Consider the following 452,770-nt stretch of genomic DNA (forward strand, 5'->3'; position numbering starts at 1 on the left):
GCATGTTCTATTCGGAATCGACAGCATGGACATTCTCCAGGTCGCCGGCGGCAAGCCGATCAAGTTGTGGACCGACGGCGTGCCGATCGAAGACGAAGCGCGCCAGCAGTTGTTGAACACGGCCAAATTGCCGTTCATCTTCAAGCACCTGGCCGTGATGCCGGATGTGCACCTGGGCAAGGGCTCGACCATCGGCAGCGTGATCCCCACCGTTGGCGCGATCATCCCCGCCGCCGTAGGCGTGGACATCGGCTGCGGCATGATCGCCGCGCGGACTTCGCTGCATGCCCGCGACCTGCCCGACAACCTGCACGGTTTGCGCACGGCGATCGAGCAGGCCGTGCCCCATGGCAAGACCTTCGGCCGCCACGACCAAGGCGCCTGGGACAACGTGCCAGCCAAAGCTGACAAACGCTGGGGCACGCTGGCCACGCGCTTCAAGGCCATCACCGACAAGTACCCGCGGCTGGAGAAAACCAATAACCGGCATCACCTGGGCACCCTGGGCGGCGGCAATCACTTCATCGAGGTTTGCCTGGATGAGGCCGACCGCGTGTGGTTCATGTTGCACAGCGGCTCGCGTGGCGTTGGCAATGCCATCGGCAACCTGTTCATCGAATTGGCCCATGCCGACATGCGCCAGCACCTGGCCAACCTGCCGGACAAGGACCTGGCGTACTTCGAGGAAGGCAGCCGCCACTTTGCCGACTACGTCGAAGCGGTTGAGTGGGCGCAGGACTTTGCCCGGCATAACCGCGAACTGATGATGCTGGCAGTGGTTGCCGCGACCCGCAAGGTGCTTGGCCGGCCGTTCGAGGCCAGCCTGGAGGCGGTGAACTGCCACCACAACTATGTGCAGCGCGAACAGCATTTCGGGCGCGAAGTGCTGGTGACGCGCAAGGGCGCGGTGTCGGCGCAGAAAGGGCAGTTGGGCATCATCCCCGGTTCGATGGGGGCAAAGAGTTTCATCGTGCGCGGGTTGGGCAATGAAGAGGCGTTCTGCTCTTGCAGCCATGGGGCCGGGCGGGTGATGAGCCGCACCCGGGCCAAGAGCCGCTTCACTGTGGAAGACCAGCGACGGGCCACTGCGCATGTGGAGTGCCGCAAGGACAAGGCGGTGATCGATGAGATACCGATGGCCTACAAGGACATCGATGCGGTGATGCGTGCGCAGCGCGCCCTGGTGGAGGTTGTGCACACGCTGCGCCAGGTGGTGTGTGTGAAGGGCTGACTGGGCCGGCCTCTTCGCGGGGCAAGCCCGCTCCCACATAATCTGCACTGCCCTCACGACTGGAGGGGTAACCTGTGGGAGCGGGCTTGCCCCGCGAAGAGGCCCGCGCAGGTTTACCGAGACATTCCTTCAATTACGCTTTTCAGCGAGGCCGGCAACATCGGCCCATGCCCCAACCCGTCGAACCGCTCGAAGCGCACCTGCAACCCAGGCACCTTGGCCAGGTCCGCTACCAGCTCACGCGCCAGCCGCTCCGCGTCGCCTTTCACCGCTGCACGCGGGTTCGACGACTCATCGCCACCGCGCATCAGCACCAGCCTCGGGCGGCTGCCACCCAAGCGCTGCTGCAGCCCCTGGGCTTCCCGCACAATCGCCCCGTCATGCCACCACAACGATGGGCTGGCCGCCGCGTAGTCACTGAACTCGGCCGGCCGGGTGAACAGTGCATGCAGCACCGCCAGGCCACCATAGGAATGCCCCCACAGTGTTTGCCGTTGCAGGTCGATCGGCGCTACAGCGGCGACCATCGGCCGCATGCGCTGGCTCAGCAGGTCGAAGAACGCCTCCACGCCACCGCTGGGCTGGCCCGTCAGCGGGTCGCGCTGTTCCGCTTGCCCAGGCAGTGCGGGGGTGTAGTCATACGTTCGCCCGGCACGTTCGATGCGTTGGTCGGTCTGGTAGCCCACGGCGACCAGCAACGGGGCTTGGCCTGCGGCAAGCTTGCCCAGTTGTTCGCTGTCCAGGGCACCCAGCGCGGCGTTGCCGTCGAGCATCCACAACACCGGGTAGCCCGCCGCGGGCGCCGGGCGATTCGGCTGGCCGATCCATAGACGGTAATGGCGCTGGCCATCGGCTGAATCCAGGTCATGCTGGCTGAAGCGATAGGCCAGGTTCTGGCGCTGCAGCAGCGACGTGTCCATTTTCTGATCGCGCACTGGTTGCGCCAGGGCTGCCGGTGCAGCGAGGGCCAGTGCCATGGCCAGGTACAGGGGCATTTTGCTCATCGGGGAATCTCGCTCGATCGTTGGTGTTGATCAACGGCTAATGAATACCTGCCTGCAGGTGTGTCGAACCTGCAGCGTGTAGGTCTGTGCCAGCATGGCCAAGGCCAGCGGCAAGTCATCGATGGGGAATGTGCCAGACACCCGCAGCTCACCCAGCGCGGGGTCGCACTCAAGCTGTTGGTCGGTGTAGCGCATCAACTCATGCGCCCACAGCCGTACTGGCATGTCGTCGGCCACCAGCAAGCCGTTGCGCCACGCCAGGGTGGTCTCCCGGGCCTCCTCGATGAGCCCCATGCGCTCGCGGCTGAAACGGACTTGCTGGCCAGCACGGATGATGTTTTCGCCAGGGGCCACGCTGGCGTGTTCTGGGCGAACCTGTACGGCGCCTTCGTACACCGCTAGCAAGGTTTCATCGGCCAGCTGGCGCACGCTGAATCGCGTACCCAACGCGCGCAGTTGGCCTTGCTGGGTCTGTGCCATGAGCGGGCGTGGGTCGGCAGCGGTCGCGATGTACACCTCGCCACGGCGCAGGTGCAGCAAGCGTTGCGCGCTGTTGAAAAGCACGTCCACGGCGCTGTCGCTATTGAGGGTGATCTGTGTGCCGTCGGCGAGCCGTGCGTGTTGGCGTTCACCCACAGACGTCTGGTAATCGTTGCCAATGCCTGAGCGCCATGCCCACCAGCTGAGCGGTGTGGCACCGATCAGCAGAAGCAGCCCGCGCAGCACAGCGCGCCTGCCTGTCGGGCGATCCAAGGTCTGCTTGGCCAGCGTTGGAGGCAGGCTGCCCAGGCGTGTTAGCAGGCGCTGTGCCCTTTGCCACGCCCGTTCATGCTCAGCACTGGCACGCCGCCAGCGCTCCAATTCGCGCTGTTGCGCTGGCAGCAGCGGCGCTTCCTGCATCAGCATTAGCCATGAGGCCGCTTGGGCCAGCACTGGCAGGGGGATGGCATCGTCAAGCGGGGCCGTGCGGTTATTCATCGGGCATCTGCGTCAGGCAGGCCAGGTAGGCCTCGTGGATGTACTTCTTGACCGTCGGCAGCGCGATGTTCAGGGCCACGGCAATGTCTTTCTGCTTCATGCCGTCCAACGTTGCCATCAGAAACGCCTGCCTCACGCGGGGCCGCAGCGTATCCAGCAGCGTGTCGATCTCGTGCAGGGTCTCGAGGATCACGCTTTGCAGTTCAGGCGAAGGGTGCTCGGGTTCTGGCAGCAACTGCAACGCCTCGAGCCAGGCACGCTCCAGCGACTGCCGGCGCCGCCAGCTGACCAGCACACAATTGGCGATGCGGGTTAGGTAGGCGCGTGGCTGACGGATCGGTTCGACCCGCGCACCCTCCCGGCTGGTAAGCACCCGCAGGAAAATGTCATGCGCCAGGTCATCGGCCACCCCGCGTCCCCACGACCTCAGCCGATAGGCGAGCCAGTTACGTAACCAGGCGTGATTCTCGATGTACAACGTCTCGACGCTGCACGGCTCGGTACTGTTCGGCGGGGAGAAGGGCGCATTCATCGTGGGTTGAGTCGGTACAAGACTGTCGCAAATGAAAACCATTATCACTAGAATTGCTCAGATCACAAGGCCGAACCGGCAAATTCAGCCGGTGGCCCTGCACACATATCCTTTTTTCGATCTCGTGCGACAGAGGAGGTAACAGCCCGCAGCCAGTGGTGGGCGCACACCCTACGAGCGAGAAAAGCATGCTTCCAGTACGTTGTCCGTCACCTGCTCCACGCCCTCGACTTTGCCTGTCGCCCATCACCTTCGCCCTGCGTTGCACGATGATCAGTTGCTGTGGCGCCGGCTTGCTGAACAGCAGCCTGGCCCTGGCCCAGGGCACCGGCACGGCTGCGGTCGCCGCGACCCGCCTGGACGATGCCACGCCGCGTGACTACAACATTGCCAAAGGCCCGCTGGGCGCAGCGCTGGGCAGTTTCACCAGCCAATCCGGGCTGCTGGTGTCTTACGATCCTGACCTGACCCGCGGGCGCACGGCGCCGGCCCTGAAGGGGCGGTACACCGTCAGTGAGGGCATCCAGCGGTTGCTGGCCAATACCGGGCTGCAGCTGGTGGCGAGCTCGACCGGCAGCTACGTGCTGATGGCGCAGGGCGCTGCAACGCGTGCCGCAGCAGAGTTATCGCCGACGATGGTCGACGCTGCCGCACAGGGGCCTCAGGCGGATACTTACCGGGCCCCACGCTCATCGGTGCACCTGAGCAGCGAACAGATCGACCGCTTCGGCCGGGTCTCCGTGGGCGACCTGCTCAACGGTGTGCCGGGTGTGCAAGTCGGTGACACCCGCAACGGCGGCGCCCTGGACGTCAACATTCGCGGTATCCAGGGGCAGAGCCGGGTAGCGGTGAAGGTCGATGGCTCGGAGCAGGCCCTGGATGTCTATCGCGGTTATGGCGGCACGCAGCAACGCAGCTACATCGACCCCGACCTGATCAGCAGCCTGACCGTGAACAAAGGGCCGTCAACCAAATCCGGAGCGATTGGCGGCACGGTGGAAATGCAGACGATCGGCGTGCAGGACATTCTGGTCGACGGCAACCAGGTTGGCGTGCGCCTCAAGGGCGACCTCTGGGACAACGGCGTAGCCCCCGCCCATCGCAGTTCCAGTTCCAAGGATGAAAGCCTGTCGGCGCCTCCGCGCGACAACCGCGGCAGCCTGTTCGGCTCTGAAGCCGAATCGGGCAGCGCCGCGTTTGCCTTTACCACCGAACAGCTGGATGTGGTGGCGGCCTACGCGCACCGCAACCAAGGCAACTACTTCTCCGGCAAGAAAGGCCAGGACCGCTACCGCCTCTACAACGATTACGGCAGTGAGCAGCCCAGCGTGGCGATGACCTACAACGCGGGCGAGGAAGTGCTCAACGCCTCATCGAAAACCGACTCGTACCTGCTCAAGGCGACCTGGCGGATAACCGACGATCACACCCTGGACCTGGGCTACCGCCGCTACGACGGGCGCACTGCCGAGATCATGCCCTCTGACATCTACCGCTTCGGTACCGCCGGTATTTATCAGTACCCCTTGGGCGAGGTGAAGATCGATACCTATACCGCACGCTACCACTACCTGCCCGCCGGCAACCCGTGGGTCGACCTGACCAGTAACCTGTGGATGACCGACGCCAAGACCAGCTCGTTGAGTTCGGCATGGACGGCGCCGGTTTCCCAGTTGTTTCGTTCTGACCGCAGTTGGACACGCCAGGACAACCGCCGTATCGGCGGCGACCTGAACAACATCTCCAGGTTCGAAACGGCCCATGGCGATTTCAAGCTTGACCTGGGCGGTGCGTTCCAGCTGGAAGACCTGCAACCGCAGAAAAGCGTGCTGATCACCCAGCACGACGTCGATGCCAACCGCACCCTGCGTGATGCTTCGCGGCAGGAATTCAGCTTCAACGGCAAGCTCGAGTACCAGCCGATCGAGCAATTGACCCTGTGGGGCGGGGGCCGTTACAGCCACTTCCGCACCAAAGACAATACCGTGTTGGCCACCGCCCGCCGTGAGGATCGCGACGTGCGCTACATCTCGGCGAGTGGCCCCAAGGGCTGGGGCAGCATGACCTGGTTCCCCGACCAGAACGGCCAGTACACCGACGCCACCGACCCCCGGCTGAACAACGGCATCGTCTTCAGCAATAGCAACGAGCCGTTCAACGGTGTGCGCTTCAATGACTTCGGCGCGACCAGCGTTCAGGTCAGCCCCGAAAGCATCAGCAGCGTGGTCACAGGCTACGACCATACCCCGCAGGGCAGCAGCAGCGGTGGCGGCTTTTCGCCGGCATTTGGCATCAATGTCGAGCTGATGCCCGACACGTACTTCTATGTCACCTACACCCAAGGCCTGCGCCTGCCGTCACTGTTCGAGACCAGCCAGGGCACCCAGCAAGTCAGCCCCGGCAAAAGCCTCAAGCCCGAGCGCTCGCAGAGCTGGGAAATCGGCGTCAGCGCCTTGCGCGACAACCTCTTTACCGATCACGACTCAGCCGCGATCAAGCTGGCCTTCTTCGACAACAAGATCAAGCACTACATCACCCGCTATTACGACCCGAGCCCTGGCCTGTGGGGCCAGATGAGCTTCAGCAACACCGACAGCTTCAGCACCCGCGGCCTTGAACTGCAGTCAAACTACGATACCGGCCGTGTGTTCGCCGACCTCTCGGCCACCTACTACCTCAAGACCGAGACCTGCGACGCGGACTTTGCCGGCAAACTGCGCGCCACCGCCAACCCGTACCAGAAGACCCAAGACACGCCAAACTGCACACCGGGCAGCTACATGGGCTCCTACACCAACACCCAGAACCCACCACGGTTCTCCGCCAACCTGACCACTGGCCTGCGTTTCTTCGACGAAGCATTGACGGTAGGCGGGCGCGTGACCTACACCTCCGGGCCTACCAATACCCTCGACAAGCCCTGGCAGTCCGGCGCTACCACGCCGCAGATCGAGTACCGCTCGGTGGCGCTGTTCGATCTGTTCCTCAAGTACACGCTGCTTGAGAACACCGAGGTGAATGTTTCGCTGCAGAACCTGACCGATCGCTATTACCTGGACCCGCTGGCGCAGAGCTTCATGCCGGCTCCTGGGCGGACGGTACGGATGGGGGTGGTGACGCGGTTCTGATTAAAGGTGAGGGCGGTGGCACGGAGGATTTTGCCATCGCCTCGGGTTAAAACGCTGACATCCCTAGCTACTCGTTATTTCAGGCCTGATACCACTGGAAGTTAGGCGCTTGAGCGCAACATCAAGTGCCTGATCGTCGAACAGTTTGTTTTTGCGAGCCGCAGAACCAGCTCCGCCATCCCAGTGCTTCAACGATTCGCGCACAGCATCGACAGTTGGGGAAATCCCTTCCTGGCTAAGCAGCCAATCTACCGTTGCCAACAATTCCATGCCAAAAGGCGACTCGAAACCATCGATCAGCTCGAGGGTGCGCTCTAACGCTTGGGAATACGCCTTGGCTTCTGTTTTGAGATAGGTTTGTAGAGTGGGTTTACGTTGTTCTTCAAACCATATCACGTCACCAATGCCGGCATCCTTGATACGTTTTTCGCAATGCAGATAGCTTCCATCAAGATCATGAAGCAGGTGCTGTAACCGATTGGCATACGGACCATACCTATGGGCTACAAACTTGAGGTTCAGAGGGTTCTCAGTGTCTGGCAGCTTTTCTATGGCGCGTTCCAGAAACCAGGCCAGCTTCTGTATTTCAAGCAGGCTGCATTCCATCCCTAAAACCCAATAACGCCTAACCAATTCGGCAATGAGCGCGCGAGCCGGTGTGAGCTTTTCTACGCCGCTACGTTTGGCGACATTCAGATATTGGCTGGAAGGCTCGTATACCCATACGTCCACATTCAGATCACTCAGTACATGAATAATCTGTTCGCGGACTTCCGGCCATTTCAAACCACCGTTGCCGGCCCCCAGCGCTGGGACGGCCACGGATTTGACCTGGTTCTCAATCAAAAAACGGCGCAGATCGTGCAAACCTTCCGTCACCCAGGCCATCTGCGAAGGGGATCGCCAGTGACGTTTGGTAGGGAAGTTTACGATCCACTGCGGGCCTTCCAGTTCATTGACCGCAGTCACGTGGACTTTGCCAGTTACCACCTCGCCAGCTTTGCAGGCCGCTGCGTACAGGCGGTAATTCTCCACAAACCGCTCTTTGAACATCAGCGCAATACCTTTGCCCATCACGCCAACGGTATTGACTGTATTGACCAGGGCCTCGGTCTTGGCCTCTAGAAGGTTACCTTGGGTAAATCGGATCATTGGAAATACCACCCCGGACGCGCATGCACAGGCAAGCTCAGACCTCTAGCGGCCACGTCATGTTCTATGCGCTCTTTGATTGCATCGTTGTAGCACATGATGCCCAGCAGCCCAGTGATCGGTAGGTGATGGTGAATCAGCGCTTCTGCCTGATAACGCTCCATCTTTCGAGGGTCGTCAGGATCACGCGTGAAGTCGCGCCGTTGAAGCAGGGGCCAATCGACCTCGCCCAGATACGCCAGATCACTGTAGTAGCTAGTCCACGCCGGGTAGGCCAGTGCGTTTGTGAAGACGAACGGCAGGCCAAGCGCTTGGACGCGGTAAAGGCTGGACACTAGAATCACGATTTCGTCATTGCTGCGCTGCTGCACACCCCACCCTGCATGAGTATTCCTCATCATCACGGAGAAGGGGGTGAAGCAGAAGGGTACGTAGTCGGCCAGTACCCCTCCAGGCGCTATTGGGACCTGCCGAGATCGGCGTTTGTCGATCAGCTCAGCGTTGTCTATGTTCACGCACTGCGTTGCCTGAACACCCGAGTTTTCGCAGTGCAGACCGTTGTCCAGAATCCAAGGCAGGGCATCGCGATGGACGATACGCCAAATCAGAGCCTTGTCTGGATTCAGTCTGCTGTAGCTCATTTATAGGAACATTCCGGAATTCACGCTGATGGGGACCTTGAGGTTGATCTTGCGCATTTTAGCCTCACACAGCTTTTCGATCTCATCGGTTGGGACGTAAATCCTGGAAAAATCCTGCGGGAGTACCACGGAGGGGGAGAGGCATTCAGCCATGCAGACGCTTTTGCAGTCGGCATTCTGATAGTCCCGCGTGTTCATGAGCGCCCAGTCGATGGCTTCGAAGCCATCGTGATAGTCGAGTAGTTCGATCTCATCATTGGCAAGGGGGTGGCGAGGGATGATTTTCCATTTGTTTTGCTTGGCAAAGGATCTGTAAACCGAAATCAGTACAAATTTGGATGTGGGCCTGTCGAGCTGCACCCGTCCATCAAACGGATTGGCAGCAAACCAGTGAAAGGGCACGTAGCTATCGAGCTTGAGGGCTTTGCGTTTGTCGAGGATTTCACTGTCTGCTACGTCAGTGAAGTTAATGAGGCTCGCCCGAGGCTTCAGACCTTGTGTGAAAATCCCATCCAGATTCTCAACGGAGGTCAGGTGGTAGACAAAAAATTGGTCCTTGATACTTCTCACGTCTGGCATTGCGGTCCCCTTGACCTATGCATTTATCTAAACGCTTCATGTTCCCCAAACCTCAGTCCGTGGGGTTTAGCAGGGGGTGCGTTTGGATGCTAATGTGCCGTCGTTGAAGCCCGCAAGGTTCATGTGGGCATTCGCGTGCTTTTCAGAAAAGCCCTACAAAACCTCTATTAAACGCGGTCTTGCTAAAGCGGGTTTTAGTAGGGGATGGCTTTCAAGCAGGCATTAAAAAGCCGGCTTGTGGCCGGCTTCTCGGGGACGCTTCCGACTAATTTATGGTAAGCCGCAACCGCCTTAACTGTGTGGTCACAAGGACCTGATAGAGATGGTCAACGCCCGTGTGGGGTGTCGCCGAGCCCTCTGGACCGCGGCTTGCGCCGGTCGGGGCTAAATGTGCCGCGTAGCATACAAGGGCTTGCGCAGGATGCCCAGCAAAAAATGGCACAGGGTGTTTCAGCTGGGGCGATGGCGGCGGAAGTGCGACCAGTGGAAGACCCAGCCGAGAATCTCCAGGCCTTGGGCCTGGCGCTGGGCGCGGGTGTAGCGCTCGACGGCGTAGTTGCGCCGGTCATGGCTGTGTAGGTACAGGGTGCCGTGCGGGCCGAGGCTGAGGTTGTTCACCCTCAGGGTACCGTTGTGCAGCAAGGCATAGGTCTCGCCCTCCATGACTTCGGTCATGCTCAGGTCTACCGCCAAGGTGGCCTCCAGCGGAATCAGCGGAGCCATGTTGGCGGCAGGCATGGCCAGGCAGATGGCATTTTGCGCAGCAACGCCCAGCGCCTTTAACGCCGTGGTGGGCAGGCGCAGGTGATGGTTGGCCACGGGGACAAGCAGGCCGTGCTGCAGTGCGTAAAACGGCACCTGCAGCAGCCGGCCGCTGTGTGCTGACAGCGGGGTGGGCGGGTTGGTGTGCGGTAGCCGTGGCGGGCCGCTGCGCAAAATCGGGTTGGGGTGCTTGGGGCCTTCGCCGCTGCGCAGCCAACGGCGATGCACGCAGAACAAGTCGGCCATTTCATCGAGGCGAGCCAACGGAACACCCCGTCTGAACCAGTTGTTGACGTGCTGGGGTGTGACGCTGCGTTGGGCAGCGAAATCGGAAGGGGTCAAGCCACATTCGTGCAGCAGGGCTTTGAGGCGGTCACCGGATGTGTTCATGGCCGCGAGTGTAGCGGCCGGGTGCCAGCTGGCATATGAACCGGATGTTGATGCGGCTTGTGCGAAATGTGCTTGGTTGTAGGGCGCTGGAGTAGGGCGATGTAGGAATTTTTACTGGAAGGGTGTTCCCTCGCGCATAAAAAACCCGCCGAGGCGTAATGCTGTTCTCTTAAGTTATCAATCGCCTGTATTGGGGCCGCTTTGCGGCCCATCGCGGCACAAGGCCGCTCCCACAATGTTCGCGCATGCCCTGTAAATAGGGGCATAACGCGGTCGGTGTGGGAGCGGCCTTGTGCCGCGATGGGCCGCAGAGCGGCCCCGGCATTCTTAAGTGAACAGCATTACCGCCGAGGCGGGGGTTTTCAGCAATCGGTATCAGCCTTTGTAGGCAGCGACCGACTTGGTGATCGCAGCACGGGCGGCGTCGGCGCCGTCCCAGCCTTCGATCTTGACCCACTTGCCCTTCTCGAGATCTTTGTAGTTCGCGAAGAAGTGCTCGATCTGCTGGATCAGCAGGGCTGGCAGGTCGGTGTATTCCTTGACGTCGACATACAGCTGCGACAGCTTGTCGTGCGGCACAGCGATGACTTTGGCGTCGCCGCCGCCGTCGTCGGTCATGTTCAGGATGCCAACCGGGCGGGCACGGATGACCGAGCCTGGGGCAACTGGGTATGGGGTCACGACCAGCACGTCGAGCGGATCACCGTCGTCGGCCAGGGTGTTCGGGATGAAGCCATAGTTGGCTGGGTAGAACATCGGGGTAGCCATGAAACGGTCGACGAACAGGGTGTCGCTGTCCTTGTCGATCTCGTATTTGATCGGCGCGTGGTTGGCCGGGATCTCGATGGCGACGTAGATGTCGTTCGGCAGGTCTTTGCCCGCCGGAATCTTGCTGTAGCTCATTGGGCAGTGCCCCCGTAGTTGACCAAAAAGTGGCGGCGATTATAGGCACATTCCGCATGGGCATGCCACGCCTGGCCTGATGTGCGGCCGCGTCAGGCGTGGCCTTCGCGGTAATCGGGGTGTTGGGCCTGCAACTGGCTCAAGCGCGCCAGTGGGTCTTGGCGGTAGAACAGCGACAGTTGCTGGTAAACCTGCGGATACGCCTGCTGCAACAGGTCGGGGGCGCTGAAGAAGTATTCGCTGGTGACGGCGAAGAATTCTGCAGGGTTTTCTGCCGCGTACGGGTCAATGGGCGTTTCGGCGTCGGGGTTCAGGTCCAGCTGGCGGTTGAGGTCGTCATAGGCCTGTTGCATGGCCGTCGCCCACTCATCCACGGGCATGCCACTGTGCAGCGGCGGCAGGCCGTTGGCGTCGCCATTGAGCATGTCGAGCTTGTGCGCCAACTCATGGATGACCAGGTTATAGGCCTCCCAACCACCACTGGCCAGCACCCCGTTCCAGGCCAGGATAACCGGCCCCTGTTGCCAGGCTTCACCGCTGTGTTCGCCGTCCCACACATGCTCCACACCACTGGCATCGCGGTGGCGCTGAGGGCTTTTGAAGTCGTCGGGGTAGAGGATGATTTCGTGGAAACCCTGGTACCAGTTCAGGTCACCCAGGTGCAGCAGTGGCAGCTGCGCCTGGGCAGCGAGGAACAGGCGCTGCTCATCACTTAGCTCGACACCGGGCAGGGTGGTCAGGTGCTTTTCAAGCAAAAACAGGATGCAGGCTTCACGCAACCAGCGATCTTCTTCATCGCTGATACCGTCGAGCAACGGCAGGTGTTGGCGAACCGCCTGCCATTGCTCGGCTGTGATTGGGTAGCGCTTCAGGGTGCGCCGACGCCGCCAGGCGCTGAAAGACCACATGGCTGTGGTCAGTGAGCCTTGGCAGCACGGCCCAGGCGACCGCGCAGCAGGCCGAGCACCATCGGCACCAGCGACAGGAAGATGATACCGACCACCATCAGCGACAGGTGCTGCTTGATGAACGGTACATTGCCGAAGAAGTAGCCCAGCGTCACCAGGCCTCCGACCCACAGCAACGAACCGGCGACACTGAAGCCCAGGAAACGCGGGTAGTGCATGTGGGCAATACCGGCGACGAACGGCGCGAAGGTGCGCAGGATGGGCAGGAAGCGCGCCAGGGTCACGGTCTTGCCGCCATGGCGTTCATAGAATTCATGCGTGCGCTGCAGGTAGTCGCGGCGGAAGATCTTCGAATTGGGGTTGTTGAACAACCGCTCGCCGGCCGTTCGGCCAATCACGTAGTTGGTACTGTCGCCCAGGATCGCCGCCGCCATCAGCAGGCCTGCCAGCAGGACTGGGTCCATGCCGCCACCGGCCGCCACGGCGCCGGCGATGAACAGCAGCGAATCACCTGGCAGGAACGGCATCACCACCAGGCCGGTTTCGCAGAAGATCACGGTGAACAGGATGGCGTAGATCCAGGGACCGTAATTGGTGACCAGCAGATCGAGGTAGGCATCGAGATGCAGGATAAGGTCCAGCGGGTTGAAATCCATGTACAGCACCTGTGTTCTGGGGCGTAGGCTCGGTTACCAGGGGATGGGTAAATTTTCACACATGACAAGTGGGGCATTATACGGCGAAGTGAGGATCATGCCCGGGGAGTTTGTAGCGGCGGGTTACGGAAGGGGAAGATTCATGCTGCCTGTACCGACTTCACTCGGCAGGCCCACCCATACCTCTGGCCATGCGCGATCCTTGTAGGAGCAGCCTTGTGCTGCGAAGAGGCCGGTGCCAGCACTGTTAATCTCGACTGCTGGCACCGGCCTCTTCGCAGCACAAGGCTGCTCCTACAGGTACAGGTGATAAGGCCTGCGCAGGTCAATCCTGATGGATTGGCAGGATGTAGCTCTCGAACTCGGTGTCCTTGCGAAAGCCAATGGACTCGTAGGTCTTTTGCGCTGCCTCATTGTTGGCGCTGGTCGACACCCGCATCCGCACGGCATTGGTCTCTTTAGCCATCTTCTTGGCCTCGCGCATCAGGTGGTCGGCCACCAGCATGCGTCGCGAGTCTTCGGCCACATAGATGTCATTGAGAATCCATACGCGTTTGAGCGACAGCGACGAAAAGCTTGGATACAGCTGGCAGAAACCGAGCAATTTGCTGGCATCGTCATCCGCCAGTGCCAGGTAAATCACCGACTCGTCCCGCTTCAGGCGCTTTTCCAGAAAGCTGCGTGAGCTGTCCGGGTAGGGCAATTGCCCATAGAACTCGCGGTATTTGACGAACAGGGGGGTCAGCAGGTCGAGGTGTTCCAGGGTTGCCTTGATGATACGCATGTGCGGCCCTCAGGATCCATTTGGGGAAACAGCGGATTGCCAGCCGCTCTCAACAGCATGCTGCCTAATGCGTGCGAGAAGCGCAATCCGCCTTCCGTGACATGATTTTTACCCTTTTCCGAGCAGAAAGTTTCCTTTTTGGCTGGCGGGGGTATCGCTCTCCAGGCTATGGACCTCGGCTTCGTCCTTCAGATTCACCCCGGAAAGCTGCCGGCGACACGCTTCACGCATCAGGTACAGCAAGCGGTGGGCCGCCATGCCATAGCTCAAGCCCTCAAGGCGCACGTTGGAGATGCAGTTGCGGTAGGCGTCAGTCAGGCCGACCCGCGGCGCGTAGGTGAAATACAGGCCTAGGCTGTCGGGCGAGCTCAACCCCGGGCGCTCGCCGATCAGCATCACGGTCATCCGTGCGCCCAGTAACTCGCCAACCTCATCGGCCACGGCCACGCGGCCCTGTTCCACCAGCACCACCGGGGCGCTGGTCCAGCCGTCGGCAGCGGCCTGTTCCTCGAAACGGGTCAGAAACGGCAGGGTATGGCGGTGCACGGCGAGGGCCGAGAGGCCGTCAGCGATGACGATGGCCAGGTCGACACCGCCCGGGTTGGCTTGGGCATGCTGGCGCAGGGTTTCGATCGAGTCTTCGTTCAGCCGCCGGCCCAGGTCCGGGCGCTGCAAATATTGGTCGCGGTCGTGGGCGGCGCTGTGCAACACCAGGCTGTCGCGCCCGCGGTCACTGAGCTGGGCGGTCAGCCCGGCATGGTCGAAGGGCAGGTGCACGGCATCGCGGGCCTGGGCATGCGCGAACTGGAAGTCCAATTGGGCGCCGGTCGGCAGGCTGGTGCCGGTGCGGCCCAGGGCGATACGCGCCGGGGTCAGGGTACGCAGGGCCAGCCAGGGGTTGTCGGGGGTTACGGTGCGAGGGTCCATGGTCATCCCTATGCAAGCTGTGCCAACGCCTGGCGGAACGCCGGCGGCAGGTTGTCACCAAAGCGCACCCGGCCATCGGCCTGGGTAAAGATGCCGGTGCGCGCCAGCCATGCTTCAAATTCGGGGCCGGGCTTCAGGCCCAGGGTCTGGCGCGCATACAGCGCGTCATGGAACGACGTGGTCTGGTAGTTGAGCATGATGTCGTCGGAGCCGGGGATGCCCATGATGAAGTTGATCCCGGCCACACCCAGCAAGGTCAGCAGGGTGTCCATGTCGTCCTGGTCGGCTTCGGCGTGGTTGGTGTAGCAGATGTCGCAACCCATCGGCACGCCCAGCAGCTTGCCGCAAAAGTGGTCCTCGAGGCCGGCGCGGATGATCTGCTTGCCGTTGTACAGGTACTCCGGGCCGATGAAACCGACCACGGTATTGACCAGAAACGGCTTGAAGTGCCGGGCCACGGCGTAGGCACGGGTTTCGCAGGTCTGCTGGTCGACGCCGTGGTGGGCGTTGGCCGACAGGGCACTGCCCTGGCCAGTCTCGAAATACATAAGGTTTTGCCCAAGGGTGCCGCGCTTGAGCGACAGCCCCGCTTCGTAACCCTCCTGCAACACGTTGAGGTTGATGCCAAAGCCTGCGTTGGCGGCTTCGGTGCCGGCGATCGACTGGAACACCAGGTCCAGCGGCACGCCACGGTTGATCGCTTCGATCGAGGTGGTGACGTGGGTCAGCACGCAGGCCTGGGTGGGGATGTCGTAGCGCTGGATGATTGCATCGAGCATTTCCAGCAGGGCACAGATCGAGGCGATGCTGTCGGTGGCCGGGTTGATGCCGATCATGGCGTCGCCGTTGCCGTACAGCAGGCCGTCGAGGATGCTGGCGGCAATGCCGGCGGGTTCGTCGGTCGGGTGGTTGGGTTGCAGGCGGGTCGACAGGCGCCCGCGCAGGCCCATGGTGCCGCGGAAACGGGTAACCACGCGGATCTTCTGCGCCACCAGGATCAGGTCCTGGACGCGCATGATCTTCGACACCGCCGCCGCCATTTCCGGTGTCAGGCCCGGCGCCAGCGCGCGCAGGCTGTCTTCGTCGGCTTCTTCGCTGAGCAGCCAGTCGCGCAGGCCGCCCACGGTGAGGTGGCTGACCGGTGCGAAGGCCTGGGCATCGTGAGTGTCGATGATCAGGCGGGTGACCTCATCCTCTTCATAGGGGATCAGCGCCTCGGTCAAAAAGTGCGTCAGTGGGATGTTGGCCAAGGCCATCTGCGCGGCGACCCGCTCACCGTCGTTGCTGGCGGCGACACCGGCCAGGAAATCCCCAGAACGCGCAGGGCTGGCCTTGGCCATCACGTCCTTGAGGCTGTCGAAGCGGTAGACCAGGTGGCCTACCGTGTGTACGAAACTTGCCATACAGATTCTCCAGAGCGCCGCGGGGCTGGCCCGCGGCGGGTGTCGGCGATCAGTGCAAGGCCTCTTCGGCCTTCTGGATCGCGGCGAATTCCTCTTCCGGTGTGCCCGCTACCAGGTGGTGGCGGCTGTAGAACGCAAAGTAGGCAATTAATACTCCATAGATCACCGCGGCGCCAATCACAACCCGCGGGTCGACCAGGAAGCCCGCCACCACGGCGATGCACGCCAGTACCAGGGCTACGCCCGAGGTGAAGACGCCGCCGGGGGTGCGATACGGGCGTTCCATTTTCGGACGGCGGATGCGCAGGGTGATGTGTGCAGCCATCATCAGCACGTAGGACAGCGTGGCGCCGAACACCGCGACCAGAATCAGCAGGTCGCCCTGGCCGGTCAGCGACAGCCCGAAACCGATGAGGCCGGGGATGATCAGGGCCAGGACCGGCGCCTTGCTTTTGTTGGTCTCGGAGAGTTTGCGCGGCAGGTAGCCGGCGCGGGACAGCGCGAAGATCTGCCGCGAGTAGGCATAGATGATCGAGAAGAAGCTGGCAATCAGGCCAGCCAGGCCGACCAGGTTGACGAAGCTGCCCATCCAGGTGGAGCCGCCATAGGCTTTGGACAGTGCCTCGACCAGTGGGTTACCGGAGGCCTTGAGCGCTTCGGAGCCCGCCGCGCCAGGGCCGATCACCAGAATCAGCAGGGCGAAGGCCAGCAGCACCAGCATCGCGCCGATCAGGCCGCGGGGCAGGTCGCGTTTCGGGTTTTTGGTTTCTTCGGCGGCCAGCGGCACGCCTTCGACGGCGAGGAAGAACCAGATGGCGTATGGGATTGCGGCCCACACGCCGACATAGCCGAACGGCAGGAAACTGCTGGCGCCGGCGGCGTCGGTCTTGGCGATGTCGAACAGGTTGGCTGCATCAAAATGGGGCACCATGCTCACCAGGAACACGCCCAAGGCAATGGCGGCAATGGCGGTGATGATGAACATCAGCTTCAGCGCTTCGCCGACGCCGAAGATGTGGATGCCGATGAATACGATGTAGAACGCCAGGTAGATGACCCAGCCGCCGATGCCGAACAGTGACTCACAATAGGCGCCGATGAACACGGCGATGGCCGCCGGGGCAATGGCATATTCGATGAGGATGGCCGTGCCGGTAAGAAAACCGCCCCATGGGCCAAAGGCGCTGCGGGCAAAGCCGTAGCCGCCGCCTGCAGTGGGGATCATCGACGACAGCTCGGCCAACGAGAAGCACATGCACAGGTACATGGTGGCCATCAGCAGGGTGGCGAGGAACATGCCGCCCCAGCCGCCTTGGGCCAGGCCGAAGTTCCACCCGGCGTAGTCGCCGGAGATCACATAGGCGACCCCGAGGCCGACCAACAGCACCCAGCCGGCTGCGCCTTTTTTCAGTTCACGTTGCTGGAAATAGTCCGAACCGACTTTTTCGAAGTCGACAGAAGAGCCTGCCGGCACATTACCGGAATGATCGCTTGGCATAGTTTCACCTGTTGTTTTTCTTGGTGGCCGGAGGGACTTCCAGCCCATGGTGATAGGTACTGCAGGAAGCGAGCCAGAGCGGTTCGTGCACGGGAACCGCGCTGGCTTGTGGTGGTGACGAACCGCTGCGGTGGGCTGCAAAGCAGCCCCCGCAGCCATCTCAGGTTTAGAAGAAGCCCAACGGATTGATGTCGTAACTCACCAGCAGGTTCTTGGTCTGCTGGTAGTGATCGAGCATCATCTTGTGGGTCTCACGCCCAACGCCGGACTTCTTGTAACCGCCAAACGCGGCATGCGCCGGGTACAGGTGGTAGCAGTTGGTCCATACGCGGCCAGCCTTGATGCCACGGCCCATGCGATAGGCGCGGTTGATGTCGCGGGTCCACACACCGGCACCCAGGCCGAACTCGGTGTCGTTGGCAATCGCCAGGGCTTCGGCTTCGTCCTTGAAGGTGGTGACGCTGACCACCGGGCCGAAGATTTCTTCCTGGAATACGCGCATCTTGTTGTTGCCCTTGAGCAGGGTCGGCTGGATGTAGTAGCCGGTCGACAGCGCGCCTTCGAGTTTTTCCACCTTGCCGCCGGTCAGCAGCTCAGCGCCTTCTTCCTTGGCGATTTCCAGGTACGACAGGATCTTCTCGAACTGCTGTTGCGACGCCTGGGCGCCGACCATGGTGTCGGTGTCCAGCGGATCGCCACGCTTGATCTGCAGGACCTTCTTCATCACCACTTCCATGAACTGCGGGTAGATCGACTCCTGCACCAGGGCACGCGACGGGCAGGTGCACACTTCGCCCTGGTTGAAGAATGCCAGCACCATGCCTTCGGCGGCCTTCTCGATGAAGCTCGGCTCGGCCTGCATGATGTCTTCGAAGTACACGTTAGGCGACTTGCCGCCCAGCTCGACGGTGGACGGGATGATGTTTTCGGCGGCGCATTTCATGATGTGCGAGCCGACCGGGGTCGAACCGGTGAAGGCGATTTTGGCGATGCGTTTGCTGGTGGCCAGCGCTTCGCCCGCTTCGCGGCCGTACCCTTGGACGACGTTGAGCACGCCTTTGGGCAGCAGGTCGCCGATCAGCTCCATCAGTACGGTGATGCCCAGCGGGGTCTGCTCGGCGGGTTTGAGGACCACGCAGTTGCCTGCGGCCAAGGCCGGGGCGAGTTTCCACGCGGCCATCAGCAGCGGGAAGTTCCACGGGATAATCTGCCCGACCACGCCCAGAGGCTCGTGAATGTGATAGGCGACGGTGCCTTCGTTGATTTCGGCGGCGCCGCCCTCTTGGGCGCGGATGCAACCGGCGAAGTAACGGAAGTGATCGACTGCCAGCGGGATGTCGGCGTTGAGGGTTTCGCGGATTGGCTTGCCGTTGTCCCAGGTTTCGGTAATGGCCAGGACTTCAAGGTTCTGCTCGATGCGGTCGGCGATTTTCAGCAGCACGTTGGAGCGGTCCTGAACGGACGTGCGGCCCCAGGCATCGGCGGCGGCGTGGGCGGCATCCAGGGCTTTGTCGATGTCTTCGGCAGTGGAGCGGGGAAACTCTGCGATCAGCTTGCCATTCACCGGGGAGGTGTTTTCGAAGTACTGCCCCTTGACCGGAGCTACGAATTCACCACCGATGTAGTTGCCGTAGCGGCTCTTGAAGGAAACCTTCGCGCCTTCGGTACCGGGATGTGCGTAACGCATGGTGTGTCTCCTGGCTATTGTGTTTGTTAGGGAGTTGAAAAGCGTAGAGCAAAGGTTGGGCCAGTGTTTTGAGGTTCTGCTAAATCAAGTACTTAGGGTAATTTTCAGGGGGCTGTGAAAGCCCGCTGTGCCAGCCGTGGTACGGCCTGTGTGACACTTTGTGCCATTTGCGACACGCTGCCGGCAGGTGCATTGCAAAGGCCCGCCGGGTGGAGGATGCTGGCTGAACGCTCGATCTGCGGAGAACCACAACACATGCAGAGCAATCACTTGAGTCGCCATGCCCAGCAAGTGCATACCGTTGCCCACGGTGAAGCCGGGGCGGGCGGCAGTGACCCGGCGATCGCCCGGTCCTGGCTGCGCTGCCTCGAGGATTACCACCTCGACCCGACGCTGATCGAGGCCCCCGTGGTGCTTGAACACGGGCGCTTGCTGGAAACCCGCGAGCGCCTGCACCAGGTGCTGAAAATTGCCGACGCCGAGATGAACAGCCTGCATCAGCAGCTCTCTGGCGCTGGCCATGCGGTGCTGCTGACCGATGCCCGTGGGGTGATCCTCAACTGTGTCAGCGCCCCCAGCGAGCGGCGCATCTTCGAGCGGGCAGGGCTGTGGCTGGGCGCCGACTGGAGCGAGGCGCGCGAAGGCACCAACGGTATCGGCACCTGCCTGGTCGAGCGCCAGGCCCTGACCATTCATCAGCACGAACACTTTCGTGGCCGCCACACCGGCCTGACGTGCTCGGCAAGCCCGGTGTTCGACCCGCATGGCGAACTGCTGGCGGTACTCGACGTGTCGTCGGCGCGGCCCGATGTGTCGCGGCAGAGCCAGTTCCACACCATGGCCTTGGTCAACCTCTCGGCGAAGATGATCGAGAGCTGTTATTTCCTGCGTCATTTCCAGCAGCAGTGGCTCCTGCGCTTTCATCTGCAGGCTGAGTCGGTCGGCTTGTTCAGCGAGGGCTTGCTGGCCTTCGAGGGTGACGGGCGGATTTGCGCCGCCAACCAGAGCGCGCTCAACCTGTTGGGCACCGTTCGCGGTGGCGTGCTGGGGCAACCGGTGGAGCGGTTTTTTGCCTGCAGCCACGACGAACTGTTCAGCCGCGCCGTGCCAGGCGGCAGTACTGTTTGGCCGTTGCAGACTCGCGACGGCCGCCAGGTGTTTGCCAGCCTGCGGGGCCAGGCGCGTACGCCGGTATGGTCAGTACCGCTCAGCCAGCCCCAGCCCCAGCGTGCTGAAGCGCCAGGCATCTGCCTGCTCGACCCGGCGTTGCAAAACGACTTCCGCCGCTGCGTGCGGGTATTCGAGCGCGATGTGCCGCTGCTGTTGCGTGGCGAGACCGGTTGCGGCAAGGAGGCATTCGCCCAGGCCGTGCACCAGGCCAGCCTGCGTCGCGGCAAGCCGTTCGTGGCGATCAACTGCGCCTCGATCCCAGAGAGCCTGATCGAAAGCGAGCTGTTCGGTTACCGCGGTGGCAGCTTTACCGGCGCACGCAAGGAAGGCATGCGCGGCAAGCTGCTGCAGGCCGATGGCGGCACGTTGTTGCTGGACGAGATTGGTGACATGCCACTGGCCTTGCAGACGCGCCTGTTGCGGGTCCTGGAAGAGCGCCAGGTGGTGCCGATTGGCGGCGAGCCCCAGGCCGTGGACGTGCGCATCGTCAGTGCCACCCACCGCGACCTGCTGGAGCGGGTGGCGCAGGGCAGCTTCCGCGAAGACCTGTATTACCGGCTGAACGGGCTGGAGGTGGCCTTGCCCGCGGTGCGTGAGCGCAGTGACAAGGGCCAGTTGCTGGACTTTTTGCTGCGTCAGGAAGCCCAGGGGCAACGGGTCGAACTGGAGCCCAGTGCGCGTCAGGCGCTGCTGGACTTTGCCTGGCCGGGGAACGTGCGGCAGATGCGCAATGTATTGCGCACGCTCGTGGCGCTTTGCGATAACACCTACATCGGGTTCTCCGACCTGCCCGCGACTTTCCGGAGTAATGCGGCCCCTGTGGGGGCGGGCTTGCCGCGCGAAGCAGGCAACGCGGTGGATGGCACCGGCTTTGCCGGTGTTCGCGGGGCAAGCCCGCTCCCACACGAGGAGCAAAACGGTCTCCCCCACAAGCGCGCGCCAGTGCGCCTTGAGGACGCTGAGTGCGAAGCGCTGCTGTCAGTGCTGGAGGCAAACCGCTGGCACTTGACCCGCGTTGCCGAGCATCTGGGCATCAGCCGCAATACCTTGTATCGAAAACTGCGCAAACACGGCATCACCCGGGTCGGCTGAGCGAAACAGCGGGTGCGATTTCCCGCGCCCTGGGCTACCCTGCCTCGATGTTTTGCGAGGTCGACCATGCATATTCACATTCTCGGTATTTGCGGCACGTTCATGGGTTCCCTGGCGGTCCTGGCCAAAGAGCTTGGCCACCGCGTCACCGGCTCCGATGCCAATGTCTATCCCCCGATGAGCACCCAGCTCGAAGCCCAGGGCATCGAGCTGACCCAGGGCTATGACCCGGCTCAGCTAGACCCTGCACCCGACTTGGTAGTGGTCGGCAACGCCATGTCGCGGGGCAACCCGGCGGTGGAATACGTGTTGAACAAGGGCCTGCCCTATGTCTCTGGCCCTCAGTGGCTGGCTGACCACGTGCTGCAGGGCCGCTGGGTATTGGCCGTTGCCGGTACCCATGGCAAGACCACCACCAGCAGCATGCTGGCTTGGGTGCTGGAGCATGCCGGCATGAGCCCTGGGTTCTTGATCGGCGGCGTGCCACAGAACTTCTCGGTGTCCGCGCGTTTGGGCGACACCCCGTTCTTCGTGGTCGAGGCCGACGAGTACGACAGTGCGTTCTTCGATAAACGCTCGAAGTTCGTTCACTACCACCCGCGCACCGCGATTCTCAACAACCTTGAGTTCGATCACGCGGACATCTTCCCCGATCTGGCCTCCATCGAGCGCCAGTTCCACCACCTGGTGCGCACGATCCCGAGTGAAGGCCTGGTGATCCATCCGACCACCGAACAGGCGCTGGAGCGGGTCATCGGCATGGGTTGCTGGACCCCGGTGCAAACCACCGGTGAAGGCGGCCAATGGCAGGCGCGCCTGCTCAGCCCCGATGGGTCGCGCTTCGAAGTGCTGTTCGAGGGCGAGGCACAGGGCGTGGTCGATTGGGCGCTGACCGGTCAGCACAACGTCGCCAATGCCTTGGCAACCCTGGCTGCGGCCCGCCATGTCGGTGTAGTGCCGGCCATGGGTATCGCCGGGTTGAGCGCCTTCAAGAGCGTCAAGCGGCGCATGGAGAAGGTCGCTGAAGTGCAGGGCGTGACCATCTACGATGACTTCGCTCACCACCCGACCGCCATCGCCACTACCCTCGACGGCCTGCGCAAGCGCGTAGGTGAAGCACCGGTGATTGCGGTGATCGAGCCGCGCTCCAACTCGATGAAGCTCGGTGCCCACCGCGATGGCCTGCCGGAAAGCGTCAACGATGCCGACCAGGTCATCTGGTACGCACCGGCCAACCTGGGTTGGGACCTGGCCGCCACGGCGGCGCAGTGCACCGTGCCGAGCGTGGTTGCCGACAGCCTCGAAGCGATCATCGAGCGCATCAAGGGCCAGGCACGGCCGGGCACCCACGTGGTGATCATGAGCAACGGCGGCTTCGGCGGCCTGCACGGCAAACTGGCCGAGGCGCTCAAGTGAGCGGGCCGGAGCGCATCACCCTGGCCATGACGGGCGCCTCTGGCGCGCAATATGGCCTGCGCCTGCTCGATTGCCTAGTGCGTGAGGACCGCGAGGTGCATTTCCTCATTTCCAAGGCCGCGCAGTTGGTGATGTCCACCGAAACCGATGTGTTGCTGCCGCCTAAGCCTCAGGCGATGCAGGCGTTTCTGACCGAATACACCGGCGCTGCCGACGGCCAGATCCGCGTGTATGGCAAGGAAGACTGGATGTCGCCGGTGGCTTCCGGCTCTGGCGCACCGGCGGCGATGGTGGTGGTGCCGTGTTCCACGGGTACCTTGTCGGCGATTGCCACCGGTGCTTGCAACAACCTGATCGAGCGGGCCGCCGACGTCACCTTGAAGGAGCGCCGCCAGTTGATTCTGGTGCCGCGTGAGGCCCCGTTCTCGACGATCCACCTGGAGAACATGCTCAAGCTGTCGCAGATGGGTGCCGTGATCTTGCCTGCGGCCCCAGGCTTCTACCATCAGCCGCAAACCATCGATGACCTGATCGATTTCGTCGTTGCGCGCATTCTCAACCTGCTGGACATCCCTCAGGACATGCTGCCACGTTGGGGTGAACATCACTTTGGGGCGGATGATTGAAGCGAGCACTGTCGGGGTTGGTCGCATTGGCGCTGCTCAGTGGCTGCGCCACGGTGCGTACGCTGGATGCCAACAAGCCGGGCGCGCCGGTGGTGTATGCCGGTACGCGGCTGGACCTGTATGTGATGAACGGCGGGTGCTGCCCTAAAGATCATTTCGGCGCGCTTGCGCCGGCCTACCCAGGCCTGGATCTGCCCGGTAGCCTGTTACTGGATACGCTGCTGCTGCCGTTGTCGTTGCTGACGGCCGCAGGCGTCGGCTTCCAGGCCACCGGCGGGCTTTGATTACCGTATTAACGCGTAATCCGTGCGGGATCCACGCCCGGCGCTAGTTTTTGCCCAGGCGGCGCAGTTCATCCGACTCGATCACCCGCACCCCGTCTTCTTCCTCCAGCGCCAGGCGCCACAGCGCCCGTGCCAGGGTGCACGCCTCGATACCTCGATACTTCCCAGGTATCAGCTTGGAAAGCGGCGAAATCAGTTGCTCGCCAAAGCGCGGCTCAATGCGATCACCCAGCAGCACCGACGGGCGGACGATGGTCAGCTGTGGCCAGTCCTGGGCCTTCAGCGCTTCCTCCATTTCACCTTTGACGCGGTTGTAGAAGATCGATGATTTAGGGTCGGCGCCGACTGCGCTGACAACCAGCAAATGGCGTGCACCGAGTTCCCGGGCGCGCTTGCTGAAGGCCACGACCATGTCCAGATCGACGGCGCGGAAAGCCGATTCGGAGCCGGCCTGCTTGAGCGTGGTACCCAGGCAGCAATAGGCGATATCGACACGCCCGGCCAGCTGCGGAAGAAACACCGCCGGGTCGCCCACTGGGTTTTCCAGGTGCGGGTGTTCGGCCAGCGGCCGGCGCGTAGGGGCCAGCACCCGGCTGATGGTCGGTTCGTTGAGTAGGCGGTCTAGCAGGTGTTCACCCGTCAGACCCGTGGCACCGGCAAGCAGGACATGCTGAGGCGTCAAATACATGATGTCTCTCCCTTGTTACACACAAGCTTAGTGGTTGCCGGGCTTTTTTTCCTGCTGCTCCACCGTCGCTTGCGCAGCATTGCGTAGCGCTTCTTCGGCCTGTTGCCGGCGTAGGTGCTGCCAGTGTGCCAGTACTGCTGGCGGCGCCCACAGCTGCGGTTCAGAGGCTTCGAAACCTTCCTTTCGTTCTCTTTCGGCAACGCTGGCGCGTGCCAGTTCAAACGCCTGTTTCAGGTCGTCGGTCTGGTTCAGCGCCTCGGCGAACAGGGCATCGCCAAAGTAGGTGAAGTCGGCTTCTTCCGAGCAACCGAACGACACCCGATCGGCGCGGGCGGCGGTCATGATCACCGTGCGATCGTCTTTGAGCGGCGCGATGTAGCCCCCTGAATAGCAGGCCGAGATGACGATTACCTTGTCGCGCTCTTTCAGCGGTGCCAGGGCACTGGCCAGCTCGTCGGCGGACAGGTCGGCCAGTTGCAGGCGGGGTTGGTCGAGCACCAGTTGGTGGTCGTGGCTGCCGTGGCTGGTGAGGTAGATGAACACCAGGTCCTCGGGGCCGCTGCGTTCGGCCAGGGTATGGGCAGCGCGGATGAGGTTCTCGCGGGTGGCCATGGGGCGGCTGGCCATGTGGTCCCGGTGGTTGACCAGGGTGACCTGGCCGCGGGCGCCAAAACGGACTTTGAGCATGTTGCTGACATAGTCGGCTTCGCGCAGGAACACGCTTTGCTGGCCATCGCCGGCCACGACCAGGCTGTATAACTGGATGGCCGGCGCGGTAGGCGGCACCCGTGCCAGCGCGTCCTCTAGCAGGCGGCCCTGGTTGAGCAAGGCCAGGTCTAGCGGGTCGGGCAACAGCGTGCCCTTTTCGTCGCGCACGCGTACGCCATTGACCCAAGTGCCACCCTCGACCTTGCCGTTGCTGAGGGTCAGCCGGCCTTTGCCATGGTAGGCATCGTTTTCGAAGGTGCCGATGTACTGGCTGCCGTCGGCCAGTTGCAGGTTGCCTTGGCCAGAAAAGTGCCAGTCAACGAAACCGCCTTTGTAATGGCTGCCATCGCTGCCGAGCAGTTCACCTTCGCCGACCAGTGAGCCATCCTTGAATTCGCCGATCCACACGTCACCTTCGGCGCTTTCATAGCGGCCGCGGCCTTCCAGGCGGTTGTCCTTGAACTCCCCGATGTATTGCTCGCCGTCGACGCTGTCGTAGGTGCCGCTGCCTTGCAGCAGGCCATCGACGAAACGGCCGCTGAACTGGTTGCCGCTGGCGTCGCTGCGCACGCCGGCACCGTTCGGTTTGCCTTTGGCGAACAGACCCTGGTAGCGGCTGCCGTCGGCCAGCTCCAGCTCGCCTGCGCCTTCGTACTGGTCGTCCTTGAACTGGCCGCGGTAGGTCTGGTCGGCTTGCTTGAGGGTGCCTTCACCGTCACGTCGGCCGTGGCTGAAGGTGCCGGCATAGTGGCTGCCCGGTGTGGTCAAGTCGCCGAGGCCCTGGAACAGGCCTTCGGCGAACTGGCCCCGGTAGACCTCACCGTTCTGGCCGTGCCATTCGCCCTGACCATGCCATTGGCCGTCCTTGAAACTGCCGGCGTACCAGCTGCCATTGGGGTAGTCGATGCGGCCCTCGCCTTGCAGCAGGCCATTGACCACTTCGCCCCGGTAACGCCCGCCGTCGGGCAGCCGCGCGTCCGGAGGTAGTAGCGATTCGCCATCTCCGCACGCGGCGAGCAACAGGATCAGGGTGACAGGGATCAGTGGACGCATGGTGGAGACCGGGCAATAGGTCTGCCGAGTATGACGCAGAATGGGGGGCTGAGACAGATAGGGCATAAGCAGATAAACAACAGGCCCGCAGTCTTTGTAGGAGCGCCCCGGCAAGGCCGCTCCAGTATCTGCGCTGCCCTTGTGGGCGGAGCAGTATCAATGCTAGGTGATGCTCCCGGCCTGGCGACGCAACAGCAACTCGGCCAGCGCTTTGGTCATCTGTAGGTGATGCACCGCATTGACCAGCATGTTGATGCCCGGCTCACCCGCATTGGCGCAGATGTATTCGTCCAGGGTGTCTTCGATACCGCTCATCAACTGGAGAGCATGGATCACGGCGTCTACCGAGGGCATGTCTTGGTTGATGCTGTAGAAGGGGCGGGAAGTCAGCGTTTTGGGTGGATCTGGGACAATCTTCTTCATAATCACAACTCACACGTCGGTTCAGAAAATAGCCTCCACAGGGTCCTTTCTCACGGGACTAGGGTGGCGACCGTGCACGGGGTGAGAAATCCGAGGACGTGTGAGCTCGGCCAGACCGAAGCCTGCCCGCGCACGGCTGCCATGACGAATGCCGCAATCACACACCTTCGGGTTTCTCACGCCCGGTCACCAAACATGGCGACCCTGAGACGTTATCCCTGAGATGTTTCCCCGACAATGGAGCGACCTCGGACAGGCTCGTAGGATAATTCGCTTGATGATGAGAGCTGAAGCATTTCGTTTCAGGTTCGGAAATACCTTACAGATCGCGCGATGGCGGGGTGCATGTCGGGGGATTAGGTGGTGGCTGACAGGTGCATGCCTTGATTAGGGCAGCGCCTCTGAGGTCGAGCGCCGCCCGCGCGGCGCATCGCGAGCAACGCTCGCTCCTACGTTTGTTTTCGGCCAATAACGCCTGTGACAGGCGCGCGCGACCGCCTTGTTTGTTCGACGCGATATCGCGTCATCCGTCAAGGCGGTCGCGCGCGTTTGCCCCAGGAATAATTGGCCCGAAACAAACGTAGGAGCGAGCGTTGCTCGCGATGCGCCGCGCGGGCGGCGCTCGATCTCACAGGCGCAGAACCCCTCAAGGCATGTACTTCTAAACCCAGACACCACCCCAAGCCATGCCCCTCATTCCCTCAATGCCCCCGCAAAAAATCCACCATCTTCCGGTTGACCGCTTCAGCCGCCTCCATCTGCACCATATGGCCAGCGTCCGGCAGTACCAGCACTTCGGCTTCCAGCCCGTCGGCATGGCTGGCCGGGATAATCGCGTCCTTCCCGCCCCAAATCACCAGCGCCGGGTGCTGCCCCAGCACACCGCGCAGGTCGTGGCGCTGCTGGTCGCCCTCGGCGATGGCCGACACCAGCTGGCGCAGCGCCGCATCGACGCCCTCCAGGCGCTTGAACTTGAGCATGTCCTCCAGCAATTGCCGGGTGACCAGCGCCGGGTCGGCAAACAACTGCACCATTTGCGGCTTGAGTGCATTGCGGTTCGCCGCAGCCACGAAACCTTGGAGGTACTGCCCGTTGATGGCAGTCCCAAGCCCAGCACTGGCCACCAGGGTGAGGCTGGCCACCCGCTGTGGCGCCAGGCGCGCCACGTTGAGGCTGACAGCGCCGCCCATCGAGTGCCCGGCCAGGTGGGCGCGGGGGATGTCCAGGTGGTCGAGCAGTGCCAGCACAGTTTCGCTCAGTTCATCCAGGTCGCCGCGTTGCAGCGCCTTGGCCGACTCCCCGTGCCCCGGCAGGTCAAGGGCGATGACGCGGCGCTCGGCCGCCAGCGCCGGGTGGTTGAACAACCAGTTGTTCAAATCACCGCCAAAGCCATGCACCAGGACCAGCGGCGTTCCGCCTTCGCCCAGTTCGAACCAGCGCAACAGGCGGCCGCCCACGTCGGCTTTTTGCGGGGTTGGCCCTTGTGCCTGGTCGGCGCCACCTTCGGCGACGAATTCAGCCTGGAAGCGCTGCACCACGGCATCGATCTCGGCCTCGTCGGCTTCGCCTTCCACCACCACCGCCAGCAACGCGCCGACCGGCAGGGTTTCATCTGGCTGGGCCACCAGGCGGCGCAATACACCGCTGAAGGGGGCTTCGACGCTGCTGCTGATCTTGTCGGTCTCGACGTCCAGCACTTCGTCGCCTTTGTTGATGGGGTCACCTTCCTGCTTGAGCCAGGTGTCCACCCGGCCCTCGGTCATCGACAGGCCCCACTTGGGCATGGTCAGCGTATGGATCTGGCTCATGCGGCGCTCCTTGCAGCTTCGATCACTTTGCGCACGGCGGCCTCGATCTTCGCCGCGTCGGGGATGTACAGGTCTTCCAGCGCATCGGAGAACGGCACCGGCGTGTGCGGCGCGGTGACCATCTCGATCGGGCCCTTGAGGGCGCTGAAGGCTTTCTGCGCCACCAGTGCGCTGATGTCGGTGGCCATCGAGCAGCGCGGGTTGGCTTCGTCGATCACCACCAGACGGCCGGTTTTCTCGACACTTTCCAGGATGCTGTCTTCATCCAGCGGGCTGGTGGTGCGCAGGTCCAGCACTTCGCAGTCGATGCCTTGGCGGGCCAAGTTGTTGGCGGCTTCCAGCGCCACATGGACCATGCGCCCGTAGGTCACCAGGGTCACGTCGTCGCCGTCGCGCAGGAAGTTGGCTTCGCCGAACGGCACGCTGTAGACCTCTTCCGGCACCTCGCCCTGCAGGCTGTAGAGCAACTTGTGCTCGCAGAAGATCACCGGGTCGTTGTCGCGTATCGCCTGGATCAACAAGCCCTTGGCATCGTATGGCGAGGACGGGCAGACCACCTTGAGGCCGGGGATGTGTGTCCACAGCGAGGTGAGCATCTGCGAGTGCTGGGCCGCAGCGCGCAGGCCAGCGCCGTACATGGTGCGCATCACCAGCGGGGTCACGGCCTTGCCGCCGAACATGTAGCGGAATTTGGCGGCCTGGTTGAGGATCTGGTCCAGGCAGCAGCCGGCGAAGTCGACGAACATCAGTTCGCACACCGGGCGCAGGCCTTGGGTTGCGGCACCCACGGCGGCGCCGACATAGCCGATTTCCGACAGCGGCGCGTCGAGCACCCGCCCCGGGAACTGGTGATACAGGCCCCTGGTCACGCCCAGCACGCCACCCCAGGCGTCCTCTTCACCGGGCGCACCGGCACCGCCAGCCACGTCTTCGCCAATGATGAAGACAGTGCTGTCGCGGCGCATTTCCTGGGCCAAGGCTTCGTTGATGGCCTGCTGGTAGCTGATCTTTCTTGCCATGGTGATTCTCCTCTTGTTCTTGTAATCCGCGGCTCAGGGGTAGCTGACGTAGACGTCGCTGAGCAGGTCGGCGGGCTGTGGCTTGGGATCGGATTTGGCGCGGCGCACGGCGTCTTCGATCAGGTCTTCGACACGCGCGTCGATGGCGTCGAGTTGCTCAGCGCTGAGCAGGCCGGCACGGGTGGTCTTGTTGCGGAACTGCATCAGGCAATCACGGGACTCGCGCAGGTTTTTCACTTCATCCGGGGCGCGGTAGGTTTGCGCGTCCCCTTCGAAGTGGCCGTAGTAGCGGCTGAGCTTGACCTCGATCAGCGAGGGGCCTTGTCCGGATCGCGCACGCTCGATGGCAGCGCCTGCGGCTTCGTACACGGCGAAGAAGTCGAAACCATCGATGGTCACGCCCGGCATGCCAAAGCCGGCAGCGCGGTCGGCAATGTGGTCGCAGGCCACCGACCAGTTCGACGCCGTGGCCTCGGCGTAGCCGTTGTTCTCGGCGACGAAGATGCACGGCAGGTTCATGATCGAGGCCATGTTCATGGCTTCGAACACGGCGCCTTCGTTGGAGGCACCGTCGCCGAAGAAGGCCACCGACACGTCATCGCGGCCCTTGAGTTTGGCGGCCAGCGCGGCGCCTGCAACCAATGGCGCACCGGCCCCGACGATGCCGTTGGCACCGAGCATGCCCTTTTCCAGGTCGGCAATGTGCATCGAGCCGCCCTTGCCGCCGCACACGCCGGTCTTCTTGCCGTAGATCTCGGCCATCATGCCGTACACGTCTACGCCCTTGGCGATGCAGTGGCCGTGGCCGCGGTGGGTCGAGGCGATGCAGTCGCTGTCACGCAGGTGGGCCATGACGCCTGCGGCGGACGCTTCTTCGCCGGCATAGAGGTGGACGAAACCGGGGATTTCGCCGGTGGCGAATTCCACGTGCAGACGTTCCTCGAAGGCGCGGATGGTGCGCATCACTTCATAGGCATGCAGTAGTTGTTCTGTACTGAGTTGATTGGACATCTTGTTGTTCTCCAGGGTTGTCTCAACACGCGGTTGCAGGGTGTAGCCGGTGGCCGCGCGGCACGGCCAGCAGGTGATGGCGGGCGGCGTGGGCCAGCACGGCCTCGACGTCCACGGTGAGCGGGCCTTGGTGGTCCAGGGTGATGGTGGGGGTGTCGTGCTCGGCGAATTCGATCTCGCGTTCACCATCCAGGGCCAGGGTGCCGCTGCTTAGGCTCAGGCGATGGGCGGCGCCGGGCGTCAGCACGCCGCTGGCGGTGATGCCGCAGCCTTGCAGCAGGCCAGGCGCCAGGGGCGCGAGCAGGGCCTGCTCGGCGCCAGGGTTCAGGCGCACCCAGGCGCCGTGCGGGTCCTGGCGTGACACCGGGCACCACAAGCCGCACAGGGCCGACAGGCCAATGGCATGGGGTTCGGCGAAGCAGGCGAACACCTCGCTCAGGTCTTCGCTGCGGCTCAGGGCGCGGGCGCCGATGAAACGCTGGGGTGACACGGCGACTTCCACCAGTGCCCACTCGTCCAACTGCTGCTCGGGCACCTTCACCCGCAAGCGCTTGTTGCGGCGCAGGCCGATGCTGGCGGGCACGCGGCCGCTGGCGAGCAAGCCGCCCGCCAGGCCGGCGCTGGTGGCTTCGCGTAATTCCGGGAAGGCATTGTTGGTGCCGGTGGACAAGGTCAGCAGTGGGATGTCACCGGCTTCTGCTGCCACTGCCTTGTGGGTGCCGTCGCCGCCGAGCACCGCGATCATCGCCACGCCTTGGCCGACCATGCGTCGGGTGGCCAGGCGGGTATCGGCAACGGTCTGGGTCAATGGCAGGTCGAGCACCTCGATGTTCGGCCAGTGCTGGTCGCGCGCAGCGGGGCCTTGGCTGGCCTTGAGCACGGCGGCGGCGATGCCGGTCATGTCGGTTGGCAGCAGCACCCGGCCGATGCCGGTGGCACCGAAGGCGGCCAACAGCCGCTGGATCGCCGACGCCTTGTCGGTGCTCGAATAGAGCCCGGCACTGGCGGTCAGGCGGCGCAGGTCGCGGCCGGAGGCAGGGTTGGCAATGATCCCGACAGTCGGGGTGGGTTGCGGCATGGCGCACCTCGTATTCTTGTTTGTCAGGGACAGAGCAAGGGAGGTGCCAGCTTTGTTTCATCTGCCTGAAGTGGCTGTGCCAGAGCGGTCTGTGCGTAGGAAGGGGCGTGCGCCCAGCATGCCCGGCGAGACGCGGGGTGCCAGGCTGCGGCGGCGTTTGCCGAGACGCTGAGACGCTGCGTCTCAAGCGAGCCGGTATTCACACAGTGCTTGTCGGGGCATGCCCGGAAGCGCTTAATGGCCGCACAACGATAAAAACAGCAATGAGAACCGGAGGGCCTGAATGCTTGCCGCGAACTCCCGAGCCCATGTCGACTGCGTCAGCCGGGTGCTGAAAAACGCCGACCGCCTGCCACAGGCACCGGTGCCGCCGCTGATCCTCGATTCCTGGCGCCGCTCCATGGACCTGTATCGCCTCGACCCAGGCTCCCAGCAGGGCCCACGTATCCTTTCGCAAAGCCTGCTCAACGAATGCCGCGAACGTGCCGAGCTGTTTCTGCGCATCGCCGGCGACGCCGTGGCACGGCTGCATGAGCAGGTCCGCGGCGCCGACTATTGCGTGCTGCTCACCGATGCCCAGGGGCAGACCATCGATTACCGGGTCGAGTCCGCCATCCGCAATGACTGCCGCAAGGCCGGGTTGTACCTGGGCACCTGCTGGTCGGAAGGCGAGGAGGGCACGTGCGGGGTGGCGGCGGTGCTGACCAGCAAGGCGCCGGTCACGGTGCACAAGCGCGATCATTTTCGCGCCGCCTTCATTGGCCTGACCTGCACGGCGGCACCGGTATTCGACCCACTGGGCGAGCTGCTGGGTGTGGTGGATGTCTCGGCCTTGCGATCCCCGGATGACCGCCGCAGCCAGCACCTGATTCGGCAGTTGGTCGAGCAGACCGCGCGCGAGATAGAAAACGCCTTCTTCATGCACAGTGCCCAGGGCCATTGGGTGATGCGCGCGCATGGCACGCCGGGCTATGTCGAAAGCCAGCCCGACTACTTGCTGGCCTGGGATGCCGATGGCCGCCTGCAGGCAATCAACAGCCTGGCCCGGCAGCGCCTGGTGGAGCGCCTAGGCCGCTTGCCTGAGCACATCGGCGAGCTGTTCGACCTGGGCCAGCTGCGCTGTAGTAACGAGGCCTCGGCCCAGCGCTTGCCAGGCTGGGGCGAACTGTATGGCCGCGTCAGCGCACCGCAACGGCGCTCGCGCCCGCAGCCTTTGCACCAGGCACAGGACGCGCGCATCGAGCAGCACCTGCGCCTGGCCACGCGGGTCAAGGACTGTAGCCTGGCGGTGCTGGTGCAAGGCGAGACGGGCTCGGGCAAAGAGGTTTTTGCCCGTCAGTTGCACCAGCAAAGCCAGCGCCGCAAGGGGCCTTTCGTCACGCTGAACTGTGCGGCCATCCCTGAGAGCCTGATCGAGAGCGAGCTGTTCGGCTATGTAGCCGGGGCCTTTACCGGCGCCTCCAGCAAAGGTATGCAAGGGCTTTTACAGCAAGCTGATGGCGGCACCCTGTTTCTCGACGAAATCGGCGACATGCCACTGAACCTGCAAACCCGGCTGTTGCGCGTGCTGGCGGAGGGCGAAGTGGCGCCCTTGGGCGCGGCGCGGCGTGAGCGGGTGGATATTCAGGTGATCTGTGCGACACACCGGGACCTGGCAGCAATGGTGGCGGATGGGCGTTTTCGTGAGGACCTGTACTTCCGCCTGGCCAACGCCCGGTTCGCGCTGCCGCCGTTGCGTGAGCGGGAGGATCGGCTGGGTTTGATTCATCAACTGTTAGCCGAAGAAGCCGAAGCGTGCGGGGTAGAGGTGGTGTTGGCGGACGATGCATTGCAGGCGCTGCTGCTTTACCGTTGGCCGGGGAACCTGCGCCAACTGCGGCAGGTGTTGCGTTATGCCTGTGCGGTGAGTGAGGGCGGGTGGGTGCGCCTTGAGGATTTGCCGCAGGAGGTACGCGGCGATGCGGTGGCGTCTGCTGAGGTGGATGCCAGCAGCCCGGCTCGGCAACTGTTGCTCGATGCGCTGATCCGGCACCGCTGGAAGCCGGCTGATGCGGCGCGGGCGTTGGGGATATCGCGGGCGACGCTGTATCGGCGGGTGCATGAGCATCGGATCGAGATGCCTAGAATGAAAGGGTGATGGGTTTGTCTCAGGATATTCAGCGCCTGTGGAATCGAGCGCCGCCCGCGCGGCGCATCGCGAGCAACGCTCGCTCCTACATTTGTTTCGGGCCAATTATTCCTGGGGCAAACGCGCGCGACCGCCTTGGCGCATGACGCGATATCGCGTCGAACAAACAAGGCGGTCGTGCGCGCCTGTCACAGGCGTTATTGGCCGAAAACAAATGTAGGAGCGAGCGTTGCTCGCGATGCGCCGCGCGGGCGGCGCTCGATCTCACCGGCAACACACCCCTCAAGGCATGCACCTGCCAGCACCACCTATCCCTAAAGCCCATAAAAAAACCCCGGAACAGGTCCGGGGTTTTGGTACATCACACTACACGATCACTCCTGGCTGGCCAGTTTGTGCTCGAGGTAGTGAATGTTGACGCCGCCTTTGCAGAAACCTTCATCACGCACCAGGTCGCGGTGCAGTGGGATGTTGGTCTTGATGCCGTCGACGACGATCTCGTCCAGAGCATTGCGCATGCGCGCCATGGCTTCTTCGCGGTCCTTGCCGTAGGTGATCAGCTTGCCGATCAGCGAGTCGTAGTTCGGCGGAACCGAATAACCGCTGTACAGGTGCGAATCGACGCGAACGCCGTTGCCACCTGGGGCGTGGAAGTGCTTGACCTTGCCTGGGCTCGGGATGAACTTCTTCGGGTCTTCGGCGTTGATCCGGCACTCCAGCGAGTGACCACGAATCACCACGTCTTCCTGGCGGAACGACAGCTTGTTGCCAGCGGCGATGCTCAGCATCTCCTTGACGATGTCGATGCCAGTGACCATTTCCGACACCGGATGCTCAACCTGTACGCGGGTGTTCATCTCGATGAAGTAGAAGCTGCCGTTCTCGTACAGGAACTCGAAAGTACCTGCACCGCGGTAGCCGATTTCGATGCACGCATCGACGCAACGCTTGAAGACTTCCTGACGGGCCTTCTCGTCGATGCCCGGTGCTGGCGCTTCTTCCAAAACCTTCTGGTGACGGCGCTGCAGCGAGCAGTCACGGTCGCCCAGGTGGATGGCGTTGCCTTGGCCGTCGGACAGTACCTGAACTTCCACGTGGCGTGGGTTGGTCAGGAACTTCTCCAGGTAGACCATCGGGTTGCCGAACGCAGCACCGGCTTCGGTACGGGTCAGCTTGGCCGAGGAGATCAGGTCCTCTTCCTTGTGCACCACACGCATACCGCGACCACCACCGCCACCGGCGGCCTTGATGATCACCGGGTAGCCGACGTCACGGGCGATCGCCAGGGCGACTTCTTCGTCTTCCGGCAGCGGGCCGTCAGAGCCTGGTACGGTCGGTACGCCCGACTTGATCATCGCGTCCTTGGCCGAAACCTTGTCGCCCATCAGGCGAATGGTGTCGGCTTTCGGGCCGATGAAGGCGAAACCGGATTTCTCTACCTGCTCGGCAAAGTCGGCGTTTTCGGCCAGGAAGCCGTAGCCCGGGTGGATCGCGGTGGCGCCAGTCACTTCGGCGGCAGCGATGATCGCCGGGATGTGCAGGTACGAATCCTTGGATGACGCGGGACCGATGCAGACCGACTCGTCTGCCAGGCCCAGGTGCATCAGTTCGCGGTCAGCCGTGGAGTGCACGGCGACGGTCTTGATGCCCAGCTCTTTGCAGGCACGCAGGATCCGCAGGGCAATTTCCCCGCGGTTGGCGATCAGGACTTTTTCGAGCTTCGCAGACATCGTTGGCTCTCCGCGGTTCAAACGATGGTGAACAGCGGCTGGTCGAACTCAACCGGCTGGCCGTCTTCTACCAGGATGGCGTCGATGACACCGCCGATCTCGGCTTCGATGTGGTTCATCATCTTCATCGCTTCGACGATGCACAGGGTGTCGCCTTTTTTCACCGACTGGCCAACTTCAGCAAAGTTAGGCGAGGTCGGCGATGGCTTGCGGTAGAAGGTACCGACCATTGGCGAGCGAACCACGGTGCCTTTCAGCGCCGGGGCAGCAGCTTCGGCGACAGGGGCAGCAGCAGCAGCAGCGGCCGGAGCAGCGACAGGGGCAGCAGCCATTGGGGCGGGTGCGTAGAACTGCTGGGCAGCTGGGGTTTTGCTGTGACGGCTGATACGGACCGACTCTTCGCCTTCCTTGATCTCCAGTTCGTCGATGCCAGACTCTTCCAGCAGTTCGATCAGTTTCTTGACTTTACGGATATCCATTAATCATCAACTCCCAAAGGTTCGGTCAGGGGGCGTAATTGAAAACGTGTCTAAAACGTTTCTCTCAAACCCCGGCCCACTTAGGCCAGGGTCTCTGTCATCAGGGCTGTGCGTTGGCAGCCAGTTGTTCCAGCGCGGACTCCAGGGCCAGGCGATACCCGCTGGCGCCCAGGCCGCAAATCACCCCTACGGCCACATCGGAAAAGTAGGAGTGGTGACGGAACGGTTCGCGTTTGTGCACGTTGGACAGGTGCACTTCGATGAATGGGATGCTCACCGCAAGCAATGCGTCACGTAATGCGACACTTGTGTGGGTGAAAGCAGCCGGATTGATCAGGATGAAGTCCACACCCTCGTTGCGTGCGGCGTGAATGCGGTCGATCAGTTCGTATTCGGCATTGCTCTGCAGGTACTGCAGATGGTGGCCCGCGGCGCGGGCACGTTGCTCCAGGTCCTGGTTGATCTGGGCCAGGGTCACGGCGCCGTAGTGGCCCGGCTCGCGAGTACCGAGCAGGTTGAGGTTGGGGCCGTGAAGCACCAGTAGCGTAGCCATCTGCGGATTCCTTGGATTTGTAGGGCAATTCGACACAGCGCGGCGAGTGTGCCGTAAAGCGACGGCAAGTGTCCAGTTCCCGGCAATAGCCAGCACGATGTCCGAGATTCGCGCGAAGTATGTGACCGGATAATTAAATCTGGTCACTGTCTTGAGGATTTTTCGCAGCTCGCCGGAAGTTATAGACCGAGTTTGCCGCGCACGCGCGTCAGAACCTCGGCGAAATCGCCGGTGTTTATCTCGCCTATGACCCGATCAGCGGTTATTTCGCTGCCGTTCGCCGCAAAGAACAGCAGCGCAGGCGGGCCGAACAGCTGGTAGCGGTCGAGCAGCGTACGTTGCTCGGCGTTGCTCTCGGTGATGTCGAAACGCAGCAATTTGAAGGCGCTCAGCTGCGATTGCACCTGCGGCGCATTGAGCACTTCGTGCTCGATCACCTTGCAGCTGATGCACCAGTCGGCGTACCAGTCCAGCAACACCGGCTGGCCCGCGGCCTTGGCCTGGGCCAGTGCCGCGTCGAGCGCGGCGGGGGTGGTGAGGGTCTGCCAGGCATCGGCCTTGACGGCCGGGCTGGCGCTGCCCGTGGCCGCGGCGGGGGCAGGCAAGGGGCGCAGGGGGTCGCCCTGGCCGTTCAGTGCCCCGTACCAGCAGGCCAGGGCGTAGACCAGCAACGCCAGGCCGAGCAATTGCGCCAGGCGTTGGCGCGGGGTTTTGATGACGAATTCCAGGGCCCCGAGGAACAGCGCCACGCCGGCAGCCAGGAAGCCGACCAGCAGCAACGTCGCCTGGCCAGGCAGCACGCGGCTGAGCAAGCCGATGGCCAGCCCTAGCAACAGCACACCGATGGCGTTTTTCACCGTGTTAAGCCATGGGCCGCTCTTCGGCAACCAGGCTGCGCCACCGGTAGCCACCAGCAGCAACGGCGCACCCATGCCCAGGCCGAGGGCGAACAGTTTCAGCGCACCCCCCAGGGCATCGCCGCTGGCGCTGATATAAAGCAGGGCACCGGCCAGTGGCGCCGACACGCAGGGCGACACCAGCAAACTGGAAAGCACGCCCAGCACTGCCGCGCCGACTAGCGAGCCACCTTTGGTGCGGTGGGCGAGCGAGTCCAGGCGATTGTTCAAGGCCTGTGGCAGCTTCAATTCGAACAGGCCGAACATGGCCAGGGCGAACACCACGAAGAACAACGCGAAAGGCACCAGTACCCAGGCCGACTGCAGCCGTGCCTGCAGGTTCAAGCCCGCGCCGAACAGGCCCATCAGCGCGCCCAGCACGGCGAAGCTGGCGGCCATCGATACAACGTAAGCAAGCGACAGCGCGAGGCCGCGCAAGCCGTTAGCCTGGCCACGCAGCACCACGCCCGAGAGGATGGGCAGCATCGGCAGCACGCAAGGGGTGAAGGTTAGGCCGACGCCAGCGAGGAAGAACAGCAACAGGGATTTCCAGCTCCAGGCCTGTTCACCTGTGGCCGGTGCCGCGCTGGAGGGGCCACCTTCGCCATCGATGCTCAGGCGCGCGGTTTCCGGGGGGTAGCACAGGCCTTTGTCGGCGCAGCCCTGGTAGCCCACCAGCAGGGTGAACGCGCGAGGGTCGGTGCGTGGCAGCTCGATGTCGAGCACGCCGTGGTACACCTCGACGTCACCGAAGAACTCATCGTGCTTGGCTTCGCCTTTGGGGATGTTGGGCGTGCCCACGGCCACGTCGGCCGGCTCTGTGCGGAAATTGAAGCGGTGGCGGTAGAGGTAGTAGCCGTCGGTAGCGACGAAACGCAGCTTGATGCTCTGGGCATCGGCCTGGATCAGGCTGAGCTTGAACGCTTCGTGCACGGGCAGAAAATCGGCAGCGTTGGACAGCGAAGCGGCGCCGAGGGTGGCGCTGGGGCGGTTGTCGAGCAGGCCCGTGGCGAAGGCAGGGCTGGCCAGCAGCAGGAACAGCAGGAGAAACAGGCGGCGCATGGCGGACTCGCGAGGTGGAACGTGCTGGGCATGATAGCGGAGTTGGTAGGGGTTGGGGCCAGTGGTGCTCGTCAGGCAATTTTTGGCGCCTGTGAGATCGAGCGCCGCCCGCGCGGCGCATCGCGAGCAACGCTCGCTTGTATGGTAGGACTTGAAGGGAGGAGGAGGGACACCGCTCCCCGCTTGTATGGTTAGACTTGAAGGGGTGGTGGGACTAAATGCCCGATTCTGACTGTTCGCAGCAGTACAGACCGTGGGAGACATCGCCCCACCCCTTCCACCAAAGCGCCGATAAAGAATGCATCGTTTGCAAGCGACGATAGAAGCAAGCCAGCGCCTCTTGGTGAAACCCCTTCAAGCCTAAAAACCTTAACGTGGAGTACGGCCCATGGCAATGCAGGCAGGTAGATTGATCGTGGGTGCGGACGTTGCAAAAGCTGAGCTGGTTATCCATCACGACAGCAGTGATGAGGTAATCAAACTGAAAAATTCAAAAGCCGACATCAAGCGGTGGCTGAAGCAACAACCCCTGAACACTGCCATCGCTGTTGAGGCGACCAATGTCTATCACTTGGACTTGGTTGAGTTGGCCCATGGACTAGGTTTCAGTGTTTATGTCGTCGATGGGTTTCAACTGAGCAACTACCGAAAAAGTGTTGGCGGGCGAGTCAAAACTGACCCTTCTGATGCTCGGTTACTCTCTCGTTTCTTGAGAAATGAGGGGGAGGACCTTCGTCCTTGGAGCCCGCCTCCAGCCGTCTACGGCAAGCTGCAGAGCCTCCTCCGCCGCAGAGCCGCACTGGTGTCTGCTCGCACCGCTATGACTCAGAGCTGGGCTAATGAAACCCTCTTGAAGGCGGCCTTCGAAGCTTTCGTAACATCAATAGATCGATTGGATCTGCTGATGCAAAAGAAGATGAAAGAAGTGCTCCGAGAGGCCGGACTGCATGAGCAAGTTGCTCGTTGTCAGGCAGTAGAGGGGATAGGTTTCCTTACAGCCACGGCACTGGTAATGGCCTTTGTCAGGGGCGAATTTAAAAGCAGTGACTCCTACATTGCATTTCTTGGAATGGATCTGCGAGTGAGTGACTCTGGACAGAAAGCTGGACGACGCCGTCTCACAAAACGGGGCTGCTCAGAAATCCGTCGCTTGCTGCACAACGCAGCGATGGCCGCTAGCAAGTCTAAGGCCTGGAAAGGCATCTATGAACAACACCGCAACAGCGGCAAGGCAACGACCCAGGCCCTCGTGATCCTGGCAAGAAAGCTTGCTCGCGTAGCATTTGAGATCGAGCGCCGCCCGCGCGGCGCATCGCGAGCAACGCTCGCTTGTATGGTAGGACTTGAAGGGAGGAGGAGGGACACCGCTCGCTTCTGACTGTTCGCGCAGTACAGACCGTGGGAGAAATCACCCCTCCTCCTTTCCACACCCAAGCGCCGATAAGGAATGCCTCGTTTGCAAACGACGATAGATGCAAGCCTGCGCCAGGGTGTACCCCTTCAAGTTCTTTAACGCTACAAGGAGCAGCAGCCCATGGCAATGTCTACCTTCCCGATCGAAGCTGGTGTGGATGTCGCCAAAAATGAGCTGATGATTCAAAGCTCCCTGGATACCAAACCCTTCCCGATCCCAAATACGCCGAAATCGATCAAGGCGTGGCTCAAGACGGTACCTCAAGGTTCAGCGCTGGCTATTGAGGCGACTAGCACCTATCACATGGAGCTAGCCGAGCAGGCCTATGCGTCAGGCTTGACGGTGTATGTCATCGACGGTTTCAGGCTGAGCAAATACCGTGAGAGTGTTGCTGTGCGTGCCAAGACTGACGCACATGATGCGGTTTTACTCGCCCGTTACCTGAATAAGGAACGAAGCTCCCTGAAGGCCTGGACACCTCCGCCAGCCGGACATCGTCAAATCCAGGTGCTGTTGCGTCGCCGCGCCAAGCTCGTGGAAATCCGCGGCATGCTGCGGATGAGTTGGTCAGGGGACAAGCTGTTCGCATCGGAGCTTATGCAGATTGAACAGATGCTGAAGCGGATTGAGGGCTCGCTGGAAAAGCAGCTGCGCAACACGATCAGAGAGGCCGGGTTCCTGGATCACTTGCGTCGTGTCCAGCAGTTACCTGGTATAGGGTTTCTGACCGCCGTTGGTTTGGTGATGTCCTTCATGCGTGGCGAGTTTGCCAACAGCGACGCCTTTGTCGCTTATCTCGGCATGGACGTAACGGTCGCGCAATCCGGCAGATGGGCCGGCAGAGGTAGGCTGAGCAAGCGCGGAGACTCCGAAGTGCGCAGACTGCTTTACAACGCCTCGATGAGCGGCAGTCGAACCGAGACGTGGAAGCAGTTCTACGCCCATCACCTGGGACGTGGGAAAAAGACAACTCAAGCCTTGGTAATACTCGCCAGGCGCTTGGCCCGGTTGGCCTTCGGCCTGATGAAGCATCAAGCGGACTGGTCACCGCAAATCTATGCAGGGGGTGGCAAACTGCCCAATTGACGCTGGGAGGCTGCTCCGCAGCCGCCAAAAAACGCTACTCGGAAACCAAACGACTGACGAAAAATCAGATGCGTCGGCTTGCGCCTTGATATTGAGGGGGACGGCGGAGGAAGCGCCTACTTGATGCTTCCCTCGCACCATAGAATCTCCTACGTTTGTATGCGTCGGCTTGCGCCTTGATATTGAGGGGGACGGCGGAGGAAGCGCCTACTTGATGCTTCCCTCGCACCATAGAATCTCCTACGTTTGTTTTCGGCCAATAACGCCTGTGACAGGCGCGCGCGACCGCCTTGTTTGTTCGACGCGATATCGCGTCATCCGCCAAGGCGGTCGCGCGCGTTTGCCCCAGGAATAATTGGCCCGAAACAAACGTAGGAGCGAGCGTTGCTCGCGATGCGCCGCGCGGGCGGCGCTCGATCTCACAGGCGCAGAAAGTGCACGCTCACACCCTGAACGCCCGCACCGCCGTGCTCAGCTCGCTGCCCAGGCTCAGCAATTGCTCCCCTTGCTCACGCCCCTCGCCAATGCGCTGCAAATTGTCCTCGCCCAACTCGTGAATCCGCTCGCTATGGTCACGAATCTCGCTCACCGCACCGCTCTGTTGGGCCGTGACATCGGCAATCCGCACCGCCGTATCGGCAATGGTACGAATGGCGCGGACAATCTCGTCCAGCGCGCCATCTGCGGCCTGGGCCTGGTCGGCGGTGGCTTCGGCATGTTCCAACTGCGCTCGCATGCCGGCCACCGAGCCTCTGGCGGCTTGTTGCAAGCGGTCGATCAGTGTCTGGATCTCGCCGGTTGCGCCTGTGGTGCGCTGCGCCAGGGAGCGCACTTCGTCTGCCACCACGGCAAAGCCACGGCCCATTTCGCCCGCGCGGGCAGCTTCGATCGCGGCGTTCAGGGCCAACAGGTTGGTCTGCTCGGCAATCGAGCGAATCACCGTCAACACGCCGCCAATGGTGGCGGACTCCTCAGCCAGTTGTTCGATCATGCGGGCGTTACCCTGCACTTCGTCCACCAGTTCGCGTAACCCCGACAAGCTCTGGCCAATCACCGCCTGGCCGTGCTCCACCGCACGGCCGGCATCGCGGCTGGCGTCGGCAGCCGCGCTGGCATCGCCGGCCACTTGCTGGATGGTCGCTTCCAGTTCACCCAGCGCGTCGCGAATCTGCCCGGTGTCGCCCGCCTGGCGCTCGGCACCGTCGTGCAGGGCGGCGCTCATACCGGCCAGGGCATGGCTGCTGCCGGCCACCTGTTCGGCGTTGTGGCGGATGGTGCCGACCAGTTCCACCAGGTAGTGGCGCAGGCGGTTGAGCGACTCCTGGATGTCGTGCAGCTCGCGGTTGGTTTTGCCCAGGGCGATCGGCTTGGCGAAGTCGCCCTCGGCCCAGTGCGACAGGGCCGGCGCCAGGCTGGTCAACGTACGCGCCAAGCGCCGCTGCAGGGTGTCGATGAGCAGCGCGATCAGCAGGATCAGGCCGATCATCAGGCCTTGGCTGATACGCACTTCGGCGGCGATCTTGGCGTGCAGCCCGCGGACTTCAGGCTCCAGGCCGGCGATGGCCTGCTGCACCGCTTCAAGGCGTTGGCCCGTGCTGGCGGCCAGGGCGGCGCGGCGCTCGATTTGCTCGCGGGTGCGTTGCAGTTCGGCCGGGTAGCGCGTGAGCAGGCTCTGCAGTTCGCGCTTGAGGGCGACGGCAATGTCTTCCTGCTGCGCGCTGGCCTGGGTTTCCAGGCCCATCAGGGCGGCGAAATCATCGGCATTGGACTCGGCTGCACGGGTAATACCCAGCAACGGCAAGCTGTCGAGCGCCTGGGCCTGGGCGCGGATCAGTTGCAGCTCGCGCTCCACTTCGTCGGCCAGTTCAGGGCGGCCGCTGCTGACCAGTTTGTCCCGGGCCAGCGACAGGCGGCCCAAGTGCACGGTGGCGTCGAGCACAGGCAGCAGATAGCGGTTGGCCTCGGCGCTGCCGCTGTCGCGGGCGTAATTGGCCAGTTGTTCGAAGTTGGCCCCCAGTTCGCGCTCGGCTTGCAGTAGCAGCGCTTGCGGGTCGCCGGCCAGCTTGCCGGCCGCCAGCAGTTCTTCGGCGGTAAAGGCCTGCAGGCTGTCGAGGCTGGGGTGCAGTTTGGCGGCCAGCGCGTCGGGCCATTCGGCCAATGCCGTCTGCAACTGCTGGTTGGCCTCCATCGCAGCGGCATGGCGCAAGGCATCACCATTGGCCAGGTAGGCCTGGATGTTGTGCGCTGCCTGGTTCTGGAACTGTTGGGACAGGCCCAGGTAGCGTTCCATCATCTGATAGGGGCGCTCCAGGGCACGCTGTGACCACCACAAGGTCACGGCCAGGGCGATACAGACGGTTACCAGCAACAGGGTGTTGAAATTGGTCAGCCACTTCAGGCGCATAGCCGCGAACTTCCTGCGGGGAGTGGGAGAGGTAAGCGCCTGAAGTTATTGCGATTTTGTTACGCAGTGATGACGTCTGTGTCCTGATGTAAAAAAAGATGGCACTTTGCCTTGTTAAGGCTCCACCCGAACCACGCAGTTACGCCCCGCGTGCTTGGCCCGGTACAACGCCTCATCCGCGGCACTGGCCATGGTCAGCGCATCCAGCTCATCGTCCAGTTGCACCACCCCCGCGCTGAACGTGCAGTTCAGGTCCCGTGGCTGCGCCGGATAGAGGATCTCGGCAAAACGCCGGCGGATTTCGTCCAATACCTTGTGCGCGGCATCCAGGGCGGTGTTGGGCATGACGATGGCGAACTCTTCGCCGCCATAACGCCCGATGAAGTCGGTCTTGCGCAGCCGTTGCTTGAGGAACAGTGCCAGGCTCTTGATCACCCGGTCGCCCATGGGATGGCCATGGCGGTCGTTGATCTTCTTGAATCGGTCGATGTCGAGCATGGCGAAGCTCAAGGGCTGCTGCTCGCGCCGGGCGCGGAAGCTGCAATCTTCGAGCAGTTGCAGGATATGGGTGTGGTTGTACAGCCCGGTGAGGCTGTCGCGCACCATGCGTGCCTTGAGGTGGCGGGCGCGGGCGGCGCGGTTGCGCACGGTGGTGATCAAGTGGCGCGAACGGAACGGCTTGGTGAGGAAGTCATCGCCACCTTCGCTCATGGCGTCGAGCTGCTTGTCCAGGTCGTCCTCGGCCGACAGGTAAATGATTGGCACACTGACATAGCGGTCGTTGTGGCGGATTACCTTGGCCAGCTCTGGGCCGGTACAGGCGGGCATGTACAGGTCGAGGATGATCAGGTCCGGCTGGAAGTCGGCCAGTTCCGCCATGGTGCGGATCGGGTCGGTCAGGCTGCGGGTGATCATGCCCGCGCTGCTCAACACCCGTTCGGTGTGCAGCGCCTGGGTGCGTGAATCGTCGATGATCAACACCCGCAGCGGGTCGAGCGGGGTGGTGCTGGTGAGCAGCTCGACCTTCTCCAGCAGGCTGGAGGCTTCCAGTGTGCCGGTCAGAAACTCTTTGCCGCCAGCGCGCACGGCGGCAAGGCGGGTCGGCGTATCGGTTTCGTGGTGGCTGAAGAACAGCAGCGGAATCGTTTGCGGCATACCTTGCTGAGCTTGGGCGGCCAAGCGCAGGCCCTGGCCGCTGCCGGTGAAGTCGACATCCATCACCACCGCCGCAGGCGGGCATTCACTGAGCGAAGCCCGAAACGCATCCGCACTGAACAAGGCCTGCACACCGAGGCCGAAAAACTCCAGCTGCTGGGCCAGGCGTTGGGCGCGCTCGTGGTCCTGCAAAAGGATGTACACAGGCTTGCGCAGCGGCGGCAGGGGCACCGGGTTGAGCGGGTCATCCTTGCGCAGGCCGGGACGCGACAGGTGCTGGGCGGGGCACTGGTGGCTCGGATCGACTGCTTGGCTCATGTCCTGGCTACTTTTGGGTGGGTGGTGTGCAGGTGCGATGATGGCTCTATGCTAGCAGCTCTTTTCCATTGGGTGAGTGTCCTCCATCAACAAAGCGTTTAGAACGAATATTCAGTTACTGACCCACTGGTCGCTTATGCGTACGGCAGTGTCTGCTTTATAGTGCAGCGATGCGGGCTTGCCGTGGCACCCTGGCGAAGGCCTGGGGTCCAAGCCTCTGAACCGTCTTGACTGATTAAGGGCAATGCCATGCTGGACTGGAAAAACCGCGAGGCCAAAGCCGAACCCCGCGAGCGTGTTGATGGCCGTGGCGCCGCCGCCCGTAGCTACCTGGGCGGCCTCTGGAGCCGTGCCCTGGGTACTCTGATCGGCCTGTATCTGCTGGTCTGTATCGGCTTGGGCTGGTACTGGAGCCAGGAGCCGGAGCTGTTCCCGGTGCAGCAGAACGCCCAGGCTGCGGCCGAGCGTAATGGCCAGCAGATGGTCATCGGCTATACCACCATCGAAACCCTCAAGACCGTCGCCGGTACCTTGCTGAACAAGCCGGGCGGTTACATTTCCAACGACCGCTTCCCGCCGGGGCTGTGGATGGACAACATGCCGAGCTGGGAATACGGCGTGCTGGTCCAGGTCCGCGATTTGTCCCGCGCGTTGCGCAAAGACTTCGCCCGCTCGCAGTCGCAGTCCACTGAAGACGCCGACCTGGCCAAGGCCGAGCCGCGCTTCAACTTCGACAACAAGAGCTGGATCTTGCCGTCGAGCGAGTCTGAGTTCGAAGAAGGCATCAAGTCGCTGAACCGCTACCAGACCCGCCTGGCCGCTGGCGACAAGGGCGCGATCTTCTACACCCGTGCCGACAACCTGAACAACTGGCTGGGCGATGTGGCTACCCGCCTGGGTTCGCTGTCGCAGCGCCTGTCGGCCAGCGTTGGCCGGGTCAAGCTCAACACCACCCTGAAGACCGAGTCGGTACAACCTGGCCAGGCACCGCAGGTTGACGAAGAGCTGGTCGAAACCCCATGGCTGCAGATCGACAACGTGTTCTACGAAGCCCGTGGCCAGGCCTGGGCGCTGTCGCACCTGCTGCGCGCCATCGAGGTCGACTTCGCCGATGTGCTGGCGAAAAAGAATGCCACGGTCAGCGTGCGCCAGATCATCCGTGAGCTGGAAGCCTCGCAGGAAGCGCTGTGGAGCCCGATGGTGCTCAATGGCAGCGGCTTCGGCATGTGGGCCAACCACTCGCTGGTCATGGCCAACTACATCTCCCGGGCCAACGCTGCGGTCATCGACCTGCGTCAGCTGCTGTCGCAGGGGTGATCGTGGCCATCAGCACCCAAGAAGCCGCCCATCGGGCGGCTTCCGACCGTGAGCTGGTTGCCTGGGTCGACGAAGCCGACCAGGTGCTCGGCGCCTTGCCCCGGGCAGAGTTGCGCGAGCGCGGGCTGATTGGCCGTTGCACGTTCATCTTGCTGTTCAATAGCGCCGGGGAGTTGTGCGTGCACCGGCGTACCATGAGCAAGGCGCTGTACCCAGGCTTTTGGGATGTGGCGGCGGGCGGCATGGTGACGGCGGGCGAGGGCTACGCCGAGTCGGCTGCGCGGGAGTTGGCCGAAGAACTGGGTATCGACGGCGTCGCGTTGCGCTTTCATGAACGGTTCTACTTCGACCAACCCGATAACCGCTTGTGGTGTGCGGTGTATTCGGCGGTGTCCGATGCACCGTTGCGCTTGCAGCCGGAAGAGGTGAGCGAGGCGCGGTTCATCAGCCTGGCGCAGGCGGAACAAGAAAGCCACACCAAGCCGTATTGCCCGGACTCGTTGGCGGCGTTGCAGCGGTACAAAGCCAGCTTGCCCTAGTTGCACGGCGTTGCAGCCTATTCGCGGGCAAGCCCGCTCCCACAGGTTTACCGGAGCCTTTAAGAACCGTGCAGTACCTGTAGGAGCGGGCTTGCCCGCGAAGGGTCGCAAAACATTCGCAAAATGGCGCATTCCAGTACTTAGCAATCCCCTGATTTATCGTTACACTGCGCGCCCTTTTCGGGCTGTCGCAAGATCTTGCGGCAGTAGCGCCGCCCCTGCCAGAGTGGGGCTTCGCGGTCGGCTCCCGCCGACCAGTTTTTGTCCTCAGCACAGAGGAACAAAAGTGGCCAAGAAAGCTTCTTCCTTTTCCGCCCTTGGCGGTCTCGTGTTCTCCACCGATGCCGGTCGGCACTGCCCTGACTGTAGCCAGCCGGTGGATGCCTGCACCTGCAAGCAGCAAATCATCCCCGAAGGCGACGGCATTGCCCGCGTACGCCGGGAAAGCAAAGGCCGCGGTGGCAAGACCGTGACCACCGTCACCGGTGTGCCGCTGCCCCTCGATCAGCTCAAGGAGCTGGCCACCACGCTCAAGCGCCGCTGCGGTACCGGTGGCGCCTTGAAGGACGGGGTTATCGAGATTCAGGGCGACCATGTCGAGCTGTTGATCGGCGAGCTGACCAAACAGGGTTTCAAGGCGAAAAAGTCGGGCGGCTGAGGCCGTCGCGCGTTTTTTTGCCCAGTGCTTTCTAAACTCGTTCCTGTTGGAAGGGTCTACCCCTGAACCGGACGAATCGTCATTTTCAGCTTCTACACTGCGCCGGCCCTTTTCGTTGGGGCAGTGTTTTCGACTTATCTATAGGGGACTTGAATGTCCGTACGACGCACACGCAAAGACGATGGTAGCCAATGGACCGTGGCCGACAGCCGCAGTGTTTACGGCATCCGCCATTGGGGCGCTGGTTATTTCGCCATCAATGAAGCCGGGCGCGTCGAAGTACGCCCTAATGGCCCCAATAGCGCGCCGATCGACCTGTTTGAGCAGGTCGACGAACTGCGCCAGAGCGGCCTGTCGTTGCCGTTGCTGGTGCGCTTCCCCGACATCCTGCAAGACCGTGTACGCCAGCTGACCGGTGCCTTCGACGCCAACATCGCGCGCCTCGAGTACCAGAGCCAGTACACCGCGCTGTACCCGATCAAGGTCAACCAGCAGGAAGCGGTGGTGGAAAACATCATCGCCACGCAGAACGTCTCGATTGGCCTTGAGGCCGGCTCCAAGCCCGAGCTGCTGGCAGTGCTGGCGCTGGCGCCAAAGGGCGGCACCATCGTCTGCAACGGTTACAAGGACCGCGAGTTCATCCGCCTGGCGCTGATGGGCCAGAAGCTGGGCCACAACGTGTTCATCGTCATCGAGAAGGAATCCGAGGTCGCCCTAGTGATCGAGGAGGCCGCCGAGCTCAAGGTCAAGCCGCAGGTCGGCTTGCGCGTGCGCCTGTCGTCGCTGGCGTCGAGCAAGTGGGCCGACACCGGTGGCGAGAAGTCCAAGTTCGGTTTGTCGGCTGCGCAGCTGATTTCGGTGGTGCAGCGCTTCCGCGATGCCGGCCTGGACCAGGGCATCCGCCTGTTGCACTTCCACATGGGTTCGCAGATCGCCAACCTGGCGGACTACCAGCACGGCTTCAAGGAAGCCATCCGCTACTACGGCGAGCTGCGTGCACTGGGCCTGCCGGTCGACCACATCGACGTCGGCGGTGGCCTGGGTGTGGACTACGACGGTACTCACTCGCGCAATGCCAGCTCGATCAACTACGACATGGATGATTATGCCGGCGTGGTGGTGGGCATGCTCAAGGAGTTCTGCGACGCGCAGGGCCTGCCGCACCCGCACATCTTCTCCGAGAGCGGCCGTTCGCTGACCGCGCACCATGCCATGCTGGTGATCCAGGTGACCGACGTCGAAAAACACAACGACGACGTGCCGACCATCGAAAACAAGGAAGCCCTGCCCGAGACCGTGCAGTGGCTGGCCGACCTGCTGGGCCCGACCGACATCGAGATGGTCACCGAGACCTACTGGCGCGCTACCCACTACATGGGTGACGTGGCGGCGCAGTACGCCGATGGCAAGATCAGCCTGGCCGAGAAAGCCCTGGCCGAGCAGTGCTATTTCGCCGTGTGCCGTCGCCTGCACAACTCGCTGAAGGCGCGCCAGCGTTCGCACCGCCAGGTGCTGGACGAGCTCAATGACAAGCTGGCCGACAAGTACATCTGCAACTTCTCGGTGTTCCAGAGCTTGCCGGATACCTGGGCCATCGGCCAGGTACTGCCGATCATCCCGCTGCATCGTCTGAATGAAGAGCCGATGCGCCGCGCGGTGCTGCAAGACCTGACCTGTGACTCCGACGGCAAGATCAACCAGTACGTCGACGAGCAGAGCATCGAGACCAGCATGCCGGTGCATGCGCTCAATGAGGGCGAGGACTACCTGCTGGGCGTGTTCCTGGTTGGCGCCTACCAAGAGATTCTGGGTGACATGCACAACCTGTTCGGTGATACCGACTCGGTGAACATCTACCAGAATGCCGATGGCAGCGTGTACCACGCCGGTATCGAGACCCACGACACCATCGAAGACATGCTGCGTTACGTGCACCTGTCGCCGGAGGAGTTGATGACTCACTACCGCGACAAGGTTGCCAGCGCGAAGATCACCGCCCGCGAGCGGACGCAGTTCCTCGATGCCTTGCGCCTGGGGCTGACCCGCTCTTCGTACTTGTCTTCGTAATCGCCGGCAAGCCAGCTCCTACAGGGATCGCGATTTCATTGTAGGAGCGGCCTTGCGTCGCGAAAATGAGGGCGAAGCCCTCACCGACGTCACACCCGGAAATGATCCGTTCACAGTGTACTGACCTACCGTTGCTACCTTTGAATGCGATGTTCAAAGGAGAACGACATGGACTGTCAAGGCAACCACCGTTTGCGCGTTGGCCGGGTATCCGAACCCGGCCGTCTTTACCTTTTAACGACGGTCACCCGTAAACGCTATCCATTATTCCTCAACCTCTGGTTCGCCAGAGCCGTCGTCCAACAGTTGCGCTTGAGTGATGAGGCGGGCAGCAGTCGAACGCTGGCATGGACTCTCATGCCAGATCACCTGCATTGGCTGATCGAGCTAAGGGCCAACAGCCTGGGAAGTCTGATGTGTTCGTTCAAGTCCAAAAGCGCCTGTGCTTTGTATCGAGTTGGCGCAGAACGACTGCATATCTGGCAACCGGGTTTTTTTGATCGCGCATTGCGTAAAGAGGAAGATGTCAAAGCGGCTGCGCGTTACATCATCGCTAATCCCATTCGTGCGGGGCTGGTAACGCGTGCAGGGCAGTACCCACATTGGGATTGTGTTTGGCTGTAAGTTAGCAGGTGAGGGCTGCGCCCTCATTTCGCGACGCAAGGCCGCTCCTACAGATGAACGCGCATCCGTGTGTGCGGGACTGGTAACGCGTGCTGGGCAGTACCCACATTGGGATTGTGTTTGGCTGTGAGTCAGCAGGTGAGGGCTGCGCCCTCATCTCGCGACGCAAGGCCGCTCCTACAGGTGAATGCGCATCCGTGTGTGCGGGACTGGTAACGCGTGCAGGGCAGTCCCACATTGGGATTGTGTTTGGCTGTACGTTAGCAGGTGAGGGCTGCGCCCTCATTTCGCGACGCAAGGCCGCTCCTACAGATGAACGCGCATCCGTGTAGGAGCGGCCTTGCGTCGCGATGGGCTGCAAAGCAGCCCCAAAATCACTGAACCCACAGCCCCTTTTGCTGCAACCGCCACCCAACCCACCCCAACGTCACCGCCCGCAATGCCATGAACCCGAGAAACGCCAACCACAAGCCGTGGTTGCCAAACCCACTCATGGCCCACGCCACCGGCAGCGCAATCACCACCGACGCGAGCATCGCATTGCGCATCTCCCGCGCACGCGTCGCGCCGATGAACAACCCGTCGAGCAGGTAGCTCCACACCGCAATCAACGGCAGTACCGCCAAGTACGGCAGGTACGGATAAGCCGCCGCCCGCACACTGTCGATATCGGTCTGCAGGTCGATGAACAGGTGCCCACCCAGCAGGAACAGCCCGGCAAAGCCGACGCTGGTGATCAGCGACCAACCGCACGCCACTACCAGCGAGCGGCGTAGGGTGTCGCGGTCGCGGGCGCCGATGGCGTGGCCGCACAAGGCCTCGACTGCATGGGCGAGCCCGTCGAGCGCGTAGGCGGTCAGCAGCAGGCCATTGAGCAGCAGGGCGTTGGCTGCCACCGTCGCTTCACCCAGCCGGGCGCCTTGCACGGTGATCAACAGGAACACCAGTTGCAATGCCAGGCTGCGTAGGAAGATGTCGCGGTTGACGGCCAGCAGCGGCCTCCAGGCCTGCCAGCGCTTGAGCGCCGCCCAGGCGATGTGCCCGGGGTACGCGCGCAAGGCCGGGCGGGTCAGGGCGAGGCCCAGCAGTGCGGCGCTCCACTCGGCAATCACCGAGGCGCGCGCCGAACCCAGCACTCCCCAATCCAGGCCGAGCACAAACCACAGGTTGAGGATGATGTTCAGCAGGTTGGTGGTCAGCAGGATGGCCAGCGGCGCCCTGGCATTCTGGGTGCCGAGGAACCAGCCGACCAGCGCGTAGCTGGCCAGTGCCGCAGGCAGCCCGAGCAGGCGGGTGTGGAAGAAATCCTCGGTGGATTGCTGCAACGCCGCGCTGGGCTGCATCGCGTGCAGCGCCAACTGGCTGAAGGGCAGCGCCAACAGGCCGATGACCACGGCAAAGCCCAGGGCCAGCAGCAGCCCTTGCACCAACACCTGGCGCAACGCCGCGCCGTCACCGCGCCCAGCAGCCTGGGCTGCGAAGCCGGTCGAGCCCATGCGCAGAAAGCCCATCAGGCCAACCATGAAGGTGAACAGCGTGGCGCCCACGGCAACGGCGCCCAGCTGGTGGGCGTGGGGCAGGTGGCCGATGACGGTGCTGTCGACCAGCGCCACCAGGGGTACGGAGATGTTGGAGAGGATCATCGGTGCGGCCAGGCCCCAGACCTTGCGGTGGGTAGGGCGGTCGCGCCAGTCGGTGGTCAGTTGAGACATTTCAAATCCTGGCATTAGCAGTGCCACAGTGTACCGGCCAGGCAACCAATTCGCGCGAACGCGGTCTCACCTGGCGCTACACGGCGGGTGACGCGCCCGTCGTTGCGCTATAGTTGCTGCCCTCACGTACACGCTGCCTAAGAGTTCCTACTCCATGTTCAACAAAGGATTGTTGCTGGCCTGCGCGCTGGCTTTGCTCAGTGCTTGTGACTCCTCCGCGCCGGGCAAACCCGCGCCGGCCGAGAAACCGGCAGCCACCGCGCCCGCCGAGGCCCCAGCGGCCAAGCGCGAAGACCCTGCCGTACTCGCCAAGCGCTACGAGGGCCGGGCGCTCACGGTGCTGGACGTCTCGGAAGTGCAGCTCGACGGCGCCAGCGCGCTGTCGATCAGCTTCTCCGCGCCGCTGGATGCCACACAGGACTTCGCCGGCAAACTGCACCTGGTCGACACCGTCAAAGGCAAGGTCGACGGGGCCTGGGAACTCTCCGACAACCAGATGGAACTGCGCCTGCGCCACCTGGAGCCGCAGCGCAAGCTGGTGCTCACGGTCGACAAAGGCCTGCTGGCGGTCAATGGCAACGCGCTCGACAGCGAGTCGGTCACCCGCCTGGAAACCCGCGACATGCAGCCGACCATCGGCTTTGCCAGCCGCGGTTCGTTGCTGCCCACGCGCCTGGCCGAAGGCTTGCCGGTGATCGCCCTGAACGTCGACAAGGTCGATGTCGAGTTCTTCCGCGTGAAGCCCGAGATGCTCTCGACCTTCCTGGTCAACTGGGGGCGTAACAGCAGCCTGTACTACTACCAGTCCAAAGAAACCCTGGACATGGCCGAGCTGGTCTACAGCGGCCGCTTCGATCTCAACCCCGCGCGCAACACCCGCGAGACCGTGCTGCTGCCGATCGCCGGGATCAAGCCGCTGCAGGAACCGGGCGTGTACCTGGCAGTGATGCGTGCCTCGGGCACCTATGATTACTCGCAGCCGGCGACCCTGTTCAGCCTCAGCGACATCGGTGTCTCTGCGCACCGCTACCGCGACCGCCTCGATGTGTTCGCCCAAGCCCTGGAAGGCGGCAAGGCGATGAAAGACGTCAACCTCGAGGTGCATGACGAGAAGGGCAAGTTACTGGCCCAGGCCAAGACCGATGGCGACGGCCACGCCGAACTGCCGATCACGCCCAAGGCCGATACCCTGATTGCCACGCAAGGCGTGCACACCACGTTGCTGCGCCTGAACACTGCAGCCCTGGACCTGGCCGAATTCGATATCACCGGCCCGCAAGCCAACCCTTTGCAGTTGTTCATCTTCGGCCCGCGCGACCTGTATCGCCCGGGTGAGACCGTGCTGCTCAACGGCCTGCTGCGCGACCAGGATGGCAAGCCGGTCAAGGCCCAGCCGGTCAGTGTGGAAGTGCGTCGCCCTGATGAGCAGGTCAGCCGCAAGTTTGTTTGGGAGGCGGATGGCAGTGGCCTTTACCAGTACCAACTGCAACTGGCCGGCGAGGCGCCGACCGGTCGCTGGCAATTGCTGCTCGACCTGGGGGGCGGGCGCAAGCAGGTCTACGAGTTTCTGGTCGAAGACTTCCTCCCCGAACGTTTGGCGTTGGAGCTCAAAGGCAGCAGCGCACCGCTTGCGCCTGATCAGGACGCCCACATCCAGGTCAATGGCCGCTACCTTTACGGCGCGCCGGCTGCGGGTAACCGGCTGAGTGGCCAAGCTTACGTGCGCCCGTTGCGCGAAGCAGTGCCGGCGCTGCCGGGTTACCAGTTCGGTTCGGTCACCGAAACCGAGTTGAACCAGGACCTGGAGCTGGACGAAGTCACCCTCGACCAGGCCGGCAAGGCAGTTGTCGATATCGAAAGCCGCTGGGCCGAAGCCCGCTCGCCACTGCAACTGACCGTGCAGGCCAGCCTGCAGGAGTCCGGTGGCCGGCCGATCACCCGTCGCCTGGAACAGCCGATCTGGCCTGCCGAACGTTTGCCGGGCCTGCGCGGCCTGTTCGAAGGCGAGGAAACCGACAGTGACGGCCCGGTGGAATTCGAGTTCCTGGTGGCCGACCGTGATGGCAAGAAGCTGGCGGCCAATGACCTCAAGGTGCGCTTGATTCGCGAGCGCCGTGACTACTACTGGAACTACTCGCAGAGCGACGGCTGGAGCTACAACTACAACGAGAAATTCCTCACCCAGAGCGAAGAGACCGTCAGCGTCAAGGCCGGCTCGACCGCCAAGTTGTCGTTCCAGGTCGAGTGGGGCCCTTACCGGGTCGAGGTCGAAGACCCAGAGACTGGCCTGGTGTCCAGCGAGCGCTTCTGGGCGGGCTATCGCGCCCAGGACAACGCCGAAGGCGGCGCAGTACGCCCGGACCAGGTCAAGCTGGCCCTGGACAAACCGTCCTACGCCGATGGTGCCACCGCCAAAGTCACGGTGACCCCGCCTGCCGCAGGCAGCGGCTACCTGATGATCGAGTCCAGCGATGGCCCGTTGTGGTGGCAAGAGATCGAGGTGCCGGCCGAAGGCAAGACCTTCGACGTGCAACTGGACAAGAAGTGGGCACGCCACGACCTGTATATCAGCGCCCTGGTGATTCGCCCCGGCGAGCGCAAGGCCAATGCCACACCGAAACGCGCGGTGGGCGTGCTGCACCTGCCACTCGACCGGGCCGGGCGTAAGCTCGCGGTCAGCTTGCAGGCGCCGGAGAAGATGCGGCCCAAGCAGCCGTTAACAGTCAAGTTCAAGGTGGCCAATGCCGATGGCAGCCCAGCGGCTGCGGGGCAGCAGGTGCATGTACTGCTGTCGGCAGTTGATGTCGGCATCCTCAACATCACCGACTTCAAGACCCCTGACCCGTTCACCAGCCTGTTCGGCCGCAAAGCGTATGGCGCCGACCAGTTGGACATCTACGGCCAGTTGATCGAGGCCGGCCAGGGCCGCCTCGCCAGCCTGGCCTTTGGCGGTGATGCGGCCATGGCCAAGGGTGGCAAACGCCCCAACACCACGGTGACCATCGTCGCGCAGCAGAGCCTGCCGGTGACCCTGGACGAGAAGGGCGAGGGCCAGGCCACGGTCGACATCCCCGACTTCAATGGCGAACTGCGGCTGATGGCGCAGGCCTGGACCGAGGATCACTTCGGCGTGGCCGAGGGCAAGACGGTGGTGGCTGCGCCGCTGATCGCCGAGCTTTCGGCACCGCGCTTCCTGGCCGGTGGCGACCGCACCAGCCTGGCGCTGGACCTGGCCAACCTGTCGGGCCGCGCCCAGCAACTGAATGTGGAGATCAGCACCGAAGGCCAGTTGAGCCTGGCGGCGAGCGCGGTGCAAAGCGTCGCGCTGGACGAAGGCCAACGCCGCACGCTGATGATTCCGGTGCAGGCCCAAGGCGGCCTGGGGCAGGGCAAGGTGCGCGTGCGGGTCAATGGCCTGCAACTGCCAAACGAGCCGGCCACGGCCTTCGAGCGTGAATGGACCTTGGGTGTGCGCCCGGCTTATCCGGCGATGCTCAAGCACTACCGGGTTGCCTTGAAGGACCAGCCATGGGCGTTGCCCGAGGCGGACCTGGCCGCCTTCGAACCGGCGGGCCTTGAAGCGAGCCTGGTCTTGTCGAGCCGGCCGCCGCTGAACCTGGCCGAACAGATTCGAGCCCTCGAAGCCTACCCCTATGGGTGCCTGGAGCAGACCACCAGCGGCCTTTATCCGTCGCTCTACGCCGATGCCGAAAGCCTCAAACGCTTGGGGATCAAGGGCGAACCGGCCGACGTGCGCAAGCGCAAGATCGAAATGGGCATCGAGCACCTGCTGGGCATGCAGCGTTACAACGGCAGCTTCGGCCTGTGGAGTTCGGACAGTGAAGAAGAGTACTGGTTGACCGCCTACGTCACCGACTTCTTGCTGCGCGCCCGTGACCAGGGCTACGGCGTGCCTGCCGAGGCGCTGAAGAAGGCCAACGAGCGCTTGCTGCGCTACCTGCAGGAACGCAACCTGATCGAGGTCGACTACAGCGAGAACGCTGACCATACCCGCTTCGCCGTGCAGGCTTATGCTGCCCTGGTTCTGTCGCGCAGCCAGCAGGCGCCCTTGGGTGCCTTGCGCGGGCTTTTCGAACGCCGTGCCGACGCCCGCTCCGGCTTGCCGCTGGTGCAGCTGGCGGTAGCGCTGGAGAAGATGGGCGACAAGCCACGTTCCGAGCAGGCCCTGCAAGCCGGCCTGGGTATTGGCCGCAGCAAAGGCTGGATGGCTGACTACGGCAGCAGCCTGCGCGACCAGGCGCTGATTCTGGCGCTGTTGCAGGAGAGCAACCTGGCCAGCAAGCAGGTCGACCAACGCCTGTTCGCACTGTCGGACGAGTTGGCGGCCAACCGCTGGCTGTCTACCCAGGAACGTAACGCGCTGTTCCTCGCTGGCCGTGGTTTGCTCGGCAAGCCGGAAGGCAAGTGGCAGGCGCGTCTGGACAGCGCGGGGGAGATCCGCGAGTTCAACAACGCCGAAACCGGCCTCAAGCTCGAAGGCCCGCTACTGGCGTCGCCGCTGACGGTGCAAAACGAAGGCAGCGAGACGCTTTACCAGCAGTTGACGCTGTCTGGCTACCCGCGCCAGGCGCCGGCAGCCGGTGGCAATGGTCTGCAGATTCGTCGTGAGTACCTGGGCATGAATGGCCAGGCGTTGGACCTGCACAACCTGCGCAGCGGCGACCTGGTGCTGGTGCACCTGGCCCTCAAGGCCGAAGACCGTGTGCCGGATGCGCTGGTGGTGGATTTGCTGCCAGCGGGGCTTGAGCTGGAAAACCAGAACCTGGCACAGAGTGCGGCCAGCCTCGAGAATGCCAGCAGTGCCGTGAAGGCGTGGCGTGAGTCGATGCAGAACGCCAGCGTGCTGCACCAGGAGTACCGCGATGACCGTTACGTCGCAGCGCTCAAGCTGGACAGCTATGGCACCACGCACCTGCTGTACCTGGCGCGAGCAGTAACCCCGGGCACCTACCGTGTGCCGCCGCCGCAGGTCGAGTCGATGTACCGCCCGAACCTGCAGGCAGTGGGCGATGGGCAAGGCGAGATGACCGTCAAAGCCCGCTAAAAGCCTGCCTCTTGTAGGAGCAGCCTTGTGCTGCGAAGAGGCCGGTATGAGCAACGAAAATCCTGTTGCCTGTACCGGCCTCTTCGCAGCACAAGGCTGCTCCTACACACACACACTGCGAGGTGCGGCGATGGCCTTTAGTGAATCACCCAGCTCATCACCCACAACCCCAGCACCAACCAAATGATCCCGAGGATGATCGAAGCGCGCATGAAGGCGCGGATTGCCGAGTACAGCAGCATCAGGCCGACGACCAGGGCAAGGATGCTGACCAGCGAGGTGTCCATGCCCAGGGTGCGTGCCAGGCCATCGATGAAATTACCGCCGGCATTGGCCAGCAGGTTGAACAGCCCGCTCAATGCGTCGACGATAAAGCGGATCAACGACCCGAGTGCGTGGCCCAGCCACCCGAAAAAATCTTCTACATGCATAGTTGCTTCCTGATCAACACACCGGCGAGGTTGCCGTTCCCAAGCCTTTGGCCATCAGTTGGCCAAGTCGGTTCCCGATGCCAAGCTTAGCGCGGCCGCGCACGCGTGCGGGCAGGATTGTGCGTGGTAGCGCCATCACCCTGGTCCTGGCCGTGGGCCTGGTGTGGCTGGCCGACCGTATCTGGCCGTTGCCCATGCCCGGCGACGACCTGGCGCGGGTGGTGCTGGCCGAAGACGGCACGCCGTTGTGGCGCTTTGCCGACGCCGATGGCGTGTGGCGCTACCCGGTCAGCCCGGAACAGGTCTCGCCGCTGTACCTGCAGGCGCTGCTGACCTACGAGGACCGCTGGTTCTATCGCCACCCTGGGGTCAACCCGCTGGCCCTGGCCCGTGCGGCCTGGCTGAACCTGCGTGGAGGGCGCGTGGTGTCGGGGGGCAGTACGCTGTCGATGCAGGTGGCGCGCTTGCTCGATCCGCATGACCGGACGCTGGCCGGCAAGCTGCGCCAGTTATGGCGTACAGCGCAGCTGGAGTGGCACCTGTCGAAGCGCGAAATCCTGCAGATCTACCTCGACCGTGCACCCTTTGGCGGCACCCTGCAGGGCGTGGCAGCGGCCAGCTGGGCGTACTTGGGCAAATCGCCCAAACACCTGACACCTGCCGAGGCGGCGCTGCTTGCGGTGCTGCCCCAGGCACCCAGCCGCTTGCGCCCGGACCGCCACCCCGAGCGTGCCCAGCGTGCGCGCGACAAAGTGCTGCAGCGCCTGGAGGAATACCAGGTATGGCCAGCCCAGCAGCTCAAGGAAGCTGCCGAGGAGCCCTTGCTGCTGGCGCCACGTCAGGAACCGGCACTGGCACCGTTGCTGGCGCGGCGGCTTAACACGGCGAATAGCCCACCGCTGATTCGCACCACCCTAGACGCAGCCTTGCAAAGGCGCCTCGAAGACCTGCTGCTGGGCTGGCGCGCACGCCTGCCGGAGCGCACGTCGGCGGCGATCCTGGTGGTCGAGGCGCAGACCATGGCAGTGCGCGCCTACCTGGGTTCGATCGACCTTAGCGACGCACGCCGCTTCGGCCACGTCGACATGGTGCGCTCATTGCGCTCGCCCGGTTCCACGCTCAAACCCTTCCTCTACGGCATGGCCTTGGATGACGGCCTGATCCACTCCGAATCGCTGCTGCAGGATGTGCCCAGGCGCTACGGCGACTATCGGCCCGGCAACTTCTCGATGGGGTTCAGCGGGCCGGTGTCGGCCAGCTCGGCACTGGCGCTGTCGCTCAACCTGCCGGCCGTTCAGTTGCTGGAAGCATATGGCCCGAAACGCTTCGCCGCGCAATTGCGCATGGCCGGCATGCCGCTGATGCTGCCGCCCTTGGCCGAGCCCAACTTGTCGTTGATCCTCGGGGGGGCGGGCAGCCGCCTGGAAGACCTGGTCGGCGGTTATGCGGCGCTGGCCCGGGCCGGCAACAGTGCGCGCATCCGCCTGCAGCCGCAGGACCCGCTGGTAGAGCGACGCCTGCTGTCGCCAGGGGCGGCGTGGATTATCCGGCGTATTCTGAGCGGCCAGGCACGCCCTGACCGCGACCCGCACGCCGAACTGGTGCAGCGCCCGCAACTGGCCTGGAAGACCGGTACCAGCTATGGCTTTCGTGACGCCTGGTCGATTGGGGTCGGCCCGCGCTACTTGATTGGTGTATGGATCGGCCGCCCCGACGGCACACCGGTACCCGGGCAGTTCGGCCTGGCATCGGCGGCGCCGTTGATGCTTCAGGTGCATGACCTGCTAAGCAACCGCGATGCCCAGCGCGGTATCAGCGTGCCGGTCGAGCAGGTGCCCCCTACCATCGGCGTGGCAGCCATCTGCTGGCCGCTGGGCCAGCCGATGAATCGGCAAGACCCCAACTGCCGCCGCCAGCGCTTTGCCTGGACCCTTGACGGCACCACGCCGCCGACCTTACAGGCGGCCGATCAGCCGCTCGGGCTGGGCCTGCGTGAGCGCGTCTGGGTCAATGCGCAAGGGCTGCGGGTCGACGGCAGTTGCCCTGGGGCCAAGGTACGCGACATCGCGCTCTGGCCCGCCCCGCTGGAGCCTTGGCTGCCCAGGGTCGAACGGCGTGCAGCGCGCCTGCCGGCAGTAGACCCGGCCTGCCCACCGCAGGCGCCCGCCAGCGCACCCCCGCTGTCGATTGTCGGCGTGCGCCCGGGGGACAACCTGCGCCGTCCGGCAACCAGCAGCGAACCGTTGCAATTGCACGTTTCCGCCTTGGGCGGCGGCGGGCGGCGCTGGTGGTTCCTCAACGGCCAGCCGTTGGGCGAGACCCAAGGCCAGGATAGCCTGCTGGTACGTTTCGAACGGCCCGGGCAGATCGAGCTCAGCGCGCTGGATGAAAGTGGCGAGACCGCGCGGGTGGCGTTTCAGGTCAGCGAGTAGCCGTTCGACGATTGCCGGGCCAGCACCTACGCTTTGCACAAGACGGGTGTGACCGGCTGGCGCCCCGGTACACGAGGGATCATGGAGCGTCCTATGCGTCCTCTGGTCATGCCTCTTTTGTTGCTGCCCTGGGCCTTGATGGCCCGCGCAGAGCCGTTGCCGGGCTTTCTCGACAGCCACGAAAACGAGCGTCGCCTGCCCGCCGCCAACCTGCCGCTGGACACCTACCGCCCACTTGCCCCACGCCTGCGGCTGGCGCTGCCGAACGCCAGCGCGGCAGGCTGGGCGCCGCTGGAGACCCGCCTGGTGTTGCACAAGGTGCGCTTCGAAGGGGGGACGGTGTTCCCCTTGAGTGACCTGCGTGACCACTACCAGCCGTTGATCGGGCGTGAAACCACGCTGGGCGAGTTGCAGCAGTACACCGCGCGCCTTACTCAACGTTACCGGCAAGAAGGCTACCTGCTGTCGTACGCTTACCTCCCGCCGCAGGATGTCGCTGACGGCCGTGTTGAGGTGGTTTTGGTCGAGGGCTATATCCACGGGTACCAGCTGGAAGGCGACATCGGCTCGGCCCGCACCTACCTGCAGCAGTTGCTGCAGCGCTTGCAGGCGGAACGCCCGCTTACGCGGGAAACACTCGATCGCTACCTGGGCCTCGCCGAGCGCCTTCCCGGCGTGGTGGTGGACGCTGAATTGGCTGCGGCGCAGTCGCCTGAGGGCGCCGCTCAGCTGACGGTCCATGCGCGGCGTACGCCGTTCGCCGCTGGCGTTACCGTAAGCGATGGCAGCCGTGAGGACGCCCAGGCGCTGTTCACCGTCACCAGCAACGCCCAGACCCGCTATGCCGAGCAGTTTCAGGCAAGCGTGTTGCTGCCCCCCGGCGATGACCAGGCGCATTACCAGCGGTTGGACTACAGCCAGTACCTGGATGCTGAAGGCAGCCAGTTGCTGGTTTCGGCTTCGCGCTATCGCAGCACGCCGGGCACCCGAATTCGGCTGGAGGACGGCAGCGATTTGACTCAGCAGCGTGAAAGCGAGCGTTATTCGGTTGGCCTTGGCCAGCCGCTGATCGTCAAGGCGGATGAGTGGATGACGGTGGCGGGGCGCTTCTACGCGATCAGTGAGCACCTCGAAGACCGGCCTGCGGGGCTGTTGCCGTCACACGAGTACGACAGCTACGTACGCGCGGTGTCATTTGAAGGCAATTGGCGCAAGGCCGACGGTCGTCGCTTGCGTATCGTCAGTGCTGGCGTCTATCAAGGCCTGGATTACCTGGGGGCACGCAGCGACGCCAACTATGACCTGGACTTTCTGCGTTTTCGCCTCTCGGGGTTGCAGAGCGACGCGTTGTTCAATGATTGGCAGGGGGTGGCGTCTGGTGCCTTGTACTGGAGTGACGACACGCTGCCCGACAGCGAGCGGGCGGTGTTTGGCGGGCAAACTTTCGGCCGCGGTTATCCACGCGACCAGGCAGCAGGGGACAAGGGGTGGGGGGTAGCGTACGAGCTTGGCTACAGTGTTCGGCACAACGGTAACTGGCTGAAGGTGCTGCAACCCTATGCGGTACTCGATTCTGCGCAGGCTTGGTACAACCGCAGCAATGTCGAGGATGCCCACATGGCGTCCGCTGCGCTGGGGCTGCGGTTGGGGGATGGGCGCTACTTCAATTTGGCGGTGGAAGTCGCGAAACCCTTAGCGGATGTTGCCCTGGATAGCCTGAGCCGCGGGCCACGCGTGACGCTAAGCCTTACCTACCAGATGGAATGAGGCGTGGGGCTAATGGCCTATCAACGGCAACTCGGATGCCGCTGACAGGCCAGTGTTTCAATGAGCGGTAAAGCGCTGATGCACCGGTGAAGAACTCGGCGTCAGCGCGAGCGCCAGCTGCGTGCGGTTGTGCATGTGGGTCAGGCGCAGCACTTGGGAAACGTAGAGTTTCACGGTGTTCTCGGTAATGCCCAGTTCACAGGCAATCTGGTAATTGGTCTTGCCTTTGCTCACCAGGCGGGCCACTTCCAGTTGACGCGGCGACAGCTTCTCGAAGACGGCGGGCAGCTCGTTTTCACTTTCTTCGACATCGCTGGCACGGCGGTGCACGCCTTGGCCGCGGGCCTTTTCCAGGTCGTGGTAGAGCTCGTCGACCGACTCTGCCAGGTCCTGCAGGCGCTGGTTGAGGCCACCGAGGTCTTTCATGTTGCGCTGACGCTCCAGCAGAGCCTCTTCCTGACGGCGCAAACCTTCGAGCAGCTCGTTAAAATCTACCGGTTTTTGGTAATAGTCGACAAAGCCCGCGCGCAAGGCGCGGATCACGTCCTGCTTGTCGGCACGACCGGTCAGCATGATGGCTTCGAACATACGCTTGTTGCCGGCGAGTTCCTTCAAGGCGTGGACCAGCTCAATGCCATCACGCTCGGGCATGTGCAGGTCGCACAGCACCAAGCCAATCTTTTGGTCAGCCGAGTAGCGCTCGATGGCTTGGGCAGTGGAATGGGCTGGGACGCACACGTGGCCCTGGCTTTCGAGGTATTCACACAATTGTTCGACGATCAATGGCTGGTCATCGACCACCAGCACCTTCACTTCACTGGACGGCTTGTTCACGATCAACTCCCTGTTCGTAATCGGCCCTGCTCCCGGGCTAGACACTCCGGCAGCTTAAAAATAGTCGCAGTTGGCAATTCTGTACAAGGTCCGTACAAGTTATAGGACAACAGGGATGATTATTGGATCCATACGGCTGTCAGCATAAAGCCCGCCAGGACGTACGGTACGAAGGCCTGTTTGTCGCCCATTTGCTCCGTCAGGGCCTGCAAGCGCTTCTTGACCTTAGGATTGAGCAAGGTCCACAGGCGGCGACGCGACAGCAGCCAGAGCACGACTGTGATACCCGCACCAATGAAGGTGCCGAGCACATATTGAGGACTGGTGGCGAGCGCCAGGGCGCCCATCAATTTGACGTCGTCGGCGCCGAAACGCCCGAGCATGTAGCCGGGTAACGTCAGCAGCATGACGATGGCCAGCGCCCAACCGGCGTCGCTGGCGTCGGCACCGATCCAGCTGTGGCCGGTGGCGAACAGCCAGGCCAGGGCGCAGGCAGCGACGCCCAGGGTCAGCGCGTTGGATATTTGCCGTTGACGCACATCCTGTTCGGAGCACAAGGCAAGCCACATCAGAAGAACAATGCTTTGCATTGGCAGGTCGCCTTCCCTAATTGTTGAACACTTCTACCCGGTCAGTCAGGTTTCCTTGAATTCAGGGTAGACGCGAAGTTGCAAGCGGGCGCGGCGGGAAGGGAAAAAGGCGTGACGGGATCAGAAGATGTCGCAGCTGACGGGGCCTGTGTTGGCCCATCGCCGGCAAGCCGACGATGGGCCTCGGCGCATTACTTCTTGCTGCCGGGTGGGTAGTTGCTCAGCACATTGGTCACCGTATTCTGGATCGCGTTGTTACGTTCTTCCGGGCTTGGCGGGTAATTGTTCATGATCTGTTCAGCACTGCCACGCCAGACCAGCTTGTCGTCCCGCCCATCGAACATGTCGACCTGGATGGTGGCGACCTTGTAGTCGACGCTGCGGGTTTCGTTGTACATCGGCCCGCCCCAGTAGCCACCCCAGTAACCACCCCAGCCACCGCCATAGTTGGTAGTGATCTGCTGCTGACGCTGCTCGACGATGAGGTAGGCGCGCACTTTCAGGTCAGGCCGCGCATTGCCCTGTGCCGGGCGCAGGCCGCGCTGGTCGAGCTGGTCGGCCACGGCCTGGCGAATGCGCTGCTCGGTCAGGTCGCTTTTGATGCGAGGGTCGTCCGGGCGGTATTGCAAGCCGGGTTCCTGCCACGCCCAGCTGCGGTAGGCGGCAAAATCGCGGCTGGCGTCGAAATCCTGCTGGACGTTGTTGCTCGAGCAGGCCGTGAGCACCAGCGCGAATGACAGTAGAACGAGACGGCGCAACATGATGGTTCTCCGTTAAACGTTAACTGGGAGGATAGCCGCTGAGCGCCTTGTGCACCGAATCACGCAAGGCGCTTTCGCGATCACGCGGCGAGTCCTTGTCGCTGTTGCTTTCAGCACTGGCGCTCCACACCGGCTGGCCGCTGCGAGCGTCGTACAGATCGATGCGTACCACCATCACCTCCACCTCGTAGGTGCGCACGATCGGCGTGCTGGCATAGGCACCGTAGCCGTTGCGGTAGCCGCCATAACCCACACTGCCGTAGGGGTAGGGGCCGTAGTAGGGGTCGTAGTCACGTACTTGGCGCAGGCGTTTTTCCAGGCGCATGTCGGCGCTTACCAGCAAATCGCCGGCGCTGCCCCGGGCAGGGCGCAGGCCATGCTGGTCGAGCGCGCCGCTGATGGCATCGGCCAGTTGTGCCGGGTCGGCATTGGCTGTGCCGCTGGGCAACTGGCCGTCACGCCAGCTCCAGCTGCGGTAGTGCCCGTAGTCGCGGGCGGGTGCCGGGTAGGCACTGGCATCGAAGGTGGTGGCCGCCTGCGCAGGGGCGGGCGGTAAGGGGCGGCTACTGGCGACATATGGGTTGCTGCCCTGGCAGGCAGCCAGGGCAAGGGGCAGCAGGGCCAGGCACAACAGACGGTACGGCATGTATTCCTCCCGGCGGGCGGGGTCAGCGGGGGCGGCAGATCCAGTGCAGGTAGCGACCGAGCCCGGCAAAGCTTGGGTGTCGGCGGTGGGCCAGTTCCATTTCCAGCAGGTCGAGCATTTCGGCCTTGGCTTGGAACTCCTTGGGCATGTAGTCGTGGAACACCCTGACGCCACTCTCGCTTTCGACCTGCCACATAGGATCAAGTTGCGCCTTGAGCTCACGCGGATCAAGGGGTTTCTGCGGGGTCAGGCTCTGCTTTTCACCTTCCAGGCGGTTGCTGCGCAGTTTGCGGAAATGGCCCTTGAGCAGGTTGCGATAGACCAGTGCGTCGCGGTTGTAGAACGCCAGCGAAAGCCACCCGCTGGGCGCAGTGAGCTGGTGCAGCACGGGTAGGATGCTTTCGGGTTCGGCCAGCCATTCGAGCACGGCGTGGCACAGCACCAGGTCGTAGGGTTCGGTCAGCTGGCCCAGCAGGTCCTGCCACGGTGCCTGGATGAAGGTGGCCGTCTGGCCGGCCTCGGCAAAGCGCGCGCGGGCACCGTCGAGCATGGGCGCGGCGGGTTCGGCGAGGGTCAGGTGATGGCCGCGTTGTGCCAGCCACAGGGCCATGTGGCCCAGGCCTGCACCGATGTCGAGTATGCGCAGCGGGCGATCGGGCAAGGTTTCGGCCAGGTCGGCCTGCAGCACGGCCAGGCGAATGGCGCCCTTGGCACCGCCGTAGATTTTCTCGGCGAAGCGGGTGGCCAGTTCATCAAAGTGACGGTCGTTCATCGGGCGAAGCGCCTTTCACTGTCGGCCAGCTTGGCCCTGACCACCTGGTCCATGTCCAGGCCCAGCTCGCTGCACAGCAGCAACAGGTAGAGCACCACATCGCCCACCTCTTGGCCGGCGTGGGCGAGTGTGTCGGCAGGCAGCTGGCGGGATTGGTCCTCGCTCAGCCACTGGAAGATTTCGACCAGTTCGGCCATTTCAACGCTGGCGGCCATGGCCAGGTTCTTAGGGCTGTGGAAGCCGCGCCAATCGTTGTTGTCGCGGATCCGGTGCAGGCGTTCGGTGAGTTCTTGCAGGTTCATCGGGGGTCTCCTAATGCCGCATAGCTTCGGCGCAGGCCCGATGCAAAGCAAGAGGCCTGCGCCTACAGGCCACCCCAACGGCCAACCATGTGCAGCAACTCACCCTGCCCATCCAGCCGTAGTTCACCTTCTGGCCCGGCTTCGCTGGCACTGAGCACCACCTCGGAAGGCAATCGCACCGGTTTGCGGAACTCCACCTCGAAGCTGTAGCCGCTGTTCGGCAGGTGCCCGCGCAGGGCCGCCAGTGCCATGGCTTTGCTCCACATGCCATGGGCAATGGCCTTGGGGAACCCGAACAGTCGTGCACTGGCGGCGCTCAGGTGAATCGGGTTGTAGTCGCCACAGACCTTGGCGTAACGCCGGCCGATATCGCTGTCGGCATACCAGCGGCTCGCCTCTGCCAGTGCGTCAGGCGCGCTGTCTGTTTGCTCGCTGGCCTGGCCCTCCAGGCGTAGCCCGCGTACCAGCGTGCGGCTGCATTCGCGCCAGAGCAGGCCCAGGCCATCTTCGGCTTCCGTAATGAGGTCGAAGGTGGCGCCCTTGGCGTGGGGTTGCAGGTTGTCGGCGTAGACGGCGAAACGTAATGCATCGATGCCGCCCAGTGGCCGCAACACCTCGATGCGGTTCTGCAGATGCACCAGCCCGAGCAACGGGAAGGGGAAGCTGTGCGCCGTCAGCAGCTGCAATTGCAGGGGGAAGGCCATCACATGGGGATAAGTAGCGGGCAGGCGGCCATCGTCGGTGAAGTGACAGAGTCGGCGGTAGGCTGCCAGGTTGTCGGGCTGAACCCGCATCACGCAGCGCAGGCCTTCGTCGGGCAGCTTGTCGCCGCTGATCTTGCGCTTGCTGGCCGCACGCAGGTAAAGGCTCGCGCGTGAGTCCGGGGCGTGCAGGTCGTGCCAGTGTCGGCTCATGGTCAGGCCCCCATCAGCGCTTGGCCACAGACCCGCAGCACCTGGCCATTGACCGCGCCGGAGCCGGGCTGGCTGAGCCAGGCGATGGCCTCGGCGACGTCTTGTGGCCGCCCGCCTTGGCCCAGTGAGCTCAAGCGCCGCCCGGCCTCGCGCAGCCCCATAGGCATGGCGGCGGTCATGTGCGTTTCGATGAAGCCGGGGGCCACGGCATTGATGCTGGCACCCTGGGCTGCGAGTTTTGCCGCCCAGGCCTGGGCGAAGCCGATCAAGCCGGCCTTGCTCGCCGCATAGTTGGCCTGCCCGCGGTTACCGGCAATGCCGCTGACCGACGCCAGCAGCGTGATGCGCGCGTTCTCGCCGAGCGCGCCTGCGTCATACAGTGCCTGGGTGAGTACCTGCGGTGCCTTGAGGTTCACGGCCATCACCGCATCCCAATATTCGGGGGTCATGTTGGCCAGGGTCTTGTCGCGGGTGATGCCGGCATTGTGCACCACGATGTCGATACCCCCGGGCAGCGCTTCGAGCAACTGCGCTGCGGCGTCATTGGCGCAGATGTCCAGCGCCAGTGCCTTGCCGCCCAGCCGCGCGGCGAGGGCTTCGAGGTCTTGCCGGGCTTGCGGCACATCCAGCAGCAGCACCTCGGCGCCGTCCCGCGCCAGGGTTTCGGCAATCGCGGCGCCGATACCGCGTGCAGCGCCGGTCACCAGGGCGCGTCGTCCGCCAAGCGGGCGGGTCCAGTCCTCGACCTGGCTGGCGCAGGCTTCAAGGCGCAGCACTTGGCCAGAAATGAACGCGCTCTTGGGCGAAAGGAAGAAGCGCAGGGCACCTTCCAACTGGTCTTCAGCACCTTGGCCGATATACAGCAACTGTGCGGTCGCACCATTGCGCAGCTCTTTGGCCAGCGAGCGGCTGAACCCTTCGAGCGCCCGTTGCGTGACACTGGCCAGTGGGTCGTCGAGGCCTTCTGGCGCGCGCCCGAGGATCACCACGTGGGCGCAGGGCGCCAGGCTGCGCAGCAACGGCTGGAAAAATTCGCGCAACTGCTTCAATTCATCGCTGTCGGACAGGTGAGTGGCATCGAACACCACGGCTTTGAGCTTCGGCCCTAGCCCTGCAACCCAGGCCGGCGCCTGTAACCCTTCGGCATTGAAGCTGTAGAGTTCGTCGGTGAGGCGTGGGGCGATGGCCTCTACCTGGCGCGTCAGTGGCCCGCCACCCAGGACCAGGGCACCCTCTACCGGGCGCTGGCGGCCTGCCTGCCAGCGCTCCAGCGGGGCCGGGTGTGGCAGGCCAAGGGCATCCACAAGGCGGCGGCCGAGGTTGGAGTTGGCAAAGCCGAGGTAGCGATCGCTCATGAGTGGGTCTCCCTGAAGGCAAGCTTGAAAGTGTGGACCAACTTTGTGGCAAGGTCGTTCGAATGCGGTAAAAACACCTAGGCTGTACGGTTTAAATTGTTTCAGGAGGAACATGCGCATGCGTTCACCTCGCCGGGTCGCGATCATTGGCGGCAACCGAATCCCGTTCGCCCGTTCCAATGGTGCCTACGCCACCGCCAGCAACCAGGCGATGCTGACTGTCGCCCTGGAGGGCCTGATCGAGCGTTACCGCTTGCATGGGCTGCAGCTGGGCGAAGTGGTGGCGGGCGCGGTGCTGAAGCACTCCCGTGACATGAACCTGACCCGCGAATGCGTGCTCGGTTCGCGTTTGTCGCCGCGCACGCCGGCCTACGACATCCAGCAGGCCTGCGGCACGGGGCTGGAGGCGGCCTTGCTGGTGGCCAACAAGATTGCCCTTGGGCAGATCGACAGCGGCATCGCGGGCGGTGTCGACACCACCTCCGATGCGCCGATTGCCGTCAACGAAGGGTTGCGCCACATACTGCTGGAGGCCAACCGCGGCAAAAGCCTGGGTGAACGGCTGAAGCCGTTCCTGAAGTTGCGCCCTGGTCACCTGAAGCCTGAGTTGCCGCGCAATGGCGAGCCGCGCACAGGCCTGTCGATGGGCGAGCATTGCGAGCGCATGGCGCAGGCTTGGCGGATCGACCGCGCCGAGCAGGATGCACTGACCTTGCTTAGCCATCAGCGGCTGGCGGCCTCCTATGCCGAAGGCTGGCAGGATGATCTGCTCACGCCCTTCCTGGCACTTAGCCGTGACAACAACCTGCGGCCGGACCTGACCTTGGAGCAACTGGCCAAGCTCAAACCGGCATTCGACCGCAGCGGGCTGGGCACGCTTACCGCAGGCAACTCCACCCCTTTGACCGATGGCGCATCGCTGGTGCTGTTGGGTACGGAGGAATGGGCGCAGGCACAGGGGCTTCCGGTGTTGGCCTACCTGGTTGACGGCGAGATCGCAGCGGTGGATTTCGTCACGGGCCGTGAAGGGTTGTTGATGGCGCCGGTGTACGCAGTGCCGCGCCTGTTGGCGCGCAATGGGTTGAGCCTGCAGGATTTTGACTACTACGAGATTCACGAAGCCTTCGCCGCCCAGGTGCTGTGCACCCTCAAGGCCTGGGAGGATGCGGAGTACTGCCGTGATCGCCTGGGGCTGGACGCACCGCTTGGGGCAATCGACCGCAGCAAGCTCAACGTCAAAGGCAGCTCGCTGGCGGCGGGGCATCCGTTTGCCGCGACCGGAGGGCGGATATTGGCCCACCTGGCGAAGCTGCTGGCCGCGGCGGGGAAGGGCCGCGGTTTGATATCGATTTGTGCGGCAGGTGGGCAAGGGGTGACGGTCATCGTCGAACGGTGATCAGGCGGCGCAGATGCCACAGTCATGGCGCGTAACTGGTAGGCTTGTCCGATCAGAACTACAAGAAGCCGCCATGCCGATCATCGGACATCCCCGGGCCATCCCGGCGCTCGACCACCTGCCCAGGCCCCTTTATGCCCGCGCCGAAAGCCTCGGCGCCGGCTCCTGGACCACTCGCCATCAGCACGACTGGGTGCAGTTTTCCTACGCCATCAGTGGCGTTCTCGGCGTCTACACCCGCGATGGCAGCTATTTCGCGCCCCCTCAGTGGGGCGTGTGGATCCCGGCGGACGCCGAACACGAGGTAGTAACGTCGATGCAGGCCGAAATGCGCAGCCTGTACGTGCGCCGCGATGCCTGCCCGTGGGCGCCGGAGCACTGCCGGGTGCTGGAGGTGACGCCGCTGGCGCGGGAGTTGATCAAGCAGTTCTGCCTGTTCCCGGCGGATTACCCGGAAGCCGACAGCGCCGAATCGCGATTGGTCGCGGTGCTGCTCGACCAGTTGCGCACGTTGCCGGAAGTCGGGTTCTCGTTGCCCCTCCCGCGTCATCCGGGGTTGCTGGCGTTGTGTAATGGTCTGATCGCGGCACCGGATACAGCCCAGACCTTGCAGCAATGGGCGCTGCAACTGGAGTGTTCGGAGAAGACGCTGATGCGGCTGTTTCAGCGTGAGACGGGGTTGGGCTTTCGCAACTGGCGTCAGCGCATGCGGCTGCTGTCATCGCTGGCGTTGCTGGAGGCGGGGGAGAATGTAACGGAGGCCGCATTGGGGTGTGGGTATGACTCGACCTCGGCTTACATCGCGGCGTTCAAGCAGTTGTTTGGGGCGACGCCAGGGGAACTGAAACTGTAGGAGCAGCCTTGTGCTGCGAAGAGGCCAGTGATAGCAGCGAAAATTTATGCTGTTGTCACCGGCCTCTTCGCAGCACAAGGCTGCTCCTACAGGTCGCTTGCGCTGTCAGGTACGGAAGCGTCGTACCAGCGAATCCAGCTCGTTGGACAACCCTGCCAGGCTCTCCGAGTCTTGGCGCGCAGCCTGGGCCAGTTCGGCCACCAGTTGCGCATCGCCATGGATCTGGCTGATGTGCCGGTTGATGTCCTCGGCCACCTGATGCTGCTCTTCCGCTGCCGTGGCGATTTGCGTGTTCATGTCGCGAATCACGTCCACCGACTCACGGATCTGGCCAAAGCTGTCGCGGGCCAGGCCAATGCGGCTGACCGACTGCTGCGACACTTCCAGGCTGGCGTGCATCTGTTCGGCAACTTCGGCGGTGCGGCTGGCCAGGTTGCCCAGCAGGCCATCGATCTCGGCGGTGGAGTCGGCGGTACGCTTGGCCAGCGCCCGCACTTCATCGGCGACGACGGCGAAGCCACGGCCCTGTTCACCGGCGCGGGCGGCCTCGATCGCGGCATTGAGGGCCAGCAGGTTGGTCTGCTCGGCAATCGAGCGAATGGTGCCGAGGATCGACTGGATGGCGTTGCTGTCGCGTTCCAGCTGCTGAATCGACTGGGCCGATTGCTCGATCTCCTGGCTCAGGCGGTCGACGCTGTTCACGGCTGCATCGATCTGCTGCTGGCCTTCACGGGCTTGCTGCTGGCCACTGTCGGCCGACTGCGCCGCCTGGCTGCAAGAGCGGGCGACTTCGTTGGCGGTGGCGACCATTTCGTGGAAGGCGGTAGAGACCATGTCCACGGCTTCGCGCTGGCGCCCGGCCGCCTCGGCCATGTCACTGGACACCCGGGTCGAGCTGGTGGAGGTGCTGAGGATCTTGCTGGCGGCAGAGCCGATGTGCTGGATCAGGCTGCGGATCGCCCCGAGGAACTGGTTGAACCAGCTGGCCAGTTGGGCGGTTTCGTCGCGCCCGCGCACTTCCAGGTTGCGGGTCAGGTCGCCTTCGCCCTGGGCGATGTCTTCCAGGCCGCTGGTGACGCTGTTGATCGGGCGCACGATCAGCTTGGCGAACGCCGTACCGACCACGGCGAACAGCGCGGCCAGCACCAGTGCGATGGTGCCGATCAACCACGTCAGGCGGGTGGTGGTCTGCATCACTTCGCTTTGCTCGATCAGGCCGATGAAGGTCCAGCCCAGTTGCTCGTCGGGGTAGATGTTGGCCATGTAGCGCACGCCATTGAGCTCGACTTCGACCAGCCCTTTACCTGCCTTGGCCAGGTCGGCATAGCCGTTACCGAAGCTGCCCAGTTGCTTGAAGTTGTGGCTGGCGTCACGTGGGTCGACCATCACGTTGCCGTTGTTTTCCACCAGCATCAGGTAGCCGCTTTCGCCCAGCTTGATCTGCTGGACGATCTGGGTCAGGCCCTTGAGCGACACATCGATGTTGACCACGCCACCCGGGTTACCCAGCTGGTTGGCCACGGCGCGCACGGTGCTGACCAGCACGGCGTCGTCGGCGGCCCAGTAATAGGCGCCGGTACGCAGGGTTTTGCCAGGGTTGGCCATGGCCAATTGGTACCACGGGCGAGGGCGGGGGTCGTAGTTGACGAACTTCTGCCCCGCGGGCCAGCCGACATAGCCGCCATCGCTGACACCGTAGGAAAGGTAGGCGTAGCCTGGGTGGGAATCGGCCAGGCGGGTGAAGAACTCGAGCACCTGCTTGTCCTGCTCGCCCAGCTCATACGATGGGTTGGCGCTCATGAACTTGTTCAGGTTGTTGCCCGTGGCCGCAATCATGGGTTGCGAGGCCAGGTATTCGACGTTCTGGTTGATGCCCTGGAAGAAGATGTTCATCGCGTTGCTGACCTGGCGAATTTCCCGGCTGCTGCTGTCGAGGAATCCGTCGCGGGCTTCGCCGCGCAGGTTGAGGACCACCAAGGTGGCCACGAGGACGATGGGCAAGCCGGCGATGACCGCGAATGCCCAGGTCAGTTTCTGTTTGATGCTCATCGACGCTCCCGGAATTTTTTTGTTGTCGACACACGAGGCAGGTAGTTACTGCATCGGCAGCGTCCGGGATTAGATGAAGGCAAATGCCCGTATTTATTAGGGAATGTCGCACTAGGCGATGATTCGGTCGTGTTTAGGCGAATATGGCATACCAAAGCGTCGTGGCGAGCCTCAGCGGCAACATCCGCCAACGTTTCCGTTTGCTAAATCCTTCAGGATCGGACAGTCCGGCCGCTCGTCTCCCTGGCAGTGGGAGACCAGGTCGCTGAGTGTGTCGCGCAGGCTCACCAGCTCTTCTATGCGCCGGTTCAGCTCATCGATATGTTGCATGGCCAGCGCCTTGACGTCGGCACTGGCCCTTTGGCGGTCTTGCCAGAGGGTCAGCAACTTGCCGACCTCTTCCAGAGAAAAGCCCAGGTCGCGGGAGCGCTTGATGAAGGCCAGGCTGTGCAGGTCTTCCGGCTGGTAAAGGCGGTAGCCGCTGTCACTGCGGGTGGCTGGCTTGAGCAGGCCAATGGACTCGTAGTAGCGGATCATCTTGGTGCTGAGCCCGCTGCGGCGGGCGGCCTGGCCGATGTTCATGGTGCCTCCTGGGAGCTGCTGGTGGGTTTCCAGGTCTTGAGCCACAGCGCATTGCTGACCACGCTGACGCTGGACAGGGCCATGGCGGCGCCGGCGAGTACCGGGTTGAGGTAACCCAGCGCGGCCAGGGGGATACCGACCAGGTTATAGATGAACGCCCAGAACAGGTTCTGGCGGATTTTCGCGTAGGTCTTGCGGCTGATCTCCAGGGCTGCGGGTACCAGGCGTGGGTCGCCGCGCATCAGGGTGATGCCGGCGGCCTGCATGGCCACGTCGGTGCCACCGCCCATGGCGATGCCGATGTCGGCAGCGGCAAGGGCCGGGGCATCGTTGATGCCGTCGCCAACCATCGCCACCACGCCGTCCTGTTTCAGTGCCGTCACGGTGGCAGCCTTGTCGGCAGGCAGCACTTCGGCATGCACGTCGTCGATCCCGAGGGCGTCGGCAACCACCTTCGCGCTGCCGCGGTTGTCGCCGGTCAGCAGGTGGCTGCTGATGTGTTGAGCGTGCAGGCTATCGATAGCCTGCTTTGCGCCCGGTTTGAGGCTGTCGCCGAAGGCGAAAAGGCCCAGCACGCGAGGTTGCGCGCCGCGCTCGATCAGCCAGGACAGCGTACGCCCTTCAGCCTCCCAGGCGTGGGCTTTGGCGGCCAAGCCGCCGGGTTGCAGCGTGCTCTCGTCGAGCAGGCGACGGTTACCCAGGGCCAAGTCACGGCCTTCCACCCGCCCGGCGATGCCCCGCCCGGTCAGCGACTGGCTGTCGACGACTGTTGGCACCTCCAGTTGCTGCTCAGCGCACGCCTCCAGCACGGCTTTGGCCAATGGGTGCTCACTGCCGCGCTGCAGGGCGCCGGCCAAGCGGTGCAGCTCGGCGGTGGTGCCGACCAGTGCCTGGCTGTGGACCACGCGTGGGCTGCCGGACGTCAGGGTGCCGGTCTTGTCGAACACGACCCGGTTCACTGCATGGGCACGCTCCAGGGCTTCGGCGTCCTTGATCAGGATGCCGTGGCGGGCGGCGACACCGGTGCCGGCCATGATCGCCGCTGGCGTTGCCAGGCCGAGTGCACAGGGGCAGGCAATCACCAGCACGGCGACCGCATTGATCAGCGCGGTTTCCAGCGGGGCACCGGCCAGCCACCAGCCGATCAGCGTGATCAGCGCGATCACCAGTACGGCGGGGACGAATACCTGGCTGACCCGGTCCACCAGCTTCTGGATAGGCGCCTTGGCCGCCTGGGCATCTTCGACCAGGCGGATGATCCGGGCCAGCACGGTTTCGGTACCCAATGCCTGGGTGCGCACCAGTAGCCGCCCTTCACCATTGATGGCGCCACCGGTGACGGGTTCGCCAGGCTGCTTGGGCACTGGCAGGCTCTCGCCGCTGATCAAGGCCTCGTCGGCATGGCTGCTGCCTTCCTCGACTTCGCCATCGACCGGGAAGCGTTCACCGGGTTTGACCACGACCAGGTCACCCACACGCAGTTGGGCGATGGCCACGTCTTCTTCGCGGCCATCGACCACGCGCACTGCGCGTTCGGGGCGCAGTGCTTCAAGGGCCCGAATGGCGCTGGCGGTCTGGCGTTTGGCGCGGCTCTCCAAGTACTTGCCCAGCAAGACCAAGGCAATGACCACGGCCGAGGCTTCGAAATACAGGTGCGGAACCATGCCGGCAGGGGCTTGTGCCCATTGGTACAGGCTCAGGCCGTAACCGGCACTGGTGCCAAGGGCCACCAGCAGGTCCATGTTGCCGGCGCCGGCACGCACGGCCTTATAGGCGGCCACGTAAAAGCGTGCACCGAGAATGAACTGTACGGGCGTAGCCAGCAGAAACTGCGCCCAGGCGGGCAGCATCCAGTGCAGGCCAAAAGGCTGTACCAACATCGGCAAAACGAGTGGCAGGGCCAGCAGCAAGGCGGCACCGACCGCCAGGCGTTCGTTGCGCAGGCGGCGCTGGGCATCGCGCTGATCATCGTGGCCTGCGTGCGGCAGGCTGGCGCTGTAGCCGGCCTTTTGCACGGCGTCGATCAGCAGGCTGTCGTCGAGGGCCGCGAGCACCTCGAGGTGCGCGCGTTCGCTGGCCAGGTTAACGCTGACCTGTTCGACCCCAGGCAGTTTGCCGAGTGCGCGTTCGACGCGGCCGACGCAACTGGCGCAGGTCATGCCGTCAATCTGCAACTCGACAGTACGGGTGGGCACGCCATAGCCGGCTTCACGCACGGCGTCGAGCAAGGCCGGCAGGCTGCTGGCCGGGGCCTGGACCCGGGCCTGTTCGGTGGCGAGGTTGACGCTGACCTGTTCAGCGCCGTCGACCTTGCGCAGGGCGCGCTCGACCCGGCCAGCACAGCTGGCGCAGGTCATGCCGGAAATCGGCAGGTCGAAGGTGGTGGATGCGGGCATGGCTGTCCTCCTTGGATTGGCCTCCAGCATCAACCTTGCCACGTAGGCAAGGTCAATAGCCTAGGCCGGCGCGCTTCAATTCCAGCCCATTGTGGCCCATGGCAATCCGGTATTTGTTGATCTGGCCCGCCTGCAGGTTCAAACGTGTGCTGCGCTGGTCTTCGATACCGGGGGCGCAACCGGGGGTCTGCCCTGGCAGTAGGCGCAGGCGTATATCTACAGGGCCTGGTGGCAGGTTGAAGGCGGTCGATTGCTCCTGGAATACGCGCCCGGAGAGCTGATCGTTGAGGTACACGCCGATTTCGCAGTTGGTGGCCACTTCCAGGCGCTCCCGCGAAATGATCAGTACGCTGTAGTCCGAGTTGCCTTCGGCGTTGGCCGGTGGCACCGCAGCCAGCGCGCTCAAAAGCCCGACGACGCCCAATGCTGCCCTGAACATGATGAATCTCCTGCTTGCCTGATCGTCAAAGGCGCAGCTTGGCCGACGTGAGCGCGGATTTCCAGCCCGGACGCGCGCAGGGGCTTGACCTTGCCCCGATGGCAAGCTTGAAACTGCGTGAAAACCTGAAGGAGGCAACCCTATGCAAGTGTTCAATGTACAAGGCATGACCTGTGGCCATTGCGTCAAAGCGGTGACCCGTGCGGTGCAGGGGCAGGACGCCGATGCCAAGGTCGAAGTCGACCTGGCAGGCAAGCAGGTGCGGGTGCAGAGTGCCATGGCGGTGGAGCAGATCCTCACCGCGATTCGTGACGAGGGTTACCAGGCCGAGCTGGCGTGAAGCCCTGCGCCGGGGGCGCATGAGGCCCCCGGTTTTGTTGCAAATCTTTTCATGCTGGTCGAGTCCTTAGCAGGTAGACTTACGCACTTGCTTAGCCTGCTATGGATTCCTGATGAACCTGCGAATGGTGCTCATCCTGGGCGCATTGAGTGCGTTCGGGCCTTTGGCGATCGACTTTTACCTGCCCGCCTTCCCGGCCATGGCGCAGGCTTTCGCCACCGATGAAAAACACGTTCAGGCCACCTTGGCCGCCTACTTCCTTGGCCTGTCCATCGGGCAGTTGGCCTATGGCCCGGTGGCCGACCGCTTCGGGCGGCGTAAGCCGCTGTTGTTCGGCGTGGCGCTGTTTACCCTGGCGTCGCTGGCCTGTGCCTATGCCCCCAACCTCGACACCCTGGTCCTGGCGCGGTTCGTCCAGGCCCTGGGCGGTTGTGCCGGGATGGTGCTGTCGCGGGCGATCGTCAGCGACAAGTGCGACCCGGTGGCGTCGGCCAAGGTGTTCTCGCAGTTGATGCTGGTGATGGGCCTGGCGCCGATCCTGGCGCCAATGCTTGGCGGGGTGTTGGTGAACCTGGCCGGTTGGCAGTCGATCTTCCTCGTCCTGAGCCTGTTCAGCGCGGCCTGCCTGCTGGCGGTCAGCCTGGGCCTGCCGGAAAGCCTGCCGGCGGACATGCCGCGCCAGCCGCTGTCCGGGGCGCTGCGCCAGTACCTGCGTTTGTTCAATGACCGGGTGTTTCTTGGCCATGCCTTGACCGGGGGTATTGCCATTGCCGGTATGTTTGCCTACATCGCGGGGTCGCCATTCGTCTTCATCAAGTTATATGGCGTACCTGCCGAGCACTATGGCTGGTTATTCGGCACCAACGCGGCGGGCTTTATCCTCGTGGCGCAGGTCAATGCCCGTTTGCTGGCCAAGCGCGGCCCAGCCTTCCTGCTGGTGCGTGCTGTGTGGATGTACCTGGCTGCAGGTTTGGTATTGCTGGGCGTCGCTGCACTGCGGCCGAGCCAGTTATGGCCGCTGTTGGTGCCGTTGTTCGTGTGTATCGCCAGCCTGGGTTGCATCATCCCCAATGCGTCGGCCTGCGCCATGAGCGGGCAGGGCGCACGCGCAGGCAGCGCCTCGGCGCTGATGGGCTGCCTGCAGTTCAGCGTCGCCGCAGGCGCGGCGGCGTTGGTCGGGCTGTTGCACGATGGCAGTGCGGTGCCGATGACACTGGTGATCAGCCTGTGCGGGGCGCTGGTGGTCAGTGTCGCGCTGCTGACCCGGCGTTTGCAGGCCAGGCGTCCCGCATAAGCGGGTGAGGCGCCTGCAGGCGGGTTTCCAATGTGGCGACGAAGGCACGCGCCTCGGCCTCGCTGCGGAAACTCACCACGTGTTGGTCGAGCTGAACCTGCCAAGGGCAGACGGGGTTGCGGCTCGACGCACTGACGACAATTTTCATCGCGGCATACCTCCAATGGGGTGTGAGCGGAAGAAGTGTAGCGCTGTGCCCTGTGCCTGCCATGACCGGCATCCGTGGTCTGACTGACGGTCATTTCCCCCCCCTGTTCTTCCCTCCTGACCGTCATGCGCCGGGTGTAATACCTGGAGGCATGTAGAAGCTTCGCTTTTGTTTGCGCTATTTATGGAAGCTGCTTGTCGGTCGCGTCCGAACCTGCACAGGGCGAATAGAGCTCATGACCTGCCTCTGTCCCGCTGAGTGCTGGGGCACTGCTCAACTGCGGGGTATTGGGCGGGCTCACTGCACAGACACATCATCTCTCATGGGTAGGTATACCCAGTGGACTTCTGACAGGTGGGCTGAAGCGGCTAGCGCCCTGAGAGGGGGTTTCTGCGGCTTATACTGGCGACCAGCGCCGATGCCAGCGAGCAGGGTTTCCCTCTCAAGGCCGGCGACTGTCAGGCAGGCGATCCCAGTGCCAGGGTTGGCCATTGCATCCATATAAAAACGTGCAGGGAGTTACAGGGACATGAACGCAGTCAGCAGTATCAGCCAGATCGCCAGCCTGATGGCCGACCCCAAGCGCAGCGCCATGTTGTGGGCGCTGATCGACGGCACCCCACGGCTGGCCAACGAGCTCGCGATGATGACCGGGCTGACCTCGTCTTCCGCCTGCGCCCACCTCTCGTTGCTGTCTTCGGCGGGTTTGCTGCGGCATGAGGCGCGGGGCCGCAAACGCTATTTCCGCCTGGCCACGCCTCAGGTAGGGGCAGCGGTGGAAGCACTGGCCAGCGTGCAGTTGGGCAGCGCCAGAGACGACCACCCCGAGGCGGCAGCCTTGCAGTTGCCGATGTCGATCCGCAGGGCGCGGCGCTGCGGTGACCACCTCGGCGGCGAGCTGGCCGGGGAGTTGTATCACCGTCTGGTGGTGGCGGGTTGGTTGGAGGGCACTGACCGGCAACTGGTGGTCAGTGAGCAAGGGCGGGCAGAACTGGCGCTGGTCGGCGTCTACATAGATGCCTTGGCGCCGCACCAGCAACGGGGGTGTGTGATCTGCCGTTGCACTGACTGGAACAACCAGGGGCCACACTTGGGCGGCGTTCTGGGGCAGGCCTTGTTCAGGCTGTTTCTGCAGTCGGGTTGGATGCGCGAATCGGAGGACACGCGGGCTTTGCATATCTCGGCGCTGGGCATCCAGCAGATCAATCGCATTGCCCGCGTGCAGACGTTGCAGGTTGGGTAACCGCAACGCCAACGTCTGATCAGACCAGTCGCGCGTCCAGGCTGTTTTGCGCCAGACGGCGCGCTTGGTCTTCGGTCATGCCCAGGTGGGTATGCAAGGCATGGAAGTTTTCGGTGACGTAGCCGCCGAAGTAGGCCGGGTCGTCAGAGTTGACGGTGACCTTCACCCCGCGCTCAAGCATGTCCAGGATGTTGTGCTGGCTCATGTGGTCGAACACGCAGAGCTTGGTGTTCGACAGCGGGCAGACGGTCAGTGGGATCTGCTCGTCGATGATGCGTTGCATCAGGCGCTCGTCTTCGATGGCGCGTACGCCGTGGTCGATACGCTTGATGTGCAGCAGGTCCAGGGCTTCCCAGATGTATTCAGGCGGGCCTTCTTCACCGGCGTGGGCAACGGCGACGAAGCCTTCGCTGCGGGCGCGGTCGAACACACGCTGGAACTTGCTCGGCGGGTGGCCCATTTCGGAGCTGTCCAGGCCTACGGCAATGAAGGCATCGCGGAACGGCAGTGCCTGGTCCAAGGTCTTGTGCGCTTCGTCTTCGCTGAGGTGGCGCAGGAAGCTCAGGATCAAGCCACTGCTGATGCCCAGTTGGTCCCGACCATCTTTGAGCGCCTGGTTGATGCCGTTGAGCACCACCTCGAAGGGGATACCGCGGTCTGTGTGGGTTTGCGGGTCGAAGAAGGGTTCGGTGTGGATGACGTTCTGCGCCTTGCACCGTTGCAGGTAAGCCCAGGTCAGGTCGTAGAAGTCTTGCTCGGTACGCAAGACATCCGCGCCTTGGTAATAAAGGTCGAGAAATTCCTGCAGGTTGTTGAAGGCGTAGGCGCTTCGCAAGGTTTCGACATCGTCCCAGGGTAGGGCGATCTTGTTGCGCTCGGCCAGGGCAAACAGCAGCTCGGGCTCCAGCGAACCCTCCAGGTGCAGGTGCAGTTCGGCCTTGGGCAGGGCGTTCAACCAGTCATACATAGTTGGTTATCTCGATCAGGTACGGTTGCCGCCATTCTACAGGGCCTGGCCAGGCATTGCGCCCGGCCAGGCCCTGTGTTGCCTCAACCGGCGATGAGCTGCGCGGCCGCCTGGCGGTGATCGGCGATCAGGCCTTGGATATCCAGGCCTTCGATTTGCCCGTCAATGACCCGCCACTGGCCACCGACCATGACTCGGTCGGCGCGGTCGGCGCCGCACAGCAGCAGCGCCGACAGCGGGTCATGGCTGCCAGAGAAGCGCAGTTCGTCGAGCTTGAACAACGCCAGGTCGGCTTGCATGCCGACGGCCAGCTCGCCGATGTCCTGGCGCCCCAACAGCCGCGCCGAGCCGCGCGTGGCCCAACCCAGGGCACGCTCTGGGGTGATCTGCTCGGCGCCATAGCGCAAGCGCTGCAGGTACAGCGCTTGGCGGGCTTCGAGGATCATGTTGGAGGCGTCGTTGGAGGCCGAACCGTCAACGCCCAGGCCCACGGGGGCACCGGCGGCTTCAAGGTCGACGGTTGGGCAGATGCCCGAGGCCAGGCGCATGTTCGAGCTCGGGCAGTGGCAAATACCGGTGCCGGCCGCGCCCAGACGGGCGATTTCGTCGCCATTGAAGTGGATGCCGTGAGCCAGCCAAGTGCGTGGGCCGAGCCAGCCGACGCTGTCCAGGTAGTCCACGGTGCGCAGGCCGAAACGCTGCAGGCAGAAGTCTTCCTCATCAAGGGTCTCTGCCAGGTGGGTGTGCAGCCGCACATCCAGCTCTTCGGCGAGCGTGGCACTGGCCCGCATGATCTCGGGTGTGACCGAGAAGGGCGAGCAGGGTGCCAGGGCAATCTGGATCTGCGCACCTTCGCCGCGCTCGTGGTAGCTGTGGATAAGCCGCTGGCTGTCGGCCAAGATCACTTCACCCTGTTGCACCGTTTGCTGGGGTGGCAGGCCGCCGTCGTCTTCGCCAAGGCTCATGGAGCCGCGGGTCAGCATCGCGCGCATGCCCAGCTTGCGCACCACTTCGACTTGCACGTCGATGGCGTTGTCCAGGCCTTGCGGGAACAGGTAATGGTGATCGGCCGCAGTCGTGCAGCCCGACAGCAACAGTTCAGCCAGTGCCACCTGGCTGGCCAGCGCCAGCTTCGCGGGGGTGAGGCGTGCCCATACCGGGTACAGCGTCTTCAGCCAGGGGAACAGCGGTTGGTTGACCACCGGTGCCCAGGCGCGGGTCAGCGTCTGGTAGAAGTGGTGATGGGTGTTGATCAGGCCGGGGGTTACCACATGTTCGCGGGCATCGAACACTTGGTCGCACGGTTGGCTGGGGCTTTCGCCAAAGGCCAGGAGTTGTGTGATGCGGCCGTCTTCGATGACCAGCCCGCCACGGGCGTCGGCGCCGTTGGCAGTGAAGATGGCAAGGGGGGACTTCAACCAGATACGGGTCGCAGGCATGGTGCCGGCTCCTCTGAAAGTGGGTTCAGGTTAGCCAGCTCAGTGTTGCCCTGTCTGCTGATCCAGGTCCGCCACGGGGGCGAGGCATCGAGTCTACTGCCTCGCCACGCGGCTTTCAATTCACCAGATCAGCGGTTCACCTTTGTAGTTGATGAAGCGCAGGCCGCCCTTACCGCTTTGCGCCTTGATCTGCTCGAGCATGCCGCGGGTGCTGGTCAGCACGTCGATCTCCGCATTTTCGCCGCCCATGTCGGTCTTCACCCAGCCGGGGTGCATGGCCAGCACGCAGAGGCCGGGGCGCTGTTGTTCGACGACGAAGCTGTTGATCATCGAGTTCAGGGCCGCCTTGCTGGCTTTGTACAGGCAGACTTCACCGCCGTCCGGGATCGTCACGCTTCCCAGGATCGAGCTCATGAAGGCCAGCACGCCGCTGCCTTCGCGCACCTGGCCAACCAAGCGGCGGGCGACGCGGATGGGGGCCACGGCGTTGGTCATGAACAGGTCGCCGATGTCCTGGTTGCGGACGGTTTCCAGGTCTTGTGGCAGCGGCCCCATGACGCCCGCGTTGACGAATACCAGGTCGAACACTTCGCCTTGCAGGCGTTGCTTCAAACCATCGAGCTGAGCGGTGTCGTTCATCTCCAGCTGTTCGATGCGCACACCGGGAACGTGGGCCAGGGCGCCGGCCTTTTGCGGGTCACGCACGGTGGCGATGACGTTCCAGCCATCTTCTTGCAGGCGTTGCACCAGCCCCAGGCCAAGGCCGCGTGAGGCGCCGATGATGAGGGCAGTTCTTGAGTTAGCCATAGGAACATTCCTTTATCGGTGTAGGAAAAAGGATTTGAGCATACTGCAGAGTCGCTAACTGTGCCTGCGCTGCAGCTGGTCAAAAAATGATCGATGGCGCCAGGCTGCTTGTAGACGGGCGCTTCGCCTGTTGGCTAACGGGTTATCCACAGGCTGTTCCACAGTTATTGTGTGCAAGCCGAGCGGAGTGGCCAGTGCGTAACCACTCCAGGAATTGGGGATAACTTTTGAGGTTTCAGCTATTTGCGACTGCCATCAAATAGTGATCAAAATATGATCAAAGCTCTGGGGGCCTTGAAACCAATGGGCTGCAAGAGAGTGCCCCAAGCTTATCCACAGGCAGGCCCACAGTTCTTGTGAGCAATGTTCAGCGCGCTTCCAGCAGAATGCGCCCACGGCTCAGGTCGGCCAGTTGCTGGCGCAAGGGGGCCAGGTGGGCTTCACCGACCGCGATGTGCAGGTCAACGCCATTGGCGGTGAACTGTTCATCCAGCACCAGGCCGTCGACGTCCGCCAGGCGCAGCTTCACCAAGGCCAGTTCGCTGAAGCTGCAACTGCAGGTGTATTCGCTGCGCTGCACCAGCACCCGCTTGGGCGCCTGTTGCAGGCATTTGTTGGCGCCACCGCCATAGGCCCTGGCCAGGCCACCGGTACCCAGCTGGATGCCGCCATACCAGCGGATCACCAGCACCACCACCTGATCGCAGTCTTGCGCTTCGATGGCGGCCAGAATAGGGCGCCCGGCGGTGCCGCCCGGTTCGCCGTCATCATTGCTGCGGTATTGCCCGCCAAGCTTCCACGCCCAGCAGTTGTGGGTGGCCGCCAGGTCGCTGTGGCGTTCGATGAAGCTCATCGCCTCGGCAGCACTGTTGATTGGGCCGGCGAGGGTGATGAAGCGGCTTTTGCGGATTTCTTCACGAAACTCGCAGAGGTCGAGCAGGGTAGAAGGCATAAATGGCTGTCAGGCACTCGGCTTGATGCCGCACCCCTTGAGAATGATATGGATAAGGTTGCTGCTCGCGTCTTCCATGTCTTGCTTGGTCAGGCGGCTGCGGCCGGTGACCTGGCAGATCTGCGTGGCGAAGTCGGCATAGTGCTGGGTGCTGCCCCAGAGCAGGAAAATGAGGTGCACCGGGTCGACCGGGTCCATCTTGCCTGCTTCGATCCAGGCCTGGAACACTGCGGCCCGGCCCCGGAACCACTCGCGGTAGTCGGCGCTGAAGTACTCGCTCAGGCAATTGCCGCCGCTGATCACTTCCATGGCGAAAATGCGCGAGGCTTGCGGGTTGCGCCGCGAGAACTCCATCTTGGTCCGAATGTACTGGCTCAGTGCCTCGCCCGGGTCGTCCTCGACGCTCAAGGCATTGAAGGTGCTGTCCCACAACTCGATGATGTTGCTGAGCACGGCAATGTACAGGCCCAGCTTGTTGGTGAAGTAATAATGCAGGTTGGCCTTGGGTAACCCTGCTTTCAGCGCGATGGTGTTCATGCTGGTGCCCTTGAAACCATGGCGGGCGAATTCATCTTCGGCGGCCTGGATGATGGCCTGTTCGTTTTTCTGGCGGATGCGGCCGGCGGGCTTGCCCGAGGCGGAGAGGCGATGCGCTGGGACTTCAAGGGTCATGGACGATTCCGTACGGGTCAGTGGCAGCGGCTGTCGGACAAGATTACCTGCCTACGCCGAAGTGACAAGCGTTTGCGTCAGAGACAGGCATCAGCGTGTCGCAGCCAGGCTATCCAGGAAGCTCTCGAGCACCAGGTTCGGCCGCCGCCCTTTGCGCGTCACCCAACTCAGGCTCAAGTCATAGAAGCGCTGCCGGGGCTTGAGGGCACGCAGCCGGCCTTGCTGCACCCAGAAACTGGCGTAGTGGTCGGGCAGGTAGCCGATGTAGCGGCCCGTCAGGATGAGGAATGCCATGCCTTCGCGGTCCGACGCGCTGGCCGTGCAATGCAGCGCCTGGTAGTGGGCCTGGATATCGGCGGGCAAGCGGAAGGTGGGGGTGATGGCCTCTTGGCTGTTGAGCCGGTCGTCGTCTATCTGGTGGTCGTCGGCATAGAACAGCGGGTGGCCTACTGCGCAATAGAGCAGCGAACGCTCGCTATACAGCGGTTGGTATTCAAGGCCTGAAAGGGCGATGGTCTGCGGCACTACGCCGACATGCAGGCTGCCGTCGAGGACGCCGTGCTCGACTTGGCTGGGCGCGATCATGCGGATGTTGATACGCACATCTGGGCCGCGGTCCTTGAGCTCGGCAAGCGCGTGGGTGATGCGCATGTGCGGCAAGGTCACCAGGTTGTCGGTCAGGCCGATGTTCAACTCGCCACGCAAGTGCTGGTGCAGCCCGTTGACCTCAGTGCGGAAGCTTTCCAGGGCACTGAGCAACTGCAGGGCCGAATGGTAGACCTCGCGGCCTTCCTCGGTCAGTGAGAAACCGGCTCGGCCACGCTGGCACAGGCGCAGGCCGAGGCGTTGCTCCAGGTCGTTCATCTGTTGGCTGATGGCCGAGCGGCCGATCCCGAGCACGTTTTCGGCTGCCGAGAAGCCGCCGCACTCGACGACGCTGCGGTAGATCTTCAACAGGCGAATGTCAAAATCGCTCACTTGGGCGAGTGGGTCGGGGCGTCGGCTCATTAGTTTAGTGTTGCCCTATCTGAAGATTAGAAAAGCAGGCTTTTTCAGACTTTATCGCCGTGCCAATTTAGCCGCAACAAGATCCATCGTTGCCTAATCGTCTTTCGAGGAACCGCCGATGAACATGCCGGAAACCGCTCCCACCGATATCGCCAGCCAGCTCAAGCTGGATGCCCACTGGATGCCCTACACCGCCAACCGCAATTTCCATCGCGACCCACGCCTGATCGTGGCGGCGGAAGGTAACTACCTTGTGGATGACAAGGGGCGCAGGATCTTCGACGCCCTGTCTGGCTTGTGGACCTGCGGCGCCGGGCATACCCGTAAGGAAATCACCGAGGCCGTAGCCCGTCAGGTCGGTACCCTGGATTACTCTCCGGCCTTCCAGTTCGGCCACCCGCTGTCGTTCCAGCTGGCGGAAAAGATCACCGCGCTGACCCCGGGCGATCTGAACCACGTCTTCTATACCAACTCCGGTTCCGAGTGCGCCGATACCGCGCTGAAGATGGTCCGTGCGTACTGGCGCCTGAAAGGCCAGGCGACCAAGACCAAGATCATTGGCCGTGCCCGTGGCTACCATGGCGTGAACATCGCCGGCACCAGCCTGGGTGGCGTGAACGGTAACCGTAAGATGTTCGGCCAGTTGCTGGACGTCGACCACCTGCCTCACACCGTGCTGCCGGTGAACGCGTTCTCCAAGGGCTTGCCAGAGGAGGGCGGCATTGCCCTGGCCGACGAAATGCTCAAGCTGATCGAGCTGCACGACGCCTCCAACATCGCTGCGGTGATTGTCGAACCGCTGGCGGGCTCGGCGGGTGTTCTGCCGCCACCGAAGGGCTACCTCAAGCGCCTGCGCGAGATCTGCACCCAGCACAACATCTTGCTGATCTTCGACGAAGTGATCACCGGCTTCGGCCGTATGGGCGCGATGACCGGGGCTGAAGCCTTCGGCGTGACGCCAGACCTGATGTGCATCGCCAAGCAGGTCACCAACGGTGCCATCCCGATGGGTGCGGTCATTGCCAGCACCGAGATCTATCAAACCTTCATGAATCAGCCGACGCCGGAATACGCGGTGGAGTTCCCCCACGGCTACACCTACTCGGCCCACCCAGTGGCCTGTGCCGCCGGCATTGCCGCACTGGACCTGCTGCAGAAGGAAAGCCTGGTGCAGGCTGCGGCCGAACTGTCGCCGCACTTTGAGAAACTGCTGCACGGGGTTAAAGGCACGAAGAACGTCGTCGATATCCGCAACTATGGCCTGGCCGGCGCGATCCAGATTGCTGCCCGCGACGGCGATGCGATCGTGCGCCCTTATGAAGTGGCGATGAAGTTGTGGAAGGCCGGCTTCTATGTGCGCTTCGGTGGCGACACCCTGCAGTTTGGCCCTACCTTCAATACCCAGCCGCAGGAACTGGACCGCCTGTTCGACGCGGTGGGCGAGACCCTCAACCAGATCGATTGATCGTTGCGATTTTGATGGCAAGCGCGTGAAGTGATCACGCGCTTGTGTCACCCCTCTTTATCTGGAGTTTTGCATGAGCATTGTTCAACACCTGATCAACGGCGAGCTGGTTACCAAGGGTGAGCGCACCGCCGATGTCTTCAACCCGTCCACTGGCCAGGCCGTGCGCAAGGTCGAACTGGCCAGCCGTGCGACCGTTCAGGAAGCCATCGATTCGGCCAAGGCTGCCTTCCCGGCCTGGCGCAATACGCCGCCGGCCAAACGTGCCCAGGTGATGTTCCGCTTCAAGCAACTGCTGGAGCAGAACGAAGCCCGCATCTCGCAGATGATCAGCGAAGAGCATGGCAAGACCCTGGAAGACGCTGCAGGCGAACTGAAGCGTGGTATCGAGAACGTCGAGTTCGCCTGTGCGGCACCTGAAGTGCTCAAGGGCGAGTACAGCCGTAACGTTGGCCCGAACATCGACGCCTGGTCCGACTTCCAGCCGCTGGGTGTGGTCGCCGGTATTACCCCGTTCAACTTCCCGGCCATGGTCCCGCTGTGGATGTACCCGCTGGCCATTGCCTGCGGTAACGCCTTTATCCTGAAACCGTCCGAGCGTGACCCGAGCTCGACCTTGTACATTGCCCAACTGCTGCTGGAAGCCGGCCTGCCTAAAGGCATCCTCAACGTGGTGCATGGCGATAAGGAAGCTGTGGACGCGCTGATCGAGGCTCCGGAAGTGAAAGCGCTGAGCTTTGTCGGCTCGACCCCGATTGCTGAGTACATCTACGCCGAGGGCACTAAGCGCGGCAAACGCGTACAGGCGCTGGGCGGTGCGAAGAACCATGCCGTGCTGATGCCCGATGCCGACCTGGACAACGCTGTCAGCGCGCTGATGGGTGCAGCTTATGGTTCGTGCGGTGAGCGCTGCATGGCGATTTCGGTGGCGGTGTGCGTGGGTGATCAGGTTGCCGATGCACTGATCGCCAAGCTGGAGCCGCAGATCAAGGCGCTGAAGATTGGTGCCGGTACTTCGTGTGGCCTGGACATGGGCCCGCTGGTTACCGCTGCTGCCCGCGACAAGGTGGTTGGCTACATCGACGACGGTGTAGCTGCTGGCGCCAAGCTGGTGGTGGATGGCCGTGGCTTGCGCGTTGCAGGTAATGAAGATGGCTACTTCGTGGGTGGCACCCTGTTCGACAAGGTGACCCCGCAGATGCGCATCTATAAAGAAGAGATCTTCGGCCCCGTGCTGTGCGTGGTCCGGGTTAACAGCCTGGAGCAGGCCATGCAGCTGATCAACGATCACGAATATGGCAACGGCACCTGCATCTTTACCCGTGATGGCGAGGCAGCGCGCCTGTTCTGTGACGAGATCGAAGTGGGCATGGTCGGTGTGAACGTGCCGTTGCCGGTGCCGGTGGCGTACCACAGCTTCGGCGGTTGGAAGCGTTCGTTGTTCGGCGACCTGCATGCTTATGGCCCGGATGGGGTGCGTTTCTATACCCGTCGCAAGGCCATCACCCAGCGTTGGCCGCAGCGGGCCAGCCATGAGGCATCGCAGTTTGCGTTCCCTAGCCTATAAAGCATGAACAAAAGCGGGGAGGCCGGAGGGCCTCCCCGCTTTGTTTTTCAGCTTTATTAAGGTTTCTTGGATTAAAGGTTGACGGGGTTTCGAATCCCCTTATAATGCGCCCCACTTCCAGCGTGATTGGAACGAGAAACTCCTTGAGTATCAACGAGTTAATCGATTCAGGCAATGTTGTAAGGGCTTCGATCGAAAGATCGTCAGCGGTTGAAATGGTGGTTGACAGCGCTTCTAAACGCTGTATGATTCGCCTCCCGCTACGAGAGATCGCAGCGAGCCAAGTGTTTGAAGCTAAACGAGTTTCTCGCGTAGTGTGGGGTTTCCCCATGTGAGAGTAGGTCATCGTCAAGATTCATTTCGCAAAACCCCTATCTGCGCGAGCAGGTAGGGGTTTTGTCTTTTCCGGGCTTCAGCACCGACTGGCACCTGCAGTTGCACACCGGTCAATAGTCGCCTCCCACATTTTGAGCCAGATCACTAGAATAGAGCCCACGCATCCATTCAGAAGCTCGATATGCCCAACCCTGTCGAACCCGAAGCACTGGCTCAATTGCCGCTGGACGAACTCGTTGCTTGCCACGAATGCGACCTGTTGATGCGCAAGCCCGTGCTGCAGCATGACGAAAAGGCCCAGTGCCCGCGCTGCGGCTATGAGCTTTACGCCCACCGGCACAACGTGGTCAACCGTAGCCTAGCCCTGGTGCTCACCGCCCTCTTGCTGTTCGTGCCGGCCAATTTCCTGCCGATCATGCAGCTGCACCTGCTTGGCCAGACGTCCGACGATACGGTGTGGAGTGGCGTCTTAGGCCTCTACAACTCCGAAATGCGTGGCGTGGCCGTCGTGGTTTTCCTGTGCAGCATGGCCATTCCCCTGGCAAAACTGCTGTGCCAGTTGGCGGTGCTGCTGAGCATTCGCCTGGATGTAGGGCGCAGCTATGGCTTGTTGTGCTATCGCATCTATCACCATCTGCGCGACTGGGGCATGCTCGAGGTCTACTTCATGGGCGTGCTGGTTGCGATCGTCAAACTGGTGGACCTGGCCGAGTTGACCATCGGGTTGGGCCTTTTCTGCTTCATCAGTTTGTTATTGATTCAGGTGTGGCTTGAAGTGGTGATGTCACCGCATCAGATCTGGAGTGCGCTTTCCGGGGAGGATCTCCATGCGGGCGATTGATGCAGGCATCCTTGTCTGCAATGAGTGTCACGAACTGAACAGGCAGGAGGCCGACAGCGCCTCGCAGGCATGCACGCGCTGTGGCGCCATCGTGCATGGCCGTCGACCCAACAGCATCGTGCGTACCTGGGCGCTGTTGATTGCGGCTTCCATTCTGTACATCCCTGCCAATCTGTTGCCGATCATGACCGTCAGCACGCTCGGCCAGGGCAGCCCCGATACCATCATGTCGGGCGTCATTACCCTGCTCAAGCACGGTATGGTGCCCATTGCGGCGGTGGTCTTCATTGCCAGCATCCTGGTGCCCACCTTCAAGCTGGTGGGCATCGGCTTACTGTTGTACTCCGTTCAACGCCGACAGCCGCTTTCTGCGCGCCAGCGGATCCTGATGTACCGCTTCATCGAATTCATCGGACGCTGGTCCATGCTCGATATTTTCGTCATCGCCATTCTGGTGGCGGTTGTGAATTTCGGCCGAATAGCCAGTGTCGAAGCCAACCTGGGTGCTGTCGCCTTTGCCACTGTGGTGATCCTGACGATGCTCGCTGCTTTAACTTTCGATCCCCGACTGATTTGGGATAACACGGAGTCGGATGACGACCATGAGTGACCTGCCTACGGCAAAAACCCGCCCAGCCTCGAACTGGTCGGCCATCTGGATTCTGCCGCTGATTGCGTTGATGATCGGCGGCTGGTTGGCATGGCAGGCGTATCGGGATGCGGGTGTAGAAATCGAAGTTCGTTTCACCACCGGTGAAGGGATCGTCGCCAACAAGACCGAAGTTATCTACAAGGGCATGCCGGTCGGTAAGGTGACGTCCCTGGTGCTGGACGCCAAGGGCGACAACCAAGGGGTGATCGCCACCATTGAGATGAACAAGGCGGCAGAACCACACCTGACAACCGGTACGCGCTTCTGGCTGGTCAAGCCAAGCGTCAGCCTGGCGGGTATTTCCGGCCTGGAAACTTTGGTCTCGGGTAACTACATCGCCGTCAGCCCTGGCGAAGGGGAGAAGGCCAAGCGCTTTACCGCCTTGTCCACGGCACCGCCCTTGTCCGACAGTGAGCCCGGCTTGCACCTGACGCTCAAGGCCGATCGATTGGGGTCGCTCAACCGCGACAGCCCGGTGTTCTACAAGCAGATTCAGGTCGGCCGGGTGAAGAGCTACCGGCTTTCCGATGATCAGGATACGGTCGAGGTCAAGGTATTCATCCAGCCCGCCTATGCCAGCCTGGTGCGCAAACACACGCGTTTCTGGAATGCCAGCGGCATCAGTATCGATGCCAGCCTGTCGGGCGTGAAGGTGCGCAGCGAGTCGCTCTCGAGCATCGTCGCCGGCGGTATTGCTTTCGCGACACCGGAATACCGCAAGGACAGCCCGCCAACCGACCCCAGTCTGCCGTTCCGCCTGTACGAAGACTTCGATGCTGCCCAGGCCGGTATCCGCATCAAGGTCAAGCTGAGTGACTACGAAGGCCTGCAGGCCGGTCGTACGCCGGTGATGTACAAAGGCATACAGGTCGGCTCGCTGAAAGCGCTGAAGATGGAGGATAACCTCGGCAGCGCCATGGCAGAGCTCACCCTCGACCCGCTGACCGAGGACTACCTGGTCGAAGGGACACAGTTCTGGGTAGTCAAGCCGTCCATCTCGCTGGCGGGCATCACAGGCCTGGAGGCCTTGGTGAAAGGTAACTACATTGCCATTCGCCCCGGCGAGAAGGGCGCCAAGCCGCTGCGTGAGTTCGAGGCTCGGCCCAAGGCGCCGCCGCTGGACCTCAAGGCACCGGGCCTGCACATGGTGCTGTTCGCCGATACCCTGGGTTCGTTGGAAGTCGGTAGCCCGGTGATGTATCGCCAGGTGAAAGTGGGTAGCGTGCAGAGCTACCAGTTCGCCCGCAACAGCAACCGCATCCTGATCGGTGTGCACATCGAGAAGGAGTACGAGAAGCTGGTCAACGGCTCGTCGCGCTTCTGGAATGTCAGCGGTATTACCCTGACCGGTGGGTTGTCGGGCATCAAGATCAAAAGTGAATCACTGCAAACGCTGATGGCTGGCGGTATCGCCTTCGACACGCCAAGGCCTGATGTGGCGCTCAAGCGTCATATTCCACGCTTCCGCCTGCATGACAGCGAGGAGGCGGTCAATCGTGCGGGTACCTTGATCACCATTCGTGTCGACCGTGCCGATGGCTTGAAGCCAGGCACGCCGATCCGCTTCCGTGGTCTAGACGTTGGCAGTATTGAAAGCGTCGACCTGACCGCAGACTTGCAGGCGGTGCTGTTGCGTGCACGCATTACCGAAGCGGCGGAGCGTATTGCCCGGGTCGGCACCCAGTTCTGGGTGGTCAAGCCTGCGCTGGGTCTGGTGCGCACTGAAAACCTCGACACCTTGATTGGTGGGCAATACCTGGAAGTGCAGCCGGCGGCCAAAGACAGAGGCACGCAGCGTGATTTCATTGCCCTGGCAGATGCCCCGGAGGTAGCTGGCCCTGAGGTCGGCTTGCCGTTGACGCTCAGTGCACCGCGGCGTGGTTCGATCAAGCCGGGTGTGCCGGTGACCTACCGTGAAGTTGCAGTTGGCAAGGTGACAGGCTTCGAGCTGGGCCAGAGCGCCGACCGCGTGCTGATCCATATCCTTATCGAGCCGCGCTATGCCGCATTGGTGCGCAGCGGCAGCCGCTTCTGGAACAGCAGTGGCTTTGGTTTCGATTGGGGGCTGTTGAAGGGCGCTACGGTGCGTACCGAGTCGCTGGAGACACTGATCGATGGCGGTATTGCCTTTGCCACCCCGGATGGTGAGCAGATGGGCAACCCGGCGCGGCCGCAACAAACCTTTGCCCTGTTCGACAAGGCAGAGGATCAATGGCTGCAGTGGGCGCCGAAGATCCAGATAGCCAAGTGATGCATGCCAGGGCCGTACAATGCGGCCCTGGCTTTGTGTAGGAGCAGCCTTGTGCTGCGAAGAGGCCGGTGCAGGCACCCTTGATGTCAGGTGCTTGCACCGGCCTCTTCGCTGCTCCTACACACAGCCCATGCAATAAAAATCGTAGGCAACAAAAAACCGACCCTAGGGTCGGTTTTTTGACAAGCATGTCGCTTAGGCAGCTGCAGCTTCTTTCAGCGCCTTGATGTGGCCATTCAGACGGCCTTTGTGGCGAGCAGCTTTGTTCTTGTGGATGATGCCTTTATCGGCCATACGGTCGATTACAGGCACAGCCAGAACGTAAGCGGCTTGCGCTTTTTCAGCGTCTTTTGCGTCGATGGCTTTAACTACATTCTTGATGTAGGTGCGGACCATGGAACGCAGGCTGGCGTTGTGGCTGCGACGCTTCTCAGCCTGTTTTGCACGTTTCTTGGCGGAAGGTGTGTTGGCCACCGTCGAGCTCCTCGAAAGACTTTAGGTAAATAGCAAACAAAATAGGCCGCGAATCATGCCGATCAGTCGAACGGATGTCAAGGCCACCTGCAAGGTTCCGCCGAGCGGTGCGCCAACAAGAGGGAAAGATTCCTTTCTGCTGCGCGACCTGTAAACTCGGGAATTTTTGGCTCCCCTGCGAAGGCGCGGGAGTATCGCACATTCGAACGCTGTCTGCAGCGTCCTCTGTCTCTGACGTGAATCTTTTCGATGAATCTGCTCAAATCCCTGGCCGCAGTCAGCTCAATCACCATGATTTCCAGGGTGTTGGGCTTTGTGCGCGACACCATCCTGGCGCGTGTATTTGGTGCCGGCATCGCCACTGATGCCTTTTTCATCGCGTTCAAACTGCCCAACCTGCTGCGGCGGATTTTTGCCGAGGGGGCGTTTTCGCAAGCGTTCGTGCCGATTCTGGCCGAATACAAGACGCAGCAGGGCGAAGAAGCGACCCGTACCTTTATTGCCTATGTCAGCGGCCTGCTGACCCTGGTCCTGGCCCTGGTCACGGCCGTTGGCATCCTCGCGGCGCCCTGGGTGGTGTGGGCGACAGCGCCTGGGTTCGTCGACAGCGCCGAGAAATACGCGCTTACCACCGACCTGTTGCGGGTGACCTTTCCTTATATATTGCTGATTTCGCTGTCGTCGCTGGCGGGGGCAATCCTCAACACCTGGAACCGATTCTCCGTCCCGGCGTTTACCCCGACCCTGCTGAACGTGGCGATGATCTTCTTCGCCGTGGTGCTCACGCCGTATTTCGACCCGCCAATCATGGCGTTGGCCTGGGGGGTACTGGCCGGCGGCCTGGCGCAACTGCTGTACCAGCTGCCGGCACTGAAGAAGATCGGCATGCTCGTACTGCCACGCCTGAACCTGCGCGACACCGGTGTATGGCGCGTGCTCAAGCAGATGCTGCCGGCGATCCTCGGCGTTTCGGTCAGCCAGATATCGCTGATCATCAACACCATCTTCGCCTCGTTCCTGGTGGCCGGCTCGGTGTCGTGGATGTATTACGCCGATCGCCTGATGGAGCTGCCGTCCGGCGTGCTCGGCGTGGCCCTGGGCACCATCCTGCTGCCGACGTTGGCCAAGACCTACGCCAACAAGGACCGCGAAGAATACTCGCGCATCCTCGACTGGGGCCTGCGCCTGTGCTTCTTGCTGGTGCTGCCTTGCACACTGGCCATGGCCATTCTCGCCGAGCCGCTGACTGTGGCGCTGTTCCAGTACGGCAAGTTCAGCGCGTTCGATGCGGCCATGACCCAGCGTGCGTTGATGGCCTATTCTGTGGGCCTGTTGGCGATCATTCTGGTCAAGGTACTGGCACCAGGCTTCTATGCGCAGCAGAATATCCGAACACCCGTGAAGATCGCGGTGTTCACGCTGGTCTGCACTCAGCTGTTGAACCTGGTTCTGGTCGGCCCGCTGGCGCATGCTGGCCTGGCCCTGGCGATCAGCCTAGGTGCCTGCCTCAATGCTGGCCTGCTGTTCTGGAAGCTGCGCAGCCAAGGGCTGTTCGAGCCGCAAGCGGGCTGGGTACGTTTCCTGTTCAAGCTGGTATTGGCAGTTACATTGATGTCGGCGGTATTGCTGGCGGGCATGCACGTCATGCCGGCCTGGGAGCAGGGCGGCATGCTCGAGCGCTTCGTGCGTCTCGGGGCGCTGATCCTGGCGGGCGTCGTGACGTATTTCGGCTGCCTGTACCTGTGCGGCTTCCGGCCACGGCATTTTGCCCGCAAGGCCCTGCACTGAGGCCTGGCGCACGTCAGGCGTCGGTTTTTCGCATTCCACGCCACCCCTGGGCGCTGCTGCCTGTCACCGGCGCCCGGGTGTGGTTATAATCGGCCACTTTATGAGCAAGAAGCGCGTTATGCAGCTGGTTCGAGGTCTTCACAACCTGCGCCCCGAGCACCGGGGCTGTGTCGCCACCATTGGCAACTTCGACGGGGTTCACCGCGGCCACCAGGCAATCCTGGCGCGTCTGCGCGAGCGTGGCCAAGCACTTGGCCTGCCGACCTGCGTGGTGATCTTCGAGCCACAGCCGCGCGAATACTTTGCCCCCGATACTGCCCCGGCGCGTCTGGCTCGGCTGCGCGACAAGGTCGAGCTACTGGCCGCCGAAGGCATCGACCGCGTGCTGTGCCTGGCATTCAACCAGCGCCTGAGCAAGCTCAGCGCCGATGAGTTCGTCAAGGCCATCCTGGTCGACGGCCTGGGCGTGCGGCACCTCGAAGTGGGCGACGACTTCCGCTTTGGCTGCGACCGCGCAGGCGATTTTGCCTTCCTGGTCGAGGCCGGCGACAAGTACGGGTTCACCGTCGAAGCCGCCAACACGGTTATCCAAGATGGTTTGCGGGTCAGCAGCACCGAAGTGCGCAAGGCGTTGTCCGAAGGCGACTTCGAACTGGCCGAGCACCTGCTGGGCCGCCCGTACCGCATCACTGGCCGGGTCTTGCACGGCCAAAAACTCGCGCGCCAACTTGGCACGCCCACCGCCAACATCCAGCTCAAGCGCCGCCGCGTGCCGTTGTCCGGGGTTTACCTGGCCAGCATCGAAATCGACGGCAAGGCCTGGCCGGGTGTCGGCAATATCGGCGTGCGCCCCACCGTTGCCGGTGATGGGCGCCCGCACCTGGAGATTCATCTTCTGGATTATGCCGGCGACCTGTATGGCCGGCGTCTGACGGTGGAGTTCCACCACAAGCTGCGTGAAGAGCAGCGATTCGCCTCCCTTGAGGCGCTGAAGTCGGCGATCGACGCGGACATCGCCGCCGCACGTGCACATTGGCACGCTCAACCGCTAACGAAGAGCCTGAAATGACCGACTACAAAGCCACGCTAAACCTTCCGGACACCGCCTTCCCGATGAAGGCCGGCCTGCCTCAGCGCGAACCGCAGATTCTGCAGCGCTGGGACAGCATTGGCCTGTACCAGAAGCTGCGCGAAATTGGCAAGGATCGTCCGAAGTTCGTCCTGCACGACGGCCCGCCCTATGCCAACGGCAAGATCCACATCGGTCATGCGCTGAACAAGATCCTCAAGGACATGATCGTCCGTTCCAAGACCCTGGCGGGCTTTGACGCGCCCTACGTGCCGGGCTGGGACTGCCATGGCCTGCCGATCGAACACAAGGTCGAAGTCACCCACGGTAAGCACCTGTCCGCCGACCGCACCCGCGAGCTGTGCCGCGAGTACGCCGCCGAGCAGATCGAAGGGCAGAAGACCGAGTTCATCCGCCTGGGTGTGCTGGGCGACTGGGACAACCCTTACAAGACCATGAACTTCGCCAACGAGGCCGGTGAAATCCGTGCCCTTGCCGAGATGGTCAAGCAAGGTTTCGTGTTCAAGGGCCTCAAGCCTGTGAACTGGTGCTTTGATTGCGGTTCGGCACTGGCCGAAGCCGAAGTCGAATACGCCGACAAGAAGTCGCAGACCATCGACGTGGCCTTCCCGGTCGCCGACGCCGACAAGCTGGCCGCCGCCTTTGGCCTGGCCTCGCTGGCCAAGCCTGCCGCCATCGTGATCTGGACCACCACCCCGTGGACCATCCCTGCCAACCAGGCGCTGAACATCCACCCGGAGTTCAAGTACGCCCTGGTCGACACTGGCGAGCGCCTGCTGGTGCTGGCTGAAGAGCTGGTTGAGTCGTGCCTCAAGCGTTACAACCTGGAAGGCTCGGTGGTTGCGACCGCCCAAGGCTCGGCGCTTGAGCTGATCAACTTCCACCACCCGTTCTACGACCGCCTGTCGCCACTCTACCTGGCCGACTACGTCGAGCTGGGCGCCGGTACTGGTGTGGTCCACTCCGCGCCTGCCTACGGTGAAGACGACTTCGTCACCTGCAAGCGCTACGGCATGGTCAACGACGACATCCTCACGCCGGTGCAAAGCAACGGCGTGTATGTCGAGTCGCTGGAGTTCTTTGGCGGCCAGTTCATCTGGAAGGCCAACCCGGCCATCGTCGAGAAGCTGGGCGAAGTCGGCGCGCTGATGCACTCCGAAACCATCAGCCACAGCTACATGCACTGCTGGCGCCACAAAACCCCGCTGATCTACCGCGCCACCGCGCAGTGGTTCGTCGGCATGGACAAGCAGCCAACCACCGGCGAGCCGCTGCGTGAGCGCGCGCTCAAGGCCATCGAAGAAACCAAGTTCGTCCCGGCCTGGGGCCAGGCGCGCCTGCACTCGATGATCGCCAACCGCCCGGACTGGTGCATCTCGCGTCAGCGCAACTGGGGTGTGCCGATCCCGTTCTTCCTGCACAAGCAGACCGGCGAGCTGCACCCGCGTACCGTCGAGCTGATGGAAGCCGTGGCCAAGCGCGTCGAGCAAGAAGGCATCGAGGCCTGGTTCAAGCTGGACGCCGCCGAACTGCTCGGTGACGAAGCCGGCCAGTACGACAAGATCACCGACACCCTGGACGTGTGGTTCGACTCCGGCACCACCCACTGGCACGTGCTGCGTGGCTCGCACGACATCGGCCACGCTACCGGCCCGGTCGCCGACCTGTACCTGGAAGGCTCCGACCAGCACCGCGGCTGGTTCCACTCGTCCTTGCTGACCGGTTGTGCCATCGACAACCACGCGCCGTACCGCGAGTTGCTGACCCACGGCTTCACCGTGGACGAGAACGGCCGCAAGATGTCCAAGTCGCTGGGCAACACCATCGAGCCGGAAAAGGTCAACAACACCCTGGGTGCCGACATCCTGCGCCTGTGGGTTTCGGCCACCGACTACTCCGGTGAGATGGCGGTTTCCGAGCAGATCCTGCAGCGTAGCGCCGACGCCTACCGGCGTATCCGCAACACCGCGCGCTTCCTGCTGTCCAACCTGTCGGGCTTCGACCCGTCCCGCGACCTGCTGGCCCCAGAGGACATGCTGGCCCTGGACCGTTGGGCAGTGGACCGCACGCTGCTGCTGCAGCGCGAGCTGGAAGAGCACTACAGCGAGTACCGCTTCTGGAACGTCTACTCGAAGATCCACAACTTCTGCGTGCAGGAACTGGGTGGCTTCTACCTCGACATCATCAAGGACCGCCAGTACACCACCGGCGCCAACAGTGTCGCGCGCCGTTCGTGCCAGTCTGCGCTGTACCACATCAGCGAAGCGCTGGTGCGCTGGATCGCGCCGATCCTGGCCTTCACCGCCGACGAAATCTGGCAGTACCTGCCGGGCGAGCGCAACGAGTCGGTGATGCTTAACGGCTGGTACCAGGGCCTGAGCGAGCTGCCGGAAGGCACCGAGCTGGACCGTGCCTACTGGGACCGCGTCATGGCGGTCAAGGCATCGGTCAACAAGGAGCTGGAAAACCAGCGTACCGCCAAAGTCATCGGTGGCAACCTGCAAGCCGAAGTTACCCTGTATGCCGATGAAGGCCTGAGCGCCGACCTGAGCAAGCTGGGCGACGAGCTGCGCTTCGTGCTGATCACCTCGGCTGCCAGCGTGGTGCCGTTCGTGCAGGCACCGGCTGATGCCGTGGCGACCGAAGTCGAAGGCCTCAAGTTGAAAGTGGTCAAGTCTGGCCACGCCAAGTGCGGCCGCTGCTGGCACTTCCGCGCCGACGTTGGCAGCCACCCGGAGCACCCGGAAATCTGCAGCCGTTGCGTCGACAACCTGAGCGGTTCGGGCGAGGTGCGCCACTATGCCTAACCCTGTTGCGGGGCGCTTCGGGCGCCTTGCCTGGCTCTGGCTGAGCCTGGTGGTCCTGGTCCTTGACCAGGTCACCAAGGTTTATTTCGAAGGCAAGTTGAGCCTGTACCAGCAGATCGTGGTCATTCCTGACTACTTCAGCTGGACCTTGGCCTACAACACCGGGGCGGCGTTCAGCTTCCTCGCCGACAGCTCCGGCTGGCAGCGTTGGCTGTTCGCCCTGATCGCCCTGGTGGTCAGTGCGGTGCTGGTGGTCTGGCTCAAGCGCCTGGGGCGCAGCGAGACCTGGCTGGCCGTCGCCTTGGCATTGGTGCTGGGTGGTGCGCTGGGTAACCTGTATGACCGCATCGTGCTTGGCCACGTGGTCGACTTCATCCTGGTGCACTGGCAGAACCGCCATTATTTCCCGGCCTTCAACCTGGCCGACAGTGCCATCACCGTTGGTGCGGTGATGCTGGCGCTGGATATGTTCAAGAGCAAGAAGTCCGAGGAGCCTGTCCATGACTGACACCCGTATTGGCCAGAACACCGAAGTCACCTTGCACTTCGCCCTGCACCTTGAAAACGGCGACACGGTCGACAGCACGTTCGATAAGTCGCCCGCCATGTTCAAGGTCGGTGACGGTAACCTGCTGCCCGGTTTCGAAGCCGCGCTGTTCGGCTTCAAGGCCGGCGACAAGCGCACCGTCACCGTGGCCCCGGAGAACGCCTTCGGCCAACCGAACCCGCAGAATGTGCAAGTGATGCCGCGCTCGCAGTTCACCGACATGGAGTTGTCCGAAGGCCTGCTGGTGATCTTCAACGACGCCGCCAACGCCGAGCTGCCGGGCGTGGTCAAAGCCTTCGATGACGCGCAGGTGACCATCGACTTCAATCACCCACTGGCTGGCAAGACCCTGAGCTTCGAGGTGGAGATCCTCGATGTGAAGGCCTTGTAAGCCTGGAGCCGAGCATGCAAATCAAACTCGCCAACCCTCGCGGCTTTTGCGCGGGGGTCGACCGGGCGATCGAGATCGTCAACCGTGCCCTGGAAGTCTTCGGCCCGCCGATTTACGTACGCCACGAAGTGGTGCACAACAAGTTCGTGGTCGAAGACCTGCGCAACCGCGGTGCCATCTTCGTCGAAGAGCTGGAGCAGGTGCCTGACGACGTCATCGTCATCTTCAGCGCCCATGGCGTTTCCCAGGCCGTGCGCCAGGAAGCGGCCGGGCGTGGCCTGAAGGTGTTCGATGCCACGTGCCCGTTGGTCACCAAGGTGCACATCGAGGTGGCCAAGTACAGCCGCGACGGCCGTGAGTGCATTCTCATCGGCCACGCCGGGCACCCGGAAGTGGAAGGCACCATGGGGCAGTATGACGCCAGCAACGGCGGCGCCATCTACCTCGTCGAAGACGAGGAGGATGTTGCCAAGCTGCAGGTGCGCGACCCGGACCACCTGGCCTTCGTGACCCAGACCACGCTGTCGATGGATGACACCAGCCGTGTCATCGATGCCCTGCGTGCGCGCTTCCCGAACATCGGTGGCCCGCGCAAGGATGACATCTGCTACGCCACCCAGAACCGCCAGGATGCAGTCAAGCAACTGGCCGACGAATGTGACGTGGTCCTGGTGGTCGGCAGCCCGAACAGCTCCAACTCCAACCGCCTGCGTGAGCTGGCCGAGCGCATGGGCACCCCGGCCTACCTGATCGATGGTGCCGAGGACCTGCAGCGTGGCTGGTTTGGCGACGCCGCCCGCATCGGCATCACGGCGGGTGCTTCTGCCCCAGAGGTGCTGGTGCGTGGTGTGATCGAGCAGCTCAAGGCGTGGGGCGCTTCTGGCGCCGAAGAGCTCGATGGGCGTGAAGAGAACATCACGTTCTCGATGCCCAAAGAGCTGCGGGTTCGTTCGCTGATCTGATCAAGAGCGTGCGCACAGAGAGCCCCGCTCGGGCTCACCTGTGCGCACGCTGATTCTGCCGCTGGTCGACAGCACGACGTGATGCTGGCCGGTGGGGGAGGCGCGTTCGCAGATCTCCAGTGTTGAATTGCTACGCCCCAGCGGAACACCTACTGCACTGAACCTCACCTGCCCCGGGGTGTTGTGGGCAATTCTCAGCGGCCGCGACAAGCGGTGTTCACGCAGCACCTGCTGATTGTGTTCAAGCACCACACGCCAACCCTTACCCCAATCGCCTTCCATCGGCTGCACCCGCACTGTCTGGCCTTGCAGCAAGGCGTGGCTGCGCGCGCTGCGCAGTGCCTGCGCCAGGTCCCGCGCTGCGGCTGCGCTATGTAAGTCATCAGAAAGCCCGGTGTAGGCCGGCATCCCCAGCTGTGTCAGAACGGCCGCCATGGCCAGCGCCAACATCATTTGTATCAGTGTTGCACCCTGTTGCCGCACCGTGCATTTCTCCCTGGACGTGCTTCGCTTCAGCTTCAACGTCGCAGGGCAATTGATCCAGTCGCCCAGCGAGTAAACAGCTGCAGGAAAAGTCACAGGGGGCGCAGGGATGCGATCAATGGAAGGGGGCATGACGCTCCTCGAGGTACTGCTGGCCATGGTGGTCGTGGCAGTGGGCCTGTTTGCCGCTGCTGCGCTGCAGGTGCGCGCACTGCAGGCAACCGACAGCGCACGGCACGACGCGCAGGCCGCCTTGTTGAAACACACGCAGCTAGAGCGGAGCAGGGCAGCAGACGCGCGGAAGGTGCAGCGGTGAAGCGCGCACAAGGCGGCTTCAGCCTGCTTGAGGGGGTGCTGGCGCTCGCCATCGGTTTGGGGCTGCTGGCGGCGGCTAGCCAGCTGTTCGTGTCTGCCCATCAAACCTGGCGGCTGCAAGGTGTGGCCGCACGCCTGCAGGATGATGCCCGGCTGGCGTTGCAGCGCATGGCCCAGGATATTCGCATGGCCGGCATGTTCGGTTGCCTGCGCTTGCAGCCCGGCGATTTCAACGACCCGGAAGCACTTCAGGCCTTCGCCCGACCGCTGCACGTGAGCCCCACTAGCTTGAGCCTGGTGGTCGCCGAGCTGCCAGGGCATAGCGGTGCTCCAGGTTGGACGCTGCTGACCAACTGCACCGACGAGGCCCACGTGTACAAGGGCCGAGCTGAAAGCAGCGGTCAGCTGTTGGCGTTCCCTATCAGCCGGCACGTGTATGCGCTGGAAGACGGTACGTTGAAGTTCCGGCGACGAGGTACACCGCAGCCACTGGTCGACCATGTGCGCGAGATGCGCGTGGCGTTCGTCGAAACACCACATGGCGGGCGGGTAGATGTGCACCTGACCTTGTACGAGCCCACCTTGCGCATCGAACAGCAGCACGCGCTGAGTGTGGCGCTGCGTAACCCGGTGCCCGAACCGTGAAGCGCCAACGCGGCGTGGTGTTGCTGTTGGCGCTGGTGCTGAGCTTGCTCCTTGGCCTGATCGCGGCCTCGGCGCTGCGAGATGCGTTGGTTGAAACACGCATGGCCGGCTACTGGCGTGATGGGCTCAAGGCACTTGAGGAAGCCGAACAGACACTGCTGCTGGCTGTTGACCAGCTAAAGCTGGTTACGCCCCCGCTGTGCAAGCCCTGCCAGCCGCCACAACGCCCGCACGACTTGCAAGGCAGCTGGCAGCGCATCGAAAGCGGCTATTTTCAGGTGCAAAACCTTGGCACAAGCGACCGCGTCGCACATTTGCCCGAGGGCCAACAGGCCACCTTGTTCAGGGTGACTGCCGTCAGCCGACAGGCCGAGTCGCGCCATGTACTTGAAGCGGTGTATGCCCTGTCAGGTGATGAGGTGCGGCGCATCCTCTGGCGACAACGATTGAGGGAACCCTGACATGCAGCAAGGCCTGACCCTGATCGAATTGTTGATTGTCGTGGCCGTGACCGGCATTCTGGCAGCCATTGCCTACCCCAGTTACAGCGACCAGCTCCGGCGAGCCGCACGCAGCGAAGTGGTTGGCCTGCTGCATGACGCTGCCTTGCGCCTGGAGCGCCACCGCGTGCGCACGGGCCAATACGCCGAAGGCGAGCTGGCCTTGCCCACTGCCAACCGTCATTACAGCCTGCAGGCCCAGCGCAGCAGCGATACCTTTACGCTGAGCGCAAGGCGGCTGCCGAATGGCCTGATGGCCGATGACCGCTGTGGTGATTTTCAGCTCGACCAAAGCGGCGTGCAGAGCAACCCGGGCAGCCTGGAAGGCCGCGAGCGATGCTGGGGAAGCTGAAGAATGAATGATGCCCGGCGCATCGCGGTTTTACTTCAGGTGTTTGGATCGACAGATGAGCAAGCAAGTAGTGGTGGTCGGCGGCGGGGTTATCGGCCTGCTGACGGCATTCAACCTGGCGGCGAGCGTCGGGCAGGTCGTGGTCTGCGATCAGGGGGAGGTCGGCCGCGAGTCGTCCTGGGCCGGCGGCGGTATCGTCTCGCCGCTGTACCCATGGCGCTACAGCCCGGCGGTAACCGCTTTGGCGCATTGGTCCCAGGATTTTTATCCACAACTGGGCGAGCACCTGTTCGCTACCACGGGCATTGATCCTCAGGTGCATACCACCGGGTTGTATTGGTTGGACCTGGATGATGAAGCCGAGGCATTGGCCTGGGCCGAGCGCGAGCGACGCCCGCTCAGTGCTGTGGATATCTCGGCGGCCTATGACGCCGTACCGGTGCTGGGCCCTGGCTTCAAGCGCGCCATCTACATGGCGGGGGTGGCCAACGTGCGTAATCCACGCTTGGTGAAGTCGCTCAAGGCAGCATTGCTGGCGCTACCAAACGTGAGCTTGCGTGAGCACTGCCAGGTGACAGGCTTCCGGCATGAGGATGAGCGCGTTACCGGTGTGCAGACGGCGGATGGCGTGATCGATGCCGATGAAGTGGTACTGAGCGCAGGCGCCTGGAGCGGCGACCTGCTGCGCACGCTGGGCCTGGAACTGCCGGTAGAGCCGGTGAAGGGACAGATGATCCTGTTCAAGTGTGCCGAGGACTTTTTGCCGAGCATGGTGCTGGCCAAGGGGCGCTACGCCATTCCGCGCCGTGACGGGCATATTCTGGTGGGCAGTACGCTGGAGCATGCTGGATACGACAAGACCCCGACCGAGCAGGCGCTGGAAAGCCTCAAGGCTTCGGCGGTCGAGTTGCTGCCGGAACTGGCAGAGGCCGCGGTGGTGGGGCATTGGGCAGGGCTGCGGCCGGGGTCGCCGGAAGGTATTCCGTATATTGGGCCGGTGCCTGGGCATGATGGGTTGTGGCTCAATTGCGGGCATTACCGCAATGGGCTGGTGCTGGCGCCCGCGTCTTGCCAGCTGTTCGTCGATTTGCTGACCGGGGCTGAGCCGATCATCGACCCGGCGCCGTATGCGCCGGCAGGGCGCTTGGGCTGAGAAAGCCGGGCCCGCGTTGCGGGCCTTTCGCTGGCAAGCCAGCTCCCACAGGTACCGCGCTGGCCTTGAGCGCTGCGCAGTCCCTGTGGGAGTCGGCTTGCCGGCGATGGGGCCTATGGGGTTTGAGGCTTATCCCTGCCGCCCAGGCCCTTGCTCAAGGTGCGCCTGGCTGCAATACCACTCCTTGCCCAGCTGCAGCGCCCGGTCATTAGGCAGGTGCACGCCACAATGGGCGCAGCGCACCATCTTCAGCGGGTCGTCGAGTTTGGGCTCAGGGTGGGATTGCTGGCTGATCTTGAACTTGCGCCACAGCCAGAACGCGGCGGCGATCAGGGCGATCCAGAAAAGTAGGCGAACCATGGTGTCCAGCTTGTCGAATGAAGAAGCCGACAGTCTAGGACGCAGCCAATAAAAAAGGGAGGCCCAAGGCCTCCCTTTCTTGTGCGGCGATCAATCAGTCGAACAGACCAAAGGTCATGTAGCTGAACCATGAACGGTCCTGCTCGGCTTCTTTCGGGCCTGGCGGCAGAATCACGTCGCCGTTTTCGTCTTTCGGCAGCAGCTCTTGCGGCATCTCGGAGCGCGCGTCCTGGAACTGCTTGACCACGTCCTGGTTGGCGCGGGTTTCGCCCGGCGGCAGCGGGGCGTCGGTTTCGATCAGGCCCAGGGTCGCCTTGGACAGCCAGCCACGGCCGTCAGACTCGGTCTGCTTGGGCTGGAACTCGCCGTCGACCAGGCTCGGGTGGTCCGGGTAGTTGAGCTTGAGGGTTTCCAGGCTGGTGGCAGCCAGCTCGTCCAGGTGCATCTTCTGGTACGCCTCGACCATGATTGCCAGGCCGTCACCGACCGATGGCGTTTCCTGGAAGTTCTCGACCACGTAGCGGCCACGGTTGGCGGCAGCCACATAAGCCTGGCGGCCCAGGTAGTAGTCGGCCACGTGGATCTCGTAGGAGGCCAGCAGGTTGCGCAGGTAGATCATGCGCTGCTTGGCGTCCGGCGCGTAGCGGCTGTTCGGGAAGCGGCTGGTCAACTGGGCGAACTCGTTGTACGAGTCACGGGCGGCACCCGGGTCACGCTTGGTCATGTCCAGCGGCAGGAAGCGCGCCAGCAGGCCACGGTCCTGGTCGAACGACGTCAGGCCCTTTAGGTAGTAGGCATAGTCGACGTTCGGGTGCTGCGGGTGCAGGCGGATGAAACGCTCGGCGGCAGACTTGGCGGCCTCCGGCTCGGTGTTCTTGTAGTTGGCGTAGATCAGTTCGAGCTGCGCCTGGTCGGCGTAACGGCCGAACGGGTAACGCGACTCCAGGGCCTTGAGCTTGTTCACGGCGCTGGTGTAGCTGGAATTGTCCAGGTCAGCCTGGGCCTGCTGGTACAGCTCGGCTTCGCTGAGGTTCTCGTCAATGACTTCCTTGTTAGAGGAACAGGCCGCGGTAAGCCCGAGGATGGCGATCAGCAGCAGGTGTTTCACTTGCATGGCGGCTTGCGTCCCTTTGACGGCCGCTGTCTTGGGCGGTGCCGTCCTGTTATGATGAGCGCCCCGGCCAACCCCGGGACAAAAGAAGCCGTATTTAACCACAAGCTCGCAGCCGAAACCAAAGGCTGTGCGCCCGCCGAATCGAGCATGTCCGAGATCATTCAACTTAGCGCAGAGGTACCGTCCGATCTGGGCGGTCAACGCCTCGACCAGGTCGCCGCCCAATTGTTCGCCGAGTACTCGCGTTCGCGGCTTACTACGTGGATCAAAGAGGGCCGCCTGACGGTCGATGGTGCCGTCGTGCGCCCTCGAGACACCGTCTATGGTGGCTCTGTGCTTGTCCTGGAGGCCGAACAAGAGGCCCAGGGCGAGTGGATCGCAGAAGACATCGAGCTGGATATCGTCTACGAAGACGACCATATCATGGTGATCAACAAGCCTGCCGGGCTGGTTGTGCACCCGGCCGCCGGCCATGCCAGCGGTACCCTGCTCAATGCCTTGCTGCACCACGTGCCAGACATCATCAACGTGCCGCGCGCCGGTATCGTCCACCGTCTGGACAAGGACACCACCGGTCTGATGGTGGTGGCCAAGACCCTGCAGGCGCAGACCCGGCTGGTCGAGCAAATGCAAAGCCGCAAGGTCAGCCGCATCTATGAGTGCATCGTGATTGGTGTGGTGACCTCCGGCGGCAAGATCGACGCCCCCATCGGTCGCCACGGCGGCATGCGCCAGCGCATGGCGGTAACCGACGGCGGCAAGCCGGCGGTCAGCCACTACCGTGTGCTCAAGCGCTTCCGCTCCCACACTCACGTGCGGGTCAAGCTGGAAACCGGCCGGACCCACCAGATTCGTGTGCACATGGCCCATGTGGGCTTCCCACTGGTCGGCGACCAGACGTACGGTGGGCGCTTCCGCATTCCGCCGGCTGCCAGCCCAACCATGGTCGAGGCGGTCAAGACCTTCCCGCGTCAGGCGCTGCATGCGCGTTTCCTCGCGTTGGCCCACCCGATTACCGGTGAAGTCATGAAGTGGGAATCGCCGTTGCCGGATGATTTCCTCTGGTTGCTGACACTGCTGAACGAAGACCGCGAGAGCTTTATCGGATGAACGGTCTGACGCAGGCGCTGCTGTTTCCTGACTGGCCGGCCCCGGCCTCGGTTCGCGCTTGTGTCACTACGCGTCAGGGCGGCGTCAGCCTGCCGCCCTATGAAGCGTTCAACCTGGGTGATCACGTGGGTGATGACCCTGTCGCAGTCGCCGAAAACCGCCGCCGTCTGAGCGATGAATTTGCTATCCAGCCTGCCTGGCTCAAGCAAGTGCATGGCTTGGTGGTGGCGGATGCCGACCCGGCCGTGGTGGCCGAGGCCGACGCCAGCTGGACTGATCAGCCCGGTATCGCCTGCACCGTAATGACTGCCGATTGCCTGCCCGCACTGTTCTGTGACCGTGCGGGTACGCGCGTGGCTGCAGCCCATGCTGGCTGGCGCGGGTTGGCGGGCGGGGTACTGGAAGCGACCCTCGACCGTCTGGCCCTGCCGCCTGAAGACGTGCTGGTGTGGCTGGGCCCGGCCATTGGCCCGCAGGCCTTCGAAGTGGGGCTGGAAGTGCGTGATGCCTTTACCGCCGTGCACCCGGAGGCTGCCAAGGCCTTTGTCGACGGTGAGCGGCCGGGCAAGCTGATGGCCGACATCTATGCGCTGGCGCGTATTCGCCTGGCGGCGCGTGGCGTGACGGCGGTGTATGGCGGTGGTTTCTGCACGGTCAGCGACTCGCGGTTCTTCTCGTATCGCCGCACGCCCCAAGGTGGGCGGTTTGCCTCGTTGGTCTGGCTAGCCCCTCGCTGACGTATCACGCCTCTTCGCGGGCAAGCCCTCAACGCAGCCACCACTAATCCATCAGGTTGACTTCGGTCAACCCCGCTACGCTTGAATCTTCCAGAATCACCCATATCTATTGGTCATCTCTGGCAGGTTTCTTCATTAAAGGCGCTGTCCATCGCTCCGACCTGCCCTAACAGGAAGGTACTCCCATGCGAATAGACCGTTTGACCAGCAAGCTTCAATTAGCAATATCCGACGCTCAGTCCCTCGCCGTAGGCATGGACCACCCTGCCATCGAGCCCCTGCACCTGGTGCAGGCCCTGATCGAACAGCAGGGCGGGTCGATCAAGCCACTGCTGATGCAAGTCGGCTTCGACATCAACAGCCTGCGTCAGGCACTGGTGAAAGAACTCGACCAACTGCCGAAAATCCAGAACCCCACGGGCGACGTGAACATGTCCCAGGACCTGGCGCGCCTGCTCAACCAGGCCGACCGCCTGGCCCAGCAGAAGGGCGACCAGTTCATCTCCAGCGAGCTGGTGCTGTTGGCCGCCATGGACGAGAACAGCAAGCTCGGCAAGCTGCTGTTGAGCCAGGGCGTGACCAAGAAGGCCCTGGAAAACGCCATCAATAACCTGCGTGGCGGCGCGGCAGTCAACGACGCCAACGCCGAAGAGTCGCGCCAGGCTCTGGACAAGTACACGGTCGACCTGACCAAGCGTGCCGAAGAGGGCAAGCTGGACCCGGTGATCGGCCGCGACGACGAAATCCGCCGTACCGTGCAGGTGCTGCAACGGCGTACCAAGAACAACCCGGTGCTGATCGGTGAGCCAGGTGTGGGTAAAACCGCCATCGCCGAAGGCCTGGCCCAGCGCATCATCAACGGCGAAGTGCCCGATGGCCTCAAAGGCAAGCGCCTGCTGGCGCTGGACATGGGGGCGCTGATCGCCGGTGCCAAGTACCGCGGCGAGTTCGAAGAGCGCTTGAAGTCGCTGCTTAACGAGCTGTCCAAACAGGAAGGCCAGATCATCCTGTTCATCGACGAACTGCACACCATGGTCGGCGCCGGTAAAGGCGAGGGCGCCATGGACGCGGGCAACATGCTCAAACCGGCCCTGGCCCGTGGCGAGCTGCACTGCGTTGGCGCCACCACGCTCAACGAGTACCGCCAGTTCATCGAAAAGGACGCCGCCCTGGAGCGTCGCTTCCAGAAGGTACTGGTAGAAGAGCCGAGCGAGGAAGACACCATTGCCATCCTGCGCGGCCTGAAAGAACGCTACGAAGTGCACCACAAGGTGGCCATCACCGACGGCGCGATCATTGCGGCGGCCAAGCTCAGCCATCGCTACATCACTGACCGCCAGCTGCCGGACAAAGCCATCGACCTGATCGACGAAGCGGCCAGCCGCATTCGTATGGAGATCGACTCCAAGCCTGAAGTGCTCGACCGTCTGGACCGTCGTCTGATTCAGCTGAAGGTGGAATCCCAGGCGCTGAAGAAAGAAGAAGACGAAGCCGCGAAAAAACGCCTGGAAAAACTGCACGAGGAAATCGAGCGGTTGGAGCGTGAGTATTCCGACCTCGAAGAAATCTGGGCCTCCGAGAAAGCTGAAGTGCAGGGCTCGGCGCAGATCCAGCAAAAGATTGAGCAGGCCCGCCAAGAGCTCGAAAGCGCACGCCGTAAAGGCGACCTGAGCCGCATGGCCGAGCTGCAATACGGGGTGATCCCGGACCTAGAGCGCAGCCTGCAGATGGTCGACCAGCACGGCAAGTCGGAAAACCAGTTGCTGCGTAACAAGGTCACCGAGGAAGAGATTGCCGAAGTAGTGTCCAAGTGGACCGGCATCCCGGTTGCCAAGATGCTCGAAGGCGAGCGCGAAAAGCTGCTGAAGATGGAAGAGCTGCTGCACCAGCGCGTGATCGGTCAGCACGAAGCCGTTACCGCCGTGGCCAACGCAGTACGCCGCTCCCGCGCCGGGTTGTCCGACCCGAACCGGCCAAGTGGGTCGTTCATGTTCCTCGGCCCGACCGGGGTGGGTAAGACCGAGCTGTGCAAGGCCCTGGCCGAGTTCCTGTTCGACACGGAAGAGGCGATGGTGCGTATCGACATGTCCGAGTTCATGGAGAAACATTCCGTGGCTCGTCTGATCGGCGCTCCACCAGGCTATGTAGGGTACGAGGAGGGCGGTTACCTGACCGAAGCGGTACGGCGCAAGCCTTATTCGGTGGTGCTGCTCGACGAGGTGGAGAAGGCGCACCCGGATGTGTTCAACGTGTTGCTGCAAGTGCTTGAGGATGGCCGGCTGACGGACAGCCACGGCCGTACTGTGGACTTCCGCAACACCGTGATCGTGATGACCTCCAACCTGGGCTCTGCACAAATCCAGGAACTGGTCGGTGACCGTGAGGCGCAGCGTGCTGCGGTGATGGATGCGGTGGGTTCGCACTTCCGTCCGGAGTTCATCAACCGGATCGACGAAGTGGTGGTATTCGAGCCCCTGGGCCGCGACCAGATCGCCGGCATCACCGAAATCCAGCTGGGCCGCCTGCGCAGCCGTCTGCTGGAACGTGAACTGTCGCTCAGCCTGAGCCCTGAGGCGTTGGACAAGCTGATCGCAGTGGGTTACGACCCGGTGTATGGCGCACGGCCACTGAAGCGTGCGATCCAGCGCTGGATCGAAAACCCGCTGGCGCAGTTGATCCTCTCTGGCAAATTCCTGCCAGGGTCGGCGATTACCGCCAAGGTGGAAGGCGACGAAATCGTCTTTGCCTGATCCAGCTGAAAAAAATAGCCCCGCACCTGCGGGGCTTTTTTATGCCCCTGATGCCACTGCAGGAGCGGGCTTGCCCGCGAAGAGGCCCGGCAAACACCGTAAAATCGGGGCCTCGCAGGTTTTTTTGATAACTTGCTGAAAATTTTGAAATTTCTGCTTGCATCTAAAATCGAGTGCCCCTAATATACGCCGCGTTGTCAGGCACTAAGCGAATCACCAGGAACATCGGTGTTAGCAAAACAACTTAGAAATCAGTAAGTTGAATGAAAAAAAGTGGTTGACAAGCAAAACGAAGAATGTAGAATAGCCGGCCTCAGCAGCGACAAAGCGAAAGCAGAGAAGCTTAAGAGATCGAAGCTAACACAGACTTCGAAGTAGTAAAGATGTACCGAAGTTCAGTTCCGCGATAGCTCAGTCGGTAGAGCAAATGACTGTTAATCATTGGGTCCCTGGTTCGAGTCCAGGTCGCGGAGCCAATCTCGGGGTGTAGCGCAGTCCGGTAGCGCGCCTGCTTTGGGAGCAGGATGTCAGGAGTTCGAATCCCCTCACCCCGACCATTTTCAGGGTCGTTAGCTCAGTTGGTAGAGCAGTTGGCTTTTAACCAATTGGTCGTAGGTTCGAATCCTACACGACCCACCATGTAAAAAGGGCATCTCGACTGAGATGCCCTTTTTCTTTTGCCTCGAATTTAACCCAAGACAAAGCACCCGTTAAGGTTTCTGTTTAAGCGGGGCCTTTGGGAGCAACTGTCTTGCGCAATTTCTAAAAATTGACGCATTGTGGGAGCGGGCTTGCCCCGCGAACACCGGCGAAGCCGGTGCCATGCACCGCGGCGCCTGCATCGCCGGCAAGCCGGCTCCCACAGGTTTTGGTAGCCGCTTGCCGCAGCCCCAAGGGCTGGGTGATCTGCCACAAAAAAGCCCAGCCTGAGGGGCTGGGCTTAGCTGTCAGTGCAGCTTCAACCGCGGCTCTGTCCCGCGCCCAATCTTGCTACCCAACATCATCATCGCCGTACGGAAGAACCCGTACAGCGCCATCTGGTGCATGCGATACAGCGACACATAGAACATCCGCGCCAGCCAGCCCTCCAGCTTCACGCTGCCCATCAGGTTGCCCATCAGGTTACCCACCGCCGAGAAGCGCGACAGCGATACCAACGAACCGTAGTCCTTGTACTCATAAGTCGGCAGCGCCTTGTTCTCCAACCGCGCCTTCAGGCTTTGCGCCAGCATCGAAGCCTGCTGGTGTGCGGCCTGGGCCCGTGGCGGCACATTGCGGTCGCTACCCGGTTGCGGGCACGCGGCGCAGTCACCGAAGGCGAAGATGTTGTCATCACGCGTGGTCTGCAGGGTAGGGCGCACCACCAACTGGTTGATGCGGTTGGTTTCCAGCCCATCGATGTCCTTGAGGAACCCCGGCGCACGGATACCCGCCGCCCACACCTTGAGGCTGGCCTGGATCACTTCGCCGTCCTTGGTTTTCAGGCCATCCGCGGTCACTTCGCTGACCGCGGCATTGGTCATCACCTTCACCCCCAGTTTTTCCAGGGTCTTGTGCACCGGCACACTGATGCGCTCAGGCAACGCAGGCAAAACCCGTGGGCCAGCCTCGATCAAAGTGATGTGCATGTCCTTGGGCTGGATGCGGTCCAGGCCATAGGCTGCCAGCTCGTGCGCCGCGTGGTGCAGCTCGGCCGCCAGCTCTACGCCAGTGGCACCGGCACCGACGATGGCCACGCTGATTTGTTCGCTGGCCACATCACCGGCGTGGGCGCGCAGGTAGTGGTTGAGCAGTTGCTGGTGGAAACGCTCGGCCTGCTTGCGGGTGTCCAGGAACAGGCAGTGCTGCGCCGCGCCCAAGGTGCCGAAGTCGTTGGTGTTGCTGCCCACGGCGATGACCAGGGTGTCGTAGCTCAGCGTGCGCGCAGGCACCAGCTCGCGGCCCTCTTCATCGAGGGTGGCGGCCAGTTGGATCTGCTTGCCTTCACGGTCCAGGCCGCTCATGCGCCCCAGCTGGAAGTTGAAGTGGTTCCACTTGGCCTGGGCCACGTAGTTCAGTTCATCTTCCGAGGAGTTCAGCGAGCCGGCTGCCACTTCGTGCAGCAGCGGCTTCCAGATGTGCGTCAGGTTGGCGTCGACCAGGGTGATGTCGGCTTGCTTGCGCTTGCCCAGGCTTTTACCCAGGCGGGTCGCCAGTTCCAGGCCGCCGGCGCCGCCGCCGACAATCACGATGCGATGAGTCATGGGGATATCTCATAAGGTTTACGGAATTCGTGGCCCTGGGGGCCGGCCGCAAACTGCACGAGGGGAGGGCGAGCGCAAGGCAGCTCATAGCACCAGTCCACTCAACAGGCGGCTTATGAGGCCCAGACCAATGGTCACGGCCACCACCAGTACAAGGAGCAACCACGGCCGGAAGGGCCTGCGCTCAACTTGGTGCTGGGGGGCGCGTAGATACTCATCGACACGACGCTGATCTTCAGGATTCAGGCGGCTGGTCATGGTGGGCCTCGTCAGATAGACGTTTGTGACTGCGCAAACGCTACAGCGTTCAGGCAAGCGCTTGAAACAAATGATAATGCTTTCTATCTCTGGCGCCGAGTGTACGCCATCGCAAAGACTCTCGGCACTGGATCAAAGACTGATCCCCACATCGAACACAATGCTGCGCCCCAGGTTGCCGCGCAAAAAGTCTGGCGCATCCGGGTGGGCGAACAACACCCGGGCGAACGTCGGCCCGACCAGTGACAGCGAGCGCCAACCCTGGCGCAGGTATTCGGTGGGCGGCGGGAAGTGAGTGTTGAGGTCGAGCACTTCGCGCTTGAGGCTGGCGAAGGCGATGATGTCCAGCTCGTTCAACTCCAGCCCACGTTCACGGTAGTTGTGCGCCTTCTTGCGCAAGGTCGGGGCCAACCGCCCCAGCAGTTCAGTCGCGCTGATACGCCGGGGGCGTGCTTCACGGCGCACCAATTGCGCCAGGGAAAACGCACTGCGCCGGCGTTGCAGCTCTTCGCGCCACTCATCGTTGAGGCGGCGGCCTTCGTCCAGCACAAAAAACACCTCGAATGCCGCATCGCGGAACAGCACGTCTGGCGGCTCCTGGCCGGCTGGGGTGAAGTCCTCGCTGCGGTAGGGAATGTTCAACCCTTGCAGCAGGCGTTGGCATACCCAACGCTCGCGCTCCCATTTGCGTGCATTGGAGAGAAAAGCATTGGCTTGTTCGGCCTGGATGGTAAGCAGGCGCAGGTAGTCTGAGTCATCCATGCAGACAAGCTTAGTCGCTAATCGATGACGGTAAGATGCTGTTTGTGCGTAGAAATCAGCTCAGCACCGGCCACTGCTGCACGATACCTAGCAGATGCACCACGCCAAACCCCAGGCAAAAGCATCCGCATGCAGAAAGGGCGGCCGCCAGATCAGGCCAGGTTAAGCGCGGGGAGGTGCCAGCCTACAGCAGCCGGAGGAGATGGAGAATGGGTGTAGACTCACCTTTATCCACAAGGGAGAGAGGGGTATTCGTCCGGTGATCAGTGCACAGGTGTTGTCGGGCACCAGCCTCACGTTGGGCTGGCTGGGTTACGTGCCACTGTTGCTCTGGGCCGCCAGCCGCGCCCGCTGGGTGGAGCTGTTCACCGACCGGCGCCGCCAGCACCTGCTGTTTGGCACGGTGTTCTGCCTGTTTGCCCTGTGGTTGGTCAGGCGCGATTTCGATACGGGCGTGTCGTATCACTTCATTGGCATGACGGCTGTGACCCTGCTGCTGGACTGGCCGCTGGCTGTGCTGGGGGGCTTTATGGCTCAGTTGGGGTTGCTGGCGCTGGGGCGTCAGGACCTGGCGGCACTCGGTGTGAACGGCCTGCTGTTGATTGGCTTGCCGGTGCTGATTACCGAGCTGTGCGCCATCGCGGTCGAACGCGCGCAACCGCGTAACCTGTTTGTGTATATCTTTTGTTCAGGGTTCTTTCCGGCGGCGCTGACGGTGCTGGTGTGCCTGTTGGCCGGGCTGGGTATCTTGTGGCTGGACGGGCGTTTTGCCATGCCGGAGTGGCTGAGTGACTTTGTGGGCTACCTGTGGCTGATGATGTTCCCCGAGGCGTTCATCAACGGCATGGTGATCAGTGCGCTGGTGGTGTTTTGCCCGGAGTGGCTGGAAACGTTCAACCGCACGCGGTACCTGCAGGCACCGTGGAAGGACGATGAACACTGAACCCCGCCCTTTGTAGGAGCGGCCTTGCGTCGCGATGGGCCGCAAAGCGGCCCCAGTTTCAGCGTCATCACAGATAGTGCTGGGGCCGCAAAGCGGCCCTTTCGCGACGCAAGGCCGCTCCTACACGGGGCCAGTACACAGGCTTAGTGCCGCGGCTCCAGGTCCCCGGAATACAGCTCATCTTCGGACTCTTCCGAACCCGCGATCTTGTGCTCCTCAGCTGCCCAAGCCCCCAGGTCGATCAGCTTGCAACGGTCAGAGCAAAACGGCCGGAACGCGCTTTTCTCGTTCCATTCCACAGGTGCGCCACAGGTCGGGCAATCGACGGTCAATGGCTGGCTCATGGCTGGCCTCCTCGTAAAGTCAGGTAAAAGTGGTGCAGACGGTCGATCTGCTGGTGCAGCGCCGCGAGGTCGCGGTCATTGACCACCACATCGTCGGCATGGCGCAGGCGTTCTTCGCGGGCCAGCTGGGCCTGCAAAATGGCCTGTACCTGCTCGGGGCTGGTGTTGTCCCGCTGCAGGGTGCGTTGCACCTGCAACGCCTGCGGGGCATCGATCACCAACACGCGTTGGGTCTTGCGATGCTGGCCAGACTCAATCAGCAAGGGTGACACATACACCGCATACGGCGACTGCGCCTTGGCCAGGTAGCTGAAAATTTCCTGCCCGATCAGCGGGTGCAGCAGGGCTTCCAGCCATTGGCGCTGGGCCGGGTCGGCGAAAATCAGCTGGCGCAAGGCGCCGCGGTCGAGCTGGCCGTCGTCCAGCAGCACGCCTGGGCCGAAGCGCTCGACGATACTGGCCAGCGCCGGGCGACCAGGCTCAACCACCCAGCGCGCGGCCTGGTCGGCATCGACCAGGTGCACGCCAAGCTCGATGAAGCGCTCGGCGGCGGCACTCTTGCCGCTGCCGATGCCACCGGTCAGGCCGAGAATCCAGGGGGTGAAAGCTGCAGTGGTCATCAGAATCCAAGCAGTTGCAGGTAAGAGGCGTATATTTCATCACCCCAGAGCACAGCAATCCACCCCGCAATTGCCAGATAGGGGCCAAACGGCATGGCCATGCCGATGGAATGCTTGCGCATCCGCAGCAGGAACACGCCCACCAACGCCCCCACCACCGAAGACAGCAGCAAGGTCAACGGCAGCACCTGCCACCCCCCCCAGGCACCGATCAGTGCCAGCAGCTTGAAGTCGCCATAGCCCATGCCTTCCTTGCCGGTCACCAGTTTGAACAGCCAGTACACCGTCCACAGGGTGAGGTACCCGGCCACGGCACCGCACACCGCATCGGGCAAGGGCACCAATACGCCGCAGTAATTGACGATCAACCCAAGCCACAGCCCCGGCAGCACGATCGCGTCAGGCAGCAATTGTTGGTCATGGTCGATCAAGCCCAGGGCCAGCAAACCCCACGTCAGCGGCAAAAGGGCCAGTGCCTCGACACTGGCCCCGCACCGCCAGGCCACCGCCATCGACAGCAGCGCACAGCCCAGCTCGACCAACGGATAACGCGCGCTGATGCGCTGCTTGCAGGCAGAGCAACGCCCGCGCAACGCCAGGTAACTAAGGATGGGGACGTTTTCCCACGCCCGAATCCGATGCCCACACTGGGTGCACTGCGAGGCCGGCAGGCACAGGTCGAAACGCGCATGCTCGTCCACCGGCAACCCCAGCACCTCCTGTGCTTCACGCTGCCATTGGCGGTCCAGCATGATCGGCAGGCGGTACACCACCACATTGATAAAACTGCCCACCAACAACCCCAGCACGGTCGCCAAGGTGATGAAGTAAGCCGGCTGCAAGGCCAGGAAGGTCCATAAAGTCATGTTCAGATCAAGCTACCCAACTGGAAAATCGGCAAGTACATCGCCACCACCAGGCCGCCAACCAGCAGGCCCAGGACCAGCACGATGGCGGGCTCCAGCAGGCTGGTCAACTGCTCCAGCGCCTGGCTGACCTGTTCCTCGTAGTGGCTGGCGGCTTTTTCCAGCATCGTGTCCAGCGTGCCACTGGATTCACCAATGGCCACCAACTGCACCAGCAGGGGCGGGAACAGCGGCTCGGTGGCCATCGCCTGGTTCAGCCCCTGCCCATTGGCCATGCCCTGGCGTAAGCGCAAAATTGCGTGTTCATGCAACTCACCACCACTTACCTTGGCCACCGTCCCCATGGCATCCAGCAGCGGCACCCCAGCGGCGTACGACGTTGCCAAGCTACGCGCAAAGCGCGCCATCGCCGCCTGCCTCAGTAGCCCGCCGAACACCGGCAGGCCCAGCACCCGCTGAGATATCCACAGGCGCGCTGGCGCATGCTGCCGGTAAAGCTGGCGCCCAGCCAAACCCAGCATCGCCATACCGACCAGCAACAGCGGCGCATAACGCCCCAGCCCTGTGGACAAGTCGATCACCCACTGCGTAAAAGCCGGCAGCGCAGTATCAAACCCCGCGAACAGGCTCTGAAACTGCGGGATCACCTCCAGCAACAAAACCGCCGACACCCCCAACCCCGTCAGCAGCAGCAACAGCGGGTAAATCATCGCCTTGCGCACCTTCTTGTGCAGGGCCAGGCGCTGTTCCAGCATGCCCGCCAGTTGCTCGAGCTGCCGGTCCAGCGTGCCGGATTGCTCACCCACCCGCACCAGGTTGCAGTACAGCGTATCGAACCACCCCGGGTGGCGTTGCAGCGCATCCGCCAGCCCCAGCCCCGACGCTACATCCTGTTTCAATCGCACCAGCAACGCCGCCTGCGCCGCATCACACCCACTGCGCCCCATTACCTCGAACGCCTGCAGCAGCGGCACCCCGGCTTTCAGCAAGGTCGCCAGCTGCCGGCTGAAGCCCGCCGGGTCAGCTTTTTCCGGCCGCTTTGGCCACCGCCACGCCAGCCCACCAGCCGGCCGCAAACTGGCCACCAGAATGCCCTGGCGCAGCAACCCCGCGCGCACATAAGCCGGGCTGCGCCCAGGTGTTTGCCCGCGGACGGCCAGGCCATTGGCGTCGGTGCCCTGCCAAGCGTAGAGGCGTATCGAATGGTTCATACAAAGGTCCTTTTTTGCCCGAGCGACAAGCTTGGAAACAGCTTGCCGTGTCCATGAGAGGGCGTGCTTCCCTGATGCTCACTAGAGTAGTTCAGCGAAGGTGACGCCCAGGCGGGCAGGGGTGACAAAAGGTGTCTGTTCAGGCCTACTGCGCCGCTGCCAGCCTGGGGTCGAGAGTGACCCCAAATGTGTATGCGTATAAACAAGGAAAACGTTCATGAAAGGGCAACGCGGTATCACCCTGATCGAACTGATGATCGTCGTCGCGATCATCGGCATTCTGGCGACCATCGCCATACCGATGTACACCAACCACCAGTCCCGCGCCAAGGCGGCGGCCGGGCTGTTGGAGATCACCTCACTCAAGCCCCCCATGGACCTGCGCTTGAACGAAGGCAAGGACGTGCTGGATGTCGGGTCGCTAGGCGGCCAGCCAGCGACGGCGCATTGCGCGATTACGGCTGAAGGCAAGGCTGTTGACGGCACTGGCAAGATCGAATGCACCCTGGTCGATGCCCCGGCCACCGTGGTTGGCAAGGCCATCACCCTGACCCGCTCCGCGACCGGATGGACCTGCACCACCAACATCGAGGCAGACCTGGCGCCGAAGGGTTGCAAAGGGGCGTGAGGGTAGGGCAATAAACGAAGGGAAACAGGGGTTTGCGTAACGGCTGCGGCAGTGGTACGTTGCGCTACACGCCGGTGTAGCTCAGTCGGTAGAGCAGCGCACTCGTAACGCGAAGGTCGCAGGTTCGATTCCTGTCTCCGGCACCACATTCAGATTGGCCCGTGGCGATTTTTCGCTTGTTGGCCGCACTAAGAAACCCGCCTTGTGCGGGTTTTTTTGTGCCTGCTTATTACTCTGCTGATCTGCGTGTTTTGGCCTTAATGGGGCGCGTTTTTTCACTTAGCGTCGCACGGCTTTCTAGATAGTAGTTATCTGTTGATTCGGTTTTGACCAACGTTTACGGGGGGGAAGGCCGAATTTTTCTAGATAATGTTTTTTCGTCTTAAGAGAATTTTCAGATGCTTGAGTTTTCTCACTACGACCTGCAGCAAAGCCGAGAGCAGCGACCAGTTGCTGGAAATTGGCAACTGTAAGTTCCGTAGCCCCGCACTAGCCAACAGAGGAAGCCAACTGGGAGTTTGGCCAGTTCTTCTGGTCGTTTCGCGACTATGAGAGTTCACCCTTATCCGCGAGAAGCGCCTTTGGTTAGGCCAGGGATACGTGTTGCGAGGCCCTGAGTCGGCGCTCCATAATTTTAATTGAGCTTTTTTCACAACGATCCACATCTTGAAAAATGGCCTGAGGATAATATTAGAGATAAAGAATCCACCATGAAAATTAATAACGATTAAATTCAAGGCGTTCCGTGTTGATACGATTGCTGTCTCCGCATCAGTAAAGCATTTGGTAGCAGTCCATGACTGTTGCGAAACACCCTCACCAAAGCCCGCCTATCGCGGGCTTTGCTGTTTCTGCTTGGCTCGTTCTGTCACAGTACCTAAAACGTAAGTACTGGGGTTGATGCAATAGGAAGCGGATGATTCACTCATCTCATTCAAGAAAAGGAAAACACCATGGCCAAACCACACGACTGGAATGACTGGGCTGGCGGACTGACACTGGTCCTTCAGACAATCGTTTACGTTCCCCTGTTTTACGTCATCCTCATGCCATGGCTTTGCCTTGTGCTCGTGAAGCTTGGTAAGACGCCACTCTTCCCTGGGTTTTTCCACGCGATGGCCTCGACGGGCTGGTTGGTGACCTCAGGGGTTGTGGGCTTTGTAGTGCTTTTTATTGTGATTCGTAGCTTGCTTCGCTGAAAAGCGATGGGACGTACTGGAAGCTGGGTGCGCCACGCTCATAGCGACTCCAATCGATCCTGCAGCAGTTCAGCTGCAAGGTTTCGTTCGCGGGGCTGTCCCAGCCGTATGGCATCGACCAGCGCCAACAAGGCGTACATTTCCGGGTCTTTTCGAGCTGCGTCGGCCGCAGTCTTGAACAGCGGCTCGACCTTCATACCGAGGGTATTGCCGCGGGCGTATGGCCACACTGGCACGTGTTCACCGGCGCTGATCAAGGTCTTGTGCAGTACTGGTGCTGCGAAGCCGGTTGTAATACCACGTGTCAGCTCGCCGGCACGGGCTGGAAGCACGTACTTCAGGCCGTAGACGATGAACTCATACAGCGCCTTGGTGTTCGCTCTAGGAACGCCCAGCTTGCGGTCGGTTCTGGCCAGGCCGATCTCAATGCAATGCTTCAGAGAGAGGTTTATCTGTGTCTTGCTAATGCCAGTTTGAAGCTCCAATGCACGGGCGGTGTAGGCGGACGCACGCATCTCAACATGTAGCTGGCCCGGGTATGCAGGCAACTGGTCATCATCCAGGTCCTCCCAGTCTTTCCAGTCGTGCGGCCAGGCCGCCATAGCCCTGTCGCTCGATTCATGCCGTTGCAGGCAAACCAGCTTGAGTAGTAAACCGATGTCTTGACCTTTCATGCCATAACCTGTTCTTGTTGTCCCGCGTCCTGGGACATGGGACAACAAGAACATGCAATTTGCTGTTGTGCAAGCAGGAAAATGAAAATCTTCGAAACCGCTAGGTGTAGCGTCGAGAGGAAGTTGGTGACCGCTGTGATGCCTACAGCACAGGGCGTACATTCCCACAGCCTCGAACCTTGCAATAGCCCCCTCACAGGGATAAATTGCCCCAGTCGTCGAAGCATCGACGACGCGACCTTGGCCGGTCGGAATCGAAAGGCGCATCAGCGCCCAGTCTTCATCGCAGGCGCTTTTTTTGTGCCCGCGATGTCGCGTTATGGCGGTGGTGCGCGGGACACCTTCGGGTGTGCCGGGCTCCTTTCGTCCCGGTCGGCCAACCCGCGTACTGCTGCCACCCCAACTTGCTTGGCCGCGAGCGGTGGCAGTTCCATAACGAAAGGAACTCATGCATGACCACCAGAAGTCCCTTAAGGATCCTCGCATCCGCTCTCCGCCGCCACCCCTCGCTGGCCGCCACCCCCCACCGTTTCTACCCCCTCAACACCCAATCCCACCCCACCTCCAAACCCCAGGAGGCCCCCCATGACTGACCACGAACGCCTCTCCACCATTCAAAGCTACGCCTGGACCCTAGAACTGCTCGGCGAAGCCTTGGTCCAGCACGACGAAATGCTGGAATGCGAACACAACCCGCGCCTGAGCTTCCGCAACACGGCGGGCATCCACCAAGCGATCCAGATCATCAGCCGCCTGGCCAGTGAGCAGTGCGGGAAGGTGATGTCACCGCGCGAGCAGTGCCCGGCCGATTAACCGGCGTAGTGCCTGAAAGCCAACCATCCCCCCTTTTAAACGACCACTGGCCACCTCAGGGTGGCCTTTGGGCATTAGCAGGCAATACTTCTCTCTATACGCAGGCGTGTTCCTGGTGGCACGCGCCGCTGGGAGGTGTCAGGTGAACAAACTATCAATCGTGGGTGCCGGGATGGTGGGCGAGGCGGCGGCTCAGATCATCGCCCGGGATGAGTTCTGCCGTGAGCTGGCGTTGATCGATGTGCAGGGTGAGTTGGCGCAGGGCAAGGCGCTGGATGTGTGGCAGGCGGCGGTCGAGGCTGGGTCCGATACGCGGGTTTACGGCGGGGCCAAGGCCGACATGCTGGAGGGGTCTGAGCTGGTGGTAATCACCGCAGGCGTGCCGCGCAAGCCGGGGCAGTCGCGGCAGGATGTGCTGAGTATCAACCTGCCGATTCTCGATGGCGTCATGCGGGATATCAAACGCCATGCGCCAGCGGCGACGGTGCTGGTGGTTTCGAACCCTGTCGACGTGCTGACTTATCGTGCCTGGTCGCTCAGCGGGCAGGGCCGTAACAAGGTGTTCGGGCAGGCGGGGGTGCTGGATACCGCGCGCATGAAGTGCTTCATTGCCGAGGAGACGGGGTTTTCTGCTCGGGATATCACGGCGCTGGTGCTGGGCGGGCATGGCGATAGCATGGTGCCGTTGATGCGCTACTGCCAGGTGGGGTCGGTGCCGTTGTCGCACTTCCTGTCCAGCGAGCAGATAGAGCGGATTGTGGAACGCACGCGCAAGGGGGGCGGTGAGATTTTGGGGTTGAAGAAAATGGGCAGTGCCTGTGATGCGCCGGGTGTAGCGATTGCGCAGATGGTGGATGCCATCGCCAATGGGCGAAATCGCATTTTGCCGGCGGTGGTGGTGCTGGAGGGCGAGTATGGGCGAACCGACATCGCCATGGGGGTGCCGTGTGTGCTGGCGGAGGAGGGGATTGTGCGGGTGATCGAGTTGCCGCTGGATGGGCAGGAGCAGGCGATGTTTGACCACTCTGCGGATCAGGTGGCGCGGGATATTGCTGAGATGAATGCGTTGTAATCAGTGGGTTATGAGTGGCCGGGAGGGGAGTGTAGCGCCGGCCCTCACTCATCGTGAGAACGACAGATACATCGTGTGTCAACATGAATTTGACCACCCCTCTTGACTTGTGCAGAATCGCCCCTCAGTTTTGATAAACACCCACCCAGATTCAGGAGGCCGAATGGAGTACCGCACTGCAAACGACGTCCTGCAAGCGCATTGGGATGGTCGACTGCCGGTAAACCCTCTCGCCATCGCTCAGGCCATGGGTATTGAGGTCAAGCCGCTCACCCCATTCGATCAGGAGTGCTGGCGCCCGAACGAGAGCGGCCACTATTCCTATCGGAATGGCAAACCGTTGATTACCTACAACGTCACGGATGCGCCTGTACGTCAGCGCTTCACCATCGCTCACGAAATTGGCCACCATGTGCATGGTGATCTGGATGCTCCGCGGGATACCTTCGAGCAATTCAGTGCAAGAGCACGAGACCCCAAAGAAGTTGCTGCCAATAGGTTCGCTGCGGCTTTGTTGATGCCTGCGGCCTTGGTCAAACATATGGTTATGGAGCAGAGGGTCACTGACCTTGCTCGGTTGGCGAGAGCCTTCGGCGTATCGACGGCAGCCATGGAGTTCAGGCTGAAAGCGATTGGGTTCTTATGACAGACACGAGTGATGATCTGTCTCTTGGAGAAGCGGAAAATACCGGCTTGGTCAGCGACTATCTGAGGCGTGAATCCTGGCGTTTCAGATGGGAAAAGCGGTTGACCACTGTCACCGTGGCGTTGGTCATCATTTTTTACCTCGCACTGCTAGGTTTCGTGTTCCTCGGCAATATTCGTATTTCCGCAGGCGCTTGGTACTTTTTCACTTCCGTCAAACCTCATTCGACGGGTGATATTCCCATCATCGTGGCTTTATCGACTGTCCCAACCTTGCTACTGATTGCGTTGCTACGTTACTTCCATCATCGGCCAAAGCCTGAGCAGGATGATTCACAGGCTCCCTTGCCGATCAGCGTTGAAGCAGCGAAAGAGATTATCAAGGCAACGACTGATGCGATGAAGGCGCCTTAGCGTCGCCGCTCAAACCACACCCAACACGCGCGGCCAAAGGGCCCGCAATGCGTGGGCCCTTTTTATAGCGACTAGAAGCTATACCGCGCAGTCAGTTTCACGTTCCGTGGGTCGCCATAAATGTCATACGGGCTCCACCCACCATTGGCCACGCTGCTGTAGTAGGTGCGGTCGAACAGGTTGTTGACGTTGACCTGCAGGTCCAGCTGTTCGCTGGCTTTGTAGCCTGCCACCAACCCCACCACGGTGTACGAGCCTTGCTGGTTTTCCCAGGCAGTCGCACCCGTGCCCCCCGAAGTGCGGATGCGGCTCTGTTGGTAGATATCACCACCCACGCGCCAGCGCTGCAGTTCGCCGGGCAGGGTGTAGATCGTCGACAGCTTGAACAGCTGGCGCGGTTTGGCGCGGTCGAAGTCTTCGCCTTCGCGGGCTTTGTTGGCGTCGCTGACATATTTGGTCTGGGTGTAGGTGTAGCCGGCAGCCAGTTGCCAGTTGTCGGTCAGGGCGCCTTGGATTTCGAGGTCGATGCCTTTGCTGCGCACCAGGCCGGCGGCCTCGTAGCAGGCACTGGCGGCGCCTGAACCGCACCCTTTGACATCAGGCAGCTCTTGGGCGCGGTTCTTTTGGTCGATCTGGAAAACCGCCAGACTGGCGTTCAGTGCGCCACCAAAGTATTCGCCCTTGATGCCCACTTCGTAGTTTTCGCCCACCACAGGGTCGAGCACTTTGCTGTCCAGGCCTTTGCTGGTCTGCGGCTTGAAGATATCGGTGTAGCTGACGTAGACCGAGTGGTTAGTGTCCAGGTCGTAGACCAGGCCGGCATAGCGGGTCAGGTTACGCGTGATCTTGTAGTTGTTTTCGCTGCTTTCGCTGTCGTCGAATTCGTACCAATCGAGACGGCCACCCAGAATCAGCGACAGCGGGTCGGTCAAACGCAGGCGGCTGCTGGCGTAGACGCTGTCCTGGGTGGTGGTTTCGGGGAGGCCGTTGGGGCCCGTGACGTAATCCGGCTTGGCATGGCCGCGGGGGTTCCACTCGAAGAGGTTGCTGCCGGCGTCGATGTAATCGCTCCAGGCCTTGCCAGACCGATAATCCAGCTGGCGCTTGCTGACACCAACGGTCAGGTCATGGGTTTGACCGAGCAACTGGAAGGGGCCGCTGACGGCCAGGTCGTAGCCTTTTTCCTTCTGCTCCATGGCTTCGGTCCAGAGATAGTGGCGGTCGTATTCCCATATCGAGGAGGCCAGCACGTCGGTGTCGGTCTTGGTCTGCATGGCCGCCAGGCGCAGTGTCCAGTCGTTGGCTAAGCCTTGCTCGAGGGTGGCGAAGTAGCCGGTGGTGCGGTTGTCGGAATATTCCCAGTCATGGCCGAGGAAGGTGTCGCGTGGCAGCCCGAGGTGGCCGCCGCCACGGGCCATGGGCAACCCGCCCCAAATGTAGTTGGTGTGGTTTTTCTGCCGGTAGGCGCCGAGGGTGAGGGTGGTGCTTTCGCTCAGGTCGGCGTCGACCACGCCGTAGAACAGGTCATGGTCACTCTCCACGGAGTCGCGGAAGCTTTTGGCGTCTTGCTTGGAGACCACGGTACGGGCGCGCAGGGTGCCGGTTTCATTCAGTGGGCCGCCGATGTCCAGCGTGCCGGTGTAATCGTCCCAACTGCCGGCACTGCCGGTGAGGGTGCCCTGGAATTCATGGGTCGGGCGCTTGCGCACCAGGTTGATGGCGCCCCCGGGGTTGCCAGCGCCCTGGGCCAACCCGGTGGCCCCACGCACGATTTCGACCCGGTCGTACATGGCCAGGTTGGCTTCGCCGCTGGGCAGGTAAGTCAGGAAGCTGGTGGGGAAGCCGTCGTACATGATGTTGTCGACGTCAAAACCGCGGGCACTGAAAGAGGGGCGGCCGGCGCCGCCGGAGTTGCTGAGGAAGATCCCCGGCGCACTTTTGACCACATCGCTGATGGTGGTCATGGCCTTGTCGTCCATCCGCTTGCGCGTGACCACGCTGACGGCCTGCGGGGTTTCGCGCAGGCTCAAGGGCAGCTTGGTGGCCGTCTGCATAGTGCCGGTGGTGTACGACCCGCTGTTTTCAGTGGTCGCCGCCAAGCCTTGGCCGGTAATGCTGGTAGCGCCCAGTTCCAGGCCAGTGCCCGTGGCCTGTGGTGTCAGCAGGTAAAGGCCATTGCCCTGCGGTGACGCTTGCAGGCCGGTGCCTTGCAGCAGTTGCTGCAAGCCGCCTTCCACACTGGTGGCGGCGTTCAGGCCTGGGCTGCGCAAACCTTCGACCAGACCTGGTTCGATGGGCAGGGTGATACCGGCTTGGCTGGCGAAATTAGAAAGGGCGCTGCTCAGGTTGCCGGCGGGCACCTGAAAGGTCCGGCCCTGCTGCGCGCTGTGCTCGGTGGCTTGCGACACGGTTGCAGTCAGGCCGCCACCGGTGATGATCAGGCCCAATGCAGCAGCGTGTACTGCCCGCGCCAATGGTTGCATGCCCTGCGTCGTCGCCATGTGTTCGTCCCGTCCTGTAAAAGTGATGTGCTTACGGTAGGGACACGCAACCTGAGCAAAACACGACAATGATTCTTGTTACGTATACGCGCGCGCCGTGACGGTGACCCAGTAGGGCGTGCGGTAGTGGATGTCCACCGGCAGCGTCTGGCTCAAGGCGCGCAGAATCTGATCGGTGTCGCGCAGCTGGAAGGTGCCGGAGATCAACAGCCGGGCCACGGCGGGGTCGCAACGCAGCAAGCCAGGCCGATAGCGCCCCAGCTCGCTGATGAAGTCATCCAGGCGCGTCTTTTCTACCCGCAGCACATGGTTGAGCCAATCGAGGCGCTGTTCAGCCAGCGGCATGGGGGGCTGCACAGCCTGGAGGCTGACCTGTGTTTGCTGGCCGGCCGCCAGGCGCACCAGGCCGTCGTCACCCCGTGCCAGGCGAGGGCGCACTTCGACAGCGCCCTCCAGCGCGGCGAGGAACGTGCTGCCTGGGTACTGACGCACCAGCAAGCGGCTGCCGAGCGGGCTGATGTGCGCTTCGGCGGTATCGACGATAAACGGGCGCCTGGCAGGCTCACGGGGCAGCTCGACCAGCATCTCGCCTGCGATCAGGCGCACGCGGCGAACGCTGTCGTCGTAGGCGATATCGACGGCGCTGCCGGTGTTCAGGCGTAGCTGCCCGCCATCCGGCAAGGGCACGCTGCGCTGCTCCCCGGTGGCCGTGCGCACGTCCGCCTGCCACTCGCGCCACGGCAGCCCCCGGTAGGCTGAGAGGCCAAGCGGGGCGGCGGCAATCAGCAATGCGAGGCTCTTGAGTGCCTGCCTGCGTTCCAGGCTGCGCGGGCGCTCCAGCGCCGTGCGGGTGGGTTCCCCGCTAAGTTGCTGGGCACGGCTGCTGAAGCGCTCGGCCAGTTGCCAAGCGCGTTCGTGGTCAGCGTGCCGCGCCCGCCATTCGGCGCCTGCGGCATGTTCGGCGGCGCCGGCGCTGCTGTTCTGCAAACGCACGAACCAGCTGGCGGCTTCGCGGGCAATGCGCCGGTCGATGGGGGTATTACTCATCGTGCGTACTGGCGAGCACGATGCATTCTTCAAACGCCCGCGCCAGGTGGCGTTGCACGGTACGGACGCTGAGCTTGAGCCGGCTGGCGATCTCTTCTTGGGTATAGCCTTCCAGCTGCGCCATCAGGAACGCCTGTCGGCTTGGGGCGGGCAGGAGGGCGAGTACCTGGTCGATCTCGTCGAGGGCTTCGAGCACCAGCGCCTGATGTTCCAGCGACGGTGCCAGTGCTTCTGGCGTTTCCGCCAGCGCGGCCAAGTAGGCTTGCTCCAGCGAGCGGCGGCGATAGAAGTTGAGGGCCAGGCGATTGGCGATTGTGGCCAGATAGGCGCGCGGGGCCGTGTAGTTCAGCGCCTCGCCGGTTGCACTGCTGAGCAGCCGCACGAAGGTGTCCTGGGCCAGGTCCGCAGCATCGGCGGCACTGCCCAAGCGCTTGCGCAGCCAGTTCTGCAGCCAGCCGTGGTGGTGGCTGTAGAGCTGATCGATGGCCTGATGCGGGTGATGATTTGCCGATGAGGTGGATTGCACGGGATACGATAGATGTTAATGAGAATTCATCGCATTCTATCAGCATACGTTCGGCCAGGTGCAAGCAAAAGGTTCAGCGCTTGCTGAACCCTCATAGCTTTATTTGTCTCGCACCCATGCGGGCACGACGCGCACATAAATTAACTCGCTCACCAACTCCACCAGCGTTTGGGTAATCACCGCTGCCGCCGCCAACCTGCGCAGGTCTTCCGGCAACGCCAATGCCAACGGCAACACCACTAGCGAGTTGCGCGTCGAAGCGCTGAACGTCACCGACCTCACCTCGGCCACCGGCAAACGCATCAGCCGCGCGGTGGCAAAGCCGATCACCGGTGCCAGCAGCATGAAGCCGAGGTACACCGGGATCACGGGCAGCAAGCGCTCGAAATCGCGCAGCACGGCGGCAATCTGCGATCCGATTACCACCACCAGCACCCATGCCATCGCCGGTACCGGCATCCACGCCCAGGCGTCGTTCCACTTCGATGCCATGCGGGAGCGGCGGGCGCTGGCGCTGGTTAGCACGGCGAGAATCATCGGCAACACAATCAACAGGGCAAAGGCTTCTACGAACGGGGCGATGGAAATTGCCACAGCGTTATCGTCACCCAGCATCAACGCCAGGTACACCGGCAGCAGGACCAATTGCACCAACAGCAGCAGCGGCGTGGCGGCGAGGGTCTGGCGTGAGTCGCCTTTGCCGATGTGGGTGAACACCACCACGTAGTCGATGCAGGGGGTTAGCAACACTAGCAGGGCGCCGATCAGGATGGCCGGGTGCGCGACCAAGCCGCGGGTGATTGCCCAGACCAGCAGTGGGATGATGACGAAGTTGGCCAGTAGCAGTGCACTGATGAAGCGACGGTTGCCCAGGCCTTGGCGCACGTCGAGGAAGGGGATCTGCAGGAACATCGCGTACATCAGCACGGCAATGGCGGGGGTGATCAGGGCTTGCAGATGGTGTGCGGTGTCGGTGGCCAGCAGGCCGAAGGCAAGGGCTGCGAGCACTGCCGCGAAGTAGACCGGAATTTGATGAGTTTCGAGTTGCTCTCTGGTCAAGGCAGGGTCCTGTGCGCGCGCGGGTTTTGAAGCGGCACAGGGTAATACGTGAAGGCCCATGCAGGCGACATCAGGTGTTCAGCCAATCCACCCCGCGTTGTGCAATCAACAGGCTCAGGGTGCATTGCTGGGCAGCGGCGTAGCACGCCAGAAAGCCGCCCACCGGGTAGAGGTTGTGAATTTCCATGGGGTGGCCGTTGCTGGCGATCATCTGGATTTCTCGCCGGTCATCTTCAAGTTGTGCCAGGTCGAACGGGGCGCCGGTTTGCGCATCGACCAAGGTCCACAGGCTAGGATCTTGCGCCTCGATGGCCTGAGCGGCCACCAGGCCTTCGGCGGTGGTGAATATGCCTTTACCGAAATAAGGCCCGCTGCGCACATACAGTCGATAACCTGCGTCGCTATAGCGAAAATACAGCAGCATCGCGCACTGATCGTCGCCTTTGTCGAACGGGATCAACCCAAAGCCCTGTCCGTGCTGCCAATCATCGTCCGTGCCGTTGAGCATGCCGAGCGCGTGGGCGCCTTCAATGGCGTAACCCGGTACTTCAGTGGGTGTGACCAGGCTCACGTGCCCTGTGCACAGGCAGTCCAGGCTGTTCACCGGTGATTCGGCGATCTGCAGGGTAGCTGTAAAGGAGCGTGTTTTGTTATCTGCCATGGGGTGCCTCCGGCTCGGCGTGGGGGAGGCTGCAGGCTAGGGTGTCTTGCGCAGGGGTGCCATTTGGAACAGGTTCCGCAAAGCGGGCACAAAAAAGCCCGGCGCAAGGCCGGGCTTTTTCACATCAGGCTGGCGCCAATCAGTTGCCGTAAACCGGCAGCTTCTTGCAGATGGCCTTGACCTTCTCACGCACGGCATCGATCACCGCTTCGTTGTTCAGGTCAGCCAGGATGTCGCAGATCCAGCCGGCCAGTTCCTTGCACTCTGCTTCTTTGAAGCCACGGGTGGTCACGGCTGGGGTGCCGAAACGCAGGCCCGAGGTGACGAACGGGGAACGTGGGTCGTTCGGTACCGAGTTCTTGTTGACGGTGATGAAGGCTTTGCCCAGTGCGGCGTCAGCGTCCTTACCGGAGATTTCCTGCTTGATCAGCGACAGCAGGAACAGGTGGTTTTGGGTGCCGCCAGAAACGACGTCGAAACCACGCTCGATGAACACGCTGGCCATGGCCTGGGCGTTTTTCACCACTTGCTGCTGGTAAGCCTTGAACTCAGGCTGCAGGGCTTCTTTGAAGCAGATCGCCTTGGCCGCGATGACGTGCTCCAGCGGGCCGCCTTGGGCGCCTGGGAAGACAGCGGAGTTCAGCTTCTTCTCGATGTCGGCGTTGGCACGGGCCAGGATCAGGCCGCCACGTGGACCGCGCAGGGTCTTGTGGGTAGTGGTGGTGACCACGTCGGCGAACGGCACAGGGTTCGGGTACACGCCAGCGGCAACCAGGCCAGCAACGTGGGCCATGTCGACGAACAGGTAGGCACCGACCTTGTCGGCGATGGCGCGGAAGCGTGGGAAGTCCAGCACCTGCGAGTAGGCCGAGAAGCCGGCAACGATCATCTTCGGCTTGTGCTCTACAGCCAGGCGCTCGACTTCGTCGTAGTCGATCAGGCCGTTGCCGTCGATGCCGTACTGGATGGCGTTGTACAGCTTGCCCGAAGAGCTGACGCTGGCGCCGTGGGTCAGGTGACCACCGTGGGCCAGGCTCATGCCCAGGATGGTGTCACCGGCCGACAGCAGGGCCAGGTAAACGGCGGCGTTGGCCTGGGAGCCAGCGTGCGGCTGGACGTTGGCGTAGTCGGCGCCGAACAGCTCTTTGGCGCGGTCGATGGCCAGTTGCTCGACCACGTCGACGTATTCGCAACCACCGTAGTAACGCTTGCCTGGGTAGCCTTCAGCGTACTTGTTGGTCAGAACCGAACCCTGGGCTTCCATGACAGCCGGGCTGGTGTAGTTTTCCGAAGCGATCAGCTCGATATGCTCTTCCTGGCGCAGAGCTTCTTGCTGCATGGCTTCGAAGAGCTCGGCGTCGTACTTGGCAATGGTCAAATCACGGCTGAACATGGCGGTCCTCAAGGATCGGGCTGAATTGGGGGGGCATTCTAACCGATTGCTTCGGGCCTGGCATATGAAGTGACATCAAGTCGCGGACCAAAGGCCTTCATGTTGCATCCCGCGCCCTGTCTGGGCTGGAGTTGACTTCAAGGTCCGTTTTTTGCGGCGCCAATTACAGCGTTGGCGCTGTGCCTGTAGGAGCAGCCTTGTGCTGCGAAGAGGCCGGTGACAGCAGTAAAGATTCAGGGCGCGGTCGCCGGCCTCTTCGCAGCACAAGGCTGCTCCTACAAAAAAGACGGCAGTGGAATCCTACTGGAACATGAACAGGGTTTCGTTGGCGAACTGCGCCTCGAACTGATGCGCCGGCATCGGCCGCCCGAACAGGTAGCCCTGCACCTCGTCGCAACCATGCTCACGCAAGAACTCCAACTGCTCATGGGTTTCCACGCCCTCGGCGATTACCGCCAGGTTCAGGCTGTGGGCCATGGCAATGATCGCCCGGGCAATCTGCGCGTCCTGCTCGCCCTCGGGCAAGCCGTCGACGAAGGTGCGGTCGATCTTCAGCACGTCGATGGGGAACTGCTTGAGGTAGTTGAGCGACGAGTACCCGGTGCCAAAGTCGTCCACCGCAATGCTCAGGCCAAGATTCTTCAGGCTGGCGAGAATCTGCAAGGCCTCATTCACCTCGCGCATCAGGATGCTTTCGGTCAGCTCCAGTTCCAGGCACGCCGGCGGCAGCCCGATGTCTTCCAGGATGGTGGCGATGCGCGTGCCCAGCTGGCCGTCGGAGAACTGCCGCGCCGAGATGTTCACCGACACCTTCGGCACCCGCACTTTGGCTTTGTGCCAGGCCTTGAGTTGGCGGCTGGCCTCACGCAGTACCCAGTCGCCGACATCCACCACCAGGCCCAGCTCTTCGATCACCGGGATGAAGTCGCCCGGCGGCACCAGGCCGCGGGTGGGGTGGCGCCAGCGCAGCAAGGCTTCGGCGCCGGTCAGGCGTTTGCCATCGCCACTGAACTGCGGCTGGTAGTAGAGGATGAACTCGTTCTGCTCCATGGCATGGCGCAGGTCGCTTTCCAGCTCCAGGCGTTCCAGGGCACTGGCGTTCATCTCGGCCTGATAGAACTGGAAGTTGTTCTTGCCGCGTTCTTTGGCGTGGTACATCGCGGTGTCGGCGTTTTTCATCAACTGGCTCAGTTCGCTGCCATCCTGCGGGCTGAGGGCGATGCCGATACTGGCCGTGACGAAAAACTCGCGGTTCTCCAGCACGAAGGGCCGTACCAGGCTGGCGAGGATGTTCTCGGCCACGTGGATGGCGCGGTTCAGCGCCATCTCGCGGGTCGCACGCGGTTGCAGCAGCAAGGTGAACTCGTCGCCGCCCATGCGTGCCACGGTGTCGTCGTCATCCACGCAGGCCAGCAGGCGCAGGGCCATGTCTTTGAGCATGCGATCGCCTGCGGCATGGCCGAGGGAGTCGTTGATCGGCTTGAAACGGTCCAGGTCGAGGAACATCAACACCACCCACGCCTTTTGCCGTTCGGCCTGTTGCAGGGCCGTGTGCAGGCGGTCCTGGAACAGCGTGCGGTTGGGCAGGTGGGTGAGGGCGTCGTAGTAGGCCAGGCGGTGGATGCGCTGTTCGCTGGCCTTGCGCTCGCTGATATCGGTGAAGAAGCACACGTAGCTGGCCAGGTCCCCTTCGTCGTCCAGCACTGCCGTGATGCCGACCCAGGCCGGGTAGTGGTCGCCGTCGCGGCGCTTGAGCCACACTTCGCCTTCCCAGCTGCCGCGCTGATGCAACTGCTTGACCACGTAGCGCAGGTGGCCTTCCTGCTGTTGCTCGACGGTGAGCATGCCAGGCAGCTGGTCGAGCACGTCGCTGACGGCATAGCCGCTGACCCGGCTGAACGCTTCGTTGGCCTGGACGATGTAGCCGGCCGGGTCGGTGATGAGGATGGCCGAGGTGGAGTGCTCGAATACCGTGGCGGCCATGCGCAGGTCTTTTTCGGCGCGGCGTTGCTGGCTGATGTCGCGGCCAACCCCAAGCACGCCTTCGAAGCGCTCCTGGTCGTCCCACACCAATACCAGGCGCAGCTCGATCGGGATCTTGCGGCCATCGGCGCGCAGGCAGTCGAACAGGAACAGTTGGGTGGGCAACTGGCCACGCAACTGGGCCAGTTGCTCGCCGTCGCCCATGGCATTGCTGACGCGCTCCATCAGGCTGTAGATGCCGGTCAGCTGGGCCGGGTTGGCGATGATCGATTGCCAGCCGTTGTCGAAGATCCATTCAGCCTGATAACCCAGTACCGCTTTGACCGAGGGGCTGACGTAGTTGAGCTGCAGTTGGCTGTCGGTGGAGAAAATCACGTCGCTGATGCTTTCGGCCAACATGCGGTAGCGCTGTTCGCTGTCGCGCAGCGACTGGCTGGCCTCGATCTGTACGGTAACGTCCTTGCCCACGCCGATGATGCGTATCACCTGGCCGTCGTGGTCGCGGGTCAGCACCTGTTCGCGAATGTCGTAGCAGCGCCAGCCACTGTCGTGGTGACGGAAGCGCAGTTGGCAGTGCAGCGGCTGGCTGTGGCCGGTGGCTCGTTGATGCTGGCGCAGGGCCTGGAAGTGCGTGGCGTCTTCGGGGTGCAGCAGCAGCTCCCAAAAGCGGTCGCCCATCTGTGCCAGCTCTGTGCGGTCGTAGCCCAGGGTTTGGCCGAGGTGGCGGTTGCTGAAGATCATGCGCTGGCTCGGCACGTCCTGCACGTAGAGCTGGTCGGGCACGGTACGCACCACGTCCGACCAGAAACTCTCGCGTTCGAGCAGGGACAGCTCCACTTGTTTGCGGCTGGTGATGTCGCTGATGCTGAGGATCACCGCCTGGTAGTCGCGGCGTTGCAGCGGCAGGCGGGCCATCAGCCACAGGTGCAGTTCGCCGCCCAGTGGCGCCGGCAGGCGCACTTCCAGTTCCAGCAGCGAGCGCTGTTCGATCAGCGCATCGATCAGTTGCATGCCGATGCTGTCGCGGCCATCGCCGCTGCCGTCGATCAGCCGCTGCCAGGCACCTTCGTGGCATTCGACGTTGAGCAACTGGCGCGCCACTTGGTTGATCTCGGTGATCTTCAGCTCCTGCAACAGCGAGCGGCGCAGGTTAGGGTCCAGGGCCAGGCTGTGCTTGAGCGCAGCGTGGTTGCGCAGGTGGTAGCGGTCGAGCTGGCCGGGCAGGCTGGAAAGGTCGAGCACGCACAAGGCAACACCGGTGCCTTCGAAAATTTCTTGATAGCGCCGGCGGTCTTCCTGCAGTGCGCGCTGGCGGCGGCGCATGTTGATCAACGCCAGCACCGGCAGCAGGGCACAGAACAGCACCAGCAGGCACTTGCCGATCAGTGCCGGTAGTAGCTTCTGCTGGGCCCGCTGGGCGTCAAATAGGCCGCGCAGTTGCCAGGTGCTGTTGTCGATGAACGCCAGCATCACGCTCTGCAGCGGTGCCGGGCTGGTCTGCGCGATGGCGTGGCGGTCCAGCACCGCGCCGTTGCGGCTGTTTTCCAGCAGCCACAAGGGGTGGCCTGGGCTGTCCAGGTGCACGGTGAGGGTGCGGTAATACGCGTCGGACAGGCGCAGCAGCCAGTAGCCGCGGTCCTGCTCGGTGGACTGGCGCAGCAACAGGTAAATGGTGCGGTTGTCCGCCGAGTTGGCAAAGAAATACGGGCGACCCTGGTTCAGCGTCAGCAGCTCGCCAATCAATTGGCGGTCAGGGCTGCCGGCCAGGCTGTCGGCGCGGACCTGCCCACTGGTGTCTAACCAGGCCAGGTCACGCAGGGCGGGCAGGCGCGTGCGCAGGGTATCGAGCAGGCTGGGCAGGGCTGCCGGCGTCGGCGCATTGACGTAGGGCTGCACCACATTCACGGCCTGCTGGGCCTTCAACGCCATGTTCAGGCTGAGGTGGTCGGCCAGCTCCGCAGTGGCCTCCAGGCTTTGCTTGCGCAGGTCGGCTTGGGTGTGGCGGAACTGGGCGAACAGCTGCCACAGCAACAGGCCCAGCAGAATCAGGGCCAACAGGGCCAGCGCACCCTTGATCGACCCGCGCAGGGAAGCGACGGGGGCCATTGGTGCGGGACGCAGCGACGACGGTTGAGAGAGATTGGTCAAGCGTTGGTCCTGCGATTGGGCTGGCGATGGCAGGGATTGATCATGCACGGTTGGTGCCGGTGTCTGGTTGCCAGACCGCGGTGGCGCACTATAAGGCCGGACACCCTAAACGGGCTAGCATGCCTAGGATTATGGCAAAGTGCCAGCCCCCTTGTCCGGTGATGGTCGCCTTGCCGACGGTCGTGGTGGCGCCCTGTGGTTCGGCAAGCCCCTGCAACCTGTGCGAGAATGCCGCCCGCTTCAATGACAACGCTTCGGAGATGTTCGGTTTTGGTTACTCACTTTTCCTCCAATGGCCTCGATTCCGCCTGTGGGCGCAGCAGTCAGACCCTTGTCAGCACTGCCGTGACCGCGGACGTATCCTGCAAGTCGTGCCAGCGTTCGCTGGTCAAACCGGAGGCGGCCGCCGCCTCGAAAAGCAAGGCCCCGTCGCTGGCCGAACTGCGCAAGACCGCCAAGGCGGCAGCAGCACCGGCAGCCGTGGCAGCACCGGCAGTGCCCGCGGTCGCGGCCAAGCCTGCGGCCAAGGTCGTAAGCGTGCCTGCTGCCCAGCCGGCCAAGGCCGTTGAGCAGCCTGCTCGCAGTGGCGGGTTCAGCGTCAAGTCTGCCTGGGCCGCGCGCCTGGCCGAGCAGGGCGACCGTTGCCGGTTGCCGCGGGGCAAGGTCAAGCAGCGTCACGTCTGAGCTTTTCAAGGTCAGTTCTGGCCTCTTCGCGGGGCAAGCCCGCTCCCACAGGTACTGCGCAAGCTTTGGGGTTTGTGCTGTTCTTGGGGCAGCGGGTACTGCGCAAGCTTTGGGGTTTGTACTGTCCCTGGGGGAGTGGGTACTGCGCAAGCTTTGGGGTTTGTGCTGTCCCTGGGGGAGTGGGTACTGCGCAAGCTTTGGGGTTTGTGCTGTTCCTGGGGCAGCGGGTACTGCGCAAGCTTTGGGGTTTGTGATGTTCCTGTGGGAGATTCTATGGTTTTCAGCAAGCCGGTTTGCTCGCTTTGGTGACATATTCGTCCTGATTTTTCATCAGGGCGAATGCTACGCGAGGGTCTGTACTGCTGCGAACAGTCAGAATCGGGCATTTAGTCCCACCACCCCTTCAAGTCTAACCATACAAGCGGGCTTGCCCCGCGAAGAGGCCAGCACAGGCATAAGCATTTCTTCCCCGTAACCCCACCATCCGACCCTCCTATGCAACGCCGCGCGTTGGCGTAGAATGGTCGACTTTGTTCAATGACACCCCGTAAACACATCCCCCTGGCCCACTGCCGGGGCGTTGGTCGATGTCTTTACCTATTTAGAGGGCTTGGTTTTGGCTCAATACGTCTACACCATGCATCGGCTGAGCAAGGTCGTGCCGCCGAAGCGCGAAATTCTCAAGAACATCTCCCTGTCGTTCTTCCCTGGCGCCAAGATTGGCGTACTCGGCCTGAACGGCGCGGGTAAATCGACCCTGCTGCGCATCATGGCGGGCGTCGACAAGGAATTCGACGGCGAAGCCCGTCCGATGCCCGACATCAACGTCGGCTACCTGCCGCAGGAACCACAACTCGACCCCGCCAAGACCGTTCGTGAAGTGGTCGAGGAAGCGGTCAGCGTGATCAAGGACGCCCAGGCTCGTCTGGACGAGGTCTACGCCGCCTACGCCGAACCCGACGCCGACTTCGACAAGCTGGCCGCCGAACAGGCCAAGCTCGAGTCGATCCTGCAGGCTGCCGACGGCCACAACCTCGAGCGCCAGCTGGACGTCGCCGCCGACGCCCTGCGCCTGCCGGCCTGGGACGCGAAAATCGAACACCTGTCCGGTGGTGAAAAGCGCCGTGTGGCCCTGTGCCGCCTGCTGCTGTCGGCCCCCGACATGCTGCTGCTCGACGAACCAACCAACCACCTGGACGCCGACTCGGTGGCCTGGCTGGAGCGCTTCCTGCACGACTTCCCGGGCACCGTGGTAGCGATTACCCACGACCGTTACTTCCTCGACAACGTCGCCGGCTGGATCCTCGAACTGGACCGCGGCGCCGGCATCCCGTACGAAGGCAACTACTCGGGCTGGCTGGAAGCCAAGTCGGACCGTCTGGCGCAGGAATCCAAGCAGCAGAGCGCCCACGAAAAGGCCATGAAAGAGGAACTGGAGTGGGTGCGCAAAGGCGCCAAGGCCCGCCAGTCCAAATCCAAGGCACGTCTGCAGCGCTTTGAAGAAATGCAGTCGCAAGAGTTCCAGAAGCGCAGCGAGACCAACGAGATCTACATCCCGGCCGGCCCGCGCCTGGGTGACAAGGTCATCGAGTTCAAGAACGTTTCCAAAGGCTATGGCGATCGCGTGCTGATCGACAACCTGTCGTTCGCCATGCCGAAGGGCGCCATTGTCGGCGTGATCGGCGGTAACGGCGCCGGTAAGTCGACCCTGTTCCGCATGCTGATGGGCAAGGAGCAGCCGGACTCGGGCAGCATCGAAATCGGCGAAACCGTGCAACTGGCCTGCGTCGACCAAAGCCGCGAAGACCTGGACGGTTCCAAGACCGTGTTCCAGCAGATCTCCGACGGTTCCGACCAGATCCGCATCGGCAACTACGAGATCCCGTCGCGCACCTACGTGGGCCGCTTCAACTTCAAGGGCGGCGACCAGCAGAAGTTCGTCAAGGACCTGTCCGGTGGTGAGCGTGGCCGTCTGCACCTGGCCCTGACCCTGAAGGAGGGCGGTAACGTCCTGCTGCTCGACGAACCGTCCAACGACCTCGACGTCGAAACCCTGCGTTCCCTGGAAGAAGCCCTGCTGGACTTCCCGGGCGCCGCCATTGTGATTTCCCACGACCGTTGGTTCCTGGACCGCGTGGCGACCCACATCCTGGCGTACGAAGACGACTCGAACGTGATGTTCTTCGAAGGCAACTACACCGAGTACGAAGCCGACCGCAAGAAGCGCCTCGGCGATGCTGCTGCCCAGCCGCACCGCGTACGGCACAAGAAGCTGGCCCAGTAAGCCGGTTTTAGCTGCACTAGAATGGGGCCCTTCGGGGCCCCATTTTTGTGCCTGGCAGGCATCGCCGTTGGCCCCTTCGCGGGGCAAGCCCGCTCCCACTGAATCCCCCGCAATCTCAACCTTGCACAGGCCTCTGTGGGAGCGGGCTTGCCCGCGAAGAGGCCGATCCTGATAACAATATTTTCATCGTTTTGTATACATTTATATAAAACGCACCAAATAATTTCAAAAAAACGACATTATGCCCTGTTCTCGTGCGATTGCTTCTTGGTACATTCGAAAAAAAACCAATAAGTCCAATCCCTCTTGGTGAGATGTCTACCATGATCGAATCTGTCGACAATTTCCTCGCGCGCCTTAAGCAACGCGATCCTGCCCAGCCTGAATTCCACCAGGCGGTGGAAGAAGTCTTGCGAACCCTGTGGCCGTTCCTCGAAGCCAATCCTCATTACCTGCAGGCCGGTATTCTGGAGCGCATGGTCGAGCCTGAGCGCGCGGTCCTGTTCCGTGTTTCGTGGGTCGATGACCAAGGCAAGGTCCAGGTCAACCGCGGCTACCGCATCCAAATGAGCAGCGCCATCGGCCCGTACAAGGGCGGCCTGCGCTTCCACCCGTCGGTGAACCTGAGCGTGCTCAAGTTCCTGGCCTTCGAGCAGGTGTTCAAAAACTCCCTGACCTCGCTGCCCATGGGTGGCGGTAAAGGCGGCTCGGACTTCGACCCCAAGGGCAAGAGCGATGCGGAAGTGATGCGCTTCTGCCAGGCGTTCATGAGCGAGCTGTACCGCCACATCGGCGCCGACCTCGACGTACCGGCCGGTGACATCGGAGTGGGCGCGCGCGAAATCGGCTTCATGTTCGGCCAGTACAAGCGCCTGGCCAACCAGTTCACCTCGGTGCTGACCGGCAAGGGCATGACCTATGGCGGCAGCCTGATTCGCCCGGAAGCCACCGGCTACGGCTGCGTCTACTTCGCTGAAGAAATGCTCAAGCGCCGTGACCTGCGCATCGATGGCCGTCGCGTGGCCATTTCTGGGTCCGGCAACGTGGCCCAGTATGCTGCGCGCAAGGTCATGGACCTGGGCGGCAAGGTTATCTCGCTGTCCGATTCCGAAGGCACCCTGTACGCCGAAGCCGGCCTCAGCGACGCCCAGTGGGACGCCGTGATGGAGCTGAAAAACGTCAAACGTGGCCGCCTCAGCACGCTGGCGGGCGAGTTCGGCCTTGAGTTCCGCAAGGGCCAGACCCCGTGGAGCCTGCCGTGCGACATCGCCCTGCCGTGCGCCACGCAAAACGAGCTGGACACCGAAGACGCCCGCACCCTGCTGCGCAATGGCTGCTTCTGTGTCGCCGAAGGCGCCAACATGCCGACCACCCTTGAGGCGGTGGATATCTTCCTGGAGGCAGGCATCCTGTACGCGCCGGGCAAGGCATCCAACGCCGGTGGCGTGGCCGTGTCGGGCTTGGAGATGTCGCAGAACGCCATGCGCCTGTTGTGGACGGCCGGTGAAGTGGACAGCAAGCTGCACAACATCATGCAGTCGATCCACCATGCCTGCGTTCACTATGGTGAAGAGGCGGATGGCACGATCAACTACGTCAAGGGCGCGAACATCGCCGGCTTTGTGAAAGTGGCTGATGCCATGCTGGCGCAGGGCGTGGTCTGATCCAAGATCGCTGGGGCCGCTTTGCGGCCCATTCGCGGCGCAAGGCCGCTCCCACCCGAACTGTGTAGCCTCAAAGGCTAGCACCGCACCTGTGGGAGCGGCCTTGTGCCGCGAATGGGCTGCAGAGCAGCCCCAAGGCCCTCAAGCCTCACCCTCGATAGCGACCACCTCGATCATCTGATCCCCCACCGGCCGCCGCCACACCACTTCATCCCCAGGCCCCGCGCCCAGCAATGCCCGCCCCAGCGGCGAGCCCCAGTTGATCAACCCGCGGCCCGCATCGGCCTGATCTTCCCCCACCAGCTGCACCTCATGCGCCTGGCCCTGCTCATCCACAAAGCTCACCCGGCTACCGATCTGCACCTTGTCCCGCGAAGTAGCGGCTGGCACCACCTGGGCACTCTGCACCCGTGCGCTGAAGTAGCGCAGGTCGCGCTCGGCATCGGCCAGGCGCTGCTTGTCGGCACGCTCGCCCTGGGCCTGCAACTGGCTGCGCAATGTATTGAGTTCGGCTACCCGCTGCTGCAATTGCGCCAGGCCACTGGCCGTGACGTAGTTGGGCTGCTCGCTCACCCGTCGCTCAACCGGTTGGTCGGCCTGGGCGGCAGCTTGGTCTTCGTTGACGAACGCTCGGCTCATGGTGGCCTCCTTGTGCAGGAGACCATGATGGCAGGCCGCCGGTTTCAAGGGATGTCAGTTTGCGACCTAGTCGTGGCGATAGGCCCGTGCGGCATCGCGGTCCTTCTCGTGCTCCCAGTCACGGTCGCGTTGGTCCCAGTAGCGGTCACGGTATTGACGCTGCTCTTCGCTGTTCTGCAGGGCGTGGCATTGGCGAAAACCATCGTCCCAACCGCTTTCGTACTGGCGATTGTGCAGGTAGCGCGGCACGTCCTTGCGGAAGTCCCCGGCCATCACCCCGGCCGCCTGCCGGCCGCTGCTGCAGCCATCCTGGAAACCATCGGCGTAGGCGGGGGGGTAACCGTGGTCGAGCATCTGTTCGTGGGTGGTTTCGCACCCTGACAGCAAAAAGGCAACGCACAGGCCTAACCAGTACCGCGACATGAACACTAGACCCTCCAATTGATGCTGGAGAGTCTAGGGGGCGATTTGTCGGCGAGCTGTCAAAACAGTGTCAAAGAGTCAGTAGTGGTACCACTTCAGCTCCAGCATCACCTCGTTCTGCGCCGTCGCCAAGTGGCTGAATTCGCGCGAGGCACTTAACCGCAGGCCCAGGTTGCGGCTGATCTCCCATTGTTGATTCAGGCTCACGCTGCGCCGCACTTCGCCATTGGTGAAGAAGTCGCCCTTCGCCTCCAGTGTCATGTTGCCCAGCCCGTTGCGCCAGAGCAGGCCGCCGTTGAACCCGGCTGCCGGGGAGATGAACTCGGCAAAATCATTGTGGTGTTCGACCCGTACCGTGCCCAGGGCGAAGCCCAGCAGTTCGTCGGCCAGTTGCCAGGTGCCGCCAGCGCCGCCATTCACATGGCTGACCAGCACTTCGTCGTCATGCTTGCCCGGCACCCGTTCCAGGCCACCGGTCACCTGCCATGACCATGGTTTGAGCAGCGCATTGCGGGGTGTCAGCGAGCGGATGGTGGCAAGGTCCAGGCGCTGCACCTGCCAGTCGTTGCCTTCGTACTGGCGGACTTTCAGCTGCAGAATCTCGATTTGCGCGCCCAGCGGGAAGCCATAGGCGTTGTCGTTGAGGTCGTGATATGCCATGCGCAGGCCGTACTCGGCGTAGGCGCGGTCTTCCCGCGTGCCGACACCCAGCTGCCAGGTGCGTGAGTCATGGCCATCCTCGGGCAACCCCGGGCGCTCGATTTGCAGCGCCGGCGGCGGGTTGCGGTTGATTGCGCGCAGCAGCTCGAAGCTACGCGTTGCCTGGCCTGGGTCGCGTTGCTGGCCATTGGCGCGGTAACGCTCCAGGCGGTAGGCGGCGTCCTGAACCAGCGCCTGGCGCTCGCGGGGCAGGGCAGTGAACCCAGGGCTTTGCAGCTGTGCGGTATCGGCGCTGACAGCCAGCACCTGCTGCTTTTCGTGAGGGTCAAGCGGCTCGGCGCGGGCCAGCAGTTCGCGCTCGCGCGAAGGCCGGTAGTTGACGCTGGACACCAGGCCAGACTGGCGCACTGCCTTGACCGTGTCGGTAGGGATGGCGGTCAGCGGGAACTGCGACGTCAAATCCAGGCCTGGCCGCGCCACCTGCAGCAGTTCGAGCAGGCGGTACGAGCAGTTCTCGTCGAAGAAGAAATAGTCGAACTGGATCTGCTTCAGCTCCCACACATGCTCGACCATGCGCCCGGTCTCTTGCGGGGTGAGGTCCAGCTGGTACTCCCACAGGTCGCGGTTTTCCAGGCTGCGGTACTCGGACAGCTTCTCTTGGTAGGGCATCAGCGCGAACAGGCCTGGGTAGCCGCCCATCAGGCCTTTCCAGGCATACAGGATGCTGTTGTCGCTGCCTTCGATGTAGGCGCCGAAGTTGATCGCGTAGCTCAGCAGCGTGGTGTCGTCGCTGTGGGTGTTGGACTGGTCGATGCGCAGCAAGGTGTGGCCGAACATCGACGAAGGGCTGTTCAGGTAGGCCGCCGGAAAAATCAGCGCGGCGCTGTGCGGGTCGATCGAGGTGTACCAGGTCTTGAATTCCTGGCAGTCGGGCTGTGGCAGGTCGGTCAGCCCCAGTTGCTCCTTGAGCCAGCGGGTACGCGCCGGGAAAACGCACTGGGCATGCTTGTCGCCCAGGCTAGCGGGCGCATACAACGCCTGCACCGTGGCCCGCAGCTCTTGGTCCGGGTGGTGCGCGCCATCGTCGGCGAGAAAGAACTGGGTATCGTCCACATAGCTGCGCCAACCACCCAGCTTGGCGGTTTCGTAATGGCCCAGGGCGATCCAGTAGGGGTTATTGGCCAATTGCTGAAGACGGCCTTCATCCAGCGCAGGCGCAGCATGAACAGGGGCGCAGGCACACAGCGCCAGGTAAGCGAGGCGTTTGAGCATATCGGGCAACTACTTCTTCACGATGCCGAAAGAAAGGGCGAAACCCGCCCCGGTAAGGGGGCGGGGGATGCTGCGCTTACGCCTCGGTGGCGTATTTGGCCAGGCGTGGGTCGTTCTTCAGAACTGCCAGGGTATTGCTGTGCACGGTTTCGGCCGTGACGTCGGCGCTGCTGAAGATCTGGCTGAAGTGCTGGTGGGTGACCGACTCGAAGTAGCTGCGGTCTTCCGGCGCTACGCCCAGTACCACGGCATAGGTGGTCAGCGCCTCGCCTTTGCCCATGGCCATGTCTTCGGACAGTTCGTTCATCATGCCATTCATGGCAAACCACGACTTGCCGCCATAGGTCAGCGAAGCCTTGGTGGAGCAGCCGTTGGTGCCGGAGGTCATGCCGAAGGTGGCGTTACCGGAGGTGCCGTTGGTGGTGGAAGCCAGGAAGTGAGCCGGCGTACCGCGTTGGCCTTCGAACAGCATGTTGCCCCAGCCGCAGTTCGGGCCGCCTGGCGCTTCAGCCATGGCATTGAGGGAGACCACGGTGAACAGAGTACCCAGAAGAATCCGTTTCATAGCATTTGTTCTCTATTTGTCTTAAACCAAGGGTCAGGGTTTCTGGCAACTCGCTTGCCAGGTCGGGAAAGCTTTTCACCCACCCGCGCAGCTTGGAGTTTAGGCACGATCTAAAGGTTGCGTTGTTGATTGCGAAAAATTTGCCTGGAGGCCTGTGTTATCGCGACTGCGACATAAAGTCCCGGTGAGCCTTGCAAGGCGCGCGCGGGCAGCGCCAGAATGCTCCGTATCCGCCCCGCCGAAGTAAGGAAACCCAATGCCCGATCCTGTCGCTGCGCGCCTGCGTCTTGCGCCTGAAGCCCTGACCCGGCGTTTTTCCCCCGAGCAGTTTGCTTTTACCCATACCGACGATCTGGAGCCGTTTCGAGGCGTTCTGGGCCAGGAACGAGCAGTCGAGGCCCTGCAATTCGGCGTGGCCATGCCTCGCCCTGGTTACAACGTGTATGTGATGGGCGAGCCCGGCACGGGCCGCTTCTCGTTCGTCAAGCGCTACCTCAAGGCCGAGGGCAAGCGCCAGCACACCCCAGCCGACTGGGTTTACGTCAACCACTTCGAGGAAACCCGCGAGCCGCGTGCCCTGGAGCTGCCCTCAGGCAGTGCCGGTGAATTCATCGCCGACATGGGGGGGCTGATCGACAACCTGTTGTCGACCTTCCCGGCAGTGTTCGAGCACCCGTCGTACCAGCAGAAGAAGGGCGCCATCGACCGCGCCTTCAACCAGCGCTACGACCGCGCCCTGGATGTGATCGAGCGGGCGTCGCTGGAAAAAGACGTGGCCCTGTACCGCGACGCCAGCAACGTTGCCTTCACCCCGATGGCCGACGGCAAGGCGCTGGATGAAGCCGAGTTCGCACAGCTGCCTGAAGCGGTGCGCGAGCAGTTCCACGAGGACATCGCCCTGCTCGAGGAGCGCCTCAACGAAGAACTGGCCAGCCTGCCGCAGTGGAAGCGTGAGTCGAACAACCAGCTGCGTCAGCTCAACGAAGAAACCATCACCCTGGCCCTGCAGCCGCTGCTGGCGCCGCTGTCTGAAAAGTACGCCGAGAACGCTGCGGTGTGCGCCTACCTGCAGTCGGTGCAACTGAACCTGTTGCGCACCGTGGTCGAGCAGTTGGTCGATGACAGCAAGACCGACGCCGTGGCGCGCAAGATGCTCGAAGAGCAATACGCCCCCAGCCTGGTGGTCGGCCATCACCACGATGGCGGCGCGCCGGTGGTGTTCGAGCCGCACCCGACCTACGACAACCTGTTCGGCCGAATCGAATACAGTACCGACCAAGGCGCGCTTTACACCTCCTATCGCCAATTGCGCCCAGGCGCCTTGCACCGGGCCAACGGCGGCTTCCTGATTCTTGAAGCCGAGAAGATGCTTGGCGAGCCCTTCGTCTGGGATGCGCTCAAGCGTGCGCTGCAGTCGCGCAAGCTGAAGATGGAGTCGCCGCTGGGTGAACTGGGCCGCGTGGCGAGCGTCAGCCTGACGCCACAGATGATCCCGCTCAACGTCAAGCTGGTGATCATCGGCTCGCGCCAGCTCTACTACGCGCTGCAGGACCATGATCCGGACTTCCAGGAAATGTTCCGGGTGTTGGTCGACTTCGACGAAGACATGCCCATGGTCGACGAGAACCTGGAGCAGTTCGCCCAGCTCTTGCGGACCCGCACCAACGAAGAAGGCATGGCACCGCTGACCAGCGACGCCGTGGCGCGCCTGGCCACCTACAGCGCCCGGCTGGCAGAGAACCAGTCGCGGCTGTCGGCGCGCATCGGTGACCTGTTCCAGCTGGTCAGCGAGGCCGACTTCATCCGCCAACTGGCCAGCGACGAGATGACCGATGCCGGCCACATCGAGCGCGCACTCAAGGCCAAGGCCACCCGTACCGGGCGTGTGTCCCAGCGGGTGCTGGACGACATGCTCGCCGGCATCATCCTGATCGACACTGAAGGCGCGGCCATCGGCAAGTGCAACGGCCTGACGGTGCTGGAAGTGGGCGATTCGGCGTTCGGCATGCCGGCGCGTATCTCTGCCAGCGTCTACCCCGGGGGCAGCGGCATCGTCGACATCGAGCGTGAGGTCAACCTGGGCCAGCCGATCCACTCCAAGGGGGTGATGATTCTGACTGGCTACCTGGGCAGTCGCTACGCGCAGGAGTTCCCGCTGGCTATCTCGGCGAGCATCGCCCTGGAGCAGTCCTACGGCTACGTCGACGGTGACAGCGCCTCGCTGGGTGAGGTCTGCACACTGATCTCGGCCTTGTCGCGCACGCCGCTCAAGCAATGCTTTGCCATCACCGGCTCGATCAACCAGTTCGGTGAAGTGCAGGCGGTGGGCGGGGTCAACGAGAAGATCGAGGGCTTCTTCCGGCTCTGCGATGCGCGCGGCCTGACCGGCGACCAAGGGGTGATCATTCCACGGGCCAACGTGGCCACCCTGATGCTCGACGAGCGCGTGCTGCAGGCGGTCGAAGCCGGGCAGTTCCACGTTTACGCGGTCAGCCAGGCTGACGAAGCGCTTAGCCTGCTGGTAGGCGAGGAGGCCGGTGTGGCGGATGACAAGGGCGAGTTCACCGAGGGCAGCGTCAATGCCCGCGTGGTGGAGCGCCTGCGGGAAATCGCCGAAATGATCAGCGAAGAAGACATCAAAGAGGCGGAAAAGGAACGCCTGGAAGAGATGATTGCGCAGGCTAAACCCGCCTGAGTCAATAAATCGGCGCTGGCGGCGATGTGCTACCGTTCAGCGCCGGTTTTCCAACTTTCTGAGTTGTTCTTCTATGCTGGAACTTAGGGAGCAATCAGGGTTCAGGATGGAAACAGCCTGAGGGTTTCAGGCTGAACAGGGCTCATTGGAGGGGACGCGGCCATGCGCAACCTCAGCCTTACTCGCCAGTGCCTGGGCCTGGTGACCCGCATTGAATGCAGCATTCGCCCACTTGCCGGTGACAATGGCATGTGGACGCTGCTGTTCGCCGCCGGCATGGCCGGTGAGCAACCCTCGGCCATCAAGGCTCAGGGGCCGTTCCACGGGCCATTGGTTGCCGAATCGGTGCTTAATGCCATCGTCGACAGCCTCACGCTGCATGGCTATCAAGTGACCGAAGACCCGCAGATCTGGTGCCTGCACCTGCAAGCGCAGTTGCGTCGCATCAATGGCGAGCGTTGCCGCAACCTGGGGGATTATCAGTTTCATCCTGAAAGCTGAACAGGCCGGGTGACCCTACAGGTACCCGGTCCCTCTGGGAGCAACTGTCTTGTGGTGCTTGTGCCGGCCTCATCGCTGGCAAGCCAGCTCCCACAGGTGCGGCGCTAGCCTTTGAGACTACACAGTTCGGGTGGGAGCCGGCTTGCCGGCGATTGGGCTGCACGGCAGCCCCGGGCTTTTGCTGCAGCGGGTGGCTGGCTATACTCGCCGTCGCTTTTTTAGTCACCTGACGAGTCCCTTACCCTCCATGGAACGTATTCTCGAAAACGCGATGTATGCCTCGCGCTGGCTGCTCGCCCCGATCTACTTCGGCCTGTCGCTCGGCCTGCTGGCCTTGGCACTGAAATTCTTCCAGGAAGTCGTCCACGTCCTGCCCAACGTATTTGCCTTGAGCGAAGCTGACCTGATCCTGGTGATCCTGTCGTTGATCGACATGTCGCTGGTGGGCGGCCTGCTGGTGATGGTGATGATTTCCGGCTACGAGAACTTCGTCTCGCAACTGGACATCGACGACAGCAAGGAAAAGCTCAACTGGCTCGGCAAAATGGACTCTTCGTCGCTGAAGATGAAGGTTGCTGCGTCGATCGTGGCCATTTCGTCCATTCACCTGCTGCGGGTGTTCATGGATGCGCAGAACATCTCCACCGACTACCTGATGTGGTATGTGATCATCCACATGACCTTCGTGGTGTCGGCCTTCTGCATGGGCTACCTGGACAAGCTCACCAAGCACTGAGCCCATGCGGCTTGAGGGTAAAACTGACCAATGGCGTCAGTTTTACCTTGTGTATTCGCAAGCCTTGTACAAAAAATGAGCACTCACGCGGTTCCCGCTGCGAGGTGCTCTCATGAACCTGCATCAGCTCAATACCGAGGCCAGGGTTGGCCATGTCGACGAACTCAACCTGATTGCCATCGAAGGTGGCGACTATCTACTTGAGGCCCGGATCAAGGGCCGTGCGCATCCGCTTTCCGACAGCCGTGGGCAACGCTTGCGCGTGCACTCCGTGGAAGAGGCACGGGGCCTGCTCAAGGACCTTCCATTGCTCTCGCTGAACCTGTTGCACTGGTCTGTGCAGGACGAAATGTGTGGCATGGGCACGCACCCGGAAGAAGACCTGAAAGTGCCGATTTCCCAGCGTTCGGCCTGGTAGCTGCTCGCGGCGCCCCAGTGTGCTAGGCTGCTCGCCCTTTTCATCAAGGGCGCGGCTGCACTGCGCCCTGCAGTGGAGCACGACAATGTCCGAACTCAACCTGTCTACCGACGAAACCCGCGTCAGCTACGGCATCGGCCGTCAGCTGGGTGGCCAACTGCGTGACAACCCGCCACCAGGCGTCAGCCTGGATGCCATCCTGGCTGGCCTGACCGACGCCTTCAACGGCGCCGACAGCCGCGTCAGCGAAGCCGACCTGTCGGCCAGCTTCAAAGTCATCCGCGACATCATGCAAGCCGAAGCTGCAGCCAAGGCTGAAGCCGCTGCTGGCGCTGGCAAGGCATTCCTCGCCGAAAACGCCAAGCGCGAAGGCATCACCACCCTGGCTTCGGGCCTGCAGTTCGAAGTGCTGACCGCAGGTGAAGGCGCCAAGCCGACCCGCGAAAGCAACGTGCGTACTCACTACCACGGCACCCTGATCGACGGCACCGTGTTCGACAGCTCGTACGACCGTGGCCAGCCGGCTGAATTCCCGGTTGGCGGCGTGATCGCCGGCTGGACCGAAGCCCTGCAACTGATGAACGCTGGCAGCAAATGGCGCCTGTACGTGCCGAGCGAGCTGGCCTACGGCGCCCAAGGCGTTGGCAGCATCCCGCCGCACAGCGTCCTGGTGTTCGACGTCGAGCTGCTCGACGTACTGTAAGACCGCTGGGGCCGCTTTGCGGCCCATTCGCGGGGCAAGCCCGCTCCCACAGAGATACTCAAGATGAGCAGAGAGGTCTTTGTGGGAGCGGGCTTGCCCCGCGAAGAGGCCGGGCCTGAGAACATCAATTCCAGTCTGTCCCCCCAGGGCGCAACGCCCGCGCATAGCAGAACAGAAACAAATTCCGCACCAGCTCCTTGAGCACCCCAGGCTCACTCGAATTCAGCCCGCTCATGTCCAGGTCGCCCTGGTCTCGCAGTTCATCGAGCGCTTCTTCTTCGAGCACGGCGCAGACTTCGCCAGTCTCGCGATGCAGGATGCGCAGGTAAGGGTGAGGACGTTCGAGCCAGGCGTCGATCAGATAAGTCATGGCTATTCTCCTTGGACAGCAATTCCAATGAGAATAATTCTTATTATCAAAATAGCAAGGGGCTATTGGCGTATTTTTGCCGGACGGTGCAGTGACCCTGTTGCAGGATCTGTCAGGGCCGCCTGAAAGGCAGCCCCGTCGCACAGCGTTGTCAGACCTTGCGTACGAACTCGGACTTCAGCTTCATGGCGCCGATGCCGTCGATCTTGCAGTCGATGTCGTGGTCGCCGTCGCACAGGCGGATATTTTTGACCTTGGTGCCGACCTTGACCACCAGGGACGAGCCCTTGACCTTGAGGTCCTTGATCACGGTGACGGTATCGCCGTCCTGCAGGACATTGCCGACCGAATCCTTTTTCACCACGTCATCGCTGGCGGCTTCGGCTTCGCCGTTGGCCGACCACTCGTGGGCGCATTCGGGGCAGATCAGCTGGCTGCCATCCTCATAGGTGTACTCGGAATTGCATTTGGGGCAGGGCGGCAGAGTGCTCACTTCGGTTCCTTAAACAGACAGGCGGTTAAAGGCCCATATTGTATAAGGTTTTAACCGCAAAGTGTTTTTGTCCGTACAAAAGCATTCGCGGGACAAGCCCGCTCCCACAGGTTCTCCACCCAGCTCAAGGGCAGTGGTGTACCTGTGCTCCCACAGGTTCTCCACCCAGCTCAAAGGCAGTGGTGTACCTGTGGGAGCGGGCTTGTCCCGCGAAGAGGGCGACGCTGTCTTAGTGCGTACGCGCTACCGCAAACTCGCTCAGCTCGATCAATGCATCGCGATACTCGCTGGCCGGCAGCACTTCCAGGCACTCGATGGCCTTGGCCACGTAGTCGCGTGCCATCTGCGCGGTGTAGTCCAGCGCGCCCGAGGCTTCGACCGCTACGCGGATCTGCTCGAGGTCTTCCAGGCCGCCCTTCTGAATGGCCTTGCGCACCAGTGCAGCCTGTTCAGGCGTGCCTTCGCGCATGGTGTAGATCAGCGGCAGGGTTGGCTTGCCTTCGGCCAGGTCGTCACCGACGTTTTTGCCGAGGGTCTGCGAATCGCCCTTGTAGTCCAGCAGGTCGTCGACCAGCTGGAAGGCTACGCCCAGGTGGTCACCGAAGGTGCGCAGGGCTTCGCGCTGTGCTTCGCTGGCGCCGGCCAGCGCGGCGGCGCTGTGGGTCGAGGCTTCGAACAGCATGGCGGTCTTGCCGCGGATGACCTCCATGTACACCTCTTCCGTGGTGCTGGCATCGCGAACACGCGACAGCTGCAGCACTTCACCCTCGGCGATGACGCGGGTGGCCTTGGAGAGGATCTGCATGACCGGCATCGAACCCAGTTCGACCATCATTTCGAACGAGCGCGAATAAAGGAAGTCACCTACCAGCACGCTTGGCGCGTTGCCCCACAGCGCATTGGCGGTGGAACGGCCACGGCGCATGCCCGACATGTCGACGACGTCGTCGTGCAGCAGGGTAGCGGTGTGCAGGAATTCGATGGTCGCTGCCAGCAGGCGCAGGTCGTCGCCTTCGCGGCCCAGGGCCTTGCCGCAGAGCAGGACCAGCAGGGGACGCAGGCGCTTGCCACCGGCCGACGTGATATAGTCGCCGATCTTCGATACCAGCGGCACGCGCGAGGTCAGCTGCTTCTTGATGATCTCGTCGACGGCGCTGAAATCATCAGCCACCGCGCGGTAGAAGGTTTGGGGTTGCATCGGCTGCTCCATTGACGTTGCGCGGCATGCTAGGTCGCGGGTCCCGGTGTGTCAAGGCGCGGTGCCAGCGCCACCGGGGCGGTACTTGCAAGCAAAACCGGGGTTGCGTACAATCGCGCACCCTAACTTCCTGGGCAGCACCTGCCTTACGCAATTGCACCGGGCCGTTCCAGCCCCATGCAGCCATGCCAGCCAATACTCAATATATAAAGCGCTGGGTGAGCAGGATTATCGGAGAAATACCATGTCTTACGCAGTAATCGTTACCGGCGGCAAGCAGTACAAAGTCGCTGAAGGTGAATTCCTCAAGATCGAAAAACTGGAAGTCGCCACTGGCGAATCCGTGACTTTCGATCGCGTTCTGCTGGTTGCCAACGGTGAAGAAGTCACCATCGGCGCACCAGTCGTCGCTGGCGCTAAAGTTGTTGCAGAAGTCGTTTCGCAAGGCCGTCACGATAAAGTCCGCATCATCAAGTTCCGTCGCCGTAAGCACCACATGAAGCGTATGGGCCACCGCCAGTGGTTCACCGAGATCAAAATCACCGGCATCCAGGCTTAATCCCCTAGATCCCCTGAATTTATTTGGAGAATTGAACCATGGCTCACAAGAAGGCTGGTGGTAGTACCCGTAACGGTCGCGACTCAGAATCGAAACGCCTTGGCGTGAAGATGTATGGCAGCCAGGTCGTCAAGGCCGGCAACATCATCGTCCGTCAGCGTGGCACCCAGTTCCACGCCGGTTACGGCGTTGGCATGGGCAAGGATCACACCCTGTTCGCCAAGATCGAAGGCGTGATCAAGTTCGAGAAGAAAGGCGAGTTCAACCGCCGTTACGTGAGCATCGTCGCCGCTTAATCGCGACGTCGCTCCAGAAGCCCCGTCATGCGACGGGGCTTTTTCGTTTGTGGTGAGCCTCTTGCAAAGCTGTTTGTATGGGCTGCCGGCGTGGGTTTCTACGGTCGTACGGGGCCGCCGCGCTCATTTTTGCAAGAGCCTCAGGTTTTTTAAGTATTCAGCTCGTCTGCCGACGAGAGGCGGTTTTAATGAAGTTTGTTGACGAAGTATCGATTCGAGTCAAAGCCGGTGACGGCGGTAACGGTTGCATGAGCTTCCGTCGCGAAAAATTCATCGAAAACGGTGGCCCTAACGGGGGTGATGGCGGTGACGGCGGTTCGGTCTACATGGTCGCCGACGAAAACCTCAACACCCTGGTCGACTACCGCTACACCCGTCACCACGAGGCCCAGCGTGGCGCCAACGGTGGCAGCACCGACTGCACCGGCAAGAAGGGTGAAGACCTGTTCCTGCGCGTGCCGGTCGGCACCACGGTGATCGACGCCACCACCCAGGAAGTGATCGGTGACCTGATCACCCCTGGCCAGAAACTGATGGTCGCCCAAGGCGGCTGGCACGGCCTGGGCAACACCCGTTTCAAGTCCAGCACCAACCGTGCGCCGCGCCAGACCACCCCAGGCAAGCCAGGTGATCAGCGCGACCTGAAAATGGAAATGAAGGTACTGGCCGACGTCGGCCTGCTCGGCCTGCCGAACGCTGGCAAGAGCACCTTCATCCGTTCGGTGTCGGCCGCCAAGCCGAAAGTCGCCGACTACCCGTTCACTACCCTGGTGCCGAACCTGGGTGTGGTCAGCGTCGACCGCTGGAAGAGCTTCGTCATCGCCGACATCCCCGGCCTGATCGAAGGCGCTTCCGACGGTGCCGGCCTGGGTATCCGCTTCCTCAAGCACTTGGCACGTACCCGTGTGCTGCTGCACCTGGTCGACATGGCGCCGCTGGACGAAAGCAGCCCGGCCGATGCCGCCGAAGTGATCGTCAACGAGCTGACCCGCTTCAGCCCGTCGCTGGCCGAGCGTGAGCGCTGGCTGGTGTTGAACAAGGCCGACATGGTCATGGAAGACGAGCGCGACGAGCGGGTCAAGGAAGTGGTCGAGCGTCTGCAGTGGGAAGGCCCGGTCTACGTGATCTCGGCCATCTCCAAGCAGGGCACCGACAAGCTCAGCCACGACCTGATGCGCTACCTCGAAGACCGCGCCGATCGCCTGGCCAACGACCCGGCCTACGCCGAAGAGCTGGCCGACCTCGATCAGCGCATCGAAGACGAAGCCCGTGCTCAGCTGCAGGCCCTGGACGACGCCCGCACCCTGCGTCGCACTGGCGTCAAGAGCGTCCACGACATCGGCGACGATGACGGTTGGGATGATGATTTCGAGGACGACGAAGACGGCCCAGAAATCATTTACGTGCGCGACTGACCGGTTGCAGTACACTAAACGCCGCTCTCTGGAGCGGCGTTTTTGTATCTACGGTCTCTACAGATTCGACATAGGTTGGAAGAAGATGCGAAGCAAGGTGACGGGCGCCAAGCGCTGGGTCGTGAAGATTGGCAGTGCTCTGTTGACCGCCGATGGCAAGGGCCTTGACCGCGGCGCAATGGCCGTTTGGGTCGAGCAGATGGTCGCGCTGCGTGAAGCAGGCGTGGAGTTGGTGCTGGTCTCTTCGGGGGCCGTGGCAGCTGGCATGAGCCAGTTGGGCTGGACCTCGCGACCGAGCGCGATGAACGAGCTGCAGGCGGCCGCGTCGATCGGCCAGATGCGCCTGGTGCAGGCCTGGGAGTCGAGCTTCGGCGAGCACGGCAAGCACACCGCGCAAATTCTGCTGACCCATGACGACCTGTCTGACCGCAAGCGTTACCTCAACGCTCGCAGCACCCTGCGCACGCTGGTCGACTTGGGCGTGGTGCCGGTGATCAACGAGAACGACACCGTGGTCACCGACGAGATCCGCTTCGGCGACAACGACACCTTGGCCGCGCTGGTGGCCAACCTGGTGGAAGCCGACCTGCTGGTGATTCTCACCGACCGCGACGGCATGTTCGACGCCGACCCGCGCAACAACCCCGAAGCCCAGCTGATCTACGAAGCCCGCGCCGACGACCCGTCACTCGACGCCGTGGCCGGCGGTACCGGCGGTGCCCTGGGCCGTGGCGGTATGCAGACCAAGCTGCGCGCGGCGCGCCTGGCGGCACGTTCCGGTGCCCACACCATCATCATCGGTGGCCGTATCGAGCGCGTGCTCGACCGCCTCAAGACGGGCGAGCGCCTAGGGACCTTGCTGTCGCCTGAGCGCGGCATGCTTGCAGCGCGCAAGCAGTGGCTGGCCGGGCACCTGCAAACCCGCGGCACGCTGGTGCTGGACGCCGGTGCCGTGCAGGCGCTGCGCCAGGCCAACAAGAGCCTGTTGCCGGTGGGCGTGAAGACCGTGCAGGGCAGTTTCCGTCGTGGCGAGATGGTGGTGTGCGTCGGTCCTGATGGCCTGGAAGTGGCCCGCGGTTTGGCCAACTACAGCGCCCTTGAGGCGCAAAAAATCATTGGCCAGCCGTCCGATGCCATCGAAAGCATCCTGGGCTACAGCGCGGAGCCCGAGCTGGTGCACCGTGACAACCTGGTTCTGGTCTGAGGGTGTGGGCATGTTGAAAAGGATGATCGCCGTGGCAGCGTTGGCGTTGCCGATGCTGGCCGGTGCCGAGGAGGTCGGCCAGGTGTCGACCGTGTTCAAGTTCGTCGGGCCGAATGACCGCATCGTGGTCGAGGCATTCGATGACCCCAAGGTCGAGGGCGTGACCTGTTACCTGTCGCGGGCTAAGACCGGCGGCGTGAAGGGTGGCTTGGGCCTGGCCGAGGACCGGGCGGAGGCGTCGATTGCCTGCCGTCAGGTGGGGCCGATCAACTTCAAGGGTGAGTTGAAAGATGGCGAGGAAGTGTTCAAGGAACGCACCTCGTTGGTGTTCAAGACCATGCAGGTGGTGCGCTTTCTCGACAAGAAGCGCAATACCCTGGTGTACCTGGTGTACAGCGACCGCATGATCGAAGGCAGCCCGCAGAATGCGGTGACGGCGATTCCGATCTTGCCTTGGGCTCACTGATAGGCCGGTAGATGTTGGGAGGCCTTTGGCCTCCATTCGCAGCACAAGGCTGCTCCTACAGAGACCCCGCTGCCTCTGTGGGCTGCGCAAGACCTGTGGGAGCGGGCTTGCCCCGCGAATGGGCCGCAAAGCGGCCCCTGTATTCCACTATCAGGCCAACGCCTCAGCCTGATCCTCGCGCACGTCCGCCTTCACCTCATCCAGCCGGCTGATGAACTTCCAGTCCGCCTCGTCGATGTAGATGCCATTCGGCCCGCTGCCACCTTCCAGGTCGATCGCCACCTTGGCCGACACTTGCGGCTTCACGCTCGCCAGAATCGGCACGAAGCCAAGCTGCAAGCTGGTCTCCAGCAGTGCCGCCTGGTTGCGTTCGTCGATGTCTGCCGCCTCGTCGAGGTAGTACGGCAAGCGAATGCGCCCGGCCAGGTCGCGGTCCATCAGGTGCAGCAACAAGTACATGTTGGTCAGCGCCTTGATGGTCATGGTGGTGCCGTTGGACGCGGCGCCGTCGATGTCGGCGTGAATCACCGGCTGGCCATTGACCTTGGTGATCTCGAACGCCAGTTCGAACAGGTCCTTGAGGCCCAACTGGTTGTGGTTGGCCGCCACCAGCCGTGCCAGGTACTCCTTGGCTTCTTCGTTCTTGTGGTCCTGGTCCGAGCTTTGGGTCAGGTCGAACACCGACAGGGTCTCGCCTTCCTCGTACTGGCCGGCGCTGTGGATGATCTGGTCGATGTGCTTGAGCGCCTCTTTGTTCGGCGCCAGCACCACGCGGAAGCTCTCCAAGTTGGACACCTGGCGCTTGTTGATCTCGCGGTTGAACAGGGCCAACTGGTGCTCGAGGCTGTCGTAGTCGCTGCGGATGTTGCGCAGGGTCCGGGCGATGTCGGTGACGGCCGCGCGGCGTGCCTTGGCCAGGGTCAGGGCCTCGTCGGTGCGGTGCGCATAGGCGTTAACCAACAGCTGCAAGCGGCGCTCCATGTCGTCTTCGCTGTCGAACTTGGCCACGCCCTTGAGGCGCACCTGGGCGTACAGCGCCTCGATCTGGTTATCCACCCGCTGCAGGCTCTGCCAGCTGTCCTGGTAGTCATTGAGCATCGGCAGCAGGTTGTCCATCGAGTCGTCGATCGCTTCCATGAACGGCGTGCCGTAGGGCAGGTCGGCCGGCAACAGCTGGCGGCGACGCAGGGCGTCTTCCAGGGTGCGTTGCTTGGACTCGAGGTCGCCGATCTGCCGGCCGACCAGTTGCAGCTTGGCCGACAGTTGCTGGACGCGTTCGGTGAAGGCGTCGCTGGAGCGCTTGAGCTCGTCTTGGGCGGCTTCCAGTTGCGACAGCTGCTCCAGTTTCTCGGGCTCTTCGGCGGCCAGGGTTTCGCTACGGCGGAAGTCTTCCAGGGCTTTTTGCGCGTCCAGTACCGCTTGGTACAGGGTTTCGGTCTGCGCCTTGGAGGCGGAGCGGTCGGCGGCCACGGCCTGCTGGGTCTTGAGCTGCTTGAGTTCTTTTTCCAGGCGCTCTTTCTGGTCGCGAAGGGCGGCGCGGTCGGCCAGGGCCTGCAGGGCCGGTGGGTCGATGTGCGACAGGTCGATGGACAGGCCGGGCGCTTCGAAACGCTCGCCCTTGAACCCGTCGAGCACCGCTTCCAGCGATTTTACCCACAGGTCGCTGTCGTCCAGTTCGATACCGCGCTCGCCCAGCGGCAGGCTGAACAGGGCGCCGTTGAACAGGCGCATGAGGCGGTCGACATCCTGCTGCGAGAACTCTTCGCGCAGGCGGGCGTAGCTGTTGTTGTCGGCGTGGTCGAGCTGCTGGCGGACCTGCTTGAGGCGTTTTTCCAGGTCGCGTACGCGCTCGTCCAGGTCTTCGGCCGAGAACTGCCGCGACTGGGCCAGCGCGCCGGCCAGTTCGTCGTGGGCGTCTTTGGCGGCCAGCAACTGCTGCTCCAGCACCTTGACGTCATCGACCAGGGCGAAGCGGTGCTTGAGCACTGACAGCTCGCCAAGCCAGCGCTGGATGCCGGTGATTTCACGTTCCAGGCGCATCAGCTCCTGGGTACCGCCACGTTGGTCGTTCTGCAACCGGTCCTGTTCGCCGCGGTAGTGTTCGGACTGGATGACCAGCTCTTCCTTGCGCGCCATGGCGTATTCCTGCCAGGTGCCCAGCAGGTTGTCGAGCAGCGGCGAAAGGCGGTGCAGCTTGCCGCGCAGGATGTCGCGTTGGGCCACGCCACCGGCCAGGGCTTCAACCAGTGGGCCGGCGGCGACCAGGGCGTTGTAGTCCTGCTCCATGCGGCGCACGTCGCGGAAGGCTTCTTCACAGGCTGCGATGTAGTCGACGCTGCCCGAGCGCAGGCTGTGCTCGAAGGCATCGAGGAACAGCTGCTTGAGCTTGGCGGCGGTGATTTCGCGCATGTGCAGCAGGTTGATGAACAGCGCGCGAAAGGTTTTCAGGCTTTGCTCGCTGGTCGAGCGCAGCGGGATCATGGTCAGGTCCAGCGGCACCGAGGTGTGGCCGCCGACCAGCAGCCGGCGCAGTTCGTCGGGCTTGAGCTCGTAGGCCTTCAGGCCTAGGCGCTCCAGGTTGGTGAACAGCTCCTTCTGGCGCAGGCAGGTGTCGTTCTTCTGGTAGTGGGCCAGGTCCAGCTCGCCTTTGTAGGCGAAGAACTGGTGGCCGAAACCGCCCCCCGGGCCGCGGCCGACCACACCGATCACGTGCGGGCCGTGGGGCAGGTTCAGTTCGCAGAGAATGTACGAGGTATCGCTGGCGAAGTAGAAACGACGCGACTGCTCCAGGCTGTACTTGCCGAAGCTCATGTCAGACATGCGCGCCAAAATCGGGAACTGCAGGGCGTTGATCGACGCCGATTTACCCAGGTTGTTGGCGCCGTACACCGACAGCGGGTGTTCCAGCGGGAACAGGCCGAGGCTGTAACCGGCGGTGTTGAGCAATGCAAAGCGGCGGATGCCGTAGCGTTCCTGGCTCATGCGTCAATCTCCTGTTGCTCTTCGCGGATGGCCCGGGCCAGGGCGTCCTCTTCGCTCTCGTCGCCTTCGAACGGCGACAGGTCGAGTGGGTCGTCGGTACGGTTGAGTTGTTCCGGGCTTTCTTCCTCGACCAGTACCGGGGTCGGCAAGGGCAGGTCGCTGTGCAGGGTGGCAGCCAGGTCGCGGTCCTGCTGGACCGACAGGCACACATCGAGGAAGCGGTGCATCGGCGGCAGGAAGCGGTAGATGCCGCCTTCCTCGTGGGCGAAGCCGAGCTGGGTCATGCGCCGGAGGATCTTCTCTTCGAGTTCGTCGACGGTTTGCACCTCGGCCTGCAGGAACAGGTCGCGGTACTTGTCCAGCAGCGAGGGCAGTTCGTCGCGGCCGATGCTGCCGCCGTCGAGCACGGCCATCGGGTCGCGGCCCTGGTCGGCCAGGTGCTCGACCAGGATGAAGGTGAACAACGACAGGCGCTGGGCGGTCTTGTTGACCTGCGCGGCGGCAAGCTCGGGCACGAAGTAATAGAAGCCACGGGTGTCGCACACCAGCTCGAAGCCCAGGGCCTTGAACAGGGTGCGGTACTGGTCCTGGAAGTTCGACAGCTGAGCGTACAGCTCCGGGTCACGGCGGCTGACGTGAAAACCTTTGAACAGCTCGCGGAAGATCGGCGCGAGCTGGGACAGTTCGGAAAGATCAAGATGCATTGGCTGGGCTCGCGTTGGATTCGGCAGTCGTTCGTGCGACGTCTTCACGGCTGGACGTCAGGGCGAACGAGCGCAGGCTGACCAGGTGTTCGTGGGTGGTGTAGTCGCGGCGCTCAAGGCGCTCGCGCTTGAAGCGCTTTTCTCGGGACAGGCGCGAGAACCAGTACAGCAGTTCGTCGGTGGCGCCTTCGGGCTCCTGGTCCAGCAGCCAGACCATCAGGTCGGGCAGCGGCAGGGCCTGCTCGCAGCGTTCGAGCATTTCCTTGACCGTACGTGGCGCGCGCGGCAGCGGGTCCTTGTCGGTCTTGTGCGCCTTGGGGAAGCGCGCAGGCTTGGGCTCGAAACGGGCCAGGGCGTAAACATAAGCCTCGACTTGGCTGGCACTGCCGAGGAAGGTGCTCTGCGGCCGGGTGAACATCGGCATGGCCGCTTGCGGCACGGCATCGATGCCCTTGCGGCGGATCACCGACAGGGCCAACGCAGCGCCACGGGTCACGGCGTTGTGCCGGCGCGCTTCTTCGCGCAGGGGCAGCAGCAGTTCACGGGCGTGGCGCAGGGTCAGCTGGGCGCTGGTTTGCATTTCCAGAATGCGCGCGTGGGTGCGCAGCAGCATGTCGTCGTCGACCAGGTGGCCGAGGCGGGCCTGTTCGCCCAGCAGGCGCAGCAGCACGGTCTCGACCTTGCGCACGCCTTGTTCGAAGGCGCCGTCGGCGTTGACCAGCTGGATCATCGGCTCGACGTATTCGTCCCAGGTTGCGAGGACTTCGGCGTAGCGCTGGCGCAGCGGGATCTGCCGGTTGCTGGTCTTGGCCCGCTCGGCCACGGCCACCAGTGCCTGCTCGTCGTTGTCGAGCTTTTTGAGCACATCGCGCACGCGCATGTCGAGCAGGCGCAGCTGGCGCGCCAGGTCGTCGCTGTCGCGGTTGTCGAAGGCGTCTTGGATATGCCCGGCGAGGCGCTCCAGGTGGCGCAGGTAGGCTTCGATTTCCAGGCACAGGCCCAAGCGGTGTTCGCGGCGCAGGTAGGCGAGGAAGTCGTGGATCTGGGCGTTGAGCTCGAAGCGGTTCGGGCTCTTGGCCACCGGGACCAGGATATCCAGGCGGATCCACACGTCGAGCAGCTGGGTGATGTCCTGCGGGGTGCTTTCGACCTGCTGGCGGGCCACATGCTGGCGCAGTTCAACCAGGCTCAGGGTGCCCTGGTCGAAACGTTCGCACAGTGGCTCGATCAGGGCCCAGTGTTCGGCTAGGGCGCGCAGGACGCGCTTGGGTTCGATCATTGGCTTCGACTCGTTGCCAAGAAAAAGGGGGCGATTGTACTGCATCCAGGGGGGAGGATTTCACCCCTTGGTCTGTAATGAGAGATGTCCCTTGGTTTTTTAGGGGTATGGCGGGAGCGCTTTGGCGCCTGTGAGATCGAGCGCCGCCCGCGCGGCGCTTCGCGGGGCAAGCCCGCTCCCACATTTGTTTCGGGCCAATCAATCCTGATCTACTAGCGCGCGGCCCCTTGTTTGTCCCTTTCGATATCGTGTCGTGCACCAAGGGGTACGCGCGCCAATGGCACAGGCATGATTGGCCCGGAACAAAATGTGGGAGCGGGCTTGTCCCGCGAAGCGCCGCGCGGGCGGCGCTCGGTCTCAACAACACTGCAAAACCCAAGGCGTACGCGTTAGAATGCCCGATTGATTCAACCCTCCGGATACCCGCCCCGTGCTGACCGAACCCCGTCGCCGCGCCTACCTCTCCGCCATGCAAGTGGTGCACTGGCTGCCGCGCGCCGAACTGCCGTTCGCCGCACCGTCGCGGCCCGAACTGTTGTTGCCGGTGGCGCCGGTCGAAGACATCGACTTCGAGGTCAGGCCTGCACCTGCGGCCAACCAGCCGGCGCCAGCCGCCCCTCAGGCACGCTCTGGCGAACGCCCGAAAATCGAAATCCCGCGCCCCGGCAGCACCGCAAAGCCTGCCGCCAAGCCAGCCGAAGCGGAGCCAGAAGCACCCGCACCGCGCCCGGCCCCGGTGCCGCCGCCACGCTTCTCGCTGCAGTTGCTGCGCGCCGGCAGTTGCCTGCTGTTGGTGGAACTGGCCACCGGCCAGCCCTTCCAGAGCCGCGACCCGTCCTACCTGCTGCTCAAGGACATGCTGCGCGCCGCCGGCCTGCCCGACGCCCCGCAGATCATCGGCGAGCCGGTCCGCTGGCCGTTGCTGGTGCGCGGCAACATGGACCAAGGCCCGGACGCTGCACGCGATTTTGTCCAGGGGTTCATCCAGGCGCGTCTGGAAGAAGCCCCGTGCAACTGCTTGTGGCTGATCGGCCTGCCCGCGCTGCGCTTCGCCGGCAATGCCGATGCGCACACTTACTACCAAGTACTGAAGCTCGATGGCCTGGGCGACGCCTGGGCCTTGCCGGGCCTTGAACTGTTGATGGACGAGCCGCAGCGCAAGGCGGACGTCTGGAAAGCCATGCGCCAGCTGATGGCGCGCTGGAAGAGCGTTGAATGAGTGAATCGATCAGTTTCCGCCCGATGACCGAGGCGGATCTGGATGCCGTGCTTAAGATCGAATATGCCGCGTTCAGTCATCCCTGGACCCGCGGAATCTTTCAGGATGCGCTCAAGTCCTACGAAGTGTGGCTGATGTTCGATGGCCAGCAGCAGGTCGGCCACGGCGTGATCAACGTGATCATCGACGAGGCGCACCTGCTCAACATCACCGTCAAGCCCGAGAACCAGGGGTGTGGCCTGGGCCTGCGTCTGCTCGAGCACCTGATGGCGCGAGCTTACCAGCTTAATGGTCGTGAGTGCTTCCTGGAGGTGCGCGCCAGCAACCAGTCGGCCTATCGGTTGTATGAGCGCTACGGGTTCAACGAAATCGGCCGCCGGCGGGATTACTACCCCATGGCGGGCGGGCGCGAGGATGCGCTGGTGATGGCTTGTACGTTGTTCGAAGAGTGAAGGTGCGGTCCATTTGCTGATGCGCTGGCTGCCAGCCCTCTAGCGCATACTATGGCGTGGTGCCGATTCACCCGTTGCTGCGCTCGGCTTCCGAGTTACCCCAGAAACGCTCCTGGCATTTTTACCAGTATACAAAGGGCTTCGCGTTCTGAATCATTGGGATGGGAATTCTGAGTATTACGACCATGAAGACTTTCACGGGTGCTTGGTTTTTTTATGAAGGGGATGCAGTACGCACTGTTTGGCAGGAAGGCCGTTGCAGTTCGTTGATCCAGGCTGCGGGTATGCGGCTTGTCGAGCGAAAGGTTGCCAATGGTCTTCAGCAAACGATGATGCTCGCTTCGGATGGCATGGGCTCTGTGATAGGTGAGTCCGGTACACGGTCTAAATCGGTAGCCTATTCACCTTATGGCTTCCAGAGGGGTATGGAGTCGCTGATAGGCTTCGCAGGCCAGATGCAGTCATTGTTGCCAATCGGTTACTTTCTTGGAAACGGTTATCGTTTTTTTGACGCTGTTACCAATCGCTTCAACTCGCCTGATGAATTCAGTCCGTTTGGTAGAGGAGGCGTGAATGCGTATGTTTACTGCGGGGGTGACCCAGTGAATCGTACGGACCCTAGTGGCCACATGATCTACTATGTGGGCTCATCAAGAAGCTTTGATTATTTGCCATCGCTTTCAATACCCATAACGCTCAAAGGGGCGGGTAATTATTTAGACCCTATACGAACAGAGATGTCGTTTAAGTTTATACAGAGAAAGGGTCCGGGAATGTATTTTTCAGAGGGCCCCCTTCTCTCGGAATATATACAGGGAAAGGGTCCGGGAAAGTATTTTTCAGAGGCCAGCCTTCTCTCGGAAGAGTTTCATATTTCGCGTAAGCGTGCTGCGTCACCCGTAGAGGCTGGGGTGTCAAAGCACTTGAAGCAAGAAGGAGGTTTGATTCAAAATCCGCAGGCTGGTGTCGATAATGGGGTGGTTAAAGCCAAAATGATAGCTCGAATTAAGCGTTCTCAACACGAGCTGTTTTCTAATGTTCCTAATGGTCCAAATAATAGAGCTATCGCGCTAGATTATTTAGATATGCTCGATTCTAATACGGTGAGTGGAGCGAGAGAAGCGTTGTATAAAAAATATGGAAAGATAACTAGAGTTAGCAAGGTGACGAATTACGTTGCTAGCGGTTTGGGTTCAGTTGTTGATTGGATTCGCAAATCAGCTAGGCGATAAACTTCATAGATTCTGGATGCTGCAAGGCAGGTCTAACCATGTAGGTTCATTCACGCCCTGCGATCCGGTCATGAAGCTGTCAGATAGAAAGCCAATAGGTGGCGTCGATTGAGATCTTTCGATCTATCGTTTATGGACCAAGGCCCGGACGCTACACGCGATTTTGTCCAGGGGTTCATTCAGGCACGCCTGGAAGAAGCGTGAGTGCTTCCTGGAGGTGCGCGCCAGCAACCAGTCGGCCTATCGGTTGTATGAGCGCTACGGGTTCAACGAAATCGGCCGCCGCCGCGACTACTATCCGGTCGCGGGTGGCCGTGAAGACGCTCTGGTGATGGCCTGCACCCTGTTCGAGGAGTGACCCCTCAGGCGCAGGTCCAGTCACACAGGTACAACCTGATGAGGCAAGACCATGCACGACCTGCAGGAACTGATCGACAACAATGCGCGCTGGGCCGATGCCATCACCCAGCGTGACCCCGATTTCTTCGCCAAACTGGCCCGTCAGCAAACCCCGGAATTCCTCTGGATCGGCTGCTCCGATGCGCGGGTGCCGGCCAACGAGATCGTCGGCATGCTGCCCGGCGACCTGTTCGTCCACCGCAATGTCGCCAACGTCGTGCTGCACACTGACCTTAACTGCCTGTCGGTGATCCAGTACGCCGTCGAAGTGCTCAAGGTCAAACACATCCTGGTCACCGGCCACTACGGCTGCGGCGGTGTGCGCGCCGCCATGCAGGACCGCCAGCTAGGGTTGATCGACGGCTGGCTGCGTTCGATTCGCGACTTGTACTACGAAAAGCGCGGTGAGCTGGCCAAGCTTGAAACCGAAGAGGCGCAGGTCGATCGCCTGTGTGAGCTGAACGTGATCCAGCAGGTCGCCAACGTGGCCCACACCAGCATCGTGCAGAACGCCTGGCACCGTGGGCAGGAGCTGTCGGTGCATGGCTGCATCTACGGCATCAAGGACGGGCGTTGGAAGAGCCTGGACACCACCATCAGCGGGTTCGCCCAACTGCCGCCGCAGTATCGGTTGCGGGCGTTGGACTAATGGCAAAAACCATAGGAGCTCCCACAGGTGTGGGAGCCTTTCTATACTGCGCTATACCTGAGGCATTGTCGTGGTGACCAGTCGCGGCGATGGGCTGCCAAGCGGCCCCAATTACAGGCCATGAGGCTTGAGCCGGGAGTAGGGATGACAGGGGCGAAGTGGCTACTGCTGGTGGCGGGGATGTGGGCGGTCAATGCGGCGCAGGCCGATGACCGCGACGTGTGGATGTTCGCTCAATGGGCTGGCGATCATCAGACTCGCCCGTTCCGCGAGATGCTGGTAGACGCCCGCTTGTACGGGGTGGTGCCTATTCACCAACTGCTTCGCTCGGCCTCGGACTGGAAGCTGTGCCGGGCGTCGCCGTTTGCGGTGCCACCGGCGAGCCAATGGCCTGCGGTGCGCTCGACGCTGTCGCTGCTCAAAACCCTCGGCGATCAAGGCATCCTGCGCCAGTTCGAGGTGGTTTCAGCCTACCGTGACCCGCGCCTGAACGTCTGCGCCGGTGGCGCCGCCAACAGCGCCCACACCCGCGCCTTCGCCGTCGATATGCTGTTGCCGGCCTGGGCTGACCCCAACCCGTTGTGCCGTTTCTGGCAACAGCATGGCCAAGCCTGGAACATGGGCCTGGGCCGCTACCCGTCAGGTCGTATTCATGTCGACACGGCCGGCTACCGCACCTGGGGTGGCGATGGCAGCGCCGGGTCGTCGTTCTGTATCAAACCCAAGTGAGCCAGGCAGGCCTGGCATTCGTCGATCACCCATTCGGCGAAACGCTGGCGCTTGCCACCCTCGTCCAGCGGCTGCGGGCTGAGCAGATGATAGGCAGAGCCGTCGCGCAAGAAGCCGAAAGGGGCCTGCAGTTGGCCGCTGTCGAGTTCGTCGCGCACCATCAAGGCTGACCCCATGGCCAGGCCCAGGCCCGCGCTGGCGGCCTGGATCGACAAATAGAAATGCTCATAGTCGCTGCGCTCGGTGTGCCTGGCCCGCTGTTCGCTCAGGCGCAGCCAGGTGGGCCAGGCGCTGGGCCGGGTGCGGCTGTGCAATAAGCGCTGGCCGTCCAGGCCGGTGGCGTCGCCGGGGCGGCAGACAGGGCCGATCCATTCGTCGCAGATCTTGCGGTGATGCAGTTGGCGGTCCCAGTGGAAGTCATCGCGGCGCAGCGCCAGGTCGACGCCGCTGCGCGCGAAGTCCAGCGGCCCACCGGCGGCTACCAGATGCAGTTGCAGGTCGGGGTGGGCGCTGTGGAAGCGCGGTAGGCGCGGGATCAGCCAGCGCATGGCGATGGTGGGCTCGCAGGAGAGCACCAGCACGTTGTCGCGCTCCTGCTGTTGCAGGCGCTGCACGGCGCCTTCGAGCTGTTCGAACATGGCCTGGGTGGTGCCATGCAGCGCACGGCCGGCGGCGGTGAGGAAGATGGCCCGGTTGCGGCGTTCGAACAGTTCGATACCGAGGCTTTCCTCAAGCAGCCGTACCTGCCGACTGACCGCGCCGTGGGTGACATGCAGGCGCTCGGCGGCGCGCACGAAGCTTTCGGTTTCGGCGGCAATGTCGAAGTAGCGGAAGGCGTTGAGAGGGGGCAGTTTCATGGTTTTGTGGTGCCTGTTCCGGCCTCTTCGCGGGCAAGTCCGCTCCCACAAGGATCGCGCACTCATGAAGTGTGCACAGCACCTGTAGGAGCGGGCTTGCCCGCGAAGAGGCCAGTGCAAGCACTGCACCTCTGTGAGAAAAACTATCGAATATCCGCCACTATAAATCGATTTTTAGCGGCCCATAAGCCCAGGATAATCGGCGCGTCTGTGCATTTTCATCGCCAATCGAGACCCGCCAATGACCGAACTTATCGCCGTAGCCCTGTTCACCATCCTTGCGGTTATCAGCCCGGGGGCCGACTTCGCCATGGTCACCCGCAGCAGTTATGCACAGGGCCGTAAAGCCGGACTGGCGGCTGCCGTGGGGATCGCCTTGGGCGTGCAGGTGCATGTGCTGTATACGGTGCTGGGCATCGCCGTGATCATTAGCCAGAGCCCATCCCTGTTCCTGTTCATGAAGGTCGTCGGTGCTGGGTACCTGATCTACCTAGGCTATAAATCGCTGACCAACACCACGCGCATCCACCTCGACGGCGTTGGCCAAGACACCGGTGCCAGCCTGAGGGCGGCACTGCGCACCGGGTTTCTGACCAACGCCCTGAACCCCAAGACCATGCTCTTCGTCATCAGCGCCTACACCCAGGTGGTGCAGCCGGGTAGCCCGCTGGCGCTGGACTTCGCTTACGGCGCGTTCATGTCGTTTGCCCATTGGGTGTGGTTCAGCCTGGTGGCGGTGTTCTTCTCCAGCACGGCATTGCGCAAGGCGATGATCGAGCGGCAAGTCATGATGGACCGAGTGATTGGCCTGGCGCTGATCGGCCTTGGTCTGGCAGTTGTAATGGCGAGTGTGCGCTGACAGGGCAGGGTGGGCACCTGGTACTTCTATCAGTTGTAGCGATGTGATCGTATCAGGCAGGATCCTTCGACCAGGCAAGTGAAATGCCTGCGTCAAGCTGGTGATTGCATGTCGGGTAGTGGCAATTTAGAATAGAATCATTCCCATTTGCGAAGCATCGCGATGAAAATACCTCTATTTCCCGCCGCAGACTGCCTGGATGACTGGTACAGGGGCTGTTACCAGTGGCGGCTGGTGTGGTTGCGCCAATGCCTCATTGGGTCGCCGCTATGAGCCCTGAAATCCTACACGAAGCCGTCGAATGGCTGGCGCGCCTCGACGGCCAGCCCAGTGGCCGCGAGCGCAAGGCTTTTCGTGTCTGGCTGGCGCAAGATGAAGAGCACATCGAAGCCTTTAAGCGCATGCAGGAAACCCTGACCTCTTCGCACGAGCATGCGCCTGCCGCGCGTACGGCTCAGACAATTAAAGTGCTGGCCCTGGTGGCAGTGCTAGCACTGCTTACTGCTGTGTGGGTTTAGCACATCGCACTGGGTCAGTTGCCGGAGACGCCGCAACTTTTTCACAGGCAAAGAAAAAGGGCCTACCTTTCGGTAAGCCCTTTATCATGTTTGGTGGCTACACAGGGACTTGAACCCCGGACCCCAGCATTATGAATGCTATGCTCTAACCAACTGAGCTATGTAGCCAATGGCGCGCATTATTCCCTTGTGATGCCCCTCTGTCAACACTCATTTCAAAAAAAATTTGCACGCTTTCAAAAACTTAGCCGCCAGGCCCGCCTTCAGCGAACGATCAGCCAGTGCCCGAGCACGCTGTGCAGCTGCAATTGCTGGGCGCTGGCCAGTGCGGCGAGGCTTTCGGTAGGGCGGTCGAGGTTGAAATCGCCGCTCACGCGCCGATGGGCGGTGTGTGCGTCGACTATCCACAGCCGTTCGCCCTGGTAGCCCGCCAGGCGCTCCAACACTTGCCCAAGCGGCATATCAGTGGCGCGCAGGCGGCCGTTGCGCCAGCTGTCGGCGGTCTTCGGATCGGCTTTTTGCACAGTATTGATCCGTGTGCCGTCGAAGCTCACCCGTTCACCCGCCGAGACCAGGCGCTGCTCCCCGCCCTGCACAACCATGGCCTTGCCACTGAGCACCACCAGCTCGTCGTGGTGCGCATAGCGCGCGATTTGCAGGCGGGTGCCAAATACCTGGATGCGCGCATCGCCCACTTCTACCTCCATGGCCCGGCCGTCGAGCAGGACCTCCAGGTACACCTGGCCTTGTACCAGGTGCAGCTGGCGGGTACGGCCACGCAGGTCGACGTTCATCGCACTGGCGCTGTCCAGGTGCAGGGTCGAGCCGTCGGGCAGGCGCAAGCTGCGGCGTTCGCCCACGTCGGTGTGCAGTTCGCTGCCCAGGCGTTGCATCAGTGGCCAGTACAGGTAGGCCACAGCGCCTAGCACCAGCAAAAACAGCAGCGCCAGCCATTTGCCTAGGTGGCTGCGGCGCGTATTTATCTGCCGCGGTCGGGGGCGTGCCGGTGGCGGTTGCAGCTGTTGCCAGAAGGTTTCCAGTTCAGCGTAGGCTTGGGCGTTCTGCGGCGCCTGGCACCAGGCGGCAAACACCTGGCGTTCGCCTTCGTCACAGCCGGGCTGACGCAAACGGGAAAACCACTCCAGGGCTTCCTGCTGAGGGTCGGGCTGGAGTTGCTTGGCGGGCATCGGGCTCATGGGATCGGTCTGCTCACGATAGGGGCCGTTTCGCCCAACGATGACAGGGGAATGAGTCGAGGATGCTAATTATATTGAGAACCATTTACAAGTACGTTTCGACGGAGGGATAAAAAAGGTAGCTATGTATCTATTTGTTTCCCGATAATCGGATCCCAAACCTGCGGACGGAGATTCAGGCACATGGCCATCAGTAGCACCTCCACGGCGTCCACCAGCGCAGCGGCGAACCCTGCCAACCCGTTGGTGATGCGCATCATCGGCTTCTGCGCCCTGGCGCACTTGATCAATGACCTGATCCAGTCGGTGCTGCCGGCGATCTACCCGATGCTCAAGGCCAACTACGACCTGAGCTTCGCCCAGATCGGCATGATCACCCTGACATTCCAGATAACCGCCTCGCTGCTGCAGCCTTGGGTCGGCTTCTTTACCGACCGCCGGCCCGCACCCAACCTGCTGCCGATGGGCACCCTGTGCACGCTGGTGGGGATCGTGATGCTGGCCTTTGTCGGCAGCTTCCCGATGATCCTGCTGGCCTCGGCGCTGGTGGGCATTGGTTCATCCACTTTCCACCCAGAAACCTCGCGCATCGCGCGGTTGGCCTCGGGCGGGCGTTTTGGTCTGGCCCAATCGACCTTCCAGGTAGGCGGCAACACCGGCTCGGCGCTGGGGCCACTGCTGGCGGCGGCGATCGTCATCCCGTTCGGGCAAACGCACGTGGCCTGGTTTGGCCTGGCGGGGCTGTTCTTCTTCGCCGTGACCCTGATGCTGCGTAGCTGGTACAAGGAGCACCTCAACCAGGCCAAGGCCCGCAAGGCGGTGCAGGCCACCCATGGCATCTCGCGCAAGCGGGTGATCGCGGCGCTGATCGTGCTAGGCCTGTTGGTGTTCTCGAAGTACTTCTACATGGCCAGTTTCACCAGCTACTTCACCTTCTACCTGATCGAAAAGTTCGACGTTTCGGTGGCCAGCTCGCAGTTGCACTTGTTCCTGTTCCTGGGTGCGGTGGCGGCCGGTACCTTCTTCGGCGGGCCGATCGGTGACCGTATCGGGCGCAAGGCGGTGATCTGGTTCTCCATTCTGGGCGTGACACCGTTCACCCTGGCGCTGCCGTATGCCGACCTGTTCTGGACCACCGTGCTGAGCGTGGTGATCGGCTTCATCCTGGCCTCGGCGTTTTCGGCCATCGTGGTGTATGCGCAGGAGCTGGTGCCGGGCAGTGTGGGCATGATTGCCGGGATCTTCTTCGGGCTGATGTTCGGCTTCGGCGGTATTGGCGCGGCGCTGCTGGGTTATGTTGCGGACCTGCGCGGTATCGAGTACGTGTATGGCGTGTGCTCGTTCCTGCCGTTGTTCGGGTTGTTGGCGGTGTTCCTGCCGTCTACCGGCAAGCGTTGAGCCTGTAAGGGGCTGCTGCGCAGCCCAATCGCCTGCAAGGCCAGCCTCCACAAGAAGACAGTTGCTCCCACAGGTAACTGCGCAGGCTCAGACCTTGTGAGGACCCTGTGGGAGTGGGCTTGTCCCGCGAATGGGGCTACGCGGTGCATGGCACCGGCTTCGCCGGTGTTCGCGGGGCAAGCCCGCTCCCAGGCCCCCTGATGATTGACGGCCCGACCACCGTTAGCCTAGAGTGCCGCCTCTTTTCTCCAACCTGCGTAGTCAAAGCAATGCGCCGTAACCCGTCCCTCCCACCTGCTCGCCAGCCTGCACTCCAGGCCCTGCGTCGTGCGTGGCCGAGCGACACGGTGCTCAAGCGTCGGCGCAGCGTGCTGTTTGCCTTCACCTTCTCGCCTCACCTTGCCCTGAACTGATCCGCGCCTTTGCGTCGTCCGCCGTCCCGGCGTGCGCGCTCGTGTTTGCTCGTCTTTTCGGTTTGCAAGGAGTGGTAAATGAACATGCGTTTGCTGGCGGGCCTGTTGTTCGCCGTGTCGGTGGTGGGCTTTAGCCTCGGGGCCAGCCTGCCGTTGGTGTCGTTGCGCCTGCATGAGGCCGGCGCAGGCACGCTGGAAATCGGCATTATTTCGGCCATCCCGGCAGCAGGGATGATGCTTTCGGCATTCATGGTCGACGCCTGCTGCCGGCGCCTGACCCGGCGCACCATCTACTTGCTCTGCTTCAGCCTGTGCACCGTCAGCATCGCCTTGCTGGAGTCGGCTTTCGACTCGATCTGGCTGCTGGCGTTGCTGCGCTTGGGCCTGGGCATCGGCATGGGTATCGCTATCATTCTGGGCGAATCCTGGGTCAACGAGCTGTGCCCCGAGCACAACCGCGGCAAGATCATGGCCCTGTACGCCACCAGCTTTACCGGCTTCCAAGTACTCGGCCCAGCAATGCTGGCCGTGCTGGGCGCCGACAGCCCATGGATCACTGGCGTGGTCACCGCCTGCTATGGCCTGGCGCTGCTGTGCATCGTGCTGACCGTGCCCAACGATTACGTCGAGCATGAAGAAGGCGAAAAAAGCTTCGGCCTGGCCGGGTTCTTCCGCGTGGCGCCGGCCTTGTGCGTGGCGGTGCTGTTCTTCTCCTTCTTCGACGCCGTGGTGCTGTCGCTGCTGCCGGTGTACGCCACCAGCCACGGCTTTGCCGTGGGTGTGGCGGCGCTGATGGTGACGGTGGTGTTTGCTGGCGACATGCTGTTCCAGCTGCCTTTGGGCTGGTTGGCCGACCGGGTCGAGCGCACCGGGCTGCACCTGGTGTGCGGCCTGGTGGCGATGCTGATCGGCATTGGCCTGCCGTGGCTGCTGCAGATGACCTGGTTGCTGTGGCCGCTGTTGGTGGTGCTGGGCGCAGTGGCGGGGGGCATCTACACCTTGGCGCTGGTGCTGATCGGGCAGCGCTTTAAAGGGCAGGACTTGGTCACGGCCAATGCCAGCGTCGGCTTGCTGTGGGGTGTGGGCAGCCTGATCGGGCCGCTGGTCAGTGGCGCGGCGATGGATGTGGCACCGCACGGGTTGCCGATGGCGCTGGCGATCATGGCAGGGTTGTTCGTCTGTTTTGCCCGGCAGTCGTACCGGCGGGCAGGGCGCCTGCGCGCGGTGGCGGACTGACCACGCGGGGTTCAGGCGGCGTCGATGCTCACCCAATAGCGTGTGCGGTACTCGACCCGCACCGGCAGGCTGCGCGTGAGCAATTGCAGAATCTGCCCGGTATCGGCCAGCTGGTAGGTGCCGGAGACCTTGAGGTTTGCCACTTCGTCGGCGCAGCGCAGCAGGCCCGGGCGGTAGCGGGCCAGCTCCGCCGCGAATTCGCCCAGCGGCATCTGCTGCACGCTGAGCACGCCGTCGGTCCAGCCCCACGGGTCGCTGCGCAGGCTCACGGCCTGCGAGCTGCCGTTGGCCTGCACCTGCAAGGTTTCGCCAGCCTGTACCAACCGCGCTGAAGGCGACGCGGGGAACAGTGTGACCTCGCCACGGCGTACGGCCAACAACAAGCCATTGTCGTTTTCGCGCAGCAGCAGTTGGCCGTCGAGTGTGCCCAAGGTGCCGACACGGGTATCGATGCGGAAGGGCCGGCTGTCGTTGGCGTTGGCGTCCAGGCTGACCTCGCCCCGTATCAGTTCGAGCAGTCGTTGTTGGCTGCTGTAGTGCAGGTCGATGGCACTGGCGGTGTTGAGCTGGATACGGCTGCCATCACTGCCTTGCAATTGCCGGCGCTCACCTGCCGCGGTGCTGCTGTCGGCCAGTAGCTGCGGCAGGCCCAAGGGCGCGCGCGCGGCCCAGCCCAGGCTGCCGCCAACGGCCAACAGCGCCAGCAGCTTGAGGTGGTCCCGGCGGCTGCTGTGCTGGCGCTGGCTGGCGTCGAGGGTGCGTCGGCTCAGTGCCTTGGGCAACCCGGCCAGCTCGTCGCTGAGGCTGCTGACACGCTGCCAGGCCTGAGGGTTTTGTGGGTGGCTGGCCAGCCATTGCTGGAATTGCCGCTCGGTACGCGGGCTGGGGGTGTCGAAGCGCAGTTTCACCAGCCAGTCGATGGCCTGGTCGACCTGGGTTTGCGCGGGGGCGTTCTCAGCGTTCGGCATAACGCAACCGGTAGCAGACACCCAGGGCCTTGGCCAAGTCGCGCTCGATGGTCGCGCGGGACACATCCAGCTGCAGGGCGATCTGCGCGATGCTCAGCCCGTCGATCTGGGCCAGCAGAAAGGCCTGCCGCACTCGCGGCTTCAGCGCCTGCAGGGCGCGGTCGAGGCGTTCCAGCGTATCGAGGATGACCAGCCGGTGTTCCTCGCTGGGCACTTCGGCTTCCGGCAGGTGGGCCAGGCTTTCCTGATAGGCCCGCTCCAGGGCGCGGCGGCGGAACTGGTCGATCATCAGCCCACGGGCGATGGCGCTGAGGTAGGCGCGGGGCTCCTTGAGCGGTGAGGCCTGACGGGCACGCAACACCCGGACGAAGGTATCCTGGGCCAGGTCGGCGGCATGCTCATGGCACCCGACCCGGCTGCGCAGCCAGCTGCTTAGCCAGGCGTGGTGGGACTGATAGAGCAGAGCGACCTCGGTGGGCTTGAGCGTGTCGTTGATCTGCATCGTATCGAAGGCCTGATCCCGTGAGCGTGCGCGATTGTGAATAGTTCTCAATTCTATGCGGGTAACGCGCCGCAGAGCAATGGTATGCCAGGAATTAGCCGCGCAAGATCCGGCGTTTCGCCGATGAACGGTTGGGCTAAGCTAGGCCTCTAGTCGACGTGTTGGAGCCGCTATGATCCTGGCTGACCTTTCGCCCGAAGCCTACCGGGAAGCTGCCCGCTACCTGGCCGAGTCGGACCCGGACTGGGCGCGGCATATCGCAGCGATCGGGCCGTGCCTGCACCAGGCGACGCCGGGACGCGAGCCTTATGAGGCGCTGGTACGGGCGATTGCCTACCAGCAATTGCATGCACGCGCTGCCGAGTCGATTTTGGGCCGGCTGTTGGCGCTGTTCCCTGAAGGCGGCTTTCCCGCACCGCAGCAATTGCTGGCTGTAACGCCAGAGGCGATGCGTGCGTGCGGCTTTTCGGCGAGCAAGGCAGCCACGGTTCAGGGCATTGCCCAGGCCCGCCTAGCGGGTGTGGTGCCCAGCCGCGAGGAGGCGCTGGCCATGCCCGATGACACGTTGATCGAGCGCCTGGTGGCCTTGCGCGGGGTAGGGCGCTGGACGGTGGAGATGTTGCTGATCTATTGCCTTGAGCGTTCGGACATACTGCCGGTCGACGACTTCGCGGTGCGTGAGGGGTATCGTCGGCTCAAGGGGTTGGAGAAGGCACCGACGCCGGCGCAGATGCGCTCGCTGGGCGGTGGCTGGCGCCCGTTCCGCACCGTGGCGGCCTGGTACCTGTGGCGGGCCTGAGGTATTTGCTGTGCCTGCACCGGCCTCTTCGCGGGCAAGCCCGCTCCCACAAGGTCTCCACTGTCGTCGGGACCCGTGGTGTACCTGTGGGAGCGGGCTTGCCCGCGAAGAGGCCGGTACAGGCGATAAAGATAAGAGGTAACCCGCGATGAAACCCTACACAACCTCCGAACAACGTTGGCAGGCCGTGCAGGCTCGCGACGGCAACGCCGCCGGTCACTTCGTCTACGCCGTGCGCACCACCGGTATCTACTGCCGCCCTGGCTGCAAAGCGCGCATGGCCAAGCGCGAAAACGTCGCGTTCTACAGCGATGCCGCCGCTGCCGAATCTGCGGGTTACCGGGCCTGCAAGCGTTGCACAAGCGCGAGCCGTGCCACTGCAACCCGGCGTAGCGAGCTGGTCACCCGCGCCTGCCGCCTGCTCGAGGGCGACGAGATTTCGCCGAATCTCGACCAACTCAGCGCACAACTGGCCGTCAGCCCCTTTCACCTGCACCGCCTGTTCAAGGCCGAAACCGGCTTGACCCCCAAGGCTTACGCTTCGGCGTTTCGTGCCAGGCGCCTGCGCGAGCACCTGGACAATGATCAGCGCTCAGTCACCGATGCCATCTATGACGCCGGCTACAACTCCAACAGCCGCTTCTACGAAAGTGCCGAGCAACGCCTGGGCATGCGCCCCAAGGCCTACCGTGCCGGCGGGCAGGGGGCGACCATTCGCTTTGCGCTGGGCCAGTGTTCGCTGGGGGCGATATTGGTGGCGCAGAGCGAGAAGGGCATTTGCGCGATCTTGCTGGGTGATGACCCCGAGCCACTGCTGCACGCGTTGCAGGACCAGTTCCCAAACGCCCGGCTGATAGGCGGCGACAACGAATATGAACGCGTGGTCGCCGAGGTGGTGGGCTTTGTCGAAGCGCCAGCACTGGGCCTGGCGCTGCCTTTGGATGTGCAAGGCACGGCTTTTCAGGAGCGGGTCTGGCAGGCCCTGCGCGAGGTGCCGGCCGGCTGTCGGGTCAGTTACACCGACATCGCCGAGCGTATCGGCGCACCCAAGGCGGTGCGCGCGGTGGCCATGGCCTGCGCCGCCAACCGCATTGCCGTGGCCATCCCGTGCCACCGGGTGGTTCGCCGCGATGGCGATATCAGTGGCTACCGCTGGGGCGTCGAGCGCAAGCAGCAACTGCTCACGCGAGAAACGGCACTCTCCTGATCGCCTCAAGCCGCGTAGAATCCCCCGCCAAATCGAAATGTATAGAGGAATGTTCGATGAGGCGTGTCAGCCTTGCCCGTTATTGCCTAGGCGTATTGGCCCTGATGGTGGCGTTGGCCACCCCGGCCTGGTCCGCACCGGCCACGCCAGTCTCCAGCCTGGCCGCTGCCGAACTGCCGGTGCTCGAAGAAAACGCGAGCCTTGAGCAACTGAATGACCGACTCGACGAGATCCGCCAGGGCGTCACCAGCAACGCCAATGACGACGTGCTCTCGCAGTTGCGCCAGGCGGCCATGCAGGTGCAGCGTCAGGCCGATGCACTGAGTGCGCTGCGGACCACCGACGTCGATGGCCTGGACGACAAACTCAAGGTGCTCGGCCCGCCCCAGCCGGACGAGACCGCGACCATCACGCTTCAGCGCAAGGACCTCGAGGCGCAGAAAAAGTCCGTATTGGCCGAGCAGGAGCAGGCGACCAAGCTGACCCAGTCGGCCCGCGACCTGTCCACGCAGATCGTCAACCTGCGCCGCAGCCAGTTCAACTCGCAGGTCACCAGCCGCGCGACGAGCCCGCTGACCCCGGCGTTCTGGCAATCGCTGATCCGCCCTACCGCCGAAGACCTGAGTCGCCTGCGAGACCTGCGCGGCGAGGCGGCTGATGCCGTGGCCAGCGCGTTCAGTGCCGAGCATCGCTGGTTGTTCCTGACCAGCTTGGTGGCGGCAATCCTGGTCTGGACCTTGGTCCGTCGCCTGCTCGAACGCCTGCTGGCAGACGCCATGATCCGCTGGCTGCCGGAAGGCCGCCTGCGCCGCAGCGCCTTGGCCCTGAGCGTCAGCCTGGCGACGCTGGGTACCATCGCTGGCTCCGTGTCGCTGCTGCGCTGGGGCCTGGAAAGCAGCGCCGAGCTGGGTTCGGACATCGCCAGCCTGACCAACCATATCCTTACCCTGGTGGTGTTCAGCGCCTTCATTTCGGGCCTGGGCCGCGCCATGTTGATGCTGCAGCGCCCGTCCTGGCGCCTGCCGCCGATCCACGATGAAGTGGCCAGCGCCCTGGGCTGGTTCCCCAAACTGCTGGCTCTGGCGTTGATGGTGCTGCTGACCCAGGAGCGCATCAACAGCGTGATCGGCACCAGCCTGGCGCTGACCGTGGCCACCAACGGCCTGACCGCGCTGGTGGTGGCGGTGATTTTCTCGGTGGCCTTGCTGCGCTACCGCCGCACCTTGCGCCAGCATGACCTGGAGCGCCCGACCGGCCTGGCGGGGCTGATCCCCTTCGTCATCGTGGTGTGGGTGGGGCTGATCGTGCTGGCACTGCTGGCCGGTTTCCTGACCCTGGCCTACTTCCTGACCGCCAAGTTGCTGTGGATCAGCGTGGTGGCCACCTGTGCCTACCTGTTGACCACCTTCCTCGGTGACCTGTGCGAGACCTTGCTGTCGCCTCGTCAGCCCGGTGGCCTGGCCTTGGCGTCGACGCTGGGCCTGGCGCCGCGTCATCAGGCCCAGGCCAGCACGATTCTCGCCGGCATTGGTCGCACTGTGTTGCTGTTCCTGGCGGTATTGCTGGCCTTGACGCCGTCGGGCACCAGCCCCGGCGAATTGCTGCTCAGCCTGGGGGATTGGGACGATACCGGCGGCAAGATGCTCGGCAACATGAACATCGTGCCGCAGGACATCCTGTTGGCGGTGGTGATGTTCTTCGGCGGCATGTTCGGTATTCGTGTGCTCAAGCGCTGGTTGAGCGAGCGCCTGCTGCCAGAAACCGACATGGACGCCGGCATGCGCGCCTCACTGGTGACGCTGGTGGGTTACCTGGGCTTCCTGTTCCTGGCCATGCTGGTGATGTCGACCCTGCGCATCAACCTGACCAGCCTGACCTGGGTGGTGAGTGCGCTGTCGGTCGGTATCGGTTTTGGTCTGCAGCAGATCGTGCAGAACTTCATCTCCGGCCTGATCCTGCTCACCGAGCGCCCGGTGAAGGTGGGCGACTGGGTCAGTCTGGCCGGTGTCGAGGGTGATATCCGCCGCATCAATGTGCGCGCCACCGAGATTCAGATGTCCGACCGCTCGACGGTGATCGTGCCCAACTCGCAGTTCATCTCGCAAAACGTGCGCAATGTGACCATGGGCAATGCCCTTGGGGTGGTCAGCATTACCCTGACCTTGCCGCTGGAAACCGATGCCAACCGTGTGCGGGAATTGCTGCTGGCGGCGTACCAGGAGCACGAAGCGATACTGGATGCACCTGCGTGTTCGGTGTCGTTCAAGGACCTGACCACCAGTGGCATGGTCATTGGCGTCAGTGGTTATGTAGCGGGGCCGCGGCAGGTGTCGGGCACGCGCAGTGACCTGCTGTTCACCATTCTTGGCCGGTTACGCGATGAGGGCATCCCGCTGTCGTCGCCGCAAAGCATGGTGTTGGTGCAAGAGGGCGCGCGCCCGGCTGACGAGCCGGCGTGAAGCCGGGGCCGCTGTGCGGCCCATTCGCGGGCAAGCCCGCTCCCACAGGTTTGCGCTAGCATGGGCCTGTAGGCGCGGGCTTGCCGGCGATTGGGCTGCAAGGCAGCCCACAGGGCTCAATGCTGCTTGGCCTGCCTGATCCTCACCAGGATCACCAGCAGCACTAACAGCACTGGCGGCGCCATCGCCAACAACCCATCCCGCGCCGTCAGCCCCACCCCCAGCACATTCAGCCCGCCATACAGCAGCTTGAACAGGTTCAACAGGTAATAGGTGATGGCGATGATCGACAGCCCCTCCACCGCCCGCTGAATCTTCACCTGGGCGTCGGCCCGGGCATTGAGGCTGCGCAGGATCTCTGCGTTCTGCTCTTCCATCTCTACCTGCACCCGGGCCTGCAGCAGGTCCCCCAGGTTGGCGACATTCTTCGCCAACTGCTCCAGCCGTTGCTCGGTGGCTGCGCAGTAACGCACCGTGGGCTTGAAGCGGCGCTCGATGAACACGCCCAACCGCTGGCAATCGCCCACGTGGCTTTCGCGCAGTTCAGCCAACCGCTCAAACACCAGTTGCGCATACGCCTGGGTAGCGCCGAAGCGGTGGCGGGTCTTCACCGTGTGGCTGACCACCTGGCGCGAGAGCAGGGCGATGGCGTCGAGCAGCCCCTTGGAGTCGTGGCCATCGCCGCCGGCGCTGCGTTCGGACAGGCTCACCAGGGTCTTGTCGAAGGCGTCCAGCTCTTGGCTCAGGGCCTTGGCCGTGGTCAGGGTCAGCGAGGCCATCATGCGGTAGGTTTCGATCTCCAGCAGGCGCCGGATCATGCGGCCCTGGCGGTACGCATTGAGGCGGCGATTGATGAACAGGAAGCGGTTGGTACCGTCCTCGGTCAGGCGAAAATCGCTCCACACCGACGCATCGCCACCGCCCACACAGGAGCCGCAGGGGTCTTTGAAGCCATAGTGGCTCAGGTCGAGGTCCTGTTCGTCGCGGACCAGCACCTGCACCGCATTGATCACCTGCGCCGTTTGCGGGGCGATGGCTTCGGCCAGCACCTGTGGCAGGGCTTGCCACTCGGTGTTGGCGGTGGAGCAGGGCACCACCAGGGTCAGGGTGAAGAACTCGGTGTGCCGTTCCCATTTGAACGGGTGGCCGTCCAGCCGGGTAATGCCCTGCGCTGCGTTGATGTGCTGCGCCTCTGGGCAGCAGCGTTGCAGCAGCGCCGCACACGCTGCATCGCCGCCGAGCAAGGCGAGGTGGAAGACATGGGCCGGGCCGTCGAAATACAGCGACGGGCGAGCGTGCAGTTCGTTGTGCAAGGCGGTGCGTTGAGGGTGCATGGTGGTCCGGCCTGGTGTTGTGATTGTGGGGGTACCAGGAAGTGGGACTTTGCGCGATGACTGAAAAGTCACGTGGCCATGAGGGCCTTTGTGAAACGGAATCAAGCGCAAAGCAAAAGCCCCTTGTGACATCCGTCAGCAAGGGGCTTGTTGACCAGCTGCTGGGGTTAACCCAGGCAGCGCGTCACATGCTTCACCGAGAGGTACCCCGACAACCCCCAGGGCCCGAGCTCGCGCCCGATGCCGCTGCCTTTGGTTCCGCCCCACGAGGTCTCGACGAACACCGCCTGCACCGAGTTGATCCACACGTGGCCAACCTCCAGCGCATCGGCAACGCGTTCGGCGCGTTCCAGGTCGGCAGAGCAGACCGTGGCCACCAGGCCGAAGCGGCTGTCGTTGGCTTCGGTGATCGCCTGCGCTTCAGTGGTGAAGCGCCGTGCACACAGCACCGGGCCGAAGATCTCTTCGGTCCACAGGCGGCTGTGGGCCGGGACGTCCACATACAGCGTGGGGCTGACGAACCAGCCATCACGGTCCAGCGCTTTGCCGCCGGCCAGGCATTGCAGGCCCTCTTCGCGTGCGGTGGCGAAGTAGCTGGCAACCTTCAGCCACTGCGCCTGGCTTGTCAGTGGGCCCATGTCCACTTCTTCGCTCAACGGGTTGCCCACCCGCAGGTTCTCCAGTGCCGCCTGCAAGCGCGGCAGCAGCGTATCGGCGATGCCGTCCTGCACCAGCAGGCGTGAGGTGGCCGAGCACATCTGCCCGGCGTTCCAGCTGATGCCAGCGACAATCCATTCCACGGCCTGGTCGATGTCGCAATCATCGAACACCACGATCGCCGACTTGCCGCCCAGCTCCAGCGTCACGGGCCGGCATTGGGCAGAAGCGCTGCGCATCACCTGGCTGCCAACACTGTTGCTGCCGGTGAACGACAGCTTGTCCAGGCCTGCGTGGTTGCTCAGCGCCGCGCCGGTTTCGGCCTTGCCGTTGACGATGTTCAGCACGCCGGCGGGCAGGCCGAGGGCCTCGGCGATCTGGCCGTACGCCTGCTCGATCAGCGGGGTGACTTCCGAAGGCTTGAGCACCACGGTGCAGCCTGCGGCCAAGGCGGGGGCGAGCTTCCAGGCGCTGGTCACCAGCGGGAAGTTCCACGGCACGATCAAGCCGACCACGCCGACCGGTTCCAGGCGGGTGCGGGCGGTGAAGCCGGGCGCGGCCAGGGGCACGTCGCGGTTCTTTTGCGGCAACTGCTCCGCCAGGTCGGCGTAGTAGTTGAAGGTGGCAATCGCGTCGTCCAGGTCGATTTCGGCCTCGTGGCGCGGCTTGCCGTTGTTGCGCATCTGCAGGGTGATCAACGCTTCACGGCGCTGCCCGAGTTGCTCGGCGAAACCGCGCAGGTACGCTGCACGTTCGCTGGCGCTGGTCTGCTTCCAGGCCGGCAGGGCTTCGCGCGCGGCGACCACGGCTTGGTCGACCTGGGCAACGCTGGCGGCCATCAATTCGGCGAAGGGCTGGCCCAGGGCAGGGTCATTGACGCTGATGCAGTCGCTGCCTTGGCCTTCGACCCAGCGGCCGGCGATGTAGTGAGAAGTGGTCATGGGCAAATTCCAGTCAGGCCATTTCGGCAGTGATTACCGGCGCATGCGAGGTGCTTATGCAGCGCACCCAGCGCGGGCCATTGGGCCCATATACGCCAGCAGGTTCAGGGAACAGGTTGAGCAGGGCGAGGTACAGTACCCCCGCCAGCCCCAGGGTTACCGGCAGGCTCAGGTCGATGCCGCCGGCCAGGTCGCCCAGCGGGCCAACGAACTGACCCGGCAGGTTGACGAAGCACAGGCCGACTGCCGCGCTGGGGATCCACGCCCCCATGCCGCGCCAGTTCCAGCCGTGCGTGAACCAGTAGTGGCCGCCGCGCTGGCCACGGGTGAACACCTGCAAGTCATCGGCATGGTAGAAGCCGCGACGGGTGATCAGGCCGAGGATCATGATCACCATCCATGGGCTGGTGCAGGTGATGATCAGCACGGCGAAGGTCGACACGCTCTGCACCAGGTTGAAGGTGAAGCGGCCGATGAAGATGAAGCCGATCGCCAGCACGCCGATCAGCAAGGTGGCGGCGGCGCGGCTGAGCAGGCGCGGGAACACGCTGGACATGTCCAGGCCCGTGCCGTACAGCGCGGTGGTACCGGTGGACATGCCGCCGATCACCGCAATCAGGCACACCGGCAGGAAGAACCAGCTCGGCGAGATCGCCAGCAGGCCGCCGACATAGTTGTTGGCCGCGATGTAGTCAGGCGCCTGGCTGGCGACCAAGGTGGCGGTGCACAGGCCGAACAGGAACGGGATCAAGGTCGCGGCCTGGGCGCCGATCACCGCCAGCATGATGCGCGACTTGGGCGTGGTCCGCGGAATGTAGCGCGACCAGTCGCCCAGGAACGCACCGAACGACACCGGGTTGCTCATGGCCAGGATCGCCGCACCGACGAAGGCTGCCCAGAAACCCGCTTGGCCAAGTTTTACGCTGCCGGCATAGCCCGCATCGAACGGCCCGGCGAAGGCCGCGATGCCCAGCAAGAACAGCAAGCTCGACGCCCACACGGCAATCTTGTTGACCCACAGCATGAAGCGGAAGCCGAAGATGCACACCACCAGGACCAACACCGCGAACAGGCCATAGGCCAGGCCCAGGGTGAGGTCGGTTTCTGGTAGGCCGGCCAGGCGTTTGGCGCCACCCACCAAGGCATCGCCCGAGCTCCACACCGACAGCGAGAAGAACGCCACGGCGGTGAGCAGCGACAGGAACGAGCCGACGATGCGCCCGTGCACGCCGAAGTGCGCGCCCGACGACACCGCGTTGTTGGTGCCGTTGAGCGCACCGAACAGGCCCATGGGGGCGAGGATGATGGCACCGATGCCGACCCCGAGCACAATCGCCCAGACCCCGGCCTGGAACGACAACCCGAACAGCACTGGGAAGCTGCCCAGCACGGCTGTGGCAAAGGTGTTGGCACCGCCGAAAATCAGGCGGAACAGGTCAAGCGGGGAGGCGTGGCGTTGGTCGTCGGGAATCTGTTCGACGCCGTTGGTCTCGATACCGGTCGAGTGGCTCATGGTGATACTCCAGCGCGGTTGTTGTCGCCCGGCGCAGTGCGCGGGCCTTATTGTGGGTGCGATGGCAGAGCGGCAAGGCCGCGTAAAAGAAGATCAGGCGGTGGTGACGACCGACAGGTGTTCATGGCAGGCCAACCAGCGCTCGCCCTGGCGGCGAAAGACGATGGTTTCACGCTCGGCCAGCTGGTGCTCTTCACCGGCGATGCGGATGTGCGTGGCCACATCGTGCATGAAGATTGCCACGTCACCTTGCAGGCTCACTTGCGCATTGCCCGACTCACACGCCAGCACGGCAAAACCGTCGGCCTGCCACTGGGCCCACACGGCTTCATAAGCGCCACGCGACAACAGCGGCTGCGCCAAGGTGTGGAAGAGGAAGGTGGCGTCTTCGCTGAAGCAGGCGAAGTAGCGGGCGGTGTCGTTGCTGGCAAAGGCATCGACGAGGTCGGCGGCGGCTTGCCGTACCTGGAGTGTCTGGTCCACGGGAGTGGCCTCACGCTTTTTGTGATTGTGGTGAGCGATTCTGGTGGCGCTTGGCGGGGGGAAAAATCGCTGGGGGCAAATAATCAGTTCAGGAAAGTGTGAAGTGATGTTTGGCTGGCTTTACCCTCGTATTGCCCGTGGATTAAGGTGGAAGGAGTCGTGTTGAGCAGTAGCCATTGGCGTGTAGAACGTAAAACTGACGAAGCCCCTTACCTCCTTGGACTGTAGGCAATGAGTAAGTACGAACCACCGCTCACGGTAACACCTCGTATTTTGGCATTGGTTGCCGAGATCAGTGAGCTTGTGGGGTTGTTGGCTGCTCACCCGGACAGCGGGCTGACGCCGCAACTGCGCCGGGGCAACCGTATTCGGACTATCCAGGCATCACTTGCAATAGAGAACAATACGTTGAGCGTGGAGCAGGTAACTGCATTGCTGGATGGCAAGCGGGTATTGGGGTTGCCACGTGAAATCCAGGAAGTCCGAAATGCATTCGTTACCTATGATGCAATGGCGAACTGGCGCCCCGGCTCTCAAGACGATCTCCTCGCTGCACACGGTATGCTGATGCAAGGGCTGATTGATGACGCTGGCCATTTTCGCAAGGGGGGCGTAGGGATCTATCGCGGGGTACGCTTACTGCACATGGCGCCCCCAGCCAGTCGGGTCGCGACGCTCGTGCAGGGCCTATTGCACTGGCTCGTAAAAAACGATTGGCACCCCCTGATCATCAGCTGTGTATTTCACTACGAGTTTGAGTTCATCCACCCGTTTGCTGATGGAAATGGGCGAATGGGACGGCTCTGGCAGACGCTGTTGCTTAGTCGTTGGCGACCAGTCCTGGCATACCTTCCGGTAGAAACGGTAATCCGTGAGCAGCAAGAAGCCTACTATTTGGCGCTTGCCGCAGCCGATCAGTCTGGTGAAGCAACCCCGTTTGTCGAGTATATGCTCCAAGCACTGCTTCAAGCCCTCAGCGAAGCAGTGGGTAGCGATCAAGTAGGCGATCAAGTAACCGATCAAGTAGCGAGACTGCTCAATGTTCTGCCCATTGGGATTTCATTGAAGGCCAATGAATTGATGGATCGCCTTGGGCTCTCGCACCGTCCCACATTCAGCAAGAATTACCTTAAACCAGCAATTGCTATGGGTTTGATCGAAATGACTGATCCTCATTCTGCTCGCAGTCCTAGACAGCAATATCGTCGAGTCGCCAAGTAAGCGACGATCCGCTTGTATGGGCCAACTGGCGGGGCTATCCCCAAATGACCGGCATACGCCAAACCCGCTGTCATCGAACTGCAACCTACATCCCGCACCCTTTCTGCCATCAACCTCAATGCCTCATTGCGAGTTCGAATGGGTCATCCCGCGCTGCATCCGCAACAGGACCATGACCTGTTCGGCCTGCTTTATGCTTTTGCCTTCCGCCCAGGCCAGCCCGGTCGCGAGATCGATTCGGCGCAGTTGCTGCGCAAGCTCGGCGAACCGCCTGAGCCCGACGAATTTTTATGGCTGCACCTGAACCTGGCCCATGCCGCTTGCGAGCGCTGGCTGCGCGCCCACCTGACGCTGCCCGAGGCGTTTTTCGAAACCTTGCGCGAGGGCTCCCGTTCGACCCGTATCGAACATGCCGATTCGGCGCTGTTGGCGGTGGTCAACGATGTGGTGTTCAACTTCGGCCTGGTGTCGTCGGACATTTCCACGCTGTGGGCCTGCGCCAGCAGCCAACTGCTGGTGAGCGCGCGTTTGCAGCCGTTGCATTCGGTGGACAAGCTGCGCTCGTCGGTCAAGCGTGGCGAGCGCTTCCATTCGTCCATCGAACTGCTGGTGCATCTGCTGCGCGACCAGGGCGATGTGTTGACCCAGATCGTGCGCGAAACCACCACCAGCGTCGATCGCATCGAAGACCAGTTGCTGTCCCAGCGCCTGAGTGACAACCGCGCCGAACTCAGCAGCATGCGTCGGGTACTGGTGCGTTTGCAGCGCCTGCTGGCGCTCGAGCCTGGGGCCCTGCTGCGCCTGCTCAACCGCCCACCGGACTGGCTGCAGGAACAGGACATGCGCCAGCTGCGCGCGGCGACCGAAGAGTTCACCCTGGTGATCAGCGACCTCACCGCCCTGGGTGAGCGGATCAAGTTGCTGCAGGAAGAGATCGCCGCCAAGCTCAACGAGCAGACCAACCGCACCCTGTTCACCCTGACGGTGGTGACCGTGCTGGCGCTGCCCATCAACATCATCGCCGGCTTTTTCGGCATGAATGTCGGTGGCGTGCCGCTGTCGGACGACCCACATGGCTTCTGGGTGCTGGTGGCACTGGTGGCGACCTTCACCGTGCTGGTGGGGCGTTGGGCGTTTCGCAAGCGGCGTGAATACTGACGGCGGCATGCGCCCCGACTGACGGTCCCCGCCATCTCTGATCCTTGCCTACGCTGATATTCCCCATCTGCTGATGCAAGGAGCTTCACCATGGCCTTCCAATACAAGCGTCTGGACAAGAACAACGCTGCAGTCCTGCTGGTCGATCACCAGGCGGGTTTGCTTTCACTGGTGCGTGACATCGACCCCGACCGCTTCAAGAACAACGTCCTGGCCCTGGCAGACCTGGCCCAGTACTTCAAGCTGCCGACCATTCTCACCACCAGCTTCGAAACCGGCCCCAACGGCCCGTTGGTCCCCGAGCTCAAGGCGCAATTCCCCGATGCCCCCTACATCGCTCGCCCCGGCAACATCAACGCCTGGGACAACGAAGACTTCGTCAAGGCCGTCAAGGCCACGGGCAAGAAGCAACTGTTGATCGCCGGTGTAGTGACTGAGGTCTGTGTCGCGTTCCCGGCACTGTCGGCACTGGAGGAGGGCTTTGAGGTGTTCGTCGTCACCGACGCCTCTGGCACCTTCAACGAATTGACCCGCGATTCGGCCTGGCGGCGTATGGAGGCTGCCGGGGCACAACTGATGACCTGGTTCGGCGTGGCGTGCGAGCTGCACCGCGACTGGCGTAATGACGTCGAAGGGCTGGGGACGCTGTTCTCCAACCACCTTCCCGATTACCGCAACCTGATGACCAGTTACGACAAGCTGGCCAAGTAGCGCCCTGCCTCGCACGCGGGGCGGTTCTGTGTAGGAGCAGCCTTGCGCTGCGAAGAGGCCGGTGTAGCACAGAGAATCTTTCAGGCAGTCACCGGCCTCTTCGCAGCGCAAGGCTGCTCCTACACACACAAAGACCGAGCAAACCATTCACCAGTAAGGCTCGGCGCGGGAGTAATAAGCGAAGCGGCAAACCGCCATGGATCGACCATACTGAGTCTTCATTCGCCAGCGGGAGCGAGCCATGTCGAAGTCAGCCAAGAAGAAGGACCCTCAGGCACAGCCCGAAAAATTGGGCGGCAAGGCCTACGAGAAGGCGCTCAAGCACCTTCACGTCGAGTTGGTGAAGCTGCAGGAATGGGTCGTGGCCAAGGGCCTGAAGGTGTGCATCGTCTTTGAAGGCCGCGATGGTGCGGGCAAGGGCGGGACCATCAAGGCCCTCACCGAGCGGGTCAGCCCTCGGGTGTTCCGTGTGGTGGCGCTGCCAGCGCCGACCGAGCGGGAAAAAACCCAGATGTACGTGCAACGCTACCTGGGCCATTTGCCTGCTGCAGGCGAGGTGGTGATCTTCGACCGCAGTTGGTACAACCGCGCCGGTGTCGAGCGGGTGATGGGGTTTTGCAGTGATGAACAGGCCAACAAGTTTCTCACTGTGGTGCCGTTGTTCGAGAAGATGATGGTTGAGTCGGGGATCATCCTCATCAAGTACTGGCTGGAGGTCAGCGCCGAAGAGCAGACCCGCCGCCTGCAGGACCGCATCAATGACGGCCGCAAGCTGTGGAAGCTGTCGCCGATGGACCTGAAGTCGTATACCCGCTGGGATGACTACACCAAAGCCCGCGATGACATGTTCGCCGCGTCGGATTCCTCCTGGGCGCCATGGTTCATGGCCCACTCCAACGACAAGCGGCGCGCACGGCTGAACATCATCAGCCACCTGCTCGGCCGCATTGCCTACAAGGACATCACCCGCGACCAGGTCGTGAAATTGCCCAAGCGCGGCAAGGTCGGCAAGTACAAGGCGGTGAACTACCCGTTCAAGGTTGTCGAAGCGCGTTACTGACCCCATCCCCGCGGGGAGCCTACAGGGTGTAGACCTATGCCACATGACGGCAGCTTGCTCCAGGCAACGGTGGTGTTCCTCTTGGCCGTGGTACTGCTGGTGCCACTGGCGCAGCGTTTGAAACTGGGGGCCGTGCCGGGGTATCTGCTGGCCGGCATCCTCATCGGCCCTTCGGTGCTGGGTTTGCTGGGTAACCCGGATAACGTCGCACGCCTGTCAGAGATGGGCGTGGTGATGCTGCTGTTCGTCATTGGCCTCGAGCTTTCGCCACGCCGCCTGTGGACCATGCGCCGGGCGCTTTTCGGCGTTGGCTCGTTGCAGGTCGGGCTGACCGCTGCGGTGCTTGGCCTGCTCGCCTATTGGCTGTTCGGCCAATCGAAGGCGGCGGCCGTCGTGCTGGGGCTGGGGCTGGCCCTGTCGTCCACGGCGTTTGGCTTGCAGGTGCTGGCCGAGCGCAAGGACCTGGGCAAGCCTCACGGGCGCCTGGCGGTGGCGATTCTGCTGTTCCAGGACATTGCCGCCATCCCCCTGATTGCCGTGGTGCCCTTGCTGGGCGGTGATGTCAGCCGCGCTGATGAAGGGACGTGGCCGCTGGTGGGCGTGGCGGTCGGCATCGGCGTGATCATTATTGGGGGCCGGTACCTGATGACCCCCGTATTCAAATGGACGGTCGGCTCCGGGTTGCCGGAGCTGTCCACCGCTACCGCGTTGCTGGTGGTACTGGGCACCGCTTGGGTGATGGAGCATGTCGGCATCTCGATGGCGCTTGGTGCGTTTCTCGCTGGCGTATTGATGGCCGAGTCGCCGTTCCGTCACGAGCTCGAAACCCAGATCGAACCCCTCAAAGGCCTGTTGCTTGGGCTGTTTTTCGTCGGCGTGGGCATGAGCGCCGATTTGCGCCTGCTGTTCGGCATGCCCTTGGCGGTGCTGGGGCTTACGTTGCTGCTGGTGGGCGTCAAGCTACCGCTGTTGGTGGCTTTGGGCCGTACGGCCGGTGGGCTGAACCGACCCCAGGCGTTGTGCCTGGGCGTGGTGTTGGCATCTGGCGGTGAGTTTGCGTTCGTGGTGTTCAAGCTGGCGCTTGAGCACCAGGTGCTCGAGCAGCAGGTGCATGACCTGTTGGTGCTGGCCATCACCCTGTCGATGGCGGTGGTGCCGTTGGTGATGATGGCCCTGAGCCGACAGTTGCGCGACCCCGACGCCACCCGCCCCACGCCTGAAACCGATCACTGACTCGCGCCAAGACGGCGTACTGACTGTTCGGAGGTGAAGCATGCAGCCGAGTTTCAAGCTGGACAGCGCCCTGTCGCAGGGCTTGCTCGATGTCTTGATCAAGGCAGGCTTGGTGGCTGCCCTGGTGATCTTCTCCTTCCAGGTGTTCCAGCCGTTCCTCGAGCTGATGCTGTGGGCGGTGATCCTGGCCGTCACGCTGTACCCGCTGCACTGCCGCATCACGCGGCGCTGGGGGCTCAAGGATGGCTATGCGGCGACAGTAGTGGTGCTGCTGGTACTGGTGGTGTTGCTGGTGCCGATCTATCTGGTGGTGGTGTCGATCACCGAGTCGGTGGACAGCATGCTGACGCTGCTCAAGAGCGGCGCCTGGAGCGTACCGCCCCCCCCCGAATCGGTGGCTTCCTGGCCGTTGATCGGGCCGCGCCTGTATGCCTTGTGGCTGGCAGCATCCGAGAGCCTGAGCGGGGTGCTCAACAGCATGATGCCGCAGCTCAAGGACGCCGGGCGAGTGCTGCTGGGGGCCGCGGCCAGTGCCGGGGGGGCGTTTTTGATGTTCATCGCGGCGATCATCATCTCGGGGGTGATCATGGCCTTCGGCGCGCGTGGCGAGCTGGCGGCGCAGCGCATTGCCATGCGCGTATCCGGCGAGCAGCGCGGCAGGTCGATTGCCAAACTGTGCACCGCCACCATTCGTGCCGTTGCCCAGGGCGTGATCGGCATTGCCTTCATCCAGATGCTGCTGATCGGCGTTGGCTTTGTTATCAAGGGCGTGCCGGGGGCGGGAATGTTGGCGATTGCCATCCTCATGCTGGGTATTGCCCAGGCGCCGGCCACGCTGATCACGCTACCGGTGATCGCCTACGTGTTCCATGCCGAGGGCTTCACCCTGGCGACCATCGTGTTTGCCGTCTACACCTTCGTCGCCGGCCTCGCTGACAATGTGCTCAAGCCCCTGCTGCTGGGGCGCGGGGTCGATGTGCCGATGCCTGTGGTGCTGATCGGCGCGCTGGGCGGCATGGTGGTCAAAGGCATTATCGGCCTGTTCATCGGCCCGGTGATTCTTGGCGTGACCTACGTATTGTTCTGGCAATGGGTCGCGCTGCAGGTACCCGAAAACCCTGTCGAACCGTCGGCCTGAGCCGGGGCCTGGCATGCCTGGACCTACCTGGCGTCGCGCCTTGGGCCTGGTTGCCTTGCTGTCAGGCTGCACCCAGGTCGGGCCAGACTTTCAACCCCCGCAAACGGCCTGGCTGGACCCGTGGAGCACACGCTTGCTGGAGCAGGCCGGGCGGCGTGATGCAACGGTGGACTTTCGCCAGTGGTGGCAGGTGTTCGCCGACCCCGCACTGGATGCGCTGATTGCCGAAGCCGACGCCCACAACAGCAACCTGCGCGTGGCCGGCCTGCGCATCGCCGAGGCACGTGCACAGCTGGCCATCGTGCAGACTGGGCGTTACCCGCAGTTGCAGCAGGTGCGGGCGCAAAGCCTCTACCTCAAGCAAGACCAGTCCGGCACCGACACTGCTCGCGATTCGGTGTTCTGGCAGTCCAGCGCAGGGTTCGACATCGCCTGGGAAATTGACTTCTGGGGGCGCTTCAGCCGTGCCATCGAGTCTGCCGATGCCCTGTATTTCGCCTCCCAGGCCAACTACGCCGATGCCATGTTGTTATTGCGTGCGCAGGTAGCTGACACCTACTTTGCATTGCGTACCGCCGAGGCGCGCCTTGCCATTGCCGAAGAAAACGCCAAGCGCCAGGCGCGCAGCCTGGAGATCACCGAGCGGTTGTTCCGCCATGGCGAGCATGACGAACTCGATTGGCAGCAGGCCCGCACGCAGTACTTGGCGACCCAGGCGACCATCCCCGAGTTCGAGAACCAGCTCAACGCCCTGCGCAACGTGCTCTGCTCCCTGCTCGGGCGCCCCCCCGGCCCACTGCCGGAGCTGCAGTCGCAATACGGCCAGTTGCCACTGCCGAACCGCGCACTGCTGCAGGACGTGCCTGCTCGCCTCTTGCAGCGGCGCCCAGACATCCGCGCTGCCGAACAGGCCGTGGCGGCACAATCGGCACTGGTCGGGGTGGCCGAAGCTGAACTTTATCCACAGCTGAGCCTGTTGGGCAGCCTCGGTTGGACGTTCGTCTCGGCCAGTCACCTGCCCAACACGCTCGACCTCGCGGCCGGCCCAAGCCTGATCTGGAACCCGTTCGACTACGGCCGGCGCAAGAACGCCGTGCGTGTCGAAGATGCGCGCTTGCAGCAATTGATCGAGCTGTATCAGCAACGTGTGCGCGAAGCCGCCCGTGAGGCTGACGATGCCGCCAGTGGCCTGGTGCGCTCGCTGCAAAGTGCAGGTATTCGCGATCAAGCCTCGCAAGCCGCGCAGCGCTCGTTGAGCCTGGCCATGTCGCAATACCGCGAAGGGTTCGCTGATTTCCAGCGGGTGCTCGACGCCCAACAGTTGCTGCTGCAACAACAGGATGGCTACCTGGTCAGCCGCGGCAATGCCGTCAGCAGCCTGGTGACCTTGTACAAGGCCCTGGGCGGCGGTTGGGACCCAGGCCGTGCGCCGATCGACCCGGCCACCCGTCGCCAGATGCAGCAACGCACCGATTGGGGAGACTTGCTGGATGAACCTGCCCCCAGCGCACAGCCACCAGGTGAGCAAAAATGACTGACACCCCGCAAACACCGCCTGCGCAAGCGCCCGACCGTGGCCTGCGCTGGGTATTGCTGCTGATTGCCGTGAGCCTGCTCTGGTACCTGCTGGCCGACCGTTTTACACCGTACACCCAGCAGGCTCGCCTACAAGCCTACGTGGTACCGGTGAGCGCCGAGGTGGCCGGCCAGGTAAAGCGCGTGGCCGTGGGTAATAACCAGGAAGTGCGCAAGGGCGAAGTGCTGTTCGAACTGGACCAGGAGCAATACCGCATTGCCCTGGCTCGCGCCGAAGCCGACTTCGACACGGTGGGCCGGCAGATCGGCGCCCACACTGCCGGCATCGACTCGGCCCAGGCGGCGTTGATGGCAGCCCAGGCCAACGAGCGCAAGGCCCGGCAAGACGCCGAGCGGCTGAAGCGGCTGATCGAGGAAGACCCCGGCACGGTGTCGCAGCGCCGCCTGGAAGGCGCGCAGGCCACGCGCGACCAGGCCATCAGCCAAGTCGCAGCAGCCCGTGCCGAAGTGGTGCGGGCACGTGAGCAGCAGGGTGGGGCGCAGGCGGACAATGCGCAGGTGCGCAGCGCTGCGGCGAATGTGCAAAAGGCCCGCCTGGACCTGGAGCGAACGGTGGTGCGCGCCGATACCAACGGGTTGATCACCGACCTGCGCACCGACGTGGGCCACTACGTGGGCGCCGGCAGCCCGATGATGACCCTGATTGCGATCCATGACGTGTGGATCAGCGCCGACCTGACCGAGAACAACCTCGGCCGCCTGCGCCCCGGCACACCGGTGCTGGTGGTGCTCGATGCGCTGCCTGGGACGGTGGTGAAGGGGCGCATACGCAGCATCGGTTATGGCATCAGCGTGGGCCAGAGCAACCCGCCGGGCACGCTGCCGAGCGTGCAGAACAGCCGTGAATGGCTGCGCTCGGCCCAACGCTTTCCGGTGATTGTCGAGCTTGACCGGGACCAGCTGGAAGACAAGTCCGGCTTGCGGGTGGGGGGCCAAGCCGAGGTGATGGCGCTGCCCAGCGAGGGCAACCCGCTGAACGTGCTTGGCCGGGTGTTCATGTGGCTGATGAGCTGGCTCTCGTATGCCTATTGAGCTGCGGCGCCAGCGTGCGCTTCGCCTGGCCTGGGGCGTGGCGCTGTGCCTGGCGGTCAGCTTCGGTTTTGGCCTGCCGGTGCCGATTTTGGCGCCGGTGTTCGCGGTGCTGTTGTTGGCCATGCGTAGCCAGCCCCTGCCGTTGCGCGCGGCACCGGCGTTGGCCGTGCTGGTACTGCTGAGTTGTGGCAGTGGCCTGTTGCTGATTCCCTTGTTGCGCCATGCGCCGGTAAGTGGTGTGCTGCTGGTCGGCGTTGGCTTGTTTCTGGTGCTGCGTTATGCCCTGAAGGGCGGCAACGGCCTGTTGGCCAACTTGCTGGTGATCGGCCTGACCATGATCGCCGCAGCCGGCACCAGCGATTTCACCTTGGCGCTGTCGGTGGTCGAGGCCTTGTCCAAAGGCATGCTCCTGGCAACCTTGGGCACGGCGCTGGCGCATGTGATGTTCCCCGAACCGGCTGACGCACCTGTGCAACCGTCACCGCCGCCGCTCGCCGCTGAACGGGCCAGTTGGGTCGCACTGCGCGCCACGCTGATCGTCATGCCTGCCTTTTTGCTGGCGCTGATCGCACCGGATGCGTTCATGCCACTGATCATGAAGTCGGTGAGCCTCGGTCAGCAGGCCAGCGAGACCCATGCCCGCAACGCCAGCCGAGAACTGATTGGCTCGACCTTGTTGGCCGGGCTGCTGGCGATCCTGCTGTGGGGGGCATTGAGCCTGTTCGTGCACCTGTGGATGTTTTTCCTGTGGGTGCTGCTGTTTTCGCTTTGGCAGGCCCGGCGGCTGTACCGCGCGGTGGCGACGCGGCATAGCCCGGCCTATTGGGTCAGTTGCCTGACTACGATGTTGATACTGCTGGGGCAGTCGGTGCAGGACAGCGCGACGGGGCAGGATGTTTACCGCGCGTTCGCCGTGCGCATGGCGCTGTTCTTGGCGGTGTCGGTGTATGCCGGTGCCCTGCTGATCTGGATCGACCGGCGCAGGGCACGGCAGTGGGTGCATTAGGGGTGCCAGTCGACCCCGGTGTCCTCCAGGTAGGCATCCACCGCAGCGCCGACGGTGGGGTGAAAGGCCTTTTCCCCCATGTGCTGGAACAACTCAAAGCGCTTCATCTTGTCTTTCACCGGGTCTTTCATTTCGGCGAACTGCAACTCCACGCCGCGCGCCTCCAGCGCCCGGTCCAGTTCAGCGAGCATGTCTGCAGAGGTCACGTCGATGCTGGTCACAGGCTCCGCGGCGATCACCAACCGTTGCACGGCGGTAGGGGACTGTTCTACAGCCGCCAGCACGGTGCTCTGGAACTGCTCGGCATTGGCAAAAAACAGCGGCGCATCCCACCGCAGCAGCACCAGGCCGGGGATGCGCCGGGCTTGCGGGTAGCGCTGCACATCATGGTAGCCGCGGGTGCCATCCACCCGGCCGAGCACTGCAAAATGCGGCCTCCAGCCATCCCAGAGGAATTCGATGACTGAAATCGCCACGGCAATGCCGATACCCGGAATGGCACCAAACACTGCCACCCCGACAAAACAGGTAAACGACAGCCAGAACTCCCATTGCTGCATGTGGAAGATGCGTTTGAGGTCGGCGAATTCGAACAGCCCCAGTGCGGCGGCGATCACCACGGCGGCGAGGGCACTGTTGGGCAGGTAATGCATCAGGTTGGGCGCCACCAGCAGCAGAACGGTCACGGCCAGCGCCCCGATGATGCCGGTGAGCTGGGTCTTGGCCCCAGCAGCTTCAGCGACAGGGGTGCGTGACGAACTGCTGCTGATCGGGATGCCCTGGAACAGCCCGCTGGCCAGGTTGGCCACCCCCAGGCCAAACATTTCCTGGTTCGGGTTGACCGGCATCTTCAGGCGGGCCGCGTAGGACCGTGACAGTACGCTGGTGTCGGCGAATGACACCAGCGCCACTGCGATGCCGCCGAGCAGCACTTCCACCAGGTCGATATCGCTCAACCAGGGGAAGACCAGGTCCGGCAGGCCCTGGGGTAACTGGCCGAGGACTTTGACGCCGCTCTGGTCGAGGTCGAGCAGGCTCACCGCCAGTGTCGTCAGCACCACAGCGATCAGAATGCCGGGCAAGCGCTTGAAGGGTTTGAGCAGCAGGATCAGCGCCAGGCTACCGGCGCCGATGACGAAGCTGGGCCAGTGGCCATGGCCTGCAAGCAGGGCCTGGATCAGGCCCCAGATGTCACGCAGCGGGCCTTGGCTGTCGATGGATAAGCCAAACAGTTTGGGCAGTTGGCTGATCAGCACGGTCAAGGCGATGCCGTTCATGTAGCCATAGCGGATCGGCTTGGACAGCAATTCGGTGATGAAGCCCAGGCGCAGCAGGCCGGCGACCATGCAGAACACCCCAGCGACCAAGGCCATCATGCTGGCGATGGTGATGGCGCGCTGCGGGTCGCTGGCGGCGTACTGCACCACTACCGCCAGGATGGGCGCGGCCAGTGCCGAATCTGGGCCCAATACCAGGATGCGGCTGGGGCCGAAGAGGGCATAGGCCAGCAGCGGAATGATGGTGGCGTAGAGGCCGTAGATGCCGGGTACGCCCGAGGCTTCGGCGTAGGCGATGCCCACGGGCACCAGCATGCTGGTGAGTACCAGCCCGGCAGCGATGTCCCTGGGCAGCCAGGCACGCTGATAGTGAAGCAGGGTGACCACGCCGGGCAGCCAGCGTTGCCAGTCGAAGCGTGGGGGAGGGGGTGTTTCGGGCATGGTGCAGGCTCCAGGGGGGCATGTACTGCATGAGGTCCCGTTGGAGTCAGCTTAGAGCGTGGATGGCGGCGTTGCTCAAGCCGCGACGTAACCTCGGCTGCTAGAAGCACTCACCTCGCGTTACAAATGAAGCCATGCTTGCGCTTCAGGTTGCCTGACAACTCCCCATCCTCGTGTAAAGTCGGGCGATTAACGCGCGCTCGGGGACTGAGCTTGGCAAAATTTCACGTCGACGCTATCCAGCGCTGGGAATCGTTTGAACATGCTGGAACGTCCTATGACCTTAATCACCTGGACTGTCACGAAGTCTTCTTGCAAAAACAAGATGGCAAGGATCCAATCCGCTTCGTAGTCACCTACGGCCTTCATTGCTTCACCAAAGACGATACTGAGCGGAACATTCCACTGAAGTACGCTGATGGTCGTGAAAGCCGATTCATCTGCATAGAGCGCTATGAAACGTCCAAGTGCCTCCGGGGAATGCTCGAAAAACTGGCCAGCGCGACGGTGTTCCTGACTCAGGGAGAGAGCTTTTTCACAATAGACGTCATGAATAACGCCAGCGGCGAGGTGGAACCGTTCAAGATCTGCATGGCCATCTTTCGCGAAAACAGGGTACTGCGGATATACGTCACCAGCGCCTACTTTGCAAGGTTGGGTGAAGGTTCGCCGGGTATTCCGATCAGGAAAAAAGGTTTCAGCATTTTCAAGATCGCGGTCGATACCCTGAAAAAACCGAACGGCCAGTTCCCCAAAGAGGTCCGCAATCGCTACCCTAGGAAGAAATGAAGGGCCCAGAAACGGCGAATCCCTCTCGAGGAGGGATTCTCAGCCGTCGATGCATGCTTCGACGGGGCAGGTCGTTCTCACGTCGCGCTCGGCGAGCTGGTTTCCCAGCAACGGGGTGCGATCCGAAGATCCCTGTAACCACCCTTTGGTTTACGTATAAACGCAGGCCTATAGTCCACTAACAGTGGAATAGGATCAAGGCTTTTTTCATCACGTGATAACCCATAACCTTGCAAGCAGGGAAGGCTCATACCCTTAAGTACAAAACCCCCGTGTCGCTTAGCGATCACGGGGGTTTTGAAGTCTTTCAAGTACCGTGGAATCCCACGGCTCCCATCAGACGTTAAAGCGGAAGTGCATCACGTCACCGTCTTTGACGATGTAGTCTTTACCTTCCAGGCGCCATTTACCGGCTTCCTTGGCGCCGCTTTCACCCTTGAACTGGATGAAGTCTTCATACGCTACCACTTCGGCGCGGATGAAGCCTTTTTCGAAGTCGGTGTGGATAACACCGGCCGCCTGTGGCGCGGTGGCGCCGACGCGGACGGTCCAGGCGCGGACTTCCTGCACACCGGCAGTGAAGTAGGTCTGCAGGTTCAGCAGCTCGTAACCAGCGCGGATCACGCGGTTCAGGCCAGGCTCTTCCAGGCCCAGGGCCTCGAGGAACATGTCTTTCTCTTCACCGTCGTCCAGCTCGGCGATTTCGGCTTCGATCTTGTTGCAGACCGGCACCACGACCGCGCCTTCTTCTTCGGCGATGGCACGGACTACGTCCAGGTGCGGGTTGTTGTCGAAGCCGTCTTCAGCGACGTTGGCGATGTACATCACCGGCTTGCTGGTCAGCAGGTGGAAGCCACGGATGACGGCCTTTTCGTCGTCAGCCATGTGCTTCATCAAGCTGCGCGCTGGCTTGCCTTCGGTGAAGTGCGGGATCAGCTTTTCCAGGATGGCCTTTTGCGCCAGGGCTTCTTTGTCGCCGCCCTTGGCGTTGCGGGCAACCTTCTGCAGTTGCTTCTCGCAGCTGTCGAGGTCGGCGAAGATCAGCTCGAGGTCGATGATCTCGATGTCACGCTTGGGGTCGACGCTGTTGGAAACGTGAATCACGTTCTCGTCTTCGAAGCAGCGCACCACGTGGGCGATGGCATCGGTCTCGCGGATGTTGGCGAGGAACTTGTTGCCCAGGCCTTCACCCTTCGAAGCGCCCGCCACCAGGCCTGCGATGTCGACGAATTCCATGGTGGTCGGCAGGATGCGGTTAGGCTTGACGATTTCCGCCAGTGCAGCCAGGCGCGCATCGGGCATCGGCACGATGCCGCTGTTCGGCTCGATGGTGCAGAAAGGGAAGTTCTCCGCCGCGATGCCAGACTTGGTCAGGGCGTTGAACAGGGTGGACTTGCCGACGTTGGGCAGGCCGACGATGCCGCAATTGAAACCCATGGGTATTCCCTCTCTAGGAAATCAGGCCTTCTGGCTGTGCAGTTCGCGCATCGCCTTGGCGAAATCGCCAGCGAGGACATCTGGCAGCACGCCGAGGGCAAAATCGATGCTGGCATCGAGCTTCTCCTGCTCGGCGCGCGGCGCGCGGCCCAGGACGAAGTTGGAGACCAGTTTGGCGTCGCCCGGGTGGCCAATGCCAAGCCGCAGGCGGTGGAAGTCGTTCTGGTTGCCGAGCTGCGCGATGATGTCGCGCAGGCCGTTGTGCCCACCATGGCCGCCGCCGCGTTTGAGCTTGGCGACGCCTGGAGGCAGGTCGAGTTCGTCATGCGCCACCAGGATCGCTTCCGGCTTGATGCGGAAGAAATTGGCCAAGGCCGCCACGGACTGGCCGCTACGGTTCATGTAGGTGGTGGGGATGAGCAGACGAACGTCGTTGCCCTGATGGCTGAATTTAGCCGTCAGGCCGAAATACTTGCGGTCAGCGGTCAAGGAGACGCGCTGGGCGCTGGCAATGCGTTCAACGAAAAGAGCCCCTGCGTTATGCCGGGTCTGTTCGTATTCGGGGCCGGGGTTACCCAGGCCAACGATCAACTGGATGGCGGTCACGTCAGGGGCTCTTCCTTGGAGTTGGTGGGTTACAGGGCGCGTGGCACTGTAACCCGATCAACACCGGCGTGCGAGTGGATTACTCGGCAGCGCCTTCAGCTTCTGGAGCAACGCGTGGCGCGTGAACGTTGGCAACAGCTTTGTCATCACCGTGGGCCAGAGCGACGAACTCTACGCCTTTCGGAGCTTTCAGGTCCGACAGGTGGATGATGCTGCCGACTTCGGCGTTGGCCAGGTCAACTTCGATGAACTCAGGCAGGTCTTTGGCTTCGCAAGAAACTTCGATCTCGGAAACAACGTGCGAGATCTCGCCGCCTTTCTTGATCGGGGCTTCTTCGCCGATGAAGTGAACCGGAACCTTGGCGGTCAGCTTCTGGCCAGCAACGACGCGAACGAAGTCAGCGTGCATGATGAATTGCTTGGCTGGGTGGCGCTGCATGGCCTTGACGATGACGTTTTGCTTGACGCCGTCAACGTTCAGCTCGATCACGTGGCTGTAGGCAGCTTCGTTTTCGAACAGTTTGGCGATTTCCTTCGACACGATGGTCAGGGACTCGGCGTCTTTACCGCCACCGTAGACAACGGCAGGGATGCTCAGCGAGTGACGCAGGCGGCGGCTCGCACCTTTCCCCAGGTCAGTACGCTTTTGGGCGTTCAGGATGAAATCAGTCATTTTGCTTCTCCAAAATAGCCATCTCCCGCAGGCGTTTGCGACCAGCGCCAAACGGGGTGGGCAAAAAAGCCCCGCCCCAACACATGCTGGGGCGGGGCGCTTCACATCAACACGTGTTCCGCTTAGCGGAACATCGCACTGATCGATTCTTCATTGCTGATGCGGCGTACCGCTTCAGCGACAACCGGTGCGATATCCAACTGGCGGATACGGTCACAGGCTTGAGCAGCGGCGGACAGCGGAACGGTGTTGGTCACCACCAGCTCGTCCAGTACCGACTTCTCGATGTTCTCGATCGCGCGGCCCGACAGGACAGGGTGCGTGCAGTAGGCGTAAACCTTGGCAGCGCCGTGTTCTTTCAGGGCTTTGGCCGCGTGGCACAGGGTGCCGGCGGTGTCGACCATGTCGTCTACCAGGATGCAAGTGCGCCCTTCGACGTCGCCGATGATGTGCATAACCTCGGAATGGTTAGCCTTTTCGCGGCGTTTATCGATGATACCCAGGTCGACACCCAGGGACTTGGCGACGGCGCGTGCGCGCACGACACCACCGATGTCCGGGGAGACGATCATCAGGTTCTCGAAACGCTGATCTTCGATATCGTCGACCAATACGGGCGAGCCGTAAATGTTGTCGACAGGAATATCGAAGAAACCCTGGATCTGGTCAGCGTGCAGGTCGACGGTGAGTACACGGTCGATACCTACGACAGTGAGCATGTCAGCGACAACTTTGGCGCTGATAGCAACACGTGCCGAACGCGGACGGCGGTCCTGGCGGGCGTATCCGAAGTAAGGAATCACGGCGGTGATTCGGGATGCTGAGGAGCGGCGGAAGGCGTCGGCCATCACTACCAGTTCCATCAGGTTATCGTTGGTCGGGGCACAGGTCGGCTGAATAATGAAGACGTCCTTACCGCGGACATTTTCATTGATCTCAGTGCTGATCTCGCCGTCGGAGAATTTACCGACAGAGACGTCACCGAGAGGGATATGCAGCTGACGTACGACACGCCGAGCCAGATCGGGGTTAGCGTTCCCCGTAAAGACCATCATCTTGGACACGCGCAGTACCTGAAGGCTGAGGGTATACCTGGATGAGTATAAGGAAAATGGCAGGGGCGGCTGGATTCGAACCAACGCATGGCAGGATCAAAACCTGCTGCCTTACCGCTTGGCGACGCCCCTGTATCTGTTGCTGCGAGCGCTATGCACTCGACTTCTTGACCAGACTTTGTAGCTTGCGATGCAACATCGAAATATTGCTTCCTTTCGCCACAAACCCTGTTTGGGTCGCTGAAAGAAGGGCCAGAACTTTATCAGCTTCGGCTTTGCTTGGGAAGGCCCCAAACACACAACTTCCAGTTCCGGTTAGCCGAGCTTCGGTGAATTTACCCAGAGAATTCAATGCGTTTCGAACTTCTGGATAACGCTGCTCAACCACCCGTTGGCAGTCATTTCGACTGTTTCCCTCGGGAACGGGGCGCATCTTAAGGGGGAGGGAATCACGTGTCAACTGCGGATGTGAAAAAATTTCTACAGTACTGACAGACACTTGCGGCACCAGCACGACATACCAGGATTCGTCGGGGTCGACCGGGGTCAGTTGTTCGCCGACACCCTGGGCGAATGCCGCGTGGCCGCGAACGAATACCGGCACGTCGGCGCCCAGGCTCAGGCCCAAGGCCGCCAGGCGGTCTTCATCCCAGCCCAGTTGCCATAAGTGCGCCAGCGCCAGCAGGGTGGTCGCGGCATCCGAGCTGCCGCCACCGATACCTCCGCCCATGGGCAAGACCTTGGTCAGCCAGATGTCGGCGCCAAGCGTTGTGCCGGATTGCGCTTGCAGTTTGCGTGCGGCGCGTACGATCAGGTTGCTGTCGTGGGGCACCGCCTCGATGTCGGTGTGCAGGCGGATTACGCCGTCTTCACGCAGGGCGAAGGTTAATTCATCGGCGTGGTCGAGGAACTGGAAGACGGTTTCCAGCTCGTGGTAACCATCCGGGCGGCGGCCGATGATGTGCAGCCACAGGTTGAGCTTGGCCGGGGCCGGCAGGGTGAGCGTGTTCATCGATCAGTGCCCCAGCTGGCGTGGCTGCCAATCCTTGACCACCAGGGTCACGTCGAGGTCCTTGCCGTGCAGTTTCAGGCGCTCGGGCAGCCAGTAGCCATTCTGCTCGGTGTAGCTCAGGTACTGGACCTGCCAGCCATCCTGATCGAGGCTGGCCAGGCGGCTGTCGCCGTCCAGGGTCAGCTTGCTCTTGCTGTCGGGCGCGGGCAGGCCACGCACCCACCAGACCAAGTGCGAAACCGGCAATTGCCAGCCCAGTTGTTCTTCCAGCAGGGCCTCGGGGCTGGTCGCTTCGTAGCGGCCCTGGTTGGCCACTTCCAGCACCACGCCACCGGGGCGGCCGGTCAGGCGGGCGGCGCCACGGCCCAATGGGCCTGCCAGGCGGATGTCGTAATAGTCCTGGCGTTGCAGCCAGAACAACGTGCCGCTGCCGGAATCGCGCGGGGCGCGGATGCCGACCTTGCCGTTGATCTGCCAGCCATCCAGGGTGCTGAGTTGCGCCTTGTGCTGGCGCCACTGCTGCGGGTCGCCTTGGCCCTGCAGGGCTTCGCGGCTACCGAAGCCGGCACAGCCCGCGAGCAGGGCGATCAGGGTGAAGGTGATGAAATGGCGCAGGAACATGGCGTTAAAGGGTCTCTGATCCGGTCAGGCGCAGTACGGTCTTGCGCAGGATAGGGCTGTCGGGTTGGGCTTCGAAGGCCTTGGCCCAGACCTGGCGGGCTTCACGGCGCTTGCCGTTGGCCCACAGGACTTCGCCCAGGTGAGCGGCCACTTCATGGTCGGGGAAGCGCGCCAGGGCCTGGCGAAGGTAGCCTTCGGCTTCGTCGAGTTTGCCCTGGCGGTAAGCGACCCAGCCCAGGCTGTCGAGCACGGCCGGGTCGTCCGGCGTCAGCTGGTGGGCTTTGTCGATCAGCGCCTTGGCTTCGGCGTAGCGGGTGGTGCGGTCGGCCAGGGTGTAACCCAGGGCGTTCAGCGCCATGGCGTTTTCGGGTTCGCGGGCGATGATGGCGCGCAGGTCTTTTTCCATCTGCGGCAGGTCGTCGCGCTTTTCGGCCAGCATGGCGCGGGTGTACAGCAGGTTGAGGTCGTCCGGGTAGCGTTGGATGGCCTGCTGCAGCACCTGGTTGGCCTGGGCATCCTTGTTGTTGTTGCTGTAGCTCTCCGATTCGATCAGGTACAGCTGCACAGCGACGTCCGGCTGCGCCTCGCGGGCTTCGGCGAGCAGGCGCGAGGCCTCGCTGCCGCGGCCGTTGGCAATCAGTATGTCGGCCTGGCGCAGTTGCGCCGGCAGGTAGTCGGGGCCGGGGCCGACCAAGGCGTATTCGCGCAAGGCGGCTTCAGGGTCGTGGCGCTCTTCGCGGATGCGGCCCAGGTTCAGGTGGGCGGCATCGACGTTGCTGTCACGCTCGATCAGCTCCTGCAGGTAGCCTTCGGCCTCATCCCAGTCTTTGTTTTCCAGGCATACCAGGGCTAGGGAGTAACGCAGCTCGTCGTCCTCGGGGTACTGCTGGACCAAGCTGATGAACTCGCTTTTGGCATCGGCCATGCGGTCCTGCTCGACCAGGGTACGGGCGTAGGTCAGGCGCAGGCGTTTGTCATCCGGGTTGTCGCGGATCGCACCGCGCAACAAGGGCAGGGCCTCTTTGCCGCGGTCCAGGGCCTGGAGCAGCCGGGCGCGCAGCAGGACCGGTGCGATCTCGCCGTCTTGCGGCGGGTGCGCCTCGAGCAGCTCAAGCGCTTCTTCGGTCTTGCCGTCCTGGTTCAGCAGCAGCGCCTTGCCGAACACCAGTTGGCCGTTGTCCGGGTATTTGACCAGCAGGCGTTCGAAGCTCTGCAGCAAGCCGTCGCGGGTGCTCTGGTCGGTCTCGGCGGCGGACAGGGCGAGGAAGTCGAAATGGGTATCGCCCTGGCCCTGCAGGACTTTCTCCATGTACACCATGGCATCGTCGTAGCGCCCGGCACGGGCCAACTGGATGGCGGCGGCGCGTTGGGCGTCGAGGTTGTCCGGGTCGTTGCGGGCCCAGACCAGGGCGTTGTCCAAGGCCGGCTCGTCGGCGCCGAGGTATTCGGCGATACGGTAGGCACGCTCGGAGACGCCAGGGTCCTGGGTCTTTTCGGCCTGGTCGGTGTAGTTGGCCAGGGCGATGTCGAAGCGGTTGCGCTGGCCGGCCAGCTCCGCGACCAGCAGGCTATAAAGGGTGTCTTGCTTGAACGAACCGTACACCACGGGTTTTTCGGCCTCGCCTGTGCCCGCCTCGGCAACGGGAGGCTCGGCTTTTTGCGGGGCCAGGCTCTGGCAACCCTGGAGCAGGGCGAAGGCAAGCAGCAGTGCGTAGGGTCTGTTCATAAAAAGGCTTAAAAGGACTCACCGGCGGTCGGAGCATGATGACACAAGCGCGGTGGCAAACCCACCTGCGAAGCATTTGGTTAACTGCGACCATGGCAGGGGCAAGCAGGTTCCGCCGCCTCTGTAGGAGCGGCCTTGCGTCGCGAAAGGGGCGCGAAGTGCCCCCAGTCGTTTCCATAGCCATGCTGAAATACCGGGGCTGCTGCGCAGCCCTTTCGCGACACAAGGCCGCTCCTACACGACAATAGCGAACGGTGGTTGTTCTGGAACCTGCGAAAGAGGACAATTATCGGCTTCTCGTCACAACCAGCGACCTTGCATGGCCTTTCTTGCACTTGGTATCAACCATAAGACTGCCTCGGTAGACGTACGCGAGCGCGTGGCGTTTACCCCAGAGCAGCTGGTGGACGCCCTGCAGCAGCTCTGCCGACTGACCGCCAGCCGTGAAGCGGCGATCCTGTCGACTTGCAACCGTAGCGAGCTTTATATAGAGCAGGACCACTTGTCTGCCGACGCGGTGCTGCATTGGCTGGCCGATTATCACCGCCTGAGCCTGGATGAACTGCGCGCCAGCGCCTACATCCATGAAGAGCACGACGCTGTGCGGCACATGATGCGGGTGGCCTCGGGCCTCGACTCGCTGGTGCTTGGCGAGCCGCAGATCCTCGGCCAGATGAAGTCCGCCTACGCCGTGGCGCGTGAGGCCGGCACTGTCGGCCCGCTGCTCGGGCGCCTGTTCCAGGCCACCTTCAGTGCCGCCAAGCAGGTGCGCACCGACACCGCGATCGGCGAGAACCCGGTCTCGGTGGCGTTCGCCGCAGTGAGCCTGGCGCGGCAGATCTTCAGTGACCTGGGCCGCAGCCAGGCGCTGCTGATTGGCGCCGGCGAGACCATCACCCTGGTCGCCCGCCACCTCCACGAGCAAGGCGTGCGGCGTATCGTCGTGGCCAACCGGACCCTGGAGCGCGCCAGTACCCTGGCCGAGCAGTTTGGCGCCCATGCCGTGCTGCTGGCCGACATCCCGCAAGAGCTGGCCAACAGCGACATCGTCATCAGCTCCACCGCCAGCCAGTTGCCGATCCTCGGCAAGGGCGCGGTCGAGAGCGCGCTGAAGCAACGCCGGCACAAGCCGATCTTCATGGTCGACATCGCCGTCCCGCGTGACATCGAGCCCGAAGTCGGCGAACTCGACGACGTTTACCTCTACACCGTCGATGACCTGCACGATGTGGTCGCAGAAAACCTCAAGAGCCGCCAGGGCGCTGCCCAGGCCGCCGAAGAGCTGGTGTCGGTGGGCGCCGAAGACTTTATGGTGCGCCTGCGCGAGCTGGCTGCGGTGGACGTGCTCAAGGCCTACCGCCAGCAAAGCGAGCGGCTGCGTGATGAAGAACTGCAAAAAGCCCAGCGTCTGCTGGCCAACGGCGGCAACCCCGAAGACGTGCTGGCCCAACTGGCCCGGGGCCTGACCAACAAACTCCTGCACGCCCCCAGCGTGCAGCTGAAAAAGCTCTCGGCCGAGGGCCGCCTCGATGCGCTGGCCATGGCCCAGGAACTCTTTGCCCTCAACGAGGGCTCGACGGACAAATCCTCGCAATGAAAGCGTCGCTGCTGAACAAACTGGATATCATCCAGGACCGCTTCGAAGAACTGACCGCACTGCTCGGTGACGCTGAAGTCATCTCCGACCAGACGCGTTTCCGCGCCTATTCCCGCGAATACGCCGAAGTCGAGCCGGTCTACGCTGCCTATCAAGCGTGGCGCAAAGTCCAGGACGACCTCGAAGGCGCCCAGGCGCTGCTCAAGGACAGCGACCCGGACATGCGTGAAATGGCCGTGGAAGAAGTGCGCGAAGCCAAGGAGCAATTGCTGACGCTGGAAGCCCAGCTGCAACGCATGCTGCTGCCCAAGGACCCTAACGATGGGCGCAACGTGTTCCTCGAAATCCGCGCCGGCACCGGTGGCGACGAGGCGGCGATCTTTTCGGGCGACTTGTTCCGCATGTATTCGCGCTATGCCGAGAAGCGTGGCTGGCGCTTGGAGATTCTTTCCGAGAACGAAGGCGAACACGGCGGCTACAAGGAAATCATTGCCCGCGTCGAAGGCGAAAGCGTGTACGGCAAGCTCAAGTTCGAATCGGGCGCACACCGCGTGCAGCGCGTGCCGGAAACTGAGTCCCAAGGCCGTATCCACACCTCGGCGTGCACCGTGGCGGTGCTGCCCGAGCCCGACGAGCAGGCCGCGATCGAAATCAACCCGGCCGATTTGCGCGTGGACACCTACCGCGCCTCCGGCGCCGGCGGCCAGCACATCAACAAGACCGACTCGGCCGTGCGCATCACCCACTTGCCCACCGGTATGGTGGTCGAGTGCCAGGAAGAACGTTCGCAGCACAAAAACCGCGCCCGCGCCATGTCCTGGCTGTCGGCCAAGCTCAACGACATGCAGACCAGCGCCGCACAGAACGCCATTGCCAGTGAGCGCAAGCTGCTGGTGGGCTCCGGTGACCGCTCCGAGCGTATCCGCACCTACAATTATCCACAGGGCCGGGTCACCGATCACCGCATCAACCTGACCTTGTATTCGCTGGACGACATCCTCGCCGGTGGCGTAGACGCCGTGATCGAACCGCTGTTGGCCGAATACCAGGCCGATCAACTGGCCGCCCTGGGGGACTGATGACCATCATCGCCAGCTTGCTGCGCAATGCGCAGTTGCCTGAATCGCCCACCGAGCGGCTGGATGCCGAACTGTTGCTGGCTGCGGCCATCGGCAAGTCGCGCAGCTACCTGCATACCTGGCCCGAGCGCATCGTCAGCAGCGAAGCGGCCGACACCTACGCCGGTTACCTGCAGCGCCGCCGTAGTGGCGAGCCGGTCGCCTATATCCTCGGGCAGCAAGGGTTCTGGAACATCGACCTGGAAGTGGCGCCGCATACACTGATCCCGCGTCCGGACACCGAGCTGCTGGTCGAGACGGCCCTTGAGCTTCAGCCAGCAACCCCGGCCAAGGTGCTCGACCTGGGCACCGGGACCGGGGCCATTGCCCTGGCGTTGGCCGGCGATCGCCCGGCCTGGCAGGTGACGGCGGTAGACCGGGTGGAGGAGGCGGTCGCGTTGGCCGAGCGTAATCGCCAACGCCTGGGGCTGGCTAACGTCCAGGTGCGTGTCAGCCACTGGTTCGATGGCCTGGGCGATGCGCGCTTTGACCTGATTGTCAGCAACCCGCCGTACATCGCCAGTGAAGACCCGCACCTGGTCGCCGGCGACGTGCGCTTCGAACCCAGCAGCGCGCTGGTGGCGGGCACCGATGGCCTGGACGACCTGCGGGTGATTGCCGCCCAGGCGCCACGTCACCTGCTGCCAGGTGGCTGGTTGTTGTTGGAGCACGGCTACGATCAGGCCGCAGCGGTGCGTGCCTTGCTGGCTGAACACGGCTTTAGCGAGGTGGCCAGCCGCACGGACCTGGGCCGCCATGAACGCATTACCCTGGGGCGCCTGCCATGCTGACTGATCAGGAACTGTTGCGCTACAGCCGGCAGGTGTTGCTGGCGCAGATCGATATCGACGGCCAACTGCGGCTCAAGCAGAGCAAGGCCCTGATCGTCGGCCTCGGTGGCTTGGGCTCGCCTGTCGCGCTTTACCTGGCTGCGGCGGGCGTGGGTGAGCTGCACCTGGCGGACTTCGACACCGTTGACCTGACCAACCTGCAACGCCAGGTGATCCACGACAGCGCCAGCGTCGGCATGAGCAAGGTGGACTCGGCGCTGCAGCGCCTGGAGGCGATCAACCCAGAGATCAGCCTGGTCGCTCATCGCCAGGCGTTGGACGAGGACTCGCTGGCCGCTGCGGTGGCGGCGGTCGACTTGGTGCTGGACTGCTCCGACAACTTTTCTACCCGCGAGGCGGTCAACGCTGCGTGCGTTGCTGCCGGTAAACCGCTGGTCAGTGGCGCGGCGATCCGCCTCGAAGGCCAGCTGTCGGTGTTCGACCCGCGGCGTGACTACAGCCCTTGCTACCACTGCCTGTATGGCCATGGCAGCGAGGCTGAACTGACCTGCAGCGAAGCCGGTGTAATCGGCCCGCTGGTGGGGCTGGTAGGTAGCCTGCAGGCCCTGGAAGCCATGAAACTCTTGGCGGGGTTTGGCGAGCCGCTGGTGGGCCGCCTGTTGCTGATCGATGCCCTCGGCACGCGCATTCGTGAGCTGCGGGTCAAGCGCGACCCGGCTTGCGCGGTCTGTGGCAAGCGCGATGGCTGAGCGTTCGGCGCCGATTGGCGTAATGGATTCGGGGGTCGGCGGTTTGTCGGTACTGGCCGAGATCCAGCGCCTGCTGCCTAACGAATCACTGCTGTATGTGGCCGATTGCGGGCACGTGCCTTACGGTGAAAAGTCGGCGGATTACATCCGCCAGCGCTGCCGGCGTATTGCCGAGTTCTTCCAGCAGCAGGGCGCCAAGGCCTTTGTCTTGGCCTGTAATACCGCGACAGTGGCGGCCGTTGCCGACCTGCGTGAGCTGTACCCGCAATGGCCGCTGGTGGGCATGGAGCCAGCGGTAAAGCCGGCTGCTGCAGCCACCCGCTCCGGTGTAGTCGGCGTGCTGGCCACGACCGGCACCTTGCAGAGCGCCAAGTTTGCGGCGTTGCTCGACCGCTTCGCCAGCGATGTGCGCGTGGTCACCCAGCCTTGCCCCGGCCTGGTCGAGCGGATCGAAACCGGCGACCTGAGCAGCCCGGCCTTGCGCCAGTTGTTGCTCGGCTACGTGCAGCCGCTGCTGGCGGCTGGCTGCGACACGCTGATCCTGGGTTGCACGCATTACCCCTTCCTGCGCCCGCTGCTGGCCGACATGGTGCCGGCGGACGTGGCCATCATCGATACCGGCGCCGCCGTGGCGCGTCAATTGCAGCGTCTGCTGGGCGCCAGCGACCTGCTGGCTGAGGGCCCGGCAGTGGGCACCCGCTTCTGGACCAGTGCCGACCCACAATCCCTGAGAAAAATCCTACCGTTGCTGTGGCAGAAGTCCGACAGTGTGCAACGCTTTACGTTGTGAAAAAAACGTGAAAATTAGCTGAACTATCGTACCACTGCCGATTTCTACAGATTTGCCTGACACGAGGCGAACACTAACAACAGCATTAGGAAGAAGGATGTTTCTTATGAGGAAACTGCTCGGCTTGGCGGCGGCTGCCGTCTTTACCTTGGGGCAAGCAGTGTCGGCGCAGGCGGCTGATGTTTCATTTTCGGTGGGGCAGACGGGTGACTCGACCATGGTCTACCGGCTGGGTCTGCAATCGAACTGGGACGCGAGCTGGTGGCAGACCAGCGTTGGCCGCCTGACCGGGTATTGGGATGGGGCTTACACCTACTGGGATGGCGACAAGACCGCGAGCAACCACAGCCTGTCGTTCGCACCGGTATTCGTTTATGAGTTTGCGGGGGATTCGGTAAAGCCCTATATCGAGGCCGGGATTGGCGTCGCGGCCTTTTCCAGCACCGAGCTTGAAAGCAATGAGCTGGGCTCGGCGTTCCAGTTCGAAGACCGAATCGGTTTTGGTCTGCGCTTCGCGGGCGGGCATGAAATTGGTTTACGGGCCATTCACTATTCCAATGCTGGCATCAAGCAACCTAACGACGGCGTAGAGAGCTACAGCCTGCATTACCGCATGGCTCTCTAAGCTGCCCCGCACCCTTGTAGGAGCAGCCTTTTGCTGCGAAGAGGCCGGTGATAACAGCCGAGATTCTTTGTGATTTCACCGGCCTCTTCGCAGCACAAGGCTGCTCCTACAGGTACAGCGTTTCCAGTACTTGACGGTGTAGAGCGTTACAGCCTGCATTACCGCATGGCACTCTAAGCTGCTCCTACAAGATCAGGGCCGTAGTGGCCACAAGCTGCTCAGGTCCAGCGTCTCCAGCACCAATTCCGGCTCGCGTTGCGGTAACCGCCGCAACAGTTCTTCGGCAGCACTCTGCGGCGTCCACGCCTCGGGTATCGCTTGCGCTGTTGTCACGGGTGTCTTCAACGATTGCGGCCCCACTACCGTCAAGCTGATCTGCAGCTTTTCCAGTACCTGACGTTGCTCGCGAAACCACTGGGCAGTGCTGTTGAAGCCGCTGGCAACCTGGGTGGGTGCAAACAGCTGCGAGGCCGAGTAGCGATTGAGGATGGCCATTACCTGAGGTGCATCACCCTTCGTCAGTAGCGGCAAGGCACTGGCCAGGCAACGTTCGCTGGCCTCCAGGTTGCTGCTGGCGATGGCCTCGAACAGCTCGTCATCGGCCACGTCGTCGGCCAGGTAATCACTGGTGCCGGCATTGATGATCAGGCAATCCAGCGAACCCCAAGCATCCAGCAACAATGTGCTGGATGCATCGGCCTGTTCCAGTACCTGCAACTCCCCCGGCAGCCGCACCAACTGCGGGGCGAAACGTTCGCCCAGTGTATCCAGTGCTTCGCATTCCCTGGCACTGGCGGCCACCCGATGCCCTTGCTCGAGCAGCCGCTCTACCAAAGCCAGCCCTAATCCGTTACTGGCCCCTGTTACCCAGAAACTGCGAGTACTGTTCACGATACTGCCCCCTGATCCTGCCGGCGCGGAAGGCCTTTGAAGGCTTCCAATGCACGCTGGCGACTGCTGCCGAGATCGACTATTGGATTGTGATACGAATTAGGTGCAAAAAGATCCGCAGCCTTTACGGGCTGATGAATGGCTTTCTCATCCAGTGCTTGCAATTCCGGTACCCAGTGGCGAATGAATCGCCCTTGCGGGTCGAAGCGCTGAGACTGCGAAACCGGGTTGAAGATGCGGAAGTAGGGCACTGCATCGGTCCCGGTGGACGCGCTCCATTGCCAGCCACCATTGTTGGCCGCCAGGTCACCGTCTATCAGATGGCGCATGAAATGCCGTTCGCCTTTGCGCCAGTCGATCAGCAGGTTCTTGCTGAGAAACATGGCAACGATCATGCGCAGGCGGTTGTGCATCCACCCGGTGTCCAGCAACTGGCGCATGGCGGCATCGATGATCGGGAAGCCGGTGCGCCCCTGTTCCCAGGCCGCAAGGTCTTCAGGCGCATCGCGCCATGGCAAGGCTTCGGTGTGGGTGCGGAAGGCGCGGTGCCGGGAGACCTGTGGATAACCCGTCAGGATGTGCTTGTAGAACTCCCGCCACAGCAGCTCGTTAATCCAGGTTTGGACGCCCGTGCTGCCGCTGTCGAACTCGCCCCGGTTGCACGCCAGGGCGCCGTGCAGGCATTGCCGGGGCGAGATCACCCCAGCGGCCAGATAAGCCGAGAGCTGGCTGGTGCCCGGCTTGGCGGGGAGGTCGCGCAAGGAGTGGTAGTCCTCCACTGCTTCATCCAGAAAGCGCGTCAGGCGGCTCTGCGCCTCGGCTTCCCCTGCTGGCCAGTGGTCGCTCAAGGTGCGCGGCGGTGTGTCGAAGCCCTCTATTTGCTCGGGTATGGGGTCGCTGGCGATCTTCAGGGGCGACTGCGGTTTAACCCGAGGGGCTAACGCCGGGAGGCTGCGGTGCAAGTGTTCGAGGCAGTTTTTCTTGAATTGGCTGAAGACCTGGAAGTAGTCACCACTGCGAGTGAGGACCGTGCCTGGGCGGAAGAACAACTGGTCGAGGTAGCTGTGCGCCTGGATGGCTGACTGTTCCAGCAGTGCCCGCGTAGCCTGGTCGCGGCGCTCTTCGTTGATGCCGTACTCCTCGTTCCAGTGCACGCCCTCGACCCGGTGCTGACGGCAGGCGTCCAACACGGCCTGTGGCGCCTGATCCCACGTATCGACGGTGCGGATCAGCAACGGGATGTTGAGGGCCTCCAGCGACTGACGCAGCGTGCGCAGGTTGCGCAGCCAAAAGTCGACTTTGCAGGCGGCGTCGTCATGCGCCTGCCACTGGCCGGGGCTGATCAGCCACAGGGCAAGGGTCGGGCCGCGTTCGCAAGCTGCGCTCAAGGCGGTGTTGTCGTCGATGCGCAGGTCACTGCGCAGCCAGATCAGTTGCATGGTGCATTCATCTCTACAGGCCGGCGGCCATTGCCTTGAAGCACGCGCAATGCCGACTGTGGGGTATCGAACAGGAAGAGCTCGGGAAGGTCGAGGGCGTTCAGGTGGGCCTGATGCAGGGCGAGCGTGGCGCCGCCCAGCAGTTTTGGCCCCGGTATGCCTTGCAGCAGGCGCTGCAAGGCTTTGCTGTCGATGCGTGGCCCCAGGTGCAGCAGGAGGGCGCGCGGCTGCAGTGCGGCGATCGCCCGTTGCAGCTGTGGGCCGCCAACCGGCTGTTCCAGCACTTCGACAGGGATGCCATTGCTGCTCAGCAGCCAGGCGCATAGCCACAGCGCGGGGTCGAAGGCCTCCTCGCTGTCTTCGGCCAGCAGCACCGCTGGGCCTTGTAGCAGTTGGTTGTCGTGGTACACCCGGGCGCCGAGCTTGCTGCGCAGCCAGGTATGGAAAAACACCTGTTCAAGCCGGGCATTGAAATAGTTGCGCCAGCGCAGCTCCAGGCTGTCGAGCAGGGGCAGCAGCAGTTGCTCGCACAGGGTGATGGCGGGGTACAGCGCCATGGCTTGGTTGAGTTGCTGGTCGAGTGCACGTTGCGAGAGGTTGGCGATGGCCTCGATCAACTGCGCCTGCCGGGCCTGCCAGTCGCTTTGCGGGGCGCTGCTGGTGGGTTTGTCGAGCAGCTCACGCACCTGGCCCACCGACGCGCCGCGCTGCAGCCAGGCCAGGATCGCTTCGACACGTTCGACCTGCTCGATGGAATACAACCGGTGCCCTTTAGCGGTGCGTTGCGGCTTGAGCAGGCCGTATCGACGTTCCCAGGCACGCAGGGTGACGGGGTTGACGCCGGTGCGGCGGGCGAGCTCGCCGATAGGCAGCAGGCTTTCAGACGGCATTACGAAGCCCCAGGCTCTCGGGGTGTGGTTGCAGGTAGGCTTGCTGCATCAGATAAGGGTCGGGGTGTTTGCGCAGGTGATGCTTGAGCAAGGTCAGTGGCACGACCAGCGGCACCACGCCTTGTTGGTACTGGCTGATGAGGGTTTGCAATTCGGCTTTGTCCTGTGCGGTCAGGGCATCTTTGAAGTAGCCACTCAGGTGCTGCAGCACGTTGCAGTGGGTGCCACGGCTGGCACAGCGACGCAGCGCTTGCATCAGCTCGCTGAAGTAACGTGGCCCGATCTCCTGTGGGTCGTCATCGCGGCTCATGGTGCCGAGCAGCCGCCCCAGCGTGCGGTAGGCTTGGGGGTTGTTGGCCATCAACAGGTACTTGTAGCGCGCATGAAAGCGCACCAGCGCGCCGCGGCTGAGGCCTTCGGCCAACAGGCGCTGCCAATCGGCGTAGGCGTACACGCGGCTGATGAAGTTTTCGCGCAGCACGGCATCGTGCAGGCGGCCTTCCTCTTCCACCGGCAGGTCCGGGCGCAGGCTGCAGAAAGCGTGGGCATAAACGCCGCGGCCGCCATGGAAGGCGGGGTGGCCGTTGTCCTGGTAGACCTTGACCCGCTCCAGGCCGCAGGAGGGCGACTTCTGCATGAAGATGTAGCCGCAGATATCATCGAGTTCGCCGGCCATCTGCTCGCCATAGGTGCGCAGCGGGCCGGTCAGGTCCATGCCGGGGTTGCGGGTGCCGACCACTTCGGGTTGCTCAGGGTTGCCGACCAGGCGGATAGGATCGCGTGGAATGCCGAGGCCGATAGCCACTTCTGGGCAAACGGGCACCCATTCGAAATGCGCTTCCAGTTGTGTGCGGCACAGATCTGAGGCCTTGTGCCCGCCGTTGTAGCGCACACTGTGGCCGGTCAGGCAGGCGCTGATCGCGATGCGAGGCTTGCTGTGGGCGGTGGCGGCTTGCATGGCTGTCTCCGGAAAAACCTGTACGTGAAATCAAATTTGTACAAGTTTATTCCAGCACAGCTACGGAGTTATGCAAACAAGTTTTTTTGTACAGGTTCAGCGCCCGCTCAGTCGAGGTGTTCCAGCAGCCGTCGGGCCGCTTCCTGGCCGCTCAGCCAAGCACCTTCGACCCGCCCGGACAAGCACCAGTCGCCACAGGCATACAGGCCTTGATCCGCATCGGCCAAGGCGCCCCACTCGTGGTTGCTGGTGGGGCGTGCATACAACCAGCGGTGGGCGAGGGCGAACGTGGGGGCCGGTACCACGCAGCCGACCAGTTCGGCGAACTCGCCCCACAACTGCTCGATCACCTCTTCCTTCGACAGATCGATGTGCTGCCGGCTCCAGTGCGACGTGGCATGCAGCACCCAGGTATCGAGGTGCTCATCCCGCCCTGGCTTGCTGCGGTTGCGGGCCAGCCAGTCGAGCGGGTTGTCCTGCACGAAGCAGCCTTGCATCGGGGTGTCCAATGGGGTCTGGAAGCCCAGGGCAACCGCCCAGGTGGGCTCCATCTGCACGCCTGCGGCGACCGCAGCGAGTTTGGGGGTCGAGGCCAGCAGCGGCGTGGCCTGTGGCGCCGGCACGGCGATTACCACGCGGCTGAATGGGCCGTGGCTGCAGCCTTCGGTGTCTTGCAGGTGCCAGTACTGTTTGCCGCGGAACACTTCAGCGATGCGGCAGCCAAAGTTGACGGTCACATCCTTGAGCAAGCCACGGGTAATGGCGCTCATGCGGGGTACGCCGACCCAGCGAGTCTGCTCGTCCGGGGAGGGGGTGAGTTCGCCATCGCGGTAGTTGTACAGCTGCGGCTTCCACTGCTCGGCCCAACCGGCAGCTACCCATTGCTGGACCTGTTCGACGAAGCGCCGATCACGGGCAGTGAAGTACTGGGCGCCCAGGTCCAGCGCGCCAGCATCGCTGCGCTTGCTGGCCATGCGCCCGCCACTGCCGTGGCCTTTGTCGAATAGGTGTACGGATTGCCCGGCCTTTTGTAGCGCCTGGGCGGCGGACAGACCGGCGATACCGGCACCGATGATGGCAATAGGTACTGTCATGATGGCCTCTTCAAACCTTGCTGTGAGCAGACTACGCTGTCAGGCAAACCTGTACAATGCACAACTTTTGTATAAGGTTATTCCGCTTTATAGAGCAGGTTGGCCTATGTTTATCCGAGAGCGTCGGGTCAAAAAAGTGCCTTGATCTTAAAAATAGACCACAGCCGCATTCTGCGAGGACACAGCCATGCATATATTGCTGACAGGCGGCACTGGCTTGATTGGCCAGCACCTGTGCCAGTTCTGGCTCGGCCAGGGCCATCGCCTCACGGTCTGGAGCCGCCGACCGGAGCAGGTGCCAAAACTGTGCGGTAGCGGGGTGCGCGGTATCGCCCAGCTGGACGAACTGCAAGCGGATGATCACCTCGACGCGGTCATCAACCTGGCGGGTGCGCCGATCGCCGACCGGCCCTGGACCGGAGCCCGGCGCAACCTGTTGTGGGCCAGCCGTATCACGCTCACCGAGCAACTGCTGGCATGGCTGGGTGCGCGTGAGCAGCGCCCTGAGGTGCTGATTTCCGGTTCTGCGGTGGGTTGGTATGGGGATGGCGGTGAGCGTGAACTCACCGAGGCGTCCCAGCCGGTGCGCGAAGATTTTGCCAGCCAGTTGTGTATCGCCTGGGAAGAAACAGCCCAGCGTTCGCAAGCTCAAGGCATCCGCGTGGTGCTGGTGCGCACTGGGCTGGTACTGGCCAGCGATGGCGGCTTTTTGTCGCGCCTGCGGTTGCCCTTCAAGCTCGGGCTGGGCGGGCCGTTGGGCGATGGTCGGCAGTGGATGCCGTGGATCCATATAGACGACCAGGTCGCCCTGATTGATTTTCTCTTGCAGCATAAGGACACCAGCGGTCCTTATAATGCCTGCGCCCCAGAGCCTGTGCGCAACCGTGAGTTCGCCAGGCGGCTGGGCCGTGCGATGCACCGGCCGGCGCTGCTGCCTGTGCCTGCGCTTTTGCTGAAGGCCGGGCTCGGCGAGCTGTCGACGCTGCTGCTCGGCGGCCAGCGGGCGCGCCCGGTGCGCTTGCTGGCGGCAGGTTTCACTTTCCGTTTCAACGATCTGCAATCGGCCCTGGACGACTTGTCCAGCCGCCTCTGACATAGGACGCTGCATGACCGATCACGCCCTGCTGCTGGTTAACCTGGGATCCCCGGCCTCCACTTCGGTGGCCGATGTGCGCCGTTACCTCAACCAGTTCCTGATGGACCCGTACGTGATCGACCTGCCTTGGCCGGTGCGGCGCTTGCTGGTGTCGTTGATTCTGATCAAGCGCCCGGAACAGTCGGCGCACGCCTACGCGTCGATCTGGTGGGACGAAGGCTCTCCACTGGTGGTGCTGACCCGCCGCCTGCAGGCTGCGATGGTCGAGCATTGGCCTCATGGCCCGGTGGAAATCGCCATGCGCTACGGCCAGCCGGCGTTGCCCGAAGTACTGGAGCGCCTGGCTGCTCAGGGCGTGCGCAAGGTCACCCTGGCACCGCTTTATCCACAGTTCGCCGACAGTACGGTGACCACCGTGGTGGCGTTGGCCAAACAGACGGTCAGCGAGCGCCAGTTGCCGTTGCAGATGCGCGTGCTGCAGCCGTTCTACGACCATCCCGAGTACATCGAGGCGTTGGTGGCCAGCGCCAAGCCTTACCTGCAGCAGGATTACGACCACCTATTGCTGAGTTTTCATGGGCTGCCGGAGCGGCACCTGAAAAAGCTCGACCCCACCGGTAAGCATGATTTTCAGGCGGCCGATTGCTGCAAGGACGCCAGTGCCGAAATGCGCGCCGTGTGTTATCGCGGGCAGTGTTTGGCCACGGCCAAGGCCTTTGCGCAGAAAATGGGCATACCAGATGGCAAGTGGTCGGTGTCGTTCCAGTCGCGCCTGGGGCGCGCCAAGTGGATCGAACCCTATACCGAGACGCGGCTGGACGAGTTGGCCAAGGCGGGGGTGAAGAAGCTGCTGGTGATGTGCCCGGCGTTCGTTGCCGATTGCATCGAGACGCTGGAAGAGATCGGCGATCGCGGCAAAGAACAATTCATCGAGGCAGGGGGCGAGGAATTGCTGCTGGTGCCGTGCCTGAATGATCACCCAGAGTGGGTGAAGGTGCTGGCGGGGATGTGCGAAAAAGCCTGAATGAGTCCGCCCTTTTGGGGGCGGCCTTGTGCTGCGAAGAGGCCGGTGATGACACAGAAGATTGATGTGTTTTCAACGGCCTCTTCGCAGCACAAGGCTGCTCCTACAGGGGAGGCGTTTTGCGGCAGGAGCGCGTGGCAATCAAGGCAGCTGATCATCCAGCTTCTTGTTCTTCCAGCCATCATTGCCCGGCAGGATCAGGTTCAGGGCAATGGCCACCACGGCGCACAGGGCGATGCCCTTGAGGCCCCAGTCGTCCGGGCCGTCACCGCTGCCGATCAACACGCCGCCAATACCGAACACCAGGGTCACCGAAACGATCACCAGGTTGCGCGCCTCGGCCAGGTCGATCTTGTGGCGGATCATGGTGTTCATGCCCACCGCCGCAATTGAGCCGAACAGCAGGCACAGAATGCCGCCCATGACCGGTACCGGAATGCTCTGCAGCAGCGCGCCGAACTTGCCGATGAAGGCCAGGGTAATAGCAAACACCGCCGCCCAGGTCATGATCTTCGGGTTGTAGTTCTTGGTCAGCATCACCGCGCCGGTCACTTCGGCGTAGGTGGTGTTGGGTGGGCCACCGAACAGGCCGGCAGCCGTGGTCGCCAGGCCGTCACCCAGCAGGGTGCGGTGCAAGCCAGGCTTTTTCAGGTAGTCGCGTCCGGTGACGCTGCCCACCGCAATCACCCCACCGATGTGCTCGATCGCCGGTGCCAGGGCTACCGGCACGATGAACAGGATGGCCTGCCAGTTGAACGCCGGCGCGGTGAAGTTGGGGATCTCCAACCACGGTGCAGCGGCAATCTTGGCCGTGTCGACCACGCCAAAGGCAAACGCCAGGGCAAAGCCCACCAGCACGCCGGAGATGATCGGCACCAGGCGGAAGATACCCTTGCCGAAGACCGCGACGATCAAGGTAGTCAGCAGTGCCGGCATCGAGATCAGCATGGCGGTCTTGTAAGGCATCAGCGCAGCACCGTCACCGCCCTTGCCCATGGCCATGTTGGCAGCGATGGGCGCCATGGCCAGGCCAATCGAGATGATCACTGGGCCAATCACCACAGGCGGCAGCATGCGGTCGATGAAACCGGTGCCTTTGATTTTTACCATCAGCCCCATGAAGGTGTAGACGAAGCCTGCGGCCATTACGCCGCCCATGGTTTCGGCCAGGCCGAACTGGCCCTTGGCAAGGATGATCGGGGTGATGAAGGCAAAGCTGGATGCCAGGAACACCGGGACCTGACGGCCGGTGACCAGCTGGAACAGCAGCGTGCCGATACCGGCGGTGAACAGCGCGACGTTCGGGTCGAGGCCGGTGATCAGTGGCATCAGCACCAGCGCGCCAAATGCCACGAAGAGCATCTGCGCGCCCGAAACGACCTGGCGCCAAAGCGGGTCGTTGAAGCCGTCCTGCATGGTCAGGCGTCCTTTTGCTTGGTGCCGAAGATCTTGTCGCCGGCATCACCCAGGCCTGGCACGATGTAGCCGTGCTCGTTCAGGCGCTGGTCGATCGAAGCGGTGTAGATCTGTACATCCGGGTGGGCTTTTTCCACCACATTGATGCCTTCGGGTGCGGCGACCAGCACCATGGCGCGAATCTCTTTGCAGCCAGCTTTTTTCAGCAGGTCGATGGTGGCGACCATCGAGGCGCCGGTGGCCAGCATCGGGTCGATGATCAGGGCCAGGCGCTGGTTGATGTCCGGCGCGAGCTTTTCCAGGTAGGTGTGGGCTTCGAGGGTTTCTTCGTTGCGCGCGACGCCGACGGCACTGACCTTGGCACCCGGAATCAGGCTGAGCACGCCATCGAGCATGCCGATGCCGGCGCGCAGGATCGGGACGACGGTAATCTTCTTGCCGGCGATTTTTTCGACCTGCACCTTGCCACACCACCCGTCGATCTCGTAGGTTTCCAGTGGCAGGTCCTGGGTGGCTTCATAGGTCAGAAGCGCGCCGACTTCCTGGGCAAGTTCGCGAAAATTCTTGGTGCTGATGTCGGCACGGCGCATGAGGCCGAGCTTGTGGCGGATCAGCGGATGGCGGATCTCACGAGTGGGCATAGGGGGGGCTCCGAAAGGCGGGCAAAAAAACCGCGCTAGATTAATCTATTCAGCCTGTGCTGTCGTGTAGTCCTTTTGGACGTTAGTCCATAAATGCTTGATCTGTGGCGAGCGGATGCGTACCTTTGCCCGCTTTTCCAAAATACCCCCCCTGGAGAGCGCAATGCCCGCCGATCTCGAGCACATCCGTCAAGTCATGCGCGAAGCAGACTGTCTGTACACCGAAGCCGAAGTCGAAGCGGCCATCGCCAAGGTCGGCGAGCAGATCTGCAAAGACCTGCACGACAAGAACCCGGTGGTCTTCTGCGTGATGAACGGCGGCCTTATCTTCTCGGGCAAGCTGCTGACCCACCTGCAGTTCCCGCTGGAAGCGTCGTACCTGCACGCCACCCGCTACCGCAACCAGACCAGCGGCGGCGAGTTGTTCTGGAAAGCCAAGCCAGAAGTCTCGTTCATCGACCGTGACGTGCTGATCGTCGACGACATCCTCGACGAAGGCCACACCCTCAGCGCCATCATCGAGTTCTGCAAGCACGCCGGTGCGCGCTCGGTGCACACCGCGGTGCTGATCGACAAGGACCACGACCGCAAAGCCAGCCCGGACCTTAAAGCCAACTACGTCGGCCTGCCCTGCGTCGATCGCTACATCTTCGGCTATGGCATGGACTACAAGGGCTACTGGCGTAACGCTAACGGCATCTTCGCCGTCAAGGGGCTGTAACCATGCGCCAGCCTGCGTTCATCGACCAATCGCTGTTCGCCGAGCTGGCGCAGAAGGCTGCCGCCAACCCTCGCGGGCGGCAGCACCATAACTTCCATGAGATGGAAGAGCCTTGCCACCGCATGGCAGTCGGGCTGCAGCCGACGACCTACATCCCGCCCCATCGGCACCTAAGCGACGACAAGGCCGAAGCACTGATCGTGCTCAAGGGGCGCCTTGGCCTGCTGATTTTCGATGAGCACGGTGCGCTGACTGAAAAGCGGGTGCTGCAGGCGGGCGGCGACTGCCTGGGTGTAGACCTGGCACCCGGTACCTACCACGGGTTGGTGGTACTGGAGCCGGACAGCATCCTCTTCGAGTGCAAGGCAGGGCCGTACCGGCCAGTGGGCGAGGGCGAGCATGCCCACTGGGCGCCGCGTGAAGGCGAGGCCGGCGTGGCCGAGTACCAGGCCTGGATGCGCGCCCAGTTCGATTGATATTGCCAATAATGGTATGCATGCGGGCTCAACGGTAGGAGCGGCCTTGCGTCGCGAAAGGGCTGCGCAGCAGCCCCGGCAATTTCAGCTGTGAAGCATAAATCGTAGGGCTGCTGCGCAGCCCTTTCGCGACGCAGGGCCGCTCCTACAAGAGCCAGTGCAGGCCATGCTAGAGTGCGCCTTCATTCAAGGAGCCTCACATGCGTGCGATTCTTCCCCTCCTGCTGGCGGTCAGCCTGCCGATCTGTGCCGCACCGCTGCACAGCCAGTTTCTGCCGCCTGACGACCTGTCCCTGCGCCAGGAAGCGCCGACCGGTCAGCAACTGCTGCAAGTGACCGATTATGCAGTGGTGGTCGGTGCCCAGCGCCAGTCCGACCAGCAACCAATCCCCATCACCGCATCGTTGCAAATGCGCCTCAAGGGCAAGCCGCTGAGCAAGGGCGCCACCATCGCCCAGGTGCTGCTGACCTTTGATGGTGAAGCCGGCAAAAGCTTGAAAAAGCCCGTCTATGACGAGAAAACTCGCACCTTGAGCCTCAACTACCCGGTCAGCGATTACCGCGTGATCATGGACCTGCTGCGCAACGAAACGCTCTACGTGCAGTTTTTGACCTACGGCAACGGCCATATCTGGGCCGACCTGCACACCGGCACCGTACGTACGCGTTGAGGCGCGCGCCCTGCGGGGGGTAAACTGCCGGCCTTCGAAATTCCGTGATGGTCCAGTTGGAGTCGGCAATGCGTAAAGACAAGAAACAGGTAATCGGTGACGAAATCAGCGACGACTACATCAAGTCGTTCCTTCAGTTCGAGCCGGCCGATGGTGTGACTTCGCCGTCGCTGCACAAGCTGGTCAAGGCTTACCGTGGCCTGCGTGTCGACGACTTCGAGCGTTTCGTCGGCTTCTTCGTCGAAGCGGGCCTGGACCTGGATGGCAAGGACGAGCACGGCAAGACCTTCGTCGAACAGATCGCCGACCAGCGCAATGCCCCTGAGTACATCGAGATCATCGATAAAGCCCGCGGCTGATTGTTAAGCCTGTACTGGCCTCTTCGCGGGCAAGCCCGCTCTCACAGGTATTGCACCGCTCTCAAGATCTGTGAAACACCTGTGGGCTTGCCCATGAAGAGACCGGCACAGGCCAAAACGCAGGCACAAAAAAACGCCCCGAGGGGCGTTTTTTCGTTTCAGCCAGCTCAGGCGTAATGCTTGGCCGGGCTGTCTTCCACCAGTTCCAACGCGGCATCGTTGTCGGCACTGATCTTGTTGTACAGCGCGGCATCGGTTGCCAGGACCTTCTCGCGAGCGGGGAAGATTTCCTTGAGCTTGGCAGCCCAGGCACCTTTGGCCTGCTCGGGGAAGCAACGCTCGATCAGTTCCAGCATGATCGAAACGGTTACCGACGCGCCCGGCGATGCGCCGAGCAGTGCGGCCAGGCTGCCGTCCTGGGCCGAGACCAGCTCGGTACCGAACTGCAGAATGCCGCCCTTTTTCGGGTCTTTCTTGATGATTTGCACGCGTTGGCCGGCCACTTCGAGGCGCCAGTCTTCGGCTTTGGCTTGCGGGTAGAAGCGGCGCAGCGATTCCAGGCGCTGTTCCATCGACTGCATCACTTCGCTGACCAGGTACTTGGTCAGGTCCATGTTGTCGCGGGCCACGGCCAGCATCGGGCCGATGTTACCCATGCGCACCGACAGCGGCAGGTCCATCAGCGAACCATGCTTGAGGAACTTGGTGGTAAAGCCGGCGTACGGGCCGAACAGCAGCGAGGTCTTGCCGTCTACCACGCGGGTGTCCAGGTGCGGCACCGACATCGGTGGCGCGCCGACCGCCGCCTGGCTGTAAACCTTGGCCTGGTGCTGTTTGACGATTTCCGGGTTGTCGCAACGCAGCCACTGGCCGCTGACCGGGAAGCCGCCGAAGCCTTTGCTCTCGGGGATGCCCGACAGTTGCAGCAGCGGCAGGGCCGCGCCACCGGCACCGAGGAACACGAAGCGCGCGTCGACTTCACGGCTGCCGCCGCTGTTGACGTCCTTGATGCTCACGGTCCAGCCGTTGCCGTTACGGCGCAGGCCGACGACTTTCTTGCTGTACTTGACCTGCGCGTCGGGCGAGTCGCCCAGCAGCTTGAGCAGCTTGTTGGTCAGTGCGCCGAAGTTGACGTCGGTGCCTTTCGCCACGCGGGTGGCGGCGATGTGCTGGTCGGCCGGGCGGCCGGGCATCATCAACGGCATCCAATCGCTCATCACGGCCTTGTCTTCGGTGTATTCCATCTCGGAGAAGGCGTGATGCTGCTTGAGCAGCTCGAAGCGCTTCTTGAGGAAGGAAACACCCTTGTCACCTTCGACGTAGCTCAGGTGCGGGACAGGGTTGATGAAGGCACGCGCCGAGCCGAAGTTACCCTTCTTGCTCAGGTAAGCCCAGAACTGGCGCGAGACCTCGAACTGGGTATTGATGTGCACGGCCTTCTTGATGTCGATGCTGCCATCGGCGGCCTGGGGCGTGTAGTTAAGCTCGCACAGGCCAGCGTGGCCGGTACCTGCGTTGTTCCAGGGGTTGGAGCTTTCCGCGGCCCCGGAGTCCATCGCCTCGACGACCTCCAGCTTGAGGGTCGGGTCGAGCTCCTTGAGCAGTACGGCCAGGGTGGCACTCATGATGCCCGCGCCTACCAGTACTACATCAACCGATTCGTTCTGCGCCATTTAACGCGTCTCCACAATCTACAGCTACCTAATTGACAGCATAGGATCCCTGGGTTCGCCAGGATCGCCATGTCCGACTTTTCGCAGTTCTTGCAACTTCCGCGGACACCGCCAATCAGTCTTCGGGTTCGGGTATTGAACCCCGATTGCCACGGGTGCGGCAATTCGACTTATGGTCAAGGTGTCGTGCGTGCGTTATGGAACGGCCTCAGACACTCATCCGGGATGAGCGCAGTTGCCGCCTGTTCAGGGCTGTTCGGGACACATCTGCCGCTTTTGCACATGCCAGACTGTTCATTTGCTCGCCACACTCTCGTGAAGTTGTGAAAACCGTTTTTTCACGCTCTTTTGGAGACGTGAACCTCAAAAGGGGACTGCGCGATGGCAACCCACAGGTTCATGCAGTGCGAAGGGCCGGAAAGCAGGCACGACAGCCGATGCAAGACCTGAGTGGAAGGCTCTCTGTGGGCGAAGCGGTGAAGGTGCCGGGGTCAAGCGGCAAATGCGGGGCCCGATCAGGAGACGTCCTTATAATCGGGGGGAGATTATAGCGATGTCGAAGGCAGAAAGGTCGTTATTCGTGGTTTTTATTGCAGCGTTTGTCAGGCCGGCAGGCTGTGCTGATGCCAACGGGTGTTTGCGCGGGCGCAAACCCGGGCGCTGGCGGGCAGTTGGCGGCTGGCTGCAACCGGCAATATAAAGCCGGCTACCGCTGCGTACTGCTTTTTCTTGTGGCTTGCCGCTTGTAGGTTGCCGCTAGGTATACTGTGCGCCTTAGCCGCATTTTCTGGAGAAACGCGCATGTTGCAACGTCTGTTGTTCGGTTTGATCGCGGTGGCCAGCCTCAGCCTGGTCGGATGTGCCCACAGCCCGCAACAACTCAGCCCGCAGCCCAAGCTCACCGCCCAGCTCGCGCCTGTCGGCCACGGTCAGCCGGTGGTGGTCAAGGTGGTTGATGGCCGGGCTTCGCAGTCCCTGGGCACGCGCGGTGGCATGTACCCTGAGACCAGCACCATCAGTGTCAGTGGCAATGATGTGCTGCCCAAGCTGCAGGCCCAGGCCGAAGCCGCTGTGCGCCTGCTCGGTTTCACCCCAACGGCGAATGCCTACAATGCCCCGCAGTTGACCGTGACCCTGGCTGAGCTTAAGTACCAGTCGCCCAAGGACAACCTGTACGTGACCGAGGCCACCATCGGTGCCACCTTCCGTGCCGACGTGGCCAACGCCAACCGCCGTTACAGCGGCCGTTACGGTGCTTCGCTGGACCAGCGTTTTGGCATGGCGCCGAACCAGGAAACCAACACCAAGCTGGTCAGCGACGTGCTGAGCGACGCCCTGACCCGCCTGTTCAAAGACCCGACCATCGGGCAAGTACTGGGCGAATAAGCGTTCAGCCCTGCTAAAACAAACCCGCTGCCTGGCTGACAGGCAGCGGGTTTGTTTTTTTGGGGGGGGCTTCAGGCCGCCTGGATGTGGAAGTCCAGCAGGCTGAAACCGGTGGCCACATCCACCTCCGGCAAGTCCTGATGCGCGTGCCCACCCAGCGCGCAATAGACCAGCCACTGGCGGTCCTGCACATTGATGGCAAAACCGTCGATCAACGCCTGCTGTTCGTCGCTCTGGGCTACGAGATAGAGGCGGTCCTGGTTTTCGGCGTGCAGCATGAACGAGCTCCGGATCGGGAAAAGGCCGACAGCGTGGCCTGTTCTGATGACGAACCTGTGACAGATGAAATTTAGTGACACTTTGTCGCCGAGCCCGAGCGCCCACGCCGGACTTGGGTAGAATGCCGGCCTTTGCCGTCCTTCAAACCGAGGTTGTGTAATGTCGTTGCAAGTGCTCTGGGGGTTTCTGGCCGCCCATCCCACCAAGCTGATCAACCTGCTGGCGTTGCTGATGACGTGCCCCGGCGGGATGCTGCTGCACAGCGCACGGCGGCGCGAGGCTGTCACGCGGGAAAGCCTGGCGGTGGATGAGGGGGTGGTGGATGCGTTTGACCTGAGGGTGCCGCGTTACTTCTATATTCTCGGTTTTTCGTGCCTGGCCATGGCGCTGCTGCTGTCCTGGTTCAGTACCTGGGTGTAAAACCTTGGGGCTGCAAAGCAGCCCCGGGTTGATCAGGCAACTGGCGTTTGCTGCTTGACCTGGTACTGGTTGCGCACCGGCGTCGCGTATTGCAACACCAGGTACGGCCGCTGTTCTTCAGGGCAAGCCTCCAAGCGACACTGCCATTCTTCCTTGGCACGCGCCAGCTCTTCGCCTGGGAACACCTTCTCGGCGCTCGGCACTTGCAGTGCCTCATCCTTCTCGTCCCACATCGCGTAGGCCAGGTAGTGCACCGGGAACAACCGGTAGCCACCGAGGACCTGCCGGTCAATTTCGGCTGCCAGCTGCTTGGTGTCCTCGAAGTACTCGGTCACCGGCGCGGCAAAGTTGATGTGCACCCGGCCCTTGTAGCCAGTGATGCCTTTGGCGATGCTGTTGTCGTCCTCGCCCGGCGCCTTCTTGTAGGTGCCGGTGGTGGCGCGGATGTACAGCTCGCGGGCCTTGGCCTGGTCGCAGGGGTCGTACTCGTAGCTGATCGAAACCGGCGTCAGGTTCAGGCTCTGAATGACCGCGCCGAACGGCTCGTCCTTGCGGCTCATGTGGAACATCTTGAGGATCGCCGAGTCGGTACGGTCGTCGCCGTCCTTGGCGCGGCCTTCGGCCTGGGCGATCCAGATCGATGCGCCATCGTTGCGGATCGAGTGGTTGATGTAGGCCGAGAGCAGCTGGTAAGCCGCCAGCTTCTCGCGACGACCGCTGAGCGAGCGGTGCACGATGAAGCTTTTGTTCAGGCGCATCATGTCGCTGACGAAGGGCTTTTGCAGCAGGTTGTCACCGATGGCGATGCGCGGGGTCGGCAGGCCAGCGTGGTACACGGCGTAGTTGACGAAGGCCGGGTCCATGACGATGTCGCGGTGGTTGGCCAGGAACAGGTACGCGGTGCCGGCCTTGAGTTGCTCGACACCCGAATAGGTAACGCCATCGGTGGCGCGCTCGATGGTCTGGTCGACGTAGTATTCGACTTTGTCCTGCAAGGTCGACACGCAGGTGACGCCGGCGAATTCCTTGCGCAGGCGGCGGGCGATCAGTGGCTTGAGCAGCCAGCCGAGTGGGGCGGCAGCACGCGGGAAGCGGAAGTGGGTGAGGATATCGAGGAATGCCGGGTCGCTGAGCAGGCGTGCCAACACGGCAGGGACCTCAGCGTCGTCGTACGGTCGGATGGCATCGAATTCGCCCATCATGCTCTCTTGTTGGAAACGGCTAGGGTAATAGGTAGGGACGGGGTTCGAAAAACGGCTCGAACACGCGCAGGCCCTGTAATCAGACCGGCAATTATACGCATAAGTCACCGTGGAGGCCGCGATGCTAGAAACCGACTCCTATCATTGCCCGTATTGTGGCGAACGGGTGGAAACCACTGTCGATATCTCCGCTGGCGACCAGGTCTACATCGAGGATTGCCAGGTCTGTTGCAAGCCTGTGGTGATGATCCTGCAGGTGCACGATGACGAATGGATGCTTGATGTCAGACGCGAGGACGATGCCTGATGCAACGGATCTACGAACCGGAAAGCCTGCTGGAGGCTGAAATGCTGGTGGGCATGCTGGCCAGTGAGGGCATCTCGGTGCACCTGGTCGGCCGCGACCTGGTGGGTGCTGCCGGTGAGCTGCCGATGCAGGGTTTGCTGGGGCTTGCCGTGCCCGACGAGCAGGCCGAGTACGCACGGCAGCTGATCGATGCGTACAATGATGCCCAGCCACTGGTTGGTGACGAACCGGAGAGCTATCCCGGTACCTTGATCTGCTAGGTAAAAAATTCGCCCATGTGTGGACGTTACGCCCTGTTTCGCTGGCCCCAGGCCCTTGCCAGTCTGCCGGGCTTTCCCGTCGGCCAGCCGGCACAATGGAATATTTCGCCCGGTGCGTCGGTGTTGATCCAGCGCCAGGTCGACGGCGAGCATGGCTTGGCCAAGGCACGCTGGGGCCTGACGCCAGCCTGGCTCACTGACCTTTCCCGCACGCCTGCCCATGCCCGAGCAGAAACCCTTGCCGAACAGCCGATGTTCCGCGAAGCGTTTCGCCAGCGCCGCTGCCTGATGCCGGCCAATGGCTTTTATGAATGGCGCGGTACGGTGCGCAAACGCCCCTACTGGCTGACCCCAGGGGAGGGGTCGTCACTGTATTTTGCGGCGGTGTGGGAGGCCTATCCGGTGCAGGACCAGGTTTGGCTGAGCTGCGCGGTGGTGACCCAGGCCGCCATGAACCAGCGCCGGCCGTTGATTCTGGACGAGGCGGGGCAGGCGGCCTGGCTGGACCCTGATACGCCGATCACACGCCTGCAGGAGCTGCTCGCCAGCCCCCCGGCTACGCTACGTGAGCGGGCATTGGCAAACTTCGTCAATGACCCGAAACTGGATGCACCGGAGTGCCTGACACCGGCCTGACGCCGGCCAGGCAGCGGGGCCGTGCAGCCGGTAAAATTCTTCCCTGCGGCTATGGCGGGTCCAGGCGACTAAGCCTAGGATACGCCGCATGTAAAAGGGAGTGTTTTCATGCGTAAGTCATTTGTTGTCAGTGTGTTGAGTGCCGGTATCCTGCTGGCAGGCTGCCAGGCGGTGAATACCACCAGCGGCGGAGCCGTCGGTGTCGAGCGCAAGCAGTACATGTTCAGCATGCTCTCGACCGATGAGGTCAACCAGATGTACGCCCAGTCCTATCAGCAGACCCTCGGTGAGGCGTCGAACAAGGGCGTGCTGGACAAGTCCAGTGCCGATGCCAAGCGCGTGCAAGTCATCGCTGACCGGTTGATCGCCCAGGCGCCGAAGTTTCGCCCGGATGCCGCCCAGTGGAACTGGGAAGTCAACGTGATCAAGAGCGACGAGCTCAACGCCAACTGTGGCCCTGGCGGCAAGATCATCGTTTACACCGGCCTGATCGACCAACTCAAGCTGACCGATGCCGAGATTGCTGCGGTGGTCGGTCACGAGATCGCCCACGCCCTGCGTGAGCACAGCCGTGAAGCCATGTCCAAGGCCTATGGTGTGGAAATGGCCCGTCAGGGTGCGGGTGCCATCTTCGGCCTGGGCCAAAGCAGCATGGCCATGGCCGACACCGTGGTGAACTACGCCATGACCTTGCCCAACAGCCGTGCCAATGAGAACGAGGCGGACCTGATCGGCCTAGAGTTGTCGGCACGTGCCGGTTATGACCCGAATGCCGCGATCACCTTGTGGAACAAGATGAGCAAGGCTTCTGAAGGCGCGCCGCCTGAGTTCATGAGCACTCACCCGGCGTCCGAAAGCCGTATTGCCTCGTTGCAGGCAGCGATTCCGAAGGTGATGCCGCTGTATCAGGCTGCCAAGAAGTAATCTGCGTCCTGTAGGAGCAGCCTTGTGCTGCGAAGAGGCCGGTGACAGCGCCGAAGATCTACTGTGCTGTCACTGGCCTCTTCGCAGCACAAGGCTGCTCCTACCGGTCAGCCTACCCAGCGACTATCAGCCTACCCAGCCACTGGCCTTCATCGCCGAGTACACGGCCACCACCGCCAGCACGAAGAACGCGGTAGCCGCCAGTCGACGAATCAGGGTCAACGGCAGTTTGTCTGCCGCAAAGTTACCCGCCAATACCACCGGCACGTTGGCAATCAGCATGCCCAGCGTGGTGCCGATGATGACCATGATCAGGTGCGGGTATTGCGCGGCAAGCATGACTGTCGCCACCTGGGTCTTGTCACCGATCTCGGCGAGGAAAAACGCAATCAGCGTGGTGAGGAACGGGCCGAAGCGGCGCGCCGGGTTTTCATCGTCATCCATCTTGTCCGGCACCAGCGTCCACAGCGCCGTGGCAGTGAAGCTGGCGGCCAGGATCCAGTGCAGCGCCGAGTCGCTGAAGAACCCGCCGACCCACGCACCCACGGCGCCCGCGGCGGCATGGTTGGCCAGGGTAGCGGCGATGATGCCGGCGATGATCGGCCAAGGCTTGCGGAAGCGAGCGGCGAGAATGAGCGCGAGCAGTTGCGTCTTGTCGCCGATTTCGGCGAGGGCAACGATGGCGGTGGGGACCAGCAGAGATTCCAGCATCAGGTTTCCTACGGGGGCGGGTCGACACGGCTATGACACGTACAACCTTCCCGCCCCGGGTAAGGTGTGCGTGTCATAGGTCTTGTCAAACCGCGGATCCGTCTGTGCGGATCTCTCTATGCAGGCTCTGCATAGTGGGTCGCACGCGCCATGGCCTGTGGGCCAAGTATGTTGACGCGTGCCGGGCGAGCTGGGTGCTCGCGGGAGACTACTCCCCTAGGACGGTGCGGATTCTGCCTAGCCGAAGCGGTTTCGGCAAGCGCTGTTTTTATCCGCGTGTTGCCTGGTAGATCCGGAAACCGTCAGCCTCGGCGCGTACCTGGCAGTTACCCAAGGCCCCTTCGATCAGTGGCTGGTAGCGCAGGAAGCTATTGGCGACAAGGCGCATTTCGCCGCCTTTTCGCAGATGAACGCCGGATTTTTTCAGCAAATTCTCTGAAGCCTGGTAATTGGTGTGCACGCCGGTATGAAACGGCGGATTGCTCAGGATCACGCTCAGGTCGGCAGGGGCCGCGTCGATGCCATCACCGCTGATCACTTCACCTTCCAGGCCGTTGGCGGCCAATGTCAGGCGGCTGGCTGCCACGGCAAACGCGTCCACGTCGAGCAGGGTCAGCCGGCTTTGCGGGTAGCGGCGTTTCACCGTGGCGCCCAGCACCCCGGCACCGCAACCGAAGTCCAGCACATGCCCGCTTGGCAGGCCATCCAGGTGCTTGAGCAGCAGGGCGCTGCCGCGGTCGAGGCGGCCGTGGCTGAACACGCCCGGCAGGCTGACCACTTGCAGTGGGCCATCCTCGAGGTCGAGTTCGAAGCGCTCGGCCAGGCTTTCCAGCGGCGTGGCCGCTGGCGCGTGGTCAACGGTCACCTGCCACAACTGGCAATGCCGGGCGCTGTCGAGCTTGCGCGGTTTGCCAAAAGCCTGCAGTTGCTTCGCCGCGCCTTCGATGCCGCCGCGTTTCTCGCCGACCAGGTACAGCTCGCGCCCGGCCAGGCGCGAGGCCAGCGCATTGAGCAGGTAGGCGGCCAGCTCGCGGGACTTGGGCAGGAACAGCACGGCGCTGTCGAAGGCCACCGGGGGGGCTTCGACACCGTAATGGCTACGGCCAGCGAAGCGGCCCTCGAGCATGGCCTGGTCACCGGCATGCCAGGTCCAGCCATGTGCCATGGGCAGGTGGCCGAGCAGGTCGTCGGCGGGCGCGCCGGCGAGCAGCAGCGGGCCTTGGAACAGGTCCGCCTGGCGGAGCAACACTTCACTGCGCGGGTCCATGGACGACGCCTCCTGTAAAAAAAGTCGCGCAGTGTAGCAGAGGCTAACGCTGCGCTCAGCTGACCACGCGGCGTGGCTGACCGGCGAAATAGGCCTGGGCATTCTCGCTGAGCTGGCCGACGATGCGCTGGCGCGACTCCACTGCCCCCCAGGCACTGTGCGGGGTGATGATCAGGCGCGGGATATCGCCTGCCAGCAGCGGGTTGCCGTCGACCGGTGGCTCGACGCTCAGCACGTCAGTAGCGGCGCCACCCAGGTGGCCTTGGCGCAGGGCGTCGGCCAGAGCCTGTTCGTCGATCAAGCCACCCCGTGCGGTATTCACCACCAGGGCGCCGGGCTTGAGCAAGGCCAGCTCACGGGCCCCGATCATGTGCCGGGTATGCTCGTTCAACGGGCAATGCAAGGTCAGCGCGTCCACTTGCGGCAGCAGGTCTTCCAGGGGCATGCGGTCGGCCCGCTCCGGGCGGCCGGGGATCTGCCCGCTCAAGACGCGCATGCCGAAGGCTTCGGCCAGGCGCGCCACTGCGCCGCCCAGTTCGCCATGGCCGAGCAGGCCGAGGGTCTTGCCCTCCAGCTCGACGATGGGGAAGTCCAGCAGGCAGAACTGGCTGGCCTTGGCCCATTGGCCGTCGGCCACTGCTTGGTTGTAGTCGCACAGCCGCGTGGCCAAGGCCAGCAGCAGGGCGAGGGTATGCTGGGCCACCGACGGCGTGCCGTAACCCTGGCAGTTGCACACGGTGATGCCTTGGGCGCGGGCCGCCGCCAGGTCGACATTGTTGGTGCCGGTGGCGGCCACCAGGATCAGCTCGAGCTGCGGGTTGGCGGCAAGGGTCGCGGCATCCAGCATGACCTTGTTGCTGATTACCGCAACGGCGCCCTGCAGGCGTTCGGCGACCTGCTCCGGACGGGTGGCGGCAAACAGCTCGAACGCCTCGAACTGCGATTGCAAGGGCGACAGGTCAAGGTCACCCAGGTCCAGGGACTGGTGATCGAGGAACACGGCGCGACGCGGGCTGGGCATGGGGTTCTCCGGTGGCGGGGCGGGAAATGGGGCATGGGTTTCGGTGCAAAGCCCGAAGGGGTTAGCCGCAGTGTCTAGCCCGCGGTTACCGCGCGTCAACGCCTGCCACTCATACCTCAACGGCCCAAATCATTCCTTCGGCTGATTTGACCGTCACATTCAGCTACTACAGTAGATCCAGACTTGTCCGGCCCGTTTTTCAGAAAAGGGATACCCATGTTGCAGACCCGCATCATCAAACCCGCCGAAGGCGCCTACGCCTACCCCCTGCTGATCAAACGCCTGCTGATGTCCGGCAGCCGCTACGAGAAAACCCGCGAGATCGTCTATCGCGATCAGCTGCGCCTGACTTATCCACAGCTCAACGAGCGTATCGCGCGCCTGGCCAATGTCCTGACAGAGGCCGGGGTCAAGGCCGGTGACACGGTGGCGGTGATGGACTGGGACAGCCATCGCTACCTGGAATGCATGTTCGCCATCCCGATGATCGGCGCGGTGGTGCACACCATCAACGTGCGCCTGTCGCCAGAACAAATCCTCTACACCATGAACCACGCCGAAGACCGCGTGGTGTTGGTCAACAGCGACTTCGTCGGCCTTTACCAGGCAATCGCCGGGCAGTTGACCACCGTCGACAAGACCTTGCTGCTGACCGACGGCCCGGACAAGACCGCCGAGCTGCCCAACCTGGTGGGCGAGTACGAGCAGTTGCTCGCCGCCGCCAGCCCGCGCTATGACTTCCCGGATTTCGACGAAAACTCGGTGGCCACCACCTTCTACACCACCGGCACCACCGGCAACCCCAAAGGGGTGTACTTCACCCATCGCCAGCTGGTGCTGCATACCCTGGCCGAAACGTCGGTCACTGGCAGTATCGACAGCGTGCGCCTGATTGGTAGCGATGATGTGTACATGCCCATTACCCCGATGTTCCACGTGCATGCCTGGGGCATCCCCTACGCCGCCACCATGCTGGGCATGAAGCAGGTGTACCCGGGGCGTTACGAGCCCGACATGCTGGTCAAGCTGTGGCGTGAAGAGCAGGTCACCTTCTCCCATTGCGTGCCGACCATCCTGCAGATGTTGCTCAATTGCCCGACCGCCCAGGGCCAGGACTTCGCAGGCTGGAAGATCATCATCGGCGGCAGCGCGCTCAACCGCTCGCTGTATCAGGCGGCCCTGGCACGTGGCATCCAGCTGACTGCCGCGTACGGCATGTCCGAGACCTGCCCGCTGATCTCGGCAGCGCACCTGAACGATGAACTGCAGGCGGGCAGCGAGGACGAGCGTGTCACCTACCGGATCAAGGCCGGTGTGCCGGTGCCGTTGGTCGAGGCGGCGATCGTCGACGGCGAGGGCAATTTCCTCCCGGCCGATGGCGAGACCCAGGGCGAACTGGTGCTGCGCGCGCCCTGGCTGACCATGGGTTACTTCAAGGAGGCGCAAAAGAGCGAGGAGCTGTGGCAGGGCGGCTGGCTGCACACCGGTGATGTCGCGACCCTCGACGGCATGGGCTACATCGATATCCGCGATCGCATCAAGGACGTGATCAAGACGGGCGGTGAGTGGATATCCTCGCTCGACCTCGAAGACTTGATCAGCCGTCATTCGGCCGTGCGCGAAGTGGCGGTGGTGGGGATCGCCGACCCGCAGTGGGGCGAGCGGCCGTTTGCCCTGTTGGTGGTACGTGATGGGCAGGCCATCGATGCCAAGTCACTCAAGGACCACCTCAAGCCTTTTGTCGAAGAAGGGCACATCAATAAATGGGCGATTCCAAGCCAGATTGCCGTTGTTACTGAAATTCCCAAGACCAGTGTTGGCAAACTCGACAAGAAACGCATCCGCCAGGACATCGTCCAGTGGCAGGCCAGTAACAGTGCGTTCCTTTCTACCCTGTAACCCCCGTGCGGGTGGTGGACGACAGAACACGACCCGCAGGCTAGAGAGCTCGGCGCCTTGCCAAACAGGAAAAATGCGCCATGCTTCAGCACGGCCAGCACGTAACCCGAAAAACCTCGTAGCGAGTTGGCGGCACGGAGCGCAAATCACACTTTAGAGGGATCAAGCGCCTGTGCCTTGCTGGCTATAGTCGAGGCCAGGAGATTTTCAGAAATGGGGGAGGGCGACACGCGCAAGCCGTGTCGCCGCAGGTGCAAACCTGCACACCGGTCCCACGGACCGTTTCTGAAAGGACTCACTGCCATAACAAAAAAGTACATGGAGTAGCGTCGATGAAATCTGCAAACCTGTTCTGGCGCCGGGCCAAGTTGCCCTTGGCCGTCAGCCTTGCTTCCACGCTCGCAAGTCCTGCTTTCGCTGTCAGTTTCAACATAGGTGAAATCGAAGGGCAGTTCGACTCGTCGCTCTCCGTTGGCGCCAGCTGGTCGACCGCCAGCCCGAACAAGAACCTGATCGGGGTCAACAATGGCGGCAAGGGGCTGTCGCAGACCTCCGATGACGGCCACCTCAACTTCAAGCGTGGCGAGACCTTCTCCAAGATCTTCAAGGGCATCCACGACCTGGAGCTCAAGTACGGCGACACCGGGGTGTTCGTGCGTGGCAAGTACTGGTACGACTTCGAACTCAAGGACGAAAGCCGCCAGTTCAAGGACATCAGCGACTCCAACCGCAAGGAAGGCGCCAAGTCGTCCGGCGCCGAACTGCTCGATGCGTTCGTCTACCACAACTATTCGATTGGCGACATGCCAGGCTCGGTGCGCCTGGGCAAGCAGGTTGTCAGCTGGGGTGAGAGTACCTTCATCGGCGGTGGTATCAACTCGATCAACCCGATCGACGTGTCCGCGTTCCGCCGCCCTGGGGCCGAGATCAAGGAAGGCCTGATCCCGGTCAACATGTTCTACATCTCCCAGAGCCTGACCGACAACCTGTCGGCCGAGGCCTTCTACCAGATCGAATGGGACCAGACCGTCGTCGACAACTGCGGCACGTTCTTCTCGCAGCCGGACATCATTGCCGACGGCTGTACCGACAACCTGCGCGTGCTCAACAGCAGCCGCACAGTACCGGGCGCGGCCCAGCAGTTCCTCGCCACCCAGGGCGTTAACATCAACGAGGAAGGCGTGATGGTGCGCCGCGGGGCCGACCGTGATGCGCGTGACAGCGGCCAGTTCGGTGTGGCGCTGCGCTACATGTTCGACCCGCTGGACACCGAGTTCGGTGCCTACTTCATGAACTACCACAGCCGTGCGCCGATCTTCAGCGCCACCGGTGCCCCGCCCTCCGTGTTCGCTGGCCTGAGTGCCCTGCCGGCACAGTTGCGCGCGCTGGCACCGCTGATCGTGGCCGGTAACTCCGAGTACTTCGTCGAGTACCCTGAGGACATCCGCCTGTACGGCCTGAGCTTCTCCACCACGCTGCCTACCGGTACCGCCTGGAGTGGTGAAGTCAGCTACCGCCCCAACGCGCCTGTGCAGCTCAATACCACCGACATCCTGTTCTCGGGTGTACGCCCGATTGGTGGCGCCCTGAGCAACGCTTCGCTGCTCTCCGGTACCCCTGGCCAAGACCTGCACGGCTACCGTCGCAAGGAAATCACCCAGTTCCAGACCACCCTGACGCACTTCTTCGACCAGGTGATGGGCGCCAGCCGCATGACCGTGGTGGGCGAGGTGGGGGTTACCCATGTCGGCGGCCTGGAAAACGCCCACGAAACCCGCTACGGCCGCGACCCGGTATTCGGCCCCGGCCCACTGCCAGCCACAGGTGGCGCGGACACCTGCCAGGCGCTCAACGCCAGCACCATCGCAGGCGCGGGTGCCGGTGCATCGACCACCAACCTGAATCGCAAGTGCGAGAACGACGGCTACACCACCAGCACCTCCTGGGGTTACCGCGGTCGGGTCATCTGGGACTACAACGACGTCTTCGCCGGGGTCAACCTCAAGCCGAGCGTGGCCTGGTCGCATGACGTTTCCGGCTACTCGCCCGGCCCTGGCGCCAACTTTGAAGAAGGCCGCAAGGCCGTCAGCCTGGGCCTGGACGCCGAGTACCAGAACACCTACACGGCGAGCCTGTCGTACACCAACTTCTTCGACGGCAAGTACAGCACCGTGGATGACCGCGACTTCGTCGCCCTCAGCTTCGGCGTGAACTTCTAAGAATACTGATCCAGGACGACACGACATGAACAAGACCAGAAGTCTGCTGCAAGCCGGTGTGCTGGGCCTGTCCCTGCTGGCGACCAGTGTCATGGCAGCGGTGTCTGCCGATGAGGCGGCCAAGCTGGGCAGCACCCTGACCCCGATGGGCGCCGAAAAGGCCGGTAACGCCGATGGCTCGATCAGTGCTTGGCAACCGCTGTCGAAATCAGCGGGCAGCGTCGATGCCAAGGGGTTCCTTTCCGACCCGTATGGCAGTGAAAAGCCGCTGTTCACCATCACCGCGCAGAACGTCGACCAGTACAAGGACAAGCTCTCGCCGGGCCAGGTGGCAATGTTCAAGCGCTACCCAGACACCTTCAAGATCCCGGTGTTCAAGACCCACCGCGGCTCCACCGTGCCTGACGATGTATTCGCCGCCATCAAGAAAAACGCCACCCAGACCACACTGGTGGAAGGCGGCAACGGCTTGAACAACTTCGATACGGCGGTGCCGTTCCCGATCCCGAAAAGCGGCCTGGAAGTGATCTGGAACCACATCACACGCTACCGAGGGGGCAGTGTCAGCCGCCTGGTTACTCAGGCTACCCCACAGCAGAACGGCTCTTTCAACCCGGTGTACTTCTCCGACCAGTTCGTCTTCCGCGACAAGATGAAGGATTACGACGCAAGCAACCCGGGTAATATCCTGTTCTACTTCAAGCAGGAAGTGACCGCGCCCGCTCGCCTGGCCGGGACCGTGCTGCTGGTGCACGAAACCCTCGACCAGGTGAAGGAGCCGCGCAAGGCGTGGATCTACAACGCCGGCCAGCGTCGTGTACGGCAGGCACCGCAAGTGTCGTACGACGGCCCCGGTACCGCTGCCGACGGCCTGCGTACCTCGGACAACCTGGACATGTTCAACGGTGCGCCAGACCGCTACGACTGGAAGCTGGAAGGCAAGAAGGAACTGTACATCGCCTCCAACGCCTTCAAGCTGGATGACCCCAAGCTGAAGTACACCGACATCATCAAGGCCGGGCACATTAACCAAGACTTGTCGCGCTACGAGCTGCGCCGCGTCTGGCACGTGGTCGCAACCCTCAAGCCAGGCCAGCGGCACATCTACGCCAAGCGTGACTTCTACATCGATGAAGACACCTGGCAGGCCGCAGTGATCGACCAGTACGACGGCCGTGGCCAGCTGTGGCGCGTTTCCGAAGCCCATTCCCAGCCGTACTACAACAAAGAGGTGCCTTGGTACACCCTGGAAACCATCTACGACCTGCAGTCGGGTCGTTATTTGGCGCTGGGCATGAAGAACGAAGAGAAGCGTGCCTACGACTTCGGCTTCAGTGCCAGCAAGGCTGATTTCCAGCCCGCGGCCCTGCGCCAGGCAGGTGTACGTTAATCTGAAAGCCTTCCACTCCTGTGATCCCCAGAACGTCCCGGCTTGCCCGGGACGTTTTTTTATCCTGCTCCGGCGATGGTTTCAGGGCAAACACAAGCCCTGTAGGAGCAGCCTTGTGCTGCGAAGAGGCCATTGCAGCCGAAGATAATCTCTAGCCTTATCGGCCTCTTCGCAGCACAAGGCTGCTCCTACCGGTACTGCACTGGCCTTGAAAGCTACGCAATCCCTGTGGGCGCGGGCAATAAATCTGCTGAATACCCAACCAAACCCCCGCTCCAGCCCCTGTCCATCAGGGTTGTTGCTTTTTGTCGTAGTCTTTTACAGGCCTATTGTGCCCATCATCTTCAAATGCGCTGCATTACCCGCTAGTCTCGCAAACATCCGTACCGCCGTTGTCTTCCCTTCAGAACGAGCCGGCCATGACAGATCTGTCCCGTACGCATGGATTCGCCAGCCAGGCCCTAGGCCTGCTGGACGGGCGTTTCTTCCGGCCGCCGCTGCCGGACGGCCATGTGCCGCGTACGCGGTTGTGTCAGCGTTTGCACGCCGGCCTCAATGGGCGGTTACTGCTGGTCAACGCACCGGCGGGCTTTGGCAAGAGCTCGCTGGCCATCGAGTTCTGCGAATCCCTGCCGGAGCACTGGCGTAGCCTTTGGCTTGGCCTGAGCCAGCGCGATGCCGACCCCGGCCGTTTTCTCGAACGGCTGCTCGAAGGCCTGCAGCAGTACTGCCCTGCATTGGGTGGCCAAGCCATGGGCCTGCTGAAAATGCGCCAGCGCCACCAGCCCTTCGCGTTCGAGGAGTGGATCGACGGCCTGCTCGATGAACTTGCCCAATACCTGCAAGCCGATACGCCCCTGCTGTTGGTGCTGGACGATTACCATTTGGCCCAAGGGCCCGTACTCGACCGCTGCCTGCAGTTTTTCCTCAATCACTTGCCCAGTGGCCTGGTGCTGTTGATCACCAGCCGCCAGCGCCCAGACTGGCACCTGGCGCGCCTGCGCCTGTCGCGTCAACTGGTCGAACTCAACGAGCAAGAGCTGCGGCTGACACCCGACGAGTCACTGGCGGTAATCGGCCGCCAGCCCACCGGCTTGCGCGGCCAGGCGCTGGATAACCTGATCCAGCGCAGTGACGGCTGGGTGGCCGGGCTGCGCTTCTGGCAGCTAGCCGCCAGCGAGTCCGGTGATGAGCACGCCTTGCCCCACGCACTGCACGGTGGCGAGGGGTTGATACGCGACTACTTGCTGGAAGAAGTCATCGAGATCCTGCCGGCCGACGTGCAGGCCTTTCTCTACGACACGGCGTGCCAGGAGCGCTTCTGTGCCCAGCTTTGCGATGCCCTGCGCGACCGCCAGGACAGCGCCGATATCCTGCGCTTCCTGCAGGCCCATCAAGTGTTTCTGGTACCCCTGGACGAGCACGGCCACTGGTTTCGTTACCATCACCTGTTCTCCGACCTGCTGCGAAGCCGCCAGGCCAGCGAACCGCCAGCGCGCCTGCACCTGCGGGCGTGCCGCTGGTTCGAGGCCCAGGGTTTGCTGGACGAGGCGGTTGAGCAGGCGCTGCGGGCCGGCCACCTCGACGTGGCGGCCGACCTGGTGCAGAGCCTCTCCGAGGAGCAACTGCTGGCCGAGCAGAACGTGGGCATGTTGCTGCGCTGGAAGATGGACCTGCCCGACAGCTTGCTGATCAGCACGCCGCGCCTGATCGTGCTGTACAGCTGGGCGTTGGGGCTGGCGTGCCAGCTGGATGCGGCCGAAGAACTGGCAAGCTACCTCAGCCGTTTTCTGCCTGCGCCCTCGGCGACCGCACAGAAGTCCATGCTGGCCCAGTGGCTGGCCCTGAGTGGGGTGATCGCGCGGGGGCGGGGGGATCGCGCGCGTACCCTGGCCTACTGTGGCGAAGCCTTGCAAAGCTTGCCGTGCAAGCGCTACGGCCAGCGCTTGGTGTGCCTGTCGACACTGTCCAACCTGGCCATCACCGATGCCGACTTCTGGCATGCACGCGGCTGGAACCGCGAAGCCCTGGAGCTGGCCCAGCGCGTCGGCAACCCGCTGTTCGAAGCCCTGGCTCATTACGATCGAGCACGGGTGCTGCATGCCCGGGGTGAAGTGTTGCGGGCGCTGGACGAAGTGCGCCAGGGCCTGCAGCGCCTGCAGGGGCTGTCGGGGCAGCGGTTGTACGCCGTTCGGGCCAGGCTGACGCTCTACGAGGGTTACCTGCTGGTGTCGCGCCTGCAATCAGCCCAAGGCCGTGCGCGCTTGCGTGCGGGGCTTGGCGAAGCGCGTGCCTGCCGAGACATCAGCGTGCTGATCGGCCACTGCGTCATTGCCACGCTCGATGGCCGCGAGGGCCACTTCGCCGAAGCGTTCGCCGAGCTGGCCGAGGCGGAGCGGCTGATGCACATCTGGGATGTTCCACCGATCTACTACTTGGCCATGATTACCCTGGTGAAGTGCGAACTGTGGTTGGCACAGGGGCGCACCGATCTTGCCGAATCCTGGTTGCTGCGGCTGGGGCAAACCTACGGTGGCGAGCAACCGGCAGCAGCGCCGGAGTTCCACCCGCTATTACCCCTGCATATCGAACTGCAGCAGGCATTGCTCGAGCGTATCCAGTTGCGCACCGAGGCGTCGGTTCAGCGCCTGTCAGGGCTGGTCGAACGTGGCGTGGCCAGTGGCGGCATGCTGCTGGCCGTCAGTGCACTGTGCCAGTGGCTCGCCCTGCTGCTCGCTGAAGGCCGAGACGCGCAGGCTGCCGGGCTGCTGCCAAAGGCACTCGAGGCCGCCCAAGGCGGTGTCCTGCAACCGTTCCAACCCTTGCTCGAAAAACACCCGCAGTGGCTGCACGAGCAGCTTGCAGCGCGCTCGGCTTGCCCGGTCCAGGTCGAACTGCTCAAGCGCCTGCCTCCGTTACCTGCCGTTAGCAGTGGCAGTGGCGAGGCTTTGAGTGGGCGGGAGCGGGCCGTGCTTGAGCTGATCGCCCAAGGCTGTTCCAACCAGCAGATCAGCGAACGGCTGTTCATCTCGCTGCACACCGTGAAGACCCATGCCAGCCATATCAACAGCAAACTGGGCGTCGAGCGCCGCACCCAGGCGGTGGCCAAAGCGAAGGCGCTGGGCCTGCTGGCCTGACAGTAGCCGCACCAGGGGTTTGCCCGCTAAAGTAATGGCTTGAGGCTATTACTGGGCCGTTGTTTAGCGCGCTGCGTGCTCTATCCTCATCTTTCCCGGCCGGCTGCCGATATAGCATTCGGTGGTATGCATCGCCTTGCGCGATTTTTCAATCATCCCAATACAGGTCGTGTTGATGCTGCAGTACGGGCAAAAGAGCTTTCTGATCGTCGACGACTTTACCGACTTTCGTACGTCGACCCGTTCCATGTTGCGCGAACTGGGTGTGCGCGACGTGGACACGGCCGACAGCGGCGAGCAGGCGCTGCGCATGTGTGCGCAGAAGCGTTATGACTTCATCCTGCAGGATTTCCACCTGGGCGACGGCAAGAAGAACGGCCAGCAGGTGCTTGAGGACCTGATCCTCGACAAGCACATCAGCCATGAATGCGTGTTCATCATGGTGACCGCCGAGAGCAGCCAGGCCATCGTCCTCAGTGCCATCGAGCATGAGCCCGATGCCTACCTGACCAAGCCGTTCAACCGGGTGGGCCTGGCCCAGCGCGTCGAGAAGCTGTTCCAGCGCAAGACCTTGCTCAAGCCGATCCTCCAGGCGCTGGACCGCGGCCGCCCGGCCGAAGTCCTGGCAGCATGTGCCGAGCTGTGCAAGAAGGACCCGCGTTTCGCCCCCCTGTGCCTGCGCTACCGCGCCGATGCCTTGCGCGGGCTCAATCGCTTCGACGAGCTGGAAAAGTTTCTCAAGGCCATTCTCGCCAGCCGCCCGCAGCCGTGGGTGTATTCGGCGCTGGGCAGCTTGATGCACAAGCGTGGCCAGAATGCCCAGGCCCAGGGTGTGTATGAACAGGCCCTGAAAGCCTTCCCGATCATGCCGGGCCTGTACGACGGTATGGCTGAAGTGCTGGTGGCGCAGGGCGAGACCAAGCGCGCGCAGAACATGCTGGAAGAGGCGGTGCGCCTGTCGCCGCTGTCGGTACGCCGGCAGTCCACGCTGGGCAAGCTGGCGCTGGGCAACGAAGATTTCGAAAGTGCCTCCAAGGCGTTCCGCCATGCCGTGAACCAGGGGCAGAGCTCGCGCTACAAGGATGCCGAGAACAACCTTGGCCTGGTTCAGGCGCTGATGAACAAGAACGCAGGTTTTGGCCTCGACGCCCGTACCCGCGTCGAGATCAACACCGTGCTCAGTGAAGTGGCCAAGGAATACCCTGAAGATCAGGGCTTGCAGGTACGCGCCCGCATGATGAAGGCCGCCAGCCTGCAGCAAGCCGGCGATGCCGAGACGGCCGCCAAGCTCACCGAGCAGGCCATGCAGCGTCTGGACAAGATGGAGCAGTTTTTCTCGGTCGATGCCGCGTTGACGGTGGCGGCTCAGCTGCAGGCGTCAGGGCAGGAAGCGGCCGCGCTCGGCGTGCTCAAAAGCTGCGTTGAAAGTTACGGCGACGACCCCAAAGTGATGCAGAGGGTGGCCAAGCTGACGGATGATCCGGCGGTGCTCAATGCGATCACCGAGGCCGTCACCCTCAACCGCCAGGGAGTGCGTAGTTACCAGGGAGGTCAGCTCGACGAAGCGCTGCAGTTGTTCCGCAAGGCCTTGGCCTTGCAACCCAAGAACATCAGCATCGCCCTCAACACCGCCCAGGCGCTGCTGCGCATCGGGGGGGATGACCCACAGCCTGCGATCATGCAGGAATGCCGCGACGCCTTGACCAGCGTGGCCGGCATCCCTGCCAGCGACAACCGCTATGACCGCTATGGCAAACTGCACATCCGAGTGTTCGGCGCATGAATCAAGACAATCAGGGGCTGGATTTTTCCACGGTGATCGCCTCCACCGTGCACGACCTCAAGAACTCCCTGTCCGCGCTGATTCAGTCCCATGACCAGTGGCTGGCGCGCTTACCTGAAGAGTTGCGCGGCGGCACCGAGCAAGGGGTGATGGAACATGAGTTCCGGCACCTCAACGGTATGCTGGTGCAACTGCTGGGGTTGTACAAACTGGGCGTGAACCAGCTGCCGGTGTGCCCGGACTACCATGAGCTGGATGACTTCATCGAAGCCCAACTGGCGGCCCACCAAGAAGTGCTCAAGCACAACGACATCCTCGCCACCTGGCGCATCGACACCGACAACCCGCTGGGCTTCTTCGACCGAGAGCTGGTGGCATCGGTGATCGCCAACGTGATCACCAACGCCACCCGGTTTGCCGGGCATGCGTTGTTGATCAGCATCGAGGAAGAGGCGAATCAACTGGTCATCTGCGTCAACGATGACGGCCCGGGTTATCCACAGCGCATGCTCGAGCGCCAGGAAGAGTTCATCCAGGGCATCGATTCACACAGTGGCAGTACGGGCCTGGGCCTGTATTTCGCTGCGCGGATCGCGGCGCTGCATGAGAGCGATGGGGTGAGGGGGCGGATTGAAATTTCCAATGGCGGGGCGCTGGGGGGCGGGTTGTTCAGGTTGTTCTTGCCGTAAAACAGCATGGCAAGTGGGTGCAGGACACGGTTCCGAGGCGCCTATGAGATCGAGCGCCGCCCGCGCGGCGCTTCGCAGCACAAGGCTGCTCCTACACCTGTTTCGGGCCAATTATTCCTGAGCCATTGGCGCGTGGCCCCTGACCGCCCACCTCAATATCGTGTCGAATCAACAAAGGCGGTCGCGCGCCAACATTACAGGCCTCACTGGCCCGAAACAGGTGTAGGAGCAGCCTTGTGCTGCGAAGCGCCGCGCGGGCGGCGCTCGATTTCGAAAACATCCAATACCGCCAGTCTTGCACCTGGCAGGCACAGCGCAATATCTTGTAAACCACCAGGAGCCACCTCGACTTGAAGGCGAGTGAGATCCTCAATGTTATTGAGATACACAATGAACCAAGCCCCACCCACCCTCATCCGCGAAACCTTCCCCGTAGGTCCCCTACAGTGCAACTGCACCTTGATCGGCGACCCATTGACCAAAAAGGCCATCGTCGTCGACCCAGGCGGTGACCCGGACAAGATCCTCGCGCGCCTGCAGGCCCATGGCTTGACCCTGGTGAGCATCATCCACACCCACGCGCACTTCGATCACTTCCTCGCCTCGGGCAAGCTCAAGGAGCTGACCGGCGCGACGCTGCACCTGCACAAGGACGACCAGTCGCTGTGGGACAACCTGGAGATGCAATGCCAGATGTTCGGCGTGCCCTACACCCCGGTGCCGCCGCCAGACCGCTGGTTGAGTGATGACGAGGCGCTGGCCTGTGGTTGTGGCGTGGCCTTGCACACCCCAGGGCACACGCCGGGTTCGATGAGTTTCTGGTTTGCCGATGCCAAGCTGCTGATTGCCGGCGACACCCTGTTCCGTCGCGGTATTGGCCGCACCGATTTGTGGGGTGGCGATCAGCGGGCTATCGTTCGTTCGATCAAGGAGCGGCTGTACCGGCTGGATGAAGAGGCCATCGTGGTCACCGGCCACGGGCCAGACACCCGCCTGGGTGACGAGATGCGCGAGAACCCGTTCGTGCGGGCATGAACCTGCATGAAAAGGTGTTCATGGAATTTTTTGCCGTCTGGGCAATCCAAGGCTGGCATAGATCCATTCGCGGTCTGCCGCATTTATGAATTTCAGTAGGAGCTTGTCCATGTTCACCATGCGTCGTCTGATTATCGTCGCAACCGCCGCCGCCCTGATGACGGGCTGCGCCAGCCAGAACCCGTACGACAACCAGGGTCAGGCGCAGGGCTCCACGGGGATGAGCAAGACCGCCAAGTACGGCGGCCTGGGCGCGCTGGCCGGTGCCATCGCCGGCGCCGCCATCGACCACAACAACCGCGGTAAAGGCGCACTGATCGGCGCTGCCGCAGTGGGTGCCGCCGCCGCAGGTTACGGCTACTACGCCGACAAGCAGGAAGCCGAACTGCGCGCGCAAATGGCCAATACCGGCGTCGAAGTGCAGCGCCAGGGTGACCAGATCAAGCTGATCATGCCCGGCAACATCACCTTCGCCACCGACTCGGCCAACATCGCGCCTAGCTTCTACTCGCCGCTGAACAACCTGGCCGGCTCGTTCAAGCAGTTCAACCAGAACACCATCGAAGTGGTTGGCTTCACCGACAGCACCGGCAGCCGCCAGCACAACATGGACCTGTCCCAGCGCCGTGCGCAAGCGGTCAGCACCTACCTGACTTCGCAGGGTGTCGATGCTTCGCGTATTTCGGCACGTGGCATGGGCCCGGACCAGCCGATCGCCAGCAATGCCGATGCTAACGGCCGTGCGCAAAACCGTCGTGTCGAGGTCAACCTGAAGCCGATTCCTGGCCAGCAGTATGACCAGGGCCAAGTTCAGCAGTAAGGCCACAACACAGGGGCCGCTGTGCGGCCCAATCGCCGGCAAGCCGACTTCCACATGACCGTGTGGGTCTTAAGTCCTGTGGGAGCCGGCTTGCCGGCGATTGGGCTGCACAGCAGCCCCTGGATTCAGCGTACGACGCTGGCCTGGATTGCCGTCAGGGCGATGGTATGCACGATGTCATCCACCTGAGCCCCCCGCGGCAAATCGTTCACCGGCTTACGCAAACCCTGCAGCATCGGCCCCAGGCTGACCCCATCGGCGCTGCGCTGCACCGCTTTGTGCGTGGTGTTGCCGGTATTCAGATCAGGGAACACGAACACCGTGGCACGCCCGGCAACCGGGCTGTTTGGTGCCAGCTCGCGGGCAATGGCCGGGTTGGCCGCCGCGTCATACTGCAAGGGCCCATCGATCAGCAGATCGTGCGCGGCGCCCTGCGCCAAGCGTGTCGCTTCACGCACCTTGTCGACTTCTTCATCGCTCGCCGAATCGCTTGAGTAACTGATCATCGCCACCCGCGGCGCGATGCCGAAGGTGTGTGCCGATTCGGCGCTCTGCTGGGCAATTTCTGCCAGTTCAGCGGCACTTGGGTGCGGGTTCATCACGCAGTCGCCGTACACCAGCACCTGCTCGGGGAACAGCATGAAGAATACCGAGGACACCAGGCTGGCACCTGGCGCGGTCTTGATCAGTTGCAGGGCAGGGCGGATGGTGTTGGCGGTAGAGTGCACCAGGCCTGACACCAGGCCGTCGACCTCATCCAGGGCAAGCATCATGGTGCCGATCACCACCGGGTCTTCCAGCTGCTGCTCGGCCATCGGGGCGTTAAGGTTCTTGCTCTTGCGCAGGTTGACCATCGGTTCGACATAGCGCCCGCGAATCAACTCAGGGTCGAGTATCTCCAGGTCCGCAGGCAAGGTAATGCCCTGTGCGCGGGCGACCGCTTCGACTTCTTCCGGCTTTGCCAGCAGCACGCAACGCGCAATGCCACGGGCCTGGCAGATCGCCGCCGCCTGTACCAGCAGCGGTTCGGCGCCTTCTGGCAGGACGATGCGTTTGTTGGCCTGTTGCGCACGCTGGATCAGTTGGTAGCGGAACACCGCAGGCGACAGGCGCAACTCGCGTGGTGTGCCGCAGCGCTGGTGCAACCAGGCAGCGTCGAGGTGGCTGGCGACAAAGTCGGTGATGAATTCGGCACGCTCGCGGTCATCCACCGGGATCTCGCGGTTCAGCGAATTGAGCTGGTTGGCCGTGTCGTACGAACCCGTACTCACCGACAGAATCGGCAGGCCGGCCTGCAAGGCGCCGCGGCACAAGCCGAGGATGCGTGCGTCGGGCTTGCTGTCGCTGGTCAGCAGCAGGCCGGCCAGGGGCACGCCATTGATCGCCGCCAGGCTTACGGCAAGGATGATGTCGTCGCGGTCACCCGGGGTCACCACCAAGGTGCCAGGGGTGAGCAGCGGCACAGTGTTGGCCACCGTGCGCGCACAGATGATGATCTTGCTCATGCGCCGCTGCTCGTAATCGCCCGCGTTGAGCACTTGGGCCCCCAGCAGGTCGGCCACGTCGCGGGTGCGTGGGGCATTCAGCTCGGGCTGATAAGGGATGCAGCCGAGCAGGCGGAAGTCGTTGCCGCGCAGAAGTGGCGAGTGTTCGCGCAGGCGGGTGGCGAAGTCCGCCATGCTTTCGTCGGTGCGCACCTTGTTGAGGATCACCCCGAGCACTTTCGGGTCGCGGGGGCCGCCGAACAGCTGGGCCTGCAGTTCGACGCGGCCGGACAGCTCGCTGAGTACCTCGTTTTCGGGCGCCGAAACCAGTATCACCTCGGCATCCAGGCTCTTGGCCAGGTGCAGGTTGACCCGCGCCGCGTAACTGGCGTGGCGGGTAGGCACCATGCCTTCGACCACGACCACGTCATTGCCGATGCAGGCTTGCTGGTAGAGGCGGATGATTTCCTCCAGCAACTCGTCCAGCTGGCCATCGCCGAGCATGCGCTCGACGTGGGCCAGGCTCAGCGGCATGGGCGGTTTGATGCCGTGGGTGCGTGCGACCAGTTCGGTGGAGCGTTCCGGGCCGGTGTCACCTGGGTGGGGCTGGGCGATCGGCTTGAAAAAGCCGACCTTCAGGCCTGCGCGCTCAAGGGTGCGCACCAGGCCGAGGCTGATCGACGTCAGGCCGACACCAAAGTCGGTCGGCGCTATGAAAAAAGTTTGCATGCGTGCTTCTCGAATTAAAGCGGTGCAAGGAATCAACGGCCAAGGGTAGCGCTATCGGCTGCCTGTGCACACCAGCCACACGCGAAAGCCTCGCCGATGCGTTGTTGGCGCTGCTCGGCATCGAGCACCCAAGGGCGCGCTTGCCAGGGCGGTTGGTGACGAAGGTGCTGGGTGTGGCCGCACGACAACTCGACCACCCAGTGGCCTTCTTCGTCCTGATGGAAGCCAGTGATCCGACTGATGGGCTGTTCCTCGGCCGAGGCGCGTTCGCAATCGGGCGATGGCTTGGTTACACTTGTCCGCTCTACATACTTTTGCAAAAGGTCTTGCCCCATGCTGATCGCCGCCAACAAGGCTGTCTCCATCGACTATACCCTGACCAACGACGCCGGGGAGACCATCGACAGCTCCGCCGGTGGCGCGCCGCTGGTTTACCTGCACGGTGCCGGCAACATCATCCCGGGCCTGGAAAAGGCCCTGGAAGGCAAGCAGGCCGGTGACGAGCTGAACGTTTCCATCGAGCCAGAAGATGCCTACGGTGAATACCTGGCCGAGCTGGTCAGCACCCTGAACCGCAGCCTGTTCGAAGGCGTCGACGAGCTGGAAGTCGGCATGCAGTTCCACGCGTCGGCGCCGGATGGCCAGATGCAGATCGTCACCATTCGCGACATCGACGGCGACGACGTCACCGTTGACGGCAACCACCCGCTGGCCGGCCAGCGCCTGACCTTCCAGGTCAAGGTTGTCGACGTGCGTGACGCCAGCGAAGAAGAAATCGCGCACCGTCACATCCACGGTGAAGGTGGCCATCACCACTGATTTTCTGCGCTAAGCTCAGAGAGTCGCCAGGCGCTCGGGCAAGCCGATTTGCCTTCCCAACGGGAGGTGGACGGCTTGGACGAGCGCTTTTTTATTGGGCGGATTTCGCTCTGCGGCCATCGGGAACCTGAGAGGGGATTACATCATGAGTGCTTTTCACGACCTGAAATTGGAGGCGCTGAACGGCGGGGAACTGCCCCTCGCACCGTTCAAGGGCCAAGTGGTGCTGGTGGTCAATGTTGCCTCCAAGTGTGGCCTGACGCCGCAATACGCTTCGCTGGAGACGCTGCATCAGCAGTTCAAGGGCAAAGGCTTCAGCGTTTTGGGGCTGCCGTGCAACCAGTTTGCCGGCCAGGAGCCCGGCAGCGAGAAAGAGATCCAGGAGTTCTGCAGCCTCAACTATGGTGTCAGCTTCCCGCTGGGTGCCAAGCTTGAGGTCAACGGGGCGCACCGCCATTCGTTGTATCGCCTGCTGGCGGGGGAAGGTGCTGAGTTTCCAGGCGACATCAGCTGGAACTTCGAAAAGTTTCTGGTGGGCAAGGATGGGCGCGTGCTGGCGCGTTTCTCGCCGCGCACTGCGCCGGATGATCCAGCCGTGGTTCAGGCCATCGAGAAGGCGCTGGGCTGAAGTATGGGCGCGCGCGGCGGCTGAAGGTCAGCCGCGATGCGCTGTCGAACCTGGCTTGATCGCCAGTGCAGCACCTGAAGCTTTTTGCGTGTCGCCTGTGCGTTGTTTGCAGGCACTGTACAGGTAGGTTTCGAACTCCTCGACAATCGCCGGCCAGCCCTGACGGCTGGCGTGCTGCCGTGCGTTCAGGCGCACCCGGCGCAGGGTTTCTTCCTCTTCCAGTAGCCAGCAAGCGGCATCGATGAAGGCCGCCTGGTCGCCGGGCATCGCCAACGCACCGCTATGGCCATGCCGAATGTGCTGGGCAGCCGCTGCCTCATCATAGGCGACCACCGCCAAGCCTGAGGCCATGCCTTCGAGCACCACGTTGCCAAAGGTTTCGGTCAGGCTCGGGAACAGGAACAGGTCACCGCTGGCATAGTGCTCGGCCAGCACCTCGCCCCGCTGGGCACCACAGAACACGGCATCAGGCACTTGCTGCTGCAAGGTGGCGCGCTGTGGGCCGTCACCGACCACGATCAGGCGCAAGCGCTTGTGTGGATAAGTCTTCTGCAGGGCATCCAGGCACGGTCGCAGTACCCCTAGGTTTTTTTCCGCCGCCAGCCGGCCGACATGCAGCACGGCGATATCATCTGGGCCGACCCCCCAGCTTTCGCGCAGCGCCTGGTTGCGCCGGGCCGGGTTGAACAGGCAGGCGTCGACCCCGCGGGCCAACAGGTCCAGGCGCTCGAAACCACGACGCTCCAGCTCCAGGCGCTGGCTGACGCTGGGCACCAGGGTGACTGCCGTGCGGCGATGGAACCAGCGCAGGTAATGGGTGAGCAGGCGTGCCAGCAAGCCCAAGCCGTACTGGCCGGAATACTGCGGGAAGTTGGTATGGAACCCGCTGACCACCGGTACTCCCAGGCGCCGTGCCGCACGCAATGCGCTCAACCCCAAAGGCCCCTCGGTGGCGATGTACAGCACGTCCGGTCGCTGCCTGCGCCAACGCCGCAACAGCCGGTGCATCGACACTTCGCCCCATTGCAGGCCGGGGTAGCCGGGCAAGGCCCAACCGCGGCACAGCATCAGCTGCTGATCGTTGTGCACAGGCTCTTCGCCGGCTTGGCGGGGGCGGACGATCTCGATGTCATGCCCGCGTTGGCGCAACCCTTCGCTGAGGCGGCCAAGGGTGTTGGCGACACCATTGATCTCGGGGGGGAAGGTTTCGCTGACGAGGGTGATACGTAGGGCGGGTGTATTCATGACAAAAAGTTTCCGCTCGCATCATTGCGCCGATGTGACGGCCTTGTGACGTACAAATGACGCCTGATTGCCGGCTGTTTCAATTGTGTGAATATTTGCGTGGGCGGCGCTCAAGAACCTAGCAGTGGCAGCCGATGAAGATGCATTCGATTACGTGCTGCGCTCCAGGAGAGCGGTAATGTTCAACAACAAGCTCAAGCAAGAAATCCAGCAATTGCGCGAAGACCTGCTGTCGGTCGAACAGGTCAAGTGCAGCCTCGACAGCGAGATGCTGGTGCTCCAACTCGACCCCCAGGGACGGATCGAGATGGTCAACGGCAACTTCGAGAGCGAGATGCTCTACCGTGCCGACCAATTGCTTGGACGCAAACTCGAGGACATTGTCCCGGCCCACGTGAAGTCGCTCGACTTCTACCAACGCATGAAAAGCGCGATCAGCCGGGGCGAGCACCTCAACGGGGCATTCCGCCTGCTGCGCGGCAATGGCCAGGAAGCCTGGTTGCGCTCGATTCTGCAGCCGGTCAAGAACAGCGAAGGGCGCATCAAGTATTTCACCCTGCACTCGAGCGACCTCACCCGCACCATCGAGACCTCCCGTGAGCACGAAAGCCTGATCAAGGCCCTGATGCGCTCTACCGCAGTCATCGAATTTGGCCTTGATGGCACCATCCTGACCGCCAACGAACGGTTTCTGACGTCGGTCGGTTATCGCCTAGAACAGATCCGCGGCAAGCATCACCGTATTTTCTGCGAACCCGAAGAGGCCAATTCGTCGGGTTATCAGGCGTTCTGGGACAAGCTGCGCCGTGGCGAATACGTGGCTGAGCGCTTCAAGCGTATCGATGCCCATGGCCGGGTAATCTGGCTGGAAGCGTCCTACAACCCGATCTTCGACGCCCATGATGTGCTGTACAAAGTGGTCAAGTTCGCCACCGTGATCACCGACCAGGTCAACCAGGAGCAGGCGGTTGCCGAGGCGGCGGACATCGCCTTCAACACCTCGCTGAGCACTGACGCCAGTGCGCGCAAGGCCACCGACGTAGTCACGCAGACGGTAAACGTCATGCGTGGCCTGGAGTCGTCGATGCAAGAGGCCGCCGAGGGCATTCAGGCGTTGGACACCCAGTCGCGGGTGATCGGCTCGATCATCAAGACCATCAGTGACATTGCCGGGCAGACCAACTTGCTGGCGCTCAACGCTGCCATCGAGGCGGCCCGGGCGGGCGAGCAGGGGCGTGGTTTTGCCGTGGTCGCCGACGAAGTGCGCCAGCTGGCCTCGCGTACCAGCACGGCCACCGAGGAGATTGCTCGGGTGGTGCAGCAGAACGAGCAATTGGCCCAGGCTGCGGTGGCGATCATCGACACCAGCAAGCGTCAGGCTGAGCAGGGGCTGTCGTTGGCCGATGAAACCGGCAACGTGATCGTCGAAATCCAGGAGGGGGCGAAGCGAGTGGTGGATGTAGTGGGGCAGTTTTCCAGCCGGCTCGGTCAATGACGGTGGGAGCAGCCTTGTGCTGCGAAGCGGCCAGTACTAGCCACAGATAGGTATTGTTCAGTACTGGCCTCTTCGCAGCGCAAGGCTGCTCCTACACAGGGCTGCGCTTGGATTTAGTCGCGTTCACGCACCCAGAACAACGTAGCCCCCGCCACCGCGGCCGGCATCATCAGTACGTTCACCACCGGCACCATCAGCGCCAGGTAGGTGATGCCGCCAAAGCCCAGCGATTGCCAGCGCTTCTGGCGCAACCAGGCGAGCATGTCCTGCCAGCTCATCTTGTTGTTGTCCGCCGGGTAGTCGATGTACTGGATAGCCATCATCCACACACCAAAGATCAGCCATAGCGGCGCGGCGACCACGTTGACCACCGGGATCAGCGACAGGATGAACAGGCCGATGGCCCGTGGCAGGAAGTAGCCCAGCTTGCGCATCTCGCGGCCAAAGGTACGCGGCACCATGGCCACCAGCTCGGCCCAGCTGAAGGCAGGGAAGTTGTCTTGGCCGCGCACCACCACTTCGACCTTCTCGGCCAGAAAACCGTTGAACGGCGCCGCAATGACGTTGGCCACCAGGGTGAAGGTGAAGAACACCATCAGCACCACCAAGGCGACGAACAGTGGCCACAGAATGTAGGTGAGGAAGCTCAACCAGCTGGGCAGGGTTGGCATCAGGGCGTCGACCCAGACACTGAACTGATGGCCGGCAAAGTAGATCAGGCCACCAAACAGCAGCAGGTTGACCGCCAGGGGCAACAGCACGAACAACCGCAGGTTCGGGCTCAGCACCAGTTTCAGGCCTTCGCGCAGGTACTGGGGGCCAGAGAGGACAGGGGCTTGCATCGAGACACTCCGAACAGAAGGAAAACGCGCTGACCTTACCGAGTTTGTCGCGCCGACGAAAGGCGGGCGATGTAGGCGAAACCGGCTGTAACAAAAGCGTCAGGGCGATTTTCGTGAATGAAATTGCTAGATAGACGATGCCTATGAGGTGGATTGTCGAAGGATATTTCCTTAATCTTTGCGACCTCGCTACAGTGCGCTCAACTTTTAGGTTTTGGATCGACGCGTTGTAGCCTTCCCCAAGGTTGCGTGGGTCCTTTTTAAATTCCAGCTGGCACCGCCGGCACACCGATGCTGGCCCCGTGCGGCCGGCTCGACAGGAGTTCGACATGTCTGAAGTACGTCATTCGCGCGTCATCATCCTCGGTTCCGGCCCTGCCGGTTACAGCGCCGCAGTCTATGCCGCCCGTGCCAACCTCAAGCCGCTGCTGATCACTGGCATGCAGGCCGGTGGCCAGCTGACCACCACCACCGAAGTCGACAACTGGCCGGGCGACCCCCATGGCCTGACCGGCCCAGCCCTGATGCAGCGCATGCAAGAGCACGCCGAGCGCTTCGAGACCGAGATCGTCTTCGACCACATCAACGCTGTCGACCTGGCCAACAAGCCGTTCACCCTGCAGGGTGACAGTGGCACCTACACCTGCGACGCACTGATCGTTGCCACCGGCGCCAGCGCTCGTTACTTGGGCCTGCCGTCGGAAGAAACCTTCATGGGCAAGGGCGTTTCGGCCTGCGCTACCTGTGACGGCTTCTTCTACCGCAACAAGCCGGTAGCGGTCGTCGGCGGCGGCAACACTGCCGTTGAAGAGGCCCTGTACCTGGCCAACATCGCCAGCAAAGTGACCCTGGTTCACCGCCGCGAGACCTTCCGCGCCGAGAAGATCCTGGTCGACAAGCTGAACGCCCGTGTGGCCGAAGGCAAGATCGAGCTCAAGCTCAATGCCACCCTGGACGAAGTGCTGGGTGACAACATGGGCGTGACCGGTGCGCGCCTGAAGAATAACGATGGCAGCAGCGAAGAAATCAAGGTCGACGGCGTGTTCATCGCCATTGGCCACACCCCGAACACCTCGCTGTTCGAAGGCCAGTTGACCCTCAAGGACGGCTACCTGGTGGTCAACGGCGGCCGCGAAGGCAACGCCACTGCCACCAACGTCGAAGGTGTGTTCGCTGCGGGCGACGTGGCCGACCACGTTTACCGTCAGGCCATTACCTCGGCCGGTGCAGGCTGCATGGCCGCATTGGACGTCGAGCGCTACCTGGACGGCCTGGCCAACGCCGCGTTCTGATCCACGCCCCAAAAAAAACCGGCCATTTGGCCGGTTTTTTTATGCCTGAGATCTGCTGCGCCTGTGCGGGCCTCTCAGAGGCTCAAACGCATCGACAGGTCTACGGCCTTCACATCCTTGGTCATCGCACCAATGGAGATGTAGTCGACGCCGGTCTCGGCAATCACCCGCAAGGTGCTCTCGTTAACGCCGCCGCTGGCCTCGAGTTTGGCCTTGCCCGCAGTGATGTGTACCGCTTCGCGCATTTCATCCAGGGTCAGCTCGTCGAGCATGACGATATCCGCACCCGCACTCAGGGCCTGGCGCAGTTCATCCAGGCTTTCCACCTCGATTTCCACCGGCTTGCCAGGGGCGATGCGGTGCGCTGCCGCCACTGCCTCGGCCACGCCACCGCTGGCGGCGATGTGGTTTTCCTTGATCAGGAAGGCATCGTAAAGGCCGATGCGGTGGTTGTCGCAACCGCCACAGGTGACCGCGTATTTCTGTGCCAGGCGCAGGCCGGGAAGGGTCTTGCGGGTGTCTAGCAGGCGTACGTGGGTACCTGCGACCAAGTCGGCCAGAAAGCGTGCGCGCGTGGCGACGCCCGACAGCATCTGCAGGAAGTTGAGCGCGCTGCGCTCACCGCTGAGCAGCGAGCGTGCCGGGCCTTCCAGGTGGAACAGCGGCTGGTTGGCCAGCGCGCGGTCGCCATCGGCCACTTGCCAGTGCACCGCCACCCGCGGGTCGAGCTGGCGGAACACGGCGTCGACCCAGGCGGTGCCAGCGATCACGCAGTCCTCGCGGGTAATGATGGTCGCCTTGGCCAGGCGTTCGGCCGGGATCAACTGCGCGGTGATATCGCCACTGCCGATGTCCTCCAACAGTGCACGGCGCACGTTGGCTTCGATTTCAGCGGTCAGGTCGGCGAGGCGTAGGTTCGGCATGGTCGGCTCCACAAGCTAGATGCCCGCGATTATAGGGCAGGGGAGCGGTGTGTACAGGGCCATGGCCGGTGACCTTTGGTCGGCCCGTCTGAGCATCTGGCCGAATACAGGGTCATTTCCCAGCAAGCGAAACGGCGCTGGCAGCTGTCCGTTTTTTTGCCGATAATAGTGACCAGTATTTGGCGTCATAGCTTTGACGATTCGTTGCCCGTGGGGCAAGCAAGCCTGCAAGGAGTTAGGGATGCATAAAGAAGGCAAGGTGGTGCCCCTGGCGGCAGCCATCGACCGAGGGGCGCGCACGCCTCTGCCTTGCCTTCCGGTATTGCTCCTGCAAGTGCGCGACAAGGCCGCGCTGCAATTGCGCCAAGGCCTGCAGGCCTTGTTCGACAACACCGACGTCACCCTCTTCGAGATGGCCGACAAGGCCGCTGAGCGCTGCGACCAGAACCTGTATTTCGAAGCGATGCGCGACGTGCGCCTGAAGCGCAAGAGCATCGAGCGCGGTTTTCTCGACACCTTCCATCACACCTTCGCCAGCCTCGGCCGGGCAGACCCTCTGGGCGGCCTGGGTGAAGCGCAGGGTTCAGGCAACAAGGCGCAGCGCGAGCGTGCATCCGCCATCGACGGCATGGTCGCGCGGGTGCTCTCGCGAGACGGCCTTGCCCTGCAGCAACTGGGTTTGCGCTTGCAGGCATTGCTCGATCGCCCGGTGGGCGAGCAGCAAAACCCCGTGGGCCCCGCTGCGCTGTGCGGCTATTTCCTCGAAGCGGGCCGCAACCTAGGGGTCGGGCTGCGGGTCAAGCTGATCCTCTTGAAGCTGTTTGAACGCTACGTGTTGCGTGATGTGGAGGTGCTCTACGCAGAGGCTAACCAGTTGCTGGCCGCGGCCGGTGTGCTGCCCGAGCTGCAGCCTGCGCCACGTCGGCGCGCCGAGGATCGGTGCCTGAGCGCCGGGCGCCTGCCGTCCAGCCTGGAGGCGCAAGGGGCGCTGGGGGCGGACAGTGCCGGGCAAGCGTATTTTGCTTCACTGCAAACGCTTCTGGCCCCCGCGCGTGGGCAAATCGCGCCGCGTTTGCAGCGGGTGGCTGCTGCCCAGCCGATCAGCACCGCCGACCTGCTGCGCCTGCTTTCGCACCTGCAGCACTATGTGCCCGCCACGCAGGCGGCGGATGACTTCGCGCTAGGCCAGCAGCTGGAACAACTGTTGTTGCGCGTCAGTGTGCGCAGTGGCACGCGTCGGCGCATCGCCACGGCCGATGAAGACATGATCAACCTGATCGGCCTGCTGTTCGATTTCATCCACAACGACGACAACTTACCCGCCAGCCTACGGGCATTGATCGCGCGTTTGCACATCCCGCTGCTCAAGGTCGCGCTGCTCGACAAGGGGCTGTTCAGCCGCGCCAGCCACCCGGCTCGGCGCTTGCTCAACGAGATCGCGGGTGCCGCGATCGGTTGGCAGAGCAGCGCCGAAGGCCTGCGCGACAGTTTGCATGTACGGGTGGAACGTATCGTTCAGCGTCTGCTCAACGACTTCACCGATGACGCCTGCCTGTTCGCTGAACTGCTCGACGAGTTTCTCGCCTTCAGCCAGGACGAGCGGCGCCGCAACGAGTTACTCGAACAGCGTACCCGCGACGCCGAAGAGGGCCGGGCGCGTACCCTGCAGGCCCGCCAGCAGGTGCAGCAGGTGCTCAACCAGCGTCTGCGCGGGCGGGTGCTGCCGCACGTGGTGGTGCAAATGCTGGTGCAGGGCTGGAGCCAGGTGCTGCTGCTGGCGTGGCTCAAGCAGGGCGAAGGGTCCGAGGCATGGCGCAACGGCCTGGCCACCCTGGACACGCTGCTCGCCAGTATCGCCCCGCACCACGACCCGCAGGCCTGTCAGCAACTGCTGCAACAGGTGCCCGGCCTGCTCAAGGCCTTGCGCGAAGGCCTGGCAGGCGTGGCGTTGGACTCCACCGCCACCCGTGACTTCTTCCAGCAGCTTGAGCAATTGCACCTGCGCGCTTGCTCGGCGTCCGAAGGGCACAGGGCCGATGGCCCGCCCGTGCTGGACGAGGTGCTGGTGGACGAGGACATTGTGCTGGCCCTTGCCGAAGAGCCCGCCTGCGCCCCCCTGCACCTTGTCGACGGCAATGCCTCGGCATTGCGCCAGGTGCAGCGCCTGCGTATCGGCAGCTGGGTCGAGGTGTTCGATGAAGAGGACCCATTGCGCTGCAAGCTGGTGGCGCGTATCGACAGCAACGATCGGCTGGTGTTCGCCAATCGCACGGGCATGAAAGTGCGTGAGTGGAACACCGGCAGCCTCGCCCAGGCGCTGCACCGGGGAGAGGTGCGGGTGCTCGATGACGGCGCGCTGTTCGAGCGGGCGCTGGAGTCGGTGCTCGAAGGGCTGCGGCAACAGCAGGTCCATTGAGTCATCATTACAATGATTCACATGCAAACGGCCGCGGCCGCAGGGCATACTGCTGCTCTGTACCCGGCGTTTTTTCAGGATCTGCCCCATGCAATTGGACCGTGCCACCGGCTGGTTCCACGGAATCACCCACTGCCCGTCGCCCAACTTCAACGCGCGCCCCGAGGGCGAGTCGATCTCCCTGCTGGTGATTCACAACATCAGCTTGCCGCCGGCGTGTTTCGGCACCGGCAAGGTTCAGGCATTCTTCCAGAACCGCCTGGACGCCCATGAACATCCCTATTTCCAGAGCATCTGCCATCTGACGGTCTCGGCGCACCTGTTCGTCGAGCGCGATGGCGCCGTGACCCAGTTCGTGTCGTTGCTCGACCGCGCCTGGCATGCCGGTGTCTCGTGCTTCGACGGGCGCGAGGGCTGCAACGACTTCTCCATCGGCATCGAACTCGAAGGCACTGACGACCTGCCATACACCGATGCCCAGTACGCCACGCTGGCGCAGCTGACTCGGCAGATCCGCGACGCCTGGCCGGTCATCAGCCTTGAGCGCATTCAGGGCCACAGCGACATAGCCCCGGTGCGCAAGACCGACCCAGGCCCGGCTTTCGACTGGGGCCGCTATCGCCAAACCGTGAAGGATAACGAGGACAACTCATGAGTTTTCTGGTTTTGCTGCTGGCGCTGTGGGTCGAGAAATTTTCGGCACTGCGCCATCGAATACAGCGCGATGGTTTTTTCGTCGGTGAACTGGTGCGCCTGGAGCGCAGCGGCAAGGTGCAGCCGTGGTGGACGTTGGCCATTCTGGTGCTGGCGCCGGTAGCGGTGCTGGCCCTGCTGCTGCATGTGCTGGAGCCCGTCGCCTATGGCCTGCTGGCATTGCCGGTGCACCTGCTGGTGTTGATCTACAGCCTGGGCCGCGGCGATGCGAAAGCGGCGCTGGGGCCGTTTCGCGATGCCTGGCGGCGGGGTGACGATCAGGCCGCCCTGCACGTGGCCGAGCGCGACCTGGGCCTGGTGGCCGAGGAGCCTCACAGCCTGCTGGTGCGCGTGCAGGGTTACCTGCTGTGGCAGGCCTACCAGAGCTTCTTCGCCGTGATCTTCTGGTATTTCGTGCTCGGCCCAGGCGCCGCCTTGGCCTATCGCCTGCTGGCGCTGTGCGGCGAGCACAGCAAGCAGCCCGCGCTCAAGGCGCGTGCCGAGCAACTGCGGCACATCATGGACTGGCTGCCGGTGCGGGTGATGGCCTTGAGCTTCGCGCTGGTCGGCAACTTCGTCGCGGTGACCCGCGTGATGCTGCACGAGCTCCTTAACTGGCACATCAGCGCCGGCCACCTGGTGGCCAGGGTTGGGCGCATTGCCGACGATATCCCCGAGGGAGAAGACAGCCAGCGTGGCCTAAGCCAGCTGGACAGCCTTTGGGAATTGCTGCTGCGCTGCGCGGTGCTGTGGTACGCCGCGTTTGCGTTGTGGACGGTGCTGGTCTGACCTCACCGCCGTACACGCGCCCTGTAGGAGCAGCCTTGTGCTGCGAAGAGGCCAGTAGCACCACCCCTGAATCTTCGGGATGCTACTGGCCTCTTCGCAGCACAAGGCTGCTCCTACGGGGGCTTAACCATAAGTTACAAACCTCCGATTCGATCTGCGGTATACACGTGGCACTGTGCTACCCCGTAGAACAATAAGAATCCAAGGAGGTGCCTTGTGAAGCGTCTGCTTTATCCGGCCATCGCACTGATGAACCGGCTGAGCTTCGGTCAGAAGTTCAGCCTTGTCAGCGTCCTGTTTTTCCTGCCCATGCTGGTCATCAGCGGCTACCTGGTACGCGATGCGTACCAGCAGTTTCAGGCCACCCGCGCCGAGCTGCAGGGCATCGCCCCCCTGCGCGAAAGCCTGGCCCTGCGCGCAGGCTTCGAAAGCTTGGGCAGCCTCCTGCAGATCAATGCCGTGATCGGCCAGTCGGGCCAGGCCGGTGATGTCGAATCGCGTATTGCTGCGTTGCAGGGCAACGTGCAGGAGCATCTCCAGGCACTGCATAGCGACGACCCGCAGCTGGAAGCCAAGCGCGAGGACTTGGCCGATGCCTTTGCCCGCGCCCGCGAAGAGTCCTCGCTGCAGAACAAAACGGCGTTGTTCGACGCCTTGCTCGCCCAGGCCCAGCTGCTGACCCGCCTGGTGGCCAGCCAATCTGGCCTGAGCCAGGACAGCCAAACCTCCGTGCGGCAACTGAACGACCTGCTTGGTGTGGCGACGGCGCAGGTGACCCAGGCCCTGGCGGACGGGCAGGCGATGGGGGCCATTGCCCTGGGGCGTGGCTTCATGGATTCGTCCGGCAGCGCGCGCTTCGAAGACTTGCTGCAGCGCCTCGAGCGCCTGGCCACCGACTACGCACTGCGTTTGGAGGACGCCCTGGGCAGTGACCCCGCGGCCAAAGCGGCCCTGGCCAGCAGCGCCCAGGCCAGCCAGGCGACGGTCAGGCAGGCCGCTGCATTATTCGAAGCGCAGGTGGTGGTGGCCGAGACCTTGGACGCGCCCTGGCCTGCGTTCTATCAGCAAACCCATGAGCTGATGGGGCACACCTACCGCCTCAACGAGGCCATTCTCATGCACCTGCAGGGGCAACTACAAAACCGGCTGGGCGAGCAACAGTGGCGCATGATCGGCCTGGTGGCGGTGCTGGCTGGTGTGTTCGCGCTAATTGTGTACCTGTACAGCGGGTTCTACGTCTCGACCCGGACGACCCTGCGCCAGCTCGGCAAGGCGATGGGCAAGGTCGCCGACGGCGACATGACGGTCAGCTTCCAGGCCCGCAGCCGCGACGAGTTGGGCGAGCTGGGGCAAGGTTTCAGCGACACCGTGCAGCGTATCCGTGGCCTGATCGACCAGGTTGGCCGCACCGTGGTGGCCGTCGAAGAACAGGCCAGCCAAGTGTTGGCGGTGTCAGTGCGGAGCAACCAGGCGGTCAGCGGCCAGCGTGAGCAAATCGAGCAAGTGGCCACGGCCATGAACCAGATGAGCGCCACTGCCCAAGAGGTCGCACGCAGTGCGGCGCTGGCTGCCGATGGCGCGCAACAGGTCAACCAGGAAAGCGCCAGTGGCCGTGACCTGGTGCAACGCCAGCAAGGCAGCATCGACCGGCTGGCTGCCGAGATCGACCAGAGCGTGGGGGCCATCAATCAGCTAGCCAGTGACAGCCAGGCAATCGGGCGGGTGCTTGAAGTGATCCGCAGCATTGCCGAGCAGACCAACCTGCTGGCACTCAACGCCGCGATCGAGGCAGCGCGCGCCGGGGAGCAAGGCCGAGGCTTCGCGGTGGTTGCCGATGAGGTGCGCACCTTGGCCAGGCGCACCCAGGACTCGACTGCAGAGATCGCACAGATGATCCAGCGCTTGCAGGAGGGGGTCGCAGCGGCGGTCAGTGCCATGGGCAGCAGCCACCAGATGGCCGCTGGCACCGTCGATGAAACGCGACAGGTGCAGCAGGCGTTGGGCAATATTTTGGGTGCGGTGGGCAGTATCGTCGAGCAGAACCAGCAGATTGCCGCTGCTGTGGAGCAGCAGACCGCCGTGGCGCATGACATCGACCAGAACATCGTGGCGATCAACAGCGCCGCGCAGGACACCACCGAAGGAGCCTGCCAGACCGAGGAGGCTAGCCGGGCATTGTCTGCTCAGGTGGTGGAGTTGAAACGGTTGATCGGGGCGTTCAGGTTTTAATGAAGCTACCTCTGGAGCAGCCTTGTGCTGCGAAGAGGCCGGTTTGGCTGTAGAGAGGCTGTGGCGGTAATGGCCTCTTCGCAGCGCAAGGCTGCTCCTACAGCGCTAGCGCCGGGGCAGTCAGCTACCAGCCAAATAACTCACAGGCATTCTTGCTGCTGGCGTCAGCCAACACGTCCACCTCTATGCCGATCACCTCAGCCAGCGCTGCGGCAATCTCCGGCAGGTGTTCCGGGCTATTACGCTGCCCGGGGTACATCACCGGGGCCATGTCTGGCGCGTCGGTCTCCAGCACTACGCTTTCCAGCGGCAGCCGGGCAAGGGTCTTGCGCAAGCGCACTGCCTGCGGCCAGGTAGCCGCCCCGCCAAGCCCCAGGCGGAAACCAAGCTTGATGTACTCGCGCGCCTCTTCATAGCTGCCTGCAAAGGCATGGATGACCCCAGCCCGGGCCGGCTTGTAGCGCTTGAGCGTGGCGATCACCTGGGCATGGCTACGGCGCACATGCAGCAAGGCCGGCAGCTCGAAATCGCAGGCCATCTGCAGTTGTGCTTCAAACAGCGCTTGCTGGCGATCCTTGTCCAATGCTTCCAGGTAGTAATCCAACCCGAACTCACCCACGGCGCACAGGCGCGGGTCGCCGCGCAGGCGCTCCAGCCAGTCGCGCAGCTGGGCAAGGTGCTCTGGGCGATGCTGGCCCAGGTAAACCGGATGCAAACCCAGGGCAGCAGCCACACGCGTGTCGGCGCAGGCCAGGTCCCACACCCGTTGGAAATTCGCCTGATACACCCCCAGCACCACCATGCGTTCCACCCCGCGCGCCGCCGCATTGGCCAGCAGGCGCGAGCGGTCGGCGTCGAAGTCGGGGAAGTCCAGGTGGGTGTGGGTGTCGATCAGGCGCATGTTCAGGCCGCTGGGATACGTTGCTTGAAGGTTCGGCCGATGGCGTGCACGCCGGGCTCGTAACGCTCTTCCTCGATGGCTGCCAGGGCCAGCTCTAGCGCAGTGGCAGCGATCAGCCCGTGCTGTTGGGCCATGGCGTTGACCGGAAGCGGCAGGAAGTCGAGCAACTGGTTGTCACCGAAGGTGCCCAACTGCAGCTGGCGCGAGTCGGCGGGTCGCGCCTGCAAGGTGTCGAACACGCCCTGCAGCAGCACGTAGGAGGTGGTTACCAGGGCATCCGGCAGGCCACCCTGTTCGTCGATCAGTTGCTGCATCAGGCGCTGACCGCATTCACGACTGAACGCCTCACCCTGATAACGGCGCACCTCACCTGCATAGCCTTGCAGGGCTTCGTCGAAGCCGCCGGCACGGGCCTGACTGACCGAAAGCTCCGGGCGGGCGCCAATCAGGGCGATGCTGCGCGGGGCTGCGCTGAGCAGGCTGGCGGCCAGCTGACGGCTGGCGTCGCGATCATCGCTGATCACCGAGCAGAAGTGTGCGGGGTCCAGGCGACGGTCGATGGCGATCACCGGCAGGCCTTTGTCTTGCAGCTCACGGTAACTGTCGTCTTCCACAGGCAAGCAGCTGGCGACGAACAGGGCATCGCAACGACGGGCGCGGAACAGTTGCTGCAGCTGGCGCTCGCTGTTCGGCTGGTCATCGCTGCTGGCAATCAGCAACTGATAGCCACGGGCGCGGGCGCCTTGCTCGAGCTGCTTGGCGATGCGGGCGTAGCTGGGGTTCTCCAGATCCGGGAGAATGAAGCCCAATGTGCGGGTATGCCGGCTGCGCAGGCCGGCGGCTTGCGGGTTGGGCGTGAAGCCATGGGCCTCGACCACTGCGCGCACGCGCTCGACAGTGCTGCTGCTGATGCGCTGCTGTTCGGCCTTGCCATTGATGACGTAGCTGGCAGTGGTCACGGACACACCGGCCAGACGGGCGATATCGCTGAGTTTCACCGAATTTTCCTTGTTATTACCGGGGCTGGCTGCGAGGCCAGACCGGATAGTTTGACCCGGAGCTGCGCTCGCGCGCAGACGACCATTGTCGCAATTGTCCGACAGGATGGGGCTTTTTCCTCGGGAGATTATCGAGTAACGTGGCCGCCTGGTCAGATTAATCGTTTCAGCTGCCAAATTTTCTGCCTCGGCTGCCATCTGCGCAAGGCTGTTCAACTGGCCATTTTCGACAACAATACCTCAGTACCCCACCTGGGCACTGCAAAAGGAGAAGGGCATGCTCGAGCTCGCCACAGGGCAAATAGCCATGGGCCAGAAGGCCGCGGACAAGGCCGAGGCCTTGCGCCTGCTGGCAGATCAGCTGGTGGCCGACGGCCTGGTCGCCGAGGGCTACCTTGCGGGCCTGCAGGCCCGCGAGGCGCAAGGCTCGACCTTCCTCGGGCAGGGCATTGCCATCCCGCATGGCACGCCGCAGACCCGCGACCTGGTCCACACCACCGGTGTGCGCTTGCTGCAGTTCCCCGAAGGCGTGGACTGGGGCGATGGCCAAAGGGTCTACCTGGCCATCGGCATCGCCGCCCGTTCCGATGAGCACCTGCGCCTGCTGCAATTGCTGACCCGTGCCCTGGGCGAGACCGACCTGGCCGAGGCGCTGCGCCGGGCCAGCTCTGCCGAGGCCTTGCTCAAACTGCTGCAAGGCGCGCCACAGGCGTTGGCGTTGGATGCGCAACTGGTTGGCTTGAACCTGCCGGCCGAAGATTTTGACGAGCTGGCCTGGCGCGGTGCGCGCCTGCTGCAGCGCGCCGGTTGCGTCGACAGTGGCTTTGCCGCCGTGCTGCAGCAGGCCGAGCCTTTGCCACTGGGCGATGGCCTGTGGTGGCTGCACAGTGAGCGCCAGGTGCGCCAGCCGGGCCTGGCATTCATCACCCCGCAACAACCGCTGCGCTATCGCGATCAGCCGCTCAACGGCCTGTTCTGTCTGGCCAGCCTCGGCGCCGCTCATCAGGCTTTGCTCGAGCGCTTGTGCGAAGTGCTGATCGAAGGGCGCGGGCAGATGCTCTACCAGGCCACCAGCAGCCGTGCGGTGCTGCAGGTGCTGGGCGGTGAGGCGCCGGCGGATTGGCCCAGCGCGCGCATCCTGTTGGCCAACCCCCATGGTTTGCATGCCCGCCCGGCCAAGGTGCTGGCGCAACTGGCCAAAGGCTTCGAGGGCGAAATCCGTGTGCGGCTGACCGACAGCGCGCAGCCAGCGGTGTCGGTCAAGAGCCTTAGCAAGCTGCTGAGCCTCGGCGCCCGCCGTGGCCAGGAGCTGGAACTGATTGCCGAACCGGCCATCGCCGCCGATGCCTTGCCAGCGCTGCTGGCGGCCATCGAAGCGGGCTTGGGCGAGGACGTCGAGCCGCTGCCACAAAGCCCCGCACCGCTAGCCAGCCTGCCGCTCGAAGTGCTTCAGGCACCCGCCGCAGGCAGCCGGATCCAGGGTGTAGGCGCGGCGCCTGGGATTGCCAGTGGCCCGGCGCACGTCTGCGTCGAGCGCGACATTGATTACCCCCTGCGCGGCGAATCCCTCGCCCAGGAACGGGCCAAGCTGCGCGAGGCCTTGGCAACGGTGAACAGCGAGCTGCACAACTTGGTGCAGCGCAGCGACAAGGCCATCGGCGAGATCTTCGTCACCCACCAAGAAATGCTCGCCGACCCGGCGTTGGCCGACGATGTCGAGCAGCGCCTGGCCCAGGGCGAAAGCGCCCCGGCGGCGTGGATGGCGGTGATCGAGGCGGCTGCCCGGCAGCAAGAGTCGCTGCACGATGCTTTGCTCGCCGAACGGGCCGCTGACCTGCGCGACATCGGCCGACGCGTGCTGGCCCAGTTGTGCGGTGTGCAGGCGCAGGTCGAGCCGGAACAGCCCTATGTGCTGGTGATGACCGAGGTTGGCCCTTCCGATGTGGCCAGGCTGGACCCGAGCCGGGTCGCCGGTATCGTTACCGCCCAAGGCGGCGCGACGGCCCACAGCGCCATTGTCGCGCGTGCCCTGGGCATTCCGGCAGTGGTCGGCGCCGGTGCGTCGATTCTGCTGCTCGAGGCCGGCACGCCATTGCTGCTCGATGGGCAACGCGGTGTGGTCAGTGTTGCGCCAGCGGCCGCCGAGCTGCAGCGTGCCCTGGCCGAGCGCGACCAGCGCGAACAGCGCTTGCAGGCAGCCTGGGCCCATCGCCATGAACCGGCAGTCACCCGCGATGGCCATGCGGTCGAGGTTTTCGCCAACATCGGTGAGAGCAGCGGTATCGACAAGGTGGTGGAGCAGGGCGCGGAAGGTGTCGGGCTGCTGCGCACCGAACTGATCTTCATGGCCCACCCCCAGGCACCCGACGTCGCCACCCAAGAGGCCGAGTACCGCCGCGTGCTCGATGGCCTGGGTGGGCGGCCCCTGGTGGTGCGCACCCTGGATGTCGGCGGCGACAAGCCGCTGCCGTACTGGCCGATCGCTGCCGAAGACAACCCCTTCCTCGGTGTGCGCGGTGTGCGTTTGACGTTGCAGCGCCCGCAGGTCATGGAAGACCAGTTGCGCGCCTTGCTGCGCGCCGCTGACCAGCGCCCGCTGCGGATCATGTTCCCGATGGTCGGCCAGGTGCACGAATGGCGTGAAGCGCGGGCCATGGTCGAGCGCCTGCGTTTGGAAATCCCCGTGGCCGACCTGCAACTGGGGATCATGGTCGAGGTGCCCTCGGCAGCCCTGCTGGCGCCGCAGTTGGCCCGCGAAGTGGACTTCTTCAGCATCGGCACCAACGACCTGACCCAATACACCCTGGCCATCGACCGTGGCCACCCGAGCCTGTCGGCCCAGGCCGACGGCCTGCACCCGGCCGTATTGAGCCTGATCGACATGACCGTGCGCGCTGCCCATGCCGAAGGCAAGTGGGTGGGCGTGTGCGGTGAGCTGGCCGCCGACCCGCAGGCGGTGGCCGTGCTGCTTGGCCTGGATGTTGACGAGTTGAGCGTCGCCGCCCGCAGCATTGCCGAAGTCAAAGCCCTGGTGCGCCAGGCCGATCACCAAACGGCCCGCGCCCTGGCGCGCGAAGCCTTGCAACAAGACAGCGCCGCGGCGGTTCGCGCGCTGGTGGAGCGTTACTGATGGCCAAGATCCTCACCCTTACCCTGAACCCGGCGCTGGACATCACCATCAGCCTCGATACCTTGCGCCCGGGGCACGTCAACCGTAGCCAGGCCCAGCACAGCGATGCGGCGGGCAAAGGGCTGAACGTTGCCCAGGTCTTGGCCGACCTTGGCCACAGCGTCACCGTGGGCGGCTTTCTTGGGCAGGACAACCTGCAGCCGTTCGAGGCCTTGATCGCCTGGCGTGGTTTTGCCGACTGTTTTGTCCGCGTGCCAGGCGAAACGCGCAGCAACATCAAGCTGGTCGAAGCTGACGGCCGCGTGACCGATATCAACGGCCAGGGACCAGAAGTCGATGAAGCCGCCCGTACCGCGTTGCTGCGGCAGCTGGAACAGATCGCCCCAGGGCATGACGCGGTAGTGGTGGCCGGCAGCCTGCCACGGGGTATCAGCCCCGAATGGTTCCGCCAGTTGCTTGAGCAACTCAAAGCTCAGGGCCTCAAGGTCGCCCTCGACAGCAGCGGCGAAGCCTTGCGCGTCGGCCTGCAAAGCGCGCCTTGGCTGGTCAAGCCCAACACTGAGGAATTGGGCGAGGTGCTGGGCCTGGCCGTACAAACCCCAGCACAGCAACGCGCGGCTGCCGAGCGGCTGCTGGCCAGCGGCATCGAGCATGTGGTGGTGTCGGCCGGCGAGCACGGCGTCAGCTGGTTCGCCTGCGACCTCGCCCTGCATGCCCAGCCGCCCACGGTGCGGGTGGCCAGCACCGTGGGCGCGGGGGATTCGCTGGTGGCTGGCATGGTCGATGGCCTGTTGCGTGGCGAGGCGCCCGCGCAGACCTTGAGCCGTGCTACCGCCATTGCCGCCCAGGCCGTGACCCAGGTCGGCTTTGGCATACGTGACCGCGAGCAACTGGCACGCCTTGAAGCCGGCGTGCAACTGACAGAACAACAAGAGGGTTGCCGATGAACATTGCCATTGTCACCGCCTGCCCCAACGGCCAGGTGTCCAGTGTGCTGAGCGCGCGCTTGCTGGCGGCAGCCGCGCAGCGCCGTGGCTGGAGCACCCGTGTCGAGGTGCAGGACGCCGAGCACCCCGAGCGGCAACTGACGGCGGCCCAGCTTGCCGAGGCCGATTGGGTACTGGTAGTAAGCACCGGGCCAATCGACCTGGCCCGCTTCGTCGGCAAGCGCGTGTACCAGAGCACGCCGTCCCAGGCCCTGGCCGACCGTGAGGGGTTCCTCGACGAGGCGGCGGCCAACGCCCAGCTGTTGGCGGATACGCCCGACAGCCCGGCAGCGTTGAGTGGCGCTGGCGTGCGGATTGTCGCGGTCACGGCGTGCCCGACCGGCGTCGCGCACACGTTCATGGCCGCCGAAGCCTTGCAGCAGGCCGCGCAGCAGCAGGGCTATCAACTCACCGTGGAGACCCAGGGCTCGGTGGGGGCACGCAACCCGCTGTCTGCCCAAGCCATCGCCGAAGCCGACGTGGTGCTGCTGGCCGCCGACATCGAAGTGCCCACCGCACGGTTTGCCGGCAAGCGCATTTACCGCTGCGGCACCGGCATCGCCCTCAAGCAGGCACGCGCCACCCTGGACAAGGCCCTGGCTGAAGGCAAGGTCGAGAACGCTGCAGATGCCGCGGCGGCCTCCGCTTCCGGCAAGGGTGAAAAGACCGGCGTGTACAAGCACCTGCTCACCGGGGTGTCGTTCATGTTGCCGATGGTGGTGGCGGGTGGCCTGCTGATCGCCTTGTCGTTCGTGTTCGGCATCGAGGCCTACAAGGAGCCGGGCACCTTGCCGGCAGCGTTGATGCAGATCGGCGGCGAGGCGGCGTTCAAACTGATGGTGCCGCTGTTGGCCGGCTACATCGCCTGGTCGATCGCCGACCGCCCGGGCCTGGCGCCCGGCATGATCGGAGGGTTGCTGGCCAGCACCCTGGGCGCGGGCTTCATCGGCGGCATCATCGCCGGTTTTCTCGCCGGCTACAGCGCCAAGGCCATTGCCCGCTGGGCACGCTTGCCGAGCAGCCTGGAGGCGCTCAAGCCGATCTTGATCATTCCGCTGTTGGCCAGCTTGTTCACGGGCCTGGTGATGATCTACGTGGTTGGCCAGCCGGTGGCAGCCATGCTCGAAGGGCTGACACAGTTCCTAGACAGCATGGGCACCACCAATGCCATCCTGCTGGGGTTGGTACTCGGCGGCATGATGTGTGTCGACCTGGGCGGCCCGATCAACAAGGCCGCCTACGCCTTCTCGGTGGGCCTGCTGGCCTCTTCGAGCTATGCCCCCATGGCGGCGACCATGGCCGCCGGCATGGTGCCGCCCATCGGCCTGGGCATTGCCAGCTTCCTCGCCCGGCGCAAGTTCGCCCAGAGTGAACGCGAGGCGGGCAAGGCCGCGTTGGCACTGGGGCTGTGCTTTATCTCTGAAGGTGCCATCCCGTTTGCTGCCAAGGACCCGCTACGGGTGATCCCGGCGAGTGTCGCCGGGGGTGCCTTGACCGGTGCACTGTCGATGTACTTCGGCTGCAAGCTGATGGCGCCGCACGGTGGCCTGTTCGTGCTGCTGATCCCCAATGCCATCAACCATGCGTTGCTGTACCTGCTGGCGATCGTCGCCGGCAGCTTGCTGACGGCCGTGGTGTATGCGGTGATCAAGAAGAGCGAGCAAGTGGAACTGGCTGTCGCGCCGGTGAAAGGCTAGCCCCACCCCGTCACGAACTGTGTAGGAGCAGCCTTGTGCTGCGAAGAGGCCAATTTGGCTGTAGAGAGGCTGGAGCGGTAATGGCCTCTTCGCAGCACGAGGCTGCTCCTACAGCACCCAATGAGGCGCTGTTAGCGCCGATGCTTTTGCCGCAACGGCTCTAGCAAGTCCATCAGCCCGTTGTGATCGACTTCATGCATCAACGCCAATAACCCGCCCAGTTCTCCGGCAGGGAAGCCTTTGCGCGCGAACCAGGCCAGGTAGTCGCCCGGCAGGTCGGCGATAATCCGGCCTTGGTATTTGCCAAAGGGCATGGTCCGGGTGACCAGCAGTTCGAGGGTTTCCGGTTTCATCGACGCACCTGGCAGTTCAAAAGCGCCGACCATACTGCAATCTGCACGAAGGCCCAAGCGGCAATCATGCAGAACGCCGCTTCGAATACATTCTTCTAATTGATTAACTTATTGATTTATAACGATTTATTTTTATGTCTAAGGTTGGCACGAACGCTGCTCCATTACAGATGACTATCACCTGCCAAGGAGTTCGTGAAATGAGCAACCCCAACAAAGACGTAATTGATGTGCTCAACGACCTGATCGAATACAGCAAGGATGGCGAAAAAGGCTTCAAGTCGTCGGCTGATGACGTCAAGAACCCAGAGCTGAAAGCCTTCTTCGTGCAGCGCGCCGGTGAGTGCGCCAATGCCGCCGGTGAACTGCAAAGCGAAGTGCGCCGCTTGGGTGGCGATCCTGAGACGTCCACCAGCATCAGCGGCGACCTGCACCGTGGTTGGGTCAACCTCAAGGCGATGGTCACCGGCAAGGATGAAGAGGCCGTGCTGAACGAAGTCGAGCGGGGCGAGGACCATGCCCTGAAAGCCTACAAGGAAGCCCGCGAGAAACTGGTCAAACTGGGCCGTACCGCCAGCGATCAGAGCTACACCCTGGTGGAAAAACAACTGCAAGGCGTGCAACGTAACCACGACCAGGTGAAAGCGCTGCGTAACGCCGCCCGCGCCCGCTCCTAGTCGCCAGGCCCTTCTACCCGGTTACGGCCATTGGCCTTGGCCCGGTAGAGCGCCTCATCCGCAGCCCCCAGCACGCTCGCCAGATCGTGCTGGGGGTTTGCTTCGTAGAGGCCGATGCCGATGCTGACCGTGACGGCACGGGTGTCATTGGCAAAGGGCGCCAGGGCCGCGACGCTGGCCCGAATGCGCTCGGCCAGCAGGGTGGCGCCGGCCAGATCGGTTTCTGGCAATATCACCTGAAATTCCTCCCCGCCATAGCGTGCCGCCAGGTCCGCCGGGCGCCTGATGCACCCCTCGATGCACTTCGCCACTTCGCGTAAGGCATGGTCACCACCCGCGTGGCCGTGGCGCTGGTTGAATGCCTTGAAATGGTCCACATCCACCATCAGCACGGCCAACGGTTTGTGGTTGCGCTGCGCGCGTGCCCACTCCTGGCGCAGCACCTGGTCCAGCCGGCGGCGGTTGGCCAGGCCGGTCAGGCTGTCGGTGGCGGCCAGGGTGGCCAGGCCTTGTTCGGCCTCGTGCCGGCGGCGCAGCTCGCGGCCCAGCAGCAAGGTTAGCCAGAGGATGCCGATGCACAGCACGCCGGTGGCCACGCTGACCAGAATCGCGGTGCGCCGCCACGACTGGAACACCTCGTCGGCCGAGTGCGCCACCAACACGATCAGCGGCAGGTCGGCGACCCGGGCGAAGGTGTACATGCGTGAGGTGCCGTGGGTGGCAGAAAGGGCTGTGAAGCTGCCACTGCGCTCGCCAAGGATGCGCTTGAAGTTGGGCCGCTCGGCGTAATTGGTGCCGATCAGCGGGTCTTGCGGGCGGGTCGGCTGGCGGGCCAGCAACTGCCCGTCGGTATTGAACAGGTTGATGCTGCTGTCATCTCCGATGTCCAGGCGCTTGAACAGTTCGCTGAAGTACGAGAGGCGCAGGGCACCCGCTGCCAGGCCGGCGAATTCGCCGTCTGGGCCGGGGATGCGCCGGCTGAAACTGATGCACCAGTCCAGGTCGCCCAGCTTGGCCTTGAACGGCGGGCCGACCAGCAAGCCGAGGTTGGCGTTGTGTTGATGGGCCTTGAACACACCGGTGTCGGCGAAGTTGGCCTGGCGCGGTATGGCGCTGGTGGAATCGCCCACCACGTTACCTTGCTTGTCGAGCCAGAGTACGTCACCGCGTTTGCGGTCGACGAAGGCTTCATTGAACAACAGGCGCTGGCGCAACACGCCAGGCACTTCAGGCAGCTCCTTGCGCCCGACTGCCCAGATCAGCCCTTGCAACGACTGATCGTAGAGTTCGGCATTGCGCAGGATATCGCTTTCGATCAGCTGGACGATGTTGTTGGAAGAACGGATGGCCGACAGCTCGACGCTGTCGCGCTCACGGGCCAGCAGGTAGCTGACGATGGCCACGATGGCGAGCACGGCGAGGCAACTGCCCAGGTTGAGGATCAGCTCGGGGTGCGACCTGTAGAGTGCGAAACGCGGTGATCGGGTGAGCATGCTCGCTACTGCTGAGGCAGGGCCATTCGCGGCGGCGATATTCTAGGGAAGAGGGGATTGTCGGACAAGATTTGTCCGACGGAATCGCGTGGTGGTGCAGAGAACAGTGGTCGCAGGCCTGCCTTCAAGCCCGCTCCCACTGGGTCTGTGCTAAGTCAATGAAACTAGGAGCGGGTCAGAACACGTTCAGCGGATAATCAACGATCACGCGCAGTTCATCGTTGTCACTGCTGCTGTCGATCGACGCATAACCCTGGCTGCCACGGTGTGCGGCATAACGCACCAGCACCGAAAGGTCCTTGAAGTCGCCTTCCTGGAACACGTACTTCACATCCAGGTCACGCTCCCAGTGCATGGCGTTCTTGCCATCGGCGCGGTAGTAGTCGTAGTGCGTGTTGCCCTGGTCAGCCTTGGTCAGGTCTGCCTCGCCACGCGAATACGAAAGCGTCGTGCTCAAGCCGGGGACGCCCAGGCCGGCGAAGTCATAGCCGTACTGCAGCTTCCACGAACGCTCGTTGGGGGCGTTGAAGTCCGAGTACATGCGCGAGTTGTCCAGGTACACGCTGTCGCCCAGGTTGATGTAGTCGAACGGCGTATCGCCATTGACCCGCTGGTAGGCGGCCGTGACGCTGTGGAAGCCGGCGTTGACGGTGAAATGTACGCTGTAGGTGTTGTTGTCGATCTTGCCCAGCAGGGCCTGGCCGGTGTCCTGGGTGTGATAGAAGTGCACGCCCGGGTTGAGGCTGACCAGGTCGTTGACCACGTAGGTGTAGTCAAAATCAGCGTAGTACTGGTTCCAGATGTCCTTCAGCTCGGCGGCGTAAAGGTTGGCGGTGATGTTTTCCGTGCCGCTCCAGGACGCGCCCGCCCAGTTCAGGTGCTTGCTCTTGTCATGTTCGTCCAGCGAGCCGTAATAGGTGTCGATGCGGCGGTGGCCGCTCTGGTTGTACGGCTTGGTGAAGCTGACTTGGCCGCCTTCGAGCAGCAGGCCGTCGACGCTGGTGTTGGTCAGGCTTACACCGCGGAAGGTCTGCGGCAGCATGCGGGTTTCGCCGCCAGCGATCACTGGGTTGGTGAGGAACAGGTCACCGGCCTTGAGTTCAGTGTCAAACGCTTTGAGCTTGAGCGCTGCGCCTGCGGTAGAGAACGAATGCGGGGCCGCGCCCAGTTCGCCGTCGTCCTTCACATGCGTCGGCAGAATGCTGGTGCCGGCATGGCCGCCACCGCCATCGAGCTTGAGGCCCAGCATGGCATGGGCGTCCACGCCAACGCCGATCACGCCCGGGGTATAGCCGGACTCGAAGCGTGCAACCGCGCCCTGGCCCCACTCGCGGGTGTCGCGCACGCCGGCGTTGTGGTTGTCGCGGTTGAAATAGGCATTGCGAAAATGCAGGTTGAATGAAGAACCTTCGATGAAGCCATCAGCCTTGTCTTCATCTGCCTGGGCGGCGGTGGGCATCGTTGCAGTCAATGCAATGAACAGCGGGGTAAAACGAAACGCGGAAGGCACCGGTACTAGCTCCTTTGGTCTGACGGTGGGGCAGTTTTTATTTTTGAATGTGCAACTTTTTTATTAGGGACGTTACAGCGGGGCTGATAGTTAAAGCACATAAAAAAAGCCGCTGATTGGCAGCGGCTTTAAAAGGCTAACATATCGGCACCAGCGGTGCCCATGGCGTAGCCAAGGGAAATCGGGAGCAGGTACAACGGTCGATCAGCTATCGGCATTAACGTCGCTGGACACTTTGGAAGCTGTCTGGTTTGCGTCTTTTACGCCATCGGTCTGCTGTGCGGCTACGGCTTCGCGGGCTTCTTGATGGACCGCGGCGAGCTCGGCATTACGGGCGACGAAAGCGGGGGATTCTTCGGCCATGGCCAGGGGCGACAACAACAGGGAAGACAGGACGAAGACGCTGGCAATACCCATACTGTTGGACATTTGAAACTACCTTCTTGCGATGCAAGTGCTAATGAGGACAGGGCTAAAGTTAGTCCCTCAATGGCCTTGGAAACAGAGCGAAGTACGATAAGCACTGTTGCGCAAAAGGTAACGATCGTGCCGCGAACACTCAGGCTTTTGCTGGAAACCCGCGTCGTTGAGCGCTTGGCAGGCGAATGCCGAACGTGTTGGCGCCGGCCTCGCTGTACACAAAAACCTCGCCCCCATGCATCAGGGCGATCGCTTTGACGATCGCGAGCCCCAAACCGTGGTTGCCGCCACCACTGTTACTGCGCGCGGCATCCACCCGATAGAAGCGCTCGAACAGCAGCGGCAGGTGCGCGTCATCGATTGCAGGCCCCGGGTTACTCACGGAAATGGTGACCTGTTCCGGCCCGTTCTCGATTCGCACCTCGATCACTTGGTCGGGCGCGGTGTGCTGCACCGCGTTGTTCAGCAGGTTGATCAGTGCGCGGCGCAGTTGGGCTTTTTCGATGGGTGCCTGAGCATCACCACTGACCTCCACGCGGACCTGCGCGTCTTCGAGGATGTAGTCCAGGTAATCCAGCGTGGTCGCCACTTCCTCTGCCAGCGACGCCTGGGTCAGCGCGGTGGCCTTGCTGCCCTGGTCGGCGCTGGCCAGGAACAGCATGTCGTTGATGATGCTGCGCAGGCGCTCGAGTTCTTCAAGGTTGGATTGCAGCACTTCGAAGTAGTGCTCGGCACTGCGACCGCGGGTCAGGGCCACTTGGGTCTGGCCGATCAGGTTGGTCAGTGGCGAGCGCAGTTCGTGGGCCACGTCGGCGTTGAACGCCTCCAGCCGCGAGTAGGCTTGGCTGACCCGGTCAAGCGCGGCGTTGAAGGCCCCGGCGAATTGCGCCAGTTCAGGGGCCAGATCATTAGTTTGCAGGCGCCCGTCCAAGCGCGGTGGGGCCAGTGCCTGGGCTTCGTTGGACAACGCCAGCAACGGGCGCAGGCCGATGCGGGCCACCCAGTAACCGAGCACCGACGCCAGCAGCACACCGAGCACTGCCAGGCCGACGATGGCTACCAGCAGGCTGTGTTGCGCCTGCCAGAAGGTCTCGGTGTCGATGCCAATCAGAAAACGCAGCGGCGGGCGGTCGGCCAGGGCCGGCAACTCGCTGACCAGGACTTTGTAGGGGTAGGGCTGGTCTGGCAGGCGCAGGTCGCGCATGCCTGGCGGGCCTTCGGCAAACGCGCGCACTAGTTCGCTGGGGTGGCCATAGTCGTATGCCGGGTCGCTGCTGACCACCCAGAAGCGGATGCGCTTGTCCTCCTCGCTGAGCAGGTTGAGCTTGTTGCTGACCTTGGCCCAGTGCTCGGCGGTGCCGAAGCGGTTGAGGGTGGACTCGAGCACGCTGAACCGTGCATCTAGCTCGGCGGCCGGGAGCAGGTCGAGGCTGTGGTCGACCTGGCGATACAACGCCGACCCGATCAGCAAAAACACCCCCACCGCCACCAGGATGAACAGCGCCGACAGGCGCAGCGCGATGGAGTTAGCCCGCACGGTTTTCCAGGACATAGCCCATGCCTCGGATGGTGTGCAGCAACTTGTTGTCGAAAGGCCCATCGAGCTTGGCGCGCAGGCGCTTGATCGCCACCTCGACGACATTCGCATCACTGTCGAAGTTGATGTCCCAGACCAGCTCGGCGATGGCGGTCTTGGACAGGATTTCGCCTTGGCGGCGGGCCAGCACACTGAGCAGCGAGAATTCCTTGGCGGTCAGGTCTAGGCGCTGGCCGGCGCGGCTGGCCTTGCGCGCCATCAGGTCGATCCACAGGTCGGCGACCTGGATCTGCAGCGGTTCATGGCTGCTGCTGCGACGGGTCAGGGCCTGCAGGCGAGCGACCAGCTCAAGGAACGAAAAAGGCTTGCCCAGGTAGTCGTCGGCGCCTTCGCGCAGGCCATGGATGCGGTCTTCGACCCGCTCGCGGGCGGTCAGCATGATCACCGGCGTCTGCTTGCGCGCGCGCAAGGCGCGCAGCACGCCATAGCCGTCCAGGCCGGGCAGCATCACATCGAGCACGATCACGGCGTAGTCGCCTTCCAGGGCCAGGTGCAGGCCATCGATACCGTCACGCGCCAGGTCCACGGTAAAGCCTTGCTCGCTCAGCCCGCGGTGCAGGTAGTCGGCGGTTTTTTCTTCGTCTTCGATGATCAGCACACGCATGGTCTTGTCTCAACTGGCACTTGGCGCGGCCGCATGGGCGGCCCGGCGGCGGTGGAACAGGCGCTCCAGGGCCAAGTATATGACCGGGGTGGTGAACAGCGTCAGGGCCTGGCTCACCAACAACCCCCCTACCACCGCGATGCCCAGTGGCTGGCGCAGCTCGGCGCCGGTGCCAAAGCCGAACATCAGCGGTACCGCGCCGAGCAGGGCGGCGAGGGTGGTCATGATGATCGGCCGGAAGCGCGTCAGGCAGGCCTGGTGGATTGCCTGCTCGGGTGTGAGGCCGTGGTGGCGCTGGGCCTCGAGGGCAAAGTCGATCAGCAGGATGCCGTTTTTCTTGACGATGCCGATCAGCAGCACCACGCCGATCAGCCCCATGATGCTGAAGTCCTGGCCCATGGCCCAGAGCAGAATCAGCGCGCCCAGGCCCGCCGAGGGCAGGGTGGAGATAATCGTCAGTGGGTGGACGAAGCTCTCGTAGAGCACCCCCAGGATGATGTACACCGCCACCAGCGCAGCCAGGATCAGCCACGGCTGGCTCGACAGTGAACTCTGGAAGGCCTGCGCCGCACCCTGGAAGTTGCCGCTGATGGAGTCGGGCATGCCCAGTTCGCGCTGGGTGCGCTCAAGGATGCTTACCGCATCGCCCAGGGCCACGCCCGGGGCGAGGTTGAACGACAGGTTGGCGGCTGGGAACAGGCCATCATGGCTGATCGACAACGGCCCGGTGCTCGGCGGCGCGACGTGGGCCACCGCCGACAAGGGCACCATCTCGTTGCTCAGGGGCGAGCGCAGGTAGAAGTAGTTGAGGCTCTCGGCCTTGCCGCGCTGGCGGGCGTCCAGTTCGAGGATGACCTTGTACTGGTTGGTCTCGGTCTGGAACTCGCTGATCTGCCGCTGGCCGAAGGCGTCGTACAGCGCCTGGTCGACGTCGGTGGTGGTCAGGCCGAAGCGTGCGGCGGCCTGGCGGTCGATGTCGATGCGGGTGACGCTGGCCCCCAGTTGCAGGTCGTTGGACAGGTCACGCAACGCCGGGTTTTCGCGCAGGCGGTCGGTCAGGCGCTGGGTCCACAGGTTCAGCGCCACGCCGTCGTTGCTCTTGAGCACGTACTGGAACTGGGTGCGTGATGGGCCGGAGCTGAGGTTGATGTCCTGGCCGGCGCGCATGTACAGCACAATGCCCGGCACCTGGGCGAGCTTGGGCCGCAGCCGGTCGATCAGCTCGCTGGCCGACACATCGCGTTCGCCGCGGGGCTTGAGGGCGATCCAGAAGCGGCCGTTGGCGATGGTCTGGTTGCTGCCGGTGACGCCGACGGAATGCGAGAACGCCCGCACGGCCGGGTCGGCCTCGATGATCTTGGCCAGGGCCTGGTGTTTCTCGATCATGGCCGGGTACGACACGTCCGCTGCCGCTTCGCTGGTGCCGAGGATGAAACCGGTGTCCTGCAACGGGAAGAAGCCCTTGGGGATGGCCACATAACCCACCACCGCCAGGGCCAGGGTCACGCCGAACACACCGAGGGTCAGGCGCTGGTGCGCCAGGGCGCGGTTCAGGCCTTTTTCGTACCACTTGACCAGGCGTTCACCGAAGCCGCCGTGCTGCGCGCCGGTCGGGCGGCGCATGAACAGCGCACACAGGGTGGGTGCCAGGGTCAGCGAAACCACCACCGAAATCAGGATGGTGGCCGTGGCGGTCAGGGCGAACTCCTTGAACAGCCGCCCAACCACCCCGCCCATGAACAACAGTGGGATGAAGGCAGCGATCAGCGAGAAACTGATCGAGACCACGGTAAAGCCGATTTCACCTGCGCCCTTGAGGGCGGCCGTGCGGCTGTCGTCACCCGCCTCCAGGTGGCGATGGATGTTTTCTACCACGACGATTGCATCGTCGACCACGAACCCCACCGAAATGACGATGGCGACCAGGGTCAGGTTGTTCAGGCTGAAGCCGAGTATGTACATCAAGGCGCAACTGGCAATCAGCGACACGCCGAGCACGCTGGACACCACCAGGGTCGCCGACCACTGGCGCAGGAACAGCGCCATCACCCCGATCACCAGGGCCACGGCGATCATCAAGGTCAGCTCCACCTCATGCAGCGAGGCGCGGATGGTTTGGGTACGGTCCTGCAATACCGACACCTCGATCGACGCCGGGAGCATTTCTTGCAGCTTGGGCAGCGCGGCCAACACCCGGTCGACGGTGTCGACGATGTTCGCGCCGGGCTGGCGGAAGATCACCAGGTTCAACCCCGGCTGGTCACCGGACCAAGCCTTGACGTAGGCGTTCTCGGCGCCATTGATGACCTTGGCCACGTCCTGCAGGTGCACCGGCGCACCGTCGCGGTACGAGACGATCAATTGGGCATAGTCTTCGGGGTGGAACAGCTGGTCGTTGGCGGCGATGGTCGACACGCTGTGCTCGCCGTACAGCGCACCTTTGGCCAGGTTAAGGCTGGTTTGCTGGATGGCCTGGCGCAGGTCGGCGAGGGTCAGGCCGATGGCGGCCAGCTTCTCCGGTTGCGCTTGTACGCGGATGGCCGGGCGCAGTTGCCCGGTGATGTTGATCAGGCCGACCCCATCGATCTGGCTCAGCTGCCGGGCCAGCAGGGTTTCGGCGTAGTCGCTCAGGTCATTGCCGGGCATCTGGTTCGAGCTGACGGTCATCACCAGCACCGGGCTGTCGGCTGGGTTGACCTTGCGCCAGGTCGGCGGGTTGGGCAGGTCTTGTGGCAGCCGTGCGGTGGCGGTGTTGATGGCGGCCTGCACTTCCTGGGCTGCGGTATCGATGTTCTTGTCGAGGGTGAACTGCAGGATCAGCGTGGTCGACCCCAGCGCGCTGCTGCTGGTCATCTGGGTCATGCCGGGGATGGCGCTGAACTGCACTTCAAGCGGCGTGGCGACCGACGAGGCCATGGTTTCCGGGCTGGCCCCAGGCAGTTGAGCGGTGACCTGGATGGTCGGGAAGTCGGCCTCTGGCAGCGGAGCTACCGGCAGCCGAGGGAAGGCGATGGCGCCCAACAGGACCAAAGCGAAGGTCAGCAGCAGGGTGGCGATCGGGTGGTCGATGCACCAGGCCGAAACCCCGTTGCGGGTATTCATGGCTGGCTCCGGCGGTCGGCCATTTCCGAAGGCGCAGGGGCATCGGTGGTGACCTCGACCCGCGAGCCCGGCTTGAGCCGCGACTGGCCATCGAGCACCAGCTGATCACCCGCCTTGACCCCGGCGATGATGTTCAGCCCGCTGTCCTGGTACAGCACCTTGACCGGCACGCTGGTGACCTTGTCCCCGTCCAGGCGGTAGACGAAATGGCCGTCGATACCGCGCTGCACGACCGGCGGCGGCACGACCAGGGCATTCTCCTGCATGGCCGTGCGCAAGCGAATGGTGACCAGTTGGCCGGGCCACAGGCGCCCGTCCTGGTTGTCGAACTCGGCCTTGACCCGCACCGTGCCGGTGGTCGCCGAGATCTGGTTGTCGATCAGCGCCAGATGGCCTTCACCCAGCAGGCTGCGTTCGCCGTCGGCGTCCATGTAGGCCTGCACCAGCGCCGGGGCGGGCGCCTTGAGCAAGCTCTGCAGGGTAGGCAGCATCTGTTGCGGCAGGGCGAACTCGACGGCAATCGGGTCGATCTGGGTCACGCTGAACAGGCCCTGGGTGTCGCTGCTGCGCACCAGGTTGCCGGGGTCGACGTTGCGGATGCCGACCCGGCCGGTCACCGGTGAGCGAATTTGGGTATAGGACAGTTGCACCTCGGCATTGGCGATGGCCGCCTGGTTGCCCTTGACCGTAGCCTGCAGCTGGTTGACCAGCGCTTGTTGCTGGTCGAGGGTCTGCTTTGACACCCCGTCATCGGTGCTCAGCAGGCGGTAGCGCTTGAGGTCGACACCGGCTACCTGGATCTGCGCCTGGCTCTGGCCGAGCTGCGCACGGGCCTGGTCGAGGCTGGCGCGGATGGCACGGTCGTCGAGGGTTGCGAGCAGGTCACCTACCTTTACCCACTGGCCTTCCTTGACCAGTACCTGGGTCAGCACCCCTTCTACCTGTGCGCGGATCTCGACGCTGTGCAGCGACAGCACCGAGCCGATCGCACTGGCATAGCGCGGCACATCCTGCTGGCTGACGCTGACCACGCGCACCGGCACAGCCGCCTGCGCGCGGGGGGCGGGGGCCTCCTGGCGCTGGCCGAACCAGACGCCCAGCACGACCAGGACAAGCAACGCCAAGGCGGCGAGGATGACAGAACGGGAAGGACGTCGCATCGGAGCGGGCACCTTGGCCAGAAGGGTGGGGACGGTTGTCTGTATTCAAGCTTATAGCCCCCGGACCGGGTCGGCAGCATGACGCCTGGCTGACAGCGCTGACAGTTTCAGTATTCAAGGCCAATGGGGCCGCTTTGCGGCCCATCGCAGGCAAGCCAGCTCCTACAGGTACAGCGCAAATCTCCAGGGCGGCGCCGTACCTGTAGGAGCTGGCTTGCCTGCGATGGGCTGCGAAGCGGCCCCGATGGTTGTCTCAGGCTACCTAAAAACCAATAAAGGCGTAATAAACCGGTGCTTCGCAAGTGGTCTGCAAACCATGGCCCTGCAAACGGGCTGTCAGCTCGTCATCCTGCACATGCAGCGTCCACCGCGCACCGTTGTCCGCCGGCACCTGCGCCAGCGCTGCGGCAAACGCGCCCATCTCCGGCAGATAAGCGGTAAACCCGTTACCTTTCAGCGCACTCGTGGTCATGCCCAACGCCTGGCACACGGCAACCTTGGCCGCGATGTCATCTCGGTCTGCCTGGCGCGATGCCTGCACCAGCGCCGCTAGCCGCGGGTCGGCCACTTGCGTGCCGTGAATCAGCTCAGGTCCCTGTTGCCAAGCTTCGGGCGGGCAGTCCTTGTTCTCGGGCCGCAGCGGGATATGCGGGTTGATCTCGACCGGGTAGATGCGGCAGACCAGCGGGCGCTGGTCATAGATGGTGCACAGGTCGTTATCGTCGAGGTTACGACAGCGCCCTGGGTTGAACGCCGCGAACGTTACCGAAACGCGGGCCTCAGTGTCACCGCAGGCCACCGGGTGGGAGCGGCGCAGCACATGCTCGCGCTGCTCGACCGGCATGCCCGGGCCGTCGACCATGAACGCCTCGATCAGCACCACCACCTGGCCAGCGGAGGCCGCCCACTGGCGGGCTTCGTCGAGGGTCAAGGGCACATGGTGGCCAGTGCAGCACTTGCCGCAGCCGGTGCAGGCGAATTGCACGCTGTCGGTCACTTGGCTTCCGGGCTCCATTCGCTGACGAACGCGCGCTGGTGCTGGCGGTCGTACAGGCACAGTTCGGTGCCGGTGCGCTGCTGCATGTGTTTTTGCGGGTAGACGCCTTCGATCAGCAGGGCGCTCATGCCGACCTGGTCGTCGAATTCGGCGGGCTTGCCACGCGCGTGAGCGTCCTTGAACTGGCTGGCGGCAAGGCACGCCTTGAGCATCTGCTGGCGCTGCTCGTTCCAGGCCTGGCTGCTGGAGGCCTGGGCGACACCGCTGAAGAGCGCGCAGGCGACAAGGAGGGAGCTGAAAAACTTCATACGCGATTCCGGCAAAAATCTTCCGAGGGGAGCGAATTATGCCCGACTCACCCCCGACGGCAAGCCGGGGAGTTTGTCGCTTGATGTATCAATGCTCGGCAAACACCACCGTCCGCGCCGCCACCACCAGGCAATCGGTCAGCTCGGGCGAGGAGAACTTGGTGAGGATGGCATTGGCCCCAGCGAGCCTGGCTTTTTCGCTGCTCATGGCACTGTCGAGCGAGGTGTGCAGCAACACATACAGGTGCTGGAAGTCCGGCGTCTCGCGCAGCGTGCGGGTGAAGGCATAGCCGTCCATCTCAGACATCTCGATGTCGGAGACGATGATGTTGATCGCCTGCTCGGTGCCCTGCAAGTCCAGCAACACGTTGATCGCATCCTTGGCGCTGCGCGCGGTGTGGCATTCGATGCCGAGGTTGCGCAGGGTATGCACCGACTGCTGCAAGGCCACCTGGCTGTCGTCTACCACCAGGATGTTGGCGGCGGCCAGCAGGCTTGCGTCTTCTTCGCTCAGTGCCCCGTGCTGTGGCTCGGCGGCGGGCGGGGTGATGGCGTGAATGACCTTCTCGATGTCCAGCACCTGCACCAGTGCGTTGTCGACCCGGGTCACGCCGGTGATGAACGAGCGGTTGCCCGAGCCGAAGGGCGGCGGTTTGATGTCGGTGCTCAGGCAGTGGACGATGCGGCTCACGGCCTGCACATGCAGGCCTTGGCGCGAGCGGCTGATTTCGGTGACGATCAGGCAGCCACCTTCAGGGTCAGCCAGCGGGCGCTCACCGATAGCACGGGACAGGTCGATGACCGACAGCGAATTGCCGCGCAAGGTGGCCACGCCTTTCACGTGGGGGTGCGATTCGGGCAGTTTGGTCAGTGAAGGGCAGGGGATGATCTCGCTGACCTTGAGCAGGTTGATTGCCATCAGCTTGCCGCTGCGCAGGGTGAACAGCAGCAGGGACAGCGAATCCGCGCGGGCTTTTTGCGTGGCCATGGTGACCTTCGTGGGAATAGAGAATAGAAGGATATCGGCCCGCCGAGCCGGCTCTTTAGCCTGTCAGCCGAATCCGTGTAGGAGCAGCCTTGTGCTGCGAAGAGGCCGGTGACAGCAACGCATAACTGCGGGGTATTCACCGGCCTCTTCGCAGCGCAAGGCTGCTGCTACAGGGCATCGGATAACCGGGTCATCAGCGTTCGCGCAGGGCTTCCCTGGCCCGGTTCAACGGCTTGATCAGGTAATCCAGAATGGTCTTTTCACCCGTGCGGATATCCACCGTGGCGATCATCCCGGGCACGATCGCAAAGTGTTTGCCGGCCTTGTTCTGCAGGCTGTCCTGCTCGGTGCGGATGAACACCCGGTAGTAGTAGATCTCCGGCTTCACCTCATCCTGCAGGGTATCCGGCGAGATACCGACCACCTTGCCCTCCAGCCCGCCATACACCGAGTAGTCATAGGCACTGATCTTCACCTTGGCGGCCTGGTCGGGGTGGATGAAGGCGATGTCTCGGGGCGCGATGCGGGTTTCGATCAGCAGGCGTTCATCCATCGGCACGATCTTCATCACTTGCCCACCTGGCTGGACCACACCCCCCAAGGTATTGACCTCGATGTCCTTGACGATACCGCGCACCGGCGAGCGCAGGGTCAGGCGGGTCAGCGAGTCGCTGCGCCCGCGGATCACCTCGGACAGGCTGTCGGCCTCGGCGCTGGCCTTGGCCAGCTCTTCGCGGGCCCGTACCAGGTAATCGGAGCGCGCTTCGTTGGCCTTGAGCTCGAGTTCCGAGCGCTGGCGGTTCAGGCGGATCACCTCGACGCGGCTTGAAGCGCCCATCTTCGCCAGGTTCTCGGTGATCTTCAGTTCGCTGCGCACCAGCTGCAGCGAATCGTCGATACCGGCCAGGGTCTGTTCCAGGCCGCGGCGGCGGGTCTGGTACAGCGCGGTTTCGGCGTCGACCAGGTCGGGGGAGTCGCGCAGGCTGTCGGGGAACACCAGCGGCTTGCCGGTGACCTCTGCACGCAAGCGGGCCTGGCTGGCCTTGGCCGCGCGGTACTTGGCTTCACTCTCACCTACACTGGAGGCGGTCTTGGTCGGGTCGAGCTGGGCCAGTACCTGCCCGCGGTCGACCAGGTCACCTTCGGCCACGCTCATCTGGGCGACGATGCCACCCTCGAACGACTGGATCACCTGCTCGCGCGAACTGGGGATCACCTTGCCGGTGCCGGTGGAAACTTCTGTGACTTCGAACCAGGCCGCCCAGGCCAGGAACGCTGCCAGCATCAGCGCGCAGATGGTGATGATTCGGCCGGCGCGGAATACCGCCTGGTCGTCCTGACCGTCCAGGTAGGACGCCGGGAGTTCATGGTTGCTCATGCCTGGGCTCCTTGCAGTTTGGCCAACGCGGCATCGCGGTTGTCGTCGATGACGATGCGGCCGCCATCCAGCACGATAATCCGGTCGACCCGCTGCAGCACGCTCAGGCGGTGGGTGGCGATTACCAGGGTGCGGCCCTGGCAGAAGCGGTCGAGGTTATCCAGCAACTTGCGTTCGGTCATGTCGTCGAGGGACGCGGTCGGCTCGTCCAGTAACAGCACCTGCGGCTGGCGCACCAACAGGCGCGACAGCACCAAGGCCTGGCGTTGGCCGCCGGACAACCCGACACCGCCTTCCAGAATCAGGTGGTCCATACCTTTGGGTAGCCTGCGGACGAACTCCAAGGCGCCGGTGGCGGCCAGCGCCGCGACCAACTCCTGGTCACTGGCCTGGCCGGCACCCAGGGTCAGGTTTTCCCGCAGGGTGCCGTGGAACAGCCGTGAGTATTGGGGCAGCAAGCCGACATCGCGGCGCAGGTCGGCGGGGTCGAGATGGGCCAGGGCGATGCCGTCCAGGTTGATTTCGCCTTGGACCAGGTCCATGGCGCCGCCCAGGGCCTGCAGCAGGGTGGATTTGCCGGCACCGTTGCGGCCGAGCACGGCGATGCGTTCACCCGGCTGGATGTCCAGTTGGCCGATGGTGAGGACGGGAGGCGCCTCCGCGCTGTAGCGGAAGTTGGCCTGGCGCAGCTGGTACTCGCCGCGGATGGCCGGCAGGTGCACGCGGGCTTCGTTTTCAGGGTGATCGACCGGTGACTGCATCAACTTGTCCAAGCCCTGCAGGGCCACCTTGGCCTGTTGCCAGCGGGTCAGCACATGGGTCAGCTGTGCCAGCGGCGCCATCATGCGCGACGACAGCATCGACGCCGCCACCAGGCTACCGGTGGTGAGGTCGCCGGCGATCACCATCGGTGCGCCGATGACGATGACCACGGCGAACACCGCGCCCTGCACGTTCTGCGTCCAGGTCACCAAGCCATTGGTCAAGGTGCGCAGGCGCAGGTTGGTGTGGGCGCAGGCGGCGTTGTACTGGTTCCATTGCCGCTCGAAGCGGGCTTCGGCTTGCAGCGCCTTGATCTCGTCCAGGCCCTGGATGCTTTCCACCAGCATGGCGTTACGCAGCGCCGACTCACGCATAGAGGCATTGGCCAGGCGTGCCAGGCGCCGTTGCGCCAGCAGCCCGGGCAGCACCATGGCCAGCAGCGCTACCAGCGGGATGAACACCAGCACGCCGCCGATCAGCCAGAACACGAACAGGAACAGCAGGAAGAACGGCAGGTCGGCCAGGGCGGTGGCGGTGCTCGAGGTGATCAGGTCGCGGATCGACTCCAGCTCGCGCAACTGCGAGATGAACGAGCCGGTGGACTTGGGCCGTACCGAGTTGCGCAGGCGCAGCGCATGGCCATAGACCAGGTCAGAGACACGCAAGTCGGCGCGTTTGCCCAGCAGGTCGGTGACCTTCAGGCGCAGCAGGCGCATGCTGAAGTCGAACACCAGCGCCAGCACCACGCCACCAAACAGCACGTACAGCGTCGGCAGGGATTCGGCGGGGATCACCCGGTCGTAGACCTGCATGGAAAACAGCACCCCGGCCAGGGCCAACACGTTGGCCACCAGCGAGGCGACCATCACCTGCCCATAGGGCCGCAGGTCGCGCAGGACGATACGCGCAAACCAGTGGCGGTCGTAGGGGGCGGTGTAGTCGTCGGTGCGCACATCACGCAACGGCCGCGCCGGGCGCAGCAGGGCGACCCGGGTGATGCGCCCCTTGAGCGTGTCGCGGGGTAGGCGCGAAGTCAGGCCCTGGTCGCCTGCGAAGACCACCGCCAGGTCGTCTTCTTCGGTCACCGATTCGACCACTGCCAGCTGGCCATCGTCGAGTTCCAGCACCAGCGGCGTGCGCCACTGCCGCAGGCCTTTGGCATCGAAGCGCACGAAGCGCAGCGCCAGGCCGGCCTGGCGTGCCATGTGGCGGAGAATCTCATCCAGCGGGCGGGCATCTTCGACGGCCGCCAGGCGAATGCGCTGGGGCGAGACGTCCAGGCGATAGTGGTGCGCGACCTGGAGCATGACCTCAAGCCAAGGCCCCAGGTCGGGGCGAGTGTTGGCCGTTTGCTCCGGGGCCTGGCTCGGCAGGGTCACATTGACGGTTTCGTTCATGGCTGGATCTCCACACCTTGCAGGTTACGCCCCTCTAGGCCAAAGGCCGTGCGCAGGGCGCCGGTGTTGTAAAGGCAGTCGACATCCAGGCGCAGCAAGTCGGAGCGGGTGCCGGCGAGTTCGAAACGAGACTGGTAGATTTCCTGCTCGGCGTTGAGCAGGTCGAGCAGGGGCCGGGTGCCCAGGTCCAGGTACTGCCGGCCATAAAGCATGCGCGCCTCCTGAATGCTGACCTGGCGGGCTTCGAGCGAACTCAGCCGACGGCCCAGCCCCGAGGTCTGCGCCATGGCCTCGGCCAGCCCACGGCGTGCCTGCAGGCGTGCAGCATCTTCGGCCGAGTCGGCGGCTGTCAGCGAATGCCCCGCAGCGCGGGTGCGGGCGCTGATGGCACCGCCTTGGTAGATGGGCACCTCGACGTTCAGGTAGATGCCCGCCTGGGTGCGGTCCATGCGTGAGTTGTCGCGGTTGTAGTCGTTGTCCAGGTAGTGGTTGACCTGCGGCTGCAGCGACAGGGTCGGGTAGGCCTCGGCCTTGGCCTGGGCCAGTTCGGCCTGGCCTTGGGCGCGCTGGGCCAAGGCCATCAACACGGCGGGCAGGCGGTCATCACCTTGCCCCGGGCGCTTGCAGGCCTGGTTCAGCTCGGGGGGCGATTCCTCGGCGAGCATGGGCGGTGTGACCCGGCCGAGCAGTGATGCCAAGGTCGAGCGCCAGCGTTCGTACTGTGACTGGTATTCCTCCAGGGTGGCGCGGGCGCTCTCTACCCGGGATTCGGCCTGGACCACGTCGGAGCGGGTGCTGGCGCCCATGTCGCTGCGCTGGCGGGCCATGCCGGCGATGTCGCCGACCCCGCGGATCTGGTCGCGGGCAATCGTGATCAGTTGCTCGTAGCGGCGGGTCTCGACCCAGGCATAGGCGGTGTCGCGGGCCAGTTCGTCGACCACCAGAAGGATATTGGCCTGGGCGCGGGCGGCGGCGGCCTGGGCAGCGCTGACGGCGCTGTCGACCTTGCCGAAGTCGTAGAGCATTTGTTTGAGCGACAGGTTGAGCGCCTGGCTGTTGCGGTCGCCGCCGTAGCCAGTGTCATAGCCCGTGCGGATACCGCCGGAAATCTGCGGGTAGTAACCGGCGCGGGCAACGTTGATGCCTTCGCCTTGCTTGTAGAGGTTGCCGATGGCCTCGGCGATGCTGGGGTGCCATTGCGCGGCTTGCAGCACCGCTTCGGTCAGCCCGAGGCGGTCGCCATTGCTGACGGGGGCCATGCCGATAGGTGGGCGGGCGGGCACCGCGTCGGGCGCATCACGTAGCAGTGAAGGCCCGATCTGGCGCAGTTGTGGGTCGATGTCGTCGGCTGCCTGGGCAGCCGTGTTGAAGTTCAGGGCCAGGAGCCCGAAGGCCCCCAGCAACAGCGGTGACAGCGGACTGCTTCGCTTCACATAGTTCCCTTACTGCTGTTCGTCCTTGCCGCCGGGCGATTGCCCGGCGGGATTGCAGCGGCCTCAGACGACATGGATACCGTTCTGCACCCACAGGTGATGGCTCGGATCCTCCTGGGCCGTGTATTGGTTATAGTCGATGCCGTCGGCAGTTTGGTTCCCGACCAGCGCCCAGTTGTCCGTCATGTGAACCGAGTCCTTTTCATCCCCCTTGATGACCAGTGTGTCGTTGCCGGTTTCGGTGATCGCGACCACGTCCGCCAGGTTCAGGGTCAACGCCACCGAGCTGGTGTCGTTGAGGTCGATCACTTCGATGTCGTGGACCCGTCCGACCAGGTTGCCCAGGTCGATGCTGGCATCGCCGCCGCCCCACAGCAGGGTGTCGTTACCGCTGCCACCCTCGACGCTGGCGAAGTTCTGGTCGACCACCACCAGGGTGTCATCGCCCGCACCACCCAGCAGGGTGATGTGGCCGCCCTGGCTGCCATCGAGGTGGTCATTGCCATCGGTGCCGGCAATCACTTCGCTGGAGGCCACCGCCGCGAGACTGGCCAGTGCCACGCCTTCGTCACCGCTGTCGGCCAGCAGCGAGCTGGTGGCCGTGAAGTTGGCGGCGTTGTCCAGGCTGATGGTCAGGTTGGCGGTGTCGGTGGTGCCGTTGGGGTGGGTCAGCTCGTAGGTGAAGGTTTCATGCTGGCCAATCACCGCATTGGTCAGCCCGGCGTTGAGTGTGTAGGTGTAGCTGCCGTCTGCTTGCACCAGCAGGGTGCCGTAGCTGCCCGCCACACTGACCCCGTTGTAGCCCGGGATGGTGTAGGTGTTGGCCGCCGTCATCACACTCAGCACGGTCAATGGCGAGCCAAGGTTGTCGTCGGCCAACAGGTTGCCGGTGACCGCCGTGGCGCCGCTGACCACGAACTCGGTCAGGTGCGTGGTGGTGGCGTTGACACTGGTGGTGATCGAACTGGCCAGGCCGATGCCGCCCGCGGTGACGCGCACGTGGTAGGTGCCTGCCCCCTGGGTCTGGAACGTGTAGCCCGCACCACCGCCGAGCAGGCTGATCAGCGAGCCACCACCGACCGTCTGCACCAGCACGTACTGGCCGGTTGCCGGGTTGAGTTTGAGCAGGTCGATGGTGGTGCCATTGAGCAGGCTCAGCAGGTTGGTGGAGTTGACCACCACTTGCAGGTTGGCCGTGGTGTCGGCGGCAACGCTGGTGGTGTAGGTGGCCTGGCGTGAGCCGATCAAAGGCAGGGTCAGTACGCCCAGCGAAGCGGTACTGGTGTCCACCCGGTTGGCCAGGGTGAGTTGGCTGGTGCCGGCGTCGTTGACCGCGTCGAGCACCGTGGCCGGTGCACTGTAGTTGGTGTCGCTCCAGATCTCCGTGGCTTGTGGGCTGTCGATGCGCACATACAGGTTGGCCGCATCGGAGGCGCCGTTGGCGTGCAGCAGCTGGTAACTGAACACATCGACCTTGCCGACGCTCGATGGGCTGCCGTTAGGCGTGTAGGTGTAGCTGCCGTCACCGCGGATCACCAGGGTGCCGTACAGGCCTTGCACCGTGGTGGCGCTGCCCGCCGACACATAGCTGCCGTTCTTCATTACCTGCAGCACGGCGGCGCTGTCCGGGCCAAGGGCATCGACGCTGCCGTCGGTGCCAACGTCGGTAATGACGTTGCCGGTTTTTGCCGTGCCGGTGCCGGTGAACTGCGTGAGGCTGGTGGTCTCGATGTCCAGCGTGGTGGTCACGTTGGTGATCAGGCCGATGCCGCCACTGCCGACCGTCAGGCGATAGTCACCGGCCTGCAACTCACCGATGTCGACACGAATGCCCTGGCCCAGCGGCAGCAGGATCAGGTCGAGCAGGCCCTGGCTGGTGCCCGTGGCCAAGGTCACCCAGTTGCCGGCAGCGTTCTTCACTTGCAGGGTGAAGGTGGCATTGTCGAGCAGCGACAGTGCGCTGCTGGTGTTCAGGGTCAGCGTTGGGTCCACGGTGGTGCCGGCACCGACCGTCCAGGTGTAGGTCTTGGTGAAGCCTGCCAGCAAGGTGGTGAAGCTGTCCTGATAGCTGCGCGAGCTGACCACCGGTGCCAGGTTGACCTCGGCGGTCACCAGGTTGTCGCTGGCGATTACCGGGGCGTTGGCATCGACGTCTGGTGCGGTGATGTTGACGTTACCGGACACGTTGCCGCGCCCGTCGCTGAGGGTCACCGACAGCAACTGGCCGTTGTCTTGAGGCGGGCTCAGGGTCACGGTGAAGTTGCCGTCCGGTTGTACCACCGCCGTTTGCAGCACGGTGCCGTTGGCACTGCGCACGGTGACGGTGGCGCCCACTTCGCCGCTACCGGTGAGGGTGCTGCCGTCGGCGCTGATCGCCAGGTTGCCGGCGACTGCAGGCGGGGTCAGGTCCGGTGCGGTGAGCGCAGTGCCGGTCGAGACATTGCCTGCACCGTCGGTGAGGGTGACGCTCAAGGCCTGGTTGTCGATCTGCGCCGCGGCCAGGCTGACCACGAACAGGCCGTTGCTGCCCACCGTGGCCGTGCCGATGACAGTGCCTGCGCCGTTGCGCACCGTCACGGTGCTGCCGACCTGGCCAGAGCCGCTGACGGCCGTACCGTTGGCGTTGATGGTGGCCAGCGGCGCGGCTGGCGGTGTGGTGTCCGGCGCCGTCACGTTGACGCTGCTGGACAGGTTGCCGGTAGGGTCGGACTGGCGCACCACCAGCAGTTGCCCATCGTTTTGCGGTGTGGTCAGGGTGATGGTGAACGTGCCATCGGCTTGAACCACGGCCGAGCCCAGCGCGCCGTTCGGGCCTTGCACGGTCACGGTTGCACCCGCCTCGCCACGCCCTGTGAGCTCGGTGCCAGCGCCATTGATGACCAGGTTGGTCGGCGCGGCCGGTGGCTGCACATCGATGGCGGTGACGCTGGTGCTGCCAGACACGTTGCCTGCCGCGTCAGCCTGGCTCACGCCCAATACCTGGCCGTTGAGCTGCGGGGTATTGAGGTTGATGCTGAACACACCACCAGCATTCACCAGCCCGGTGCCGAGCACGTTGTTGCTGGCGTCGCGCACGGTTACCGTGGCCCCGGCCTCACCGGTACCGCTCAGTACCAGGCCGTTGGCAGACAGGCCGGTTACCACCGGGTTGGCCGGTGGCGTGATGTCGGCGGCCTGCACGAAGGTCGGTTGCGATTCGCCGCCCACCAATGCCACAGCCGTCACGGTCAGGTGCTGGCCGTTGAGCTGCGCCGTGTTCAGTTGCAGGGTGAAGGTGCCATTGAGGGTGGCCCCGCCGGTGCCGATCAGGTTGCCAGCGGCATCGTAAACGCGGATACCGACGCCGCTCGGCGCATTGCCCTGCAAGGTCAGGCCATCGCTGCCCAGGGTCACGTTGGTTGGCGGCACGGGCGGTGCCACCAATGGCGTGACATAGGTCGCGACCGCTGAGGTGTTGAAGCCGTCAGATTGCGTCACCCCCAGCGTAGCGAGAATACCCGCAGGCGGTACCAGCGTGATCTGGAAGTTGCCGGCCGCATCCACTTGGCCAGTGCCCAGCACAGTGCCGCCGCGGCTGACGGTGACGATTGCATTCGGCTCGCCTTTACCGGTCAGCACGTCGAAGGTGTTGTTGATGGCCATGTCCGTGACCACGGCAGGTGGCGAGGTGTCGTTGGTCTGGTAGCTGGCAGGTAGCGAGCTGTTGCCGGCATCGTCGGTGGACACCACAGTCAGCAGTTGGCCGTTGTTTTGGGCTGGGTTGATGGTGACGGTGAACTGACCGTTTGCAGGGACTTCCACCTCGCCGACCACATTGTTGTTCGGCCCGCGAACGGTGACGGTGGTACCCGCTTCAGCAGTACCCGTCATCGAGGTGCCGGCCGGATTGAGCAACAGGTCGCTCGGCTGTACCGGTGGCGTCAGGTCTGGCGCGGTCACTTGCAGTGGCGCGGATGGGTTGCCGGTGGTGTCCTGGGCGATGAGGGTCAGCACTTCGCCGTTGATTTGCGCCGCGTTCAGGTCGAGCACGAAGGTGCCGTCCGGGTCGACCGAGACCTGGCCAAGCAGGTCGCCCTGGTTGTTGACCACGGTGACCCGTGAGCCGGGCTCGCCGGTGCCGATCAGCTGGGTGCCGCTGTCGTTGATCGTGGCGATCACCGAGGCGGGCGGTGTGATGTCTACTGCCGTGGTCGTGCTGATCGGCGAGATGTTGCCGCGGCCATCGGTCACGGTCACTTGCAGCACCTGCCCGTTGAGCTGCGCCGAGCTCAGGTTGACCTGGAACGTACCGTCCGCGTCTACCTGGACCGTGCCGATTTGCGTGATGCCGACATAGACCCTAACAGTCGCACCCGCTTCGCCGACGCCGCTGAGTAGATCGCCCGCGGCGTTGAGCCGCAGTTCGGTCGCTGCCTCCGGTGGCGTGAGGTCCGGCGCCAGGATATTGACCGGCGCACTGATGTTGCCGGGTGGGTCGGCCTGTTGTACCGAGAGTGTTTCGAAGTTTATCTGTGGCGGTGTCAGCTCAACACGGAAGCTGCCGTCGGCCAGTACGATGCCTGAGCCCAGCACCGCGCCTGCGGCGTTGCTCACGGTGACAGTTGCACCGGCTTCGCCTTGGCCGGTGACCACGCTGCCGTCGAGCGTGATGTCGACATCGGTGAGCGCGGCGGGTGGGGTGAAGTCTGGCGTCAGCAGGGTAGCCACTGGCGACACGTTGCCGGCAGTGTCGGTCTGGGTGAAGCTGAGCAGCTCGCTGTTACCCAGTGCTGGGCTTAGGATCACGGTGAAATGGCCGCTGGCATCGACAGTGGCCCTGCCAACCTCGCTGCCATCTGGCCCGGTGACGATCAGCAGCGCGCCGACCTCGCCGCGGCCGGTGAGGGTGATGCCATCGCTGGAAATGGCCAGCTCGGTTGGCGCGGTGGGTGGGGTGGTATCCGGCGCGGTGATGGGGCTGGCAGCCGACTGGTTGCCAGCGGCATCGGTCAGCACGACTTGCACTTGCTGGCCGTTGGCCTGAGGCGCGCTGAGGTCGACCTGGAAGCTGCCGTCGCCACGGACCACCGTAGTGCCCAGTACGCTGCCATCAGCGGCCAGCACGCGCACAGTGCTGCCCGCTTCGCCGGTACCGTTGAGCAGGCTGCCGCCACCGGCAAAGGCCAGGTTCTCGGCGGCATCGGGCGCCACGCGGTCCGGCGCGATAAGGCTGATGCTGTTGGATTCGTTGCCGGCGGCATCGGACTGGCTGGCGCTGAGCTGTTCGCCATTGATCTGCGCGCTGCCCAGGTTGATGCTGAAGTTGCCATTAGCATCGACCACACCAGTGCCGAGGTCGACGCCACCTTCACCGATCACGGAGACGGTGGCACCCGGCTCGCCGCGGCCACTGAGGACCAGCCCATCGCTGGACAGCACGACGTTGGCCAGTGGCAGCGGTGCCGTGGTGTCCGGTGCCTGCAGGGTGGCTGGCAGCGACGTGCTGCCATCGGTGCCTACCGCACTCACATGCAGCACTTCGCCGTTGGCCTGGACGCTGCCGAGGTTGACCGTAAAGGTGCCGTCGTTGGCGACCGGGGCTGTGCCCAGCAATACGCCGTTGGGGCCGTAGACAGTGACCGTGCTGCCTGGCGTTGCCGTGCCGGTTACTACCAGGCCATCAGCGGCCAGTACCAGGTTGTCGGGCGTCTCTGGCGCCAGGATGCCCGGTGCGGTGACGGTCTGTGCAGGTGAAACGTTCTGCGCGGCATCGGCCTGCACCACGCTGAGGCTTTCGCCGGTGATGGCGGCAGGTGACAGGTTGACCGTGAAGCTGCCATCGGCGCCCACCGTGGCCGTGCCCAGTGCGGTACCGTCCGGTGCGCGAACGGTGACCGTGGCGTTGGCTTCGCCGGTACCGGTGAGGGTCGCGCCATTGGCGGAGACCGACAGGTTGGCGACTGCGGCGGGTGGCGTGGTATCGGCTGCGGTGTAAGGCGCGGCCGGCGACACGTTGCCTGCGGCATCGGTGGCGGTTACCTGCAAGGTCTGGCCATTGGTCTGGGCACTGTTCAGGGTGACCTGGAAGGTGCCGTTGCTGCCAGCCACCGCAGTGCCCAGCACGTTGCCAGAGGCATCGCGCACGGTCACGGTACTGCCGGCTTCCGCACTGCCGGTCAACTGCAGGCCAGTGGCGGCCAAGGCCAGCGCGGTTGGGGCAGGCGGTGGGGTGAAGTCCGGCGCGGTGACCGCCACGGCGGTGGAGGTGTTATTGCCTGCGTCGGTCTGGGTCACGCTCAAGTGCTGGGCGTTGAGTTGAGCGTTGTCCAGGGTCAGGGTGAAGCTGCCGTTGGCGCTTACCAGGCCGGTACCGATAATGGTGCCATCCGGGCCGCGCACGGTGACGGTGGCGCCGGCTTCGCCGAGGCCGGTCAGGGTCAGGCCGTTGTTGTTCAGCACCACATTGGTCAGCGGCGCTGGCGGGGTCAGGTCAGGGGTGGTGACATTGACCGCTGGTGAGGTATTGCCAGCCGCATCCACCTGCGTAACGCCGATGGCCTGGCCGGTGGCTTGCGGGGTGTCGAAGACCACCGTGAAGCGGCCATCGGCCCCAACCACGGCCGTGCCGAGCACGGTCCCGGCGGCATTGCGCACCTGGACGGTGGCGCCTGCCTCACCACTGCCCGACAGCTGCTTGCCGTCCTGGCTCAGTACGGGGTTGCTGATGGCTGCAGGCGGCGTGCGGTCTGGCGTGGCCAGGCTGGCCGGGCCAGAAATGTTGCCGGCGGCGTCGCTGAGCGTGACCTGCAGCGGGCTGCCGCTGGTTTGCGCGCTCGGCAGGGTGATCTGGAACTGGCCGAGCTGGTTGACGGTGCCGGTGGCCAGAATGGCGCCGCTGGCATCGCGCACGGTGACGGTGGCACCGGCTTCACCTTCGCCGCTGAGCACGGTGGCCGCGCTGTTGAGGCTGAGGTTGCTGGCCGCCAGCGGCGCCTGCAGGTCAGGGGCCTGCAAGGTGGCTGCGAGCGACACGTTACCGGCCGCATCGGCCTGGGTGACGATCAGGTTCTGGGCATTGGTCAGCGGTGGGGCGAAGCTGATGCTGAACAAACCATTGCTGCCGACGGTGGCAGTGCCAAGCACGTCGCCTTGGGCATTGACCACACGTACGGTCGCACCTACTTCGCCATGGCCGGTCAGCGTGCTGCCGGTGCGGTCGATGCCATCCACGATCGGGGCGGCTGGTGCAGTGGTGTCATTGGCCACGAGGGTGGCGGGTACCGATGGGTCGCCATCGACCGTGGTGCGCGCGGTGACCACCAAGGTCTCGCCATTGAGCTGGGCATTCTGGAAGAACACCCGGAAGGTGCCATCGCTACCCACCGTTGCCGTGCCCAGGGTAATGCCGCCCGAGGTCACGGTGATCAGTGACCCGACGGTGCCTTGGCCGGTGAGCAGGAAGCCGTCGGCGCTGATGGCAAGGCCGCTTGGGGTAACGGCTTCGGTGCCATCCGGGCCCTCCAGCGAAACGGGGGTGGACTCGTTGCCGGCAGGGTCGATCACCACCACGTCGACGGTTTCGCCCTCCGCCAGTGGCGGCGTGACGGGTACCACGAAGGTGCCGTCCGGCCCGACGGTTTCGCTACCGCGTTCACTGCCATCCGGGTTGCGGATGACGACTGTACTGCCAGGTTCGGCGCCGCCGCCGACCACGCTGCCATCCGGGCTGACGGTGACCCCCGTGGCCGGGAGCGGGTCGGTGGTATCGGGTGCCGTGACTGTGATGGGCGCAGCGCTGTTGGCCCCGTCGCTGACTACCACGGTCACGGGTTCACCGTTGGTCTGCGGAGTCGGCAGCGTCACGCTGAAGCTGCCGTCAGGGTTCACCGGCTCGGTGGTCTCGTTGCCGGCTGCATCCCGCACCGTCACCGTCGTTGCGCCCGGCGCGTTGCCGGTCACGGTGGTGCCATCCGGGCTGACCTCCACCTCGGTGGGCAGTGCCGGCGGGGTGATGTCCGGTGCAATGATTTGGGTGGGCAGTGACTCGTTGCCCGCGGCGTCGGTCAAGGTGACCTCCAGCGCCTGGCCATCGAGTTGCGCAGGGGACAACGGCACCGTGAAGTTACCGCCTGCTGGCACAACCACAGAGCCCAAGAGGCTGCCGTCAGGGGCGCGCACTTCGACGGTCGAACCTGCCTCACCGGTACCCTGGATGGCGTTGCCGCCCGGGGTAATGGTAAGCCCGGCCGGCGCGGTGGGTGCGGTGCTGTCGTCGGCCGTGAAGGTGGCCGATGGCGAGGCATTGCCGTCGTTATCGATCAATACCACCGACAGTACTTCGCCGTTGGTCTGGGCGGGTGTGAGGGTGACGGTGAAGGTGCCGTCGCCATTCACCGGGATGGTGCCCAGCAAGTCCCCGGCAGCGTTGCGTACTTCCACGGTGCTGCCGGGTTCGCCCTGGCCGCTGAGTTCCGTGCCTGTCGGGTCCAGGCCCAGGCCTTGCGCGGCTTCCGGTGCCTCAAGGTCAGGTGCGGTCACGAGGGCGGCAGGGGAGTCATTGCCGGCGCTGTCTGCCTGGGTGACCGACAGGGTCTGGCCATTGAGCTGTGGCGGGTCGATGGTCACGCGGAAGCTGCCATCGGCCTCGACCACGGCGGTGCCCACGACTGCGCCAGCCGTGCCGGTCACGGTTACCGTCGCACCGGGTTCACCAGTGCCGGTGAGGGTTCGGCCATCAGCGGACAACGTGGTGCCTGTCGGGGTATCCGGTGCCTGGCTGTCGGGTGCCGGCAGGGTAACGGCGGTGGACAGGTTGCCGGTTGGGTCGCGTTGATCCACGGTCAGTGCCTGGCCGTTGGTCTGCGGCGGGTCCAGGGTGATTTCGAACGCGCCGTTAGCGCCGACCACAACGGTGCCCAGCACGGTGCCATCCGGCGCGCGTACGGTCACAGTTGCATCGGGTTCACCGGTGCCGGTGACGGTCAGGCCCGCGCCGTCGATGGCTACCTCGCCAACCGCTTGCGGTGGCGTGGTATCAGGCGCTGTGAAGTTGACCGGGCCTGCGCTGTTACCGAGGCTGTCGGTGGCGTCCACGGTCAGGCTTTCGCCATTGCGCTGAGGCTGGTTGAGGGTGACGTCGAAGCGGCCGTCACCACCCACCGTGGTGGTGCCCAGAATGGTGCCATCTTCTGCACGCACGGTGATGGTCGAGCCGCTCTGGCCCTGCCCGGTGAGGTGGAGGCCGTTGGTGTCGATGGCCAGGCCCGAAGGCTGCAGCGGGCCGTCCAGGTCGGGCGCGTTGACGGTTGCGGTAGAGGTGTTGCCTGCGGCGTCGCGCAGGGTCACGTCCAGTTCCTGGCCGTCGGTTTGCGGCGGGGTCAGAACCACGCTGATGACGCCATTGGCACCGACCTGGGCGTTGCCCAGCACATCGCCCTGGGCGTTGGTGACCTGCACGGTGGTGCCAGGCTCGCCGCGACCGGTGAGGGTGCTGCCATCGGCACTGAGTTGCAGGTCGCTGGCCTGGTTCGGCGGGGTGATATCAGGGGCAATGATCTGGGTTGGCAGCGAGTTGTTGCCATCGGCATCGATGGCGACTACATCCAGTGTTTCGCCGTTGGCCTGCGCTGGCGTGAGGCCGATGGTGAAGGCGCCGCCAGGGCCGGCCTGGACACTGCCCAGCACATTACCCTGTGCGTCGCGCACCTCGACCTGCGTGCCCGCAGGGGCACTGCCGCTGATGGACGAACCGTCGGCTGCCAGCACCAGCCCGCTCGGGCTTTCGGGCAGCGGTACATCAGCAACGATGACGGCGATGCCTACCGACTCATTACCCGCAGCATCGGTTTGCACCAGGACGATGGCCTGGCCTGCCGCCAGCGGCGTTTCGAGGTCAACCACGAAGGTGCCGTTCGGGGCGACGGTGCCGCTGCCGATGACAGTGCTATCGGCATCTTTCACCTCCACTTTGGCGCCGGCTTCGCCGCGACCGGAGACCGCCAGGCTGCCGGCACCCGCGACGACGTCAGTGATGATCGCCGGTGCGGTGATGTCCGCTGCCACGTAACTCAGTGGCACCGAGGTGTTACCCGCGGCATCGACCACGGTGATGGCCAAGGTTTCGCCATTGGCCTGGATCGGGTCCAGGGTGAGGGTGAAGGTGCCGTCGGGCTCGGCGATGGCGCTGCCGATCAAGTTGCCTGACGCGTCGTGGACGTTCACTCGGGCGCCAGGTTCGGCGCTACCGGTCAGGCTGATGCCCTCGCTGAGGACAAGGTCGGTAGGTTGCAGCGGCGCGGCGAGGTCCGGCGTGAGCACCGAGCTCGGCTGCGAGGTATTGCCAGCGGCATCGGTCAAGGTCACCTGCAGGGATGAGCCGTCTGCAACCGAGGAGGGCAGCTGCACGGTGAAGTCGCCACCGGGTTGTACCGTTCCCGTGACCACCACCTGGCCCTGATCGTTGCGAACCTCCACGGTCGCACCAGGTTCGCCGCGGCCAGAGAGGGTCAGCCCATCATTGCTGACCACCAGGTTGGTGGCCGGCTCTGGTGGCGTGGTGTCGCCATTGTCGATATCCGGTGCGGTAACGCTGCCGGCTGTCGAGGTATTGCCTGCGGTATCGGTGGCCGTGACTTGCAGCTGTTCGCCATCGACCTGTGCCGGGGTAAGGGTGATGCTGAAGGCACCGCTCGGGCCGACCAGAACGCTGCCCAGCTCGGTGCCATCGGCCGCCAGGACCCGCACCGTGCTGCCCACTTCGGCACGCCCGGTGACCACGCTGCCATCGGTGCTGATGGCCAGTTCGGTAGGTGTGACAGGCGCAGTGATGTCCGGTGCGTTGACTTGTACCGGCAGGGACGATGCGCCGGTGCTGTCGATTGCCACTACATCCAGCAGTTCGCCGTTGGCTTGTGCTGGCGTGAGCACGACGGTGAAGGTGCCTTCGGCGCCGACCACCACGCTGCCGACCACGTTGCCGTCAGCATCGTGGACCTCCACGCGGCTGCCGACCGGGGCGGACCCGCTGATGCTGGTGCCGTCTTCGGCGACCACCAGCTCGCTCGGGCTGGCCGGCGCGGTGGTCACAGGGACATCGAATTGCAGGGCTTCGGAGGCGTTGCCGCTCGCGTCGGTCTGCACCAGGCTCAGGCGCTCGCCTGGCAGTGCCGCCGGGTCGAGGTCGATCAGGAAGGTGCCGTTGGCTAATACCGTGCCGGTGCCGATGACCGAGCCAAGGGCGTCACGCACTTCGACGTTGGCCCCCGCTTCGCCACGGCCGCTCAGGGCCAGGCCACCCGTGCCGACCACGATGTCGCTGACGGCAGCCGGCGCGGTGATGTCCGGTGCATCGAATGGCAGCGGGGTCGAGGTGTTGCCGGCGGCATCTACCAGGCGGATGTCCAGCACTTCGCCATTGGCCTGGGCAGGCGTAAGGGTGAGGCTGAAGCTGCCGTTCTCGTTGACCAGGCCGGTGCCGATGATGTCGCCCGCAGCGTCGCGCACCTGCACGGTGGCGCCCGGTTCGCCGCTACCCGTGAGGGTGACGCCATTGGCCAGTTCCAGGCCGGTAGGTTGCTCTGGCGCTTGCAGGTCTAGCGAAGTCACCGAACCAGGTTCAGAGGCGTTGCCTGCTGCGTCGGTCAGTACCACTTGCAGGGTGCTGCCGTCGTTAACGGCTGGGTCCAGGGTGATCTGGAAGGTGCCGTCCGGGTTGACCAAGCCGCTGGCCACGAGGTTGCCCTCGGCATCACGGACCTGCACGGTGGCCCCGGCTTCGCCACGACCGTTGAGCTGGCTGCCGGCGAGGGCAATGACCAGGTTGGTGGGTGCGTCTGGTGGCGTTGTGTCGCCGCCGTCGATGTCCGGCGCGGTGACCGTGCCGGCGGTTGAGGCGTTGCCTGCAGCATCGGTCGCAGTAACTTGCAGCACTTCGCCATCGACTTGAGGCGGATCGAGGGTGATGTTGAAGGTGCCGGTCGGGCCGACCAGGGCGCTGCCCAGTTCGGTGCCGTCAGCTGCCAGCACCCGCACGGTGCTGCCCGGTTCGGCACGGCCGGTGACGACGCTGCCGTCGGCGTTGATCGCCAGTTCACTCGGCGCAGTCGGCGCGGTGATGTCGGGTGCGTTGATTTGTACCGGCAGGGACGACGCGCCGGTGCCATCGATTGCCACCAGGTCGAGCAGTTCGCCGTTGGCTTGTGCCGGGTTGAGGATGACGGTGAAGGTACCTTCGGCACCCACCACCATGCTGCCGACCAGCGTGCCATCGGCATCGCGCACTTCCACACGGCTGCCGACCGGGGCGGAACCGCTGATGCTGGTGCCGTCTTCGGCGACCACCAGGTCGCTCGGGCTGGCCGGTGTGGTGGTCGAGGGTACGTCGTACTCGAAGGCTACAGATGCATTGCCGCTTGGGTCGGTCTGCACCAGGCTCAGGCGCTCGCCTGGCAGTGCCGCCGGGTCGAGGTCGATCAGGAAGGTGCCGTTGGCCAAGACAGTGCCGGTGCCGATCACATTCCCCTCGGCATCGCGCACCTCCACGCTGGCACCCGCTTCACCACGGCCGCTCAGGGCCAGGCCATCGCTGCCGACGACAATATTGCTCACCGCTGCAGGCGGCGTGATGTCCGGTGCATCGAATGGCAGCGGGGTGGAGCTACTACCAGCGGCATCCACCAGGCGGATGTCCAGCACTTCACCATTGGCCTGGGCAGGCGTAAGGGTGAGGCTGAAGCTGCCGTTCTCGTTGACCAGGCCGTTACCGATGATGTCGCCCGCAGCGTCGCGCACCTGCACGGTGGCGCCCGGTTCGCCGCTACCCGTGAGGGTGACGCCGTCGACCAGTTCCAGGCCGGTAGGTTGCTCTGGCGCTTGTAGGTCTGGCGAGGTCACCGAACCAGGTTCAGAGGCGTTGCCTGCCGCGTCGGTCAGTACCACTTGCAGGGTGCTGCCGTCGTTAACGGCCGGGTCCAGGGTGATCTGGAAGGTGCCGTCCGGGTTGACCAAGCCGCTGGCCACGAGGTTGCCCTCGGCATCACGGACTTGCACGGTGGCCCCGGCTTCACCACGACCATTCAGCTGGCTGCCGGCGAGGGCGATGACCAGGTTGGTGGGTGCGTCTGGTGGCGTGGTGTCGCCGCCGTCGATGTCCGGCGCGGTGACCGTGCCGGCCGTAGAGGCGTTGCCTGCGGCATCTGTGGCGGTGACCTGCAGCACCTCGCCATCGACTTGAGGCGGATCGAGGGTGATGTTGAAGGTGCCAGTCGGGCCGACCAAGGCACTGCCCAGTTCGGTGCCGTCAGCTGCCAGCACCCGCACGGTGCTGCCCGGTTCGGCCCGGCCGGTGACGACGCTGCCGTCGGCGCTGACTGCCAGTTCACTTGGCGCAGTCGGCGCGGTGATGTCCGGCGCAAAGATTTGCGTAGGCACGGACGACAGACCGTTGTCATCAATGGCGACCACATCGAGCAGTTCGCCGTTGGCTTGGGCCGGGTCGAGCACGATAGTGAAGGTGCCATCGGCACCTGCCACGACACTGCCGATCAGCGTGCCATTGGCATCGTGCACCTCCACACGGGTTCCCGCTGGCGCGTTGCCGGTCAGGCTGGTGCCATCGGCATTGATCGCCAGCTCGCTTGGGCTGGCCGGGGCGGTGATCAGTGGTACGTCGTATTCAAAGGCGACGGACGCGTTGCCGCTCGGGTCGGTCTGTACCAGGCTCAGGTGCTCGCCGGGTTGCGCTGCCGGGTCGAGGTCGATGAGGAAGGTGCCGTTGGCCAAGACAGTGCCGGTGCCGATCACAGTGCCCTCGGCGTCACGCACTTGCACAGTGGCGCCGGCTTCGCCGCGGCCGCTGAGGACCAGGCCGTCGGAGCCGACGGCAATATTGCTGACGGCGGCAGGCGGTGTGATGTCCGGTGCATCGAATTGGAGTGGGGCAGAGCTGTTGCCGGCGGCATCCACGAGGCGAACGTCCAGCGCTTCGCCATTCGCTTGAGCAGGGCTGAGCGTCAGGCTGAAACTGCCATCTGCGCCTACGAGTCCGCTACCAATCACATTGCCCGCAGCGTCGCGGACTTGAACAGTGGCACCCGGTTCTCCGCGACCGGTAAGGGTCACGCCTTCGGCCAAGGCCAGGCCTGTGGGTTGGTCTGGGGCTTGCAGGTCTGGCGAGGTGACCGTACCTGGTTCAGACGCGTTGCCTGCCGCGTCGGTCAGCACCACTTGCAGCGTGCTGCCATCGTTAACGGCTGGATCAAGGGCGATTACAAAGTTGCCGTCCGCGCCTACGGTGCCAGCCGCCAGCACATTGCCAGCGGCGTCACGTACCTGCACGGTGGCTCCGGCTTCGCCGCGGCCGCTGAGCTGGCTGCCGGCGAGGCCGATCACCAGGTTGGTCGGTGCGTTGGGTGGGGTGGTGTCCACGCCGTCGATATCCGGCGCGGTGACGGAGCTGGCAAGCGACGTGTTACCAGCGTCATCGGTCGCGGTGGCCTGCAACACTTCGCCATCGACCTGAGGCGGGTCGAGGGTGATGTTGAATACGCCGGTTGGGCCGACCAGGGCGCTGCCCAGTTCAGTGCCATCGGCGGCGAGAATACGCACGGTGCTTCCCGGTTCGGCACGGCCAGTTACTACAGTGCCGTTGGCGCTGACGGCCAGTTCACTGGGTGCGGCTGGCGCTGTGATGTCCGGCGCGGTGATCTGCGCAGGCACGGACGACAAGCCGGTGTCGTCAATGGCCACAACATCGAGCAGTTCGCCGTTGGCTTGGGCCGGGTCGAGCACGATAGTAAAGGTGCCGTCTGCTCCCGCCACAGCACTGCCAATGAGCGTGCCATTAGCATCGTGCACCTCCACACGGGTTCCAGCGGGTGCGTTGCCGGTCAGGCTGGTGCCATCGGCGTTGATCGCCAGTTCGCTCGGGCTGGCCGGGGCGGTGGTCAGTGGTACGTCGTATTCGAGGGCAACGGACGCGTTGCCGCTTGGGTCGACCTGCACCAGGCTCAGGTGTTCGCCGGGTTGTGCAGCCGGGTCGAGGTTGATCAGGAAGGTACCATTGGCAGTGACGACGCCGCGGCCAAGCAGGTTGCCATCCGCGTCGCGCACCTCAACGGTGGCACCCGCTTCCCCGCGACCGCCCAAGGCCAAGCCGCCAGGGCCGACCTGGATGTTACTGACCGCATCCGGTGGGGTGATGTCCGGCGCATTGAACTGCAGGGCAGCGGAGCTATTGCCAGCGGCATCGACCAGGCGGATATCCAGGGCTTCGCCATTGGCCTGAGCAGGGCTCAGCGTCAGGCTGAACGTGCCATCCGCGTTGACCAGCCCGGTACCGATCACAGTACCGGCAGCGTCGCGTACTTGTACGGTGGCGCCAGGTTCGCCGCGGCCGGTGAAGGTGATGCCATCAGCTAGGGCAAGGTCGGTGGGTTGCGCAGGTGGCAGTAGGTCTTGCGAGGTGACCGAGCCAGGTTGAGAAACGTTGCCCGCCGCATCGGTCAGTGTCACTTGCAGGGTGCTGCCGTCGATGACGGCAGGGTCCAGCGTCAGCAGGAAGGTGCCATCTGCACCCACGGTGCCAGTGGCCAGGACATTGCCGGCGGCGTCGCGCACCTGCACGGAGGTGCCTGCTTCGCCACGGCCAGTCAGTTGGTGGCCAGCGAGGCCGATTACCAATTCAACAGGCGCGTCAGGCGGTGTGGTATCGCCGCCGTCGATATCCGGTGCGGTGACGGAGCTGGCGGTGGAGGTATTGCCAGCGGCATCGGTAGCCGTGGCTTGTAGAACCTCCCCATCAACTTGAGGCGGGTCGAGGCTGATGTTGAACACGCCAGTCGGCCCGACCAGGGCGCTGCCCAGTTCAGTGCCATCGGCGGCGAGAATACGGACGGTGCTACCCGGTTCGGCACGGCCGGTGACAACGGTGCCGTTTGCGCTGACGGCCAGCTCACTCGGCGCGGCTGGCGCGGTGATGTCCGGCGCGGTGATCTGTGCGGGCAGAGAAGACAGGCCGGTGTCATCGATGGCGACGACATCGAGCAATTCGCCGTTGGCTTGTGGTGGCGTGAGTTCAAGGGTGAAGGTGCCATCGGCGCCGGCAGTGGCGCTGCCGATCAGGGTGCCATTGGCATCGTGCACTTCCACGCGGCTGCCCGCTGGCGCGGTACCGGTCAGGGTGGTGCCATCGGCATCAATGGCCAAGTCGCTCGGACTTGCAGGGGCGGTGGTCTGAGGTACGTCGTATTCGAGGGCAACGGAAGCGTTGCCGCTTGGGTCGGTCTGCACCAGGCTCAGGTGTTCGCCTGGTTGCGCTGCCGGGTTGAGGTCGATCAGGAAGGTGCCGTTGGCCAAGACAGTGCCTGTACCGATCACATTGCCATTGGCATCGCGTACTTCCACGGTGGCCCCGGCTTCGCCGCGACCGCTCAATACCACACCTCCAGAGCCGACAACGATGTTGCTGACGGCATCAGGCGGAGTGATATCCGGCGCGTCGAATTGCAGTGGGGTCGAGCTGTTACCAGCGGCATCCACCAGACGGATGTCCAGCGCTTCGCCATTCGCTTGAGCCGGGGAGAGCGTCAGGTTGAAGCTGCCATCTGCGCCCACCAGCCCGGTGCCGATCACAGTGCCCGCAGCGTCGCGTACTTGCACGGTGGCGCCAGGCTCGCCGCGACCCGTGAGGGTCACGCCATCAGCCAGGGCCAGGTCAGTCGGCTGTGCAGGTGGAAGCAGGTCTTGGGAGGTGACTGAACCTGGCTGCGAAACGTTGCCCGCGGCATCGGTCAAGGTCACTTGCAGGGTGCTGCCATCGATTACGGCAGGATCAAGGGTCAGCAGGAAGGTGCCATCTGCACCCACAGTGCCAGTCGCCAGCACATTGCCGTCGGCATCACGCACCTGAACCGTAGTCCCCACTTCGCCTCGGCCAGTCAGTTGGTGGCCAGCGAGACCGATCACCAAATCAACAGGGGCGTCCGGCGGCGTGGTATCGCCGCCGTCGATATCCGGTGCGGTAACGGAGCTGGCAACCGAAGTATTACCGGCAGCGTCAGTTGCGGTGGCTTGCAGTACTTCGCCATCAATCTGGGGCGGATCTAGGTTGATACTGAATACGCCGGTCGGGCCGACCAAGGCGCTACCCAGTTCGGTGCCATCCGCGGCGAGAATACGGACGGTGCTACCCGGTTCGGCACGGCCGGTGACAACGGTGCCGTTGGCGCTGACCGCCAGTTCACTCGGCGCGGCTGGTGCAGTGATGTCCGGCGCGGTGATCTGTGCGGGCAGAGAAGACAGGCCGGTGTCATCGATGGCGACGACATCGAGCATCACTCGGCGCGGCTGGTGCAGTGATGTCCGGCGCGGTGATCTGTGCGGGCAGAGAAGACAGGCCGGTGTCATCGATGGCGACGACATCGAGCAGCTCGCCGTTGGCTTGTGGTGGCGTGAGTTCAAGGGTGAAGGTGCCGTCGGCACCGGCAATGGCGCTGCCGATCAGCGTGCCGTTGGCATCATGGACCTCTACGCGGCTGCCCGCTGGCGCGGTACCGGTCAGGGTGGTGCCATCGGCATCGATGGCCAAGTCGCTCGGACTTGCAGGGACGGTGGTCTGAGGTACGTCGTATTCGAGGGCAACGGAAGCGTTGCCGCTTGCGTCGGTCTGCACCAGGCTCAGTTGCTCGCCTGGTTGGGCAGCCGGGTCAAGGTCAATCAGGAAGGTGCCGTTGGCCAAAACAGTGCCGGTACCAATCACATTGCCGTTGGCATCGCGCACTTCAACGGTGGCCCCGGCTTCGCCGCGGCCGCTCAATACCAGACCTCCAGCGCCGACCACGATGTTGCTGACGGCATCAGGCGGAGTGATATCCGGCGCATCGAATTGCAGTGGGGTCGAGCTGTTTCAATACCAGACCTCCAGCGCCGACCACGATGTTGCTGACGGCATCAGGCGGAGTGATATCCGGCGCATCGAATTGCAGTGGGGTCGAGCTGTTACCAGCGGCGTCCACCAGACGAATATCCAGCGCTTCGCCGTTCGCTTGAGCCGGGGAGAGCGTCAGGCTGAAGTTGCCATCTGCGCCCACCAGCCCGGTGCCAATCACGTTGCCCGCAGCATCGCGCACTTGCACGGTGGCACCTGGCTCACCGCGACCGGTAAGGGTCACGCCTTCAGCCAAGGCGAGGTCAGTCGGTTGCGCAGGCGGTAGCAGGTCTTGCGAAGTCACTGAGCCCGGCTGCGAAACATTGCCCGCCGCATCGGTCAGTGTCACCTGCAGGGTGCTGCCATCGATCACGGCAGGGTCGAGGGTCAGCAGGAAGGTGCCATCTGCACCCACAGTGCCAGTCGCCAGGACATTGCCGGCGGCGTCGCGCACCTGCACGGAGGTGCCTGCTTCGCCACGGCCAGTCAGTTGGTGGCCAGCGAGACCGATTACCAGATCAACAGGTGCGTCTGGCGGTGTGGTATCGCCGCCGTCGATATCCGGTGCGGTGACGGAGCTGGCAACCGAGGTGTTGCCAGCAGCGTCAGTTGCGGTGGCCTGCAGTACTTCGCCATCAATCTGGGGCGGATCGAGGGTGATGCTGAATACGCCAGTCGGCCCGACCAGGGCGCTGCCCAGTTCAGTGCCATCGGCGGCGAGAATACGAACAGTGCTACCCGGTTCGGCACGGCCGGTGACAACGGTGCCGTTTGCGCTGACGGCCAGCTCACTCGGCGCGGCTGGTGCAGTGATGTCCGGCGCGGTGATCTGTGCGGGCAGAGAAGACAGGCCGGTGTCATCGATGGCGACGACATCGAGCACTCGCAGCACCTCCGGCAGTCAGCTTGCCATTCACCGCTCTCACTCCTGATTCTAATACCCCCTCAAGACACAAGCCGGCTTGCCGGCGATGGGGCGTGCAGCGGCCCCGGCTTTTTCCACCTCATTACACTTGTTCACAGCTAAACCCCGCCACTTCTGGCATATAGCCTGACCCCACCTGCCTCTACCCGAAGCTCACCATGAAACCACTGCTGTACATCACCCCCCTCCGAGCCTTGCTGTTTGGCCTCACCCTGGCCCTGTTCGAATTGCTCACTTACCTGGCCAGCGACGCGGTCATGCCTGCCATGCCCGTGGTGGTCGACGACCTGAACGCCAGCCCCGAATACATCCCCCACGCCCTGAACCTGTACCTGCTCGGTGGCGTGGTCCTGCAGTGGCTGATCGGCCCTCTGGCCGATCGCTATGGCCGTCGCCCGCTGCTGTTGGGGGGGTGTGTATTCTTCGGCGTGGCGTGCCTGGCGACCTTCTGGGTCCACGACATCGGCTTGTTCAACCTGCTGCGCCTGTTGCAGGGCATCGGCCTGGGCTTTGTGGTCACGGTCAGCTATCCGGCCTTGAACGAGGCGTTCAGCGAAGCGGACGCGGTGCGCATGATGGCCCTGCTGGCCAACATTGCCCTGCTGTCGCCGCTGCTCGGCCCGCTGGTGGGGACCTTGCTGCTGCAATGGCTGGACTGGCGTTGGCTGTTCGTGGCCTTTGCCATCGGCGCGGTGCTGGCCTGGGTGCTGCTGTACCGCTTGATGCCGGAAACCCTGGGTGTGGAGCGGCGCGATGGTTCGCGGCTGCCGTTCACCCCAATTCACCTGCTGCCACTGTTGTCCGGCTACGGCCAGTTGCTGGCCAACCGCCGCTTTGTAGCCGGCAGCGCAGCCCTTGGCCTGGTCGGCTTGCCCTTGATTGGCTGGATTGGCCTGTCGCCGGTGCTGCTCATCCATGATGAGGGGCTGAGTACGATGGAATATGCCTTGTGGCAATTGCCGGTGTTCGGCGGGCTGATCATGGGCAACCTGATCATCAACCGCATTGCCGACCGTTACCCGCTGCCAGCCCTGGTGCGTGGCGCACTGTGGCCCTACCTGGCTGGCCTGTCGTTGATGGTGCTGGCGACTTGGTACTGGCCGACGGTGACCAGCGTGGTCGCTGGCATGTCGCTGTACGCGCTGGGGTTGGGTGTGGCCAACGCCGTGCTGTACCGCATGACGCTGTTCTCCAGCGAGCAAAGCAAGGGGCTGGTCTCGGCCATGCTGGGGATGATCACCATCGCCTTGTTGGGCCTGGGTGGGGCACTGCTGGCGATGATCGGGGCAGGTGCCAGCCTGCTGCACTTTGCCTTGGCAGCCAGCGTGGCGGGTGCGCTGGCGCTCTGGCCGTTGTGGTTCGTGGTGGGTGGCCGGCCTGGGGAAGGGGCGGTGGCTCAGTAGCTTGCCGGCGCCGGCCATGCGCAATTCCTGTAGGAGCAGCCTTGTGCTGCGAAGAGGCCGGTGACAGAACAGTGAATCTTCGCTGCTGTTACCGGCCTCTTCGCAGCACAAGGCTGCTCCTACAGTGAAACATGTAAAGAGAGGGGTTCAGGGCCGTTCGGCCGCTGGGTTCTCCTCGGGCACGGGCTTGCCGCGCCCGGCCTCCTGACGCCACTGCAGGGCGATCAGAATCAACGTCGGCACGCCCAGCAGGGCGGTGATCAGGAAGAAGTCGTGGTAACCGAACTTCTCCACCATAACCCCCGAATAGCCGCCAATCAGCCGTGGCAGCAACAGCATGATCGAGCTCAGCAGCGCGTACTGGGTGGCCGAGAACTTCAGGTTGGTCAGGCTCGACAGGTAGGCGACGAACGCCGAGGTGGCCATGCCAGAGCTGAAGTTGTCCAGCGAGATGGTGACCACCAGCATGTCCAGGTTCGGGCCCATGTCGGCCAGCATCAGGAACAGGATGTTGGTCGCCGCCGAGGCCGCGCCACCGATGAACAGGATCGGCATGATGCCGAAGCGCACGATCAACAGGCCGCCGACGCCGGCGCCGACCAAGGTCATGATCAGGCCGAAGATCTTGCTGACGCTGGCGATCTGGTCCTTGGTGAAGCCCATGTCGATGTAGAACACGTTGGCCATCACGCCCATGACCGTATCCGACATGCGATAGGTGGCAATCAGCCCAAGTAGCAGCAGCGCTTGCCAGCGGTAGCGGGCAATGAAGTCGTTGACCGGGGTAAGCACCGGGGCAAGGCCACGACGGCCCATGGTCGACAGGCACGCCCAAGTCAGCATCGCGTACAGGATCAGGCGCAGGAAGGCGCGGTCTTCGAGCAGCAGGTCGAGGGGCGTCGCATCACCGAAGAACACGCTGGCCCAGTCGGTATTGAACAGCTGGGTGAAGCTGGCAGGCACCGACACGAGCAGCACGATCAGCACGAACACCGACGCCAGCTGGTGCACCAGGCCGTAACGCGCCGCCGACAGCTGAGTACGCAGCGGCACCGGGGGTTCACGCATGACCAAGGTGGTGAACAGCGCCGGTAGCATTAACAGGGCGAACATGATGTAGGTGCCGGCCCAGGCCTTGTGCAGGTAGCTGAAACCGGTGGAGCCAAACCATTCGGCGAAGAACAGCGCACCGGCCGTGGCCAGCAGGGCCGCCACCCGGTAACCCGCCATGTAGCTGGCAGCCAGGGCAGCCTGGCGCTGGTCATCGGCAATCTCCAGGCGATAGGCATCGACGGCGATGTCCTGGGTCGCCGAGGCGAAGGCAACCAGAACCGCCAGGGCGATCAGCCACGACAGGTGCTGCTGTGGGTCGCACAGGCTCATGCCGACCAGCCCGACCACCACCAGTGCCTGCGACAGCAACAGCCACGAACGGCGGCGCCCCAGGCCGCCGAGCAGGGGCAGGCGCCATTGGTCGAGCAGCGGCGACCAGACCCATTTGAAGGCATAGGCCAGGCCGATCAGGCTCGCGTAACCAATGGTCTCACGGGCCACGCCAGCTTCGCGCAACCATACCGAAAGGGTCGAGAACACCAGCATGTAGGGCAGGCCGGCGGCAAAGCCGAGCAGCAGAAGTACCAGGGTTGACGGGCTGGCATAGGCAGCGAGCGCAGCGCGCCAGGTTTTACGGGGCATGGGCCAACATCTGCCTCAAGTTTGCGAATACAAAGCGCGCACTCTAACCGCTGTGCTCCATCGGGCGCCAGCCATGGCGTGTCATATCCACACGATTATTGGTCACATTTACGCCTTCTGCGCGCAGCCGTGCCCGTTGTTCGTCGCCAGAGGGCGTGCCTAAAGCCAGGCTCAGCCGCCCGCCAGCGCCCAGTACCCGATGCCAGGGCAGGCGAGTGTCGGGTGGTAGCTGCCCAAGGATACGCCCAACCCAACGTGCCGCGCGGCCAAGGCCCGCCAGCTCGGCAAGCTGGCCGTAGCTGACCACCTTGCCTTCGGGCACTTGCCCGAGTACCGAATACAGGGCCGTTCGTCGGGCCTCTGGCGTTTCCAATGTGTGCGCGTATGCCTCGGACATCAGTGCCCCCGTGGCCTGTGGATGAAACCGGACCAATGGTGAGGGTAAATGAGTGTTGAACTCAATCGCAGGCTCCCGGTCTGTCCTTGCTCTGGTTGTCGGTATCTGGATAATGCCCGGCTTTTTTCGTCGAATCGAACCCGTAGTCCGCTTATGTATTCTAGATCCTTGTTGTGCCTGCTAGCTGCTTCCCTGTGCGCCGCGCCTGCGGTTGCCGACACCGTGTGGATGAAAAACGGTGATCGTCTCAGTGGCAAGATCAAAGTCTTCGACGGTGGCAAGCTGCTGCTGGAGACCCCTTATGGCGGGTCTATCGCGCTGGACTGGAAAGCCGTCAAGACCTTGGAAAGCGACCAGGAACTGCTGGTCAAGCAGGACGCCTACAGCGGTGAGCGGGCCAAGTCGCTGAAGGCCGCCGAAGACGGCAAGGTCACCCTGGCCAATGGCGAGGCGCCCAAGACCGTCGACCTGGCCAGCATCGAACAGATCATGAAGCCCAAGCCGGTGGTCGAAGACCTAGTCTGGAAAGGCAACGTCGATGTTGCCCTGGACTACAAGCGTGCCGAGAACGACACCGACGACTATGACGTGGGCTTCAAGACGACAGCACGTCATGGCCGCTGGCGGCACAACGCCGAGGGCGAATACAACCGCGAGAGCAAGGACGACGTCACCACCACCGATAACTGGAGTGCCGAGTACGCCCTCGACCGCTTCATTACCGAGAAGTGGTTCTGGCAGGGGCGCATGGAATACAAGCGCGACCACATCGAGGACCTGGCTCGCCAGCGTACCGTGGGTACAGGCCCGGGCTACCAGTTCTGGGACGACGAGCTGGGCGCGTTCTCGCTGGGCTCGCTGATCAACCGTACCGATTTCGAGTACCAGGACGGCGCCAAGGACAACTTCTATGCAGCGGCGGTCAAGTGGGACTACACCCGCTACCTGATCGGCAAGAACGTGCAGCTGTTCACCAATGGCGAAGTCGCCAAGCCGCTGGGCAACGTGGCCGACTACTCGCTGGATGCCGAGGTTGGCCTGCGCTACAAAGTCACCGAATGGGCCTCGCTCAACCTCAAGGCTGAGAAGGACATCATCAGCGGCACGCGTGACAGCGACCTGGACAAGACCCGCTACACGGCAGGCTTTGGCGTGACCTGGTAACTGTAGGAGCGGCCTTGCGTCGCGAAAGGGGCGCGAAGCGGCCCCGAAGATCTCAGCTTCAATGCAGAAATTGCCGGGGCCGCTTCGCAGCCCTTTCGCGACGCAAGGGCGCTCCTACACCGTCGGCATAATGGCGAAGCTGCCTGTGGCAGCGGCGGGTGATAATGCTTATCTTGTCACCCATCCAGTCCGCCGCCAGGAGCGCCCTTCGTGAGTAACAAAGCCATCCGCCCCGCCCGGGAACTGCTGCTCAAGGAATACCGCGGCGTGCTCTCGACCCATTCCAAGTCCATGCCTGGCTTCCCGTTTGGTTCCGTCGTGCCGTATTGCCTGGATGCACAGGGCAACCCGCTGATCCTCATCAGCCGCATCGCCCAGCACACCCACAACCTGCAAAAAGACCCTAAATGCTCGCTGCTGGTCGGTGAGCGTGAAGCCGAGGATGTGCAGGCGGTCGGCCGCCTGACGGTGATGGCCGAAGCACACAAGCTGGTGGATGAAGCTGCCATCGAGGCCGCTGCCGAGCGCTACTACCGGTACTTCCCCGACGCGGCCAATTACCACAAGGCCCACGATTTCGACTTCTGGGTGCTGCAGCCCGTGCGGCACCGCTACATCGGCGGCTTTGGCGCCATTCACTGGCTTGACCACGTGACCCTGGCCAACCCGTTCGCGGGCAAGGCCGAGGCGAGCATGATCGAACACATGAACAGCGATCACGCCAATGCCATCGCCCATTACGTCGAACTGACCGACCTGCCACGCACAGCCCCTGCGCTCATGGTCGGCGTCGACAGCGAAGGCATGCACCTGCGTATTGGTCAGGGCATCTACTGGCTGCCGTTCCCAAGTCTTTGCAATACGCCGACACAAGTTCGCGAAGCGTTGGTTTTACTGGCTCGCGCCGACCAGTGGCCGGTTGCTGCTGAAGTAGAGGGTTGAAATTGGGAGCGGTCGCATCCATCTGAGGTCTTATTGGAAGGTCTCTTCCGTCGAGGAATCTTTGATGCGTGCTTTTCTACTGTTGCTTCTGCTGTTTCCTGTGCTGGAGCTGTTCGTCTTCGTCAAGGTCAGTGCGGCCATCGGGTTTTTCCCGGCGCTGCTGCTGATCATCGCCGGTTCGGCACTGGGTGTGCTGGTGATGCGCGTGGCCGGGCTGGCCACCGCACTGCGTGCCCGTGAAAGCCTGCAGCGCGGCGAACTGCCCGCTGAGGACATGTTCCAGGGGATGATGCTGGCGGTGGGTGGCGGCTTGCTGCTGCTGCCAGGTTTTATCAGCGACGTGCTGGGCCTGATCTGCCTGTTGCCATTCACCCGTCACCTGGCTGCGCGCAAGATGCGCCAGCGTGCCGAAGAGCAGGCCATGCGCCAGCGTGCGTTTCAGGATGATCCGTTCCAGGCGCAGCCGCCGCGTGATGCCGGCCATCGCCCCAACGTGATTGAGGGCGAGTACGAGCGCCGCGACAAGTGACATTCAGGGGCCGCATCGCGGCCCCTGTTCTTTTTCCGTTCAGCGCTGATTAAAAATTTTCCGTATCAAGCCTTGTAATTGCCTATGGCGGCCTCATGTATGGGTCACCGCAAGGTTTCTGGTGGCGACACCAGACATAACTCAGGTGGTTCGCCCCGCGCGGGCCACCCCGGCAACGCCGGACCGCATCAACCCGCCGGTGTCGATACCGGCCGATGAAAACCACAATTTGGGAGAGATCGACAATGAAGCTTCGTCCTCTGCATGACCGCGTAGTCATCCGTCGCAGCGAAGAAGAATCGAAAACCGCTGGCGGTATCGTCCTGCCGGGTTCGGCCGCTGAAAAACCAAACCGCGGCGAAGTTGTCGCCGTTGGCACCGGCCGCATCCTGGAAAATGGCGAAGTACGCGCGCTGGCCGTGAAAGTGGGTGACAAAGTGGTTTTCGGCCCTTACTCGGGCAGCAACACCGTGAAAGTCGACGGCGAAGACCTGCTGGTAATGGCCGAGAACGAAATTCTCGCCGTTATCGAAGGCTGATTTCCCCGATTTCCCGTTATTCCAAAGAATTTCAAGGATTAAACGATCATGGCTGCTAAAGACGTAAAATTCGGCGATTCCGCCCGTAAAAAAATGCTGGTTGGTGTCAACGTTCTGGCTGACGCAGTAAAAGCGACCCTGGGCCCGAAAGGCCGCAACGTGGTCCTGGCCAAGAGCTTCGGCGCACCGACCATCACCAAGGACGGCGTTTCCGTTGCCAAAGAAATCGAGCTGAAAGACGCCTTCGAAAACATGGGCGCCCAGCTGGTCAAGGAAGTCGCTTCCAAGGCCAACGATGCAGCCGGTGACGGCACCACCACCGCTACCGTTCTGGCTCAAGCCATCGTCAACGAAGGCCTGAAAGCCGTCGCTGCCGGCATGAACCCGATGGACCTGAAGCGTGGTATCGACAAGGCCACCGCCGCTGTCGTCGCCGAGCTGAAAAACCTGTCCAAGCCATGCGCCGACTCCAAGGCCATTGCTCAGGTAGGCACCATCTCCGCCAACTCCGACAACTCCATCGGTGAAATCATCGCCGAAGCTATGGAAAAAGTCGGTAAAGAAGGCGTGATCACCGTTGAAGAAGGCTCGGGCCTGGAAAACGAACTGTCTGTCGTAGAAGGCATGCAGTTCGACCGTGGCTACCTGTCGCCGTACTTCGTCAACAAGCCGGACACCATGGTTGCCGAGCTGGAAGGCGCGCTGCTGCTGCTGGTCGACAAGAAGATCTCCAACATCCGTGAGCTGCTGCCAGTGCTGGAAGCCGTTGCCAAGGCCGGCCGCCCACTGCTGATCGTTGCTGAAGACGTTGAAGGCGAAGCGCTGGCTACCCTGGTCGTCAACAACATGCGCGGCATCGTCAAGGTTGCTGCGGTCAAGGCACCTGGCTTCGGCGACCGCCGCAAGGCCATGCTGCAGGACATCGCGGTCCTGACCGGCGGTACCGTTATCTCCGAAGAGATCGGCCTGTCCCTGGAAACCGCTACCCTGGAGCACCTGGGTAACGCCAAGCGCGTCATCCTGTCCAAGGAAAACACCACCATCATCGACGGCGCTGGCGTCGACGGTGACATCGAAGCACGCGTCAAGCAGATCCGTGCCCAGATCGAAGAGACTTCCTCGGACTACGACCGTGAGAAGCTGCAAGAGCGTCTGGCCAAACTGGCTGGCGGTGTTGCCGTGATCAAAGTCGGTGCTGGCACCGAAGTCGAAATGAAAGAGAAGAAAGCCCGCGTTGAAGACGCCCTGCACGCTACCCGTGCAGCCGTTGAAGAAGGCGTGGTGCCTGGCGGTGGTGTTGCCCTGGTTCGCGCCCTGAGCGCAATCGTTGACCTGAAAGGCGACAACGAAGACCAGAACGTCGGTATCGCACTGCTGCGTCGCGCTGTTGAAGCCCCGCTGCGTCAGATCACTGCCAACGCCGGCGACGAGCCAAGCGTTGTGGCCGACAAGGTCAAGCAGGGTTCGGGTAACTTCGGTTACAACGCTGCTACCGGCGAATACGGCGACATGATCGAGATGGGCATCCTGGACCCAGCTAAAGTGACCCGTTCGGCACTGCAAGCTGCTGCTTCGATTGGCGGTCTGATGATCACCACCGAAGCCATGATTGCTGATGCTCCGAGCGAAGCTCCAGCTGGCGGCGGCATGCCAGACATGGGCGGCATGGGTGGCATGGGCGGCATGATGTAAGCCAGCCTTACCCCTAGCGTCATAAAAAAGCCCCGGCTCGCGAGAGCCGGGGCTTTTTTTGTGCTTCGGTGGTGAACATTGGGGCTGCTTTGCAGCCCGTTCGCAGCGCAAGGCTGCTCCTACAGGTTGCTTTTTGTGGGAGCAGCCTTGTGCTGCGAATGGGCCGCGCAGCGGACCCTCACTCAGGCAACACTGGCCTCCACAGCAGGCGCCTCAACCCGCCTGCGCCGGTACAGCACCAGGTAATACGACCCCAACCCGATCAACCAGCAGAACACCGCCGTCCACACGTTGTGCGACAAGAAGTGCGCCCCTTGCATCATCCGCCCGACCGACAGCACCGAACCGGCGACCAGCGCTACCCCCAACGCCACCCGTGCCAGGCGCGGGCGTCGGTCACGCAGCGCAAAGAACAACGCGAACAGGCAGAAGCCGGTCGCAGCATGCCCGCCCGGCCAGCACAGCCCCGGCTTGTCGGTGGCGGGGCGTGCCTCCAGCAGCTTGCTGTAGGTTTCCTTGCCGCCGAACTGGGTCAGGCTCCAGGGGCACTGCACCTGGGTGACCTTCTTCAGCGGTGTGACAAACGCCGTGGACAAGCCCAGCGCCAACACCAGGCAACCCAGCTCCCGGCGCCAACCGAACAAACGCCTCCAGAAGAAACTCACGGCAAATGTCAGCAAGGCCAGCAGACCCAGCAGGATCACCACCTGCTTGACCCCATCATGCAGTACGTTCTCCAGCACATAGCTGTGCCGGCCGATGAATTGCCCGGCAGCCGGGTCGAAGAACAGGTTGGCCACGTCCATGTCGACCGAGGTCAGCTCAAGCAGGATCAAGGCCACTGCCGTCACCAGAGGAATGCCCAGGTACAGCCAGAGATTGATCGGGCGAGGGCGGGTACGTTCGTGCATGACGACTCCAGGGCGCAAAAAAGATCGGGCATTATCGAGTGGGCGCTATCCTGTGTCCGTGAAGGATCGGTGAAAAAACTGTCAACTCCGGTGAATTTTCCCCAGGGGTGGCACAGTGCAGGCATTGGCCTTAAGCTGCGCCTGCCGCGCACCATAGCGAAGCGCCGCACAGGAGAACCCGATGCGCATTCTATTGGTTGAAGACAACCGCGATATTCTTGCCAACCTGGCCGATTACCTCGGCATGAAAGGCTACACCGTCGATTGCGCCCAGGACGGGTTGTCGGGCTTGCACCTGGCGGCCACCGAGCACTACGACCTGATCGTCCTCGACATCATGCTGCCCGGCATCGATGGCTATACCCTGTGCAAACGCCTGCGCGAAGACGCCCGGCGTGACACCCCGGTGATCATGCTCACCGCCCGCGATCAGCTGGACGACCGCCTGCAAGGCTTCCGCTCGGGTGCCGACGATTACCTGCTCAAGCCGTTTGCGCTGTCGGAGCTGGCCGCGCGCATCGAAGCGGTGCTGCGCCGTGCCCAGGGAGGTGGGCGTCGCACCTTGCAGGTCGCCGACCTGAGCTACGACCTCGACACCTTGGAAGTCACGCGCCAAGGCCGCCTGCTCAAACTCAACCCGGTCGGCCTCAAGCTGCTTGCCGTGTTGATGCAGAAAAGCCCACACGTGCTGCGACGCGAAGTACTGGAAGAAGCCCTGTGGGGCGACGACTGCCCTGACAGCGACAGCCTGCGCAGCCATGTGCACCAGTTGCGCCAGGTGATCGACAAACCGTTCGAAAAACCGCTGCTGCATACCGTCCATGGCGTCGGCTATCGCCTCGCCGAGGGCCGCGATGGAGTTTAAGCAAAGCCTTGCCCAGCGCATCATCATCGCCTTTGCGTTGATGAGCGCGCTGGTGGCCGGCGCCTTCGCCTTCGGCATCGTCGCCACGGTGCACCTGGTTGAAGAGCGGCTGATTTCCAGCGTGCTGGGCGGCGACCTGCAACGCCTGTTGCGCATGGACAGCGTCAGTGACTGGAGCCATCGGCCGCGTCCGGACCAGCTGTTCTACTTCAGTGGCGGGCGTGACGATTTCGAGTTGCCCAAAGACTTGCGCCACCTCGACAGGGGCTTCCACGAAGTGTTTCGCGACCAGCTGTCGTACCACGCGATGGTCGAGATCGTCGATGGTCGGCGCTACGTACTGCTGCAGGACCAGAGCGACTTCGAAGAGCGCGAGCGTGTGCTGTTCGCTGTTGTGGTCGTCGGCTTTGTGCTCAGCCTGGTGCTGGCCGTGATCCTGGGCTGGCTGGTGGCGCGCCGGGTGATGGCACCGGTGATCCGCCTGGCGCGTCAAGTGCGCCACCGCGACCAGCTACTCGGCCTGGCACCGCCGCTGGCACCCGATTACGCGGCCGACGAAGTGGGCCAGCTGGCTGTGGCCTTCGACGACACGCTGGGCCGCTTGCGCGACGCCTTGACCCGCGAGCGGCTGTTCACCAGCGACGTCAGCCACGAGCTGCGAACCCCGCTGATGGTGCTGGCCACGTCGTGTGAGCTGCTGCTGGAAAACCAGGCACTGGACCCGCGTGCACGTAGCCAGGTCGAGCGGGTGGCGCGGGCGACCGAAGAAATGCGTGAACTGGTCAAGACCTTCCTGATGCTTGCCCGCGCCCAACGCGATGAGGGTGCCGTGGCCTCCCAAGCGACCTTGCGCGAGGTTGCGGATGAACTCACTGGGGTTTGGCGCGAAACGATCGAGCAGAAGGGGCTCACGCTGTATTTCGACGGCCGTGTCAGCGCAAGCCCGGTGCTGTACAACGCCACCTTCCTGCAATCGGTGATGGGCAACCTGCTGCGCAACGCCGCGCACTACACCGACAGCGGTTACATTCGCCTGAGCCTGGAAGCGAATGGGTTCAGCGTCGAGGACAGTGGCGTGGGCATCCCCGAGGAGCAGCGCGAGGCGATGTTCAAACCCTTCGTGCGCGGCGCTGAGCGGCGTGGCGAAGGGCTGGGCTTGGGCTTGTCGCTGGTGCAGCGCATCTGTGACGACCAGGGGTGGCGCGTCACCCTGACCTCGACCTTGCCGCACGGCTGCCGCTTTCAGGTGGACCTGAGCCAAAGTGTGGAGAAGGGCAGCCCTTCGGGGTTGGTCGGGTAATTTTTGGTAATACCTCTCCAAAGAACTAACACTTTTTTCACATTGGCATAACCTGATTCCAACGCTTGCTTACCTAAGGTGAGCGCACTGGAGTCAGGAGATGCCCAATGCGTAGCCCCATCAAGCTTGAATTTTCCGAGAAATACGACAAAGACCACGCGCGCGAGTATTTTCTCAAGCATCAGGATGGCCTGGCCCGACGCCTTTCCCACAAGCGCGATGAGCAGTTGGCACGTCGCGCCTTGGCGTTGGCCGGTGAGCCGGGCCTGGTCCTTGACCTGCCCTGCGGTGCTGGGCGCTTCTGGCCGTTGCTGGCGGAAAAACCCAACCGAGTCATCATCGGCGCCGACAACTCCGAGGCGATGATCGAGACAGCCTGTGCCGCGCAACCGCCAGAGGTGGTCGCCCGGGTACGCCCCTTGCAGACTTCTGCGTTCGCCATTGACCTTCCTGACAATTCGGTCGACAGCATTTTCTGCATGCGGCTGTTCCATCACATCGGCGAAGCGGCCCACAGAAAGACAATTCTTTCGGAATTTCAAAGAGTTAGCCGTGATAGTGTGATTCTGTCGCTGTGGGTGGACGGCAACTTCAAAGCCTGGCGCCGGAAAAAGCTCGAACAGCGTCGCAGCGCCAAGGCCGAACAGGACAATTACCAGAATCGTTTCGTGTTACCAGCGGACACGGTCGAAGAAGAATTTGAGGCCGCCGGTTTCAGAATCCAGGAACGCTTGGACTTCCTGCCGTTCTATGCCATGTGGCGAGTCTATGTATTGCGTAAGGGGTAGTGTTTGATGGCTGTAGCCCAGAGTGGGGAGTCGCGGTTCGATTTTTACTGGCGCCAGCAGGGCGAATGGGTCGAGGAACCCAACCAGCGGCGTGGCGGCGAAAGTGGCGTGCAACGCCTCAACGATGCCAACGGCAAACTGCTGTATGCCAAGCGCCAGGTCGGGCACATCTACCGCAGCCTGCTGCACCCCTTTGGCCGGCCGACCGTTTTGCGTGAACTCGATGCCATCAACAGCTTCGAGCAATTGGGTGTACGTGTTCCGCACATCGTCTTTTGTGGTGCCGAGCGCGATGCCGATCATCAATGGCGCGCGCTGCTGGTCAGCGAAGCGCTGGATGGCTTTGTCGAGCTCGACACCTGGCATGCCGAAGGTGCCCGCGAGCGTTACCCTCAGGCGGTGCGAGAGCGCATGCTCAAGGACCTGGCGGATAATCTGGCGCGTATGCACCTGGGGCACTGGCAGCACGGCTGCCTGTACGGCAAGCATGTGTTCGTCAAGGTGATCGGCGAGGGCGAACAGGCCCGGGTCGAAGTCGCTTTGCTGGACCTTGAGAAGTGCCGGCGGCGCATCAGCTGCCAACGTGCGGCGGCGAATGACCTGCGTCAGCTGCGCCGCCACTCGTCGTTCACTGATGCGGAATGGCAGACATTGCTCTATTTTTACCAAATGGCGTTTGGCAGCGTTGTCAAAGGGTTAGGGCAATGAAACTAGAAATCGCTCGAGCTTTGTTCCTGGTGGCTGGATTGGCCGTGACCACCGTGGCGGTGGCTGCCTGGGAAGAGCCGAAGCCGACGGTGTTCAGCAAGGCCGAGATGGCTGACCAGTGCGCTTTGCCACGTGTGGCAAAGCCGCAGGAACAGGTCAAGCCGGACCAGGACCTGTTGCTGTTCCTGTTCGGTATGCGTCAGGGATTGCGGCCGTTCGGCTGAACCTGGGTGGTGCTTGAAAACCAGAGGCCCTGCATAGCGGGGCCTCTGGTTTTTTTGTTTGTGAGTGCCGTCGGCCAACCACAACCGCGGTAGGAGCAGCCTTGTGCTGCGAAGAGGCCGGTGAAAGCACCCTGAATCTTCGCTGCTGCCACCGGCCTCTTCGCAGCACAAGGCTGCTCCTACCGGGAAATGTCAGCTGGCACAGGTGCCTTGGCCACCGTCTTGTGCGCCAGTAAGGTGTAGATGCAAGGCAGCACAAACAAGGTAAACAACGTCCCGATCGACATCCCGGTCGCAATCACCGTGCCGATATCGAACCGGCTCACTGCCCCTGCGCCGGTCGCCAGAATCAACGGCACCATGCCAAACACCATCGCCGCCGTGGTCATCAGTACCGGCCGCAGGCGGATGGCGGCCGCTTCCTCGATTGCCTCACGCACGCTCAGGCCTTTTTCTTCGCGCAACTGGTTGGCAAATTCGACGATCAGAATACCGTGCTTGGTGATCAGCCCGATCAGTGTCACCAGCCCGACCTGGGTATAGATGTTCATGCTGGAAATACCCAGGAACAGCGGCAACAGCGCCCCGCAGATCGACAACGGTACGGTCACCAGAATCACCAGCGGATCGCGGAAGCTTTCGAATTGCGCCGCCAGCACCAGGAAGATGATCGCCAGCGCCAGACCGAAGGTTACCCACAACGCGCTGCCTTCCTGAACATACTGGCGCGCCACCCCGGCATAGTCGAAGGCGAAGCCTTCCGGGGCTTCTTCGCGGGCGATGGCCTGCACGGTCTGCAGCGCTTCGCCCAGGCTGACCATGGGCACGCCTTGGATGATGGCCGAGTTCAACTGCTGGAACTGGTTGAGCTGGCGCGGGCGCGCGCGGTCGCTGAGGGTGATGAGGGTCGACAGTGGCAGCAATTGGCCCTGGTCGTTCTTCACGTAGTAGTTGTTGAGCCAGCCGGGGTTGTTGCGGTACGGCCGCTCGACCTGGGCAATCACCTTGTAGCTGCGGCCCTCCAGGGTGAAACGGTTGATTTCCCCCTCGCCCAGCAGGGTGGCCAAGGTGCCGCCCAGGGCGTCCATCGAGACGCCCATCTGTGCGGCTTTGGCCCGGTCGATGTCGACCACCACTTCCGGTTTGTCGAAGGCCAGGTCGATGTCGAGGAAGGCGAACTTGCCCGATGCCTGGGCGCGTGTCTTGATACGTTGGGCCACGTCCAGCAGGGCCGGGTAGTCCCCCGCGGTGTTGATCACGAACTGGAACGGCAGGCCCTCACCGGTACCGGGCAGCGACGGCAGGTTGAAGCCGAAGATCTGCAGGCCGCCGATTTCTTCAAGTTTGGCCTGCACCAGCGGCAGCAGCTCCATCTGCGTGCGCTCGCGCTCGTTCCAGGGCTTTAACAGGAAGCCGCCAATGCCGCTCTGCACACCGTTGAAACCGTTGATCTGAAACGACGAGTAATACTCGGGGAAGGCTTTGAACAGCGGCGTGAACTGGTCGGTGTAGGCGTTGAGGTAGTCGAGGTTGGCCGGCTGCGGCGAACTGCTGATCATGAAGATCACCCCTTGGTCCTCGTTGGGCGCCAGCTCGTTCTGGGTGAATTTGAGCAGTACCGGGATCAGGCACAGGACAATCACGGCGAACACCAGCACCACCGGCCGGCTGTCCAGGGTGGCGTGCAGCAGGCGCTGGTAGCGCACCTTGAGGCGCTCGAACAGCAGGTCGAGGCGATGGGCAAGGCCCGAGGGGTTCTGTTCTTGGCGCAGCAACAGCGCGCACATCATCGGTGACAGGGTCAGGGCGACGACGCCGGAGATGATCACTGCACCGGCCAAGGTCAGGGCGAATTCTTTGAATAACGCGCCTGTGAGCCCGGTCAGGAAGCCGATAGGGGCATACACCGCGGCCAGGGTGATGGTCATCGACACCACCGGCATGGCGATTTCCCGTGCACCTTCCAGCGCCGCGTCGAACGGCGTCTTGCCTTCTTCCATGTGCCGGTGGATGTTCTCCACCACGACAATGGCATCGTCCACCACCAGGCCGATGGCCAGCACCATCGCCAACAGGGTCAACAGGTTGAGCGAGTAGCCCATCATCTGCATGAAGAACAGCACGCCGATCATCGACAGCGGGATGGTCACCACCGGGATCAGCACCGAGCGCAACGCGCCGAGGAACAGGAATACCACGACGATGACGATCAGCACCGCTTCGCCGAGGGTCTTGATCACCTCGTCGATGGAGGCCTGGATGAACAACGTGGCGTCGTAGGCAATCGACACCTTCAGCGCCGAGGGCAACTGGCTTTCGAGTTCCGGCATGATGCGCCGGACTTCTTTGATCACCTCCAGCGGGTTGGCGGCCGGTGTGGCCTTGATGCCGATGTAGACCGAAGGGATGCCGTCGAACGAACTGACCGTGTCGTAGTTTTCTGCACCCATTTCGACCCGTGCCACATCGCCCAGCAGCACCCGGCTGTCGCCGCTGGTCTTGACTGGCAGGGCAGCGAACGCTTCGGCAGACTTGAGCTCGGTGCTGGCATTGATGCTGGTGACCACGTACTCGCCTTTTACCTCACCGGCGGCCGAGAGGAAGTTGTAACGGCGCACGGCGTTGGTCACGTCGGTGGCCGAGAGGCCGTAGCCGGCCAGTTTCACCGGGTCGATCCAGATGCGCATGGCGAACACCTGGTTGCCGAGGATCTCCGCTTCGGCCATGCCCGGCAGGGTGGCCAGTTTGGGTTGGATCACTCGGGACAGGTAGTCGGTGATCTGCGGGTTGCTCATTTCCTTGCTGTAGAAGCTGATGTACATCAGCGCCGAGGCGTCGGCGGCCTCTTTGCTCAGCACCGGGTCTTCGGCGTCTTGCGGCAGCTTGTTGCGCACCTCGTTGGCCTTGGCCAGCAGTTCGGTGAACAAACGGTCACTGTCGGCGCCGACGCGCGCATAAATGGAGATGATCGAGAAGTTCTGCCGACTCACCGAGGTCATGTAGTCGATGCCTTCGGCGCTGGCCAGGCTCTGTTGCAACGGCTGGGTGATGTAGCCCTGGATGGTCTCGGCGTTGGCGCCGGGGTACGCGGTAGTCACCGTGATCAGGGCGTTTTCCATCTGCGGGTACTGGCGAATCTGCAGTTTGCTCCAGGCCTGAAAGCCCAGCAGCAGAATCAGCAGGCTGACGACGCTGGCCAGGACCGGGCGACGGATGAACGGGTCGGTGAACGCCATGCCTGCCTCCTGTCAGTCGTTGTGCGGGGTGCCTTGATCAGCCTTGCCTGGGTCAGGAGCACCTTGCTCAGGTGTGAGCGCCTTGTCCTCGCTGATGCGGATCGCCGCGCCGGGTGTGAGCTTGAGTTGCCCAGCGGTGACCACCTGCTCGCCGGCCTGCAGGCCCTTGCTGACCACCACCACGCCGTCGCGGCGCTCGCCCGTCTGCACGGTGCGCTGTTCGGCGATGAGCGGGGGTTGGCCGTCGTCGGTTTTTTCCGGGTTGCCGTCCTTGTCCTTTTTCGGGGTGGCGACATACACCGAGTTGCCATAGAGGGTGTAGGTGATGGCGCTTTCCGGCACCACCACCCGCGGCTGTGGCGCGGGCAGCAGGATCAGCAGGTTGGCGAACATGCCAGGCAGCAGCTTGCCGTCAGGGTTGGCCAAGGTTGCGCGGGCCAGCAGGTTGCGAGTGCTTTCCTCGACCTTGGGGTTGATGGCGCTGAGGCTGGCGGTGAAGGTCTGGCCCGGGTAAGCGGCGACCTGCACCAGCACCTGCTGGCCTAGGCTCAGGTGCGGCAGGGCCTGCTCGGGCACGTTGAAGTCGACGTAGAGGCTGGACAGGTCTTGCAGGGTGGCGATCACCGTGCCAGCGGCGAGGTAGTCGCCGACATCCACCTGGCGAATGCCGATGGTGCCGCTGAAGGGCGCACTGATGCTTTTTTTGGTCTTCGAGGCCTTGAGCTGATCGACCACGGCCTGGTTGCGCCGGTACTGGGCGGTGAGGCGATCGTACTCGCCGCGCGAGATGGCCGAGTCGCCGACCAGCTGGCTGCCGCGGCCGAAATCGACCTTGGCCAGCCCCAGGTCGGCCTGGGCGGTGCCGAGCAGGGCGGTTTCCTGTTCGTCATTGAGTTGCAGCAACAGTTGCCCGGCCTTGACCTTCTGCCCGGAGTCGAAGTGCAGGCTTTTGACGATGCCTTCCACCTCAAGGCTCAGCTCGACGCCTTGCAGGGCCTTGAGGCTGCCGACGGCGGGCAGGCGTTCTTGCCACTGGCGTTCTTCGGCCAGCGCTGCCGCCACGGTGATCGGCGGCTTGGGGGCTGTGAACACCTGGATCTGCTGGTAGATCGAGAAGGCCTTGTAGCCCCCCAGGGCCAACACGATCAGCAGAACGACGGCCAACATGATGAGCATGCGGCGGCGAAGCATAGGTCCGGTTCCTTGGAAGCGTGGTTGTTATTCGTTTTGACACGACAACGGGCGATCCTGCCCACGTGTGGATGGGGGAAGTATTGACTGTTTTTTGTAAGTGGGGGAAAGGAATTGAACCGCTAATTTTACGCGGTCCCTGTAGGAGCGGCCTTGCGTCGCGAAAGGGCTGCGTAGCGGCCCCAGCAATTTCTGCATTAACGCTGAGATCCTGGGGCCGCTACGCAGCCCTTTCGCGACGCAAGGCCGCTCCTACAAGGCCGGTGATAATCAGGCCAGGTGCAGGTGGTTGTCCCAGAACCCGGAAGGCAGGTCCATCGGTTGCCCGATCAGCTCTGCCTTGCGGCAATCGTAGAACCGGCAACGCCCCTGCCCGGAGGTGACGACAAAGCCATCCTTCACCGCGCCAACCCCGGCGCAATCTGGCATCGGCGCATCCAGCTTCACCGCGCCGCTGTCCAGGTCCCAGACAAACAACCGGTTGGCCCGCGGCGCCGTCAGCGCCACCAGCCGCAGGTCGCTGTGAATCGCCACGCTGGCGGTGTACTGGGCCATGGCCTGCAACTGCCGCTCCGGCACGGGGAAGGCCTTGAACGGCTCGCCCGGGCGCTTGATTGCTAGCAGCTCGGCGGTTTCGTCGGCGTCGCCCATGAATTGCTGGCAGGCGGCAATGGTGCCGTCGTCGCCAATTGCCAAGTGACGCACGCTGTTCATTTGCTGGGCGAGGGTTTCTTTGCTCAGCAGGGTGCCGTCGCGCTGCATCAGGACCAGGCTTGGTTGCATGGCGTTGAGGTTCATCTCCACGCGGCTCTCGGCCTCGGTGCGGATGCCACCGTTGGCCACCACCAGGGTTTCCCCGTCCGGCAGCCAGGCCACTTCATGCGGGCCGATGCCGTGGGTCGACAGCTCGCCGCTGTGCACCAAGCGTTCGCCTTCGAAACGGTACACACCGAGCACGCCGCGACCCGGGTCGGTAGTGTCGTTCTCGGTGGTGTACAGCCATTCCCCGCCCTTGTGGATGACCGCATGGCCGTAGAAGTGGCGGTTGGGCTGCGAGACCACGGTTTGCAGCAGCCGCCCATCGCGCAGGTCGACCAGGTAGCTTTCGGTACCTGGGCGGCGGGCGACGAAAAGAGCGATCGGCAGCGAGGGGTGGTTGATGATGGCATGGCAACGCTGGGCAACCTGGGTGCTGAACACCTGGGTGCCGTCCAGGCGGAACCCTACGGCGTAATGCTTGCCATCGCCGTCGTCGCGCGCCGAGAGCAGCAGGGGTTCGCTGCCTTTGTTGCGGAACAGGCTCCAGCCGCCCAGGGTGAGGGCGCTGAGCAGTACGCTACCGAGTTTGAGGGCCTGGCGTCGCAGCATGATCAGTCACCGTCGTTGGCATTAAAGCCCAGCTGGATGTTCAACGCCTTCGCCAGCTCGCCTTCGTGCAGGCGGTGGACAACGTTGAGGCTGTCGTAGATCTGGTTGAGGGTCTGCTTGCCGGCGTCGTCGGCCAGCAGCTCGCCGAGGGTTTTCTGATTGTCGGCCAGCTGTTTGAGCGCAGTCGCGTAGGCGTCGTCGATCTTGTCTGCCAAGGCTTTCTGGTCGCTGCCCAACAGGCCACGCAAGCCTTTGTTGTCGACCCCGACCCAGACCGCCTGGGCGGCCTTGAGGCTGGCCTCCAGGCTTTTGAGCGAAGCGTGGCTGCGCCAGGCTTCGGCCTGCAGCGGCTGGGCAATGCCCTTGCTCTGGCGGCCCATGGGGGCGCCAAGCTTCTTCTTCAGGGTATCCAGGGCGGTGACCTGGGCGCGCAGCAGGTCGGCGATGGCCTCGTGGGAATCGGCGTAGCGCTGGTTGGGGAACTTGGTCATCTGCGAGAGCATGCCGTCGGTGCTGTTCCAGCCCTTGAGGATCTCTTCGGCCAAGGCCTTCTGGTGCTCGGCGATGGCCACCAGCAGTGGGCAGTAGCGGGCTTTCTGCTCTGCCGTGGCAACGTCTGGCTTGCTGTCGAAGAGGATGTACTCGTAAGCCGACAGGCCGCGCACCACGACGCTGGCCTTGCCCAGGGCAGCGGCGTCGACGGGTTTGTCACCGTTGACCAACTGCTCGACCTGGCGGCCGACCAGGTTCTTCTTGTCGGGCCAGAACTGCACCTGCCAGGCGCGGTTGCCTTCGGCCAACGGGCCGACCAGCAACGGTTGCAGCTCGGCCCAGGCTTTTTGCGCAGTGAGGAAGTCGGCGCGGGCGGTGTCCAGGTTCGCCTTGCCTTCGCAATAGGCCAGGGCGCTGACGGCCAGCTGGCGGTCGGCTTCGACCCAACGGCTGTAGGTCGGCAGGATCACCTGCTTGGCGATGGCGGCGGAGGTCACGGCTTGCGGGTCCTGCGGCGAGCAGGCACCGAGGGCGAGTGCGGCGAGGCTGGTGAACAACAGTTTGGGTCGGAACATGCCCGGCTCCTTGCGCGTTTTAAAGTGAGTTCAGGAAAGCCAGCAGCGCAGCACGCTGCTCGGCATTGAAGGTGAGGACGAAATTACGTGCCGCTTCGGCTTCGCCACCGTGCCAGAGCACGGCTTCGAGCAGGTTGCGGGCGCGGCCGTCGTGCAGGAACTGGCTGTGGCCACTGACCGTTTCACTCAGGCCGATGCCCCACAGCGGCGGGGTGCGCCAGTCCTGGCCATTGGCCGCGAATTCGGTGCGTTCATCGGCCAGGCCCGGCCCCATGTCATGCAACAGCAGGTCGCTGTAGGGGCGGATCACCTGGCCGGCCAGCTCAGGTTCGGCCGCGTTTGCGGCGGTGGTGAACTGCGGGGTGTGACAGCCCTGGCAACCAGCCTGGAAGAACAGGTTCTTGCCTGCCAGCACCTGCGGCGCACCCACGTCACGACGGGCAGGCACACCCAGGTTGCGGGTATAGAAGGTGACCAGGCGCAGGATGTTGTCGCTGACTTCCTTTTCGCCCCCCATGCCATCGCCATTGGGCGCGGCCAGGCAGTCGACTTGCGCTGCGGTGCAGTCGTCCTTGGGTTGCAGGGTGGAGGTCAGGCCCATGTCGCCGGCAAACGCATGGACGTTCTGCTGGTTGACGTTGGGTTGCCCGGCTTTCCAGCCGAAGCGGCCCACCACGGTCTTGCCCTGGGCATCATCCCAGACCCGGTTGGCTCGGCCGCGGATGCCGTCGCGGTTGCGGTCGTCCGGGTCTTCGTTGGCGAGGATGTCGGCTTCAGGGATGGCTTCGAGCAGGCCGAGGCCGATCATCGGCGGCGCAACGCGGGCCGAGAAGCGGGTGTCAGGGTGCATTGCCCCGTAGCCCAGCTGGGTGATCTGCAAGCTGGGCCGACGCAGTTCGACCTGGTGGCCGTCCTTGAACGTGACGGCCTGGTTGGCGTAGGTCACGCGGACCTTGCCCTCCGGCGCCACGCCGGGGATTGCCATGTCCTGCAACTGGGTGCCGTACACGGGCTCGGGGACCACGCCCAGGCGCTCGACCACCTTGGCCAGGTAAGGCTGGTCGGGGATCGACAGGCGCACCAGCATCGACACCGCGTTGCTGTCATTGAGCTCGGGTGGGTGACCGCGGCCATCGCGCACGTGGCAGTTCTGGCAGGCATTGGTGTTGAACAGCGGGCCGAGGCCATCACGCGCAGTGGTGGTGGACGGGGCGATCACCCAGGGGTTGCGGAAAAAACTGTTGCCGACGGCGAAGTCCAGGCGCCGCTCGGGCGAAAGGTTGGCCGAGGGCAGGGAATAGGCATTGCGATCGCTGCGCTGCACCGTAGCCTTGCCACCCGACAGCGCTTCGCCGGGCTCTGCCTGGGTGAAACGCGGGGCGTCGTCACAGGCGGCGAGGGCAAAGGCCAGCAGCAGGGGAGAGAGTCTGAACAGCGACGAGGACATCAAGGATCCTGGGCGTGAGCGAAAAACCGGCGTGCAAGCTTAGCAAAGTGGGGATGTTTGAATAAGAGCAATTTGCAATTGCTGGATGAAATCAGTGTCAGCTACATCTGTTGCCTGTGCCGGCCTCTTCGCGGGTAAACCCGCTCCCACACAGATCTCAGGAATCATGCCGTCCTGGTGGGAGCGGGCTTGCCCGCGAAAGGGCCAGAAGCAAAAAAGGCGACCCTAAGGTCGCCTTTTCCAGAACCGCTACAGCCGAATCAGAACTCGTGATCCGCAGTATCCGGGTTCAGGTTGGCGATGCCCAGCTTGCCTGCAGCCTGTTCGATCGCGCCGGTCTGCTTGACCAGCGAGGCGATGGCGTCACGCACGACCTGGTTGCCTGCGGCGTTGTCGGCAGCGATCAGTTGGTCGTAGTGCTCGCCTTTCAGGGCGTGGTCGACGATCACCTGGATCTTCGCTTCGGTGGCTTCCAGGTCGGCCTTCAGGGTGGCGTCGGTAGCCGGGTCAACCTTGGCCACCAGCGACGACAGGCTCGGGCCGGTCAGTTTGGTGCCATCCGGGCGGGTGTACTCGCCCAGGTAGACGTTGCGGATACCCTTGGCGTCGTAGAAGTGCGAGTAGTGGGTGTTGTCGCTGAAGCAGTCTTGCTCGTCTTCAGGCGAGTTGGCTTCCAGCGAGACCTTCATGCGCTCGCCCGCCAGTTCGCCCAGCGACAAGCTGCCCATGCCGAACAGCATCTTGCGCAGGCCGTCGTTGACCGGCTCGGCTTCCAGGGTGGCGCGGTAGTTGTCGGCAACGTTCGGTGCCCAGTTGCCGACCATCTCTTCGAGGTCCTTGACCAGCAGGTCGGTGGCCGCCTTCAGGTAGGCACGACGGCGGTCGTTGTGGCCGCCAGTGGCACCGTTGCCTTCCAGGTAGTCGGAAGCCGGGCGGTTGCCAGCGCCTGGGCCGGTGCCGTTCAGGTCCTGGCCCCAGAGCAGGAATTCGATGGCGTGGTAGCCGGTGGCGACGTTGGCTTCGGAACCGCCCAGCTCGTTCAGGCTGGCCAGCTTCTCTGGGGTGATGTCCTTGACGTCGACCTTCTCTTCGCCGACCTGGATCTCGGTGTTGGCGATGATGTTGGCGCTGGCCGCCGGGTTGCCCAGGGCGTGCTCGTAGCTCTTGTCGACGTAGTCGATCAGGCCTTCGTCCAGGGGCCAGGCGTTAACTTGGCCTTCCCAGTCGTCGATGATGGTGTTGCCAAAGCGGAAGGCTTCGCTCTGCAGGTAAGGTACGCGCGAGGCGGCCCAGGCGTCCTTGGCGGCTTTCAGGGTTTCGTCGTTGGGCTTGGCCAGGAACGCGTCGACAGCCGTCTGCAGGGCCTTGGCGGTGCTCAGCGAGTCGCTGTACACGGCGAAGACCATGTCGGCGTAATGCTTGACCACGGCCTTGCCGGCCGCTTCATCGACAGCCCCAGGCGCGGCGGCGGTGGTGCTGGCGGCAGCAGGCGCTTGAGCTTGCGGAGCAGCGGCCTTGTCATCCTTTTCGCCACATCCGGCGAGCGCGATGGCGATGGCCAGCAGACTGGCGGAGGCCAGAGGCATTCGAATCATTGTTGGTTTCCCTGCGTCGTGTGGTTGGACCGTGCGCCATGGCACGCGAAACCGCAACATCATGCGAAAGATTTGCATTTGCTGTAAAGAGGCGAGCGCGCAATTCATGTAAATGCCGGTCACGGCCTGTAACCGGGGCTGCCAGGGCTACAGCATGGACACCTGATTGCGCTGTGCCTGCTTGAGGTAACTGGTCAGCTCGCGGGCCGACAGTGGCTTGCTGTAGTGGTAGCCCTGACCCTCGTGGCAACCCTGGGCGATGATGTAGGTCTCCTGCTCGGCGGTTTCCACGCCTTCAGCGATAACCTGCATGCCAAGGCTTTTGCCCAGCTGGATGATGGCGCGCACGATGGTGGCGTCGTCATCGTCGTCGAGCAGGTCCTGGACGAAGCTCTTGTCGATCTTGATCTTGTCCAGCGGCAACGACTTCAGGTAGCTGAGCGACGAGTAGCCGGTACCGAAGTCGTCAATGGCGATCAGTGCCCCGGAGCGGCGCAGGCTGAGCAGGTGCTGGGCGGCGGTGCTGATGTCTTCCATCAGGCCGGTCTCGGTCACTTCCAGCTCCAGGCTGCGCGGCGGCAGGCGGTAGGCCTGCAGCAGGTTGTTGACCACGCGTGGCAGTTCGCTGTGGTGCAACTGCACGGTCGACAGGTTGACCGCCATGCGCAGGTCGCTGAAGCCCAGGTCGTGCCATTCGCGCAGCTGCCGGCAGGCCTGGTCGAGTACCCATTCGCCGATGGTGATGATGTTGCCGTTCTGCTCGGCCAGCGGGATGAACTGGTCGGGCGGGACCATGCCCAGCTCCGGGTGTTGCCAACGCAGCAGGGCCTCGACGCCAACCACGCGGTGGTCGCGGTAGCTGATCTGCGGCTGATACACCAGGTACAGCTGATTGCGCGGCAGGGCTTCGCGCAGGTCTTTTTCCAGCTCGCGGCGGCGGCGCATCTCACTGTCGACGCTGGCGATGTAGAACTGGTAACGGTTGCGTGAGCGGGCCTTGGCCAGGGTCATGGTCTGTTCGGCTTTTTGCAGCAGCTTCTCGGTGCTGTCGCCGTCTTCAGGGAACAGGGTGATGCCGATGGTGGCACGCAGGCGGATCTGCTGATGGTCGAGGTCGAAGGGCACCTCCAGGTCATCGAGGATGCTCTGGGCCAGCTCGGCAGCCTCATAGGGCTGCTCGATGTTGGCCTGAACCAGGGCGAACTGGTCGCCACCCAACCGCGCCAGCGCCCCCAGGCGGCCACTGTGGGCGCGCAGGCGGTCGGCCAGGGCCAGCAGCAACTGGTCACCGACCTGGTAGCTGAACTGCTCGTTGATGCCCTTGAAATCGTCCAGGCCTACACACAGCACTGCGACGCGATGCTGCAGGCGGCCGCCATCGACAAGGATCTTGTCCAGCTGTTGCTGCAGTTGCTGGCGGTTGGGCAGGCCGGTGAGGAAGTCGTATTGGGCCATGCGTTGCAGGCTGTTCTCGGCCTCGTGGCGCAGGTGGGTATTGCGCTCGATGGAGGCGAGCAGCTGGTTGGCCGTGTTCACCCACAGGCCCAGTTCGTTTTTCTCGTGGCCCTTGAGCAGCGGGATCTGGTGCTGGCTGGGGCGATCGGGGTTGATCTGGGTAAGGTGCTCGATGATTTTCGACAGTGGCTTGGTCAGCAGCCAGTGGTAGACCAGGTACAACACCAGGCCCATGGCCAGGGCGCGCAGCACGCCGGAGATGAAGATGATCACGGCGTTGATCAAAAAATCTTCGCCGTACGACGAGGTGTCGAGGGTGATGCTCAGGTCGCCATAGTATTCGCTGTAGGGGCCGCGGCCGACCAGTTGGGTGGTGTAGGTGCGTTCCTGGCCGAGGATCAGGTCGGTCAGCCAGCGCATGGACATGTCCTGCAGCGGGCGGGACTTTTCGGCCAGCATGGTTTCATTGGGGTGGCCGATGGACGCCATGCGCACTGATTCGTCCTGGAACAGGCCTTCCATCACCTGCATGCCCATCTCCCGGTCAAGGCTGTACACCGCCTGGGTAGAGGGGTCACGGAACATGTCGAGGATGCGCTGGGCATCGTTGTCGACAGCCTGGCGGGTCTTGTAGGTGTCGTAGACGATTTGCGCACAACTGAGCACGACGCCCACTGCGAGCGCCGACAGCAGCACGACCCTGAGCAACTTGACCGACAAGCTGTTCCGCAATTCCAGCTTCAATGGGGTTTCCTTAATCCATGCGCATGGCATCATTTTGCCATCAATGAAACCAATACACTATCGGCCGGTGTGCCACGGACACAGCGCGAGAAGCGGGGTTGTCCTGGGCAGTATATCGGTCGCCTGGCCCTGCAACTTGAGTGCGCTGTATCAAGTTTCCAGAGGTTTGATGTTAGCGTGCAATCCGTGCTGAGCAAGAGGCTGTTACAGGCCCATAAAAAAACCCGGCACCAAGGCCGGGTTCTTCGTTCAAGGCTGGATATGCATCAGGCCTTGAAGGTCTTGCCTTCGAACTGTTCGGCAACGAAAGCCCAGTTGACCAGGTTCCAGAACGCCTCGACATACTTCGGACGCACGTTGCGGTAGTCGATGTAGTAGGCGTGTTCCCAGACGTCGCAGGTCAGCAGCGGGGTGTCGCCATTGGTCAGCGGGTTGCCGGCGCCGATGGTGCTGGCCAGGGCCAGGGAACCGTCAGCTTTCTTCACCAGCCAGCCCCAGCCGGAGCCGAAGGTGCCGACGGAAGTCTTGGTGAACTCTTCCTTGAACTTGTCGAAGGAACCGAAAGCGGCGTTGATGGCTTCGGCCAGGGCACCGGTCGGTTGACCACCGGCGTTAGGCGCCAGGCAGTTCCAGTAGAAGGTGTGGTTCCAGACTTGAGCGGCGTTGTTGAAGATACCGCCCGAAGAGGTCTTGACGATCTCTTCCAGGGTCTTGCCTTCGAATTCGGTGCCTGGGACCAGGTTGTTCAGGTTCACGACATAGGTGTTGTGGTGCTTGTCGTGGTGATACTCCAGGGTTTCCTTGGAGATGTGCGGCTGCAGGGCATCGTGGGCGTACGGCAGCGGCGGCAATTCAAAAGCCATGGTGGATCTCCTGATTCAGGTCTATTTGCGGTTTGCGCAAGGCCGATCACGGGCGGCCCGATCAACGTCGGCGAGTTTGTACTCTTTGCGACGCGAGGGCTGGATCATAGCACCGGGCCCGGCGCATAACCACGCAACAAAGATAGGGAATAGAGGTTCCAGAGCGGTTGGCCGGTGCCGACCAGTGGTGTTCGTCGCGGTGTTTGTATCGCCTGGAAGATCGAGCGCCGCCCGCGCGGCGGATCGCGAGCAACGCTCGCTCCTACGTTTGTTTCGGGCCAGTCACGCCTGTGCCAGTGGGCGCGACCGCCTTGTTTGTTCGACGCGATATCGAGACATGCGCCAAGGCGGTCGCGCGCGTTTGCCCCAGGAATAATTGGCCCGAAACTAACGTAGGAGCGAGCGTTGCTCGCGATGCGCCGCGCGGGCGGCGCTCGATCTCCCAGGCGCTGAACCTGCCGTGCCAAGCACTTGCGCATTCAGCTAAAAATCAGCTGCGCCGCCACCGCGAACATCATCACCGCCACCATCAGGTCGAGCATCCGCCAGGTCGCTGGCCGCGCCAGCCACGGTGCCAGCCAGGCCGCACCGATCGCCAAGGTCGAGAACCACAGCAGCGAAGCACTGGCCGCCCCCGCCACATAGGCCCCGGGCACTGTCTGCTGGGCACCGAGCGAGCCGATCAGCAGCACGGTGTCGAGGTACACATGGGGGTTGAGCAGGGTCACCGCCAGTGCACTGAGCAATACCGCCCGGCGCGAGCGCATGCCCTGGCCTTGCTGGTGCTGCAGGCTCTGCTTGGAGCAGGCGCTGCGCAGCGCCTTGGCGCCGTACCAGAGCAGGAACACCGCGCCGCCCCAACGGGCGATGGCCAGCAGGGTCGGGTTGTGCGCCAGTACCGTGGCCAGGCCGAACACCCCGGCAGCGACCAGCAGGGCGTCGCAGACGATGCACAGGGCCGCCACCGGCAGGTGGTGCTCGCGGCGCAGGCTTTGCGCGAGGACGAAGGCGTTCTGTGCGCCGATGGCCATGATCAGGCCGAAGGCCACCAGCATGCCGTTCAGATAGCTTTGCCACATGGCGGTGTACTCCAGAAAATGAGCCATAAACGATGCTGGCTATTGTGGTGATTGGCGCTGTATAAGAAAAACAAATAAAGCTGATCAGGCATTAGGAATATCGATGTTCGACTACAAGCTGCTGGCCGCCCTTGCGGCGGTGATCGAGCAAGGCGGCTTCGAGCGTGCAGCGCAGGTACTGGGGCTGTCGCAATCGGCCATTTCCCAGCGCATCAAGCTGCTCGAAGCACGGGTTGGCCAGCCGGTGCTGGTGCGGGCCACGCCACCGAGCCCGACCGAGGTCGGGCGCCAGTTGCTCAACCATGTGCAGCAGGTGCGTCTGCTAGAGCGCGACCTGCAACGCCAGGTGCCTGCGCTGGACGAGGAGGGCATGCCGGAGCGTTTGCGGATTGCCCTTAACGCCGACAGCCTGGCCACCTGGTGGGCGGGCGCGGTCGGCCGGTTCTGTGCCGAACAGAACGTGCTCACCGACCTGGTGGTGGAGGACCAGGAAGTTGGCCTTAAACGCATGCGTGCCGGTGAAGTGGCGGCCTGCCTGTGTGGCAGCGAACGGCCAGTGGCTGGCGCGCGCAGCCTGCCGCTGGGCGCGATGCGCTACCGTGCACTGGCCAGCCCGGTGTTCATGGCGCGGCATTTCCCCCGTGGGTTCGAGGTCAAGCGCTTGGCACGCACGCCCGCGATCGTGTACGGCCCGGACGACTTCCTGCAACACCGCTACCTGGCATCGCTGGGCATCGAGGACGGCTTCCTGCACCACTTGTGCCCCTCGTCCGAAGGGTTCCTGCGCATGACCGAGGCGGGGTTGGGCTGGGGGCTGGTGCCTGAATTGCAGGCGCGCGAGCAACTGTCCAGCGGGCAATTGGTGGAAATATGCGCCGATACTCCCATCGATGTGCCGCTGTACTGGCATCATTGGCGCAATGGCGGGCAACTGCTCGCGCAACTGACCGATCACCTGCGGCACACGGCACGGCAATGGTTGGTGCCCTTGTAGCCACGGCCGGCGTCAGTTGCATCTGAAATCTGGCAAGGCGGAGTCTTACATGCGAATTCTGGTCACCGGCGCGAGCGGCTTCATCGGCGGGCGCTTTGCGCGCGTTGCCCTGGAGCAGGGCCTGGACGTGCGGGTCAGCGGCCGACGTGCCGAAGGTGTCGAGCACCTGGTCAAGCGCGGCGCGCAGTTCATCCCCGGCGACCTGGGCGATGCCGAGCTGGCCCGGCGCCTGTGCCAGGGCGTCGAAGCGGTGGTGCACTGCGCAGGCGCGGTGGGCAACTGGGGGCGCTACCAGGATTTTCACCAGGGCAACGTGGTGGTCACCGAAAACGTGGTCGAGGGTTGCCTGAAGGAGCATGTGCGGCGCCTGGTGCATTTGTCGTCGCCGTCGATCTACTTCAATGGCCGTTCGCGCCTGGACATCCGTGAGGACCAGGTGCCGCGCCGTTTTCACGATCACTATGCGCTGACCAAGCACCTGGCCGAGCAGAAGGTGTTCGGTGCTCAGGAGTTCGGCCTGGAAGTGCTGGCGCTGCGCCCGCGCTTCGTCACTGGGGCTGGGGATGCCAGTATTTTCCCGCGGCTGATGCAGATGCAACGCAAGGGCCGCGTGGCGATCATCGGCAACGGCCTGAACAAGGTCGACTTCACCAGCGTGCACAACCTCAACGAGGCGTTGCTCAGTGCCCTGTTCGCCGACGACCGCGCCCTGGGCCAAGCCTACAACATCAGCAATGGCCACCCGTTGCCACTGTGGGATGTGGTCAACTACGTGATGCGCCAGATGCACTTGCCGCAAGTGACCCGGTACCGCTCCTACGGCCTGGCCTACAGCCTGGCGGCGCTCAACGAAGCGGCGTGCATGCTCTGGCCGGGGCGGCCGCAGCCCACCTTGTCGCGCATGGGCATGCAGGTGATGAGCCGCGATTTCACCCTGGACATCAGCCGCGCACGGCAGTACTTGGACTATCAGCCCAAGGTCAGCCTGTGGACGGCCCTGGATGAATTCTGCGGTTGGTGGAAGCACCAGCCCGAAGGCCTGAAAATCGGCTGATGCAACGATGGTCATCAACACGCCGCGCGAGCGGTTTATACTCGTGCCTCTTTGCGACTACCGCGGTTGAATGTACTCATGCGTAAGCCTGCTCACGACGATTACGATGATGTGCCTACCCTGAGGGCCGGCACGCCCGACGATGATGAACTGATACCCGCGCACGTGATGCGCAGCCGGCAGAAAGCCGAGCGGGGGGCCAGTACGGCACCTTTGTGGGCGCTGTTGGTGGCGTCACTGATTGCCTTGGCGGGGTTGGGCTGGTGGAGCTTCCAGCAGATCTCGCTGATGGAGCAGCAACTGGTCGCGACCCAAGAAAGCTTCGCCCGTATCAGTGAAGAGGCGGCCGGGCGACTGCAGGCGATCAGCGGCAAGGTGGAGGCCAGTGAGTCTTCGGTCAATACCGGCAGCGAGGCCTTGAAGTTGCAAATTCGTCAGTTGCAGCAAGGCGTGGCCGGGCAGACCGGCGACCTGGGCAAGCGCCTGGAGCAGGTGCTGGCCGATACCCGTGAACAACAGAAGGCTGTGACCGAGCTGCAAACCCAGTTGCAGGCACAGTTGAAGCTGGTGAATGGCGAGCTGACGGCGTTGAAGTCGGGCCAGGTCGATGGCGGCAAGCTGGATGCCCAGTTCAAGGCGTTGAGCAATGACGTGGCAGCGTTGAAGGCCGCGCAGGCGGACGGTGGCAAGCTGGATGACCAGCTCAAGAGCCTGAGCAACGAAGTGGCAGCGCTGAAAAAGCAGGGTAACCCGAGTGCGGCGATCCAGAGCCTGGAGCAGGACATGCTGGTGTTGAAGAGCCAGGTCGACAATCGCCCGGCGGCGTCGTCGGGCGGTGCCTCGGTGCAGGAGTTCGATGCCTTCCGCGGGCAGACCACCCGCAGCATCAACACGCTGCAGAGCCAGATCCAGAACCTGCAGCAGCAGATCAAAGCGCGCCCCTGAAGACCCCGCGTGCCCTGTGGGCAGCCTTGTGCTGCGAAGAGGCCAGTGCAGGCATAACCGTTACGTGCAAGCCTGCGCCGGCCTCTTCGCAGCACAAGGCTGCGCCTACCCGATCACATCCGTGGGTAGTCGATATACCCCACCGGCCCCTTGCTATAGAAGGTTTCCGGGTGTGCCTGGTTCAAGGGCGCATCCGCCGCCAGGCGCGCTGGCAGGTCCGGGTTGGCAATGAACGGCACACCGAACGCCACGGCATCCGCCTTGCCAGTGGCCAGCGCGGCATTGGCAGTGGCCTTGGTGAAGCGCTCGTTGACGATGTACGGGCCACCAAAGGCCTCTTTGATCAGCGTGCCGATGCTGTCGTCGGCTTCCTTCTCCCGTGAGCAGATGAAGGCGATGCCGCGCTTGCCCAGTTCGCGTGCCACGTAGGTGAAGGTTTCGGCACGGTCAGCGTCGCCCATGTCGTGTGAATCGGCACGCGGCGCCAGATGCACGCCTACGCGGTTGGCCCCCCACACTTCAATGGCGGCGTCAGTGACTTCCAGCAGCAAGCGTGCGCGGTTTTCCAGCGAGCCACCGTAACGGTCGGTGCGCTGGTTGGTGCTGCTTTGCAGGAACTGGTCGAGCAGGTAGCCATTGGCACCGTGGATCTCCACACCATCGAAACCTGCGGCCTTGGCGTTTTCAGCGCCGCTGCGGTAGGCCTCGACGATGTCGACGATCTCTTCGGTTTCCAGCGCCCGCGGGGTCGGGTAGTCGCTGAGCGGGCGCACCAGGCTGACGTGGCCCTTGGGCTGGATCGCGCTGGGGGCCACCGGCAGTTCGCCGTTCAGGTAGCTGGGGTGGGAAATGCGGCCCACATGCCACAGTTGCAGGAAGATGCGCCCGCCAGCGCCATGCACGGCCTTGGTGACATTGTTCCAGCCACGCACCTGTTCGTCGTTCCAGATGCCTGGGGTGTCTGGGTAGCCGACCCCCATCGCCGTGACCGACGTCGCCTCGCTGAGGATCAGCCCGGCGCTGGCGCGTTGCACGTAGTACTCGGCCATCAGTGCGTTGGGCACCCGGCCTTCATCGGCGCGGCAGCGGGTCAGCGGGGCCATGATGATGCGGTTGGGCAGTTGCAGGTCGCCCAGCGTGATAGGGTCGAAGAGCGTAGTCATGCGGTTTCCTTTTCAGAGCGCTTGGCTCAACTGTTCGAGGAAGGCCTGAATGGTCTCCTCATTGCGTTTGAAGAAGTGCCATTGGCCGATCTTCTGGCTGCTGATCAGGCCGGCGCGCTGCAAGATGGCCAGGTGAGCAGAAACGGTCGACTGCGACAGGCCGCAGCGTTGGTCGATCTGCCCGGCACAGACACCGTGTTCGGTGCTGTGGTGCTGGTCAGGAAACTGCGTTGCCGGGTCCTTCAGCCAGTCGAGGATTTCTCGCCGGACCGGGTGGGCCAGGGCTTTTATTATGTCGTCTAGATCGAGGGGCATTGGGGTGTGGCTCATGGTGAAGCGTTCGATTGCGATAGGGGGAATGTAAATCGGTATTTCGCGATATACAAATATGAAGAGGTTCTGAGCTGAGCACCAATCGCTATATCGCGTTATAACGATATAGGCGTTGGCGGTGCTAGACTGACGCCATGAACTACCTCGCACACTTGCACCTCGGCGGCCCCGCGCCGCAGCAATTGCTCGGCAGCCTGTATGGCGATTTCGTCAAGGGCTCGCTGGAAGGGCGCTTTCCTCCGGCGCTGGAAGCCGCTATCCGCCTGCATCGGCATATCGACAGCTACACCGACCGTCACCCGCTGGTGCTGGCCGCGCTGGCACGGTTCCCTGTGCAGCGGCGGCGGTTTGCCGGCATTGTCCTGGATGTGTTTTTCGATCATTGCCTGGCGCGGCATTGGGCCGACTATGCCCAGCAGCCGTTGGCGCAGTTCACCGGTGATTTCTATCGGGTGCTGCTGGCGGAGCCTGAGTTGCCCGGGCGCCTGGCGCGCATTGCACCGTTCATGGCGGCCGATGACTGGCTGGGGGCGTATGGCGATTTTGCGACCCTGGAGCAGGTGTTCAACGGCATTGCGCGGCGGTTGTCGCGGCCGGAGGGGATGGCTGGCGTGATGCCTGAGTTGGAGCGGTTGTATGAGCCGTTGATGGCGGACTTTCGCGAGTTTTATCCGCAGTTGCAGGCGTTTGCGGCGGCGGGGCGGGTGTCTGGTTAATCTTCTGCTGCCTGCTCTGGCCTCTTCGCGGGCAAGTCGGACCGCCGCACCGCCGCTCCCACAGGTACCGCACAGATTTTGAGCACTGTGCAGTACCTGTGGGAGCGGCGGTGCGGCGGTCCGACTTGCCCGCGAAGAGGCCAGAGCAGGCAGAACCAAAGCTCAGGCAGCGCGAGCCTGCCGCCGTGGCACCACTGTTGCCTCTTCAACCCCAAACAGCGCCCCATGAATGGCCTGTTGCGCCTGCAATGCCAGCACCGCACGCTCCTTGCCAACACTGGCAATCGGCTGCAGCAGATGAATGCACACCTCGCCACGCGGCTGGGCAAACAGCCGCATCAGGTGCGACAGCAAATCATCATCGCCAATGAACGGCGCAATCGGGTCAGCCTCGCCATTGCGCAAATACTGGATGGCCACCGGCTGCACCGGCACCGCCTGGTCGATGGCACCTGCCAGCAAACGACCGTGGAACGTGCGCACGTGGCGCCCATCGGTGGTGGTGCCTTCGGGGAAGATCAACAGCGGCCGGGCGTCGCTCAGTTGCGCACTGATTTGCTCCCGCAGCCGTTGGCTGTCGCCACCGCCGCGGCGGATGAACAGCGTGCCGGCCTTCTCTGCCAGCCACCCGGCCACAGGCCAGTGGCGCACCTCGGCTTTGGACAGGAACGACAGCGGAAGCAGCATGCCGAGCAGCGGGATGTCGGCCCAGGAGACGTGGTTGCTGACCCACAGCATCGGCTGTTTGGGCAGTTCGCCTAACACCCTGACCTCGAAGGGCAAGGCTGCGACCAGGCGTTTCATGAACCAGCAGCTCCAGCGTTGCCGGCGCTCGATCGAAGCCGTCAAGCCTACGCGTTCGCCAAGGGCGATCACGCTGGCCATCAGCAGGCCGAGCAGCAGCACCAGCATAAGCCGTGAGAGGCGGGCGAGTACCCGCAGCTTCGGCATCAGACCGCCGCCTTGAAGTGGCGGGCGTAACGTGGGCAGAGGTCGTCGCGCTTGAGCAGGATGAACACGTCGGCGACCTGGAAGTCCTCATCCCAGCAGGGTTCGCCGCAAATCTTCGCACCCAGGCGCATGTAGGCCTTGAGCAGCGGTGGCATTTCGGCGATGACATTGTTTGGCAGGGCCAGCTTCGGCAGCGGGTTTTTAGGCTCGGCGCGCAGGTGCTCGTTGCACAGGTAGCGTTCGCGCAGGCGCTGCATGACCGCATGGGCCTGCACGCCACCGTCCTGCATGGGGATGCTGGCGCACCCCATCAGGTAGCTGTAGCGCCCTTCGTTGAGCACTTCGGCCAACTCGCCCCAGAGCACGGCGATGGTGCCGCCGTTGCGGTATTCGGCGGCCACGCAGGTGCGGCCCAGTTCAAGAATCGGCCCTTGCAACTGCAACAGGCCGTGCAGGCTGAACTCTTCTTCGCTGTAGAAACGGCCAAGGCTGCTGGCAGCCTGGTGGTCGAGCAGCCGGGTGGTGGCGACCAGTTCGCCGGTGCTCAGGTCGCGCACGCCGATGTGGCGGCAGTGCGGGTCATAGTCATCCATGTCCAGACCGTGTTCGGCACCCTTGAGCTTGGCCTTGAATTCTGCGCTGAACACTTTGTAGCGCAAGGCCTGGGCTTCCTGCAGGGCCGTGGCGCCGACCAGGCGTTCGGCTTGCAGACGGCGTTCAGTGCTGTTGTCGCCGGTGTGAGCGATCCGAGTCATTACGAGTCTCCATAAGCCAGCCATGAAGGGTTGCGGCCGGTCGGCTTTGTTGTGCAAAGTCAGCCTAGGTAGATGGGGTGTCACCCCTGTGAATCTTTGGTGATGCTTGCGTGACACCCACCCTCAACCCCCGCAAGGAGCTGCGTCCGATGGCCTGGCTACAACGACTCAACGACCCGCTGCGCCAACCTGTGGCCGGCACCCTGGGCGAAACCTACGCCGCGCTGCTTGAGCGCCTTGGCCAGGTCGCCCCGTTCGAACTGGCGGTGCTCGGCGGGCGCGCGATGGCCACGCCGGGCCTGGCCTTTCTCGTCGGTTACCAGGCCGCCTTGCGCGTGCTCTGGCCCAGCGCGCCGGCCAGCCTCGGCGCCCTGTGCGCCACCGAGCGGCGCAGCGTGCGGCCGGCGGACATGCGCATGCGTATCGACGGGTTGCGCCTGACCGGCAGCAAGGATTTCGTCACCGCCGGGCTTGAGGCGGAATGGTTGCTGGTGGCGGCGCGCAGTGAAGCGGCAGGCGAGGCACCACGCTTGAACCTGGCGGTGGTGTACCCGGGCGAACCGGGGGTGACGTTGGAGGCGTTGCCGACCTTGCCGCTGATGCCCGAAGTCGGCCATGGCCGGTTGCACCTGGAGCAGGCGGCGTGCGAATTGCTGGCCGGAGATGGTTGGGATGCCTACGTCAAACCGTTTCGTTCGCTCGAAGACCTGTACGTCCTTGCCGGTATGACGGCCTGGCTGTATGGCGTCGGCCAGGAGTGTGCGTGGCCGCAGGCGTTGCGCTTGCGCCTGCTGAGCGTGTTGGCCGGGTGTGCAGAAGGCAGCCGTCAGTGTGCGGACAGTGTGGGTTGCCATTTGTTGCTGGCGGGGTTGTTTGCGCAGTTTCAGGCGCTGCGCGCTGATATTGATGAGGCGTTGCTGGCTGGGCCCAAGCAGTGGGCGCAATTGTGGCAGCGTGATCAAGGGGTGATGGCGCTGGCTGCGGCCGCGCGGGAGAAGCGCCTGGCCAAGGCCTGGGCGGCTGCAGGATTGTCATGAAACGCCGGCAGACTCGGGTGAACATTTGAATGTTGGGGTTGCAACGCAGCCCCCTACTGTGTGAGCTCAAGATGGAAAAGGTCCTGCTGGCCCTGCTGTGGCTTGTCATGTCCCCGGCCCGCGCCGAACACTGGCCAGCCCCCGACTGGCAAACCGACCCTGCCCCCCTCGACTGGCAAGCCGTCGACGCCTACGCCTTCCCCGCTGACCGCAGCATCCACACCAATGCCCTGCTGATCATCCGCGACGGCCGCATTCTCTATGAACGCTACACCCACCCCACAAACGCCCATACCGCGCACCTCACTTGGTCCGTGAGCAAGAGCGTGCTGGCCACGGTGTTGGGTGTTGCCCAAGGCGAAGGCCGCTTCCAACTGCAGGACCCGGTCGCCCGCTTCTATCCACCCATGCAAGCCCACCCGGACGTGCGCCTGGCCGACCTGCTGCACTGGGCCAGCGGCCTGGACTGGCAGGAAGACTACGAGTACGCCCCGTTAAACTCCTCCGTGGTGGCCATGCTCTACACCCGCGGCCGTGGGGACATGGCGGCCTACACAGCGGCGCGGCCAGCGGCCCGCACACCAGGGCAGCATTTTTTGTATTCCAGCGGTGACAGCAACCTGCTGGCTGCAGCATTACGCGGCATGCTCGATGCCGGGCAGTACCCCGACTACCCCTGGCAGGCGCTGTTCACGCCGCTGGGCATCCACAGCGCGGTGTGGGAGCGCGATGCTGCCGATACCTATGTCGGCTCTTCGTACCTGTACCTCACTGCCCGCGACCTGGCGCGCATTGGCCTGCTGATGCAGCGCGAGGGGCGCTGGGGTGATCGGCAGCTGCTGCCTGAAACCTGGGTGGCCTTCAATCGCACACCCTTTGCACAGGCCGAGCCAGTGCCGGGTGAAGCCAACCCGGGTGGCCACTGGTGGCTCAACGATGCGCAGGCCTGGCCGGATGCCCCCGCGGACACCTACGCCGCGCTGGGCCATTGGGGCCAGGCGCTGTACGTGTTGCCTGGGCAAAAACTGGTGATTGTCCGCTATGCCGATGACCGCGACGGCACCTACCAGCATGACCAACTGCTCAAGCGTGTGTTGGCGGCGCTGGCCGGGGAGGGCGCATGAGGCGTGCACTGCGGGTGCTTGTGGCGCTGCTTGCCGTGTCGCTGGGCTGGAGTGCGTGGCAGGCGCGCCAGGCGCTGGCGGATTTCCCGGGCATTCTTTCGGCCTATTCGGCCAAGGAGTATTGCTCGTGCCGCTTCGTCATGGGGTTCGACCCGGCCTACTGCCGCGCCTACGTGAAACAGTGGCTGCCGCTGAGCCTGCTTGAAGAAAGCAGCGAGCAACGGCGCGTTACCGCTGAAGGCCTGGGCCGGCGTAACCAGGCTGCATGGCAGGGCGTGCGCGAGGGCTGCCGCTTGCTGCCATGATGGCGGGCGGGTAAGGTTGCGGTCTTGTTTCACGAGATCTGTCATGTTCAAGTTGCCCCGTCTCCTGCCCGCATTATTGCTGGCCCTATGCCTTCCCGCCCATGCCAACTGGCACCTCGATGGCGAGTCATCACGCCTGTCGTTCATTACCGGCAAAAACGGTGATACGGCGGAAGTTCATCGCTTTCTGGTGCTGCATGGCACGGTGGACCGCAAGGGTGCGGCTGGCCTGCGTATCGAAATGGATTCGGTCAGCAGTGGCATCCCGCTGCGCGACGAGCGCATGCGCGACGGCCTGTTCGAGGTCGAGCGGTTCGCCGAGGCCACGGTGAAGGCACAGCTGGACCTGCGGCCGATCAACGACCTGGCCAACGGTGCGCAGATCGAACTGCGCCTACCACTGACAGTGACGCTGCATGGCCAGTCCCACAGCTACAACGCCTTGCTGCTGGCCACACGCCTGGACGAGCGGCGCTTCCAGGTGGTGACCCTGGAGCCCTTGGTACTGCGCGCCGAGGATTTTGGCCTGGTGACGGGGCTGGAGAGCTTGCGCAAGTTCGCTGGGCTCAAGTCCATCAACCCATCGGTACCGGTTAATGCGGTGCTGATCTTTACCGCCCGCTGACATGCCGGGGCCGGTCTTCCCCTGGCGGGATGGCAACCAGTTCGAACTGCTGATCGACGGCCCCGAGTTCTTTCCACGCATGCTCCAGGCGATCACGCGTGCCGAGTTCCAGGTCGACCTCGAACTGTATCTGGTCGAAGCGGGCGCGTGCGCCGATGCGGTGGTCGACGCGCTGGCACACGCTGCCCGGCGCGGTGTGCGGGTGCGCTGCCTGTTCGATGACTATGGTTCGCTGGCCTTCAACAGCGCCTTGCGCCAACGGCTGCTTGAGGCCGGCGTGTACCTGCGCTGGTACAACCGCCTGCGCTGGAAGCGTGGCCTGCGTAACCTCTACCGCGATCACCGCAAGCTGCTGCTGGTGGACGAGCGCTGGGCGGCGGTGGGCGGCACGGGTGTCACCGATGAATTCTGGACGCCGGGCACCGCTACCAGCGAATGGCATGAGGTGATGGTGCAAATAGAAGGCCCTGTGGTCACCGACTGGCAACTGCTGTTCGACCGCCAATGGCACGCCAACAACCGCCGCACCGCCTGGCGGCCGGCTGAAGGCTTTGGCCTGCCACGCCTGCCCAAGGTGCCGGCACAAGGGCAGGGCATGGGCCGGGTAGCCTATGCCGACGCCCGTCAGCATCAGGACATCCTGCATGCGTTGGTGCGTGCGCTGAACAGCGGCAAGCAGCGGGTATGGCTGGCCACGCCGTATTTTCTGCCGACCTGGAGCGTGCGCCGCTCGTTGCGCCGCGCAGCCAGCAAGGGCCTGGACGTGCGCTTGTTGCTGACCGGGCCGCGTACCGACCACCCGTCGGTGCGCTATGCGGGGCATCGCTATTACCCACGTCTGTTGCGCGCCGGGGTGAAGATATTCGAGTACCAGCCGTGTTTCCTGCACCTGAAAATGGCCGTGGTGGATGACTGGGTCAGCGTCGGCTCGTGCAACTTTGACCACTGGAACCTGCGCTTCAACCTCGAGGCCAACATCGAGGCCCTCGACCCGCCGCTGACCGCTGCCGTGGTGGCCAGTTTCGAGCGTGATTTCGCCTTGAGCGAAGAAGTCGACCTCGCTCACTGGCATGCCCGGCCACTGTGGCGGCGGGTGAAACAGCGGGTGTGGGGGTGGCTGGACCGGCTGGTGGTCAACGTACTCGACCGCCGTGACTAAGAGCGACTATCGTGCAGTGACTGTTCACAGGCAATGGAAGGAGTGGATGTGATGACGGCGAAGAAGATTCTCATGCTGGTGGGCGATTACGTCGAAGATTACGAGGCGATGGTGCCGTTCCAGGCCCTGTGCATGGTGGGCCATACGGTGCACGCCGTGTGCCCCGAGAAGCTCGCGGGCCAGACCGTGCGCACTGCCATCCATGACTTTGAGGGTGAGCAGACTTACAGCGAAAAGCCGGGGCATAACTTTGCCCTGAACTACGACTTTGTGCGCGTGCGTGCCGAAAGCTATGACGCCCTGCTGATCCCCGGCGGCCGTGCCCCTGAATACCTGCGCTTGGATGACAAAGTGCTGGACTTGGTCAGGGCGTTCAACGAGGCGGGCAAGCCGATTGCCGCAGTGTGCCATGGGGCTCAGTTGCTGGCAGCGGCTGGCGTGTTGGAAGGGCGCGAGTGCAGTGCCTACCCGGCGTGTGCACCGGAGGTGCGCTTGGCGGGCGGCACGTTCATCGATATCGCGGTGGACCAGGCGCACGTGGATGGCAACCTGGTTACTGCGCCGGCGTGGCCTGCGCACCCGGCCTGGCTGGCGGCATTTTTGAAGGTGTTGGGGACGCGTATTCTCTGAGCCGGCCCATTCGCGGGCAAGCCCGCCCCCACAGGGTAGCTGCTGTTCTTCAGTTCAGTGGAGCACCTGTGGGAGCGGGCTTGCCCGCGAAAGGGCCAGTACAGGGAGCACAGTGCGAACAGCCTTAACCGACCTGCTCAACCCAGTCATTGAGGTTGTAGTAGTTGGTCACCCGGGCAATCTTGCCGCAGTGAATATAGAAGAACGCCCCCGCTGACAGCACATACGTCTGCCCATTGGCCGCAGGTAGCCCTTCATCATCGGCGAGGTATTCGCCATGCACTGTGAACTCCGCCGCCGCCCGGCTGCCGTCGGCATTCTGCATCACCACGATATCGGCCAGGCGCTCGCGGTAGCAGCGGTTCATCTTGTCCATGAACGCGGCAAACCTGGCCTTGCCCATCTGCCGCTCGCCCTGGTTGATGTCGTGGATCACGTCCTCGCTGAGCAGGGCGAGAAAGCCTGGCATGTCACCGGCATTGAAGGCTGCGTAGTATGCATTTACCAGTTCGGTAGCGGTCATGGAACAATACCTGTCGTGTAGGGAAAAGGCGGAGCGTGGGTTCGGATGATAGGGTTTCCCCTCAAGCCCGGCTTAGCCGAGCGCGTCATCCACATCGACAAAACGACCGCCAAGCATGGAAATACGCCTGTTGCACGGCGCCGCTATCGCGCCTTACATCGATGACCTCGCTCGCCTGCGCCTGACCGTGTTCCGCGAGTTCCCTTACCTTTACGACGGCACGCCGGAGTATGAGGCCGACTACCTCTCTACCTACGCCCGCTCTGGGCGCAGCCTGGTGGTGCTGGCGCTGGACGCCGGCAGGGTGGTGGGTGCCGCCACCGGCCTGCCCCTGGTGGACGTTGCCGCCGAGTTCCAGCAACCGTTCCTGGCCCAAGGGCGTGACCCTGCCAGCGTGTACTACTTCGGTGAATCGGTCGTGTTGCCGGAGTACCGGGGCCAAGGCCTGGGCGTGCGCTTCTTTATCGAACGCGAGTCCTATGCCCACAAGCTCGCCGAGTTCGACTATTGCGCCTTCTGTGCTGTCGAGCGCCCAGGCGTGCACCCCCGGCGGCCGGCCGATTACAAACCCTTGCAAGGGTTTTGGCGCAATCGAGGCTTTTTGCACGACCCCTCTTTGCGCACCACCTATGGCTGGCGCGACCTGGATGAGCAGGAAACATCTGAAAAGATCATGTCGTTCTGGCTCAAGGAACTGCCGATATGATCCGTCTGGCGGCCTGCCAGTACGCCATCGAACTGCACAAGACCTGGGATGCTTACGTCGACCACCTGCAGCGCTTGTGCGCCGAAGCTGTGCAAGATGGCGCCCAGTTGCTGCTGTTGCCGGAGTACGCGGGCCTGGTGCTCAGCGGGCTGCTACGCGAGGAGCAGCGGGGTGACCTGAAGGGTTCCATCGCCGGTATCCAGCCGTTGATCGAACCCTGGAAGGCCTTGTGCGAGCGCATTGCCCGGCGCTGGGGTATCTATCTGCAACCCGGCAGCCTGCCAGTGCAGGACAGCGATGGCCGCTATCGCAACCGCGCCTGGCTGTTTGGCCCCGACGGTGTGCTGGGTTATCAGGACAAACTGATCATGACCCGCTTCGAGCGCGAGCAATGGGACATCGCGCCGGGCGAGGGGCTGAAGGTATTCGAGACCAAGTTTGGCAAGCTGGGCATTCTGATCTGCTACGACAACGAGTTTCCGATGCTGGCCCGGCACTTGGCCGAAGCGGGTGCCGACCTGATTCTGGCCCCCAGTTGCACCGACACCGAAGCCGGTTACAACCGGGTGCGTATCGGCGCCCAGGCAAGGGCGCTGGAAAACCAGATTGCCGTGCTGCAGAGCCCGACGGTAGGGCTGGCGCCGTGGTCACCAGCGCTGGATGAGAACATTGGGCGTGCGGGGTTGTTCGTACCGCCGGACCATGGGATGCCCGCGGATGGCGTGGTGGCGCTGAGTGATCAGCTCCACCCGGTCGGCAGCCAGTGGCTGATGTGTGAGGTAGACCTTGAGGCCGTACGGCGGGTGAGGCAGGAGGGGCAGGTGTTTACCCGGCGCGACTGGCCAGAGCAGTTCGGGCGGATGCTGTAAATGAAAATGCCCGGCGGATGCCGGGCGTTTTCGATCAGGCCAGAGGTGAATTACTTCACTTCAACAGCCAGGCTTTCGGCAATCTTGCTCTGCCACAGCGCAGGGCCGGTGATGTGCACCGATTCACCGTTGCTGTCCACCGCGACGGTGACTGGCATGTCTTTCACGTCGAACTCGTAGATCGCTTCCATGCCCAGCTCGGCGAAGGCCAGGACCTTCGACTTGCGGATCGCCTGGGCTACCAGGTAAGCGGCGCCGCCGACGGCCATCAGGTACACGGCCTTGTTGTCCTTGATCGCTTCGATGGCAGTCGGGCCACGCTCGGACTTGCCGATCATGCCCAGCAGGCCAGTTTGCTCGAGGATCTGGCGGGTGAACTTGTCCATGCGGGTAGCGGTGGTCGGGCCGGCTGGGCCAACCACTTCGTCACCGACCGGGTCGACTGGGCCGACGTAGTAGATGAAGCGGCCTTTGAGGTCCACTGGCAGTTCTTCGCCACGGTTGAGCATCTCGACCATGCGCTTGTGCGCAGCGTCGCGGCCGGTGAGCATCTTGCCGTTGAGCAGGATGGTCTCGCCTGGCTTCCAGCTGGCGACTTCTTCCGGGGTGATGTCGTCGAGGTTGACGCGGCGGGCGCTTGGGCCGGCTTCCCAGACGATTTCTGGGTAGGCGTCCAGCGACGGCGCTTCCAGCTCGGCTGGGCCGGAGCCATCGAGCACGAAGTGCGCGTGACGGGTGGCGGCGCAGTTCGGGATCATGCACACCGGCAGCGAGGCCGCGTGGGTCGGGTAGTCCATGATCTTGACGTCGAGCACAGTGGTCAGGCCGCCCAGGCCCTGGGCACCGATGCCCAGCTGGTTGACCTTCTCGAACAGCTCCAGGCGGATCTCTTCGATGCGGTTTTGCGGGCCACGGGCTTTCAGCTCATGGATGTCGATGGACTCCATCAACACTTCCTTGGCCATGACCGCGGCTTTTTCGGCGGTACCGCCGATGCCGATGCCGAGCATGCCAGGTGGGCACCAGCCAGCGCCCATGGTCGGAACGGTCTTCAGCACCCAGTCGACGATCGAGTCGGACGGGTTGAGCATGGCCATCTTCGACTTGTTTTCCGAGCCGCCGCCTTTGGCTGCGACATCGACTTCGACCTTGTCGCCAGGGACGATCGAGTAGTGGATGACAGCCGGGGTGTTGTCCTTGGTGTTCTTGCGGGCACCGGCCGGGTCGGCCAGGATCGAGGCGCGCAGGACGTTCTCAGGCAGGTTGTAGGCGCGACGCACACCTTCGTTGATCATGTCGTCGACGCTCAGGGTGGCGCCGTCCCAGCGCACGTCCATACCGACGCGCACGAACACGGTGACGATACCGGTGTCCTGGCAGATCGGGCGGTGGCCGGTGGCGCACATGCGCGAGTTGATCAGGATCTGGGCGATGGAGTCGCGCGCGGCAGGCGACTCTTCACGCAGGTAGGCCTCGTGCATCGCCTGGATGAAATCGACGGGGTGGTAGTACGAGATGAATTGCAGGGCGTCGGCGACGCTCTGAATCAGGTCGTCTTGCTTGATCACGGTCATGCAGCGCGCTCCTCTTAAAGACGGGAACATTCGTAAAGGCCCTTCGACACTGCACACCTGTGTGTCGAAACGCCTGGCAAGGCGTCGGCAGGTCAGGCCGACGTAAAAAGGCGCGGCAGTATAGCGCGCCTCACCGTGCGAAACACCTGCGTGTGGTCTGGACCATGGTCGGCAGGGTGGCGGGCATCCTTTTTGCTGCCAATAGCGGCTTGCCTTAGAGTGACGATGTGTACCCGGAGAATGATGACCATGCCTGAACTCTGTGTGGGCGAGCGCCGCTGGACGGTGCCCACCGGCAGCAACCTGCTCGATGCCTTGAACGCGGCGGGCTTGAATGTGCCCTACAGCTGCCGCGCAGGCAGTTGCCACGCCTGCCTGGTGCATTGCCTGGACGGGCAACCGGCGGATGCCTTGCCCGAGGCCTTGGCGCTGGACAAGCACGCACAGGGCTGGCGCCTGGCGTGCCAGTGCCGGGTGGTGGATGACCTGCGCGTAGCGGTGTTCGACCCGCTGCTCGAAGGCATGCCCGCGACGGTGTGTGCACTGGACTGGTTTGGCGATGTGTTGCGCTTGCGCCTGCGGCCCGAGCGCGCACTGCGCTACCAGGCCGGCCAGCATCTGGTGCTGTGGAACGGTGCGGTCGCGCGGCCCTATTCCCTGGCAAGCCTGCCGGGTGAAGACGAGTTTCTTGAATTTCATATCGATTGCCAGCGCTCAGGCGACTTCTGCGACAAGGCCCGGGGGCTACAGGTTGGCGACAGCTTGCGCCTCGGTGAACTGAGGGGCGGGGCGTTGCATTACGACCCGGACTGGCAGGGGCGACCGCTCTGGTTGCTGGCGGCGGGCACCGGGCTGGCGCCTTTGTGGGGCATCTTGCGCGAGGCGTTACGGCACGGGCATCGGGGTGAGATCAGGGTGATGCACGTGGCGCGTGACCACGCCGGGCATTACCTGGCTGAGGCGTTGCAGAATATTGAAGGGGGGAGTGTCGAGCTGGTGCTGGCGGATCAGCTGGATGAAGCGTTGGCGGGGTTGCGGCCGTCATCGCGGCAGACAGTCGCGCTGCTGTGTGGCTCGACGGGGAGTGTGGAGCGGTTTGCGCGGCGGCTGTTTATTGCCGGGGTGCCGAGGAATCAGGTGTTTGCCGATGTGTTTGTCGAGCATGCCTGAATTTCTGAGGTGTTCATGCTGGCCTCTTCGCGGGGCAAGCCCGCTCCCACAGAGCCCCTGCTGCCCTTGAGTACAGTGGGGTAGCTGTGGGAGCGGGCTTGTCCCGCGAAAGGGCCGCAGAGCGGCCCCCCTTGAAGGCTATCAGCCGACCAGCGGATCACCGACATGCAGGATCTTCATGCCGTTGGTGCCACCGATGGTGTGGTAGCTGTCGCCCTTGGTCAGGATCACCCAGTCACCTTGTTGCACCAAACCACGCTTGAGCAGTTCGTCGACCGCCGCCTGGCTCACCTTGTCGGCCGGCAGCGAAGCCGGGTCGAAGGCAATCGGGTAGACACCGCGGAACATCGAGACGCGAGCCTGGGTAGCGCGGTGCGGCGACAGGGCGAAGATCGGCACGTGCGAACGCAGGCGCGACATGATCAGTGGGGTGTAGCCACTCTCGGTGAGGGCGATGATCGCCTTGACGCCCGGGAAGTGGTTGGCGGTGTACATGGCCGCCAGGGCGATGCTTTCGTCGCAACGCTCGAAGGTAGTGTGCAGGCGGTGGCTGGACTTCTGGTTGGTCGGGTGCTTCTCGGCACCCTGGCAGATGCGCGCCATGGCCTGGACGGCTTCGATCGGGTAAGCGCCGGCGGCACTTTCGGCCGACAGCATCACCGCATCGGTGTTGTCCAGCACGGCGTTGGCCACGTCGGACACTTCGGCGCGGGTCGGCATCGGGTTCTGGATCATCGACTCCATCATCTGGGTCGCTACGATCACCGCTTTGTTGTTGCGGCGGGCGTGCTGGATGATCTTCTTCTGGATGCCGATCAGCTCGGCGTCGCCAATTTCCACACCCAGGTCGCCACGGGCAACCATGACGGCGTCGGAGGCGGCGATCAGCTTGTCGAGGGTTTCGTCGTCGGCAACGGCTTCGGCACGCTCGATCTTGGCCACCAGCCAGGCGCTGCCGCCGGCCTCGTCACGCAGCTTGCGGGCATATTCCATGTCGCTGGCGTCACGCGGGAACGATACGGCCAGGTAGTCCAGGTCCATTTCCGCGGCCAGCTTGATGTCGGCCTTGTCTTTTTCGGTCAGGGCCGGTGCGGTCAGGCCGCCACCTTTGCGGTTGATGCCTTTGTGGTCCGACAGCGGGCCACCGATGATCACTACGCAGTGCAGTGCATCAGCAGTGGCGGTCTCGACGCGCATGACCACACGGCCGTCGTCGAGCAGCAGTTCGTCACCGACGCCGCAGTCCTTGACCAGGTCGGGATAGTCGATACCGACGATGTCCTGGTTGCCTTCGGTCAGCGGGTGGGCGGTGGAGAAGGTGAACTTGTCACCGATCTTCAGTTCGATGCGCTTGTTGCTGAACTTGGCGATGCGGATCTTCGGACCTTGCAGGTCGCCCAGCAATGCGACGTGGCGGCCGTTCTTGGCCGCGATTTCACGGATCAGGCGAGCGCGCGCCTTGTGCTCGTCCGGCGTGCCGTGGGAGAAGTTCAGACGTGCCACGTCCAGGCCGGCAAGGATCAGTTGTTCGATCACTTCCGGCGAGTTGCTGGCGGGGCCAAGGGTGGCGACGATTTTGGTACGGCGGATGGTCATGCACAGACTCCTATAGTGAAGCGCAGCGAAAGGCTACTCCTGAATCTCGCTGTAGTCATTGTTCCGTTGCACTACCTGCGACCAAGGCAGGGTAGCGTTTGAACGGTCAGGCCATCCTCGCAAAAGGGTGTGAAGATTTATGGGCAAAGGCCGATACACTGGCATCAAAGGAGACCCCTCATGCGAGCCCTGATCGTTTTAGCCTTGGCGGCCAGCGCCGTCGGCTGCACCCGCTGGTCGATGGACCACCACTTGAACAATGCATACCGTGCCTACGACCGCGGTGATTGCCAGCGGGTGATGCTGGAGCTTTCGCAGGTCGACCGCACCAGCCGCGCGCGACCGTTCGTCCACCCCGAGGTGTCGCTGCTGCGTGGCCAGTGCCTGGAACGCCAGAAGCTGTTCGTGGACGCTGCGCAGACCTACGAGTACATGATCCGGGCCTACCCGGGCAACGAATACGCCTACCGCGCCCAGGCCCGGCTGCAGACCCTCGAGAAGCTTGGCCATTACCGTGGCGCCGAGGCTGCCGTGGCCAACCCGGTGCAGACCCCCCCTTGGCGTTAACACCAAGGTGTGATTTATTTCACGGGATTAACCGCGCGCGCTGCGCTAATCTGTAACTCAGTTGTTACAACAACCGCCAGTACCGCGCATTCCTGGCACCGGGTACGGACTGCACTTGTGATCATCTTCAACAAGCGGCATATCGAACGCCATCAGTTGCCCTGCGTTCTCAAGGTCTTCAACCGTTTTACCGATCAGCCGATCGGCCAGCTGGGTAATGCCTCAGTAGACGGTTTGATGCTCATCAGCCAACTGCCGGTGCTGGTCGGGCCGGATTACGAGCTGCAATTGCGTTTGCCGTTGGCCGGTGGCGGGTATCAGTTCATCAACCTCACCGCCAGTTGCCTGTGGTGCCGCGAAGACCAGACGCCCGGCCATTACGACTCCGGCTTCATGTTGCTGCAGGCGCCCCGCGAGTACGACGAGTTCGTTCGCTCTCTGCACGACTATTTCAGTTTCCGCCCCGCCAACGCTTCCGCTAGAGCCGAGTAGGCTAGAATCGGGTCGACCTCGATACAGGACGACCCCGTGAGCTCCAGCATTTTCTGGCACGACTACGAAACCACTGGCATCAACCCGCGCTGCGACCGGCCGCTGCAGGTGGCCGGTGTGCGCACCGACTTCGACCTCAACGAAATCGAAGAACCGATCAGCCTCTATTGCCGCCCCTCGGACGACATCCTGCCGCACCCGGCTGCTTGCCTGGTCACCGGCATCACCCCGCAACAACTGGAAACCCAAGGGCTGTGCGAAGCCGAATTCATGACCCGGGTGCACGCGCAACTTGCGCGCCCAGGCACCTGTGGCGCTGGCTACAACACCCTGCGCTTTGACGATGAAGTGACGCGCTACAGCCTTTACCGCAACTTTTTCGACCCTTACGCCCGTGAGTGGCAGGGCGGCAACAGCCGCTGGGACCTGATCGACATCGTGCGCACGGCCTATGCCTTGCGCCCTGAAGGCATCGAGTGGCCGCAGCAGGATGGCCGTACCAGCCTGCGCCTGGAGCTGCTCAGCAAAGCCAATGGCATCGACCATGGCCACGCCCACGAGGCACTTTCCGACGTGCGGGCCACGATTGCCCTGGCGCGCTTGATCCGGCAGAAACAGCCGAAATTGTATGAGTGGCTGTTTCAGCTACGCAGTAAACAAAAAGTGATGGAACAGGTCCGTTTGTTGCAGCCGCTGGTACATATTTCGGGGCGTTTTTCGGCGGCCCGTAATTACCTGGGCGTGGTCCTGCCGCTGGCGTGGCACCCGCGCAATCGCAATGCCCTGATTGTCTGCGACCTGCATCAGGAAACCCTACCGTTATTGCGGGAAAGTCCTGAAGTTCTTCGTCAGCGCTTGTATACCCGCCACGAAGAATTGGCCGAGGGCGAATTACCCGTTCCGCTTAAATTGGTGCAGATCAATCGTTGCCCAGTGCTGGCGCCACTCTCGGTATTGCGCCCGGCCGATCAACAACGGTTGGGCATCGACTTGACGTTGTTACAATCGCGTGGCGAACAGCTGGCCAATCAACAAGCACACTGGCAAGACAAGCTGGAACACATCTACGGCAAGGATGAATTCACGCCGAGTGAAGATCCTGAACAACAGTTGTATGACGGTTTTCTGGGCGACCGTGATCGGCGTTTGTGTGAGCAAGTTCGCACGCTGGAACCCGCGCAATTGGGCCAGGGGCACTGGATGTTCGATGACCCGCGCATGCCTGAACTGTTGTTCCGTTATCGGGCTCGCAACTTCCCTGAGACCTTGAACAGTGAAGAGCGTCAGCGTTGGTACGGCTTCTGTCAGCAACGCCTGAGCGACCCGCAGTGGGGCGCGCCGAATACCCTGGGTGATTTCGAGCAGGCGCGGCAGCGTGCCTGGGAAGGCGCTGACGAGGCGGGCCGGCGGGTTCTGGACGCGTGGCAGGAACACGCGCGAAAACTGCAGGCACAATTTGCAATTGCGCAGTGAATGGAAAAACAAAAACGCCGGCATTGAGCCGGCGTTTTTTTGTTGCGCTAAGCAACGTTGAGCGTGCGGACAATCAGTCCAGCAGGGTCGCCCAGCTTTCAACCACGTCACCACCCCACTTGGCTTTCCATTCTTTCAGGGTTTTGTGGTTGCCGCCTTTGGTTTCGATCACTTCACCATTGTGCGGGTTCTTGTATTGCTTGACCTTGCGCGCACGCTTAGTGGCGGTAGGCTTGACCGCGCCGCGAGGCGCTTTGCTCAGTTTCGACTCTGGGTCGAGAAGGGCAATCACATCACGCAGCGACTTGGAGTACTCGCCCATCAGCGTGCGCAGTTTGCCTTCGAACTCCAGCTCTTGCTTCAGCTTGTCGTCTTGCGAGAGGTTGGCCAGACGGGCTTGAAGTTCCTTGATGGCTTCTTCGGTGGCGCGGTACTCGTTAATCAGGGACATGGAGAGTTCCTTTAATGCGTGTTCAGAAATGTGTGGGCCAATAATAGACAGGCGATACTCGCAAGTAAACATACAAATGGGCCATTAACTGTTAATTAAGCTGTCACAACATTTCTCTGCGTGAACAAAAATTTACATTAGCCCTGCGTTTTGTCATGCCGCTGAACAGGGCCACGTCTTGTGTGCCTGGCGGTGTGCACAACGCACGCGGTGCGATCCATACTGCGTTTTTCCTGGCGGGCCGCTAGAATGAGCGCCTTTGCGAAGTTCTGGAGTCTCATTCATGCGCACCTATCGTCTGGTGATCGCCTGCCCCGACCGTGTTGGCATCGTGGCGAAAGTCAGTAATTTCCTGGCCTTGTACAATGGCTGGATCAACGAAGCCAGCCACCACTCCGATGAACAGAGTGGTTGGTTCTTCATGCGTCATGAAATCCGTGCCGAATCCCTGCCATTCGGTATCGAGGCATTCCGCGAGGCGTTCGCGCCCATCGCCGAAGAGTTCTCCATGACCTGGCGTGTGACCGACTCGGCGCAAAAAAAGCGCGTGGTGTTGATGGCCAGCCGCGAATCCCACTGCCTGGCCGACCTGCTGCACCGCTGGCACACCGACGAGCTGGATTGCGATATCCCCTGCGTTATCTCCAACCACAACGACCTGCGCAGCATGGTCGAGTGGCACGGCATTCCGTTCTTCCATGTACCGGTCGACCCCAAGGACAAGGCGCCAGCCTTCGCCGAAGTGTCGCGCCTGGTCCAGGAACACGCGGCCGACGTGGTAGTGCTGGCTCGCTACATGCAAATCCTGCCGCCGCAGCTGTGCCAGGACTACGCTGAAAAAGTGATCAACATCCACCACAGCTTCCTGCCATCCTTCGTCGGTGCCAAGCCGTACCATCAAGCGGCCCTGCGCGGCGTGAAGCTGATCGGTGCGACGTGCCACTACGTGACCGAAGAGCTGGATGCCGGCCCGATCATCGAGCAGGACGTGGTACGTGTCAGCCATGCCGACAGTATCGAAGACATGGTCCGCTTCGGCCGTGATGTCGAGAAGATGGTGCTGGCCCGCGGCCTGCGTTATCACCTGGAAGACCGCGTGCTGGTGCACGGCAACAAGACCGTGGTGTTCGACTGATACCGAGCCGGCCTGCTTCGCAGCCCATCGCCGGCAAGCCAGCTCCCACAGGTGCGGCGCTAGCCTTGGAGGCTACACAGTTCGGGTGGGAGCCGGCTTGCCGGCGATGGGGCGCAAAGCGCCCCCTCAATCGCGAGGAAACGCTCATGCCAGATCCACGTGACAAAGCTGGCGCCTCACCACCGCCAACCCTCGGCGAGGGCTGCCTGGCCCGCTATGACCCCGAGGCCCTGAGCGACGTCGACGGCACCGACTTCCCCGGAGCAGCCGAACTCTGGCAGCAACTCAACCCGCCTGACGGCGCCAACGCTCCAGCAGCGGGCGTGCCAGCAAACAAGCGAACACCGGCCCACCCGCGAGCAGATAAAAGTAGTAAGTGACCGCGCGCCAGATAACGATCGCTGCGGCCGCTGTCGAACTGCCCACCAAGGGTGTGAGCAGGCTTGCCGAGGTCAATTCGGCGGCACCTGCGCCACCCGGCAACAGGCTGAACTGGCCGGCGCTGAGCGAGAGCATCTGCACCAGGAAGCTGGGGATCCACGACAGCTCCACGCCCAGCCCCTTCAGCACCAGGTACAGCACGCTGTAGCGCAGGCCCCAATGCGCGCAGGTCAGGGTGAATACCAGTGCCAGCGTGCGCTTGGGCAGGCGCCAGGTTTGTGCCAGGGCGTCGATGAAGTGCAGCAGCTTGCGCGCCCAGCGGCGTTTACGCCCCGCAGACATCCCCAGGCGCTGTAACAGGCGACCGTTCAAGCGCATCAGCCCGCGCCGGTAGCGCAGCAGCCCCAGCACTACGACCAATGCCGCACACAGCAACAGTGCGCTGCCCAGCAACATGCTTTGCTGGCTGTGCCCCAGGCGGTGGAACAACGCATAGCCGGCGATCGCCAGCATCGCGCAGAAGAAAAACAGCAAGTCGTTCAACTGGTCCATGGCGAATACCGCGCCACTGCGCGCCGGGCCAATGCGGTCGCGCGCCAGCAGGGCCATGAGGGTCAGCGGGCCGCCGCTGCCGCCAGGGGTGGTACAGATGGCGAACTCGGTGGCCATGACCACGCCGAGGCTGCGCAGGTAACGCAGTTGTGCGCCTTGCTGGCCGAGCAGCAGGCGCAGGCGAATGGCGTTGATCACCCAGCACAGCACGATCATGCCCAGTAGCATGAGTAACAGGCCGGGGTCGAAGCGTTGCAGGCGGGGCAGCAGTTCGCTGCCGCCCAGCAGCGTCGGTACCAACACCGCGCCCAGCAGGGCCAGGCCTAGCCAGCCCAGGCGATTCATGCGCTGGCCTGGCGGTCCAGCCAGGCGGACTTGGTCAACGGCTCGCGGCCCTCTGCCAGCAGCGCCTGCAGGGTGTGTAGCCAGTAGTCGCGTGATACGCGGTGGCGCATGTCCACCGGGTGCAGGCCGAGACGCAGGGTCTGCGCGCCACGCCAGCGTTGGCATTGCCAGTCGCAAAGCACCTTCGACACCCTTCGGCGCCAGGCGCTGCGTGCGCTCCACACCAGGCCGGGGGCCTCGATGGCGGTGAACTCAGGCAGGCGGTACAGGTGCTGCGGTGTGCTGGTGTAGCGCAGCGGCAACTGGCGCAGGGCCTGGCGCGTGCCTTCGCTCATCAGCCAGGCGGGGGCGACGAAGCCGGCCACCGGCCAGGCTTGCCGCTCGAACACCGCCAGGCCTTGTTCCAGGCGTGCTAGCGCCTGACGTTGATCCAACCCGTAGAATTCGCCTTCATGGGTATAGATGCGGCGCATGAAGAATGCGCCGGGGCTGCGCGGTGGCGCGCCGTCGTCGGCGTGGTAGTAGCCATGCAGCGCCAGCTCATCACCCAGTGCCAGGCGCCGGTCGAGCAGGCGGCAGAACGTGGGCGAGCGGTGCAGGGGGTTGCGGTGGTGAAAGTCTGGCACCACCAGCCAGGTCATGGGCACACCGCCGATCTTGTCGACGGCTTCGACGAAGGGTTGGTAGTCGGGCCAGGTCTCGGGCGCGATGTCGTGCAGCACCAGCATCAGGCTGCGTGCTGCGCTGCCGGTTTCAGCCATGGGCCCGCGCCCGCGGTTGGTGGCCGAGCACGGCCTGGTAATGCTGCAGCAGGCCGGCGACCACGTTGTCCCATGAATAGTGTTGCTCGACATGGCGGCGGGCTTGGGTGCCGAGGGTACGCACGCCCTCTTCGAACACCTGGCGCACCGCCTGCGCCATGGCTGCCCCGTCATTGGCCTGGCACAGCCGCCCGCATTGTTCGTTGACGATCTCGCCAAAGGCACCGGCACGCACCGCCACCACTGGCGTCGCGCTGGCCATGGCTTCGAGAATGACCAGGCCAAAGGTTTCCTGGTCGCCGGCATGCACCAGCAGGTCGGCACTGGCCATCAGCCTGGCGACCTCCTGCGGCGGGCAGAAGTGGTCGATCACGCTGACGTTCTGCGGCACATTCGCAGGCATGTTGGAGCCCACCAGCAACAGGTGGTAGGGCCGGCCCAGGCGCTGCATGCAGTCGAGCAGAACCGGCAGGTTCTTTTCCCGCGAGCCGCGGCCGGCGTAGATCAGCAGGCGGCTGGTGTCGGCAATCCCAAGTTCCGCGCGCAGGTGCGGGTCGCGGTGGTCGGGATTGAAGGTGGCCAGGTCTACACCCAGGCGCTGCACATGCACATCGCGTATGCCCAGCCGGCGCAGTTTGTCGGCCATCACCTGGCTGGGGGCCAGCACCCGGTCGAAGTTGCCGTACAGCTTGCTGACGTAGGCTTCGACATTGGGCGTGAACCAATTGCCCATGCGGTTGCTCACCAGCAGCGGGAGGTCGGAATGGTAGAAGCCAATCACCGGCACATCCAGCTGGCGGCGTGCCTCCAAGGCAGCCCAGGCTGTCAGGTACGGGTCGCCGACTTCGATCAGGTCGGGTTTGAGGCTGCGCAGCACATTGCACCAGGGCGCCAGGCGCACCGGGAAGCGGTAGCCATTGCCAAAGGGCAGGGGTGGGGCCGGCACCTGGTAGATGCCATCGGTGTGTTGCGCGCTGGCGCCGGGGATCAACAAGCTGTGGCGCACGCCTTGGATGGCATCGAGGCGGCGGTGTTTGGCATCAAGATAGGTACGTACGCCACCACTGGCGGGGGCGTAGAACATGGTGATGTCGGCAATGTGCACGATCAGCATCCCTCCGGGATCGTCTTCGGGTCTGTCATCCGGCCGTAATGGACCGGCGATGACGCGCCTAAAGGTTGACCTACCAGAAGGATAGTTTGTTCGATCGAGGTTGGGCTGGTTGCTGCGGGCTTGTAGGCGCAGCCTTGTGCTGCGAAGAGGTCGGCACGGACGCTACAGCTTTGTGGGCTGAGCTGGCCTCTTCGCAGCGCAAGGCTGCTCCTACAGGGGGCTATTGAACCGTCATTAGATGCGGAAGCTGCCCACCAAGTGTTTCAGGCGCGAGGCCTGTTGCTCCAGGTCCGAACACGCGCGCAGGGTGGCCTGCAGGTTTTCGACACCTTCCTGGTTGAGCATGTTGATCTCGTTGATGTCCATGTTGATCGCCTCGACCACGGCCGTCTGCTCTTCGGTGGCGGTGGCCACCGACTGGTTCATGCCGTCGATCTCGCCGATACGCACCGTCACGCTGTCCAGCCGCTCGCCGGCCTGGTTGGCGATTTGCACGCTGTCCTGGCTGTGGCGCTGGCTCTGGCCCATGGTATCGACCGACTCGCGGGCACCGACCTGCAGCTCTTCGATCATGGTCTGCACCTGTTGTGCCGATTCTTGGGTGCGGTGTGCCAGGTTGCGCACCTCGTCGGCGACCACGGCAAAGCCACGCCCGGCTTCACCGGCGCGGGCGGCTTCGATCGCCGCGTTCAAGGCCAGCAGGTTGGTCTGCTGGGAGATGCTGGTGATGACTTCGAGAATCTGGCCAATGTTGACGGTCTTGCTGTTGAGCGTCTCGATGTGCGCACTGGAGGTGACGATCAGGTCGGACAGGCGGTTCATCGCGGCGATGTTGCGCTCGACCACCTGCTGGCCTTCTTCGGCCAGCAGCCGTGCGGAGCTGGCGTGTTGCGAAGCCTGGGCAGCATTGCCGGCGATTTCCTGTGCGGCGGCGCCCAATTCGTTGATGGCGGCGGCGACGCTGTTGGTGCGGTTGGATTGCTCGTCCGAGTTGGTCATTGACGAGTTCGAGGCGCTGATCACGCGCAGGGCCACTTCATTGACCTGTTCGGTGGCCGAGGACACTTCGCGGATGGAGCCGTGGATACGCTCGACGAAGCGGTTGAAGGCGCTGCCGAGCAGGCCGAATTCGTCGTGGTTGTGGATGCGCAGACGTTTGGTCAGGTCGCCTTCGCCTTCGGCGATGTCTTCCATGGCGCGGGTCATGGTCAGCAACGGTTGCATCAGCACGCGAATCAGCAGGCCGAGCAGGCCGATGATGATGACCACCGCGACCAGCGTGGCGATCACCGCCGAGGTGCGGAAGGTGCTGAGCATAGAGAAGGCTTTGTCCTTGTCCACCGACAGGCCGATGTACCAGTTGGCCGAAGGCAGGCCTTTGATCGGGGTGAAGGTGAGCAGGCGGGTCTCGCCCTGGGCCTGAACTTCTGTCAGCTCACCGGACAGTTTCGGCGTGTGCTGAGGGAACAGGTCTGACAGCGATTTCATCACCAGGCTCTGGTCCGGGTGTACCAGGATTTTACCTTGGTCGTTGACCAGGAAGGCGTAGCCCAGGCCGCCGAAGTTCAGCGAGTTGATGATCTGCACCAAGCCGTCGAGGGCCAGGTCGCCGCCGACCACGCCCACGCTGTTGGAGACCTTGCTGAGGATGCCGATGACCATCTTGTTGGTGGTCATGTCGATGTACGGTTCGGTCAACGTTGCGCCAGAGGCGTTCATGCCGTCCTTGTACCAGGGGCGGGTGCGTGGGTCATAACCCTCAGGCATCTTGGCGTCCGGGCGCACGCTGAAACCGCCATCGACCTTGCCCAGGTACACCGTGAGGAAGCTTGTGATCAGCGCATTCTGCCCCATCAGGGTTTCAGCGTCGTTGGGGGCCTGGGCAATGTTCTGTGCCAGGTTCTCCACTAGCTTTATACGGCCTTCGAACAGGTTGCGGATATTGGTCGAAGTCGACTCGCCCATTTCAGTCAGATAATTCTCCAGATCCTCTCTGATGGCATTACGCTGGAGATAATCGTTATAGAGGGTGAACAGGCTGAAGGCGAGTATCACGATCAGTGAGGCCGCCAAGAGAATCTTGTGGCTGAAACGAAGGCTTTTGCTCATGGAGTAATCGGTTCCGCTAAGGTTTTATCGGGCGTTCGCACGAATACATCTGCAAGACAGTGCAACATCCCGGGAAGTCCTAGTTGGGTTGTTACTGTGTTCTAGGCGAATATCACCTCGAGGTATCGGCCGATACGCGGCAAAGCTTGAGAAGAGGATGAAAGAAGATGTCGGATTCTTCGCAAATAGTTGTAGGGGCGGGCCTTGATGGTCATCCTGTCAATCAAGCCATGCGCCTCGCCAACCGTCACGGCTTGGTGGCCGGCGCCACGGGCACCGGCAAGACGGTCACCTTGCAGCACCTGGCCGAGGTGTTCAGTGATGCGGGCGTGGCAGTGTTCGCGGCCGATGTAAAAGGCGACCTGTGCGGCCTGGGTGCGGCGGGCGCACCGCAGGGCAAGGTGGCCGAACGCATTGCCGGCATGTCTTGGTTGGGGCATACGCCGCAGGCTTATCCGGTAAGCCTGTGGGATATCGCCGGGCAGTCCGGCCACCCCTTGCGCACGACCCTCAGCGAAATGGGGCCGCTGCTGCTGGGCAACCTGCTGGAACTGACCGACAGCCAGCAGGCAGCCTTGTATGCCGCATTCAAGGTGGCCGACCGTGAAGGCCTGCTGTTGCTCGACCTCAAGGACCTCAAGGCGCTGCTGGCGCACCTGAAGGACAACCCGCAGATGCTGGGTGAAGACAGCGCGCTGATGACCAGTGCCTCCACCCAGGCCTTGCTGCGTCGCCTGGCGACCCTGGAGCAGCAAGGTGCCGAGGCGCTGTTCGGTGAGCCCGCGTTGCAACTCGAAGACTTGCTGCGGCCTGGCAGTGACGGCCGTGGGCGCATCCACCTGCTCGATGCCAGCCGGCTGGTGCATGAAGCGCCGAAGGTGTATGCAACCTTCCTGCTGTGGCTGTTGGCGGAGTTGTTCGAACAGTTGCCAGAGCGCGGCGATGCCGACAAGCCAGTACTGGCGCTGTTTTTCGATGAAGCGCACTTGCTGTTCAATGGCACGCCCAAGGCGTTGCAGGACCGCCTGGAGCAGGTGGTTCGGCTGATTCGCTCCAAGGGCGTGGGGGTCTACTTCGTGACCCAGTCGCCAGGTGATCTACCCGATGCGGTGCTGGCCCAACTGGGTTTGCGCATCCAGCATGGTTTGCGTGCGTTCACCGCAAAAGAGCAGAAGTCGCTGCGGGCCGTGGCCGATGGTTTCCGCCCCAACCCCGCATTCGACAGCCTGGCGGTGCTGACCGAGCTGGGTATTGGTGAAGCGTTGGTCGGTACGCTGGAAGAGAAGGGCACCCCCGCCATGGTGCAGCGGGTGCTGATCGCGCCGCCGCAGTCGCGTATCGGGCCATTGAGTGCGGCTGAGCGCACTGCATTGATTACCTCGTCACCGCTGGCCGGGCGTTATGACAAGCCGGTGGACCGTGAATCGGCTTATGAAATGCTCACTCAGCGCAAAGGTGAGCCTGTCGAGCCAGCGCCAGTGCCGAAGGCCGATGAAGAGAGCTTTGCCGACAAGGCTGGCGAGTTTTTGCAGAGTGCAGCGGGGCAGGCGATCAAGTCCGCCGTGCGGCAGGCGGCCAATCAGTTGGGTCGGCAATTGGTGCGCGGGCTGATGGGGTCGTTGTTGGGGGGCAAGAAGCGCTAGCAGCGCCACGCATTGTAGGAGCAGCCTTGTGCTGCGAAGAGGCCGGTACAGCCTATGAAGCTGTAGTGCCTTTGCCGACGTTTTCGCAGCGCAAGGCTGCTCCTACAGAGGCGCGGTAATATGAAAAAGGCGCCCGAAGGCGCCTTTTTCTACAGCGGTGTCGCTCAGCCGATCGCTTTGGACGCTAGCCAGAACAGGCCAGCTGCCAAGCCCATCGAGGCAGGCAGGGTCAGGATCCACGCCAGCAGGATGGTCTTCACGGTGCCGCCTTGCAGGCCGCTCTTGTTGGCGACCATGGTACCGGCCACGCCGGACGACAACACGTGGGTGGTCGATACCGGCAGGCTGAACACGTTGGCCATGCCGATGGCACAGGCCGCTGTGATCTGCGCCGACATGCCCTGGGCGTAGGTCATGCCCTGCTTGCCGATCTTCTCGCCAACGGTCAGGACCACGCGCTTCCAGCCGACCATGGTACCCAGGCCCAAGGCCAGGGCAACGGCCACGATCACCCAGAACGGTGCGTATTCGGTGGTGGCGGTGAGGTCTTTGCGCAGCTTCTCAAGGTCTGCCTTTTCACGGGCATCCAGGCCTGGCAGCTTGCCGACCTTTTTCGCCGTGTCATCCAGGCAGAGCAGGTAGCGGCGAACTTCCACGCGCTTCTCGGCATCCAGGGTGTGGTAGTCGGTCACGCCCTTGAGCGAGGCCTGCAGTGCGGCGATGGTCGGCTCGGTCTGCTGCGGGTTGCAGCTGAACTGTTCCGGCAGGTCGCTCGCCTTGGCCTTGCCCAACGCCAGGAACTCACCCAGGGTGGCGGCATTGCGCTCGTAGAACTGGCTCATGTGCAGGGTGGCGTCGCGGGTGCGTTCGATCTGGTAGGTGGTGCTGTTCAGGTCGAGCACGAACTTGGCCGGCACGATACCGATCAGCACCAGCATGATCAGGCCAATGCCTTTCTGGCCATCGTTGGAACCGTGCACGAAGCTTACGCCCATGGCCGAAATCACCAGTACCAGGCGGTTCCAGAACGGCGGGTGCTTCTTGTCGTCGAGCTTGCGGCGCTGTTCAGGCGTCTTGTGCATCTTGGACAGCGGGCGCCACCATTTAAGGCCGATCAGCACCAGCGCAGCGACCGCGAAACCGGCCATGGGCGAGACCACCAGCGACATGGCGATGTCGATCGCCTTCTGCCAGTTGACGCCATCGCCCAGCGGGATGTCGTTGATCAGGGCGTTGGCCAGGCCAACACCGAGGATCGAGCCGATCAGCGTGTGCGAGCTGGAAGCAGGGATACCGAAGTACCAGGTGCCCAGGTTCCAGGTGATGGCCGCAGCCAACAGCGAGAAGACCATGGCCAGGCCGTGTCCGGTGTTCACATTGATCAGCAGCTCTACCGGCAGCAGGTGAACGATGGCATAGGCCACCCCGACACCACCGAGCAGAACGCCGAGGAAGTTGAACACGCCGGAGAAGAACACGGCGAGGTGCGGCGGCATGGCTTTGGTATAGATGACGGTAGCTACCGCGTTGGCGGTGTCATGAAAGCCATTGATGAACTCGAAGGCGAGTACGAAGGTCAAGGCGAGCAGGAGGCTCACCAACACCCAGGCATCCAGTCCGCTGAATAAATCGATCATGAAGGTTGTCTGGCGGTCTTAGGGGGGCGGGATTATGCCAGAAAATATTGGCAATCGATGCACCTGCTACAGACCAATAGCACGCACTGTGACGCAGCCTTCACGTGCTTGCCAGCGCTTGCATGAACAGTAGCGTCCGCAAAAAAGCGTGAAATATTCAAAAAATCGGCAAATGTCTGGGAAATAGTCGACGCTTGACTGATTCAAACGGTCGTATGAAATTTGTGTAATTCCATTTCATCATCGACCTCTGGGTAAAGATCGACCGCGCCCGGGCAGGCCGGGCGACGACGCGGAAGGCGGAACGTTGCGCTTAAAGCTTGTCGCTGCGCAGTTCCTTTTCCATTTTTTCCAGTTCCTGGTTGAACGCCTGGTCACGCACGCTGGCGCGCTTGCGCCACGGTTTGCGTTCGGGGTCCGGTTGAGCGGCGTAAGTGGTCACTTCACCACCGTAAACATCCTTGTAACGTTCAGCCTGGCGCTCGAGTTCTGCGCGCAGTTCATCTTTCGTCACAGTAGTACCTGAGTAAGTTGAATTAAGACTGTTGTTTTAGCTGTACAGCATGCCCCTGCGCATACAAAGGATGCCACAGGGAAAGCAGAGGGGGTGCCATACAGAACCTGCACATGCGTGGGTTGCCCGTAAGTGCTGGAGACAGCGGTGTGTTCCATTACCACAGCAACAAGGCGTACAACCCAATCGATTATAGCAACCGATAATTCTTCGAACAGGGATATTTACCAAAGCCTGACATGCCCGTCGAAGTAGTTGGGCTCAATGGGTAACGCGTCACACCGTGCGTATAACTTTGAAAGGCGCGAGCGGCAAAAGTTCGTCGGCCAGCCGTGGCGAACGCAGAAAGTAAAACGGCCTCGCACAAGGCGAGGCCGTTGCCTGGGACTTCTACGGTGGGTACCTGACCAGTCTCTCCAAAGAAGCCACAAAGTGGCATGAGAAAGGTATAAGCAAAAGTGTCAGCGGTCAATTGCGATTATCGGCCGTTCGTTCGATAATCGCACGAACCAGCGTTTTTTTTGAGGTGAGCGATGAGCGACGAAACAGCGGCCAACGAATCTGCCAACCCAGAGTCGGCACGCCCTGCCGCACCCGCCCTGGCGCCGCCGATCGTGGCATCGCCGGCCAAGCGTATTCAGGCGTTTACTGGCGACCCGGATTTCATGACCTCCCTCGCGCGTGGGCTGGCGGTTATCCAGGCGTTTCAGGAGCGCAAGCGCCACCTGACCATCGCCCAGATCAGCCACCGCACCGAAATCCCTCGCGCAGCCGTGCGCCGTTGCCTGCATACCTTGATCAAGCTGGGCTATGCGACGACTGACGGGCGCACGTATTCACTGTTGCCCAAGGTGCTGACCCTGGGCCATGCCTACCTGTCGTCGACGCCATTGGCGATTTCTGCGCAGCCGTACCTGGACCGCATCAGTGACCAACTGCACGAGGCGGCCAACATGGCCACCCTCGAAGGTGACGACATCCTTTATATAGCCCGATCGGCGACCGTGGAGCGGTTGATCTCGGTCGACCTGTCGGTAGGCGGGCGCTTGCCGGCCTACTGCACGTCGATGGGGCGCATTCTGCTGGCGGCGATGGACGACACCAGCCTGCGCGAGTACCTTGACCGGGCTGACCTCAAGCCGCGTACCAGCCGCACCTTGCACGATGCCGAATCGTTGTTTGCCTGCATTCAGCAGGTGCGAGCCCAGGGCTGGTGCGTGGTGGACCAGGAACTGGAGCAAGGGCTGCGTTCTATCGCCGTGCCGATCTATGACGCTTCGGGGCAGGTGCTGGCTGCCTTGAATGTCAGCACCCACGTCGGGCGTGTGACGCGCAGCGAACTGGAGCAGCGCTTCTTGCCGATCCTGCTGGCGGCCAGTCGGGACCTTTGCCATCAATTGTTCGGGTGATGCCACGCAAGGGAGGGCCGCTGAGCGCCCTTCCTGCCCCATTATCGAGCACGGACGCCTTTCCTGTTCGATAAACGCACAATGTCGTGCTCAGTGAATTGCGTCGTCCCGGTAGGCTGATTAATGTCTCTCGCAACGGTCGGCTTTGCCGACCGAACAAGAAAAACATGTGAGGCACATACCATGACTACTGTCCCATCGCTGCCGCGGCCGCACCCGCTCGCAGCACTGTTGTATCCAGGCTGACGCAGCCCGCCATCCTCCTATTATCAACCCCTGTACTTGCGCGCTGAGTGCAGTGGCATGGCCGTGCCCTAATTCTGGATAACAACAATGAACCAACCGCAAACCAACGTCGGCAAATGCCTCGACGTCCAGTCGTTCATCAACGACCAGCCGCTGTCCCGCTATCAATGGCGCGTCGTGCTGCTGTGTTTTCTGATCGTTTTCCTCGATGGCCTGGACACTGCCGCCATGGGCTTCATCGCCCCGGCCTTGTCGCAGGAGTGGGGCATCGACCGCGCCAGCCTCGGCCCGGTCATGAGTGCCGCGTTGATCGGCATGGTGTTCGGCGCACTGGGCTCAGGCCCACTGGCCGACCGTTTCGGGCGCAAAGGCGTGCTGGTGGCTGCCGTGCTGGTGTTCGGCGGCTTCAGCCTGGCCTCGGCCTACGCGACCAATGTCGACCAGTTGTTGGTCCTGCGCTTCCTCACCGGGCTTGGCCTGGGTGCGGGTATGCCGAATGCGACGACGCTGCTGTCCGAGTACACCCCTGAGCGGCTCAAATCGCTGCTGGTGACCAGCATGTTCTGCGGCTTCAACCTGGGCATGGCGGGCGGTGGGTTTATCTCCGCGAAGATGATCCCGGCGTATGGCTGGCATAGCCTGCTGGTGATCGGTGGCGTGCTGCCGCTGTTGCTGGCGGTGGTGCTGCTGGTCTGGTTGCCGGAGTCAGCACGCTTCCTGGTAGTGCGTAATCGCGGTACGGATAAAGTGCGCAAAACCCTGGCGCCGATTGCGCCGCAGGTAGTGGCCCAGGCGGCCAGCTTCAGCGTGCCGGAGCAAAAGGCGGTGGCGGCGCGCAACGTATTCGCGGTCATCTTCTCCGGCACCTACGGCCTGGGCACGATGTTGCTGTGGCTGACTTACTTCATGGGCTTGGTGATTGTCTACCTGTTGACCAGCTGGCTGCCGACCCTGATGCGTGACAGCGGGGCCAGCATGGAGCAGGCGGCGTTCATTGGCGCACTGTTCCAGTTTGGCGGCGTGCTGAGCGCAGTCGGGGTGGGCTGGGCCATGGACCGCTTCAACCCGCACAAGGTCATCGGCATTTTCTACCTGCTGGCCGGGGTGTTTGCCTACGCGGTGGGGCAGAGCCTGGGCAACATCACCCTGCTCGCCACCCTGGTGCTGGTCGCTGGCATGTGCGTTAACGGTGCGCAGTCGGCCATGCCGTCGCTGGCTGCCCGCTTCTACCCAACCCAAGGGCGTGCCACGGGCGTTTCGTGGATGCTGGGCATCGGCCGCTTTGGTGCGATCCTCGGCGCCTGGAGTGGTGCGACGCTGCTGGGCCTGGGCTGGAATTTCGAACAGGTGCTGACAGCGCTGCTGGTGCCGGCGGCATTGGCGACGGTGGGTGTGGTCGTGAAAGGGCTGGTCAGCCACGCGGACGCGACCTGAGTGCCGAAGGGGGCCGCTTTGCGGCCCATTCGCAGCACAAGGCTGCTCCTACAGTAGAAATACATAAATGGTTCGATAATCGCACATAAGGTCGATTATCGGATTGTAAGGGGCCTGCCAGTCTCCTTAATCTGAACGCACTGATGAACCCTGACCGGGAGTCTCCAAAGCGAGCCGGCACCCCATGAATTCGCTATCGCTGCGATTCATTCGGGGGCCAACCCGCGAGCAGATCGTTGCGGCCATCCGCTGGGCGATCCGCTTTGCCGGCGACGTGCAGACCACCACCGAATCCACCCGAATCGAGATGTCCGCCTTGCGCGACCTCGAAGCCCATACCGCCGCGGCCCATGGCCAGATGGCAGGAGAAGCCAAATGCGCGACGTATTCATCTGTGACGCCATCCGCACCCCGATCGGCCGCTTCGGCGGCGCCCTGGCCGGCGTGCGCGCCGATGACCTGGCGGCAGTGCCGCTGAAGGCGCTGATCGAGCGTAACCCTTCGGTGCAGTGGGATCAGGTCGACGAAGTGTTCTTCGGCTGTGCCAACCAGGCCGGTGAAGACAACCGCAACGTGGCGCGCATGGCGCTGCTGCTGGCGGGCCTGCCTGAGAGCATTCCTGGCGTGACCCTGAACCGCCTGTGCGCATCGGGCATGGATGCCATCGGCACGGCGTTCCGCGCGATCGCCAGTGGCGAAATGGAATTGGCCATCGCCGGTGGCGTTGAGTCGATGTCGCGTGCACCCTTCGTGATGGGCAAGGCCGAAAGCGGCTACTCGCGCAACATGAAGCTTGAAGACACCACCATCGGCTGGCGTTTCATCAACCCGCTGATGAAGAGCCAGTACGGCGTCGATTCGATGCCGGAAACCGCTGATAACGTCGCTGACGATTACCAGGTGTCCCGCGCCGACCAAGATGCATTCGCCCTGCGCAGCCAGCAAAAGGCCGCCGCGGCCCAGGCAGCCGGCTTCTTCGCCGAAGAGATCGTGCCAGTGCGCATTGCCCACAAGAAGGGCGAAACTATCGTCGAGCGTGATGAACACCTGCGCCCGGAAACCACCTTGGAAGCATTGACCAAGCTCAAGCCGGTCAATGGCCCGGACAAGACCGTCACCGCAGGCAACGCGTCGGGTGTCAACGACGGTGCTGCGGCACTCATCCTGGCCTCGGCGGAAGCGGTGAAGAAACACGGCCTGACCCCACGTGCCCGGGTACTGGGCATGGCCAGCGGCGGCGTTGCTCCTCGAGTCATGGGCATTGGCCCGGTGCCAGCGGTGCGCAAGCTGACCGAGCGCCTGGGTGTGGCGATGAGTGACTTCGACGTGATCGAGCTGAACGAAGCGTTCGCCAGCCAAGGCCTGGCCGTGCTGCGTGAGCTGGGTGTGGCTGATGATGCGCCGCAGGTGAACCCCAATGGTGGCGCGATTGCCCTGGGCCACCCGCTGGGCATGAGTGGCGCGCGCCTGGTGCTGACGGCGTTGCATCAGTTGGAGAAGAGCGGCGGGCGTAAAGGCCTGGCGACCATGTGTGTGGGGGTAGGCCAAGGTTTGGCGTTGGCCATCGAGCGGGTTTGATCAGGCTCGGCCTCTTCGCGGGTAAACCCGCTCCCACAGGGATCCACGCAATCCTCTGTGGGAGCGGGTTTACCCGCGAAGAGGCCGGATCTATGAGACACAAGGCTAATGGCCAGCCGCGCAGCGGAACGAGTGTGTTACTAGGTATGTCTAGACTTACCTAGGACCCTCCAGGAGTAAAACCTCATGACCTCAACCTATTACACCGGCGAAGAACGCAGCAAGCGTATCTTCGCGATCGTAGGTGCCTCTTCAGGCAACCTGGTGGAATGGTTCGACTTCTACGTCTACGCCTTCTGCGCGATTTACTTCGCCCCGGCCTTCTTCCCCTCCGACGACCCCACTGTGCAGTTGCTCAACACCGCGGGTGTGTTCGCAGCGGGCTTCCTGATGCGCCCCATTGGGGGCTGGATCTTTGGCCGCCTGGCCGACCGCCATGGCCGCAAGAATTCCCTGATGATCTCGGTGCTGATGATGTGCGCCGGGTCCTTGATGATTGCCTGCCTGCCGACCTACGGCAGCATTGGTACCTGGGCGCCGGCGCTGCTATTGCTCGCCCGCTTGATCCAAGGCCTGTCGGTAGGTGGCGAGTACGGCACCACGGCGACCTACATGAGTGAAGTGGCACTGCGCGGCCAGCGCGGTTTCTTCGCCTCGTTCCAATACGTGACCCTGATCGGCGGCCAGTTACTGGCGGTGCTGGTGGTGGTCATCCTGCAGCAGTTGCTGACCGAGGACGAACTGCGTGCCTGGGGCTGGCGTATTCCGTTCGTGGTCGGTGCCGTGGCCGCGCTGATCTCGCTGATGCTGCGTCGCTCGCTGCACGAAACCAGCAACGCCGAAACCCGCAATGACAAAGACGCCGGCTCGATCAGCGGCTTGTTCCGCAATCACGCCGCGGCGTTCATCACCGTGCTGGGGTACACCGCCGGCGGTTCGCTGATTTTCTATACCTTCACCACCTACATGCAGAAGTACCTGGTCAACACGGCCGGGATGAACGCCAAGAGCGCCAGCTATGTGATGACGGGGGCGCTGTTCCTGTTCATGATCCTGCAGCCGTTCTTCGGCATGCTGTCCGACCGTATCGGCCGGCGTAACTCGATGCTGCTGTTCGGCGCCTTGGGCACGCTGTTCACCGTGCCCCTGTTGATGGCGCTGAAGACCGTGACCAGCCCGTTCCTGGCGTTCGTGCTGATCAGCCTGGCCTTGTGTATCGTCAGTTTCTACACCTCGATCAGCGGCCTGGTAAAAGCGGAGATGTTCCCGCCGCAGGTGCGCGCACTGGGTGTGGGCCTTGCGTATGCGGTGGCCAACGCCATGTTCGGCGGGTCTGCTGAATACGTGGCCTTGGGCCTGAAGACCCTGGGCATGGAAAACACCTTCTACTGGTACGTGACGGCCATGATGGCGGTGGCCTTCTTGTTCAGCCTGCGCCTGCCGAAGCAGGCAGCGTACCTGCACCATGACGATTAAGGACCTGCAATGACGTACCGTGCGGACAACCAGCTGTTCGATGCCTACTTCACCGCGCCGGCCATGCGCGAGATTTTCTCAGACCGTGGCCGCCTGCAGGGCATGCTCGATTTCGAAGCCGCCCTGGCCAGCGCCGAAGCGGCCGCCGGGCTGGTCCCGCACAGTGCGGTGGCGGCCATCGAGGCGGCCTGCAAGGCTGAGCGTTACGACGCTGGCGCCCTGGCCGATGCCATTGCCAGTGCTGGCAACTCGGCGATCCCGTTGGTGAAGGCGCTGGGCAAAGTGATCGCCAGCGGCGTGCCCGAGGCCGAGCGCTACGTGCACCTGGGCGCCACCAGCCAGGACGCCATGGATACCGGGCTGGTACTGCAACTGCGCGATGCCCTCGACCTGATCGAGGCAGACCTCGCTCAACTGGCCGATACCCTGGCGCGCCAGGCCTTGCAACATGCCGACACCCCGATGGTGGGGCGTACCTGGCTGCAACACGCCACGCCGGTCACCTTGGGCATGAAGCTGGCCGGTGTGCTGGGCGCGCTGACCCGTCATCGCCAGCGGCTTCAGGAGCTGCGCCCGCGCCTGCTGTGCTTGCAGTTCGGTGGTGCGTCCGGCAGCCTGGCTGCGTTGGGCAGCAAAGCCATGCCGGTGGCCGAGGGCCTGGCCGAGCAGCTCAAGCTGCACTTGCCCGAGCAACCCTGGCACACCCAGCGCGACCGGCTGGTGGAATTTGCCTCGGTGCTGGGCCTGATCGCCGGTAGCCTCGGCAAGTTTGGCCGCGATGTCAGCTTGCTGATGCAGACCGAGGCGGGGGAGGTGTTCGAGCCTTCCGCGCCAGGTAAAGGTGGTTCGTCGACCATGCCGCACAAGCGCAACCCAGTGGGTGCCGCCGTGCTGATCGGTGCCGCTACCCGCGTGCCGGGCCTGTTGTCGACCTTGTTCGCCGCCATGCCTCAAGAACATGAACGCAGCCTTGGCCTGTGGCATGCCGAGTGGGAAACCCTGCCGGATATCTGCTGCCTGGTTTCTGGCGCCCTGCGCCAGGCCCAGGTGATTGCCGAAGGCATGCAGGTCGATGCCGAACGTATGCGCCGCAACCTCGACCTGACCCAGGGGCTGGTGCTGGCCGAGGCGGTCAGCATTGTCCTGGCTCAGCGCCTGGGCCGTGACCGTGCTCATCATTTGCTCGAGCAGTGCTGCCAGCGCGCCGTCGCCGAACAGCGCCACCTGCGTGCCGTGCTGGGTGACGAGCCGCAGGTCAGTGCCGAGTTGTCGGCAGAAGAACTCGATCGCTTGCTCGACCCTGCCCATTACCTTGGCCAGGCCCGCGTCTGGGTGGCGCGCGCCGTGGCCGAACATCAACGTTTCACTGCCTGAAGGAGACTGCTGTGGCGCACTTGCAACTGGCCGATGGCGTACTGAACTATCAAATCGATGGCCCGGCGGATGCTCCGGTGCTGGTCTTGTCCAACTCCCTCGGCACCGACCTGGGCATGTGGGACACGCAGATCCCCGTGTGGAGCGAGCACTTCCGTGTGCTGCGTTATGACACCCGCGGCCACGGCGATTCGCTGGTGACCGCCGGCCCGTACAGCATCGAGCAACTGGGCCGCGACGTCGTGGCCTTGCTCGACGCCCTGGACATCAACAAGGCGCACTTCGTCGGCCTGTCGATGGGCGGCCTGATCGGCCAGTGGCTGGGCATCAACGCCGGCGAGCGCCTGGCCAGCCTGACCCTGTGCAACACCGCCGCCAAGATTGGCAGCGATGAGGTCTGGAACCCGCGTATCGACACCGTGCTCAAGGGCGGCCAACAGGCCATGGTCGAGCTGCGCGACGCGTCCATTGCCCGCTGGTTCACCCCGGCCTTCGCCCAGGCGCAGCCCGAGCAGGCCCAGCGTATCTGCCAGATGCTCGCGCAGACCCAGCCTGAGGGCTATGCGGCCAACTGCGCTGCGGTACGCGACGCCGACTACCGCGAGCAGGTTCAGCGTATCCAAGTGCCGACGCTGATCGTTGCCGGTACTGAAGACGTGGTGACCACGCCGGAACATGGCCGCTTCATGCAGGCGGCTATCAAGGGTGCCGAGTATGTCGATTTCCCGGCGGCGCACCTGTCCAACGTCGAGATTGGCGAGCGCTTCAGCCGCCGTGTACTCGACTTCCTGCTGGCCCACTGAGGACAACGCCATGGATGAGAAACAACGCTACGACGCGGGCATGCAAGTGCGCCGCGCGGTGCTGGGCGATGCCCACGTGGACCGCAGCCTGGAGAAGCTCAACGACTTCAATGGCGAGTTCCAGGAAATGATCACTCGCCATGCCTGGGGTGATATCTGGACCCGCCCCGGCCTGCCGCGCCATACCCGCAGCCTGATCACCATCGCCATGCTGATCGGCATGAACCGCAACGACGAGCTCAAGCTGCACTTGCGCGCCGCTGCCAACAATGGCGTGACCCGTGACGAGATCAAGGAAGTGCTGATGCAGAGCGCGATCTATTGCGGTATTCCGGCAGCCAATGCCACCTTCCACCTGGCGGAGTCGGTGTGGGATGAGCTGGGGGTTGAGTCGCGCGCTTGATCCTTGCGGCCTTTGTAGGAGCGGCCTAGCGTCGCGATCGGGCCGCAAAGCGGCCCCAACAGTATTTGCGGTATCACTGAAACCTGGGGCCGCTACGCGGCCCGATCGCGACGCAAGGCCGCTCCTACATCGACCTCAGTGTTACCGGCCCGGCGTTGGCTTCCACGGCCCGCTTCAGCGCTGGGCACAACCCCAGCATGAATGCAGCTTCGGCCACCACGAACAGCGGGCCGATGATCAGCCCGCTGATGTCGTCGACGAACGCCGGCTTGCGGCCCTCGTAGTAGTGGCCGACGAACTGGATGATCCAGCCCAGTACAAATGCCCCCAGCCCAGCCCCCAGCCACAGCCCGGTGCTTTGCACCGCCAGTACCTGGCCAACCCATAGGCACAGCCCCAGCAGCAGGCCCATGACCAGCCCGAAGCGCAGGTCCAGGCGCAGGTAGAACCACACCGAGGCGGCCGCCGCCAGCAGGGCAGGTGACAGCCAGATGCCTGCAATGTCCCAGCCTGGGCGTGACAGCAGAATGGTCACGGCCAGCACGATCAGTGGAATGCCGACGAAATGGGTGGCGATGTTGCGCGGGTCGCGGTGGTAATTGGCGTACTGGCTCAGGTGCTCTTCGAGGTTTTTCATTATTGTGCCTCCCTGGTTTGCCTGATCGGGTTTTACTGCCTGTGCCGGTCCCTTCGCGGGCACAGGCAACCTATATTGCTCAGGATAGCCTGCAGCCCACCAGCATCATCACTTCAGCGAATGGCAGCACTCCGCAGGGGCGCATCCAGCCCCACCAGCGTCTCGATCATCGCCCGCGCCGCCGGTGACAACCGGTAGCCGCTGCGGCTGACCACGCCGCAGCGCACGCTGAGCACTTCCAGTGCGGGCGGCAGGTTGCGCCAGTGCAGGCGCACCAGGCGGCCGGCCGCCAGGTCTTCGGCAACGGCTTCTTCGCTGGCGGTACCGATTGCATTACTGGCCTGCACGACACTGCGCAGCACCGCCAGGTGCTCGGTCTGCAGGTGTGGGGTGAAGTCGCTGCGCCCGCTCAGGTTGGCCAGGCGCTTGCGCACACCGGGCGCGAGCAGGGCGCTGGCCAGCGGGTAGGTGAACAGGTCGTTGGTCGACAGGCTGTCCTTGGCCAGCAACGGGTGGCCGGGGCGGCAGAAGAACAGGCCAGGGCGTGGCGAAAGCGGCTCGGTATGGAAGTTGGGGTCGGCCTCGAACGGGCGGATGTCGTCGACGAAGAATTCGATCTGCTCACGGCGCAGTGCCTGGCCGAGGCGCTCGGCATTGTCCACCAGCAGCGAGGTACGAATACCCGGGTGGCTGTCGATGAAGTGGCGCAAGGCATCGGGGACCAGGCGAACAGCCAGGGCCGGGCCGCTGCCGAAGTGCAACTCGCCAGCGTCGAGCTTGGTCATCTGTAGCACTTCGTTGCTCAACTGCGCGGCACCTTGCACGAGGCGGCGTGCGTGCTGCAGCACCACCAAGCCTTCGGGGGTGGGTGGCAGTGCCTTGCTGGCGCGGTCTACCAGGGCGCAGCCGAATGTCTGCTCCAGGCCCTGGATGGCGCGGCTGAATGCAGGTTGGGTGATGCCCATGGCTTCAGCGGCGCGGACAAAACTGCGGTATTCGTTGAGGGCGATGAAGTAGCGCAGTTGACGGAGGTCCATGTCGCGGCTCTGGGGCGGGGATCAGGGCTCGATTTAAGCTGTTACAGCTTATGTCGTCAACGAAGGTTTGTTTAGGTTGTTATGCGATAAAGTTATTTATGTATCAAGTCATCCGGCCTCTTCGCGGGTAAACCCGCTCCCACCCTGTAGGAGCGGGTTTACCCGCGAAGAGGCCTGTGAAATTACAGAAGGTTCAGCGGATAGCTCACGATCAAGCGGTTCTCATCGAACGCATTGGTGCTGAAGTCCCGGCGCATGGTCGAGTTGCGCCACTTCAACGAAAGGTCCTTGAAGCTGCCCGACTGCACCACATAAGCCAGCTCTGTTTCTCGCGCCCACTCCTTGCCGTCGTCAACGCCACCTGCAGTCACGTTGTCACCCTTGATATAGCGGTTCATCAGGGTAAGCCCCGGTACCCCGACAGTGGCGAAGTTGAAGTCATGGCGCACCTGCCACGAGCGTTCCTTGGCGTTGTCGAAGCTTGAGTTGTAGCTGTCGTTGGCCAAGGTGCCGCCGCTGGTGCCGTTGACGCGCATCCAGGCGTCATCGCCGCTGACCTTCTGCAGGCCGACGTAGACGGTATGGCCCTGGTAGCGAGCCGAGAGCAGCGCCGAGGCGGTGCGGTTGTCCAGGTCGCCGGCGCGCTCGGCACCGTCTTCCTTGCCGGTGAAGTAACCGAGGTTGGCGCCCAGGGTCCAGTCGCCCAGTGGCTGGCTGTGGACCAGGTTGAGGTACTGCTGGCGGTAGATGTCCTTGAGCTGGGCATCCCACAGGGCAATCGTTGTGCGCTTGTCGTTGAAGGTGTACTCACCGCCGCCGAAGTTGAAGCGGTCAGACGTGAAAGCACCGCGGCCATTAAGCGACATGTCTTCCATGCTGGCGTCGTTGCGCGGGCTGTTGGCGCGGAACTGGCCGGCGTACAGGGTCAGGCCGTCGATCTCCTTGGAGGTCAGCTGGCCGCCGCGGAAGGTTTGTGGCAGCGAGCGACCATCGTCCGAGCGCAGGATCGGCAGCACCGGCATCCATTCGCCGACCTTCAATTCGGTCTGCGAGAGCTTGGCTTTCAAGGCCACGCCCAGGCGGCCGAAATCATCGGCGGGGCGGCCATCGTCGTGCACCGGCAGCAGGTGGGTGTTGGTGGTGCCTTTACCGCCATCGAGCTTGACCGAGTACAGGCCCAGTACGTCCATGCCGAAACCGACGGTGCCCTGGGTAAAACCGGAGCGGGCGTCGAGGATGAAGCTTTGGGTCCATTCTTCGGCCTTGGCCTGCGGGTGTGCCGGGTCGACGAAATTGCGGTTGATGTAGAAGTTGCGCAGGTTGAGGGTGGCCTTGCCGTCTTCGATGAAGCCACCTTCGGCGGCGAACACGGGGAGGGTGCAGGACATGGCCAACAGGCCTGGCAGCAGCTGGCGTGCGGGGTACGAAATGCTCATCTGTCGTGGATCTCTTGTTTTTATTGGCGAGCCGTTGCATTGCAGGATGCGGCCTGCAAGCAAGGGTCTTTTGATGAACGTGGGCAACGTTGCGTGAGCGGATGGTGCGGGGTAGGGAAGGGGCGAGGCAATTCGTCGCAGACGGTATGGGGCGATTATCGAACGGAATGTTCCAGTTGGTTAATTGTTTTCATGTGCCGGCCTCTTCGCGGGCAAGCCCGCTCCCACAGGACTGTGTCGAGCCTAAGGGCAGTTAAGTACCTGTAGGAGCGGGCTTGCCCGCGAAGAGGCCGGCGCCGGTAACCGAAAACAAAAAGCCCACCGCGAAGGTGGGCTTGATGCTGCTAGCGGATCATTCAGCTTTTCGGTGTTTGAACCGAAGCTTGCTGATTGGCCTGACCGGTCTTCTCGTACCAGCCACCGCCGAGCGCCTTGTACAGGTTGACCTCGCTGGTCAGCTGCGACAGGCGATCACCGATCAGTGCCTGCTGGGCGCTGAATAGGTTGCGTTGGGCGTCGAGGAAGGTCAGGTTGCTGTCGATACCGATACGGTAGCGACGCTCCGCCAGGCGGTAGTAATCCTGGTTGGCCTGCACCAGGTCACGTTGTGCCTGCAACTGCTCTTCGAAGGTCTTGCGCGCCGCCAGGCCATCGGAGACTTCCTGGAAGGCGGTCTGGATGGTCTTTTCGTACTTGGCGACATTGATGTCCTTCTGGATCTTCGAGTAGTCCAGGCTCGCCTTCAGGCTACCGGCGTTGAAGATCGGCAGGTTGATCTGCGGCTGGAACAGCCAGGTGCCCGACCCCCCCTTGAACAGGCCGCCCATGTCCGGGCTCAGGGTACCGGCATTGGCGGTCAGGCTGATGCTCGGGAAGAACGCTGCGCGGGCCGCGCCGATGTTGGCGTTGGCGGCCTTGAGCAGGTGCTCGGCTTCCTGGATGTCCGGGCGACGCTGGAGGATGTCCGACGGCAGGCCGGCCGGTACTTCGGCCAACTGGTCGGCATTGAGCTCCAGTGGCGCAGGCAGGTCGGCCGGTACGCCGGTACCCAGCAGCACGGTCAGGCTGTTGAGGTCCTGTGCCACCAGGCGCTGGTACTGCGAGTACTTGACCCGCGCGCCTTCCACGGCGGTGCGTGCCTGGCTGAGGTCGAGGGCGGAGGCCACCCCGACTTCATTGCTGCGACGGGTCAGGTTGTAGCTTTCCTGGTAGGTCTTCAGCGTTTCTTCGGTCAGCTTGAACAGCGCCTGATCCGCCTGCCAGGTGTAGTAGGCGTTGGCCACGCTGGCCACCAGGGCGATCTGCGTGGAGCGCCGCGCCTGCTCGCTGGACAGGTAGGTTTCCAGGGCCTGCTCGCTCAGGCTGCGCACCCGGCCGAACAGGTCGAGTTCATAGGCGCTGACGCCGAGGGTGGCCGAGTACTGGCTGGTGATATCGGCTTGGCCGGTCTGCGACATATTCGCCGGTACCCGCTGGCGGCTGCCGCTGCCGGTGGCCGAAACGGCCGGGAACAGGTCGGCCCGCTGGATGCGGTACTGCGCACGGTAGGCGTCGATGTTCAACGCCGCGACACGCAGGTCGCGGTTGTTGACCAGCGAGGTCTGGATCAGCTGCTGCAGGGCCGGGTCGTGGAAGAACTGGCGCCAGCCCTGTTCGGCGGCGGCAACGTCTGCCGCTTCGGTCGGCGAGTACGCAGGGCCTTGCGGCCACTGCGCTGCCACCGGCGCTTCCGGGGTCTGGTAATCAGGGATCAGCGAGCAGCCGCCAAGAATCAAAGCGGTTACCGCCAGGGACAACAAAGACTTGGTCATTGCCCAGCCTCATAACGTGGAGTTTCAGGGGTGACGTCTTTTTCCGGCTGTTTGCTGCCGAACAGCGACGACACTGCGACGAAGAATAGCGGTACCCAGAAGATTGCCAACACGGTGGCGCTGATCATGCCGCCGATCACGCCGGTGCCGATGGCGTGCTGGCTGCCGGCGCCAGCGCCGCTGGCGATGGTCAACGGTACCACGCCAAGGATGAACGCCAGCGAGGTCATGATGATCGGGCGCAGACGCATGCGGCACGCCTCGATCGCGGCGTCGTACAGGCTGCGGCCCTGCTCGTGCAGTTCTTTGGCGAACTCGACGATCAGGATCGCGTTCTTCGCCGCCAAGCCGATGGTGGTCAACAGGCCGACCAGGAAGTACACGTCGTTGGACAACCCGCGCAGGCTAGTGGCGATCAGTGCACCGATGATCCCCAGCGGTACGACCAGCACGACGGCGATCGGGATCGACCAGCTTTCGTACAGCGCTGCCAGGCACAGGAACACGAACAGGACCGAGAGGGCGAACAGTGCCGGCATCTGCGAGCCGGAGAGTTTTTCCTCGTAGGACATGCCGGTCCAGGAGAAGCCGATACCGCTTGGCAGTTCGCCAGCGATACGCTCAACCTCGGCCATGGCCTCACCGGTACTGTAGCCAGGCGCTGGCGCACCGAGGATTTCCATCGCCTCGACGCCGTTGTAGCGGGACAGCTTCGGCGAACCGTAGGTCCATTCACCTTTGGCGAAGGAGGAGAACGGCACCATCTCGCCTTTGCCGTTGCGCACATACCACTTCTGCAGGTCTTCTGGGCTCATCCGGGCGTTCGGTTCGCCTTGGATGTACACCTTCTTGACCCGGCCACGGTCGATGAAGTCGTTGACGTAGCTGGCACCCAGGGCGATCGACAGGGTGTTGTTGATGTCGGCAATGGTCACGCCCAAGGCGCTGGCACGTTCGTCATCGATGGTCAGCTGGTACTGCGGCTCATCGTTCAGGCCGTTCGGGCGCACGGCGCTGAGCACCTTGCTCTGCGCGGCTTTTGCCAGGAACTGGTTGCGTGCTTCCATGAGTTTGGCATGGCCGACACCGCCGCGGTCCTGGAGGAACACGTCGAAGCCGGTGGCGTTACCCAGTTCGAGTACGGCAGGCGGGGCGAAGGCGAATACCATCGCATCGCGGAAGGTGAAGAAGTGCTGCTGGGCACGCTGGGCCAGGGCGAACACGCTGTTCTCCTTGGAGCGCTCATCCCACGGCTTGAGCATGATGAAGGCCATGCCCGAGCTTTGACCGCGGCCGGCGAAGTTGAAGCCGTTGACGGTGAACACCGACGACACGGTATCGGCTTCGTCCTTGAGCAGGTACTCACGCATCTGGTCGACCACCGCCTGGGTGCGTTCAGCACTGGAGCCTGCCGGGGTCTGCACCTGGGCAAACAGCACGCCCTGGTCTTCTTCAGGCAGGAACGCCGTCGGGATGCGGGCGAACAGCCAGATCATGCCGACCACGATCAGCGCGTAGGCCAGCAGGAATGGCACCTTGTTGCGCAGGATGGTACCGACGCTGCGCTCGTAGCCGTTTACGCTGCGGTCGAAGTTACGGTTGAACCAGCCGAAGAAACCACCCTTGGCCACATGGTGCTCGCCCTTTTTCAGCGGCTTGAGCATGGTGGCGCACAGTGCAGGGGTGAAGATCAGCGCCACCAGCACCGAGAGGCCCATGGCCGAGACGATGGTGATGGAGAACTGCCGATAGATCACACCGGTGGAGCCGCCGAAGAAGGCCATTGGCAGCAGTACCGCCGACAGCACCAGGGCGATACCCACCAGGGCTCCCTGGATCTGCTCCATGGAGCGCTTGGTCGCTTCCTTGGGTGGCAACCCCTCTTCGGACATTACCCGCTCGACGTTTTCCACCACGACGATGGCGTCGTCCACCAGCAAGCCGATGGCCAGGACCATGGCGAACATGGTCAGGGTGTTGATGCTGAAGCCCGCAGCGGCAAGGATGCCGAAAGTACCCAGCAATACCACCGGTACGGTCATGGTAGTGATGATGGTGGCGCGGAAGTTCTGCAGGAACAGGTACATCACCAGGAACACCAGGACCACGGCTTCGATCAGGGTGTGGATTACCCCGCTGATCGATTCGGTGACCACCGGCGTGGTGTCATACGGGAACACGGCCTTCACGCCAGGCGGGAAGAACGGCTCGAGGTCGCTGATGGTCTGGCGCAGGGCCTTGGCGGTGTCCAGGGCGTTGGCACCGGTGGCCAGCTTGACCGCCAGGCCCGACGCCGGCTTGCCGTTGAACTGGGCGCTGACGGCATAGTTCTCGCCGCCCAGGCCTACTTCGGCGACATCGCCCAGGCGTACTTGGGAACCGTCGCTGTTAACCTTGAGCAGAATCTTCTCGAACTGCTCGGCGGTTTGCAGGCGGGTCTTGCCGATGATGGTGGCGTTGAGCTGGGTACCCGGCAAGGCCGGCAGGCCGCCGAGTTGGCCGGAGGACACCTGCACGTTCTGCGCGGCGACTGCGGTCTTGACGTCGACTGGGGTCAGCTGGAACTTGTTCAGCTTGGCCGGATCGAGCCAGATACGCATGGCGTACTGTGCACCGAACACCTGGAAGTCACCCACGCCGGCAGTCCGCGAAATCGGGTCCTGCATGTTCGAGACGATGTAGTTGGCCAAGTCGTCCTTGGTCATGCTGCCATCTTCGGACACCAGGCCGATCACCAGCAGGAAGTTTTTAACCGCCTTGGTGACGCGGATACCTTGTTGCTGCACTTCTTGCGGCAACAGCGGCGTAGCCAGGTTCAGCTTGTTCTGAACCTGTACCTGCGCGGTGTCGGCGTTGGTGCCTTGCTCGAAGGTAGCGGTGATGGTCATGCTGCCGTCGGAGTTACTTTCCGAAGACACATAACGCAGGTTGTCGATACCGTTGAGCTGCTGCTCGATGACCTGTACCACGGTGTCCTGCACCGTCTGCGCCGAGGCGCCCGGGTAGGTCACGGCGATGGCGATGGCCGGTGGCGCGATGCTCGGGTACTGGTTGATCGGCAACTTCAGGATCGACAGTGCCCCGACCAGCATGATCACCAAGGCGATCACCCAGGCGAAGATCGGGCGATCGATAAAGAACTTCGACATGGTTTACTCCGCTTTGGCGTCTGCTTTCGCCGCGTTGGCCTGATCAGGGCTGGCCGGCTTGTTGACGTTGGTGGCTTCGCTGACCTTGACCTCGACGCCTGGGCGCACGTATTGCAGGCCTTCGGTGATCAGGCGGTCGCCTGGGTTCAAGCCTTCCTCGATCAGCCAGTCGCTGCCCAGGGTGCGGCTGGCCTTGAGCTGGCGCAGTTCGACCTTGTTCTCCTGGTTGACCACCAGTGCGGTCGGCGCGCCCTTGAGGTCGCGGGTCACGCCCTGCTGTGGGGCCAGGATGGCGTTGGCGTTGACCCCGGCGCGCAGGCGGGCATGCACGAACATGCCAGGCAGCAGGGTGTGGTCGGGGTTCGGGAAGATCGCGCGCAGGGTCACCGAGCCGGTGGTCTCGTCGACCGCGACTTCGGAGAATTCCAGGCGCCCCTGCTGCTTGAACAGGCTGCCGTCTTCGAGCACCAGTTGCACCGAGGCGGCGTTGTCGCCGGCCTTTTGCAGCTGGCCGCTTTCCAGGTCACGGCGCAGCTTGAGCAGCTCGGCGGTGGACTGGGTGACGTCAACGTAGATCGGGTCGAGTTGCTGGATGGTCGCCATGGCGTTGGTCTGGCCATTGCTCACTAGTGCGCCCTCGGTGAACGTGGAACGGCCGATGCGGCCGCTGATCGGTGCCAGGACCTTGGTGTAGCGCAGGTCGATCTGGGCGCTTTTCAGTGCTGCCTCGGCCTGCAATCGTTTGGCATTGGCGTCGTCGTATTCCTGTTTGGAGACGGCTTGTTCATCGATCAGCTGCTTGTACCGCTCGGCCAGCGAGCGGGTCGCCTGCAGGTTGGCCTGGGCATTGGCCAGGTTGGCTTCATAGACGGCAGGGTCGATCTGGTAGAGCTGCTGGCCTTCCTTGACGTCGCTGCCTTCTTTGAAGAGGCGCTTGAGGATGATGCCATTGACCTGTGGGCGCACTTCGGCGACGCGATAGGACGTGGTACGCCCCGGCAATTCCGAGGTCAGGGTGAAGGCTTGTGGTTGGAGGGTTACGACGCCGACCTGAGGAGCCTGCGCGGCAGGCGCTGCTTCTTCTTTCTTGCAGCCACTGAGCAGTGTTGCCAGGGCGACGGCGGAAACCAGAGCGGTAACGGCTGGCTTGAATTGCATGAGGATCCTCGGGGCGCTGGAGCAGGAGACGCTCAAGAGTAATGGAAGAGTCTTGTCAGAAAAATGCTATCGGGTGGATAAATAGCTTGCTAAGGAATATACTTACATTCATGGTTGTTTGTAAATACCGCTGGGTAGTACTTGGCGACTGCCGCAGCCCTTGATTAGCCCATCCGGGAGGCGCCCTGCAGAGGCGACCCCGGCGGTTTCCCCGTGTGCGCCGCGCGCTCGGGCCCAGATGAGGTTGTACTGCCATGGTCCGTAGAACCAAAGAAGAAGCCCAGGAAACCCGCGCCCAGATTATCGAGGCGGCGGAAAAGGCCTTCTACAAGCGCGGGGTTGCGCGAACCACCTTGGCTGACATCGCCGAATTGGCGGGCGTGACCCGAGGTGCGATCTACTGGCACTTCAATAACAAAGCTGAACTGGTGCAGGCGTTGCTTGACAGCCTGCACGAAACCCATGACCACCTTGCGCGTGCGAGCGAAAGCGAGGATGAACTGGACCCGCTTGGTTGCATGCGCAAGCTGCTGTTGCAGGTGTTCAACGAGCTGGTGCTCGATGCCCGAACCCGGCGTATCAATGAGATTCTGCATCACAAGTGCGAGTTCACCGATGACATGTGTGAAATTCGCCAGCAGCGGCAGAGCACGGTGCTGGATTGCCACAAGGGCATTACCCTGGCGCTTGCCAATGCAGTGCGCCGGGGCCAGTTGCCTGCCGAGCTGGATGCCGAGCGCGCGGCGGTGGCCATGTTTGCCTATGTCGATGGCCTGATCGGGCGCTGGTTATTGCTGCCAGACAGTTTCGATCTGCTGCGTGACGTCGAAAAATGGGTCGACACTGGGCTGGATATGCTGCGCTTGAGCCCGGCTCTGCGCAAATGACTCTTTGTTAAGGATTGTGAGGGAGTGTTTCCTCATTGTATTAACGGGGCATTAAAAGCGGGGGCCGCGCTGCGGCCCATCGCAGGCAAGCCAGCTCCCACAGGCGTGGCGCTGTACTTGTAGGAGCGGCCTTGTGTCGCGAAAGGGCCGCAACGCGGCCCCAGCAGGCTCAACGCCCACGCAATTGCCGGTCCGGCAACGCCAACGCCACCACCAGCCCCAGCAGTGCGATCACGCCACTGCCCATCAGCAAATGCCTGAATGTCTCCAGCAATCGCGCTTGGGTCTGCGGGTCTGCTTCGCCAGCCTTCAGGCTCCCCAGCAATGGATTGCCCAGCAACTCGAACCCACCTTGGTGCAGCAACGCCAGCAGCAGGCTGGACATGCACGCCACACCCATGGCGCCGCCGAGTGAGCGGAACAGGTTGGTGGTACTGGTAGCCACGCCGATGTCCTTGATGTCTACGGCGCTCTGCGTGCCCACCAGCGAAGTCGGAAATTGTAGCCCGCAGGCTATGCCGGTCAGCAGCATGAATACGGCACTGAGCAGGGCCGACTGCGGCGGTGTGATCGCCATGGCGAAGATGGCCACCGGCATCAACAGCGCCCCGGCGAGAATTTGCGGCTTGTAGCGCCCGGTGAGGCTGGTCATGCGGCCCCCGGTAAAGGCGCCCATCGGCAGGCCCATCGCCAGTGGCAGCAGGTGCAATGCCGCGCTGTCGGCGCCTGCCCCGGTGATGCCTTGGTAGCGCAAGGGCATCAGCATGGTCAGGGAAATCGACTGGAAACTGGCGAAAAATATCACGCCCCAGCACAGCACCGCGACGCGGTTGCCGAACAGGCCGAGGGGCAGCAGGGGCTCCTGGCAGCGCCGCTCGTGGGCGATGAACAGCATCAGGCCAAGCACCGCGCAGGCGAACAGCGCCAGCACCGGCGGCGCTGTCCAGGCGTGCCCTTGGCCGACCAGGGTAATGCCCAGCAGCAGGCTGCCCAGGCCAAGAATCAGTAGCACCGCGCCCAGGTAGTCCACTTGGGCCTCGCGACGCTTCACCGGCATGTCGCCGAGCGCCCGGTGGATCGCCCACAACGCGACCAGCCCCAGCGGCAGGTTGATCCAGAACACCCAGCGCCACGACAGGTACTCGGTCAGCCAGCCACCGAGCACCGGCCCGGCGACGCTGGCCACGGCGTACATACTGCTGAAGTAGCCCTGGTAACGCCCGCGTTCGCGGGGCGGCACGAAGTCCCCGATGATCGCCTGGCTGACCGACACCATGCCGCCCGCGCCAACCCCTTGCAGCACGCGCGCCAGCACCAGTTGCTGCATGTCCTGGGCCAGGGCGCAGGCAATCGACGCCAGGGTGAACAGCGAGATGCCGGTCAGGATCATCCGCCGCCGGCCGTACAGGTCGCCCAGCTTGCCGTAGATCGGCACTGCCACGGTCATCGCCACCATGTAGCCAGAGATCACCCAGGCGAGCAGGCCGACATCGTTGAACTGGGCCGAGATGGCCGGCAACGAGACGGCGACGATGGTTTGGTCCAGCGCACCGAGGAAGATGGCCAGCATCAGGGCGGTGAGCACGTTGCGCAGCACGGTCGGGGGCAGGGCGGCAGTCACGGGGTTACCTTGGCAATGGGCTTGAGGCCGATGAATTGTAACCTGACTTAGGTAGCTTCCTATGTACTATCTGCATCCCCTATGCAAGATCGGCATTGGCGCATTCATCCAGTGAGGCATGGCTGCGTGATATCGTGGCTAGACCGCAGGGGCTGTAATCCGTGGCCTGCACCAGCTTGGTGCAGCTATTTGCCGCAGGGTTTTCGTGCCGCTGTATCCCACACCTTTTATTCCTCTGCCTGCATGTCGAGCATGACCGCCCAGATGGCGACGGTTGGAACAGGTCAGGTAGACCCGATTCAGGGGTCGGTAGCAACCGTTCAATTTCACGTTATTGCGGAGTGATCATGCCCAGGGCTTCCCACCAAGATTTGCGTTTTGCCTTCCGCGAGCTGCTCGCTTCAGGTTCCTGCTACCACACAGCGTCGGTGTTCGACCCGATGTCGGCGCGCATTGCCGCCGACCTGGGCTTTGAAGTCGGCATTCTTGGCGGTTCGGTGGCTTCGCTGCAGGTACTGGCTGCGCCGGATTTTGCCCTGATCACCTTGAGCGAGTTCGTCGAGCAGGCCACGCGCATTGGCCGTGTGGCGCAACTGCCGGTGCTCGCCGATGCCGACCACGGCTACGGTAACGCGTTGAATGTCATGCGCACGGTCATTGAACTGGAGCGTGCCGGTGTGGCGGCGCTGACCATCGAAGATACCCTGCTGCCGGCCCAGTTCGGGCGCAAGTCCACCGACTTGATTCCGGTTGAGGAAGGCGTCGGCAAGATTCGCGCTGCGCTTGAAGCACGGGTCGATTCGTCGCTGTCTATCATCGCCCGCACCAACGCCGGTGTACTGACCACCGAAGAAATCATCGTGCGTACCCAGAGCTACCAGAAGGCCGGGGCCGACGGTATCTGCATGGTCGGGGTGAAGGATTTCGAGCAGCTCGAGCAAATCGCCGAGCACCTGACCGTGCCCTTGATGCTGGTGACCTACGCCAACCCCAACCTGCGCGATGACGAGCGCCTGGCGCGCCTGGGCGTGCGCATCGTGGTCGATGGCCACGCCGCGTACTTCGCCGCCATAAAGGCTACTTATGACTGCCTGCGCCTGCAGCGCGGCCAGCAGAACAAGTCCGAGAACCTCAGCGCCACCGAACTCTCGCACACCTACACCCAACCCGAGGATTACATCCGCTGGGCCAAGGAGTACATGAGCGTCGAGGAGTGACCGGCAGGGCGCCGTCGCTCAACGCACGGCGCTCAAGGTGGCGCTTTGTGGCACGCAGTGTTCGTGCTGACAATGGGCGGCCGAGCTGGGTTGGTTGCGCAGCAGTTCGACCCGCCAGCAAGCCGACCCGTACAGCCCGGCGATGGCAAACAGCGCCATGACCAGCGCGAACCTTCTTGTTTTGATGCCCATGGTACTCACCTCCTGTTACAACGCCAGGTGATACCTCTAAGCGTAGGCCAGTAGGCGCAACCTTGTGCTGCGAAGAGGCCCATTGCGGCGCAGGCCCTTTCGCAGCACAAGGCTGCTCCTACACGTCCTGATCCCATTCCGGCTCGTCCTTGAACCGCTGCGCGAGAAAATCCAGCATGCTGCGCAAGGTCGCCGGCATGTGCTTGCGCGAGGTATAGACCGCATTCAGGTTGAGTTCGCGTGGCCGTGCTTCGGGCAGCAGGCGCACCAGTTCGCCCGTGCGCAGGGCGGCGGCAGCCTGGTAGGTCGGCAACATGGCGATGCCGGCACCGGCCAGTGCCGCCTTTTGCAGGGTCATCGCCTCATTCGCACTGATGTTGCCCTCGACCGGGACGGCAACGGCTTGGCCCTGCACCTCGAAATGCCAGAGGTGATGGCCGAAGTAGGCATGGGTCAGGCAGTTGTGCCCGCTCAATTCCTCGATCCGCTGCGGCGTGCCGTGCTCACGCAGGTAGGCCGGTGCCGCGCACACCACCGAACGGCACACGGTCAGACGCCGGGCGATCAGGTTCGGGTCCAGGTCGTTGCTGGTGCGGATGGCCAGGTCGATGCGCTCGTCCACCAGGTTGACCGTGCGATCGAGCATCTGCAGCTCGACCTTCACCCCGGGGTAGCGCCGTACATATGCGGCCACGGCATCCACCAGTTGAGCCTGCCCGAATGACGTACTGACGCTGATGCGCAGCGCGCCGCGTGGGGCGTCGTCCGGTTGGCGCACGGCCACCTGCAGGTCACCGGCGAGTTCCAGCAGTTGGCGGCAGCGTGGCAGTGTTTCCTGGCCGGCGGCGGTCAGGCTCAACTTGCGCGTGGTGCGCTGCATCAGCCGCGCACCGACCCAATCCTCCAGTTCCGCCAGGTAGCGTGAAACCACCGGCCTGGACAGTTGCAGGTGGTCCGCTGCCGCCGATTGGCTGCCCAGGTCGATGACAGTGACAAAAACGCGCATCGCGTTGAGACGGTCCATGATTTGCCCGATTTTAGAAACAAACTATGTTTGAGCATCGCATTTTTTGTTATGGATCGGGCAACTAAGCTGTTGAGCATTCTTCTTCAAGACGGACCGTTGCGATGTCGCTATTCACTCCCTTGCGTGGCCTGATGCTGGCCTGTGTTGCGCTGACCGGCCAGGCGCTGGCTGCCGAACCTTTGCAGTTGGACGTCTACAACCCTGGCCACGAGGCGATTTTCCCGGTCAGTTCGGTGATTGTCAGTGGCGAAAAGGACGCCGTGCTGGTCGATGCCCAGTTCGGCAAGGCCCAGGCCGAACAGGTGGTCGAGCGCCTGCGTGCCGGAGGCAAGCGGCTGACAACCATCTACATCAGCCATGGCGACCCGGACTACTACTTCGGCCTCGACACACTGACCCAGGCTTTCCCCCAGGCCAAGGTCGTCGCCTCTGCGGCTACCGTCGCGCATATTCGCCAGACCATGGACGCGAAGCTGGCCTACTGGGGCCCGCAAATGGGCGCGGATAAACCGGCCCGCCTGGTCGTGCCTGAGGTGCTCGAAGGCCATCACCTGACCCTGGAGGGCCAGGCGCTCGACGTGGTCGGCCTGGACGGCCCACAGCCTGATCGCAGCTTTGTCTGGATTCCGTCGATCAAGGCGGTGGTCGGTGGGGTGGTGGTTTCGGAACACATCCATGTGTGGATGGCCGATACCCAGTCGGCCACGTCGCATGCCGACTGGCTGGGCACGCTCAAACGGATCGAGCAGCTGGCACCGCGCACCGTGATCCCCGGCCATTATCTCGGCCAAAGCAGCCGTTCGCTCGCCGCCGTGCGCTTCACGGCAGACTACATTCAGGCATTCGATGCCGAAACCGCCAAGGCAAAAGACGCCGCTGCGTTGGTGGCTGCGATGAAAAAACGCTACCCGGACCTGGCCGACGAGAGCTCGCTGGAGCTCGGCGCCAAAGTCGCCAAGGGTGAGATGAAGTGGTAATTCCGTTCAACTGATGGAGTGTTTCCCATGAGCAAGATCGCAATCATTGGCGCCACCGGCCGTGCCGGCAGCCAGTTGCTGGAAGAAGCCCTGCGCCGTGGCCACAGTGTGGTGGCCATTGCCCGCGACCCGTCGCAGCTGCAGGGACGTGAGGGGGTGACCGTCAAGGCACTCGATGCCAAGGACAGCGCAGCGCTGCAAGCGGCTGTCGCCGGTGTGGACGCGGTGTTGAGCGCTGCGCATTTCTCGACGATCGAAGCGCACGCGATCATCGAGCCGGTCAAGCGTGCCGGCGTCAAGCGCCTGCTGGTGGTGGGCGGGGCGGGTAGCCTGCTGTTGCCTTCGGGGCACCGGGTGATCGACAGCCCGGACTTCCCCGAGGCCTACAAGGCCGAAGCGAGCGCGGGTGTGCGTTTTCTTGAGGTACTGCGCCAAGAGCCGAACCTGGACTGGACCTTCCTGTCGCCGTCGGCGGAGTTTGTCGAAGGCGAACGCAGCGGGCACTACACGCTAGGCAAGGATCATCTGCTGATCGGTGCCGATGGCAAGAGCTGGATAACCTTTGCCGACTACGCGATTGCCATGCTCGATGAGCTGGAGAAACCCGCGCATTCGCGGGCGCGGTTCACCGTCGGTTATTGAGCCACTGCCTGCAGCCAGTCCAGCAACTCGACCAGCCCGGCTGGCTGTTGCCTGGCCTGGCTGACCAGGTAATAGCCTTTTCCGGTCGTCACCTTCAGGGCAAACGGCATGCACAGCCGCTTGCTGTGCAGGTCATCGCCGATCAGCGACCAGTCGCCGATGGCCACTCCGGTGCCCTGGGATGCCATGGCCATCGCCATGTCCAGCGTTTCGAAATGCTGCTTTGGCCCCTGTACATCGAACGTGGCCCCGGCCGCCTGCAGCCATAAACGCCAGTCATGCTCGTCACGCGAGGGGTGCAGGAGCATGTGGCGCATCAGGTCGTCGATGTTGGCCAACGGCAACGGGCCTTGCAGCAGCGAAGGGGCGCACACTGGCGTCAGTTGCTCGTCGAACAGCTTGCGCACCTGCAAGCCCTGGTTCGGCGCGCTGCCATACACCACCGCCGCATCAAAGCCTTCGCGGGCAAAATCCACCCCATGCTGCACCGTGGTAGTCAGCTCTACTGGCACGTCTGGGCGCAGCGCCTGCCATTCCATCAGGCGCGGCAGCAGCCAGCGCATCACGCAGGTTGGCGCCTTGAGTTGCAATGTGGCGCTATGCCCGCCGACTTCCCGCACGCCTTGTTCGATCAGGGCAAACACCTGTTGCACCCTGGGCAGCCAGTCCTGGCCTTCACGGGTCAGGCTCAGGCCACGGGCCTGGCGCTGGAACAGGGCGTAACCGAGGTGCGCTTCAAGTGCGGCGATCTGCCGGCTCACGGCACCTTGGGTGATGTGCAACTGCTGCCCCGCTCGGGTGAAATTGCAGTGCTGGGCAGTCACCAGAAAGGTGTGCAGGGCGGGCAGGGGAGGAAGGCGTTTCATTGCACTGAGCCATGATTTGAAGACATGGCTAGTATGTGTTTTTTTGCATTGTGGCGATAGCGCTGCCTTGGGTCCAATAAGCGCAGTTTTCAACAAGACTCAAGGTAAACACACATGGCAACCTGCGGCGAAGTACTGGTCAAACTCCTTGAAGGCTATGGTGTGGACCATGTCTTCGGCATTCCAGGCGTGCATACCGTTGAGCTCTATCGCGGCTTGGCAACGTCCTCCATTCGTCATATCACCCCGCGCCACGAGCAAGGTGCCGGCTTCATGGCCGACGGCTACGCACGCACGCGCGGCAAACCCGGTGTGTGCTTCATCATCACCGGCCCAGGGATGACCAATATCACCACCGCCATGGGCCAAGCCTATGCCGATTCGATCCCGATGCTGGTGATTTCCAGCGTGCAATCGCGCGATCAGCTGGGCGGCGGCCGCGGCAAGCTGCACGAACTGCCCAACCAATCTGCACTGGTGTCGGGTGTGGCAGCCTTCTCCCAAACCCTGATGAGCGCAGACGACCTGCCCCAGGTACTGGCCCGGGCCTTTGCCGTGTTCGACGGTGCTCGACCGCGCCCGGTGCATATCGAGATTCCGCTGGACGTACTGGTCGAGCCGGCCGATCACCTGTTGCCGGCCCGCCCGGTCCGCAGCAGCCGGGCAGGTGCCGCGCCGCAGGCCGTGGCGCAGATGGCCGAGCGCCTGGCCCAGGCGAAGCGCCCGTTGATCCTGGCCGGCGGCGGTGCATTGAACGCTGGCGCTTCGCTGGCACGCTTGGCAGAGCAGCTTCAGGCACCGGTGGCATTGACCATCAACGCCAAGGGCTTGCTGGCCTCCAATCATCCTTTGCAAATCGGCTCGACTCAGTCGCTGCCGGCTACCCGTGCGCTGGTGGCCGAAGCGGATGTGGTGTTGGCCATCGGTACCGAGCTGGCCGAAACCGACTATGACGTGACCTTCAAGGGCGGCTTCGAGATCCCGGGCAGCTTGCTGCGGATCGACATCGACCCGGACCAGACGGTGCGCAACTATCTGCCTGAGCTGGCGCTGGTCGCCGACGCCGACCTGGCCGCCGAGGCACTGTGCGTTGCCTTGCAACAGCAGCCGCTGCCGGCGCGTGAAAGTACCTGGGGGCCAGCACGCGTCACGCAGCTGCGCCAATCGCTGGCGGACGGCTGGGACCAGCCGACCCTGAGCCAGACCCGCCTGCTGACCAGTATCCTCCAGACACTGCCCAACGCCATTCTGGTCGGGGATTCGACCCAGCCGGTGTACTCCGGCAACCTCACGCTGGACATGGATGAGCCTCGCCGCTGGTTCAATGCCTCGACCGGCTACGGCACCTTGGGCTATGCACTGCCGGCGGCGATGGGCGCTTGGCTGGGCAGCGCCGCGCAGATCGCCGAGCGCGCGCCGTCGGTTTGCCTGATTGGCGATGGTGGCATGCAGTTCACCCTGCCGGAGCTGGCCAGTGCAGTCGAGGCGCAGGTGCCACTGATCGTGCTGCTGTGGAACAACCAGGGTTACGAAGAAATCAAGAAGTACATGGTCAACCGCGCCATCGAGCCGGTCGGGGTGGATATCCATACCCCTGACTTCATCGGCGTGGCCCGGGCGTTGGGCGCTGACGCGGAGGATGTGAGTGATGTCGCGCAGTTGCAGGCGGCACTGGGGCGTGCGGTGGAGCGCAAAGGGCCGACGTTGATTCAGGTTGATCAGAATCAGTGGCAGGCGGCCGTTGCAGGTTAACTGAAACTGCCGGTAACCCTTACCCCGCTGTGGCGCGCAACCGCGCCACATCGCGGATCGGTGGTGCGCCATACAGCCGGCTGTACTCGCGGCTGAATTGCGAAGGGCTTTCATACCCCACGCGATAGCCCGCCACCGCTGCCTCAAGCCCGTCATTGAGCATCAGCCGCCGGGCCTCCTGCAGGCGCAATTGCTTCTGGTACTGCAGCGGGCTCATCGACGTCACGGCCTTGAACCGATGGTGCAAGGTCGAGGTGCTAAGGTTGACCTCACGGGCCAGGTCCTCGATGCGCAACGGCTGCTGGAAGTTCTGGTTGAGCCAGGTGATGGCCTGGCATACCCGATGGGTCTGGCTGTTGGCCAAGGCGATTTCATACAGCCGATAACCCTGCGGCCCACGCAGCAGGCGGTAAAGGATTTCGCGGCGGATCAGCGGCGCCAGCATGGCAATGTCCCGCGGCGAATCCAGCAGGCGGATCAGGCGCAGCAGCGCATCCAGCAACGCGGCATCGGTCTTCTCCACATACAAGCCACGGCCGGAAGGCAGGCTGGGCACCAACATCGGCCCGCTTTCGGCAATCAGCTGGCTGATCTCGGCCGGGTCCAAGTCCAGCCGCAGGCCCAGGCTTGGGTTTTCCGGGCTGGCATCAAGCTTCACGCCGCTCAGTGGCAAGGTTACCGACACCACCATGTAGTGCAGCGGGTCGTAGACGTACTGTTCGTCACCCAGGAACAGGCTCTTGCTGCCATGGGCAAGGACGCACAAGGCCGGCTGCGCCAAGGTGGGCACCGAGCGGACACTCTCCCGATAGCTGACCAGGTACAGGTCGTCGATGGCCGAGGCGCTACCGGGTGGGTCGCCGGCATGCCGGCGGATCAGCTCGGCCAGCTCCTGGCGTTGCACTTCCAGGGTCGGTTCGATGGACGTGGGGGTGGTCATGGTGGCTTCCTCTACTGACTGACGCAGCATAGGTTTGGGCAATGGCGGGCGCTAGTCGAAAGCTGCACGGCGATTGCCTGATCCTGCCGCGGTGCAGGATCAGGCAATCGCCCGGCAGTAATAGCCTAACGCGTCGCGCGGGCCTGCCTCTAACCTTGGCAGCCTGGTTTTTCGTCCGCCTGCTCAAGGAGATCGTGCAATGACCCTACGACAACCGGTCACCCACTTGGCTTTCATCCGTGCCAGCAGCGGTCGTTCGGCCGAGCTGGGCGCGCGCCTGCGCGATCTGCTCGAACCCTCGTTGCGCACACCGGGGTGCCTGAGCTTCACGGTCCAGCGCTCGCAGGCCGACGCCGACCTTTGGCTGCTCAGCGGCAGTTGGCGTGATCAGCAGGCGATGAGCGGCTACTTCGCTTCGCCAACCCTGGAGGTATTCGGTGAGCTGGTGCAGGCGCAAGTGGTCAGCAGCCTGGACCTGCATACCTTCGATTGATTGCTGATGGGCACAGGTTAAAATGTCGCCCTTCGATCAACTACCCAGAGCGCAGCATGGCACGTAGAGAATTCCCGCAGTTCGAAGCCGTTTCGGCGATGGTCCCGGTGGAGGGTGGTGGCTACAACGCCGCCATCGCGGTGAAGGCGCTGGGCATGGGCGGGGCGCCGCGCTTTCACAAGGTACTGGACGGCCAGGTGTTCAAGGGCGCCATGGCGGCCGATGAGGCCGCCTGCGCCGAGCTGGAACGCCTGCAGGGCGTCACTGAAGAGGGCGAGCTGATCTGGTGATCAGTTGCCTACTTGCGGCCTGGCCATCTTGAACAGGTTGCCCAGTTCGAAATAGTCCGCCGGGCCGCCGCCACGCAGGATCGGTTCGGCGGCGGCGGTGTCGTAGATACCGTTTTTCAGCAGGTGCTCGGCAATGTGCACCGCCACCACTTCGCCGAGGATCAGCCAGCTGGGCACCGACTCCTGGTCTGCTCGTTTCAGCTGGACGATCTGGCTCACCTTGCACTCGAACGCCACCGGGGTTTCGCCCACCCGTGGCACTTTGACGACGCGTGACGGCGCTGCTGTCAAACCGCTGAGTTCGAATTCATTGACGTCTGCCGCTACCGCCGCGCAGCTCTGGTTCATCGCCTCGGCCAACGGCCGGGTCGCCAGATTCCAGACGAACTCGCCGGTCTGCTCGATGTTGTTCAGGCTGTCTTTGCGCCCGACGCTGCAGAAACCGATGATCGGTGGGATGTAGTTGAAGGCGTTGAAGAAGCTGTAGGGCGCCAGGTTCAGGCGGCCTTCGCGGTCGTGGGACGAGATCCAGCCGATTGGGCGGGGGCCGACGATGGCGTTGAAGGGGTCGTGGGGCAGGCCGTGGCCTTTGGCGGGTTCGTAGTAATACATCGGTGCTGGGCTTGCTGGCCCTACCTCTTGGGGGACGAGGCGCTAGTGTGCCAAGCCTTTGCCCGGCTGGAAATGATCAAGCCCGGCCGAAGCCGGGCTGGTTGCACGCATCAGGGGTTAGCTGATGCGGTGGGCGTTGGTGCGGTCAAAGCCGTCTTCGGCAAAACGTTGGCCGCCGGTGCGGTCGAAGCCATCTTCTGCAAAACGTTGAGCGCCAGTGCGGTCGTAGCCGTCTTCGGCGAAGCGCTGGGCGCCGGTGCGGTCGTAACCATCTTCAGCGAAGCGTTGGCCGCCTGTGCGGTCGAAACCGTCTTCAGCGTACGCGGCGGATTGGCTCTGCACCGCTGCGAAAGTGTGGGCGCTGGTGCGGTCGAAGCCGTCTTCGGCGAAGGCGCCAGTGGCGATTACCGAGAGGGCCAGGGTGAGGATCAGTTTGTTTTTCATGGTCGTTGCTCCAGGGGTGGGAGTGGTTGTTTGTTTCTATGGGTTTAATCCTACGCCGATAAAATTGATAAAAAAGCGCAAAAAATAGCGTCTAATTATCTATTTTATCGATGTGTTTGCCCGCGTCAGCGATGAGCCCGCCAGTGGGCTGAGGGGAACGTTGCAGGGTATGGATCAGCGTTTCGCCAGCCATTGCAGGATGACGACGTCGAATTAATGCGGCGTTAAGGACGAAAATAAGCCTGCAGGCGGTAATGAACGCTTTTTTCATACGCCATAAACCGATTTTTCAGGCTTTGCTCAGCACCATCGCCGCACTTAAAACCGGAGCGGCAAACAATGAATAAACTCCCGCAAATCACCTTGGCCTTCTGGGTCATGAAGATCTGCGCAACGACCCTGGGCGAGACGGCGGGCGATTTGCTGTCGATGACTCTGAATATCGGCTACGCGCTGAGCTCGCTGATGTTGATCAGCGTGTTTCTGCTGACCCTGCTCGGCCAGCTCTACTCACGGCGCTACCACCCGATGCTCTATTGGCTGGTGATTCTTTCCACCAGTACGGCCGGCACCACCATGTCCGACTTCATGGACCGCACGCTGGGCTTGGGCTACGCCGCAGGCTCGTCGATTCTGATCGGCATCTTGCTGCTGACCTTCCTGGTGTGGCGCCTGAGTGGTAACCCCTTGGACGTCACCCGTATCAAGAACCGCGCGGGCGAGTTGTTCTATTGGGTGGCGATTCTGTTCTCGAACACCTTGGGCACCGCCTTGGGCGATTACCTGGCAGATGATTCGGGGCTTGGCTTTGCCGGTGGTGCCTTGCTGGTGGGCAGTGCCATCGCGCTGGTGGTTGTGGCGCGTTACTGGACACGCATCCCTGGCGTTGTGCTGTTCTGGGTCGCGTTCGTCCTGACCCGCCCGTTCGGCGCCACCCTGGGCGACGTCCTGACCAAGCCACACGAGAAGGGTGGGCTGGACTTCGGCACGGTCGGCTCATCGGCAGTGCTGGCCGGTGTGCTGCTGGTACTGGTGCTGATGGCGACCTATTACCAACGGCGCGAGCCGCGTCAGGTGCTGGAGATGTCCTGAGTATTGATGCGATAACGGGTACTGCGGCCCCCGCCCGGCAGACGGGCCAGGCAAGCCTTGTCGAGCAGGTCGGTGAGGTGGCGGGTTGCAGTGGCCTTGGAGACTTTCGCAACGGCCTGGTACTGCGCAGCATTGATACCTTCTTCGAAGCCGCGTGGGCCCCCGTCGAGCAGCCGGTTGAGCACCTTGACCTGTTCGGGTAAAAGGCCGTCCGCCCGATGCACATGCCAGAACCTGGCTTTGGTGAGTATCCAGTCGATGTTCAGCAACGCCTGCTCGAGGCTGCGCAGCAGGGTTTCAAGGAACCAGGTCAGCCACCGGGTAATGTCGAGGCCGTCCTTCTGGCTGCTCTCCTGTATCTGGTAGTAGCCAGCCCGGTCTTCCAGGATGCTGGCGGACATGGCGTAGAAGCGGATTGCCTGCTGCTCGGCCTGGGCCAGCGCCAAGTCGGTGATGGCGCGGGTCAGGCGGCCATTGCCATCGTCGAACGGGTGCAAGGTGATGAACCAGAAATGGGCGACACCTGCGCGTAGAAGGGGGTCTAGGTGAGTGGCATGGCGGCTGCTGGCAAACCAATCGAGAAAAGCTGCAACCTGCTCTTCAAGGCCATCACGGGGCGGTGCCTGAAAGTGCACCGTGGGCTTGTCGAGGCGACCGGAGATCACCTGCAGGGTTGTCTCGTCACGCAGTTGACCCACCAGAACTGCTTTGCTCAGGCCATCTTCCGCCGCTGGGAACAACCAGTGATTCCAGGTGAGCAGGCGCTGCAAGGTCAGCGGTTGGTCGTACCCGCGTGTCGCATCCAGCATCAATTCAGCCAGCCCTTCACTCCGCGCAGTAGTCGCGCCTTGCTCATGGATGCCCAGCCGTCGAGCGAGGGACGAGGGCACCGAACCCACGTTCAGCTGTTCAAGGCGTCCTTGCATCTCGACGCAACTGCGTAGCAATGGGGCAAGGGCGTCGCTTTGCCACTGGAAATGGGGCCAGTCGGATTGCTGCCATATCCATAGTGGGCTGTTCATGATCGCTCCAACTTATCGGTGAGCCGAATAGGGCCGTTAATCGGCTCACGCCATAAAAAAGGGGCGCCCCGTGCAACGGAGCGCCCCTTTTTCATATCTGCGGGATCAGTATCAGTCGGTGGTGATGCGCGAATGATGCTTGGTGTCTTTCATGGTCGCGTACACCAGCAGCGAGCAGGCGATGCAGCCGGTGACGTACCAGTAGAAGCCGGTTTCCATGCCATTGCTCTTGAACCACAGGGCGACGTATTCGGCGGTGCCGCCGAAGATGGACACGGTCAGGGCGTATGGCAGGCCAACGCCCAGGGCGCGGATTTCAGTCGGGAACAGTTCGGCTTTGACCACTGCGTTGATCGAGGTGTAGCCACTGACGATGATCAGCGCCGCCATGATCAGGAAGAACGCGCCCCACCAGGTTTGCACGGTGTGCAAGGTGCTCAGGATCGGCACAGTGAACAGCGTGCCGAGTACACCGAAGGCGATCAGGATCGGGCGCCGGCCGATCTTGTCGGACAGGCCGCCGATCACCGGCTGCAGGCACATGAACAGGAACAGCGTGGCGGCCGAGATGGTGGTCGAGTCGCTGATGCTCATGCCCACGGTGTTGACCAGGTACTTTTGCATGTAGGTGGTGTAGGTGTAGAAGGCCAGAGTGCCGCCCATGGTCAGGCCGACCACGGTCATCAGCTCTTTTGGATGACGCATCAGGGTGCGCATCAGGCTTTCTTTGGACTTTTCCTTCTTGGTGAAGGAGGCGGTCTCTTCCATGCCGCGACGCAGGTACAGCGCAACCACCGCGCACAGCGCGCCGATCACGAAGGGAACACGCCAGCCCCAGGCATACAGCTGCTCGGTGGTGAGGGTCTGTTGCAGGATGATCAGCACCGCCAGGGCAATGAGCTGGCCAGAAATCAGGGTCACGTACTGGAAGCTAGAGAAGAACCCACGGCGCTCCTTGCTGGCCATCTCGCTGAGGTAGGTGGCCGAGGTGCCGTATTCACCGCCCACCGACAGGCCCTGCAGCAAGCGTGCGAAGACCAGCAGGATCGGCGCGGCGACGCCGATGGTTTCATAGCCGGGCGTCAGGGCGATGAGCAGCGAGCCCCCGCACATCAGCAGGACCGAGGCCATCAGCGCGGCCTTGCGGCCTTTGCGGTCGGCATACAGGCCCATCAGCCAGCCACCGATTGGGCGCATGAGGAAGCCCACGGCGAAGATCGCGGCGGTGTTGAGCAGTTGTGCGGTGGTGTCGCCAGCGGGGAAGAAGGCTTTGGCGAAGTACAGCGAGAATGCGGCGTAGACGTACCAGTCGTACCATTCGACCATGTTGCCGATGGACCCGCTGAAGATCGACTTCAGGCGGCTGGCGGTGGTTTTTTCTGCGGCCGGCGCGACGGCCGCCCCGGTTGGCAGGGAGGTGGCGTTATCCATCAGGGATACCTTCTCGTTGTTTTTGTGGAGCGCGCCGGAGCGCTGCTTACCACGGTGATTGCAGAAGGTGTGCCAAATGGGTGCGAGGTGATTCATTTGAGGGCGCTGCACCCCGTTCGCAGGCAAGCCCGCCTGCACCAAGCCCACTGCGCATGCGGGCTTGGTGGGCGCGGGCTTGCCCGCGAAAGGCTGCAAGGCAGCCCCTTGCAGGTAAAGCGTTGGCGTCATGGATGAGCGGATTTCCGCTCATCCAACGCGGATGGTAAGCAGAAATTCGCCTATTACAGGAAGTCTTCGCGCACCAACCCGTGCCGCTGCATTTTCTCGTTCAGCGTACGCCGCGGCAGCTGCAAAGCCTCCATCACCCCCTTGATCTCCCCTTTGCTCTGACGCAACGCCGCTCGCAAGCACTGCGCTTCAAACGCCTCCATCTGCTCGCCCAGCGACTGCCCGGCCGGTGCCACTTCTATGTTCGGCGAACCCAGCCCCAGCGCATGCCGCTCCGCCGCGTTGGCCAACTCGCGCACGTTGCCCGGCCAGTCGTGGGAGAGCAGCTGCGCCAACTGGCTACCGCTGAGCGGCGGCGCTGTTCTGCCCAGTTTTTCAGCGCCAGCACGGGCAAAGTGCTCGAACAGCAAGGGAATGTCCTCTCGTCGCTCTCGCAAGGGGGCCAAGCGCAGCTCGGCAACGTTCAAGCGATAGGCTAGGTCTTCGCGAAAGCGCCCTGCGCGGGCTTCTTCCAGCAGGTCCGGTTTGGTCGCGGCGATGATGCGCAAGTCGACGCTGATGCTCTGGTTGGCGCCCAGGCGTTCGAGCTTCTGTTCCTGGATCACCCGTAGCAGTTTTGCCTGCTGGGCCAGGGGCATGCTCTCGATCTCGTCAAGAAACACCGTGCCCCCGTTGGCATACTCAAGCTTGCCGATCCGCTTGCCCTGGGCGCCGGTGAAGGCGCCGCTCTCATGGCCAAACAGCTCGGCTTCGAACAGTGATTCAGGGATTGCCGCGCAGTTGAGGGCCACGAAGGGTTTGCCCGCACGCGGGCCGAAGTCGTGCAGGCAGCGGGCCACGCGCTCCTTGCCACTGCCGGTTTCGCCGCGGATCAGCACATTGACCGGCAGGCCGGCCAGCTCCAGCACCTGCCGGCGCAGCTGTTGCAGGCCCTGGGACATGCCCAGCAAGGTGTTTTCGAGGCGTGACTTGAGGTCGGCCTGCTCGTGCAGCCGGCGGTTTTCCAGCACCAGCTGGCGCTTTTCCAGGGCGCGACGCAGGCTGCCCAGCAGGTGCTGCGGTGTGAAGGGTTTTTCGAGGAAGTCGTAGGCACCCTTGCGCATGGCGTCCACCGCCATCGGCACATCGCCATGGCCAGTCAGCAGGATCACCGGCAGGTCGGGGTCCTCTGCCTGCAAGCGCTCGAGCAGTTGCAGGCCATCCATGCCCGGCATGCGTACATCGCTGATGATCACGCCGGCAAAATGCTGTGGCAATTGCGCCAGGCAATCCTCGGCCCGGGCGAACAGTTGCACGCTGAAGCCGGACAGGCTCAGCCATTGCTCGACCGCCGTGCGGATACTGGCTTCATCATCGACGACGATCACTGAATTCAACATACAGGCTCCACGTCACGGGGCAGGGTAAGGCTCAGGCGGGCGCCGCCTGGCAGGTTCTCGGCCTGCAGTTGGCCGCCGGCTTCGTGGACGATGCCATAGGAAATGGCCAGGCCAAGGCCCAGCCCTTCGCCCACGGGTTTAGTGGTGAAGAAGGGGTCGAAGACCTTGGCCAGGTGTTCTTCGGCAATACCGCCTCCTGAATCGAGCACGCTCAGCCGCCATTGGTCGTGATCCAGCTCGATGCGGATCTCCAGGCGTTTGTAGCGCTTGTCGGCCATGGCGTCGAGGGCATTGCGCAGCAGGTTGATCAGCACTTGCTCCAGGCGGATGGCGTCCCCGCGCACCCAGGCTGGGCGTGCCAGGTACAGCGCGACCTCGACGCCCTCGCTGCGAATACGGGTATCCAGCAGGTGCAGGGCCTGGTCGACCACGCCGGCCAGGTCCAGGCGTTCGCGCAGCCCGACCGGGCTGTTGCGGGCAAAGGTCTTGAGGTGGCTGGTGAGCGCGGCCATGCGCGTGAGCATCTGTTCCAGGGGTTCAAGGGCCTTGCGCGCTTCGTCGTAGCGGCCATGGTCGAGTAGCAGGCGCAGGGTTTCCAACTGCATGCGCTGGGTGGTCAGTGGCTGGTTGATCTCGTGGGCCATTGCCGCCGACATCTGCCCGAGTGCAGCCAGCTTGGCCGATTGCACCAGGCCTTCCTGCGCGGTGCGCAGTTCACGGGTGCGTTCTTCGACCTGGCGCTTGAGTGCTTCGCGGCTGCGCTGGCGCAAGCGCGCCAGGCGCAGGCGCTGGCTGACGAACAGCGCCGCGAAGACCAGGCTCAGCCACACGGCCGCAGCGCCAAGGGCGGCGTTGCGGCCGTCGGCGGCGACCTGCGGTTTGCGCAACAGGTGCAAGGTCCAGTCTTCACCTTGCAGCGGCAGGCGTTCCCACAGGTATTCGGCGACGCCCTCCGGCCCTTGCACGCGGGCCAGGTGGCTATTGTCGGCAAAACGGGTCAGTACCTGATGCTGCAGGGGCACCAGGGGTTGTTTGTCGTACTGGCGGGTTTCAGCCAGTTCTGCACGGTCAGCGCCGCTCAGCGGCTGCAGCTCGCGGTAGCGCCAGCCGTCCTGGTTGGCGATGAAGGTAATGCCACGGGCATCGCTGACCAGCAGGATATCGTTGCCCTGGCGCCATTCACGTTCCAGCTCGGGGAATTCGAGCTTGACCACCATGGCACCGAGGAAGCGGCCATGCTCATCATTCACCGCGCTGGCCAGGAAGTAGCCTGGCACGCCACTGGTCACACCCACCGCGTAGAAGCGGCCGCTGCCTTGGCTGCGGGTCTGTTTGAAATAGGGGCGAAAGCCGTAATTGGAGCCCACGTAGCTACTCGGCAGCCGCCAGTTACTGGCCGCGATGGCCAGCCCGGTGCGGTCGAGCAGTTCGAGGGTAGACGAGTTGGCGGCACCGTTGATGCGTTCGAGCTTGCGGTTCAGGGCGTCTTGTACCGGCTCGTTGACCGGGCCGCGCAGGGCTGCGATCAGTTCCGGGTCGAGTGCCAGCACGGCGGGCAGGGCGCGGTAGCGTTCGATCAGGGTATGCAGGGCGTTGGCGTACAGGCCCAGTTGCTGGCTGGCGCGCTGGGCGTCGTCTGCCATGGCCTGGCGCTTGGCCTGGTGCATGGCCCAGCCGGCGCTGAGCGCGGTGCCGAGCAGGATGAACAGGACGATCAGCCCCAGACGCAGGGCGCGAAAGGAAAACGGCATGGGGCGGATCCGAAAGATGAGGAATTCAGTGCCGGCCCTATCGCTGGCAAGCCAGCTCCCACAGGTATTGCAAAGCCCCTGTGGGAGCCGGCTTGCCGGCGATAGGGCCAGTACCGGCGTTCAACCGCTTACAACAACTCGAAACTCTTCTGCTGCACCGCCTCGGAATCCAGCCCTACCTGGACATTGAACTCGCCAGGCTCGGCAACCCGCTGCAGTTGGCCATTGTAGAACTTCAGGTCTTCCTCACTGATGCTGAAGGTCAAGGTTCGCGACTCGCCCGCCTTGAGCATCAGTTTCTGGAAGTTCTTCAGCTCTTTGACCGGGCGGCTCATGGAGGCCGAGACATCCTGCAGATACAGCTGCACCACGGTCTCGCCGTCACGCTTGCCGGTGTTCTTCACCGTGACCTTGGCCTCCAGCGTACCGCCACGCTTGAGGTCCTTGCTCGACAGGGCCAGGCCCGACAATTCGAAGCTGCTGTAGCTCAAGCCATAACCAAACGGATACAGCGGCCCGTTGGGCTCTTCGAAGTACTGCGAGGTGTAGTTGCCGGGCTTGCCGGGTGTGAACGGCCGGCCAATACGCGTGTGGTTGTAGTACATCGGAATCTGCCCGACCGAACGCGGGAAGGTGATGGCCAGCTTGCCGGACGGGTTGTAGTCGCCGAACAGCACGTCAGCGATGGCATTGCCGCCTTCGGTGCCGCTGAACCAGGTTTCCAGCAGGGCGTCGGCCTGCTCGCGTTCCCAGGCGATCGACAGCGGGCGGCCATTCATCAGCACCAGTACCAGCGGCTTGCCGGTGGCTTTCAGGGCCTTGATCAGTTCGCGCTGGCTGGCCGGAATTTCCAGGGTGGTACGGCTCGACGACTCGTGAGACATGCCACGCGACTCGCCGACCACCGCGACCACCACGTCGGACTGCTGCGCGGCCTTGACCGCTTCATCGATCAATACCGCGGCAGGGCGCAGGTCGTTGACGATTTCCGGGGCGTCGAAGTTGAGGAAGTTCAGGTAGTCGAACATCGCCTTGTCGCCGGTGACGTTGGAACCCTTGGCGTAGACCAGCTTGGCCTTGCCTTCCACGGCGCGGCGCAGGCCTTCGCGAACGGTCACCGAATGCACCGGTTTGCCGTCGGCCGCCCAGCTGCCCATCATGTCGATGGGCGCATCGGCCAATGGGCCGACCAGGGCAATGGTGCCGGCCTTCTTCAGTGGCAGGGTCTGGTTGCGGTTTTCCAGCAGGACCAGGCTGCGGCGGGCCACGTCACGCGCGGCATCGCGGTGCAGGCGGTCGTTGCCGTAGTAGTCCTTGAGGTCGGTTTCGGCTTTGCCGATCCGCACGTACGGGTCTTTGAACAGGCCCATGTCGTACTTGGCGCCAAGCACTTCGCGCACCGCCTGGTCCAGTTCGCCCTGGGTCACTTCACCGTCCTTGAGCAGCCCTGGCAGCTCTTCGCCATACAGGGTGTCGTTCATGCTCATGTCGATACCGGCCTTGATCGCCAGTTTGGCCGCTTCACGGCCGTCACGGGCAACCCCGTGGCGGATCAGTTCCTGGATGGCGCCGTGGTCACTGATGGTCACACCTTTGAAGCCCCACTCCTTGCGCAGCAGGTCGTTCATCAACCAGGTGTTGGAGGTGGCCGGCACGCCGTTGATCGAGTTCAACGCCACCATGACCCCGCCAGCACCGGCATCGAGCGCGGCGCGGTAGGGCGGCAGGTAGTCGTTGTACATTTTCGTCAGGCTCATATCGACCGTGTTGTAGTCGCGGCCGCCCTCCACCGCGCCATACAGGGCAAAGTGCTTGACGATGGCCATGATGCTGTCGGGGTTGGCCGGGCTGCTGCCTTGGAACGAGCGGACCATCACCTGGCCGATTCGCGAGGTCAGGTAGGTGTCTTCACCAAAGCCCTCACTGGTGCGGCCCCAGCGCGGGTCGCGGGCGATGTCGACCATCGGCGCGAAGGTCATGTCCAGGGCGTCGGCAGCGGCCTCGATGGCGGCAGTGCGGCCGACCTTGGCAATCGCGTCCATGTCCCAGGTCGCGGCCATGCCCAGGCCGATCGGGAAAATGGTGCGCTCGCCGTGAATGGTGTCGTAGGCGAAGAACATCGGAATCTTCAGGCGGCTGCGCATGGCGGCGTCCTGCATCGGCCGGTTCTCGGGCGCGGTGCGCGAGTTGAAGGTGCCACCGATGCGGCCTGCGGCGATTTCTTCGCGGATTTGCTCGTGGGTCATCTCCGGGCCGATGCTGATCAGGCGCAGCTGGCCGATTTTTTCGGCCTCGGTCATCTGGCTGATCAGGTGATCGATGAACGCCTGCTTGTCCTGCAGGGGCGGAGCGGTAGGGGCGGCGAGGGCCGCCTGACTGACAAGGCCCATGGCCAGGCCCAGCAAAGACAGTTTCATCATCAATTCCGTTGTGGGGCCTCTGCCGTATCCACCGTGATACGCGCGCGGCCGAAGTTTTCAGGCGGCTATTGTTGTACAGTTCGGGGGCGATTCTTCCAGCGGCGGATTATGCCTGAATATGTCGGCGGCCGATGGCACCCTGAATGCCTGGACAACAACAATAAGAACGATCGAGAGACCGCTGGCATGACCCCCCTCAACGAATACGATCAACGTCAGATCGCCGAAGCCATTGCCCGTGCCGAACGGCGTACCGATGCCGAACTGGTAACGGTGCTGGCCCGCCGTGCCGACGATTACGCCTACCTGCCACTGTTCTGGGCCGCGGTGCTGGCGCTGGCCGTGCCGGGCTTGCTGCAGATGCTGCTGGGCTGGCCCGGTATCCGTGGCCTGCTGGTGGCCAACGTCGTGCTGTTCATCGGCTTGTGCCTGCTGCTGCGCCACCCGCGCCTGGCCGGCTGGCTGATCCCGCGTGCCTGGCGCCGCTGGCGGGCGTCGAGCCTGGCCCGCCAGCAGTTTCGCGAGCAGAACCTGCAGCGCACCCGCGGTGCCACGGGGGTGCTGATTTTCGTCAGCGAAGCGGAGCGGCACGTGGAAATCCTGGTCGACCAAGGGGTGGAGCAATACCTCGATGCCAGTGCCCGTGCGGCCATCGTAGGGCGCTTTGCCGAACAGGTGCGTCAGGGCCGGACCTTGCAAGGCTTTGTCGATTGCATCGACACCTGCGGTGAGTTGCTCAGTGAGCACGTGCCGCGCACCCATGCCCGCAACGAACTGCCCAACCGTTTGGTGATTCTGGACTGACAAAAGCGGGCGTATGGATTGGGGGGCCAGCCTCACACCTGTAGAATGCGTGGCATTGCGCAACGCGCTCCCCGCAACTCGAGGCACCGTTTTTCATGTCCGCCAGTCCTTCCGCTTCCACCGCGCCAGAGGCGCGCGCCCAGTTCCTTGAGCTGCTGAGCGCTGCCCTGCACGGCAATACCTTGGTCAAACTGGTGCTGGCGCGCCATGTGGGTGCCGATCAGACCCTGCAGCGGATCATCGCCAAGCCACTGCAGGTCAAGGGCCAGCCCTGCCTGTCATTGGTGTATCGCCACCAGACCCGTGACATCACCCGCAACCTGCCACTGGAGCAGGCCGAAGCGCTGGTTGCCGAGCTGCTGCCTGACAGCTTTCGCAATGCGCACCTGTTCGATGCGGACGGCGAAGTGCAGCTGACCTTCAGCAAGAAAGGCAAGCCCATGCTCCAGCGCCACGGCGCCCAGGCGCCGCGTGATGCGGCTGCGAGCAGTGGCCATGACCGGGAGAAAAAGCGTTACCTGGAGCTGTCGCGGCCCTTTTTGCGTGACCTGGGCGTGACCGATGCGCAAGGTGCGCTGATCCCGTCGATGTCGCGCAAGTGGAAGCAGATCAACAAGTTCATCGAGGTGTTCGAGCACGCCCTGGCCAGCGCGCCGCTGCCGGCCGAACAGGCCCTGCGCGTAGCCGACTTTGGCTCGGGCAAGGGTTACCTGACCTTCGCCATGCACGACTACCTGCGCAACACGCTGGGCCGCGATGCCCAGGTGACCGGCGTGGAGCTGCGCCAGGAGATGGTCGACCTGTGCAACGCCGCGGCCTCGCGCCTGGACCACCCAGGCCTTGAATTCCAGTGCGGCGATGTACGCAGCGTGGTGCCCGAAGCCATCGAGGTGATGATCGCCCTACACGCCTGCGACATCGCCACCGACTACGCCATCCACACCGGCATCCGCTGCAACGCCGCGATCATCATGTGCTCGCCGTGCTGCCACAAACAGATCCGCCCGCAACTGCACAGCCCAGGCTTGCTACAGCCGATGCTGCAGTATGGGTTGCACCTGGGGCAGCAGGCCGAGATGCTCACCGACAGCCTGCGAGCGCTGTACCTGGAAGCCTGTGGTTATGAAACCAAGGTGTTCGAGTTCATTTCGTTGGAACACACCAACAAGAACAAGATGATTCTCGCGGTGAAGCGCAAACAGCCGCTGGATAACGCGGCGCTGCTGGAGAAGATTGCGCAACTCAAGGGGTTTTATGGGGTGCAGGAGCATTGCCTGGAGACGTTGTTGCGGGGGGATGGGTTGATCTGAATGCTCGCTGAGCGCTGATCCTGAATGTGGGTAAGAAATTTCTCCAGAGCACCTCGCGACGGTGTTTGACGTGAAGAAGTCTGTAGTGTGGCGTGCACCTGTAAGGTACTCCTGGTTGTCGTTTGACAACCTTGTCATTGCGAGCCCACACTGGAGACAAGCTGATGTCACGCCCCAGTCATGCCAAGAAGGAGGTCGAACAGGCCTTGAGGCACGCGGAGTCACAGGGATGGAGAGTCGAGGTGGGCGGTGGGCATTGCTGGGGGAAGCTGTATTGCCCCCTCAACGACGCAGATTGCCGTTGTGGGGAATTCTGCATTACCAGCGTCTGGAGTACCCCAAAGAGCCCAGGCAACTTTGCACGCCAGCTACGGCGTGTGGTGGATAACTGTTCTGGCGGCAGGATGACGAAGGGCGCAGCACATGCTGCCGAGGAGCAGTAGCGATGGAATATGAGTTCACCCTGAAGTATCAACTGAACGAAAACGAAGATACCGATGCGCTGCTGGAGCGTCTGGCCAAGGCCGGTTGTGACGACGCTTTGGTTGGGGTAGGGCAGCCCGGTCGTTTGGCGCTGGCGTTTGTGCGCGAGGCTTCAACGGCCAGAGAAGCCATACATAGCGCCCTTGACGGTGTTCGTGAAGCAGTGCCTGCCGCGCGCCTGATCGAGGCAACCCCAGACCTCGTCGGGCTTACCGATGTAGCCGAAATGGTAGGCGTATCGCGCCAGAACATGCGTAAATTGATGCTCGCGCACAGCCATAGTTTTCCGGCACCTATTCACGAGGGCAGTACTTCGCTTTGGCACCTGGCTGAGGTTCTGGTCTGGTTACAGGCACGCGGAAGCTATGCTATCGGCCAGCAAACACTTGATCTGGCTCGCGTAGCGATGACGGTCAATGTATCGAGTGCCTATGAGCGGGTCTTTGGCCATTCAACGAACCTGGCCTGTTGAACCTAAGCCCAAGCTCACCTCAACGCCGAGCAGCCGGCACCTCGATCGCCAAGTCAGCCAACCCCAACGGGTGCGTACTCGCATCGAAAAAGTGCAGCGCAGTCGCCGGCAAATCCCCGAACCGGTCGATGAAGTGCTGCTTCTGATTGATCACCGACGCCTCCCCCAACGGCCGAATGGCAATCGACAAATGGCGAGGTTGTGCCTGCCGAACCGCCTCGACCAGGTGCTGGTCACTGCTGTCCAGATGCTGCCCGAACAGGCATAGTCCCTGGCTCTCCTGCGCCAATTGCGCCAAGCACCAGCTGAGGTAGTCCGAGTGGCGAATGGCGCGCAGCTTTTCGTCGCTGCGGTCTTCATTGATGAACAAGGGCACTTCCCCCGGAATGTTCACGGCAAAGCCATCGAGCAACTCGGCGCTCTCTGCGCTGCGTTGGCGGGTGGTGCCATCCGGCAGTTTCAGCAGGTGCAGGCCGCCATGCAGGTGCAGCACGCGGGTGCCTTCACTGCGGGTGCGGCGTACGTCGAAAAAGCCTTGCTCGTCGAACAGCTCGGCAAAACCTTGGGGGGCGTGCTGCACGGCCCAAGGCACGATCAGGTCGTAGTTGCTGGTGTAGATGTTGCGATAGCCGCGCAAGGCCTGGTTCAGCATGGCCAGCGTGGCGGCTGGCATCAAAGGCCATGGCAGGTGCACTGTGCGTACGGCATGAATCAGCGCTTCCTTAATCGAGTAGTAGCGGTTCAGCGGTGCCGTGGAGTTGATGGCCAGGGCCGCGTTGACGCGCACCGTGCTGTTGAGGGCGCTGAGCACGGGCTCGAACAATTCGGTGGCGAGTGACTTGAACAAGGCTTGGTCGCTGATCGCCAGGCCTTTTTTGCGGCCCGCGCGCTGCGCTTCCTCGAACAGCGAGAAATAGCCAAACGGCTTCCACAGTGCACGGCTGGCGCCGTTGCCCAGCAGCAGGGCGTCGCAAGGGTGGCGTTGGTCGAGTTCTGGCCAGGGGGTGAGGTAAGCGTCAAGTGCGGGCATGCGGGGTCCGTTGGGCGGAGCGGAAAACGGGGCGACTGTAGCATGTCATTCAAGCGCGAGGTGATTGAGGCTGGCGAGGACAAGAAGTCATGTGTGAGAATGATACGGATTCCTATTAGCGACGCTCACCTTCAATGACATCCTTTTCCACACCCTGGAGCGGCCCTGCGCCGGCCTTGCAGGCGGTCGTCGATGATCTGCTGGCCAACTACAGTGACCTGCGTCGCTACCTCAGCGGGCGCCTGCGCAACCCCGACGACGCCGCTGACATCGCTCAGTCCAGCTTTGCCCAGGCCTATGCCCACGCGCTGAATGCGCCGGTACTCAATGCGCGCGCGTTGTTGTTCCAGGCGGCGCGTAACTTGTGCATCGATCAGTACCGACGGCGCAGCACCGAGTTGGCGGCGCTGGAGGATTGGCTGGTGCGCGTCGACGGCTTGAGCCCCAGCGTCGAGGACATCCTGATCGCGCGCGAGCAGTTGCAGCAACTGATTGCACTGATCGAGCGCATGCCGCGCCTGCGCCGCGAAGTGTTCGTGCGGGTGCGGCTGTATGGCCAGAGCCACCGCGAAGTGTGTGAGGCGCTGGCGCTGTCAGCCAAGTCGGTGGAATTGCACATCGCCCGCGCGGTGTTCGACCTCTCCGAACTGCGCCTGGCCAGCCGCCATGGCTGACCCGGTTGCCGCACGCAAGGTGCAACAGGCCTTGGTCTACCTCGCGGCGATGCATGGCGACGACCCCACGCGTGTGCGCGAAGCCAGCGGCCAGGCGCTGCGCTGGCGGCGTAAGAGCGACGAACATGAGCGCGCCTGGCTTGAGGCCGAGCAGCGCTGGCAACTGGTGCATCGCCTGGCGCCGCAATTGCGCGGTGCCCTTCAGCCGCAGCCGCATGACCCGAGCCGTCGGCGCCTGCTGCGCCAGGGCGGCGCGTTGGCGGTACTGCTGGCAGCAGGTGGCTGGCTGGGCTGGATGTGGCAGCGCACCGCTGCATTCCACCAAGACCTGCAGACCGCGCACGGCGAACAGCCCCGCAGCCTGGCCTTGCCCGATGGCAGCCAACTGCTGGTGGCGGCCGAGAGCAACCTGCGTATCCGCTTCGACCACGGCCAGCGCCAGGTGATGCTGTTGCACGGCAATGTCTTCTTCGACGTCGCCCATGAGCACTGGCGGCCCTTCCATATCAGCACCCGTGTGGGCAGTGTGCAGGTGCTGGGCACCGCCTTCACGGTCAGCGACCGGGGTGACCGGGTGTTCGTGGCGGTGGCCCGCGGCCGGGTTCAGGTGCGTGACCTGCACGGTGGCGAGCGCACCCTTGGCGCTGGCGAACGCGTCTGCATTGATGGTCAGGGGCACCTGAGCAACCTGCATGCGCAGGGGCAGCTCGGCCCGGACGTCGACCATTGGCAACGCGGTTGGTGGTCTTACACCGACCAGTCGCTGCGTGAAGTGATCGGCGAGCTCAATGCCTATCTGCCGCGGCCCGTGCTGCTGGCGCCGGAAGTCGCCGAACTGAAGCTGACCGGCAGCTTCCCCATCGACCAGCCGCAGAAACTGCTGGATGCGTTGCCACGCATTCTGCCGGTGCGCCTGAGCGAACGGCAGGGCAGGGTGGAACTGTTGGCGCGCTGAAAAAAGTTTTGAGGGGTAAGCCGCTGGAGCGGCGTCATCAACGGTGAACCCCTCCAAGAGCAAGGACCCTTCATGTCGTTCGCCTCCACCCGTTTATCCGTGCCACTGCGCCACCTGGCCCTGGCCTGTGCCTTGGGCAGCCTGTTGTCGCCGGGCATGGCCCTGGCTGACAGCCTGCCACTGACCCTGGATTTTCCGAGCCAATCGCTGGAAACCACGGTGCACGCGCTTGCCCGCCAGTCCGGTGTGGCCATTGCCGCTGACAGCCGGGTACTCGCGGGCCGCACTGCGCCAGCCCTGCATGGGCGCTTCAGCGTGCTGCAAGCCTTGCAGCAGTTGCTGATCGGCACCGACCTGGTGGCCGAGGAGCACAACGGCGTGGTGACCCTGCGCAGCACCGCCGAGGACGGCGCCTTGACCCTCGGCGCCACCAACGTCAACGCCGCCGGTTTCAACAGTGAACTGCCCGAGGCCTACAGCGGCGGCCAGGTGGCGCGCGGTGCACGGCTTGGCATGCTGGGCAATCGCGACATCATGGACACGCCATTCAACATCACCGCCTACACCGCCAAGACCATCGCCGACCAGCAGAGCGGCACGGTTGGCGCCGTGCTGCGCAATGACCCGTCGATCCGCTTCAGCACCGGCGAAGGCCATGCCTACGAGAACTTCATGATCCGTGGCTACGGCCTGGAATCCTCGGAGCTGGCGGTAAATGGCCTGTACGGCCTGGCGCCGGATGGCCATGTGCCGACCGAATTCCTCGAACGGGTCGAAGTGCTTAAAGGGCCAAGCGCATTGCTCAGCGGCATGGCGCCCAATGGCGGGGTGGGCGGCAATGTCAACCTGGTACCCAAGCGTGCCGGCGATGCTCCACTGACCCGGCTGACCACAAGCTACGTTTCCGACGGCTACTTTGCCCAGCACATCGACGTGGCCCGACGCTTTGCGGATGGGCGCTTGGGTGTCCGCTTCAATGGGGTGTATGGCAGTGGCGACATGGGCGTCGACGAACAGTCGAAGGACCGCACGCTGGCCGCCCTGGCGCTGGATTACCGAGGTGACGACTTCAAGCTCGAATTGGATGCCTACGAGACCCATGAGAAACTCGACAACGGCAGCCCGATGATGGCGGGCTTCAGCGAGCTGGGCTACGTGACCAAGGCGCCCAAGCCCGATACCAACGTGCTGGAAGGCATCTATGCCAAACAAGTCAGCAAGGCAGTGGTGCTGCGTGGCGAGTACCAGCTCAACGACGACTGGACGGCATTTGCCAGTGTGGGTGGGGCGCGCACGTACTACGACGGCTTCCTGAACGGCACCCGCATCCGAGTACAGGCGGCCGATGGCAGCGCCAAGGGGCAGACATACAACCAGGCCGGCTACACCCACAGCCTGGCCAGCGAGGCCGGCCTGCGTGGCAACTTCATGACGGGGCCGGTCACCCACCAGCTGGTGTTGACGACGTCGCTGCTGCACCAGGACATCGGCCGAGCGCCCACGGTCACCGGCGCCACCTACGACACCAACCTCTATCGCCCGGTCAAAGGGGTGATTGCCGGTGATCACGGCTCGAACGACAAGACCGGCGACAATACCTTGTCCAGCTTCGCCCTGGCCGACACCCTCGGCTTCTTCGACGAGCGTGTGTTGCTGACCCTGGGGGCGCGTGCCCAGCGGGTTCGACAGAAGATGAGCAAACCAACGGCCTATGACGAACGCAAACTGACCCCTGCCTTTGGCATCGTGGTCAAGCCTTGGGATGCGCCGGTGTCGCTGTACGCCAACTACATCGAAGGCCTGACCCAAGGTGGCACGGTGACCGAGGTGGGGGCCCTGAACAAGGACGAGCAATTTGCGCCGTACGTGGCCAAGCAGATGGAAGCGGGCGTGAAGTGGGACCTGGGCACGTTCAGCCATACCCTGGCAGTGTTCCAGATCGAGAAACCCAGCATGGTCAAGAACACCCGCGGCGACACCTTCTGGTACACCGATGATGGCGAGCAGCGCAACCGTGGCGTGGAATGGAACATGTTCGGTGAAGCCGCCCCTGGCGTACGCCTGCTGGGCGGGGTGACCTACACCCGCGCCGAACTGAGCAAGACGGCCAACGGTACCCTGGATGGCAACACCGCCCGCGGTGTACCGGCCTGGTCGGCCAACCTCGGCGCCGAGTGGGACCTGCCCTGGGTCGATGGCCTGACCCTGACGGCACTGGGCATTCACAGCAGCTCGCAGTACCTGGACGACGAGAACACGCTGAAAATCCCACAATGGACGCGCTACGACCTGGGCGCGCGCTACGCCACCCGCGTGCTGAGCAAGGACGTGACCCTGCGCGCCAGCCTGGAGAACGTCGAGAATCGTGCCTACTGGGCGGGGGTGTTCAACCCGGGGTATGCCACCGTCAGCGAACCGCGCACCTTGAAGCTGTCCGCCAGCGTCGACTTCTGAGGTGCGCATGAACCGCATCTCTCTCATCCGTTGCGCCTTGCTGCTGGCCTTGACCAGCGCCGTGGCGCAGGCTGCAAGCGAAGCCACGCTGCGGCCCGGTCAGGCTGTCAACGGCCAGGCCGTGGCGGCAGGCAGCACGGTCTGGCACGTTGGGCTCAAGGCGGGCGACCTGGTGCGCGGCCGGGTCGACGGCGACGTCAGCCTGCGCCTGCTGGACCCGCAGGGCAGGCCCTTGCGCCTGTTGATCGACGGCCAGGACCAGCCGCGCGCGTTCATCTTTGTCGCCGACAGCCCGGGTGCATATGGCTTGCGTGCAGAGCCACTGGACGGGCGCCCGGGCGCCCCTTTCAGCCTGCGTCTGGAGCAGGTACTGGCGCGTGCCGAGCAGCAGCAAAGCCCACCACGGTTGGCCAGCCCGGCCCTGGCCGAGTTGGCCGGGCAGCTTGCCCAGGGCGGTGATACCGAGGCGTTCTGGAACGCGCGAAAGGCCCAGGGCACGCCACTGGTCGAGCGGCTACCGGGCCAGCCGCAGCAGCGCCTGGTAACGTTTCTGTGGCGCGGCGCCCAGCACAATGTGCGGATGTTCGGCGCGCCTTCGGGCCGTCACGAAGCGCTGCAACGGCTTGGCACCAGCGATGTCTGGTACGCCAGTTTCGAGGTCCCGGCCAGCACCCGGCTCAGCTACCAAATGGCGCCTGATGTGCCACCGTCGGATGACCGCCGGGTGATTCTTGCCACCACGCGCCGCGACCCGCTCAACCCTGCCACCTTCGCCGACAGCAGCGGTGATACCTGGCTGTCGCGTTCACGCCTGGAATTACCGGATGCGCCGCCGCAACCCTGGGTAGCCGAGCGGCCGGGTATCGCCCGTGGCACGCTCGAACGCAAGCGCCTGGCCAGCGACGAGCTGGGCAACACGCGCGATGTCTACCTGTACCGACCGGCTGGCTGGCGCCCGGGTGCTGCAGGCCAGGCCTTGCTGGTGCTGTTCGATGCCCACGCCTATACCCGCCAAGTGCCTACGCCGACCCTTCTCGACAACCTGATCGCCGATGGCCTGATCCCGCCCACGGCAGCCATCATCATCGCCAACCCCAGCGACCTCAGCCGCCAGCAGGAGCTGCCACCCAACCCACGGTTCGCCCGCTTCATGGCTGAAGACCTGATGCCCTGGGCGCGACAACACGGCTTGAGTGCACCCGCGGCCCGTACGGTCATCGCCGGCTCCAGCTACGGGGGGCTGGCCGCGTCCTACCTGGGCCTGATGCACCCTGAGCTGTTCGGCAATGTGCTGAGCCTGTCGGGGTCGTACTGGTGGGCCAAGGACGGGGAAGAGCCAGGCTGGCTGACCCGTGAGTACGTCCAGGCAACCCCCAAGCCGCTGCGTTTTTACCTGCAATCGGGGCTGTTCGAAGGCCCGACGATTCTGGATACCAACCGCCACCTGCGCGATGTGTTGCGTGCCAAGGGCTATGCGGTGGAAGCGGTGGAGTACCCCGCGGGGCATGATTACCTGCAATGGCGCGGGTCACTGCCGTGTGGCCTGGTGAGCCTGATCGGCAGGCCGGGTGAGGCCAGTTCCCAGGCGTGCGGGCCCCAGTAGTCCAAGGGCCTGCTCAATACGCCAAGGCCTTGAGCACATGCTCAGGGTCGTTGCGAATCGCCCGCAGCAGTGCTTTGGCGGGGCCCGTAGGCTCTCTGCGACCTTGCTCCCAGTTTCGCAGGGTCGCAACCTGAACATCGATCATCTCGGCAAACCGAACCTGAGAGAGCCCCGTTGACTTACGGATGCTTCTGACCTGCAGCGCATCAATGTCAAATAGTCGGGAGGGCACCTGCCGTCCTTGGACAATTTCATCCATTTGCTGGACGCTTTCCATCAGCTCTTCAAAGAATCGGCTCATGCATGCCTCCAGTTTTCGATGATGTTTTTCAGGGATTTTCGCTGTTCAGCGGACAAGTCAGGTTGCTCGTTCTTTGGGTAGATGTAGAGCATGGCAATGTGTGATTTGCTGATGAAATGGTAATAGATGACTCTGGCTCCGCCGCGTTTTCCATGCCCCTTGGCAGCGATGCGCACCTTGCGTAGCCCACCTGTTCCTTCAATCAGGTCTCCAGCCTCAGGTTGGGCCATCAGCCTGATCTGGAGAAGTCGATATTCGTCATCCTCAAGCAGGTCTTTCACACGCTTTGTGAACAGAGGGGTTTCAGTAAAAAGCATAGCAGGATATACGCCATTGGCGTAGTCGCTGGTCGCCCAGCTCTACAGGGGAAAGGGGATCCCGTCGCATCAATCAAGCGTGGGTTAGCGAGGCTAACGCATGATGCTCCAACTGACGGATCGTCTCTTTCCCTCATGCATGTAGTCTTGTTCCTTATTCAGTGCCTTCGGCACGACTCCTGTTCCGCCACACCCGATACGCGCGGATCCCGGCGCGTACCGAGCCGAACAGCAGTTTGTCCTCCATCTCCCGTGCCATCCCTGAGCGCACCAGCATGCGCAGGAAGGTGCCGCGGGCGCGGGCGATGGCGAAGAAGATGCCTTGGGCAGCCAGGGTGTCGCGCACTTCGCGCAGCGCGGCAATGCCGCTGACGTCGATGCTGGTCACCGCTTCGGCATCGAACAGCACGACCTTGGGCTGGGCCTGGCTCTGCACGGCTTCCAGCAGGCGCATCTTGAAGTAGTCGGCGTTGAAGAACAGGATCGCGTCGTCGAAGCGGTACACCACCAACCCCGGTACGGTGCGGGCGTCCTTGAACTTGCGGATGTCGACTTGGCCCTCGGTGCCCGGCAGCCAGCCCAGCACTGCGTCGGTGGGCTGGTAGATGCTGTACAGCAGGCGCAGGATCGCCAGGGTCACGGCAAACACGATACCCGGCAGCACGCCCAGGCCCAGCACGCCGACCGTGGTCAGCAGGCAGAGCCAGAACTCGAAGCGGCTCAGGCGCCGGATGCTCTTCAACGACTTGATGTCGATCAGCCCCCAGCCCGCCATCAGCAACACGGCCCCCAGCGCCGCCTGGGGGATCCAAGCCATGGGGGCGGTGAAGAACAGCAGGATCAGGGCGATCACCAGCGCAGCGATGATGCCGACCAGCTGGCTCTTGCCGCCGACCATGTCGTTGACTGCGGTACGCGAGTCGGCGCCACTGATGGCAAAGCCTTGGGACATCCCGGCGGCCAGGTTGCTCACCCCGAGTGCCACGAATTCATGGTTGGCGTTGATGGCGTAGCCATGGCGTGCGGCAAAACTGCGCGCTGTGAGCATGGCGCTGCAGAAACTGACGGTGGCAATACCCAGGGCGTCGCGCAGCAGGCTTTTCATTTCTGCCAGGTTGCTTTGTGGCCAAGCCAGTTGCGGCATGCCGGCCGGTACCGGGCCGAGGATGGCGACACCGAAGCGGTCCAGGCCGAACAGGCCTACCACAACCGTGAACAGCGCCACCGCCACCAGCGCCGCCGGTAGCCGTGGGTAGCGCTGCGGTAGCCAGATCAGCAGCGCCAGCGCGGACAGGCCGATGGCCAGGGTCACCCCATGAATCTCGCCCAGGCGCTGGAGGAAGTTGACCAGGCTCAGGATGAACCCATCGCCCTCGATCTTGAACCCGACCACCTTGGACAACTGCCCGGCGATCAGGCTCAGGCCAATGCCATTGAGGTAGCCGATCAGGATCGGCCGTGAGAAGAAGCTGGCGATGAACCCGGCCCTGGCCAGGCCCGCCCCGATCAGCATCACGCCCACCAGCACGGTGACAATTACCGACAGCTCGGCAATACGCTGCGGGTCGCCCAGCGCCAACGGTGCCACGGCCCCGGCGATCATCGCGCAGGTGGCGGCATCCGGGCCGACCATCAGCTGACGCGAGCTGCCGATCAGCGCATACACCATCATCGGCAGCACGCAGGCATACAGGCCATATTGCGGCGGCAGGCCGACGATTTGTGCGTAAGCGATGGCGATGGGGATCTGGATAGCCGCCACCGAAAGCCCAGCCTGCAGGTCGGCATGAAACCACTCACGGCGGTAGTGCAACAGGTTGGCGAGGCCAGGTAGCCAGCGGGACAGAAACATGCGCGGTCCTTTCGAAATGTTTCACGAATCCCTCAAGCATATGCGCTTCAAGCCGTTTCGTTTGCAAGCGGATTCGCCGGCCGCGCATTCAAGCGCAACGGCCGGGAAGTGGCCATGGGCCAGATCAACAAAGGGGCATGAAAACGAATAGGCAGAAACGAAAAAAGGAGCCGAGGCTCCTTTTGACAGCGATGACGTTGCTGGAACGCCATGCGGGAATGCGAGGTGGAGCGGGTAGAGGGAATCGAACCCTCAACTAAAGCTTGGGAAGCTTTCGTTTTGCCACTAAACTATACCCGCGTCTGCGTTCGACTTTTTACCAGAACCCTCATCGAATTAGAAGCCCAAGTTATAAAAAGGGCTATAAAAAAGCTTGTCGGCGACCCATAGCCTGCGGGTAATGGGCTACAGGACGCCGAGGCGCTCAGATGGCCAGTGCATGCTGCCCCTGTACGTGCTGGTAGCGTTGACGTGGCTCACGCACGGTCGGCTTGAGGAAGCCGAGCAGCGCACTGCGGGTGTCTTCGCAGGCCGCCTTGGTCTCCATGTCGAGGAAGTGCCCAGCATCGCGAATCACGCTGAAGTGGCTCTTGCCCACATGGCGACCAAACTCGCGTGCATCTTCAGCCGTGGTGTACTCATCGCGGTCGCCGTTGATGAACAGCACCGGGATATCGATGTTGCGCGCACCACTCAATGCCCGTTCCAAGTCATGTTGCAGCACTTCGTTGATGTGGAAGTGCATCTGCGCGTACTCGTGGCTGTCCAGGCTGCTCACGTGGCGATAGTTGAAGCGCTTGAACAGCGACGGCAGGTGCTTGCCGATGGTGTCGTTCACCAGATTGCCGACCTGGTAGCGATCACAGGCGGCCAGGTACTGGCAGCCACGGTCCAGGTAGTCGCGCATCGGCTCGTTGATCACCGGCGAGAACGAGCTGACCACGGCCTTCTTCACTCGCCGCGGCTGGTGCGCCAGCGCCAGCAGCGTGCTCGCACCGCCCCACGAAAACGACATCACGTGATCGGCCTGGAAGTGCTCGATCAGCTCAAGGAGGATATGCGCCTCGGTCTCCTTGGTGATCAGCCGTTCCTGGCGGTTGTGCGGTTTGGATTTGCCGGCGTACGGCTGGTCGAACAGCACGACGTTGAATTGTGGGTGCAGGTTCCGCACTGTCTGGGCGAACGAGGCCGTGGTGGCCAGCGAACCGTTGATCAAAATGATCGTCTTCTCGGCTTCATCCGCGCGATGGAACTCCGTGTAAACCCGATACTGACCTTGGATATCAAGTACAGCGATTTCTGGCCTCATGTCATCGACTCCTGGCGCAAAAAGGGTATTCGCGTCACCTAGGGTGCACGTTCTTTATGACAGGTAGGCATTTGCCTTGAAGAGTAACCGCGGGCCCTGTGTCGATCCTTGGCACACATGTCGACGGTATTGTTTTTGGCGGGCAATTTGCCGTGCCCCAAAGCATCTAGGCGTTGGGTGGCCGGCAAAAAGGTGTCTTCGACTGCGGGCGTGACTCATGAGTCACATGCAGACTGACGATTTGGATTCAAGCAGTGGGCTGGGGATCCTGCAAGTGCCGTTGGGGGAAAAATGTGACTTGGGCCGCCGGGCGGTCGTGTGACACTGCCAGTGTTGCCTTTTCTGGCCTCTTCGCGGGCAAGCCCGCTCCCACAAGATCTCCACAGCGCTGGAAGCCTGTGCAGTACCTGTGGCTCCCACAGGACTCCACAGCTTTGGAAGCTTGTGCAGTACCTGTGGGAGCGGGCTTGCCCGCGAAGAGGCCAGTGCAAACACCCTAGACCGAGGCGATTTCCTCGGTCGTCAACGCCCTGAATGCCCCCGGTGCCAACGCCGGATCCAGGCGAATCGCGCCCATGCTTTCGCGGTGCAGCCCCACCACCTTGTTGTCGAAATGGCCAAACATGCGTTTGACCTGGTGGTACCGCCCCTCCACGATTGCCAACCGAGCCTGGCGGGGGCCCAGAATGTCGAGTTGGGCGGGCAGGGTGGTAAGGTTTTCGAAGGCGAAATACAGGCCTTCGTGGAACTTGGCAGCATAATGCTCGCCAATCTCGTCCTCGGTCTCGACCAGGTAATGCTTGGGCAGTTTGGTCGTTGGTTGGGTCAGGCGACGCGACCATTGGCCGTCGTTGGTCAGGATCAGCAGGCCGGTGGTGTTGAAGTCCAGGCGCCCGGCGATGTGCAGGTCGTCGCGCAGTTCGGCGGGCAGCAACTCGAGGACCGTGGGGTGTTGTGGGTCCTGGGTGGCGCTGACGCACCCGGTCGGCTTGTTGAGCATCAGGTAGCGCGCCGGCCGCCCGGCCTGCAGCAGTTGCTCATCCACTTCGACGCGGCTGAACTCACGCACGTCCGTCAACGGGTCGACCGCCACTTGGCCATCGACCCGCACGCGGCGCTGCACCAGCAGCAGGCGAACGTGCTGGCGGTTGTAGCAGGGCAGGTTGGCAAGAAAACGATCGAGGCGCATGGGGAACAGGGCTAAAGTCGAAGGCCGCGCAGTCTAGCGCTTTGTGCCGGGCGGCGCTGCCTGCAGTTGCGCTTCGACCGCTGCGCAGCGCGGGCACAGGCAGGCCTTGTCACGCAACTCGGCGGGCAGGGCCTGGAGCACGGCGGGGTCGATGGTCACGCTGTAGCACCAACAGGCCTGCGTGGCGCTGCGGGGGTCGGCCAGGCTGCACTGGTTGAGGGCACCGCAGGCGGGGCAGTGCTGGCTGTCATTCATGGTCGGGTCCGGAAACTTCACTGCAGACGCGGTTGCGGCCGGCCTGCTTGGCACGATAGAGCGCACGGTCGGCGCGGGTCAGCAGGGCATGCAAGGTATCGCCCGGTTGCAGGCTGCTCAGGCCGATGCTGGTGGTCAGCCGCAACGGTCGGTCGTCGTAGCTGAAGGTCAGCTGTTCGGTGCGGCGGCGGATTTTTTCCGCCACTTCCACCGCTTGCCGGCCTTCTGCCTCTCGCAGCAGCACGATGAATTCCTCACCGCCCCAGCGGCAGAGTATATCCGACTGGCGCAGGCTGCCCTGCAGCACATTGGCGAACTGGCGCAGCACTTCGTCGCCGGCCAGGTGGCCATGGGTGTCATTGAGCACCTTGAAGTGGTCAAGGTCGATCAACAGGGCCACCAGCGGGCCGCTGTCGCGCTGGGCCTCATGCAGGGCCTGGGCAGCCAGCAGGTCGAAGCTGCGCCGGTTGGGCAGGCCGGTGAGGCTGTCGAGGGTGGCCAGTGCCTCGGTGCTGGCCTGGTGGCGCTTGACCATCGCATGCACCAGTAACAGCACCACCAGGGTGATCATCGCGCAGATTGCCAGGTTCAGGTACAGCGAGTGGCGGATGCGGTCCAGGGTACCGGTTTCGCGCTTGTCCACCAGCAGGTACCAGTCCAGCTCGGGCAGGTGCCGCACATTGAGAAAGTGGCTGTGGTTGTCGCTGTCGCGGTATTCGTGGCTGCCTTCGCCAGGTACCGGTTGCTGTGCCAGCAGGTCGCTCAGCTCGGGGTTGTCGCTCAGCGGCTGGCCGACGCGCAAACCGTGGGGGCCACCTTCGGAGCCGGTCAGCAGGACTTTGCCCTTGGCATCGGTGAACAGTACCGAGCGCTGGTAGCGGCGCTGGTACTCGTCGATCAGTTTGACCACCGACGACACACTCAAGCCCACCCCGGCCGCGCCGATGAAGCGGTGTTGGTAGTCCAGCACCTGATAGTTGATGAACACCGTCAGGCTGTCCTGGTTGGCCATGTCCAGGTCGACGTTGATCTCATAGGGCGCCTTGAGGTCGCGCAGGCGAAAGTACCAGGCATCGCGCCAGCTGCCGGGCGTGATCTGCTTGAGTACGCCCTTGGCCTGGTAGTAGGTGAGGCTGCGGTCGGAGACGAAGAATGAGGTGAAGATGTCCTGCTTGCCCATGATCTCGCCCAGGTAGCGGGTGATGCGCTGGGTGTCCTGCTCACCGGACAGTACCCAGTCCCGCAAGAAGGTGTCCTGGGCCATCATCGAGGCGATCAGCACAGGGCGGATCAGGTCTTTCTGGATTTCCGAATAGACCGTGTCGGAGGTCAGTGGCAATTCGGTATTCACGATGCCATCGCGAATGGCACTGCGTGAGGCGAAGTAGCTGAGCAGGGAAGTGGCGAGAAAGCCGCTGGCCAGCAGCATCAGCAGGGTGACGATCAGCGAACGCTGCGAAAACAGAGCGGAACGTGCAGGCATGATCTTCCCGTGATGTGTGCCAAGGCGGTCATTCTAGTGAGATGCCCGGTAAATGACTGCAAGTTTTTCAGGGTTATCGCACCTGTTTCAAATTATTGCAAAAATGGCACTGCACCTCGGTATGGCGGTCTTATTCGGTGTCGATGAACGCGTTTTGCATCGACGCTCGCCAGCGCCGCTGTTCGGGCACTCCAGCGGTCCAGGAGGCCGCCATGTCCTATCGAATGCTGTTGATCGCCCTGTTGGGTCTGATGACGTCTGCCTGCGCCCCTTACTACGGCGGCGGGGGCTACTACCGATCGGATTACTACGCCACCGACCGTTATGTGTCGCCGGGGTATTACCGATACGACCGCTACTATGTAACGCCGCAGCCGCGTTACTACTACCAGCCTGCTCCACGTTATTACCGCCCGGCGCCGGTGCCGCAGTACAGGCCCCACCCGCAGCCAGGCATGAACCAGTGGCATGGCAACCCGCGGTATGACTACGGCAACCGCCAGCGCTATGACTATGGGCGTGACCGTGATCGCCACGACTATCGTGATGGCAGCCAGCGTTATCAGAACGATCGTTGGCATTCCAATGGGCGAGGGGATCGCGACCGCAGGCCAGATGGCGGCCGGGGGCAGGGCCGTAACTGGCAGCGGTAAGATGCCAGAGGGGGCCCCAAGCGGTAATGCTGTTCACTTAAGAATGCCGGGGCCGCTCTGCGGCCCATCGCGGCACAAGGCCGCTCCCACACCGACCGCGTTATGCCTCTATTTACAGGGCATGCGCGAACACTGTGGGAGCGGCCTTGTGCCGCGATGGGCCGCAAAGCGGCCCCAATACAGGCGATGGATAACTTAAGTGAACAGCATTACCCCAAGCGGCCCCTTTTTATGGCTCAAGCCAAATCCGCCAGTGGATGGCGCCCCTCCCAGACCTTGGCAAAATGCGCCTCGACCACCGCCGCTGGTACCTGTGCCACATCCGGCCAGTGCCAGCGCGGTTGATTGTCTTTGTCCAGCAGGCGCGCGCGCACCCCTTCGCTGAATTCCGGATGACGGCAGCAATTCAGGCTCATGCCGAACTCCATGTGGAATACCTGCGCCAATGACAGGTGCCGGGCCCGGCGGAGCTGTTCCCACACCAAGTGCGCGGTCAACGGGCACCCCTCATGCAGGCGTTCACCCGCTTCGGCCAGCACAGGGTCGTTGTGATGTTTCAGGCCTTGCAGCGCATGCCACGCGCCGGCGGGGTCGGCGACATCCAGCAGCTCATCGATCACTTGGCGCCGGGGCAGCCATTGCGCCTCGGGTAGCTCCTCGCAGGCACGATGCTGCTCGGCCTTGAGCAGGCTGTTGAGCTGCAACTCGGTCTGCTCCTGCCAGTTCAGCTGCAACAACTCTTCGATCAGCTCCTCCTGCTGGTGCTCGCCGAAGAAACGATCGGCGAGACCCAGGTCGAGGGCATCGCGGGCATTGATCGGGGCACCGGTCAGCCCCAGGAACAGCCCCAACTTGCCCGGCAGGCGGGCGAGGAACCAGCTGGCCCCGACGTCGGGGTAGAGGCCGATGCTGATCTCTGGCATCGCCAGCCGGCTGCTGGGCGTGACGATGCGCACATTGGCGCCTTGCAGCAGCCCCATGCCGCCACCCAGCACATGCCCGTGCCCCCAGCACAGCAGCGGCTTGGGGTAGGTGTGCAGCAGGTAATCGAGGCGATACTCGGCCGCGAAGAAGGTGGCGGCCAGCGGCGGCACGCTGCCCGGGTGATCGCGGCAAGCCTGGGCCAGCGCCCTGACGTCGCCCCCGGCACAGAACGCCTTGGCGCCATTGCCTCGCAGCAGCACGCAGACCACACCAGGGTCGCGGGCCCAGGCGTGCAACTGCTCGCCGAGCACTTCGATCATTCTCAGGTTCAGCGCATTGAGCGCCTTGGGTGCATCCAGGGTGGCGATGCCGATACAGGCGCCATCGGCACCGGTGAGTACCTCGCAATGAATAGACATGGACTACCTCTCGCAGGTCATCGCACAAGTATGGCCTGCCTGCGGGATCATGCCGGTCGTCGGTCGGATCGTTTGACAAGCGGAGGAGGCTTACCTAGTGTCGCGCCATTGTTTACGGATGGCCCCATGACTGACGACGATCGCATCAAACTCGAACCCAGCTGGAAAGCCGCATTGCGCGACGAATTCGACCAGCCCTACATGCATCAGCTGCGCGAATTCCTGCGCCAGGAGCACGCGGCCGGCAAAGAGATCTACCCACCGGGCCCGCTGATCTTCAATGCCCTTAACTCGACGCCGTTGCAGCAGGTCAAGGTGGTGATCCTCGGCCAGGACCCGTATCACGGCCCAGGCCAGGCCCATGGCCTGTGCTTCTCGGTGCAGCCGGGCATCGCCACGCCGCCGTCGCTGGTCAATATCTACAAAGAGCTGCAGCGCGACCTGAACATTCCGATCGCCAGCCACGGCTACCTGCAGAGCTGGGCCGAGCAAGGCGTGCTGCTGCTCAACACGACCATGACCGTGGAACGCGCCAATGCGGCTTCACATGCCAAGAAGGGCTGGGAGTTCTTTACCGACCGGGTCATCCAGGTGGTCAGCGAGCAGTGCCCGAACGTGGTGTTTCTGCTGTGGGGCGCGCATGCCCAGGGCAAGCAGAAGCTGATCGATGGCACCAAGCACCTAGTGCTGAAGTCGGTGCATCCGTCGCCCTTGTCGGCGTATCGGGGCTTCCTCGGTTGCGGGCACTTCAGCCGGGCCAACAGCTTCCTCGAACAGCGTGGGTTGGCACCGATCAACTGGGCCTTGCCGCCGCTTTGATGGCATGAAACACCGCGAAGCAGGCGGCGCGGTGTTTCAGGCTTTTCCTGCATTCCAGCGCCGGAACAGCGGCTCTGCCAAAAACAACACGAGCAATAAGCGCATTACCTGCAAGGCCGTCACCAACGGCACCGACAGCTGCAGGGTCTCCGCCGTCAGGCTCATCTCCGCAATCCCGCCGGGCATCATCCCCAGGGTCAGCGAACGCAGGTCTAGCGCCGTCATCACGCTCAACCCCCACGCTGCGCTGCCGGCAATCAACATGCACAGCGCCGTGGCCAGCAACGTACGGCCCAAAAACGAAGGTGCGCGGCGGAAAAACGCGCGGTTGAAGTGGCAGGCCAGGCCGCTGCCAATCAGCCACTGGCCGATTTGACTGGCGCCATCAGGCAGGCCGATCTGCAGGTTGCCCGCCAGGCTAACCGTCGCCGCTACCAGCAGCGGCCCGAACAGCCAGGGGTTGGGCTGGCGCAACCGCTGCCAGATAAAGCCCGCGGCTATACCCAGCGGGGCGATCAACGCTAGCCAGCCCCAGCTCACACTGCCGGCATGATTGAGCGGTACGCCGTCACCCATCAAGAACTTGAACAGCGCCGGTACGCACAGCACCACTGCCAACACACGCAGGCTTTGCGCCGCCGCCACCTGGCTGAGCACCGCGCCATTGCGCGCGCCCAGGTTGACCATCTCACCCGAACCGCCCGGCATGCTGGCGAAGAAGGCGGTTGCGCGGTCTTCGCCGGTACGTCGCAGCAACCACACGCTGATCACGCTGGACAGGGTAGTAAACAGCGCGCCAAAGAAGATCAGCAGAAAGTGGCTGCCCACCTGTTCGATCACGGCGGGGGTGAAGTGCAGGCCGATGCCCAGGCCGATGATGCATTGCCCGCATTTGCGCCCATTGGGGATTTCCGACAGCTGCCAGGGGGTCAGGCAGCGCACCAGGATGATCGCCAACAACGCGCCGACCATCCAGGGCAAAGGCCAGCCGACCTTGCTGGCGAGATACCCGCCAGCAAGGCCGACCAGCCCGGTCGCCCAATACAGGGGCAACGACCGATCAGGCATCAGCCATGGCCCGGCGCTGCAGGCTGCGCTTGCGCCAGATACGCAGCAGCGGCAGGCACAGCATGCACACCACCAGTACCCACACGCCCATGCTGATCGGGCTCGACCAGAGGATGCCCAGCTCACCGTTGGAGATCGACAGCGCACGGCGCAGGTTCTGTTCCATCAGCCCGCCGAGGATGAAGCCGAGCAGGATCGGCGACAGCGGGAAGTCCAGCTTGCGCAGGATGTAGCCCATGATGCCGATGCCGACCATCAGGAACAGGTCGAAGGTGGTGGCGTGCACGGCATACACGCCGATCCCGGTGATGATCGCGATCACCGGCACCAGCGCCCAGTTCGGCACGGCGAGGATGCGGGTGAAGATGCGGATCATCGGGATGTTGAGGATCACCAGCATGATGTTGGCGATGAACAACGAGGCGATCAGGCCCCAGACGATGTCTGGCTGCTGCTCGAACAACAGCGGGCCGGGGGTGATGTTGTACAGGGTCAGTGCGCCGATCATCACCGCGGTGGTGCCCGAACCTGGCACGCCGAGGGTCAGCATGGGGACCAAGGCGCCGCAGCAGGAGGCGCCGATAGCGGTTTCTGGCGCGGCCAGGCCACGGGCATCACCCTTGCCGAACTTGCCGCTTTCGCCAGCGATACGCTTCTCGGTCATGTAGGCCACGGCGCTGGCCAGGGTCGCGCCGGCACCTGGCAGCACGCCCATGATGAAGCCGAGCAGGCCGCAGCGGATGTTCACCGCGAACACCGAAGCCGCTTCCTTGATGTTGAACAGCATGCGCCCAGTGGCCTTGACCGCCTGGTGGCCATGGTGGGTCTTTTCCAGCAGCAGGAGGATTTCGCTGATCGAGAACAGCCCCAGCACCAGCACCACGAACTGGATGCCGTCGGCCAGGTGCACGCTGTCACCGGTGAATCGGTAGACGCCGCTGTTGGCGTCGATGCCGACTGCCGACAGGAACAGGCCGATCAGCGCAGCGATGAAGGTCTTCAACGGTTTGTCGCCGGCCATGCCGCCCAAGGCGACTATGGCGAACACCATCAGCACGAAGTATTCCGCCGGGCCGAAGGCGATCGCCCATTTCGCCAGCAGCGGGGCGAACAGCACCATGCCGCAGGTGGCGATGAAGGCGCCGATGAACGAACTCCAGGCAGACAGCGACAAGGCAACGCCTGCCAGGCCCTGGCGGGCCATCGGGTAGCCGTCGAGGGTGGTCATCACGGTCGAAGCTTCGCCCGGGATGTTCAGCAGGATCGAACTGATGCGCCCGCCGTATTCGCAGCCCAGGTACACCGCAGCCAGCAGAATCAGCGCCGACTCAGGCGGCAGGCCCAGGGCAAAGGCGATGGGGATCAGCAAGGCCACGCCGTTGATCGGGCCCAGGCCCGGCAACAAGCCGACCACGGTGCCGATCAGGGTGCCACTGAGGGCGGTGACCAGATTGTACGGGCTCAGGGCGACGCCGAAGCCCTGGCCCAGGTAGCTCAAGGTATCCATGTGTCAGTTCTCCAGTACGCTCAGCAGGCCAAGGGGCAGGGGCACGTCCATCACGCGGTCGAACAGCCAGTAGAGGAACAGGCTCATGCCGACCACGACGATGGCGCTGTGCAGCCAGCGGCCGCCGTACAGCCGAGCCATGGGCAGGCCGACCAGGATGGCGCTGAGGATGAAGCCCAGCGGTTCGAAGGTGGCAGCGAAGACGATCAGCAGGCCGACGCAGGCGGCGATCTTGATCAGGGTTTCGCGGTCCAGTTCCGGCTCGTCGTCTTTGCGCACGATGGGCGTTGGGCGGATGGCCAGGTAAAGCAGGCCCAGGCCCATCAGGCCGAGCATCAGCAGCGGATAGGCCCGTGGGCCAACCGGTTCGTAGGAAAACGCAGCCTGGTACGGCCAGGCCATCACGGCCAGGGCGGCGCACACCGCCAGCAGGACCAGGGCGAAGAGGCGTTGCAGGATCATCGGGGAATCCTCGTTGGACGCGGACTCTGTGGGAGCGGGCTTGCCCCGCGAACACCGGCAAAGCCGGTGCCATGCACCGAGGTGCCAGCTTCGCGGGGCAAGCCCGCTCCCACAGGGATCTGTTCAGGTAGTCGGCGAGTTACTGAATCAGGCCGAATTCCCTGGCCAGTGCCTTGTAGTCAGCCACCTGCTTCTTCACATAGCCGTCCAGCTCTTCGCCGGTCATGGCGAACGGGAACAGCTCGCGCTGGTCACGCAGCTTGGCGAAGTCTTCCGAGGCCAGCATCTTGTCGAACGAGGCCTTCCACCAGGCGTAGTCCTCGTCGCTCACCTTCGGCCCCAGGTAGAAGCCGCGTACCACCGGCCAGACGATGTCGTAGCCCTGCTCCTTGGCGGTAGGGATGTCTTTCATCTCTGGCTCGTCCAGGCGGTTTTCGGAGAACACCGCGAGGATGCGCATGTTGCCGCTCTGGATGTGGGGCATGGAGTCGGAGATGTCGGTGGAGCCGACCTGGATGTGCCCACCCAGCAATGCAGTGGCAATTTCACCGCCGCCTTCCAGGGCCACGTAACGCAGGTCACGCGGGTTGATGCCGGCAGCCTTGGCGATCAGCGCGGTTTGCATCCAGTCTTGGCTGCCGACCGTGCCACCGGAGCCGATCACGACCTTGCTCGGGTCTTTCTTCAGGGCAGCAACCAGGTCGTCCAGGGTCTTGTAGGGCGAATCGCTCTTCACGGCGATGGCACCATAGCTGGTGCCGACGGCTGCCAACCACTTGACCGCGTTCTCGTCGAAGCGGCCGAACTTGCCTTGGGCCAGGTTCAGCAGCGAGCCGCTGGACCATGCCACCAGGGTGCCGGCATCCGCTGGGCGCTGGGCCACCACGGCGTTGTAGGCCACCGCGCCGACGCCGCCGGGCATGTAGGTGACACGCATGGGCTTGCTGAGGATCTTCTCCTGCACCAAGGCGCTCTGCACCAGTTTGCAGGTCAGGTCGAAGCCACCGCCGGGCGAGGCAGGGGCGATGCATTCGGGGCGTTTCGGTTCGGCAGCGAGGGCGTTGCCGGCCAGCAGCAGGCAGCCGGTAGCGAGGACGAGGCGGCGCAGTGAAAAGGTCATCGTCAATCTCCGTGAGCGTTGTTGTTATTGGGTTACCACAGGGCCACGCTGTAGCTCACCAGCAGCCGCACTTCGTCGGCGTCGCGGGCAAAATTCGAGCGGAAGGTGGCGTTGCGCAAGCGCACGGCGACGTTTTTCAACGGGCCGCTTTGTACCACGTACTTGAACTCGGTGTTGCGTTCCCACTCCTTGCCCTCGCTGCCATCGGCGCGGCTGACGTTGTCGCCGCTGATGTAACGGGTCATGAAGGTCAGGCCGGGGATGCCCAGGGCCGCGAAGTTGTAGTCGTAGCGCATCTGCCAGGAGTGCTCGTCGGCACCGGCGAAGTCGTTGATCTGCACGAAGTTGACCAGGTACGGGTCGGCGCCATCGATATAGGGGAAGGCGCTGTCGCCGGACAGGTGCTGGTAGGCGGCACTGACCTTGTGCCCGCCCAGGGCGTAGCTGAGCATGCCGTTGACGGTGGTGTTGTCGATGTTGCCGGCCTTGGCGGCGCCGGCATCGTCACTCACGGCAAGGCGCAGGTCAGCGCCCAAGGTGCCCGGCCCCCACGGCTGGGTGGCGACCATGCCGAGGAAGTGCTGGCGGTAGATGTCGTCGAGTTGGGCGAAGTGGTAGCTGCCGGTGATGCGATCGGTGAACTGGTAGTCCAGGCCCGCGAGGTCGAGGTTGTCGGCGGTGAAGGTGCCACCGAAGCGGCCGTTCTTGTTGTTGAGGGCCAGGTCTTCCCAGTTGGTATCGTTGCGGTCCTTGGCCTTTTCCAGGCGCCCGCCGGTGAAGGTCAGGTGGCTGATTTCTTTCGAGGTGAGCAGGCCGCCTTCGAAGGTTTGCGGCAGGATGCGCCCGTCGTTGGGCTGCAGGGTCGGCAGCTCGGGGATCAGCGTGCCGATCTTCAATTCGGTCTTGGACACTTTGACCTTGCCGGTCAGGCCGAGCTTGGCGTACTCGTCGGCGGCCTTGCCGTCGTCATGGGTCGGCAGCAGGCCGGTGTCGGTGCGGTCGGGGCTGGAGTCGAGCTTGATGCCCAGCATGCCCAGCGCATCCAGGCCAAAGCCCACGGTGCCGTCGGTGTAGCCAGACTCGAAGTTGAGCATGAAACCCTGGGCCCATTCGTCGCGCTTGGATTGCTGCGCGCTGGTGCCGTCGCGAAAGTCGCGGTTGAAGTACATGTTGCGGGTTTCGAAGGTCGCCGTGCTGTCTTCGAAGAAGGCGGCCTGGCTCATGGGCGCGACACCGGCGAGCGCAAGGGCGCTGGCGATGGCAGAAGGGCGTGCGGCAAAGGAACGGGTAGGCACGAATGCCTGCGGCTGCGATGACAGCATCGTCGATGACTCCGTTTATTGTTCTTATTCGTTGCACCTTGCTGGTGCTTTTTTCGGCGCGTGGGGCGACCGTGGTGCGATGCTAGGTAACGAACCTTTCGCTAACCTTTCAGCGTGAAAGGTTTGTCAGAAGGGGCTTCACAGGCCGGTCGACAGCGGTACACTCCGCGCCACCGCCCCACCCGAGCAGGGAGAATCCGATGCGTGTGCTGCTGGTCGAAGACCACCTGCAACTGGCCGAAAGCGTGGCCCAGGCCTTGAAAAGTCACGGCCTGACCGTGGATGTACTGCATGACGGCGTGGCTGCCGACCTGGCCCTGGCCAGTGAGGAATACGCCGTTGCCGTGCTCGATGTCGGCTTGCCGCGCATGGATGGCTTTGAAGTGCTGGCGCGTTTGCGTGGCCGCGGCAAGACCCTGCCGGTGCTGATGCTGACCGCGCGCAGTGACGTCAAGGACCGGGTCCACGGGCTGAACCTGGGGGCTGACGATTACCTGGCCAAGCCGTTCGAACTGACTGAGCTGGAAGCCCGGGTCAAGGCCTTGCTGCGCCGCAGCGTGCTGGGTGGCGAACGCCAGCAGCGTTGCGGGCCGTTGGTGTACGACCTGGATACCCGGCGCTTCAGCCTGGGCGAGGACAACCTGACCCTGACCTCGCGTGAACAGAGCGTGCTTGAAGCGCTGATCGCCCGCCCAGGCCGGGTGATGAGCAAGGAGCAACTGGCCGCCCAGGTGTTTGGCCTGGACGAAGAAGCCAGCCCCGACGCCATCGAAATCTACATCCACCGCCTGCGCAAGAAGCTCGACGGCCACCCGGTGGCGATTGTCACTTTCCGTGGCCTGGGGTATCTGCTCGAGCATCGCGATGCGTGACAACGGCAGCTTGCGCGGGCGGCTGCTGGGCAACCTGGCACTGTTGCTGGTGGTGTTGATGCTGGCCAGCGGCCTGAGCGCCTACTGGAACGGCCGTGAAGCCGCCGACACGGCCTACGACCGGACTTTGCTGGCCTCGGCACGGACCATCGCCGCGGGCTTGTCGCAACGCGACGGCTCGTTGAGCGCGGACGTGCCCTATGTGGCCCTGGATACCTTCGCCTACGACAGTGCCGGGCGTATCTACTACCAGGTGCTGGACATCAAGCAGCGCTTGATTTCGGGCTACGAGAACCTGCCAGCGCCGCCGCCTGGCACGCCGCGCACCGACGACTACCCGGCGCTGGCGCGGTTCTACAACGCGACGTACCTCGGCCAGGACGTGCGCGTGGTCAGCCTGCTCAAGCCGGTCAGCGAGCCGAACATGAACGGCATGGCGGAAATTCGCGTGGCCGAGACCGAAGAAGCGCGGGTGCGCATGGCGCGCGGGCTGATGGCCGATACCCTGCTGCGCCTTGGAATGCTGGCACTGGGCGCTTTGGTGATGGTGTGGTTTGCGGTCAGTGCCGCGCTACGCCCGCTGGAGCGCCTGCGCACCGCCGTGGAAGAGCGCCAACCCGATGACCTGCGGGCTTTGCCGGTGGTGCAGGTGCAGCGCGAACTGGGCCCACTGGTGCGGGCCTTGAACCACTTTACCGAGCGCTTGCGCGGGCAGTTCGAGCGCCAAGCCCAGTTCATCGCAGACGCCGCCCACGAGTTGCGCACGCCCTTGGCGGCGCTCAAGGCGCGGGTCGAGTTGGGCTTGCGTTCATCCGAGCCGCAGGAGTGGCGGCAGACGTTGGAATCAGCTGCCCAAGGCACGGACCGCTTGACCCACCTGGCCAACCAGCTGTTGTCATTGGCACGGGTCGAGAATGGCGCCCGGGCAATCGCCGAAGGTGGCGCGCAGCGCCTGGACCTCAGCCAGTTGGCCCGCGAACTGGGCATGGCCATGGCGCCCTTGGCGCATAACCGTGGCGTGGCATTGGCCCTGGAGGCCGAGGCGCCCGTGTGGCTCAAGGGTGAGCCGACCTTGCTCAACGAGCTGCTGAGCAACCTGGTGGATAACGCCTTGGCGCATACCCCGGCCGGTGGCAACGTGATCCTGCGGGTGCTGGCGCCGGCGGTGCTGGAGGTCGAGGATGACGGCCCGGGTATTCCCGAGGAGGAGCGCGAACGGGTGTTCGAGCGCTTCTACCGCCGCAGTGCCCAAGGCAGTGGGCTGGGGTTGGCGATTGTCGGCGAGATCTGCCGCGCGCACCTGGCGCAGATCAGCCTGCACGATGGCGAGAAGGGCGGCTTGCGGGTGCGGGTGAGCTTCATCGCTGACTAGAGTTTTACTGTCCATTGGCCCGTCGGCACCGTAGGAGCAGCCTTGTGCTGCGAAAGGGCCAGTGACTGCAGCGAAGATTTACTGTGCTGTTACCGGCCTCTTCGCAGCACAAGGCTGCTCCTACCTGAATCCCGCAGGAGGGGAGGTGCAGCGGACTTTTGGTGGCCTAGCGCAACAGGCTCCGCGCCTCGAGCAGCTCTTCGACTTCCAGTTCGGTCCCGAATGGCAGCCCCAGGTGCCGATACGCCGGCAGTGCCGCCAGTGGCCGGCTACGCCCACGTTGGCTGATGCAGCGGGCGATCTGCACGACGTCGATATAGTCGACCTTGTCAGTCTGCCGGTCGAGGTCCTGAACCTGGCTCGGCAGGTTGACCAATTGCTCGGGAAACTCCCACGCCTTGAGGATCTTGTCACCCAGCACGGGCTGTATCTGCTCGATCACGTAGTGCAGGCAGACCGGGTCGGACAGCAGCTCGTTGTGTTCTTCGGCGTAAATCAGCACCGGCAGGGCACCGATCTGGTTGACCAGCCCACCGAGGGTCGCCTGGTCGGGTTTGAGGTGGGTGAAGCGGCGGCAGATTTCGTAGCTGATGCCTGCTACTTCCAGGCTGTTGACCCAGATATCGCGCAGCTTTTGCTCAACAGCCGGCGAGCGGGCATGAAAGATCTGTTCGATCACCAGGCCGATGGCCAGGTTGCAGCTGTAGTTGATGCCCAGGCGAGTGATTGCGGTATGCAGGTCGGTGACCTCGACCGCAGCGCGCAACAGTGGGCTGTTGACGACTTTGATCAGGCGCGCCGAGAGGGCCGCGTCGCGACCGATCACCTTGCTCAGGGCCGACACGCTGATCTCGCTATCCTCGGCGGCCTCGCGGATGCTCAAGGCAACCTCGGGCAGGGTCGGCAGGACCAGGTCATCCTTTTCGATGGCATCGAGCAACTGTGCTTGAACCATCTCGGCCAGCTTGTTCATGGACTTCTCTACCGCAGTGGTGGTGCGGCCCCGTCACGCGGACGGGGCAGGCTGGTCAGCGCTGGATTTCCCGGTCGCGGTCCAGTTCGTAGGGCAGGCTCAGCACGTGCAGGCGTGGCCCTTCCAGGCTGCCCAGGTGCAGGTTGTCGTCGGCCACCGCATCGGCGCTGATTACCGCGAGCAACTCGCAACCGGTACCCGTATTGGCCGCCATCACCACTTCACCGACCGACGAGCCATGGGTGGGTGAGAAGATCTCGGCACCTGGCGCGGGGATGTCCTGCTGATCGAGCGCCAGGCGATACTGACGGCGCTTTAGCTTGCCCAGGTACTGCATGCGGGCAACGATTTCCTGGCCGGTGTAGCAGCCCTTCTTGAAGCTGACGCCGTCCACGGCCTGCAGGTTGATCATCTGCGGGATGAACAGCTCGCGGGTAGGGCCCATGACTTGGCCAATACCTGCGCGGATCTGGCCCAACAGCCAGTCGTTGAGGCTGCCCTCAGGCAGGCTGGCGGCGAGTGCCGCGCCTACGTGGGCGGCCTGCTCGGCAGGTACCCACAGCTCGACGCGGCCTGCGGACACGGCGATGGCGATCAGGCCCTCATGGCGCACGGTGGCGCCCGCTTCGACCGGCGGCGTCAAGCCCAAGGCTTGCAGAGCCGCCTCGCCGCCCTGCAGGCCAAAGCGCGCCCAGGCTGCGCTTTCGTCGCTAAGGGTGGCCTTGGAGAACACGGCGTACTTCTTGAGGTCGGCCAATTGGGCATCGAGCAGCTCACTGGCCATGGCCAGCAGGTAGCCGTTGCCCTCGGGCACGATACGGAAACTCGACTGCATGCGCCCTTTGACCATGCAGCGGGCACCGAGGCTGGCATGTTCCTGGCTAAGGTAGTTGATGTTGCAGGTCAGCTGGCCCTGCAGGAACTTGCCTGCGTCGGAGCCGCGGACGGCGAGGATGCCCTCGTGGGACAGGGGGCTGAAGAAAGCGGAATCGGCCATGGGTCATCGCGGTGGCTAAAGACTGGCGGCCATCATAGAACGCCAGTAACAAAATAGGTAGGTGACTAGACCAACGCCCTGTGCCGCTTCGCTCGCCTGGCTGTATACTGGCGGGCCATTCGAGGAGGGCCCCATGGTCGAACAAACTGAACTCAACCGGCTTTTCTGGCACAGCCGCCGCGGCATGCTGGAACTGGACGTACTGTTGGTGCCTTTCACCCAGGAAGTCTACGCCACCCTCAACGAAGCCGACCGCGAACTCTATGTACGCCTGTTGAGCTGCGAAGATCAGGACATGTTCGGCTGGTTCATGGAGCGTACCGAGTCTGAAGACCCGGAGCTGCAGCGCATGGTCCGCATCATCCTGGACCGTGTCCAGCCCAAGTGAGTTTTTCGAAAGCCGTTGGCAAGGCTCGCGCCTGCTGCTGACGGCATACTTGAGTTGCCAGGTGCTGGCGCTGTTCGCCGTATGGGTGAGCGCGTTGCCCTGGTGGCTGTCCCTGGCGGCCACTGCCGCGTCTGTCGCCCACGCCTGCTGGGCCATCCCCCGACGAATTTTGCTCACGCATCCGCATGCGGTTACCGGGCTGCGCCGAGACCTGCTTGGTTGGCGGGTGTTCACCTGCGCCCAGGGTTGGCAGCCGGTGCGTTTGTGCCGGGACAGCGTTGCGTTGCCGGGGATGGTGGTGTTGCGGTTTGTGCGGGAAGGGCGTTGGCTGGGGGAGGGGCAGTGCGTTCCCTGGGATGCCCTGGGGGCTGATGAGCATCGGCGGTTGCGGGTAAGGCTGAAGTTCAGCCGGCGCAGGTGGGCTGAGGTGGGAGCGATTCAGGGCTGATAGGTTTTCACCGTGGCAGGTTCAGTGCCTGTGAGATCGAGCGCCGCCCGCGCGGCGCTTCGCGAGCAACGCTCGCTCCTACGTTTGTTTCGGGCCAGTAAAGCCTGTGAGAGAGGCGCGCGACCGCCTTGTTTGTTCGACTCGATATCGTGTCAGGCGCCAAGGGGCCGCGCGCCAATGCCTCAGGAATAATTGGCCCGAAACAAACGTAGGAGCGAGCGTTGCTCGCGATGCGCCGCGCGGGCGGCGCTCGATCTCACAGGCGCTGCAGCTTTCAGACCAGACCGCTGCAGCTTTCAGACCGGGCTGAGGATGGTGTCTTTAGCCTCGTCCAGCATCCCCGGATAATCCAGCGTGTAATGCAACCCGCGGCTTTCCTTGCGCTGCATCGCCGAACGAATCATCAGCTCCGCCACTTGCGCCAGGTTGCGCAGCTCGATCAGGTCGCGGCTGACCTTGTAGTTGCTGTAGAACTCGTCGATTTCGTCGAGCAGCAGGCGGATGCGGTGTTCGGCGCGCTGCAAGCGCTTGCTGGTGCGCACGATGCCGACATAGTCCCACATGAAGCGCCGCAGCTCGTCCCAGTTGTGCGCGATGATCACATCCTCGTCCGAGTCCGTTACCTGGCTGGCATCCCAGCCGGGCAGGGCTTTGGGCATGTCGACCTGTTCCAGGTGCGCCTGGATGTCGGCGGCAGCGGCGCGGCCATAGACGAAACATTCGAGCAGCGAGTTGCTGGCCATGCGGTTGGCGCCATGCAGGCCGGTAAAGCTGGTCTCACCGATGGCATACAGCCCAGGCACATCGGTATGCCCGCGGTCGTCCACCACCACGCCGCCGCAGGTGTAGTGGGCTGCGGGTACTACCGGGATCGGCTGGCGGGTGATGTCGATGCCGAAGGCCAGGCAGCGTTCGTAAACGGTGGGGAAGTGGCCCTTGATGAAATCGGCCGGCTTGTGGGTGATGTCCAGGTACACGCAGTCCACGCCCAGGCGTTTCATCTCGTGGTCGATGGCGCGGGCCACGATGTCGCGTGGGGCCAGTTCTTCGCGGGGGTCGAAGCGCGGCATGAAGCGCTCGCCGTTGGGCAGGCGCAACAGGGCGCCTTCACCGCGCAGTGCCTCGGTGATCAGGAAACTCTTGGCTTGGGGGTGGTACAGGCAGGTCGGGTGAAACTGGTTGAACTCAAGGTTGGCCACCCGGCAGCCCGCGCGCCAGGCCATGGCGATGCCGTCGCCGCAGGCACCGTCCGGGTTACTGGTATACAGGTAGACCTTGGCTGCGCCTCCGGTGGCGAGCACGGTGAAGCGCGCCCCGTAGGTGTCTACTTCGCCCGTATTGCGGTTTAGCACATAGGCACCCAGGCAGCGCTCGCCGGGCAGGCCCAGGCGGCGCTCGGTGATCAGGTCGACTGCCACGCGCTGCTCCAGCAGCTGGATGTTCGGGCGTAGGCGGGCCTGGGCCAGCAAGGTGGTGAAGATCGCGGCGCCTGTGGCATCGGCGGCGTGGATGATGCGCCGGTGGCTGTGGCCACCTTCGCGGGTCAGGTGGAACTCGAAGCCCCCATCGTCGACGCCGTGCTGCTCATCCCGGGTAAAGGGCACGCCTTGCTCGATCAACCACTGGATGGCTTCGCGGCTGTGCTCGACGGTGAAGCGCACGGCATCTTCATGGCACAGGCCGCCGCCGGCATTGAGGGTGTCCTCGACATGCGACTGTACGGTGTCGGTGTCGTCCAGCACGGCGGCAACACCGCCCTGGGCCCAATAGGTCGAGCCATTGGCCAGGTCGCCTTTGCTGAGCACGGCGATACGCAGGTGGCTGGGGAGGTTCAGTGCCAGGCTGAGACCGGCGGCGCCGCTGCCGATCACCAGGACATCATGTTGGAATTGTTGGCTCATGTCGGGACACTAGTAATCTACGGAAGGGGCACGGCACAATAGTCACGCGCCGATGGCATTGTGAAACTATCGTTAAACCAGGCCGGGTTGCCTTTATAGCAGCCCCGGGTGGCCAATTTCCATGCCACTTGCCAGGAAGCAGCGACCTTGTGGGAACTTTCCGACAGCTACGGAAATCCTATGAAGGCTGCCCGCACGCCACAAATGTCGCGGCGACGCACGGCGGCAGCTCTATTCGGGCTGACACCTGCGTATTCGAAACCTGATTATTGACGTTGCCGGCCGTGACCGCGCCGCGTCTTCCGTGCGAGCCGACCAAGGGCTGCAGGAAACTTGCTTGGAGGGGAGAACTTTTGCGCAAAGCCCGAGTCTATGTTTGCAAGCCTGAACGATGGCTGTTGCAACGCTCCTTCGAGTCTACCGAGGAGTGTTCATGCTAACCCAGGAAGAGGATCAGCAGCTTGTCGAGCGCGTGCAGCGCGGTGACAGGCGAGCTTTCGATCTGTTGGTGCTGAAGTATCAGCACAAGATTCTCGGGTTGATCGTGCGGTTCGTTCACGATACCCACGAGGCCCAGGATGTAGCACAGGAAGCCTTTATCAAGGCCTACCGTGCGCTTGGCAATTTTCGCGGAGACAGTGCGTTTTATACCTGGCTGTACCGCATCGCCATCAACACGGCGAAGAACTACCTGGTGTCCCGTGGAAGACGGCCACCAGACAGTGATGTGAGCTCCGAGGATGCGGAGTTTTACGACGGCGATCATGGTCTCAAGGATCTCGAGTCCCCAGAGCGCTCGTTGTTGCGGGATGAAATCGAAGGCACGGTCCATCGCACCATCCAGCAACTGCCCGAAGACCTGCGCACGGCATTGACCCTGCGCGAGTTCGACGGTTTGAGTTACGAAGACATTGCCAGTGTCATGCAATGTCCGGTGGGTACCGTGCGCTCTCGAATCTTCCGCGCTCGGGAGGCCATAGATAAAGCCCTGCAGCCGTTGTTGCAGGAAACCTGAGACAGCGGCTACAGCCAAGAGAGGAACCGCCATGAGTCGTGAAGCGTTGCAGGAATCGCTGTCCGCGGTAATGGATAACGAAGCGGACGAACTGGAATTACGTCGGGTACTGAGTGCCGTCGACGATGCCGAAACCCGTGCCACCTGGTCGCGTTACCAGGTCGCTCGCGCAGCGATGCACAAGGAACTGCTGCTGCCCAACCTCGATATCGCCTCGGCGGTGTCGGCAGCGTTGGCCGACGAAGCGGTACCGGCCAAGGTCAATAAAGGCCCATGGCGCAGCGTCGCTCGCCTGGCAGTCGCTGCCTCGGTGACGGTTGCCGTGCTGGCGGGTGTGCGCATGTACAACCAAGATGAAATCACCGGTGCAGAGCTTGCCTCCCAGCAACCGCAGCAGGGGCTGAGCGTGCCACAAACTCAAGGCCCGGCGGTATTGGCAGGCTATAGTGAAAGCAGTGAGCAACCGACCGGGCCGATGGCCAACGGTGTGCTGCAGAACCAAGCCGGCTGGGATCAGCGTCTGCCAGGCTACCTGCGCCAGCACGCCCAGGAATCTGCGCTCAAGGGCAGCGAAACCGCGTTGCCGTATGCCCGCGCCGCCAGCCTGGATAACCCCGCTAAGTAAGGAGGATCATGCGCGCGCTACCTCTCCTGTCGCTGCTGATAGGCAGCTGCATGACGGTGCCAGCGTTGGCGGCCAATTCTTCGCCCGAGGCGAATGAGTGGCTGAACAAGCTGGCACAGGCCGAGCAAAAGCAAAGCTACCAAGGCTCTTTCGTCTACGAGCGTAACGGCAGCTTTTCTTCCCACGATATCTGGCACAGGGTTGAGGACGGCAAGGTCAGCGAGCGGCTGCTGCAGCTCGATGGCACTGCCCAGGAAATCGTGCGCGTGGATGGCAAGGTTGCATGCGTCAGTGGTGCCTTGGTCAACGGCGTTACGACGCCGCCCGATGCGGCGCCGCGTGCGCTGGATCCCCTCAAATTGATGGGCTGGTACGATCTGGGTGTGGCGGGCAAGTCACGTGTCGCCGGGCGCGACGCGGTGATCGTCACCCTCACACCGCGCGACCAGCACCGTTATGCGTTCGAATTGCACCTTGACCGCCGCACCGGCTTGCCGCTGCGCTCGTTGATGCTCAACGACAAGGGGCAATTGCTTGAGCGCTTCCAGATGACCCGCCTCGATACCGATGACCTGCCTACCGCGGATGACTTGCGCCCCAGTGCCGCTTGCAAACCGGTGGAACGTGGCACCAGCACCGGCCAGGAAACCGTCGCCGGATGGCGCTCAGACTGGCTGCCGCCGGGTTTTGAGCTGGTCAACAGCTCGGTGCGCCGCGACCCGGCCCGCAACAGCACGGTCAGCAGCCTGATGTATGACGATGGCCTGGCGCGCGTTTCGGTATTCCTCGAGCCGGTCAACGACAACTCAGGCACCGACACACGCGTGCAACTCGGGCCAACCGTGGCGGTATCGCGCCGTCTGAACACGCCGAAGGGCAAGGTCCTGGTCACTGTGGTAGGTGAAATACCCCTGGGTACTGCAGAGCGCATTGCGCTATCGATGCGGCCTCAGGATGCCCAGGCGCGGCAATGATGGCGTGCGCTTTTCAGGTGGTTTCCGGCGTGAGAGACATGCTCCTGAAATGAAATTAAAGCATTGTCATTTGCAATCTTTCCGTAAATTTTCTATAGGTCAGGCTTCTTGGAGCCTGGCCTTTCCTGCTTGTGCAGGGGCCTTACGCTAACCACGCTCGTTGTGACGGGAGCCGTATGTCTATACCACGCTTGAAATCCTACCTATCGATGTTCGCCGCCGTGCTCATGCTCGGCCAGGTGCTCACCGCCCAGGCCGAGGAAGCCCTGCCGGACTTCACCACGCTGGTCGAGCAAGCCTCGCCGGCCGTGGTCAACATCAGTACCAAGCAGAAGCTGCCGGACCGCCGCATCGCCGCTGGGCAGATGCCGGACCTCGAAGGCCTGCCGCCGATGTTCCGCGAATTCTTCGAGCGCAACATGCCGCAACAGCCCCGCTCGCCGCGCGGTGATCGTCAGCGTGAAGCCCAGTCGCTGGGTTCGGGTTTCATCATTTCCAGCGATGGCTACGTACTGACCAACAACCATGTGGTGGCCGACGCCGACGAGATCATCGTCCGCCTGTCGGACCGCAGCGAGCTGCAAGCCAAGCTGGTCGGCACCGACCCACGCACCGACGTCGCGCTGCTCAAGGTCGAAGGCAAGAACCTGCCGACCGTCAAGCTGGGCGACTCCGAGAAGCTCAAAGTGGGTGAGTGGGTGCTGGCCATCGGTTCGCCGTTCGGCTTCGACCACTCGGTGACCAAAGGTATCGTCAGTGCCAAGGGCCGTACCCTGCCTAACGACACCTACGTGCCGTTCATCCAGACTGACGTTGCCATCAACCCGGGCAACTCCGGCGGCCCGCTGTTCAACATGCAGGGCGAGGTCGTGGGTATCAACTCGCAGATCTTCACCCGCTCGGGCGGCTTCATGGGCCTGTCGTTCGCCATCCCGATCGATGTGGCGATCGATGTATCCAACCAGCTGAAAAAAGACGGCAAGGTCAGCCGTGGCTGGCTGGGCGTGGTGATTCAGGAGGTCAACAAGGACCTGGCTGAGTCCTTTGGCCTGGACAAACCGGCCGGTGCCCTGGTGGCCCAGGTGCTGGAAGATGGCCCAGCCGCCAAAGGTGGCCTGCAGGTGGGTGACGTGATCCTGAGCATGAACGGCCAGCCGATCGTCATGTCGGCCGACTTGCCGCACCTGGTCGGCAGCCTCAAGGACGGCGACAAGGCCAAGCTCGAGATCATCCGCAACGGCAAGCGCCAGAACCTGGACGTGAGCGTCGGTGCGCTGCCGGACGATGACGCTGACATTGGCACCGGGACCGGTGCAGATGGCAGTGCCGAGCGCAGTAGCAACCGTCTGGGCGTTTCGGTCGCTGACCTCAGCGCCGAGCAGAAGAAAGCCCTCGAACTCAAGGGTGGCGTGGTCATCAAGGAAGTCCAGGATGGCCCGGCCGCATTGATCGGCCTGCGCCCAGGTGATGTCATCAGCCACCTGAATAACCAGGCCATTGGCTCGGCGAAGGAATTCACCGAGATCGCCAAGGACCTGCCGAAAAACCGCTCGGTGTCCATGCGCGTGCTGCGCCAGGGGCGTGCGAGCTTCATTACCTTCAAACTGGCTGAATAAGCGGGTCTTCAGGTAGGAAAAGGGGCAGCGTTGGCTGCCCTTTTTCGTGGAATCTACGGAGAAATGGGCTGGTCCGATCGCCGGCAAGCCGGCTCCCACAGGTGGGGTGGAGCTTTCAGGTACGGCGCTGCGGCGTTACGAAGCGGCTTGCCAGCGACACTGTCGGCACAGACAGCCGATCAGGAATCTCCCATATCCCTGCTGCTTGAGGTACAATTCCCGGCTATTTTTCGGCGGGCGTCCCGGCTCGCAGCCTTTTCGAGTGTTGACCCGTGAGTGATTTGAGTCATATCCGCAATTTCTCCATCATCGCCCACATCGACCATGGCAAGTCGACGCTGGCCGACCGTTTCATCCAGATGTGCGGTGGCCTGTCTGCGCGCGAAATGGAAGCCCAGGTCCTCGACTCCATGGACCTGGAGCGCGAACGCGGGATCACCATCAAGGCCCACAGCGTCACGCTTCATTACAAGGCGCAAGACGGCAAGACCTACCAGCTGAACTTCATCGACACCCCCGGCCACGTCGACTTCACCTATGAAGTCTCGCGCTCGCTGGCCGCCTGTGAAGGCGCACTGTTGGTGGTGGACGCCGGTCAAGGCGTCGAAGCCCAGTCCGTGGCCAACTGCTACACCGCCATCGAGCAAGGCCTCGAGGTCATGCCGGTGTTGAACAAGATGGACCTGCCCCAGGCTGACCCGGACCGCGTCAAGGACGAGATCGAGAAGATCATCGGCATCGACGCTACCGACGCCGTGGCGTGCAGTGCCAAGAGCGGCATGGGTGTCGACGAGGTGCTCGAGCGCCTGGTGCACACCATCCCCGCGCCGGAAGGCGAGATCGACGCGCCGCTGCAGGCGCTGATCATCGACTCCTGGTTCGACAACTACCTGGGCGTTGTCTCGCTGGTGCGCGTGCGCCAGGGTCGCGTCAAGAAAGGCGACAAGATCCTGGTCAAGTCCACCGGCAAGGTGCACCTGGTCGACAGCGTCGGCGTCTTCACCCCGAAACACACCCAGACCGCCGACCTCAAGGCCGGTGAAGTGGGCTTCATCATTGCCAGCATCAAAGACATTCACGGTGCACCGGTCGGTGACACCCTGACCCTGTCCTCGACCCCGGAAGTCGAAGTGCTGGCGGGCTTCAAGAAGATCCAGCCACAGGTCTACGCCGGCCTGTTCCCGGTCAGCTCGGACGATTTCGAGGACTTCCGCGACGCGCTGCAGAAGCTGACGCTCAACGACTCCTCGCTCCAGTACATGCCGGAAAGCTCCGACGCTCTGGGCTTCGGTTTCCGTTGCGGCTTCTTGGGCATGCTGCACATGGAGATCATCCAGGAGCGCCTGGAGCGTGAGTACGACCTGGACTTGATCACCACTGCGCCTAGCGTGATCTACGAGCTCGAACTGAAAACCGGCGAAACCATCATCGTCGACAACCCGTCGAAGCTGCCGGATGTTTCGTCCGTCACCGACTTCCGCGAGCCGATCGTCACCGCGACCATCCTGGTGCCGCAGGAGCACCTGGGTAACGTCATCACCCTGTGCATCGAGAAACGTGGCGTTCAGCGCGACATGCAGTTCCTCGGCAGCCAGGTTCAGGTGCGTTACGACATGCCGATGAACGAGGTGGTACTGGACTTCTTCGACCGCCTCAAGTCGACCAGTCGCGGTTACGCGTCGCTGGACTATCATTTCGATCGCTACCAGTCGGCCAACCTGGTCAAACTGGATGTACTGATCAACGGCGACAAGGTCGATGCCCTGGCGTTGATCGTGCACCGCGACAACGCGGCCTATAAAGGCCGTGCGTTGACCGAGAAGATGAAGGAACTGATCCCTCGGCAGATGTTCGATGTGGCGATCCAGGCAGCCATCGGCGGCCAGATCATCGCGCGGACAACCGTCAAGGCGCTCAGAAAGAACGTACTGGCCAAGTGCTACGGTGGTGACGTCAGCCGTAAGAAAAAACTGCTGGAGAAGCAGAAGGCCGGTAAGAAACGCATGAAGCAAGTGGGCAACGTGGAGATTCCACAAGAGGCCTTCCTTGCTGTGCTCAGGTTGGATAGCTAGGTCCTATGTCGCTAAATTTCCCGCTGTTGCTAGTCATCGCCGTAGCTGTCTGCGGCCTGTTGGGCTTGATCGACCTGCTGTTCCTGGCCCCGCGCCGGCGAGCGGCAATCGCCAACTATCAGGGGCGCGTCAATCCGCCCGAGATGGCGGTGGTCGAGCGCCTGAACAAGGAGCCGCTGCTGGTCGAATACGGCAAGTCGTTCTTCCCGGTGCTGTTCATCGTGCTGGTACTGCGCTCGTTTTTGGTCGAGCCGTTCCAGATCCCTTCGGGGTCGATGAAGCCGACCCTGGAAGTGGGCGACTTCATCCTGGTGAACAAGTTCTCGTATGGCATTCGCCTGCCGGTGATCGACAAGAAGGTCATCGAGGTGGGTGACCCGCAACGCGGCGATGTGATGGTGTTCCGCTATCCGAGCGACCCGAACGTCAACTACATCAAGCGTGTCGTTGGCCTGCCGGGCGACCAGATCCGCTACACCAACGACAAGCGGCTGTACGTCAATGGCCAACCCGTTGCCGAACAACTGGTGGGCACCGAACCGGGCACCTTGGGCAGCGCCGAGCTGTACAAAGAGAAGCTGGGCGAGGCAGAACACCTGATCCGCAAGGAAATGAGCCGTTACCGCATGCCGCCGGACCAGCAATGGACCGTACCGGCTGGCCATTACTTCATGATGGGCGACAACCGCGACAACTCCAACGATAGCCGTTACTGGGATGACCCGAACATTCCCAAGGAACTGCACGGCATGGTTCCGGACCGGAACATTGTCGGCAAGGCCTTCGCGGTCTGGATGAGCTGGCCAGAGCCCAAGCTCAGCCATATGCCCAACCTGTCGCGGGTCGGCCTGATCCATTGATACCCTTCGGCGCTGTCCAGCAGACAGCGCCGAATGCATTTCTGACATAGGCTGTGTTCTCAGGGATCGAGAGTTTCGCCGTGTACAGCGGCGGACCACAGCCAAACAGTCTTTCAGGATGTTGATTTGAACAACGCGTTGAACAACGAACGGGTGGCCGCATGAGTGCTTCCCTCGCCGCACTGGAGCGAAAGCTCGGTTACACCTTCAAGAACCAGGACCAGATGCTTCTGGCCCTGACCCATCGCAGCTACGCCGGGCGCAATAACGAACGCCTGGAGTTTCTGGGCGACGCCATTCTCAACTTCGTGGCCGGCGAGGCGCTGTTCGAGCGCTTTCCGCAGGCCCGTGAAGGCCAGTTGTCGCGCTTGCGTGCGCGCCTGGTCAAGGGGGAGACCCTGGCCCGCCTGGCGCGAGGCTTTGATCTGGGCGAGTACCTGCGCCTGGGTTCGGGGGAGCTGAAAAGCGGCGGTTTCCGCCGCGAATCGATCCTGGCCGATGCCCTGGAGGCGCTGATTGGCGCCATCTACCTGGACGCGGACATGCAGACCGCCCGGGAGCGTATCCTGGCCTGGCTGGCCGATGAATTCGAAAGCCTGACCCTGGTCGATACCAACAAGGACCCCAAGACCCGCCTGCAAGAGTTCTTGCAGTCGCGCAGCTGTGAACTGCCGCGCTACGAGGTGGTGGATATCCAGGGCGAACCGCACTGCCGTACCTTCTTCGTCGAATGCGAAGTGGTGCTGCTGAACAACAAGAGCCGTGGTCAGGGTGTGAGCCGGCGTATCGCTGAGCAAGTCGCCGCTGCGGCTGCATTGATCGCCCTGGGCGTGGAGAATGGCAATGACTGATAACAACCCGACTCGCTGCGGCTACGTGGCCATTGTCGGCCGCCCCAACGTGGGCAAGTCGACCTTGCTCAACCACATCCTCGGGCAGAAGCTGGCGATCACCTCGCGCAAGCCGCAGACCACCCGCCACAACATGCTCGGCATCAAGACCGAGGGTGATGTGCAGGCGATCTACGTCGACACGCCGGGTATGCACAAGGCCAACGACAAGGCCCTGAACCGTTACATGAACCGTAACGCTTCGGCCGCCCTGAAAGACGTCGACGTGGTGATCTTCGTGGTTGACCGTACCCGCTGGACCGACGAGGACCAGTTGGTGCTCGAGCGCGTCCAGTACGTCAGCGGCCCGGTCATCCTGGCGGTCAACAAGACCGACCGCCTGGAAGAAAAAGCCGATTTGATTCCACACCTGCAATGGCTGCAGGAGCAACTGCCGAACGCGGAAGTGGTACCGATCTCCGCGCAACAGGGGCATAACCTCGAAGCGCTGGAAGGCCTGATCGCCAAGCACCTGCCGGAGAACGAGCACTTCTTCCCGGAAGACCAGATCACCGACCGCAGCAGCCGTTTCCTGGCCGCTGAACTGGTGCGCGAGAAGATCATGCGCCAGTTGGGTGCGGAGCTGCCGTACCAGATCACCGTAGAGATCGAAGAGTTCAAGCAGCAAGGGCACGTGTTGCACATCCATGCGCTGATCCTGGTCGAACGCGATGGCCAGAAGAAGATCATCATCGGTGACAAGGGCGAGCGTATCAAACGCATTGGCTCCGACGCGCGCAAGGACATGGAAGTGCTGTTCGACGCCAAGGTCATGCTCAACCTCTGGGTCAAGGTCAAAGGCGGTTGGTCCGACGATGAGCGCGCCCTGCGCTCGCTGGGCTACGGCGACCTGTAACCCCTGCTGTATGGGCTTGGGGCTGCCTTGCAGCCCATCGCCGGCGAGCCGGCTCCCACACAACCGCAGCGCTACCGAGCCCTGTAGGAGCCGGCTTGCCGGCGATGGGCCGCATAGCGGCCCGATTGGCCTTGGGACAAATGATTGCCATGGAACAACCTGTCGGCCAGCCAGCCTATGTGCTGCACAGTCGTGCCTACAAGGAAACCAGCGCACTGGTGGACTTCCTCACGCCGCAAGGCCGTGTGCGGGCCGTGTTGCGCCGTGCGCGAGGCAAAGGTGGCAGCCTGGTGCGGCCGTTCGTGCCGCTGGAAGTGGAGCTGCGCGGGCGCGGAGAGCTGAAGAATGTTGGCCGCCTGGAGACGCTCGGTATCGCCGCCTGGTTGCACGGCGATGCGCTGTTCAGCGGGTTGTATCTCAACGAGCTGCTCATGCGTTTGCTGCCCGCCGAAGCCCCTCACCCTGCGCTGTTCGAGCACTACACCCTGACATTGCAGGCGCTGGCCGCCGGGCGCCCCCTGGAGCCGTTGTTGCGTTCTTTCGAATGGCGCCTGCTGGACGAGCTCGGTTATGCGTTTTCGTTGCAGCATGACGTGAACGACTTGCCGATCGCCGCCGATGGCCGCTACCGCTTGCGCGTGGATGCCGGGCTTGAGCGGGTCGAGTTGCTGCAGCCCGGGTTGTTCCTGGGGGGCGAGCTGTTGGCCCTGGCGCAAGCCGACTGGGAAGCCCCAGGGGCGCTGCTCGCAGCCAAGCGGTTGATGCGTCAGGCACTGGCCGTTCACCTGGGCGCCAAACCCCTGGTCAGCCGGGAACTGTTTCGCAAGCGTTGATCACGTCGTATGCTGTGGGGCTCAATCTTCAGGAGAGCCTTTCGTGACTCACAGCAACCGCATGCTTCTCGGCGTAAATATCGACCACGTGGCGACACTGCGCCAGGCCCGGGGCACGCGTTACCCTGATCCGGTCAAGGCTGCCCTGGATGCCGAAGAGGCGGGTGCCGACGGCATCACCGTGCACCTGCGCGAAGACCGCCGGCACATTCAGGAGCGCGATGTGGTGGTGCTCAAGGATGTGCTGCAGACCCGCATGAACTTCGAAATGGGCGTCACCGAAGAGATGATGGCCTTCGCCGAGAAGATCCGCCCGGCGCACATCTGCCTGGTACCCGAGACCCGTCAGGAACTGACCACCGAAGGCGGCCTGGACGTGGCGGGGCAAGAGGCACGGATCAAGGCAGCAGTCGAGCGCCTGGCCCGCACCGGTGCCGAAGTGTCGCTGTTCATCGACGCCGACGAGCGGCAGATCGAAGCCTCGCGCCGCGTAGGCGCGCCGGCCATCGAGCTGCACACCGGCCGTTACGCCGATGCACAGACGCCGACCGAAGTCGCTGAAGAGCTCAAGCGCATCGCGGACGGTGTCGCGTTCGGGGTGGGCCAAGGGCTGATCGTCAATGCCGGCCATGGCCTGCATTACCACAACGTCGAGGCAGTCGCGGCGATCAAGGGCATCAATGAGCTGAACATCGGCCACGCGTTGGTGGCCCATGCGCTGTTCGTCGGCTTCAAGGCTGCGGTGGCGGAGATGAAGGCGTTGATCGTGGCGGCTTCGCGCTGATCGCAGGTTGACGGTACTGCCCTCATCGCCGGCAAGCCGGCGATGAGGGCAGTACCAGCCGGTCACTCGGCTCTGAACACCAGGGTAAACCGGGTCGGCCCTGCCGGGCTGCTCATCACCTCGACCCGCCCACCATGCAACTGCATGATCGACTTCACGATCGCCAGCCCCAACCCGGTGCCCCCCTCAAGCCGAGAGCGCCCGGCGCCCACGCGATAGAAACGCTCGAACAACTGCGGCTGATGCTCTGCGCCAATCCCTACGCCCTCATTTTCCACCCAGACCCTGACATCGCTTGCGTGGCGCTCGATACCGAGGTCGATGCGCGTGCCTACCGGCGCATGCCGAATGGCATTGCTCAACAGGTTCGACAACGCACGCTGGAACATCAGCCGATCACCCAAGGCCGTACCCCAGCCTTGAAGGTGAAGCTCAATGTCCTTGAGCTCCGCGCTGATGGCAAACAGCTCCACCACCTGTGCAGCCTCATCGGCCAGCGCCAGGGGCTTGAGCGCCACCTGCGCCTGAGGCTGGCTAACCTGGGCGAGAAACAGCATGTCGTTGATGATGCGATTGAGCCGGGTCAGCTCTTCGATGCTGTCCTCCAGCACTTCCCGGTAGTTGGCGTTGTCGCGCTCGCGGCTGAGGGTGACTTGGGCCTTGCCCATCAGGTTGCTTAGCGGCGTGCGTAGCTCATGGGCAAGGTCGTCGGAAAACTGCGACAACTGTTGCACGCCTTGGTCGAGCCGGTCGAGCATCACGTTGATGGCCCTGGCCAGCTCGCCCAGCTCTTGTGGCAGACCTCTGTCGGGCAGGCGGTGGCTGAGGTCCTGGGCCGAAACCTGGCCGGCCACCCGGCGAAAATGGCGCAAGGGTTTCAGGCTGCGTTGCACCAGCTTCCAGGCGCAGATGCCGATCAGTATCAACAGCAAGGGCAGGGCGATCAGGGTCGAGTGCAGGTAGGCCTGGAGCAGGGCGTTGTCGTCGGCGCGGTCGAGCGTCATCATCACCCGTACTGGTGTCTCGTCGCGCAAGCGCATCTGGCGTGTCGCAGTGAGCATTTGGTTACCGCGGCTGTCGCGCCATACGTGAAACGTCAGCCGGGCGCCGGTCGCAAGCGCGCCCACGCTCGACTCCAGGGCTGGGCCCAGGCTGAGCAGGTGCGGGTGGCGGCCCTCGAGCGCGAGCACGCTGAGGCTAAGGTTGTCGTGCCCCATGACCAGGTCGAGCAGGGGGTGGGCGCGGCTGCCCAGGTCCTCGCTGCGCAGGTCGACACGCAGGTTATGTTCCACCTGCAACATCTTGCGCGCGAGGTCCTTGCGCGCGCGGCTGTCGAGCTCGTGATCGAGCGCCAACACCGCCAGGCAGGCCAGTAGTAGCACCAGCAGGGCGCCCATCAGGGTCACGCTCAGGCCTAGGCGCAACGACAGGCTGGCAGTCTTCAATGGCGCGCCTCGAGCACATAGCCGACACCGCGCAGGGTATGGATCAACTTGTCTTCGAAGGGGTCGTCGATCTTCGCCCGCAGGCGCCGGATGGAAACCTCGACGACATTGGTGTCACAGTCGAAATTCATATCCCAGACCAGCGAGATGATCTGCGTGCGCGACAGCACTTCGCCGCTCTGGCGCATCAGCAGGTGCAGCAGGGAAAACTCCTTGGCGGTCAGGTCGATGCGCTTGGCGCCGCGCCAGGCCCGATGCCGGCCTGGGTCGAGTTCGAGGTCGGCGACCCGCAGGGTGGTGGGTTGCAGCGGCTGCTCGTTGCGCCGCAGTAGGCTGCGGATGCGCGCCAACAGCTCGGGGAATTCGAACGGCTTGAGCAGGTAGTCATCGGCGCCCAGGTCGAGGCCCTTGACCCGGTCCGCCAGGCGACCGTGGGCGGTGAGCATCATGATCCGCGTGGCGGATTCGGCGCGCAGCCGCTGGAGCACGCTCCAGCCGTCCAGCTCGGGCAAATTGACGTCGAGGATCACCAGGTCGTAGGCCTGTTGACGGGCCAAGTGCAGGCCGTCGATGCCGGTGTGGGCGCAATCGACCACGTAGCCGTTCTCACGCAGCCCCTGCTGCAGGTAATCGGCGGTGCGCAGTTCGTCCTCGATGATCAGTAGACGCATGATAGGGCTCGGTTGAATGAAAGACGGCGATTCTCGGCCCTGTAGCGGGAACAGGGTCAAGCGCCGGAATGTTACGCCATGCGGGCGCCGGACATCGCTGGATAACAGATTTGTAATCATGTCGCCATGTGCCGGACAGCTGCCGCCCAGCTTGCAGGACTGTAATGTGCGCCTCACCTTGGTGTTAGCTGGCGTGCCCCAGGATGGCCTCATCTGAACCACTCGATGAGGTAACCCTGATGAACCTGACTCGGTATGTGTTGTGGGTGCTACTGGCGCTGGGCAGCACCAGCGCGCTGGCGGAGGGCGGCGCAGAACGCTCGCGGCAGTTCTGGGAGGCGTTCCGCGAAGACCAGCAACGCCTGCATGGCCAGCCGGACCAGGCGCTGGCGGAACGCCAGCGCAAAACCCAGCAAACCACCGAGAAGCTGGCCAAGGACTGACTTCGACCTCCGCCTTTGCGTGCTCCCGCAACGACGGTTCGTTTGGCGCCCCAGGTGGGCGCCTGTTTTGCGTGTGCCAGGCGCAACGCCCGGTGCACCGCTGCAAATGGCGGAAAAACTGCCCGCTGCTGTGCGTCCTGTCGCTGCCTTAGCGTGGTCGGACCAAGCCTTCCCAGGGCTTGATTCGAGGAGACACGACCATGAGTACACAAACGGCTGAGTACGATCAGCTACAGGCGGATGCGGCAAAGACACCGGCCAAGCTGATCCAGGCCATGGCCGAGCGCGATGGTGAGGATGAAGGCGGGCTGACCCTCAGCCGCGAGCACATCATCACCCTCAATCGGTATGTCAATTTTGTTTTCGGCCTGCCATCGACCCCCGACAACCTGCAGCGCTGGCTGGGCTACACGCAGATCGACGAACCCGAACTGGCCCCCGCCGGCATGACCGCGCTGTTCGATGCGTTGCGTGGCCATGCGCGCAGCTGGGGCCCGCTTTCCGACAGCAACAAGAAGCTCGCCAGCGAACTGGCCTCCACGGCCGCGTCGATCAACGCTGCCGGGGAAACAATCGTCGATGAGTGCCGGCAGATTCGCGCGTTGGGCTCCGACATCAAGGCGTGGGACAAGGTCGTGCTGGGTACCCCGGTGAAACTGGACCGTGCCGACCAGCGGGCGGTTTCGTCGCTGGTCGATTACCTGCAGATCCTTCAGGAGGATGTGCAGCGCTACGCGGTGCGGGTCGCCACCGTGCGCGGCGAAACCGAGACGTTCCGCGACGCCGCGCGCTTCAAGCTGATCCCGGCGGTGAAACAGAAGGGGCAAGCGGTCGAGCGCACCAAGGGTGATGGTGAGGTGGAGCGCCTGCGCGTGAAGCTCAAGGAGCTGGACGACGATATCGCTGGCTTGAGCAAAGAGTATGACCAGTACGTCAAGCAGGCGCTCAGCGGCCTGGCCGCAGGGCCGATCGGCGCGGTGATCACCGGCGGCATCTACGGGAGCAAGGCCGAGAAGGTTCGCAAGGAGCGCAAGCGTCGCCAGGCAGAGCGGCGTGCTACCAGCGAGCAACTGCGCGTACGGGTGAATTTGGAAGGCCGCATGGAAGAGATGGCGACCTTCGTCGACGAGCTCGATACCCGCTTGCAGGACGTGGTGACTGCGGCGTCCCACCTGCAGACCGCCTGGGAAATCGTCGGCGCGTACATCGACGCGTCGATCGGCAAGCTCGAACAGATCTCCGACAACCGCGCCTTGGCCAGGTTTGTCATTTATTTCCGGCAGTTCCTGGCGCAGTGGAACCAGATCGAAAAGACCTCCCTGCAACTGACCCGCATTTTCGACGACGCCGCTTCGGCCCACTAACAGGTGAACGACCATGAATGACAATATCAGTGTGCTGCATACCCGCGCCAATCCGCCTGAATTGGGCAGCGTGTTGGGTGCAACGCGAAGCTTCACCGAAACCTGGCAGCGCGGCGAGTTGAAATTTCAGCCGGTGATCCACGAGTCGCTGGAGCGCCACATGAAGCTGTTCATCAACTGCGCCGAGGTGATGGCGCGCAACGCCCAGCGCGTTGTCGCGGAGATCGCCAACGATCCACTGCGCGATATCCTCGACGCCCTGGAGGATGGCAATGATGAGGATGTGCTGGCAATTGCTGGAGAAGTCGCCAACACGGTGAAGTCTCTGTTGGCCACCCAGGTGGCCCACCTGGGCAAGGAACAGCAGGCGCTGGCCACCCTGGCTGCGCCCGCTTGGTCCCGTGACGAACAGCGGCTGCTCAAGCAACAGCAGGATCAGGCCAACCTGCACACCCAGGTAAGCGCCGAGCATGATCGCGAGAAGCACAGCCAGTCGGCGATCGAGCAGGCCATTGCCACCCTGGAGGCCCAGGGCCTGCAGACCCGCTTCGGCGGTGTCGTACCTTCGGCGCAAGACCTGGCCAAACTGGCCGTACCTGGCGCCGAAGCCGCGGCGATGGCCGACGCCGTGAACACGGCGGTGGAGCAGCTGCAAACCCTGCTCGGCGATGTCGTCGAAGGCATGCGCTACGCCCAGTTGCAGCAAGAGCGGCGGGCTGCCCGCGAGAGGGTGGCGAACCTGGCGCGGCAAGTGCGCGAACTCGATCAGCGTCAGCAGGTGGTGAGCGCGCAACTGGCGGCACTGCTAACGATGCCGCGTTTGCATGAGCAACGCATCGAGTGGGACGCCGGCATCAATGTCGTGCGCCAGGCCCTGGCCAACTTCGTGCCGCGAATAGGCACTGCGGCCCCCAGCAACGTTGCGCAGGTGCAAGCCCTGGACGACACCTTCAAGCAACTGCTGGCCTATCAGCGACAACTGCTCGAGCAGCACCGTCGCGGGCTGTAACGGATCAGGCCGACCGTGCTCATCAGGCGCGGTCGGCTGCGCCATATCCAAGTGGATGAGAGTCGAACAATGAATCCCCGGACATTGAGTTTCCAAGAGCAGCAACAAAAGGCGATTGTCCTGCCTGGCGCCTTGATTGGCGCCATGGACGACCGTGACGGACAGGGCCGGGCGGGCCTGATCCTGACCCGTGAATCACGCCAGACCCTCAGCGACTACAGCCTGCGCATGCTGGCGCTGCCGGGCGATCGCACGCAGACCTTGCGCTGGCTTGGCTACACCAGCATTTCCGAGCCAGAGTTGACGCCTGATCGTATGCTCGCCATGTTCAAGCGGTTGCGGGCGCACGGGCAAAGCTGGAGCCATCTGGAGCGCAGCACCCAGGCGGTCACCCTTCAGCTCGATGCGCACGCCAGTCAGGTCGAGGATTGCGGTGCCGAGGTCGTGCAACTGGTCGCGCGCACACGTGCGCTGGGGCCCAATCGACCTTCGTGGGACAACCTGCGCGAGGCGCCCGATGTACCGCTCGATGAGCATGACCGCACGTTGATCAGTTCGATGGCTGACCGGCTGATGGGCTTGCATGCCCTGATCGACGATTTTGACCTGCAACTGGATGGCGTGCGGCTGGGCTTCGAGCGCTTTCGCGACGAGGCGCGCTTCAAGCTGCGCCCAGAAGTGGTCGAGAAGTGCCGAGCGGCAGCGCGCTTTTCACAGGCCCCGGATGGCGAAAACCTGGCCTGGGAGCTGGCCAGCCTGGATGAGGACATCAAGGCGGTGCGCAGTGAATATGAGCGTTACTCCAGGCAGTCCTCGCTGGGCTGGATCGGTGGCCCCTTCGGCGCGTTGATCGGTAATTCGATCTATGGCGCCAAAGCCAAGTCAGCGCGCGCCGAACTTCGCCGCCTGGAGCATCGGCGTAGCGCCGTTAGCCAGCAGCTGAGCGAGTTTCGTTGTGTGGAGGGGCGCGTACAGAAGGTGAACTCCACCATGGGCGAGCTGGAGTTGGACCTGTGGGATGTGGTGCTTGCGGCGGGTCACCTGCACACGGCCTGGCAAACCATCGAGGCCTACCTGGAAAGCGCGGCAGGCCACCTGGGCAAGATGAACACCCGCCAGCAACTGGCGGTGTTCATTTACTACTTCAGGCAGTTTCTCGCCCAGTGGGCAGGGATCCGCGAACATTCCCGGGAGATGGCAAAGATCTTCAACTAGGCGCTACTTGCGCGCCACGATCGTCGCCCGCCGTGGCGCGGGCAGGCCTTCGATGGTCAGGCTTGGGTCATTGGGGTCGAGGAAGTCGCTCAGCGACTGGTAGCGCATCCAGTCGGTGCTGCGCTGTTCTTCGATGCTGGTGACGCTGACATCGACGCAGCGTACATCGCTGAAGCCGGCACGGCGCAACCAGCGTTCCAGGGCGGGTACTGAGGGCAGGTACCAGACGTTGCGCATTTGTGCGTAGCGGTCTTCAGGGACCAGCACCTGTTGCTCGTCGCCTTCGACCACCAACGTCTCCAGCACCAGCTCGCCGCCTTTGACCAGGCAATCCTTGAGCGCCAGCAGGTGCTCTATGGGGGAGCGCCGGTGGTAGAACACGCCCATGGAGAACACCGTGTCGAACCCTTCAAGGTTGGCCGGCAAATCTTCCAGGGCGAATGGCAAGTGCCAGGCTGGCAGCTCGGGCAAGTACTGCTGTACCGCCTGGAACTGGCAGAAGAACAGCCAGTTGGGGTCGACCCCGACCACCATATCGGCACCGGCGCCGAGCATGCGCCATTGGTAATAACCGTTGCCGCAGCCGACATCGAGCACGCGCTTGCACTTGAGGTCCAGGTGCGGGCTGACCCGCGACCACTTCCAGTCCGAGCGCCATTCGGTGTCCACGTGCACGCCGAACAGGTCGAACGGCCCTTTGCGCCAGGGCGACAAGCCCATCAGCGCCTCACGCATTTGCGCGCGGGTGGCATCGTCGCAGTCACAATCCAGGCGCAGCCCGTTGACCAGGTCGATTTCGCTGGGTTGCAGGGCGGGAAGCGCATCCAGCGCGCCGCGCCAGCGATCGAGGTCACCGTGGCCTTTTTCCAGTTTGGCTTCCAGTTGCGCTTGCAGGCCTTGCGACCAGGAAGCCAGGGGGGTGCCCGCCAGGCGGCGGACCAGAGGAGACAGATCGATCATGGCAGGGCTATCAACGAGGCGAAGTTGAGGCATTGGAACCACGGCACGACCTTGGAGAAACCCGCAGCGCGCAGGCGCGCCTTGTGCGCATCCAGGGTGTCGGGCTTCATCACGTTCTCGATGGCACTGCGCTTCTGGGCAATTTCCAGTTCGCTGTAGCCGTTGGCCCGTTTGAAGTCCAGGTGCAGTTCATTCAGCAGGTTTTGCTCGTCATCGTCGGCGAAACGCAGTTTTTCCGAGAGGATCAGCGCGCCGCCCGGCAGCAGGGCCTGGCGGATACGGCCGAGCAACTCAAGGCGTTGGTCGGGTGCGATGAATTGCAGGGTGAAGTTCATCGCCACTACCGAGGCCGGCTCGAAGGGCAGGGCGAGAATATCGGCTTCCAGCACGTTGACCGGCAGCAGCTCCTGGAACATCGAGTCCTGCGCGGTGAGGTACTGGCGGCAGCGCTCGACCATCGCTGCGGAGTTGTCCACGGCGATGACTCGGCAGCCGTCGCTGCGTACATGACGGCGCAACGACTGGGTGACAGCGCCCAGTGAGGCACCCAGGTCGTACAGCGTACTGTTCGGCTGGGCGAAGCGTGCGGCCAGCACGCCGAGGTTTTCGACGATGGTCGGGTAGCCTGGTACCGAACGCTTGATCATGTCCGGGAACACGCGCACCACGTCTTCGTTGAAGGCGAAGTCGGGTACCTGCTCCAGAGGTTGGGCAAAGAGGCGGTCGGGTTGTTTGCTCACTGCGGGCTCGATACGGGGTGAAACGGAGACGCATTTTAGCCAAAGGCGGAGCATCTTGCCATGGCAGTGCTTCGGGGCCCGTGCACGTACCAGCAGGCAATCAAGGTTGCCAGCGACAGGCGTTAAGCGCGGTCAGCGGACGATGACCTTGCACTCAAAGCTCTGCACCGGTGCGACTTCAGCCTCCCAGGGGCGTTGATACACCAGCACCAGTTGGGCTTCTCCAGCACTGCTGGCAAGGTAGCGCCAGGTGGAGGAGCCGGCACTGCCGACCACGTCGGTGTCATCGGGGGCACTGTAGACCTCGGGGCCGAGGCTTTTCAGGATGCTTGCGGCAGGGTTCTCAATGCGCCAGCGGTAGCCCGTTGAGGGGTTTCCTGGAAGGGTCAGGGTCAGTGCCTGGCCCACCTTCAGACGCTGGGGGCATTCGCTTTCGGCGTCCAGTTCGACGGTTTGCAGGGGGTGCTGGGCGCAGGCAGCAAGCAGGGTAAGGCTCAGAGGAACGAGCAGACGAGGGGCGGTCATGTTGGCTCCGAAGGCTGGCGATGACCTGAGGATAACCGAAGCACGTGCAAATTTGTGCCACCGGTACAGGCCTGTTCACGGCGAATGCCGCAAACAGGCCAGGACTGATCAGAACAGCACTTTCGCCACGTCGGCAAAGCGCTTGGCAAAATGCACCGTCAGCCCTTCACGCAGGTAGTCTGGCAATTCTTCGAAGTCGCCGCGGTTGGCCTCGGGCAGGATCAGCTCGAAGATCTTCTGCCGCTTGGCGGCAATCACCTTCTCACGCACCCCGCCAATGGCCAGCACCTGGCCGGTCAGGGTCAGTTCACCGGTCATGGCCACGCCCTTTTTCGGCGCCTGGTCCCGCGCCAGTGACAGCAGCGCGCTGGCCATGGTCACCCCCGCGCTTGGGCCGTCCTTGGGCGTAGCACCCTCTGGCACGTGCAGGTGGATGAACGCCTCGTTGAAGTAGCCTGGGTCACCGCCAAACTGCTTGAGGTTGGAGCTGACGTAGCTGTAGGCGATCTCGGCGGACTCTTTCATCACATCCCCCAGTTTGCCGGTCAGCTTGAAGCCGCGGCTGAGGGTATGAATGCGGGTGGCCTCGATCGGCAGCGTGGCGCCGCCCATGCTGGTCCAGGCCAAACCCGTTATCACGCCTTTGCCGGCCAGCACCTGCTCGCTGCGGAATACCGGCATGCCGAGCGCGGCCTCCAGGTCTTTGCTGCCAATCTTGAGCTTGGCATCCGGGTCCTCCAGCAACTTGACCACGGCTTTGCGCACCAGTTTGCCCAGTTGCTTCTCCAACTGCCGCACCCCTGCCTCACGGGCATAGCCCTCGATCACGGTGCGCAGTGCGCTGTCAGTGATGCTCAGGCTGGTCTTGGCCACGCCGGCCTTGTCCAGCTGCTTGGGCCACAGGTGGCGCTTGGCGATGGCCAGCTTTTCTTCGGTGATGTAGCCGGAGAGGCGGATCACTTCCATGCGGTCGAGCAACGGCCCGGGGATCGAGTCGAGGGTGTTGGCGGTGCAGACGAACAGCACCTTGGACAGGTCCAGGCGCAGGTCCAAGTAGTGGTCAAGGAAGTCGACGTTCTGCTCGGGGTCGAGGGTTTCCAGCAGCGCGGAAGCCGGGTCGCCCTGGTAGCTCTGGCCCATCTTGTCGATCTCGTCGAGCATGATCACCGGGTTCATCACTTCGACGTCTTTCAGCGCCTGCACCAGCTTGCCCGGTTGGGCGCCGATGTAGGTGCGGCGGTGGCCCTTGATTTCCGCTTCGTCGCGCATACCGCCGACGCTGAAGCGGTAGAACGGCCTGCCGAGCGATTCGGCAATGGACTTGCCAATACTGGTCTTGCCCACACCTGGCGGGCCCACCAGCAGCACGATCGAGCCGCTGATCTCGCCTTTCCAGGCGCCCACGGCGAGGAATTCGAGGATGCGTTCCTTGATGTCATCAAGGCCGGCGTGGTGCTGGTCGAGCACCTTGCGCGCGTGCTTGAGGTCGAGCTTGTCTTTGCCGTAAACGCCCCACGGCAGGGCGGTGGCCCAGTCGAGGTAGTTGCGGGTCACGGCGTATTCCGGCGAGCCGGTCTCGAGGATCGCCAGCTTGCCCATTTCTTCGTCGATGCGCTTCTGCGCCTGGGCGGGCAAGGTCTTGCCCTCAAGGCGCTGCTCGAACTGTTCGAGGTCGGCGCTGCGGTCGTCCTTGGTCAGGCCCAGCTCCTGCTGGATGACCTTGAGCTGCTCCTTGAGGAAGAACTCGCGCTGGTGCTCGCCGATCTGGCGGTTGACCTCGGCCGAGATCTCGTTCTGCAGGCGCGCCACTTCGACCTCTTTGCGCAGCATCGGCAGGACCTTTTCCATGCGTTTGAGCATGGGCACGCAATCGAGCACTTCTTGCAGCTGGCTGCCGGTGGCCGACGTAAGGGCCGCGGCAAAATCGGTCAGCGGTGACGGGTCGTTGGGGCTGAAGCGGTTGAGGTAATTTTTCAGCTCTTCGCTGTACAGCGGGTTGAGCGGCAGCAGCTCTTTGATCGCATTGATCAGCGCCATGCCGTAGGCCTTGACCTCGTCGGTAGGCTCGGTGGGTTGGCGTGGGTATTCCACTTCGACCAGGTAGGGCGGGCGATGGTGCTTGAGCCAGGTACGGATGCGTACCCGGGTAAGGCCCTGGGCCACGAACTGCAGCTTGCCGTTCTCACGGCTGGCGTGGTGCACCTTGACCAGGGTGCCGTACTCCGGCAGGGCGGAGGTGTCGAAATGGCGGTGGTCTTCGGGCGGGGTGTCCATGAAGAACAGCGCCAGGCAGTGGTCGGGTGACTTGGCGACCAGGTCGAGGGTTTCTGCCCAGGGCTCTTCATTGACGATCACGGGCAACACTTGTGCCGGGAAGAACGGGCGGTTGTGAATCGGGATCACATAGACCTTGTCCGGCAGCTGCTGGCCGGGCAGGGCGAGGGCGTGGCCGGGGGCGGCCTGGGTGTCGGTGTGCTCGACTTCGCTGTGTTCGTCGGGGTGTTCGGGGAAATCCTGCTGGTTGCTCATGGGGCACCTGCGTGAATGACTATGGTGCTTAGATGGGGCGCGGGGGGATGGGTTTCAAGCTTTGCGTTAGAAGCTGCAAGCTGCAAAAAAAAACGGGGCCCTGCAGGCCCCGCTTTCTCTTGTGGCTTGTAGCTTGCCGCCAGACGCTTAGTCGGCGAGTTTGTAAGCGATGATGTAATCACCCATCTTGGTGCCCAGCGAGCCGTGGCCGCCAGCGGTCACCAGCACGTACTGCTTGCCGTCCTTGCCGCTGTAGGTCATCGGCGTGGCCTGGCCACCGGCCGGCAGGCGGGCTTTCCACAGCTCTTTACCGTTGTTGGTGTCGTAGGCACGCAGGTACTGGTCCAGGGTGCCGCTGAGGAAGCCGACGCCGCCTGCGGTAACGATCGAACCGCCCATGCTCGGCACGCCTACCGGCAGGCCGATTGGCACAGGTGTGCTGTCGCGGGTGGTGCCGTTCTTGTGCTTCCACACGACCTTGTTGGTGAACAGGTCGATGGCCGCCACATAGCCCCAGGCAGGCGCCTGGCACGGTACGCCCAGCGGCGACATGAACGGGTGCATGGTCACCGCGTACGGTGCGCCGGTGTTGGGCTGCACGCCGCTGGTCTCGCTTTCGCGCTTGCTGCCGGCGGCCACTTGCTCGCGCGGCACCATCTTCGACACGAAGGCCATGTAGTTGGGCGAGGTGAACAGCAACTGGCGTACCGGGTCGACCGACACGCTGCCCCAGTTGAACACGCCGACGTTACCTGGGTAGATCAGCGAACCCTGCTCGGACGGCGGGGTGTACTGGCCTTCGTAACGCAGTTCGCGGAACTGGATGCGGCACAGCATCTGGTCGAACGGTGTGGCGCCCCACATGGCCTGTTCGGTCAACTCAGGGCCGAGCAGGTTGAGGTCGGAGCGGGCCTGGGTCGGCGAGGTGTGGTCACCTTTCACGGCGCCTTGCGGGGTCGGGATTTCACGGATCGGCACGATCGGCGTGCCGTCGCGGCGGTCCAGCACATACAGGCTGCCCTGCTTGGTCGGCACGATGATCGCCGGCTTCACGCCATCGGCGGTCTTCAGGTGGACCAGGGTTGGCTGGCTGCCGACGTCCATGTCCCACAGGTCGTGGTGCGTGAACTGGTAGTTCCAGCGGGCCTTGCCGGTGGTCAGGTCGAGGGCGACAACACCTGCGCTGTACTTTTCCGCACCGGGGGTGCGGTTGGCGCCCCACTGGTCTGGGGTCTGGTTGCCCAGCGGCAGGTAGATCATGCCGAGGCCTTCATCGACACTGGCGATCGACCACATGTTTGCCGAGTTGCGGCTGTAGGTCTTGCCGGGTGCCAGAGGCTTGGTGTCGTCCGGGTTGTTGCTGTCCCAGTTCCACACCAGGTGGCCGTCGTGCACGTCGTAGGCGCGGATGACGCCGGAGGGCTCGTTGGTCGACTCGTTGTCGGTGACATGGCCGCCGATGATCACCAGATCACGGGTGATCGCCGCCGGCGAAGTGGAGTAGTAGCCGCCGGCGGTGAACGGGCCGATGCCGGTGGTCAGGTCGATCACGCCCTGGTTGGCGAAGCCTTCGCAGACCTTGCCGTTGTCGGCGTTGATGGCGATCAGGCGGGCGTCGGCGGTAGGCAGGTACAGGCGGCGCGGGCAGGCCTGGGCGACGGCTTGGCCGGCATCGGTGATTTTCGGTGCTGGGCTGCCATCACGGCTGACGTAGTTGTTCTCGTCATAGTACGAGACGCCGCGGCAGGTCATGTGGGCGAAGCCCTTGAAGGTACCGACCGGGCTCTTGACCTGCGGGTCGTAGCGCCAGATTTCGGCGCCGGTGTCCGGGTCCAGGGCCAGCAGCTTGCTGTGCGCGGTGCAGGCGTAGAGCATGCCGTTGACTTTCAACGGGGTGTTCTGGTTGGTCAGCTCCACCGGGTCGTTGTCGGTCGGCAGGTCGCCGGTACGGATGCGCCAGGCTTCTTCCAGGCGGTAGGCGTTCTGCGGGGTGATCTGGCGCAGCGGCGAATAGCGGTCACCATGCTCGGTGCGGCCGTAGGCTTGCCATTCGCCGTCGGGCATGGCCGGCGCGGCGCTGGCCATTTCACTGCTCTCGCGGCCCAGTTCGCCGAACACTTCACCCGGGTGGGTGAACTGGCTGCCCAGGGCGCAGGCACCAGAGGCGACCACGGCGACGCTGAGCAGCGCGGTGTTGGCCTTGGCG

The 452,770-nt window shown here is 63.1% G+C and carries 392 protein-coding genes, 7 tRNA genes, 8 pseudogenes and 1 riboswitch (1 of these 408 cut by a window edge); of the genes and pseudogenes, 202 read left to right on the forward strand and 205 right to left on the reverse strand.

Annotation, left to right across the window (positions count from 1 at the left end; translation table 11 throughout):
- The first annotated feature begins 16 nt into the window (after positions 1–16).
- Complete coding sequence (locus ACMCNM_RS03125; RefSeq protein ID WP_412765899.1) at positions 17–1,231, forward strand: RtcB family protein; 1,215 nt, start codon at positions 17–19, stop codon at positions 1,229–1,231.
- 113 nt (positions 1,232–1,344) lie between these two features.
- Here ACMCNM_RS03125 and ACMCNM_RS03130 read toward each other — a convergent pair whose 3' ends face one another.
- From ACMCNM_RS03130 to ACMCNM_RS03140, 3 genes are read right to left on the reverse strand one after another with little or no spacing between them, the layout of a single operon-like run.
- Entirely contained in the window at positions 1,345–2,235 is an 891-nt protein-coding gene (locus tag ACMCNM_RS03130) for an alpha/beta hydrolase (protein ID WP_412763922.1), read from the reverse strand.
- A 30-nt stretch (positions 2,236–2,265) separates the two neighbouring features.
- Complete coding sequence (locus ACMCNM_RS03135; protein WP_412763923.1) at positions 2,266–3,213, reverse strand: FecR domain-containing protein; 948 nt, start codon at positions 3,211–3,213, stop codon at positions 2,266–2,268.
- On the reverse strand, positions 3,206–3,745 hold the full coding sequence (locus tag ACMCNM_RS03140) for a sigma-70 family RNA polymerase sigma factor (RefSeq protein ID WP_099452776.1): 540 nt from the start codon (positions 3,743–3,745) through the stop codon (positions 3,206–3,208). Before ACMCNM_RS03140 ends, ACMCNM_RS03135 begins: the two co-directional genes overlap by 8 nt.
- A gap of 188 nt (positions 3,746–3,933) precedes the next feature.
- Between ACMCNM_RS03140 and ACMCNM_RS03145 the strand changes: the two genes are divergently transcribed.
- On the forward strand, positions 3,934–6,873 hold the full coding sequence (locus tag ACMCNM_RS03145; protein ID WP_412763924.1) for a TonB-dependent receptor domain-containing protein: 2,940 nt from the start codon (positions 3,934–3,936) through the stop codon (positions 6,871–6,873).
- 63 nt (positions 6,874–6,936) lie between these two features.
- On the opposite strand, the gene ACMCNM_RS03150 is transcribed toward ACMCNM_RS03145, so the two are convergent.
- The 12 genes from ACMCNM_RS03150 to ACMCNM_RS03205 all read right to left on the reverse strand — a co-directional run bounded on the left by ACMCNM_RS03150 (position 6,937) and on the right by ACMCNM_RS03205 (position 19,163).
- Complete coding sequence (locus ACMCNM_RS03150) at positions 6,937–8,025, reverse strand: macro domain-containing protein (protein ID WP_412763925.1); 1,089 nt, start codon at positions 8,023–8,025, stop codon at positions 6,937–6,939.
- A complete protein-coding gene (locus ACMCNM_RS03155; protein WP_412763926.1) occupies positions 8,022–8,666 on the reverse strand; it encodes a DUF4433 domain-containing protein in 645 nt (214 codons plus the stop codon). The genes ACMCNM_RS03150 and ACMCNM_RS03155 overlap by 4 nt, the downstream gene beginning before the upstream one ends.
- Positions 8,667–9,245: a DarT ssDNA thymidine ADP-ribosyltransferase family protein gene (locus tag ACMCNM_RS03160; protein ID WP_027594927.1), complete on the reverse strand. Its 579-nt coding sequence runs from the start codon at positions 9,243–9,245 to the stop codon at positions 8,667–8,669.
- 450 nt (positions 9,246–9,695) lie between these two features.
- Positions 9,696–10,397 carry a helix-turn-helix transcriptional regulator gene (locus tag ACMCNM_RS03165; protein WP_412763927.1) on the reverse strand — a complete coding sequence of 234 codons (702 nt, stop codon included), beginning with the start codon at positions 10,395–10,397 and terminating at the stop codon, positions 9,696–9,698.
- Positions 10,398–10,772: 375 nt separating this feature from the next.
- Positions 10,773–11,300: an inorganic diphosphatase gene (gene ppa, locus ACMCNM_RS03170; RefSeq protein ID WP_016497835.1), complete on the reverse strand. Its 528-nt coding sequence runs from the start codon at positions 11,298–11,300 to the stop codon at positions 10,773–10,775.
- Positions 11,301–11,392: 92 nt separating this feature from the next.
- On the reverse strand, positions 11,393–12,208 hold the full coding sequence (locus tag ACMCNM_RS03175; RefSeq protein WP_412763928.1) for a zinc-dependent peptidase: 816 nt from the start codon (positions 12,206–12,208) through the stop codon (positions 11,393–11,395).
- Between the two features lie 8 nt (positions 12,209–12,216).
- Complete coding sequence (locus ACMCNM_RS03180) at positions 12,217–12,864, reverse strand: DedA family protein (RefSeq protein WP_027594930.1); 648 nt, start codon at positions 12,862–12,864, stop codon at positions 12,217–12,219.
- 325 nt (positions 12,865–13,189) lie between these two features.
- Positions 13,190–13,648 carry a GNAT family N-acetyltransferase gene (locus ACMCNM_RS03185; protein WP_085274007.1) on the reverse strand — a complete coding sequence of 153 codons (459 nt, stop codon included), beginning with the start codon at positions 13,646–13,648 and terminating at the stop codon, positions 13,190–13,192.
- A 108-nt stretch (positions 13,649–13,756) separates the two neighbouring features.
- Positions 13,757–14,575: an ethanolamine ammonia-lyase subunit EutC gene (eutC, locus tag ACMCNM_RS03190; protein WP_412763929.1), complete on the reverse strand. Its 819-nt coding sequence runs from the start codon at positions 14,573–14,575 to the stop codon at positions 13,757–13,759.
- Positions 14,576–14,583: 8 nt separating this feature from the next.
- Positions 14,584–15,978, reverse strand: a complete 1,395-nt coding sequence (locus ACMCNM_RS03195; protein WP_027594933.1) for an ethanolamine ammonia-lyase subunit EutB — start codon at positions 15,976–15,978, stop codon at positions 14,584–14,586.
- Positions 15,979–16,027: 49 nt separating this feature from the next.
- Positions 16,028–17,476, reverse strand: a complete 1,449-nt coding sequence (gene eat / locus ACMCNM_RS03200) for an ethanolamine permease (RefSeq protein ID WP_099428234.1) — start codon at positions 17,474–17,476, stop codon at positions 16,028–16,030.
- A 166-nt stretch (positions 17,477–17,642) separates the two neighbouring features.
- The gene (locus ACMCNM_RS03205) at positions 17,643–19,163 is read right to left on the reverse strand and encodes an aldehyde dehydrogenase family protein (protein WP_099428235.1); all 1,521 of its coding nucleotides are present in this window, start codon (positions 19,161–19,163) and stop codon (positions 17,643–17,645) included.
- Between the two features lie 255 nt (positions 19,164–19,418).
- Between ACMCNM_RS03205 and ACMCNM_RS03210 the strand changes: the two genes are divergently transcribed.
- The 4 genes from ACMCNM_RS03210 (at position 19,419) to ACMCNM_RS03225 (ending at position 23,751) form a co-directional block, all read left to right on the forward strand.
- Entirely contained in the window at positions 19,419–21,425 is a 2,007-nt protein-coding gene (locus ACMCNM_RS03210; RefSeq protein ID WP_412763930.1) for a sigma-54-dependent Fis family transcriptional regulator, read from the forward strand.
- 66 nt (positions 21,426–21,491) lie between these two features.
- The gene (gene mpl, locus ACMCNM_RS03215; protein WP_085274005.1) at positions 21,492–22,841 is read left to right on the forward strand and encodes a UDP-N-acetylmuramate:L-alanyl-gamma-D-glutamyl-meso-diaminopimelate ligase; all 1,350 of its coding nucleotides are present in this window, start codon (positions 21,492–21,494) and stop codon (positions 22,839–22,841) included.
- A complete protein-coding gene (ubiX, locus tag ACMCNM_RS03220; RefSeq protein ID WP_186682127.1) occupies positions 22,838–23,467 on the forward strand; it encodes a flavin prenyltransferase UbiX in 630 nt (209 codons plus the stop codon). The genes mpl and ubiX overlap by 4 nt, the downstream gene beginning before the upstream one ends.
- A complete protein-coding gene (locus ACMCNM_RS03225; protein ID WP_027594939.1) occupies positions 23,464–23,751 on the forward strand; it encodes a YceK/YidQ family lipoprotein in 288 nt (95 codons plus the stop codon). The genes ubiX and ACMCNM_RS03225 overlap by 4 nt, the downstream gene beginning before the upstream one ends.
- Before the next feature lie 43 nt (positions 23,752–23,794).
- On the opposite strand, the gene ACMCNM_RS03230 is transcribed toward ACMCNM_RS03225, so the two are convergent.
- The 7 genes and pseudogenes from ACMCNM_RS03230 to ACMCNM_RS03260 all read right to left on the reverse strand — a co-directional run.
- Entirely contained in the window at positions 23,795–24,439 is a 645-nt protein-coding gene (locus ACMCNM_RS03230) for an oxidoreductase (RefSeq protein WP_027594940.1), read from the reverse strand.
- Positions 24,440–24,466: 27 nt separating this feature from the next.
- The gene (locus ACMCNM_RS03235; RefSeq protein WP_412763931.1) at positions 24,467–26,200 is read right to left on the reverse strand and encodes a C13 family peptidase; all 1,734 of its coding nucleotides are present in this window, start codon (positions 26,198–26,200) and stop codon (positions 24,467–24,469) included.
- A gap of 162 nt (positions 26,201–26,362) precedes the next feature.
- Entirely contained in the window at positions 26,363–26,623 is a 261-nt protein-coding gene (locus ACMCNM_RS03240) for a hypothetical protein (protein WP_265970169.1), read from the reverse strand.
- Between the two features lie 701 nt (positions 26,624–27,324).
- Positions 27,325–28,431: an acetoin dehydrogenase dihydrolipoyllysine-residue acetyltransferase subunit gene (locus tag ACMCNM_RS03245; protein ID WP_412763932.1), complete on the reverse strand. Its 1,107-nt coding sequence runs from the start codon at positions 28,429–28,431 to the stop codon at positions 27,325–27,327.
- Complete coding sequence (locus ACMCNM_RS03250) at positions 28,428–29,450, reverse strand: alpha-ketoacid dehydrogenase subunit beta (protein ID WP_412763933.1); 1,023 nt, start codon at positions 29,448–29,450, stop codon at positions 28,428–28,430. The genes ACMCNM_RS03245 and ACMCNM_RS03250 overlap by 4 nt, the downstream gene beginning before the upstream one ends.
- Positions 29,451–29,483: 33 nt before the next feature.
- Positions 29,484–30,461, reverse strand: coding sequence for a thiamine pyrophosphate-dependent dehydrogenase E1 component subunit alpha (locus ACMCNM_RS03255; protein WP_027594944.1), 978 nt, complete (start codon positions 30,459–30,461; stop codon positions 29,484–29,486).
- A gap of 38 nt (positions 30,462–30,499) precedes the next feature.
- Positions 30,500–31,539 (reverse strand): annotated as a pseudogene (locus tag ACMCNM_RS03260) (ATP-NAD kinase family protein); the annotation flags it as partial.
- 283 nt (positions 31,540–31,822) lie between these two features.
- Between ACMCNM_RS03260 and ACMCNM_RS03265 the strand changes: the two are divergent.
- Complete coding sequence (locus ACMCNM_RS03265) at positions 31,823–33,676, forward strand: sigma-54-dependent Fis family transcriptional regulator (protein ID WP_412763934.1); 1,854 nt, start codon at positions 31,823–31,825, stop codon at positions 33,674–33,676.
- 365 nt (positions 33,677–34,041) lie between these two features.
- Here ACMCNM_RS03265 and accC read toward each other — a convergent pair whose 3' ends face one another.
- The 4 genes from accC to ACMCNM_RS03285 form a co-directional block, all read right to left on the reverse strand.
- Complete coding sequence (accC, locus tag ACMCNM_RS03270; RefSeq protein ID WP_027594949.1) at positions 34,042–35,397, reverse strand: acetyl-CoA carboxylase biotin carboxylase subunit; 1,356 nt, start codon at positions 35,395–35,397, stop codon at positions 34,042–34,044.
- A 17-nt stretch (positions 35,398–35,414) separates the two neighbouring features.
- Positions 35,415–35,876 (reverse strand): acetyl-CoA carboxylase biotin carboxyl carrier protein, encoded by a 462-nt coding sequence (gene accB / locus ACMCNM_RS03275; RefSeq protein ID WP_186682112.1) that lies wholly within the window; start codon positions 35,874–35,876, stop codon positions 35,415–35,417.
- Positions 35,877–35,976: 100 nt separating this feature from the next.
- The gene (gene aroQ / locus ACMCNM_RS03280) at positions 35,977–36,429 is read right to left on the reverse strand and encodes a type II 3-dehydroquinate dehydratase (protein ID WP_008093086.1); all 453 of its coding nucleotides are present in this window, start codon (positions 36,427–36,429) and stop codon (positions 35,977–35,979) included.
- A gap of 179 nt (positions 36,430–36,608) precedes the next feature.
- A complete protein-coding gene (locus ACMCNM_RS03285; RefSeq protein WP_412763935.1) occupies positions 36,609–38,387 on the reverse strand; it encodes a protein-disulfide reductase DsbD in 1,779 nt (592 codons plus the stop codon).
- A gap of 388 nt (positions 38,388–38,775) precedes the next feature.
- Between ACMCNM_RS03285 and ACMCNM_RS03290 the strand changes: the two genes are divergently transcribed.
- Both ACMCNM_RS03290 and ACMCNM_RS03295 read left to right on the forward strand, forming a co-directional pair.
- Positions 38,776–39,765, forward strand: a complete 990-nt coding sequence (locus ACMCNM_RS03290) for an IS110 family transposase (RefSeq protein ID WP_412763936.1) — start codon at positions 38,776–38,778, stop codon at positions 39,763–39,765.
- A gap of 156 nt (positions 39,766–39,921) precedes the next feature.
- Entirely contained in the window at positions 39,922–40,887 is a 966-nt protein-coding gene (locus ACMCNM_RS03295; protein WP_412763937.1) for an IS110 family transposase, read from the forward strand.
- Between the two features lie 442 nt (positions 40,888–41,329).
- On the opposite strand, the gene ACMCNM_RS03300 is transcribed toward ACMCNM_RS03295, so the two are convergent.
- Positions 41,330–43,291, reverse strand: a complete 1,962-nt coding sequence (locus tag ACMCNM_RS03300) for a methyl-accepting chemotaxis protein (protein ID WP_412763938.1) — start codon at positions 43,289–43,291, stop codon at positions 41,330–41,332.
- Between the two features lie 114 nt (positions 43,292–43,405).
- Entirely contained in the window at positions 43,406–44,764 is a 1,359-nt protein-coding gene (locus ACMCNM_RS03305; protein ID WP_412763939.1) for a diguanylate cyclase, read from the reverse strand.
- A gap of 249 nt (positions 44,765–45,013) precedes the next feature.
- On the opposite strand from ACMCNM_RS03305, the gene ACMCNM_RS03310 reads away from it, so the two are divergent.
- The 5 genes from ACMCNM_RS03310 to ACMCNM_RS03330 all read left to right on the forward strand — a co-directional run bounded on the left by ACMCNM_RS03310 (position 45,014) and on the right by ACMCNM_RS03330 (position 49,969).
- Positions 45,014–46,081, forward strand: coding sequence for a DUF2333 family protein (locus tag ACMCNM_RS03310; protein ID WP_027594954.1), 1,068 nt, complete (start codon positions 45,014–45,016; stop codon positions 46,079–46,081).
- A 2-nt stretch (positions 46,082–46,083) separates the two neighbouring features.
- Complete coding sequence (locus tag ACMCNM_RS03315) at positions 46,084–46,620, forward strand: NUDIX hydrolase (protein WP_412763940.1); 537 nt, start codon at positions 46,084–46,086, stop codon at positions 46,618–46,620.
- 286 nt (positions 46,621–46,906) lie between these two features.
- A complete protein-coding gene (locus ACMCNM_RS03320) occupies positions 46,907–47,278 on the forward strand; it encodes a translation initiation factor Sui1 (RefSeq protein ID WP_027594956.1) in 372 nt (123 codons plus the stop codon).
- A gap of 153 nt (positions 47,279–47,431) precedes the next feature.
- Positions 47,432–49,345 carry an arginine decarboxylase gene (gene speA / locus ACMCNM_RS03325; protein WP_027594957.1) on the forward strand — a complete coding sequence of 638 codons (1,914 nt, stop codon included), beginning with the start codon at positions 47,432–47,434 and terminating at the stop codon, positions 49,343–49,345.
- A gap of 168 nt (positions 49,346–49,513) precedes the next feature.
- Positions 49,514–49,969, forward strand: a complete 456-nt coding sequence (locus ACMCNM_RS03330; protein ID WP_099452796.1) for an REP-associated tyrosine transposase — start codon at positions 49,514–49,516, stop codon at positions 49,967–49,969.
- Positions 49,970–50,343: 374 nt separating this feature from the next.
- Here the strand turns inward: ACMCNM_RS03330 and ACMCNM_RS03335 are convergent, their stop codons facing one another.
- Positions 50,344–51,681, reverse strand: a complete 1,338-nt coding sequence (locus ACMCNM_RS03335; RefSeq protein ID WP_274886862.1) for an MATE family efflux transporter — start codon at positions 51,679–51,681, stop codon at positions 50,344–50,346.
- Between the two features lie 154 nt (positions 51,682–51,835).
- Here ACMCNM_RS03335 and ACMCNM_RS03340 point away from each other — a divergent pair, with 154 nt between their 5' ends.
- Positions 51,836–56,746, forward strand: a complete 4,911-nt coding sequence (locus tag ACMCNM_RS03340; protein ID WP_412763941.1) for an alpha-2-macroglobulin family protein — start codon at positions 51,836–51,838, stop codon at positions 56,744–56,746.
- A gap of 137 nt (positions 56,747–56,883) precedes the next feature.
- Here the strand turns inward: ACMCNM_RS03340 and ACMCNM_RS03345 are convergent, their stop codons facing one another.
- Positions 56,884–57,177 (reverse strand): hypothetical protein, encoded by a 294-nt coding sequence (locus ACMCNM_RS03345; protein WP_027594960.1) that lies wholly within the window; start codon positions 57,175–57,177, stop codon positions 56,884–56,886.
- Positions 57,178–57,254: 77 nt separating this feature from the next.
- On the opposite strand from ACMCNM_RS03345, the gene pbpC reads away from it, so the two are divergent.
- Together pbpC and ACMCNM_RS03355 are read left to right on the forward strand one after the other, a co-directional pair.
- A complete protein-coding gene (gene pbpC / locus ACMCNM_RS03350) occupies positions 57,255–59,609 on the forward strand; it encodes a peptidoglycan glycosyltransferase PbpC (protein ID WP_186682098.1) in 2,355 nt (784 codons plus the stop codon).
- A 93-nt stretch (positions 59,610–59,702) separates the two neighbouring features.
- On the forward strand, positions 59,703–61,376 hold the full coding sequence (locus ACMCNM_RS03355) for a ShlB/FhaC/HecB family hemolysin secretion/activation protein (RefSeq protein WP_412763942.1): 1,674 nt from the start codon (positions 59,703–59,705) through the stop codon (positions 61,374–61,376).
- Positions 61,377–61,433: 57 nt separating this feature from the next.
- Here the strand turns inward: ACMCNM_RS03355 and ACMCNM_RS03360 are convergent, their stop codons facing one another.
- The 8 genes from ACMCNM_RS03360 to ACMCNM_RS03395 form a co-directional block, all read right to left on the reverse strand.
- On the reverse strand, positions 61,434–62,210 hold the full coding sequence (locus ACMCNM_RS03360; protein ID WP_027594963.1) for a response regulator transcription factor: 777 nt from the start codon (positions 62,208–62,210) through the stop codon (positions 61,434–61,436).
- Positions 62,211–62,329: 119 nt separating this feature from the next.
- A complete protein-coding gene (locus ACMCNM_RS03365; protein ID WP_027594964.1) occupies positions 62,330–62,800 on the reverse strand; it encodes a prepilin peptidase in 471 nt (156 codons plus the stop codon).
- A gap of 191 nt (positions 62,801–62,991) precedes the next feature.
- A complete protein-coding gene (locus ACMCNM_RS03370; RefSeq protein ID WP_027594965.1) occupies positions 62,992–63,561 on the reverse strand; it encodes a DUF4136 domain-containing protein in 570 nt (189 codons plus the stop codon).
- Between the two features lie 19 nt (positions 63,562–63,580).
- Positions 63,581–64,207, reverse strand: a complete 627-nt coding sequence (locus tag ACMCNM_RS03375) for a DUF4136 domain-containing protein (RefSeq protein WP_412763943.1) — start codon at positions 64,205–64,207, stop codon at positions 63,581–63,583.
- A gap of 22 nt (positions 64,208–64,229) precedes the next feature.
- The gene (locus ACMCNM_RS03380) at positions 64,230–64,979 is read right to left on the reverse strand and encodes a methyltransferase (protein ID WP_099428255.1); all 750 of its coding nucleotides are present in this window, start codon (positions 64,977–64,979) and stop codon (positions 64,230–64,232) included.
- Positions 64,976–65,281 carry a MazG-like family protein gene (locus ACMCNM_RS03385; protein ID WP_027594968.1) on the reverse strand — a complete coding sequence of 102 codons (306 nt, stop codon included), beginning with the start codon at positions 65,279–65,281 and terminating at the stop codon, positions 64,976–64,978. The genes ACMCNM_RS03380 and ACMCNM_RS03385 overlap by 4 nt, the downstream gene beginning before the upstream one ends.
- Before the next feature lie 62 nt (positions 65,282–65,343).
- The gene (locus tag ACMCNM_RS03390; protein ID WP_412763944.1) at positions 65,344–66,195 is read right to left on the reverse strand and encodes a MaoC family dehydratase; all 852 of its coding nucleotides are present in this window, start codon (positions 66,193–66,195) and stop codon (positions 65,344–65,346) included.
- A 2-nt stretch (positions 66,196–66,197) separates the two neighbouring features.
- Positions 66,198–67,550, reverse strand: a complete 1,353-nt coding sequence (locus tag ACMCNM_RS03395; RefSeq protein ID WP_412763945.1) for a 3-oxoacyl-ACP reductase — start codon at positions 67,548–67,550, stop codon at positions 66,198–66,200.
- A gap of 118 nt (positions 67,551–67,668) precedes the next feature.
- Between ACMCNM_RS03395 and ACMCNM_RS03400 the strand changes: the two genes are divergently transcribed.
- Together ACMCNM_RS03400 and ACMCNM_RS03405 are read left to right on the forward strand one after the other, a co-directional pair.
- Positions 67,669–68,946 (forward strand): acetyl-CoA C-acetyltransferase, encoded by a 1,278-nt coding sequence (locus ACMCNM_RS03400; protein WP_412763946.1) that lies wholly within the window; start codon positions 67,669–67,671, stop codon positions 68,944–68,946.
- Positions 68,947–69,019: 73 nt separating this feature from the next.
- A complete protein-coding gene (locus tag ACMCNM_RS03405) occupies positions 69,020–69,799 on the forward strand; it encodes an AraC family transcriptional regulator (protein ID WP_412763947.1) in 780 nt (259 codons plus the stop codon).
- 105 nt (positions 69,800–69,904) lie between these two features.
- Here ACMCNM_RS03405 and ACMCNM_RS03410 read toward each other — a convergent pair whose 3' ends face one another.
- The 5 genes and pseudogenes from ACMCNM_RS03410 to ACMCNM_RS03430 all read right to left on the reverse strand — a co-directional run bounded on the left by ACMCNM_RS03410 (position 69,905) and on the right by ACMCNM_RS03430 (position 75,265).
- Complete coding sequence (locus tag ACMCNM_RS03410) at positions 69,905–70,672, reverse strand: methyl-accepting chemotaxis protein (protein ID WP_371098032.1); 768 nt, start codon at positions 70,670–70,672, stop codon at positions 69,905–69,907.
- Positions 70,673–70,762: 90 nt separating this feature from the next.
- A pseudogene (locus tag ACMCNM_RS03415) lies at positions 70,763–71,848 on the reverse strand (cache domain-containing protein); the annotation flags it as partial.
- Between the two features lie 171 nt (positions 71,849–72,019).
- Positions 72,020–72,430 (reverse strand): Cu(I)-responsive transcriptional regulator, encoded by a 411-nt coding sequence (gene cueR / locus ACMCNM_RS03420; RefSeq protein ID WP_027594974.1) that lies wholly within the window; start codon positions 72,428–72,430, stop codon positions 72,020–72,022.
- The gene (locus ACMCNM_RS03425; protein ID WP_412763948.1) at positions 72,427–74,826 is read right to left on the reverse strand and encodes a heavy metal translocating P-type ATPase; all 2,400 of its coding nucleotides are present in this window, start codon (positions 74,824–74,826) and stop codon (positions 72,427–72,429) included. The genes cueR and ACMCNM_RS03425 overlap by 4 nt, the downstream gene beginning before the upstream one ends.
- A gap of 52 nt (positions 74,827–74,878) precedes the next feature.
- A complete protein-coding gene (locus ACMCNM_RS03430) occupies positions 74,879–75,265 on the reverse strand; it encodes a hypothetical protein (RefSeq protein WP_027594976.1) in 387 nt (128 codons plus the stop codon).
- Positions 75,266–75,407: 142 nt separating this feature from the next.
- Here ACMCNM_RS03430 and ACMCNM_RS03435 point away from each other — a divergent pair, with 142 nt between their 5' ends.
- Together ACMCNM_RS03435 and ACMCNM_RS03440 are read left to right on the forward strand one after the other, a co-directional pair.
- Positions 75,408–75,605 (forward strand): heavy-metal-associated domain-containing protein, encoded by a 198-nt coding sequence (locus ACMCNM_RS03435; protein WP_027594977.1) that lies wholly within the window; start codon positions 75,408–75,410, stop codon positions 75,603–75,605.
- Positions 75,606–75,717: 112 nt separating this feature from the next.
- A complete protein-coding gene (locus ACMCNM_RS03440; protein WP_027594978.1) occupies positions 75,718–76,899 on the forward strand; it encodes a multidrug effflux MFS transporter in 1,182 nt (393 codons plus the stop codon).
- Here ACMCNM_RS03440 and ACMCNM_RS03445 read toward each other — a convergent pair.
- On the reverse strand, positions 76,850–77,047 hold the full coding sequence (locus ACMCNM_RS03445; protein WP_085273983.1) for a hypothetical protein: 198 nt from the start codon (positions 77,045–77,047) through the stop codon (positions 76,850–76,852). The two genes, ACMCNM_RS03440 and ACMCNM_RS03445, sit on opposite strands and share 50 nt — an antisense overlap.
- Positions 77,048–77,576: 529 nt before the next feature.
- On the opposite strand from ACMCNM_RS03445, the gene ACMCNM_RS03450 reads away from it, so the two are divergent.
- Positions 77,577–78,290, forward strand: coding sequence for an ArsR/SmtB family transcription factor (locus ACMCNM_RS03450; RefSeq protein WP_186682083.1), 714 nt, complete (start codon positions 77,577–77,579; stop codon positions 78,288–78,290).
- Between the two features lie 19 nt (positions 78,291–78,309).
- On the opposite strand, the gene ACMCNM_RS03455 is transcribed toward ACMCNM_RS03450, so the two are convergent.
- The 6 genes from ACMCNM_RS03455 to ACMCNM_RS03480 form a co-directional block, all read right to left on the reverse strand.
- Positions 78,310–79,257, reverse strand: a complete 948-nt coding sequence (locus ACMCNM_RS03455) for an adenosine deaminase (protein WP_027594981.1) — start codon at positions 79,255–79,257, stop codon at positions 78,310–78,312.
- A gap of 83 nt (positions 79,258–79,340) precedes the next feature.
- The gene (locus ACMCNM_RS03460) at positions 79,341–80,696 is read right to left on the reverse strand and encodes an 8-oxoguanine deaminase (protein WP_412763949.1); all 1,356 of its coding nucleotides are present in this window, start codon (positions 80,694–80,696) and stop codon (positions 79,341–79,343) included.
- A 120-nt stretch (positions 80,697–80,816) separates the two neighbouring features.
- Positions 80,817–81,503, reverse strand: a complete 687-nt coding sequence (locus tag ACMCNM_RS03465; protein ID WP_085273980.1) for an SDR family oxidoreductase — start codon at positions 81,501–81,503, stop codon at positions 80,817–80,819.
- A gap of 367 nt (positions 81,504–81,870) precedes the next feature.
- Complete coding sequence (locus ACMCNM_RS03470) at positions 81,871–82,455, reverse strand: IMPACT family protein (protein WP_186682075.1); 585 nt, start codon at positions 82,453–82,455, stop codon at positions 81,871–81,873.
- Between the two features lie 9 nt (positions 82,456–82,464).
- The gene (locus ACMCNM_RS03475; protein WP_412763950.1) at positions 82,465–83,127 is read right to left on the reverse strand and encodes a TetR/AcrR family transcriptional regulator; all 663 of its coding nucleotides are present in this window, start codon (positions 83,125–83,127) and stop codon (positions 82,465–82,467) included.
- 90 nt (positions 83,128–83,217) lie between these two features.
- A complete protein-coding gene (locus ACMCNM_RS03480) occupies positions 83,218–84,135 on the reverse strand; it encodes a LysR family transcriptional regulator (protein ID WP_186682074.1) in 918 nt (305 codons plus the stop codon).
- A gap of 118 nt (positions 84,136–84,253) precedes the next feature.
- Here ACMCNM_RS03480 and ACMCNM_RS03485 point away from each other — a divergent pair, with 118 nt between their 5' ends.
- The 5 genes from ACMCNM_RS03485 (at position 84,254) to ACMCNM_RS03505 (ending at position 91,247) form a co-directional block, all read left to right on the forward strand.
- Positions 84,254–85,600 carry an aspartate aminotransferase family protein gene (locus ACMCNM_RS03485; protein WP_027594987.1) on the forward strand — a complete coding sequence of 449 codons (1,347 nt, stop codon included), beginning with the start codon at positions 84,254–84,256 and terminating at the stop codon, positions 85,598–85,600.
- Between the two features lie 73 nt (positions 85,601–85,673).
- Entirely contained in the window at positions 85,674–87,167 is a 1,494-nt protein-coding gene (locus ACMCNM_RS03490) for a CoA-acylating methylmalonate-semialdehyde dehydrogenase (RefSeq protein ID WP_027594988.1), read from the forward strand.
- A 517-nt stretch (positions 87,168–87,684) separates the two neighbouring features.
- Positions 87,685–88,344, forward strand: coding sequence for a paraquat-inducible protein A (locus tag ACMCNM_RS03495; RefSeq protein ID WP_027594582.1), 660 nt, complete (start codon positions 87,685–87,687; stop codon positions 88,342–88,344).
- Positions 88,331–88,954 carry a paraquat-inducible protein A gene (locus tag ACMCNM_RS03500; RefSeq protein WP_027594581.1) on the forward strand — a complete coding sequence of 208 codons (624 nt, stop codon included), beginning with the start codon at positions 88,331–88,333 and terminating at the stop codon, positions 88,952–88,954. The genes ACMCNM_RS03495 and ACMCNM_RS03500 overlap by 14 nt, the downstream gene beginning before the upstream one ends.
- Positions 88,947–91,247, forward strand: coding sequence for a PqiB family protein (locus tag ACMCNM_RS03505; protein ID WP_027594580.1), 2,301 nt, complete (start codon positions 88,947–88,949; stop codon positions 91,245–91,247). Before ACMCNM_RS03500 ends, ACMCNM_RS03505 begins: the two co-directional genes overlap by 8 nt.
- Before the next feature lie 195 nt (positions 91,248–91,442).
- Here the strand turns inward: ACMCNM_RS03505 and rpsT are convergent, their stop codons facing one another.
- Positions 91,443–91,721, reverse strand: a complete 279-nt coding sequence (rpsT, locus tag ACMCNM_RS03510; protein WP_003247625.1) for a 30S ribosomal protein S20 — start codon at positions 91,719–91,721, stop codon at positions 91,443–91,445.
- Positions 91,722–91,970: 249 nt separating this feature from the next.
- Here rpsT and murJ point away from each other — a divergent pair, with 249 nt between their 5' ends.
- The 6 genes from murJ (at position 91,971) to ispH (ending at position 99,306) form a co-directional block, all read left to right on the forward strand.
- Positions 91,971–93,509 carry a murein biosynthesis integral membrane protein MurJ gene (gene murJ / locus ACMCNM_RS03515; protein WP_027594579.1) on the forward strand — a complete coding sequence of 513 codons (1,539 nt, stop codon included), beginning with the start codon at positions 91,971–91,973 and terminating at the stop codon, positions 93,507–93,509.
- 118 nt (positions 93,510–93,627) lie between these two features.
- Positions 93,628–94,578, forward strand: a complete 951-nt coding sequence (ribF, locus tag ACMCNM_RS03520; RefSeq protein ID WP_027594578.1) for a bifunctional riboflavin kinase/FAD synthetase — start codon at positions 93,628–93,630, stop codon at positions 94,576–94,578.
- Positions 94,575–97,406: an isoleucine--tRNA ligase gene (ileS, locus tag ACMCNM_RS03525; protein WP_412763951.1), complete on the forward strand. Its 2,832-nt coding sequence runs from the start codon at positions 94,575–94,577 to the stop codon at positions 97,404–97,406. The genes ribF and ileS overlap by 4 nt, the downstream gene beginning before the upstream one ends.
- Positions 97,399–97,914 (forward strand): signal peptidase II, encoded by a 516-nt coding sequence (gene lspA / locus ACMCNM_RS03530; RefSeq protein WP_027594576.1) that lies wholly within the window; start codon positions 97,399–97,401, stop codon positions 97,912–97,914. The genes ileS and lspA overlap by 8 nt, the downstream gene beginning before the upstream one ends.
- Positions 97,907–98,344 carry an FKBP-type peptidyl-prolyl cis-trans isomerase gene (gene fkpB, locus ACMCNM_RS03535; protein WP_085274283.1) on the forward strand — a complete coding sequence of 146 codons (438 nt, stop codon included), beginning with the start codon at positions 97,907–97,909 and terminating at the stop codon, positions 98,342–98,344. Before lspA ends, fkpB begins: the two co-directional genes overlap by 8 nt.
- Before the next feature lie 14 nt (positions 98,345–98,358).
- The gene (gene ispH, locus ACMCNM_RS03540) at positions 98,359–99,306 is read left to right on the forward strand and encodes a 4-hydroxy-3-methylbut-2-enyl diphosphate reductase (RefSeq protein ID WP_186683238.1); all 948 of its coding nucleotides are present in this window, start codon (positions 98,359–98,361) and stop codon (positions 99,304–99,306) included.
- Here ispH and ACMCNM_RS03545 read toward each other — a convergent pair whose 3' ends face one another.
- Positions 99,307–99,789, reverse strand: a complete 483-nt coding sequence (locus ACMCNM_RS03545; protein ID WP_186683239.1) for a GspH/FimT family pseudopilin — start codon at positions 99,787–99,789, stop codon at positions 99,307–99,309. It lies immediately after the preceding gene.
- 109 nt (positions 99,790–99,898) lie between these two features.
- Here ACMCNM_RS03545 and ACMCNM_RS03550 point away from each other — a divergent pair, with 109 nt between their 5' ends.
- Genes ACMCNM_RS03550 through thiO form a run of 5 tightly spaced genes read left to right on the forward strand, consistent with a single transcriptional unit; the run spans position 99,899 to position 102,754 of the window.
- Positions 99,899–100,105 carry a prepilin-type N-terminal cleavage/methylation domain-containing protein gene (locus ACMCNM_RS03550; protein WP_339551405.1) on the forward strand — a complete coding sequence of 69 codons (207 nt, stop codon included), beginning with the start codon at positions 99,899–99,901 and terminating at the stop codon, positions 100,103–100,105.
- Complete coding sequence (locus tag ACMCNM_RS03555) at positions 100,102–100,749, forward strand: PilW family protein (RefSeq protein ID WP_412763952.1); 648 nt, start codon at positions 100,102–100,104, stop codon at positions 100,747–100,749. The genes ACMCNM_RS03550 and ACMCNM_RS03555 overlap by 4 nt, the downstream gene beginning before the upstream one ends.
- Positions 100,746–101,210 (forward strand): hypothetical protein, encoded by a 465-nt coding sequence (locus ACMCNM_RS03560; RefSeq protein WP_412763953.1) that lies wholly within the window; start codon positions 100,746–100,748, stop codon positions 101,208–101,210. The genes ACMCNM_RS03555 and ACMCNM_RS03560 overlap by 4 nt, the downstream gene beginning before the upstream one ends.
- A gap of 1 nt (position 101,211) precedes the next feature.
- Positions 101,212–101,601 (forward strand): type IV pilin protein, encoded by a 390-nt coding sequence (locus tag ACMCNM_RS03565; protein WP_027594569.1) that lies wholly within the window; start codon positions 101,212–101,214, stop codon positions 101,599–101,601.
- 55 nt (positions 101,602–101,656) lie between these two features.
- Positions 101,657–102,754, forward strand: coding sequence for a glycine oxidase ThiO (thiO, locus tag ACMCNM_RS03570; protein ID WP_412763954.1), 1,098 nt, complete (start codon positions 101,657–101,659; stop codon positions 102,752–102,754).
- A 129-nt stretch (positions 102,755–102,883) separates the two neighbouring features.
- Here the strand turns inward: thiO and ACMCNM_RS03575 are convergent, their stop codons facing one another.
- Entirely contained in the window at positions 102,884–103,114 is a 231-nt protein-coding gene (locus ACMCNM_RS03575) for a PP0621 family protein (protein ID WP_027594567.1), read from the reverse strand.
- A gap of 94 nt (positions 103,115–103,208) precedes the next feature.
- Complete coding sequence (locus ACMCNM_RS03580) at positions 103,209–104,228, reverse strand: outer membrane protein assembly factor BamD (protein WP_099428275.1); 1,020 nt, start codon at positions 104,226–104,228, stop codon at positions 103,209–103,211.
- A 147-nt stretch (positions 104,229–104,375) separates the two neighbouring features.
- Between ACMCNM_RS03580 and rluD the strand changes: the two genes are divergently transcribed.
- From rluD to ACMCNM_RS03610, 6 genes are all read left to right on the forward strand, one after another.
- On the forward strand, positions 104,376–105,338 hold the full coding sequence (gene rluD / locus ACMCNM_RS03585) for a 23S rRNA pseudouridine(1911/1915/1917) synthase RluD (protein ID WP_027594565.1): 963 nt from the start codon (positions 104,376–104,378) through the stop codon (positions 105,336–105,338).
- Complete coding sequence (gene pgeF / locus ACMCNM_RS03590; RefSeq protein WP_027594564.1) at positions 105,335–106,075, forward strand: peptidoglycan editing factor PgeF; 741 nt, start codon at positions 105,335–105,337, stop codon at positions 106,073–106,075. The genes rluD and pgeF overlap by 4 nt, the downstream gene beginning before the upstream one ends.
- A gap of 185 nt (positions 106,076–106,260) precedes the next feature.
- Entirely contained in the window at positions 106,261–108,825 is a 2,565-nt protein-coding gene (gene clpB / locus ACMCNM_RS03595; RefSeq protein ID WP_027594563.1) for an ATP-dependent chaperone ClpB, read from the forward strand.
- 400 nt (positions 108,826–109,225) lie between these two features.
- A tRNA-Asn gene (locus ACMCNM_RS03600) sits at positions 109,226–109,301 on the forward strand.
- Positions 109,302–109,305: 4 nt separating this feature from the next.
- A tRNA-Pro gene (locus tag ACMCNM_RS03605) sits at positions 109,306–109,382 on the forward strand.
- Between the two features lie 6 nt (positions 109,383–109,388).
- Positions 109,389–109,464: transfer RNA gene (locus tag ACMCNM_RS03610), tRNA-Lys, on the forward strand.
- A gap of 308 nt (positions 109,465–109,772) precedes the next feature.
- Here ACMCNM_RS03610 and ACMCNM_RS03615 read toward each other — a convergent pair.
- From ACMCNM_RS03615 to ACMCNM_RS03625, 3 genes are all read right to left on the reverse strand, one after another.
- Entirely contained in the window at positions 109,773–111,068 is a 1,296-nt protein-coding gene (locus ACMCNM_RS03615; RefSeq protein WP_238216081.1) for an NAD(P)/FAD-dependent oxidoreductase, read from the reverse strand.
- A gap of 84 nt (positions 111,069–111,152) precedes the next feature.
- Positions 111,153–111,326 carry a DUF3094 family protein gene (locus tag ACMCNM_RS03620; protein WP_013970765.1) on the reverse strand — a complete coding sequence of 58 codons (174 nt, stop codon included), beginning with the start codon at positions 111,324–111,326 and terminating at the stop codon, positions 111,153–111,155.
- A 132-nt stretch (positions 111,327–111,458) separates the two neighbouring features.
- Entirely contained in the window at positions 111,459–112,088 is a 630-nt protein-coding gene (locus ACMCNM_RS03625) for a DUF1780 domain-containing protein (RefSeq protein ID WP_013970766.1), read from the reverse strand.
- 202 nt (positions 112,089–112,290) lie between these two features.
- Here ACMCNM_RS03625 and ACMCNM_RS03630 point away from each other — a divergent pair, with 202 nt between their 5' ends.
- Positions 112,291–113,031, forward strand: a complete 741-nt coding sequence (locus ACMCNM_RS03630) for an energy-coupling factor ABC transporter permease (RefSeq protein ID WP_412763955.1) — start codon at positions 112,291–112,293, stop codon at positions 113,029–113,031.
- 143 nt (positions 113,032–113,174) lie between these two features.
- Here the strand turns inward: ACMCNM_RS03630 and yacG are convergent, their stop codons facing one another.
- The 4 genes from yacG to ACMCNM_RS03650 are packed head-to-tail and all read right to left on the reverse strand — an operon-like array spanning position 113,175 to position 116,072.
- The gene (gene yacG / locus ACMCNM_RS03635) at positions 113,175–113,375 is read right to left on the reverse strand and encodes a DNA gyrase inhibitor YacG (RefSeq protein WP_027594560.1); all 201 of its coding nucleotides are present in this window, start codon (positions 113,373–113,375) and stop codon (positions 113,175–113,177) included.
- The gene (coaE, locus tag ACMCNM_RS03640; RefSeq protein ID WP_186683257.1) at positions 113,372–113,995 is read right to left on the reverse strand and encodes a dephospho-CoA kinase; all 624 of its coding nucleotides are present in this window, start codon (positions 113,993–113,995) and stop codon (positions 113,372–113,374) included. The genes yacG and coaE overlap by 4 nt, the downstream gene beginning before the upstream one ends.
- A complete protein-coding gene (locus ACMCNM_RS03645) occupies positions 113,995–114,861 on the reverse strand; it encodes a prepilin peptidase (RefSeq protein ID WP_412763956.1) in 867 nt (288 codons plus the stop codon). Before ACMCNM_RS03645 ends, coaE begins: the two co-directional genes overlap by 1 nt.
- Before the next feature lie 2 nt (positions 114,862–114,863).
- Positions 114,864–116,072, reverse strand: coding sequence for a type II secretion system F family protein (locus tag ACMCNM_RS03650; RefSeq protein ID WP_412763957.1), 1,209 nt, complete (start codon positions 116,070–116,072; stop codon positions 114,864–114,866).
- 217 nt (positions 116,073–116,289) lie between these two features.
- Between ACMCNM_RS03650 and ACMCNM_RS03655 the strand changes: the two genes are divergently transcribed.
- From ACMCNM_RS03655 to ACMCNM_RS03665, 3 genes are all read left to right on the forward strand, one after another.
- Positions 116,290–116,700, forward strand: a complete 411-nt coding sequence (locus ACMCNM_RS03655; RefSeq protein WP_186683263.1) for a pilin — start codon at positions 116,290–116,292, stop codon at positions 116,698–116,700.
- A 70-nt stretch (positions 116,701–116,770) separates the two neighbouring features.
- Positions 116,771–116,846 (forward strand) — tRNA-Thr (locus tag ACMCNM_RS03660).
- 807 nt (positions 116,847–117,653) lie between these two features.
- Entirely contained in the window at positions 117,654–117,899 is a 246-nt protein-coding gene (locus ACMCNM_RS03665) for a hypothetical protein (protein WP_186704161.1), read from the forward strand.
- Positions 117,900–117,937: 38 nt separating this feature from the next.
- On the opposite strand, the gene ACMCNM_RS03670 is transcribed toward ACMCNM_RS03665, so the two are convergent.
- On the reverse strand, positions 117,938–118,573 hold the full coding sequence (locus tag ACMCNM_RS03670) for a hypothetical protein (RefSeq protein WP_412763958.1): 636 nt from the start codon (positions 118,571–118,573) through the stop codon (positions 117,938–117,940).
- 585 nt (positions 118,574–119,158) lie between these two features.
- Between ACMCNM_RS03670 and ACMCNM_RS03675 the strand changes: the two genes are divergently transcribed.
- The 4 genes from ACMCNM_RS03675 (at position 119,159) to ACMCNM_RS03690 (ending at position 121,517) form a co-directional block, all read left to right on the forward strand.
- Positions 119,159–119,386: a hypothetical protein gene (locus ACMCNM_RS03675; RefSeq protein WP_412763959.1), complete on the forward strand. Its 228-nt coding sequence runs from the start codon at positions 119,159–119,161 to the stop codon at positions 119,384–119,386.
- Between the two features lie 142 nt (positions 119,387–119,528).
- Positions 119,529–120,458, forward strand: a complete 930-nt coding sequence (locus ACMCNM_RS03680) for a malate dehydrogenase (RefSeq protein ID WP_265968969.1) — start codon at positions 119,529–119,531, stop codon at positions 120,456–120,458.
- 163 nt (positions 120,459–120,621) lie between these two features.
- Entirely contained in the window at positions 120,622–121,104 is a 483-nt protein-coding gene (locus ACMCNM_RS03685; RefSeq protein ID WP_027594541.1) for an ImmA/IrrE family metallo-endopeptidase, read from the forward strand.
- Positions 121,101–121,517, forward strand: coding sequence for a hypothetical protein (locus ACMCNM_RS03690; protein ID WP_027594540.1), 417 nt, complete (start codon positions 121,101–121,103; stop codon positions 121,515–121,517). Before ACMCNM_RS03685 ends, ACMCNM_RS03690 begins: the two co-directional genes overlap by 4 nt.
- 71 nt (positions 121,518–121,588) lie before the next feature.
- Here the strand turns inward: ACMCNM_RS03690 and ACMCNM_RS03695 are convergent, their stop codons facing one another.
- The 7 genes from ACMCNM_RS03695 to ACMCNM_RS03725 all read right to left on the reverse strand — a co-directional run bounded on the left by ACMCNM_RS03695 (position 121,589) and on the right by ACMCNM_RS03725 (position 132,835).
- Positions 121,589–124,018 (reverse strand): TonB-dependent siderophore receptor, encoded by a 2,430-nt coding sequence (locus tag ACMCNM_RS03695; RefSeq protein WP_412763960.1) that lies wholly within the window; start codon positions 124,016–124,018, stop codon positions 121,589–121,591.
- Positions 124,019–124,096: 78 nt separating this feature from the next.
- Positions 124,097–125,065, reverse strand: coding sequence for a FecR domain-containing protein (locus ACMCNM_RS03700; RefSeq protein ID WP_412763961.1), 969 nt, complete (start codon positions 125,063–125,065; stop codon positions 124,097–124,099).
- Positions 125,058–125,591, reverse strand: a complete 534-nt coding sequence (locus ACMCNM_RS03705; protein WP_412763962.1) for a sigma-70 family RNA polymerase sigma factor — start codon at positions 125,589–125,591, stop codon at positions 125,058–125,060. Before ACMCNM_RS03705 ends, ACMCNM_RS03700 begins: the two co-directional genes overlap by 8 nt.
- Before the next feature lie 99 nt (positions 125,592–125,690).
- Complete coding sequence (locus tag ACMCNM_RS03710; RefSeq protein ID WP_412763963.1) at positions 125,691–126,650, reverse strand: arsenic resistance protein; 960 nt, start codon at positions 126,648–126,650, stop codon at positions 125,691–125,693.
- Positions 126,651–126,720: 70 nt separating this feature from the next.
- A complete protein-coding gene (locus ACMCNM_RS03715) occupies positions 126,721–127,311 on the reverse strand; it encodes a hypothetical protein (protein ID WP_412763964.1) in 591 nt (196 codons plus the stop codon).
- A 139-nt stretch (positions 127,312–127,450) separates the two neighbouring features.
- Positions 127,451–128,704: a serine hydroxymethyltransferase gene (glyA, locus tag ACMCNM_RS03720; protein WP_027594534.1), complete on the reverse strand. Its 1,254-nt coding sequence runs from the start codon at positions 128,702–128,704 to the stop codon at positions 127,451–127,453.
- A gap of 300 nt (positions 128,705–129,004) precedes the next feature.
- The gene (locus ACMCNM_RS03725) at positions 129,005–132,835 is read right to left on the reverse strand and encodes an EAL domain-containing protein (RefSeq protein ID WP_412763965.1); all 3,831 of its coding nucleotides are present in this window, start codon (positions 132,833–132,835) and stop codon (positions 129,005–129,007) included.
- A 270-nt stretch (positions 132,836–133,105) separates the two neighbouring features.
- Here ACMCNM_RS03725 and ACMCNM_RS03730 point away from each other — a divergent pair, with 270 nt between their 5' ends.
- The 3 genes from ACMCNM_RS03730 (at position 133,106) to gdhA (ending at position 137,467) form a co-directional block, all read left to right on the forward strand.
- Entirely contained in the window at positions 133,106–133,519 is a 414-nt protein-coding gene (locus ACMCNM_RS03730; protein ID WP_186703604.1) for a hypothetical protein, read from the forward strand.
- Between the two features lie 616 nt (positions 133,520–134,135).
- Entirely contained in the window at positions 134,136–135,803 is a 1,668-nt protein-coding gene (gene ettA / locus ACMCNM_RS03735; RefSeq protein ID WP_027594531.1) for an energy-dependent translational throttle protein EttA, read from the forward strand.
- A 323-nt stretch (positions 135,804–136,126) separates the two neighbouring features.
- Entirely contained in the window at positions 136,127–137,467 is a 1,341-nt protein-coding gene (gene gdhA / locus ACMCNM_RS03740) for an NADP-specific glutamate dehydrogenase (RefSeq protein WP_099428289.1), read from the forward strand.
- A 141-nt stretch (positions 137,468–137,608) separates the two neighbouring features.
- Here the strand turns inward: gdhA and ACMCNM_RS03745 are convergent, their stop codons facing one another.
- From ACMCNM_RS03745 to ACMCNM_RS03760, 4 genes are all read right to left on the reverse strand, one after another.
- Entirely contained in the window at positions 137,609–138,106 is a 498-nt protein-coding gene (locus tag ACMCNM_RS03745; protein WP_412763966.1) for a GreA/GreB family elongation factor, read from the reverse strand.
- Positions 138,107–138,172: 66 nt separating this feature from the next.
- A complete protein-coding gene (locus ACMCNM_RS03750; protein ID WP_099430863.1) occupies positions 138,173–138,529 on the reverse strand; it encodes a hypothetical protein in 357 nt (118 codons plus the stop codon).
- Positions 138,530–138,607: 78 nt separating this feature from the next.
- Complete coding sequence (locus ACMCNM_RS03755; RefSeq protein ID WP_412763967.1) at positions 138,608–140,461, reverse strand: DUF4105 domain-containing protein; 1,854 nt, start codon at positions 140,459–140,461, stop codon at positions 138,608–138,610.
- A 76-nt stretch (positions 140,462–140,537) separates the two neighbouring features.
- Entirely contained in the window at positions 140,538–141,026 is a 489-nt protein-coding gene (locus tag ACMCNM_RS03760) for a DUF3015 domain-containing protein (RefSeq protein WP_099452860.1), read from the reverse strand.
- 256 nt (positions 141,027–141,282) lie between these two features.
- Here ACMCNM_RS03760 and ACMCNM_RS03765 point away from each other — a divergent pair, with 256 nt between their 5' ends.
- The 5 genes from ACMCNM_RS03765 (at position 141,283) to ACMCNM_RS03785 (ending at position 146,079) form a co-directional block, all read left to right on the forward strand.
- Entirely contained in the window at positions 141,283–143,721 is a 2,439-nt protein-coding gene (locus tag ACMCNM_RS03765; protein WP_186683163.1) for a Lon protease family protein, read from the forward strand.
- Between the two features lie 162 nt (positions 143,722–143,883).
- Positions 143,884–144,222 (forward strand): hypothetical protein, encoded by a 339-nt coding sequence (locus ACMCNM_RS03770; RefSeq protein WP_027594524.1) that lies wholly within the window; start codon positions 143,884–143,886, stop codon positions 144,220–144,222.
- Positions 144,223–144,469: 247 nt separating this feature from the next.
- Entirely contained in the window at positions 144,470–144,958 is a 489-nt protein-coding gene (locus tag ACMCNM_RS03775) for a TIGR00645 family protein (RefSeq protein WP_016501546.1), read from the forward strand.
- Between the two features lie 112 nt (positions 144,959–145,070).
- On the forward strand, positions 145,071–145,376 hold the full coding sequence (locus tag ACMCNM_RS03780) for a DUF6482 family protein (RefSeq protein WP_099452864.1): 306 nt from the start codon (positions 145,071–145,073) through the stop codon (positions 145,374–145,376).
- An 85-nt stretch (positions 145,377–145,461) separates the two neighbouring features.
- A complete protein-coding gene (locus ACMCNM_RS03785; protein WP_027594522.1) occupies positions 145,462–146,079 on the forward strand; it encodes an FKBP-type peptidyl-prolyl cis-trans isomerase in 618 nt (205 codons plus the stop codon).
- A gap of 124 nt (positions 146,080–146,203) precedes the next feature.
- Here ACMCNM_RS03785 and ACMCNM_RS03790 read toward each other — a convergent pair whose 3' ends face one another.
- The 3 genes from ACMCNM_RS03790 to ACMCNM_RS03800 form a co-directional block, all read right to left on the reverse strand.
- On the reverse strand, positions 146,204–146,449 hold the full coding sequence (locus ACMCNM_RS03790; protein ID WP_010951938.1) for a hypothetical protein: 246 nt from the start codon (positions 146,447–146,449) through the stop codon (positions 146,204–146,206).
- Positions 146,450–146,600: 151 nt separating this feature from the next.
- Complete coding sequence (locus tag ACMCNM_RS03795) at positions 146,601–146,942, reverse strand: zinc ribbon domain-containing protein YjdM (RefSeq protein WP_027594521.1); 342 nt, start codon at positions 146,940–146,942, stop codon at positions 146,601–146,603.
- Between the two features lie 229 nt (positions 146,943–147,171).
- Entirely contained in the window at positions 147,172–148,140 is a 969-nt protein-coding gene (locus tag ACMCNM_RS03800) for a polyprenyl synthetase family protein (RefSeq protein WP_027594520.1), read from the reverse strand.
- A 244-nt stretch (positions 148,141–148,384) separates the two neighbouring features.
- Here ACMCNM_RS03800 and rplU point away from each other — a divergent pair, with 244 nt between their 5' ends.
- The 5 genes from rplU (at position 148,385) to ACMCNM_RS03825 (ending at position 152,080) form a co-directional block, all read left to right on the forward strand.
- Positions 148,385–148,699 (forward strand): 50S ribosomal protein L21, encoded by a 315-nt coding sequence (gene rplU, locus ACMCNM_RS03805; protein WP_003247466.1) that lies wholly within the window; start codon positions 148,385–148,387, stop codon positions 148,697–148,699.
- 38 nt (positions 148,700–148,737) lie between these two features.
- Positions 148,738–148,995, forward strand: coding sequence for a 50S ribosomal protein L27 (gene rpmA / locus ACMCNM_RS03810; protein ID WP_008092023.1), 258 nt, complete (start codon positions 148,738–148,740; stop codon positions 148,993–148,995).
- A 188-nt stretch (positions 148,996–149,183) separates the two neighbouring features.
- Complete coding sequence (gene cgtA, locus ACMCNM_RS03815) at positions 149,184–150,410, forward strand: Obg family GTPase CgtA (RefSeq protein ID WP_027594519.1); 1,227 nt, start codon at positions 149,184–149,186, stop codon at positions 150,408–150,410.
- Between the two features lie 85 nt (positions 150,411–150,495).
- Positions 150,496–151,614 (forward strand): glutamate 5-kinase, encoded by a 1,119-nt coding sequence (gene proB, locus ACMCNM_RS03820; protein ID WP_027594518.1) that lies wholly within the window; start codon positions 150,496–150,498, stop codon positions 151,612–151,614.
- Positions 151,615–151,624: 10 nt separating this feature from the next.
- Positions 151,625–152,080 (forward strand): CreA family protein, encoded by a 456-nt coding sequence (locus ACMCNM_RS03825; protein WP_172960338.1) that lies wholly within the window; start codon positions 151,625–151,627, stop codon positions 152,078–152,080.
- A 150-nt stretch (positions 152,081–152,230) separates the two neighbouring features.
- On the opposite strand, the gene mksF is transcribed toward ACMCNM_RS03825, so the two are convergent.
- The 3 genes from mksF to mksB are packed head-to-tail and all read right to left on the reverse strand — an operon-like array spanning position 152,231 to position 157,045.
- Entirely contained in the window at positions 152,231–155,062 is a 2,832-nt protein-coding gene (mksF, locus tag ACMCNM_RS03830; protein WP_099452867.1) for an Mks condensin complex protein MksF, read from the reverse strand.
- On the reverse strand, positions 155,059–155,766 hold the full coding sequence (gene mksE, locus ACMCNM_RS03835; protein ID WP_027594515.1) for an Mks condensin complex protein MksE: 708 nt from the start codon (positions 155,764–155,766) through the stop codon (positions 155,059–155,061). The genes mksF and mksE overlap by 4 nt, the downstream gene beginning before the upstream one ends.
- On the reverse strand, positions 155,756–157,045 hold the full coding sequence (gene mksB / locus ACMCNM_RS03840; protein WP_027594514.1) for an Mks condensin complex protein MksB: 1,290 nt from the start codon (positions 157,043–157,045) through the stop codon (positions 155,756–155,758). Before mksB ends, mksE begins: the two co-directional genes overlap by 11 nt.
- 430 nt (positions 157,046–157,475) lie before the next feature.
- On the opposite strand from mksB, the gene ACMCNM_RS03845 reads away from it, so the two are divergent.
- The 6 genes and pseudogenes from ACMCNM_RS03845 (at position 157,476) to ACMCNM_RS03870 (ending at position 161,725) form a co-directional block, all read left to right on the forward strand.
- Entirely contained in the window at positions 157,476–158,264 is a 789-nt protein-coding gene (locus ACMCNM_RS03845) for an energy transducer TonB (protein ID WP_186683171.1), read from the forward strand.
- Positions 158,261–158,716, forward strand: coding sequence for a ribosomal protein S18-alanine N-acetyltransferase (gene rimI / locus ACMCNM_RS03850; protein ID WP_027594512.1), 456 nt, complete (start codon positions 158,261–158,263; stop codon positions 158,714–158,716). Before ACMCNM_RS03845 ends, rimI begins: the two co-directional genes overlap by 4 nt.
- A gap of 185 nt (positions 158,717–158,901) precedes the next feature.
- A complete protein-coding gene (locus ACMCNM_RS03855; RefSeq protein ID WP_412763968.1) occupies positions 158,902–159,948 on the forward strand; it encodes an RHS repeat-associated core domain-containing protein in 1,047 nt (348 codons plus the stop codon).
- A gap of 199 nt (positions 159,949–160,147) precedes the next feature.
- Positions 160,148–160,306 (forward strand): annotated as a pseudogene (locus ACMCNM_RS03860) (ribosomal-protein-alanine N-acetyltransferase); the annotation flags it as partial.
- A 51-nt stretch (positions 160,307–160,357) separates the two neighbouring features.
- Positions 160,358–160,996 (forward strand): carbonate dehydratase, encoded by a 639-nt coding sequence (can, locus tag ACMCNM_RS03865; RefSeq protein WP_027594511.1) that lies wholly within the window; start codon positions 160,358–160,360, stop codon positions 160,994–160,996.
- 144 nt (positions 160,997–161,140) lie between these two features.
- On the forward strand, positions 161,141–161,725 hold the full coding sequence (locus ACMCNM_RS03870) for a D-Ala-D-Ala carboxypeptidase family metallohydrolase (RefSeq protein WP_216642505.1): 585 nt from the start codon (positions 161,141–161,143) through the stop codon (positions 161,723–161,725).
- Here the strand turns inward: ACMCNM_RS03870 and ACMCNM_RS03875 are convergent.
- Positions 161,665–162,582, reverse strand: coding sequence for a LysR substrate-binding domain-containing protein (locus ACMCNM_RS03875; protein WP_412763969.1), 918 nt, complete (start codon positions 162,580–162,582; stop codon positions 161,665–161,667). The genes ACMCNM_RS03870 and ACMCNM_RS03875 overlap by 61 nt on opposite strands.
- 241 nt (positions 162,583–162,823) lie before the next feature.
- Here ACMCNM_RS03875 and ACMCNM_RS03880 point away from each other — a divergent pair, with 241 nt between their 5' ends.
- Together ACMCNM_RS03880 and ACMCNM_RS03885 are read left to right on the forward strand one after the other, a co-directional pair.
- Positions 162,824–163,441 carry a LysE family translocator gene (locus ACMCNM_RS03880; RefSeq protein ID WP_339551237.1) on the forward strand — a complete coding sequence of 206 codons (618 nt, stop codon included), beginning with the start codon at positions 162,824–162,826 and terminating at the stop codon, positions 163,439–163,441.
- Positions 163,442–163,710: 269 nt separating this feature from the next.
- Positions 163,711–163,959 carry a FecR/PupR family sigma factor regulator gene (locus ACMCNM_RS03885; protein ID WP_186681680.1) on the forward strand — a complete coding sequence of 83 codons (249 nt, stop codon included), beginning with the start codon at positions 163,711–163,713 and terminating at the stop codon, positions 163,957–163,959.
- A 91-nt stretch (positions 163,960–164,050) separates the two neighbouring features.
- Here ACMCNM_RS03885 and ACMCNM_RS03890 read toward each other — a convergent pair.
- Positions 164,051–164,127 (reverse strand) — tRNA-Met (locus ACMCNM_RS03890).
- 95 nt (positions 164,128–164,222) lie between these two features.
- Positions 164,223–165,146 (reverse strand): FecR family protein, encoded by a 924-nt coding sequence (locus ACMCNM_RS03895; protein WP_412765900.1) that lies wholly within the window; start codon positions 165,144–165,146, stop codon positions 164,223–164,225.
- 192 nt (positions 165,147–165,338) lie between these two features.
- On the opposite strand from ACMCNM_RS03895, the gene ACMCNM_RS03900 reads away from it, so the two are divergent.
- Positions 165,339–166,553, forward strand: coding sequence for an MFS transporter (locus ACMCNM_RS03900; RefSeq protein WP_099428299.1), 1,215 nt, complete (start codon positions 165,339–165,341; stop codon positions 166,551–166,553).
- 491 nt (positions 166,554–167,044) lie between these two features.
- On the forward strand, positions 167,045–168,202 hold the full coding sequence (locus ACMCNM_RS03905) for an MFS transporter (protein WP_027594504.1): 1,158 nt from the start codon (positions 167,045–167,047) through the stop codon (positions 168,200–168,202).
- Between the two features lie 11 nt (positions 168,203–168,213).
- Here ACMCNM_RS03905 and ACMCNM_RS03910 read toward each other — a convergent pair whose 3' ends face one another.
- Together ACMCNM_RS03910 and ACMCNM_RS03915 are read right to left on the reverse strand one after the other, a co-directional pair.
- Positions 168,214–169,170: a FecR domain-containing protein gene (locus tag ACMCNM_RS03910; RefSeq protein ID WP_027594503.1), complete on the reverse strand. Its 957-nt coding sequence runs from the start codon at positions 169,168–169,170 to the stop codon at positions 168,214–168,216.
- Entirely contained in the window at positions 169,157–169,672 is a 516-nt protein-coding gene (locus ACMCNM_RS03915) for a sigma-70 family RNA polymerase sigma factor (protein ID WP_027594502.1), read from the reverse strand. The genes ACMCNM_RS03910 and ACMCNM_RS03915 overlap by 14 nt, the downstream gene beginning before the upstream one ends.
- A 172-nt stretch (positions 169,673–169,844) precedes the next feature.
- On the opposite strand from ACMCNM_RS03915, the gene ACMCNM_RS03920 reads away from it, so the two are divergent.
- The 3 genes from ACMCNM_RS03920 (at position 169,845) to ACMCNM_RS03930 (ending at position 174,137) form a co-directional block, all read left to right on the forward strand.
- The gene (locus ACMCNM_RS03920; RefSeq protein ID WP_412763970.1) at positions 169,845–170,471 is read left to right on the forward strand and encodes a DNA-3-methyladenine glycosylase family protein; all 627 of its coding nucleotides are present in this window, start codon (positions 169,845–169,847) and stop codon (positions 170,469–170,471) included.
- A gap of 148 nt (positions 170,472–170,619) precedes the next feature.
- Positions 170,620–171,678: a bifunctional DNA-binding transcriptional regulator/O6-methylguanine-DNA methyltransferase Ada gene (gene ada / locus ACMCNM_RS03925; protein WP_085274120.1), complete on the forward strand. Its 1,059-nt coding sequence runs from the start codon at positions 170,620–170,622 to the stop codon at positions 171,676–171,678.
- Positions 171,679–171,734: 56 nt separating this feature from the next.
- The gene (locus ACMCNM_RS03930) at positions 171,735–174,137 is read left to right on the forward strand and encodes a DUF3772 domain-containing protein (RefSeq protein WP_186681689.1); all 2,403 of its coding nucleotides are present in this window, start codon (positions 171,735–171,737) and stop codon (positions 174,135–174,137) included.
- A gap of 116 nt (positions 174,138–174,253) precedes the next feature.
- On the opposite strand, the gene ACMCNM_RS03935 is transcribed toward ACMCNM_RS03930, so the two are convergent.
- The 4 genes from ACMCNM_RS03935 to ACMCNM_RS03950 form a co-directional block, all read right to left on the reverse strand.
- The gene (locus ACMCNM_RS03935) at positions 174,254–175,471 is read right to left on the reverse strand and encodes a DUF3422 domain-containing protein (RefSeq protein ID WP_186681692.1); all 1,218 of its coding nucleotides are present in this window, start codon (positions 175,469–175,471) and stop codon (positions 174,254–174,256) included.
- 167 nt (positions 175,472–175,638) lie between these two features.
- Complete coding sequence (locus tag ACMCNM_RS03940; protein WP_412763971.1) at positions 175,639–177,069, reverse strand: aldehyde dehydrogenase family protein; 1,431 nt, start codon at positions 177,067–177,069, stop codon at positions 175,639–175,641.
- 13 nt (positions 177,070–177,082) lie between these two features.
- A complete protein-coding gene (locus tag ACMCNM_RS03945; RefSeq protein ID WP_412763972.1) occupies positions 177,083–178,582 on the reverse strand; it encodes a purine-cytosine permease family protein in 1,500 nt (499 codons plus the stop codon).
- Positions 178,583–178,675: 93 nt separating this feature from the next.
- The gene (locus tag ACMCNM_RS03950) at positions 178,676–179,065 is read right to left on the reverse strand and encodes a YybH family protein (protein WP_099452884.1); all 390 of its coding nucleotides are present in this window, start codon (positions 179,063–179,065) and stop codon (positions 178,676–178,678) included.
- A 231-nt stretch (positions 179,066–179,296) separates the two neighbouring features.
- Between ACMCNM_RS03950 and ACMCNM_RS03955 the strand changes: the two genes are divergently transcribed.
- From ACMCNM_RS03955 to ACMCNM_RS03995, 9 genes are all read left to right on the forward strand, one after another.
- The gene (locus tag ACMCNM_RS03955; protein WP_186681699.1) at positions 179,297–180,286 is read left to right on the forward strand and encodes a Fic family protein; all 990 of its coding nucleotides are present in this window, start codon (positions 179,297–179,299) and stop codon (positions 180,284–180,286) included.
- Positions 180,287–180,424: 138 nt separating this feature from the next.
- Positions 180,425–181,444, forward strand: coding sequence for a transporter (locus ACMCNM_RS03960; RefSeq protein WP_027594493.1), 1,020 nt, complete (start codon positions 180,425–180,427; stop codon positions 181,442–181,444).
- A gap of 90 nt (positions 181,445–181,534) precedes the next feature.
- Entirely contained in the window at positions 181,535–182,155 is a 621-nt protein-coding gene (ycaC, locus tag ACMCNM_RS03965) for an isochorismate family cysteine hydrolase YcaC (protein ID WP_027594492.1), read from the forward strand.
- A gap of 241 nt (positions 182,156–182,396) precedes the next feature.
- Positions 182,397–183,215, forward strand: a complete 819-nt coding sequence (ppk2, locus tag ACMCNM_RS03970; RefSeq protein WP_412763973.1) for a polyphosphate kinase 2 — start codon at positions 182,397–182,399, stop codon at positions 183,213–183,215.
- 36 nt (positions 183,216–183,251) lie between these two features.
- Entirely contained in the window at positions 183,252–184,448 is a 1,197-nt protein-coding gene (locus tag ACMCNM_RS03975; RefSeq protein ID WP_186681705.1) for a monovalent cation:proton antiporter-2 (CPA2) family protein, read from the forward strand.
- A 40-nt stretch (positions 184,449–184,488) separates the two neighbouring features.
- On the forward strand, positions 184,489–185,586 hold the full coding sequence (locus ACMCNM_RS03980; protein WP_412763974.1) for an AI-2E family transporter: 1,098 nt from the start codon (positions 184,489–184,491) through the stop codon (positions 185,584–185,586).
- A 13-nt stretch (positions 185,587–185,599) separates the two neighbouring features.
- Positions 185,600–187,120, forward strand: coding sequence for an efflux transporter outer membrane subunit (locus ACMCNM_RS03985; RefSeq protein WP_412763975.1), 1,521 nt, complete (start codon positions 185,600–185,602; stop codon positions 187,118–187,120).
- Complete coding sequence (locus ACMCNM_RS03990; RefSeq protein WP_412763976.1) at positions 187,117–188,214, forward strand: HlyD family secretion protein; 1,098 nt, start codon at positions 187,117–187,119, stop codon at positions 188,212–188,214. The genes ACMCNM_RS03985 and ACMCNM_RS03990 overlap by 4 nt, the downstream gene beginning before the upstream one ends.
- Positions 188,204–189,220, forward strand: a complete 1,017-nt coding sequence (locus tag ACMCNM_RS03995; protein WP_412763977.1) for a DUF2955 domain-containing protein — start codon at positions 188,204–188,206, stop codon at positions 189,218–189,220. Before ACMCNM_RS03990 ends, ACMCNM_RS03995 begins: the two co-directional genes overlap by 11 nt.
- Here ACMCNM_RS03995 and ACMCNM_RS04000 read toward each other — a convergent pair.
- Entirely contained in the window at positions 189,217–190,938 is a 1,722-nt protein-coding gene (locus tag ACMCNM_RS04000) for a SulP family inorganic anion transporter (RefSeq protein ID WP_412763978.1), read from the reverse strand. The two genes, ACMCNM_RS03995 and ACMCNM_RS04000, sit on opposite strands and share 4 nt — an antisense overlap.
- A 213-nt stretch (positions 190,939–191,151) precedes the next feature.
- Between ACMCNM_RS04000 and ACMCNM_RS04005 the strand changes: the two genes are divergently transcribed.
- The gene (locus ACMCNM_RS04005; RefSeq protein ID WP_412763979.1) at positions 191,152–191,727 is read left to right on the forward strand and encodes a hypothetical protein; all 576 of its coding nucleotides are present in this window, start codon (positions 191,152–191,154) and stop codon (positions 191,725–191,727) included.
- A gap of 336 nt (positions 191,728–192,063) precedes the next feature.
- Here ACMCNM_RS04005 and ychF read toward each other — a convergent pair whose 3' ends face one another.
- From ychF to ACMCNM_RS04045, 8 genes are all read right to left on the reverse strand, one after another.
- A complete protein-coding gene (gene ychF / locus ACMCNM_RS04010) occupies positions 192,064–193,164 on the reverse strand; it encodes a redox-regulated ATPase YchF (protein WP_186681718.1) in 1,101 nt (366 codons plus the stop codon).
- A 21-nt stretch (positions 193,165–193,185) separates the two neighbouring features.
- Entirely contained in the window at positions 193,186–193,770 is a 585-nt protein-coding gene (gene pth, locus ACMCNM_RS04015; protein WP_008099045.1) for an aminoacyl-tRNA hydrolase, read from the reverse strand.
- Positions 193,771–193,849: 79 nt separating this feature from the next.
- Positions 193,850–194,443 carry a 50S ribosomal protein L25/general stress protein Ctc gene (locus tag ACMCNM_RS04020; RefSeq protein ID WP_027594479.1) on the reverse strand — a complete coding sequence of 198 codons (594 nt, stop codon included), beginning with the start codon at positions 194,441–194,443 and terminating at the stop codon, positions 193,850–193,852.
- A 122-nt stretch (positions 194,444–194,565) separates the two neighbouring features.
- On the reverse strand, positions 194,566–195,507 hold the full coding sequence (locus ACMCNM_RS04025) for a ribose-phosphate pyrophosphokinase (protein ID WP_003247410.1): 942 nt from the start codon (positions 195,505–195,507) through the stop codon (positions 194,566–194,568).
- A 48-nt stretch (positions 195,508–195,555) separates the two neighbouring features.
- Positions 195,556–195,630, reverse strand: a tRNA-Gln gene (locus tag ACMCNM_RS04030).
- A gap of 19 nt (positions 195,631–195,649) precedes the next feature.
- Complete coding sequence (gene ispE / locus ACMCNM_RS04035; protein ID WP_412763980.1) at positions 195,650–196,510, reverse strand: 4-(cytidine 5'-diphospho)-2-C-methyl-D-erythritol kinase; 861 nt, start codon at positions 196,508–196,510, stop codon at positions 195,650–195,652.
- A 3-nt stretch (positions 196,511–196,513) separates the two neighbouring features.
- A complete protein-coding gene (gene lolB / locus ACMCNM_RS04040) occupies positions 196,514–197,131 on the reverse strand; it encodes a lipoprotein insertase outer membrane protein LolB (protein WP_027594477.1) in 618 nt (205 codons plus the stop codon).
- 4 nt (positions 197,132–197,135) lie between these two features.
- On the reverse strand, positions 197,136–198,857 hold the full coding sequence (locus tag ACMCNM_RS04045) for a tetratricopeptide repeat protein (protein ID WP_186681723.1): 1,722 nt from the start codon (positions 198,855–198,857) through the stop codon (positions 197,136–197,138).
- Positions 198,858–199,176: 319 nt separating this feature from the next.
- Between ACMCNM_RS04045 and hemA the strand changes: the two genes are divergently transcribed.
- The 6 genes from hemA to ACMCNM_RS04075 all read left to right on the forward strand — a co-directional run bounded on the left by hemA (position 199,177) and on the right by ACMCNM_RS04075 (position 204,527).
- Positions 199,177–200,454: a glutamyl-tRNA reductase gene (hemA, locus tag ACMCNM_RS04050; protein ID WP_027594475.1), complete on the forward strand. Its 1,278-nt coding sequence runs from the start codon at positions 199,177–199,179 to the stop codon at positions 200,452–200,454.
- A complete protein-coding gene (gene prfA / locus ACMCNM_RS04055) occupies positions 200,451–201,533 on the forward strand; it encodes a peptide chain release factor 1 (RefSeq protein WP_027594474.1) in 1,083 nt (360 codons plus the stop codon). The genes hemA and prfA overlap by 4 nt, the downstream gene beginning before the upstream one ends.
- Positions 201,533–202,363: a peptide chain release factor N(5)-glutamine methyltransferase gene (prmC, locus tag ACMCNM_RS04060; protein WP_027594473.1), complete on the forward strand. Its 831-nt coding sequence runs from the start codon at positions 201,533–201,535 to the stop codon at positions 202,361–202,363. Before prfA ends, prmC begins: the two co-directional genes overlap by 1 nt.
- Positions 202,357–203,112, forward strand: coding sequence for a molybdopterin-synthase adenylyltransferase MoeB (locus ACMCNM_RS04065; protein WP_099452897.1), 756 nt, complete (start codon positions 202,357–202,359; stop codon positions 203,110–203,112). The genes prmC and ACMCNM_RS04065 overlap by 7 nt, the downstream gene beginning before the upstream one ends.
- Complete coding sequence (gene murI, locus ACMCNM_RS04070; protein ID WP_186681729.1) at positions 203,105–203,902, forward strand: glutamate racemase; 798 nt, start codon at positions 203,105–203,107, stop codon at positions 203,900–203,902. Before ACMCNM_RS04065 ends, murI begins: the two co-directional genes overlap by 8 nt.
- 106 nt (positions 203,903–204,008) lie before the next feature.
- Complete coding sequence (locus ACMCNM_RS04075) at positions 204,009–204,527, forward strand: acyloxyacyl hydrolase (protein ID WP_412763981.1); 519 nt, start codon at positions 204,009–204,011, stop codon at positions 204,525–204,527.
- A 192-nt stretch (positions 204,528–204,719) separates the two neighbouring features.
- Here the strand turns inward: ACMCNM_RS04075 and ACMCNM_RS04080 are convergent, their stop codons facing one another.
- The 5 genes from ACMCNM_RS04080 to ACMCNM_RS04100 form a co-directional block, all read right to left on the reverse strand.
- Positions 204,720–205,418 (reverse strand): SDR family NAD(P)-dependent oxidoreductase, encoded by a 699-nt coding sequence (locus tag ACMCNM_RS04080; RefSeq protein ID WP_412763982.1) that lies wholly within the window; start codon positions 205,416–205,418, stop codon positions 204,720–204,722.
- A complete protein-coding gene (gene phrB, locus ACMCNM_RS04085) occupies positions 205,415–206,857 on the reverse strand; it encodes a deoxyribodipyrimidine photo-lyase (protein WP_412763983.1) in 1,443 nt (480 codons plus the stop codon). The genes ACMCNM_RS04080 and phrB overlap by 4 nt, the downstream gene beginning before the upstream one ends.
- Positions 206,848–207,747 (reverse strand): MerR family transcriptional regulator, encoded by a 900-nt coding sequence (locus tag ACMCNM_RS04090; RefSeq protein ID WP_412763984.1) that lies wholly within the window; start codon positions 207,745–207,747, stop codon positions 206,848–206,850. Before ACMCNM_RS04090 ends, phrB begins: the two co-directional genes overlap by 10 nt.
- Positions 207,737–208,705, reverse strand: a complete 969-nt coding sequence (locus ACMCNM_RS04095; protein WP_027594466.1) for a YbgA family protein — start codon at positions 208,703–208,705, stop codon at positions 207,737–207,739. Before ACMCNM_RS04095 ends, ACMCNM_RS04090 begins: the two co-directional genes overlap by 11 nt.
- A 107-nt stretch (positions 208,706–208,812) precedes the next feature.
- Positions 208,813–209,799 carry an NAD(P)/FAD-dependent oxidoreductase gene (locus ACMCNM_RS04100; protein ID WP_085274103.1) on the reverse strand — a complete coding sequence of 329 codons (987 nt, stop codon included), beginning with the start codon at positions 209,797–209,799 and terminating at the stop codon, positions 208,813–208,815.
- 187 nt (positions 209,800–209,986) lie between these two features.
- On the opposite strand from ACMCNM_RS04100, the gene ACMCNM_RS04105 reads away from it, so the two are divergent.
- Positions 209,987–210,892: a TIGR01777 family oxidoreductase gene (locus ACMCNM_RS04105; protein ID WP_027594464.1), complete on the forward strand. Its 906-nt coding sequence runs from the start codon at positions 209,987–209,989 to the stop codon at positions 210,890–210,892.
- Positions 210,893–210,905: 13 nt separating this feature from the next.
- Entirely contained in the window at positions 210,906–211,919 is a 1,014-nt protein-coding gene (gene hemH, locus ACMCNM_RS04110; protein WP_099428319.1) for a ferrochelatase, read from the forward strand.
- Positions 211,920–212,060: 141 nt separating this feature from the next.
- Here the strand turns inward: hemH and ACMCNM_RS04115 are convergent, their stop codons facing one another.
- Together ACMCNM_RS04115 and upp are read right to left on the reverse strand one after the other, a co-directional pair.
- Positions 212,061–213,335: a uracil-xanthine permease family protein gene (locus ACMCNM_RS04115; protein WP_027594462.1), complete on the reverse strand. Its 1,275-nt coding sequence runs from the start codon at positions 213,333–213,335 to the stop codon at positions 212,061–212,063.
- 2 nt (positions 213,336–213,337) lie between these two features.
- Complete coding sequence (gene upp, locus ACMCNM_RS04120) at positions 213,338–213,976, reverse strand: uracil phosphoribosyltransferase (RefSeq protein ID WP_027594461.1); 639 nt, start codon at positions 213,974–213,976, stop codon at positions 213,338–213,340.
- 163 nt (positions 213,977–214,139) lie between these two features.
- Here upp and ACMCNM_RS04125 point away from each other — a divergent pair, with 163 nt between their 5' ends.
- The 4 genes from ACMCNM_RS04125 (at position 214,140) to ACMCNM_RS04140 (ending at position 216,203) form a co-directional block, all read left to right on the forward strand.
- A complete protein-coding gene (locus tag ACMCNM_RS04125; protein ID WP_027594460.1) occupies positions 214,140–214,697 on the forward strand; it encodes a hypoxanthine-guanine phosphoribosyltransferase in 558 nt (185 codons plus the stop codon).
- A 2-nt stretch (positions 214,698–214,699) separates the two neighbouring features.
- Positions 214,700–215,173: a WbuC family cupin fold metalloprotein gene (locus tag ACMCNM_RS04130; protein WP_099452908.1), complete on the forward strand. Its 474-nt coding sequence runs from the start codon at positions 214,700–214,702 to the stop codon at positions 215,171–215,173.
- Positions 215,174–215,373: 200 nt separating this feature from the next.
- Entirely contained in the window at positions 215,374–215,844 is a 471-nt protein-coding gene (locus ACMCNM_RS04135; protein WP_027594458.1) for a hypothetical protein, read from the forward strand.
- A gap of 68 nt (positions 215,845–215,912) precedes the next feature.
- On the forward strand, positions 215,913–216,203 hold the full coding sequence (locus tag ACMCNM_RS04140; RefSeq protein ID WP_003247360.1) for a PA4642 family protein: 291 nt from the start codon (positions 215,913–215,915) through the stop codon (positions 216,201–216,203).
- A gap of 167 nt (positions 216,204–216,370) precedes the next feature.
- On the opposite strand, the gene mqo is transcribed toward ACMCNM_RS04140, so the two are convergent.
- On the reverse strand, positions 216,371–217,876 hold the full coding sequence (gene mqo, locus ACMCNM_RS04145) for a malate dehydrogenase (quinone) (protein ID WP_027594457.1): 1,506 nt from the start codon (positions 217,874–217,876) through the stop codon (positions 216,371–216,373).
- An 801-nt stretch (positions 217,877–218,677) separates the two neighbouring features.
- On the opposite strand from mqo, the gene ACMCNM_RS04150 reads away from it, so the two are divergent.
- Positions 218,678–219,262 carry a YajG family lipoprotein gene (locus tag ACMCNM_RS04150; RefSeq protein WP_085274100.1) on the forward strand — a complete coding sequence of 195 codons (585 nt, stop codon included), beginning with the start codon at positions 218,678–218,680 and terminating at the stop codon, positions 219,260–219,262.
- A gap of 71 nt (positions 219,263–219,333) precedes the next feature.
- On the opposite strand, the gene ACMCNM_RS04155 is transcribed toward ACMCNM_RS04150, so the two are convergent.
- Positions 219,334–219,540 carry a hypothetical protein gene (locus ACMCNM_RS04155; RefSeq protein WP_027594455.1) on the reverse strand — a complete coding sequence of 69 codons (207 nt, stop codon included), beginning with the start codon at positions 219,538–219,540 and terminating at the stop codon, positions 219,334–219,336.
- Positions 219,541–219,700: 160 nt separating this feature from the next.
- Between ACMCNM_RS04155 and ACMCNM_RS04160 the strand changes: the two genes are divergently transcribed.
- Positions 219,701–219,961 (forward strand): hypothetical protein, encoded by a 261-nt coding sequence (locus ACMCNM_RS04160; RefSeq protein WP_027594454.1) that lies wholly within the window; start codon positions 219,701–219,703, stop codon positions 219,959–219,961.
- 32 nt (positions 219,962–219,993) lie between these two features.
- Here ACMCNM_RS04160 and ACMCNM_RS04165 read toward each other — a convergent pair whose 3' ends face one another.
- Positions 219,994–221,163: a 1-acyl-sn-glycerol-3-phosphate acyltransferase gene (locus ACMCNM_RS04165; RefSeq protein ID WP_412763985.1), complete on the reverse strand. Its 1,170-nt coding sequence runs from the start codon at positions 221,161–221,163 to the stop codon at positions 219,994–219,996.
- Positions 221,164–221,284: 121 nt separating this feature from the next.
- Here ACMCNM_RS04165 and ACMCNM_RS04170 point away from each other — a divergent pair, with 121 nt between their 5' ends.
- The 4 genes from ACMCNM_RS04170 (at position 221,285) to ACMCNM_RS04185 (ending at position 223,290) form a co-directional block, all read left to right on the forward strand.
- A complete protein-coding gene (locus ACMCNM_RS04170) occupies positions 221,285–221,470 on the forward strand; it encodes a CPXCG motif-containing cysteine-rich protein (RefSeq protein ID WP_186681747.1) in 186 nt (61 codons plus the stop codon).
- Positions 221,470–221,730 (forward strand): putative signal transducing protein, encoded by a 261-nt coding sequence (locus tag ACMCNM_RS04175; protein ID WP_027594451.1) that lies wholly within the window; start codon positions 221,470–221,472, stop codon positions 221,728–221,730. Before ACMCNM_RS04170 ends, ACMCNM_RS04175 begins: the two co-directional genes overlap by 1 nt.
- Before the next feature lie 15 nt (positions 221,731–221,745).
- Positions 221,746–222,366 carry an SOS response-associated peptidase gene (locus tag ACMCNM_RS04180; RefSeq protein WP_085274099.1) on the forward strand — a complete coding sequence of 207 codons (621 nt, stop codon included), beginning with the start codon at positions 221,746–221,748 and terminating at the stop codon, positions 222,364–222,366.
- Between the two features lie 108 nt (positions 222,367–222,474).
- On the forward strand, positions 222,475–223,290 hold the full coding sequence (locus ACMCNM_RS04185; protein WP_027594449.1) for a M48 family metallopeptidase: 816 nt from the start codon (positions 222,475–222,477) through the stop codon (positions 223,288–223,290).
- A 126-nt stretch (positions 223,291–223,416) separates the two neighbouring features.
- Here the strand turns inward: ACMCNM_RS04185 and ACMCNM_RS04190 are convergent, their stop codons facing one another.
- The 3 genes from ACMCNM_RS04190 to ACMCNM_RS04200 all read right to left on the reverse strand — a co-directional run bounded on the left by ACMCNM_RS04190 (position 223,417) and on the right by ACMCNM_RS04200 (position 226,289).
- The gene (locus ACMCNM_RS04190; RefSeq protein WP_027594448.1) at positions 223,417–224,001 is read right to left on the reverse strand and encodes a TMEM165/GDT1 family protein; all 585 of its coding nucleotides are present in this window, start codon (positions 223,999–224,001) and stop codon (positions 223,417–223,419) included.
- A 21-nt stretch (positions 224,002–224,022) separates the two neighbouring features.
- Positions 224,023–224,230, reverse strand: a riboswitch (yybP-ykoY riboswitch).
- A 39-nt stretch (positions 224,231–224,269) separates the two neighbouring features.
- Complete coding sequence (locus ACMCNM_RS04195) at positions 224,270–225,268, reverse strand: class I SAM-dependent methyltransferase (RefSeq protein ID WP_186681749.1); 999 nt, start codon at positions 225,266–225,268, stop codon at positions 224,270–224,272.
- A gap of 55 nt (positions 225,269–225,323) precedes the next feature.
- Complete coding sequence (locus ACMCNM_RS04200; RefSeq protein WP_412763986.1) at positions 225,324–226,289, reverse strand: 2-hydroxyacid dehydrogenase; 966 nt, start codon at positions 226,287–226,289, stop codon at positions 225,324–225,326.
- A gap of 216 nt (positions 226,290–226,505) precedes the next feature.
- Here ACMCNM_RS04200 and ACMCNM_RS04205 point away from each other — a divergent pair, with 216 nt between their 5' ends.
- From ACMCNM_RS04205 to ACMCNM_RS04240, 8 genes are all read left to right on the forward strand, one after another.
- Positions 226,506–228,188, forward strand: coding sequence for a fatty acid--CoA ligase (locus ACMCNM_RS04205; RefSeq protein WP_099428325.1), 1,683 nt, complete (start codon positions 226,506–226,508; stop codon positions 228,186–228,188).
- A gap of 332 nt (positions 228,189–228,520) precedes the next feature.
- Complete coding sequence (locus ACMCNM_RS04210; protein WP_027594444.1) at positions 228,521–230,407, forward strand: DUF1302 domain-containing protein; 1,887 nt, start codon at positions 228,521–228,523, stop codon at positions 230,405–230,407.
- Between the two features lie 25 nt (positions 230,408–230,432).
- Positions 230,433–231,797 (forward strand): DUF1329 domain-containing protein, encoded by a 1,365-nt coding sequence (locus ACMCNM_RS04215; RefSeq protein WP_027594443.1) that lies wholly within the window; start codon positions 230,433–230,435, stop codon positions 231,795–231,797.
- Between the two features lie 419 nt (positions 231,798–232,216).
- On the forward strand, positions 232,217–234,934 hold the full coding sequence (locus ACMCNM_RS04220; protein WP_412763987.1) for a LuxR C-terminal-related transcriptional regulator: 2,718 nt from the start codon (positions 232,217–232,219) through the stop codon (positions 234,932–234,934).
- Between the two features lie 175 nt (positions 234,935–235,109).
- The gene (locus tag ACMCNM_RS04225; RefSeq protein ID WP_027594441.1) at positions 235,110–236,717 is read left to right on the forward strand and encodes a tetratricopeptide repeat-containing response regulator; all 1,608 of its coding nucleotides are present in this window, start codon (positions 235,110–235,112) and stop codon (positions 236,715–236,717) included.
- Positions 236,714–237,406, forward strand: a complete 693-nt coding sequence (locus ACMCNM_RS04230) for a sensor histidine kinase (protein WP_027594440.1) — start codon at positions 236,714–236,716, stop codon at positions 237,404–237,406. Before ACMCNM_RS04225 ends, ACMCNM_RS04230 begins: the two co-directional genes overlap by 4 nt.
- 390 nt (positions 237,407–237,796) lie before the next feature.
- Positions 237,797–238,441, forward strand: coding sequence for an MBL fold metallo-hydrolase (locus ACMCNM_RS04235; protein ID WP_085274096.1), 645 nt, complete (start codon positions 237,797–237,799; stop codon positions 238,439–238,441).
- A 109-nt stretch (positions 238,442–238,550) separates the two neighbouring features.
- Positions 238,551–239,261, forward strand: a complete 711-nt coding sequence (locus ACMCNM_RS04240; protein WP_027594438.1) for an OmpA family protein — start codon at positions 238,551–238,553, stop codon at positions 239,259–239,261.
- Between the two features lie 125 nt (positions 239,262–239,386).
- Here the strand turns inward: ACMCNM_RS04240 and pta are convergent, their stop codons facing one another.
- Both pta and ACMCNM_RS04250 read right to left on the reverse strand, forming a co-directional pair.
- A complete protein-coding gene (gene pta, locus ACMCNM_RS04245) occupies positions 239,387–241,474 on the reverse strand; it encodes a phosphate acetyltransferase (RefSeq protein ID WP_027594437.1) in 2,088 nt (695 codons plus the stop codon).
- A gap of 32 nt (positions 241,475–241,506) precedes the next feature.
- Complete coding sequence (locus ACMCNM_RS04250) at positions 241,507–241,809, reverse strand: DUF3565 domain-containing protein (protein ID WP_027594436.1); 303 nt, start codon at positions 241,807–241,809, stop codon at positions 241,507–241,509.
- On the opposite strand from ACMCNM_RS04250, the gene ACMCNM_RS04255 reads away from it, so the two are divergent.
- Complete coding sequence (locus ACMCNM_RS04255; protein WP_085274095.1) at positions 241,808–242,293, forward strand: FKBP-type peptidyl-prolyl cis-trans isomerase; 486 nt, start codon at positions 241,808–241,810, stop codon at positions 242,291–242,293. The genes ACMCNM_RS04250 and ACMCNM_RS04255 overlap by 2 nt on opposite strands.
- 145 nt (positions 242,294–242,438) lie before the next feature.
- Positions 242,439–242,921 (forward strand): glutathione peroxidase, encoded by a 483-nt coding sequence (locus tag ACMCNM_RS04260; protein ID WP_265969980.1) that lies wholly within the window; start codon positions 242,439–242,441, stop codon positions 242,919–242,921.
- 27 nt (positions 242,922–242,948) lie between these two features.
- Here ACMCNM_RS04260 and ACMCNM_RS04265 read toward each other — a convergent pair whose 3' ends face one another.
- On the reverse strand, positions 242,949–244,166 hold the full coding sequence (locus tag ACMCNM_RS04265) for a glycosyltransferase family 4 protein (protein ID WP_412763988.1): 1,218 nt from the start codon (positions 244,164–244,166) through the stop codon (positions 242,949–242,951).
- 268 nt (positions 244,167–244,434) lie between these two features.
- On the opposite strand from ACMCNM_RS04265, the pseudogene ACMCNM_RS04270 reads away from it, so the two are divergent.
- Together ACMCNM_RS04270 and ACMCNM_RS04275 are read left to right on the forward strand one after the other, a co-directional pair.
- A pseudogene (locus ACMCNM_RS04270) lies at positions 244,435–245,121 on the forward strand (PAS domain-containing protein); the annotation flags it as partial.
- Positions 245,122–245,235: 114 nt separating this feature from the next.
- Positions 245,236–245,661, forward strand: a pseudogene (locus tag ACMCNM_RS04275) (methyl-accepting chemotaxis protein); the annotation flags it as partial.
- Positions 245,662–245,774: 113 nt separating this feature from the next.
- On the opposite strand, the gene cysZ reads toward ACMCNM_RS04275, so the two are convergent.
- The gene (gene cysZ / locus ACMCNM_RS04280; protein ID WP_027594431.1) at positions 245,775–246,503 is read right to left on the reverse strand and encodes a sulfate transporter CysZ; all 729 of its coding nucleotides are present in this window, start codon (positions 246,501–246,503) and stop codon (positions 245,775–245,777) included.
- A 329-nt stretch (positions 246,504–246,832) separates the two neighbouring features.
- On the opposite strand from cysZ, the gene trxB reads away from it, so the two are divergent.
- Positions 246,833–247,795: a thioredoxin-disulfide reductase gene (trxB, locus tag ACMCNM_RS04285; protein WP_027594430.1), complete on the forward strand. Its 963-nt coding sequence runs from the start codon at positions 246,833–246,835 to the stop codon at positions 247,793–247,795.
- A 74-nt stretch (positions 247,796–247,869) separates the two neighbouring features.
- Here the strand turns inward: trxB and nadC are convergent, their stop codons facing one another.
- Complete coding sequence (nadC, locus tag ACMCNM_RS04290) at positions 247,870–248,718, reverse strand: carboxylating nicotinate-nucleotide diphosphorylase (protein WP_186681758.1); 849 nt, start codon at positions 248,716–248,718, stop codon at positions 247,870–247,872.
- 241 nt (positions 248,719–248,959) lie between these two features.
- On the opposite strand from nadC, the gene ACMCNM_RS04295 reads away from it, so the two are divergent.
- From ACMCNM_RS04295 to ACMCNM_RS04315, 5 genes and pseudogenes are all read left to right on the forward strand, one after another.
- A complete protein-coding gene (locus ACMCNM_RS04295; protein WP_412763989.1) occupies positions 248,960–251,134 on the forward strand; it encodes a DUF1631 domain-containing protein in 2,175 nt (724 codons plus the stop codon).
- Between the two features lie 88 nt (positions 251,135–251,222).
- Complete coding sequence (gene ampD, locus ACMCNM_RS04300; RefSeq protein ID WP_186681763.1) at positions 251,223–251,789, forward strand: 1,6-anhydro-N-acetylmuramyl-L-alanine amidase AmpD; 567 nt, start codon at positions 251,223–251,225, stop codon at positions 251,787–251,789.
- Entirely contained in the window at positions 251,786–252,616 is an 831-nt protein-coding gene (gene ampE, locus ACMCNM_RS04305) for a regulatory signaling modulator protein AmpE (RefSeq protein ID WP_412763990.1), read from the forward strand. Before ampD ends, ampE begins: the two co-directional genes overlap by 4 nt.
- 1,167 nt (positions 252,617–253,783) lie before the next feature.
- A pseudogene (locus ACMCNM_RS04310) lies at positions 253,784–253,987 on the forward strand (HAMP domain-containing protein); the annotation flags it as partial.
- Positions 253,988–254,140: 153 nt separating this feature from the next.
- On the forward strand, positions 254,141–254,845 hold the full coding sequence (locus ACMCNM_RS04315; RefSeq protein ID WP_412765901.1) for a methyl-accepting chemotaxis protein: 705 nt from the start codon (positions 254,141–254,143) through the stop codon (positions 254,843–254,845).
- 124 nt (positions 254,846–254,969) lie between these two features.
- On the opposite strand, the gene ACMCNM_RS04320 is transcribed toward ACMCNM_RS04315, so the two are convergent.
- Together ACMCNM_RS04320 and cra are read right to left on the reverse strand one after the other, a co-directional pair.
- Positions 254,970–255,746: a TatD family hydrolase gene (locus tag ACMCNM_RS04320; RefSeq protein ID WP_186681767.1), complete on the reverse strand. Its 777-nt coding sequence runs from the start codon at positions 255,744–255,746 to the stop codon at positions 254,970–254,972.
- A 2-nt stretch (positions 255,747–255,748) separates the two neighbouring features.
- The gene (cra, locus tag ACMCNM_RS04325; protein ID WP_412763991.1) at positions 255,749–256,744 is read right to left on the reverse strand and encodes a catabolite repressor/activator; all 996 of its coding nucleotides are present in this window, start codon (positions 256,742–256,744) and stop codon (positions 255,749–255,751) included.
- Between the two features lie 277 nt (positions 256,745–257,021).
- On the opposite strand from cra, the gene ptsP reads away from it, so the two are divergent.
- The 3 genes from ptsP to ACMCNM_RS04340 are packed head-to-tail and all read left to right on the forward strand — an operon-like array spanning position 257,022 to position 262,557.
- Positions 257,022–259,874: a phosphoenolpyruvate--protein phosphotransferase gene (ptsP, locus tag ACMCNM_RS04330; RefSeq protein WP_412763992.1), complete on the forward strand. Its 2,853-nt coding sequence runs from the start codon at positions 257,022–257,024 to the stop codon at positions 259,872–259,874.
- Positions 259,874–260,821, forward strand: coding sequence for a 1-phosphofructokinase (gene pfkB / locus ACMCNM_RS04335; protein WP_339550195.1), 948 nt, complete (start codon positions 259,874–259,876; stop codon positions 260,819–260,821). Before ptsP ends, pfkB begins: the two co-directional genes overlap by 1 nt.
- On the forward strand, positions 260,818–262,557 hold the full coding sequence (locus tag ACMCNM_RS04340; protein ID WP_027594420.1) for a PTS fructose-like transporter subunit IIB: 1,740 nt from the start codon (positions 260,818–260,820) through the stop codon (positions 262,555–262,557). The genes pfkB and ACMCNM_RS04340 overlap by 4 nt, the downstream gene beginning before the upstream one ends.
- Before the next feature lie 131 nt (positions 262,558–262,688).
- On the opposite strand, the gene ACMCNM_RS04345 is transcribed toward ACMCNM_RS04340, so the two are convergent.
- Positions 262,689–262,910: a DUF3820 family protein gene (locus tag ACMCNM_RS04345; protein ID WP_027595485.1), complete on the reverse strand. Its 222-nt coding sequence runs from the start codon at positions 262,908–262,910 to the stop codon at positions 262,689–262,691.
- Positions 262,911–263,110: 200 nt separating this feature from the next.
- Here ACMCNM_RS04345 and ACMCNM_RS04350 point away from each other — a divergent pair, with 200 nt between their 5' ends.
- Positions 263,111–263,587: a ferritin-like domain-containing protein gene (locus ACMCNM_RS04350; RefSeq protein WP_027595486.1), complete on the forward strand. Its 477-nt coding sequence runs from the start codon at positions 263,111–263,113 to the stop codon at positions 263,585–263,587.
- Here ACMCNM_RS04350 and ACMCNM_RS04355 read toward each other — a convergent pair.
- From ACMCNM_RS04355 to ACMCNM_RS04430, 16 genes are all read right to left on the reverse strand, one after another.
- Positions 263,584–265,080, reverse strand: coding sequence for a sensor domain-containing diguanylate cyclase (locus ACMCNM_RS04355; protein ID WP_027595487.1), 1,497 nt, complete (start codon positions 265,078–265,080; stop codon positions 263,584–263,586). The two genes, ACMCNM_RS04350 and ACMCNM_RS04355, sit on opposite strands and share 4 nt — an antisense overlap.
- A gap of 175 nt (positions 265,081–265,255) precedes the next feature.
- Positions 265,256–266,590 (reverse strand): OprD family outer membrane porin, encoded by a 1,335-nt coding sequence (locus tag ACMCNM_RS04360; protein ID WP_186681779.1) that lies wholly within the window; start codon positions 266,588–266,590, stop codon positions 265,256–265,258.
- Positions 266,591–266,794: 204 nt separating this feature from the next.
- Positions 266,795–267,019 (reverse strand): hypothetical protein, encoded by a 225-nt coding sequence (locus ACMCNM_RS04365; RefSeq protein ID WP_085274088.1) that lies wholly within the window; start codon positions 267,017–267,019, stop codon positions 266,795–266,797.
- Between the two features lie 130 nt (positions 267,020–267,149).
- The gene (locus ACMCNM_RS04370) at positions 267,150–268,562 is read right to left on the reverse strand and encodes a heavy metal sensor histidine kinase (RefSeq protein WP_186681781.1); all 1,413 of its coding nucleotides are present in this window, start codon (positions 268,560–268,562) and stop codon (positions 267,150–267,152) included.
- The gene (locus tag ACMCNM_RS04375; RefSeq protein WP_027595491.1) at positions 268,537–269,211 is read right to left on the reverse strand and encodes a heavy metal response regulator transcription factor; all 675 of its coding nucleotides are present in this window, start codon (positions 269,209–269,211) and stop codon (positions 268,537–268,539) included. The genes ACMCNM_RS04370 and ACMCNM_RS04375 overlap by 26 nt, the downstream gene beginning before the upstream one ends.
- A gap of 9 nt (positions 269,212–269,220) precedes the next feature.
- Positions 269,221–272,313 (reverse strand): multidrug efflux RND transporter permease subunit, encoded by a 3,093-nt coding sequence (locus ACMCNM_RS04380; protein ID WP_412763993.1) that lies wholly within the window; start codon positions 272,311–272,313, stop codon positions 269,221–269,223.
- A complete protein-coding gene (locus ACMCNM_RS04385; protein WP_412763994.1) occupies positions 272,310–273,473 on the reverse strand; it encodes an efflux RND transporter periplasmic adaptor subunit in 1,164 nt (387 codons plus the stop codon). The genes ACMCNM_RS04380 and ACMCNM_RS04385 overlap by 4 nt, the downstream gene beginning before the upstream one ends.
- Positions 273,474–273,735: 262 nt before the next feature.
- The gene (locus ACMCNM_RS04390) at positions 273,736–274,470 is read right to left on the reverse strand and encodes a YkgJ family cysteine cluster protein (protein ID WP_412763995.1); all 735 of its coding nucleotides are present in this window, start codon (positions 274,468–274,470) and stop codon (positions 273,736–273,738) included.
- Entirely contained in the window at positions 274,467–274,778 is a 312-nt protein-coding gene (locus ACMCNM_RS04395) for a hypothetical protein (RefSeq protein WP_027595495.1), read from the reverse strand. The genes ACMCNM_RS04390 and ACMCNM_RS04395 overlap by 4 nt, the downstream gene beginning before the upstream one ends.
- Before the next feature lie 88 nt (positions 274,779–274,866).
- Positions 274,867–275,766 (reverse strand): chemotaxis protein, encoded by a 900-nt coding sequence (locus ACMCNM_RS04400; RefSeq protein WP_027595496.1) that lies wholly within the window; start codon positions 275,764–275,766, stop codon positions 274,867–274,869.
- A 193-nt stretch (positions 275,767–275,959) separates the two neighbouring features.
- Positions 275,960–277,144, reverse strand: a complete 1,185-nt coding sequence (locus tag ACMCNM_RS04405; protein ID WP_027595497.1) for an HlyD family type I secretion periplasmic adaptor subunit — start codon at positions 277,142–277,144, stop codon at positions 275,960–275,962.
- Entirely contained in the window at positions 277,141–279,303 is a 2,163-nt protein-coding gene (locus ACMCNM_RS04410) for a type I secretion system permease/ATPase (protein WP_186681790.1), read from the reverse strand. Before ACMCNM_RS04410 ends, ACMCNM_RS04405 begins: the two co-directional genes overlap by 4 nt.
- A complete protein-coding gene (locus tag ACMCNM_RS04415) occupies positions 279,300–280,736 on the reverse strand; it encodes a TolC family outer membrane protein (protein ID WP_099452941.1) in 1,437 nt (478 codons plus the stop codon). The genes ACMCNM_RS04410 and ACMCNM_RS04415 overlap by 4 nt, the downstream gene beginning before the upstream one ends.
- Positions 280,737–280,799: 63 nt before the next feature.
- Complete coding sequence (locus ACMCNM_RS04420) at positions 280,800–298,046, reverse strand: BapA/Bap/LapF family large adhesin (RefSeq protein WP_412763996.1); 17,247 nt, start codon at positions 298,044–298,046, stop codon at positions 280,800–280,802.
- A complete protein-coding gene (locus ACMCNM_RS04425; RefSeq protein ID WP_412763997.1) occupies positions 298,021–298,527 on the reverse strand; it encodes an Ig-like domain-containing protein in 507 nt (168 codons plus the stop codon). The genes ACMCNM_RS04420 and ACMCNM_RS04425 overlap by 26 nt, the downstream gene beginning before the upstream one ends.
- A 40-nt stretch (positions 298,528–298,567) precedes the next feature.
- Positions 298,568–299,521, reverse strand: coding sequence for an Ig-like domain-containing protein (locus ACMCNM_RS04430; protein WP_412763998.1), 954 nt, complete (start codon positions 299,519–299,521; stop codon positions 298,568–298,570).
- A 200-nt stretch (positions 299,522–299,721) separates the two neighbouring features.
- On the opposite strand from ACMCNM_RS04430, the gene ACMCNM_RS04435 reads away from it, so the two are divergent.
- Complete coding sequence (locus ACMCNM_RS04435) at positions 299,722–300,966, forward strand: MFS transporter (protein ID WP_085273635.1); 1,245 nt, start codon at positions 299,722–299,724, stop codon at positions 300,964–300,966.
- Between the two features lie 147 nt (positions 300,967–301,113).
- On the opposite strand, the gene ACMCNM_RS04440 is transcribed toward ACMCNM_RS04435, so the two are convergent.
- Positions 301,114–302,661, reverse strand: coding sequence for an AmpG family muropeptide MFS transporter (locus ACMCNM_RS04440; RefSeq protein WP_186677718.1), 1,548 nt, complete (start codon positions 302,659–302,661; stop codon positions 301,114–301,116).
- A 43-nt stretch (positions 302,662–302,704) separates the two neighbouring features.
- Positions 302,705–303,058 carry an MGMT family protein gene (locus ACMCNM_RS04445; protein ID WP_412763999.1) on the reverse strand — a complete coding sequence of 118 codons (354 nt, stop codon included), beginning with the start codon at positions 303,056–303,058 and terminating at the stop codon, positions 302,705–302,707.
- A 153-nt stretch (positions 303,059–303,211) separates the two neighbouring features.
- On the opposite strand from ACMCNM_RS04445, the gene ACMCNM_RS04450 reads away from it, so the two are divergent.
- From ACMCNM_RS04450 to groL, 5 genes are all read left to right on the forward strand, one after another.
- Positions 303,212–304,222 (forward strand): DUF481 domain-containing protein, encoded by a 1,011-nt coding sequence (locus ACMCNM_RS04450; protein ID WP_027594035.1) that lies wholly within the window; start codon positions 303,212–303,214, stop codon positions 304,220–304,222.
- A gap of 210 nt (positions 304,223–304,432) precedes the next feature.
- Entirely contained in the window at positions 304,433–305,164 is a 732-nt protein-coding gene (locus tag ACMCNM_RS04455) for a HugZ family protein (RefSeq protein ID WP_027594036.1), read from the forward strand.
- 64 nt (positions 305,165–305,228) lie between these two features.
- On the forward strand, positions 305,229–305,693 hold the full coding sequence (locus ACMCNM_RS04460) for an FxsA family protein (protein ID WP_027594037.1): 465 nt from the start codon (positions 305,229–305,231) through the stop codon (positions 305,691–305,693).
- Positions 305,694–305,938: 245 nt separating this feature from the next.
- Positions 305,939–306,232, forward strand: a complete 294-nt coding sequence (locus ACMCNM_RS04465; RefSeq protein WP_012274036.1) for a co-chaperone GroES — start codon at positions 305,939–305,941, stop codon at positions 306,230–306,232.
- Positions 306,233–306,280: 48 nt separating this feature from the next.
- Positions 306,281–307,924: a chaperonin GroEL gene (gene groL / locus ACMCNM_RS04470; RefSeq protein WP_085273632.1), complete on the forward strand. Its 1,644-nt coding sequence runs from the start codon at positions 306,281–306,283 to the stop codon at positions 307,922–307,924.
- Positions 307,925–308,106: 182 nt separating this feature from the next.
- Here groL and ACMCNM_RS04475 read toward each other — a convergent pair whose 3' ends face one another.
- Positions 308,107–308,835: a phosphatase PAP2 family protein gene (locus ACMCNM_RS04475; RefSeq protein ID WP_412764000.1), complete on the reverse strand. Its 729-nt coding sequence runs from the start codon at positions 308,833–308,835 to the stop codon at positions 308,107–308,109.
- Positions 308,836–309,016: 181 nt separating this feature from the next.
- Between ACMCNM_RS04475 and colR the strand changes: the two genes are divergently transcribed.
- The 5 genes from colR to ACMCNM_RS04500 all read left to right on the forward strand — a co-directional run bounded on the left by colR (position 309,017) and on the right by ACMCNM_RS04500 (position 312,720).
- Positions 309,017–309,700, forward strand: a complete 684-nt coding sequence (colR, locus tag ACMCNM_RS04480; RefSeq protein ID WP_003255215.1) for a two-component system response regulator ColR — start codon at positions 309,017–309,019, stop codon at positions 309,698–309,700.
- Complete coding sequence (locus tag ACMCNM_RS04485; protein WP_186677699.1) at positions 309,690–311,000, forward strand: sensor histidine kinase; 1,311 nt, start codon at positions 309,690–309,692, stop codon at positions 310,998–311,000. The genes colR and ACMCNM_RS04485 overlap by 11 nt, the downstream gene beginning before the upstream one ends.
- A gap of 107 nt (positions 311,001–311,107) precedes the next feature.
- Positions 311,108–311,788: a class I SAM-dependent methyltransferase gene (locus tag ACMCNM_RS04490; RefSeq protein ID WP_027594041.1), complete on the forward strand. Its 681-nt coding sequence runs from the start codon at positions 311,108–311,110 to the stop codon at positions 311,786–311,788.
- A gap of 6 nt (positions 311,789–311,794) precedes the next feature.
- Positions 311,795–312,496: a lipopolysaccharide kinase InaA family protein gene (locus ACMCNM_RS04495; protein WP_412764001.1), complete on the forward strand. Its 702-nt coding sequence runs from the start codon at positions 311,795–311,797 to the stop codon at positions 312,494–312,496.
- Positions 312,493–312,720, forward strand: a complete 228-nt coding sequence (locus tag ACMCNM_RS04500; protein ID WP_099455225.1) for a hypothetical protein — start codon at positions 312,493–312,495, stop codon at positions 312,718–312,720. Before ACMCNM_RS04495 ends, ACMCNM_RS04500 begins: the two co-directional genes overlap by 4 nt.
- 179 nt (positions 312,721–312,899) lie before the next feature.
- Here the strand turns inward: ACMCNM_RS04500 and ACMCNM_RS04505 are convergent, their stop codons facing one another.
- From ACMCNM_RS04505 to ACMCNM_RS04545, 9 genes are all read right to left on the reverse strand, one after another.
- Positions 312,900–315,956 carry a multidrug efflux RND transporter permease subunit gene (locus ACMCNM_RS04505; protein WP_412764002.1) on the reverse strand — a complete coding sequence of 1,019 codons (3,057 nt, stop codon included), beginning with the start codon at positions 315,954–315,956 and terminating at the stop codon, positions 312,900–312,902.
- Positions 315,957–315,968: 12 nt separating this feature from the next.
- Positions 315,969–317,147, reverse strand: coding sequence for an efflux RND transporter periplasmic adaptor subunit (locus ACMCNM_RS04510; protein ID WP_412764003.1), 1,179 nt, complete (start codon positions 317,145–317,147; stop codon positions 315,969–315,971).
- A gap of 270 nt (positions 317,148–317,417) precedes the next feature.
- The gene (locus ACMCNM_RS04515; RefSeq protein ID WP_412764004.1) at positions 317,418–318,515 is read right to left on the reverse strand and encodes a DUF1513 domain-containing protein; all 1,098 of its coding nucleotides are present in this window, start codon (positions 318,513–318,515) and stop codon (positions 317,418–317,420) included.
- Between the two features lie 2 nt (positions 318,516–318,517).
- Positions 318,518–319,582 (reverse strand): imelysin family protein, encoded by a 1,065-nt coding sequence (locus ACMCNM_RS04520; protein ID WP_099430352.1) that lies wholly within the window; start codon positions 319,580–319,582, stop codon positions 318,518–318,520.
- A 19-nt stretch (positions 319,583–319,601) separates the two neighbouring features.
- On the reverse strand, positions 319,602–321,029 hold the full coding sequence (locus tag ACMCNM_RS04525) for a di-heme oxidoredictase family protein (RefSeq protein WP_099430351.1): 1,428 nt from the start codon (positions 321,027–321,029) through the stop codon (positions 319,602–319,604).
- Positions 321,030–321,289: 260 nt separating this feature from the next.
- A complete protein-coding gene (locus ACMCNM_RS04530) occupies positions 321,290–322,624 on the reverse strand; it encodes an imelysin family protein (RefSeq protein ID WP_027594049.1) in 1,335 nt (444 codons plus the stop codon).
- Between the two features lie 147 nt (positions 322,625–322,771).
- Positions 322,772–324,823 carry a putative bifunctional diguanylate cyclase/phosphodiesterase gene (locus tag ACMCNM_RS04535; RefSeq protein WP_027594050.1) on the reverse strand — a complete coding sequence of 684 codons (2,052 nt, stop codon included), beginning with the start codon at positions 324,821–324,823 and terminating at the stop codon, positions 322,772–322,774.
- 266 nt (positions 324,824–325,089) lie between these two features.
- On the reverse strand, positions 325,090–325,686 hold the full coding sequence (locus ACMCNM_RS04540; RefSeq protein WP_027594051.1) for a superoxide dismutase: 597 nt from the start codon (positions 325,684–325,686) through the stop codon (positions 325,090–325,092).
- A gap of 479 nt (positions 325,687–326,165) precedes the next feature.
- Positions 326,166–326,765, reverse strand: coding sequence for a LysE/ArgO family amino acid transporter (locus ACMCNM_RS04545; protein WP_027594052.1), 600 nt, complete (start codon positions 326,763–326,765; stop codon positions 326,166–326,168).
- A 97-nt stretch (positions 326,766–326,862) separates the two neighbouring features.
- On the opposite strand from ACMCNM_RS04545, the gene ACMCNM_RS04550 reads away from it, so the two are divergent.
- The 3 genes from ACMCNM_RS04550 to ACMCNM_RS04560 all read left to right on the forward strand — a co-directional run bounded on the left by ACMCNM_RS04550 (position 326,863) and on the right by ACMCNM_RS04560 (position 329,758).
- Positions 326,863–327,759, forward strand: coding sequence for a LysR family transcriptional regulator ArgP (locus tag ACMCNM_RS04550; protein WP_172960427.1), 897 nt, complete (start codon positions 326,863–326,865; stop codon positions 327,757–327,759).
- Between the two features lie 49 nt (positions 327,760–327,808).
- Positions 327,809–328,813, forward strand: a complete 1,005-nt coding sequence (locus tag ACMCNM_RS04555; protein WP_186677680.1) for an NAD-dependent epimerase/dehydratase family protein — start codon at positions 327,809–327,811, stop codon at positions 328,811–328,813.
- Positions 328,814–328,891: 78 nt separating this feature from the next.
- On the forward strand, positions 328,892–329,758 hold the full coding sequence (locus tag ACMCNM_RS04560) for an ATPase (RefSeq protein ID WP_099455217.1): 867 nt from the start codon (positions 328,892–328,894) through the stop codon (positions 329,756–329,758).
- Positions 329,759–329,871: 113 nt separating this feature from the next.
- Here ACMCNM_RS04560 and ACMCNM_RS04565 read toward each other — a convergent pair whose 3' ends face one another.
- Both ACMCNM_RS04565 and ACMCNM_RS04570 read right to left on the reverse strand, forming a co-directional pair.
- Complete coding sequence (locus ACMCNM_RS04565; RefSeq protein WP_099430349.1) at positions 329,872–330,921, reverse strand: alkene reductase; 1,050 nt, start codon at positions 330,919–330,921, stop codon at positions 329,872–329,874.
- A 12-nt stretch (positions 330,922–330,933) separates the two neighbouring features.
- Positions 330,934–331,236 carry an ArsR/SmtB family transcription factor gene (locus tag ACMCNM_RS04570; RefSeq protein WP_099430348.1) on the reverse strand — a complete coding sequence of 101 codons (303 nt, stop codon included), beginning with the start codon at positions 331,234–331,236 and terminating at the stop codon, positions 330,934–330,936.
- A 152-nt stretch (positions 331,237–331,388) separates the two neighbouring features.
- Between ACMCNM_RS04570 and ACMCNM_RS04575 the strand changes: the two genes are divergently transcribed.
- Positions 331,389–331,970 carry an ACP phosphodiesterase gene (locus ACMCNM_RS04575; RefSeq protein WP_186677676.1) on the forward strand — a complete coding sequence of 194 codons (582 nt, stop codon included), beginning with the start codon at positions 331,389–331,391 and terminating at the stop codon, positions 331,968–331,970.
- A 162-nt stretch (positions 331,971–332,132) separates the two neighbouring features.
- Here ACMCNM_RS04575 and ACMCNM_RS04580 read toward each other — a convergent pair whose 3' ends face one another.
- The gene (locus ACMCNM_RS04580) at positions 332,133–332,921 is read right to left on the reverse strand and encodes a lysophospholipid acyltransferase family protein (protein WP_412764005.1); all 789 of its coding nucleotides are present in this window, start codon (positions 332,919–332,921) and stop codon (positions 332,133–332,135) included.
- The gene (gene olsB, locus ACMCNM_RS04585; protein ID WP_027594060.1) at positions 332,921–333,676 is read right to left on the reverse strand and encodes an L-ornithine N(alpha)-acyltransferase; all 756 of its coding nucleotides are present in this window, start codon (positions 333,674–333,676) and stop codon (positions 332,921–332,923) included. Before olsB ends, ACMCNM_RS04580 begins: the two co-directional genes overlap by 1 nt.
- A gap of 149 nt (positions 333,677–333,825) precedes the next feature.
- Here olsB and ACMCNM_RS04590 point away from each other — a divergent pair, with 149 nt between their 5' ends.
- From ACMCNM_RS04590 to ACMCNM_RS04615, 6 genes are all read left to right on the forward strand, one after another.
- Entirely contained in the window at positions 333,826–334,713 is an 888-nt protein-coding gene (locus tag ACMCNM_RS04590) for an acyl-CoA dehydrogenase (RefSeq protein ID WP_412764006.1), read from the forward strand.
- 71 nt (positions 334,714–334,784) lie between these two features.
- On the forward strand, positions 334,785–335,837 hold the full coding sequence (locus tag ACMCNM_RS04595) for a serine hydrolase domain-containing protein (protein ID WP_412764007.1): 1,053 nt from the start codon (positions 334,785–334,787) through the stop codon (positions 335,835–335,837).
- The gene (locus ACMCNM_RS04600; RefSeq protein WP_027594063.1) at positions 335,834–336,142 is read left to right on the forward strand and encodes a hypothetical protein; all 309 of its coding nucleotides are present in this window, start codon (positions 335,834–335,836) and stop codon (positions 336,140–336,142) included. The genes ACMCNM_RS04595 and ACMCNM_RS04600 overlap by 4 nt, the downstream gene beginning before the upstream one ends.
- Before the next feature lie 43 nt (positions 336,143–336,185).
- Positions 336,186–336,767: a YceI family protein gene (locus tag ACMCNM_RS04605; protein ID WP_412764008.1), complete on the forward strand. Its 582-nt coding sequence runs from the start codon at positions 336,186–336,188 to the stop codon at positions 336,765–336,767.
- Position 336,768: 1 nt separating this feature from the next.
- Complete coding sequence (locus tag ACMCNM_RS04610) at positions 336,769–337,926, forward strand: phospholipase D-like domain-containing protein (RefSeq protein WP_027594065.1); 1,158 nt, start codon at positions 336,769–336,771, stop codon at positions 337,924–337,926.
- Between the two features lie 48 nt (positions 337,927–337,974).
- Positions 337,975–338,556, forward strand: coding sequence for a DJ-1/PfpI family protein (locus ACMCNM_RS04615; protein WP_412764009.1), 582 nt, complete (start codon positions 337,975–337,977; stop codon positions 338,554–338,556).
- 124 nt (positions 338,557–338,680) lie between these two features.
- Here the strand turns inward: ACMCNM_RS04615 and ACMCNM_RS04620 are convergent, their stop codons facing one another.
- Positions 338,681–339,079: a nuclear transport factor 2 family protein gene (locus tag ACMCNM_RS04620; RefSeq protein WP_027594067.1), complete on the reverse strand. Its 399-nt coding sequence runs from the start codon at positions 339,077–339,079 to the stop codon at positions 338,681–338,683.
- Positions 339,080–339,194: 115 nt separating this feature from the next.
- Here ACMCNM_RS04620 and ACMCNM_RS04625 point away from each other — a divergent pair, with 115 nt between their 5' ends.
- Both ACMCNM_RS04625 and ACMCNM_RS04630 read left to right on the forward strand, forming a co-directional pair.
- Positions 339,195–339,785 carry a GNAT family N-acetyltransferase gene (locus ACMCNM_RS04625; RefSeq protein WP_027594068.1) on the forward strand — a complete coding sequence of 197 codons (591 nt, stop codon included), beginning with the start codon at positions 339,195–339,197 and terminating at the stop codon, positions 339,783–339,785.
- Complete coding sequence (locus ACMCNM_RS04630) at positions 339,782–340,654, forward strand: carbon-nitrogen hydrolase family protein (RefSeq protein WP_412764010.1); 873 nt, start codon at positions 339,782–339,784, stop codon at positions 340,652–340,654. The genes ACMCNM_RS04625 and ACMCNM_RS04630 overlap by 4 nt, the downstream gene beginning before the upstream one ends.
- Before the next feature lie 50 nt (positions 340,655–340,704).
- On the opposite strand, the gene ACMCNM_RS04635 is transcribed toward ACMCNM_RS04630, so the two are convergent.
- A complete protein-coding gene (locus ACMCNM_RS04635; RefSeq protein ID WP_027594070.1) occupies positions 340,705–342,228 on the reverse strand; it encodes a fumarate hydratase in 1,524 nt (507 codons plus the stop codon).
- A gap of 249 nt (positions 342,229–342,477) precedes the next feature.
- On the opposite strand from ACMCNM_RS04635, the gene ACMCNM_RS04640 reads away from it, so the two are divergent.
- Complete coding sequence (locus ACMCNM_RS04640; protein ID WP_412764011.1) at positions 342,478–343,398, forward strand: iron-sulfur-binding ferredoxin reductase; 921 nt, start codon at positions 342,478–342,480, stop codon at positions 343,396–343,398.
- Between the two features lie 141 nt (positions 343,399–343,539).
- Here ACMCNM_RS04640 and pyk read toward each other — a convergent pair whose 3' ends face one another.
- The gene (gene pyk / locus ACMCNM_RS04645; protein ID WP_412764012.1) at positions 343,540–344,994 is read right to left on the reverse strand and encodes a pyruvate kinase; all 1,455 of its coding nucleotides are present in this window, start codon (positions 344,992–344,994) and stop codon (positions 343,540–343,542) included.
- Between the two features lie 180 nt (positions 344,995–345,174).
- Here pyk and ACMCNM_RS04650 point away from each other — a divergent pair, with 180 nt between their 5' ends.
- From ACMCNM_RS04650 to sbcB, 3 genes are all read left to right on the forward strand, one after another.
- On the forward strand, positions 345,175–345,561 hold the full coding sequence (locus ACMCNM_RS04650) for a tetratricopeptide repeat protein (protein ID WP_027594074.1): 387 nt from the start codon (positions 345,175–345,177) through the stop codon (positions 345,559–345,561).
- Positions 345,562–345,684: 123 nt separating this feature from the next.
- Entirely contained in the window at positions 345,685–346,053 is a 369-nt protein-coding gene (locus ACMCNM_RS04655) for a PilZ domain-containing protein (protein ID WP_027594075.1), read from the forward strand.
- Positions 346,054–346,089: 36 nt separating this feature from the next.
- Positions 346,090–347,526, forward strand: coding sequence for an exodeoxyribonuclease I (gene sbcB, locus ACMCNM_RS04660; RefSeq protein WP_412764013.1), 1,437 nt, complete (start codon positions 346,090–346,092; stop codon positions 347,524–347,526).
- 73 nt (positions 347,527–347,599) lie between these two features.
- Here sbcB and mvaT read toward each other — a convergent pair whose 3' ends face one another.
- Positions 347,600–347,977, reverse strand: a complete 378-nt coding sequence (gene mvaT / locus ACMCNM_RS04665; protein WP_027594077.1) for a histone-like nucleoid-structuring protein MvaT — start codon at positions 347,975–347,977, stop codon at positions 347,600–347,602.
- A 283-nt stretch (positions 347,978–348,260) separates the two neighbouring features.
- Between mvaT and purU the strand changes: the two genes are divergently transcribed.
- Together purU and ACMCNM_RS04675 are read left to right on the forward strand one after the other, a co-directional pair.
- The gene (gene purU, locus ACMCNM_RS04670) at positions 348,261–349,112 is read left to right on the forward strand and encodes a formyltetrahydrofolate deformylase (RefSeq protein ID WP_027594078.1); all 852 of its coding nucleotides are present in this window, start codon (positions 348,261–348,263) and stop codon (positions 349,110–349,112) included.
- 146 nt (positions 349,113–349,258) lie between these two features.
- Entirely contained in the window at positions 349,259–349,492 is a 234-nt protein-coding gene (locus tag ACMCNM_RS04675) for a hypothetical protein (RefSeq protein WP_412764014.1), read from the forward strand.
- On the opposite strand, the gene ACMCNM_RS04680 is transcribed toward ACMCNM_RS04675, so the two are convergent.
- The 5 genes and pseudogenes from ACMCNM_RS04680 to ACMCNM_RS04700 all read right to left on the reverse strand — a co-directional run.
- Positions 349,398–350,390, reverse strand: a complete 993-nt coding sequence (locus tag ACMCNM_RS04680) for a lysylphosphatidylglycerol synthase transmembrane domain-containing protein (protein ID WP_027594079.1) — start codon at positions 350,388–350,390, stop codon at positions 349,398–349,400. The two genes, ACMCNM_RS04675 and ACMCNM_RS04680, sit on opposite strands and share 95 nt — an antisense overlap.
- Positions 350,387–351,151, reverse strand: coding sequence for a DUF2334 domain-containing protein (locus tag ACMCNM_RS04685; RefSeq protein WP_099430333.1), 765 nt, complete (start codon positions 351,149–351,151; stop codon positions 350,387–350,389). The genes ACMCNM_RS04680 and ACMCNM_RS04685 overlap by 4 nt, the downstream gene beginning before the upstream one ends.
- On the reverse strand, positions 351,144–352,265 hold the full coding sequence (locus tag ACMCNM_RS04690) for a glycosyltransferase family 4 protein (protein ID WP_275747072.1): 1,122 nt from the start codon (positions 352,263–352,265) through the stop codon (positions 351,144–351,146). Before ACMCNM_RS04690 ends, ACMCNM_RS04685 begins: the two co-directional genes overlap by 8 nt.
- Before the next feature lie 234 nt (positions 352,266–352,499).
- Entirely contained in the window at positions 352,500–353,264 is a 765-nt protein-coding gene (locus ACMCNM_RS04695) for a methyl-accepting chemotaxis protein (RefSeq protein WP_371097681.1), read from the reverse strand.
- Between the two features lie 93 nt (positions 353,265–353,357).
- Positions 353,358–354,374: pseudogene (locus tag ACMCNM_RS04700) on the reverse strand (cache domain-containing protein); the annotation flags it as partial.
- A 167-nt stretch (positions 354,375–354,541) separates the two neighbouring features.
- Here ACMCNM_RS04700 and ACMCNM_RS04705 point away from each other — a divergent pair.
- A complete protein-coding gene (locus ACMCNM_RS04705) occupies positions 354,542–356,017 on the forward strand; it encodes a helicase HerA-like domain-containing protein (RefSeq protein WP_412764015.1) in 1,476 nt (491 codons plus the stop codon).
- 164 nt (positions 356,018–356,181) lie between these two features.
- Here the strand turns inward: ACMCNM_RS04705 and ACMCNM_RS04710 are convergent, their stop codons facing one another.
- Positions 356,182–357,654 (reverse strand): inorganic phosphate transporter, encoded by a 1,473-nt coding sequence (locus ACMCNM_RS04710; protein WP_027594084.1) that lies wholly within the window; start codon positions 357,652–357,654, stop codon positions 356,182–356,184.
- 313 nt (positions 357,655–357,967) lie between these two features.
- Positions 357,968–358,168, reverse strand: coding sequence for a hypothetical protein (locus tag ACMCNM_RS04715; protein ID WP_412764016.1), 201 nt, complete (start codon positions 358,166–358,168; stop codon positions 357,968–357,970).
- Between the two features lie 533 nt (positions 358,169–358,701).
- Between ACMCNM_RS04715 and pcaR the strand changes: the two genes are divergently transcribed.
- From pcaR to pcaC, 8 genes and pseudogenes are all read left to right on the forward strand, one after another.
- Positions 358,702–359,577 (forward strand): pca regulon transcriptional regulator PcaR, encoded by an 876-nt coding sequence (pcaR, locus tag ACMCNM_RS04720; protein ID WP_050580745.1) that lies wholly within the window; start codon positions 358,702–358,704, stop codon positions 359,575–359,577.
- A 333-nt stretch (positions 359,578–359,910) separates the two neighbouring features.
- Complete coding sequence (locus ACMCNM_RS04725) at positions 359,911–361,257, forward strand: MFS transporter (protein WP_099430330.1); 1,347 nt, start codon at positions 359,911–359,913, stop codon at positions 361,255–361,257.
- Positions 361,258–361,434: 177 nt separating this feature from the next.
- Positions 361,435–361,630 (forward strand): annotated as a pseudogene (locus ACMCNM_RS04730) (CoA-transferase subunit beta); the annotation flags it as partial.
- Between the two features lie 2 nt (positions 361,631–361,632).
- Entirely contained in the window at positions 361,633–362,835 is a 1,203-nt protein-coding gene (gene pcaF, locus ACMCNM_RS04735; RefSeq protein WP_099430329.1) for a 3-oxoadipyl-CoA thiolase, read from the forward strand.
- A 186-nt stretch (positions 362,836–363,021) separates the two neighbouring features.
- Positions 363,022–364,311 (forward strand): MFS family transporter, encoded by a 1,290-nt coding sequence (locus ACMCNM_RS04740; protein ID WP_027594089.1) that lies wholly within the window; start codon positions 363,022–363,024, stop codon positions 364,309–364,311.
- Positions 364,312–364,320: 9 nt separating this feature from the next.
- Complete coding sequence (locus ACMCNM_RS04745) at positions 364,321–365,685, forward strand: 3-carboxy-cis,cis-muconate cycloisomerase (protein WP_412764017.1); 1,365 nt, start codon at positions 364,321–364,323, stop codon at positions 365,683–365,685.
- Between the two features lie 11 nt (positions 365,686–365,696).
- On the forward strand, positions 365,697–366,488 hold the full coding sequence (gene pcaD, locus ACMCNM_RS04750) for a 3-oxoadipate enol-lactonase (protein WP_027594091.1): 792 nt from the start codon (positions 365,697–365,699) through the stop codon (positions 366,486–366,488).
- Between the two features lie 10 nt (positions 366,489–366,498).
- Positions 366,499–366,891: a 4-carboxymuconolactone decarboxylase gene (gene pcaC / locus ACMCNM_RS04755; protein ID WP_027594092.1), complete on the forward strand. Its 393-nt coding sequence runs from the start codon at positions 366,499–366,501 to the stop codon at positions 366,889–366,891.
- 124 nt (positions 366,892–367,015) lie between these two features.
- On the opposite strand, the gene ACMCNM_RS04760 is transcribed toward pcaC, so the two are convergent.
- The 6 genes from ACMCNM_RS04760 to ttgA form a co-directional block, all read right to left on the reverse strand.
- Positions 367,016–367,528 carry a DUF962 domain-containing protein gene (locus ACMCNM_RS04760; protein ID WP_186677647.1) on the reverse strand — a complete coding sequence of 171 codons (513 nt, stop codon included), beginning with the start codon at positions 367,526–367,528 and terminating at the stop codon, positions 367,016–367,018.
- Positions 367,529–367,641: 113 nt separating this feature from the next.
- A complete protein-coding gene (locus ACMCNM_RS04765; RefSeq protein WP_099455199.1) occupies positions 367,642–368,565 on the reverse strand; it encodes a LysR family transcriptional regulator in 924 nt (307 codons plus the stop codon).
- 182 nt (positions 368,566–368,747) lie between these two features.
- A complete protein-coding gene (locus ACMCNM_RS04770) occupies positions 368,748–370,001 on the reverse strand; it encodes an OprD family porin (protein WP_412764018.1) in 1,254 nt (417 codons plus the stop codon).
- Positions 370,002–370,357: 356 nt separating this feature from the next.
- Positions 370,358–371,812, reverse strand: a complete 1,455-nt coding sequence (locus tag ACMCNM_RS04775) for an AdeC/AdeK/OprM family multidrug efflux complex outer membrane factor (protein ID WP_186677646.1) — start codon at positions 371,810–371,812, stop codon at positions 370,358–370,360.
- Entirely contained in the window at positions 371,809–374,961 is a 3,153-nt protein-coding gene (gene ttgB, locus ACMCNM_RS04780; protein WP_027594097.1) for a multidrug efflux RND transporter permease subunit TtgB, read from the reverse strand. Before ttgB ends, ACMCNM_RS04775 begins: the two co-directional genes overlap by 4 nt.
- A gap of 3 nt (positions 374,962–374,964) precedes the next feature.
- Entirely contained in the window at positions 374,965–376,119 is a 1,155-nt protein-coding gene (gene ttgA / locus ACMCNM_RS04785; protein ID WP_099455197.1) for a toluene efflux RND transporter periplasmic adaptor subunit TtgA, read from the reverse strand.
- 254 nt (positions 376,120–376,373) lie between these two features.
- Between ttgA and ttgR the strand changes: the two genes are divergently transcribed.
- Positions 376,374–377,006, forward strand: a complete 633-nt coding sequence (gene ttgR / locus ACMCNM_RS04790) for an efflux transport transcriptional regulator TtgR (RefSeq protein ID WP_027594099.1) — start codon at positions 376,374–376,376, stop codon at positions 377,004–377,006.
- Between the two features lie 169 nt (positions 377,007–377,175).
- On the opposite strand, the gene ACMCNM_RS04795 is transcribed toward ttgR, so the two are convergent.
- A complete protein-coding gene (locus tag ACMCNM_RS04795; protein WP_238209422.1) occupies positions 377,176–378,627 on the reverse strand; it encodes an MDR family MFS transporter in 1,452 nt (483 codons plus the stop codon).
- A gap of 347 nt (positions 378,628–378,974) precedes the next feature.
- Here ACMCNM_RS04795 and ACMCNM_RS04800 point away from each other — a divergent pair, with 347 nt between their 5' ends.
- Positions 378,975–379,844, forward strand: coding sequence for an isocitrate lyase/PEP mutase family protein (locus ACMCNM_RS04800; protein ID WP_027594101.1), 870 nt, complete (start codon positions 378,975–378,977; stop codon positions 379,842–379,844).
- Between the two features lie 18 nt (positions 379,845–379,862).
- Here ACMCNM_RS04800 and ACMCNM_RS04805 read toward each other — a convergent pair whose 3' ends face one another.
- Positions 379,863–380,036 carry a hypothetical protein gene (locus ACMCNM_RS04805; RefSeq protein ID WP_172960383.1) on the reverse strand — a complete coding sequence of 58 codons (174 nt, stop codon included), beginning with the start codon at positions 380,034–380,036 and terminating at the stop codon, positions 379,863–379,865.
- Positions 380,037–380,154: 118 nt separating this feature from the next.
- Complete coding sequence (locus ACMCNM_RS04810; protein ID WP_186702527.1) at positions 380,155–381,060, reverse strand: LysR family transcriptional regulator; 906 nt, start codon at positions 381,058–381,060, stop codon at positions 380,155–380,157.
- 104 nt (positions 381,061–381,164) lie between these two features.
- Between ACMCNM_RS04810 and ACMCNM_RS04815 the strand changes: the two genes are divergently transcribed.
- Positions 381,165–382,040, forward strand: a complete 876-nt coding sequence (locus tag ACMCNM_RS04815) for an MBL fold metallo-hydrolase (protein WP_412764019.1) — start codon at positions 381,165–381,167, stop codon at positions 382,038–382,040.
- A 27-nt stretch (positions 382,041–382,067) separates the two neighbouring features.
- Positions 382,068–382,682: an NAD(P)-dependent oxidoreductase gene (locus ACMCNM_RS04820; RefSeq protein WP_027594104.1), complete on the forward strand. Its 615-nt coding sequence runs from the start codon at positions 382,068–382,070 to the stop codon at positions 382,680–382,682.
- Here the strand turns inward: ACMCNM_RS04820 and ACMCNM_RS04825 are convergent.
- Complete coding sequence (locus ACMCNM_RS04825) at positions 382,676–383,548, reverse strand: LysR substrate-binding domain-containing protein (RefSeq protein ID WP_412764020.1); 873 nt, start codon at positions 383,546–383,548, stop codon at positions 382,676–382,678. The genes ACMCNM_RS04820 and ACMCNM_RS04825 overlap by 7 nt on opposite strands.
- Positions 383,549–383,662: 114 nt before the next feature.
- Between ACMCNM_RS04825 and ACMCNM_RS04830 the strand changes: the two genes are divergently transcribed.
- Entirely contained in the window at positions 383,663–385,300 is a 1,638-nt protein-coding gene (locus ACMCNM_RS04830; protein WP_412764021.1) for a 5-guanidino-2-oxopentanoate decarboxylase, read from the forward strand.
- Between the two features lie 19 nt (positions 385,301–385,319).
- Here ACMCNM_RS04830 and ACMCNM_RS04835 read toward each other — a convergent pair whose 3' ends face one another.
- Positions 385,320–386,240, reverse strand: a complete 921-nt coding sequence (locus tag ACMCNM_RS04835; RefSeq protein WP_027594107.1) for an AraC family transcriptional regulator — start codon at positions 386,238–386,240, stop codon at positions 385,320–385,322.
- Between the two features lie 199 nt (positions 386,241–386,439).
- Here ACMCNM_RS04835 and ACMCNM_RS04840 point away from each other — a divergent pair, with 199 nt between their 5' ends.
- Together ACMCNM_RS04840 and ACMCNM_RS04845 are read left to right on the forward strand one after the other, a co-directional pair.
- Positions 386,440–386,733 carry a putative quinol monooxygenase gene (locus ACMCNM_RS04840; protein WP_027594108.1) on the forward strand — a complete coding sequence of 98 codons (294 nt, stop codon included), beginning with the start codon at positions 386,440–386,442 and terminating at the stop codon, positions 386,731–386,733.
- A gap of 56 nt (positions 386,734–386,789) precedes the next feature.
- On the forward strand, positions 386,790–387,023 hold the full coding sequence (locus ACMCNM_RS04845) for a hypothetical protein (protein WP_027594109.1): 234 nt from the start codon (positions 386,790–386,792) through the stop codon (positions 387,021–387,023).
- On the opposite strand, the gene ACMCNM_RS04850 is transcribed toward ACMCNM_RS04845, so the two are convergent.
- The 3 genes from ACMCNM_RS04850 to ACMCNM_RS04860 form a co-directional block, all read right to left on the reverse strand.
- On the reverse strand, positions 387,024–387,635 hold the full coding sequence (locus ACMCNM_RS04850; RefSeq protein ID WP_027594110.1) for a flavin reductase family protein: 612 nt from the start codon (positions 387,633–387,635) through the stop codon (positions 387,024–387,026). It abuts the gene before it with no gap.
- Between the two features lie 117 nt (positions 387,636–387,752).
- Positions 387,753–388,079 (reverse strand): hypothetical protein, encoded by a 327-nt coding sequence (locus tag ACMCNM_RS04855; protein WP_099455190.1) that lies wholly within the window; start codon positions 388,077–388,079, stop codon positions 387,753–387,755.
- Positions 388,080–388,170: 91 nt separating this feature from the next.
- A complete protein-coding gene (locus tag ACMCNM_RS04860) occupies positions 388,171–388,350 on the reverse strand; it encodes a hypothetical protein (protein ID WP_412764022.1) in 180 nt (59 codons plus the stop codon).
- A gap of 68 nt (positions 388,351–388,418) precedes the next feature.
- On the opposite strand from ACMCNM_RS04860, the gene ACMCNM_RS04865 reads away from it, so the two are divergent.
- Positions 388,419–389,171 carry a membrane protein gene (locus tag ACMCNM_RS04865; RefSeq protein ID WP_027594112.1) on the forward strand — a complete coding sequence of 251 codons (753 nt, stop codon included), beginning with the start codon at positions 388,419–388,421 and terminating at the stop codon, positions 389,169–389,171.
- Here the strand turns inward: ACMCNM_RS04865 and ACMCNM_RS04870 are convergent.
- The 5 genes from ACMCNM_RS04870 to bglX all read right to left on the reverse strand — a co-directional run bounded on the left by ACMCNM_RS04870 (position 389,150) and on the right by bglX (position 397,402).
- Positions 389,150–390,193 carry a DUF4172 domain-containing protein gene (locus ACMCNM_RS04870; RefSeq protein WP_412764023.1) on the reverse strand — a complete coding sequence of 348 codons (1,044 nt, stop codon included), beginning with the start codon at positions 390,191–390,193 and terminating at the stop codon, positions 389,150–389,152. The two genes, ACMCNM_RS04865 and ACMCNM_RS04870, sit on opposite strands and share 22 nt — an antisense overlap.
- A gap of 111 nt (positions 390,194–390,304) precedes the next feature.
- The gene (locus ACMCNM_RS04875) at positions 390,305–391,624 is read right to left on the reverse strand and encodes an MFS transporter (protein WP_085273593.1); all 1,320 of its coding nucleotides are present in this window, start codon (positions 391,622–391,624) and stop codon (positions 390,305–390,307) included.
- Positions 391,625–391,905: 281 nt separating this feature from the next.
- Positions 391,906–393,231: a sigma-54-dependent transcriptional regulator gene (locus ACMCNM_RS04880; protein WP_085273592.1), complete on the reverse strand. Its 1,326-nt coding sequence runs from the start codon at positions 393,229–393,231 to the stop codon at positions 391,906–391,908.
- Positions 393,225–394,982, reverse strand: coding sequence for a sensor histidine kinase (locus tag ACMCNM_RS04885; RefSeq protein ID WP_412764024.1), 1,758 nt, complete (start codon positions 394,980–394,982; stop codon positions 393,225–393,227). The genes ACMCNM_RS04880 and ACMCNM_RS04885 overlap by 7 nt, the downstream gene beginning before the upstream one ends.
- Before the next feature lie 128 nt (positions 394,983–395,110).
- On the reverse strand, positions 395,111–397,402 hold the full coding sequence (bglX, locus tag ACMCNM_RS04890) for a beta-glucosidase BglX (RefSeq protein ID WP_186677626.1): 2,292 nt from the start codon (positions 397,400–397,402) through the stop codon (positions 395,111–395,113).
- Between the two features lie 186 nt (positions 397,403–397,588).
- Between bglX and ACMCNM_RS04895 the strand changes: the two genes are divergently transcribed.
- The 4 genes from ACMCNM_RS04895 to ACMCNM_RS04910 all read left to right on the forward strand — a co-directional run bounded on the left by ACMCNM_RS04895 (position 397,589) and on the right by ACMCNM_RS04910 (position 400,471).
- On the forward strand, positions 397,589–398,206 hold the full coding sequence (locus ACMCNM_RS04895; RefSeq protein ID WP_186702534.1) for a TPM domain-containing protein: 618 nt from the start codon (positions 397,589–397,591) through the stop codon (positions 398,204–398,206).
- A 95-nt stretch (positions 398,207–398,301) separates the two neighbouring features.
- Positions 398,302–399,516 carry a class I SAM-dependent methyltransferase gene (locus ACMCNM_RS04900; protein ID WP_412764025.1) on the forward strand — a complete coding sequence of 405 codons (1,215 nt, stop codon included), beginning with the start codon at positions 398,302–398,304 and terminating at the stop codon, positions 399,514–399,516.
- A gap of 164 nt (positions 399,517–399,680) precedes the next feature.
- Positions 399,681–399,959: a hypothetical protein gene (locus ACMCNM_RS04905; RefSeq protein WP_412764026.1), complete on the forward strand. Its 279-nt coding sequence runs from the start codon at positions 399,681–399,683 to the stop codon at positions 399,957–399,959.
- 2 nt (positions 399,960–399,961) lie between these two features.
- Positions 399,962–400,471 carry a helix-turn-helix transcriptional regulator gene (locus ACMCNM_RS04910; protein WP_412764027.1) on the forward strand — a complete coding sequence of 170 codons (510 nt, stop codon included), beginning with the start codon at positions 399,962–399,964 and terminating at the stop codon, positions 400,469–400,471.
- A 19-nt stretch (positions 400,472–400,490) separates the two neighbouring features.
- On the opposite strand, the gene ACMCNM_RS04915 is transcribed toward ACMCNM_RS04910, so the two are convergent.
- The gene (locus ACMCNM_RS04915) at positions 400,491–401,501 is read right to left on the reverse strand and encodes a DUF4917 family protein (protein WP_085273586.1); all 1,011 of its coding nucleotides are present in this window, start codon (positions 401,499–401,501) and stop codon (positions 400,491–400,493) included.
- A 134-nt stretch (positions 401,502–401,635) separates the two neighbouring features.
- On the opposite strand from ACMCNM_RS04915, the gene ACMCNM_RS04920 reads away from it, so the two are divergent.
- The 4 genes from ACMCNM_RS04920 to ACMCNM_RS04935 all read left to right on the forward strand — a co-directional run bounded on the left by ACMCNM_RS04920 (position 401,636) and on the right by ACMCNM_RS04935 (position 407,187).
- Complete coding sequence (locus ACMCNM_RS04920) at positions 401,636–402,175, forward strand: RNA polymerase sigma factor (RefSeq protein WP_099455186.1); 540 nt, start codon at positions 401,636–401,638, stop codon at positions 402,173–402,175.
- Positions 402,168–403,130, forward strand: coding sequence for a FecR family protein (locus ACMCNM_RS04925; RefSeq protein WP_412764028.1), 963 nt, complete (start codon positions 402,168–402,170; stop codon positions 403,128–403,130). The genes ACMCNM_RS04920 and ACMCNM_RS04925 overlap by 8 nt, the downstream gene beginning before the upstream one ends.
- 72 nt (positions 403,131–403,202) lie before the next feature.
- Entirely contained in the window at positions 403,203–405,584 is a 2,382-nt protein-coding gene (locus ACMCNM_RS04930) for a TonB-dependent siderophore receptor (protein ID WP_412764029.1), read from the forward strand.
- Positions 405,585–405,591: 7 nt separating this feature from the next.
- Positions 405,592–407,187 (forward strand): alpha/beta hydrolase-fold protein, encoded by a 1,596-nt coding sequence (locus tag ACMCNM_RS04935; RefSeq protein ID WP_412764030.1) that lies wholly within the window; start codon positions 405,592–405,594, stop codon positions 407,185–407,187.
- A gap of 13 nt (positions 407,188–407,200) precedes the next feature.
- Here ACMCNM_RS04935 and nadS read toward each other — a convergent pair whose 3' ends face one another.
- The 8 genes from nadS to ACMCNM_RS04975 all read right to left on the reverse strand — a co-directional run bounded on the left by nadS (position 407,201) and on the right by ACMCNM_RS04975 (position 413,893).
- The gene (nadS, locus tag ACMCNM_RS04940; protein ID WP_412764031.1) at positions 407,201–407,488 is read right to left on the reverse strand and encodes a NadS family protein; all 288 of its coding nucleotides are present in this window, start codon (positions 407,486–407,488) and stop codon (positions 407,201–407,203) included.
- A complete protein-coding gene (locus ACMCNM_RS04945) occupies positions 407,485–407,805 on the reverse strand; it encodes a type II toxin-antitoxin system RelE/ParE family toxin (RefSeq protein ID WP_412764032.1) in 321 nt (106 codons plus the stop codon). The genes nadS and ACMCNM_RS04945 overlap by 4 nt, the downstream gene beginning before the upstream one ends.
- 154 nt (positions 407,806–407,959) lie before the next feature.
- Positions 407,960–409,657 (reverse strand): SulP family inorganic anion transporter, encoded by a 1,698-nt coding sequence (locus ACMCNM_RS04950; protein WP_412764033.1) that lies wholly within the window; start codon positions 409,655–409,657, stop codon positions 407,960–407,962.
- Positions 409,658–409,883: 226 nt separating this feature from the next.
- Positions 409,884–409,957, reverse strand: a tRNA-Gly gene (locus ACMCNM_RS04955).
- A 124-nt stretch (positions 409,958–410,081) separates the two neighbouring features.
- A complete protein-coding gene (locus ACMCNM_RS04960; RefSeq protein ID WP_186677605.1) occupies positions 410,082–410,966 on the reverse strand; it encodes an alpha/beta fold hydrolase in 885 nt (294 codons plus the stop codon).
- Between the two features lie 496 nt (positions 410,967–411,462).
- Complete coding sequence (locus ACMCNM_RS04965) at positions 411,463–412,155, reverse strand: pseudouridine synthase (protein ID WP_027594126.1); 693 nt, start codon at positions 412,153–412,155, stop codon at positions 411,463–411,465.
- Positions 412,156–412,188: 33 nt separating this feature from the next.
- A complete protein-coding gene (locus tag ACMCNM_RS04970; RefSeq protein ID WP_027594127.1) occupies positions 412,189–412,410 on the reverse strand; it encodes a cysteine-rich CWC family protein in 222 nt (73 codons plus the stop codon).
- The gene (locus ACMCNM_RS04975; RefSeq protein WP_085273583.1) at positions 412,403–413,893 is read right to left on the reverse strand and encodes a sensor domain-containing diguanylate cyclase; all 1,491 of its coding nucleotides are present in this window, start codon (positions 413,891–413,893) and stop codon (positions 412,403–412,405) included. The genes ACMCNM_RS04970 and ACMCNM_RS04975 overlap by 8 nt, the downstream gene beginning before the upstream one ends.
- Before the next feature lie 212 nt (positions 413,894–414,105).
- Between ACMCNM_RS04975 and ACMCNM_RS04980 the strand changes: the two genes are divergently transcribed.
- Positions 414,106–414,546: a hypothetical protein gene (locus ACMCNM_RS04980; protein ID WP_275746999.1), complete on the forward strand. Its 441-nt coding sequence runs from the start codon at positions 414,106–414,108 to the stop codon at positions 414,544–414,546.
- 236 nt (positions 414,547–414,782) lie between these two features.
- Here the strand turns inward: ACMCNM_RS04980 and ACMCNM_RS04985 are convergent, their stop codons facing one another.
- Positions 414,783–415,889: an enoyl-CoA hydratase/isomerase family protein gene (locus tag ACMCNM_RS04985; RefSeq protein ID WP_412764034.1), complete on the reverse strand. Its 1,107-nt coding sequence runs from the start codon at positions 415,887–415,889 to the stop codon at positions 414,783–414,785.
- A 126-nt stretch (positions 415,890–416,015) separates the two neighbouring features.
- Here ACMCNM_RS04985 and ung point away from each other — a divergent pair, with 126 nt between their 5' ends.
- A complete protein-coding gene (ung, locus tag ACMCNM_RS04990) occupies positions 416,016–416,708 on the forward strand; it encodes a uracil-DNA glycosylase (RefSeq protein WP_027594131.1) in 693 nt (230 codons plus the stop codon).
- Between the two features lie 36 nt (positions 416,709–416,744).
- Here ung and ACMCNM_RS04995 read toward each other — a convergent pair whose 3' ends face one another.
- From ACMCNM_RS04995 to ACMCNM_RS05015, 5 genes are all read right to left on the reverse strand, one after another.
- Positions 416,745–417,776 carry an AbrB family transcriptional regulator gene (locus ACMCNM_RS04995; RefSeq protein ID WP_412764035.1) on the reverse strand — a complete coding sequence of 344 codons (1,032 nt, stop codon included), beginning with the start codon at positions 417,774–417,776 and terminating at the stop codon, positions 416,745–416,747.
- Positions 417,769–419,283, reverse strand: a complete 1,515-nt coding sequence (locus ACMCNM_RS05000) for a tripartite tricarboxylate transporter permease (RefSeq protein ID WP_252825674.1) — start codon at positions 419,281–419,283, stop codon at positions 417,769–417,771. The genes ACMCNM_RS04995 and ACMCNM_RS05000 overlap by 8 nt, the downstream gene beginning before the upstream one ends.
- Positions 419,284–419,286: 3 nt before the next feature.
- Positions 419,287–419,745, reverse strand: a complete 459-nt coding sequence (locus ACMCNM_RS05005; protein ID WP_027594134.1) for a tripartite tricarboxylate transporter TctB family protein — start codon at positions 419,743–419,745, stop codon at positions 419,287–419,289.
- Positions 419,746–419,884: 139 nt separating this feature from the next.
- Complete coding sequence (locus ACMCNM_RS05010; protein WP_016488839.1) at positions 419,885–420,865, reverse strand: Bug family tripartite tricarboxylate transporter substrate binding protein; 981 nt, start codon at positions 420,863–420,865, stop codon at positions 419,885–419,887.
- A gap of 32 nt (positions 420,866–420,897) precedes the next feature.
- Positions 420,898–422,187, reverse strand: a complete 1,290-nt coding sequence (locus tag ACMCNM_RS05015; RefSeq protein ID WP_186677586.1) for an OprD family porin — start codon at positions 422,185–422,187, stop codon at positions 420,898–420,900.
- A gap of 200 nt (positions 422,188–422,387) precedes the next feature.
- On the opposite strand from ACMCNM_RS05015, the gene ACMCNM_RS05020 reads away from it, so the two are divergent.
- Positions 422,388–423,059: a response regulator gene (locus ACMCNM_RS05020; protein ID WP_027594137.1), complete on the forward strand. Its 672-nt coding sequence runs from the start codon at positions 422,388–422,390 to the stop codon at positions 423,057–423,059.
- Positions 423,052–424,431: a sensor histidine kinase gene (locus ACMCNM_RS05025; protein WP_099430298.1), complete on the forward strand. Its 1,380-nt coding sequence runs from the start codon at positions 423,052–423,054 to the stop codon at positions 424,429–424,431. The genes ACMCNM_RS05020 and ACMCNM_RS05025 overlap by 8 nt, the downstream gene beginning before the upstream one ends.
- 166 nt (positions 424,432–424,597) lie before the next feature.
- Here ACMCNM_RS05025 and ACMCNM_RS05030 read toward each other — a convergent pair whose 3' ends face one another.
- Entirely contained in the window at positions 424,598–425,404 is an 807-nt protein-coding gene (locus ACMCNM_RS05030) for an HDOD domain-containing protein (RefSeq protein WP_027594139.1), read from the reverse strand.
- A gap of 55 nt (positions 425,405–425,459) precedes the next feature.
- Positions 425,460–426,401 (reverse strand): YgfZ/GcvT domain-containing protein, encoded by a 942-nt coding sequence (locus tag ACMCNM_RS05035; protein ID WP_186677583.1) that lies wholly within the window; start codon positions 426,399–426,401, stop codon positions 425,460–425,462.
- A 133-nt stretch (positions 426,402–426,534) separates the two neighbouring features.
- On the opposite strand from ACMCNM_RS05035, the gene ACMCNM_RS05040 reads away from it, so the two are divergent.
- Together ACMCNM_RS05040 and ACMCNM_RS05045 are read left to right on the forward strand one after the other, a co-directional pair.
- On the forward strand, positions 426,535–426,789 hold the full coding sequence (locus ACMCNM_RS05040; protein ID WP_027594141.1) for a succinate dehydrogenase assembly factor 2: 255 nt from the start codon (positions 426,535–426,537) through the stop codon (positions 426,787–426,789).
- The gene (locus ACMCNM_RS05045) at positions 426,773–427,237 is read left to right on the forward strand and encodes a protein YgfX (RefSeq protein ID WP_186677581.1); all 465 of its coding nucleotides are present in this window, start codon (positions 426,773–426,775) and stop codon (positions 427,235–427,237) included. The genes ACMCNM_RS05040 and ACMCNM_RS05045 overlap by 17 nt, the downstream gene beginning before the upstream one ends.
- 296 nt (positions 427,238–427,533) lie before the next feature.
- Here the strand turns inward: ACMCNM_RS05045 and nadB are convergent, their stop codons facing one another.
- Positions 427,534–429,138 carry an L-aspartate oxidase gene (gene nadB, locus ACMCNM_RS05050; RefSeq protein WP_099430295.1) on the reverse strand — a complete coding sequence of 535 codons (1,605 nt, stop codon included), beginning with the start codon at positions 429,136–429,138 and terminating at the stop codon, positions 427,534–427,536.
- Positions 429,139–429,571: 433 nt separating this feature from the next.
- On the opposite strand from nadB, the gene rpoE reads away from it, so the two are divergent.
- From rpoE to pdxJ, 10 genes are all read left to right on the forward strand, one after another.
- A complete protein-coding gene (gene rpoE / locus ACMCNM_RS05055) occupies positions 429,572–430,153 on the forward strand; it encodes an RNA polymerase sigma factor RpoE (RefSeq protein ID WP_003252049.1) in 582 nt (193 codons plus the stop codon).
- A gap of 31 nt (positions 430,154–430,184) precedes the next feature.
- Positions 430,185–430,778: a sigma-E factor negative regulatory protein gene (locus ACMCNM_RS05060; protein WP_027594143.1), complete on the forward strand. Its 594-nt coding sequence runs from the start codon at positions 430,185–430,187 to the stop codon at positions 430,776–430,778.
- An 8-nt stretch (positions 430,779–430,786) separates the two neighbouring features.
- Positions 430,787–431,752 carry a MucB/RseB C-terminal domain-containing protein gene (locus tag ACMCNM_RS05065; protein ID WP_027594144.1) on the forward strand — a complete coding sequence of 322 codons (966 nt, stop codon included), beginning with the start codon at positions 430,787–430,789 and terminating at the stop codon, positions 431,750–431,752.
- Between the two features lie 209 nt (positions 431,753–431,961).
- Complete coding sequence (locus tag ACMCNM_RS05070) at positions 431,962–433,368, forward strand: DegQ family serine endoprotease (protein ID WP_371097684.1); 1,407 nt, start codon at positions 431,962–431,964, stop codon at positions 433,366–433,368.
- 272 nt (positions 433,369–433,640) lie between these two features.
- Positions 433,641–435,440: a translation elongation factor 4 gene (lepA, locus tag ACMCNM_RS05075; protein ID WP_024717450.1), complete on the forward strand. Its 1,800-nt coding sequence runs from the start codon at positions 433,641–433,643 to the stop codon at positions 435,438–435,440.
- A gap of 5 nt (positions 435,441–435,445) precedes the next feature.
- Positions 435,446–436,300, forward strand: a complete 855-nt coding sequence (gene lepB / locus ACMCNM_RS05080) for a signal peptidase I (RefSeq protein ID WP_412764036.1) — start codon at positions 435,446–435,448, stop codon at positions 436,298–436,300.
- Between the two features lie 161 nt (positions 436,301–436,461).
- On the forward strand, positions 436,462–437,151 hold the full coding sequence (gene rnc, locus ACMCNM_RS05085; protein ID WP_027594148.1) for a ribonuclease III: 690 nt from the start codon (positions 436,462–436,464) through the stop codon (positions 437,149–437,151).
- Entirely contained in the window at positions 437,144–438,046 is a 903-nt protein-coding gene (era, locus tag ACMCNM_RS05090) for a GTPase Era (RefSeq protein WP_027594149.1), read from the forward strand. The genes rnc and era overlap by 8 nt, the downstream gene beginning before the upstream one ends.
- Before the next feature lie 149 nt (positions 438,047–438,195).
- On the forward strand, positions 438,196–438,879 hold the full coding sequence (gene recO / locus ACMCNM_RS05095; RefSeq protein WP_027594150.1) for a DNA repair protein RecO: 684 nt from the start codon (positions 438,196–438,198) through the stop codon (positions 438,877–438,879).
- Positions 438,880–438,940: 61 nt separating this feature from the next.
- Positions 438,941–439,663 (forward strand): pyridoxine 5'-phosphate synthase, encoded by a 723-nt coding sequence (gene pdxJ, locus ACMCNM_RS05100; protein ID WP_189662533.1) that lies wholly within the window; start codon positions 438,941–438,943, stop codon positions 439,661–439,663.
- Positions 439,664–439,725: 62 nt separating this feature from the next.
- Here the strand turns inward: pdxJ and ACMCNM_RS05105 are convergent, their stop codons facing one another.
- Complete coding sequence (locus tag ACMCNM_RS05105) at positions 439,726–441,108, reverse strand: heavy metal sensor histidine kinase (protein ID WP_412764037.1); 1,383 nt, start codon at positions 441,106–441,108, stop codon at positions 439,726–439,728.
- Positions 441,105–441,779 (reverse strand): heavy metal response regulator transcription factor, encoded by a 675-nt coding sequence (locus ACMCNM_RS05110; RefSeq protein WP_027594153.1) that lies wholly within the window; start codon positions 441,777–441,779, stop codon positions 441,105–441,107. Before ACMCNM_RS05110 ends, ACMCNM_RS05105 begins: the two co-directional genes overlap by 4 nt.
- A 239-nt stretch (positions 441,780–442,018) precedes the next feature.
- On the opposite strand from ACMCNM_RS05110, the gene ACMCNM_RS05115 reads away from it, so the two are divergent.
- From ACMCNM_RS05115 to ACMCNM_RS05130, 4 genes are all read left to right on the forward strand, one after another.
- A complete protein-coding gene (locus ACMCNM_RS05115) occupies positions 442,019–442,222 on the forward strand; it encodes a hypothetical protein (RefSeq protein WP_186677555.1) in 204 nt (67 codons plus the stop codon).
- Between the two features lie 200 nt (positions 442,223–442,422).
- Positions 442,423–443,586, forward strand: coding sequence for an alpha-xenorhabdolysin family binary toxin subunit A (locus tag ACMCNM_RS05120; RefSeq protein WP_412764038.1), 1,164 nt, complete (start codon positions 442,423–442,425; stop codon positions 443,584–443,586).
- Between the two features lie 13 nt (positions 443,587–443,599).
- Positions 443,600–444,595, forward strand: a complete 996-nt coding sequence (locus ACMCNM_RS05125) for an alpha-xenorhabdolysin family binary toxin subunit B (RefSeq protein ID WP_412764039.1) — start codon at positions 443,600–443,602, stop codon at positions 444,593–444,595.
- Positions 444,596–444,664: 69 nt separating this feature from the next.
- Positions 444,665–445,810 (forward strand): alpha-xenorhabdolysin family binary toxin subunit A, encoded by a 1,146-nt coding sequence (locus tag ACMCNM_RS05130; RefSeq protein ID WP_412764040.1) that lies wholly within the window; start codon positions 444,665–444,667, stop codon positions 445,808–445,810.
- Between the two features lie 3 nt (positions 445,811–445,813).
- Here the strand turns inward: ACMCNM_RS05130 and cmoB are convergent, their stop codons facing one another.
- The 5 genes from cmoB to ACMCNM_RS05155 all read right to left on the reverse strand — a co-directional run.
- A complete protein-coding gene (gene cmoB, locus ACMCNM_RS05135) occupies positions 445,814–446,770 on the reverse strand; it encodes a tRNA 5-methoxyuridine(34)/uridine 5-oxyacetic acid(34) synthase CmoB (RefSeq protein WP_412764041.1) in 957 nt (318 codons plus the stop codon).
- A complete protein-coding gene (gene cmoA / locus ACMCNM_RS05140; RefSeq protein WP_027594159.1) occupies positions 446,767–447,510 on the reverse strand; it encodes a carboxy-S-adenosyl-L-methionine synthase CmoA in 744 nt (247 codons plus the stop codon). Before cmoA ends, cmoB begins: the two co-directional genes overlap by 4 nt.
- 132 nt (positions 447,511–447,642) lie before the next feature.
- Positions 447,643–448,035 carry a protease inhibitor I42 family protein gene (locus ACMCNM_RS05145; protein ID WP_027594160.1) on the reverse strand — a complete coding sequence of 131 codons (393 nt, stop codon included), beginning with the start codon at positions 448,033–448,035 and terminating at the stop codon, positions 447,643–447,645.
- Positions 448,036–448,143: 108 nt separating this feature from the next.
- Positions 448,144–450,564 carry an endopeptidase La gene (lon, locus tag ACMCNM_RS05150; RefSeq protein ID WP_412764042.1) on the reverse strand — a complete coding sequence of 807 codons (2,421 nt, stop codon included), beginning with the start codon at positions 450,562–450,564 and terminating at the stop codon, positions 448,144–448,146.
- A 147-nt stretch (positions 450,565–450,711) separates the two neighbouring features.
- Positions 450,712–452,770, reverse strand: partial view of a glucose/quinate/shikimate family membrane-bound PQQ-dependent dehydrogenase gene (locus ACMCNM_RS05155; protein WP_412764043.1) — the 3' portion only. 353 nt of this gene lie beyond the right edge of the window; the window shows 2,059 of its 2,412 coding nt (coding positions 354–2,412); its start codon lies off the right edge, out of view; it ends in the stop codon at positions 450,712–450,714.

It is taken from the genome of Pseudomonas sp. NGC7 (genome assembly GCF_047159675.1).
Lineage (GTDB): Bacteria > Pseudomonadota > Gammaproteobacteria > Pseudomonadales > Pseudomonadaceae > Aquipseudomonas > Aquipseudomonas kermanshahensis.

What these genes read in the sequence shown, in the direction of transcription:
- ACMCNM_RS03130 (WP_412763922.1), bottom strand. Translation starts at nt 2,235, where the DNA reads ATGAGCAAAATGCCCCTGTACCTGGCCATGGCACTGGCCCTCGCTGCA.
- ACMCNM_RS03135 (WP_412763923.1), bottom strand. Translation starts at nt 3,213, where the DNA reads ATGAATAACCGCACGGCCCCGCTTGACGATGCCATCCCCCTGCCAGTG.
- ACMCNM_RS03140 (WP_099452776.1), bottom strand. Translation starts at nt 3,745, where the DNA reads ATGAATGCGCCCTTCTCCCCGCCGAACAGTACCGAGCCGTGCAGCGTC.
- ACMCNM_RS03145 (WP_412763924.1), top strand. Translation starts at nt 3,934, where the DNA reads ATGCTTCCAGTACGTTGTCCGTCACCTGCTCCACGCCCTCGACTTTGC.
- ACMCNM_RS03150 (WP_412763925.1), bottom strand. Translation starts at nt 8,025, where the DNA reads ATGATCCGATTTACCCAAGGTAACCTTCTAGAGGCCAAGACCGAGGCC.
- ACMCNM_RS03155 (WP_412763926.1), bottom strand. Translation starts at nt 8,666, where the DNA reads ATGAGCTACAGCAGACTGAATCCAGACAAGGCTCTGATTTGGCGTATC.
- ACMCNM_RS03160 (WP_027594927.1), bottom strand. Translation starts at nt 9,245, where the DNA reads ATGCCAGACGTGAGAAGTATCAAGGACCAATTTTTTGTCTACCACCTG.
- ACMCNM_RS03165 (WP_412763927.1), bottom strand. Translation starts at nt 10,397, where the DNA reads ATGAACACATCCGGTGACCGCCTCAAAGCCCTGCTGCACGAATGTGGC.
- ppa (WP_016497835.1), bottom strand. Translation starts at nt 11,300, where the DNA reads ATGAGCTACAGCAAGATTCCGGCGGGCAAAGACCTGCCGAACGACATC.
- ACMCNM_RS03175 (WP_412763928.1), bottom strand. Translation starts at nt 12,208, where the DNA reads ATGTGGTCTTTCAGCGCCTGGCGGCGTCGGCGCACCCTGAAGCGCTAC.
- ACMCNM_RS03180 (WP_027594930.1), bottom strand. Translation starts at nt 12,864, where the DNA reads ATGGATTTCAACCCGCTGGACCTTATCCTGCATCTCGATGCCTACCTC.
- ACMCNM_RS03185 (WP_085274007.1), bottom strand. Translation starts at nt 13,648, where the DNA reads ATGCGTATCATCAAGGCAACCCTGGAACACCTCGACCTGCTGACCCCC.
- eutC (WP_412763929.1), bottom strand. Translation starts at nt 14,575, where the DNA reads ATGGACCCTCGCACCGTAACCCCCGACAACCCCTGGCTGGCCCTGCGT.
- ACMCNM_RS03195 (WP_027594933.1), bottom strand. Translation starts at nt 15,978, where the DNA reads ATGGCAAGTTTCGTACACACGGTAGGCCACCTGGTCTACCGCTTCGAC.
- eat (WP_099428234.1), bottom strand. Translation starts at nt 17,476, where the DNA reads ATGCCAAGCGATCATTCCGGTAATGTGCCGGCAGGCTCTTCTGTCGAC.
- ACMCNM_RS03205 (WP_099428235.1), bottom strand. Translation starts at nt 19,163, where the DNA reads ATGCGTTACGCACATCCCGGTACCGAAGGCGCGAAGGTTTCCTTCAAG.
- ACMCNM_RS03210 (WP_412763930.1), top strand. Translation starts at nt 19,419, where the DNA reads ATGCAGAGCAATCACTTGAGTCGCCATGCCCAGCAAGTGCATACCGTT.
- mpl (WP_085274005.1), top strand. Translation starts at nt 21,492, where the DNA reads ATGCATATTCACATTCTCGGTATTTGCGGCACGTTCATGGGTTCCCTG.
- ACMCNM_RS03230 (WP_027594940.1), bottom strand. Translation starts at nt 24,439, where the DNA reads ATGTATTTGACGCCTCAGCATGTCCTGCTTGCCGGTGCCACGGGTCTG.
- ACMCNM_RS03235 (WP_412763931.1), bottom strand. Translation starts at nt 26,200, where the DNA reads ATGCGTCCACTGATCCCTGTCACCCTGATCCTGTTGCTCGCCGCGTGC.
- ACMCNM_RS03240 (WP_265970169.1), bottom strand. Translation starts at nt 26,623, where the DNA reads ATGAAGAAGATTGTCCCAGATCCACCCAAAACGCTGACTTCCCGCCCC.
- ACMCNM_RS03245 (WP_412763932.1), bottom strand. Translation starts at nt 28,431, where the DNA reads ATGAGCCAGATCCATACGCTGACCATGCCCAAGTGGGGCCTGTCGATG.
- ACMCNM_RS03250 (WP_412763933.1), bottom strand. Translation starts at nt 29,450, where the DNA reads ATGGCAAGAAAGATCAGCTACCAGCAGGCCATCAACGAAGCCTTGGCC.
- ACMCNM_RS03255 (WP_027594944.1), bottom strand. Translation starts at nt 30,461, where the DNA reads ATGTCCAATCAACTCAGTACAGAACAACTACTGCATGCCTATGAAGTG.
- ACMCNM_RS03265 (WP_412763934.1), top strand. Translation starts at nt 31,823, where the DNA reads ATGCTTGCCGCGAACTCCCGAGCCCATGTCGACTGCGTCAGCCGGGTG.
- accC (WP_027594949.1), bottom strand. Translation starts at nt 35,397, where the DNA reads ATGTCTGCGAAGCTCGAAAAAGTCCTGATCGCCAACCGCGGGGAAATT.
- accB (WP_186682112.1), bottom strand. Translation starts at nt 35,876, where the DNA reads ATGGATATCCGTAAAGTCAAGAAACTGATCGAACTGCTGGAAGAGTCT.
- aroQ (WP_008093086.1), bottom strand. Translation starts at nt 36,429, where the DNA reads ATGGCTACGCTACTGGTGCTTCACGGCCCCAACCTCAACCTGCTCGGT.
- ACMCNM_RS03285 (WP_412763935.1), bottom strand. Translation starts at nt 38,387, where the DNA reads ATGCGCCGCCTGTTTCTCCTGCTGTTCCTGCTGCTGGCCAGCCCTGCC.
- ACMCNM_RS03290 (WP_412763936.1), top strand. Translation starts at nt 38,776, where the DNA reads ATGGCAATGCAGGCAGGTAGATTGATCGTGGGTGCGGACGTTGCAAAA.
- ACMCNM_RS03295 (WP_412763937.1), top strand. Translation starts at nt 39,922, where the DNA reads ATGGCAATGTCTACCTTCCCGATCGAAGCTGGTGTGGATGTCGCCAAA.
- ACMCNM_RS03300 (WP_412763938.1), bottom strand. Translation starts at nt 43,291, where the DNA reads ATGCGCCTGAAGTGGCTGACCAATTTCAACACCCTGTTGCTGGTAACC.
- ACMCNM_RS03305 (WP_412763939.1), bottom strand. Translation starts at nt 44,764, where the DNA reads ATGAGCCAAGCAGTCGATCCGAGCCACCAGTGCCCCGCCCAGCACCTG.
- ACMCNM_RS03310 (WP_027594954.1), top strand. Translation starts at nt 45,014, where the DNA reads ATGCTGGACTGGAAAAACCGCGAGGCCAAAGCCGAACCCCGCGAGCGT.
- speA (WP_027594957.1), top strand. Translation starts at nt 47,432, where the DNA reads ATGTCCGTACGACGCACACGCAAAGACGATGGTAGCCAATGGACCGTG.
- ACMCNM_RS03330 (WP_099452796.1), top strand. Translation starts at nt 49,514, where the DNA reads ATGGACTGTCAAGGCAACCACCGTTTGCGCGTTGGCCGGGTATCCGAA.
- ACMCNM_RS03335 (WP_274886862.1), bottom strand. Translation starts at nt 51,681, where the DNA reads ATGTCTCAACTGACCACCGACTGGCGCGACCGCCCTACCCACCGCAAG.
- ACMCNM_RS03340 (WP_412763941.1), top strand. Translation starts at nt 51,836, where the DNA reads ATGTTCAACAAAGGATTGTTGCTGGCCTGCGCGCTGGCTTTGCTCAGT.
- ACMCNM_RS03345 (WP_027594960.1), bottom strand. Translation starts at nt 57,177, where the DNA reads ATGCATGTAGAAGATTTTTTCGGGTGGCTGGGCCACGCACTCGGGTCG.
- pbpC (WP_186682098.1), top strand. Translation starts at nt 57,255, where the DNA reads ATGCCAAGCTTAGCGCGGCCGCGCACGCGTGCGGGCAGGATTGTGCGT.
- ACMCNM_RS03355 (WP_412763942.1), top strand. Translation starts at nt 59,703, where the DNA reads ATGCGTCCTCTGGTCATGCCTCTTTTGTTGCTGCCCTGGGCCTTGATG.
- ACMCNM_RS03365 (WP_027594964.1), bottom strand. Translation starts at nt 62,800, where the DNA reads ATGCAAAGCATTGTTCTTCTGATGTGGCTTGCCTTGTGCTCCGAACAG.
- ACMCNM_RS03370 (WP_027594965.1), bottom strand. Translation starts at nt 63,561, where the DNA reads ATGTTGCGCCGTCTCGTTCTACTGTCATTCGCGCTGGTGCTCACGGCC.
- ACMCNM_RS03375 (WP_412763943.1), bottom strand. Translation starts at nt 64,207, where the DNA reads ATGCCGTACCGTCTGTTGTGCCTGGCCCTGCTGCCCCTTGCCCTGGCT.
- ACMCNM_RS03380 (WP_099428255.1), bottom strand. Translation starts at nt 64,979, where the DNA reads ATGAACGACCGTCACTTTGATGAACTGGCCACCCGCTTCGCCGAGAAA.
- ACMCNM_RS03385 (WP_027594968.1), bottom strand. Translation starts at nt 65,281, where the DNA reads ATGAACCTGCAAGAACTCACCGAACGCCTGCACCGGATCCGCGACAAC.
- ACMCNM_RS03390 (WP_412763944.1), bottom strand. Translation starts at nt 66,195, where the DNA reads ATGAGCCGACACTGGCACGACCTGCACGCCCCGGACTCACGCGCGAGC.
- ACMCNM_RS03395 (WP_412763945.1), bottom strand. Translation starts at nt 67,550, where the DNA reads ATGAGCGATCGCTACCTCGGCTTTGCCAACTCCAACCTCGGCCGCCGC.
- ACMCNM_RS03400 (WP_412763946.1), top strand. Translation starts at nt 67,669, where the DNA reads ATGCGTTCACCTCGCCGGGTCGCGATCATTGGCGGCAACCGAATCCCG.
- ACMCNM_RS03405 (WP_412763947.1), top strand. Translation starts at nt 69,020, where the DNA reads ATGCCGATCATCGGACATCCCCGGGCCATCCCGGCGCTCGACCACCTG.
- ACMCNM_RS03410 (WP_371098032.1), bottom strand. Translation starts at nt 70,672, where the DNA reads ATGGCCGAGGCGGCCGGGCGCCAGCGCGAAGCCGTGGACATGGTCTCT.
- cueR (WP_027594974.1), bottom strand. Translation starts at nt 72,430, where the DNA reads ATGAACATCGGCCAGGCCGCCCGCCGCAGCGGGCTCAGCACCAAGATG.
- ACMCNM_RS03425 (WP_412763948.1), bottom strand. Translation starts at nt 74,826, where the DNA reads ATGCCCGCATCCACCACCTTCGACCTGCCGATTTCCGGCATGACCTGC.
- ACMCNM_RS03430 (WP_027594976.1), bottom strand. Translation starts at nt 75,265, where the DNA reads ATGTTCAGGGCAGCATTGGGCGTCGTCGGGCTTTTGAGCGCGCTGGCT.
- ACMCNM_RS03435 (WP_027594977.1), top strand. Translation starts at nt 75,408, where the DNA reads ATGCAAGTGTTCAATGTACAAGGCATGACCTGTGGCCATTGCGTCAAA.
- ACMCNM_RS03440 (WP_027594978.1), top strand. Translation starts at nt 75,718, where the DNA reads ATGAACCTGCGAATGGTGCTCATCCTGGGCGCATTGAGTGCGTTCGGG.
- ACMCNM_RS03445 (WP_085273983.1), bottom strand. Translation starts at nt 77,047, where the DNA reads ATGAAAATTGTCGTCAGTGCGTCGAGCCGCAACCCCGTCTGCCCTTGG.
- ACMCNM_RS03450 (WP_186682083.1), top strand. Translation starts at nt 77,577, where the DNA reads ATGAACGCAGTCAGCAGTATCAGCCAGATCGCCAGCCTGATGGCCGAC.
- ACMCNM_RS03455 (WP_027594981.1), bottom strand. Translation starts at nt 79,257, where the DNA reads ATGTATGACTGGTTGAACGCCCTGCCCAAGGCCGAACTGCACCTGCAC.
- ACMCNM_RS03460 (WP_412763949.1), bottom strand. Translation starts at nt 80,696, where the DNA reads ATGCCTGCGACCCGTATCTGGTTGAAGTCCCCCCTTGCCATCTTCACT.
- ACMCNM_RS03465 (WP_085273980.1), bottom strand. Translation starts at nt 81,503, where the DNA reads ATGGCTAACTCAAGAACTGCCCTCATCATCGGCGCCTCACGCGGCCTT.
- ACMCNM_RS03470 (WP_186682075.1), bottom strand. Translation starts at nt 82,455, where the DNA reads ATGCCTTCTACCCTGCTCGACCTCTGCGAGTTTCGTGAAGAAATCCGC.
- ACMCNM_RS03475 (WP_412763950.1), bottom strand. Translation starts at nt 83,127, where the DNA reads ATGACCCTTGAAGTCCCAGCGCATCGCCTCTCCGCCTCGGGCAAGCCC.
- ACMCNM_RS03480 (WP_186682074.1), bottom strand. Translation starts at nt 84,135, where the DNA reads ATGAGCCGACGCCCCGACCCACTCGCCCAAGTGAGCGATTTTGACATT.
- ACMCNM_RS03485 (WP_027594987.1), top strand. Translation starts at nt 84,254, where the DNA reads ATGAACATGCCGGAAACCGCTCCCACCGATATCGCCAGCCAGCTCAAG.
- ACMCNM_RS03490 (WP_027594988.1), top strand. Translation starts at nt 85,674, where the DNA reads ATGAGCATTGTTCAACACCTGATCAACGGCGAGCTGGTTACCAAGGGT.
- ACMCNM_RS03495 (WP_027594582.1), top strand. Translation starts at nt 87,685, where the DNA reads ATGCCCAACCCTGTCGAACCCGAAGCACTGGCTCAATTGCCGCTGGAC.
- ACMCNM_RS03500 (WP_027594581.1), top strand. Translation starts at nt 88,331, where the DNA reads ATGCGGGCGATTGATGCAGGCATCCTTGTCTGCAATGAGTGTCACGAA.
- ACMCNM_RS03505 (WP_027594580.1), top strand. Translation starts at nt 88,947, where the DNA reads ATGAGTGACCTGCCTACGGCAAAAACCCGCCCAGCCTCGAACTGGTCG.
- murJ (WP_027594579.1), top strand. Translation starts at nt 91,971, where the DNA reads ATGAATCTGCTCAAATCCCTGGCCGCAGTCAGCTCAATCACCATGATT.
- ribF (WP_027594578.1), top strand. Translation starts at nt 93,628, where the DNA reads ATGCAGCTGGTTCGAGGTCTTCACAACCTGCGCCCCGAGCACCGGGGC.
- ileS (WP_412763951.1), top strand. Translation starts at nt 94,575, where the DNA reads ATGACCGACTACAAAGCCACGCTAAACCTTCCGGACACCGCCTTCCCG.
- lspA (WP_027594576.1), top strand. Translation starts at nt 97,399, where the DNA reads ATGCCTAACCCTGTTGCGGGGCGCTTCGGGCGCCTTGCCTGGCTCTGG.
- fkpB (WP_085274283.1), top strand. Translation starts at nt 97,907, where the DNA reads ATGACTGACACCCGTATTGGCCAGAACACCGAAGTCACCTTGCACTTC.
- ispH (WP_186683238.1), top strand. Translation starts at nt 98,359, where the DNA reads ATGCAAATCAAACTCGCCAACCCTCGCGGCTTTTGCGCGGGGGTCGAC.
- ACMCNM_RS03550 (WP_339551405.1), top strand. Translation starts at nt 99,899, where the DNA reads ATGCGATCAATGGAAGGGGGCATGACGCTCCTCGAGGTACTGCTGGCC.
- ACMCNM_RS03565 (WP_027594569.1), top strand. Translation starts at nt 101,212, where the DNA reads ATGCAGCAAGGCCTGACCCTGATCGAATTGTTGATTGTCGTGGCCGTG.
- thiO (WP_412763954.1), top strand. Translation starts at nt 101,657, where the DNA reads ATGAGCAAGCAAGTAGTGGTGGTCGGCGGCGGGGTTATCGGCCTGCTG.
- ACMCNM_RS03575 (WP_027594567.1), bottom strand. Translation starts at nt 103,114, where the DNA reads ATGGTTCGCCTACTTTTCTGGATCGCCCTGATCGCCGCCGCGTTCTGG.
- ACMCNM_RS03580 (WP_099428275.1), bottom strand. Translation starts at nt 104,228, where the DNA reads ATGCAAGTGAAACACCTGCTGCTGATCGCCATCCTCGGGCTTACCGCG.
- rluD (WP_027594565.1), top strand. Translation starts at nt 104,376, where the DNA reads ATGTCCGAGATCATTCAACTTAGCGCAGAGGTACCGTCCGATCTGGGC.
- pgeF (WP_027594564.1), top strand. Translation starts at nt 105,335, where the DNA reads ATGAACGGTCTGACGCAGGCGCTGCTGTTTCCTGACTGGCCGGCCCCG.
- clpB (WP_027594563.1), top strand. Translation starts at nt 106,261, where the DNA reads ATGCGAATAGACCGTTTGACCAGCAAGCTTCAATTAGCAATATCCGAC.
- ACMCNM_RS03615 (WP_238216081.1), bottom strand. Translation starts at nt 111,068, where the DNA reads ATGACTCATCGCATCGTGATTGTCGGCGGCGGCGCCGGCGGCCTGGAA.
- ACMCNM_RS03620 (WP_013970765.1), bottom strand. Translation starts at nt 111,326, where the DNA reads ATGACCAGCCGCCTGAATCCTGAAGATCAGCGTCGTGTCGATGAGTAT.
- ACMCNM_RS03625 (WP_013970766.1), bottom strand. Translation starts at nt 112,088, where the DNA reads ATGGATGACTCAGACTACCTGCGCCTGCTTACCATCCAGGCCGAACAA.
- ACMCNM_RS03630 (WP_412763955.1), top strand. Translation starts at nt 112,291, where the DNA reads ATGGAGAATGGGTGTAGACTCACCTTTATCCACAAGGGAGAGAGGGGT.
- yacG (WP_027594560.1), bottom strand. Translation starts at nt 113,375, where the DNA reads ATGAGCCAGCCATTGACCGTCGATTGCCCGACCTGTGGCGCACCTGTG.
- coaE (WP_186683257.1), bottom strand. Translation starts at nt 113,995, where the DNA reads ATGACCACTGCAGCTTTCACCCCCTGGATTCTCGGCCTGACCGGTGGC.
- ACMCNM_RS03645 (WP_412763956.1), bottom strand. Translation starts at nt 114,861, where the DNA reads ATGACTTTATGGACCTTCCTGGCCTTGCAGCCGGCTTACTTCATCACC.
- ACMCNM_RS03650 (WP_412763957.1), bottom strand. Translation starts at nt 116,072, where the DNA reads ATGAACCATTCGATACGCCTCTACGCTTGGCAGGGCACCGACGCCAAT.
- ACMCNM_RS03655 (WP_186683263.1), top strand. Translation starts at nt 116,290, where the DNA reads ATGAAAGGGCAACGCGGTATCACCCTGATCGAACTGATGATCGTCGTC.
- ACMCNM_RS03665 (WP_186704161.1), top strand. Translation starts at nt 117,654, where the DNA reads ATGGCCAAACCACACGACTGGAATGACTGGGCTGGCGGACTGACACTG.
- ACMCNM_RS03670 (WP_412763958.1), bottom strand. Translation starts at nt 118,573, where the DNA reads ATGAAAGGTCAAGACATCGGTTTACTACTCAAGCTGGTTTGCCTGCAA.
- ACMCNM_RS03675 (WP_412763959.1), top strand. Translation starts at nt 119,159, where the DNA reads ATGACTGACCACGAACGCCTCTCCACCATTCAAAGCTACGCCTGGACC.
- ACMCNM_RS03685 (WP_027594541.1), top strand. Translation starts at nt 120,622, where the DNA reads ATGGAGTACCGCACTGCAAACGACGTCCTGCAAGCGCATTGGGATGGT.
- ACMCNM_RS03690 (WP_027594540.1), top strand. Translation starts at nt 121,101, where the DNA reads ATGACAGACACGAGTGATGATCTGTCTCTTGGAGAAGCGGAAAATACC.
- ACMCNM_RS03695 (WP_412763960.1), bottom strand. Translation starts at nt 124,018, where the DNA reads ATGGCGACGACGCAGGGCATGCAACCATTGGCGCGGGCAGTACACGCT.
- ACMCNM_RS03700 (WP_412763961.1), bottom strand. Translation starts at nt 125,065, where the DNA reads ATGAGTAATACCCCCATCGACCGGCGCATTGCCCGCGAAGCCGCCAGC.
- ACMCNM_RS03715 (WP_412763964.1), bottom strand. Translation starts at nt 127,311, where the DNA reads ATGGCAGATAACAAAACACGCTCCTTTACAGCTACCCTGCAGATCGCC.
- glyA (WP_027594534.1), bottom strand. Translation starts at nt 128,704, where the DNA reads ATGTTCAGCCGTGATTTGACCATTGCCAAGTACGACGCCGAGCTCTTC.
- gdhA (WP_099428289.1), top strand. Translation starts at nt 136,127, where the DNA reads ATGATCGAATCTGTCGACAATTTCCTCGCGCGCCTTAAGCAACGCGAT.
- ACMCNM_RS03745 (WP_412763966.1), bottom strand. Translation starts at nt 138,106, where the DNA reads ATGAGCCGAGCGTTCGTCAACGAAGACCAAGCTGCCGCCCAGGCCGAC.
- ACMCNM_RS03750 (WP_099430863.1), bottom strand. Translation starts at nt 138,529, where the DNA reads ATGTCGCGGTACTGGTTAGGCCTGTGCGTTGCCTTTTTGCTGTCAGGG.
- ACMCNM_RS03755 (WP_412763967.1), bottom strand. Translation starts at nt 140,461, where the DNA reads ATGCTCAAACGCCTCGCTTACCTGGCGCTGTGTGCCTGCGCCCCTGTT.
- ACMCNM_RS03760 (WP_099452860.1), bottom strand. Translation starts at nt 141,026, where the DNA reads ATGAAACGGATTCTTCTGGGTACTCTGTTCACCGTGGTCTCCCTCAAT.
- ACMCNM_RS03765 (WP_186683163.1), top strand. Translation starts at nt 141,283, where the DNA reads ATGCCCGATCCTGTCGCTGCGCGCCTGCGTCTTGCGCCTGAAGCCCTG.
- ACMCNM_RS03770 (WP_027594524.1), top strand. Translation starts at nt 143,884, where the DNA reads ATGCGCAACCTCAGCCTTACTCGCCAGTGCCTGGGCCTGGTGACCCGC.
- ACMCNM_RS03775 (WP_016501546.1), top strand. Translation starts at nt 144,470, where the DNA reads ATGGAACGTATTCTCGAAAACGCGATGTATGCCTCGCGCTGGCTGCTC.
- ACMCNM_RS03780 (WP_099452864.1), top strand. Translation starts at nt 145,071, where the DNA reads ATGAACCTGCATCAGCTCAATACCGAGGCCAGGGTTGGCCATGTCGAC.
- ACMCNM_RS03785 (WP_027594522.1), top strand. Translation starts at nt 145,462, where the DNA reads ATGTCCGAACTCAACCTGTCTACCGACGAAACCCGCGTCAGCTACGGC.
- ACMCNM_RS03790 (WP_010951938.1), bottom strand. Translation starts at nt 146,449, where the DNA reads ATGACTTATCTGATCGACGCCTGGCTCGAACGTCCTCACCCTTACCTG.
- ACMCNM_RS03800 (WP_027594520.1), bottom strand. Translation starts at nt 148,140, where the DNA reads ATGCAACCCCAAACCTTCTACCGCGCGGTGGCTGATGATTTCAGCGCC.
- rplU (WP_003247466.1), top strand. Translation starts at nt 148,385, where the DNA reads ATGTCTTACGCAGTAATCGTTACCGGCGGCAAGCAGTACAAAGTCGCT.
- rpmA (WP_008092023.1), top strand. Translation starts at nt 148,738, where the DNA reads ATGGCTCACAAGAAGGCTGGTGGTAGTACCCGTAACGGTCGCGACTCA.
- cgtA (WP_027594519.1), top strand. Translation starts at nt 149,184, where the DNA reads ATGAAGTTTGTTGACGAAGTATCGATTCGAGTCAAAGCCGGTGACGGC.
- proB (WP_027594518.1), top strand. Translation starts at nt 150,496, where the DNA reads ATGCGAAGCAAGGTGACGGGCGCCAAGCGCTGGGTCGTGAAGATTGGC.
- ACMCNM_RS03825 (WP_172960338.1), top strand. Translation starts at nt 151,625, where the DNA reads ATGTTGAAAAGGATGATCGCCGTGGCAGCGTTGGCGTTGCCGATGCTG.
- mksF (WP_099452867.1), bottom strand. Translation starts at nt 155,062, where the DNA reads ATGAGCCAGGAACGCTACGGCATCCGCCGCTTTGCATTGCTCAACACC.
- mksE (WP_027594515.1), bottom strand. Translation starts at nt 155,766, where the DNA reads ATGCATCTTGATCTTTCCGAACTGTCCCAGCTCGCGCCGATCTTCCGC.
- mksB (WP_027594514.1), bottom strand. Translation starts at nt 157,045, where the DNA reads ATGATCGAACCCAAGCGCGTCCTGCGCGCCCTAGCCGAACACTGGGCC.
- rimI (WP_027594512.1), top strand. Translation starts at nt 158,261, where the DNA reads ATGAGTGAATCGATCAGTTTCCGCCCGATGACCGAGGCGGATCTGGAT.
- ACMCNM_RS03855 (WP_412763968.1), top strand. Translation starts at nt 158,902, where the DNA reads ATGAAGACTTTCACGGGTGCTTGGTTTTTTTATGAAGGGGATGCAGTA.
- can (WP_027594511.1), top strand. Translation starts at nt 160,358, where the DNA reads ATGCACGACCTGCAGGAACTGATCGACAACAATGCGCGCTGGGCCGAT.
- ACMCNM_RS03870 (WP_216642505.1), top strand. Translation starts at nt 161,141, where the DNA reads ATGACAGGGGCGAAGTGGCTACTGCTGGTGGCGGGGATGTGGGCGGTC.
- ACMCNM_RS03875 (WP_412763969.1), bottom strand. Translation starts at nt 162,582, where the DNA reads ATGAAACTGCCCCCTCTCAACGCCTTCCGCTACTTCGACATTGCCGCC.
- ACMCNM_RS03880 (WP_339551237.1), top strand. Translation starts at nt 162,824, where the DNA reads ATGACCGAACTTATCGCCGTAGCCCTGTTCACCATCCTTGCGGTTATC.
- ACMCNM_RS03885 (WP_186681680.1), top strand. Translation starts at nt 163,711, where the DNA reads ATGAGCCCTGAAATCCTACACGAAGCCGTCGAATGGCTGGCGCGCCTC.
- ACMCNM_RS03895 (WP_412765900.1), bottom strand. Translation starts at nt 165,146, where the DNA reads ATGCCCGCCAAGCAACTCCAGCCCGACCCTCAGCAGGAAGCCCTGGAG.
- ACMCNM_RS03900 (WP_099428299.1), top strand. Translation starts at nt 165,339, where the DNA reads ATGGCCATCAGTAGCACCTCCACGGCGTCCACCAGCGCAGCGGCGAAC.
- ACMCNM_RS03905 (WP_027594504.1), top strand. Translation starts at nt 167,045, where the DNA reads ATGAACATGCGTTTGCTGGCGGGCCTGTTGTTCGCCGTGTCGGTGGTG.
- ACMCNM_RS03910 (WP_027594503.1), bottom strand. Translation starts at nt 169,170, where the DNA reads ATGCCGAACGCTGAGAACGCCCCCGCGCAAACCCAGGTCGACCAGGCC.
- ACMCNM_RS03915 (WP_027594502.1), bottom strand. Translation starts at nt 169,672, where the DNA reads ATGCAGATCAACGACACGCTCAAGCCCACCGAGGTCGCTCTGCTCTAT.
- ACMCNM_RS03920 (WP_412763970.1), top strand. Translation starts at nt 169,845, where the DNA reads ATGATCCTGGCTGACCTTTCGCCCGAAGCCTACCGGGAAGCTGCCCGC.
- ada (WP_085274120.1), top strand. Translation starts at nt 170,620, where the DNA reads ATGAAACCCTACACAACCTCCGAACAACGTTGGCAGGCCGTGCAGGCT.
- ACMCNM_RS03930 (WP_186681689.1), top strand. Translation starts at nt 171,735, where the DNA reads ATGAGGCGTGTCAGCCTTGCCCGTTATTGCCTAGGCGTATTGGCCCTG.
- ACMCNM_RS03935 (WP_186681692.1), bottom strand. Translation starts at nt 175,471, where the DNA reads ATGCACCCTCAACGCACCGCCTTGCACAACGAACTGCACGCTCGCCCG.
- ACMCNM_RS03940 (WP_412763971.1), bottom strand. Translation starts at nt 177,069, where the DNA reads ATGACCACTTCTCACTACATCGCCGGCCGCTGGGTCGAAGGCCAAGGC.
- ACMCNM_RS03945 (WP_412763972.1), bottom strand. Translation starts at nt 178,582, where the DNA reads ATGAGCCACTCGACCGGTATCGAGACCAACGGCGTCGAACAGATTCCC.
- ACMCNM_RS03955 (WP_186681699.1), top strand. Translation starts at nt 179,297, where the DNA reads ATGAGTAAGTACGAACCACCGCTCACGGTAACACCTCGTATTTTGGCA.
- ACMCNM_RS03960 (WP_027594493.1), top strand. Translation starts at nt 180,425, where the DNA reads ATGGGTCATCCCGCGCTGCATCCGCAACAGGACCATGACCTGTTCGGC.
- ycaC (WP_027594492.1), top strand. Translation starts at nt 181,535, where the DNA reads ATGGCCTTCCAATACAAGCGTCTGGACAAGAACAACGCTGCAGTCCTG.
- ppk2 (WP_412763973.1), top strand. Translation starts at nt 182,397, where the DNA reads ATGTCGAAGTCAGCCAAGAAGAAGGACCCTCAGGCACAGCCCGAAAAA.
- ACMCNM_RS03975 (WP_186681705.1), top strand. Translation starts at nt 183,252, where the DNA reads ATGCCACATGACGGCAGCTTGCTCCAGGCAACGGTGGTGTTCCTCTTG.
- ACMCNM_RS03980 (WP_412763974.1), top strand. Translation starts at nt 184,489, where the DNA reads ATGCAGCCGAGTTTCAAGCTGGACAGCGCCCTGTCGCAGGGCTTGCTC.
- ACMCNM_RS03985 (WP_412763975.1), top strand. Translation starts at nt 185,600, where the DNA reads ATGCCTGGACCTACCTGGCGTCGCGCCTTGGGCCTGGTTGCCTTGCTG.
- ACMCNM_RS03990 (WP_412763976.1), top strand. Translation starts at nt 187,117, where the DNA reads ATGACTGACACCCCGCAAACACCGCCTGCGCAAGCGCCCGACCGTGGC.
- ACMCNM_RS03995 (WP_412763977.1), top strand. Translation starts at nt 188,204, where the DNA reads ATGCCTATTGAGCTGCGGCGCCAGCGTGCGCTTCGCCTGGCCTGGGGC.
- ACMCNM_RS04000 (WP_412763978.1), bottom strand. Translation starts at nt 190,938, where the DNA reads ATGCCCGAAACACCCCCTCCCCCACGCTTCGACTGGCAACGCTGGCTG.
- ychF (WP_186681718.1), bottom strand. Translation starts at nt 193,164, where the DNA reads ATGGGTTTCAATTGCGGCATCGTCGGCCTGCCCAACGTCGGCAAGTCC.
- ACMCNM_RS04020 (WP_027594479.1), bottom strand. Translation starts at nt 194,443, where the DNA reads ATGACTGATTTCATCCTGAACGCCCAAAAGCGTACTGACCTGGGGAAA.
- ispE (WP_412763980.1), bottom strand. Translation starts at nt 196,510, where the DNA reads ATGAACACGCTCACCCTGCCGGCCCCGGCCAAGCTCAACCTGTGGCTG.
- lolB (WP_027594477.1), bottom strand. Translation starts at nt 197,131, where the DNA reads ATGTTCCTGCGCCATTTCATCACCTTCACCCTGATCGCCCTGCTCGCG.
- ACMCNM_RS04045 (WP_186681723.1), bottom strand. Translation starts at nt 198,857, where the DNA reads ATGAACAGACCCTACGCACTGCTGCTTGCCTTCGCCCTGCTCCAGGGT.
- hemA (WP_027594475.1), top strand. Translation starts at nt 199,177, where the DNA reads ATGGCCTTTCTTGCACTTGGTATCAACCATAAGACTGCCTCGGTAGAC.
- prfA (WP_027594474.1), top strand. Translation starts at nt 200,451, where the DNA reads ATGAAAGCGTCGCTGCTGAACAAACTGGATATCATCCAGGACCGCTTC.
- prmC (WP_027594473.1), top strand. Translation starts at nt 201,533, where the DNA reads ATGACCATCATCGCCAGCTTGCTGCGCAATGCGCAGTTGCCTGAATCG.
- ACMCNM_RS04065 (WP_099452897.1), top strand. Translation starts at nt 202,357, where the DNA reads ATGCTGACTGATCAGGAACTGTTGCGCTACAGCCGGCAGGTGTTGCTG.
- murI (WP_186681729.1), top strand. Translation starts at nt 203,105, where the DNA reads ATGGCTGAGCGTTCGGCGCCGATTGGCGTAATGGATTCGGGGGTCGGC.
- ACMCNM_RS04075 (WP_412763981.1), top strand. Translation starts at nt 204,009, where the DNA reads ATGAGGAAACTGCTCGGCTTGGCGGCGGCTGCCGTCTTTACCTTGGGG.
- phrB (WP_412763983.1), bottom strand. Translation starts at nt 206,857, where the DNA reads ATGCAACTGATCTGGCTGCGCAGTGACCTGCGCATCGACGACAACACC.
- ACMCNM_RS04090 (WP_412763984.1), bottom strand. Translation starts at nt 207,747, where the DNA reads ATGCCGTCTGAAAGCCTGCTGCCTATCGGCGAGCTCGCCCGCCGCACC.
- ACMCNM_RS04095 (WP_027594466.1), bottom strand. Translation starts at nt 208,705, where the DNA reads ATGCAAGCCGCCACCGCCCACAGCAAGCCTCGCATCGCGATCAGCGCC.
- ACMCNM_RS04100 (WP_085274103.1), bottom strand. Translation starts at nt 209,799, where the DNA reads ATGACAGTACCTATTGCCATCATCGGTGCCGGTATCGCCGGTCTGTCC.
- ACMCNM_RS04105 (WP_027594464.1), top strand. Translation starts at nt 209,987, where the DNA reads ATGCATATATTGCTGACAGGCGGCACTGGCTTGATTGGCCAGCACCTG.
- hemH (WP_099428319.1), top strand. Translation starts at nt 210,906, where the DNA reads ATGACCGATCACGCCCTGCTGCTGGTTAACCTGGGATCCCCGGCCTCC.
- ACMCNM_RS04115 (WP_027594462.1), bottom strand. Translation starts at nt 213,335, where the DNA reads ATGCAGGACGGCTTCAACGACCCGCTTTGGCGCCAGGTCGTTTCGGGC.
- upp (WP_027594461.1), bottom strand. Translation starts at nt 213,976, where the DNA reads ATGCCCACTCGTGAGATCCGCCATCCGCTGATCCGCCACAAGCTCGGC.
- ACMCNM_RS04125 (WP_027594460.1), top strand. Translation starts at nt 214,140, where the DNA reads ATGCCCGCCGATCTCGAGCACATCCGTCAAGTCATGCGCGAAGCAGAC.
- ACMCNM_RS04130 (WP_099452908.1), top strand. Translation starts at nt 214,700, where the DNA reads ATGCGCCAGCCTGCGTTCATCGACCAATCGCTGTTCGCCGAGCTGGCG.
- ACMCNM_RS04135 (WP_027594458.1), top strand. Translation starts at nt 215,374, where the DNA reads ATGCGTGCGATTCTTCCCCTCCTGCTGGCGGTCAGCCTGCCGATCTGT.
- ACMCNM_RS04140 (WP_003247360.1), top strand. Translation starts at nt 215,913, where the DNA reads ATGCGTAAAGACAAGAAACAGGTAATCGGTGACGAAATCAGCGACGAC.
- mqo (WP_027594457.1), bottom strand. Translation starts at nt 217,876, where the DNA reads ATGGCGCAGAACGAATCGGTTGATGTAGTACTGGTAGGCGCGGGCATC.
- ACMCNM_RS04150 (WP_085274100.1), top strand. Translation starts at nt 218,678, where the DNA reads ATGTTGCAACGTCTGTTGTTCGGTTTGATCGCGGTGGCCAGCCTCAGC.
- ACMCNM_RS04155 (WP_027594455.1), bottom strand. Translation starts at nt 219,540, where the DNA reads ATGCTGCACGCCGAAAACCAGGACCGCCTCTATCTCGTAGCCCAGAGC.
- ACMCNM_RS04160 (WP_027594454.1), top strand. Translation starts at nt 219,701, where the DNA reads ATGTCGTTGCAAGTGCTCTGGGGGTTTCTGGCCGCCCATCCCACCAAG.
- ACMCNM_RS04165 (WP_412763985.1), bottom strand. Translation starts at nt 221,163, where the DNA reads ATGATGGGCGAATTCGATGCCATCCGACCGTACGACGACGCTGAGGTC.
- ACMCNM_RS04170 (WP_186681747.1), top strand. Translation starts at nt 221,285, where the DNA reads ATGCTAGAAACCGACTCCTATCATTGCCCGTATTGTGGCGAACGGGTG.
- ACMCNM_RS04175 (WP_027594451.1), top strand. Translation starts at nt 221,470, where the DNA reads ATGCAACGGATCTACGAACCGGAAAGCCTGCTGGAGGCTGAAATGCTG.
- ACMCNM_RS04180 (WP_085274099.1), top strand. Translation starts at nt 221,746, where the DNA reads ATGTGTGGACGTTACGCCCTGTTTCGCTGGCCCCAGGCCCTTGCCAGT.
- ACMCNM_RS04185 (WP_027594449.1), top strand. Translation starts at nt 222,475, where the DNA reads ATGCGTAAGTCATTTGTTGTCAGTGTGTTGAGTGCCGGTATCCTGCTG.
- ACMCNM_RS04190 (WP_027594448.1), bottom strand. Translation starts at nt 224,001, where the DNA reads ATGCTGGAATCTCTGCTGGTCCCCACCGCCATCGTTGCCCTCGCCGAA.
- ACMCNM_RS04195 (WP_186681749.1), bottom strand. Translation starts at nt 225,268, where the DNA reads ATGGACCCGCGCAGTGAAGTGTTGCTCCGCCAGGCGGACCTGTTCCAA.
- ACMCNM_RS04200 (WP_412763986.1), bottom strand. Translation starts at nt 226,289, where the DNA reads ATGCCCAGCCCGCGTCGCGCCGTGTTCCTCGATCACCAGTCCCTGGAC.
- ACMCNM_RS04205 (WP_099428325.1), top strand. Translation starts at nt 226,506, where the DNA reads ATGTTGCAGACCCGCATCATCAAACCCGCCGAAGGCGCCTACGCCTAC.
- ACMCNM_RS04210 (WP_027594444.1), top strand. Translation starts at nt 228,521, where the DNA reads ATGAAATCTGCAAACCTGTTCTGGCGCCGGGCCAAGTTGCCCTTGGCC.
- ACMCNM_RS04215 (WP_027594443.1), top strand. Translation starts at nt 230,433, where the DNA reads ATGAACAAGACCAGAAGTCTGCTGCAAGCCGGTGTGCTGGGCCTGTCC.
- ACMCNM_RS04220 (WP_412763987.1), top strand. Translation starts at nt 232,217, where the DNA reads ATGACAGATCTGTCCCGTACGCATGGATTCGCCAGCCAGGCCCTAGGC.
- ACMCNM_RS04225 (WP_027594441.1), top strand. Translation starts at nt 235,110, where the DNA reads ATGCTGCAGTACGGGCAAAAGAGCTTTCTGATCGTCGACGACTTTACC.
- ACMCNM_RS04230 (WP_027594440.1), top strand. Translation starts at nt 236,714, where the DNA reads ATGAATCAAGACAATCAGGGGCTGGATTTTTCCACGGTGATCGCCTCC.
- ACMCNM_RS04235 (WP_085274096.1), top strand. Translation starts at nt 237,797, where the DNA reads ATGAACCAAGCCCCACCCACCCTCATCCGCGAAACCTTCCCCGTAGGT.
- ACMCNM_RS04240 (WP_027594438.1), top strand. Translation starts at nt 238,551, where the DNA reads ATGTTCACCATGCGTCGTCTGATTATCGTCGCAACCGCCGCCGCCCTG.
- pta (WP_027594437.1), bottom strand. Translation starts at nt 241,474, where the DNA reads ATGCAAACTTTTTTCATAGCGCCGACCGACTTTGGTGTCGGCCTGACG.
- ACMCNM_RS04255 (WP_085274095.1), top strand. Translation starts at nt 241,808, where the DNA reads ATGCTGATCGCCGCCAACAAGGCTGTCTCCATCGACTATACCCTGACC.
- ACMCNM_RS04250 (WP_027594436.1), bottom strand. Translation starts at nt 241,809, where the DNA reads ATGGGGCAAGACCTTTTGCAAAAGTATGTAGAGCGGACAAGTGTAACC.
- ACMCNM_RS04260 (WP_265969980.1), top strand. Translation starts at nt 242,439, where the DNA reads ATGAGTGCTTTTCACGACCTGAAATTGGAGGCGCTGAACGGCGGGGAA.
- ACMCNM_RS04265 (WP_412763988.1), bottom strand. Translation starts at nt 244,166, where the DNA reads ATGAATACACCCGCCCTACGTATCACCCTCGTCAGCGAAACCTTCCCC.
- cysZ (WP_027594431.1), bottom strand. Translation starts at nt 246,503, where the DNA reads ATGCAAGCCCCTGTCCTCTCTGGCCCCCAGTACCTGCGCGAAGGCCTG.
- trxB (WP_027594430.1), top strand. Translation starts at nt 246,833, where the DNA reads ATGTCTGAAGTACGTCATTCGCGCGTCATCATCCTCGGTTCCGGCCCT.
- nadC (WP_186681758.1), bottom strand. Translation starts at nt 248,718, where the DNA reads ATGCCGAACCTACGCCTCGCCGACCTGACCGCTGAAATCGAAGCCAAC.
- ACMCNM_RS04295 (WP_412763989.1), top strand. Translation starts at nt 248,960, where the DNA reads ATGCATAAAGAAGGCAAGGTGGTGCCCCTGGCGGCAGCCATCGACCGA.
- ampD (WP_186681763.1), top strand. Translation starts at nt 251,223, where the DNA reads ATGCAATTGGACCGTGCCACCGGCTGGTTCCACGGAATCACCCACTGC.
- ampE (WP_412763990.1), top strand. Translation starts at nt 251,786, where the DNA reads ATGAGTTTTCTGGTTTTGCTGCTGGCGCTGTGGGTCGAGAAATTTTCG.
- ACMCNM_RS04315 (WP_412765901.1), top strand. Translation starts at nt 254,141, where the DNA reads ATGAGCGCCACTGCCCAAGAGGTCGCACGCAGTGCGGCGCTGGCTGCC.
- ACMCNM_RS04320 (WP_186681767.1), bottom strand. Translation starts at nt 255,746, where the DNA reads ATGCGCCTGATCGACACCCACACCCACCTGGACTTCCCCGACTTCGAC.
- ptsP (WP_412763992.1), top strand. Translation starts at nt 257,022, where the DNA reads ATGCTCGAGCTCGCCACAGGGCAAATAGCCATGGGCCAGAAGGCCGCG.
- pfkB (WP_339550195.1), top strand. Translation starts at nt 259,874, where the DNA reads ATGGCCAAGATCCTCACCCTTACCCTGAACCCGGCGCTGGACATCACC.
- ACMCNM_RS04340 (WP_027594420.1), top strand. Translation starts at nt 260,818, where the DNA reads ATGAACATTGCCATTGTCACCGCCTGCCCCAACGGCCAGGTGTCCAGT.
- ACMCNM_RS04345 (WP_027595485.1), bottom strand. Translation starts at nt 262,910, where the DNA reads ATGAAACCGGAAACCCTCGAACTGCTGGTCACCCGGACCATGCCCTTT.
- ACMCNM_RS04350 (WP_027595486.1), top strand. Translation starts at nt 263,111, where the DNA reads ATGAGCAACCCCAACAAAGACGTAATTGATGTGCTCAACGACCTGATC.
- ACMCNM_RS04355 (WP_027595487.1), bottom strand. Translation starts at nt 265,080, where the DNA reads ATGCTCACCCGATCACCGCGTTTCGCACTCTACAGGTCGCACCCCGAG.
- ACMCNM_RS04365 (WP_085274088.1), bottom strand. Translation starts at nt 267,019, where the DNA reads ATGTCCAACAGTATGGGTATTGCCAGCGTCTTCGTCCTGTCTTCCCTG.
- ACMCNM_RS04370 (WP_186681781.1), bottom strand. Translation starts at nt 268,562, where the DNA reads ATGTCCTGGAAAACCGTGCGGGCTAACTCCATCGCGCTGCGCCTGTCG.
- ACMCNM_RS04375 (WP_027595491.1), bottom strand. Translation starts at nt 269,211, where the DNA reads ATGCGTGTGCTGATCATCGAAGACGAAGAAAAAACCGCCGACTACCTG.
- ACMCNM_RS04380 (WP_412763993.1), bottom strand. Translation starts at nt 272,313, where the DNA reads ATGAATACCCGCAACGGGGTTTCGGCCTGGTGCATCGACCACCCGATC.
- ACMCNM_RS04385 (WP_412763994.1), bottom strand. Translation starts at nt 273,473, where the DNA reads ATGCGACGTCCTTCCCGTTCTGTCATCCTCGCCGCCTTGGCGTTGCTT.
- ACMCNM_RS04395 (WP_027595495.1), bottom strand. Translation starts at nt 274,778, where the DNA reads ATGAAGTTTTTCAGCTCCCTCCTTGTCGCCTGCGCGCTCTTCAGCGGT.
- ACMCNM_RS04400 (WP_027595496.1), bottom strand. Translation starts at nt 275,766, where the DNA reads ATGGCCACGCAAAAAGCCCGCGCGGATTCGCTGTCCCTGCTGCTGTTC.
- ACMCNM_RS04405 (WP_027595497.1), bottom strand. Translation starts at nt 277,144, where the DNA reads ATGAGCAACCATGAACTCCCGGCGTCCTACCTGGACGGTCAGGACGAC.
- ACMCNM_RS04410 (WP_186681790.1), bottom strand. Translation starts at nt 279,303, where the DNA reads ATGAACGAAACCGTCAATGTGACCCTGCCGAGCCAGGCCCCGGAGCAA.
- ACMCNM_RS04420 (WP_412763996.1), bottom strand. Translation starts at nt 298,046, where the DNA reads ATGCTCGATGTCGTCGCCATCGATGACACCGGCCTGTCTTCTCTGCCC.
- ACMCNM_RS04435 (WP_085273635.1), top strand. Translation starts at nt 299,722, where the DNA reads ATGAAACCACTGCTGTACATCACCCCCCTCCGAGCCTTGCTGTTTGGC.
- ACMCNM_RS04440 (WP_186677718.1), bottom strand. Translation starts at nt 302,661, where the DNA reads ATGCCCCGTAAAACCTGGCGCGCTGCGCTCGCTGCCTATGCCAGCCCG.
- ACMCNM_RS04445 (WP_412763999.1), bottom strand. Translation starts at nt 303,058, where the DNA reads ATGTCCGAGGCATACGCGCACACATTGGAAACGCCAGAGGCCCGACGA.
- ACMCNM_RS04450 (WP_027594035.1), top strand. Translation starts at nt 303,212, where the DNA reads ATGTATTCTAGATCCTTGTTGTGCCTGCTAGCTGCTTCCCTGTGCGCC.
- ACMCNM_RS04460 (WP_027594037.1), top strand. Translation starts at nt 305,229, where the DNA reads ATGCGTGCTTTTCTACTGTTGCTTCTGCTGTTTCCTGTGCTGGAGCTG.
- ACMCNM_RS04465 (WP_012274036.1), top strand. Translation starts at nt 305,939, where the DNA reads ATGAAGCTTCGTCCTCTGCATGACCGCGTAGTCATCCGTCGCAGCGAA.
- groL (WP_085273632.1), top strand. Translation starts at nt 306,281, where the DNA reads ATGGCTGCTAAAGACGTAAAATTCGGCGATTCCGCCCGTAAAAAAATG.
- ACMCNM_RS04475 (WP_412764000.1), bottom strand. Translation starts at nt 308,835, where the DNA reads ATGCACGAACGTACCCGCCCTCGCCCGATCAATCTCTGGCTGTACCTG.
- colR (WP_003255215.1), top strand. Translation starts at nt 309,017, where the DNA reads ATGCGCATTCTATTGGTTGAAGACAACCGCGATATTCTTGCCAACCTG.
- ACMCNM_RS04485 (WP_186677699.1), top strand. Translation starts at nt 309,690, where the DNA reads ATGGAGTTTAAGCAAAGCCTTGCCCAGCGCATCATCATCGCCTTTGCG.
- ACMCNM_RS04490 (WP_027594041.1), top strand. Translation starts at nt 311,108, where the DNA reads ATGCGTAGCCCCATCAAGCTTGAATTTTCCGAGAAATACGACAAAGAC.
- ACMCNM_RS04495 (WP_412764001.1), top strand. Translation starts at nt 311,795, where the DNA reads ATGGCTGTAGCCCAGAGTGGGGAGTCGCGGTTCGATTTTTACTGGCGC.
- ACMCNM_RS04500 (WP_099455225.1), top strand. Translation starts at nt 312,493, where the DNA reads ATGAAACTAGAAATCGCTCGAGCTTTGTTCCTGGTGGCTGGATTGGCC.
- ACMCNM_RS04505 (WP_412764002.1), bottom strand. Translation starts at nt 315,956, where the DNA reads ATGGCGTTCACCGACCCGTTCATCCGTCGCCCGGTCCTGGCCAGCGTC.
- ACMCNM_RS04510 (WP_412764003.1), bottom strand. Translation starts at nt 317,147, where the DNA reads ATGCTTCGCCGCCGCATGCTCATCATGTTGGCCGTCGTTCTGCTGATC.
- ACMCNM_RS04515 (WP_412764004.1), bottom strand. Translation starts at nt 318,515, where the DNA reads ATGCTGCGACGCCAGGCCCTCAAACTCGGTAGCGTACTGCTCAGCGCC.
- ACMCNM_RS04520 (WP_099430352.1), bottom strand. Translation starts at nt 319,582, where the DNA reads ATGTTCCGACCCAAACTGTTGTTCACCAGCCTCGCCGCACTCGCCCTC.
- ACMCNM_RS04525 (WP_099430351.1), bottom strand. Translation starts at nt 321,029, where the DNA reads ATGTCCTCGTCGCTGTTCAGACTCTCTCCCCTGCTGCTGGCCTTTGCC.
- ACMCNM_RS04530 (WP_027594049.1), bottom strand. Translation starts at nt 322,624, where the DNA reads ATGATTCGAATGCCTCTGGCCTCCGCCAGTCTGCTGGCCATCGCCATC.
- ACMCNM_RS04540 (WP_027594051.1), bottom strand. Translation starts at nt 325,686, where the DNA reads ATGGCTTTTGAATTGCCGCCGCTGCCGTACGCCCACGATGCCCTGCAG.
- ACMCNM_RS04545 (WP_027594052.1), bottom strand. Translation starts at nt 326,765, where the DNA reads ATGTGGCAAAGCTATCTGAACGGCATGCTGGTGGCCTTCGGCCTGATC.
- ACMCNM_RS04555 (WP_186677680.1), top strand. Translation starts at nt 327,809, where the DNA reads ATGCGAATTCTGGTCACCGGCGCGAGCGGCTTCATCGGCGGGCGCTTT.
- ACMCNM_RS04560 (WP_099455217.1), top strand. Translation starts at nt 328,892, where the DNA reads ATGCGTAAGCCTGCTCACGACGATTACGATGATGTGCCTACCCTGAGG.
- ACMCNM_RS04565 (WP_099430349.1), bottom strand. Translation starts at nt 330,921, where the DNA reads ATGACTACGCTCTTCGACCCTATCACGCTGGGCGACCTGCAACTGCCC.
- ACMCNM_RS04570 (WP_099430348.1), bottom strand. Translation starts at nt 331,236, where the DNA reads ATGCCCCTCGATCTAGACGACATAATAAAAGCCCTGGCCCACCCGGTC.
- ACMCNM_RS04575 (WP_186677676.1), top strand. Translation starts at nt 331,389, where the DNA reads ATGAACTACCTCGCACACTTGCACCTCGGCGGCCCCGCGCCGCAGCAA.
- ACMCNM_RS04580 (WP_412764005.1), bottom strand. Translation starts at nt 332,921, where the DNA reads ATGCCGAAGCTGCGGGTACTCGCCCGCCTCTCACGGCTTATGCTGGTG.
- olsB (WP_027594060.1), bottom strand. Translation starts at nt 333,676, where the DNA reads ATGACTCGGATCGCTCACACCGGCGACAACAGCACTGAACGCCGTCTG.
- ACMCNM_RS04590 (WP_412764006.1), top strand. Translation starts at nt 333,826, where the DNA reads ATGGCCTGGCTACAACGACTCAACGACCCGCTGCGCCAACCTGTGGCC.
- ACMCNM_RS04595 (WP_412764007.1), top strand. Translation starts at nt 334,785, where the DNA reads ATGGAAAAGGTCCTGCTGGCCCTGCTGTGGCTTGTCATGTCCCCGGCC.
- ACMCNM_RS04600 (WP_027594063.1), top strand. Translation starts at nt 335,834, where the DNA reads ATGAGGCGTGCACTGCGGGTGCTTGTGGCGCTGCTTGCCGTGTCGCTG.
- ACMCNM_RS04605 (WP_412764008.1), top strand. Translation starts at nt 336,186, where the DNA reads ATGTTCAAGTTGCCCCGTCTCCTGCCCGCATTATTGCTGGCCCTATGC.
- ACMCNM_RS04610 (WP_027594065.1), top strand. Translation starts at nt 336,769, where the DNA reads ATGCCGGGGCCGGTCTTCCCCTGGCGGGATGGCAACCAGTTCGAACTG.
- ACMCNM_RS04620 (WP_027594067.1), bottom strand. Translation starts at nt 339,079, where the DNA reads ATGACCGCTACCGAACTGGTAAATGCATACTACGCAGCCTTCAATGCC.
- ACMCNM_RS04625 (WP_027594068.1), top strand. Translation starts at nt 339,195, where the DNA reads ATGGAAATACGCCTGTTGCACGGCGCCGCTATCGCGCCTTACATCGAT.
- ACMCNM_RS04630 (WP_412764010.1), top strand. Translation starts at nt 339,782, where the DNA reads ATGATCCGTCTGGCGGCCTGCCAGTACGCCATCGAACTGCACAAGACC.
- ACMCNM_RS04635 (WP_027594070.1), bottom strand. Translation starts at nt 342,228, where the DNA reads ATGACCGTGATCAAGCAAGACGACCTGATTCAGAGCGTCGCCGACGCC.
- ACMCNM_RS04640 (WP_412764011.1), top strand. Translation starts at nt 342,478, where the DNA reads ATGCCTGAACTCTGTGTGGGCGAGCGCCGCTGGACGGTGCCCACCGGC.
- pyk (WP_412764012.1), bottom strand. Translation starts at nt 344,994, where the DNA reads ATGACCATCCGCCGTACCAAAATCGTCGCCACCCTTGGCCCCGCCAGC.
- ACMCNM_RS04650 (WP_027594074.1), top strand. Translation starts at nt 345,175, where the DNA reads ATGCGAGCCCTGATCGTTTTAGCCTTGGCGGCCAGCGCCGTCGGCTGC.
- mvaT (WP_027594077.1), bottom strand. Translation starts at nt 347,977, where the DNA reads ATGTCCCTGATTAACGAGTACCGCGCCACCGAAGAAGCCATCAAGGAA.
- purU (WP_027594078.1), top strand. Translation starts at nt 348,261, where the DNA reads ATGCGCACCTATCGTCTGGTGATCGCCTGCCCCGACCGTGTTGGCATC.
- ACMCNM_RS04675 (WP_412764014.1), top strand. Translation starts at nt 349,259, where the DNA reads ATGCCAGATCCACGTGACAAAGCTGGCGCCTCACCACCGCCAACCCTC.
- ACMCNM_RS04680 (WP_027594079.1), bottom strand. Translation starts at nt 350,390, where the DNA reads ATGAATCGCCTGGGCTGGCTAGGCCTGGCCCTGCTGGGCGCGGTGTTG.
- ACMCNM_RS04685 (WP_099430333.1), bottom strand. Translation starts at nt 351,151, where the DNA reads ATGGCTGAAACCGGCAGCGCAGCACGCAGCCTGATGCTGGTGCTGCAC.
- ACMCNM_RS04690 (WP_275747072.1), bottom strand. Translation starts at nt 352,265, where the DNA reads ATGCTGATCGTGCACATTGCCGACATCACCATGTTCTACGCCCCCGCC.
- ACMCNM_RS04695 (WP_371097681.1), bottom strand. Translation starts at nt 353,264, where the DNA reads ATGACCAACTCGGACGAGCAATCCAACCGCACCAACAGCGTCGCCGCC.
- ACMCNM_RS04705 (WP_412764015.1), top strand. Translation starts at nt 354,542, where the DNA reads ATGTCGGATTCTTCGCAAATAGTTGTAGGGGCGGGCCTTGATGGTCAT.
- ACMCNM_RS04710 (WP_027594084.1), bottom strand. Translation starts at nt 357,654, where the DNA reads ATGATCGATTTATTCAGCGGACTGGATGCCTGGGTGTTGGTGAGCCTC.
- pcaR (WP_050580745.1), top strand. Translation starts at nt 358,702, where the DNA reads ATGAGCGACGAAACAGCGGCCAACGAATCTGCCAACCCAGAGTCGGCA.
- ACMCNM_RS04725 (WP_099430330.1), top strand. Translation starts at nt 359,911, where the DNA reads ATGAACCAACCGCAAACCAACGTCGGCAAATGCCTCGACGTCCAGTCG.
- pcaF (WP_099430329.1), top strand. Translation starts at nt 361,633, where the DNA reads ATGCGCGACGTATTCATCTGTGACGCCATCCGCACCCCGATCGGCCGC.
- ACMCNM_RS04740 (WP_027594089.1), top strand. Translation starts at nt 363,022, where the DNA reads ATGACCTCAACCTATTACACCGGCGAAGAACGCAGCAAGCGTATCTTC.
- ACMCNM_RS04745 (WP_412764017.1), top strand. Translation starts at nt 364,321, where the DNA reads ATGACGTACCGTGCGGACAACCAGCTGTTCGATGCCTACTTCACCGCG.
- pcaC (WP_027594092.1), top strand. Translation starts at nt 366,499, where the DNA reads ATGGATGAGAAACAACGCTACGACGCGGGCATGCAAGTGCGCCGCGCG.
- ACMCNM_RS04760 (WP_186677647.1), bottom strand. Translation starts at nt 367,528, where the DNA reads ATGAAAAACCTCGAAGAGCACCTGAGCCAGTACGCCAATTACCACCGC.
- ACMCNM_RS04765 (WP_099455199.1), bottom strand. Translation starts at nt 368,565, where the DNA reads ATGGACCTCCGTCAACTGCGCTACTTCATCGCCCTCAACGAATACCGC.
- ACMCNM_RS04770 (WP_412764018.1), bottom strand. Translation starts at nt 370,001, where the DNA reads ATGAGCATTTCGTACCCCGCACGCCAGCTGCTGCCAGGCCTGTTGGCC.
- ACMCNM_RS04775 (WP_186677646.1), bottom strand. Translation starts at nt 371,812, where the DNA reads ATGACCAAGTCTTTGTTGTCCCTGGCGGTAACCGCTTTGATTCTTGGC.
- ttgB (WP_027594097.1), bottom strand. Translation starts at nt 374,961, where the DNA reads ATGTCGAAGTTCTTTATCGATCGCCCGATCTTCGCCTGGGTGATCGCC.
- ttgA (WP_099455197.1), bottom strand. Translation starts at nt 376,119, where the DNA reads ATGCAATTCAAGCCAGCCGTTACCGCTCTGGTTTCCGCCGTCGCCCTG.
- ttgR (WP_027594099.1), top strand. Translation starts at nt 376,374, where the DNA reads ATGGTCCGTAGAACCAAAGAAGAAGCCCAGGAAACCCGCGCCCAGATT.
- ACMCNM_RS04800 (WP_027594101.1), top strand. Translation starts at nt 378,975, where the DNA reads ATGCCCAGGGCTTCCCACCAAGATTTGCGTTTTGCCTTCCGCGAGCTG.
- ACMCNM_RS04805 (WP_172960383.1), bottom strand. Translation starts at nt 380,036, where the DNA reads ATGGGCATCAAAACAAGAAGGTTCGCGCTGGTCATGGCGCTGTTTGCC.
- ACMCNM_RS04810 (WP_186702527.1), bottom strand. Translation starts at nt 381,060, where the DNA reads ATGGACCGTCTCAACGCGATGCGCGTTTTTGTCACTGTCATCGACCTG.
- ACMCNM_RS04815 (WP_412764019.1), top strand. Translation starts at nt 381,165, where the DNA reads ATGTCGCTATTCACTCCCTTGCGTGGCCTGATGCTGGCCTGTGTTGCG.
- ACMCNM_RS04820 (WP_027594104.1), top strand. Translation starts at nt 382,068, where the DNA reads ATGAGCAAGATCGCAATCATTGGCGCCACCGGCCGTGCCGGCAGCCAG.
- ACMCNM_RS04825 (WP_412764020.1), bottom strand. Translation starts at nt 383,548, where the DNA reads ATGAAACGCCTTCCTCCCCTGCCCGCCCTGCACACCTTTCTGGTGACT.
- ACMCNM_RS04830 (WP_412764021.1), top strand. Translation starts at nt 383,663, where the DNA reads ATGGCAACCTGCGGCGAAGTACTGGTCAAACTCCTTGAAGGCTATGGT.
- ACMCNM_RS04835 (WP_027594107.1), bottom strand. Translation starts at nt 386,240, where the DNA reads ATGACCACCCCCACGTCCATCGAACCGACCCTGGAAGTGCAACGCCAG.
- ACMCNM_RS04840 (WP_027594108.1), top strand. Translation starts at nt 386,440, where the DNA reads ATGACCCTACGACAACCGGTCACCCACTTGGCTTTCATCCGTGCCAGC.
- ACMCNM_RS04845 (WP_027594109.1), top strand. Translation starts at nt 386,790, where the DNA reads ATGGCACGTAGAGAATTCCCGCAGTTCGAAGCCGTTTCGGCGATGGTC.
- ACMCNM_RS04850 (WP_027594110.1), bottom strand. Translation starts at nt 387,635, where the DNA reads ATGTATTACTACGAACCCGCCAAAGGCCACGGCCTGCCCCACGACCCC.
- ACMCNM_RS04855 (WP_099455190.1), bottom strand. Translation starts at nt 388,079, where the DNA reads ATGAAAAACAAACTGATCCTCACCCTGGCCCTCTCGGTAATCGCCACT.
- ACMCNM_RS04860 (WP_412764022.1), bottom strand. Translation starts at nt 388,350, where the DNA reads ATGAAAAAAGCGTTCATTACCGCCTGCAGGCTTATTTTCGTCCTTAAC.
- ACMCNM_RS04865 (WP_027594112.1), top strand. Translation starts at nt 388,419, where the DNA reads ATGAATAAACTCCCGCAAATCACCTTGGCCTTCTGGGTCATGAAGATC.
- ACMCNM_RS04870 (WP_412764023.1), bottom strand. Translation starts at nt 390,193, where the DNA reads ATGAACAGCCCACTATGGATATGGCAGCAATCCGACTGGCCCCATTTC.
- ACMCNM_RS04875 (WP_085273593.1), bottom strand. Translation starts at nt 391,624, where the DNA reads ATGGATAACGCCACCTCCCTGCCAACCGGGGCGGCCGTCGCGCCGGCC.
- ACMCNM_RS04880 (WP_085273592.1), bottom strand. Translation starts at nt 393,231, where the DNA reads ATGTTGAATTCAGTGATCGTCGTCGATGATGAAGCCAGTATCCGCACG.
- ACMCNM_RS04885 (WP_412764024.1), bottom strand. Translation starts at nt 394,982, where the DNA reads ATGCCGTTTTCCTTTCGCGCCCTGCGTCTGGGGCTGATCGTCCTGTTC.
- bglX (WP_186677626.1), bottom strand. Translation starts at nt 397,402, where the DNA reads ATGATGAAACTGTCTTTGCTGGGCCTGGCCATGGGCCTTGTCAGTCAG.
- ACMCNM_RS04895 (WP_186702534.1), top strand. Translation starts at nt 397,589, where the DNA reads ATGACCCCCCTCAACGAATACGATCAACGTCAGATCGCCGAAGCCATT.
- ACMCNM_RS04900 (WP_412764025.1), top strand. Translation starts at nt 398,302, where the DNA reads ATGTCCGCCAGTCCTTCCGCTTCCACCGCGCCAGAGGCGCGCGCCCAG.
- ACMCNM_RS04905 (WP_412764026.1), top strand. Translation starts at nt 399,681, where the DNA reads ATGTCACGCCCCAGTCATGCCAAGAAGGAGGTCGAACAGGCCTTGAGG.
- ACMCNM_RS04910 (WP_412764027.1), top strand. Translation starts at nt 399,962, where the DNA reads ATGGAATATGAGTTCACCCTGAAGTATCAACTGAACGAAAACGAAGAT.
- ACMCNM_RS04915 (WP_085273586.1), bottom strand. Translation starts at nt 401,501, where the DNA reads ATGCCCGCACTTGACGCTTACCTCACCCCCTGGCCAGAACTCGACCAA.
- ACMCNM_RS04920 (WP_099455186.1), top strand. Translation starts at nt 401,636, where the DNA reads ATGACATCCTTTTCCACACCCTGGAGCGGCCCTGCGCCGGCCTTGCAG.
- ACMCNM_RS04925 (WP_412764028.1), top strand. Translation starts at nt 402,168, where the DNA reads ATGGCTGACCCGGTTGCCGCACGCAAGGTGCAACAGGCCTTGGTCTAC.
- ACMCNM_RS04930 (WP_412764029.1), top strand. Translation starts at nt 403,203, where the DNA reads ATGTCGTTCGCCTCCACCCGTTTATCCGTGCCACTGCGCCACCTGGCC.
- ACMCNM_RS04935 (WP_412764030.1), top strand. Translation starts at nt 405,592, where the DNA reads ATGAACCGCATCTCTCTCATCCGTTGCGCCTTGCTGCTGGCCTTGACC.
- nadS (WP_412764031.1), bottom strand. Translation starts at nt 407,488, where the DNA reads ATGAGCCGATTCTTTGAAGAGCTGATGGAAAGCGTCCAGCAAATGGAT.
- ACMCNM_RS04945 (WP_412764032.1), bottom strand. Translation starts at nt 407,805, where the DNA reads ATGCTTTTTACTGAAACCCCTCTGTTCACAAAGCGTGTGAAAGACCTG.
- ACMCNM_RS04950 (WP_412764033.1), bottom strand. Translation starts at nt 409,657, where the DNA reads ATGTTTCTGTCCCGCTGGCTACCTGGCCTCGCCAACCTGTTGCACTAC.
- ACMCNM_RS04960 (WP_186677605.1), bottom strand. Translation starts at nt 410,966, where the DNA reads ATGAGGCCAGAAATCGCTGTACTTGATATCCAAGGTCAGTATCGGGTT.
- ACMCNM_RS04965 (WP_027594126.1), bottom strand. Translation starts at nt 412,155, where the DNA reads ATGCGCCTCGATCGTTTTCTTGCCAACCTGCCCTGCTACAACCGCCAG.
- ACMCNM_RS04970 (WP_027594127.1), bottom strand. Translation starts at nt 412,410, where the DNA reads ATGAATGACAGCCAGCACTGCCCCGCCTGCGGTGCCCTCAACCAGTGC.
- ACMCNM_RS04975 (WP_085273583.1), bottom strand. Translation starts at nt 413,893, where the DNA reads ATGCCTGCACGTTCCGCTCTGTTTTCGCAGCGTTCGCTGATCGTCACC.
- ACMCNM_RS04980 (WP_275746999.1), top strand. Translation starts at nt 414,106, where the DNA reads ATGTCCTATCGAATGCTGTTGATCGCCCTGTTGGGTCTGATGACGTCT.
- ACMCNM_RS04985 (WP_412764034.1), bottom strand. Translation starts at nt 415,889, where the DNA reads ATGTCTATTCATTGCGAGGTACTCACCGGTGCCGATGGCGCCTGTATC.
- ung (WP_027594131.1), top strand. Translation starts at nt 416,016, where the DNA reads ATGACTGACGACGATCGCATCAAACTCGAACCCAGCTGGAAAGCCGCA.
- ACMCNM_RS04995 (WP_412764035.1), bottom strand. Translation starts at nt 417,776, where the DNA reads ATGCCTGATCGGTCGTTGCCCCTGTATTGGGCGACCGGGCTGGTCGGC.
- ACMCNM_RS05000 (WP_252825674.1), bottom strand. Translation starts at nt 419,283, where the DNA reads ATGGATACCTTGAGCTACCTGGGCCAGGGCTTCGGCGTCGCCCTGAGC.
- ACMCNM_RS05005 (WP_027594134.1), bottom strand. Translation starts at nt 419,745, where the DNA reads ATGATCCTGCAACGCCTCTTCGCCCTGGTCCTGCTGGCGGTGTGCGCC.
- ACMCNM_RS05010 (WP_016488839.1), bottom strand. Translation starts at nt 420,865, where the DNA reads ATGACCTTTTCACTGCGCCGCCTCGTCCTCGCTACCGGCTGCCTGCTG.
- ACMCNM_RS05015 (WP_186677586.1), bottom strand. Translation starts at nt 422,187, where the DNA reads ATGCTGTCATCGCAGCCGCAGGCATTCGTGCCTACCCGTTCCTTTGCC.
- ACMCNM_RS05020 (WP_027594137.1), top strand. Translation starts at nt 422,388, where the DNA reads ATGCGTGTGCTGCTGGTCGAAGACCACCTGCAACTGGCCGAAAGCGTG.
- ACMCNM_RS05025 (WP_099430298.1), top strand. Translation starts at nt 423,052, where the DNA reads ATGCGTGACAACGGCAGCTTGCGCGGGCGGCTGCTGGGCAACCTGGCA.
- ACMCNM_RS05030 (WP_027594139.1), bottom strand. Translation starts at nt 425,404, where the DNA reads ATGAACAAGCTGGCCGAGATGGTTCAAGCACAGTTGCTCGATGCCATC.
- ACMCNM_RS05035 (WP_186677583.1), bottom strand. Translation starts at nt 426,401, where the DNA reads ATGGCCGATTCCGCTTTCTTCAGCCCCCTGTCCCACGAGGGCATCCTC.
- ACMCNM_RS05040 (WP_027594141.1), top strand. Translation starts at nt 426,535, where the DNA reads ATGGTCGAACAAACTGAACTCAACCGGCTTTTCTGGCACAGCCGCCGC.
- nadB (WP_099430295.1), bottom strand. Translation starts at nt 429,138, where the DNA reads ATGAGCCAACAATTCCAACATGATGTCCTGGTGATCGGCAGCGGCGCC.
- rpoE (WP_003252049.1), top strand. Translation starts at nt 429,572, where the DNA reads ATGCTAACCCAGGAAGAGGATCAGCAGCTTGTCGAGCGCGTGCAGCGC.
- ACMCNM_RS05060 (WP_027594143.1), top strand. Translation starts at nt 430,185, where the DNA reads ATGAGTCGTGAAGCGTTGCAGGAATCGCTGTCCGCGGTAATGGATAAC.
- ACMCNM_RS05065 (WP_027594144.1), top strand. Translation starts at nt 430,787, where the DNA reads ATGCGCGCGCTACCTCTCCTGTCGCTGCTGATAGGCAGCTGCATGACG.
- ACMCNM_RS05070 (WP_371097684.1), top strand. Translation starts at nt 431,962, where the DNA reads ATGTTCGCCGCCGTGCTCATGCTCGGCCAGGTGCTCACCGCCCAGGCC.
- lepB (WP_412764036.1), top strand. Translation starts at nt 435,446, where the DNA reads ATGTCGCTAAATTTCCCGCTGTTGCTAGTCATCGCCGTAGCTGTCTGC.
- rnc (WP_027594148.1), top strand. Translation starts at nt 436,462, where the DNA reads ATGAGTGCTTCCCTCGCCGCACTGGAGCGAAAGCTCGGTTACACCTTC.
- era (WP_027594149.1), top strand. Translation starts at nt 437,144, where the DNA reads ATGACTGATAACAACCCGACTCGCTGCGGCTACGTGGCCATTGTCGGC.
- recO (WP_027594150.1), top strand. Translation starts at nt 438,196, where the DNA reads ATGGAACAACCTGTCGGCCAGCCAGCCTATGTGCTGCACAGTCGTGCC.
- pdxJ (WP_189662533.1), top strand. Translation starts at nt 438,941, where the DNA reads ATGCTTCTCGGCGTAAATATCGACCACGTGGCGACACTGCGCCAGGCC.
- ACMCNM_RS05110 (WP_027594153.1), bottom strand. Translation starts at nt 441,779, where the DNA reads ATGCGTCTACTGATCATCGAGGACGAACTGCGCACCGCCGATTACCTG.
- ACMCNM_RS05115 (WP_186677555.1), top strand. Translation starts at nt 442,019, where the DNA reads ATGAACCTGACTCGGTATGTGTTGTGGGTGCTACTGGCGCTGGGCAGC.
- ACMCNM_RS05120 (WP_412764038.1), top strand. Translation starts at nt 442,423, where the DNA reads ATGAGTACACAAACGGCTGAGTACGATCAGCTACAGGCGGATGCGGCA.
- ACMCNM_RS05125 (WP_412764039.1), top strand. Translation starts at nt 443,600, where the DNA reads ATGAATGACAATATCAGTGTGCTGCATACCCGCGCCAATCCGCCTGAA.
- ACMCNM_RS05130 (WP_412764040.1), top strand. Translation starts at nt 444,665, where the DNA reads ATGAATCCCCGGACATTGAGTTTCCAAGAGCAGCAACAAAAGGCGATT.
- cmoB (WP_412764041.1), bottom strand. Translation starts at nt 446,770, where the DNA reads ATGATCGATCTGTCTCCTCTGGTCCGCCGCCTGGCGGGCACCCCCCTG.
- ACMCNM_RS05145 (WP_027594160.1), bottom strand. Translation starts at nt 448,035, where the DNA reads ATGACCGCCCCTCGTCTGCTCGTTCCTCTGAGCCTTACCCTGCTTGCT.
- lon (WP_412764042.1), bottom strand. Translation starts at nt 450,564, where the DNA reads ATGAGCAACCAGCAGGATTTCCCCGAACACCCCGACGAACACAGCGAA.